The following is a 433,098-nucleotide window of genomic DNA, read 5'->3' as shown; positions in this document are numbered from 1 at the left end:
AACCGGGGGGGGATATACGGGGAGGGGAGTCCTCCCGGAGGGGGTGGGGGGTAGATTAAAGACTCCGGCCTAAATATCCGATAAAAAGAGGATGTTAGTCTTAATCGTCGCTCACGCCGGGGTTGGTTCGAAGAAGTCCTATTCCGACGCCACCCGCAAGGCGGTCCGTCGCACCGCCGCAGTCTTTAAGAAGACGGGCAATCTAATCAAATCCGTAATCGAAGGCGTGGTCATCCTGGAAAACGACCCGCGCCTGAACGCCGGCACCGGTTCGGTCATGCGCCTGGACGGTTCCATCCAGATGGACGCGGCAGTGATGGATTCCAAGGGTAATTTCGGCGGTGTGGTCAATATCGAGCGGGTCAAGAACCCCGTCCTGGTGGCCTACGAGGTGATGCGCAATTCGCCGCACCTGCTGTTGGCCGGCGAGGGCGCGGTTAAGTTCGCCCGCAAGCACGGTTTTAAGGAACACGACCCGTCTACGCCGGCCACGCGCCGGGGGTTGAAGCTGGCCATCAGAAAACTCAACAGCAAGTCCGTCCCGGCCTGGGCCGGGCGGCATCTAAAGCATTACTGGCAAACCAAATCGTCCGGCGCTCCGAAATCGTGCGACACGGTCGGCATCGCTATTTCTGACGGCAAGGGTAATTTCGCATCGGCCGTCTCGACCGGCGGCACGGCTTACGTCCTGCCCGGCCGGATAGGCGATTCGCCCATCATCGGTTCCGGGCTTTACGTCGGTGAATACGGCGCGGTGGTGGCGACCGGAGTGGGCGAGGAAATCATGCGCAAGATGCTTTGCCGCGAGGTCTATGAACAGCTCCGGCACGGGGTCAGCGCCCAGGCCGCCTGCGAATGGGGCGTCCGGCTTTATGACAAGAGCATCCCCATCGGGCTTATCGCCGTGACCAAGGATTCCTGCGGTATCCACGCCAACTGGCAGATGGCCCAGGCAATCTATAAATAGATTCCGGATTGCAGATTTCAAATCTCAGATTACAAATCAACCGCTTACATTATTAATAATATGGAATCTGGAATGTGTAATCTATGATCTGAAATGTTATTCCCGGTGTTGTTGCGCCTTGAACCTGAGCATTATCTGGAGGATACTGCCGAAGAGGTAGACCACCGCGAAGATGACTATACCCAGCCGGACAGCCATCAAATTCTGGATTAATCCCCAATTCTGCCAGTAGTCCAGCGCCAGAAGAACAATAATCAGGCCGGCCAGGATTCTGACCGCCAGCATTATCCGGTTGATGGTTTTCATAAGTCGGGGTCCTCCTTGATGTCCAATCGCTCCATTTTGGTTTCGGAATAGAATTCGTCAAGCTTTTCCTTGAGAAACTCCTTGAGCTTGTTCTGGTCCAGCCGGCGCATGGATGATTCCTTGAGGTTAATCATATACGAGCCCAGCCGGGCTTCGGTGATTTGCTTTTTCCGGAGCTGTTCCTTGACTATCTCGATGAGATCGTCTTCCTTGGTTTCGAACTCCTTGCGCTGGCCTTTGACGAAGATGAGTTCGGAAATGGCCCGGACCAGTTCCTCGTCGGTTATCTCGACGGTTCCCTTTTCCGGCACGCCCAGCCAGCAGACCTCGCGGTAGTCGCAATAATTGCAGTGCCAGTCGGTTCTGGGGTAAGGCCGGTCCGGCAGGGTGTTATTGGCGATATATGATTCAACCTGCTTGAGCCGGTCCAGGAAGTCGTTGACCACCCGCTCGTCGAAGGGGATATCGAAGTCGTAGAAACTGCTGGTGTCCTTGTTCTTGTAGAGGAGGATGCCGCTTTTGGCCTCGATCCTGAATATGTTCTGGACGAAGTAGAGGTAGAGCTGGAGCTGGATGACGTGTTCCTCTTTGGGCCCGTCCCGGATGACTTCTTCGAACCCCCAGCGGTTGATGGATTTTATTTCCAGTACGTAATAGCGCCCGTCCAGCTTGATAAGTGCGTCGAGCTTGCCGGAGATATTGAGTTTGGGGTCGCGCAACGGGGCTTCGCGCATGGTCACTTCGACGCCGGCATCGGACAGCTGCTGGACGATGGCCTTATGGTGCATATCGCCGTCGGCGAATATGAAGAACAGCCGCGGGTTGGTGGGCAGGGCCTTTTCGCCGCGCCATTGGTAGACCAGCGCCCGGAGGCATTTGGCCGCGTCGGACGGCCAGTGCTTTTCCTTGGGGTGGGGCGGGCGGGAGGACATTTTGTCCTTGGCGTATTTTTTGAGCAGTTCGGCTATCATTTTCCTTTAAGCTGGCTGGTCTTGGATTTAATTGCGTCAATGGTCTTTTTGTAGGCGTCGGCGAATGACTTGACGCCTTCGTCCTGGATGGCCTGGCATTCCTTGACGATGTCTATCCGGTGCTGTTTGAGCGATTCCAGCACCTTCCGGGCGCCGTCGATATCTTTGTCTATGGTTATTTCCGGCCGGCCGTGGTCTTTGAACGCCTTGATGGTGGCCGGCGGGACGGTATTAATGCTGTCCGGGGCGATTATTTCCTGGACGTATTTGATATCGGGGTATGCCGGGTTCTTGGTGCTGGTGCTGCCCCAGAGGATGCGCTGGCGGTTGGCCCCGGCCTTGGCCAGTTTGTCGAACCGGTCGGACCAGAATGTTTTCCGGTAATCCTGGTAAATCACTTTTGTATTGGCCACGGCCGGTTTGCCTTTGAGCTCCGGTTCCGGGCAGATGGCGTCCAGCCGGGTGTCTATCCGGCTGATGAAGACGCTGGCTACGGAGTGCACGTTATTCAATGGCAGTTTCCGCTTGAGCCGGTCTTCCAGACCGGCGATGTAGGCTTCGGCTACGACCCGGTAATGGTCCAGGGAAAATATCAGGGTGATGTTGATATTGACGCCGTCGGCAATCAGCTCCCTGATGGCCGGGATGCATTCTACCGTGGCCGGTATTTTTATCATTATGTTAGGGCGGGACAGCCGCTGGAAGAGGTATTTGGCCGATTCTATCGTTTTGGCTTTGTCGTGCGCGTATTCGGGCGATACCTCGATGCTGACGAACCCGTCCCGATGATTAGACTGTTCAAAGACGGGCTTGAGCATATCGGCCGCCTCGGCGATGTCGCTGACGGTCAGTTCGTTGTAAATATCATCGGGCGACTTGCCAGACTTGGCCAGCCGGGCGATGTCGGCGTCGTAATCAGCAGATGACAGGATGGCTTTTTCGAATATGGACGGATTGGAAGTGACGCCGCTGATGCCGTCGGCGATAAGTTGCTTGAGCTCGCCGTTCTTGAGCAGGCGCCGTTCGATGTTGTCATACCAGATGCTCTGGATTTTAGCTAGTTCCAATAACGGGTGTGTCATAATTGCTCCTTACCCTCTATGAGCGAGGGTTATCTGCGGCTCTAAGTGATTTTACGGCTTTGGCCGGGTCGGCGGCGCTGAAGAAATAGCTGGCCGTGACCAGATGGCTGGCGCCGGCTTTGATTATGGCCGGAGCGACCTTGTCATTGACGCCGCCGTCAACCTGGATGTCGCCATTGAATATCCGGCGCAGGGATTCTATTTTTGGCAGGACCGATTCGTTGAATGACTGCCCGGAAAATCCCGGGTTGACCGACATAATCAGGACGCCGTCGATGTCGTTTAATATTTTCTGGATGCACAGGGGCGAGCCGGGGTTGAGGGCGATATAAACTTTCTTGTGGGCCGAATGTATCTGGTCCAGCACCGGCCGGATTTTGTCCGGGTAGATGGCGCTTATTTCCTTGGGGAATTTGTCCGGGCCCTGGGCCGCGGGTTTCAGCTCGCCGTAGCATTCGGCGTGCAGGGTGATGATGTCAACGCCAGATTTGATGTAGTCGTTTATGTAACGGTGCGGCGCTTCTATCATCAGGTGCGCGTCCATAGGCAGTTGGGTATGCTGGCGGATGGATTTTATGACCACCGGGCCGAAGGTGATATTGGGCACGAAATAGCCGTCCATGACGTCAAGATGGATGGCATCAACCCCGGCCCGCTCGCATTTATCCAGCTCTTTTGCCAGGCAGGAGAAATCAGCTGATAGGATACTGATGCCGACTTTGATATTGTTGTTCATAAGGAAGGATTATGACAGTTAATGGGGATATGTCAAAATATTTGAGACGGTAAAAAGGGGTGATAGTATCTAATCCTGGTTTTATTGTGATAGATAACTAGCCCCACTATTATAGAATATTCCTAATCCGTCAGTTCCGCCCCAAATTATCATCGTTTTGGAGTTATTATCCCATACTGCTGTATGGTCCATACGTTTAGGAAGAGTCGTACTTGAAGGGGTGGATGTAGGTATCCAGGTGTTATCATTAGGGTAATATATTCCGCCACTATTAAGAGAACCTTCTAATGTATTTGCTCCACCCCAAATAATCATTCTTGTGTTCGTCCAAACAGCAGAGTGATAAACACGGGCAGAAGGAGCATCTGTGCTGGCTAAAGAACTCCAGGTATTAGCAACGGGATCGTATATTGCCCCATCATTTAAATAAGCTTCACCCGTAGTTCCACCCCAGATAATCATTTTAGACCCTGTCCATACTGATGTATGAGCATATCGACCTGAGGGTGCTCCGTTGGTTGATATCGGCTCTGTTATCCAGAAATCTGTTACTGGGGAATATTGTCCACCGGAGTTATCAACGCCTCCGGCAATGCCGCCCCAAACGAGTAAATAAGTGCCACTCCAGGCGGCTGTATGCCAACGGCGTCCGGCTGGTGCGCCAACGCTGTTTTCTTCAATGAAATTAGGATATTCGGTAGGTCTGGCCCATCTGTCTGATGCGGGGAAATAAACACCGCCTGTTTTTAGAAGTATTTCAGTAGTAGTAGTTCCTGTTCTGCTGATCGTTTGTCCGCCCCATATCATCATTCTATCTCCCGCCCAAATAGCGCTGTGTTGAGATCTGGTTACCGGCGCGTCGGTAATCGTCATGTTTGTCCAAGAATTTGTGGCGGGAGAGTAAACTCCTCCGGTATTTAATGTCTGGATTCCATCATCGCCGCCCCAAATAATCATTTGCGTTCCGGTCCAAACTGCGGTATGATGGTGTCTGCCAGAAGGAGTGCCTACAGGATTAATCGTTGCCCAGGAATTAGCAGTTGGAGAATAAATTCCTCCAGTTTGAAAGAGATTTCCGCCATAAATAATCATTCCATATCCATCAGCCCAAATTGCAGTATGTTGTGATCTGGATATAGGTGCACTGGTTGATGAAAGGGCGGCCCAGAAATCTGATGTTATGCCGGATGTCCTGGCTAAAGTTTCCTGCGAATAGATACCGTTATTAGTGGCATAATCAGCCTTAATACGGTAATAATAAGTCATACTTTGGGTTAGGGTGGTATCGGTATAAGTGATGACATTAGCCGTGACCGAACCGACCTGGGCGTAAGTTCCGGACGAGCCGGTCTTACGTTCAATAAGGAACCCTTGCTCTGAACTGAAATTATCGCTCCAGGTAATACTGGCTGATGTAGCAGAAGTCCCAGCTCCATTTAAGGTGAAAGGCATATCCCAACCGGTATCCGGGGTGGTTACCGAGGCTTCATTGGAATACTCGCTTTCGGCATTTGTATAAAAATTCCTGGTCCGGTAATAATAATTTATAGCCGGTGCGACACTTGTATCGGTATAACTGTGCACATCACGCCCTAAGTTTACAATAGTGATATATACCCCGGTTGTTCCGGCCTTCCGTTGGACCCTGACGCCTTGTTCAGATAGCGAATCTTCCTGCCAGGTAAGGACGACCTGCGTGGATGACGAAGCTGTCGCCGTCAGGTTATAGGGGGCTTCAGCTACGAAACTATTGCCGGTTTCGTTGTTCTGTTGCAGGGCGCTGGTGCAACCCTTGGCGCCGGTATTGACTAAAATAGCCATACCGAGTAATAGTGCCAGACATACGAATAGTCCGAGTTTTTTACGCATAGTTAACCTCCTGATAATTAATTATTAATTATAAAATTTATACCTGACTTACTATAATAGTCAACTAAAATATAACTTAACTTTATAATTTAGGTTATGGTTTATACTTGGGTTGTTCGACCCCAACCCGTACGGTTAGGGGAGTTACAGCCCAGTATAGTTGGCAGTATTCTTCACAGACTGCCGACTATAATTCGCACAGTTCCGAATAGGTTTCCGGCCGCCGGTCGCGGTAAAACTGCCAGTTATTACGGACTTCCCGGATAAAATCCATATCCAGGTCAGCTATCAGGACTTCATCATTATTACGGCCGGCCTGGGCGATAATCTTGCCGCGCGGGTTGGCGAAATAGCTGGTGCCGTAGAAATCTCCGGTATTCCAGGGTTTTTCCCGGCCGACCCGGTTAATTACGCCGACGTAATATTGGTTTATGGCCGCATAAGCCGGCATGCCCAGCTTCCAGATATGTTCGGAAAGACCGGCTACGGTGGCATTGGGATTAAAGAGTATCTCGGCGCCTTTCAAGCCCATTATCCGGGCACCTTCAGGATGGTGGCGGTCATAACAGAGGTAAACACCGACCTTGGCATATCGCGTTTGGAATACCGGGTAGCCCAGGTTCCCCGGCCGGAAATAGAACTTTTCCCAGAACCCCGGATGACAGTGGGGCAGGTGGCTTTTGCGGTATTTTCCAAGATAGGTACCGTCCGCGTCAATCACCGCCGCGGTGTTATAGTATTCGCCGGGCATTTCTTCTTCGTAAACCGGAGCGACGATAACCATGTTGTATTTCTTGGCTATTTTACGGAGCAGCGAAATGGTCGGCCCGCCGGGTACTTTCTCGGCCAAGTCATACCAGCGTGAGTTTTGTTCGGCCGCGAAGTATGGGCCATAAAATAGTTCCTGCAGGCAAACTATCTGGACTTTTTTATCTGCGGCCTGCTTGATAAGCTTAAGGTGTTTGTCAATAGCAGCTTTCTTAATGGCCTGGTTTGATGCTTCCGGACCTTTGACATTAGAGGCTTGTATCAATCCGCATCTGACGGTATTTTTCATATCAAGTCGTCCTGTCTAATTTATTTATTATCTTTGGGCTCATCTGCGCCGCCTATGGGCGGGGCAGTTGGCTGAGTTATATTTTTATTGGTATGGCGTTTCGCTATGGCCGATATTAATTTTTCTCCGGCCCATTTGGAAACAAACAGCAGGGCTAGGAAGAATATCAATAAGGCGATGAATAATAATAATTTAGTAAAGAACGATCCTGATTGGACCGGTTCCTGAACAGCTGATATTTTAACAGGCCTTGGCGCCGGGGTCGGTTTAGACCCGTTCCCATAAGCCTTTCCCGCTATTTTAGCCATTTCGCTGACGGCTTCCTTGCTTTTGCTGATATCCGGACCGTTGGTTCCTTTTATGCCGGAAGAAAGGTCGGCTGTTGCCGCATCGCTTTTAGCCGAAGGCGGCATATCAGCCGAACCGGATGTTTGTTTCTGGGTTATCTCGTTTGTCTTGGTTTGGTCAGTTGCATCAAGGGTTTCTTTGTAGGTGATTGTCGTCCGTCCGATGACAATGCGGTCATTATCCTTTAGCTTCCGCATCGTTATTTTTTCTCCGTTAACCAGGGTGCCGTTGCGGCTGTTTATATCGGATATATAATATCCATCCGGCTGTTTAACGATGCGTGAATGCTGGCGCGAGGCACGAGGGTCGTCTATGTAGACGTTATTAGTTTTCTCGCGTCCGATGATAGCTTCTTCTGTAAGATTGAAACTTTTTACCTGGCGGTCAGCAGTTTCTATAATCAAGCCTGGCATGACTACTTACCCTCCTCGGGCTTATTTTCAGGATGAATAACCGTATCTGTTGCAGAATAGGGGTTAATTTCGGGCGTTTTTCCGGAAATTTCCTCTTTTCCTATTTTGGTCAATTCCTGTTTTACCCCGTCTACTTCCTTCTTAAATGACTTATATCCCTTGCCCATTGCCCGGGTTATTTCGGGCAGACGCCGTCCGTAAAGCATTAAGGCCAGAAGGATAATTACGAGTATTTCGAAACTGCCTATATTCATATTAACTTGTGGCAAAATACTATTTCTATTGTATTATGTCAATAATAAAATATAATTATTGTTATGCCTTACAAAAAACAGGATATATCACCCCGAGTGGAGTTGATAGAAATTCAGAAACGACTGCTCAAGCGTATAAAACAAAGTCTTTACGCTGAATACTGCCTGACCAACCCATGGATTGATGAGTATTATGAGGATTATAAAAAGCTTACCAGTTATTACGAAAGATTGGTTTCTAAGGCGGAACTTCTTGATGAGATAATCAAATCTAATATTGTTTATCTGGGTGATTATCACACGCTGCGCCAGTCGCAAAAGACATTGGTTCGTATGCTTGGGCCTATCATAGATTCCGGTTTTTCACGCCCGGTGGTTATCGGGCTGGAAATGTTCCGGGCCGAGTACCAACCTTCAATAGACAGATTTCTAAGCGGTGGAATTAGTGAAACTGGGTTCCTTAAGCAGGTGAATTACGATAAAACTTGGGGTTTTAACTGGAATCATTACAAGATTATTCTGGATTTTGCCCGCCAGCATAACATCAGAGTATGTGGGTTAAATACCAGGGATATAAAAGGCAAAAACTCCTTGGATCGGCGCGACGATGTTATTGCTAAAACTATAGCCGATATGTTATCCCAAAACCCTAAAGGATTAAATCTGGTTTTATTCGGTGACCTGCATATAAGCGAGAACCATTTACCTAAAAAAGTGGACCAAATAATTGTCGAGGAAGGGTTGCCTGTCTTAAAGAGGCTTATTATCTGCCAGAATTCCGAGCGTATTTACTGGAAGCTGGCGTCTCAGGAGTTGGAGCAAACTACCGAAGCAGTTAAGATTAAAGATGGTGTTTATTGCGTGATGAACTCTACGCCGCTGATGGTTTTCCAATCATGTTTTAGCTGGCAGTATCAGGAAGAAGAATTGAAATCATGCCCGGTGCATTCGGGTTGGTGCCAGGGGGAAGCTCCGGGAACTCTTTTGCCTGAAGAAATGGCCGAGCTGGTTAAAGCGATATGCCAATTTTTGAACTTGGAAGTTCCACCCCTTGATCGGTTTACTATTTGCTCGGCACACGATTTTGATATTCTGGAGAAAGTAAGAAGAAAGTTATCCTCACCGATTGAGAAAGAACGGATTGCGGTTGACTTGGCCCGAACTGAAAGCTATTTCATTCGCGAAGCCAACTTGATATGTTTGTCAAACCTTTCATTGAACCATGCGTCCGAAGAAGCGGCCCACCTGATACATTATCATTATGCATTAACGGATAAAAACGGTAAACCGGCAGAGATTAAGCGGTCGCCGATGGATAATTTTTATTATAATGTTATTCGCGAGGCGTTAGGCTTTTTCGGGTCCAGAGTTATAAACCATAAGCGGCTTTGCAATAAAGAAGCCGATTTTCGGAGTTTGCTTAGCCGTTATGCCCGGAAAAGGGTGATTCCCACCTGGGTTTATGCAGAGCGTCAAATTATTCGAATTGTTCTGGAACATATGAAACGCGAACATGATTATATTGACACTTCAAACTGGAAGACGTATAGAAAAATAAGTTATTTGAATATTGATCAGTGGGTTGGAGTTTCTCAATCACTGGGGTATATTCTGGGTGATAAACTCTATAACGGTGTGATGCAGAATATCGTCAGCCGAAGTGAAATAAGAGAGCTATTTCTTAAGCCCTTTGGTTCGGCCAGAGAGTCCCTAAAAAGCTATCTTTACCTGGTTCGCCGGACGGAATCAGTAAAGGAAGTATTCTCGGGGAAAGAAGATCACTTATGAAAAAAGTTGACCTGATTATCACCGATGTGGCCGAACTGGTCACGGTTCGGGGATATTCAGATAAGCCCTGCTCGGGTGCGGGGCAGATGAATAATCTGGGTATCATTACCAATGGCGCAATTGCCATTCATAAAGGTATAATAATTGAAGTTGGTTTTTCTAAAGATGTTGCTAAAAGATATCGCGCCAGTAAAACCATTAAAGCAACCGACAACGTGGTAACGCCGGGTTTGATAGACCCTCACACCCATCCGGTATTTGCCGGAGACCGAGCGCTTGAATTTGAGATGCGCATAAAAGGCGCAACCTATCAGGAAATATCCGCGGCTGGCGGAGGTATTAGGTCAACTGTTCGTAATACCCGCGCCGCGACTAAGGCTGAGCTTAAGCTAAATGCCCGTAGGTATCTTAATAATTTTATCAGTCATGGGACTACTACGATTGAGGCCAAGAGTGGTTATGGTTTGAATCTTAGCGATGAGATAAAAATACTTGAGGTGATAAATGATTTGAACAAGGGAAAAGACCTGCCTGCAATGGTTCCGACATTTCTTGGTGCTCATGATATTCCGCCGGAATACAAGGATGATAAAGCAGGTTACGTGAAATATCTAAAAGAGAAGATGATACCAGAAGTTAGTAGACGCCATTTGGCTGAGTTCTGCGATATTTTTTGTGAAAAAGGCGTATTCGAGATAAATGAAACGCGTGATATATTGATGACCGCGCACAGATATGGATTTAAACTCAAACTTCACGCTGATGAGTTTGCGCCGTTGGGAGGAGCTGAGCTTGCGGCCGAATTGGGCGCGGTGTCGGCGGATCATTTAATGGCTATTTCTGATAACGGAATCAAAGCTATGAAAGATAAAGGTGTCATTGGTGTGATTTTACCCGGCACCACTTTTGCGCTTGGGCTTAAAAACTACGCTCCAGCCCGCAAGATGGTAGATGCAGGGTTACCTATAGCGTTGGCAACTGATTTTAATCCGGGGACATCAATGACAGAGTCAATGCCTATGATAATGACTATCGCTTGCACGTTGATGAAGCTTACCCCGGCTGAGGTTCTGGTGGCCGCTACGATTAATGCGGCTTATGCAATTGAAAAACAAAAAAAGGTTGGTTCGTTGGAAGAAGGCAAAGACGCGGATATTGTTATCTGGAATGCGCCTTCTTACCGACACATCCCGTATCACTGGGGAGTCAATCTTGCAAAAGTAGTGATAAAGAAAGGGAAGATGGTTGTATGAAAAAGAGATTGTGGCTCAATGTCGGATTGACAGCCGTAATAATAGCCACTGGTTGCGCAGCGGATCCTCAGGTTAAGGAAATAAAGAAGCCGGAATCCACTGCAAATATCAATATTGTTGCTCCTGTTACTGCGCCCAGTGATAAGGTAAAACTGGAATGGAAATTTTTTAAAGACAATACTTATAAATATAAGATGACCCAGGAAATGATATCTAATACTTCAGAGCCGACGATGGGTGAACAGAAAATGGCCATGAAACAGGAAATAAATTATTCCCAAAAAGTTATGGGTGTTAATGAGAACGGCGCAGGGATATTGGAAACGACTTATAATACGGTGAACCTTAACGCTGATATTCCTATGCTTGGTAAAATTAAATTCGATTCGACTAATCCCGAAGATATTGCCACTCTGGATAATTCGGATCCGGCTCCGCAGAAAATGCTATTTAGACCTTTTATGGTAATGTTGGGGAAGAAACTTACCGTTAATATGGATAAATCAGGTCAGGTTATAGAGGTTAAAGGCATTAGTGAGCTTATGGATGAATTGCTCAAGGGTAATGAAAGATTTGCTGATCAGATAAAAGCGAGTTTTAACGAAAAATGGTATACTAGTCTGATGACCCAGGCTAATACCCGGTTGCCCGGAGCAATTGTTGCTAAAGGCGAGTCTTGGACAAATGAAACAGAGATTCCGGTTCCTATGGCCGGTAATATTAAACTTGCTATAAAATCCACTTATATGGGTAGCGAAATTTATAATAACCGCAATTGCGCCCGGATTGATGATCAGATTACCCTGAGCTTTAATCTGGAGCAACTTCAGCAGCTTGGGGATAAGGTTAAGATAGAATGGTCCAATAATAACGGGATTCGAAAGACATATTTTGACTTTCAGGTCGGGCAAGTTATCAAGAGCGAAGCCAATATGAGGTTAACTATGGATGTGACTATTAAAAGTGCTTCGTCACAGGATGAAGGTGTTAATAATGATCCTAATCAGATGCCTCCGGAAATGAAAATAAAGAACGATATTTTTATCAATACAACTCTTGAATTACAGGAGTAAAAAATGCAGATAGTTGAATGTGTACCTAATTTTAGCGAAGGTCGTCGTTCCGAGGTGGTTGACCAGATACTTAGAGAAATTACCCTGGTCAAAGGCGTTAAGCTTCTGGATAAAGAAATGGATTTTAACCACAACCGGGTGGTGGTGACTTTTATCGGAACTCCGGCCGGTGTCGGGCAAGCCGCTTTCAGCGCTTGCAAGAAAGCATCCGAATTGATTGACCTGACCAAGCACAAAGGCGAACATCCGCGCATGGGCGCGACAGATGTGATACCTTTTATACCTATTCGGGAAATCGCCATGGGTGATTGCATTAAAATCGCACGTCAGGTCGGGCAAGATATCGGTGTGAAATTAGGCATACCGGTCTATTTGTATGAAGAAGCTTCGACCCGTCCGGAACGAAAGAATTTAGCCAACGTGCGCAAGGGTGAATTCGAAGGTTTGAGTGAAGAAATCGGTAAGAATCCAGAGCGTACTCCCGATTTCGGGCCCAATCGCATTCATCCGACTGCCGGCGCCACGGTCGTGGGAGCTAGAATGGTACTGGTGGCTTTCAACGTTAACTTAGCATCCAACGACCTGATACTGGCTAAAAAAATAGCCAAGACCATTCGGGAATCAAGCGGTGGTATGCCTAATGTCAAGGCTCTTGGTCTGATGCTCCACGACCGCAACATTGCCCAGATTTCTATGAACTTGACTAATTATAAGGTTTCTTCTCCCAAAATGGTATTTGACCGGATAAAACAGCTGGCCGGAGAATCCGGCGCCAAAATATTAGAAAGCGAATTAATCGGCTTGGCGCCTCAGGAGACGTTTCAGGGTACTTCTCCGCAAGAACTTAAAATTGCTAATTTTAGCTCCGACCAGATAATTGAAAACCGAATAAAAGACTTGTAGGCATAAACGTACGGTTGTTCTGATGTGCAAGAAAAGTTTGCCGTTTCGGCGAAAATAGGCTATAATATATCCATAAGGAATAAGCCTATTATGCGGTTTGTATTTATCTGTCTTTTAGTCAGCTTCATGATTTTAGGTTACGGCGGCATTTGCCAGCAACCTGATTCAACCACCGGCAGCAGTGATGTTGCTTGGGGGCCGGTTGCTCCGACTAACCTTACGGCAACCGCTGTTTCTTCGTCTAAAATAAACTTATTATGGCAGGATAACTCTGATGATGAAAAGGAATTTCAAATAGAGGTATCAATTGATGGACTAAATTACTTTTTGCTTAGTACCATAAGCCCTAATGTTACCGTTTTTACCGATACCAGCCTGGTGGCTTCAACCATTTATTATTACCGAATCCGGGGATGGAATAATTCTGGTTTTGGTCATTATTCTAATGTTGCTTCAGCCACTACATTGCCTCCGCCTAACGCACCTTCGGCCGTAGCTTTACGGGTAGTTACTGATAGCCAGATCAATGTTTCCTGGATTGATAACTCCAATGATGAAAATGGTTTCAGAATATACCGACGCATTGGAATGAGTGGAAATTATATGGAAATATTTGCAGTGGCGGCTAATATGGTTTTTTATAGCAATACTGGGTTGACACCTGGGCAGGATTATTATTACAAGGTTGTGGCTTATAATGACGGGGGGGCGAGTGCATATTCTAACGAAGCTCAAGCGGTTTCAACCGTGACTTTGCCGTCCGTGCCGTCGGGTATGAACGTCTCAAATATATCCGGGTCGTCGACCGCTCTGAGCTGGAGCGATAATTCCGATAACGAAGACGGTTTTATTATCGAAAGAAGTTTTGACGGAATAAGTTTTTCGGGACTTGTCACTTTAACAGAAAATACCACGGTCTATACCGATACCGGATTGAACAGCTCTTCACCATATTATTACCGGGTCAGCGCTTACAACTTTGCCGGGAATAGTGCCAATTCTAATCATGGCTATGTAGTCACTCCGGTCTGGACTCAGCGTTTAGGCACGCTTGACCGTGACTGCGCTTTCGGTGGAGCTTCCGATTCCGAAGGAAACATCTACAGCACCGGTTTTACCAATGCCGGCATGGACGGGAATGTTTATTACGGCGGCCGGGACGTGTTCCTAGTCAAATATGATCGGTATGGGATTAAACAATGGACCAAACAAGACGGTACACTCCAGGATGATTATGCCAGCAAGGTAGCAGTCGATACTTCGGGCAATATTTACATTGCCGGCTACACCTACGGTAATTTTGACGGCAATAATAATGCCGGGATTATCGACTGCTTCCTGATTAAATACAATTCAGCCGGTATCAAGCAATGGACTCGGATGTTCGGAACAGAATCTGGTGATATCGCCGAAGCGGTTTATACGGATTCTAATGGTAATGTTTACGTCACAGGGTTAACATACGGCTCATTTCCGGGGAATACTAATCAGGGTGACGCTGATGTATTTCTGGCCAAATACGACGCTGCAGGAGATTTTAAATGGGTCAGTCAGCTTGGCTCCGATTTGTATGATACTGGTTACGCCGTAGCTGTTGATGCCGGTAACAGCATCTATATCGCCGGCAAAACCGCCAATGAGTTTGAATTAGGACAGCGTAAAGGTGTTAAAGGTATGGATGATTTCTTTATCGCCAAATACGATTCCAACGGCGTAAAATTGTGGGCTAAGCAAGATGGCACTAACGCCTATGACAATGCCTACAACCTGGCGCTGGATGCTTCAGGCAATATCTATGTCATTGGTAATACTAACGGAGAGATGGAAATCGGCAAATGGCAGGGCGGTTATGATGTTTTTATTGTCAAGTATGATTCATCTTGCACTCGGATATGGTCAAAACAGATTGGTTCGACCAAAAACGATACAGCTTATAGTCTGGCCATCAACAATAACGACTATATCTATATAGTTGGCGATACTTCAGATTCATTTGGAGACAATGCCTATATCGGTGGCACGGATTACTTCTTGGTCAAATATGATTCAAGTGGCGCACAAATTTGGGTTAAGCAGGGCGGTACCATGGCTGATGACAATGCCCATGATATTGTTATTACGTCCTATAATTTTATCTATATTCCGGTGTTCTCTTTTGGAGTTATCGATAATTATTCCAATCAGGGTGATTATGACGTTTTTCTGATAAAATATAATCTGGACGGTCAAAAGAAATAAGTGTTATGCTGCGGATATTGAAGTATTTCGTCATTTCTGGCGTCATAATGATTTTATTGAATCATGATGCGTTGGCCATCTGCCCGCGTAAGGCGCACGGCTGGACCGATGCCGACCGTGAGATGATAAAGAAAAAGCATGGCAAGCAGGAAGAAGAGAAAGATAACAATACCGAGGTTAAGCCGGATGATAAAACCAAAGAAAAGGCTCCGGAACCGCCCAAGGATATCAAAACACCTGATGGCAAAAAATTGCTCCCCGATATTAACGCTAACCCGGATACCCAACAACCGGACCTCGGTAAAGAATCCAAACCGAGCGATTCATCAGAACAATCAACAGAAGAAGGCATTAGCCCGGCCGGCCGAAACGCATCCCGCCCGCCATTGAGCGAGGGGCTTCAGCCCCGGCTCCAGAGTATTCGCACCGAGGCCAATGCCGAAGGCCAGGTGGTCAGCCTGGCCGGGGTGGTCGAGCCCTGGGAGGTCTGGTGGACATTGAATCGGGAGCAGTTCCTTGATTTCCGGCAGCCGATAGAATGGGTTACCGTAAAAGAAAGCGAAGGCAGCCGATCGGTTATCCGCCATAAAATATACGATGATTTGTTTAATATCCTGGTCAAATCCCTGGAAGAGCGCGATATGACCGTGGCCTGGAACGCGGCTATTGCCCTAGGCCGGAGCGGCCGAGCCGAGGCCGTCAAACCGCTCAAAAAAGCCTATGGCAATACTCCTTACATTTTAGTGAAAAACTACGCGCTTATCAGCTTGGGTTGGCTCAAAGACATTTCTTCATTAGACATTCTGACCGAAGTTTTATTGGACAAGAAAATGCCCGAAATCAGCCGGAGCCACTCGGCCGTGGCTCTTGGTTATATCAACGACCCGGTTTCCATCAAGGCTTTGAAAGACATCGTCACCGACAGCGATTACCGCAAACAATCGGACGTGGTTTGCGCCGCCATGTTTTCATTGGGCCTGCTCAAAGATGAATCGTCCGCCAAACTCCTGTCAGGTTATCTCAACAGCGAAAAGCGCCTGGAATCCCGCCTGCGCGTCTACGCCGCGCTGGGATTGGGGCATATCGGCACTGACGATGCGTTTGCCGAGCTGAAAAAGTGCCTGGTCGACAAGGATAAGGATGTGCGCGTATCCGCGGCCATGGCCCTGGGATTGGTCGGCCAACCCAAGGCCAAAGACGAGTTGATTATCATGCTCAAAGACAAAGACGAGACCGTCCGCGGCATGGCCGCCGTATCGCTGGCGCAATCTATCCGGCAATATCCGTCCAAGTCCGTATTCGCCAAATCAGCGGCTGACGCTTTGCTGGCGGCATTGGCCAATAGCAAGCGCGAGGCCCAGGGTTTGATGATACTGGCCCTAGGCATCCTGGGTGAACCGCGCCTGAAACCGGAATTGAAAAAGATAATCGAAGACCGCAAGAAAACAGATATGCTCAAAGGCGCGGCTGTCATCGCTTACGGCCTGCTTAAGGATAAAGATGCTGTGCCGATGCTGTCCGAGATGCTGGCTAAACGGCCGGAAGACCCGGTGTTGGCGCCTTACATAATTCTGGCTCTGGGAATGATCGGCCAGGAGAAAGGCGTTGAGGCGATACTTCCTTTATGGCAGGCGGTCGATAAAAATATCGGCTCCGTGGCTTATTCCAATATGGCCGTAGCACTTGCCATGCTCGGCAAACGCCGGGAGGTGATTGACCAACTGGTCAAACAGTCCGGCCCGGGCCAGAACAATATCTTGCGCCAGTACGCGCTCTATACCCTGGGCCTGCTGGCCGACCGCCAGGCGGCCCAGTCGCTGGTCGACGCCTGCAACGAATCATCCAATAATAATATCAAATCTTATGCCGTGGCCGGCATCGGCCTGCTTATGGAAAATAACCGCACTCCGCTGATAACCCAATGGACGGCCGGCAATAACACCGAGGTTTTTACCTGGATTATAGATCATCTTCTGCCTATACCGTCCTGGTAGAAAATTTCCTTATTCTTTGGCTATAAATATTTCAGATATGTTTACAAAGACAGCCTGATGATTTCCCTACAGAGTTGTGGGAACTCGATGCCGACGGCCCGGGCCGCTTTGGGCACCAGCGAGCGTTCGGTCATGCCCGGAATGGAATTGACCTCGAGCACATAAGCCTTCTTCTTGGCCGGTGCGTAAATCAGGTCGACCCGCGAAAACCCTTTGCAACCCAGTGATTTGTATGCCCGGAGCGCCTGGCGCTGTATCATCCGCGCGGCCGGCGCCGGAATCCGTGGTTTGACGATATACTGCGTCCTGTTATCCTTGTATTTGGCCCGGTAGCTAAAAAAGTCCTTATAAGGTTTCATTTCAATCAGCGGCAGAGGCCTGTTCCCGAGAATGCCTACCGTCACCTCGCGTCCGGCGATATATTTTTCCAGCAGGATATCTTGGTCGTAGCGGAAGGCCAGCTTCAACGCATCGTAGAGCTCGTCGGCGCTACGGGCGATGGAAACTCCGACGCTGGAGCCCTCGGAGCGCGGCTTGACCACCAGTTTCCCCCATTTCCAGAACGCCTTGCAGGCTTTAACGGGGAATCTGGAATCTGAAATATGCAATTGCCTGTACGGAGCGCCGGGGATGCGGTGCTTGTCTAATAGCCGCTTGGTGGCGAATTTATCCATGGCATTGAGCGACGCCTGGCGGCCCGAGCCGGTGTAAGGGATGTGATGCTTGTCAAGCAATGCCTGGAGCTGGCCGTCCTCGCCGAATTTGCCGTGCAGGGCGATAAAACTGATATGGCAATCTTTCAGGTCGGCCAGTATCCGCTTGGGGTCGGGGCTTTTTATGTCTATCAGCTTGACCGGATAGCTCAGCGACCTCAGCCCGGCGGCCACGGCCTTGCCGGACTTGAGCGAGACGGGCCGCTCCGAAGAAAATCCGCCGTACAATACGCCGATGCGAAGCTGGCTATTATTAAGAAGTTTTAGCAAGCTGTGTTTATTTGTATTCATCCGTGAAATCCGCGGTTTTTACCAGTTTTGTATTTCCAGTTCCAGCTTGATCCGATACTTATTATATATCGTCTTTTTCACCAGATTAATCAAGCGCTGGATATCAGCGGCCCGGGCTTTGCCGGTATTGACGATGAAATTGGCGTGTTTGGCAGAGACCATAGCGCCGCCGACGGCCTTGCCTTTCAGCCCGGCTTGGTCTATCAGGGCGCCGGCCGATTTACCGGCCGGATTTTTGAATACGCAGCCGGCGCTCCAGGCGGCCAGCGGCTGGCCGGACCGTTTATCTTTCATTATCCCGGTCAAACGGCTGATTATTTTCTTGGCCGGTTCTTTCTTTAACTGCAGGGTAATCAGGTAAGCGATATAACCTTTTCTTAAGATATTTGATGTCCGGTAGCCGAACCACAAATCCCTGTTGTTCAGGCGCGCCGCCTGCCCGTTCTTGTCCAGGGCCAGGACCGATTTTACCAGCGGCCCGATATTGCCGTATTTGCCGCCGGCGTTCATGGCCACGGCGCCGCCCAGGTTGCCCGGGATGCCGGCCAGAGTTTCCAGCCCGCTTAAGCCCATCCGGACTGTCCGGGCAATCAACACCGGCAGCGGATACCCGGCCCCGACGTTGACGATAGTTCCCTTGCGCTCCAGCTCGCGGTTGGTTATTTTAATGACTACGCCTTTGACGCCCTTGTCGCTGACCAGCAGGTTCGAACCCTCGCCCAGGATTCGGACCGGGATGTTATTGTCCAGGCAAATGTTATAGGCGGCCCGGAGCTGGAACATGGTCTGGGGCACGATGAACACCTCGGCCGGCCCGCCCACCCGTAAGGTGGTCTGCAGGTTCATCGGCTCGCTAAACCGGACCAGCGGCGTATTGACCGACTTGAATAATTGGAGCAGTTGTTTATTCATAAGTTAACCCTTTTTTAATTCCTGCTTGAGCATCGGCCCGATTTCCCAGACATCGCCGGCGCCCAGGGTGATGATCACGTCGCCCGGGATGGTGTTGCCCTTAAGATAGCCGGCGATATCGGCGAAGTTGTCAAAATATCTGGCTCGGGGCGATATTTTATTAATTGCATTAACCAGGTCGGCGGACGAAATCAGGGCCCGTTCCCTGGCGTTGTCGCGGGCCGAATAGATGGGCGGGACCAGGACCGCGTCGGCCGCCTGGAGCGCTTGCGCGAACTGATCCAAAAACAGCCGGGTCCGGCTGTACTGGTGCGGCTGGAAGACGCAGAATATCCGCCGGCCCGGATAGGCCGCCCGGGCCGTTTGGAGCGTGCTGGTTATCTCGGTCGGATGGTGGCCGTAATCGTCGATGATGATGCGCCCGCGGACGGCCGGGCCGGAAGCGATGACGTCGAACCTCCGGGCCACGCCGGAAAATCCGGCCAGCGCTTTCCTGATAACCGGTTTGGCGATGCCCAGCCGGTCAGCCGCGATTATGCAGGCCAGGGCGTTATAGAAATTATGATGGCCGGGGATGCCCAGCCTGAAATCGCCGTATAACTGCCGCTTATGCCAGACCCGGAACCCGTTATTGCCCGGTAGCGGCTTGAAATGCCACTCGGCCCTGGCGGTCGAGCCGAAGGTGGCTACCCTTATTTTCAGTCCCTTGAGGCACCGGCGCACGCCCGGGCTGTCGATATTGGCGATGACCAACCGATCGGCCGGCCCGCCCGAACGATAGCCGTCATCCAGCCGGGCGGGCGGCATCAGGCAGAACTGCCTGAAGGCCTTGACCACGTTTGCGAAATTACTGTAATAGTCCAGGTGGTCCGGCTCGACGTTATTGACGATTCTTATTATGGCCGGCAGCTGGTGGAAGGAGCGGTCGTATTCGCAGGCCTCGACCACGAAATAAGGGCTCCGGCCCGGCCGTGCGCTGCTTTGGAAATCCTTGGGTACGCCGCCGATGACAAAAGACGGCTTCTTCCCGGCCTGATGGAGTATATGCGCCATCAGCGACGAGGTGGTGGTTTTGCCGTGCGCGCCGCTGACGGCGATGCCGTAGCCGGCCCGGCGCATCAGCAAGCCGAGCAACTGGGCGTATTTGATGATGGGAATGCGGTACTTATTGGCCCGGATGATTTCCGGATTGCTGCCCGGGATGGCCGCGGATTTTATCACCAGTTTGCAATCGGAATTGATGTTGCTTGCCCGGTGATTAGGAAATAACTTTATGCCTGATTTTTTGAGATAATGTTTTATGGATGGGATAAGCTGCAGGTCTGAACCGCTGACTTTGGTTTCAGAGGAAGCCAGGTAATGGGCCAGCCCACTCATGCCGGTGCCGCTGATGCCTATGAAATGGACCGGTCCTTTATTAAGGTTTAAGCTTGTTAATGGTGTTGCCATTAGTGTGGTTTTTGCAGCCGGTTAATTTCTTCTTTAAGTTGAGAGGTTGTCTGTCTGATCTCCGATTCGGCTTTCTCGCGCAGAGTTCTAGTGGCTTCGCGCATTTGGTGTTCCACGTTCTGGCGGAGCAGTTCTGAAAAACGTTCTATTTCATTCTGGCTGTCTTCTTTAAGCTTATTAAAGAAGACCAGCAGTTCACCCCGGCGTTGTTCCAATTCCTGGGTAATCTGGTCGAATCGCTTAGTGACTTCATCGCTATCGGCGAGATACTTATCGGCCCTTTTGGAGATTTCTTTCATTTCCTTGATTTTAGATCCGGCCATATAGCCGAAAACTACGGTTAAAAAGACTATCAGGATAAGCTCCAGAAGCATGACGATAAAGGCGAAATTCAGGTATCGTTGTAGCTCGGCCAGTTTTTGGCCGGCCATTTCCGTTTCGCCGAATTGTTTCATTCCTTCTTTTCCCCACCAATCAAGCCAGGTATCGTAATCGGACGGAAAAGACTGTCGGGATAGCTTGGTCAGCGATTTATAAGCCGCCTCGCGCACTTCGGCGTTATCGTCGGCCAGGGTGTCAATCAGCGGCTTAATAGCATTCTTTACCTTAAGCACGCCCAGAGTAACGGCTACGTTCTTCCTGACCTCCGGGTCTTTATCACGTAATTTGTCTATCAGTCCGGTGGTTGTATCTTCAGCAAAAGCCGTGTTTACAGCTATGGCAGATAAGCATAAGCAGATAATCGCAAATATTGATAAATACTTTTTCATATTCATACCTCCGGTAATTTATTTAACATCAATTATAAGTAAAGCAAGATAATTGGGAAGTAAAAATGATGATTTAATTTAGTGCCGGTTCGAGCTCCGCCCAGAGGCGGGACAGTTAAACATTTTTTAGGATAAACTGCCAGAGTATAAAATAGTTGACATCTGTTCCGTAAATAATAAAACTATCACCTATGAAGCAGACAGATATTATTAATCTTAAAGACTACGAAGGCCAGGATGTAGTTGTCAAGGGCTGGCTTTATAACAGCCGCTCCAGCGGCAAGCTCCAGTTCCTGCAGGTGCGCGACGGCACCGGCATCGTCCAGGGAGTTTTATCCCAGAAGGATGTGGGAGAAAAGCTTTTCAAGGATACGGCCGCTATTACCCAGGAATCGTCCGTCATCATCACCGGTAAGGTGCGCAAAGACGAACGCGCTCCGGGCGGCTACGAACTGACCCTGTCCGGCGTCCAGCTGGTTGGCCTAAGCCAGCCTTATCCCATCGCTCTTAAGGACCATGGCATCGGCTTCCTGATGGAACAACGCCATCTCTGGCTTCGTTCTAGGAAACAGGCCTCGATCCTGCGTATCCGGGCCGGCATTATCCGGGCTATCCGCGACTATTTTGACAGCAACAGCTTTGTCCTGGTTGACGCGCCGATACTTACCCCGGCCGCTTGCGAGGGCACGAGCACTTTATTCGAGGTAACCTATTTTGATGACAAGGCTTATCTCTCCCAGTCCGGCCAGCTTTACAGCGAGGCGGCCGCTATGGCTTTGGGTAAAGTTTATTGTTTCGGCCCGACCTTCCGCGCCGAAAAATCAAAAACACGCAAGCATCTGACCGAGTTCTGGATGGTCGAGCCGGAAGCGGCTTTTTACGAGCTGAAAGACGTTATGGAACTGGCCGAAGGCCTGATTTGCCACATCGTCAGTTGGGTGCTCAAGAATAATATCGAAGACCTGAAAATACTTGAACGTGATATCAGCAAACTGGAAAAGGTGAAACTGCCGTTCCAGCGGATTTCATATTCCGAGATAGCCCAGATGTTTAAGAAACACGGCCATCAGTTCAAGGACGGCGACGATCTTGGCGCGCCGGAAGAGGAGTTCATCGGCCAGCATTTTGACGCACCGGTGATGATTCACCGTTTTCCCATGGCCGTTAAGGCGTTCTATATGAAACCTGATCCTAATGAGCCGGACAAAGCGCTTTGTGTTGATGTCATTGCGCCCGAAGGATACGGCGAAATCATCGGCGGCAGCCAGCGCGAAGACGACTTGGCCGAACTGGAAAAGCGTATTGTCGAGCAGAAACTGCCCAAAGCGTCTTTTGAATGGTATCTGGATTTGCGCAGGTACGGCTCGGTGCCGCACGGCGGTTTCGGGCTGGGTGTGGAACGTACCGTCGCCTGGATTTGCGGCCGAGAACATATCCGCGAATGTATCCCGTTCCCGCGGATGCTTTATAAGATTTATCCGTAATTTATTTGATAATGAGTTTATCCCGCAATTGTTATGAGGTATAATCTAAGCCCCGCCGTGAGGCGGTAGACCCAGTAATGGTCTTCGCTGATATTAATCAGCTAATGCCTAACTGGCTCTAAAGAAAGGATGTCTATGAGTATATTGATAGTGTTGTTGATTGTTATCGGAGTTGTGATATTGTTTGGATTGCTATGGGTTATTGCCACGTATAACGGATTGGTCGGTCTGCGTAATACCGTCAAGAACGCCTGGTCGCAGATATCGGTTCAGCTCAAGCGCCGCTATGATCTGATACCTAATCTGGTCGAGACGGTCAAGGGTTATGCCAAGCACGAGAACACCACCTTTGAAAATGTGGCTAAGGCGCGCTCGGCCTGTATGCAGGCGCAAGGCGTAGCCGAACAGGCCAAAGCGGAAAACTTCCTGTCCCAAACGCTCAAGTCGCTTTTCGCCGTGTCGGAACAGTACCCGGAGCTCAAAGCTAATCAGAACTTTCTGGCATTGCAGGAAGAGCTGACCGCTACCGAGAACAAGGTCTCGTTTGCCCGCCAGTTCTACAACGACAATGTTATGCTTTTTAACAACAAGATACAGATGTTCCCGTCAAACATCATCGCGAGTATGTTCGGGTTTAAGGCCGAAGAGTTTTTTGAGGTGGAATCAGCCGAGGAAAAGAAGGCGCCTAAGGTGCAGTTCTCTTAGAAACAGTTCGAATCCAGTTTTGGTCGGGATAAGTTACTGTTTCTTAGATTTCGCACTTATTATGGGTTTCATTAATATAATTGTGGGGTAAACTCAATCTGTTTGAACCGTGAAACTCAATAAACGCCTGTGTGATATCTGCCGGGAGTCGTTCGCTCCTTGGCATCTGAAAAAAATTCGTGATTATAATATCTGCCCGGCCTGCCTGAAGTTAATTATTGAAAGAAAAGACGAATGGCTTGAGGCCGTAGATAAATACCCTTCGGTGTCGGAAGCGGTGGACGGGGATGGTGAATGTGTGCCGGCTGTCGTATCCGGTACGGTTGAGTCCAACCTGATGGGTATTGTCCGCAGCGAAGGCAATATTTTCTTCGACGATATTAGGTCGGCCAGCCGGGTTTTCAGTAAAGGGTTTATCGGCGTTATGGTTACCCGTGTTTCTTTGTATGTGGGCACCTTTAGTTATTTTGACCCGCAGGGCAATGCCCACGCTTTTACCACCGGCGTCATGGCGGCTGATCTGGTAACCTGGGTGGTATTTAATATTTTGCAACTGCCCTTTGTGGCAACCGGGTTTATGATTGAATTCGCGATTTACGGATTGATGACCGCTTACTTAATCAGTGGACAGAAGCTTATTGACGTGCCGGATAACTCCGAGCAGATGTGTATCGCTATATTGGTGTTCCTGGCGGTGGGGTTTGCAAAGACAGGCTGGTGGGCCGCCAAGCTGTTTCTTCTGGACGAACCTTGCGAAAATATTTGAATAATCAGTTTAATCCACGCCAGAGGCGCCTGTATGCTTCAGGCAGGGGCAGGTGTTGAATCCACTTACTAAGGTATATGAATATTTACGAACAGCAGAAACGAAACCGGCGCGATACCTGGCTGATAATGGCCATGTTTATCGTGCTGTTCCTGATTATCGGACTGGGGTTTGACTTCTTTTTCACCGGATATTTTCCGGCAGGAACGCTCGTAGCCGTTATAATTGCGGTTATAAGTGTTCTAGGCAGTTATTACGGAGGCGACCGGGTGGTCCTGGCTTCTACCGGTGCCCGGCCGGTTAACCATTTAGACCTCAAAGAGCACCAGTTCCATAACGTGGTTGAGGAAGTCAGCATCGCGGCCGGACTGCCCGTTCCTAAGGTATACATTATCCCGGACCCTGACCCCAACGCCTTTGCTACTGGGCGCGATCCCCAGCATTCCAGCATCGCCATCACCCGGGGCCTGCTGGAACAGCTCAACCGCGAGGAAATTCAGGGCGTGGTCAGCCACGAGCTCAGCCACATCCGCAATTTTGATATCCGGATGATGACGCTGGTGGCCGCGCTGGTCGGGGCCATCGTGCTTCTAGCCGACTGGTCCGGCCGGGCCATGCGCTCGATGGGCCGGGGTCGGTCCAGTTCACGCAAAGGCGGCGGCGGGGCGGCTATTTTTTTTATCATCTGGCTACTTATGATCATCCTGGCGCCGATTATTGCTCAAATACTGGCTATGGCCGTCTCGCGCAAGCGCGAATACCTGGCTGACGCCTCGGGCGCGGAGCTTATCCGCAATCCGCTGGCGCTGGCTAACGCCCTGAGTAAGATAGAAAACGCCGCGGCGCCAACCCAGACCATCAAGCGAGGAGTGGCGCATCTGTGCATCGCTGACCCGTTGGGCCGGTCGTTCACCAATAAGGAAGGTTTTGTGGCCAACCTTATGGCTACTCACCCGCCTATGAATACTCGGGTTCAGCGCCTTAAAGAGATGGCTTACCTCTACCAAAAGAATAATCAATAAAAGCTTGTCTGATGCCGTAAAATATCTATTTTATATGCTTTCATAAATCAATTATAGAAAGGTTTTTATTATGATACGACTGACCGAAGAACAAACGATAATCCAGCAGACCGTACGCGATTTTGCCCGCGAGGTGGTCGCGCCCAAGGCCAAGCAGATAGACAAGACCAAGGAGTTTCCCCACGATACCATCAAGAAGATGGCCGGGCTGTCGCTGATGGGCATACCATTTCCCGAAAAATACGGCGGCGCCGGCGGCGGTGAGCTTAGTTACATCATCGCGGTTGAAGAACTGGCCCGGGCCTGCGGCTCCACGGCCATCACCCTGGCCGCACATACTTCTTTGGGTTCAAATCCGTTTTATATGTTCGGCACCGAGGCGCAGAAGGCTAAATATCTGGTGCCGCTGGCCAAGGGTGAAAAAATCGGCGGGCTGGGCATTACCGAACCGTCGGCCGGTTCGGACGTGCACGGAATCAAGACCGTGGCTACTCCGGCCAAGGGCGGATTTGTCCTTAACGGCACCAAGACCTTCATCACCAACGCCAACGTCGGCAATATCTTCACAGTCGCGGTCAAAGACCCGACCGCGCCCAGGGATTCGGCCAAAGACAGGCCAGGTAAGGCATACGATCCGATTAGCCTGTTCATCGTTGAGCGCGGCTACAAAGGTTTTTCTAACACCAAGGCCGAGGACAAACTCGGACTGCGCGCCTCGGACACCGGAGAATTGGTTTTTCAGGACTGTTTCGTGCCCGAGGAAAACGTTCTGGGTAAGCGGGGTGAAGGGTTCAAATACCTGATGCAAACCCTGGCCGGCGGGCGCATCAGCATCGGCGCGCTGGCATTGGGGTTGGCCCAGGGCGCTATGGATAAAGCCGTCAACTACGCCAAGGAACGCAAACAGTTTGACGTGGTCATCGGCGAATTCCAGGCCATCCAGCATATGATTGCCGACATGGTCGTCGAGATAGAGGCCGCCCGGCACCTGGTCTATACCGCGGCCGAACTATACGAAGAAGGCAAACCGTTTAACCAGGCCGGCGCCATCGGCAAGCTTTTTGCCTCCGAAGTGGCTATGCGCGTCACCAAGAACGCCATCCAGGTGCACGGCGGATACGGTTATATAACTGATTACGAGGTGGAGAGGTTCTACCGCGACGCCAAGCTGTGCGAAATAGGCGAAGGAACGTCGGAAATCCAAAGGCTGGTCATTGCCCGGTACGTGCTCAAGGGAAAATAATATATTAGTCCGGGTTAAGGACTCGTTATAAGAGCTGGTAACTCTAAGATTCTTTATTTCTTGTACTGCATTACGTTAATCGTCTTAAACTCAGATTTCAATGCTGCATACAGCGATTTGAATGATTTATAATGCCGGTTATAAACGGCAACGTTCTTCTTAACGGGCTTGATGCGGCCTTTCAGCTTCAGTGTTTTTTGGCAGGCCTTAATTGCGTTTTTATATACTCCGACCCCGATTCCGGCCAATAGCGCCGCTCCATAAGCCGAACCCTCAGCCGGGTTGACGGTGACGATCTCCTCGTTTAAGACGTCAGCCAATATCCGGGCCCAGATTTTTGACCGCGCACCGCCGCCGGTCATACGTATTTGATTTACCGGGATGCCCATTTTCTTGATGATTTCCAATCCGTCACGCAGGCCGAAACAGATGCCTTCCAGTACCGCTCTGGTCATATGTTGTTTGGTATGCTTCAGGCTCAGTCCGAAAAATACGCCGCGCGCATCAGGGTCGCAATGCGGTGTTCGCTCGCCGCTCAGATACGGCAGGAATATCAGCCCTTCCGAGCCGGCCGGTATGTCTTTGGCGCCGTTAATCAATATTTCGTAGGGGTCGACTTTTCTCTGTCTGGCCATCCTGATTTCCTCACGGCCCAGATTATTGCGCAGCCAGGCCAGCGAGCCGCCGGCGGCCAGCATCACGCCCATGACATGCCATTTGTCCGGAACGGCGTGGCAAAAAGTATGCACCCGGCCGGTCGGGTCGAACTGCGGTTCCCGGCTGTAGGCGAAGACCACGCCTGAGGTGCCGATATTTACGGAGATAACGCCGGCAGTGACGATACCGGTCCCGATGGCCTGGGCGGCCTGGTCGCCGCCTCCGCCCACCACCGGCGTGCCCGGTTTTAATCCGGTCAATCGGGAGATTTCACCGGTAACCTTACCGGTAACCTCAGTGGATTCGTAACACGGCGGCATCCACGATACGGGGATATCCAGTTCCGATAATAATTGCCTGGACCATCTCCTGTTTTTGACATCGAGCAGGAGCGTTCCGGAGGCGTCGGATACCTCGGTGGCGAATTGGCCGGTCAGACGGAAACGGATATAGTCCTTGGGCAGGAGCACGCGGGCGATTTTTCGGTATATAGCCGGCTCGTTGTTCCTGACCCACAAAACCTTTCCGGCGGTGAAACCGGTCAGGGCCGGATTCCCGACCAAGCCAATCAGCCTTTTAGCCCCGACTTTTTTGGTGATGTAATCGCATTCCTTGGTGGTCCGCTGGTCGCACCAGAGGATACAGGGCCGGAGCACTTTGTTATTCTTGTCCAGGAAGACCGAGCCGTGCATCTGGCCGGATAAGCCGATGCCGATGATGTTATCTGGTGAGGTTCGCGTTGATTTGATTATTTCTTTTATGGACCCGACGGTGGCCCGCCACCAATCGACCGGGTTTTGTTCGGCCCAGCCCGGTTTGGGCGTCTGCATCGGATATTCTTTTATCGAACGTCCGACAGTACCGCCGGTTTGGTTAATCAGCAGGGTTTTTACCCCGGTCGTGCCGATGTCAATGCCTAATAAATAATTCATACTTACAGGTTAAATAGTCACTTTCCCCCGTAACCTGATATCCTTGGACGAACTGCCGATCATAATTTCGAAGTCACCCGGTTCCAGAACGTACTTAAGATTCTTGCTCAGGTAGGACAAGTCCTTTTGTCCCAAGGTAAATGAGACTTTTCTGGTTTCGTTTATGTCCAAGCTTATCCGCTGGAAGCGTTTGAGCTCTTTGAGGGGCCGGGCCAGGCGGCTGACCAAATCGCGGATGTATAGTTGGATTACCTCATCGCCCCGGTATTTGCCGGTATTTTTGATATCAAAGCTTACGACGACCTCTAACTTGCCGCCTGTTTTGGCCTGCCTGTGCGCCACCGCACGCAGACAGGACTTGGCGATTTTAAGGTTCCGGTAATCAAACCTGGTATAGCTCAACCCGTGTCCGAACGGGAATAATTCCTGGTTGCCGGAATCCTTCCAGGTCATTGGCGCAAACAACGGATATTCCCACTTTTCCACGTAATCGTAGCGCCGGCCGCTGGGCTTGGGGTTGTAATATAACGGCAATTGGCCGGTAAATCTGGGAAAGGTTACGGGTAGCTTGCCGCTGGGATTGCATTGGCCGATGATTATCTCGGCCAGGGCGTTTCCGCCCTCTTCTCCGGAATACCAATTCTCAACCACGGCCGGCACCCGGTCTATCCATCCGGTCATCGTCACCGGACTTCCGTTAACCAGCACCACTATGACATTCTTTTGCACCCGGCAGATTTCCTTTATCAAATTCTCCTGAACGCCGGGCAGGTTCAAATCGCAGCGGTCCTTATCCTCGCCCTCGGTCTTCTCGAAATTACCCATAAACAGGATTGCCGCATCGGATTTGCCGGCCAGCCGGATGGCCTGCTTGAATCCGGACTTGGAATTGCCGGTGATATCGCAGCCCCGGGCAAATTGGAGCCGGGTAGTTGGTTTGATTTTGTTCTTTAGACCCTGCAGGGGCGTGACCACCTTCTTGCCCATGCCGCTGTATCCGCCTAACCGGGTTTCAGCGGCGTTGGGGCCGAGCACGGCCAGGCGCCTGATATTCCGGCTCAAGGGAAGAACCCGTTCGTTCTTGAGCAGGACAATGCCCTGGCGCGCGGCGTCCAGCGCCAATCGGCGGTGGTCCGGGTGGTCGGTGATTCCGGTGGCATAATCCGGGTTGCGGTAAGGATTATCAAACAACCCCAGCCAGAATTTGACCCGCAACACCCGGGCTACATTTATATCAAGCGTTTTTTCGGATAGCTTTCCCTTCTTAACCAGATTGACCAATTCTGGGAAGCAGTCAACCCAGGGCAGTTCGACATCCATTCCGGCTTCCACGGCCTGTTGGGCGGCCTGGGCTTTGGTGCCGGTCACAGTGTGCTTGGTCATTAAATGAGTAACCGAAAAATAATCTGAGACCACAAAACCTTTAAAGCCCCATTCCTTTCTGAGCACATCGGTCAATAGCCATTTATTGGCTGAGCAGGGTATACCGTCGATCGAGTTATATGCGGCCATCAGCGACAACGCGCCGGCCTGGCGCACCACGGCTTCAAATGCCGGGAAATATATCTCGCGCAGCAGCCGCTCGGAAAGGTGCACCGCATTGCTGTCCCGGCCGCCGTCACCCACGAAATTAGCGGTAAAGTGTTTGGGCGTGGCCACTACTTTTTGCGACTGCAGGCCCCGGACAAAGGCCACGGCCATTTTGGTTGTCAGATACGTATCTTCGCCGTAGGTCTCTTCACTCCGGCCGCAACGCGGATCACGGCAGATATTAATGGTCGGCGAAAGCGCCTGGTTTATTCCGCGCGCCCGGGTTTCCCTGCCGATGGCGCGGGAAATACGCTCGACTAAATTCGGATTCCAGGTGCTGGCCAGGCCGATGGCCTGGGGATAGCTGGCTGAACCATTGGCGCAGCAGCCGTGCAGGCATTCATCGTGAATAATGACCGGTATGCCCAAACGGGTATGCTCCAGCGCGAACCTCTGGATTTCATTGGCGAAAGTTACGCTGGCCGCCGGGGTGAACTGGCGTAGGGTCATGCTTAACTGGCCCAGTCCCTGGCGCAGCCATCTTTTTATTTCAGGCAAAGGAATTTTTCGGTCTATGGTGCTGTCGCTTGAACCCATGGCGCAGAGTTGTTTGACCTTTTCCTGCACCGTCATGCGCTTGAGCAAGTCCTTAACCCGGACTTCTATCGGCAGATGCGGATTTTGATATTTATACTTCTTGCCAGTCATTTCAACACGCTCCTATTTGGCGCTATATTTCTTGTGTATCTTAGCAATCATTTTTTTATCCAAACCAAGCGCTTCATAAACAATCTCGTAACATCCAATCGCGTTCTTGTTCTTCTGTGCCTGGTATAGCGCCTTCAGGTTCATCTTGTCAACCACGCTCTCCAGGAATTCCCAGTGCAGGACGCTGCGCTTTACGGCATCGGTCTGGTTCTCGGTGTATGGGAATAAGTCATAGCCGATTCGTTCGCCGTTCCGGCCGTAACCGGCTTTCCTGAGCTCGACGCACAATGCCAGGGTATCCATGAAGTTCGAAGTCGCGACCATATTGTCGTCGTCAAAATTACCCCAGCCGCTGTTGGCGTGGTGATGGCCCAGCAGGTCTTCGCTCATCAATAGCGCGGCGTATTCGGCCAGATGTTCGCCGTTCATTATCAGATGCTGCCAGTCCATATTTATCTTTAACCGGGACGTATCGGTGCCGAGTTCTTTGAGCTTGTTGACGACAAAAACGCTCATGCCGATATTGCGCATCATTATTTTCATGGCCGGCTCGCTGTTCTTGTGTTCCAGGAGCACGGTGACTTTCTTGGTATTGGCGTATTCCACTATTTCCCGGAGCGCGCCGATGAAATAGTCCCACATCTCGGCATAGGCCGCCTGGAAGGGGTAATTATAGCCCTCGCCGCCCGGCCAGATGATGAGTTTTGCGCCGGTCTGCTTGCACATATCAATGGCTTTGTTGACCAACGATATTGCTTTTGTCCGCAATTCTTTCTTGGGATTAGTGAAACCGCCCCGGGCAAACTCCGGCATGCAGTGCAGCCCCATGGCAATGGCGTAGATATCGTGTTTGCTCAGAATCTTCTTTATCCCGGGCAGGTTTGCCTCGTTCAGTTCGTTTGGGTAATGGAACTCATACCCGTCGACCAGGTCGCCTATTTCCCGGACCGCGCGCGCCACCCTTTGCTCCATGGTTTCATCCACGGCTGATTGATGGTATCCGGCCGGCATGAACCTGGTGGCTAACGGGCTGAGCGCCCAGATGCCGACGCTGTTTTTGACTCTTGTGGATGGCATATGATTTATTCTCCTTTTCTTGATAGATGTTAATAAACCTGATAAATATAATTTTTATCATTCTGAGGGGGAATAATCAAAGAAATCTCAATCTTTTATGGCCAAATTGAAAAAACATAGGCTAATCGAAATCAACTGGCCGGAATTCGGCATATGCGGCCGGCCGCCGAGTTCGACCGCCGAGGAATTCCAGGCCCGGATTAATGCCGTCCGGCAGATGATGAAAGAACGCCGGCTGACGCACCTGGTCGTCTACGCCGACAGGGAACACTTTGCCAATCTTGCTTACCTTACCGGTTTTGACCCGCGTTTTGAAGAGGCTGTTTTGGTAATCGGCCTTAAATCATTCCCGCTTCTGGTTGTCGGCAATGAGTGCCAGGGGTATCTTGCCGTTTCCCCGCTCTACCGGACGGGCAAACTCAGGCACGAACGATTCCAGCCGTTTTCACTCTTAAACCAGCCGCGGGATAAGAGCCGGTTTTTGGGGAGGATATTTTCCGATGAGGGAATCGGCAAGAAGTCTTTTGTCGGATGCGTCGGCTGGAAATATTTCTCCGAGGCGGAACATCCGGCCGGGGTTCGGACCATAGATATCCCGGCTTATATGGTTGATACTCTGCGTGAATTGGCCGGACCGGACCGGGTTGTGAACTCCACGGATATATTAATGCATCCGGATTACGGGCGGCGCACCTTTTGCTCGCCTTCCGAAATCGCCTATTTTGAATTCACCAACATTCTCGCGTCGGAAGGGATGAAACGGATGTTGTTCGGCATCCGCGAGGGGATGATCGATTATAATCTGGTGAAATTAGCCGAATATAACGGAGAGCCTTTGGGGTGCCATCTGACCATGGTTACCGGGTCGAATCGTGAACTTGGCCTTTCCAGCCCGATGGGCGCCAGGATAAAACGCGGGGACCCATTTGCGACGAATATATGCTATTGGGGGAGCAATATCTGCCGGACGGGTTGGGTTGCCGAATCGGCCAGGGATTTGCCGGCCGCCGCCCGGAATTATATTGACGGCTTTGCCGGCCCGTATTTCGTGGTAATGAGTGAATGGTTCCGCCTTTTAAGAATCGGAACGAAGGGTGGTGTTCTGGCAGACCTCATCGCCAAGAAATTACCCTATGGCAAATTCGGCATCTTCCTTAACGCCGGCCATTTGATTCATTTGGACGAATGGCTGAGCTCGCCCATATATCCCGGGTCGGACATCAAGATTCATTCCGGCATGGCCATACAGGTGGACGTGATACCGTCGTCGAAAAGATATTTCTCGACCAGGATGGAAGACGGTTTGGTCATGGCCGACAAAGGCTTACGCGCAAAATTGCAGGAACAATTCCCGGAATGTTACCGGCGCTGCCGGAAGCGAAGGGAATTTATGATTAACGTATTGGGGCTGGAGGTATCGGAAGACGTTTTGCCGTTATCCAATATCCCGGCGATAGTCCCGCCGTTCTTGCTGAAGCCAAACCTGATTCTGGCAGTCAAGTAAAGCATTCTAGTCCTGTGGATTAGCATTCTCCCAATTATAAAGCGTGAAATCGCTAATGTATTTTACTTTACAGCGGGGAATAGATTATTACGATATGCCCATACATTCACGCGCGCCCGTAGCTCAGTTGGATAGAGCGGCGGTTTCCTAAACCGCAGGTCGCAAGTTCGAATCTTGCCGGGCGCATATTGATTGACATTTTTCCATACTATGTTATTAAAAGCATATAAATAAAGTGCTTCTGGGCGTGTATTTTCATAAGAACTAATAATGGTTTCGGACATGGAGCAGGAAAAGATTATTGAAGAGTTGATGCATCTTGGCGCGAAAGGGTTTATACCCAAACCGTTGGCGCCGGATAAACTATTGAGTATGATAGACAGCGTTGTTAGGAGTGGCTAATTTTAGATGAAAAAATCAATACGAATGGAGAGTTTATGCAAAGAGTATTAGGCGTGGTGGTTTTTGTTGCTTTGTCGGCTGGTCTGGTTTCTTGCCAGGGTAAGGGGATTGCTCCGTCGGGAAATGCTGGTGTTCCTGCAGGCGCAGGCATCGCCGGGGTTGCTACTACGGCGCAACCGGACCTAACATCGTTTAATATAATTAAAAACTTAAAAGAGGTTGAAGGTTATTTAACCAGTGATGAATTAAGCGGTAGGATAGCCGGTTCACCGGAAGGGAAACAAGCCTCTGATTTTCTGGTCAGACAATTTAAGAGGTTAAACCTGCAATCGTTTAATACCGAAAAACCTTTTTTCCAGCCATTTAAAGCGCAGGTATTGAAGTTTTTTAAGGATCCGCAACAGGTCCGAACCGCATCGCCCGATCTAAAGGCGTTCTCGACACAGGATGCCAATCTGCAAAATGTGGTTGGGTTTCTGCCGGGTGCTGATGGCATATTAAAAGACGAGGCGGTAATTATCGGCGCCCATTATGATCATCTTGGATGCGATGACCAGGGCGGTATTTATCGCGGCGCAGATGACAATGCCTCCGGTATCGCGGCTTTGTTAAGTCTGGCAGCGCAATTCACTCAATCTTCCCCGAAGCCCAAGCGGACTATCATCTTTATTGCCTTTGACGGCGAGGAACAAGGACTTCTGGGCTCGGCTTATTATACACTGCATCCGCTCTGGCCGTTGGACAAGACTGCTTTTATGATTAACCTTGATACTATCGGACGACCGGTGGATAATAAGCTTTTTGTTTCCGGCAGCGTGTCCAGCCCGGCGCTGAAAGATACGCTCAATCAGGAAAACGAATCTGCAGGATTGAAACTCAACCTGTCCTATGGAGAAGTTCCGGGCGGCGGAGACCATATCAGTTTCCTGCTGTCAAAAGTTCCGACTTATTTCTTCTTCACCGGCGCGCATAGAGATTACCATAAAGTTACCGATATGGTTGATAAAATAAATTTTCCCGGTCTGGTACAAGTTATTCAACTGGTTTACTGCTTCGCCAGAGACGTCTCCAATCAGTCATTGCGTCCGGAATTCAAGGAGCTGCCGTCTAGCGCCATCCCGCCCACCGCGCCAAATCCGAATAAGAAAAGGGTTTCGCTGGGTATGATGCCAGATTTCAGCGGCAGTGACAAGGGTTTCCTGATTGGCGATGTTGGGCAGAATTCGCCAGCCGAAAAAGCCGGAATGAAAGTCGGAGATATTATTGTGGGCATGGATGACAAGACTATCAAGAACCTGAAGGATTTTTCGGATTTTCTTAATTCCAGAAATCCGGGCGACACGGTCAAAATTACCTACCTGCGGGGCGATAAACGTTATGAAACTCAAGCCACGTTCAAAGAACGGATGATGCCATAATCTAGCCGTATTTGGTAAGGGCAGAGCTTATTATTACTATGTGCAAGAAAGGAAATTATATGCCCAGACTAACGTTCATAATAGTTTTATTGACCGGATTAATGATGCTTACCGCCTGCCAGAGCGGTACCCCGCCAATAGCAACGGCTGCAAATACCGAAGATACGCAGATGCAAGCCCGAGGATTTCAGAAAGTGCAGGGCGAATGGATGTCAAATGAGGAAATCAATGGATTCATTCTGGATGAAAATGGTGTATCTAGTGATTATACCCAGATAACTCCGCCGGTGGGGCTGTGTCTAACCGCGGCGCTTAATTATCAACCCATGGATGAAGAGATAGACAAAGTAAAACAATCATTCCATCGTTTTTCATTATTAGTTTGGAACGACACCTGGGGCAATATGTATATTAAAAAGGCCGTATTCAAAACTAATGCCACCCATGGTTATATTTCCCTGGAGAAACTGGAGCGTGGGCAGGGCGGGCACGCTTATTTCGGCGGGGTGTTTACCGTATCCACCAATCTACTCGATATCGGTAATCCGGAAATGGGCAAGCGCATTTTGGCGGCCGGTATTCTTCACGAGTTTGGCCACTCAATGTTTCATCTGCCGGACGAATATCCCTATAAAGGTCAACCGGATATGCCGGTAAGGAAGTGCGTAATGGACCCACGCAGTCATTACACCGGACTCTGCATTGATTGTGAACAACGTATCCTGGCGCGGTTTAAGAATTTCAGCTTCCCGGCTGAAGAGCAAAAAAATGATTGGGACAAGTCTCATCCGGCGCCGGAAACCTATTTCGTAGTCAAATAGAGAATGACGCATTCTCACCATAGTGGGTGTCAGTCCCTCAATTCAATTATGGAGTCTCTTTTACCGCTGCCGCTGTGGTAAGAATTATAAATAGGAGTTATCATAAAATGTGCCTCAAGTGCGGTTGTCAGGGAGTCGTTAACCTCGATCAGCGGGAATACTTGGGGCGAATTTCTTTACACCCATTTAAAGACGAGGTTGTGGCAAGCGGTGATCATATATTCTATGTTACGGCGGTTGACACGGCTCCAAATACGGTTGATCTAATATTTTATATAGAGAGTTCGCTTCATACGGAAGGTTTGTTGGTAAAACGACCGGTTTATTCTGAGAAGGAAATATGGTTCGCCACCGATGATTGTCCGGTGCCACAGAAATTTATTCCGGAACCTGATAACACAGGTGTGTCAACCTTGAGATATCTCTATGATAAACCGGTTCACGCCAAACTACGGATATCCACCACCAGCACTGATAATAAAGCAATCTCAGCAGAAACATCCATTCAGATTGGATCGCCCGAGCCATCTTATTTTTTTCTTATTATCTTTGGGATAATAATCATGCTTTCTATCGTTTTTGCCTACCTAAAGAAGGGATGTCGCAGTTTTACAGACAAAGGCTGCCAGCACATACCACCTCTTGAAGTATGAATATCCTTAAATATAAATTTATCCGTCGGTTGTTAAAAAATCCGGTATTCATTTTTATTATCCGCTTTCCATTTGTCATTGTTTTTTTTCTGATAATCTTCAGCGGGTTATTCGGCAATATCTATAGAAATTCCGTTAATCTTACGGTTGGGGTCATCTGGCTGACCTTTATTTCGTTCACCGCTATCCTTGGGGGGAAAATCTGGTGCCTGGTCTGCCCATGGAATACCCTTGCCGAATGGATTCAGGACATATTCCGAATTCCGCAATTAGCAATAGGAATTCCCAGGATATTTCGTAATCTTTGGATTGCCATCATCTTCTTCCTGTTAATTATTTGGCTGGAGTATGCAATAGGATTGGCTAACAATGCACGGTTTATTGCGTATCTTGCAATAATGATCTTTGGTCTGACCTTTGTCTCGTCATTATTTTTCTCCAGAAAATCGTTTTGCCGTTACGGCTGCCCGGTTGGAGCTATCTGCGGGCTATACGGGCTCTTTGCGCCATTGGAATTAAGGAGCTCCGATAAGGATGTTTGCCGGAAATGCCGGACCAAGGATTGCATAAAAAGTAACCAATACGGCCAGCCCTGCCCGGTTTTTGAGCATCCCGGCACAATGGACGATAATTTATATTGTATTTTCTGCGTCGAATGCATTAAAACCTGTCCGAATGATAATATCGCCCTGAATATCAGGAAGCCCGCCACAGACCTCTTGAAATTCAGGTTATTATCATCCAGCGAGATATTCATGATAGTTATCATGCTGGCCTTATCCATATTCGGCGCAATGAATATAAGCGGTATTTATTTCCGGATAATAGATTGGTCATCGGCGAAATTGGCATTGCCCGAAATTATTTCTTTGTTGTTCTTGATACTGTTGCTGGTTTTTATTCTTTTGTTTCTCTTTTATGCCTTATCACGTATTCATCGGATAAATCTGTCTGCCGTTGCCGCTACCTTTTTGCCGATCGCATTGTTTAACCATCTGGCTAATACCCTGAAACTCCTGAATCTGAGGATAGAAGAGGTGATTCCGCTTATTTCAGACCCCTTGGGATTATCGTGGAATCTTTTTGGCACCGCAGGACATTTACCAAAGCACCTTTTTACTGCTGATAAACTTATTATGATAACGGGTCCTGTGATGACTATCGGGTTACTATATTCCATCTATTTGGCATATCGGCTTGCCAAAACGAATGGTAAATCAAAGGTAACTCTTATTTTATTCCTAATACTGATGATTCTTATGGTTTCATTTAACTGGTGGCTTATTCCCCGGTAAAATCTTGTCAAAATAACTTAATTACGATGTCGGACTGGAAGAGTTCCTGGGAATTTTGGGGGTATTTCTTGACAACCAATCATGATATTGATAATTATTATCAATATCATGATTTAATGAAGGGTTATTTTGATGATTAATAGCATGGAAAAAAAGATATTCGAAAATTATTTAGAGGCCAAAAGCCTTAAACATAGCGAACAGCGAATGGAGATATTGAACATTTTCTTGAAAGCCGATAACCACTTGACTGCCAACGAACTTTATCAGATTGTTCGGGGGAAATACCCGTCTATCGGATATGCTACCATCTACCGGACGCTTAAATTACTCTGTGAGTGTGGATTATGCCGGGAGTTAAAGTTTGACGATGGCGCCTCCAGATTCGAGCATCTATATGGCCACCAGCACCACGACCATCTTATCTGCACAAAGTGCGGTAGATTTGTCGAGGTGGTAGACCCGGAGATTGAGCGCTTACAGGAAAAGTTGGCCAAGCGGCACGGTTTTCATCCTGAGCGGCACCGCATGGAGCTTTATGGGGTATGCAAGAGGTGTAAGAGATAGATATATATTTTTTTGACTATATATTGAAAATGAAACTCAAAATCATACATGGGCTGTTAGAATGGAATGAGTTACAGCCCGGTATAGTTGGCAGTAAGCGCCGGGAGCATACTCGGGGCAAACTGGCACACTATGAGGGAACGATAAATAAATGCACAATCATGGCAGCGCCGCTAAATTTGATGCCGCTGGTAAGAGAAAAATAGCATTAGTCGGCAATCCTAACGTGGGCAAGAGCGTTATTTTTGGATTACTTACCGGCCAATACGTAACCGTTTCCAATTATCCCGGGACGACCGTCGAGGTTACCTATAGCTCCGCGCTTTACGATAAAGGGCGGACCGTTTTAATTGATACGCCCGGCATCAATAATCTCATCCCGGATTCTGAGGATGAACGGGTTACGCGCGATATTCTTCTCGCTGAAGATATTGACTATGTAATTCAGGTCGCCGACGCCAAGAATCTTCGCCGGGCTCTTTTTATCACCCTGCAAATCGCCGAAGCGGGCCTGCCTTATTGCCTCGTCTTGAATATGATGGATGAGGTAAAAAGCCTGGGGATCAAGATTGATACCCAATTACTGAGTAAAATCATTTCGGCACCGGTAGTTTCTACCGTGGCCATAGAGCGGCAGGGAATCCGCAACCTGTCTAGAATTCTTCAACAAAGTGACCATGCAACGAGGGAAGGCGTATTATGCTGTGATTTCGTTTATGACCCTTTGATAGAAACCGCGGTTAGCCGGCTCAATGTTTTGCTGCCGGATGCTCCGATAAGCCGTCGTTTCCGCGCCTTGATGTTCTTGGCCGGTGATGATGGCATTGTCGAATACCGGCGACATAGGTATAGCCCCGAACAAATTCAGGAGATGAAAAATATCAGGAGTGAAATCGCCGGGCAGTTCGGCCAGCCTTTAAGTTACGTGATTAACCAGACGCGGCTTAAACGGGTGGAAGGGATTGTAAGCGAGGTTGAAAAGCATGAAGCAAAACCGAACTGGAAATTCGCCGATTCTTTGGGGAAATTGATGATGCACCCGATTTGGGGTGTGCCCATCCTTTTATTGGTGCTTTGGCTCGTTTATGAGATTGTCGGGGTTTTCGGCGCCGGTACGCTGGTCGGTTTACTGGAAAACACAGTTTTCGGCGAGTATATTAATCCGGCGGCCATCTGGTTATTCGAAAAAATAGTACCCAGCGCCATTGTCAGGGATTTTTTTACCGGTGAATATGGCATGATTACCATGGCGCTTTCCTATGGATTTGCCATTATCCTGCCGATTGTCGGGATGTTCTTCCTGGTTTTCAGCCTCTTGGAAGATTCCGGTTACCTGCCTCGCTTAGCCGTGATGGTTAATAAAGTTTTTCGGCTGGTTGGCTTGAATGGCAGGGCCGTTTTGCCGATGGTTCTCGGATTAGGCTGTAATACGATGGCCACCATGGTAACGAGAATCCTGCCGACTAAAAAGGAACGGATAATTGCCACACTTCTTTTGGCCCTGGGTGTTCCTTGTTCCGCCCAATTAGGCGTGATTATGGGGATGCTGGGCGGTCTTTCCTGGCGGGTAACTCTCTGGTGGCTGGGCAGCGTTTTCGTAATTATGGGGGTGGTTGGTTACCTGGCCAGTAAAATATTGACCGGCGTGTGTTCCGATTTTATCATGGAAATTCCGCCGATTCGGCGTCCGGCCTTAAGTAATATCCTTGCTAAGACGTTTGCCCGGGTCAAGTGGTATCTAAAAGAGGTCATCCCGATTTTCATCCTGGGCACGGCGATTTTATGGGCATTAGATAAAACCGGACTGCTTGGACTCATGGAACGTATTGCCCGCCCCGTCATTACGGGAATGATGGGGCTGCCTGAAAAATCTACCCAGGCATTCCTGATAGGATTTTTCCGCCGTGATTATGGGGCCGCCGGATTATATGATTTGGTCCATAAAGGATTGATGACGCCGCATCAGATTGTCGTGGCGATTATCACGCTCACGCTATTTGTGCCGTGTTTCGCCCAATTCCTCGTCATGGTTAAAGAGCGCGGCTGGAAGACCGGCCTGGCAATAGTGGCGTTTATCTTCCCGCTGGCAATTCTGGTGGGAAGCCTGGTCAATCTTATTCTTAATGTAATTGGAGGCGGATTATGAAAAAACGCAAAGAAGAATTACTGGAAATGGTCTGGACGTATAATGAAGATGGCAGATTTACCCGCGAGCAGGTGGAAAAAAGCGAAGATGAACGTATTTCGACCGAGGTGCTGGATGACCTGATAAAAGAAAATTATCTCGTTGAGTCGGAAGCGGACGGGATCAGGCTGACTCCATCGGGCGAGCGGGAAGCGCGCCGGATTATCCGGGCCCATCGCTTGAGCGAACGGCTTTTTACGGATATTCTTGACCTGCCGCTTCAATCGGTTGAGGCCAATGCCTGCACCTTTGAACATATCTTAAGCCCTGATGTCATAGATGCCATTTGTACTTTACTGGGCCACCCGCGGGAATGTCCGCATGGCCGCCCCATTCCCGCTGGTCCATGCTGTCAATCGCCGCGGCCTGAAGTTAAACCGGTCGTGATACCTTTGTCAGAACTCAAAGTCGGAAGCCAGGCAAAAGTCATTTATATCGTGACCAAACACCATCAACGCCTGGACCGGCTTACGGCGCTGGGGCTTATTCCCGGCGCATTGGTCCGGGTGCACCAAACTGCGCCGACTTATGTCATCAAGATAGGGCAGACTGATGTTGCCCTGGATGCCGATATCGCCCGTGATATTTATGTCCGGACGCAGAATGTTCCCGCGAGTTTCTAACGGCAGCTAAAAAGCCGTTATCAATTACCTTTCAACTTTTAATGCCGTAAAGCCGATAAGAGTATGATGAAATTACCGGATTCAATTCATAGGAAACCAATTGGTGTTTGGCCGGTCCTTCTGATGGTTTTTTGTTCCATTCCCTTGCTCCTTTCGGCCTGCGCCGTTCAGCCCATTGAAGCCCCGGGGCCGCTGGTGAAATCGGTTGGTTACACAGCGTTAGCGGATAAATACGGGTTACAGGGCGGACAAGAACTCGATGCGGGTGAAGAATCATTTTCTGGCGATGGTTTGCTCAAGGAGCCGGCCGTTTCTTCCGGCAAATCTTTTTCTTACATCAAGAAAGTGGTGATTGATCCGGGACACGGCGGTTGTTTCCGGGGAACACGCGGATCAAACGATTTGCTGGAAAAGGACATCGTTTTGGATATCGGGCTTAAACTAAAAGGTATTTTGGAAGCCCGGGGGATTAAAGTCGTGATGACGCGCGAGACGGACCGGCAACTTTCATCGAATCTTAATAAGGATTTGGACCGCCGTGCCGCGGTCGCCAATATGGAACGGCCCGACCTGTTTATTTCCATACATGCCAACTATTGCGAGGATGAAAGTGTGCGCGGATTTGAAATATATTACTCTAATCATAAACCTGCGTCTAATTGCAAAAAACAGACCATTGATTTGGCCAATGAGGTCAAGAAATCACTTGATTCCTTGATCAAAGACCGCGGTGTCAGGGCCAAAGACTTCCGGGTAATCAAGAAAGCAGAATGTCCGGCCATTTTGGTCGAGGTGGAATATCTTTCCAATAAATCAGCCTGTCAGGACCTGTCAAAAGAATCATATCGCCTGGATATTGCAAAGAAACTCTTAGACGCAATCCTTAACTTCGGCCGAAAAGCGTATTGCGCTGGAAATTAACCGTTTCATTATGGGAATAATCGACCTTATTTTCATATTCAGCGCGCAGTATCTATACGCGGCGATAATAGTTATCGGCTTTTTCTATTTCCTGCGGCAATCAAGTGCTACGCGGAAACAGATGATTATTTTAGGCGTATTCGTTCTGCCGATTACATACGCTGTTGCAAAGATTGCCGGCCATTTTTATTACAACCCGCGTCCGTTTGTGCAGGATAATTTTATCCCCCTTATTCTTCATAAGCCGAATAATGGATTCCCTTCAAGTCATACATTGGTGTGTGCGGCAATTTCGGCGTTGGTTTATCCTTTTAGCCGGAAGCTAAGCATGATATTATGGATGATGACGGCATTGGTCGGTATATCAAGAGTCTACGTAGGCGTTCATCACTTCATTGATATTTGCGGTAGTGCAGTTATCAGCATCGCGGTCACCCGGTTAATGTATAAACTCGTAACAAGATTAAAACCTCAGAGTTAAATCCTTATCTATATTTTGTCCGGTGACAGAGAGCCTACTGGCCTTAGCGAAGCATCCCTTTAGGGACCACGGAAGGACACCTGATTTTGCTTGTCTTGAGTACTCGTAGGATAATCCGCCTGCCAGGCTCCTTTCCGGGCGCGGTTTTTCTTAAATCATGCTTTAGGATGCTGATTTCCGCACTACTCCCCACCCCATACCATCCGGGGGATAATCCCATACCATCCGAAGGATACTCCCATACCATTCGGGGGGTAGTCCCATACTATCCGGGGAATACTCCTATGCTATTCGGGGGGCAGTCCCATACTATCCGAAGGATACTCCTATACTATCCGGGGGATAATCCCATACTATCCGGGGAATAATCCCATACTATCCGGGGGGTAATCCTATACCATCCGGGAGATAATCCCATACTATCCGGGGGATACTCCTATGCTATTCGGGGGGTAATCCCATACCATCCGGCGGGCTATCCTATACGATGGGGTGGAGCGTCTTATGCCATCCGATACCCCATCCTATGGCATACCCCACCCTACCCCCCACCCCCCTGACAGGTTTTTGCTCTAAGGGATTATAAAATAACGGGTTATGTCAAATTCCGGGCGTTTTCGGTAGCAGGAGGCCCGCCTGACCGGACGGGCAGGGAGGTTAAAATCACCTGTTTTTGATGCTCTACCCTTCGTACAGGTATTGTTTGCGTTCGGCCTCGGTCAGGCAGATGTATTTTTCGTCTTTGGTCTTGATGATAACCAGTTTTTCCTGGCGTGCCAGCCAGCCGTATCCGCCGTATGCCTGTTCAACGGGCAGGTTGGTCATCTTGGGCAGGTCGGCTAATTTGACCATACCGTTCTCGCCCACGCATTTCCATACCACTCCGGCCGGGGCGCCGACCTCGACGTCGCCCAGCAGGACCTGGGCGTTCTTTATTTTCTGGCAGAATAATTTAGGCGAGGACATATCCATCATAAGCTCTTCCAGGTGCTCTTTGGCTTCGGGATTGGCGTCGAACGCCTTGGCGCGCATAACCGAATAGGTGGCCTTCCAGTTCTTCAGGTCGGCCCGGCAATCAGCGCAGGTTTGCAGGTGGGCGATTAATTCGTCCTTTGTGATGTCCATCTTTTCGCCCAGGACATAATCTGTTATGGCCAGCCCGTATTTTTCGCAGTTGTTCTTCTTCATAAGTCATTCCCTTTCATCTTATTGCGGATAATATATATCTTGCGCTTCAAATAGTCAAGCGAATATTTGGCGAATTCAGGTTCTTCAAGGATTTCCTTATATGGCTTATCGTTTGCTATCATTACCATCAGCTTGAGCTCGTCCGGCGACAGTTTTGCGGTGATATCCGTTAGTTGCCTTTCGGCTTCCTCGTAATCTTCCGGCTCCGGCGTGGTATCGGTAATCAGGTCGTCCGGGAATCCGGTCGGCTCGTCCGGGAACGCCTCGGTAAATGGCTTGGCGTGTTGGCGGCGCTTGCGGTCCTGGTTCAGGCACTCGTTCTTGACGATGGTAAATACCCATTTCCGGAATGAGTTGGGGCCCTCGTACTGGAAATGCCCGTCCTGAATCTCGTTTATTATGGTTAGGACTGCCTGAGAGCGAATATCCTCTATGTAAGCCTCATCCTTGCCGTAGAAGCTGGTGTTATGAAGGTAAGCCAGGATAATGATAAAATATCGTTTAAGCAAGGTATCCAGAGCGGTCTTGTCTCCGGTCAGGTAAGCGGAAACCAGGAATTCGTCGGAATGAGGGTCAATGGACATATAATTAAGTATGGTGTCCTTTGAATTCTTAGCATTTCCTGCTTATTTTTTCGTGGGCTAATTTTACAAGTTCTTTGAAATTATTAATGGTACTTATGAAAAAATCCGTATTCTTCAAAAGCCATTTTTCAACGGTAGCCTGTGAAGAACCCCACGCATTTAATTGCTCATTTATTGCAATCATTTTTGTTGCATAATCTTCGGCTAGCTCAAAGAAAGATATATCCTCATTAATATAGCGAGTTGTAATCAACAAGTCAACGGACGCACACCTAAGACGCGAGGCAGAATAAATAGTTTCTGAGCTTTTTTGGTTTGATTTGGCTTTAACAATAGCGCTATTAAAAGCATCTAAATTTTTGTCACATTCTGAAATCAAAGCATCCAATCTACGAATTGCTTCGTCTCGTTGAAGAATCTCAAAGAGGGTTCCACGGCCAGAAACAGTTTCAAGAACATGGCTATCCGGTCTATGAGGGGTTATTAAGCAATCATTAATAGCATCCTTCAAGTTTTTACGGAATTCTTCATTTTTTATATGATTGTTAGGGTAATAAAATAAAGTTCCTTTAGTACCAATATCGAAAGGTATTTTGGTCCCATCTTCCGCTATTGTAATTGTTCCATGCTTAAAACTTTGGCGAACTCCTAGCTCCCAATAGACATTACAATTATTATCCGTGAGGTCTGCTACTACAACTGGACAAGTAACAAGGTTAGTAATTATTTCCCGAAGAATATCCCCACGTAATGGCTTTGATCGACAGGCCTCAAGATGTAGATTCTCATCTATAAGTGGTTTTAGAAAAACCCCAAAATGTTTAGTCCAATATTCTTCTGTGTGCACATCAGTAGTATGGTTAAAAGGCATTATTACAAAACAATGTTCTTTATTTTCTGCCATTCTTACTCCTCCACTACAACTTTAACAAAGGATTTCCTCTTTAATCTTCTGATATTAAAGCACTTCAAATGCAAAAGTCAAGGATAAGAAACGGATTATTCGCTTAATCTGTTTACTGAACTTTTCCACCGGAATTCTCATTTTCTGATGTCACCTTTTGCCATCTCGCAACTATATATATTGAGGGGAGGGCAAGACCCGCCCCGGGGGACGCAAGATGCGGCCCTCAAATATGGTGTGTCCCGACGGAATAGTCGGGATCTAAGTCGCTGGTAACTCCCTGCGGTCTAACAGCGACTAAGAGGTCCAAAGATATGAAAAGACTGATATATACGTTTTTGGCAATAGTCCTTACAGGAGGCTGTGCTTTAGTGGTCCTGGTGGCGGCCCCGGCATTAGGTCTGCGTGACCGTGATGGTGCCGAGGTGGCTCTTATAATTGATTTGAGCCGGCAACCGCCCCAGGACCCTAATCCCTATATAACCGAATATGAACGGATGTTATACCCGACCGTCAGGATTAAGACGGGTAATTCCACCGGCTCCGGGGTTATATTTTACCACGAAGGCACGAAGGACACGAAGAATATTTATGTTCTTACTGCAAGCCACGTAGTGGGGGATAATAGCGATGTGAGATGTGAGATATGGGATGGCGACGGATACCCGCCTGACGGACGGGCAGGCACGATTTACGATGCGCGGGTGGTAATAACCGATACACTCAAAGATTTGGCTCTTATTACAATTCATAACTCATCACTAATAACTCATACTTATTCCGCTACTCTGGCTCCGCGGAATTATACGCCGTACCTTTTCAGGCCTGTCTATACCATCGGTTGCTCTCTGGGGCTCACACCCCGGCCGTCACAGGGAATCATCAGCGTTATTGAGGATACTTACTGGGAAGTGTCCAGCCCTATATTACCCGGCAATTCCGGCGGACCGGTTTACGATAGTAAAACCTTTGAGGTTATTGGTATTGCGGTATGGGTCAGGATTTATAAAGACCAACTTATAACTACTATGGGCGGAATTGTACCTATTAACCAAGTCTATGAGTTTCTGGAGTCCATAGAGTCTAAGAAGTTAAGAAAGTGAGGTGCGTTATGTTTAGGATGATGTCAGGATTCTGGAGACGGATAATAGAAGTGGTTGTCGGAATCGTATTGGATTACTTGGAAAAGAAAGGGAAGAAGTCAGATCGGTAACTCTTGCAGCGCACAAGGGCTTACCGTTAACGCGTAGTTGTGAATTTATTATGTCCCGATGTAGCTATGCTCATCGGGATCTAAGAGCCAGTAACACCCTTGTCCGTTTGGCCGGGCAATGGCTAACTGGCTCTAAGAGAATCGAGGTGATAAATTATGGCAGACGATGTTAAACTTGATATCAAGATAACCGTTCCGGTTAGTCTTGAACCCGCGGGGGATATGCCGGACAGGTGGGTGGAGGGATTGGTCAACAATGCCCTTCGCATGCGTGACCGGGCGCTGGAAGTCCTGCCCGATGAGGGCAAGTTCCAGTCACGGGTGGCTGAAGTAGCCAACCAGAAATGGAAAGGGATGATTGACCCGAGCTTTGTCTCGCAATCAGGCCTGACCCAGAAGAATATCCAGCGGGCACACTACAAGGGTTTAGCCGGCGCCTACGCCAAATTCAGGGAAATGTACGAAAAGGCTTTCGCGACTGTTGACGGCGTAGTGGCTAAATTCTTTAAGGACCGGGTTATTAACGCCAAGGATAGGTGGGCTAATGCCGTGGCCAATACTATCCTGAGGATTACGGGCGACCGTATCCGAGGGATGATTGTGCCGCAGGTGATTTACTGGATGACCGGTGATCCCAAAGCCAATAAGTTCACCGAACACTCGGAGGTTATTAACGGCGGACCTTACGATTTCACCAAGCCGGGCATCAGGCAGCAGTTCAGGTCAGCGGCCAGCAGCTTGCTGATTACCGCGGGGGTAAACATCCTGAAGGCGGATATGGAAGCGGCGGAAATCGCCGCCCAGAACGCCAGGCTGGTTGAACTGGCTAATGCCTACAGGGCCACGGCGGTGAAACCCTTCGTAGTCGGCGGCGGAGCGACCGATTCGCTCCTGGAGTATGAATTTTCCGACCCGGAAATCAAGCTCCATGCCAGGATAGTCCTGGTGTAGTATGGGTAAGCGTGAGTGGGACGCTTCGCCCGGGCGGGGCGTCCCCGACCACGCTTTAATTCAACCACGAAATTAGGAAAGGACACGAAGACACGGAATTATTTAGTGCTTTAATATTTTCGTGTTTTCGTGGTAAGATTTATATGTATAGAAGAAGATATTTTACTGACGGACAGGTGACTACGCCCCAGATTATTGAGGGCGCGATTACCGAGGACAAGCTGGCCAACGATGCGGTGACTTCGCCTAAAATAAAGAATCAGACCATTGTTACCGAGGATATCGCTGATAAGGCCGTTACCTTGGCCAAGCTTGGGGACGATGTCCCGGCTGTGGGCATTCCGGATAATTCCATCAGCGCGGCTAAGCTGGCCGATAACGCCGTGGAAAAGCGGCATATCAAGAGCGCATCCGTCGATACGGATGAACTGGCAAGCCAGGCCGTAACTACGGATAAAATCAGGGATGGTAATGTAACACCGGCAAAGCTGTCGTTTACGCCGTTAACCAGACCTATTTTACCACAGATTAACACGGATGAAATAGGCGATGCACAGGTGACCAACCCCAAAATAGCCGACCGGGCAGTTGATTGGGTCAAGATTGCGCTGGCCTGCATCAACCACGAACTGCTCTACAATATTGCCCCGCCTACGGACGGGCAGATCCTGTCCTTCGACGCGGCCACCGGCAAGTTTAACTGGATTGCTCCGCCAACCGGCGGTGCGGGCGGGATGCAGTTAACCTTACTCCCCAACCAGCCGTTGGTGTTCTCCGAGAACTCGATGGCGGACATTGACCAGTTGGTGGACCTGTCAACCCAGATTCCGGCTACGGCCCAGGCGGTGCTCTTAGAAATCCAGTTCAACGCCATGTCCGTGCCGGTGGGTATGGAACAGATATTGACCGTATTCGGTAGAAGGGCCGGGATGAACTTCGGGTCAAGCACGGTGCACTTTATATGGCAGAATATCGTGGGCTTTAACAACAACGCCTATAAGGAGTGTATACTTGCTACAGACGTGTCCAGACAAATTAGAGTGCTCGTTACCAAGAGTGGGCAATTTACATCTGTAAACTTATGGGTAAAAGGTTATATAGAGTAAACATGCCCCGATATTCATCGGGGTCTAAGAGCCAGTAACTCGCTATGCTCTAACTGGCTCTAAGAGAGGCTACGCTAGCCACGGATGGGACATACTTGGGCTGTTACCCGTGAGGGTTCTTGTCCCAAGACCCCTCAGGGTCTAGGGAGAACGTAGTGAGTTATCAGCCCAGTATACTTGGCAGTAATTAGCTACCGCTCAAACTGCCAAAGTACGGATGATTCGGGTTATGGCCACGAAGAGTGGGGTTTTTACGAGTATCAATATCTGGTTAAAGGGGTATATAGAGTGATGGCTTGTCCCTCTAAGCGGGATAGCCTGCGGGCTTGTCCAGATGATAAAAAAATACCCCGCCAAGGCGGGGTTCATCTGGATCTAAGTGCCTCTACGTCACTTTGTTCCTAGTGGCACTAAGAAAAAAAATTAGTGGCCCTGAAGTGAACGGAATGATGAGCATCATGTCCAATTCGAAGCAGCAGCAGCACTTGAAGCTTCAGGGCCGAGAACAACCTTAGCAAACCGGAATGGTTTAGTCAAGAAAAACCCGCCTGAAAAATCGGGAAAGAGATTTCTAGCCCCGCTGGAATAAGCGGGATAAGAAACTCTAAGGCTCGTGTCTCACCAAGAGGTTTCTAGCCCCGCTGGAATAAGCGGGATAAGAAACTCTAAGGCTCGTGTCTCGCCAAGAGGTTTCTAATAAATCTCATAAAATCCGGATATTTTACTTGACGAAATTTGGGATTTATCCTATTATACTCGCACGAATTATTAGTAGTGTTTGAAGTAGCTTCAATATTTAGAATATGGGAACAGTAACTACTTTCGGCAAATACATTCTGGAGAAGAAAATCGGCCAGGGCGGCATGGGCGCCGTTTATCTGGCAGTTGACCCCGCCTTAAACCGCAAGGTGGCGCTCAAAGTCGCCACCGCTTCCGATAAAACCGCGGTCGAACGGTTCCAGCGCGAGGTCCAGGCCGTGGCCAAACTGAGACATGCCAATATCGTGCAGGTTTTCGAGGTGGGCACGATCGGCAAACAGCCTTATTTCACCATGGAGTATGTGGACGGCATTTCCTTCGAACAGCTTATCAAGGACAAAACCAGGCCGCCGGTCCAGACCGTGGCCAAGATTGTGATGCAGATCGCTTCGGCTTTGCATTACGCCCATACCCAGAACATCGTTCACCGCGACATCAAGCCGGCCAACATCCTGCTGGATAAGGACGGCAAACCTTACCTGACGGACTTCGGCGTGGCCAAGAAATTATCCGGGTTTGACAAAACATTGACCGTTACCGGCGCCACGGTGGGCACGCCCAACTATATGGCTCCGGAACAGGCCCAGGGCAAGAAGGATGAGATCGACCACCAGAGCGATGTGTTTTCGCTGGGCTCGACGCTTTATCACGGACTTACCGGACAGATGCCGTTTCAGGGCAAGGAGATGTTCGAGGTATTTTCCAACGTCATCCATAAGGACCCGATTGCGCCTTCGACCCTGGTGAAAAGTATTCCCAAGAACATAGAGACCATCTGCCTCAAGTGCATGGAGAAGGAGAAAGAGAGGCGCTACCAGACGGCCCTGGAGCTGGCCATGGACCTGCAGAGTTACCTGGAGGGCAAAGCTATCATGGCCGAGCGGGCTTCGACCATGACCAGGATGTGGTTAAAGGCCAAGCGCAACAAGGCAGCCAGCTTCGGCCTGGTCAGCGCCATGCTGGTTCTGTTTATCGGCTTCCTGGTTGTGAGGATGGTTATTTCAGCCGGTTCGGCCCGACAGGTGGAAGAGAACCGAAAAAAGGCGTTTGCCTTTTTCGATGAGAAGAAGTACACCGAGTCCAAATCATTGTGCGAAAAGATACTCAAATCCACGCCTTCGGACAGCGTGGTCGAAGCGCTGTTGAAGCGGTGCGACGAGGCCATCGAAGATATGGATGTGGGTAAGAAGAAGGCCAAGGAACTGGCCCGGAAGAAGGCCGAGGAAGAGCGGCTGGCCCAGGAAGAAGCCAAGCGCAAGGAAGAGGCGGCCAAACGCCGGGCCGAAGCCAAGGCCTTGCTGGACCGGATTACGCCGGCCACGGCCACGGACGAAAGATTGCAGATTGCCGGTGAAGCCGTCAAGATAGATGTTTCTTACAGCGATGCTTACCAGATTATCGGTTACGCCTGCAGGGACAAGCAGGATTTCGACAAGGCGGTGGATAATTTCGACAAGGCCATCAGCTATACGGGCACGCTGGCTCCGTCCTATTACGGCCGCGGCTGGGTGACGGCTTACATTAATAATAACTTTGACGGGGCCGTGCCGGACTTTGAGAAAACCATAAAGTACGACCCGGACAGCTACTGGGGTAGTTTTGCCAAGGGCGAACTGGAATTCGGACATAAGAAATATGACGAGGCCTTAGCCAGCTTCGGCAAGGCGATTAAGTTATCACCCAATTACGATTGGGCATATCTGAACCGGGGGACGGTATATTACGCCAAGAACGAACTGGACAAGGCGCTGGCTGATTTTAACGAGGCCTTGAGGCTCAATTCGGCCAACAGCCGGGCGCTGGTTAACCGGGGACTTTGTTATTACGCCAAGGATGATGCGGTCAAGGCGGTGGCTGATTTCTCGGATGTAATCAGGATCAACCCGTCGGCCGCCGCGGTTTATGTCAGCCGGGGCAACGCCTATTACGAGTCGGGCAATTACGGCAAGGCCATCGAAGACTTTAATGAGGCGGTCAAACTCAATCCCGATAACGGCAAGATTTATTGCGACCGGGCGGCGGTTCATTACGACCAGGGCGATATCGAAAAGGCCATCGTTGATTTCAGCCGGGCCATCAAGCTCAACCCGACTGACGCGGAGTCTTATTTCAACCGGAGCGTGCTCAACGCCAAGAAAGGCGATTTCGGCGCGGCCATCGCCGACGGCGAAGTTTTCCTGAAGCTCAGCCCGGACCATCCTTCGGCTGAAACAATGCGCCAGGCCATTGAGGACTGGAAAAGATAATTATTAATGATGAATGATTTATTACATATGACCCGGACGGCAATAATAATGAGGGGGATGCTCTTTGGGGCTATGGCCTTGATCGTTTGCGGGAGTGTTTCCTGCACCAGCACCACCGTGCACCGGACCGGAGAGATAAGCCAGCGGCTGGTCAGCGAGACCAAGGAGATGACGGCCAAACCGCTTTATTTCGACCTGACCCAGAAACCGACGCCCCAGCTGCCCTTGATGAAATTCACCATCAGCAATCCCAATATCGAATATATGGTCAAACGCTACGAGAAATTGGAAAAAGTAGAGCAGACCACCGGCTACAAGCATTTAACCCATATAGGCTGGGTGACAGCCGGTGTCGGATTGCTGTATCTGTTTGCCAACCCGGCTCCGGACCCGGCAAAGTACGGCGAATCGGAATATAATTCCTTGTCCGACCAGCGGCTCAAGGCGCGGCAAATGGCCTTTGGCTTGTTACTGGCCGGGGGCGGGATGTCCGGCGCGCGGATTATCAAGCCGGATAATAAGGTCATAATCCAGCAGCCCATAACCAGATTCGAGGAACGGACGCCGCTGCCGCCGCCGTCGCCCAAGACGCAGATTACCGTCAAGATACAGAACTATAAGATAACGGATTCGACCGACGATAAAGGCGAGGGTTCTTTGAAGATAGATGAACTGCTCAAGAGCGCCCTTTTCCCGATGCCCAAGTGGCCGGATAAAATCGAGTTCCGCATCGGCGCGGCCGGCCTCAACGACAGCGTTACCAACTGGAGCATCGAAGAAGCGGTGGCTTTCATGACCCTGGGCCAGGTGAATTGGTCCAAGGGCAAGGTTGAAATGGTACCATACCCGGAAGGGTCGGTTGAAATAGGCGGAACCTGCAAGGCCGATGAAGACGCCGTCATAAAAATCACAGTTTCCAATAAAAAAGGCAAGGGCGATTGTTACCGGCTGAAAGCTCTTATCCGCAGCGAGGAATCATTGCTTAACAAAGCCATACTAATCGGTAATTTGAAAGCCGGGGAGGAAAAAGAATTCCAGGAGATTTTGCGCATACCAAGACAGTGGTTAAGCCGGGATATACCTTTCCGGGTTTCTTTCGAGGAGTTTAATAATTACGTCCCCAACCAGTTGGAAGCCAAAATTGCCATCCAGGAAATACCCAGGCCGGCTTTTGCCTATGCCTGCCAGATAGTGGATGACGGGACCGGTTCATCAATCGGCAATGCCGACGGGCGGATACAGAAGGGCGAATCGGTTGATTTGTCGGTCAGCGTCAAGAATATCGGCAAGGGCCCGGCTAAAGACGTGGCCGTGCTGGTAGAAACGGACCAGAAGTCCGGCATCGAGATACCGGGCAACCTCATCACCATTACCGAACTGGCCCAGAACGCCGTTGATTCGGTCCGTTTTAACCTGGTGGTCAAGAAAGACGTTTCGGTTAACGACCTGATGCTGAAATTAGTTATGACTGACGGCGGTGAGTTTACGGTGTCGGCCAAGGACCAGGTCAAGTTCCCGCTGGATAAGCCGTCCGCAAGCGCTGTTGCCGGCATTTCTAAGAACGTCAGTTCCAGCAAAGATGTGGCTGAAATAAGGAGCGGTCTGGGCAGCGATACGCCCCTGCTGGCCTTGACAAGCAAAGGCGCGGTTTTGGAGGTGGTCGGCCAGCTCGGGGACTGGTTTAAAATAAAGTTATCGGAAAACAGCTTCGGCTGGATCCAAAAACAGTCCGTCCGGGATATGGTTGATGAAAAGACCGCGGCCAAAGAAGCAATGCCTGTTGTCAAGGTGTTCACCATGGCCCCGCCGGATATTTTATTGATCCAGCCGGACAATGCTGTCAGCGAAACTTCCGAAGAAAGCCTGAAATTATCCGGCATCGCAGCTAACTACAAGAAAATAAAGGATATCAAGGTTCTGCTTGACGACAAGCCTTTGCCGGTGGGATGGAGCCTGGACATACTCAGGAAGAAACCATCCGGGCAAAAAGCCCAGCAGAATCAGCTGGCCCGGTTTGATTACCGTTTTCCTTTGAACATGGGGGCCAATCAAATCAAGGTCATCGCCCTGAATGATGAGGGTGTTTCGTCCGACGCGAACATTTCGGTAACCAGGCTGGTAAAAGAGAAAAAAGGCAGCGTTTATGTTTTGATTGTGGGCATAAGCAATTATGAAGACCCTAAGCTGGCCCAACTGCCGTTTGCGGAAGATGGCGCCCGGGCGGTATACGAGTTCTTCGCCAAGAACCCCAAAAGCCCGGTCAAAGAAGAAAATATCTCCATGCTTATAGGGAAAGAGGCCAGCGCCGACAATATCAAGCGCGCTTTGAGCGACCTGACAGACCGGATAAAAGAAAAGGATACGGTTTTGCTTTATTATGCCGGATATAACGGCACCGCGCCTCATCCCCAAAAGGGGACTGAATATTTCATTTTTCCGTACGATACCTCCAATGATGATTTGTTTGTTTCCTCGATAGAGTTGCCAGAATTGCAGAAGGAATGGGAATCGATATCATCCACCCGGAAAATATTCATCAGCGATTACAGCAATTCCTATGGTGTTATCACAGATACCGACAAGATTAAAAGCGGATTCGAGCGCGGGATGGGGTCCTGCACCTTCGTCATCTCGGCCGCGGATAAAGGGCAGAAGGCCCTGGAACTGGCAGATTGCAAACGCAGTTTATTCGCATATTACCTGCTGGAAGGGCTTAACGGGGCGGCCGACAAGGATGGTGACGCCCGGGTGACCGTATCGGAATTGGAAGATTATATCAAGACGGCTGTCCCTAAAAAAGCCGAAGAGTTGGGCTCAAAACAAATGCCTGTCAGCAAAGTAGAGCTGACCGAAAATGTTTTCCTGACTAATTAACTATCGTGTAGCTTATGTTTAAAGTCGGTAAAATCACTTTAGTACTGATGCTATTTGCCGCTGTTATTTTCGGTTACGGCGGATTATGCCAGGATTACGGCATCTCGGGTAAGAGTGGCAGCAGCAGCGGCGTGAAGCCCAAGCCCAACGCCCCGATTAATCTTACGGCTGTGGCCATATCGCAATCGGAAATCAATCTTTACTGGACCGATACCGCCCAGGTGGAAGACGGCTTCGTGCTGGAAAGATCCACCGACGGCGTGACTTATACGCTCTGCGCCACTATCGCGGCGGATGTGTCGATGTATTCGGATACCGGCCTGACGCCGGACGTCAATTATCGCTATCGCCTTAAGGCTTTTAACGCCAGCGGCGAAAGTGTTTATTCCGGCGAAGCGTCGGCTATCCCTCTGGGTGCGCCGGTCAGCTTGGCCGTTAATGCTGTCTATTATTCTGAGATTAATCTTAGCTGGATAAATAATTCCATCAGCGAAGAAGGAGTCAAGATCGAGCGCAAGACCGGCATTGCCGGAACTTATGCCTTGATCACCACGGTGGCCGTGGCTGATGTGGCCGTTTATTTGGACACTGGCCTTATTGACGGGACTTTATATTATTACCGGGTCAGGTTTTATAATGCGTCGGGCGACGGTTCATATTCGGTCGAATCCTCAATAAGCACGCCGATAAGCCCGCCATCGGCTTTAAACACCAGCGTCATTTCCTCGTCCCAAATTGATTTGAGTTGGACGGATAATTCGGCCAGCGAGGATGGTTATAAAATCGAACGCAAGACCGGCCTGGACGGGACGTATGCAGTGATTTCAACCGTGGTCGGGACTGATATCGCGGCCTATTCAGACATCGGCCTGGTTGATGGCGCCGTTTATTACTACCTCGTCTGCGCTTATAACTCTACCGGTGAGAGCGCTTATTCCAATGAGGCCAGCCCGGCCATTCCGCTCAATGCGCCGACCGTTCTGGCGGCCAGCGCCATATCGGCTTCGTTGATAAATCTGGACTGGATCGATAATTCCAACAACGAGACCGGATTCAAGATCGAGCGCAAGCAAGAAGGAGATGTCTACGCTGAAATCGCCACCGCCGCGGCCGATGCCACGGCCTTTGCCGATACCGCCGCGCCGGTTGACGGGGTCAACTATTATTACCGGGTCAAGTCAATCAATGACACTTATGAGAGCACTTATTCCAACGAGCCGGTCGTATTCGCGCCCATCAACGCGCCATCATCCCTGAGCGCCACGGGTATTTCCAACTCTCAGATAAACCTGAGCTGGGCCGACAACTCCGGCAGCGAGACCGGGTTCATCATCGAGAAGAAAACCGGCCTGGCCGGTAGTTACGCCCCGATAACCACCATCGTCGGCTCAGACGTGACTTCTTATCAAGACGGCTCATTGTCAGACGGCATCGCCTATTATTACCGTATTTGCACTTATAATTCCCTGGCTGATAGCGGGTATTCCAACGAAGCCTACGCCAGCACTTACATCAATGCGCCGGTGGAACTGAATACCACGTCGGTGTCGGTATCCCAGATAGACCTCAGCTGGGTGGATAATTCCGGTAGTGAAACAGGGTTTAAAATAGAGCGCAAAACGGCTATTACCGGCACCTACGCGGTGGTAACCTCGACCGTCGGCGCCAATGTTACCACCTACCTGGATACCAATCTGGTTGATGGCACTGTTTATTATTATCGGGTGTGCGCCTATAATCTGACCGTTGACAGCACTTATTCCAACGAGACATCCGGCACGACCGGCATTATCCCGCCGTCAGGATTGACCGCTAGGGTTATTTCGTTCTCGCGCATAGACCTGTCTTGGACGGATAACTCCGGCAGTGAGGCCGGATTCCAGCTGGAGCGCCGGACCAGCACCAATAATAATTATACACTGGTGGCCACTATCGGCGCCAATGCAACGGCATATTCTGATACCGGACTTTCTGCGTTTACCCCCTATTTCTATCGCATCAGGTCTTTTAACGGCACCGGCAACAGCGCCTATTCTGACGAGACTTCGGTTACTACGGCGTTATCAAATTCAGAAAGCGGCTTGTGGAATTATGTCAGGCCTATTACCATCACCAACAGCGGGGGGCTGCTGACCGACTGCGCCGTAGCCGTAAGCCCGTTCAGCGACCCGGCTTTTATAGATAACACCAATCTGATCGGCTCATGGCACTTCTCCGAAAACGGCGGTTCCAACACGGCCGATATGTCCGGCAACGGCAATAGCGCTTCATTATACGGTCCGGCCAGGGTGACCGGTAAGTTTGGAAATGGACTTTCTTTCAACGGCATAAACGACTGTGTAGCGGTACCGGACCTGAGCACTTTGGATATTATCACAAGCACCCTGACCATCGAAGCCTGGGTTTATCCCACAGCCAACGGCACTTCAGCCGTCATCTTAAGCAAAGACTTATCCTATGAGATAGTTCTGGATAATGGCGTATTCAAGGCATCAGTGGAGACCTCAGCCCCGGGCAACTGGGCCAGGGGCGGCAACCAGGCCGTACCGCTTAACCAGTGGTCGCACCTGGTCTTTGTCCATAACGATACCAGCTGGAAGTTCTACCGCAACGGCGCAGAGGTGGAAAGCATCGCTCCGGGAGGCAGCCAGGCCGGCAATATCACGCCGTCCGATCGGCAATTAGGAATAGGCGGCCGGGATAACGGCAGCGGCTGGGATTCGTTCTTCGCCGGTATCATAGACGAGGTCAGGGTCTATAACCGGGCATTATCAGGAACGGAAATAAGCACCCGCTATAATTCCGGCGCGCCCCGGGTTCGGTCTGATTACGCTGATATCAGATTCACCAACAATACCATGAACGAGGAATTGATCTATTGGCAGGAGAGCGATAACCTCTTCTGGGTCAAGATACCGTCCCTGCCCAATGGCGATACCAATATCAAGATGTTCTACGGCGGCATTTCCACTACCCCGGCCAGCAATATTGCCAATGCTTATGTAGCCGGCTATAATTTCACTATTGATTCCTCTGCTTGGACTGAAATTGATTCCAAAAACGCCATCCGTCAGGATACCGGTCTGAATCTGTATAATGTAACGCCGGCCTGGGATTCGGCTTTGATATCAAACAATAGTTATAACCGGGCGTTTAATTTAACCCTTTACGGGAAATTCACCGTATTTGCTGCGACCGGCAGAATGATGGTCGGATGGGCCGGTAACCAGATTACCAACCCTTATTTTGACCAGTTGATTCACGGCTTGTATTTTAACCAGGGTAGTCTGGAAATTGCCGAAAACGGCATCACTTATACGCCTAACGGCCCGGCCACGACTTATACAACCGCTACTACATACGATTTTATAATTCGGCTTAAGGACACCGGGGCCGATTACGAAATCAAGGGCGGCGCTTATGCCGGTTGGACCAACGTTTATAACGGTACCGGCGGTAACTTGACCACCTCGCCCTTGAGGATTTCGGCCAATCAAGGCGATCAGTCAGGTTATATCAGTCATCTGGTCATCTCGCAGGATGCGGTGCCGGCGCCTTCTTCAGTTGTTTCCAACGCCGAAAGGCAGCTCAACACTACCTCCAATCTTTCGGCTACGATTATTTCGGCCACCCAGGTAAATCTTAGTTGGCAGGACGATTCCCCGGCCAATGATAATTTTCTGGTAGAGCGCTCAGCAGACGAGATAACCTGGTCATCCCTGGGAACGGTGCCGTACAATACTGTGACATTTACGGATTCGACCGCCTTGGCCGGGACGACCTATTATTACTGGGTTAAGGCGGTTGACGCCCAATCCGAAGAGGACCCCTATGCGTCCAAAATAGTTACCAAAACATCCGTGCCGGATAACCCCTCGCAGTTGGCTGCGGTTTCTATCACGTCATCAGAGATAAGCCTGGAGTGGCGGGACAATGCCACTAATGAAACCGGCTTCAAAGTGGAACGCTCGACCGATGCCATAAACTATTACCTGCGCGCGACGCTTGCTCATAATGCCACATTTTATACCGACAGTGGCCTGACCGAAGGTATTACCTATTATTACCGAGTGAAGTCTTATAACGGCGTGGGCGATGCCAATTCAGACGTTATCTATGTTTCCACTCGTCCCAATGTGCCGTCAGGGGTGATGGCCAGCCCGATATCAATTTCCCAGACCAGCCTGACCTGGGTTGATAATTCCAATAAGGAAAACGGATCCAAAATAGAACGTAAGGCAAGCGGCGGTATTTACGCCCAGGTCGGGACTGTCGGGATGAATATTACCGCGTATTCTGATGCCGGGCTTAACGGCGAAACGACTTATTATTATCGGATTAAATCTTTCCATAATACCCTGGGCGATAGTTTATATTCCAATGAAGCCACAGTTACTACGGCGCCTAATGCGCCCTCGGTGTTAAGCGCCACTGGTATATCAGCCACCCAGATAAATCTATCCTGGACCGACAACTCCAATGCGGAATCGGGGTTTAAGATAGAACGTGCATCCGCCTCCGGTGGGCAAGCCGGCACATACTCCCAGATTGATACTACTAGCGCCAATATCGTAACATATGCTGACGGCAGTCTTAGCCCTGAGATGGTTTATTATTACCGTGTTCTGACATATAACGCCAACGGCAACAGCCCTTATTGCAGCGAGGTCTCGACTACCACCGCGCCTAATGCACCGTCAGCGCTTACTGCTACAGCTGTAACTTCAGCCAGAATTGGTATTAGCTGGACTGATAATTCTGCTATAGAAACAGGGTTTAAGATAGAGCGCAAGACCGAAATCTCCGGAACCTATGGCCAGATTGCTTCCGTGGGCGCAAATACCTTATATTATCTTGATACCGGCCTGACCGCTGAAACTGTTTATTATTATCGCGTCCATGCTTATAATAGCGGCGGGTATAGCAACTATTCTAACGAAGAATTTATAACCACGCCTAAACCAACCTGGGTGTCTGTTGTTTCTTCAGGACATTCCCTTGCGATAAAAACAGACGATTCCTTATGGGCATGGGGTGCTAATAACTATGGTCAATTAGGATTGGGGGACTCTATCGATCGGTTAGTTCCAACGCAGGTAGGTTCATCCTTAGATTGGGCTTCAGTTGATGGCGGAAATGGGAGCAACTTGGCTTTAAAGAGAGATGGATCACTCTGGGCATGGGGTGGTAATTATTATGGTCAGTTAGGACTTGGAGATTCAACTAGTAGAAACACACCAACACGTGTCGGTACCTCTAATGATTGGGTTATGATTTCCGCGAAAGGAACGCATTCGCTGGCTCTTAAATCTAACGGAACAATGTGGGCATGGGGTTATAATACTTTTGGTCAATTAGGTCTGGGAAATACCACTAATAAGTTTTCTCCCACCCAGATAGGGACAGCTAATGATTGGGTTTATATTAATGCCGGAGGTTACACTTCTTTTGCAAAAAAATCCGATGGTTCGATATGGGGTTGGGGCATGAACTATAATTATGAGTTAGGTCTGGGTTACTATAGTTCTTATAAAACGTCTCCTATTCAGACAGGCAGTGACACAGATTGGGCTGCGGTTTCACTTGGAGGGGCCCATACGCTGGGTATAAAAACAAACGGCAGCATTTATTCATGGGGTTCAGGAGCATATGACGGCCGATTAGGCGCCGGTTCATCAGTGTGGGAAAGACTTTCTCCAGCCCAGATAGAGGTTGACACAAATTGGGCATCTATAAGAGCAGGCAATGAACATTCTTTAGCATTGAAATCCAACGGAACTATCTGGACATGGGGAGATAATGTATACTATCAATTAGGCCTTGGCGATTCAACAAATCGATATGTTCCAACCCAGGTTGGAACTGATACTAATTGGGTTTATATTGCAACCCATACTTCTAGTACTCAATGCATGGCCATAAAATCAGACGGGACTTTATGGGGATGGGGATACAATAGTAACGGGCAGTTGGGTTTGGGTGACACTACAAGCAGGAATCTACCGGCCCAGGTCGGCGTGCCTCCGGCGGCGCCGACGGCGCTTTCGGCAACCGCCATATCCTCATCCCAGATTAACCTGACCTGGGCGGACAATGCCAATAATGAAGGTGGTTTTAGATTGGAACGCTCTTATGAGGGCATTACCTGGTCCCTATATACCTCTCCAGCAATAAACTCTACATTATATAACAATACCGGCCTTTCCGAGTACTACACTTATTATTACCGTATTAAGGCTTATAACGGTATCAGTGATAGCGTTTATTCCAATGTTGTATTCGCCAAAACCCTTATCAGCGCGCCTTCTTTGCTGGTGGCCGAAACCGCCTCCAACAGCCAAATCAATCTTTCCTGGACCGATAATTCAAATACAGAATCAGGGTTTAAAATAGAGCGCAAGACCGGTATTGATGGAACATATTCAGAAATAGCTTCGGTTGGAGCAAATAATTATATAGCTGCTGGGAATACTGTTATTGATCGTGCATCCTGTATCAGCGGGAGTATGGGCGGCGCCACCACGACTACTTTTATAAATAGGACCAGCCAGATTACTGCCGCCGGAAATATTGATTACTTTGACGTATATTTAACCCAATCTGGTGGTAGCATTAGGCTCAAAGTATTCCGTGATAATGGAGCTTCGTGGGATTTGGTTGGGCAATCTAATTGGTGCTCTGTTTCGGGGCAAGGAAGCTACAGATATAGTTCCCCTGCTATTGCTGTTCAGGCGGGCGACTATATCGGTTTGGCAATAAGCGGTTCTGCAACACAGGTAGATGCGGACGAAACTGGCGGTCTAATAAGTTATATATCAGGTGAGATTACAGGCACTACGGATAAATTAACCTGGACCGATAATAACTACTTAGTATCTCTTAAAGCTTATGTTAAAGTTCTAAGCACCTATAATGATACCGGACTGGCTGAAGGCGCGACCTATTATTACCGCGTTCGAACCTATAAAGGAACTGATTACAGTTTTTATTCTAATGAAGTCTTGGGCATTACGTCTTCTGTTGCTTTAGGCGATGCGGTAGACGCGCCTACTTTAAATTTTATTACCGGTGGCTATGCTAACTGGTTCAGCCAGGTTGTTGAGTCATACTACGGTGGCGATGCGGCTCGGAGTGGTGTCATTACCGATGCTCAGAGCTCCTGGATAGAAATGTCTGTTAACGGCAAGGGCACCCTGACTTTTCACTGGAAGGTTTCGTCAGGAACGACTGATAATTACCTTGGATTTTATGTAGATGGTTCATGGCAAAATAGTATTAGCGGAGAGGTGGATTGGAATATAACGCCTGAACAATACACATTCTCCAGTGCAAAAAAGCATACTTTCAAATGGTCATATTTTAGAGGTTATTTTGGCGTATATGGTTCTGACTGTGGTTGGTTGGATAAGGTCACCTGGACGCCCGCGCCATAATTAAATAGCTATGTATACGACTAAAATCGGTATCGGCTTGATGCTGGCATTAATAGTCGCCATCGGTTACGGCGGATTCTGCGAGCAATACGGCATTTCCACCGGCAGTAGCGGCCAACTGCCCAATCCGAACCCGCCGATTTCGCTCAGTGCCGTGGCCGTTTCCGAATCGAGAATTGACCTTCAATGGGCGGATACGGCTAAAATTGAGGAAGGTTTTATTCTGGAGCGTTCTAACGACGGTGTTAACTATACCCTTTGCGCCAATCTTTCCCCGGATAATACGGTATATTCAGATACCGGCGTAACGCCGGAATCAACTTATTATTATCGAGTCAAATCATTCAACGCCACCGGCGACAGCGCTTATTCTAACGATATTCTGATAATCCCGGTAAACATCCCGACTAACCTGACAACTACCGTTATCTCTTCAACGCAGATTGATATCAGTTGGACCGATAACTCCGGCAATGAAGCGGGCTTTAAAATCGAGCGTAAAACGGCTATTGATGCTGATTATACTGTCCTTACGACCATCGCCTCTGCCGACATTACCACTTTTTCAGATATTGGCCTGATTGACGGAACCGGTTACTATTATCGCGTCAAGACTTTTAACGCTTACGGCGAAAGCTCTTATTCCAATGAGACATGCACACCGACGCCGATATTGGCGCCGTCCTCGCTGGGTACGAATGTCGTTTCTTCCAGCCAGATTGATTTGACCTGGTTGGATAATTCGGCCACCGAAAGCGGATATAAAATAGAGCGCAAGTCTGGTATTGCCGGTTCTTATTCGGTTATTACTACTGTCGCGGGAAGCAATGTTGTTTTATTATCGGATACCGGTTTATTGGATGGCATGACGTATTATTACCGCGTCAGTGCTTACAATGCCACCGGTGAGAGCTCTTATTCCAACGAAGCCAGCCCGGCCATCCCGCTTAATACACCGTCAGTTTTGGTAGCCAACCAAGTATCTTCATCCCGGATTGACCTGGCCTGGACGGATAATTCCAATAATGAATCAGGATTCAGGATTGAAAGGAAGACCGGCTTGAACGGGACCTACGGCGAAATTACCCAGGCCATGGCTAACGTGATTTCGTTCTCTGACACGAGCGGCTTGATTGACGGAACCGTTTATTATTACCAGATAAAATCCTATAACACCACGGATAACAGTGCTTATACCAATGAGGCTAATGCAACCACCCCGATTAATCCGATTTCGGGATTAGCCGCCAATGCCGTTTCTGCGTCTCAGATAAACCTGTCTTGGACTGATAACTCCAACAGCGAAACTGGGTTCAGGATAGAACGAAAGACCGGAACCGGCGGTTTTTACGCGCCCATCACCACTATAGCCACGGCTAATATAAATTCTTACTTCGATACCGACCTGGCTGACGGTATAACTTATTATTACAAGATTTGTTGTTATAACGCCACCGGAGACAGCGCTTATTCCGAAACGGTTGATGCCTCGACCATAATCAGTCCGCCATCCGGTTTAAGCGCTACGGTTGTATCTTATTCGCAGGTGAATATTTCCTGGTCGGATAATTCCGGTAGCGAATCCGGTTATAAAATAGAACGAAAAGCCGGCGCGGCCGGGTCATTCAGCGAAATTGCCACGGTTGGGCCTGATAGCCTGGCCTTTGCCTCTGTTGATTTGATTGATGGCACGGCATATTATTACCGGGTCCGGGCCTATAACGCCACCGGCGTGAGCGCTTATTGCGCCGAGGCGTCGGCCACCACGCCGGTCAAACCGCCGTCCGGTTTGATAGCCAGGTCAATGTCGCTTTCCCGGATAGATATTTTCTGGACAGATAACTCTAATAGCGAGACTGGTTACAAGATAGAGCGTAAGACCGGTGTTAACGGGACCTTCTCCGAACTTGCCGCCACCGGGCCGGGCATAGTTTCTTATCCCAATACCGAGTTACCATCATTCACCACTTATTTCTACCGCGTCAGGGCTTATAATTCTACTGGCAACAGTTCCTATTCAAACGAAGTGATAGCTTCGGTGGTTATGTCCAGTTCCGGTGATGGTACTTGGTACTATAATCGGCCCATCACCATCACTAACAGCGGGGCGTTGGTGACCGACTGCGCCGTGGCCGTAATCCCGTTCAACGACCCAGCCTTTATCGATAACTCCAACCTGGTGGCTTCCTGGCATTTTTCCGAAGGTTCAGACGGTTCCAATACGGCCGATATGTCCGGTAACGGCAATAGCGGCTCATTATACGGTCCGGTCCGGGTGGCCGGTAAATCCGGCAACGGATTATCTTTCGACGGCATAAACGATTACCTGGCGGTGCCGGACCTGAGCAGCCTAGATATCATCACCAGTACCATAACCATCGAAGCCTGGGTCTATCCAACGGCCAATGGCACCTCAGCCGTAATTTTAAGCAAGGATTCCTCATATGAGATAGTTCTGGATAACGGCGTATTCAAGGCGGCGGTGGAGACCTCAGCCCCGGGCAGCTGGGCTAGGGGCGGCAGCCAGACCGTGCCGCTTAACCAGTGGTCGCACCTGGTTTTTGTTCATAACGATACCAGCTGGAAGTTCTACCGGAACGGGGCAGAGGTGGAAAGCATCGCTCCGGGCGGAAGCCAGACCGGTAATATTACGCCGTCCGACCGGCAATTAGGAATAGGCGGCCGGGATAACGGCAGCGGCTGGGATTCGTTCTTTGCCGGCATCATAGACGAGGTCAAAGTGTACAACCGGGCTTTGTCAGCCACGGAAGTAACCAATCGGTATAATTCTGGTACGCCCCGGGTCCGGCCGGATTACGCCGATATCAGGTTTTCTAACGATATCATGAACAAGGAATTGACCTGCTGGCAGGAAAACGATAACCTATTTTGGGTGAAGATACCGTCCTTGCCGACCGGCGATACCGAAATTAAGATGTTCTACGGGAATATATCGTCAACCGCTTCTTGTGTCAGTGCCACCCTAGCTTTTGCGGATGATTTCCAGGGTTTGGTTATTAATGCTTCCAATTGGGTTGAGCTTGACGCCAAGGACGCCATCAGGCAGAATAACAGGCTGGATCTGTGTGATGTCACATCGATCTGGGATTCGGCTCTTATTTCCGTTAATACCTGGAACAGGTTTGCCGGATTGACGCTATACGGCAAATTCACTCCTTTTAGTATTGGCGTCACCCTGAATATGATGGTTGGCTGGGAAACAAACCAAACAACTGACCCGGCCTGCACCAAATTAATCCATGGGCTGTTCTTTAACGAGGGTAATCTTTCCGTATTTGAAAGCGGCAACGTCTATGCGCCGAACGGTCCGGCCACGACTTATAGCGCCTTTACCCCCTATGAATTCAGAATTCGGCTCAAAGCCACCGGGGCCGATTACGAAATCAGGGGCGGCGCCTATGCCGACTGGACTACCGTTTATAACGGCACCGGCGGAAACCTAACCACCTCGCCGTTGAGAATTGCCGTAACCCAATTCAATCATCCTGGCTACCTGAGTGATATCCATATCATAAATATTCCTTCACCTGCGCCGTTGGTCTCGGCACCCGGAGACCAGAGAAGGCTCAGTGTTGTATCCAACCTGGCCGCAACCATAATTTCTAGTGCGCAAATAGACTTGAGCTGGCAGGATACGTCATCCGGCACTGAAGACATCCTGATTGAGCGCTCACTGGATGAGATATCCTGGTCGCAAATCGGTACTGTTTCTGATACGCTCACGGCTTTTTCGGACAGCACAGTCAGCGCCGATACGACTTATTTCTACCGGGTTCGGGCTTATGATATTTACGACATCGACCCTTATTATAATCAGGTGCCCACTAGGACGTCAGCGCCGGTGGCACCGTCTAATTTGATATCAACTGCCGCATCGTCATCCTCTATAGTTCTGCAATGGCAGGATAACTCCATAAACGAAACCAACTTCCAGCTAGAACGTTCCACTGATGGTATTAATTACTCTATATACGATACCGTGCCTGCCAATATTACAACTTATACCGACGACAGTTTACCCGAAGGCGTCACCTATTATTACAAGGTCAAGACTTATAACATTCTGGGTGACAATTATTCCAATAATATTTCAGCGACCACTTATCCGAATGCTCCTTCGGCATTGGTTGCCACGCCGGTATCCTCTACGCAAATAAACCTGGCCTGGACCGATAATTCCAATGTCGAGACGGGATTCAAGATAGAACGTGCACTCGCCTCTGGCGGGCAAGCCGGAACCTATTCCCAGATTGATATGATTGGCGCAAATAGCACCGCTTACATCAACTCCAGCCTAACTGACGGCACGCCTTATTATTATCGCGTTAGGGCTTACGAGACCGCTAAATCAGTAGATAGTGCATATACTAACGAGGTAGGAATTACCACGGTGATTAATCCGCCTTCATCGCTTACGGCAACCACTATATCCTTCTCACAAATTAATCTTTCCTGGACCGATAATTCCGGCAGCGAAACCGGATTTAAGATAGAGCGGGGTATTACGACATCCGCTTTTTCCGAGATCGCCACAGTCGGTGCGAATATAACCTGCTACTCTAATAGCGGACTCAATTCATCTGATTATTATTACCGTATCTGTACTTATAATGCGACTGGTGACAGCGCTTATTCTAATGCGGTTTCCATTCCTAATGCGCCGTCGGCGCTTACTATGACGCTAACAATGTCAGTAGCGGTTCTTTCCTGGACCGATAACTCGGTTGTAGAAACCGGTTTTAAGATAGAGCGCAAAACGGCTATCACTGGCACCTATGCCTTAATTAATACTCTGGGTTCTAATACGACCGCGTTTACGGATACGGGTGTTTCGCCATCCACGACTTATTATTACCGGGTTATGGCCTATGCCTTATGTGATAGTTCATATTCTAACGAAATTAGTGTTAAAATGCCTGTTCCTTCTATGACTTTTACCGCAACCTCTACGGGAAGAACAGGCACAATCCAAAACTGGACTGTGTCCGCGAACGGCACTTATCGAATAGAAGTATGGGGGGCACAAGGCGGTACTCAGCCACAACAATGGGGTGGATTAGGCGCAAGGATGAGAGGTGATTTTGTCCTGACAGCCGGCACTCAACTTAAAATACTGGTGGGACAAAAAGGTGTAGATGGGAATTCTGATGATGGTTGCGGTGGTGGCGGCGGGACTTTTGTGGTTAAAAGCGATAATACTATTTTGATTATTGCTGGAGGTGGTGGCGGTGCGGGTGCTGATGCTGATGGCGTAGGCGGCACAACAAACACAACAAGTACCAGCAATGCGGGTTATACGCGTAGTGGGTCTTCCTCAGGTGCAGGAGGACTGGGTGATGACGGTTCCGGTGGGGGTGGATTTAACGGTAATGGGCAAGCCGGTTATAACGCTCCTAATGGAGGGAATTCATTCCTGAATGGAGGCGCGGGCGCAGATTGTTATTGGGATGGCGGTTTTGGAGGAGGCGGCGGCGGCACCGCAGGCGGTTCGGAGGGTGGTGGCGGCGGCGGCGGTTATTCGGGTGGTCCGGGCGGCAGTTCCGGCACAGATGGCGGCGGGGGAGGTGCTTCTTATAACGCCGGGACAAACCAGTCTAATTCCAGTGAAGTACGCACAGGAAATGGACAAGTCATTATAACATTTATTCAATAAAATAATAAGTTTTTTTTAATAATTCTTTTTTGTTAATCACATCTTTCAATAATCGATTCACGCCGTAAAGCAAAATATATTGACTATTTCAGGACTCGATGGTAATTATATAAACATAAGGAGTTAATTATGAAAACAAGAACATTCCTGGCAGCTCTGGCGCTTGTGTCAATAGTTATGATACCATCGGTCTACGCCAAGGATAGCCCGGCCTGGCAGGCGGCTAAGACCGAATTCGCCAAGGACGCGGCCAATAACGACATTGCTAAACGCATCAACGCCACGGCCAACCTGGTCAAAGCCATTACGCCGGAGGTGGAACTGGACGCCGCCGGCCTGCTCATCACCCATATCATCAGCGAGATAGACCGCAATAAGTCCGGCAAGGAAGAGGACCGGGTCAGCCTCCGCGTTATCGAGACCTGCATCGAGCCGCTCAAAAGGGTGATCAACGACAAGGCCATTGCCTTGATTATCAAAAATGCGGCCAATACCTCCAACAACTGGCGAGCCAGGTTCTATGTCATCCGGGCCATGGGCGGCATCAATACCCCGGAGGTGATTAAAACCCTAGTGGGGCTGATAAGCGACAAGGAATCAGCCGTCCAGATTGCGGCCATCGAATCTCTGGGCGCCCTGAACAGCGCCGAGGGCGTCGATACCGTCTGCAAACTACTGGGCGAAAAGGGGTTTTGGGAGACCAAGTTGACCATGCTGGAATACCTGCGCCAGGCCAAGTCTCCGGCCAGCCTCAAACCGATAAAACTGTTCATCCGCGACCCTAATATCGACCCCCGGGTGCTGACCACTGCTCTGGAGGTCTTGGAAGAACTGACCCGTGACCTGCCGGCCGAAGGCGCTTCCGGCTCGGCCGACGTCGGCAATATGACCAAGTCCGTCATTCGGGGCGAGTATTACGGCATGAAGATACAGTCCAGCCGCATCGTTTTCATTATGGACGTTTCCGGCAGTATGGCCTGGATGGCCAAGGAGGAAAAAGGGGTTATTCAGGAATCGACAGACAACGAGCAGAAAAAGGTGACCACCGGACCGGAGGGCGATAATAAAAACCCCAACGAGACCAAGTCCAAGATGCCAGATGAGCTCAAGAAAAAGAAGCGAGATATCGACCTGCGCCCGGTCAAGACCAGGATAGATTCGGTCAAGAAGGAGCTGGTCAACGCCATATGCAACCTTGATTCCAGCGTCTACTTTTCGATACTGTTTTACAGCAGCGCTTTCAGCATCTGGAAGAACGAACTGGTGCCGGCTACCACCGAGAACAAGATGGCGGCCATAGCCATAGTTGAAAAGCAGTCGCCCGGCGGGCGGACCAACATCTACGACGTGCTCGAAGCGGCCTACCGGATTTCCGGCACCGCCGGCATGTCCAAGAGCGAAGCCAAAAGAGTGGCTACCGGCGGCGGCAAGGGCTCTCCGGTCGAAAGTATCGGCGGCGTTGATACCATATTCCTTTTGACCGACGGCAACCCCAACGAGGGCAAGATATTCGACGCCGCCGGTATCGTCGATTCGGTGCGCAAGTGGAACGAGTTTCGCAAGATAAAGATAAACACCATCGCCGTGGGCATAGTTGACGAGAGCAATCCCGACCCGATGACCCGGGGCGACCCGGCTAACACCTCGCTGATGAGCCAGATTGCCCAGGTTACCGGCGGCACCTTCGTGGATAAAACCAAGTAGGGCCTAACCCCGATAAGGTGTGTCCTAAACCTTAGAAATAACAAAAATGACGGGAAATGCATATTTTATGCTATTTCTAAGCCATAACCTCATTATGAAATGCCAGTGCCTACAGAATGTTGATTATAAGCCTGTGGATTATGACATATAAGGCTATAGCTTGGGGGTACTAGGGGGGTGGGGGTAGGGTATAGGGGGGTAAAAATGAATTAAGTGAAGAATTGGCGTATAAAGGAGCTGATTTCAGGAAAATGATGCCAGGGAATGGTTATAAAATAAAAGTTTGTTTGTACGGTGTCTGCTACCAGACCTATTGGACTTTACCACTAAAATCCATTTCTTATTTTGATCATATCTGATAATCTATTCTAGCAATTAAGTTAAATTGTTCATCTACGGATTGGATTTATTTATTTAATCCTTGACATTGTAGGATTTTTTGCAATAATACCGGTTTAATATTATGCAAATCAGCCGTCTTACGGAAAAGTGGTCCGGCAAGGTCAATGAAGTGACTCTGGGCGCTGCTTCGGCCAAGCCTGTTACCATAGGCGGGCAGACTACCATGCCTTTTATGTTTGAGGATGGCGATATGCCGCGCCGTCCGGTCATTGCCATGGAGGTATTGGACAGGATTCCGGATGATTGGAACCCGATTCTCAAGGACGCTTTCAAGGATGTGTCCGGCGACACGGCCAAATGGGCCAGGAAGTGCCAGGATGAATACAAGGCCGATATGGTCTGCCTGAGGCTTCTGGGCGGGCATCCGGAAAACGGCAACAAGCCGGTATCCGATATAGTCAATACGGTTAAAGCGGTCAGGGCGGCCATCAATATCCCGTTGATTATCTGGGGTTGCGGCAACGTGGACAAAGACAACCAGATTTTCCCGGCGGTCAGCCAGGCGCTGGCCGGTTCGCGCTGTCTGATGGGCACGGCTACCAAGGATAATTACAAGGTTCTGGCGGCTACCTGCCTGGCGGATGGTCATAACATCATCGCCGAGAGCCCGTTGGACATTAATATATGTAAGCAGGTCAATATGCTGTTGTCGGATATGGAGATTCCGACGGACCGGGTGGTGATATTCCCGACTACCGGCCCGATCGGCTACGGTTTTGAGTATTCGTATTCGATTATCGAGCGGACCCGGCTGGCAGCGCTGAGCGGCGACAAGACCATGGCTTACCCGATACTGGCCACGCTGGCTAACGAGGTCTGGAAGACCAAGGAGACCAAGGCGCCGGAGTCCGACAACCCGACCTGGGGTAAGCAGAAGGAGCGGGCCGTGGCCTGGGAGTCCATGACGGCGGCCGGTTTCCTGCTGGCCGGAGCTGATATCTTGGTGATGTATCATCCCGAGGCCGTGGCGCTGACACGCAAGTACATCGATACGATGGCGTCCCGGTAAACCCGATTGCCAAATCGGTTAGAAATTTTATATATGCGCAGATTGAGGCTCTGGATAAAGGCCGTCCGGGCGCCTTTTTTTACGGCGACCATCTGCCCGATTGTCCTGGGCGCGACCATCGGCTGGTATCAGACCGGACATTTCAACTGGATTTATTTCTGGCTGACCTTGATGGGTGGCATATTGATGCACACCGGCACCAACCTGACCAACGATTATTTTGACCATATTACCGGCAATGACTGGGTCAATAGAATAAAGACGCCGTTCAGCGGCGGCAGTCGGGTCATCCAGCAGGGCGAGATACCGGCCGGGCAGATACTGCTGGTGGCACTGGGCGCATTCGCGCTGGGCGGACTCATCGGCCTGTATTTGAATCATAACCTGGCCGGCAATATGATTCTGGCATTTGGGATTATCGGGGTGTTCCTGGGGTTTTTCTATACGGCCTTGCCGGTCAAGATAGGCTACCGCGGGTTTGGGCTGGGCGAGCTGGCCGTGGGCATCGGATTCGGGCCGGTGATGGTGCTGGGCGCTTATTACGTCCAGGCCGAGCAGATTACGGCTCAGGCGGTGTTTGCATCCATCCCGGTGGGCATACTGATTACGCTGGTGCTTTACATTAATGAGTTCCCGGATTATGCCGCGGATAAAAGCGTCAATAAGATGACACTGCCTGTTCATCTGGGCAAAAGGGCGGCATCGCGGCTTTACATTATAGTAGTCATTGCCAACTACATTTTGATTGTGGCCGGAGTGGTGTCGGGGATAATGCCGGCCTGGACGCTGGTGACATTGTTTACGCTGCCGGTGGCTATAAAGGCCATGCGCACGGTCCGGGTCCATTTTGACCGAATACAGGAATTATTGCCGGCCAACGGCGCCACGATTGTGCTGCATTTCAGCATTGGTTTGTTGCTGGCGGCCGGGTTTATTCTGGACAAATTAACCTAATATTCCGATATACAGGGAAAGAAGAAAGGAGACAGCTCGGGGGCATGCCGCAGAGATAAACGCGGTAGTCCCAGCCTGATTCTAATGGAGATAGCAAGAATAAAAGAGAAGGCAAAAGGATTGGGAATCAATATCCCGCAAAACGGGGTAACCAAGCAGGAATTAATAAGATTGATCCAGGCGTTGGAAGGGCACGATCAGTGTTTCAGGGCGCCCAAGAATGAATGCGCCAAAACCCAGTGCGTCTGGCGTGAAGACTGCGTGCCGGAATAATTAATCCTGGATGAATATGTTCCGATAATACGGTTCCATCTGGTTAGTTACATATTTCACAAACTAAGTTATCATAAGCGCGTTATGGCAATAAGAACAAAGATTAGGGGTAAGCCGAAGATGTTGTCCGACATCGAGATAGCCCAATCAGCCCGGAAGCGGCCGATTATCGATATCGTTCGGGAGCTGGGCATCAAGGATAAATATATCGAGCTCTACGGCCCGTATAAGGCCAAGGTGTCTTTGGATATACTGGGCGAATTGAAGAGCAAGCCGCTGGGCAAGTATATCGACGTCACGGCTATAACACCGACACCGCTGGGCGAGGGCAAGACGGTTACGACCATCGGGCTGTCAATGGCGCTTAACCGCATCGGCCGGAAGGCCATCACCTGCATCCGCCAGCCGTCGCTGGGGCCGGTATTCGGCATCAAAGGCGGCGCGGCCGGCGGTGGTTATTCACAGGTTCTGCCCATGGAGGATTTTAACCTGCACCTGACCGGAGACGTCCATGCCGTCAGTATTGCGCATAACTTGCTTTCGGCATTCATAGATAATCATCTGTTTCACGGCAACGAGCTAAAAATCAATCCGCGTAATATTTTCTGGCGCCGGGTGGTGGACGTGAGCGACCGGGCATTGAGGAATATCATCACTGGGCTGGGCGGCGAGGGCATCATCCGCGAAACGGGGTTTGACATTGCCGTGGCGTCGGAGGTCATGGCTATACTGGCGCTGGCTACGTCGCTTAAAGACCTGCGCCAACGCCTTGGACGGATAGTGGTAGCTATGACATCAAGCGGCAAGCCGGTTACTGCTGATGACTTGAAATGCGCCGGTTCGATGACCATGTTAATGAAAGACGCGTTGAAGCCCAACCTGCTCCAAACCATCGAGGGCACGGCTTGTTTTGTCCATGCTGGCCCGTTTGCCAATATCGCGCACGGGAATAATTCAGTCCTGGCTGATATGATGGCCATACGGCTGAGTGATTACGTCGTGACCGAGAGCGGTTTCGGCGCCGATATGGGCGCGGAGAAGTTCTTTAATATCAAGTGCCGGGTGAGCGGGCTGAAGCCCAGCTGTGCGGTGGTGGTGGCGTCGGTCCGGGCGCTGAAGATGCACGGTGGGGCCGGCAAGGTGGTGGCCGGTAGGCCGTTGCCGGCGGAGCTGGTCAAGGAAAACCTGCCGATATTGGAAAAGGGCTGCGGCAATCTGCAGAAGCATATCGAAAATATCAAACTCCATGGCGTGCCCGTGGTGGTGGCCATAAACAGGTTTACCCAGGATACGGATAGGGAGATAGAGCTGATTCGGCGGATTGCCAAATCGGCCGGGGCCGAGGACGCGGTGGTGTCCGAAGTCTGGGCGCAGGGCGGCGCCGGCGGCGTGGAGCTGGCCCGGGCTGTGGTTAAGGCCGCGGAAAGGCCATCCAGGTTTAAGTTTCTGTATGAGCTGGATTGGCCGATTAAAAAAAAGATAGAAACTATTGCTACCAGGATTTACGGGGCCAAAGATGTTAGGTATGATTCGCTGGCCAACCGCAAGATTAAGCTTTATACCGAACTTGGTTACGATAAAATGCCCATGTGCATGGCCAAAACACACCTGTCATTGTCGCACGACCCGGAACTGAAGGGGCTGCCGGTTGGTTTTACATTACCTATTAGGGATGTGCGGGCGTCGGTCGGGGCCGGGTTCCTCTATCCGCTTTGCGGCGAGATGCGCACCATGCCCGGATTGCCCAGCGTGCCGGCCGGGACGCGTTATGATATCACCGAAGATGGCAAAATACTGGGGCTGTTCTAAGAAATCAATTCTTTATCAGGCGGTGGGTCTTTTCCTTTTTTGTCAATTGCCGAGGCTGGCTGGTCATTTTTGTCCACTGTGACGATGCCGATAAACCCGAAGATGTCTTTAGTGGCTCGGCCCATGATACTATCGCTCATGATGTTATCAAGGAAATAGAGCATCGTTTTACTGCCCGGGTCGGTTACCAGCTTCATAAAAGGTATCAGGAAGAGGAATCTTCCGATTGACACGAACCAGAATACCCACTGGACGAAGTCTAGCGACAGAAACCTGAAGTTGGCCGGCACCATGTCAGCAATCCAGCCGATGAATATCTGCGGGAAAGCCACGGTTAGGCCGGTCATTACCGTATAGACCGCGTAATACATTTCTTTGTATTTATCAGGTGATGAGCCGAGCATCAATTTAAGCACGGCGATTTCCACGCCGGCCCACATGAAACCGCTGGAGATGCCATCTATGTAGATGAAGAAATTGAAATTGGCGTCGGAGATGACCCAGTATAGAGGATGGAATGCGCCGAAATAGATGGCCACCAGAATAATCGGCTTGTTGCCGTAACGGTCAATCAACTTGCCCCAGATAGGCAGGGCAATAACCCGGAATATCAAAGCTAGAAATCCATAAAGTTGGATCGTTGTGGCGCTCCACTTAATCTTATTAATCAGGAACGGCGTCCAGAACGGGCCGGAGATACCGTTGACGACGCTCCACAGGCACATCAATATGGTAAATGTCCGGAAGTTCTTGTCGGCCAGGGCTATTTTGGCATAGGTGAATATCGGGATTGGCTTGCGGACGACATCTTTTTTGACATAGGGCGGTTCCGGTTGGCGGAGCAGATATATTATGGATAATACGCCGGCGGCTGTTCCGAGCATAGAAAGAACGCCGAGCCTGACGAACTCGAATGTTTCTGCCCGGGACAGGAATTTTATGGTTGGGAGCAGGTTAATTATGAAGTCATTGACCGGCTTTGAGTAGTCATAATATAGTCCTCCGAGCAATCCGACAACGCTGACAATGGTGCAAACCATGGCCCGGCGGCTGAAATACCGCCCCCGTACCGGGGCCGGCACCAAATCGGCCATCCACGAGGTCCAGGGGATGCCGGACATGGCGCCATAAATACAGGCGACAAGATAGAGCCAGAAAAATATTTTCATAGAGACAGGTTTGATAAAGAAAAAGGGGATAAGAGGAATGAGGAACCAGCAAAACCGTACTACGACCACGGTGACAACTGTCAGCGGTTTTCGGTGAGGAAGGGATTGCAGCCAGTAAGCGATCAGCAGCTGGATTATCACGGCGAACGAGGGGATGGCGCCCATCAGGCCGTAGTGGATATTTGTGGCGCCCAAGGCGATAATATAATATGTAATGAAAAGACCGCCCACCAAGTTGCCGTGGATGGTGGCATAGGCGCCTTCCCAGATGGAGATATTCATTCCCCTGCGGCGGTCCGCCGAGGTTATTTCTTGTGTCATGTGACTAAGTCCTTGGTTGATAACAGACCATTATGGTTTATATCCAAAACGCGGGATAATAACATAACTAAAAAGTTTGACAACAAATTGATATAAGTGTAAATAGTATCGACAGATTTTTGAATGGGGGTGTAGCTCAGCTGGGAGAGCGTGTGAATGGCATTCACAAGGTCAGGGGTTCGATCCCCCTCACCTCCACCATTAAAATCGCATACCTTTGTCTGGGTTATTATCCTTGACAATCCGGCTTTATATAATTACATAGGCTTTTTATGTTCCCTAAATTGATTCGGATATGCTTGCTGGTATTTATTTTAGCCGGTTGCCGGACGACCCGGCTGTCTTATCCGGATGACCAGAATTTTCGGATGGCTGAAGCCAGTTTTCTAAAGGGCGAATACCAAATTGCGATAGATAATTATATTTTATTCATATCCGGACAGCCACTGTCCGTATATGTTTCTGAGGCATATTATCGTACTGGCATCAGCTATCTGGCGATGGATAACGTCAAGGAAGCTTTGCCTTATTTGAAGGAGTCTTTGAATCGGGCTAAATACACCGATTTGAGGACTCAGGTGCTGAATAGCCTCGGTTTTTTGTATTTTGTCCAGCAGAATTACGCGGAGGCAATAAAGCATTATGAGTTGGCGCTGAAAGGCAACAAGGCCATACTGCCGATAGCGGAGGTTTATTACAACACAGGGGTTTCTTTTATGCGCACCAACCATTGGCGCGAAGGTAGAAAATACATCCAGCTGGCCAAGGACGCGGCCGGCAAGAATGAGCGGATTATCAGCGAATCAGCTACCGAAAGGTTGTCGTTGCCGCCCGATACTTTTGTGGTCCAGCTGGGCAAGTTTGACAACAAGGATAACGCCCAAGCATACCAATCAGAAGTGCTTTCTGAAAAAGGGCTTAAAGTCACCGTTAATATTATTCTGATAGAAGGCAATGAATTTTTCTATCTATGGGCCGGGTCGTTTCCGACTTACCAGGAGGCCGTGGCCCGGGCTGAAGAAATCAGGGAATGCGGATTGGAAGCAGTAGTAATGCCATGACAGAGTTGATGAAGCAATATCTGGCAGTTAAGAAAAGTCATCCCAATGAAATACTGTTTTTCCGGCTGGGTGATTTCTACGAGATGTTTTTCGAAGACGCCAAGACGGCTGCCCGGATACTAGGGATTGCCTTAACGGCCCGGTTCAAGGACGATAAACGCGTGCCCATGGCCGGCGTGCCGTATCATTCAGCCACAAACTACATTAATCGTTTGCTTAAAGCCGGTTGCCGGGTGGCGATTTGCGAGCAGACCCAGCCGGCGGAGATGGCTGACGGTTTAGTAGAGCGGTCGGTAGTTAGGATTATCACGCCAGGCACATTGCTGGAAGAGGGATTGATTCAGGGCAAACAGCACAATTTTCTTTGTGCCATAAACGTGGATACCAAGGAACAGCTTGCCGGTATTGCCTGGACGGACCTTTCCACCGGCAGATTTATGGTCGCGGATTTACCCATGGCCAACCTGATAGACGAGTTGCGCCGGATAAACCCTTCGGAATGCCTGGTGCCTGAATACCTGGATTATCCAGATAATAGCAGTAGTTCCGGTAAAAATAACTCCTGGCTGGCGGCGATGAAGTTGGCTATCCCGACTTCTTTTACTTTAAGGCCGGCATGGGTATTCGAAAAAACTACGGCTTATAAGGCGCTGACAGAGCATTTCCAGACGGCCAATCTCAAGGGATTCGGATGTGATGAGCTGGGGATGGCTATTGGCTCGTCCGGCGCCATAATAGATTACCTGCATGACAATTACCCGGCTGATAAGGATTCGGCATTGAAACATATTATTAAAATGGAACCATACTCGTTGTCCGGCAGGCTTTATCTGGATTACGCCACCGTGGCTTCTTTGGAGTTGGTCGCGGCCGGCAGAACGAATGCTTTGGGTAAGAATGACGTTGAAGGTTCTTTGCTTGGGGTGCTGGATAAAACTTCGACGCCGATGGGCGTACGGTTGCTCAAGGAATGGGTAACGTCGCCGTTGGTGAATCCTGAAGAAATCATATTTCGACAAAATGGGGTTAAGGCGTTTATCAATAATGCCGGATTGCGCCAGGAGTGCATCAAGTATCTTAAATCGTCTATAGGCGGCTACGATATCGAGCGGTACACGGCAAGAATTGGTAGCGGCCGGGCCAATGGACGCGACCTGATAGCGCTGAAAGATACACTGACAGCCATACCGCAGTTGAAGAGTATGCTGGGACTCGAGAACGCCGGGATAATTTCTGGCATAGTAAAAAAACTTGATGAACTTCCAGAATTCCAGAAGCAGGTTAATGACGCGATAGCGGAGGAACCGCCCATAGAAATAACCGAGGGCGGAATTATTAAAGAGGGTTACAACGATGAATTAGATAAAATTCGGCATCTGGCCAGCGAAGGTAAAGGCTGGATTACTAAATTTCAGGAGGAAGAAATAAAACGGACCGGGATAAACTCGCTCAAGGTAGGCTATAATTCGGTTTTCGGATATTACATCGAGGTAACCAATGCGCACAGTCATAAGATTCCGGCCAACTACACCCGCAAGCAGACGATTAAGAACGCGGAGCGTTATATTACTTCCGAGTTGAAGGACTACGAGACGCAGGTTCTTAATGCTACTGAACGTGCGCGTAAAATGGAATACGAAATATTCGTTAATATAAGAAAATCTCTGGAAAAGTACATCGGTAATCTGCAGGAAATTGCCGGGTCGCTGGGATTGCTTGATGTGTTGCTTGACCTGGGCCAGGTGGCGGTGGAAGGTGACTATTGTTGTCCGGTTGTTAATAATGAATCAATAATAAAAATTACAGATGGCAGGCATCCGGTAATTGAACAGTTCGTGGCTGACAAATTCGTGCCTAATGATACCTTGCTTGATGACAAGAATAATAAGGTCTTGATTATTACCGGGCCCAATATGGCCGGGAAATCAACCTATATCAGGCAGGTGGCGCTGATAGTCCTTATGGCCCAGATGGGCGGTTTTGTGCCGGCCCGTAACGCGATTATAGGCGTGGCGGATCGGATATTCACCAGAATCGGTTCCGGTGATGAGATTGTCCGCGGGGCAAGCACATTTATGGTGGAAATGAACGAGACCGCCAACATACTTAATAACGCAACTGAACGTTCGCTGATTATTCTGGATGAGGTCGGTCGCGGCACCAGCACTTTCGACGGGCTTTCCATCAGCTGGGCGGTGACCGAACATATTCACGACCGTTTGATGAGCCGGACGCTTTTTGCCACCCATTACCACGAACTTACCGATTTAGCGTTGACATTGCCGGGGGTGAGAAATTATCATGTAGAGGTGAAGGAATGGGGTGAAAAGATAATTTTTATTCATAAAATACTGGAAGGCGGAACGGATAAAAGCTACGGAATCCAGGTGTCAAGGTTGGCTGGATTGCCCAGAGCGGTTATTGATCGAGCTAAAGAGGTTTTGAATGATTTAGAGAAACGCGACCTGAACACACCTGTTTCAAAGTCAAGCCTGCCTACGAACGCCAGGTCGAGGCGAAAGAATCAGTCCGGCACCGGCAAGGAAAAGGGCGTAAAACAACCTGATCTTTTCTAACCGGGCATCCCGAGAATCTTTAGATAAAGATTGCTAAAAAAGTTGACATAACTTTTCTGTTTGATATAATTGAAAATTTCGTCTATTGGCGTAAAATCCTATAGCTTATAGAAAGAAGTGTATAATGAAGGACGAAGCTCGCGGGAAAAAGAGGGTGATTCGCGGTGTCGTGGTGAGCGACCGTATGGATAAGACTATTACGGTGAGTAATGATTGGAGATTCCGCCATCCAAAATACGGTAAACTGATCAAGAAAGTCACAATCTTGAAGGCGCATAACGAAAAAAACGAAGCTAAGACCGGAGATGAGGTGGAAATAGTGGAAACCCGGCCTTTAAGCAAAACTAAGAGATGGCGACTTCTGAGCATTATAAAAAAAGGTAAAGTAGACAATACCTTGATAGAAGAAACAGCCAAAAAAGGCTAAGAATACAGGACGACGTTTATGATAATGATGAGAACAAAACTTAATTGCGCTGACAATACCGGCGCGAAGATAGTTAGTTGCATACAGGTGCTGGGCGGTAGCAAGCGTCGTTATGGGTATGTTGGCGATATTATTGTCGGAAACGTTAAGAAAATAGCGACTGCAGGCAATACTAAAAAAGGCGAAATAGTCCGCGGCGTGATTGTCCGAACTAAGCATCCAATTAGACGCCAGGATGGTACTTATGTGAGATTTGACACCAACGCCATGGTTTTATTGGATGCGGACAATAACCCTAAGGGCACTAGAATATTCGGCCCAGTGCCCAGAGAGCTCAGAAAGAGTTTTATGAAAATTATATCTCTGGCGACAGAGGTGGTTTAATATATGAATTTCAAAAAAGACGATACAATTAAGGTTATTTACGGCGATGACCGCGGCAAGCAGGGCAAGGTCATAAAGGTTTTTAGGGAAGACGGCAAGGTCCTTATCCAGGGTGTTAATATCCACTGGAAACATGTAAAAAGGGGTAAGGAGTATCCGCACGGCGCAAGGATACAGAAGGAGTTCCCTATCAGCGCCTCTAACGTAATGCTGATTTGCCCGACCTGTAACAAACCGACTCGCATTGGGTACGGAGTCAGCGAGGCCGGAATTAAAAACCGTGTCTGTAAAAAGTGTAAGAAACCTGTTTTTCAAGAGTAAATATAGTATATGGCCAGATTAATGGACCGTTACAAGAACGAAATCGTGCCCGCTCTAAAGGAGCAGCTTAAATGCGGCAATAGCCTGGCTGTGCCCAAAATAGAGAAGATAGTGGTTAGTATGGGTTTAGGCAAGGCGGTAGAGAACAAGGACCGGGTTGAAGCGGCCGTAAAGGATATGTCGATTATTACGGGCCAGAAACCGGTTGTTACCAAGGCCCGGATAAGCGTAGCTAATTTTAAACTGCGTAAAGGCGAATCGATAGGGTGCAAGGTCACTCTGCGTCACAAAATGATGTACGAGTTTTTGGATAGGTTAATCAGTATTGTTCTGCCCAGGCAACGCGATTTTCGGGGCATACCTAAAAAATCATTCGATAAGTTTGGCAATTACAATATGGGTATAAGCGAGCAGACGGTTTTTCCGGAAATAACACTGGATAACGTTCAGTTCCCTCAAGGGATGGATATTACCATAGTGATTAAGAGCCCTTCGGTTGAAGCGAGTTATTTATTGCTGAAAGCGCTGGGAATGCCTTTCAGAGATTAGATATTAGGATTGTCAGTTGTCAGTTTGAGCGGTAGCGAATTACTGCCAACTATAGTCGGCTGTGCTTCTGAGGCTTTATTTGCCTCTGGTATGAGGCGGAGAACTTCATAGGCAGCCGTAACTAAAGGAGTGTTTAGTTTGGCTACAAAAGCTTGGCGGTATAAACAGGCGCAGGAGCCTAAATTTAAAGTAAGGGCATATAATCGTTGTTTGCTCTGCGGCAGGCGCAGAGGCTATTACCGTAAATTTAAGATTTGTCGCATTTGTTTCCGCACCCTTGCTCTAGAAGGCAAGTTACCGGGCGTTAAAAAAGCCAGTTGGTAAGCATGGTTTCGGGATAATAAGGAGAATAATAATGAGTGTAAATGACCCAGTGGCCGATATGTTGACTCGTATCAGAAACGCGAAAATTAGAAACTTAGAAAGCGTCGATATGCCGTCTTCAAGCATGAAGAAGGCTATAGCCAAAGTGCTCAAAGAGAGCGGTTATATTTCTGATTTTAAGTTTGTGAGCGATAAAAAATCTGGTCTTTTGAAGATATATCTGAAATATTCGCCCGACGGCGAAAGCATGATAACAGAAATTGTGCGCGTTAGCAAGCCGGGCCGGCGTATTTATGCCGGAGTCAGCGAACTTCCTAAAGTTCTTGACGGCTTGGGTTTGAGCATAATTTCTACGCCCAAAGGAATCATGGGCGATAAAGAATGCCGCAAGTTGAATCTTGGCGGCGAGGTTCTTTGTAAGGTTTGGTAATTTATGTCAAAATTAGGTAAAAAACCAATCGTAATCCCGGATGGAGTCAAGCTGCTTTTTAGCAATAATAAGCTTAAAGCCGAGGGGCCCAAGGGTTCTATGGAACTATCCATACCTGCTAATATGAAGGCCAAAATAGATACTGACAAGAAAATAGTTTCCATGGAAGCCGAGTATAATATACCCCACGACAGGGTGATGCACGGCACGATAAGGAGCCTTGCAAATAACATGCTTATTGGCGTAAGTAAAGGTTACGAAAAGAAGCTTGATATTATTGGGACAGGTTACAACGTTAAGATACAGGGCAAAGAACTGATAATCAATATCGGTTTTTCCCACCCGGTAAAAATGATTGTGCCGGAAGGCATCAATATCACAGTTCCCAACCCCAACCAGGTGATTGTTCATGGGATAAGCAAGGAATTAGTCGGTTTATTTGCATCACAAATAAGATTTATTAAGGTTTCTGAGCCATATAACCTCAAGGGTATTAAATATACGGATGAAATTATCCGCCGCAAATCCGGTAAAACTTTTGTGTCCGGCACGGCGTAAAAAGAACGTGAAAATATGAAAGACCGTCAACAACAAAAATGGGCTAAAAGGGAAAGACGCCACATGCACGTCCGGAATTCCGTTATGGGAACGGCCGAGCGCCCGCGTCTGAGCGTGTACCGGAGCCTCAAGCATATTCATGCCCAGATTATAGACGATATAAAGGGACATACGTTAACCGCGGTTTCGACCCTTTCACCGGATATTAAAAAAGATGGTAAAAGCGGCGGTAATGTTGCGTCCGCAGCCGTAGTCGGTAAGATGCTGGCTGAAGTTGCTTTGAAGAAGGGCATACAGAAAGTGGTATTTGATAGGGGGGCATATCCTTATCACGGTCGCATTAAAGCATTAGCCGAAGCCGCCCGCAAGGCCGGACTTAAATTCTAATTTTGTCAAGGAGGCAACACAGGTGATAAACGACGAAAAACCGGTAGAAAATAAAGATCCCAAAGAAATAAAGACTGAACCAAAAACGGAGTCAAAGACAGAGCTGAAAGTGGAGGCAAAACCGGGGGCGAGGTCTTTCTCTGACAGGAACCAGCGTTCGTCCCGCGATTCGCATTCCCAAAAAAGGCCGTTCGGCGATAGCGGTGATGGTTTTGAGGAAATAGTTATTAAGATAAATCGTTGCTGCAAGGTAGTTAAAGGCGGAAAAAGATTCAGTTTTGCGGCTTTGGTCGCAGTTGGCGACAGAAAAACCCATGTGGGGTTTGGAAAGGGCAAGGCCAAAGAGGTACCCTTTGCGGTAAAGAAAGCGGTAAAGGATGCCAAGAAGAATCTTGTTTCAGTGCCCATGAAAGATACAACCATTCCCCATACGGTTAGTGCTAAATACTGCGCCAGCAGGGTTATTATAAGGCCGGCCTGTCGGGGAACGGGCATTATTGCCGGTTCAACCGTCAAGGCAATACTGGAACTGGCTGGAGTAAAGGACGTTTTATCTAAAATCATGGGCAGCACCAACCCGAACAACGTTGTTAAAGCAACGGTATTAGCGCTTAATCAACTCAAATCAATGGCCGACCGCAATAAGCTGCTTCAGGCAAAGGTATAAAATTTATGAATCTTACTCAATTAAAGCAGGGGATGGCTCGTTTACGGAAGAACCGGAAAAGAAGGGGGCGCGGTGATGCTTCGGGTCACGGTGGCACATCCACCCGCGGTAATAAGGGGCAGAAAGCCCGGGCTGGTTATACCAGACGCGATTACTTCGAAGGCGGACAGATGCCTTTAGTCCGTAAAACGCCCAAGAGGGGATTTAAGAATGTTCGTTTTGCCGATCAGGTGGCAATCATTAATATTGATAGCCTTAACATTTTTGATAACAACGAAACAGTTACCATAGAAAGACTTCAGAAAACCCGCCTTGTCAGAGGCGAATTTGATGTCATCAAGGTGCTGGGTAACGGTCAGCTGGAAAAAGAAGGCTTGATCGTTCATGCGCACCGATTCAGCGAGTCGGCCCGGAAAAAGATAGAGGATAAAAAAGGCAAAATAGTGCTATGCAAAGATTAAAAGAGATAATCACCAATATCTTTATGATCCCGGAACTAAGGCGCAGACTGCTGATTACTTTCGTGCTTCTGGGCGTATTCAGACTGGGTTTTTTTATACCTATCCCGGGTATTAATATTGAAGTGTTGCGGGAATGGATAAACCAACTTTCCCAGAGCGCCGGCCGGGTTTTTGCTTTTGCTACCCTGTTTTCCGGCGGCGCGCTTTCCAATATGTCTGTGTTCTCACTGGGTATCATGCCTTATATAACTTCATCCATTATGTTCTCGCTCTTGATAAAGGTTATTCCTAAACTGGAAGCCCTGGCCAAGGAAGGCCCTTCGGGCTACCGGAAAATCAGTCAGTATACCCGCTGGTTGGCTCTACCCATATCGATTTTCTGGTCTGTATTTATTGTGATTTATTTGCAGGGACAGACTATGAATAACCAGCAACTGATTCTGAATCCCGGCCTGTGGGTATTCGCTATCCCGACCGTGATAACTTTGAGCGCCGGGGCTATGTTTGTGATGTGGCTGGGTGAGCAGATTACCGAGTTTGGTCTTGGTAACGGTGCATCCATAATTATTATGGCCGGTATCGTAGCGCGCATGCCTTATGCCGTGTTTGAGATGTACCGCGAAACCAAGGGCGGCGACCTGACCGTAGACAAGCCGATTATTATTGTTTTGTTGTACCTGGCCGTTGTTGTGGGCATTGTTTATATGACTCAGGCCCAGCGGCGCATACCGATACAGTATTCCAAGCATATCCGGGGCCGGATGGTTTACGGCGGGCAGCGTCATTTTCTGCCTCTGCGCATTAACCAGGCCGGTGTTATGCCTGTGATATTCGCGTCGACCATGATGGTTCTGCCCGATATGATTGGCCGTTATTCCGGTTCCGACGTATTGAAACACGCTTTCTCCCGCGGTGAAAGCGGGTTCTGGTTTTCCGCTTTATACACCGTTTTAATATTCGCTTTTACTTATTTTTGGACAGCCCTGTATTTTAAGCCGGATGAGATGTCCGAGAATCTTAAAGAAGCCGGCAGTTTTGTGCCGGGCATCAGGCCGGGGCAGGAAACCGCGCTTTACCTGGAAGGCATTATGAATCGCATCGTTCTTCTGAGCGCGACGTTTCTGACCGTGATTGTGTTGTTGCCTAACTTGATATCATACGGACTCAAAGTTGACCGATTCATAACTTCGTTTTTGGGCGGAACAGGTATTCTTATTGTTGTAGGCGTAGGCCTTGATTTGATGCAAAAAGTAGAGTCGCACCTTATTCTCAGGGAATACGAAGGTTTCTTGAAAAAAGGACGGGTGCGGGGAAGGCGTTAATATGATATTCGTATTTATCGGTCCGCCCGGCTCGGGCAAAGGAACGCAGGCCGTGCTGATGTCCAAAAGATTAGGACTGGCCCATATTTCTACCGGAGATATGCTCCGTGAAGCGGTCAGCCAATCATCGGTTCTGGGGCTCAAGGCCAAGGCCTTTATGGACAAGGGCGAGCTGGTTCCGGACGAAGAAGTTATATCTATTATCAAGGCTCGAGTTTCTCAGGACGATTGCAAGAAAGGTTTTATCTTGGACGGGTATCCGCGCACCAGTATCCAGGCTAAATCGCTGGATAAAGCTATGGCCGAGATAGGCCGAGAGATAACTAAGGTTATTTCTATTGAGATGCCGGAAAAGGAGCTTGTGGTTCGTCTCTCCGGGCGCCGGGTTTGCCGGAATTGCCGCGAGAATTATAACCTTAATTTCTCACCGCCCAAGAACGTTAATAAATGCGATAAGTGCGGTGGCGAGATTTACCAGCGCGACGACGACAAGATTGAAACCATACAGAAACGGTTTAAGGTTTATACCGAACAAACCGCGACGTTGATTAACTATTATCAGGACCGTTTGATTAACATAGCCGGCAATGCGAAAGTAGAGACGGTTGAACAGGGGATTCACGATAAACTCAAACTTGCTCATTAATGATTAGATATAAGTCGGTTCGCGAAATCGAATTGATGCGTGAAGCCGGACGGATACTTGCGGGAACGATAGAGGAGATAAAAAAAGCGGTCGGCCCCGAAATCAAGACGATAGTTTTTGATCGGATAGCCGAGGATTATATCAAAAGCCATAACGCTCAGCCGGCATTCAAGGGATACCGGGGGTTCCCGGCTAATATCTGCGTGTCGGTCAATGAAGAGATCGTGCATGGCATCCCGGATGAGCGCAGGATTAAGGAAGGAGACATAGTTTCAATCGACATCGGCGTGGAATATAAAAACTACTACGCTGATGCCGCCGTGACGCTCGAAGTAGGGCGGGTTTCGCCGGCAGCCAGGAAGCTGGTTGAGGTGACCAGGCAGTCTCTGGAAAAGGCTGTTGCCGTAGTCAGGCCCGGCGCGAAACTGTCCGAGATATCGTCCGCTGTCCAGAGGTGCGCCGAAACCAACGGATTTTCGGTGGTGCGCGACCTGGTCGGCCACGGTGTCGGACAGGAACTCCACGAGGACCCGCAGATACCCAACTACATCGAGCCGGACGAAGGCCGCAAAGATATCATCCTTAAAAAGGGGATGACTCTGGCTATAGAGCCGATGCTAACCGAGAAGTCTTACGAGATAGAGACTTTATCCAATGGATGGACGGTGGTGACCAAGGATCGGAAGCTGTCGGCGCATTTTGAGCACACGGTGGCGGTAGTCGAAGGCGGCTGCCGGATTTTAACGGTGTTATAATTTATGCCCAAAGAGGAGCCCATTAGAACGGAAGGAATTGTCAAGGAGGTATTACCCAACGCCATGTTTCGGGTAGAGTTGAAAAACGGTCATACGCTACTGGCTCACGTTTCGGGCAGATTGCGTATGCATTTTATAAAGATAGTCTCCGGCGATCGGGTGACTATGGAGATATCACCGTACGATTTAAGTAAAGGCCGTATCGTTTATCGGGAAGGAAAAATACAATGAAAGTCAGAGCTTCAGTTAAGCGCATTTGCGAAAACTGCCAGATAGTTCGGCGCAAGGGCGTGGTGCGTATTATTTGCATCAACCCCCGCCACAAACAACGACAGAAATAACAGAAAAGGTTAAATTATGGCAAGAGTATCAGGTATCGAAATTCCGGCTAATAAGCGAATCGTTATCGCGCTGACCTACATATACGGGGTGGGCAGAAGCCGGGCCGAGGAAATCCTCAAAGAGGCCGGTATTGACGAAAGCATCCGCACCAAGAACCTGACCGAAGACCAGGTCAGCCGAATCAGCATAATTATCGATAAGCACTATATGGTCGAAGGCCGCCTCAGGCGCCAGATTATACAGAATATCCAGCGTCTTAAGGATATCGGTTCTTACCGCGGTCTCAGGCACCGGAAAGGCCTGCCGGTCAGGGGACAGCGGACCCGTTCCAATGCCCGCACCCGGAAAGGTCCGCGCAAGACCGTGGCCGTCCGAAAGACAGCGCTTGAAAAGACTTAATTTAAACTAAAAGGAGCAGATAATGGGAAATCAGCAAGAAAAGGTAATGGAGGGTGAACCCAAAAAGAAGGAGTCTAAACCGGAAAGCACGGCTCCGGCTAAGCAGCCTAAGAAGAAGAAAATCAAACAACAGGTGCCGAAGGCGATTGCGTTCATCAAGACCTCTTTCAATAATACGATAATTACCATCACCGACCTGCAGGGCGCCACCCTGTGCTCGGCATCAGCCGGCACGGTGGGGTTCAAAGGCTCGCGTAAGAGCACGCCATTTGCGGCCCAAAAAGCCGCCGTGGCCGCGGCCGAAAAAGCCCAGAAGTTCGGTGTCAGGGAAATAGACGTCAAGGTCAAAGGCCCGGGCGCCGGGCGCGAATCGGCTATCCGCTCGCTGGGTTCCACCGGTCTTAGGATTAATACCATTGAGGATATAACTCCTCTGCCGCATAACGGATGCCGGCCCCGGAAAAAGAGGAGAGTCTAATAAATTAAAGTCTGACAAGGAGTAAACATGGCTAGGATAATAGGACCAAAATGCAGGAAATGCCGAAGCGCAGGCGAAAAGATGTTCTACAAGGGCACCCGTTGCACCACTGTTCGGTGCACTATGGAGCGCAATCCGCAGCGGCCCGGCCAGCACGGGGCCAAGCGCCAGCGCTTGACCGATTACGGCATCCATCTAAGGGAAAAACAGAAGCTTAAGAAGATATACGGCTTGACCGACCGTGCATTTAGGAATTATTTCCTTGAAGCTCAGCGCATGACCGGCAATACCGGCGAAAATATGCTGATAATGATGGAAACCCGGCTGGATAACGTCGTGGCCAGTTGCGGCTGGGCGGCTTCCCGGCCCCAGGGCCGACAGCTTATCTGCCACCGACACGTGGCCGTCAACGGGCGTATTGTCAATATCCCTTCATACAGAGTTGAGGCCGGCGATTTGATTACCGTTTATAAACGGGCTAAAAGCCAGACCCTGGTCAAAGCTTATGTGGCCGAAACCAAAAAAGATGTTCTGCCCAATTGGGTTAAGCTGACGCCCGACCCGCTCCAGATACAGATTGTCCAGCTGCCCAAACGCGAAGATATAACCGTTCCGATTAACGAGCAGTTAGTCGTTGAATTTGCGACCAGATAGTGTAAGGCTCCCTTTTTAGGGAGAGGAGGAAGAAAAATGAGGGTTAAATGGCGTGAATTTGAATTACCCAATCGCATTGTACTTGATGACAAGACCAGGACCACCACCTACGGGTGCTTTGCCGCCGAGCCGTTCGAAAAAGGCATCGGCTACACTTTGGGCAACGGGTTGAGGCGAATACTGCTTTCGTCCATCGCCGGAGCCGCCGTCACTTCGGTGCGCATCAAAGGCGTGGAACACGAATTCGCCACCATCGAAGGTGTTGTCGAAGACGTCACCGACATTATCCTTAACCTCAAGAAGCTTTGCATCAGGCTTAATTCCAGCGAGCCGCGCAAACTCTTCCTGAACGTTACCAAGCAGGGCGAGGTCACCGCGGCCGACTTTACGCCTGACCCGACCATCGAAATCGTCAACCCCGAACTCCATATCGCCACGCTCAACGACGAAAAGACGCTGGAGATGGAACTGACCGTGAAAAAGGGCCGGGGCTATGTTCCGGCAGAGGAGCATATGGCCGCCGAATCACGGGAAGTGGGGCTCATTCCGATTGACGCCATATACACGCCGGTTACCCGGGTCAGCTATCGCATCGAAAACAGCCGGGTGGGCGGACGGACCGACTACGACAGGCTGGTTTTGGAAGTATGGACCAAGGGCACGGTTACCCCGGAAATGGCCATGGTCGAGGCCGCCAAGATTTACCGCAAGCATATCAATCCCTTTGTCCAGTACTATGATTTGGGCCGTGAAATCCCGCTGGACGAGGAAAAGGAAAAGGATAAGCGCAAACGCGATGAGTATCTGGCCGACCTCAAACGGAAACTGTCACTGCCCATCAGCGAACTGGACCTGTCGGTTCGGGCGACTAACTGCCTCAAGATTGAGAAGTTCAAGACCATAAAAGACCTGGTTTCCACCAACGAAGTACAGATGTTAGAAATCCATAACTTCGGCAAGACCTCGTTCAAAGAGGTTAAGAAGAAGATGGCCGAGATGGGCCTGTCGTTCGGTATGGATCTCAATACCATATTTGTCGAGAAAAAAGCCGAATAATAGTTCGGCAGTCCGTGAAGGATACTGCCGACTATACCAGGTAGTATACTTCCCGGTGGGTCTGCCTCTGGCATGACGCCACCGCTAAGAATGGCGCTTACTGCCAGAGTACGGAAAGATAGATACGATTATGATGCACGGAAAAAGATGGCGTAAATTAGGGCGAAAAGCCCATCACTACAGGATGCTCCAGCAGAACCTGGTCACGGCGCTGTTCAGGCACGAGCGCATTATCACCACCGACACCAAGGCCAAGGAGTTTCGGAGCGCGGCTGAAAAGCTTATTACCAGGGCCAAGGAATACAGCTTGCACAACTTCCGGCAGGTTCTGTCCATGCTCCAAAATGAGGAAATCACCAATAAGCTCTTCAAGGAAATCGCGCCCCGTTTCAAGGACCGTCCCGGCGGCTATACCCGGATAATCAAGCTGGGCGGCAGCCGTTTGGATATGAAGGGCGGCAAGAACCTGGGCAAATGGGCCGCCAACCGGCTCAAGGATAACGCCCCGCGCGTTATCTGGGAACTGGTCGAGAAGTCGGCAAAACCTGAGCCCAAGGACGAAAAGAAGACCAAAGCCAAAACGGACGTTAAGGACCAGAAGCCGGCCAAGGAAGCCAAGCCAAAAAAAGAGCATAAGGAAAAGGTCAAGGCAAAGGCCAAGGCTTAACCAATCGGTTGTTGGCAGCTAAAGTGGTTTAGCTTTAGGTATTTGGTTGATTTTCCATTTTCATCTTTGCATTTTAATTTATAGTTATGTCTGATTGCATCTTTTGCAAGATAGTTTCCGGCCAGTTGCCATCAACCAAGCTTTACGAAGACGCAGATGCCTTGGTCATAATGGACATCAACCCCATCGCCTCCGGTCACGCGTTACTGCTATCCAAAACGCACTATGTTACCCTGACTGACGCCCCGGCCGGCCATCTGGCCAGCCTGAGCGCGGTGTTGCTCAAGGTCGTGCCGGCCATACTCAAAGGCACCGGCGCTGAAGGGTTCAACATTATACAGAACAACCAGCGTTGCGCCGGCCAGCTGGTGCCGCACCTGCATTTCCATATCGTGCCCCGCAAAACCGACGACGGCATCCGCTTCAGCAGGCCGCCCAGCCCGGCCGCCAAAGCCGAAATCAATACCATGGCTGAAGCCATCAAAAAGCAGCTTATTTAACCACTGAGGACACTGAGAATTTACCACGAAAACACGAAACAATAAAAACACTAAATTTAGTGCCTTCTCGCTTTCGCGTCTTCGTGGTAAGATTGAAAACCAGTGTTCTTAGTGGTTAAACCTATCTTCTACAATTATATGACTTTTCTGAAAATTGACTTGATTTTTCAGTAATAATGTCACATAATATAGTCGGGGAGACGGGGGAGTCCTTCGCAGGGCCGCAGCCAGTCCCGCACTTATGCGGGGCAGGGCAACGAAAGCGAAAGGAGGGACGAAGTATGAAGGACTTCCTGATGAAACGTAACCGCAAGGGATTAAAAGGGTTCACGTTGATAGAGCTCCTGGTGGTCATCGGCATAATATTGATATTGGCTGGGATAACCGTTCCGATAATCGGAAAGGCTATCACCACGGCCCATAAACTGCGGTGCCAGAGCAACCTTAGGGCGTTGTACCACGGAATTTTTCTATACGATACAAACTTCCACGGGTATCCGCAGGGCGATGATTACCGGGGGGCCAAATTCTGGGGCGTGTTAAGGACGATGCCGTCGCCCGAAAGCTCCATCCTAATCGAGGAGCAGGGCTCAAAGGCGCACGGCTATTTTGTCTGTCCGCTGTCCGGGAGTGTTCCCGGTCCCGGTGTCTGCGACTATCGCGGGCCGGGTTACGACGCCGGCCAGCGCACCAAGGGCGCGACCGTGCTCGGCGCGGACAAGACCGATAACCACGACCCGGAAGGCAAGGGCGACATCAACATCCTGTTCTTCGGCGGGCAGATAGACAGCTATCGCCCCGACAGCCCCGAATGGGCCGATGCCGACAACAGGCTCCGGGATTGACCCGGGTAAATATGGCAAGGATTCCCCCCGTCTCTTAGTGGCAGTAGGAGTATACGACGTACTGCCAGAGCTCTTCAAAAGACTCAGGGTAAACTGTAGCCTCCTGCCCCTAGACCCCTGAGGGGTCTTGGGATAGGTTGTGAACGCAGTGCGCCATCTCACCATAGCGGGACAAGCCCGCAGGCTATCCCGCTTATAGGGACAAGAACCCTCACGGGTAAGGACTTAGATCCCTGAAGCCCCGCCCAAAGGCGGGACTTTACTTCGGTTACGCAAGACATCATTAATATGAGTTATATGGGCTTCCGTGAAGGGCTAAAGGCTTATAATAAGCCTATTTCCTGGCATCATTCTCCTAAAACCTGCCTTATTTTACTCTAAAACGAATATAACGCATATTCAGAGGGGGGGGAGATACCTACCCCCTCCCCCCTTAATCCCTAATACCTGTATCGAAAACCGGGATAGGGTATATCGAAAATCGGGATTGGGCGTATCGTAAACCGGGATTAGGCGTATCGAAAACGGGGACTAGGGATATCGTAAACCGGGATTAGGGATATCGAAAACCGGGATAGGGCATATCGAAAACGGGGATTGGGCGTATCGAAAACGGGGATTGGGTGTATCGAAAACCAGGACTAGGGGTATCGAAAACCGGTGGTAGGGGTATCGAAAACCGGGATTGGGTGTATCGAAAACCGGGACTGGGCGTATCGAAAACGGGGATTGGGTGTATCGAAAACCGGGACTGGGCGTATCGAAAACGGGGACTGGACGTATCGAAAACCGGGACTAGGAGTATCGGAAATCTCTATAGGGCGTATCGTAAACCCATACCCCTTTAAAAATTTAATGGATTTTTTGAGGTATTAAGCCAGCGGTCTTAGCTCTGATAACCTTTTGAGCCGGTATCTGGGCCGGAGCTTTTCCATCCTGACCCGGTCGGCGTAGCCGTATTCCAGGAAGGCGCAGTCCACCCCGGCGTTTTGGGCGGTGATGACGTCGTATTCGGAATCGCCGATGAAGAGCACCTGCTCTTTCCGGACCCGGTATTTCTTCATCAGGTGGTAGACCGCCCAGGGGTGGGGCTTGCGTTTCTTGACGTCGTCACTGCCCAGCACCGTATCGAAATATTCGTGGATGCCCAGCTCTTTGTTGATGCCGTCGACATAGCGTTTGAGCTTGTTGGATACGATGGTCATAATGATTTTACGTTGGGACAGGTTTTTCAATGTTGGCTTGACGCCGGGGAATATCTTCAGTCCTGTTTTATATTTGCGGTCGTAGATTTGGCGGTAGGTGGTTATCAGGGCGGCCATACCGGACTTTTTGGTCCGTGCCGGGAAGAGTTGTGCCAGGAAGTGGTCCAGTCCGGCGCCGATGGAGCTGATTATCCGGCGGCGTGTGAATGGCCTGAGCCCGAACTGCCGGGTCATAATCCGGGCTGTGGCGCAGATGCCCGGCGCCGAGTCCACCAGCGTGCCGTCAAAGTCGAATATCATCAGCCGGTACCGGCTGGGGTTTGCGGGTGACATAGCTTTTAATTTAGCCACGGATTACACAGATTGGGATATTGGGGTTTATTTATTGAGTTTCTTCTTACAATCATCTATAAGCATTTTCATAATTGGGGTAAGGGTGTCCTCAGGCGCTAATTTAAGGAACATCTCCGCGTCCATTATTGCCGCTTGATAATTTTTTTCTTTGTTGTATGCAATACTACGATTGTAGTAAACATCAGGATACTTTGGGTTAATATCTATTGTTTTAGTATAGTCAACTATAGATTTGTCAACTTCGCCTTTTTCGGCATATGTAAGGCCACGGTAATAGTAAGCGTACTCATAATTTGGTGTTAGTTCTATCAACTTGTTGCAATCCGCAATTACTTTATCAAAATAACCTTTTTCATAGTATATAAGCATGCGATAGTAATAAGCATCAGCATTATTTGAATCTAGTTCTATCATCTTGGTGTAATCAGCCATAGCGTGGTTGAAGTCGCTTTTTTTGCCATAAGCAAGTCCACGCCCATAATAAGCATTAATATCTTTTGGTTCCAATTCTATTCTTTTAGTGTAATCAGTGATGGCCAGATCAAATTCGCCTTTATTATAGTAAGAAAGGCCGCGGTTGTAATAAGCAGTAGTATTTGTTGGTTCAAGTTCTATTGTTTTGGTGTAATCAACAATGGCCTGGTCAAACTCACCTTTATCATAGTAAATATCGCCACGGTTGTTGTAGGCGGCGGCATAGTTTGGATCAAGTTCTATTGTCTTGGTGTAATCAGCGATAGCGCGGTCAAAATCACCTTTATGCCTGTAGGCAAGGCCGCGGCCATAATAAAAATCAGTATTTCCCCTATTTAATTCTATTGCTTTGGTATAATCATCGGTGGCCAGGTCAAATTTGCTTTTATCATAGTAAACAATGCCGCGGTTATAGTAAGCGTGATCATTTCTGGGGTCTAATTCTATAGCTCTTGAGAAATCAATAATTGCTTTATCATAATCGCCGGATTTTGCTTTGTCTAGACCGCTATTAACAAGGATGTAAGATTTTACAGCAGGATTTGAGTCTATTTTTAAAGAATCTTTTTGGTATGGTTTACGACTTTTTCCACCCATCACGGTTTGATGAATCCCGCGGATTAGTCCGCCTACTATTACGCCGATTAATATAACAATCAATATTTTTGGTAATAATCGGTTTTTTGGAGCAAGGGTATCATCTGGGGTTTTGGGAGTAGTTTCTTCTGGTAAGCCCAGCTCTCTATTTTTCTCAGTTCGATAATCAGTAATCAATTTTTCGGCAGTGGTTTTATCTTTCTGGAAGACGCGTAAAACGCCCCATCCTTGCTGGAGCGGCCATACGCCGCTGTAAGTCAGGTCGTCAAAAGGCATAACCATACACTTAATACTTTTTTCCTTAAATAGGTCCTTCAGAGCCTCAGCTTCAAACTGGTTTTTCAGCAACATGACCGGAACGGTTGTTTCTTGGGTTGTTTCTGCGCTCGGAATATTTGTGTCTATTATGTTGTTAAGTAGGTCTACATCTTCGGGGGGATTGGAATTGTTCGCATTGAGCCTTTTTTTATATATAGGATACAGGATTGCGACGACGCCTATCAGTATGATTATGGTGGTTACGCTTATCATCAGGATGTCATCATTAGACATATAGGTAGCATATTAGTTTATGATGGGATAATGTCAAATAATATAAGGGAAGGGTCTTACGGAACGAACACAGCCGCGGCGACGACGGTGGTCCAGAGCCCGTTCTTGGCGCCGATGGCCGATTGGGTGATGTTGGCGGTCTTGACTATCTGGGACGATATCTTCCAGATGGCTTTCTTTTTGTCCCAGGCGGCGTCGGCGTCGAACTCTATGCCCAAGGTCGTGGCTAACATCGATGCGGCCAAGTCTTCGGCGTAGTCGCCGGCTTCTTCGTCGTTCTTGCCGAAACCGTGGTGCTCGGACAGGTAGCCGTAATGGTTACGGTCGGCCGGGATGGCCAGCCCGATGGATGCGGCCACCAGCCGTCGGTATTCGTTGGTGGAGTTGCGGGCCAGGACGCAATAGGTTATCTGGCCGTCGCGCAGTTTCTTCAGCCCCTTTTCCCTAGGCAGCAGAATGCAGTGGGGCGGGAAGATGGACGATACGTGGACCAGGTTAAAGCGGGCTATCTGGGCGTCGCGCAGGGCTTCCTCGAACGAGGCCAGCTCGTGCTTGTGGATGCCCACTCCGTTGGTCAGGAATACTTCTCTTGGTGTAAAGGTCATTTCTTAATCCTTTTAGCCACTGATTACACTGATAAGAACAGCCTCCCCCGATATTATCGGGGGAGGCGTATTAATAATCTTTTCTACCCGATTCCACAAATTTTTTAATATGTAATCTGTGAAATCTGTGGCTCTTAGTACATTCCTTCTTCACCGCCGTAGCCGCCGCCCGGAGGCATCGGAGGCGCGTCTTTCTTTTCCTTGATTTCGGCCACCATGGCATCGGTAGTCAACAGCAGGGCCGCGACGCTTGAGGCGTTCTGGATGGCTGAGCGGACCACCTTGGTCGGGTCGATGATGCCGGCCTTCATCATATCTACGTATTCGAGCTTGTCGGCATCGAATCCGAATGCGCCTTTTCCTTCAAGGACGCGCTGGACGACGATGGAGCCGTTGATGCCGGCGTTTTCGGATATCTGCTTGATGGGCGCTTCGAGAGCCCGGCGGATGATATCCACTCCGGTGCTCTGGTCGCCGGTGGTTTTGAGCTTATCCAGTGAGGACAGTGCGCGCAGCAGTGCTACGCCGCCGCCCGGCAGGATGCCTTCATCCACGGCCGCCTTGGTGGCGTGGAGGGCGTCTTCGATGCGGGCTTTCTTTTCCTTCATCTCCAGTTCGGTCACCGCGCCGACGTTTATCTTGGCTACGCCGCCGGTCAGCTTGGCCAGGCGTTCCTGGAGCTTTTCTTTGTCATAATCGGACGACGTGGTTTCCATCTCCTTGCGCACCTGGTGGATGCGTCCCTGGATGTCCTGAGTGGAACCGGCGCCTTCGATGATGGTGGTGTTTTCTTTGTCGATGATAATCTTCTTGGCCCGGCCTAAGGAATCCAGTCCGACCTTTTCCAGTTCGATGCCCAAGTCTTCGAATATCGGTTTGCCGCCGGTCAGAATGGCGATATCGTCGAGCATGGATTTCCGCCTGTCGCCGTAGCCGGGTGATTTAACCGCGGCGCATTTGAGGATGCCCCGGAGGCGGTTGACTACCAGCGTGGCGATGGCTTCGCCTTCGACTTCTTCAGCGATAATTAACAGGGGTTTGCCGCTCTTAGCTACCTTCTCCAGCAAGGGGAGCATTTCCTTTATGCTGGAGATTTTCTTTTCGTATATCAGGATGTAGGCGTCTTCGAGGACGGCTTCCATGGTTTGCGGGTCGGTCACGAAGTAAGGCGAAATGTAACCGCGGTCGAACTGCATGCCTTCGACCCATTCGACTTCGGTCTTGGTGGATTTGCCTTCTTCGACGGTGATAACGCCGTCTTTGCCGACTTTTTCCATGGCCTCGGCAATCATATTGCCGATTTCCTTATCGCCGTTAGCGGCGATGGTGCCGACCTGGGCGATTTCCTCTTTGCCTTTGACCTTGACGGACATCTTTTTCAGCTCGTCCACGATGCTGTCGACGGCTTTCTCGATGCCTTGTTTCAGGGCCAGCGGGTTAGCGCCGGCTACGACGTTCTTGAGCCCTTCCACGAATATGGCTTCGGCTAGAACGGTGGCGGTAGTGGTGCCGTCGCCGGCTACGTCGGATGTCTTGGAAGCGACTTCCTTGACCATCTGGGCGCCCATATTATGGTAGGAGTCCTTGAGCTCGATTTCCTTGGCTACGGTCACGCCGTCTTTGGTGACGGTGGGTGAGCCGAACTTCTTTTCCAGGATGACGTTACGACCGCGCGGTCCGAGCGTGACCTTGACGGCCTTGGCCAGTATCTTGATGCCTTCCTTGATTGCCTCGCGTGCTTCCTGATCATAAACTATTCTTTTGGGAGCCATAGTGTTTTAATCCTCCTTTTAGAGCCAGTTAAGCCTTGCGGGGTTATGGCGCCGAAGCGTCATGGCGCCCTTATGGCGCTCACTGGGTCTTATCCAGCTTTTTCTTCAGAAAGAGCTGGACTGATGCTTTAGTCTAACACAGCCAGAATATCGTCTTCTGACATTATCAAATATTCTTTTTCTTCCAGCTTGATTTCGTTACCGGCGAAAGAAGAAAACACGATGCGGTCACCGTTCTTTACCGATGGTTTTGCCCGGGAGCCGTCGTCTAATAGTTTTCCTTCACCGACAGCGATAACCTTCCCCTCCTTGGGTTTCTCCTTAGCTGTATCGGGCAGGACGATGCCGCCCTTGGTTTTGCCGGCTGATTCCAACCTCTCCACTATCACTTTGTCTCCTAACGGTCTCAGTTTCATAGTCTCCTTAACCTCCTTCTGCACTAAATTTGTTACATTCTTCTTGTGTTCCCCGACATTGGGTAAAGGCCGGTAATTATATAAAGTCTTGGGATTATGTCAAGTATTTATTTTTATTTTCAGGGGAGTTTGTTAGCTAATCAGATTCTTAGCAGAGGTGCCTTGGGAACAGACTTCAGGCTGAGGCCGGATTTTGTTGCCTTAAAGATGTGGTTTATTATAATTAACATTTTTGTATGGAAAGGATATGATTATGCTAAAGAGATGCACGGTGATTATTGCGGCGGTTGTTTTATTGGGCGGTTGCTCGGGCGGTGCGGCGCAGGTGGATAAACCTATCGTTGCTCCTGTGGTTATTGATATTCTTGATGCCCAAGGCGTGCATGCCGATTACACCCAAATGGCGTCGCCGGTTGGGTTGACCATGACCGGAGCGGTGGGATACCAGGCCGATTCGGAGACCTTGACTAAGATAAACGAGTCGATGACCCAGTTCTCCAAATTGCTCTGGCAGGCGACCTGCGGAAATATTAAGCTTGATGTTGTTTGGCTCAGGAATAATTCGCAGGATGGATATATCCATTTTGAGAAGCTGGAAAAGCTAGGCGGACACGCCCAATTCGGCGGGCCGTTCACGGTTAATACCAATCTATTGGATATTGATAAGAAGATGGGTAAGCCGGGTATGGGCGTCAAGGTGTTGGCCGCCGGGATTTTTCACGAGTTCGGGCATTCAATGCTCCGGCTGCAGGATGAATACAACACCGACCGGGTGTGCATCATGCATCCGCAGAGCCGGACGGTGACATTCTGCGTCAGTTGCCAGAAAGAACTACTGGAACGTTTCCCGCTCTGGCGCTTTCCGCCCGAGTCCGAGCGTGCCGGCTGGGACGAACAGCATCCGGTGCCGGTATTCCAGATGGAGGGGGCAAAATAACAGCTATGCAATTAGACAGTAACGATTATAAGGTTCTGCTGGACAACCTCTACGACGGCGTATATTTCGTGGACCGGGAGCGCCAGATTATTTATTGGAACAAGGGCGCCGAGCGGATTACCGGATATACCAGCGCCGAGGTGGTTGGTAGACGCTGTTCGGACAATATCCTGATGCATATTGATGATGAAGGCCATAACCTGTGCACCGGCCAGTGTCCGCTGTTCCACAGTATGTCCGAATGCCGGGGGCATGAGGCCGAGGTGTTCCTGCATCACAAAGACGGCTACCGGGTGCCGGTGTCGGTCCGGGTTTCTCCTCTCCGGGACAAGTCCGGTAATGTCATCGGCGCCATCGAGATATTCAGCGATAATACCCGGCGCCAGGATTTAATCAGCGAGGTATCTGAGCTACGGCGGCTGGCGCTGCTTGACCCGGTGACAGAACTGGGCAACCGGCACTACGCCGAAATTCATCTGAACACCAAATTGAACGAGATGTCCCGCTACGAGCTGGCCTTCGGGATACTTTTTGTTGATATAGACTATTTTAAATCTGTTAACGATACCTACGGACACGACGTGGGTGACCGGATACTTAAGATGACGGCCAAGACCATGCTCAACGTTCTAAGGCCGTCCGACCTGGTCGGACGTTGGGGCGGCGACGAATTTGTCATTATAGTGCCTAACGTGGATCAGGAGCATCTTTATTCAATTGCCCATAAGCTCAGGGCTTTTGTGGAACAGTCAAGTTTTTCTATTGGTAATAACACTGTTAAGGTAACGGTTTCCATCGGCGCAACCATAGCCCGGACGGGCGATACGATGGAATCACTAGTTAAGCGGGCGGACAAGCTGGTTTACCGGAGCAAGTCGGACGGCCGTAACCGAGTGACCACCTGCGCGGTGGCGGAGGTATCATAGTATGGCTTATTTATTAATCGGATTGATTATTGGCGCGGCCATAGTCCTGGCTATAACGCTGATTTACCGGCGCCAGGCGCAGATGCCGCCTGATATGGAAGCGCTGGTTGCCCGGCTTAAGGACTCGTTCGGAGCTCTGTCGTTGGATACATTATCAAAACAGACCCAAATGGGCGCCAAAGAGCTGGATGAGAAGAAAAACCTGATTGACCAGACGCTTGGCGCCATGAAGTCTGATTTGCAGAACGTCCAGTCGGTTATTACTAATTTCGAGAAAGACCGCAAGCAGCAATTCGGCGAGCTGTCTAATCAGATTAAGAATACGGTTGAGCAGACTTGCAAGCTTCAGGAGACTACAAATCAGCTCCGGACGGCGCTGGCTAATTCTCGGGCACGCGGTCAGTGGGGTGAACGTATGGCTGAGGATGTCCTGCGCGTTTCCGGGTTTCTGGAAGGCGTCAATTACCAAAAGCAGAAAACCATCGAGAATATCGGCTCCCGGCCGGATTTTACGTTCCTGATGCCTCAAGGGTTAAAGGTTAATATGGACGTCAAGTTTCCGTTGGATAATTACATGCATTGTCTTGAGGCTGAGTCCAAAGCGGATAAGGACAACTATAAAGCGATGTTCCTCAAGGATGTCAGGAAGCGCATAAAGGAAGTGACCACCCGGGATTACATCAACCCGGAGGAAAAGACCGTGGACTATGTGTTGGTTTTCATTCCCAACGAACAGGTCTATGGGTTTATTAATGAGAACGACACCACCGTGCTTGACGAAGCCTTGAGAAACAAGGTTATACTCTGTTCGCCCGTAACGCTTTACGCCATACTGGCCATAATCAGGCAGGCGGTGGATAATTTCAATATGGAGAAAACAGCATCAGACATCATTGCACTGCTGGCCTCTTTCGGCAAGCAGTGGGACGCGTTTATAAAGTCTTTTGACCGGATGGGCAAGAAGATTGACGAGGCTAAAGAGGAGTTTGACAGCCTGCTGTCTGTCCGCAAGAAGCAACTGGAGCGTCCTTTAAGGCAAATAGACGATTTGCGCCGGCAGAAGGGCATCAAAGAACTGCCGTTACTGGATGACGACAATAATCAGGATATTGATGAGGATATAAATTAGAAAGAGAAATGAATATGTTAAAAACACCAGGCGTATTGAGTGATGAACTGTTAAGTAAATACCATACGGTAGTTAATTCCGACCCGCTGGTTCGGATGGCCCGCAACGCCGTGACCAAGACGGCTTTGCCCGAGGTGGCCATCAACCGCGACGTGGTAGCCGGGACCGACTTTACGTTTTCGCACACCACCAAGGTAGGGACTATTACCAATCAGATGGCCAGCGGCCGGTGCTGGATGTTTGCGGCCTTGAACACTATGCGGGTCCGGGCTATGAAGAAGATGAACCTGGCCAACTTCGAGTTGTCCCAGAGTTATCCGTTTTTCTTCGACAAGCTGGAAAAGGCCAACTATTTCCTGGAGAATATCATCGAGACGCGCGACGAACACATCCACAGCCGGATAGTCATGTGGTTATTGGCCGGGCCGTTGAGTGATGGCGGGCAGTGGGATATGTTTGCCAACCTGATAAAGCGTTACGGCGCGGTGCCCAAAACGGTCATGCCTGAAAGTTTTAACAGTAGCAACTCCGGGCACGTCAACTACTATGTCACTCTGAAATTGCGCGAAGACGCCAAAATATTGAGGCAGATGCACCGGAAGGGCGCTTCGGTATTCCAACTTAGGGCCCGGAAGGAAGATATGATGTCAGAAATATACCGGATGCTGGTGGTTTATTTCGGCGAGCCGCCAAAACAGTTCAGCTGGCAATACCGCGACAAGAAGGATAAATTCCACCGGGAACCGAAGCCAATGACGTCCCAGAGTTTCTATAAGGAATATGTCAATATCGATATGGACGATATGGCCAGCCTGATAAACTGCCCGACGTCCGACAAGCCATATAATAAGATGTATACGGTCAAGTATCTGGGTAATGTCCGGGGCGGGGATATTGTTCGTTATCTTAACGTTGATATCGAAACGATTAAAGAGGCGGCGATAAAGGCAATCAAGGCTGGACAGCCGGTTTGGTTCGGTTGCGACGTGGGCAAGATGCTGCAGCGCGATATCGGTATTATGGATACGAAAATGTTTGAGCTGGATAAACTGCTGGGCACCAGATTTGGGATGGATAAGGCCGAGCGGGTGGATTACGGCGACAGCCTGATGACCCACGCCATGGTTTTTACCGGCGTTAACCTGGTTAACGGCAAGCCGACCAAATGGAAGGTGGAAAACTCCTGGAGCGATAAGGTCGGCGATAAGGGATTTTTCGTGATGAGCGACGACTGGTTCAACGAGTATATGTATCAGGTGGTTGTGTCCAAGAAATACCTGTCGCCTAAACTCATTAATATATACAAAGAAAAGCCGGTAGTTCTGAACCCCTGGGATCCGATGGGCTCGCTGGCGATAATGCGGTAAAGTTGACATGATGCAGGATATGCGATCCACGATACGTGCATCGTGCATCTCGTATTGCTTATTACTGCTATGGCAAACATAATATCTGTTGTTAAGGGCGATATCACCCATCAGGAGGTAGACGCCATTGTTAATGCCGCTAATACGACACTTCTAGGCGGCGGTGGTGTGGACGGCGCCATCCACCGGGCGGCTGGGCCGGAACTGCTGGCCGAATGCAAGACCCTCGGCGGCTGCCGGACCGGACAGGCCAAAATAACCAAAGGATATAACTTGCCCGCAAAGTGGGTGATACATACGGTCGGACCGGCCTGGGACGGCGGCAAACACAATGAGGATGAATTCCTGGCCCAGTGTTATCGCAACAGCCTGATTCTGGCTGTCAAGCACGGGATAAAGACCATTGTCTTCCCTTCCATCAGCACCGGTGCATACAGGTTTCCGCTGGAGCGGGCCGCTCCGATCGCCGTGTCGGAGATAACTAAATTTTTGGATCATGATAAAACCATTGAGCGGGTAATCATCGCCTGTTTTGATGATATCACATACAATGCATATCTGACAGCTGTAAAAGTTATTAAACAGGGATAAAGTAAATAATTCATAATCCTTGACAAGGCACTCCGCAATTTATAAAAAACTTGTTTCATTCGTGAATTTTATCTCAAAGGTGTGCATAAGATGTTTAAGATTTTGTCACGGGAGCAATTTTCCGACTGCGTATACCGGACGGTGCTGGAGGCGCCCCGGATTGCCGGGTCCCGTAAGGCAGGGCAATTCGTGGTTATCAGGGTAGACGAGGAAGGTGAGCGGATACCTCTGACTATTTGCGATGCCGACCCGGTTAAGGGAACCGTGACAATAGTTTACCAGGCAGTTGGTAAATCCACCATGAAGCTGTCCCGCCTTAACCAGGGTGAATATGTTACGGATTTGGTCGGTCCATTGGGTCGGGCGACACATATTGAGAAATTTGGGACCGTGGCTTGCATCGGCGGCGGTATAGGCATCGCGCCGGTCCATCCCATTGCCCAAGCCATGCGCCAGACCGGTAATAAGGTCATTTCCATCATTGGGGCGCGCTCCAAGAACTTATTGATACTGGAAAAGGAAATGCGGGCCGCATCGGATGAATTGATAGTTGGAACGGATGACGGTTCTTACGGCAAAAAAGGGTTTACTTCTGATATGCTTAAGGAAGTCGTTAGGCGTGGTGAAAAGATTGATTTAGTGGTGGCCATCGGGCCGGTGCCGATGATGAAGGTTATTTGTAATGTAACCAAGGAGTATAGTTTGAAAACTCTGGTTTCGCTTAATCCGCTTATGCTTGACGCCACCGGGATGTGCGGCGTCTGCCGGGTGACGGTGGGTGGCAAGACCCAATTTGCCTGCGTGGATGGCCCGGAATTCGACGGACACCAGGTTGACTTTGACGAGTTATCAAAGCGGTTGAAGACTTACATTAAGGATGAAAAGGTGGCTCTGGAACGTTACCTGCATAAACCGAGTTGCATTGACCTGGCCATTGAAGCGCAGAGACAGGCGAAGTAGGCTGTTATCAGCCGACTATACCTGGCAGTAATTCTGGCGTCAAAGGCGCCATAAAACTGCCAGAGTATAGGCTGTAGACATAAATATGACAGAAGAAAATAAACCTAAGCCCAAGGAAAAGATACCGCGGCAGAAGGGTTCCGAACAGCGGCCGCTGGACCGGGTTCGTAACTTCGATGAGGTGCCGTTTGGGTTCACGCCGGAACTGGCGTTAAAAGAGGCGTCGCGCTGTTTACAGTGCAAGCGTCCGATCTGCGTCAAGGGTTGTCCGGTAGAAGTGAATATTCCCGCATTCATAAAGCTTATATCCGAAGGCAAATACGCCGAGGCGGCTTACAAGATAAAAGAGACCAACACCTTACCGGCAGTCTGCGGCCGGGTTTGTCCGCAGGAAGGGCAGTGCGAAAAGGAATGCATCCTGTCTAAGAAAGGCGATGCCGTGGCCATCGGTGCGCTGGAACGGTTTGTAGCCGATTACGAGCGCAAGAATAATCTGGTCAAGGTGCCGGATATCGCGGACAAAAAGAACCGCATGGTGGCCATTGTCGGCGCCGGCCCGGCTGGTCTGACCTGCGCCGGCGACCTGGCTCTTAAAGGTTACGACGTGACCATATTCGAGGCGCTCCATAAAGGCGGCGGCGTGCTGGTTTACGGCATCCCGGAATTCCGTCTGCCCAAGGAAATCGTCCGGACCGAGATTGATTACCTGAAACTGCTGGGCGTAAAGATAGAGTTCAATATGCTCATCGGCAAGGTTGCCACCATAGATAACTTGTTTAACGAAGGCTTTAAGGCGGCGTTTGTCGGCACCGGCGCCGGATTGCCGTTGTTTATGAATATCCCGGGTGAGAACCTTAATGGCGTCTATTCGGCCAATGAATACCTGACACGTTCGAACCTGATGAAGGCGTATCTATTCCCGGAATATGATACGCCCATTGCCAGGGGCAAGCATGTGGCTGTGTTCGGCGGCGGTAACGTGGCCATGGACTCGGCCCGGACGGCGTTGCGGTTGGGCGCGGAGAAGGTTTACATCGTCTACCGGCGCTCGGACGCCGAGATGCCGGCCCGTCAGGAAGAAATCCACCACGCCCGCGAAGAAGGAATTGATTTTCAACTGCTGACTAACCCGGTGGCCATCCTGGGCAATTCGGATGGATGGGTCCGGGCTATCAAATGCATCCGTATGGAATTGGGCGAGCCGGACGAATCAGGCCGCCGAAAACCAGTTCCGATTAAGGGCTCGGAATTCGAGATGCCGGTAGATACGGTCATCGTTTCCATCGGCAACGGACCAAACCCGTTGCTTCTTAAGGCCACGCCGGATATCAAGCTTAATAAGTGGGGTAATATCGATGCCGATGAATCAACCCTGGCTACCAGCAAGAAGGGTGTCTATGCCGGAGGCGATATCGTTACCGGCGCGGCTACGGTGATTCAGGCCATGGGCCAGGGCAAGATTGCATCCAGGTCCATTGATAAATTCCTGACGGCTTGATAGGGAATTAGTGGTTAAGCCGGTTTGACAATTCTCAGTGCCTGTTGGATTACGTAGTTAATTTTAGGTGGCTTCTACCTGCCAGTGTTCCAATTCCACGGAAGTGGCCCGGCCGAAGATAGTGATGATAACCTTAACCATTCCCTTGGTCGGAATGATTTCTTCAATAGTGCCGTTAAAATTCTCGAAAGGCCCTTCTTTGATATGGACATTTTCACCTTTCTTAAAGGCAATCTTGATTATTGGTTTTTCCGCTTCGGGGCCGGTTGAGCCGGACATAAGCATACGGTCTATTTCCGGTTGTGACATGGGGATGGGCTTGCGTCCGCCTAGGAAATCGCCGATACCCGGTGTTTCGCGTACGGCCAGCCAGGTCTGGTCGTTCAATTCCATTTCGACAATCAGGTAGCCCGGATAGAGCTTGCGTTCGACTATTTTTTTCTTGCCGCTGCGGATTTCGGTGACCTTTTCCTTGGGCACCAGGATTTTAGTAATGGATTGGTCCAGGGAATGAGTTTGAATCTTTCTTTCCAGGGCTTCTTTCCCGTTAGCTTCTTTGCCCACCTGAACCCTTAAAACGTACCACTTTTTCATAATGATATAATACCTTTGAATTACTATTGAAGTTTTATAAGTTGCATTACCTTGGACCAGACTAAATCAATGACTACCAGGAACATGGCCATAGTTACTACCGAGATAATTACGGCTACCGATGAGCCCCAGTATTCATATGAAGGCGGCCAGGAAACTTTGCGCAGTTCATATTCGGTTTCAATCAGGTAATCGGCGTTACTGGGTTTATTGATGATAAGCAGGTAGATTAAAAAGAGCAGGACGGCAAAAAACACCAGAGAGATAATCAGCCCCAGAACGATGGTTACGTCAAAGAAGGGGATTTTCAAGAGTTCCTTGCCCCAAAATGTTGCCATCGGCGGGTCAACCGACATATCCTCTTTGGGGATAAATATATAAAGCGAGATGCTTCCGAACATGGCAAACGCGCCGAGGAATATCCAGGCCGCGATGCGCGATATCATTCCCTGGCCTTTTTTGTAAAACGATAAGTTCATATTTTAATTTACGACTGCAGGTCAGGAGGGACTCGAACCCCCAACATCCGGTTTTGGAGACCGGCGCTCTACCAATTGGAGCTACTGACCTATAAAGCCCAATGGATCCCCTTTCATATAAGAACCGGTCATATTAGTGTGGTTTTAAAGCAGTGTCAAGGATTTTAGATAATTCTTGGAATATTTTTCTGATGGCTTTGCCCCGATGGCTGAGCCGATTCTTGATGTATGCCGGCAGCTGGCCGAATGTCTTAGATGCGTAAGCTTTCTTTTCCGGACAGAATACGGGGTCATATCCGAAACCTTTTGAACCGGCGGGCTTTTGTGCTATATAGCCATAACAAATTCCTTCCGCTTCAAAAAGGATGCCTTTTGATGGATGGGCCCTTCGGACTGAGTCCTCAGGACAAGCCAGGACTGCTGTACAGCAGTAGCGCGCCCGGCGTTTGTTTCGCCTCAGCCCGGCCAGTTCAGCCAGAAGTTTAGAGTGGTTTTCTTTGTCGGTGGCATTATGATGCATATCTTTTGATGCAAACCGGGCGGAGTAAATGCCGGGGCGCCAGTTTAGGGTCTCAATTTCTATCCCGGAATCTTCGGCTAAAACTATCCGGTTGGTGTATCTGGCCCAGCATAGCGCTTTTTTACGGGCGTTATCAAGATAGGTGCGGCCGGTTTCCTGAACATCCGGAACATTTGGAAAAGTATTTAACGGTATTAGCCGGAAAGGAGAAGCTCTTTTCCCCAGCCACTGGCGGTAGATGGAATTGATTTCGCGTATTTTGCCTTTATTTTTGGTTCCGATGACGATTTGCATATAAGCGGGTTATATCACAATGTTGACCAGTTTCCCCGGCACGATGATGACATTACGCGGTTGGGTGTCTTTGAGAATCTGAACTATTTTCTCATCGGCCAAAACTAGGGCTTTCACCTCAACTTCGGGCATCTCGGCCGGAACGGTAATCCGGCTCCGGATTTTCCCGTTTATCTGAATAACCAGTTCAGTCTCTTTGGATTTAAGGGCTTCCGGGTTGTATCCGGGGAATTTATGGTTAAATACGCTGGGCCGCTCGCCGATAGACTCCCATAACTGTTCGGCCAGATGCGGCGTGAATGGGGCAACCAGCAGGATTATGGTTCGAGATGCTTTGGCCATAAGGTTTTCCAGCGCCGAATAATCAGCCGTCCGGGTTGGGTGGCGGAGCAGGTTTTTTATTTCATACATATGGTTAACCAGTTCCATAATTGCGCTTATAGCCGTGTTATAATGGAGGTTTTCGATACCTTCGGTTACCCGCTTAATGGTTTGGTTTAGTTTCTGGTATAATTTATCCATCTCGGCCAGGCTGACCAGGTGTTTAGTATCGTCCAGGGAAGCATCTTTCTTGATATCCGATGTTGATTGAATCAATTCGGACAGGCGGGCCACGAAGCGCCGGGCGCCTACGATACCGCTATCGTTCCAGAGTATTTCTGCCTCGGACGGCGCGGCAAAGAACATGGCAATCCGGGCTACGTCTACGCCGTCTTGACGGATGAGGTCAGCCGGCGAGATCACGTTGCCTTTGGATTTGGACATAACCTCGCCTTTTTCGTCCAGGACCATGCCGTGATTAAAGAGGCGGGCGGCTGGTTCGTCGAACTTGAGCCAGCCCTCATCAAAGAGCACTTTGGTGATAAACCGGAAATATATCAGATGGCCGCAGGCGTGTTCAGCGCCGCCGACATACAGGTCTATGGGCAGCCACTTGTTTACCGCTTCCTTGCTGAATGGTTGTTTATCATTGCGCGGGTCGGAATATCTCAGATGGTACCAGGACGAGCAGACAAAGGTATCCATTGTGTCCGGGTCCCGTTGGGCTGGGCCGGCGCATTTGGGGCATTTGGTATTAATGAATGTCGGTACGTCGGCCAGCGGCGAACGGCCTTTGGGAATAAAATCCTTGACATCATCGGGCAGGAGAACCGGCAAATTACTTTCCGACACCGGAACTGTGCCGCACTTAGCGCAGTGAATCATTGGTATCGGTGCGCCCCAGTATCGCTGGCGTGATATCAGCCAGTCGCGCAAGCGGTAATTGACCTTCTTTTTCCCCTGGATTTTCTGGATCAAGAATTCGGTGATTCTGGCGATGCCCTGTTCTGATGTCAGCCCGCTGAACTGACCGCTGTTGGCCATAACGCCGAGTTCAGCATAAGCTTCTTTGAGCGGCTCGTCCAGTTTTCCGTTCTTGGGGTTGATGACAATTTTGACGGTTAGATTATATTTTTTGGCAAACTCAAAATCACGCTGGTCGTGAGCCGGTACGGCCATGACCGCTCCGGTGCCGTAATGGGGTAGAACATAATCCGCCACCCAGATGGGAATCTTTTCTCCCGAAAGCGGGTTCAGCGCATAGGTGCCGGTAAAAACGCCGTCTTTCTCGCCCTCGGCCGAGCGTTCCCAGTCGGTTTTACCGGATGTTTTCTTGATATATGCCTCGACCGCCGGTTTATTCTGTGGGTTGGTGATTTTTAGGGCCAGCGGGTGTTCCGGCGCGATGGATACGAAGGTTACCCCGAAAACAGTATCGATACGCGTAGTAAATACCAGAAGCCGATATTCTTGGTCAGGGATAGGAAATACTATTTCTGTTCCTTCACTCCGGCCGATCCAGTTGCGTTGCATGGCTTTGATGTTCTCCGGCCACTGGGTTAGTTTATCTATGTCCTTCAGCAGGCGTTCGGCATAATCGGTGATGCGGAAGAACCATTGTTTAAGATTCCTTTTAGCGACTATTGAGTGGCAGCGCCAACAGGTGCCGTCATTTTCTACCTGCTCGTTAGCCAGGACCGTTTTGCAGGACGGGCACCAGTTGACCAGCGAATCGGCCTGGTAGGCCAGCCCGCGTTTATGAAGCACCGTAAAAATCCATTGTGTCCACTTGTAATAATCCGGTAGGCAGGTGATTACTTCTCGGTTCCAATCGTAGCTGATAGACAGTGTTTTAAGCGTATCGCGGGAAGTGTTAATGTTGTTAAGCGTCCATTCCCTGGGATGGAGTTTATGCTTTATAGCCGCTTCTTCGGCCGGCAATCCAAAAGCATCCCATCCGAACGGGTGCATTACGTCGCATCCGGACATTTTTTTGTAGCGGGCATAGGCGTCGCCGATGGTGTAATTTCGGAAATGGCCGATGTGGATATCGCCCGAAGGATAGGCGAACATTTCCAGCATATAAAATTTCTTGGTCGGGTTCGGGTTGGTATTGAATAACCCGGTTTTGGTCCAGTATTCCCGCCAGCGCTTCTCAACGGTATTAAAATCGTACTTCATAAAAGGCCTTGTATAGTACATAATTTAGGTTTGTCAACTTATACTAAAGTATTTATATTATAAATGATTTGTTTGTCCGGTGATAATATATCTTGACTTTATATCGGGCTATGTTAAAAAACGATAAGGCAATAAGGTTATTGATAAAATGAAAGGAGCATATGATATGACGACTCGCAAATCCAATAAGCGTCAGCAATCACGTTACGGGCTGGTCGGCGCCAAAGCGATATCGGCTCCGGGTGGATTATTTGCTTTTCTTAATAACAAAAAGATTCTGCCTATTATCAACATCAGCACCAGCGGGGTGAAGTTGCTTGATAAAGACAAGCAGGAACTGGGCGAGAAAATATCTTTTAACATCAGCGTGCCGGCGCTGGGCGCTAAGCCACTAAAGGTATGCGGATATGTGGTCTGGTCCAAACTGTTCAAGCCGTTTGACAATTACCAAGTGGGTGTTAAGTTTACTTCAATGAATTCCGAAGCGACCGAACGGATCAAGAACCTGGTTAAATTTCTGGGTAACCAGGCTAATATGGAGCGTCAAATCAAAAAATCACTGGGTAAGCCCAGAAGTAAGTTCGTTTGCCCGGTTTGCCAGTATGCCCACAAAAAAGGGGTTAACGCGCCTATGAGCATCGGGTTGTGGTCTGAACGGCATTGAGAAATAAGCCGGCGCGGGGAAACTTATGCTGATTGTTGCAATCCTGTCCGATTTTATTGACACTTTTCTATTTTGTGATAAGCCTATGCTCAGTCGTATGGATTGTGTCCGCGGAGCGCCATCCCGCAGTAGCGGGAACGGTTAGTAAAAAATATGGCTGAAGAAAAAAAAGATTTGTCATTCGGTTCACTGGCGATAAAGCTGCTTTACACCACGCTGGAACGGGTTAACGAATGCGTGGAGATTCAGCAAAAAATCCGTGACATGGGTGTTAAGTCCAAGAAGCTTGGGGAGATAATGATTGATAAAAGTTATCTGACTGAGCAACAAGTCAGGCATATTTTTAGGGTTCAGGGTATTGAAGGCGGCATCCGCGAATTGCCCGGGTATCAGATATTGAACAAGGTTGGGCAGGGGGCAATGGGGGTGGTTTACAAGGCTTTACAGTTGAGTATGGGCCGGACAGTGGCAATCAAGGTCCTGTCGCCTCAGCTTTCTGATGATGATAAGTTCATTAAGAGATTTTTCAAGGAAGCCCGGATGTCGGCTTGGCTGAACCATCCGAACATAGTTCAGGGTATCGACGTGGGAGATTTTCAGGGCTTATATTATTTTGTGATGGAATTTGTGGAGGGATTGACGCTTGAAGATATGGTCAAGCGCGAGGGAGCGCTGGATGAGCAGAGGGCGATGCGGATAATTTACAGCATTGTTCAGGCTCTGGAACACGCGCACAAATACAGTTTAGTTCACCGGGACATCAAAGCGCGGAATATTCTGGTTGATATTGAGGAAAAGGCAAAACTGTGCGACTTAGGCCTGGCCCAGATTGCCATATCGGAATCCGAGAGCTCGGCCGCGGTCAAGGGAATACTGGCCGGGACGCCGGCCTATGTTTCGCCCGAACAGGCTCAGCGGAGAGAGGATCTGGATATCAGGAGCGATATATACTCATTGGGTGTGACTTTTTATTTCTGCGTGGTGGGTGATTTACCGTTCCGCGGCGCCACGGCGCTGGAGGTTGTTACCAAACATATTCACGAGAATCCGCTGCAGCCAATAGAGCGTAATGCCAATATTTCGCCGTCGGTTAATTATATTATAATGAAAATGATGGCCAAGAATCGTGACGAGCGCTATCAGGAACCGGTAGAGTTGATGCAGGATTTATACGCGGTTATGAGCGGTCAGATATTGATTAAATCGCAACCGGCCAGGCCGCACATCAGGGTGGCATCCAGACTGTCCCGGGCTACCGGCGGAGTAAGGAGGAAGTTCCGAAGATTTCAACGGTAAGACATTCCCCGTTAGAGGAATGATATAAATGTTTTACGTTTATATAATACAGAGTAAGAATTACGGTGGTTTGTATACTGGATATACTGAGAATTTAGAAAGGCGTTTATCGGAGCATAATAGTAATCAGGTAGCATCTACTAAGAACAGAGGGCCGTTTAGGATTATATATTACGAGGTGTGTTTTAATCAGGAAGATGCGTTAGATCGGGAAAGATACCTTAAAAGCGGGATGGGAAAACGATATATTAAGAATAGGTTAAAAGGGTTTTTGAATATTGACAAGGAATAAGCTCTGGTGGTTAAAACGAAATTATAGTTTTTCTAACGTGATGTTTTCAGTTAGAGGTAACCATCGGGGCGTGCCCCGTTAGAGGTAACCATGAATATGGGTACCTCTAACGGGGCGTGTGCTGGAATGGCAGACAGGGTGGTTTCAAAAACCACTGGGGTCACCCCCGTGAGGGTTCAACTCCCTCCTCGCCCAGTTAGAGGTAAAGGTAATCTTTACCTCTAACTGGGCGAGCCCATTAGAAACTGTTAAGCCGAAGGCTGTTACAGTTTCTTATCCCGCTTTTTACGGTGTAAAAAGCGGGGTTAGAAATTATTTAGGCCTTGCTAAAGTGGGATAGCGAAGCATCCTATAAGGATAAACTCCGCGAGGTTAGAACTTTTTACCCTAAAGGAGGCTGCGCTCTCCAGTTGTGAAACAACCGGGTTAGAATAGAGCTCAACGAGTTATGGTTTCTTATCCCGCTTTTTGCGGTGCAAAGAGCGGGGTTAGATAATAAATACGGGGTGCAGATATAACAGCTATTGAAAGGTAATATATGCCAAAGAGTTTGTTGATGGTCCGCGCCGAGGAATTGCTATCACGCCTTAACACGCTCGGGAGTTCTCTTTGACATCACCAGCCAAATATCAACCTTAAAACATCTGGAAGAAGAAATGTCCCGGACCGGGTTCTGGGATAACCAGGAATCAGCCCGCAAAAAGGTCGAACAGCTCAAATACACCAGGGAGATAGTTTTGCCGTATCGAAAAGCTCTTAATGACATGGGCGATTTGATTGGGCTGGTTGAAATAGCTGAAAAAGATAAGGACGATAAATCACTTAACGATATTACGCAAGAATTAGAGCGGATGTCGGTTCAGGTGGCGGACCTGGAATTGTGTTCATATCTGTCCGGTCAGAACGACAGCAATGACGCGTTCTTGAACGTTCACGCCGGCACCGGCGGAACGGACGCCTGTGACTGGGCGGCCATGCTTCTGCGGATGTATTTGAGGTATTGCGACATCCGGGGATGGAACGCCCAGCTGATTGATTCCTTGCCGGGCGACGAGGCGGGCATCAGGCGGGCTACTCTTTATATCAAAGGCCATTATGTTTTTGGTCACCTTGAATCTGAAATTGGCGTACACCGGCTGGTCCGGATATCACCTTTTGACTCCAATAAGCGGCGGCATACTTCCTTTGCGGCAGTTGACGTAGTCCCGGAAATAGAGGAGAAGGAAATAACCTTAAATGAGAACGAACTAAAAATTGATACCTACAGCGCCGGCGGTCCGGGCGGGCAGCACGTCAACAAAACGGCTTCGGCCGTGCGTATCACGCACCTGCCGACCGGACTGATTGTCCAATGCCAGAGCCAGCGTTCCCAGCACCAGAACAAAAGCACCGCGCTGAAGCTGCTAGCCGCGAAACTTAACGCCCTGGCGCACAAAGAACAGCAGGATGTTTTTAAGAAGATTTACGGTGAAAAAGGTGAAATCGCCTGGGGATACCAGGTACGTTCTTATGTTCTGCACCCTTACACCATGGTTAAGGACCACCGGACTGATTTTGAAACCGGTAACGCCCAGAAAGTTTTGGATGGGGAGATAGGCGGTTTTGTAAAATCATTCCTGACCACGAAGGCACAAAGAGAAAAGTAAATCCATCATGAATAAAGTTTATATCAAGTTTCTTACTCGTTATTTGGGAAAAGATAAAGCCAGGGTTGCGTTTCTTGTCCGGCGGGCTTTGAATCTGGTAATCAGGTCCGAACGGATAAATAGCAAGGGTAATATTATTTTAAGTTTGGTACTGGTAGATAACGACTTAATACGAAAACTTAACAGCCGGTTCCTGAAAAGAAACCGGATAACCGACGTTATTGCTTTCCCTTTAGGCGATGATGGTTCGAAAGGCGAGTTCGGCGAGATAATCGTATCGATAGAGAAGGCATATCAAGAGGCGCACCGGCGGAAGATCGCGCCGGAAGGCGAAATAGTCCTTTACTGCGTGCATGGGTTGCTGCACCTGTTGGGGTATGACGACCATAGCGTTAAGGACAGTCTGGAGATGTGGGAGCGACAACGGGAAATTTTAGGCAAGATTTTTGGGCAGGCTAAGGCCAGCCGTTGGTTGGATTAGGCAGATTCATCTCAACCAGGCATTCAAATAAATTCTTACGCAGTAATTCACAGCTCAATTAATCCATCCGGGGGTATAGCGGTTTTAGCAGTCGGGTATAGGATGTCTATTAAGGGTATTACGTAAGCGGAAATGGCTATGCTGATGGCAGGGTATAGTTATAATAACAAAGGGATGTATGGGGGAGGGGAGGGTACCCCCTAAGGGAGAGTAGGGGCATCCCCCTGAGGGGGTAGGGTTATCTCTATATGGGGGTAAGGGCATCCCTATTGGGGGAGCCTATGGTAATACTACGGGGGTAAGGTACCCCCCCCTTATAATTTTCATGATTTTTGGGGTAAAACCATTACAAAACAGTAACAAAATACCCTCTATATTACCCCTCAGAAACGCTTTTTTAGGGGTGTTAATAAACGTTACATTAACGTAACATTGGGTGGGAAAATAGTTTTATTTATAGCTGGTAAATCACGCCTAAAACAGCCCAAAAAGCTGATAAAATAGCTATTTTGAGGTTATTTATGGTGTTTCTATTAAACTCATTTATCGAACATTTCTTTTCTATATTGGCATACCCTTTGCTATCTATTAGGGTCAGAGTGAAACGAAGGGGTTAAGTAAGGGAAATATAAGAGATAAATAAGGAGGAGATATGAGGAATAAAGCAATAATCTGCGGTTTATATAGTTTGATATTTTGCCTGATAACGGGTACTTTGGCCTATGCCAATACGGGCACCGGGGCTGGGTCTCCGACCTATTATTACCGTGATAACCGGTTGACCGCTACCGGGAGCGGCACCGATAATTATGGCTATGGTTGGGTGGATATCATCGGTAAGGGCGGCACGCAAATCGCGTCCACTTCCCTCCCCTATAATTTGGACTGTAATGCTGACGGCAACATTGCCTCGACCAGCCGCGGCCCAACCCTGCTTAATTATTATGACTATAGTCCGGACACCAACCCGTCGTTATATTCTTATCAATACAGGATTTACAAGAACGGTTTTATCGTCCATTACCGCTGGAGTTCGCCGGCCGAAATTTCAGCCAATCAGGATATTCCCAGTTCATCTTATGAGTATACCATTTATCCATATTGGGATGACCTGGTTATGGGCACTGATTCCTGGGTCGGGTTCCGGATGGATGGCACGGAGCCATATCGCCGGTTGATCATCACATACTACCACATGTATCATACCATGCTGGCCTACCTTGAGGGTGAGGAGGAAGAGCGCTCGGTTACTTTCCAGGTCATCATTTATGAATCGCCTAACGGCGTGACATCTTTCACCCAGGGTAACGATATCGTATTCAATTACCTGGATGCAAAGTTTGAGTATTGGGAAGCGGGCACTAAGCTGGAGTTGACGTCTATCAGCCGGGGCGCGTCGGCCACCATCGGGATAGAACTGGACGGCACCCGCTATTTAAAGTATTCGTACAATACCGCCCTGGTTAATACCGGGACATCGATACTTTTTACCAGGACAAATTACGGCGTTAATGTGGAGATACCTTCGGCGACGGAATCATTGGTCAGCGCCGCAACGCCGGTCAAGCGCGGTTCGCACCAGGCCTACCTGAAGTTTGCCATGAAGACTACCAGCGGCACGACCCAGTGGACGAGCATGAAAGTAGACAAGCGCGGCACGGCACTGGATGCGGACGTTGATTCAGTCGATGTCTATAAGGATGCCAACGGCGACGGGGTTTGGAACATCGGCGATACCCTGCTCGGCTCGGGCACATTTTCATCGGGCACTACGATTATCGGCACTAACGACACTATAAACACCACAGCCAAGTATTATTTCATCGTGGTTCGGTTAAAGACGGACATCTCCGGGGGCCGGACCATCGGCGTCAGGGTCAGATACCGCACTTATATGCAATTTTCGACAGCCGGCAGCGCCGGTGTTATTTCGGATAGGAATTTTTAGTTAATATGAATATGAAATTCAGGAGGATTGTATGAGTTCTAAAAGGTTGATTTATCTGCTATGCGTTTATTTCTGCGTCCATCTGTGTTTATCCGTGGCGACGCTCTGGGCTTTTGATTCGGATACGCCGGTCATAGTGGAGAACGCCTCGTACCAGTCAGTTGGCAGCGGCAACTGGGAAAGCACCGCCACCTGGACCCCGGCCGGTATACCCCAGCTGGGCGATACGGTCACCGTCCTGGCCGGGCATACCGTGTCGATAACCTCTTCCGGCATATGCGGGGTACTTTCGGTTCAGGGGACGTTAGTGCTTAACGCCGTGGCTAACCCGGTGACATTGACCGTAGGCTCATCGCTGACCAACGGCGGGGTGGTCAGGTTTGACAACGCCAGCGTCAATACGGCCACCATCATTTCGACCGGTTCGGCTAATCTGAACGGCGCTTTTCCCGACTGGAACAACCAGACCAAATGCCAGATCGGCGGGTTTATTCTGCCGGCCGTTACCCAATTTTATATCAGCGGTACGCCGGTCATAACCATGGTCGGTGATCTTACCTCGAGCGGCGGTATCAATATCGCCTCCGGCGCCACGCTCAGGCAGAAATCGGGCACCAAGCTTTATTGCTCCGGCGGTAATTTCTGGATCAACGGCTATTTTGACATGGAAGCGATAACCGGCCATAGTTACGTTTATATGAACGGCGGTTCTAATAGTGGTTGGGACACTAATTTTACAACCGGATACCGGATAAAAATTACAGGCAGTGGCTATCTTTCGGCTACCGGTACGTCCGAGGCGGCTCGGTGCGTTTTTGATACGACCAGTAGCAGTTCCACCTATAGCTCCAATATGTTCGTGGCTGACGGCGGTTCGGCCCTGCTCAAATATTGCAATATATTCCTCAACCGCAATCGTTTGCGCAGTTGCAGTACCCCACCGTCTGGTGATGACGGTACCGGTTGGGAAGCGTCGCTTTATGCCAACGGCGTGGATGGCAATAATGACACCGGCCGGATAGGCGAAGGCCTGACCGTAGACAACTGCCTTGTCTATGGCGGATACGGCGGGATTATGCTTAATAACGGTTCTGCCAACAAGGTTACCAATACCCAAATATACGGTAGTTGTCGGTTTGGCCTTTATCTATACCACGACGATACCTTGGAGCCTAATTATATAATTCAGAACGTGGAGATATACGGTTGTACTTTTCATGGCGTATGGTTGCAATATAAGGCTCGGGCGGATTACCCGATAGTCGGCCTGAAATCATACAGCAACGGCTGGTTCGGGATGGTAATATGGGATTCCCGGGAATGGAACCGGGCATATTTTCTGGTAGACAGCCAATTCGGCGTCAAGGGCAATAATGGTTATGCGGATATAGGCGTGCAAGGTGGATGGCCCGTTAATCCTTGGGGTACTAATTATTATTATCCTGCAGCTGCCTGGATAAGGGCGAGTTTTTATAACTGTGTATTTGATTCGACCTATGAGATACAGGATCAACTAGGCAGTACGAGTTGGCATGACGGCTGGAACTATTTTCATAGTTCTGTTTACGGGAGTTCGCCGGCTAGTTGGGATTATCAGCACATAATCTCATATAAGCACCAAGGTCGACCGGGATCCATCCGGGTTCGTGGTGATGTCAGGACCTGGGTCCAGCATGTTGGTGAATCGGCCGATAACCGGCCTTTGGCTAAGCTCAGGACCGATACCGAGACCTACAGAAGCTGGACTACCGGCTGGGGATACAGCATCGCCGGTTCGGGCGATGCCAATGTCCAGAAGATAGTTGAGGTCAACCGGCAGGTAGGATACGACGCAACCGCTAATTTGGGAACAGGCCTCCAAAGGTTATCTCAGATAAGGTTTGGGAGCGCCAATACCACCTATATGCCTACGGACCAGCACACCGAATGGGTGGGTACCGCCGATAAGCCCATTATCGTCAGAAGTCAGTTTTCAACCCAGAGAACAGATGGCAACTACAGGGATCTTTATTACCTGAGGGGTTTTGGTTCAGCCGGTGCCAAGGCATATATTGGTATGAAATATGTTTCATTCAGTGATATATGCGAGGGTTTATGGATAGATGCCAATACCCGCATTGAGCCGACCTCAACGGCGGAGCCGACTGATTCCGGCTTGGATTACTGCAATTTTGCCAATAACTTCGGTGGCGGTAATGCCACATACAGTCTTTATGGCTCGCGCCACCTTTATATCCAGACCGAGGCCGGGGCCCCGGCGCAATACAAAAACATCACGGCCACCGGATGTTCTTTTGACACGTCGCCGCTAAACTACAATGTGCAAATTGAGGCCAATAATCAGATAACGTTTACCAACTGGACCAACCCCCGGCGAGTGTTAGGCACAGTTAATACGCGCACGATATATGGTGTCGGCAGTGATTATACAACGGGTTATCCGGCTTCCGCTGTGTGTTGGTATATGACCCCGAGCAATACCGACGGGCCTATGCAATTCAGGTCCAACGGCGCGGCAGTCAGGTTTGATGCGGTCACCAACTGGCAGTATGAAAATGGTTATAATAACTGGGTATCCGCTACTCGGACCCCGACCAGCGGCGACTTGTTGGTGGTCCGGAGCGGGCATACGCTGACGGTGCCGATAACAGACAGCGATAAGAGTTGGGCTTGCGCCGGCATAGAGGTCCAGTCCGGCGGGATTATGCAATTCAATATGGGTGACCCGGCCGGCGGGGATGTGATATTGACCCTGGATGAGGGCGGCTCCATCTGGAACAGCGGAACCATCAATTTTGCTAATGCCGCGAATGACCGTAAAGTTATTATAAAGGTTAAGAATAGCGATATCGAGGATAACCCGACGCCCTGGGTTTTTAGGGGCACAACGCCGGTCTGGCTGTCCGGGTTGAATATCGAGCTGTCTGAAGCGCGGGTATGGACCGCCTTAAACCTTAACGCAGCCATGACCATGACCTTTACCGGTAATATGACCACACAGCAGATGAACATAGGTGTTTCCGGGGCCGCGGCAGGAAGTGGTGCATTGCTCAAGTTTAAGCCCAGCCCGTCCGGAGCTAAGAAGACCTGGATAGTACAGGATGGCGGGATTTACATAGGGGTGAACGATAATACTGACGCCGCATACGAAGAAGGCGGTTTGGATTTATACGAGAACAGCGAGACGATGATGAATTCAACCTGGCCGGACGGAAACTATAATTTCGGCATCTGGGTCTACGGCCGGGGCCGGCTGACCATGACCGGGAATTCATCCGGTAACCGGAACTGCTTCTTTACGGCTAAAAATAAAATAAATACGTTTATCAGGATACAAAACGACGCTCAAGTTCTGATACGATACTGCGATCTGTCAAGCCTAGGTTGGCTTGATACATGGGCCACCCCGACCAGGCTGGGCATCAACATAACCAACATGAACGGCAATAATGGCAGGTCCGGATTCCTGATAGACAGCAACGACATACACGACAGTTATTGCGCCGTCTCGCTTTGGAACGCCAAGAACAATAGTTCCAGTAACGGGCAAGGCATCACCAATAACAAGATTTATAATATCGCCGATAGCGGTATCTGGATGTTTTACGACTCGGACAGTAATTATATCGCGAATAACGAGGTATATAACTGCCTTTACGGGATAAGATGGGGTCGTTATACCGGAGGCAACAGCTGGGTAAACAACACAAATAATAATAATTACGATGGATATTGCGACAGTAATATTTTTCAGGGGAATAAAATCCACGATAATTATTCGGCCGGGATGTATTTCTACGGCCATTCTAACGGCGGCGCGCTTAACACCCCTTACGCTTATATGCCAGCTACTTCCAATATCTTTAACGGTGAATATTATTACGGAAACACCAACCAAGGCATATATTTCGGCTTATACGCTTTTAATAATTGGCATGTTTTTAACAACTGCACCTTTGGCAAAGACAGCGGCGGTTCTGCTTTACCAAACGGACAGGACGTTTATATGGTCATGGCTAATAATTTTTACCCCTGGGGAAACTATAATGGTTGGCAATACCAAACATGCTGGGGGTTTCAGTTCCGTAACTGCTTGTTTGCTTCGCCGACTGAGATATATTTGCATCCGAGTTATAACCGGATTTATCCGAGCGCAGGTAATTATTATAACGGGGTGTTCTCGTACTGCCACGACCAGACGCCCGGGCTGACCAAAGTCTGGGGGCATCTGTTTGTACCGACCGGTACGATGCCGTTCAATTATAATACGGCTTCACGGCCGGGTGGTGAGTTTCCTGGTGTGAATGCGACGCCGGATGCAACCACTAAGAAACAGCTGGTTTTTTGCGGGATGCCCGGAAGCAGTACGAGCTATACCGATTTTAATGACCTGTTGGGTATGACCACGGCTAATGCCACAACGGCCATAGTGGATATGTCCAGCGGCAATACAGCCGACCGGGCAACGACAGTTACTACCGACCAGTATCTTAATGCGTATAATTGGTTGGGGATAAGGATTTACGGCACGCTGAAAGCCAATTACGTTAATTTCAGTAAGTTGCCGACGACGGGGCTTTATATTAACGGGACCAACGCCCGGCTTGATCCGTTTAATAATGTGTCTTTTTCCAGTATGTATCCGGGCAGCCGGTGTCTGTACCTTGACGGGACGACCAGCATCCCGGTGGCTCAACGGACATTCTCCGGATGCTCGTTTGACAACTCGGCCAACACGGACGTGGCCATCAACTGGTCGGGTGCTGGCGTCACCTTTACCAATTTTGCCAATGATTATCCCGGTACTAAAGACCAGCTTTATGCCGGAAGTGTCTTGTGGCAGGTGAATCAGACAACAACCGCCCAAAACGGTCCGTGGTCAGTAGCTTCCACCTGGCAAGGTGGATTATTGCCTTCGGATTGGGCTAACGTGACCATCAATCACCAGGTCAGCGTTTCCGGTACGGTTAAGCTTAACAGTCTGACTGTCGGCGCGGCCGGCCAATTATCTTTGGATGCTTCCAGCGTGGCTACGACGCTTCAGTTAGTCGGTAACGGGACCATAAGCAATACCGGAACGATAAGAATTGCCGATTCCACCCAAGCGGTGGCGATGACTTCGAGCAATGCTAATTTATTTTCGCTGGACGGAGCCGGGACTTTTGACCTTAACGGTAAGAATATAAGCATCGGCCTGATGGACTGCAAATCAACCCTGAATGTGCCGAACGGTTCGGTATTGACCATAGCCAATGACATCATTACCCGTAATGTGACCATCGCCCAGGGTGGTGAAATCCGGCACCAAACCAGCGGAAAGTTTTGGTGGACACAGGGCGATATGTCTGTTTCGGGTAACCTTAAAATAGGCGCCAACACCTCGCTTAAATTTTCCTGCGCCAGCCACGGCCAATACGGCATAACGCTGGAGTCGACCGGTTATATGGAGGCCAAGGGTTCGGATAACTATGTCAGAAACTGTTATCTCACCCGGTTGGGCAGTTATAATCCTTACATATATATGAAGGCCGGGTCTGAGGCGTTTTTCCAGTTTGCTAATATATCTTATTTCGGTGCCGATGCGGCCACTAAATACGGCATTTACGCCCAGAACGTCAACGCCGGGGCCGGAGAGGGATTGACCATCGACCGGTGCAATATTACCGGTAATTATCAGGGTGTGATACTTGACGGGTGTACCAATAATACCATTACGATTACGAGCATAAGCAATTGTACCGATTCAGGATTGGTGATACTCGGGTCCAGCGGCAACAATACCATAGACAACTCCACATTCGTAAATAACACCCAGGCTGGTGTGAGGTTGGGAAGCGGGAACAGGACATCACAGGTGATGACCAATATTTCTATTTCCGGCAATGCCAAAGGCGTATGGGTATATTCAGACAGCGGCAGCCAGTCGGATCTGATTGTTGATTCTACCATAAACGGCAACAGTACGGCTGATATTTATTTTGAACCAAACCTAAACGGGGCGCAGCAGCTGATGACCAGGAACACTACTTTAGGCAGTACCACCAGGATAGTGTCGTCCGACAGGCCGGGTAACAGCGTTATTTTGAGAAAATATAACGGGGTGTTGGGCGCTACGGTATTTGCCGGAGATATCGTTATTGCCGGCACTAAGAAGTTTAATTATGCCGAGGAGACATATACCGGTGACGGCGATGCCAATGTTCAGAAACGGATATATCTGGACCAGGCCGCGGCCGGATTTAACAGCGGAAAGAGCCGCATTAAAGTGCCGGCCGGGGCGGAATTACAAATAGCCGGAACTGCGGCATACCCGACTATTTTTACCAAGCTTTCGGAATCGCCTAATCCGTGGTCATTGTTGATAGACGGCGGGACGATTACGGCTACTTACGCAACGTTTGGTTATCTTGATGCGGATGGGGCTAATTTCGGAAATACCGGTATTCTGAACAACCTTGATAATTGTTCGTTTACTACCACTTCTGGCAGCCACATTACCATCAATAACGGCGCGGACAAAACTCTTTCCGGATGCACGTTTGATAATACCGGGAATTATACTGTCAGCGCCAATTCCAACGGTATTACGCCGACGACGGTAAGATTTATTAATTATACCACCAGCGGATTTTCGGCCGGGACAAGGGATAATGAACAGAATAATTCCTCGATAATATGGCAGTCAGTTATTTCGCTCACCAATAGCAGTGGTATAGATGCGACATCGGCTGATTTCTATCATAACGACCAGGATAAATCTATAATGAAGTTGAAACTCGGGCCGATTTCACCGGTGGGTAGCAGCCACACGGAAAAAATACTCAAGAAAATCAAGGTTTGGCTAGGCGGTCAGTATTTCAAGGATTCTGATGTCAGCGCCGTCAAGATATTCAAAGATGTTGATTTGGATGATGCTTTCAGCCCCCTGAGTGATACACTTATTTCCTCGGGTCTGGATACCCTGACCAGCGGTACGTGCAATATAACCCTGACTCAGGCGCAGGTATTGAGCGGGACATTCTTCGTAGTGGTGGACTTCTCTGATACGGCTAGCTTGGATGCCCAGATAAGGGGCGAAATCAGAAATTCCGATTACTTTACATTAGAATCGCCACACCAGATGACAGCTTTTAGCTTCATCCCTGTTTCGGTCGCCAGAACTATTCAGCCGGCATCGATCAGGGCTGATATGCATGTCAAAAAATTAGCCGATACTTCATATATTGGTGACAATGTGTATAACTTGAGCGGTAGCCAGCAGGAAGTTACTTATAATACCAATAACAATATTACGATAACATACAATATTCGGATACAGAATGATTCGCCGACGACCAACGATTATTTCAAAATTAAAGGTACGTCCGGGGTGGTGGGATGGACTGTTTCCTACTATGACGAAAGTAATAATCAGGAAATCACATCTGATATAATAAATGTAAATGGCTGGCGTTGTCCGCCCGGATCCGGAACTCTTGTTCCCAGCCAGACGTATTTAATAAGGATGGAAGTTACGCCTTCAGGGCAGGCTGTGGATTCGTTCAAGGAGATAACGGTGACGGCTATTTCCGGCGCCAATCCGGCGCTGAGCCTGCGGGACATGGTCAAGACCATAACCCAGATAAAGCCGTATATGCCGGATATGCTGGTAAAATCAGCCGGTGGCAGCTATTCAGGCAGTGATATTTACGACCCGCCTAAAGAGCAGCTTTTGGAAGGTAATGTAGCCATTAATAATACGGTAACTTATTATGTAAAAGTTGAGAATGACGGGACCAGTAATGGAAGTTTTCTGGTGACCGGTAGCGCATTGCCGACCGGATGGTCAATAACATATTATAATGATGATACCGGAGCAGACATTACCAGCAGTATCAGGGGAAGTGGCTGGACCACAGGCACGCTTATTCCGGGGAATTCCAAGGGAATCAGGATAGAGGCCAAGCCGGGCCAGGATCGGTTAGGCGGTGAACAGACTACGATATTGACATGGGTTAAGTCAATACAGGATACCGCTAAGACAGACCAGGTCAAAATCATGCTGACGGTAACAGGCGGATTGCAACCTGACTTGATGGTGAAGAAATATACCGATGCCGATACGGCTTATTTCAGGAACGATGCGGCATATGAGGACGGGGCAACTACCCTGCAGTCAGTAAGCAATGAACTCAGGGAAGGTGAAAGTTATGTAACCTATTACATCAAGCTTCAGAACGACGGTAGTTATGTAGATACCTTCAGCGTGACCGGCACCGGAAACGGCGCCGGGACGGGCAGTTCGGTGTGGGCGATTTCTTATTATGACGGGACGACCGATATTACCGGGAATATTATCGGCACTGGGTGGATATCTCCTTCTTTGAGTCCCGGCAGTTCTTATGTGTTGTTGCTTAGGGTATGGAGTACAGCGGGTGAAGTAGGTGATTATCGCGATACAGTTATTCAGGCCCGTTCTATTGCCCAGACAGCCAAGATAGACGCGGTTAAGGCGAGGGCGTATCTTTCCAGTATTTATGTGGCTGATGCTTTGATAAGTAACAATAATATTGATTGGGTGGGTAATAATGTCAGGGAGAATCCAGCTACCGACGCGCAGAAAACAACGCAGTTTTTGCTGCCTACTATTGTGGCTACTTATTACATTAAGATAGAGAATGACGCGGCTGGGGCAGCGGATTCATACACGGTAACTGGTGACGCTTCAGCCGATGGTTGGATGATACAATATTTTGATGCTCCGACAGGAGGCGTTGATATTACTCCACAGATAACTAATGTCGGTTCCGGATGGAATACTGGAAGTTTAGCCGGTGACGGCGGTTCCACAATAATCAGGGTTAATATTTCGTATGACCCGATACAGGTTAGTCCTGCTACAACCAAGCAGATATACTTGTATGTAAACTCGTATACAACACCACTAAAGAAAGATTCGGTAAAAGCGGTTGTTATTTCTCATTCGTACCAACCCGATATCCAGGTCAAATTAGAGGGTAGCTCTTATCAGTATGATGGTACGCCATACAGCAACGATCCGGCTGATCAGAATTTCTCACCGGATGAGTGGATTAATAATAATCAGGTCATTACATATTATTACAAAATAGAAAATGATGGAACAACCGATGTGGTGAACGGTTACAGTCTGACCGCTACCCAGGCTCCGGCCAACTGGACCATAAAGTATTACCACGACGTTAACCAGAATTCCCCGGGAGTCATCAGTGATGATGTAGAAATAACCTCAAACATCATTAATGTGAATGGCTGGTTGACGGGATTAATTACGGCCTCCGGCGGTTCTAAGATTATTTACGCCAAGGTAACGCCGACATCAAATGTGGCTGGTAACACCACTCAAGCTATTGCTGTTAATGCCATTTATTCACCGTATTGGCAGGAATCGGATGCAGCCCAGGCTACAGTCAAAATCACACCGCGTTATACGGTCAATGCGCGCATAAAGAAAAACGGCGGCAGTTACGTTGGAGACGGTTATTACCCGCCTATCCAGCAGGATGCCGCGCTGGTAAACCAATCTGTTGACCGCAATGGAACAGTTACTTATTACATTAAAATTAATAATGACGGTAACCTTAATCTGGATTATGTTATCACCGGTACGGGTAATGGGACAGGATTTGGAGGCCGGGGAAACTGGTCGGTTAAGTATTTCTATCCGTCTAACACCGAAATCACCACTGATGTTACAGGCGCCGGTTGGCCGACTCCGAGCATAACCTTTGGTAACTTTATCGAAATTATGGTTGAAGTTAAGCCGGATAACGCGGTTCAGGGTGATACTAATTACGAGATACAACTTCATGGCTCCCGTTCAACCCCGCAATTCACCTATGATGCTGTCTCAGCGGTGACCATGGTGAATAAAGCATATCAACCGGACAATTTGGTCAGTAATGATGACAGTTCTTATGATGGTGATGGCATATATACGCCGTCTGATTCGGTCAGTACTAAAACGCAATTAATAGGTCGGAATCAGTTTGTGACTTATTACGTTAAAATTCTTAACGATGGTAACATTAACGAGGTCTTTACGGTTACGGGAAGCAGCGCTCCGGCAGGATGGACAGTGTCTTATTATGTGGACGAGAGTGGTTGGGTGGACAGAACGTCTGCTATAAAGGTCGGCACTTACAATACTGCTTCAATTACATATCTTGATGATCCGAGCTTTGCCAAGGCTATGATTGTGGCTACGCCGGGTAGCAGTGTTACGGCGACCAGCAAAGCCAATATTTACCTGATTGCCTCGGCCAAAAACAGCGTGACGGAAAAGAAGGATACTGTTTTGACTGAAACGACCTGTCTGGTTGATTATGGAGTGGATGTTTTGATTAAGGCCGTTACCGAGACGGTTTACAGCGGTGATAGTTTTATCGGTGATCCGGTGACTGATCCTGATGAAATCAAGACCCAAAGCGTTGATAATTACCAGGTGGCTAGTTACCATATCAGGATAGAAAATGAAGGCAATACCGATACGACATTTAAAGTAACCGCCACGGCTACGCCTTCAGGTTGGGTGATTAATTACCGCCACAATAACAGCAATCCGTCTGACCCTAACGGCAGTGATGCATTTACTCCCGGAACCACTACTTTCACATTGCCTTCGAACGGAGTGAAAATAATCCGGGCGGAATTGTCCCCGCAATGGAGCGACGCCAATGCGTCCGGCGGAATAATGCAGTTGATAAATATTGTAGCCAGTAAATCTGATAATGATGATATCAGGGATTCTGTCGCCACTAAAACCACAGTGAATTATTCTTATCAACCTGATATGATGGTTAAAAGGTATGATGAATTAGATGCAGCTTATGTTAGGAATGATTCGCCATACGAGGCTTACAATCCGCCGACCAGTCCATCCAATCAATTCAAGTCCGGCAGCGCCGATTATGATAATCAGATAACTTATTACATAAAAATACAGAATGATGGTAATACCGATGAGAATATCACGATTTCCGGCACGGGCACTTGGGATGGTGTTAACGGTATATTGTCTGGCTGGGGCACAATAACATATTATTTGGATGATGCTGACCCCGGAACAGACATTACTCAAGCGATGATTGAGGGGACCTACAGTTTTAGTTCCGCACAGAAATTTTCGGGAAATGACATTACTATTAAAGCTGTTTGTCGTCCCAATAGCGGTATGCCCGGCGGGCAATACCATGAGGTATTTATCTATTCGGCATCAACGACAAATGGGTCTAAAGCGGATAGTGTTAAGGTATCGACTGTGGTGATGAGCGCATCTTTGCCGGATATTTATATGATGAATAATGGCGAAGGCACACAAACGAATAAAGACGACCCGGCATATTTAAGGAATGGTCCTCCGTATCAGCCTGATAGCAATACCAACCAGATAAAAACCCAGTTAGTCAGCAATCGACCTGGCGCCCAGTCAGTGACTTATTACATAATGGTTCAGAATGATGGTACGGCGGCCGATACCTTAAGTGTGGTCGGCCAGGGTGACCGGAGTTTTGGCGGTGGCAACTGGACGGTCCGTTATTATGATGTGGATGGCGGAAACCTTGATATCAGCGATGCGGTTACGACGACCGGGGCCGGGGCCGCGTTTTCTCTTAATGCCGGATTGACGAGATTACTTAAGCTGATAGTGATGCCTGATACCAGCGTGATTGGTTCCACCACATTACCTGTAACCGTTACTGTGACGTCAACGATGGATGGTAATCTGGTAGATGCAGTCATTGCACAGACTACTGTTTCCAATAATTACCAACCTGACGTATCAATATCTGTCGATGATTCCAGCTATACCAGAGATGGGGCGGCTTACCAATCTTCAGTTGTGACAGATCAGGCTCCGCCGGGCGGCGGGTTGACTGTGGACCGTAATGCTATCGCTACATACTATATTAAGATCCAGAATGATGGTAATTCGTCTACGAGTATAGCGGTTACAGGGACGGCCGGCACTGCCGACTCTAATGATTTGGCCGGATGGACGATTTCTTATTATACTTTTCCAGCCATGACGGATATAACCGGACAGATAATCGGTAGCGGATGGACCCAGAGTTATCCGGCTTCTGGCGAAAATAAGATCGCAGCTCTTGTAACGCCTCGAAAATACAGTTCGCCGGCGTCACCCAAAATTATTTTAATCAGTGCTGTAGCTTCGAATGACAGTTCTGAAGACGCGGTAAAATCCACAACCACCGTTAACGCCGCTTACCAGGCTGATGCTTGGGTAAAAGAGCAGGGTGGCTCATATTCGTTCGATAATACTTATGAATCGACAGTTTCCGCGCAGATTAAGACTCTTGACGTGAGTCGGGCGCAGACAGCCACATATTATGTGACTTTGCAAAACGACGGTAACTCTTCAGCCGATATTAAAATAACGACTGCTGATGAAGGTGATTCTAACTGGACCATAAGATTCTATGATGGTCTGACCGATATCACTTCTGATATTACATCAACTGGGAAAACTTACGCTTTAAGTGCTGATGGCACAAAGGAATTAATGCTGACGGTGGCAGTCGGATACAACACGCCAGCTAACCAGACTTACTCTGTTACTATGAATCTTTCCAGCACTCCTTCGGGAGATTTAGATCAGGTCAGGGTTACAACCAGGGCTTTATCGTCCTATCAGCCGGATACCTGGATTGCACTGCAGGGTGATTTCTTGGATGAGACAGGCAGCAATGTTTATTCGCCAACGGCTCAAACAAAGATTCAGAATGCGCCAAACGGGCAGACGCTTACATATTATATCAGACTGCAAAATGATGGCAACGTTACTGATTCTTATACAGTAACCGGGACGTCCGGGGATGTGGATTGGGTGATTTCTTATTATAATAACAGTTCGGGTACGGATATAACAACCCAGGTGGTAAATGGCTTGTATAATACCGGTTCAGTTTCCCAGGGTGCAACAGTGGTGCCTGATATAAGAATAGAATTAGCTGCGTTGCCGTCAGCTTTTGGCAACAATAGTAAGAATGTCTTACTGCGGGTAACCGCATCAAACGGCTTAAACTCAGACGAAATAATTGCCAACGCGGTTGTGTCAACCGTGGTAAAGCCGGATGTTTTAGCTGATCTGACGGGGATTTTCGTTTCCCCAACAGGTGATAATAATTATTCGCCACCGGATAATATTACAACCCAGACTGTTTTGCAAGACGTGGCTTATGCCGCTCCGGTTGCTACATATTATATAAAAATACAGAATGATGGTAATACAAGTGATAGTTTTACGGTGACATCTTCCGCTATACCAGGGGGAGCCACTTGGCAGGTAGAATTAGGCGCTCCTATCAGCCAGGTTTTGACGGTCGGGCAGTCGCTTAATTGGGGTGGTTTGGTATTGGCTAAAGATGCTTATAGCAGTCCGATAATGGTGAAAATAAGCGCTAACACAGGAACGCTTGCCAATGATCAATTAGTTTTTGATATCAGTGCTTATTCTGGGTTGGACCAGAATAAAAATGATTATGTGCGCACCCAGACCCGATTTACCAATTATTACCGCCCGGATGTGTTGGTTATGAAAGAAGGAGATGGGGATTATACTAGCCAAAGCAGCTACCAATTTAATGCAACATATTCTCCTGCGACCCAGACTTATAGCTCGCTTATCGATAATTCTCAAACCATTACGTACTATATAAGAGTGGAGAATGACGGTGCCCAGGCAGATTTTTTCACTTTATCTAGTAATGTATCAACCTTAGGTTGGACCGTATCTTATTATAAAATAGATAATACCGATATTACCAACAACGTATCCAATGGCGTATTTACGACCGCGTCACTCTCTCCGTACAGTGGAATAGAGACTATTAAAGTTTTAGTTACGGCATCTTCAAGCTTGGGGAGTGGCGATAGTTGCTTGATAAGCTTCACGGCCACTAGCAGTCAGCAGATGACCGCCTTTGACACCGCTTCTGTGCAGAATACTGTGAGGACAGCTTATAAGGTTGATCTCTCAGTCAAAGGTAGTGGTAGTTATGTCGGGGAAAATGTTTATCTTGATGTCGATTCGCAAACAGTAACGCAAACAGTTATGAATGGTGGGGTGGTTTCTTATTACGTAAAAATAGGAAATCAGGGGAATATCGCAGATGCGATAACTGTTTCGGCAACAACACAATTGGCAACAGGATGGACGGTTTCTTATTATAACCTTTCCGGGCAAGACATTACAAATACAAACGTATTTGTTTTGAATCCGTCTGTCTCTCAGGAATTTGTTGTGCAAATCAGTGCCGCGACTAATTTAGCCGCATATGTTACTAATGATGTTGATTTTATCGCTACAAGCTCTCTGCAATCAACAATCACTGATACTTCTAGGGCAAGAGCTTCAGTAATGCTTTCTACCAGGGTTGATTTGGCATTAAGAGGTGACTCTGAATTTAATGACAATCAAGATGGGGACGGCATTTATATTACCAACCAGTCCGATATAGCTGATGATAGTGTGCAGCACAAAAAGCACGCCGTTGGTTTAAGCGAACCCACAACCTATTACATTCGTATCCAAAATGATGGTAACTATAGTGACACTTACCTTTTGACTAGTACCGGTGGAACGGCAGATTGGACCGTTCGTTATTACGAGCAATCCGGTCAATTATTGAGCGAAATAACCTCTCAAGTTATAGGAAGTGGTTGGACAAGCAGTTCGATAGCTTCTGGCGGGAATACGGTTGTTTTGATAACTCTGATTCCGGGAGCAGCGGTAGCCAGCGATTCAGTTTATACCGTGTATGCTAGGGCATCATCGGTTACGGAGCCTTTACTGGTAGATACTGTAAAGACTTCTACCAAATATATGCCATTGGAAATTGGATATCCAAATTCTAACAAGATGATAGCTCAAAAACCGGTAATAATCGGTGACGCGAAGCCGAATGAGTTAATCAGCATTGTTAATACAAAAACAGGGGAGATATTGGGTCAAACCCAGTCTGATATTAATGGGAAGTATCGCTTAAAACTGCCAAATGATATCCCGATTGGAACCGTAATTTCGCTTAAGCCGGTAGGCAGTGATGGTACAGAGGGTGCGAATATTGCTAATTTAACCGTATCTGATAGCCCCTCTACAGATGACGTGCCTGTTATAAATGGGCCGGTAACTGGTACGATTATTATTGGTGGTATTTGTAATCTTAATGGGCAGGCAAAACCAGGTTCTGTTGTTACTCTTCAGGTTAATACGGAATCTAAAGGGCAGTCAACTCTATACGATTTTGGTTTTATTACGGCCACTGCTGATAGTAGCGGTAATTATGAATTATCAGTTCGACTTAAAGGTGGAGTAAGGTCAATTTCTATCGCATGTAATGGCGGTATCAGCGATATTATTGACGTCGTTTTCGTTGACCCCACAGGTGTTGTTTACGATTCAATCACGGGCGAGCCTATAAAGGATGCAACGGTTACACTAGAGTATAATGATCCGGTCTCCGGTTGGATAACGGCTCGTATGGGTATTGAAATAGGCAGTCCATTAACTGTCGATGATGATAGTGATGTGGCAACGCCAGACAGGGCGAATGCAAATCCTTGGGTAACCGGATTAAATGGGCGTTATCAGTGGAATGTTATTGCCGGGGAGTACCGTTTGAGAGTATCAAATACTAATTATATATTCCCGGGTAGTACAGATACAATGACGGCATTAAGCAAAAAAGTTCAAGAGGGTGGCGTAGATAAAGATAAGAATATTGCCCGTGGAACTGCTACATTTACCGTTGCCGCAGCCGTATGGGAAATTGATGTTCCTCTTGATGCAACAGGTAACTTAGTCAAGGTTACCAAGAAAGCTAATAAGAAAGAAGTGTCGGTTGGTGAAGTGTTGACGTACGAGGTTAAAGTTTCGAATGAAAGTACGACAAGGCTTAAAGATGTGTACGTTCATGACGTAATGCCGGCTGGATTCAAGTATGTAAAAAATAGCGCTGTTACTAAGATTGGCAGTGCGGATTGGCAAGTAGCTACGGAGCCGACTGGTGGCATAACTAAGATGTTTTATCTTGGTAATATTACAGCTAAAGGAACTGCTACCGATACGATTACATTAAGGTATCAATTAGTGGTTGGTGCGGGGGCATTATTCGGCGAATACAAGAATATCGCTTCGGCAGCCTATTATAACGGGCGTTCGGTATCGAATGAGGCCATTGCCAAAGTTAGGGTTATTCCTGATCCGCTTTTTGATTATGCAACTATTATCGGTAAGGTATTTATGGATGCCAATGACAACGGTATTCAGGATGAGGGCGAAGTTGGAATGGCCAATGTCAAGATAATGACCGAGGATGGTATAACCATAATTACGGATAAAGATGGTAAATATCATGTGGCAGGAATCAAGCCTCAGACTAAAGTTCTTAAAGTTGACGAGAACTCATTGCCGTTTAATAGTAAAATAACAACCATGAATCCGGCGGTTGCTAGATTTACTGCGGGTGCAAGATTAGAAAAGATTAATTTCGGCGTAAAAACATCAGCAGTTGCGGCATCTGAAAGAAAAAATGCCGCATTTGCTATTTTTGTAACTGTTAAAGAAGGTATTCCTAGAATTACTATTGGTAAATCAGAAATACCTTTGAATTGGAATAGCAGTGAAACAAAAGAGTTGAGACTGCAAAATATCGCTGTTACCATCAATGAAAAGAGTTTAATGATTGACCCGGTTAAGGGATATAAGGGGGAAATAATAGTGAAACTGGATGATCCGGCTATAAGGGTTTGGGCCAGAGATGGTTATGGGCGAGAAGCGGTGGTTAAGGGGCAGGTGCCTCCGACAAAACTTGAGACAATGGTAAAAAGATCATCCGAGTCTATGGAGGTAGTCTCTGACTTGGAAAGTGTTTTGAGCCCTGAAATTATGGAACTTAAGCAGGGTAAGCTTGTGAAATCAGCTGAATTCAAGATAATAACTAATTATCCAAACTTTATTGAAAACTGGTTGCTTGAAATATTGGAACCTATCGAACAGTCGTCTCTTGCTCCAATATTACCTCTTACCGGAGCGGATGAGCTTTGTGCTGATGATGAAGGCGGTTTTGTAATTGATAAAGTGGATGCTGACAAAAAAGATAAAGATGATAAGAAACAAGGAGAAGAAATCAAGACTATTGCGCCAGTTGGTTACCAGGTATTTAAGGAATTTAGAGGGACGCGTGCAGATGTCGGGAAGCCAATATCTTGGGATGGTCGTTCCGGTGATGGGAAACGCATAATTGAACCGGGTAAACAATACAGGTTTATTCTTACGGTTATTGACCGCATGGGGCGTACCGACCAGACCAGGGAAGGCATTTTCAGTGTTACTGATCCTTGGACTGTTAATATACGTAAAATAACCGGGCAAAAAATGGAAGTAAGTGAGGAACTTATTTATGTGCCCGCTAAAGGGTTCCAAAAACAAAACATACCTGTTGAAGGAAAGCTTTACAGTATAAGTGGTTTAACAAGTCCGACTAATCAGATAACAATTTCTACCGCGGCGATGCCTGATATGCTTACGATTAAACCCCTTGAAGATGGTAGTTTCGAGACAGAATTATATGTGCCGGCAACTGAAGAAGAATTGATAATTCAGGCTTTAAGTTCTGATGGCTTGATGAAATCAACTATTTCTGAAGATATCAAGATATCTGGAGGTGTTAAGGAGGAATTTACATATGTTGGCGTGATAGATGCAATGGTCGGTAGTAATGGGCGTAGTGGTGATACTGCAAGACTTGATGCATTTGAGGGCGGGCGTGGCGTGGTTGAGAGGCTTTATAAAGACGGTACTTACACTGATATCAGAGCCGCCGGGTTTATTAAAATGCGCACTAAGAGTGATTGGAAGATAACGGCCTCCGTAGATACCGATAGAGCCGGCAAGAATGCCCTGAGAAATTCGCAATCTCAGATGTTTAAGTATATTGATCCGGATAAGTTCTACCCGCTTTATGGTGATCAATCAACGCGTATTGATGAAGCTTCCAACACACAAGGGGCGATTTTTCTTAAGGTTGAAAAAGGTTTGTCTGATTTGTTAGTAGGCAGTTACAATACTGGTTTTAGCGGCTCTGAATTAGCTCCTTACAACCGGTCTTTGTATGGAGGCAAAATGCATTTTGGTTGGCAGCAGAACGGTGGCATAACCCTATTTGGAGCTACCGCCCGGCAGATGGCATCACATGACGAATTACTTGGTACCGGTGGATCCTTGTATTATCTCCAGCATAAAGATGTTATGGATGGTACCGAAAAAGTGTCAATTGAAGTGCGTGATAAGGTTACCGGTCTGGTAATTGAAGTCAAGACGTTATCCCGTGGTGATGACTATGATATAGATTATCGCTATGGGCGGATTATGTTCTATAGACCGGTGAATTCTGTCGTTGCTTCCAACACCTTAATTTCTAATGAAATACTGGAAGGCAATCCGACCTACGTTTTAGTTGATTACGAATATTTACCTGATGGTAACTGGAAAAACGAGGCCGGTGGAGCTCGGATAACCCAGTCTTTCGGTGATATGCTTAATGTTGGAGTTACATATGTAAAGGAAGCCAGAGACCTGAACGATTACTTATTGATGGGAACTGATATATCAGCTAAGATAGGTAAATATGGGGAGGCCAAGCTGGAATACGCCAAGAGTGAATACGAGGGTATTAATGGGTTTGTTTCCTATAATGGCGGAATAAATGACTGGTCAACGCTGACTAATCCTGCCGTTAGCAATGGCGGCAGCGCTTACAAAGTCGGTGTGAATCTTGACATTGGCGGGATGTTCATGAACCGTCCTCAGGAAATATCAACAAGACTTTACTTCCAGAGAATAGAAGCCGGGTTTTCGTCAGCCGGTGGCTCAAGCGCTTCACAACAGGGCACCGATAAATTTGGGCTGGAAATCGGAGCCAAACTAGGAGAAAACGATACGGTCCTTGGTCGGTTTGATAACCAAAAGATTTTGGATAACGGTAATGTTGCGTCAGGCGCGCAGGTTGGGGCGTCAGAAACACAAACGGGGACTTTCCAGCTGGTTCATTTACAATCGCCAATGAAACTGACAGGTGAATACCGTTATCAGACTGTTAAGTCGCCGGTGGTTAATCCGCTAATGAAGGCTGAGGCTCAGCAAGCACTGGCGGCCAGGATTGAATACGAGTTGAACAAGCAAATGACTGTTTTTGCTGAACAACAGGGCACATTGAGTGGAAAGTCGAACAACCAGACATCGGTCGGAGCTACAATGAAGTTATCCGAGAAGACCACCGGGACCATACAGGAGACCGCCGGTAATAACGGTAATTCTACTCGTTTTGGCATAACCACTAATGTAAGTGAGAGGCATTCGCTATACACTAATTATGAGATAGTCGAAGGAGTTGCCGGACAAAAAACCGAGAATATTATTCTCGGCGAGAAGGAGCAGGTTTCCAGTAAGCTTGGCTTGTATCGTGAGGAGCGTTTTGCCGTACGCAGTGCTGAGGATAAGACTTACGGTGGATTATTCGGAACGGATTATGCGCTGACTTCAAAATGGGGTATGACAGCTAGTTATGAGCGTAGCGATGTCAACGTTATACAGACGCGCGATGCATTAGCTCTTGGCGTTACCTATAAATCTCATCCGCAGGAACAGGATCTGACCAGAGTCAGAGGTTATCTTAAGGGCGGGGCTCGCGGTGAGTACCGCAAGGAAGATTCTACTTCGCTTAAGAGAACATCTTTACTGACGGCCAATAACGTTTATTATCAGCTCAATGAAGATATGGCTTTGAGTCTAAAACTTAATTTGAGTCAGACTAAGAATGAAACCACTGGCCAGATTGAAGCAAGATTCACCGAAGTAGTCTTAGGCACGGCATACAGGCCGATCAAGGACGATAAGTATAATTTCTTAGGCAAGATATCTTATCTGGATGATGAAGCGCCTTTATCTCAGGGTGATATGGCCAAGACGCGGACTAAAGCCTTGATATTCTCGTTGGAAGGCGCAGAGGATGTTGTAAACAACTTCCAGATAGTTGAGAAGCTGGCTTATCGCCGTAATACTGAGATTTTTACCAATATCAAAAATATTGACAGTGATGTTTATTTGGTTGCTTTAAGGTTGAATTACAGAATCCGTTCAGAAAGTATAGACTTCCTTGATAAGCTTAAGCTTGGCCTTGAATATCGTATCCTGTCGGTTGGGTTAGCTGACGATAAGAAATCAGGCGCGGTATTTGAAATCGATCGCGAAGTCGGCAGATTCGTGCATCTTGGATTCGGATATAACTTTGTGGATTTCTCAGACAACCTGGCTGAATACGGCAAAGGCTATAAAGTTCAGGGCGCGTTTATCAGGTTAACCACTAAGTTTTAGTTTGGCCGTTATCCCCCCGCTCTTTCTGCAGAAGGAGTGGGGGAGTTATCAGTTTTCATCGGCTGGCAATTTATAGCGCCGAAGTGCAAGCGTCATGTCAGAGTACACGCTTTAATTATCATAACAACTTATTTTTTTGCAGATACGCCTCCGGTAGATGACCGGTGATTCTCTACTTACCCACCCTAGGTGTGTATAGAAGACACCGGATACCGGTTATATATCCACAAACCGTGATGGGGTAAGGCACGGGAGGTGTGTATAGAAGACCCGAGAGGCGGTCTATACAGGCACAAGGGATGAGCAGGTAAGGTCGGAGGGGTGGGCTATCCCCCCTGTGGATAACTCCTCTACCATATATAGCGGTTTTTGCTATAAACGTACTACAGATTGTGGGTTCCTAAAACCCAAGGTGCTCATTTTAGGTTGGTACCTAGTTTAAATCCTGACCTGTCTTCTGGAGATTATCGGTTTAATTTGTCCTGAGTCCTTTGTGTACTTAGGATAAATAGCCTTGTGGAAAGACGGCAAATTAAAATCAGGAAGAAGGTAAGGCAGTTCTGCTAAGATATATTCTATTCCTCTGTTTTGTCAAGGAGAGATGAGGAACGGCTGGTGATAAGAGTGTCCACAGGATAAAATTGTTGTTCCTTACGATATTCCAATGAGGTTGTTTCTCTCTGGAATACAATTTACTTAATAATAAATGAGTTGAAATTATTATTTTGTTCGTTTCGAGTCTATTCTTGCGGAAGTGCTAATGGTTCTTCCCATATTACTTCAACCTTATCCACACGTGCCGAAGGTGGTCCGTGATGACACCATTCAATAGCCTTTTTTATATCATTTTTATTACCGACAAAAATGGCTTCAACTCGTCTGTCTGCCATGTTTTTTACCCAGCCGCTGAGTCCTAATGACTGAGCCATTTCTTTGGCAGATGCTCTGAAAAAGACGCCTTGAACTAAACCGCTAATATATAAATGCGCCTGTGATTTCATACCATTCATCGCTGAGACAATGAGGACTTAGAGAATTAATTAGTTATGATAATCTTACGTTTTTTACGTCTTTGCTGTGCAATTAATCCTTGCTGAATATTTTTAGCCAGGCCTTAGCTTCATCTGGGCTGAGGCCGATAGCTTTTTCAACTGGTTCGTCATCCCGTGATATTTCCCATGATTTTTTAGAGTCCTTAGATCTATTACTGATTCTTGCTATAAAATCATTCGAAGAGCACGTTTTAGTGCCTAATTTTTTAGCTGATTCGGCTAGTTCACGGTCCGAGCTGACAAGTTCTATTGTTTTGGGATATGCTGAAGCGGAAATTATATTCAAAATTAGTTGATCCGCGGATTGTTCTGATTGCGAAAAAACAAGTTCGATTTGTCTGTCCTCTTGGACTTTTTCCGGATAATGCAGGCCTGATTTTCCGTCAAACGCTATTATAATATGCTCTTTACTTTTATGATTATGTTCTTTAATCCGCCGGATTAAGCTTGACCGGGCATTTTCCAGGGAATCAGAGTTTTTATCGAAGATTTTGGTTTCCGTAAAAATAAGATTGTATCCGTCAATGATAAGCATATTGGTTGCCTTAATTGCTGTGTAATGATGAAGTTATTCCAGAGGAATTATCCGGCCGCCGATTACTACTTTTACGGCTTTGCCTTGAACTTTCCATCCGTTAAACGGGCAGTTGTGGCTCTTGGATTTAAATTTTGAGGTATCTATAGTCCATTTTTTATCAGGATCTATAATAGTAATATCAGCATCGGCACCCGGCGTAAGCGTGCCTTTATTAATACCCAAAATCTTAGCCGGGTTTATTGTCAATTTGGCGATAATATCTTTAAGCGAAACGATGTTTTTATGGATTAGATTTGTAAATACTATCGGCAGGAGCGATTCGATTCCGATAATGCCGAATGGGGCCACATTGAACTCTACATCCTTTTTCTCCGGCGAATGCGGCGCATGGTCGGATGCAATTGCGTCGATGGTTCCGTCTTTTAATCCTTTTATTAATGCCGCTATGTCTGTTTTGGTTCTCAACGGCGGGTTCATCTTGAAATTAGTGTCGAAATCCGAAGTCTTGATATATTCATCCGTGAGCACCAGATGGTGAGGCGTTACTTCAGCCGTAACTTTGATGCCGCGTTTTTTGGCTTGGCGCACAATATCCACTGCGTTAGCTGTAGTGATATGGGCAATGTGTAGCTTGCTTTCAGTCATTTCAGCCAGGATAATATCCCGATAAATCATTATCTCCTCGGCAACTCCCGGCATACCCCTCAGTCCCAGAAGGAAAGATATATATCCTTCGTTCATCACGCCATCTCTGGTTAGTGTTTTATCTTCACAATGACTGATAATGGCTTTATTGAACATTTTTGCGTATTCCAGGCCTCGACGCATTACCTCTGCTGATTTGACCGGTTCACCGTCGTCGGAAAAAGCAACTGCGCCGCCACGGGTCAGTTGGCCTATTTCCGACAGCTCCTCGCCTTTGCGTCCTTTAGTTATGGTGCCGATGGGAAATACGTTGGCTAAGCCGGTGCGCTTAGCCTGGAGATATACGAATTCAGCTGAAGCCTCGTTATCAACCGATGGGTCTGTGTTTGGCATAGCTGCGACTGATGTGAATCCTCCGTGTATAGCCGCTTCGGAGCCGGAAGATATGGTTTCTTCATCTTCATTGCCTGGTTCGCGCAGATGAACGTGCATATCGATTAAGCCGGGGGTTACCACCAGTCCTTTGGCATCAATTATTGTGTTAGCTTTGAATAGCTGAGAACCTATGGATTTTATTTTACCGGATTCGATGTGAATATTGGTGATTTTATCTATTTTATTCGCCGGGTCTATGATGCGTCCGTTTTTTATAATAATTTTAGTCATTTTGCTTAGTTACTTTAAGTTTCTTCTGTTATTTCTGTTAAGTTTGAGCCTGATACCAGATAAAGCACTGCCATTCTGATAGCCAATCCGTTAGTGACCTGCTGAAGGATGACCGAATTCTTGCCGTCTGCCACGTCTGAGGTTATTTCTATTCCCCGATTAATTGGGCCAGGATGCATAATTAAAATATCCTTTTTAGCTTTCTTGACTCTTTCAGTGTTTATGCCGAACAGTCTGGCATATTCACGGACAGATGGGAAAAGACCTCTTTGCTGGCGTTCCAACTGTATTCTTAAAATATTGATTACATCGACTTCTTTTATGACCTCGTCTATATCGTATGATACCCGAACGCCTAATTCCTTTATCTCTGGTGGAATCAGGGTGGCCGGCCCTACGGCGATAACCTTAGCGCCTAATTTTATCAGTCCCCAGATATTTGAGCGGGCTACCCGGCTGTGAGTGATGTCTCCCACTACGGCAACTGTTAAGTCCTTAATGCTGCCTTTTTGTTCGAGAATCGTAAATATATCCAATAACCCTTGGGTTGGATGTTCGTGAGCGCCATCACCTGCATTTATCACACTGGCATTGATGGTTCGGGACAGCAGATGCGGAGCGCCCGGTGCTGTATGACGGATGATCACTATATCTATGCCCATAGCCTCGATATTTTTAGCCGTGTCTTTGAGTGATTCACCCTTGACTAAAGCGCTGGTCGATGGCGAAAAATCTGTTATGTCCGCGCTCAACCTTTTAGCTGCCAGAGAGAATGAGGTTTTTGTTCGTGTGCTCGGCTCCACGAACATATTAACCACCACTTTGCCGCGCAGTGCGGGTACTTTTTTAATATTCCTTGTGGAAATTTCCTTGAATGAGCGGGCCGTATCGAATATCAGGTTAATTTCGTCTGCCGAAAGGTCTTCTAACCCCAAAAGGTGTTTCTTTGTCCAGATTACGGTGCTATTTTTTTCTTTCATAAACGATATCGTCTTTACCGTCCAGTTCGGCCACCTTGACTTTTATAATATCTGATAGGGTGGTTTTGATAACCTGTCCGACGTAATCGGCTTGAATGGGTAGTTCTCTATGCCCCCGATCGACCATGACGCCTAGTTTTATTGATTTAGGCCGGCCGAAATCCATTATTTCATCCAGCGCCGCCCTGATGGTCCGGCCGGTAAACAGCACGTCATCCACAAGGATAACATGTTTCCCGGTGATGTCGAATTTTATATCTGTGCCTTTAATGATGGGGGCCGGCCCGACCGTATTGAGATCGTCCCGGTAGAGGGTAATATCCAGGGTGCCCATAGGGATATTATTAGAGTTTTTGCCGAGTATTTTCCGGAGCCTTTGGGCCAACGGCACGCCGCGCCGGTGTATGCCGATAAGCGCGATGTCGGAATTGTTTTTACCCAGGTCAGCTAAAATTTGGCTGGCTAACTTTTTTAACAGCTGCTCTATTTTATTACTGGATTTTTTTGTTGTTAACATCGCGACTACTCAACATGAAAACAGGGGCGTTGTCAAGAAAATCTATCCGGTCTAAGGTGAACAGAGGAGTGGTGGAGTCGACCGGATTCGAACCGGCAACCTCCTGCTTGCAAAGCAGGCGTTCTCCCAACTGAACTACGACCCCATGAGATTACATAGTAAAAATGGGCGTGGACAGACTCGAACTGTCGACCACACGCTTATCAAGCGTGGACTCTAACCAACTGAGCTACACGCCCCGTTATACAGTAGCACTCTGATGGAATAACCGGCTTCGCTACACCGGATTCTAGCGCTAACTTTTATCAAATAGCTACCAGTAATTCAAGAAAATTATGATTATTAATGTGTTATTGATAAAAATAAGATTGGTGACATGAAAAAAAAAAGACATTCCAAGGGTGAGGAGACCGAGAATTAACTAAATGGTAATCACCTTAGAAAGGAGGTGATCCAGCCGCAGATTCCCCTACGGCTACCTTGTTACGACTTAGCCCTCCTCACACATTTTACCTTGGGCCGCGCCATCTCTGAGTAAACAGAGTTAAGCAACGAACTTCAGGTACCCTGTGCTTGGCTGGCTTGACGGGCGGTGTGTACAAGGCTCGGGAACATATTCACCGCGGCGTGGCTGATCCGCGATTACTAGCGATTCCGACTTCACGAGGTCGAGTTTCAGACCTCGATCTGAACTGAGACCGGTTTTAAGGGATTAGCTCCGCCTTACGGCTTGGCAACCCTCTGTACCGGCCATTGTAGCACCTGTGTCGCCCTGGGCATAAAGGCCATGATGACTTGACGTCGTCCCCACCTTCCTCTCCGTTACCGAAGCAGTCTCGTTAGGATTCCCCTTACGGGGTAACTAACGACAAGGGTTTCGCTCGTTACAGGACTTAACCTAACACCTCACGGCACGAGCTGACGACAGCCATGCAACACCTGTGCTGGCTTTCCCTTTCGGGATTCGTTATCCTTTCGGACTCCTACTACCAGCATGTCAAACCCAGGTAAGGTTCTTCGCGTTGCATCGAATTGAACCAGATGCTCCACCGCTTGTGCGAGCCCCCGTCAATTCCTTTGAGTTTTAATCTTGCGACCGTACTCCCCAGGTGGGATACTTACCGCGTTAGCTGCACCACAGGCAACTAAAAGTCACCCATAGTTAGTATCCATCGTTTACGGCTAGGACTACCAGGGTATCTAATCCTGTTTGATCCCCTAGCTTTCGCTCCTCAGCGTCAGTAGCAGACCAGAGAGCCGCCTTCGCCTCTGGTGTTCCTGTAGATATCTACGCATTTCACCGCTCCACCTACAGTTCCACTCTCCTCTTCCGCACTCTAGTCAGGCAATCTTAGGTGCTGTTCCCCGGGTAAGCCGGGGGCTTACACGCCTAATTTACCCAACCGCCTACGAGCTCTTTACACCCAGTAAATCCGAACAACGCTTGCACCCTCCGTATTACCGCAGCTGCTGGCACGGAGTTAGCTGGTGCTTCCTCTGAGGGTTAAGTCACTTCCAGTGATTAGCTGGAAAATTCGTCCCCTCTGACAGTGGTTTACAACCCGAAGGCCTTCGTCCCACACGCGGCGTCGCTGCGTCAGGCTTTCGCCCATTGCGCAATATTCCCTACTGCTGCCTCCCGTAGGAGTCTGGACAGTGTCTCAGTTCCAGTGTGGCCGGACACCCGCTAAGGCCGGCTACCCGTCTTAGGCTTGGTGAGCCATTACCTCGCCAACTACCTGATAGGAAATAGACCCCTCCTCAAGCGCCACCTCTTGCGAAGCAGCTGTTCATTACACCAAGATGCCTCAACGTAATTATATTTGGTATTAGCCCCGCTTTCGCGAGGTTGTCCCAATCTCAGGGGTAGGTTATCTATTCGTTATTCACCCTTACGCCACTTTACTGTTCCAGGTTGCCCCGGAATTTCTCGTGCGACTTGCATGTATTAGGCACGCCGCCAGCGTTCGTTCTGAACCAGGATCAAATTCTCCAATCAAAATTTAATTAAAGTTTTTTTGATCCCTTAGGATTTTTTGTGTTTTGAGTGTTAAAACTCTTCTTCTACCTCACTCCTTGGATGTCTATTTTTCAAAGAACAGAATTCGTTACTATACTTCTTTTAAAAGTATTGTCAAGTTTTTATTATATATTTGCTTGACTTAATCAGCCCGTAGAGTAAATAACAGCATTAAACTATTGTCAAGAAAATGATACAAAATGGATGCAAATCTATCAAGCATAATTCTGGAAAATGGCACTGCCTGGTTTACGGACGAGATTATTTCCCTGTCCGGCAACGATTTAAGGAAATGTTACCAGTGCGGTAAGTGTTCGGCCGGCTGCCCCATGGTTTTTCAGATGGATTACCCGCCCAGCCAGCTCATCCGCCTCTGCCAGCTCGGTCTACGCGATGAAGTCCTTCACTCATCTACCATCTGGGTCTGTCTTAGCTGTATCACCTGCTCGACCAGATGCCCAAAGGATGTCGAAATCGCCGGCCTGATGGATACCTGCCGGGAACTGGCCGTCCGCGAGGGTGTCGCTACCAAGGAGCAAAAACGGATTCAGTCATTCCATAAGTCGTTTCTGGAAACCATAAAATCATACGGCCGACTCTACGAGATGATGCTGGTTACAAATTATAAACTTAGGACTCTCGACCTGATGCAGGACGTTTTTAACGGTCCTAAGATGTTCTTCGACGGCAAGCTCAAGCTACTGCCGCACGGAGTGAAGGATAAAGATGCCGTTAAAAAGATATTCGAAACATTCGCTCACAAGAAATAATATATGAAACTCGGTTATTATCCCGGTTGCGCGTTGGAGGGCAGTTCTTACGAATACGCCAAGGCCGTTGAACGCGTCCTGCGCGAAATCGGAGTGGAACTGGTCCAGATAGAGGACTGGAACTGCTGTGGCGCCTCGGCCGCTCATTCCACTAACCACAAACTGGCTGTGGCTCTGCCTTACCGTAACCTGGCTACCGCCAGGGCCCAGGGCCTGACCGAAATATTCGCTCCCTGCCCGTTCTGCTCCAAAACCCACATCACCACTAACCACGAAATAACCGAAAACCCGGCACTTAAATCCGAGATGCGCTCGGCCACCGGCCTGGATTACGACGGTTCTCTTAAAATAATCAACAGCGTGGCAGTATTTGATATGTTTATGGACAAGCTCGTGTCTAAAATCAACCCTGAGCGCCTGCGCGGCCTCAAGGTCGCCTGTTACTACGGCTGCCTGCTGGTCCGGCCGCCCAAGCTACTCAAGTATGACAACCCCGAACAGCCGGTGATGATGGATCAGGTCGTGGCCAAACTCGGAGCCCAGCCGGTCGACTGGGAATACAAAGTCGAATGCTGCGGCGGCGGCTTCACCATCTGCGACGAGCCGGCCGTGCTCGAGCTCAGCCGCAAGATACTTGAGGACGCCCGCGACAACGGCGCCCGGGCTATCATCGTCGCTTGCCAGATGTGTCAGGTCAATCTTGATATGCGCCAAAAGAATATCGAGAAACGCTACAATACCAGATTCAATATGCCCATTATCTATCTGCCACAGCTTATCGGATTGGCTATGGGCATTAACCCAAAAGAACTCGGCTTGGACGTGCACTTCGTGCCGACCGAACCGATATTGAAATAGAGAAAGGAGATTGTTATGAGGAAGATGTGGAAACTATATGCGGCGTTGGTCCTGGGAGCGATGTTGTTCTCAGCCGGCTGCGGCAAGAGCGATAATCCGCCCGTAACCGACAATAAGGCCGAACCGGCCAAGGCCGTCACTGAGACCGCTACAGCCGCGCCTGCCCCGGCTTCTGCCCCTGCGCTGGCCGGAATGGAACAGCCCACTGGACCGGTGTGTCAGAGCTGCGCCATGCCTATGGCCAGGCCCGAGGATTTTGGCACCAATACCGACAAGACTCCATGCCAGGATTACTGTAACCTCTGTTACCAGAACGGCGCATTCATGGGGCCGGATATGACCTGTGACCAGATGATAGACCTGTGCACCGGCGTTTTGTGCAAGAAGATGAATATGCCCGAACCCCAGGCTCGGGATATGATGAAAAACTGTATCCCCAAGCTCAAACGTTGGCAGAAAACGGTCGAGCCTAAGCCGGCTGAAGCACCGAAATAAATTATGGCCAAGATAGGCGTTTTCGTATGTCATTGCGGTGAGAACATCGCCCGGACGGTCGATGTGGCGGCTGTGCGCGAGGCGGCCAAGTCCATGCACGGCGTGGTCCACGCCGAGGACTACAAGTATATGTGCTCCTCGGTCGGCCAGAACCTCATTAAGAACGCCGTTAAGGATAAAGGCCTGACCGGCGTGGTGGTTGCCTGCTGTTCGCCCAAGATGCACGAGCCGACATTCCGTAACGCCTCGGCTGATGCCGGGCTTAATCCCTATCTTTGCGAAATTGCCAATATCCGCGAGCAATGCTCCTGGGTTCACGAGGACAAATCCGTGGCTACGCCCAAGGCCATAGACCTGACCCGGCTGATGGTTGAAAAGACATCACGGGACGCGCCACTCAAGGAAATTAAGATACCCATCGTCAAGAAGGCATTAGTCATCGGCGGGGGAGTGGCCGGTATCCAGGCCGCTCTGGACATCGCCGAAGGCGGGCAGCAGGTCATCCTGGTTGAGCAGTCGCCCTCCATCGGCGGGCGCATGGCCGGACTGTCCGAGACCTTCCCGACCCTGGACTGCTCCCAGTGCATCCTGACGCCCAAGATGGTCGACTGCGCCCGGCACAAGAACATCAAGCTATATACTTACAGCCAGATAGAGGATGTTAAGGGATACCTGGGCAACTTTGAGGTGACCATCCGCAAGAAGGCCCGCTTCGTCAAGGAGTCGGTCTGCACCGGCTGTGGCGCTTGTTACCAGAAATGCCCACAGAAAAAGGTGCCGGCCGAGTTCGACGAATATATGGGCAACCGCACCGCCATATACGTGCCGTTCCCCCAGGCCGTGCCCAATACCCCGGTCATAGACAAAAATACCTGCCTGAAACTGCTCAAGAATCGCTGTGGGCTGTGCCAGAAGGTCTGCCCGCCTGGCGCTATTGATTATGCCCAGCAGGACGAGCTGGTCACCGAAAAGGTCGGCGCCATCGTGGTGGCCACCGGCTACCAGATGCTTGGCAATGATTTCTACGGCGAATACGGACACGGCAAATACAAGGATGTCATCAACGGACTGCAGTTCGAGCGCCTGGCCAGCGCCTCCGGCCCGACTAAGGGGGAAATCAAGCGTCCCTCGGACGGACAGGTGCCGGAAACCGTGGTCTTCATCCAGTGCGTCGGCTCGCGCGACCCGGCCAAGGGCATCACCTACTGCTCCAAAATCTGCTGTATGTATACGGCCAAGCATACCATGCTCTACAAGCATAAGGTCCATCACGGCCAGGCCTATGTCTTTTATATTGATATCCGGGCCGGCGGTAAGGGTTATGAAGAGTTTGTTCTTCGGGCCATCGAAGAGGACGGCGCTATTTACCTGCGCGGACGGGTCAGCAAAATCCTGCGCAAGGGCAAGAAGCTGGTCGTTAGAGGCATGGATACCTTGAGCGCCAAGCAGGTAGAAATCGAGGCCGATATGGTCGTGCTGGCTTCGGCCATGACCGCGCCCAAAGGCATCGAGACGCTCTACCAAAAACTGGGCGCTTCCTACGACAAATACCACTGGCTGTCCGAAGCCCATCCCAAGCTCCGGCCGGTCGAGACCACCAATGCCGGCATCTTCCTGGCCGGCGCCTGTCAGGCGCCCAAGGATATCCCGGATTCTGTGTCCCAGGCGTCCGGCGCGGCCGCCAAGGTTCTGGCCTTATTGTCCAAGGATACCCTGTCCAAGGAGGGTACCGTCGCTCGCATCAACGAGATGCTTTGCACCGGCTGCCAGATGTGCGTTCAGGCCTGCCCCTACAAGGCCATAGAGGTCAAGGAAATCAGGGACCGGGCCGGCAAGCTCATCCGGGTCGTCTCGAGAGTTAACGATGGCCTTTGCCAGGGCTGCGGGGTCTGCGTCGCCGTCTGCCCGTCCAAATGCCCCGACCTGGCCGGCATTACCGAAGAGCAGGTCTACGCTGAAATAGTCGGCCTGGCCTCAGATATCTCATCGAAGTAAATCACATCTTCATTTAGACTTGACAACCTTATCCGGATTTGGGATAAATACGCCTATGAAACAAACTCCAATCTTGTTTCTTATCGGTGTATTAATATTGATGATGGGGCTCGGCTGCGCCGGCAACACCTCCGCTAAGACAAATCAGGACAAGGCCATTCCGGACTCGAACAGGCGGGCCATGATGGTCAAAGAGATACAGCAGTTACTGCCGGCTGTTAAAGAAGTAGTATCTGACCCGGAAATCGAAGCCAACTTCGTTGGCCATTGGACTGAACAATCAATAATAGATATGGGCGGCGGGCTTTCCGGTGATGACATATATTTCTTCCCGGACAAGACTTATATGTATACCCACTGGGCTGATATTATCGAGGAACATATTTGTGATAAAGGTCGTTGGGCTTATGAACAAGGATTCTTGAGTATTTATTCCGATAATACGATTAAAATTACTAGTTGGTTACCAAGACCAGGCGATACAACCTATCTGCCTATCCAATATCCGATTGATGGTAAGGATAGATTGTTACTAATGGGTACTGATAAAGGTTTTTCTTACGGTGTTGGTGGAAAGAGACTGCACGACGATTCTGATTTATTCCTTATTACCTTTGGTAAAATAGAAGATATCACCGTTGAAGGTACAGAGGGAATCAAGGCGAACCTGATGAAACAGAGCCGGTGGTTAATGGAAGCTGATAAGCAGGAGGAGCCGAAATGATAACCATTCGAAACATTATCATCTCGGCATTTTTTATAGTGGCCCTGTCGATATGGTTATACCCAGAAGGTGGGACGCCGGCCGACCCGGCCGTCATTAACGCTCGTATCAAGGAGCTGGCCAGCACCTCAGGGCAGGCAATTGATTCTGGCGCGCATGGTTTGGGTGCCATCGGCGCGCCGGCGCTGCCTTACATTATAGAAGCCTACAAGAAGCCGCTCAGTCCGTCGCACCGCCATAACCTGGTTTATGCCGCGCTCTTCATCAGGGGCGCCGACGAGCAGTCCAACGCCTTCCTGGTCAGCTACCTGGACGATGAGTCCTCGCGCCTGAGCAGTTACTACAGCGACCTGCGCAGCGCCGCCAACCCGCCTCGGGGCAACGTCGGCCGATTCATCTTTAACGGCGGCAATAACCAACCGCCACCGGTCCGGCCGCCGGTGATGAGCTACGATATGCGCCTGGCCGCCATGGAACGGGTCTCGCGCTGCCGCTATGTGCCGGGAGTGGGCCCGCTGGCCGACTCGCTCCGGGCCGACCCGCCGGCCAATTCGCTATACCTCGAATACGAAAGGCAGGTGCGCCGCAAGGCATCGCGCCTGCTCTGCCGCTATCTGGAATCGGACAAGCCGGCGCTCGATGCCGTCAACGTGCTGGAATCCCTGCTCGAGGACAAGGACAAGGAATGCACCCGCTGGGCCACCTATGGCCTGGGCCTGTGCCGATACAAGAACTCTTTAGTACCGTTGTGCGGTTTGGTTACCAGCACCGACAAGGCGCTGGCTGAATATGCAGCCTCGGCGCTGGGTAATATTGGGGAAAAGGATGCGCTCAACGCCGTCAAGAAATGCCTGCGCAATACCGGCGACGCCTATGTCAAGGCCGCCGCCCAGGCCGCCATAACCGACATCGCCGGTGAGTCCGTGCCTTTCAGCCCGACCGCCACAGCCGACGGACTGCCCCTGGCCCGCTCGTTCATCTACCCGGCCCGCGACTACGCCAAGGACAGTTCGCGCAAGTCGTTCGGAATAATAGCCGAACCCGGCCAGACGCCCGATACCTTTCATAAGTTTGGTAATAAAATACACGTCGGCGACGACTCGGCCTGGTTTCAGGACGGCGCTACTGTCTGTGCTATCGCCGACGGTATCGTCCGCTATGCTGCCGATATCACCGTCGAGACGGCCATCAGCCGTTCCTGCTATGCCTGGGGCGGGTTGGTGGTCATAGAACACCGGGCCGCCGGCAAGGAAAAAGGGCAGTTCCGGGCGCTTTGCTCCGTCTACGGTCATCTGTCCGGCCAACTCAAGGTCAAGCCCGGCCAGCTGGTCCAGAAAGGCCAGAAACTGGGCGAGCTGGGGCTTAGCTATGGGATAGAAAACGGCGACGCCGAGGCGCGCCTGCATTTAGGTCTGTATGATGGCGCCTATCAGGCCGAGACCGGCCAGTATCCGGACTGGCTCGACGCCTATACCGACCAGTCCCAGGGAATAGGTAAATGGCTCGACCCGCTCAAGTTTCTGAGCTCGGCGCTGAGATAAAAAAGGATAAGTATGATAAAAAGAGTGGCTATAATCACGCCGGGCGGTGATGCGCCGGGCATCAACGCCTGTATCAGGGCGGTGGTCCGCAAAGGAATTCATTCTGGATTCGATATGTTCGGGATTTACCGGGGATACCAGGGATTGATTAACGGCGAAATAGTCCGGCTCAACCGGCGTTCGGTCAGCGGCATCATTAACCGCGGCGGGACAATCCTCAAGAGTTCACGGTCACAGGAAATCAAGACCGCGCCCGGACTGCAAAAGGCGGTGGCTTCCCTGAAGGCACACCTGATAGACCGCCTGGTCGTCATCGGCGGGGACGGTTCCTTCGCGGCCGGGCTTAAGATCGCCCGGCAGGGCGTTCCAGTCATCGGCATACCGGCCACCATAGACAACGACGTCTTTGGCAACGATGAGACCATTGGTTTCGACACGGCCGTCAATACGGCCGTCGAGGCCATAGACAAAATAAGGGATACCTCGACCAGCATGGACCGTGTTTTCATAGTCGAGGTCATGGGCCGCGACCACGGTTTTCTGGCGCTGGCCGTAGGCGTGGCCAGCGGCGCGGAAATGATAATCATACCCGAAAAGAAATATAACATAAACCGGATTTGCGCCGAATTAATCAGCCATAAGGCAGGCCGGAAGACGTCGGAGATAATCGTCTTTGCCGAAGGCGCCGGCAATACCGCCCAGGCCGCCCAAAAGATAGAAAAGGCCGTCGGCGTGCCGGTCCGGGTCACCGTGCTCGGCTATATCCAGCGGGGCGGTACGCCCTCGGCACGCTCGCGGATACTGGGCGCTATGTTCGGCGCCTATGCCGTCAGCCTTATTAAACAGGGACTCGAAAACCGGGTGGTGGTACTGAAGGATAATTCCCTCAGCCATATCGCCATACAGAAGGTCATTAGCGGACAGAGGCATATAGATGATAAATTACACGACCTGGCCAGGACGCTGGCCATGTAGGATCGTCTTTGGTGAAAGTTATTAGTTATAAGTTATAAATTATAAGTTTATTATGGCTGGACATATCAACGCCCTGACGATTATCGCCACGGTAGTGGCAACCGCAATACTTCTCTGGCGTTATGGTCATGGCAAGGCAGACATCAAGAAAACTTTATTGGTATTCCTTCTTATTATCGCTATGCCTGTAGCGCTTTTCTTTAGTTTAGTTATATGCGAACATATATTTTTGCAGTTTTTTATTCCTATGTTTTGCGTATGTATTTTGTTGATATATATTAATCCGGGTAAAATACGTAAATTCAGCAGTATTTCATTAATAGTAATTGGAATAGTAGCCGCTTATCAATATCAAGCATTAGCCCAAAGCAGCGGATATACCAATAACCCTTTTCTGGCCAGTATAGAGCAAAGGCGACACCAAATGATGTTTGAAAATGTAAAGCGTCATCTGGCATCAATTGGTGTGGACAATAAGGACAACAAAAACTATCCGCCAGGATGGCTTTCTCAACCGGAATTAAAGGGTTTAGTCTCAGGTAAGTATATAGATTCTAGTATAATTGAAATAAGGATGGGTGAAATTAAGGTAACAAGCGATTGGCATTCTTTGTTTACTAGATTATATAAGAAAGAATATATTTCTACAAACCTAGATATCTGGTATCCGGGCGGGACGCTCAGCCAGGTGGCTGATAAGATAGAGCTTCGGGAGAGAAAATAGTAATTAGTTATTAATTGTAATTATAGTGTGTCCTTTTTTAGGTAATCTATGACCGCTGAAGACAACAACAAGCCAAAAGAAACACCATTCTACCTTGAGATATTTCTCGCAGTAATGGTGATAGCATTTGTTTTATCGTTAGTTTTCGGATTGCTCCATTATCAGCATGATTTCTGGCTGGTCGGCCTGGTTGCTTTTGGCTGGTCTTATTTATTCGCCTGGGCTATTTCCGAATCCGGCGCCTTGCCTATGGAATTCAGCACCATCCTGCTGACCTGGTGGATATTCTGGGACAAAAATCCGGCCAACGCCATCTATCTCTATCTACCATTGGTAATGGCTATGTTTATAGCTGGCTATAAAAAGGATTCTGAAGAACCGCGTATAATAACCGGGTTAAGTTTTTGGTTGCTTCTGTTTGTGTTTTGGATTTATTTTATCGGAGGCACTGCTCCGGACAATTTGGTCCAGCACAGTATGCTCTGGTCCACAGTATTGATGCTCTTGGTGCATACGGTAAGCATCTTCGCGCCCAAGGGCAAGCCCTTGTCGCGGATAGACCTGATACTCTGTTCCTATTCCGGCAACACCGCCCATTACGCCGAACAGTTCAGCGCCGGCGCCCGCCGGGCCGGGGCCGGGGTGGCCGTGCATCGTTACCATTACTACAAGGATTTCAGGCCGGAGCTGGCCGGCGACGCGCTGGCCGTGGCATTCCCGGTCATCGGCTGGAAGCCGCCCTGGCCTTTGCTTAACTACCTGCTTCTGGGCCTGCCCCGGGGCAAAGGCAAGCCGGCATACATAATGTACAGTTCGGCCGGCGGCCCGGAAAACGCCGGGTTCCTGGTCTGGCTGATACTCACCCTTAAGGGCTATAAGGTCGCCGGGCGCAGTTGGGCAACCTATCCCATCAACGTGGCCACCTTCCGGCTGGGGCTGGGGCGGCTCTGGTCGGCGCTGGACCGGCTGGTGCCCCGTCCGCGCGAGGCCCCGGCCCAGGAGCAATACGGGTTTGACTTTGCCAAGGGTAACTCGGCCGGACTTCCGATCATCTTCTGGCCCAGCCCGCTTTTCATCATCGGCATTATTATTGACAACAAGTTGATAGACTCGCTCATATACCGCAACCACGTCTACAAGAAACGCTGCAGCCAGTGCGGCATCTGCGTGGAGTTCTGCCCGGCCCAGCGGTTGACCATGGTTAATGGTTATCCCAAATCATCCGGCGCCTGCGTGCTGTGCACCTGCTGTGTTAATCTCTGCCCCGAGCGGGCTATGAACATCTGGTTCTTTACCGAATACGGCAATCCGTATCATCCGCGTTGGCGGGAATTAGTTGTAAAAAATAGAAAAGATTTATAATTTTACCACGAAAGCGCGAAAGTATGAAAGAATTAAATTTTACTATTTCGTGTTTTCGTGGTAAAATTAATTAAATTATAAGTATGGCCTTTGTGTTTTTAGTGTCTTTGTGGTGAGAAGGGTTTAATAGTATGAATACCAAGCTGATATTCGCCATCGTGATAATCCTGATAGCCGCGTTTATCGGGGTGATGGTCGTGCCCAACCTTAAGTTCGGCGCCACCAGCGCCAACGAGGCCAAGGCCGTCGCCATGCTCCATATGCTGGCTTACCAGAACCAGGCCTGGAAGAACAAGGAGATGGACGGCAACGGCGCCAAGGATTTCTGGACCATGGACGTGTCCTGTCTCTACCGGATAGTCCGGCGCGACGGCAAGGAGCGGGCCAACCTGATAAGCCGGCAGCTGGCCCTGGCCGACGGCGCGCCTTACAGCCGGGACAACCCCATGCCGCTGGTCCTGAACCGCGACGCCAACGACCTGGACGATTGGGGCTCGACCCCGGAACTGGCCCGTGAATTTACGACCACGCCCTACGCCGGATATTTCTTCCGGGCCATGTTGACCGACGAGACCGGCCTGCCATATAACCAGAACCCGGTGGGCAAGAACAAGGTCAAGGCCTGCAATACCGACAAATTCGCCTTTGTGGCATATCCGGCCAAATATCCTGATACCGGAGTCAATACATACATCGTCAACGAAAGGAACCTTGTCTACGGCGCAGACCGGGGGAGCAGTGAGGTAATCCTGCAATGGCCGGCCGAGCCGCCGACGGCCATAAGCAGTATAAAATGGTCTTCGGTGGATTAGAATTTACCACGAAGGCTCGAAATAGTGAAAATAGTAAATTTAGTGCTTTCTTATTTCCGTGGTTTTGTGGTAAGATTAAAAGGAGCTGATTATATGCTTAAAAGAATGTTCTTATCTTTCTTAGTGGTGTTTGTTATTGGATGCGGGCAACAGGCGCCGGTGGGGCAGTCAACCACTCCAAGCCAGCAACCGGCCCAGCGCACAGGTAATCGGATAGACCCGGTCTGGTGCGACGGACAGAAGGTGCTTTTTAGAATTACCAAGACGATAGACGGCCAGCCCCAGATTCAATCACGCGAATACGCCAAAGGCGAGGAAATCGGCCAGGGCGAGTTCACTACGCCCTATGTTATCGAGGACATCAAGGGTATAGGGCGAGACAATGGCATGGGTAAAATTACCTTCCACTACGAGGTCACCTGCGTGGACCGTAGCGGTAAATCCCGGCCCATGGTCATCAACGTTCGGCCCAAGCCGGAGCCGGCCCCGGTGCCGCCGCCGGAGGAGAAGAAATAAAAGGAGTTAAATCTATGGAAGAGAAGACCTCGAAGAAACTGATAGCGGCAAATATCATCGTCCTGGCGATAATAGCGGTCCAGTGCTTAGTTTGGCCCTTGACCATTTTTGCGTCAATCAATGGGTTTAAGAAAATCTTCTCCGCTATGAGTATAGACCTGCCCATAGTCACCCAGCTTATCATCAGCTTACCGGCCTGGGTCTATCTGGCCTGCGGTTTGGGGCTTCTGGTTATAATGCTGGTCAAAGAGTTCTTACTCAAGATAGATGCTCGGATACTCATAAACGTCATTACCGTCATAGCCATCCAGCTGACGGTGGTGTTGATTGCAGTCTTTATGATTTTGCCCGTACTGGCGATACAGACCCAGATATCTGAGATGAAGCAGAGCGCATCCCCGGCTCAGGGCGTATCGCTGATTCAGGAAAGAATTGCCAAAGGGATAGGGCAGGACCTATCTCCGGTTGAAAGTACAGCGCCGGATACCAAGCAGTCCCCGGTCCCGGATATGGGAATGCCGGTAGGACAGTTAGGCCATTCACTGGGCACCATCCTGATTGTAGAAGGGGAAGTAGCCCCGATGCCGGGGAAGGATATTTACCTGATAGTCAACGCGGTCAACGGGCAGAGGTTAAGCAAACCCGTCAGCGTTGAGTTGGATAATGCCCCGAGCCTGGCGATAGGTACGCGCTATGTATTCAAGGGCTACGAAGGGTGTCAGACAGTCGGGCGCCCGGTCGAGGAAGCCAATCCGGAGATACAACCTCAGCAACCCTGGCATTTAAAACGTTATTTCACGGTAATCGGGATGATTGCGCCTCCGCCCATGCCGGAGGAGAAATAGCCCTCAGGTCGTTATTTCAGTATTTTTCAAACAGGGTGGGGTTACGTCAAGAGATATGGGGAGTTAAGTCAAAAGGTATGGGGGGTTAAGTTAAAAGGTATAGGGGAGAAAGTCAAGAGGGGTGGGGTATCTCCCCCTCTCTGTATAAGATATTATAAAATAAGGAGTTATAATCTCAAAATAGGCTATTTTGGGGTATTTTTGCTTGAATTATGCCGGAAATAAGCCGGTCCAAGGTTACCTGGCATTGGCCAGACCGGGGCAGCCGAGCTGGTCCAGTATCCCGGCCAGATGGGCCTTGAATCTTTGTTCGGCCTGCTGAATCGCCTGCAGATGTTTCTGTGCTTGTCCTTCAACCGGGCTCAGGCCTATCCCGATATGGCTGTTGTATTCCTTGTGCAGGTTAATCAGGGCATCGGCCAGCCCGGTCAGATTCCGGTAGAAATCCGGAAATGATTTTTCTAGGTCGTTCAGCCCCTTGGTCAGTTCGTTCATCTCGGATTTAACTACTTGGGCGCGCTTGTCCCATTCTTCGGAAAACTTGCGCCACTCGTCCGGCTGGCCCATCTTGGGGATGTTGGCGGTGTATTGGGTTCGGCATTCCCGGTAAAGGTCGCGGATTGTCTTTAACCGGTTGATGACCTGGTACTCGTTGGGCAGGCATTGATGCAATTGCAGGTCTGCGGCCAGCGGTTTATGCCGGGAGTAAAAACGTTCGTAGAACAGGGTTTTCAACGTTTCAAATGGCATCTTCTGTCCGGTGTGCGGGTCGAGGACGTTACCGGAGTTCTTAAGATGCTCGGTCATCTCTTCATAGATGGTAGCCAGTTCATCGGCCAGGAACTCGGTCCGCGATTCCAGGTCGGGCCATAAGGCAATCAGGTATTCCTGCCGGCGGATGTCCAGCGCCGTTGAGAATGATTTGATTGTTTTGACTATTTCCTTGTATTCGCCGCGCCAGTTGGTCAGGTCGAACTTGGAAGAGTCGTTCATCTTTTGTTCGTAACCGTATATGAAAGCCTTATAGAAGGCATTTAGTTTTACCGTGATGTTGGCCAGCGTCAGGAGCGACGATTCCCGCTCCCGGTCGATGGCCTCGGTTGAGCCGACGGCTATGGATAGTTCTTCGACCCGGGCCGGGAAGTTCCGGTTGGCCGGTTCCTGGCGGTTGGGGATGAACGAGACCTCAATTTGGTAATAGGCCGGTAATAGTTTCTTTCCCGGCGCCAGACTGACCGTGAATCTTTTGCCGGCTACCGCGGTCCGGGTGACCAGCAGGCGTTGTCCGGAATAATCGAGCGCCGTGAACAGCATTGCGCCGTCCGGGTATTCGGCTTTGCCTGAGATATCGATGATGTTTTTCCCGGCGTTGTATGCGGCCTTGAGATTGTTGATTTCCTCAAGCGGGGCAGCGGCCGGACCGGCCGCAATGCACAGCAAAACCAGCTCGGCTGCGATGATAAATCTGGTTTCAATCCGTTCCATAAGACAGAAACTCCGGTTTGCACAATAATATTATGGTTACTTCGTCCAGTATGGGTGATTCGTCGATGAAACCCTGGGTGTTGGGGATAGCCGCGATGAACCGGGCTTTGTAGGTTACGGTATCGTTTTTGGTCAGGTCCAGGTTGAGGTCCTGTCCCTGGCCGGTGACTTTTATGGTGGTGTTGTTGGCCGTGACCTCGAATTTGATATCGCCCGAGCCGTTGGTCGGTTGCATCCACTGCCAGGTGATGCTGCCCAGCCGTCCGGGTTTTTTTAAGGCCTGGAAATCCATCGGTTCGAATCTGCCGGTGAACTCCGTGCCGGCGGTATCTTCGTATCTGTCCGGCGGAAAGAACGGCCCGGTTATCTCCTGGTCGTATATCCTGAAGCTGTCAATAGTGCCGTCGGCGTTGAGCGGATAACCGTTGCAGAGTTTGTCCTCGAACCGGTTGTTGCCCGGGTAGATATACCAGTTATTGAGTATTCCCTGCGGGAAGGCATCGCGGTGGTTGATCAGCGGACTGCCCAGGGCTTCGACTCCGTCCGTGAACAGGCGCAGTGACGAGCTGTTCCAGGATGCGGCGATGTGGTGCCATTGGCCGGCCGACCAGTTTATGTCTGACCGGGTGATGCCGTATTGGGCCCAGGAACTGTGCAGAGACGGTGACATCAGGTAGGGGAAATGGTGCCGGCGTTGGGCGTCCCGCATGCCGTACCAGCCCTGCTGGCAGGTGCCGTAATGGCCGGCCAGGAACGTACGTTTGCTCTGGTTCCGGGCCACCAATATCAGCCGGTCGTCGATGCCGTCGCCCAGAATATTCAAATCTTCGCCGTTGCCCACGGTTAGGAGCGCCCGGGTATCGGCCGGGTTATCGCTGGTGATGTCATTTGAATCCCAGGCCGGCTTGAACCAGAATTCCAGCGAGCCCTTGAGCGGAAAGTTATTGTCCGCCTTGTAGGCCAGGTATTCGTCCTCAGTGCCGGTAGTATCGCCGTAGGTGGACTGGCCTTTTTTGAATCCGGCCCGCCGGGTTTCGTGGCAGAATAGGCCGTCCGTAAAGAGTTCTGATTGGTCATTAGGGTCGATCAGCGAGCGGTTCTCGTCAGCCGTGCCGTAGTTGGCGCCGTCGCCGTCGCGCGAAACGGCCTTAAGTGTGTCCGTGAAATCCGCTCTGAGCAGGCAGTTGGCCAGTCCGGTCGGTCCGCAGGACGCACCGGCTTCGGGAATATCCTGGGGCTTAAGCGAGACGTAGCCGTCGTAGCAGAGCTGGTGCGAGCATTCGGATTCCGGTTTGTCCAGGCATTCTTTCTTTATGTTATTCCAGGACTTGTCGCTTTTCAGGTTGTCCAGTGATTCAGGATATATGGCCAGCCCGGTTTTTACCGTGGCATACTTTTCGAAATCTTTCTGGGTGGTATGGCGCAGGATATTATAGAGCTTAAGCACGGACGTAACTTTGCTCCGGGCGGTTACCCGGCGGGCATTGAACTCGTCCGGCGGGGCCAGCAGCTGGCCGAGCGATTCGACCTCGTAATATCCCATCGACGAGAAACAGAACTCCGTGCTCCAGCCGCAGTCCGCATCAGGCCCGGCGTTGGACGACCAACTGCCCAAATCGCTTTTGTCCGTATCGCCGAAACGCAGGCCGAAGGTTCGATCCGGATTGAATTTAGCCAGCCGCGAGTTGGGGTTGGCGTTGGTCTTGAGCGCCATCCTTTGCTCGGGGCCGAGATAACCCAGGCCGTTTATGAAGGAATCAAAATCTGCGTGAGATGAGAACACCCGTTTATTGCGGCGGTTGACTATTGATTGGGCCAGTTGGACGGCCGTCTCGGCCGATATGGTTGATTTATCGTTTCTGATGTAATTACCCGGCGATGTGGCGGTTTTCTGTGACCGGTCCAGGTAATAACCGGAAACGCCCTCGAGCACGGCGGTCAGCACGCAGGTCGGAGCGGTGTTGATGTTGATTGGCGCCCGGGGTTGAATCAGCGCGGTTCGCCCCCGGTAAGGCGGGGCGTAGGGCTGGTTGGTCGGGGTCGGCTTTGAACTGTATCCGCTGAAGCCCTTGTTGGTGATGGAGTAGTCGTCTGGGCAGCAGGCCAGGATATGATCGGGCGAAAGCGCCAGCCACAGGCCTGATGGCTGGAATTTATTAAATCCGTATAACTGGCCCGGTATTTTCAGGCCGGACCATTTACGGTTTATGTTTTTGTAATCGCCGTCCTGGTTGATGGGCGCCAGTGCGCCGGGCAGGAGCGTCTGCTGGTCTACCCAGGCGAAGCAGGTGATATAGTCCTTGATGAGTTTGTAATCAGATTCCTTGAGCCCGTTTTGTTCCAGGGCGGTTTTGATTTCTTCGCGTCCGGTGAAGTTATGTTTCTGCCTGGTCCGGGTATTACTGATGATATCGCCCAGGTTCGGGGCGGTGAATTGCTTGCCCAGGTTGTTGAGCATCCGGACCGCGTTGGGCGCTAGCGCCCAGTTGTCGGTCGACACGCCCGGGCCGTTGACATAAATCATCCCGGCGCAATCCCTGACGCGCAGTGAATATATGCTCAGGCAGCCGGCGTTGGATGACGGTATCGAGCCGCTCAGGCCGATGGTCTCGGTTCGGATGCCGCGCTTGACTATGATTTCAGATTTTTCGCCGGGCCGGATGCCGTAGCCTTTGAACGACGGGAACCGGGTGTGCTCCAGCGCTTCGGACGGGTGTGTCGAGATTACTTCGTCTTTGTCCGGGTCATAGCGGCCGTTGTTGTTCTTGTCCGTGAATTCGATGCCGTATACGGCTGGGGATATGCCTTTGTCCGGCAGGTCGTATTGGGGCAGGTAAGCGATGGCGGTTTCCATGCCCGAACGGGCCAATATCCGGGCCGCGGTCAACTCAGCGAAGTTTACCGCGCTGACACGCTCCATCCGGGTGAGCATCATAGACATCAAGCCCAGCAGCACCAATCCGGTCAGCGCGGCTAATACGATTACGAAGACAATGCCTTTGTTATTAGGGTGAGGGCGCTGCTTGGCGTTGGAACGGTTTTCCATCCGTTTCTATTAGAGCTTCTTGACCATGGTCAGCCGGTTGCCCTGTTCGTTGTAGCAGACCTCGTTGAGGCATTTGCGCATCATGGCGATGCCCATACTGCCGGGTGTGCCGTATTTGGCCACCTTTTTCATCAGCGCCTCGGGCACGAAGTTGTCGAGCGCGTCTTTCATGAATTTTTCATATTTGAACCCCTTGCCTTCGTCCTGCACGTGGCAGACGATTTTGTCGTGGTGGATTTCGCATTCGACCTCGAGGTATTTTTGGCCGTCGAGCTGGTTGCCGTGCATGATGGCGTTGTCTATGGCCTCGCCTAAGGCCACCATGAACTCGCGGTAGGCGGTTTTGTTGGTCAGGAAAGCGTCGAGCAGAAGGCCCATCATATCGAATATTTTGCGGGTGTATTTGGGCTGGGTCAGAAACTTTATTTTCAGAGATTGCATTGACATAACAGGCGATAAATTATATTATGCTTCTGAAAAGTCAAGGAAAACTTTGATAAATTCCGGAAAGTGCAGCTGAAACATGAAAGTATTGGGCATTGATTACGGCAAGAAGCGCATCGGGCTGGCCATCAGCGACCCGTCAGGTACCTTTGCCCTGGATTACCGGGCTATTCAGGCGGCTTCAGTCACGGAAGCGGCCGCACAGATTAAGGATATTGTCGAACAGGAAAAGATTACCGAGCTGGTGCTGGGTCTGCCCAAGCGTTTGGATAATACCCTGGGCCAGAGCGCCAATGCCGTCAACGAGTTTGCCCAACAGCTCAGCCAGGCCGGCGTGGACGTGTCCATAACATTCTGGGATGAGCGGCTCTCGTCCAAACAAGCCGAGGTGATGCTTCGGGATACGGGTATCGGCCGCAGGGAGAAACGGGTGCATACCAATGTGGTGGCGGCTCAGCTGATTCTGCAGAATTTTCTGGATAGTAGGAACACGGCCAAAGACGTTAACACGAATAAACCCTAATAAGAGCGAGTCACACTAACAATATGAAAATACTATTATATCTGATATTAGGAGTTGCTATAATCATAGCCGGGGGGTGGGCCTATGGGCAGGAGGAGGACGCCAAGACGGTTGGTATCAGGTCGGCTCTGGGGCGGCTCAAGGACCTGCAGTCGCGTATGGATGCGACCCGGTCCGACGTAGAGGTGGCTCAGGTGACGGCCCAGGCCGAGGCCATCTGGACCGAGATTTCGGCTGAGCGCGACGCGGCGACCGGCGTACTTTTTGAGGAACTGGATAAGGAGAAGGCTAATTCTTATTTCCTTATTATCGGCGCGCGCTGGCTGATGACGCTGACGGACGGGCAGGCGCTGACCGCGGCGGCCCGGGCGCTGGCTAACGTGGATATTAACTCGACCAGGTCAATGCCGCAGTTCTTCCAGCTTTGCCACGACCTGGCCAAATCGCCCGACCCAACACTGCTTCCGGCGCTGGACCGACTGCTGGCCAACAAGGATCGGGTTGTTTCCTTGCCGCAGTATTACCTGACCCTCAGCCCGGCTGATATACTGATGTATAGCTACCAAGTCTACGGCCGGAGTTCGGCCCGGCACCTGATGGAGCTCCTGGAAAAGTCGACCGACCCGGTGGTTCAGTATAACGCCATGAGCCTGCTGGCCGAGTTCAAATACGACCCGGCCCTGGGGATGATACGCAAGATTGTTGCCAACGACAAGATTGTCAAGGCATTGCGCTATAACGCGGTCGTGTGCCTGGGCCTGATGGGAGACCCCAAGGATATCGAACTGCTCAAGAAACTGCTCAAGGACAAGGACCCGGAGATGCGCTTCAACGCTTTGTTCGGCTTATTTGAGATGCGCCGTTCGGCTGCCGTGCCGTTTGTTATCGGGCTGTTGTCCGACTCCGAGGAAAAGGTCAGGTCCGAGGCGATAGCCTGCTTGCTCAACTGCCCGACGGCTCAGGGCATTGAGGCGTTGATTGCGGCTTTGCCCAAGGAAAAGTCCGAAGCTAACCGCAAGCAGATAAGCGATAACCTGTCCGGTCTGTCTCAGGGTGGCGGGAGCAACCCGGTGGAGTTCCTGAGCCTGAAACCGGTCGAGCGGGAAAAGGTCATCAGCCGCGCCATCGAATCGCGCGAGTCGGCTTACGCGCTCCGGCCCGGGGTGGAGCGGATGACGCACGACGACCTGGTGTCCATGACACGGGAATGGATTGCCGGGCACCGGCTTACTTCCGGACCGGCCCAGCCGACGGATATGGTCGGGCTGGTGCTGGACGCGGCCACGGTCCAGGATTTAGACCTGCTCTTTGAGGTGCGTTCGTCCTTGCTTTGGCGCATCTCCGGCGATGTCCGGAAGGAACTTGGGATAATTGATGAGGTTATCCGGAGAATACATAGGCGTCAGTTTAAATAGCCACAGATTTCACAGATTAGTTAACTTATAGATAAGCTAATAACATTATACTCAGGATAAGAAGCGCTAAACTATTATTGACAATATTTGCCGGATTGCTATACTTTGGCCAGTAGTATTTCTCAGAGAGCAAGAGCAACAAGTCTCGTCTGCCACTAAGCTACTATGAGAATCATCACTCGCGGCGATATGGACGGCCTGGCCAGTTCGGTTCTGCTCAGCACCGTAGAACAAGTCAGGGAAATCGTTTTCCTTCATCCCAAAGAAGCCCAGGACGGCAATTTCTCAGTGACCAAGGATGATATCATCGTCAACCTGCCTTACATTAAAGGATGCGGTCTGTGGTTCGACCATCACGTCTCCGAGGACCAGAAGGCCGAGTCGGTCCGGACGGCCGGCGATGCTAGGGGTCTGTACCAGGTGGCGCCCAGCGCCGCACGGGTGGTCTATAATTTTTACAAGAATCCCACACTGGACGCCTATGCCGATATGCTTGAGTCGGTCGACCGGTTCGACTCCGGACAGCTGACCAAATCTGACGTGCTCGACCCCAAGGACTGGATTCTGCTGGCCTATACCATCGACCCGCGCACCGGGCTGGGGCCGGAGTTCCAGAAGTATTTTCGCTGGATGGTCGAATACGTCAAGGAAGTGCCCATCGAGAAGATTCTGGCCCATCCCGAGGTCAAGCGCCGGGTGGACCAGGTCAGGCAGGAGCAGGCAGCGTTTGAGGGGATATTGCGGGCCAACTGCAGGCAGGACGGCGCAGTGGTGGTGACCGACCTGAGAAACCTGCCCGAGCCTCTGCCCAGCGGTAACAGATTCCTGGTCTTTATCCTTTTCCCCGAGGCCAATGTCGAGACCCGGGTGTTCTGGGGTAAGGATAAGGAAAAGGTGGTTATTGCTTGCGGACACAGTATCTTTAAGCGCACCTGCAACGTCAACATCGGCAAACTGATGTCCGGCTACGGCGGCGGCCACAAGGGCGCCGGCACCTGCCAGATAGAGTCTGCAAAGGCCGACGCCACGCTCAAGGAAATAATTGCTAAGCTTAAGGGGAATAAATGACCGCCAAGAAGGCTATCATCATTAGCTTGATTATCGGGGTGGTTATAGTCATTGCTAATCTTTTGGTCGCACTGCAATGGAGTGGAAACGAGGTTATATTTTTTATTAACTGGGTGATGATAGGCCTGGCGAGAGCCGTCACGAGGTTATTAGCATTTGATGATATGATGTCAGCCATTATACCGGGGCTTGTTATTAGTATTTTAATTTATCCGGTTGTTGGTTTGTTGGTCATACTGGTCAGGAGGATTTTTAGGGATTCCAAGGAGATTTCACCATATTGGTATTTCGGGTTGACCACCGCTTTATTTCTTGCGGCCAATACGATAGCTTTTATTATGCTTACTAACTGATGAAAGGAGCTTTTATGAATACTAACAGAATCAGGATAATCGGATTTGTGTTGTTGGTCGGGGCGTTGTCCATAAGCGGGTTGCTGGCTGGGGCCGGGGCGGGCGGGCCGCCGCCCATGCCGCAGGGCGTGACCATCAGCAACATCAGCTTCGGGCAGCTCTGGCAGGGCGAGGAGTTGACCAAGGATGATCTGGCCGGACACGTGGTCGGCATCGAATTCTGGGCCACCTGGTGCGGGCCGTGCCGGGCGGCCATGCCGCACCTGGTTGAGTGGCACAAGAAGTACGCCGATCAAGGCTTTATTATGCTGGGGTTCCACAGCACCAAGACCGAGACCAAGGGCGAGGTGTTGGAATTCTGCAAGGCCAACCGGGCTACCTTTAACATCTACGACAAGGGCAGCGTGTCCGGGTTGAACTTCTCGGGCATCCCGCATTTCTCGCTTTTCGACCACAACGGCAACTTGGTCTATGATGGTCACCCGATGCAGGCGGACCAGAAGCTGGAAGAGGTGATGAAGGCGGCGCCGGAGCCGCTGGCTGGACCGGGCCCGTATGTCAAGCTGGCCGCACTGGCCAAGAAGGCCAAGGACAAGAAGGATCTGGGCAAGATACTAAATGCTCTTAAGACCAAGCACATCAATTCCGAGGATCCGACCGAGAAGGCTGAGGCCGAGATGCTGGCCGAGCGGTTGACTACCTACGGAAACCGGATGATGGACAAGGCTTTAAGGAAGATGGAGGTCGAGCCGGCCGAGGCCTATAACCTTTACCAGCACATCGCCAACGTCTACAAGGGTGATGAGATAGGCGACAAAGCCGAGGGTATCGTTAAGGAACTCAAGAACGAGAAGACCTTCCAGGAATACGTCAAGGCCGACAACGAGCTGGCCAAGATAAAGGAAGATGTTGATAAGTTTAAGAAGTGCAATCGCTGCCAGGCTTTCTCGTCCGGGTGCGAAGGCTGTAAGAAGGCCTGCGCTAATTACGAGCCGACCCTGCAGAAAGCCCAGTCGCTGGTAAAGAAGTATCCGGAATCTCCGGCTGCGGTTAAGGTCAGAGAACTGATGCCGGCGGTCAAGTAGACAGCTTGTTCAAGGAATTGGCAAACGTTCCGGTTAGGATGAAAGGAGCATCTATGATAGTTTCCAGGAAATGGCGCGCGGCTATTTTTGCGGTATTAGCAATATTTTTGCAGTGCATTCAAATCCAGTCTGAAGGGATGAATGGACCCGGGGCGCAGGCGAGCCCTGATATTACCATAGACAGCATCAGGTTCGGCGGGTTATGGATGGGCAATAATATTTCGACCGATGACCTCGAGGGATATGTGGTGGCTGTTGAATTCTGGGGTAAATGGTGTCCGCCGTGCCGCGAGATGATACCTCACGTGGTGGGTTGGAATACCAAATACAGCGCCCAAGGGTTAATAATCCTGGGATTTCACAGCACTCAGAGCGAGACCAAGGATGAAGTGGCTGCATTTTGCAAGGAGAATAAGATTAGTTATAATATCTATGATAGAGGGGGCGTGGCGGGGGTGGAAGTCAAAAGCGTGCCGTATTTGATACTGTTTAATCAGGAAGGTAAATTGGTTTATAACGGACATCCGGCATCGGCCGACAGCAAGCTGGAGGAATTGATGAAGAACGCCCGCGACCCGATAGTGGGAGACGGGGTTTATAACAAAATCGGCGGGCTGGCCAAGAAGGCCCAGGAGAAGAAGGAGCTAGGCAAGATTCTTAATACCCTTAAGACCAAACACATCAATTCAGAGAATGCCGAAGAAGCCGCCGAAGCGGAAAAGCTTGTGGGTAACCTGACCGCTTACGGGGAATGCCTGCTCCAGCGGGCGGAGCTTAAGAAAGAAACCTACCCGACCAATGCTTGGAATCTTTACCAGAAAGTGGCTAATATTTATAAGGGCGATGAGATAGGCGAGAAAGCCAATAAAATAATTAAGGAACTCAAGGTTGATAAGGCATTCCAGGACAATCTTAAGGCTGATAACGAACTGGCGCAGATAAAGGAAGAAATAAAGAAGTTTAAGAAATGCAATAAATGCAGCAGGTTCTCCAATAATTGCGAGGGCTGTAAGAAGGCTAACAGTAATTATGATAATGTTTTACAAAGAGGGCAATCGTTGGTGAAGAAGTACCCCAATTCTCCGGCAACACCAAAGGTCAGGGAGATACTGCCGGTTAAATAGGCGGTTTATTAAAGGGGTTGTCGTTTTCTACGGGCAGTTCCACTGATTGGTCCGGGTTTTGGGCTTGTTCCCTGAGATATTCCTTGATAATCATCGTGACCGCGTCCCTATCCTTGGATAATATCCGGACCACGTATTTATTTCCTGTACGGCCAAGACTCTGGATATCTACCATAGCGCCGAAGCCGTTGGCTGAGATGAAATCCCGAAGTTCTTCGGCTTCGTCTGCGGAGAAGAATGTGGCTAAAGAGATGGCGTCGAGCGCATTTTTATCCGTGGCGGTCTCCCGACTCTTGGCTGAGGTGTAGGATATGAAAACGGCGAAGACTAGGACAATCGCCCCTAATATGACCAACTGACCCATAGAATGGCTCCTTATTTTAATATTTGTTTAGCGGGACAGGTTATTATTCCCCGGTCCGCATCGACTTCAATATAGTCTCCAGTTTTTATTATGGATACGATTTTAGGAGCCAAATCAGATACGAAGGGGATGCCGGCCAGGATGGCGCCTTCGGTCAGGTTATAATCCGGCGCTTTGACGGTGACCAGCGCGGCCGGAGCCTTTTTCTTCTGGACCAGCGTCATCAGGACCGAAGACCCGCCCGATGAGCCCTTGGTTTCCTTGAATACAAGTATCGCATCTTTGAGCAATCTCCCTTTATTGGGGTTGTTCGAGGCGATGATTTCCCCGGTATCCAAATCCACATCGCCCAGGAACGAGAAGCTGTTAGGGCAGACTATCGCTTTACCCTGTGCCTTGCCCCGGACTATTTTCCTGCCTTTGAATGTTTTACTCATATTTCCATCTCCCGGATAATGCCGTTTGGATGCAGCTGTTTGTATTAGTCAAGACAGTCTTGCAGCCCAGCAGGTCTTTCACATAGCGCGCCATTTTTACGCTGTCTACCACCATGTTCTTGACATACGGGACGGGTAGGCCGTATTCGCGGCAAGTCGAGGTCCGCATATGGCTTTCCACCGGGCAGGTATCGGCTACCACCTTGGCTCCGGCCTTTTCTATTATCTTTACATATCCGGAATATTCAGCCTGCCGGCGGGTCATCCTATTGGTACAAATCCAGAAATTGACATCCGGCGCTATCCGTTTTCCGTTTAATTGTTCGGCTACATATTTTATCTGGGCCAGATTGTAATGCGGACAGCCCAGCGTGACGAAGTCGACATGCGTTCCTGACGGGATGGTATTCATCTGATTATAGACTTCATCCAGGTCACGGGCATTAATTTCATAGACCGTTTGGGGGATGCGCTTAGGGCCGAAGGCTTCTTTGACGGTTCTGGCCTCGGGCGTGACGCCGGGGATATGGAACAGGGTGACCGAGCCGGAGGTGGCCAGTGCCGCGCCAAGCCCGATGAGCCAGTCGGTCCGTTGCGGAGCGACGCCGTCGATGACCGGGACCTCGCTGCCGACTATCTTACCGATGGCGAATCCCAGGGCGCACCAGGCGTCATAGGTCTTCAACCGGGTCGGCGGAATCCTTACATTGAAGAGGTGCGTGCCGAATCGGTTGGCCGGCAGGAGATATCCCATCAACGGGTATTTGCCGGTGACGGCCGAATAACGGCTGAACAGCCCGCCCCGGTTGGTTCGGGCGCCCAACACCGAATTGAAATAGATGATAGCGCTGCTCTCGACCGAGGCGATGTAGCTTCCGAAAGGCGGGACGAACCCGATGAGCTGAGGGGTGCAGGTGTATGTTTCCAGGATGCCCATGGCCCGGTGTGCGGCTTCTACTTTGGCTTGCAGTCCGGCCAGCTTCTTGGGGATGCCGGTAATCCAGGGCTTCTCCAGGTCGGCGCAGAGCGTCGAGGTGGTGGTCGGCACGCACACCCGGGCTCCACGGCGCCGGGAGTAGCTGACCAGGTCCTCGACCGAGCCTTCATAGATGCCCATTTCAGCCGGATAATGGCAGTAGGAAATATCCGCCAATCGTTCCGAGCCGAATGCCTCGCCCAGCTGGATGAGATAATCTATGGCCTCGGCCGCCACCGGCCCCTGGGCGCCGCCGCGCATCCGTTTTTCCTGTTCAGTCAGTTTCATATCTTGATATCAGTGCCTTTCAATGCCTTGGCCGGTATGACGTCGACCACCAGGGCGCTGGGATAATCTTTGGTATGGTAAATAGTTTGATGGGCGATAATGTGCCTGGTCTCGTCGGCCTGGGCCGTATCGGTGTTCAGGTGCGGCGAGAACTTGGGCACGGCGCTGCTGGAGATTTCCAGCCTGATGCGGTGTCCTTTGAAGAATCGGATGCCGGTGGCCCAGAGGTCGACAGTGATCTTATAGACCCGGCCGGGCTTGAGCCATTCGGTTTTGGCCAGCGAGTTCCTGAATTCGGCCCGCTGGATGCCGTCCTGGAGCTGGATGGCCTTGCCGTTGGGCCAGACATCGACCAGCTTGGCGGTTAAATCCGTGCCCTTGACATCGGTTGAAATAAAGAGTTCGGCAAATACCCGCCCGCAAACGACTGTATCCCGGTTGAGCGGGGCAGTGGAATAGACCAGCACGTCCATTCTCCGCTCGATGGCCTGCTGGTCTGACGCCTCGCCTAATTGCAGGCTGACCGGGTCAGTCACATAAGGCACCGGGTCTGTTGGGTCGTAGATATAACGGTCGGCCTTTTCAGCCGGTTTGGGCGTATCAACGCTTAAAACACCGTCACCCAATAATGAGTTGGCATTGCCGTTGCTGTGCAGGTAGAACTTAGTGGTAACAGCTTTGGGGATGGGCCAATCGGGGAATGAATGCCAGCTATTTTCGCCCATGATGAAAATACGGCATCTTGGTTCGGTCTTCTTGTCGTGCTTTTCCCCGGCCAGATGCCGGGCGAAGAATTTTAATATGATGGAGTTCAGGTCAATGACCGCTTTCGGGCCGAAGTCTATCTCGCCCACCTTGCTGGATAGATTCAATTTATGCGGCCAGCATCCGATAATTAGCCTTTGTTCGTCGCGGGCTTTGGGTGTTTTTCCGCTTGTCCTCATGCCCGGGTAATTCTTATAGGTGGAAATCCCGTCATCATCATACCAGCCGCAGATGTGCATAATCGGAATATTGACCTTGTTCCATTCGTGCATATAGCAGACCTCTTTCCACCAGGCGTCAAAGGTGGGGTGGTCCATCCAGTTTTGCCAGGTGCGGCTTTTCATCCCGGCCGCCTGGTCCATCTTGCGCAAGGGCAGGTATCGGTAAAGCTTGGTCCAATTGATATTACCCAGATTCTGGTTGGTCTTGCCGAATACCATCAAGCCCCAGACAATCATATTCCAGAAGAAAGCGCCGTTCTGATAGGGCACGTTTATGACCGGGTCGGGTAGTGGCACCAAAGGCACAATGGCTTTCAGTGCCGGGTGCGCCTCGGGCGCGACTATCCAGGTGCAATATCCTTCATAACTGCCGCCCATCATGCCGATGTGGCCGTTGCAGAAATCCTGTTTGGCCAGCCAGCCAAGGGTATCAAGACCATCCTTCTTTTCAAATCGGAAAGGTTCCCATTCGCCTTCGCTGTCGTGCCTGCCCCGGCAATCCTGGTAGGCATAGGCGATGCCTCTTTGGGCCATCCATATCTTGGCTGCAATGCGCATGGGGTCGTGATTGCCGTAAGGCGTACGGGCAAGGATGACCGGGAACGGGCCTTTGCCTTTGGGCAGATAAAGGTCGGTGGAAAGATTTATGCCGTCCCTCATCCACACCTTGATATCTATTCTTTGTTCTACTTCATATTTGGGAGACAAGCTTGTTATCATTTTATATCACGCTCCATTCAGCACTTGGTTGATGACCCGGCGGAAGTTGCCACCGAGTATCTTGGTTATCTCTGTCTTATTGAATCCCCGGCGGTCCAGGGCGTAGGTAATGTTGGCTATTTTGGAGACGTCCTCGAGTCCTTTGCAGGTGCCTTCATAGCCGTCGAAGTCCGAACCCAGCCCGACGTAATCGACTCCGAACTTGTCGGCCACGTACTGGATGTGGTCGATGACTCTTTCGATGGAGATGACCATTTGGGTCCTGACGATGAACTCGGGCATATAGAAGATACCGACCACGCCCTTGCGGCGGACGATTTCCCGAAGCTGGTCGTCGGCCAGGTTGCGGGCGATGTCGCACAGTGCGCGGATGCCGGTATGCGAGGAAATGATCGGTCCGCGGGCCAGCCGGGCCAGTTGCCAGAAGCCGGGCGCGGCCAGGTGGGCCACGTCCAGGATCATGCCCAGCCGGTTGGCTTGGCGGATGGCCTGCCGGCCTAATGACGTCAGTCCGCGCGGTCTGAAGCTGGTCGGCTTGTAGGGGTTCTGGGTGCCGATGCCGTCGGCCAGTTCGTTGGATTCGTTCTGGGTCAGGGAAAAGGCGCGCACTCCCAGGTTGTAGAAGGTCTCGACCATATTGATATTGCCGGCGAAGGGCAGTCCGCCTTCGATGCTGATGAGGAAATAATTGTAGTCCGGGTCGGGTGCGGCGATGTCCTTAGCGTTGAGCACCAGCTTCAGCCGGCCGCGCGACTGGCGCACGGCGTGATGTATCTCGAACAGGAACTTCAGGGCGTAGGCGGTGGCGGCTGGGCCCCGGAACACCCTCGGGGTGAAGATGGCCATAAACTGCAGGTCAAGCCCGCCTTGCCTCAGGCGCGGATAGTCAACCAGCGGCCGGGCGCTAGCATGCTTATGCGGACGTCCGGCATCGGTCCGGCATTTGCCGGTTAGGAAGTCGCGGCCGGCCAGCGCTTGGTGGAAGCTGTCGGCGTGGCCGTCGATTATGAACGATTTACGGTGTAACTCCAGTAATTGAGTTTTATTCATATATTTTATATGTATTTTCTTGATTAAAAACAACGATAATGTAGTTTAAACGGCTCTGTTGTTCAATAATTTCTCAACATAAAAGGAGCGTGGATATGGGCAGCCAATCAGGGAGCACCGGGTCTTTGGTATCGATGATAGTCATGTTTGCCATAATGTTCGGGTTGATGTATATCCTGTTAATCAGGCCTCAGCGCAAGAAGGAAATAGAGCGCTTGAATATGCTCAAGAACATCCAGAAGAACGATCCGGTCATCACCTCGGGCGGGATTTACGGCATCGTTCAGCAGGTCAAGGATACCGAAGTTATCATCAAGATAGACGAGAGCAACAATACCAAGATACGGGTTGCCAAGAGCGCCATTATCGGCGTGGATAAAAATATGATGGCCTCTGAGGAAAAGAGATAAGGAAGAGATTATGAGCGAAACTTTAAAATGGCAATTATTTTTCGTGCTGATAGTGGTCCTGATAGCCGGTTATTTTGCTTATCCTTTAGAGGACAAATGGGGCTTCCGCCAGGGCGAATGGTTTGAAGGGCGCAAGGTCCAGCCCGGGCTTGACCTGCAGGGTGGCGCTGAAATAAGGGTCCAGCTTCAGAAGGCCGGCCTGGATCCGGCTAAGGTCAGGGAAAGCACCGACCGGGCCAAGGATACCATCGAAAAACGTATCAACCTGTTTGGTTTGAAAGAGCCGCGCATCCAACGTTACGGTGAGGACCAGATACTTATCCAGTTGCCGGGAATGGATGCGGCCGAGATAGAACGCGTTAAAAGGGTTATTACCACGACCGGACGTTTGGATTTTAAGTTAGAAGCCGACAAGGCTATCGTCAAGGATTATGCCGAGCGTTACCCGCAGGCGCCGTCCGGATATAACTGGTATGAGAATCAGGATAGGCCGGACAGGACGGATAGGGTATTGGTCAAGGACAAGGTCGAGATGACCGGCGAGCATCTGATAGAGGCCGGTACGCATCTGGGCCAGAGCGGCGTTGTGGTCAGTTTTAAGCTTTCGCTCAAGGGTAAGAAGGTGTTCAGCGATATAACCTCCAAATTCGCGGCTTCGGTGGTAGGCGAGGAAGATGCCCGGAGGCTGGCCATCCTGCTGGATAACAAACTGGTTTCGGCGCCGATTATCCGCGAACCGATTACCGGCGGCGAAGGAATCATCGAGGGTAACTTCACGTCTCAGACGGCGCAGGACCTGGCTACGGTGTTGCGTTCGGGCAGTTTACCGGCATCGCTGGAGATAATCGAAGACAGCTTCGTCGGGCCGAGCCTGGGCGAAGACGCTATCAAGCGCGGCATCATATCCTTCGGGTTGGCTATGATAGCGGTGGCCCTGTTTATGATGCTATATTACCACGCGGCAGGGTTGATAGCGGTGGTTGCCCTGGCCATGAACTTCACCCTGATATGGGGCATTCTTACTTTCTTTAACGCCACCATGACCCTGCCGGGCATCGCGGCTTTGATTCTGACCATGGGCATGGCGGTTGACTCTAATATCCTGTTCTACGAGCGTATCCGCGAGGAACGCGAGAAGGGGCACGACGCCAAGACGTCATTCGAGGCCGGGTTTAACCGGGCCCTGATTACGGTAGTCGACGCCAACTTGACTACATTACTGGCCGGGCTGATACTTTTCTATTTCGGCACCGGTCCGCTCAAGGGGTTTGCCATAGTTCTTTCGGTCGGCATCCTGACCACGCTGTTCACCGGCTATTTCGCAACCAAGGTAATCATGCAGTTGAGCATCGAGTCGGGCATCCTTAAAAAGGTGACCATGTTCAAGATATTCAATAATCCGCAAATCAAGTTCATGAGTATCGCTAAGTTTACCTTGCCGATATCCGTTATTCTTGTGATTAGCTCGGTAGTGCTTTTCCTGGCCAAGGGCCGGGATAGCTACGGCATAGATTTTACGGGCGGGACGGTGCTCAATATTAAGTTCCGCGGGCCGGAGGATATTTCTTACGTTCGCAGCACCATCCAGGCTATCACCGCCACGGACAGCGCCGGCGCGGTCAAGGCCAAGTATTCCGATGTCGAAATCCAGAGTATGATGGAGCGGCTGGCTAAGGACAAGAAGGTTACCCGCATCACGATGGGTGATATTTTCGCCCAGTCGCAAACTAACTGCGACGAGTTTCAGGTCAGGACCAGGTTTGTGACCACGGCGCCGGGGGTAATAGAGCTGAAACGCGACCTGCAGGCGGCGTTCGCGGACAAGATAGTGCCTGACCCTATAAGCAATATCGAAAACATCAGCAAGCGCGACTATAAGCTTAAGATGACCGTTCAGATGGGAAAACCGGCTAACGTCGCCGAGGTCAGGGAAAAGGTCAAGAAGGCTCTGGATGATAAGGGATTCATGGAGCCTCTGATTACGACCGAGCCGGAAGGCATAACATCAAGCGCCAGGTTTGATATGTTCTTCAAGGAAGACAAGGAATCCGATATCGAAGCGCTGGTCAGGACCGAGCTTAATCTCCAGAGCGGACCGTTCCCCAAGGTGGAAAGCATCAGCGGGATGGTGGCTCGCGAGCTCCAGCAGAATGCGGTCATCGCCATAATCCTTTCCTGGATAGGGATGATATTGTATCTGGCGGTCAGGTTTGAGTTCCAGTTCGGCGTGGCGGCGGTTATCGCGCTGGTGCACGACGTGCTTATCAGCCTGGGCGCGGTGGTGCTGTTTAATATGCTGGCGCCCAAGTCGTGGGGCATATCGCTGGACATCAACCTATCCACGGTGGCATCGCTGCTGACCATCGTCGGTTACTCGGTCAACGACACCATAGTCGTATTTGACCGGATCCGTGAGAACACCAAGGCCATGAAGGGCGATTCAATGATGAAAATAATAGATTTAAGCGTCAACCAGACCCTGAGCCGGACGCTCTTGACATCTTTGACTGTTTTCTTGACAGTAACCATTTTATTTATCATAACAGCACGGAGCGGCGGCGGCATAGCGCCGTTTGCGTTCCCGATGATGATAGGCACAGTGGTTGGAACGTATTCCAGCGTATTTATTGCTTCGGCATTGCTCAAAGGAGCAAGAGCCAAGTTAGAGAAATAAGATTTAAGGTAAGGTCGGTTATAGTTAGTAATCTGATTGAGCGGATTAAACGGATAATATTAATTTCAGCTAAATCAGCTGAATCTGCTTACAGGATTAGAGTATAACTCGAACTGCATAAAGGAGAGAATATATGAAACCATCTGCATTAGTGGCAATACTCGTGGGTATTCTTATAATCGGCGTAGTATTCATCATCTGGATATCAGGCGGATTTGAACCGAAGCCGTTAATAGTCGAAGCGCCGCCGGAGCCGATTACATCAACGCTGACCGCGGCCGAAGCGATGACCGCCACCGGGTTCGGCAACCTGCCGCTGACCAGCACGATGGTATCTGAGCCAATGTCCAACAGCTATACCATCAAGCCGGGAGATACCCTTTGGTCAATCGCCAAGCAGTTCTATAACGGCGACGGCACCAAGAGCAAACTTATCGCCGAAGCCAACAAGGACAAGATACCAAATCCCAACCGGCTCAAGGTTGGCACTGAAATAGTCATCCCGGGTGCTGAGTCTTCAGGTATGGCGCCAAGGTCTACCGGTATGAACGAGCCCAGCGGTATGTCGGAGCCGACATATAGCGCCGGCGAAGGCCAGAGTTATACCGTCAAGAAAGGCGATACGCTTTCCAAGATATCCCAGAAGTTTTACGGCACCGCCAATAAGCGCAACATCATAGTTGACGCCAACCGCGATAAACTGGCCACCGAAAGCACGACCCTGAAGGTCGGCTGGAAGCTGGTTATTCCCAAACTGTCCAAATCGTCGGGTAAAACACCGTCCCAGCCTCAGCCGCCCAGGGAAAGCACGCCCAAGCCGGCAGATAATGTGCCCTCAGGCGCTTCTGAGGACAGCGGTAGCGGTAGGTAAAACATAACGCTGATAGGGTTCGGGCGGTTAGCATCTCATTTTAACGGGACAACCTGTTTTTTGCCTCCTGTTAGCCCAAATAAATTGACATATTTCCAATCCGTGCTATTCTGCGCGTAGAAAACTTGGCGAAAGGAAATGTTGTAGCAGGTGTCTACTTGACAAAAACGTCACCCGGAAGACCGCGTAAATAAAGGGAAATAAAATATGGTGTGTGTCACCGGACGAAAAGATATATCATGACAGAGATATTAAAATCGTTGGGGATTAAATGAGTAAGGTCATTAAGCTGATTTTGACTGGCCAATTCCCGGATGTTCTCATATTCTTTTTCGGGGGGATTATTATTTCTTTGGGAGACGTTTTATTCGGCAATCTGACAGGACGATTTTTATTTTACGATAATGTTGCATCAAATGGGTTAATTGGTGCAATAATTGCGGCTGTAATTATTCTGGTACTGGCAGCGGCAATATATCGCGAAGCGCCTTATGAGGAAAGTTATAATGCTATAGTGCTTTACTTCCTTAAATCGCAGGGTATTTTTCTAAAAGAATCAGAAATAATTAAAGCGACTAACCCCTTAGCGCCTTTCCAGATACCACCTCAGGACAGAGGTTTTGTCATTAGTAATAAACGGCTGTTTGTGTATGAGTATGATCATATTGTCTGGCAAGCATCATTTGATGAGGTAGAAAAAGTGGAGTATCTATCGGACAAGAAGGGGTTTACTGTTTATCTTCAGAATGGCACTACATACACTTGTCATATTTCGGGGACCATCAAAATAATATTGAAGGAAATTAGAAAGTTATTGCAGGAGAAATTCTATCAAAGGTAATAAAATACATGATACAGAAGAATGAAAAAATAGTTACGTTCCGAAGAGAGCTGTATTTTGTATTAATATTGTGCCTAGCGATGATAATCTTATGGCTGATGGATAAATTACAGGTAAGCCATTTTTCGTCCTTACATATTTTTATAAAAAATCTGCAATTTGTATTTTTAATTGGAGTGCTTCTTGGATTAAAAAGTCAATTTGATGCTCAAGCTAATAATGTTATTGAAAAGCCCGATTGGGAAATTATAAAGAACCATGTATATAAGCAAAATATTCTGGGAAAAGATGAGGATGTTAAGTATGTCGTAAGGTGTGGTTTATTTGGAACAGGAAATCTTATGAGGTTTAATGTGCTGACAAATGAGAGGTTTTTAGGGTATAAAAAATATTTTGGTGTGACAGATGAGATTAAGTTTCAAAATGTCAAAAAATATAACTACAAAATAACATTTCTGGTCATGACCCTGAAATTTGAAACAGATAATGATACCCAAATATTTGAAATCATAACCAGAAAATCACTACAGAGCGAAACTATAACAGTACTGGATAAGTTAATGGCCGAAAAGAATATTCCAAGAATGATAAGCTTCGCTCGTGAGTAGTGAGCAGAGGACACTTTCCACCCCCAGTAATGCACTAACCAGGCTCATTCTCCCGCTTTAAGGGCGGGACTCCATCGCTATTACACCGGGCATCATTCCTGAAAAATCTTACCAAAATCTCAAAATAAAATGAACTTTTTCCGAGACTTTACGTTTAATATATATAGGGGAGGCAAGAGAAAGGAGGCAAGAGACAAGAGACAGGAAATAAGGGGAAGATGGCGGGTATTCCGCTAAAGAGAGGAGGTGATGCGACCTTAATCGGATGATTTCCTTACCCGCCTGAATGTCGGGCAGGCGAGTTAGGGGGCGTTAAATACAACCCGTATGGCGTGCCAAATAACCCTTATGGCGTGCCAAATAACTCGTATGGCGTGCCAAATAACCCGTATGGCGTGCCAACTAACCCGTATGGCGTGCCAAATAACCCGTATGGCGTGCCAACTAACTTGTATGGCGTGCCAAATAACTTGTATGGCGTGCCAACTAACTTGTATGGCGCGCCTAATAACCCGTATGGATGCTCAGATGACTTAATCTGGGCGTCAATACAAATGTCCGCCAAACCCCGATGTCCATCGGAGTCAGGCGGAAAAGGAGATAAATATGAGAGGAGCAACAGACTGGTTAACGACCCGGAACGACGATTTCTTCAACAAGCAGAGGGCATATCTGGAGCGGGTGATAGCCAACAAGGTGGCCTGGGGCATACCGGATGCGGCCATAACCCCGCTGACCACCCTCCAGACCGAGTATGAGCCGCTCTACTGGAAAATCCAGGACAAGCGGGCCCGTACTTCGGGTGATGTCACCGCTCACCGTGACTGTCGTGACCGGTTCGAAACGGAACTCCGGGCATTCCACAAGGAACGGGTCATCGGTAACCGGAGCATCCCCAAGTCCGAGCTGTCCATCCTGGTCGGCAAGGAACGCGATACCGTGCCGACACCGCGTGGCAAGATCGACACCATTCCGATTATAGGGTTAATCGGCATCGGCGGCGGCGATATAGAGGTGCGTGCCCGGGTCACCACCGACCAGACCCGCTTTAGCATGCATCCCTTGGCCGATGCGGTGGAGTGCAGGTATACCCTCGTGCCCAAAGGCGATATGCCGCCGGAGGGGCAGAAGGATACCAAGAAGTCACAGGTTTCCAAGAAGGCCCGGTTTATCATCTCGTTAGGCGACGAGCAGGCCGGAGAGAGTTTCTACGGCTTCTTCCGCTGGGTTAACCTGACCAATCCGGCTAACAGCGGCGCCTGGAGCAAAGCGCAGAAAGTGGTGATTGCGTAGAGTGAAATTACCTTTGCCCTAACCCTCTCTCCCGCCTCGGCGGGAAGAGGGACGGGTGAGGGTGCTTGCTACAAAGAACGAAGTGTTCACATCTACGAACATATGGATTAAGGGATATATAGAATAATGTGATTATTCCGCTCCACGAAGTTTATCCTGAGTCCTTCGGGAATACTCAGGATAAATATTTCGAAGGGCACTGCCAGTACGTCACTTTTGTTTGCACTAATCCCGCTCCGCTGCGCTTCGGGGAGTGTGCAGCCTCCAGCGCATACTAATCCTGCTCCTTACAGTCGCTGGATAATGTGGCAATACGTCACTCCGTTTCTACTGCCACTAAACCCCACTGATGAATTCTTTCCAGAGCATATAGCGCGGTTCGTTAAGTTTGCCGGTCAGGAAAGGGTCGTAGGCCGGGGCGACGGGTTTCTTGAGCAGTTTCATTCCGGCTTCCTGGGGGAGCTTGCCGCCTTTGCGGGTGTTGCACCGGTGACAGCTGGCCACCACGTTTTCCCAGGAATAAACGCCGCCGCGCGAGCGGGGTAAAATGTGGTCGATGCTCAGCTCGGAGGCGGGCAGTTTCTTGCCGCAATACTGGCATTGTCCGTTGTCGCGGATGATGATGTTATGGCGGTTGAACTTCAGGTCGTGCCGCGGATATTTGCTGTAACTGAACAGGCGGATGACCCGGGGCAGTTTTATCTTCCAGCTGGCCGTATGGACGTATTCGTCGCTGGGATTGTTGCCGTTCCCGTTACGCGACAGCTCAATCCAGTTGTTCAGGTTATGCGTGGTGAAATGGCCGTTGTTCTTGGTGATTACCTCGGCGTAGTCCTTGGCCAGGAGCGTAAAGGCCCGGCGGGCCGGGATAAGCCTTATGGCCGTATAGAATTTATTAAGGACTAATACGCTGGATTGAAGTGGTTTGCCGTTGTTCCCGCTACTATTCTCCGTAATCATAATGAGCGCTAATATTAGCAAAGACCGGCCCGAAGTCAAGAAATCCTGTTCGAGATTTGTATGGTACGCAGATAAACGCAGAGCCTTAAGGGCTATGCGGATATTCAGGATAAGATATGATTTTTTATTAGTACCCAATGGATGGAAGAGTAATTCTTCCTGAACCTCTTATACTTCGGCAGTTGGAGCAAAGCGACTTATCCCTAGACCCTGAGGGGTCTTGGGACAAGAACCCGTACGGGCTGCCGAGTATCCTCGGCTGTAACTCACTACGTTCTAACAGCCGATGGATATTATCAGTGCTAATCTGCGGAAATCTGCATCCTATTTGACGGATACGGGCTGGAGTCTATTTCTGCTTGGACTTGGCCGGGGAATCAGCCAGGCTGAAAGGCTTGGTGGTCAGGTTGCCTTTTTCGTCCTTGACCAGGACTTCCAGTTTCTTTTCCATCTGGCCGAGTATTTCGTAGCATTTTTTGAGGGCTTTAACGCCGGCATCGTATTTCTCGAACGCTTTTTCCAGGTCAACCTCGCCTTCTTCGAGCTCTTCGACAATCTTTTCCACCTCGCCCAGATAATCCTCAAATCGTTGCTTGGTCATATAATTTCTCCTCTGGCGCCGAAGCGCCATGGCGCCTTTAAGTCGCCGTTTCTTTGGATATTATTTTTGATATGACGTTTCCGTCTTTAAGCTGGGTATTAATCTGGTCGTTGGCGCTGACCTGTTTGACGGACTTGAGCAGTTTGCCGTCGGCCAGCTTGGTAATGGAATATCCCCGGATGAGTATGGCGGTCGGGCTGAGGGAGTCAAGTTGCTTGGCGGTTTGGCCCAGCCGGTCAACGGTTCCTTGGTATCTGCGCTTGATGACGGCGGCCATATTTATTGACAGGTCGTCCAGTTGTTGCTGGTACTGTTGGAACTTGTCTACGAGCGACTGCCAGGCGTATCGCTTGGACAGCCCGTCCAGGTATGACTTGGCCATTTTGAAGGAGTGCTCGAGCCGGGTCATAAGTTTCCGGTGGTAGTGTTCGAGCGCTCCGGCAAGGTCGTCGGCCACGGGCACGACTATCTCAGCGGCTTCGGATGGCGTTTTGGCGCGTTTATCGGCCACCAGGTCGGCGATGGTGAAATCTATTTCATGGCCGACGGCGGATATGACCGGAATCCTGGAGCGGAATATGGCCCGGGCGACTATTTCCTCGTTAAAGGCCCAGAGGTCTTCGATACTGCCGCCGCCCCGGCCGACAATCATAACGTCGATATCGCCGTGGGCGTTAAGGTCGTCAATGGCCTGTGCGATTTCTTCGCGGGCGCCTTCGCCCTGGACTTTTACCGGGCAGACTATGATTGAGGCGTTGGGAAAGCGCCGGAATATGATGGTGACGATGTCCTGGATAGCCGCGCCGGTGGGTGAGGTGACGATGCCGATGCGCCGGGGCAACAGCGGCAGCGGTTTCTTGCGGGCCTCGTCGAACAGGCCTTCTCCGGCCAGCTTGGTTTTAAGTTGTTCCAGGGCCAGTTGCAGGGAGCCGATGCCTTTGGGTTCGGCCCGGTCGATGATTATCTGGTAATCTCCGCTTTTTTCGTAGACCGTAACCCGGCCCTGGACAACCAGTTCCATCCCGTTTTCCACCTTGAATTTTATGGCTTTCCCGGTGGACGAAAACATAACGCATCTTATCTGGGCGGATTCGTCCTTGAGCGAGAAATACATATGGCCGGAAGCGGGTACGCGCAGGTTGGAGACTTCCCCGCTGAGCCAGACCTGGCCGAAAGTTGTCTCCAGGGACAGTTTTATCTTGCGGGTGAGTTCGGTGACGGTCAGCACGTCGCGCTTGGCGGGTATGCCGCCGGACGGGGGTTCTTTAGGTTTGCCGGGGCTTTTGTTGCGGAAAGCGAAGAGGTCGCTGGTGGAGTCATCCATTTGAATCCCTTTAAAAGACTAGGCTTTAATCAGTACTCTTTTGATATCCAGGGCTTTCCCGGTTTTGGAATCAATCGTAACGACAGCGCCGCCCAATTTAACGTCATTCTCAGCCACATCAAAGTGGGTGGGCATCTGGGTGATAAATGCGGAAAGAACATTTTCGGTATTTCTGCCGATTACGGATTCATACGGCCCGGTCATTCCGACATCGGTTATGTATGCGGTGCCTTTGGGGAGAACTCTTTCGTCCGAGGTCTGGATATGGGTATGGGTCCCGAAGACGAGACTTGCCTTGCCGTCAAGGTACCAGCCCAGGGCTATTTTCTCCGATGTGGCTTCGGCGTGGATATCAACGATGATGATTTTAGACTGGAGGCTGATATCCTTGATTAACCGGTCGACTGTGTGGAAAGGGCATTCTGATGGAGGCATGAATACCCGGCCCTGCAGGTTAATGACGCCTATTTTTACGCCGCCGGCGGTTTTGTATATGCCGGAACCGCTTCCGGCTGCGTAGGGTGAATAATTAGCCGGCCTGAGGATATTAAGGCTGGTTTGAAGGTAAGGGATAATCTCTTTTCTTTTATAGATATGGTCTCCGGTGGTAATCACATTAATTCCGTAGGAGAATAGTTCTTCGGCCAGCAGCGGGGTGATGCCGGATCCGCCGGCTACATTTTCACCGTTGGCGATACAGAAGTTTATCCGCTTTGCTTTCAGGATGCCGGGCAGTTTCTGCTTGAGGATTTCCCTGCCCGGGCTTCCGACAATATCACCGATGACCAATATCTTCAGGCGCATAAGTTATCTGGCGTATTCGATGGCTCTGGTTTCGCGGACGACCGTGACCTTGATTTCGCCGGGGTATTTCAGCTCTTTCTCGATATCATTTGCGATATTGCGGCTGATGATTGTCGCCTGGCTGTCATCAATCTGTCCGGAGTTGACGATAACGCGGATTTCCCTGCCGGCCTGTATGGCGAAAGCGTTTTCCACGCCCTGGTAAGCCGTGGCAATAGCTTCCAGCCGTTCAAGCCGTTTGATATATTTATCGACTGTCTCGCGCCGGGCGCCGGGTCGGGCCGCCGAAATAGCGTCGGCCGCGGCTACCAGCACGGTGTAAACAAATTCGGGGTTCATGGTATCGTGGTGTTTTTCTATGGCGTCGACAATCTCGGGCCTTTCCTCGCAACGCCGGGCCAGTTCAGCGCCCAATCCCGGATGGGTGCCTTCTTCGACCTGGTCGGTGGCCTTGCCGATATCGTGGAGCAGGCCGCAGCGCCGGGCTAATTCCGGATTAAGTTTTAATTCGGATGCCATAGTTTCAGTTAGGTAAGCCACCTCAATCGAGTGTTGCAGGATGTTCTGGCCGTAGCTTGTCCTGAAGCGGAGCCGGCCCAGCATGGTGACTAATTTGGGGTTGATATTGAGTATGTTAAGGTCATAGCAGGTTTGCTTGCCTGTTTGCTGGATGACGTCTTCGACTTCTTTCCGGGTGGCTTCGACTATTTCTTCGATACGGCCGGGATGTATTCTGCCGTCGATGATTAATTTTTCCATGGAGCGCCGGGCGATTTCACGTTTGACGCTGTCAAATGACGAGATAACCAGGACGCCGGGCGTGTCATCCACGATGACGTCGACCCCGGCTGCTTTTTCGAACGCCCGGATATTCCGGCCTTCGCGTCCGATGATGCGGCCTTTCATATCTTCGTTAGGCAGGTCAACCGTGGAAACGGTGTTCTGTGCGGTATGTTCGGCGGCGCATCGCTGGATGGCCAGACTGATGACTTTCTTCGCTTCACCTTCGGTTGTTTCGCGAGCTTTAGCGCGGTATTTATTTACCATGCCTACTATCTCGCTCTGCAGTTCGCTTTCCATTTTACTGAGCAGAATTCTGGTGGCTTCTTCTTTATTGAGGCCGGAGATGTTGTAAAGGGTTTTCTTTTCCTCGTTGATTAAATCCGTAAGTTCCTTTGTTTTTGCCTCCATATCCCTTAGCTTTTGTTCGGATGATTTCTCTAGATTTTCTATGTATTTTTCCCGACGCTGGAGTGACTCGACTTTGTGGTCTAAGGCATCCTCGCGCTTGAGCAGTCTTCGTTCGAAAGCCTTAAGTTCATTGCGCTCTTCCTGCGCATCGTGGTTAAGCTGCTCCTTGAGCCGGTAAACCTCTTCTTTAGAGGCCAGCGCGCCCGCCTTTTTTATGCGTTCAGATTCCTCCTTGGCCTCGGCGATGATTTGGTCGGCTACTTTATTGACCTTTTTTTTCTGGGTAGAGGAGATAAAGTAAACTACTACGGCCCCGACGCCAAGCCCTAAGACACCAACAATAATGGTTATTAAGTTTTCCATAGACAACCTTTCATTTTATAAGATCGGGAAGCCCTGAAGCAGGCAAAAAAGGCAGGACAAAGTATATGATATCAACCGGGACTCAGGAATTACCGATAAACTAAATGTTCAATACGCTTAATCTCCATGATATAGAGTTACCGCACAGATGTTTATCCGGAAATTTCGCCCGGTAATTAAAGATTTATCTGTTAAATAGATTGATTTTGTTTTAATCATATTTTGTCTTGCCAGCCGCTTCTCTTCTTGCTTTTTAATAATTGCCCCGTTACTCCGCAAAAAGAGGGATTCCCGCTTTAGTTTTGAATTTATTTTAATCTCTATTCCGTTTAAAGAACAGAGTGGAAAAAGAAACACCTCCTTTTCTGATTATTTTTCGTTGAGAATATCTATTTTCTCTACAATGATAGCTTTCATGTTCCAGCCTTCGATTTTGATTACTTTGCCGACGATGCCGACATACTTCTTGTAATAATCATCCATATTTACGGTCGGCGGTGCTTTGATGAAGAATAGGTCTTCATCGCCTTTGGTCAGCTTGAACGAAGCCGGTCTTTTGTAAAGTTTGCCCACTGAATCCACCCAGCCTTCGGCGTCATAAATGGTTTGTGTCTGCTGGGGTTTCAGGAGCGATATGATGCGCTGGTTATACTTGTCGTCCAAATCCTTCTTTTTCTTGGCGCCGGTTTCGATTTCGGCCCTGTAAACCTGGAGTATCCTTTCCCGAGGCTCTATCTGCTGGATACGGTCCTTGGCCTTTTTGCCGAATTCGCTTTCCGGAGCGCTTTCAGCCACCTGGTGATAAAGTGATAACGCCTCGCGGAAATCCTGTTGAAGGTCAGTTTTATTCATTTCCCCCAGGTAAAGTTCTTCAGCCTTCTGGAATCTGCCTTCGTTGGTGGTCTTCATAGAGGCTTTTTCCTGGTTTTTCCGGGCTAACTCGTTGGCTTCTTCTACATATCGTTCGTATGTTCCCCAGTAGTGGGTATATTTCTTGTTGACCCATCCGGTCATTGTTTCCGGAGGTGTGATTTTATACCAATCGCCTTTGTTTGTGATAAGCTTTACCGACATGCCTTCGGTCACAAAGCCGACCACATTATCCTCACCGGTCTCAGGCAGGTTTCTGACCCTGACTTTATCACCTCTGATAAGGCCGGTTTCCTCGCCCTTGATTTCCAGGTATTTTTTGTGAATCCAGCACGGGACATTAGGCGGAAGCTGAACCTTTATCCAGCCTTCTTTGTCCTCGAGGACTACCAGTTTATCGCCTTTGCCGAGAGTATGAATATCAGGATTATTAAGGCCCGGGCCGCTCCTGATATTAAGTTTCTTGGCTGTAACCTCGACTACTTCCTGCGGGGCCGAGGCTTCTTTTATTTCCTTAGCGTCTTTGCCGGTTTCTTCGGCGGCTTTGAGGATATAGGCCGGGCCAAATAGCAGTGAAAAAGCTATGCCCAGGCATGTTATCAAGCCATAACCTAAGTATTTCTTCATACGACAAATACCTCCTTTTAGATGTTTATAATATATAAGATTATATCGTCAAATCTTTAATGATACATTATATTATTGCTAAATAACAATGCAAGAGATATTTAGCGCTTGTAAGCAACTAATTTAGCTTCCTTTTTTGTCTGTTCTTTCCAGTCATTCATGAACTTTTCGCGCTTTTCCATGGCCGCATTATTGGTCAGTTCTTTCTGCTTGGCATAGAAACTGGAAGGCGTTGTCGGCCGGCGGCTGGTTACCTGGACCAGATAATAGACCTGGTCCTTCCCGTCCGTTGATTTATCGGAGATGACGTCAAATCCGCCTTCCGGTAATTTAAAAATATCTTCCAGGAATTTACTGCTGGCTTGGTTTTCCAGCTGAAGCGGTCCGGTGGTCTTGATGAAATCGCTGGATTTTATGCCGAACACCCCTTCGGTCAGGTTGGCGAAGGCGTTCTTTTTGATGCCGATAACCGCCGAATTTTCCAGTGTGGCGGTGCCGGTCTGGCTGATGGCCTTGTTGGTTTCCTCTCCCACTTTCGTTATTATTGACTGGAAAAGCCTTCTGGCGGTGCCTTCAGCTGATGAGGCCGCCTTTTCCTTACGCAGGTCGGCGGAGACCTTTTCTTCCAGCTGGGCTGTTAGTTTCGGCAGATAGGAATCCTTTTTGCCGGTCAACCTGAATATCAGGTATCCCTTGTCTGTTTTGATGCTGTCGCTGATATCCTTTTCCTGGAAAGTGCCCAATTGCCTTCTTAAGAAAGGCGAATTGCCCAGTTCTTTTTCTAATTCTGTCGTCCGGTCTGTGGCAAACCAGCCGGTTTGGCTGTACTTAAGCCCAAATTCAGAAGCGATGCTTTCCAGTGACACCGGTTTGTCCTGGACGCTCAGCTGGACTATCTTTTTCTCGGCGTTGCCGATTAATTCGAGCGCCAGGTCGTTGGCATTCCGGGACACGATGACTGATTTCACCTCTTCTTTGGCCTGTTCCAGGGTTTTGTCCTTATATTCCACCGCTTTATGCTCGTTGAAATATTTCTCTATTTCCGGCTGTGGCGGTTCAGGTATTTTGCTCTTAAGCCCGTCAACGGACACAAAGATATGTTCCATCCGGACTTTCAAAGGCACCTCGTATCTCGGGGGGTTTTTTTCGTAGTAATCCCTGATTTCTTCTGGAGAACCGGTTTTGATTTTGGACAGGTAATCATCCGGTTTGAAGGTTGCCCAGCGTATTTTTATCTCGTCGTTTTTGCTGATATAGTCCTTGAACGAGTCTTCGGTCGAGGCGGCCACGGCGCTGGCCATAAAATTATAATACTTGGCTATCTTTAAAAACTCCGCGCCGGTCTGCTCGAAGACATTGGCCGGGACTCTCAGGTTGTTCAGGAGCGAGCGGTATTCATCTATGCTGAAATTCTTATTCTGGTCCGTCAGCCGGGGTGATGATTTTATATATTCGCTGACCTCATTTTCCGAGACGCTGATGCCCGACTTTTCGGCCAGCCGGGATAGGATGATAGCGTTCCAGGCCACCTCATCAAGGTATTTTTCGCGGCTGCTTTTCAGCATCTCGAAATCAGTCATATTGTAAGGCGGCATATAGGCGATGTAATATGGGTATCTCTGAAAATTGATGAGCAGCCAGTCGGTCCAGGCTTCCCATCTGGCGCGGTAACTATTGAATTCTGCCTTGGTCACCGGCTTGCCGAAAACTTCACCGGCCAAGTTATCGCGTTTGCCGTTACTGCAGGTGTCCAGCATGGTGCCGGTTATGCCGAAGGCCAGCGCGGTAACGAGAACGATGCCCAACAGTATCCATCTTTCGTATTTTCTGAATGATTTTAAAGATAGCATAGTTTTTTACTGGTTTTCACCACTCCTTACTTGGTTTTTGTCGGTGCCGGAGGTTTTTGGTTCTTCGGTCCGACCTGCTAATTCAATCGGCTTGGGCAAATCCTTGATAGAGCCCAGCCCCAACAGTTCCAGGAAGTTATTAGTCGTTCCGTATAATATCGGCCGGCCCAGTTCCTCGGCTCGGCCTGAAATCTTGACCAGTTTCTTATCCATCAGCCCGCGGACAATAGCGCTGGAATCGACGCCCCGGATGGCTTCTATCTCGGCCCGGGCGATGGGCTGTTTGTAGGCGATGATGGACAGGGTTTCCAGCGCCGCGTTGGAAAGAACGCCTTCGGAGCGGCTTTCCTTGAGCTTTACCAGGTATGGTTGGTAATCCGTCTTGGTGCGCAGTTGGTATCCGTTGGCTATCTCGAATACGGTAAAAGCGCGTGGGGTTGATTCGTATTCGGTCTTCAGCTCCTGAATCGTTTGTTTGACCTGCTCATCGGTGACATTACCGCCCAGGATATATTTCAGCTTCTTGATATCCAGCGGCTTATCGGACGCGAAAAGCAGCGCCTCGATTATCAGCTTTATGTTCTCGGTTTCGCTCATTTTAACTTAAAAGTAAAGAATTTAGCTTTCTTGCCCAGCATCTCTTCAATCCTGAGCAACTGGTTATACTTGGCCACCCGGTCGGTCCGTGAAGCCGAGCCGGTTTTTATCATTCCCGAATTAGTCGCCACGGCCAGGTCGGCGATAAAGGTATCCTCGGTCTCGCCCGAACGATGCGATATCATCGTGGTATACTTAGCTCGTTCCGCGATGCGGATGGTCTCGAGCGTTTCGCTGACCGTGCCTATCTGGTTGACCTTAATCAATATCGAGTTGGCCACTCCTTCTTCGATGCCACGTTTCAGCCGGACCGGGTTGGTGACGAAAACATCATCGCCCACAATCTGGATTTTCTTGCCGAGTTTCTCGGTTAGAAGTTTCCAGCCGGCCCAGTCATCCTGAGCCATCCCGTCCTCGATGGAAATAATCGGGTAACTTTGGCATAATTTGCTATAGTAGTCAACAATTTGTTCAGAATTCAAGGCCGCTTTGCTGGACTTCTTGAAAACATATTTTCCGTCTCCGCCCGAGGCGGATCCGCCTTCGGCGGAGAAGAACTCGCTGGCCGCGGAGTCGATGGCCAGGGCGATATCGTCCTTGGGCTTGTAGCCGGCCTTTTCGATGGCCTTGATGATGCATTCGAAAGCCTCCTCGTGGCTCTTGAGCGATGGCGCGAATCCGCCCTCGTCACCCACGCCGGTCTGGTAACCTTTTTCCTTGAGCACCTTCTTGAGGTTGTGGAAAGTTTCCGCGCCCATCCGGAGCGCCTGAGCGAACGATTTGGCGCCTCTGGGCACAATCATAAATTCCTGGATGTCCAGGCTGTTATCCGCGTGGGCGCCGCCGTTGATGATGTTCATAAACGGCACCGGCAGTGTGACGGCCTGCGTATCGCCAAGGTATTGGTAAAGCGGCAGTTTTTTGTAGGCGGCCCCGGCCCGGGCAATGGCCATAGACACGGCTGTGGTGGCGTTGGCGCCGAGCTTGCTCTTGGTTTCCGTGCCGTCCAGCTTTATCATCAGCTTGTCAAGCTCTTCCAGCTTGAGTACGTCCTTGCCTTTGAGCGCCGGCGCGATGAGGCGGTTGATATTATCCACGGCCTTGAGCACGCCCTTGCCCAGGTAGCGTTTGGCATCGCCGTCGCGCAGTTCCAGCGCCTCGTGCTCGCCGGTTGACGCGCCGGACGGAGCCGCGCCGCGGCCCATCAGCCCGCTGGCCAGCAGGACATCGGCTTCCACGGTTGGGTTGCCGCGCGAATCGAGTATCTCACGTCCGAATACGCAGTCTATTTTTGACATGTAATTCCTTTCGATATTCTATATTTCTTTTTCTATTTTATCTATTTGAGTTAAATCGCTTACGCCAAGTTTGTAGGTCGCATTGGCGCAGGTATTGAGGTATTCCGATTTCAATGGCGTTTCCTTGGGCATTACGCTGTTGCGTTTCTGCTGGGTGATTTCCTGCCCGACCGCGTCAACGGCTACCGGGTCAAGTCCGGCAATGATGCCGTTATAACGCCAGTGATAGCGGCTGTCATCGCCCGGGCCGCCGTTATAGAGCGGATAGATGGCGTCGCAGACGGTCAGCTTAACCCGGTTCTTGATGGCCGGCAGGCTGTAAATATCGGCTGCGCCGGGGTTGCATTCGTTGTTATAGAAAACCGGCATATCCGCTTCCGGGATTTCGACGGCCTGGTACATATTCATTATCGAACCGGCCAGGCCGGTGTTATCCTTGAATTTATATGTCTTGAGCACGGGTATATTTACCAGAACGCCGCACATCCCGAGGATTTTGGACAGGCGCACCTGCGCTTTGGCTACCGGCGTGGTATTTTCCTCATAGCCGACCAGCGGTTTGGCGAACCTTTGGTTGCGGTGGGTCATCGTGGCTATGCACCTGATTTCGTTAGGCGTCAGGCTGATTTTATACCCGGCCTTTTCCAGTTCGTCCTGGGCCCGGTCCCAAATGATGACATTGCCCGGCTTGACGCTCCGTTTAACCAGCAGTTCAGCCAGCGCGTTGGCCACGGCCGGCCTGGTGGAGTTATTAGCCTCGCCGAAATAGGCGTTGACCTTGAGCCCGATTGTGTTGGTCTTGTCGGGGACGACCGAATCAATCAGTTCCTCGGCCGAGCCCGAGCCGGACAGCACCTTGAGCGCCTCATAGACGGCCCGTTTCACTTCCTGTTCGTTGACTTTATTATCTTCATCAAACATCTTGGGATTGCGGATGATGACCACCTTGGTCTTGCCGGCCGCGAATGCCTTGGGCATAAACAGCTTGGGCGCCAGGTATATCCCGCCGATACCGATGCCGATGGTTCTGATGAAATCCCTGCGACTGATTTTAGATTTGTTACTCATAATTTATAACTCATAACTCATAACTCATAACTTATAACTCATAATTAGGTTATACCACCATTCCCATAATATTGGCTTCGAATACCATTTTGCCGTTGACGGCACCCTGTGCTTGGAACAAGGCCCGGCGGCCCTTCAGGTCGGTGCAGTTGATGATGATGATAAGCTTGTCGCCCGGCACGACCGTGCCCCGGAAACGGGCCTGGTCAACGCCGGCAAAGCCCATGAATTTATCAGCCAATTCGCTGCCGCCGGCCAGCTTGGCGTAAATCGAGGATAACTGCGCGGCCGCTTCTATCATCAGCACTCCGGGCATCAAAGGCCGGCCCGGGATATGGCCCCGGACCCAGAATTCCTCGGCCTTGACGTCCTTAAACCCGACCAGGATATGTTCCTCCTTGCTGAAATAATAGACCCCGTCCGCCTGCTCCATCTCGTAACGGTGCGGGATAAGCTTGCGGATGCCCTCCTTGTCAATGATGACTTTATGGGTATCCAGCTTGGATAAATCGAACAACAAAGGCGACGGCATAGAGACCTTTTCTTCTGAATTAATTTTACCACGAAAGCGCGAAAAAGGAAAAATAAGAAATTTAGTGCTTTCTTACTTTCGTGTCTTCGCCCGTTCCGGGTTCTTGCCCTGAGGATCCGTCAGGGTCCGTAGGGTGGTAAATAAGTATTCGATTTTTCTTTCTATATAATCTTTATACCATATCTAGGATTGAATAACTGTCAATAATTTTCTGGAATCCGGAACTTAAATGATTGACTTGCCGTGAAGAATTAGGTATGTTCTGCTTTAGAATTTAGACTTTGCGTGTGGATGTAAGTAATAATAAATCGTTATGGTAAATGTAAAAAAACTAATTATATTCGTAATGTTGCCAGTTTTTTTGTTGGCAACCGGATGGTACTTGTGGAGTAAGTGGAATTCTCCATCTGGTATTGCACAGAGGTTTATTAATCTTTGTTATGATTCTAGTTCTCGTAAAATAGAGGGTTTTGAGAAGCATATTGACTTTGCTAATGGTTCAAAAGAAATAAAAGAAATGTGGGCCCGCTTGAAAGAAGATGCGTCAAAGGGACACGAAAGGCCTAGTAAAGAAAAGATTGTTGTAATCGGTGAGGAAATTGATGGTAACAGCGCACTTGTTTTTATTCTGTATGGCCCAGAAAGAATTAGTATGTCTGGCAAGCAAACCATTGTCTTGGTTCTTAAAAATGAAGAATGGATTATTACGGACATTCTTGATGGGTGGGGAGAATTTTATCAGGTTATGTGGAATGACTATCATGATGTGATAAGTGCTTTAAGGGGAATTCATAGAGCTGAAACTAGCTTTAAGTCTGATATTAGTATCAATTTAGGCTATTGGGTGGGTGATATTGCTGGTTTGGCATTAATATTAAATAATGGGAAGGCGATAAATCTAATTCCAAAATCAATAGTCGGTGCTGATTATAGCCCATTACCCAAGCACAATATTTATAAGGAAGAAGATACTTCTGTACCTTATCATGGATATTATTTTAGGGCTTTGGAAAAAGACGAAAATGACTCCCCTTATTGGCTGGATAATAAATATTATAATAATACAAAATACGGTATTATTGCTTTTCAGGAACCATATATTATGCCGACGTCAGGAACTAATCTAAAGAGAATAGGTGGAAATGCATTTATTATAAATCAAACAGGGAGTATATATACTAAAAAAGTAGATTTTGATATAACATATTCCGGATTACCACCTGAATTAAGATATTACCCTCTTCCTGACCCTGTATCTGCTGGTTGGCGTTTATGTGAATGATTCTTTCTGAGAGCAGGGGACACTTCCCCTTTTGCCCTTTTCGTGTGGTTGAGACCTCCCTATTTAGCCTATTCTAAACAACGCATTTTACTTGACACGCCCTGCGCGTAAGCATAAGATTACAACTCGTAACGGTGTCGTTATGAGTTATAACGTTGACGTTACGAGTTATAACGTTGACGTTACGAGTTGTAACGTTGACGTTACAAGTTATAACGGTGTAGTTACGAGTTATAACGTTGACGTTATGAGTTATAACGGTGCCGTTATAACGTTAAATTAGTGATTTTTAGCACATATTTAACTGATTTTAGTGGTTTTAGGCTAAATATTGGTTTAAAACACCGGAGTATTAACATGAATAGCCCCACCATTAGGCGGGGTCTAAGAGTCTATAACGGCCTTTGACCACTTCGTGTTCAAAGTCCTAACAGACTCTAAGAGAGGATTATTATGGCAAGAAAAAGAGGCAGTGATTGGATACCTAACCGGGATGATGATTTCTTTAGCCTGCAATCTAATCTGGTGAAAAAAGCCGAGGCCAACAAGACGGCCTGGGGCATTCCGGACAGCGCGATTAATCCGCTGGTGGCCCGCCGGGCCGAATATGAGCCGCGCTACCACAAATCGCAGGATAAAAATACCCGGACCAGCGTGGATGTAATGGCGCACCGCGAGTCGCGCAGGCTTTACGAGAAAGAAATCCGGGTATTTACCAAGGCATACCTGATGTTTAATCCGCTGGTCTCGCCGACCAATAAAATCAGTATGGGCCTGACGGTCCCGGATACCGAGCCATCCCCTCGGCCGCAGATTTCCGGTATCCCGATGGTCGGTTTAAGACCATTGGGCGGCAGTTCTATTGAGGCTACCTGTATCAGGGATACCGACCGGGACCGTCCGAGTATCCACCCCGATGCGGACGGGGTTGAATGCAGATTTATATTTTCCCCGGTGGGCGAGAAGCCCCCGAAAAGCTGGGAGGATTGCCCAAGGACGCAGGTATCTAAGAAGGCGCGGTTTATAATAAAGTGCGGTATGAAAAATGTTGGCCAGCGTTTCTACGGTTTCTTCCGCTGGGCCAACCTGACAAATCCGGACAACAGCGGGCCCTGGAGCAATGCCCAGGGCGCGGTTATCGCCTAAAGAGAACATTCACCCCGTTAGAAGCTTCTGCTTCTAACGGGGCGGGTAAAACGAATAAAGCGAATTAACACAAAGAAGAAATTGAATTATTAGGGATATTCGGTAGATTCGTGTTTATCCGGGATGGGACTTGATTATTTTGACAAGTCGGAAGCAACAATGTATGGATTATAAGAATGAAGTATCTGTGGTATAATGCGGTGGTAGAAGAACGGGGCGGGCTGTATGCCCTGGCCCGGTGGTTCTTCGTTCTCCTGAGCCTGGTTTATGGTCTGGCCATAGCTCTCCGGCGGTTGGTCTACTGGCTGGGCATAGCCAAGCCGGCCAAACTGCCGTGCCGGGTCATCAGCGTGGGCAATATCTCGGTGGGCGGGACGGGTAAGACTCCGTTGGTGGCATACCTGGCTAAATTGCTTTCTCAATCCGGGAAGCGGGTCGGTATCCTGGCTCGTGGATACGGGAAGATAGAAGCAAAGGATACTAATGTAATAACGGATGACGAGGCGTTGGTGCCGGACATTCCCAACGTGGTGCGTGTTGCCCAGCCGGACCGTTTGAGCGCCGGACGCAAACTCTGCGCCGAGCAAAATATAAATAGTATTATCCTGGACGACGGGTTCCAGCACTGGCGGATAAAACGTAATGTGGATATCGTGGTGATTGACAGCGTCAATCCTTTCGGCCATAAGCGTTTGCTGCCGGCTGGGATATTGCGCGAGCCGCTGGGCCAGCTGAAGCGGGCCGATATGTTCGTGCTGACCCATTGTAACTTCGTCGTGCCGGAGATGCTGAACCGGCTGGAGCAATTCCTTAGCCGCTATAATAAGCCCATTGTCAAGACCGTGCATCAGCCGGTGGAGCTGGTGGCAATCAGCGGCCAGGCCGGCCAGATGGATAACCTGGTTAAGGGCGGTTCGGCCAGGATGTTTGAACTGTCCAACGGATTGGCCGGACAGCGAGTCTGGGGTTTTTGCGGCATCGGTTCTCCGGGCCGGTTCCGGGCCACGCTGAACGAACTATCCGAGCTGGCCGGGTTCGATTATTTTCCGGACCATCATATCTATAGCCAGACTGACATAGATAATATTATTGACCGGGCCCGGAAGGCCGATGCCCGGATGCTGGTGACCACCCAGAAGGATGCATTGAGGCTCAAAGCAATAACGGGCATTGATCGGGTAGGTCTGCCCATATATTACCTGCGGATAGAATTGAAGATAATAGACGGCGAAGACGCATTGAGCAAAGCACTGAATCCGAAATCCGAAATACTAAACAAATCCTAATTATCTAATGCCCCAATAGTATGTTGCCTTTCGCCTTAATACTCATCGGGTTCAGCGGTATTGTTGCTCAACTCTTGCTCTTGCGGGAATTGCTCATAGTTTTTATGGGCAACGAGCTGTCCATCGGGGTTATCCTGGCTGATTGGCTGATTCTGGGCGCGGTCGGGGCGTACCTGCTGGGCCGGATAATTAATCGAGTGGAGCGCAAGACCGCGGCTTATGTCATTGCCCAGCTTTTGTTTGCATTGGCTTTACCTCTGTCTGTTTACCTGGCTCGCGATATCCGGTTACTCAGCGGCGCTATGGCCGGAGTGGGATTCGGCTTCCTGGAAATAACTTATTGGTCATTCCTGATACTCCTGCCGGTGAGCGTATTGAACGGGATGATGTTCACCTTTGGATGCCGGATATATTCCCTGGCAAAACCGGATAGTAACGTCGGAAATGTCTATATCCTGGAGACAATCGGCGCGATTGCGGGCGGGTTGGCGTTCACCTATTTATTCACGCCCTATCTGCATTCGTTCCAGACGGCCATTGTTATCTCATCACTGAACCTGTTTAGCGGACTGATTCTTATAGGTTTGCCACAGGCCTGCCCGAACGACTGTTCAGTCGAGCGGGGCTATAAAGAATATAAAATAATTAGTTTTTGTGTGCTTTGTGCCTTTGTGGTAAGCAATATCTTATTATTCGGTTCCGGCGCGGACAGGATGCATTGGGATTCCATAAAGCGCCAGTGGCAGCCGCTTAATGTGGTTGATTACCGCAATTCGCATTACGGCAACCTGGTGGTGACCAAGGAAGAGGGGCAATATACATTTTTCTCCAACGGCCTGCCGGCGATTACCACGCCGGTGCCGGATGTCGGGCACGTCGAGGATTTTGTGCACCTGCCGATGCTGGCGCATCCGGAGCCCAAAGATATACTGGTGCTCTCGGGTGGGGCCGGCGGGGTCATCAACGAGATATTAAAGCATCCATCAGTCCGGCGAATAGATTACGCCGAGATAGACCCTATGCTTTTCGAGTTATTGAGGAAATACCCGACGCCGCTGTCGCAGTCGGAGCTGGATAACCCCAAGGTGCACGTACATAATGTAGACGGCCGGCTGTTCTTGCAGCAGACCAGCCAGCAGTATGATATGATATTCATCGGGGTTTCCAATCCGTCCGATTTGCAGATAAACAGGTTGTTTACAATGGAGTTTTTTGAACTGGCCCGCAAGCGAATTAACAGCGGTGGGCTGTTGGTGTTTGTTTTGCCCGGGTCAGAGTCATATCTTAGTGAAGAACTCAAAAAACTTAATGGTTGCGTTTTATTAATATTTGAGGCCGAAAGACATTTCTATTATGTTATTCCCGGGAATATGAACCTATTTTTGATACCAGAGGTAGGCTCGGAAAACCGTATTACATCAGAGGTGCTGATAAAAAGATTAGAACAACGAAAACTTCATTTGGGATATATAAGTCCAGGATACATCGAGTATAGAATGGATGAAAATAAGGTGAGGTGGTTTAGGGATAACATAAATAATGTGTCCTATAATTCAAACAGAGATTTTTTGCCCAGCGCGGTTATTTACAGCATCGGATATTGGAACGCCATGTTCGCTCCGGAATTTCAGAAGTGGTTCCGGCACGTAGAGGAAATATCGTTTAGTTTTATAGTTCTAATTATAGCGATATTAACCATTTTGATATCTTTGCTGTTGCGTTCAAGAAAAGGTGCATCCCGTATGGCCATTCCCATCGTTCTTGTCAGCACCGGGTTTGCCGGGATGGTCGTAAACCTGATGTTGATATTCGCCTTCCAGGTGGTGTTCGGGTATGTCTTTCATCAGATAGGCTTGATGGTCACGGCTTTTATGGTTGGTATCGCTGCGGGTGGATTTGTTATGACCTTTTATATGGATAAGATAAAATGGCATTTTCAAGCAATGATTATTATAGAAATAATGTTAATTATATTTAGTATAGTGCTCCCGAGGTTACAGGATGTGCAAAACGGCGTAGCAGGGCAGGCAATTTTCCTATTGTGTGCCGGGATGGTTGGCATAGTTATTGGTGCCGAATTCCCGCTGGCAATACGGCTGTATTCGGGCCGGGCCAAAGAGGGTAATTCCTCAGGTGCGGCCGGGTTGCTTTACGGGGCTGACCTGCTGGGCGGCTGGTTGGGCGGTATGGTCGGTGGAGTAGTGCTCTTGCCGGTTATCGGGTTTATAAATACGATTATGGTCATAGTTGTTATCAAGGTTGGCAGTATAATCGTGCTCATTTCAGCCAGGGACAGGGCTTAATCCACATTGGCTAAATACAGCTGATTTTAAGGGTAAATATCATTACTTTTTTGTAACAGAAGACCGCCTTTATTACACCCCGGTAACTGCTTTAGGACCGATTCGAACCAGGTCAGTCGGTTGTATCCATAAACAGCCCGGAAACCGCTAATTTTAAGGTATTTGAGGCATTTTTGAGCTATTTTCCGGCAACCGTTTTTTGGCCATTAGGCACGCTTTTTGCTTAATATTAAGATGGTGTAACATAGGTTAAAAAGGCTGAGGTTTATCTTGACAAAATTGGGTCTTGATTTAGACTGAAATCAGGTAAAATATGCTAAAGAACAACGCCTACAAGAAGCTAAGCTTGGTCATTCTGATAGGGTTGGGCATACTAAGCTATGGCGGATTTTGTGAGGACCAGGCCCGGCAGGTAATCAGCGGCAGCAGCGCCGAGCTTCAGTCGCCCTCAGGCCTGGGAGCCGCCACTTCATCGGCAAACCTGATAACTCTTTCCTGGACTGATAATTCCGGGAATGAAGATGGTTTTCGGATAGAGCGCAAGACCGGCATCAGCGGGACATACCAATCGCTGGTAACGTTGCCGGCCAACAGCACCGTATATTCCGACAGCGCTGTTTCCGAAGTAACCCTGTATTACTACAGGGTTTTTGCTTATAATACAGCCGGAGAAAGCCTGCCTTCCAATGAAGCTTCGGCGACTACGCTCTGGACCATTACCACGGTCGATTCGGCGGGCAATGTGGGCGGATTTACTTCCATGGCCATCGACAGCAGTAATAAAATGCATATCAGCTATTACGACTACAGTAACGCAGATTTAAAATATGCCACCAATGAGTCAGGCAGTTGGGTCAGCACGGCAGTGGAAAGCGTTGGTGACATCGGAGAGTTTTCTTCCATAGCGGTTGACAGCAATAACAAGGTCCATATTTCTTATTACGACCGGACCAATACAAACCTGAAATACGCCACCAATATTTCCGGCGCCTGGCTGGCCTATACGGTCGATGCCGGCGGGCATAACGGGTTTTATTCATCCATCAGTATAGACTCTGACAACAAGGCGCATATCGGTTATTACAACAGCGCTACCAGCGACCTAAAATACGCGACCAATGCTTCGGGCAGTTGGCAGACTTCGACCGTTGATTCAGCCGGACAGGTGGGGTTGTTCTTATCGCTGGTGGTGGACCACAGCAATAAAGTGCACATAAGTTATTATGACCAGACCAACGGCGACCTTAAATACGTGACTAACATTTCCGGGCAGTGGGTGGCGATAGCGGTAGACAGCATCGGAGACGTGGGGTTTTATACTGATATTGCTATTGATTCCAATAACAAGGTCAATATCAGCTACGGTGACTGGACTAATCGCAACCTGAAATACGCCACCAATGCTTTAGGTTCCTGGCAGATGACCACAATTGACGCTATCGGCGATGTGGGTGATTTTACATCCATTGCTGTGGACAGTAAAAATAACAGCCACATAAGTTATTATGACAGCACCAACAAGGCGCTTAAGTATGCCCGGTATAATGCCGGGTTATGGACAACCGGACTGGTTGATTCCAATGAGGTTGGGCAATACGGTTCGATTTGCCTGGGGACCAACCAGGCCTTTATTTCCTATCTTGATATCAAGAACTGGGATTTGAAGTTCGCGTCCAATTCCGCGGGCAACTGGCAGGTTATCCCGGCGCCGTCCGGTCTGGCGGCGGTATCAATGTCAAACACCCAGATTAATCTGTCCTGGATTGATAATTCAACGACTGAGGATGGATTCAAGATAGAGCGCCGCTCCGAGTTTGAAAGTGATTTCAGCGAGGTGGCCAGCCTTGGGCCGAACGTAACGACATGGTCTAATCCCGGATTGACGGTTTACACGCTTTATATTTATCGTGTCAAGGCATACAGCGCTTCGGATAGCAGTTTGTCTTCCAATGAGTCATCAGCCAGGACACTTTACGCCCAGCCTGGGGTGTCGACTTTGTTAACGCCGGCTGATGGCAGTGTTGACGTGCCGGTCAATGCGCTGTTGGTCTGGAATGCCGCCACCAATACGGCAACTTATTTGCTTCAGGTTTCGCCGGTGAGCAGTTTTGCTTCGACCACTATAAATGTCGAGGTCGGCGGAATTTCTTACGCGGCCGTCAGCCTGGCTAACCTGACAACTTATTACTGGCGGGTTCAGGCCAAGAACCCGGGCGGTGCCGGGAGCTGGTCAGCTGTTTTTAGTTTTACCACCATAATTGCGGCGCCGGATAAACCAACGGTATCATCGCCTACATCAGGGGTGATTGATATGAGTATCAATCCGATCTTATTCTGGAACGCCGCAGCGCGGGCTTCGTATTACCGGTTGCAGGTCTCGGCGGACAGCGATTTTTCCAGTCTTATCCTGGACCAGGCTAATTTAACTGCCACCAGCTATGCACTTTCGTCACTGGCTAATTTGACCGCATATTACTGGCGTGTTAATGCCACCAACATTGGCGGGGTAAACGTCTGGTCTGATACAGCCAGTTTTACTACCATCATCGCCGCGCCGGCAACGGCGCCGGTTTTGGCCACGCCGGCTGACGGGGCGACCTGGCTTTCGTTCAGCCCGACTTTCAGCTGGAGCGCTGTGAACACGGCGTCATCGTACCGGATACAGGTATCGACCGCATCGGATTTCTCTGTACTGGTTGTTGACCAGAGCGGTATTGCCGTGACCTTGTATCAGGGCGCCACTTTAGATAATAATGTTATCTTTTACTGGCGTGTTTGGGCAGCTAATAACGGCGGTATCGGCCCCTGGTCAGGAACGAGCAGTTTCACTACGGCATTATCCATACCGTTAGCACCGGTTTTGTCAGCTCCGGCTAACAACGCCGGTAATATAGCGATTAATCCAACGTTGGTCTGGAACATCACCAACGGCGCCGCTTCTTACCGGTTGCAGTTATCCGCAGACAGCAGTTTTGCTTCAACTATTGTTGACCAGTCGGGTATTACCGGTACCAGTTTGGCTGTTACCGGTCTGGCTAACTTAACCGCTTATTACTGGCGGGTTAACGCCACCAATATCACCGGCACTGGGCCGTGGTCGTCAGTTTGGTCGTTCACGACTATTATAGCCGCTCCGGCCCAGCCGGTTCTGAGTGCGCCGGCAGATGCGGCAGGCGGAACAGCTCTTAATCCGACATTATCCTGGGATGCTGCGGCCAGGGCTTTAACCTATGCTGTTCAGGTGGCTACCGATGCGTTGTTCAGCAGCCTGATTGTTAATCAGAATAGTATCTCGGGGATTTCATATCAGGTATCTGGATTGTTAAACAATACGGTTTATTACTGGCGAGTCAAGTCGGTTAATATAGGTGGAGAAAGCATCTGGTCGTTATACCGGACGTTTACCACTATTGTGGTTGCTCCGGTTTTGACGTCTCCGGCCAATAACGCCACGCTGGTTGCAGTTAATCCGACTTTGGTCTGGTCCGACGTGGCAGGAGCTACAGTGTACCAGGTCCAGGTTGCTACGGATAGTAGTTTCGCTTGGATTATCCTGGACCAGGCTGGACTTAATGTGACAACGACCGGGTTGAGCGGGCTGGCCAATTACACTCCTTACTATTGGCGGGTCAAGGCCGGGAACGCCGGCGGAACTTCAGGCTGGTCTGCAGTTTTTAAGTTTACTACAATAATAGCTGCGCCGGACAAGCCGATACTGTCTTCGCCGGGATCCGGCGTCACGGGGATAGCCGTCAATCCTTTTTTGCAGTGGGGCGCCGCGGCCAGGGCGGCTTATTATCGTTTGCAGACATCGGTCTCGGCGTCTTTTGCCACGACCATTAATGACCAGAATAATATTAACCTAACTTTTTATAACCTGAGTGGGCTGGTTAACAATACCATGTATTATTGGCGGGTGAGTTCCATCAATGCCGGCGGTACCAGCGACTGGTCGGATACGGGTTATTTTACTACCATCATCGCCGCGCCTCCAGTGCCGGCCCTTTCTTATCCGGCCAGTGATGCGGTGGATATCCCGCCTAGCGCAACCTTGCTTTGGAATCCTTCCAGCGATGCGGTATCATATGGTTTGCAGATATCAACAGTGATTAATTTCGCAACGACGGTGATTAACCAGTCCGGGATAACCGCGACTTCATATGCGATTAATCCGGCATTGAATTATAGTAGCGTATATTACTGGCGGGTTAATGCCTCTAACGCCGGGGGCACGTCCGGTTGGTCGCTCATCCGTAAATTTACTGTGGCGCCTCAGCCGCCGGCCCAGCCGGTCCTGAGCTCGCCGGCGGATAATGTTACCGGGCAATGGTTACCTCCGGCATTGCAATGGAACGTTGATACCAATGTGCATTCTTATATACTGCAGGTTGCCACCAGTTCTGATTTCGCCAGTCCGGTGGTTAGCCAAAGCGGAATCGCCGCGAATTCTTTCCAGCCGGGAAGTTTATTAAATAATACGCTTTATTATTGGAAAGTAAAGGCCGTGAATAACGGGGGCCAGAGCGATTGGTCTTCATACCGGAGATTCAAGACGGTTATATCAACTCCAACTTTGGTATCGCCGGCAAACGAGGCTACCGGGGTAGCGCTTAGCCCTACTGTGGAGTGGGGCGCCTCTTTCGGAGTGACTTCTTACAGGATTAATATCGCGACAGATTCCGGGTTCGGCAACATTATCGTAAACCAAAACTCGGTGGTGACGTCTTACGCCGCGGCGCTGTCCAGCGGTGTTACTTATTACTGGCGTGTTAGTGCGGCTAATGCCGAGGGAATTTCGCCTTGGTCGACAGCCCGGAGTTTCACGACCATTCCGCCCATACCGGCCCAGCCGCAGCTTAATTCCCCGGCTGATGCCGCAACTAGGATATCGAGCAGCCCGGCCCTGAAATGGGATTCGGCAAACTACGCTTCAAATTACAGGTTACAGGTTGTTACCGGCACTGATTTCTCAGTAGTGCCGTTGGCTTTTGACCAGTCCGGCATAGTCAATACTTACAAGGCTGTAACGGTTTTGGCTAACGATACCCAATATTCATGGCGTGTTAATGCCAGTAATATTAGTGGTTCTTCGGCTTGGTCGGCTGAAAGAAGTTTTAGGACCATACCGGTAGTTCCGGACCAGCCGACATTGATATCGCCGACCAACAGCGCAGCCGGACTGTTTGTTAATTTTGATTTGGAATGGGATCCCGTTACGAACACCACGGTTACCTATCGCTTGAGAATTGCCTCGGATATGTCTTTTTCGACCACAGTATTTGACCAGGATGGCATAGCAACGACTTCGCGTAACGTAAGCGGAATATTCAGTTATGCCAAGCGGTATTATTATCAGGTTAAAGCCATTGGCGTTAATCTGGAAGAGAGCGACTGGTCAGCGGCCTGGACATTCACCACCCTTATCGGAACACCGTCTTTGTCTTCTCCTCGGAACGGCGTAATAAATTTTCCAAACAGTCCGGTATTCGGTTGGGATCAGGCCATCGGGGCGGATAAATACCGGCTTCAGGTGGCGTTAGATAGCGGATTTGTAACTATTGTTTTTGATCAGAGTAATATTTCGTCGCTGACTTATCCGGTAGCCGGATTGAACTACTCAAGTACTTATTATTGGCGGGTGCAGGCAAGCAGTCCGGATGTCACGTCAGACTGGTCGTCCGGCTGGAATTTTAGGACTACTGTAAATATCTCTAATCCAGGCGGCGGCTGGTGGGGGTATTACAAGCCTATAACCATAAGCAATACATCCGCGACGATTGCCAATTATCAGGTGGTGGTTAACCCGTTTAATGATGCAATTCCATTAAATAACAACGGGTTGGTTCTTAGTCTCCATTTCAATGATACGGTTGGGACAGTGAATGGTCCAGTTTTGGATAGAAGTAACTATTTTAATGCCGCAACATTAAGCGGATTCAACAGTCCGAATGGTATTATCAGCGCTGGTAAGTTCGGCAACGGATTAAGTTTTGATCGGAGTAATGACTATGTTGGATTAACTTTGTCTGGAGTGGATATTTCAACGGCTAATGCTAAAACATCAGTTGAATTCTGGATGTATTGGGATGGAGTTGAGGGAGTTATGCCGTTCGGTTGGACCGATTATTATTTGTATTTTGCCGGAGGCGCGTTTGGGTTTAATACGGCAGAAGGGAATATTTACGGGATTTCTTCGGCCGGGCTGGCTAACCGCTGGGTTCACGTGGTGGCTATTTTTAATAACGGTGATATCACGTTGGGCTCGATATTTATAGACGGCGTGCAAAAGGTTTTGAGCCAACAGTTAGGAGGCCCGACGAATTCTAATAGAAATATCGCGGCAACGGCCAGAATCAGCGGTTGGAATACGAATAATCTTTACAGGTTCGGCGGTACCATAGATGAGTTCAAGATGTATAATCGGGTGCTTTCGACGGTAGAAGTCCAGGCTCATTATAACGCCGGAAGTAATACTGGCTCGAACAGGATTAAAAGCGATTACGCGGATATAAGGTTTACCAATTCCGATATGTCTCAGGAGTTGTCATTTTGGCAGGAGGCGGATAATAGATTCTGGGTTAAGGTGCCGTCTTTGCCCAATGGCAATACCATTATTCGGATGCTTTACGGGAACGTTGCGGCTAGTGCCTCCAGCGATATTACTAATACCTTTATATTTGGAGAAGATTTTTCGACCGGCACGCTCAGCGCGTCTAAATGGACTAGTACTTCTTTGCTATATTATATAAGTTCGGGAGTACTAAACGGCTGGTCGGATGGTACAAGCTGGAAAGGCTTGACTAGCGCTTACACCTGTGGTCCGTCTGACGCCGTTATCTGGGAAACGATGTATAAGAGTGATGCGGTAAACAATGTGCGCCTTTATTTCGAGCAGTCCGCTAATCGTTTTGCCATACAACCTTGGCCCGGCGGTACCGGACCGCAGATGCAATACCGTGAAAATGGCGGTAGTTACACTAATGGATCGCAATACGCGACCACGTCAGCCAATACTTGGTACATCTATCGGATAACCCGCCTATCATCGATCGGATTTAAAGCTATAACTTTGGGATCCAATTATAACCAGCTGGGAACAGATACTAAGGCATCTGATTATTGGAACTCTGTGACATTTAGATTGAGTCAGGCCGAATACAGCACAGTGAATAGTTGTTATGACTGGATAAGGGTCAGGAAGTATCTTGCTGTGGAGCCGACAACTTCTGTTGGCGCCGAAAATTCTATAAACTCAGTCTCTAACATGGATTCCATAGTGGTATCAACAACCCAGATAAATATTTTTTGGCAGGATAACTCAGATAATGAGGATTATTTTGAGATAGAACGCTCCCCGGACGGACTGGCCTGGGCGCAGATTGCCACGGCCACGGCCAACAGCATGGCGTATTCGGATACCGGTTTGACTCCAGATACTGATTATTATTACCGGGTCAAGCCGTACAATCTGACCATAGGCGATGGCGCAGTTTCTAATGTCACGATAAACCGGACCTCAATTCCGGCTGTACCGTCCGGATTGATAACAACCACGGTTACATCATCATCAGTTAGCTTGCAGTGGATGGATAATTCCAATAACGAGGATGGATTCAAGGTGCAAAGAAAGACCGCCTTGTCAGGGACTTATGCCGATTATGCCACTTTGCCACGGAATACGACTTCGTGGACCGATAATAACGTTTTATTATTCAACAGATATTATTATTACAGGGTGTACGCTTATAATAATATAGGGGATAGCTCTACGTCAAACGAAATCTTTGCCATTCCAAACTTTTCCAATAACGGTAACGGCAACTGGGCGTATTTCAAGACTATTACGGCTACAAATACCGGCTCAGCGCTGACGGATTACCAGGTACAGATTAATCCGTTTACGGATTCTGATTTTATCAATAATACGGGATTAGTCGGGAGTTGGCATTTCTCTGAATCCCTGACTGACACCTCAACCGTTACGACCGATATGTCCGGTTTAGGTAATAACGGTACGTTGACCAGCAGCCCCACCCGGGTGGTTGGACGTTTTGGTAACGCGCTTTCATTTAATAATACCAACATGTATGTGAGTGTTCCTGATAAACCTGAGTGGAATTTCGGAACAAACTCATTTACCATAGAACTTTGGGCGAAATGGAATAGTTTAGCTGATATCGAAAGTATCATCGGCCAGTCAAATGGGGGCGGTAATAACTTAAAATGGTCTCTGGTGAAAAACATGAATACCAGTTTTGCATATAATAACACACTTATAACATTTAATTTTATGAATCCGGCTGGGACTAATTATTTTGCTTCGTGGAACTGGACGGCTAATACGACTACCTGGTATCATATTTCAGTAGTGAGAAATGGGAGTAATTGGTATTTATATGTTAATGGCGTGGAAACCGGTGGGGTTCAAACCCAATCTGCGGCAATGCCAGATGTTTCTAGCAATTTGCGCATTGGAACCGACGGTGAGGCGTGGAATTATCTCAACGGGCTTATAGATGAGGTCAGGATTTACAACCGGGCGCTGGTGGCTTCTGAGATTGTTACTCGCTACAACGCAGGGACTTTCAAGATATCGATGGATTACAAGGACGTTCGTTTTGCTAATTCAGATTTAACCGCGGAATTGCCTTATTGGCAGGAAGCGGATAATCGTTTCTGGATTAAAATACCTTCTATTCTGGCTGGTGATACTCCTATCAAGATGTTCTACGGTAATGCTTCGGCGACCTCGTCTTCAAACGGTTATAACGTATTTGATTTTTTTGATGATTTTGATAACTATACTGCAGGCGGCATTGATGGGCAAGGCGGCTGGACGCAGACCGGTAGTGGGACAACCAATGATGTCTCAACCAATAGAGCTATTTCCGGCAAGAGTTTACGCCATTGGTATAACAGCGGTTATGGGACAGTTTATAAATCAATTCCGGCCCAGACAAATGCCTTTGTGGCGGAATGGAATCAGAACCATATTGCCGCTAATAGCGGTTTGTGTTTCGGAGACGGTACGTTATATGGCGATTATAATGGCGGTTGGGTCACGACGTACAATTCGACTGGAAAGTTGCTCTACTATAAAGATGCCGGGGATTATAATTTATTGAGCTATACTCTTGATAGGTGGTATCGTATAAAAACAGTAATAAACCCCGTTACCCAAAACATTAAGGTTTCTGTGAATGATACCGGACCTTTATATGACGGCGATATGCGCGGTAATGTCACATCTTTTGATAAAGTACTTGTGCCGTTGTATACCAGCGGATATAATACTTATATAGATAATATCCGTATCCGCAAATACAGCGCTGTTGAGCCGGCAGCGACTGTGATTTCTGCTGAGGTGCCGATTAACCAGGCTAGCAACCTGGCGGCAAATGTCGTTTCCGGTAATCAGGTTGATCTTGTCTGGAATGATAATTCATTCGGCGAGTTGGGGTTTAAGATAGAGAAGTCTTTTGACGCGGGTAACTGGACCGAAATCTGGACGACATCGCCCAATATTAATATATATTCGGATACCACGGTTACACCTACCGGGGTCTATTATTACCGTGTCCGGTCTTATGATGATGGCGGGAATCATCCTTATTCATCCTATATAACGGCTACGACTATTGCTCCGATAGCGCCTACTAACCTGTTGACTAACACGGTCACAACGTCGGCAATATCCTTGAGCTGGAATGATAATTCTGTCAGCGAGAATGGATTCTATTTGGAGCGCTCCTCGGATGGCGCCTATTGGGCGGTAACCATAACCGTGCCGGCCAATATAACCTCGTATGCCGATACCAGCCTGTCTATGAATACGGTTTATTATTACCGGTTGTTGGCGTTTAACGGCATCGGCAACAGTAGCTATTCCAATGTTATTTCCTCTACCACCGTATCGCTTTCCAATGGCGGAGGCGGTAAATGGCAGTATTTCAGGCAAATAACCGTAGCCAATACCGGTTCCAACCTGACTGATTACCAGGTGCAGATTAATCCATTTAATGATTCTAATTTTATTAATAATACGGGATTAGTCGGGAGCTGGCATTTCTCCGAACCATTGACCGATACTTCCACTGCTATGGCAGATATGTCCGGTTCAGGTAATAACGGGACATCGGGTACTGTCCCAACTCGGGTGCCCGGAAGGTTCGGCAATGCACTTTCATTTGATGGCTCCGGTAATTATTATGTTACTTTGAGCGCCACGCCAATTTTGGGAACAGGCTCATTTGCTATTGAATCATGGATTAAAACAGCCATTACTGATACCAGGAAGCAGATTATTAATTTTGGTGTTCCGGCTACTGCAAACCAGGGCGTCTGGTTCTTTGTTAATGCATCTAATCAATTGGAATTTGATTTGAGTGGTGCTGCGGGGCCTACTTCTGCGGCACCTGTAACTGACGGAAATTGGCATCATGTCTGTGCCGTATACAACGGAACGAATGTACAGTTATATATTGATGGCAGCGCTAACGGCAGCCCCGTGGCGATGTCTCCTAATATTCAATCGTCCGCTTACAACGCTATTGGCGCCCGGGCAGATGCGTTCCTCTGGTATTTCAACGGGCTTATAGACGAAGTGCGTATCTATAATCGGTCGCTATCCCTGGCTGAAATCCAGGCCCAGTACAATGCCGGCACGCCCAAGGTTAGGCACGACTACACCGATATCAGGTTTACCGATGCGGCTATGACCCGGGAATTTCCGTACTGGCAGGAAACGGATAATAAGTTCTGGGTTAAAATCCCCTCTCTGCCGGCCGGGAATACCCATCTGAAGATGTTCTATGGCAATGCCTCGGCTACCGACTCTTCCAGCGGAACTGATACTTTTATATTCTTTGATGACTTTATCGGCCCGTCTATAGATACTAATAAGTGGCAAGCCAGTGGAACCTATCAGACAATAGAAAATGGTCGGCTTAAGGTGACCGGCGGGACAGGCAGTTGGGATAGTGGGATGTATTCCAAACAGGCATTTGATCGTGATAACTGGGCGGTGGAGGCTGATTTCCAGACATATGGTAGTGTTAATTCTATGTGGGGTGTTAATCAGGCAAATCCATCTGACTATAGTTATGATAAGTATCCTCATAATTTATATCCTAATAACACCACTTCGTTAACAACTTATGAATATGCTTCAAATACCGGGTCTGATGTTACTTCCTTCAGTCAGGGCAGTCCGTATAAATTTAGGATTATGGTTAAGGCGTCAAGCGGCGCATCGTATTATATCAGCACCAACGGAGGTAATACGTACCAATTATGCCGTGATTCTACGGCAGATGGGACCTCGCCATTAAGAATAGGTTACGCCGGTTATAGCCGTCAATTCTATATAGATAACTGGCGTATCCGCAAATACGCGGCGGTTGAACCGATGTTAACATTGATTTCCACGGAGGTCCCGGTAAATCAGACCAGTAATTTAGTAGCAACTGTGGTTTCCGGGAATCGGGTTGATTTGGCTTGGGATGATAATTCGCTGGGCGAAAGCGGGTTTAAGATTGAGCGCTCGCCGGACGGCTCAAGCTGGATCGAGATTGGCACCGCCCTGCATAACATTACGGTTTATAGCGATACCACCGTAACGCCGACTAATACTTATTATTATCGGGTCAGGTCTTATGACTTCCTTTTAGACCATCTTTATTCTAACACTGAGTTAACCCGGACTTCTTTGCCTGATGCGCCGTCCGGGCTGATAACTACGACAGTTTCTTCGTCGTCTATAACCTTGCAATGGGTTGATAATGCCAATAACGAGACCGGATTTGAGGTCTGGAGTTCTATGGACGGAATAACTTATACCTTGCTTGCCACGCTTGATCGTAATACCACTTCCTATACCGACAGCGGTCTTTTGATGGGAACCGCATATGCCTATAAAGTTCGTGCTTATAACGGCATTGGTGGTGATTATTCCAATATAATCAGCTCAATTACTCCTATTATGGATGCAACAGGCGGAACGATTACATATTTTGGTAATTATAAGATCCATACTTTTACTTCAAGCGGAACATTTACCGCTACAGGTGGGGATGTGGAAGTGTTTGTTGTTGCCGGCGGCGGGAGCGGCGGACATCACACTACAAGTAATGGCAATGGTGGTGGTGGTGGTGGTGGTGTGATTTATAACACATCATTTGCCGTTACTGGACAGGCATATACTGTAACCGTTGGAAATGGTGGCGCTGGAATTCCCAATGGGACCGGAGCAGCAGGGAATAATGGACAAAATTCCGTTTTTAGTTCACTCACAGCAATTGGTGGTGGCGGTGGTGGCAGTACAGCTGGATATAGTGGTAAGAATGGTGGCAGTGGCGGTGGCTCGTGCGGTAATAGTTATGGGTATGGGGTTTCTACTCAAACAGGCGGCTATGGAAATTCCGGCGGTAATGGTGCCGGTACTTTACAGCCGGGTGGTGGCGGCGGCGGCGCCAGCAGTGCCGGAGTCGCTACTAATGGCTCATTACCAGGAAATGGAGGAACTGGGTTTGCCTGTTCAATTACCGGCTCATTAAAATATTATGCCGGCGGCGGTGGCGGTGGTGGTAACAGCAGCGAGCGGGCCGGCGATGGTTTTGATGGTGGTGGTCGCGGCGCTGGCACTACCTCATACTACGCTTACAATTTCTATCCTGTAGAAGTTAACGCAACAACACGAGGAAGTTCTACCCCTAATGCAATTGCAAATACCGGCGGCGGCGGTGGTGGCGGTTCCTACTGGGCAACCAGTTATTGTACTGGCTCGGGTGCAGGCGGTTCCGGCATAGTCATAGTCAGGTATTTAATACAGAGTGGCTTAAATATTACCACTAATTTAGTTGCGCAGGTAATTTCCGAGACATCTGTGAAGTTAACCTGGCAGGATAATTCTCCCGGTGAGAATGGATTCAAGATAGAACGCTCGCCGGATGGCTCAAGTTGGGCGCAGATAGACACCGTCCCGGCTAATACCACGGTTTATACCGACACGAGTGTTTCAGCTGTGACCGCCTATTATTATCGGGTCCGGTCTTATAACTTCCTGGTGAATCATCAGTATTCTAATACAGAACCAACCCGGACTGCTTTGCCTGATGCGCCGTCAGGGCTGATAACTACCACAGTTTCATCATTATCCATTGCTTTGCAATGGAATGATGATGATAATGAGACTGGGTTTGAGGTCTGGCGCTCTATGGATGGTGTAACCTATACCCTGCTTGCCACGCTTGGTCGTAATGTTATTACTTATACCGATAGTGCGGTATTAATGGCAACAGCATATGCCTACAAGATTCGGGCCTATAATGGCATTGGAAATAGTAATTATTCCAGTCCGGTTAGCCAAATAACATTATCTAGCGTAGTCGCAACAGGCGGAACAATTACATATCTTGGTGGTTATCCAATTCATACTTTCACTTCAAGCGGAGTATTTACAGTTACAAGTGGCGGAAATATTGAGGTTTATGCTTGGGGCGGCGGGGGGGCCGGCGGGACTGTCGGCGGCTGGAGCTATGGCGCTCCGGGCGGGGCCGGCGGCGCCGCTCAAGGTATATTAAGTGCAACTTCCGGCGCAATCTATAATATTGTAGTTGGCGGTGGAGGAGTGGTCTGGTCATATCCTACCGGCGCAACGGGTGGCGGCGGCCCGGCATCGAACAATAATTCTGATAATAGGTACTCAGGTGGAGGTGGTGGTTATTCCGGAATCTTCGCATCATCCGTTTCTCAGGCCAATGCCCTTATCATTGCCGGTGGCGGTGGCGGCGGCGGCAGCAGCCGTGCCGGAACCGGAAATGCCGGCGGCGCCGGCGGCGGCTCATCAGGCCAACAAGGATATTCACCTTATCTAGCAAACTTTGGCGGCAATCCAGGAACCCAGTCTTCTTATGGGGTTGATGTCACCGGGCAGTACAGCACGAATATTGGTTTCGGAGGACAAGGCGCTTTGCAGGGCGGTATGCCTTTGATGAACAGCTATGGCGGCGGCGGCGGCGGCGGCTACTGGGGCGGCTCAGCCGGAGGCTATCAGGAACCCAATAGTATGTCCGGCGGCGGCGGCGGTTCAGGTTACCTTTCTTCCACAGCGATATCATCCGGCGTGTTAACCGCCGGTTCCGGCACAATACCGGGCGATTCTGCCAATTCTTTAAGAGGCACTGCCGGAGATGCAGGCGTGGTAGCGGGCAATGGGTATTCCGGCATAGTAATAGTGAAGTGTTTAACAAATACCGCTGTCAATATTGCCACTAACCTGGTCGCTAAAGTAAATTCCGCGACAGAGGTTGTATTGACCTGGCAGGACAATTCGCCCGGCGAGAACGGATTCAAGATAGAACGTTCGCCGGACGGCTCAAGTTGGACTCAGATTGATACCGTCCCGGCCAATACCACGGTGTACACTAACACAGGTCTTTCGGCCGGCACCACCTATTATTACCGGGTCAGGTCTTATAACTTCCTTGTAAACCATCCTTATTCTAACCAAGATATAGCCCGGACTGTAGCGCCACTGGCGCCGTCTAATCTGACAGCCGCTGCGGTAACTATAGATATAACCCTTCAATGGACAAATAATTCTCTTGGTGAGCAGGGGTTCCAGTTAGAACGCTCATTAAATGGTACCAGCTGGACCGTTACCCAGACAATTACTGCTAATACCACCGTGTATACCGATACAGGACTCGCAAATTTCACTACTTATTGGTATCGAATCAGGTCATATAATGGCTTGGGAGTCAGCACTTACTCAAATATTATCAGCGCTACTACTTTTGTGGTAGTAAATGTCACCTTTAATCCTACCGGGACTGGTCAAACCGGAACGATCCAAAACTGGACAGCGCCTTATACCGGTGTTTTCCATATAGAAGTTTGGGGTGCTCAAGGTGGACAAGGTAGTTCTTACACACAATACACACCTGGAAAAGGCGCAAGGATGAGGGGTGATTTTAATCTAACTGCAGGAACTCAATTGAAGATATTAGTTGGGCAGCAAGGTCCTAGCGGTACTTACGATGGAGGAGGTGGTGGTGGAACGTTTGTTACTGATAATAGCAATAGCCCGCTAATTATCGCAGGTGGTGGTGGTGGGTCCAGTTATAATGGTTCTGGGGTTGATGCTACTACTTCAAATAATGGAACTGCTGGACAAAGCGGTGGAACTGGTGGGACAGGCGGTAGTGGTGGTACTTCGGGAGGATATGCCGGACCAGGCGGCGGGCTGACTGGTAATGGAGGCACTGCTCCATCCAGCGGTTTAGCGGGTGGTTATGCTTTTATAAACGGAGGTAATGGAGGACCTACCGGTTCTTACATCTACGGTGGATTTGGCGGTGGCGGTGGTACGCACGGCAATGGCTGGGGTGGCGGCGGTGGCGGTGGTTATTCTGGCGGCGGCGCATCAAATAGTTCTCAGTATGGTGGTGGTGGCGGTGGTTCTTATAATGCCGGGACGAATCAAGATAATACTGGCGGCGTCAGGACCGGGAGTGGTCTGGTAATCATTACGAATTAATTATAAAGATAATATTTCAGGGTGGGGACAGACACCACGGGCGAAAACGTTCTAATCAGGTTTATTCCAAGTATAATTTTTGTAAAACAATTCTATCCTCCATATCTATAACTTGTACTACTATACAGGATAAGATACCAGGGTATATAGAGTGAGATGCTAGGGTATATAGGGTAAGATAGCAGGGTATATAGAGTGAGATAGCAGGGTATATAGGATGAGATGCCAGGGTATATAGGATAAGATGCCAGGGTATATAGAGTGATATGCCAGGGTATATAGGGTGAGATAGCAGGGTATATAGGGTGAGATAGCAGGGTATATAGGGTGAGATGTCAGGGTATATAGGGTGAGATGTCAGGGTATATAGGATGAGATGGCAGGGTATATAGAGTGGCCCTACCCCCCATTATCATATCCTGTCATATACTGTCACTGTTTTGGATAGTTCCTTGCATAATTATACTTAACGTTATATAACTTAATAAGTTATATAGCCATGATGATGTATAGTTTCTTACAAAAATAGCCGATTTGTGCTTGACTTTTTGTCTAAAAGTGGCTATTTTATGCAAAGCGGTAGGTAGCTTCTGCGTAATAAAATAGACATTTATATGACAAAATAACAGTAGACAGATTAACACATGTACTAACTATGGAACAGATACTGGCTAATGTGACTGACCAGGAACTTGAGATGTTATTCCACCGTCTGCGCTGGTCTGAGGGCATCAGATGTCCGCACTGTAACCGGCCTCAGCAAAAGATATACCGTCATAAACGTACCAACCGCCTGAGCTATTTTTGTCTACAATGCAAAATCAGGTTTGGCGACACCGTCGGCACTATCCTTGAGGGCACGCACCTATCTTTGCGCCAGTGGCTGTTGGCTATACATATGTATTTGGTCAACAATGACTCTGCCGCTGATGTGGCCAGGGAGCTTAAGGTTAATCGCCACACGGCTGAGTCCATCAGGGAACTTATCCGCAAGGAAGAGCTCTGGTGCCGGATGATATTGCAGGGAATAACCGACAATACCCGGCAGGCGGTAATTGCGCCGTTAATGATACTTGGTGAAGTGGAACGCTACCTGGGCGTCAGCCGCCGGACTATTTATCGTTTAGTTGACGCAGGCGCGCTCTCGGCGGTCAAGGTTGGTCGACAGTGGCGCTTTAAACCGGACGAGGTGCAGAAATATGTTACCCACAAACTCAACCGCTATGGCACCGGCGCTATTACTGAGAATTATTTTTTCGGCCTGGAGGTGCTCAATAAATATAAAACCGACAAAGCCAAGTATTACATAGAAGACGAGGCCTATCAGGGCTGGGTGGGCAACAGGGATGATTTCAACTATATGCAGAAGGTATCGGCGTTTCTGGGCCGGGGCGCCCGACAGGTGGCCGGTCTGGCGCGCATTGTCTTTTACCATCTACATTATAAAAAGGTGGTTACGCCCGAAGGTCATCCGGCATTGGCTATCCATCACAAGGATTATGAATCACTCCCGCCTGAGGAATACGTTCACTGGTCTAATTACCAAATTTGGGATAGTAAATCATCACGTTAAGGATAATTTCCGTATTGGATGAAAAGACAGTATGGGTTTTAATATTGTTTTGACAGGACCACCATAATGATTATACTGATAATATGAAAATAGCGGTTCTTGGTGGAACTTTTAATCCTATTCATAACGGACATATGGCCATTGCCCGGGCCGTGGCAAAACGCCTTAATCCGGATAAGATTTTATTTGTACCCTGTTATCTGCCTTACCATAAGCTCGCAAGCAATCCCGCTTATAGGGGCAAGTGTACTAAAAATAACGATATTCTTCTTCCGGCCAAGCACCGTTTGACTATGGTTAAGCTGGCTATAAAAAGGTGTCCTAAATTCATTGCATCCAGTATAGACCTTAAGGTCAAACGACCGACGTATTCCATAAACACGATAAGGAAGCTTAGGAAGCTTTATCCCCTAAATACGAAATTCTATTTCATCATCGGAACCGATTCGCTGTTGGAACTGCATAAATGGTATCGGATAAATGATTTGATTAACCTGGTTGATTTCGTGGTGATTGCCCGCCCTGGGTATTCTCTGGGTAAAATGACAAGGAGTATGCGGTTCCCGATACCGGTTATCCGTAAAATTACTGCTAGTTATATTTCACGGCCTGCACTTGATATTTCTTCCACGGATATACGCCGGAAAATAGCTGCCGGCCGGAGTATCGAAAAGCTTGTCCCGGAACAGGTCAAAAGTTATATTACCAATCATAAATTATACTTGGACTGTTATCTATAATCATAATTGATTGTTATGAGGATTAGAGATTTTGTTTCTGAAATCGGTTATCACCTGATGCTTTTTTATCAGGCGTTGATGTCATACCGTTTCTGGGGCAAGCGCTATAAAGATATATTGCACCAGATAGAAGTTTGTACCTTTGGCGGGTTCCCGGTCGCCATGATTGTGGCCATATTCAGCGGCATGGTTCTGGCGCTCCAGTCTGGCGTTACCCTGAAAGACTATGGCCAGGAGGCTTCCATCGGCATGCTCGTGGCCGCTTCGATGTGCCGTGAAATGGGGCCGGTCATGACCGGATATATCCTGGCCGGTTTGATCGGTTCGACTATCGCCGCCGAAATCGGCACCATGAAGGTTTCGGAGGAGATTGATGCGCTTGAGGTTATGTCCATTGAGCCGATACAGTATCTGGTTCTGCCGCGATTGGTCGCGCTGGCTATTGTTTGTCCTCTATTAACGATTTATACCGATTTGGTCGGCGTTATCGGCGGAGGAGTCATCGGTAAAATGGCGCTTGATGTGCCGCATTCACTGTATTTCCGTAATGCCATCGAGGCTTTAACTAATAAAGATATTTACACCGGTTTATTCAAGGCGGTTGTCTTCGGTATAAGCATAGCGGTGGTTAGTTGCGCCCAGGGGTTGAGGGCCGAGAACGGCGCGGCCGGAGTCGGGACTGCTACCATGAAAGCGGTAGTCATATCATTTATTACCGTATTGATTTTTGACTTCTTGCTGACCTATTTATTCTACGGCCTATAGTTCGGCTGTTCGAACGTAGTGAGTTACAGCCGACTATACCTGGCAACCCGTACGGGTTTTTGTCCCAAGACCTCTCAGGGTCTAGGGATAATTCGCTATTGCTCAAACTTCTAGGGTATAAAAGCTAACGGCTAACCCCATTCCGCCGGACATACCCAGCGCGGCTAGACCTGTTTTTGAATTGCGCCTGTTCATTTCGTGTAGAAGTGTTACTATAATTCTTGTCCCGGTTGCGCCTATCGGATGTCCTAATGCGATGGCGCCGCCGTTGACGTTGACGCGGTCCATCGGCAGGTTTAGTTCTTTATCTACCGCAATCATCTGTGCCGCGAACGCTTCGTTTATTTCTATCAGGTCAAAACTATCTATTTTTTTATCACATTGTTGCGTCAGCTTTTTAATTGCCGGTACCGGCGCCATGCCCATGTATTCCGGTTCCACGCCGGATGCGGCATAGTTTTTGATATAAGCCAGCGGCTTCAGGCCCAGTTGTTTGGACTTGCGCTCTGACATGACTATTACCGCCGCCGCGCCGTCCGCGATACCGCAAGAATTTCCCGGATGGATCGTGCCATTAGTTTGGAACGATGGTTCCAGACAGGTTAATGACTCAAGCGTAACCTGGTTGCGTGGAATTTCATCCTGATTTATAATCGTGGGCTTGCCCCGAACATCTTTGGCAGTTACCGCGACAAGTTCATTGTTAAATTTATTATCCTTACGCGCCTGTTCGCATCGGGTATAACTGGTCAAAGCGTATTCATCCTGAGATTTGCGCGATATATTATATTTAGTTGCGATATTTTCGGCTATTTGTCCCGTAGTCATGTTGCATAGTGGGCATGTCAGCCCGTCGTGATACATACCGTCCAGGACTTTTGAATGTCCCAGCCTGTATCCGAAGCGGAAATTATCCAGCAGAAACGGAGTTCTGGTCATATTTTCTATCCCACCGGCTATAATAATTTCAGCTTCACCGAAAGCTACGGCTTGATATGCCAATATAATAGATTGCAACCCCGACCCACAGGCCATATTCACTGTATATGATGGGCTGGTATGCGGTATGCTCGTATTGTGGCTTATCTGGCGGGCCGGATTTGGCTTGTTCCCGGCCTGTCGGGCATTGCCGAATATTACCTGGTCGATAGAGTTAATGTCTAATTTGGATTCATTCAGTAGCGCTTTAGTTACAGCCGTGCCTAATTCTACTGCGGTGGTATGCGAAAATACACCCATGAATTTACCGATAGGTGTTCGTTTAGCGTGTGTTATGACGACTTTATTGATGTCACTCACGGGTTTTCTTGGCGTGGGGCAAGGCTTTGATAATCCACTTCTCATCTTTAATCAGGACATTGTTAATATCGATGATTTCGCTGGTGTATCCTTCGCGTCCGAGCATACCGAACATAGCTTTTTTCCCTGCTTCCACGCCGGGCTGGTTGTAAGGGTTAATTTTGTATAATTTCCCGGCGTAAGCCGTCAGGAGCTCAAAGAAATAGAACAAGCCGCCGATAGTTTCAGCCGATACTTCGTCTACTCTGATAGTATAATTTGGTCGTTGGTTTCGGGTCAGGGCATATTCGGTGGCTTTTTTTTCTATCTGCATCAGTTCGGCCAGCCGGTAGTTGGCCAGGAATGAGTTATTCTTTTCTTTAGTAGATATATTGGGTATTGCTATCCTGGATTTAAAATTGGTTATCTCGATAAAAACTATCAGCTTGTTGTTTGGTCCTTCATTGTAAAGCTGTATCTGTGAATGTTGGTCGGTTGTGCCTAATGCCGAAAGGACGGTCGACCCGACGTTCACTTCATTTTTATTTATATCAAACCGCTTGCCCAGGCTTTCGGGGTATAGCTGGCGAAACCAGTCAGCCAGCCCTTTTAGCTGCCAGCTGTAAGGCATTATTACCAGAATATTCTTATTCTTTTTTATATCATAAAGATAATTGATTAAGGCGCTCAGGAATGCCGGATTAGACTCGGGAAGAGTATTTTTAGTTGCCTGGTCGAATAATTCCGCTCCCTTGAGCAGTTTTCTGAAGTCAATTCCCGTAAATGCGGCCGGTACCAAGCCGACCGGGCTTAATACTGAATATCTGCCTTCAACGCCAACCGGGGTTTCAAACGTGGTTATGCCTTCTTTCTCAGCGAACTTTCTGAGCGAGCCTTTCTCCGGGTCAGTCGTGATAATTAGGTGCTCCGTCCAACGTTTGCCGCAGGCTTTTTTTATGAACTTTAACGCTATTAGTAAGGACGCGGTCGTTTCTGTTGTTTCGCCCGACTTGCTGATGACATTGAATATTGATTTTTTGGGATTAACAAGGTTGAAAAGGGCCGATGTTTCCTCAGGGTCAATGTTGTCCAGCACATGCAATCTGGGCCATTTGCCCCGTGCTTTGGCCGGCAGCATATTATAAAATGGTTTATGGAGCGCGTTATGCAAAGTAATGGCGCCCAGGGCTGAGCCGCCGATGCCCAACACCACAAAATCATCTATTTTCCTGCCCCGCTTTAAGGCCAGTTCCTCTATTTTGTCTAAGGTTGATTCGTTCTGGTAGGGTAGGTTAAGGAAAGCATGCTGTCCTTGTACTCGTTCGGATTCGACCTGCTTGCAGATAGCTTCGTTATCAGCGATTAGTGCGTTAAGGTCGCCCAGCTTAAGCCCGTGCACCGCGCCCAGTCGTGAATCCAGTATGTTGTTGAAATCTACACTGAACACAAGGGATTCTCCTTTGTTAAAGTATTTATAGTTTTAGGGGGAATAAGCCTTTGAACGGCCCATCCCAGTGAAATATTATACACAAAATAGCGTTAAAATATGGTTGAGTCAAATAAAATAACCAGAATTATATGATAGGTATTTGGAATCAAAGATAAAAGAGAATAGGTTTGATATATTTTTAGTCATTATACTTGAAGTGGCTCTAAACCTTGACAAGATTCCAAGTTGATGATAAAAAACATAGGTATTCGGAAAGGTATATTTTAGTATGGTGATGCCGATCTTTGATTGGACTATGTGGTTGTTGGTGCCTGGTATCATTCTGGGGTTGTATGCCCAGTTAAGGGTCAGTTCGGCTTATGCAAAATATAGTAAGGTTCCATCCAGCCGGGGTTTTACCGGTGCCAAGGCGGCAAAATCTATTCTGGCCGGGCACGGTTTTACAGTTTATCAGGGAATGGTTCCGGCAGATGGCGACTTAAATGGCATCAGCATTGAGGCTATTCCCGGACATTTAACGGATCATTTTGATCCGAAGGCTAGAGTTGTTCGGCTTTCGAATGGAGTTTATAATGGTGACTCTTTGGCGGCTATCGGCGTAGCGGCACACGAGGCTGGGCACGCTATCCAGCACCAGACTAATTACTTGCCTATCATGGCCAGGGCAGGATTGTATCCGGTAGCGGCATTAGGCTCAAGCCTGTGGATGTGGTTGGTTCTGTTTGGTTTGTTTATGAGCATTCCATTTTTTATAGATATAGGCATTTTTATTTTTACAGGCGTGTTGCTTTTTCAACTGGTGACATTGCCTGTGGAATTCAATGCCAGTAAGCGTGCTATGGTTTTGTTGACGGATCAAGGCATTATTGCTGAATCTGAGCGTCCGGGCGCTCGAGCGGTTCTTAACGCGGCAGCCATGACTTATGTAGCGGCTGCGCTTATGGCTATCCTTCAGCTGGTTAGATTATTGATTATTAGAAACAGAAGCAGGGATTAATATAATTATTTGCTTGTGAGTTGCTTTGCGGCTGGATACCGCTTTGCGAACACGATGCACGACAACCCAATTACAGGTTATTAGGCTTGTAAACTAAGAAGAAGAGGCTATTTATGAGTTCCGAACGAAACCGCAGACCGCATTATGCGTCGCCGGAAGACAGCCATAAGAAGATGGCTGTTTTTAGCGAAATATTTTTATCTTCTGGCAAGCTGGTCATGGTTCAATCCGAACATAGCTGGCAGCCGCCTACCGATGTTTATGAAACGGATAATGAGTTGGTAATAAAAAGCGAGCTGGCTGGCGTCAAGCCGGAAGAAGTTATTATATCCATAGATAGCGATCATGTCATAATTAAAGGGACTCGGCACGAGAAAAGCTCTGCACATATACCGGGCAAGCGGATTTTCCGCCAGATGGAAATAAATTACGGTAAGTTTGAGAGGGTTATCCGCATGGATGGGCATGTCAGCCCGGAAAATGCCCATGCTTATTATAAAGATGGATTTCTAGAAATAGTTATTCCCAAATCGCGGCAAAAACGAACAATTGCCACGATTGAAATACATTTTAGTTGATAATTTTTAAGGGGTTGATAAATGAACGAAAATAGTCAAAATAACCAGCAGGCGCCGGAAATCAACGGTCAGGTGCTGGAACTTCCAATTTTACCGATAAAGGATGCTATGCTTTTTCCGTCGGTACTTATGCCCATGGTGGTTTCTGGTAAGGATACGATTGATATGATTGACAGCGCCTTAGCCGGTGATAAAACTTATGCGCAGGTTCTTGTGAAATCCGGTGACGAAGAACCTGAAACAGAAAAAGATAGTTCTTCGGAAGAAAGTGACGTGCTTCACGGATCAGGAAAAACAGATTGTCCGCCGCCGCCGTCGCTTGATAAAGAAGCTAGTCACGCATATGAACTTTACGAATACGGTACGCGGGCGGCTATTTCCAAGATGCTTAAATTCCCGGATGGGACGGTTCGGTTCGTGGCCCAGGGTATGGAACGCATAAAAATAGAAGGCATCATCCAGAGAACGCCGTTTCTTAAGGCCCGGGTTAGGATTATCCCGGATGAAGTTGATAAATTACCGGAAATAGAAGCCTTGGCCCGGACGGTTTCGAATCTTTTTATTAATATCGTTAAACAGGTGCCTTATCTGCCGGCCGAGGAAATACAGATGGCCGTAATGAATACCCATAATCCGTTGACTTTGTGCTATTTTATCGCGTCAAATATTAACGTCCCTATTTTTGAGAAGCAAAAGATACTCGAAGCTAACACGCTTAAAGAAAAACTAAACCGGGTATTAAGGCTGCTTAATCGCGAGCAGGAGATTATTAAGCTGGGGACAAAAATTCAGACCGAAGTGCAGGACGAAATTACCAAGGCTCAACGTGAGCACATTCTGCGCGAGCAGATGCGGGCTATTCAGCGCGAGCTGGGTGAGGGCGAGGGTGAATCGAATGATATCAAGGAACTCAAGGAAAAATTAATTAAGCTTAACGTATCCGATGAGGTACGCAAGGTCGCTGAAGATGAGCTCAATCGCTTGGGACGGATACATCCGTCATCGGCCGAATATACCGTGGCCCGAACTTATCTTGACTGGATTGTCAATCTGCCTTGGTCGTTATCTATTGAAAATGAACTGGATATAAAAAAAGCTCAGAAGATTTTGGATGATGATCATTACGGACTGGAAAAGGTCAAGGAACGGATACTGGAATACTTGGCTGTGCGCAAGTTAAAGCGTGATATGCATGGTCCGATACTGTGTCTTGTCGGCCCGCCGGGAGTGGGTAAGACATCATTGGGGCGTTCTATTGCGCGAGCCATGGGCCGTAAGTTTTACCGGATGTCTGTGGGTGGAGTGCACGATGAGGCCGAAATCCGCGGGCATCGGCGCACTTACGTGGGTGCTCTACCCGGACGAGTGCTTCAGGGCGTCAGAAAGTCCGGTTCTAATAACCCTATTTTTATGATTGATGAGATAGACAAGATTGGATCAGATTTTCGGGGTGACCCATCGTCGGCTTTGCTGGAAGTACTTGACCCGGAACAGAATTTCTCGTTTTCAGACCATTATCTGGAAGTGCCGTTTGATTTGTCCAAGGTGATGTTTATAACCACGGCTAATGTGCTGGATACGATTCCCGGGCCTTTGCAGGACAGGATGGAGGTGCTGGAATTACCCGGATACACCGAAGATGAAAAACTCTATATCGCCAAGCGCCATTTAATACCTAAACAGATTCTGGAGCACGGCTTGACCGTGGAAGAATTCCAGTTTACCGATAAGGCTATAGGGAAAATTATAAGCAGCTACACTCTTGAGGCAGGCGTGCGTAATCTGGAACGAGAGATTGCCACGGTATGCCGAAAAGTTGCTAAGGATAAGGTATCAAATGATGACAAGAAACACGTCTTTAAGGGCGTTATGATAGACGAAAAGGACATTGAGAAATATTTGGGCGTAGAGCAGTTTTTTTCTACTGTAGCTGAGCGCACGTCAGAACCTGGTGTGGTTACCGGACTAGCTTGGACCCGGGCAGGCGGAGATATTCTTTTTATAGAATCAACCAAAATGAAAGGTAATCAGACGCTTCAGTTAACCGGGCATCTGGGCGATGTGATGAAAGAATCGGCTCGGGCCGCTTTAAGCTATATTCGGTCTAAGGCTAAGGTGCTGGGACTGCCGGTGGACTTCTATAAAGATAGTGATATTCATATTCATGTACCGGCCGGCGCGATACCCAAGGACGGGCCATCGGCCGGATTAACCATGGCGATTTCTTTGATTTCACTTATCCGCAACAAGCCGGTCAGACCGGATGTGGCTATGACCGGCGAAATTACGCTTCGAGGTAAGGTTTTGCCCGTTGGTGGTATTAAGGAAAAGATGCTGGCGGCCAGGCGGGCCGGGATAAAAACGGTACTGCTGCCCAGGCGTAATGAAAAAGACCTTAAAGATATTTCACCTCGGATGATAAAAGGGATGCAGTTCAAATTCGTTGATTCCATCCAGGACAGCCTGAAATACATATTCAAATAACACCATGGTTAAATTGCTTAAAAAGGTGATGGTGCTGGTATTAGCCGGTGGCCGCGGCGAGCGGCTTGGACCGCTCACCAAAGACCGAACCAAGCCGGCCGTTCCGTTCGGCGGGCTTTACCGGATTATTGATTTCTCCCTGAGCAATGCCATCAATTCTAACCTCAGGAAAATGATAGTTTTGGTTCAGTATAAATGCGTATCGCTTAATCGGCATCTCAGGGACGGCTGGAGTTTTCTTTCTAATGCGTTGGGCGAATATATTGAGCCGCTTTCGCCACAGCAACGGGTGGGTGACCGCTGGTATACAGGAACAGCTGACGCTGTTTTCCAAAATATTTATTCCATAGAAAAGGAAGACCCCGAGCACGTTTTGATTCTGGCCGGTGACCATATCTATAAAATGGATTATAACCACATCTTGAAATTTCATAGGGATAATAATGCGGATATAACCATATCGCTGGTTGAAGTGAATAAGGATGAGTCGTCCCGATTTGGGATAGTAGAAATAGATAAAAACAGCCAGGTAGTTGGATTCCAGGAAAAGCCTTCGGTCGAACTGGCCCGGACAATTCCCGGTAATTCGACTAGCTGTTATGCCTCTATGGGTATATACGTTTTTAAAACCGCAGTACTGTATAAATTGCTTCAGCAGGATGCTTTGGACGAGAAGTCATCGCACGATTTTGGTAAGGATATTATTCCCAACGCTTTAAGTACGCACCGGATATTCGGGTTTAACTTCATAGACGAGAATAAACAAGGCCCGAAATACTGGCGTGATGTGGGGACTATAGACGCCTATTACGAAACAAGCATGGATTTAATAAGCGTTATGCCTCAGTTGAATCTTTACGATACTGATTGGCCGATTCATACAGCCCAGATCCAGGCGCCGCCGCCTAAGTTTGTGTTTGCCGATAGTGATCGAATGGGTACGGCATTAGATTCTTTGGTTTGTGCCGGATGTATAATCAGCGGCGGTAAAGTCCAGAACTCAATTCTTTCGCCTAATGTCAGAATAAACAGCTACGCCAGTGTCAGTCATTCGATACTTTTTGAAGGCGTTAATGTCGGCCGCCGGGCTAAGATTAAAAAAGCGATTATTGACAAAGATGTTAAAATACCTGAGGGCATGGAAATCGGATATAATTTGCAAGATGATCGGCGTAGATTTACGGTCAGTGAGAACGGCATTGTGCTTATTTCCAAGGGTGAGCTGCTTTAGGATGCAAACCTTTATAGCTGAAAAGACAATATGACGATAATAGTACTGTTATGATTATGAAATTAAAAGCCAGGGCTTGGGTTAGGCGAATAATCCTCTTATTAGTTCTGTTATTTGGTCATGTCACGGTTCTGTCTTTGGGTATTGGTATTGGGCTTATTTTCCTGGGAATGTTTTGGCATTTTTGGGCTATTGGTGCGTTGGTCCGTAATAAGCAGCTTACTAAATGGGGGCCGTATCGGTTCGTCAGGCATCCGTTTTATCTGGGTAACCTGATTATCGACTTAGGTCTCTGCGCCGCCGGAGCCAATTATATTATTTTTATCGTTTATGCCGTACTTTTCTTTTTTGCATATTACCTGAGAATGAAGAAAGAAGAAGCTTATCTGACCGGTCTTTTCCCAAACGAATATCCCGAATATATGGGAAAAGTACCTCGGTTTATTCCTCTTTGGTTCAAACGGTTCCCGGATACGCCGGGTAACGGGTTCCAATGGTCCAGAATTATTTCATCTGGAAACGAGTTGGCCCGGATTTCCAGGTTGTTGCTTCACCCGATGATACTTTATATCCAGCTTAAAAGATTCTCGTTCGGCGCATGGAATGTGATAGTTAATTCCGTTGAAACATCTCGCTACGCTGATGATTTTGTGCCTGGCTTGATTGGGATGGATGAAATCATTATTATCGGACTGCTCGTAATCATCTCTGTTTTTGTCTTCCTGGTTCACCGCCGCGATTCCGAATCCGCCCAGCCGGCATAGTATTTATTAGAAAAAATATTGACGTCTGGAGTGAGTAATAGTATTCTGTTTAATTGCTATGAGTTCTCACGACCAGAAATTAAATACGATACTTTCCCGTGTGAATCAGTGTTCGACGCAGGAATCATTGACCGATACCTGTGAATACGTGGTTGCTTGTCTAGAGGCGTCAGCTTGCATTTTCTTCGCGTATGATGAGCCGGCCGGCGAACTTTTTACATATTACATATCCAATAAAACAGGAGTTCTTCCTCCCGGGGAACCTAAAGTCAATATCAAAAACGGCATGGCAGGTTGGGTGATACAGAACCTTAAGATATTAATACTTGATGAAACATCCGATGATAGCCGCTATAACGAAGAGCTCCGTAATTTAGGACTTTTGAATAAAGGGCGCGTGACTATAATGACCTTGCCGGTGACTCTGGCCGGGCATCTAATCGGGGTGCTGGACATCATCAGCCAGGGCCGGCGCAGGTATGTGCAATCCGATTTTGATGAATTGCATAATTTTCTCAACCTGATGGCTATGTCGGTAAGCAAGGAGAATAACGCTTTAGCTAAGCTGGCTGAAGTATGTATTCGTTTTCTTGAAGAGCGTGACCGCGGGACCCATGGTCATTCACTCCGGGTAGCCAACTTATGCAGAATCATTGCCGACGAACTCGGTCTGCCCGAAAACCAGAAGCGGGAATTGTACCTGGCCGCGATTCTTCACGATATCGGTAAGGTTACGCTAAAGGACAACCTGTTGTATAACGAACAGCAATTGACCAGATTTGAACTGCAGATTGTCCGGATGCATCCGATAATTGGTTATAATATTCTCTGCGGGGTCAATAAGGGTATTGCTAAAATTATTCGTTCGCACCATGAATATTACAATGGCAGCGGCTATCCGGACGGTCTTAAGGGCGACGATATACCGTTGATTTCCCGTATTATGGTACTGGCTGATGCGGTTGATGCTATGGTCAGCGACCGTCCTTACCGGCGTGGTATGCCTATTGACGACGTTATCAAAGAAGTCAAAAACCAGTCAGGCAGCCAATTTGACCCGAAAATAGTGGATGTTTTTCTTGAAGCATACCGCAAAGGGAAATTAAATATATAGGCATAATAACTGATAAACAGATAAGCAGATAAGCAGGAGTATTCTATGAAGAAGAAAAAAGCCGTGATTAAAACGGGCAACAAAGAAATGATCAAGCTTGAAGGTACCGGACTTAAAAACGAGGATTTCTCCAATGGTAAAGTATTCGTCACCAAATGGGCGCCTGAAGCTAGTTACCAGTGGGATTCCGGAATCGCCATCGGTCATTATCTTGAAGGATTAAAAAACGGTGTTTTACTGGGAAGGCACTGCCGCCATTGCAACCGCATCGTGATACCACCACGGATGTTCTGCGAGTGGTGTTTCAAGCCGACTTCAAAATGGGTGCCGCTTTCGGATACCGGTAAAGTCAATACTTTTTCTTTGTGTTATATCGCCTGGAATATGGAACGGCTTAAAGAACCACAGATTCCAGCCGTAATAGAAATCGACGGTGCCAGCGACGGATTTGGGATAATGCATCTTCTGGGTGAAGTTGTCCCCAAAAAAGTCAGTGTCGGCATGCGGGTCAAGGCTGTTTGGAAGGAACCGCATGAACGCCAGGGGGCCATTACCGATATTAAATACTTCAGACCCATTTAATGACAAGCGTAAGGAGGTTGTAATGTTTGAAAAGAAACTCAGTAATAACGGAGTAAAAAGATGGTCCGGTAAGATGGAGGTTAGTTATATTTACACTACCGGCGTAGCCGGCCAAAGATTCTTTAAGGAACTTAAGGAAAAGGAAAGTATTTTAGGCACGGAATGCAAAAAATGCAAGCTGGTTTATCTGCCGCCCAGGCTTTATTGCGAGCGCTGCTTTAGCAGGCTGGATACATGGAAAAAAGCTCCATCCAAAGGTACGATATACAGCTATGCGGTGACTCATGTTGATCTTAATGGGGAACCGGCTAATCGCCCTGTAATTACCGCGCTGATTAATTTTAAAGGATTCCACGGTGGACTGGTCCACAAAATTGAGGAAATAGCACCGGACGAAGTCAAAATCGGTATGGTCGTCAAGCCGGTATTTGAGGAAAAAGCTAAAAGGCAGGGTGGTATTACCGATATTAAATATTTTGCTCCCGTATAAATTTGAGGTGAAATATGGCTAAATTACCTAAACTTGCGGAAATGCTTCTGGATGCTAAACTTCTGAATAACGATCAGGTACAGATTGCTTTGTCAAAAATGGAGGCAACCGGTGAGCGTTTTGGAGCGGTTATCCAGAAATCAGGATTCATCAAAGGTGAAGTCCTTATGGGATTTTTAGCCGGACAGAAAGGTTTGGAGATAGTCAATGTAGACAACATGATTATCCCGGAAAACCTGGCTAAAAAAATACCGGTAGACCTGATTGAAAAATACCGGTTCGTTCCTGTTTTGTTCAAGAATGGTGTTATCACCGTAGCTATGACCGATCCGACCGATTATGAAGCTATAGAACAGATCCAGCTGGCTACCACCTGGCAGGTGGAGGTGGTCATAACCACTGTTGACGATATCGAAAGAAATATCGGGCGCGTGCTGGGTAAAGAAAAGGAAGATTCCAGCGGCAAGAATGCGGCCATGCTAAATTATAAGCTGAACGATCCGGTTGTTCAGCTGTTGATTGAGAAAAATATTATCACTAAAGAAGAGTTAATCCACAAATTAAAAGGGCGCAAGTAAATTAAACCTCTGGTTTGTGCGTCAGGCGGAGGTTTTTATCATGAAACGGATTATTATCATCGGCGCCGGCAAAGTCGGCCAGGTATTGGGTCGGTTACTTAATCGTTCGGATCGGTATCGCACAACGGCCGTCTACTGCCGCAACAAAAAACACAGCCTTGAAGCGGCCCGGTTTATCGGCAGGGGCGTAAGGGCTTTTGATGATCCGGCCAAAGCCGTTGCCAATGGCGATATTATTTTTATAACCACGCCTGATAAAGATATTCAAAAAGTCTGCGATCGTTTGGCTGAAAAGGCTGACTTAAAAGGCAAAACCGTTATTCACTGCTCCGGTAATTTTCCCAGCACGGTGTTGGGCAGCGCCCGTTTGAAAGGCGCTTGTATCGGCTCGATGCATCCGCTTCAGACTTTTGCCGCGCCGGCCGAATCAGTTATAATTTTCCCCGGTACCTACTGCGCCTGCGAGGGCGACAGGCGGATAATGCCTGCAATAAAAGATATTGTCAAATCTATCGGCGGCGTACCGGTTTCGATAGGTTTTGATATCAAACCTCTATATCATGCGGCCGGAGTGCTCCTGTCCAATTACCTGGTTACTCTTATGGATATTGGTCATAAGTTACTGCGCCGCAGCGGTTTCAGTCCCGCTCAGGCGGCCAAAGCGCTTTTGCCCCTGGTTCACGGTGCCATTAACAATATTGACAGGCTCGGGACCGCCGGTGCATTGACCGGTCCTATCTCCAGGGGTGATGTCATCACAATTGGCGACCACCTTAAATCTATCCGCCGGTTTTTACCCGCTTACGTCGAATTATATAAAGTGCTGGGGCGCGATACCGTGCGCCTGGCCTTGGAGAAAAAAACCATTTCTTCGCAACAAGCACGCCATATGCGGAAATTATTTGATTAATTTCTGGGAATATCCTATAATATATTCGTATGAATATCGTGCTCATCGGGTTTCGGGGCGTGGGTAAAACCAGCGCGGGCAAGCTTTTAGCCGAACAGCTGGGCATGGAGTTTATCGATGCCGACGATATTATAGAATCACGGGCCGCCTGTCCGATAGGCACCTTTTTCCTGACTAAAACAGATTCCGCATTCCGGCTGGTAGAATCCGACGCGATTAATGAACTTTCCAAGCTTGATGCCAAAATCATCGCCACCGGCGGAGGAGCCATAACAAAATACAAGAATGTCCGCAACCTCAAACGCCACGGGCTGATAATACTGCTGGAAGCCGACCTGGAAACCATATATAAACGCATACAAATGGATGATCTGGTGCTTAAGCGCCGGCCCGGGCTGACCGGGCAGGATCTTTATAACGAGCTCAAAAATCTGATTAATGTCCGCGCTCATTATTACCACGGCGCGGCTGATATGATTGTTGATACTTGTGATAAGCCCTTAAGAATAGTCGTTGATGAAATTATACACCTGTTAAAACAAAAAGGATATCTGGACGAATAACTATGAATTGGATAGACAAATATCTGTCCGGGGCGGGATGCTATCAGCAACTCCGGCAGAAGTCCGGCATTTCTCGCGGCCAGTTCCTGGTTCTGGACCGGGAAAATGATTTTGAAGGGATTACCGAACGGTTTGTCCAGTATCTTTGGGCTGAGCGGGAGCCGCGTAATATAAAATACAAAACAGTTGCCGGACGGGCCGTCGAGGTGGTTTCCCCCGGTTTTTGGAATGCCCGTAAAGGACCGGACTTCACCGCGGCCCGGATCCGTATCGGCGGCAAGGTTTGTTCCGGCGACGTGGAAATCCATCTCTATTCCTCGGATTGGTACGGGCACAAGCACCATCTTGACAAAACATACGACCGCACCATTCTGCATATCGCCTTCTGGCAGGATGCCGCCGGCACGGCCATAAAAAACTCAACCGGTAAAATAATACCTCAGCTGATACTTTCACCTTTTATGAGCGCCCGCATGGAAGAGATGGAAAAACTGCTTGAACTCATACCCGAAACCATGAACAACTATCGTTATGGCGGCGCGGGTATTTGTTGTCCGCAGATTAAAGATAATGGACGTCCTGTCTCGGAACTGCTGGAAATGGCCGGTCAGGACAGGCTCCTGTCCAGGATTAACGCATTGGATTCGGAGAAATCAGATTTAGATGATAGCCTCTACCGCGGTATGATGAGGGCTATGGGTTACAGGAATAACCAGTCTTCTTTTTTAGGGCTGGCCCGGGCAGTGGATATCAAGATGATAAAGCGCCATATCAGTCCTTACCTGACGGATGAATATCCGCTGGTTATCCAGGCTATGCTTCTCAATTCCGCCGGATTCCTGGAAAATGTCCGTTCACTCACCAGCGATGCTGAAACAACCACCTACCTTGATGCATTGGATAGCATCAGTGGCGACCTGGCCGAGTTGCCCGCGGCAAAAAACCTCAAGTGGGATTTCGGCGGCACCCGTCCGGCCAACTATCCGCACCGGCGCATCGCCGGCGTAAGCTATATACTGGCCCGCCAGCTCGGTACCTGTTCATCGCTGGTTGAAAGCGTCATTGATTTGCTCCGGTTACAGGTACTGCCGGCCGTCAGGATAGACGGCTTACGGGCGATGTTTAGCGTCGGACCGGAAGGTTACTGGTCGGATAGGAGCAGTTTCAGCTCCCGGCGTTTCTTGCATCCGGCGTCGCTGGTCGGCGCCCAGCGGGCCGATGACGTCATTGTTAATATTGTTATTCCTTTTGCGTTTTTGTATTGCAGCCGGAACGAGGATGGTAATCTTGCCCGGGCAGTGATGGATTTCTATCGCAACTTTCCTGCTCTGGCCGATAATCACATCACTGAATTCATGCGCCACCGGATGTTTGATGAAGATACCGCCCGCTACAATGTCGTTGTAAGCACGGCGCTCAGGCAACAGGGGTTGTTGCAAGTGTTCAACGATTTCTGTTGCAAGGGAATAGAAGGGTGTGAAAATTGCGGTTTTAACCGGTCACTAATGTCCGGCGTGCATACGTTCGATGGTGCTCAAAATATCACGTAATTCCCGGTGCGGGGTATCTATGAGCGGCGCCACTTTGGATGCGTCGCGGCAATAATCCAGCGCCTGGATTAGTTTCTTTTCATCCCGGTCCATTTGTCCCCAGAACCGGTATATCCGGACCATGCCCAGGATGCGCTCGTAATTATTCGGTTCGATATTATAGGCTTCCTCGATGCAGGCGGCGCTGCACATAAAGTAATCACGCTCCGTAAACCTGACGAAATCCTGCACTTCGCCCAGTTTGAGCAAATCCTTGATGGCCGGGGGGCCGGATAGTTTATTGCGTTCGTCTTTTCTCCGGTAAGGCGAATTTTCTGGCAATGTTTGCCTGAGCTTGGACAGTTCCAGGAAATTACGGCCGGCGCCGTTAAGGTATGCCTTTTCATCCGGCGCCAGGCGCAGGGCGTTGATGTAGAACGGCACGCTCATCAGCCGGGTCTCGAATGCCTTCTTGAGCACCTCCTCGCGGCTGACGCCTTTTGGCGGGTTGCGCAGCAGGTTTTCCGCGCCGCCGTCATAGCTGAAACAGAACTTGTAAAAGCCGTCCGCGGCGATGGGGTTATAATTGCTTTGGACGATAATAACCATCGTGCCGGCCAGTATCAGCAGGTAAATCAGGCTGTTGCCGGCCTTCATCAGCCGGTCGCCGGATTTCTCAACCGATTTGACGGCAAACGTGCCCAGCAGCAGTCCGACACCCAGCCAGATGTAAGTTCCCTGGATAAAGGCGTTGGTATCGGTGTTCTCGTTGGGCCAGTAAAGAAGGACCAGGATCATTTCCATCATCAGGGTAAATCCCACATAGGTCCAGAAAACATAATAAGCCCAGTTGAATTCCGGTATCTTTGATTCCGGTTCCGGGCTGTCCTTGGGCTCGGTAATGGTTCCATCCTTCAACCGGACCAGGATAAACAGCGCCGCGGCGTAGACCCAGAAATGGGTGTTGGTCGAGACAATCGGGATGCCGAAAACAGTTTCCACCACGTGCGAAGCAATGGCCGCGACCAGTCCGATTATGAGCAAATCATTCCAGCGCTGGTTGCCGCTATTGTTGCCGGGCGGCGCACCGCGTTTCAAGGCGCGCAGTCCCAGGAAGATGATGCTGGAAATCAAGAACAGGTAGGCAATCAACCCGATGACGCCCTGGGTCACCCAGGAATCAAGGATGACGTTATGCGAGCGGTCCGCGTGCACGGCTGAGCCTTCGAACTTGGATAGCTCCATTGAATGATAGCGGTAATAGACCGTGGCCAGAGATTCCGGCCCGTGCCCGACGATGAACCTGAACGGTGACTCGATGATTAACTGCATCACGCCCTTCCACAGGATCATCCTCACCCGGCCGGTGCCGCTCTTGTGCTCCATGACAAAGCCCAGACGTCCGAAGTAGGGGATATTGCGCATCTTACCGAAACTCTTTTCCCAGACCGGCTGGACGGACTTGCCGGCCGGAATCTTTTCCCACGAGACGATATGTGGCAGGTTAAAGACGAACAGGAATATGGCGCCACCAACCATAGTGAATATTATGGTTCGGAACAGCCAGCGGACCTGTTCCTTCCAGGAATAGAGGAATATGAAAATTACCGTGCCGGTAATCAAGCCCAGCATCGGGCCGCGGCTTCCGGACAGGAGCGTAGCCAGCCCCAGTGACAGGTACAGAACGGCATAAAAACTTATGCCTACGACATCCAATTTATAGATGGCCTTGGCCAGCCGGGCCAGCGCCAGCGGCGCCACCATAATCAGGTAAGCCGCCAGGAAAATCGGGTTGCCCATAGTCGCTGATATGCGCGTGGTTGGGTCCATCTGCTGCCAGGGCACCGGGTCCCAGCCCATCTTCTGGATTAGCCCGTAAATCGTTATCGGGATGGCCGTCAGGATGACCGCCGTGAATATCCGCTCCACCTGCCGGCTGGTCTTGATATGCGCCGCGGCCAGGAAGAAGATTATAATGTAAGCCGAAAGGGTGTATAAGCCCTGGAGACGGTCATAACTGCCCCAGATACTGGCGTAGCGGGTGGACGAGGTGATGCACGATAGGGTGTAAGAAGACACGAAAAATATCACCGGGAAAAACAGTGACAACCGCCAGCCGGATTTAGCCTCAGGCGTGGATTCGGTTACGGCCGGCTTGTCCTTGCCCCGGATGAGGCCTTCCATCCGCTTAATCAGGTAAAAGGCCAGCATCAGCAGGGAGATGGAGCGCAAGAGCGAGGCCTTATCCGGTTCGAACATCCGGTGCGTGTAGATGTTCATAAAGAGGGGGGTTAGGATAATGCCGGCCAGCCAGCCCGCCTCGATGAACTTATCGCAGAATATACTCAGCTTGCTTCTCATAGCTTGGCAGTTGGAGGAACGACTTATCTGCCAACTATACCGGGCTGAAAGCCGTTCCCTTCCAACAGCCCGGTATTAAACCATTAACTATCCCCTGGCAGTTTGTGGCGCCGAAGCGCCATGGCGCCCTTATGGCGCTCAAATGGTAGCATCATGCCAGAGGCAGATCCGCCTTTGGCGGAAATTACCTGCCAGGAATAGTCAACCATAATAGCTACATTTTCCGGTTGACTATACAAAGTGTAGATTATTTGGCAATATTTTTATGATAAAGAGGTGAGTCTAATTCGCGGCTAAATAATTGACACTTTCTGTAAAACGGCTATGCTATGAATAGAAAATCTAGTGAAAGGAAAGTTGTAGCGGTGTCAAAAAGGGTAAAACAGAATTCAGTATGGTGTCCCCCGAATTTGGTCCGGATAATAAAAGGAACGAATATTTATGGGATTTGTAATTGCACGTATTGTAGCGATTGCCTTGCTCTTTTGGGCGTTGGATAAGCATCCGTATGATTATTATACCATGCTTAGATTGGTAGTTTGCGGAGTTACTGCTTATGGGGTATTCTTTGCTTCTGAAAATAAAAAAATAGGTTGGGCTTGGGGCTTTGGTATTATAGCTGTTTTATTTAACCCTATAATCCCGGTTCATTTGGATAAAGACACTTGGGCTCTTATTGATGTTATGGCTGCTATTATTCTAACCGTGTCACTTTTTATGGTGCGGAAGCAAAAAACGAAGCGCGAAGAGAATGAGGAGAATATTTAATATGATAGTATGCCCTAAGTGTAATTTGGAAAATTCTGATGACTCTAAGCATTGTGATTGTGGCTACGATTTTGAAACAAAGACAGTATCGAATGATACGCATAATTCAAATATTATTCTAGTTGATCAATCATTTATAGATTTAAAAAGTCAGATATTTTTACTTTTCCCAATATGTTTAATATTAAGCGAGTTACTCGTGGATGTAACCTTTGCTAGGGGTCTTCAAATGATTGGTTCCTTAATGTGGTTAATAACTTTAGGTTTTGACGTAAAGGAAATTAACTTAGCAAGAGAGCAGCGTGGACAAAGTAAGTTAATTAACGGCGTGGTATTAATATTTGGAGGGTGGCTCTTATTCTTTATAACTTACCCCTTATGGTTATTTGCACGAGCTAAATATTTTAGCATAGGTAAAATTACCGCAATAAGTGGCACGATATTAATGCTTGTATTTATTGCTATGCTGGGTATTCCCCGATGGATGCATAAAGGGGGGGAGCTTTCAATGGAAGATCGAGATGCATTTAAAACAATAATGCTTTCTGTATTGCAAAATGAAAATGGGTTAACTCAAAAAATACACAAGGATTTTTGGAGTATAATGGATAAGAATATGGCTAAAAATGGCGAATTGAGTAAGGACCAAATGAAATTTATGCGGGAATCTGTAGTTGGGTTAGTATCAACCTATCAAAAATATTTTTGGGAGGATGCTCTCCAATCACTCAAAAATAGTAGTCCCTATAAAAGTAAAGATAGGGGGAATTATGAGGATTATTTATTAAAAAATAAGCTAGCAAATGCAGAGCGAATAAAGAGAAATAACGATCTAATGCAACTGATTGTTGATCGCGTCCCAGTCTCTTTCTCACCAACAGAACAAAAAATAGTCGTTACGGAGGAAATGGCAAAAACGCTTTTAAATAATCTGGATGGTTCGACAAGGAGGCTGGATAATTTATTTAATAGGAATTATTCCAAGTTTGAACAAGAAGTGAAGAATCCCACTGAAACTGAAGCATTAGCAAGCTCGCTTGAGATTATGACGCAAGCGTCTACGTTTTTTAATTCAAATGATTATAAAAAAGCATCTGAATTATATGAAAAGGCGATTCTTCTGTACCCTAACAATGAGTTAGCATATGTACTTCTTGGGAAATGTTATGCTGAATTAGGGGATCGTGAAAAAGCCAAAAAATCATATGAAAAGGCGCTTGTTATAAACCCTCTTTACCCCGCAACATATCTAAATCTTGGAACTCTTTATTATGATGCAAGGGATACCGAAAAAGCAATCTATTACTGGAATAAAACAGTGCAAATAGATGCTGATTTTGTTTCAGCATATAAAAACTTGAGTATTCTTTATGCCGAAATGGGTGATTATAACAAACTAATAGATATTTATAAAAATATTGTTCGCATTGAACCAAATAATTTTGAGGAATATAATAAATACGGTATCGTTTGCGATAAAGTAGGCGATTCAGGCCAAGCTATTACTTGTTACAATGAATCAATTAGGCTTAACCCTAAATATGGTTTTGCATATGGAAATAGAGGCTTAGCTTATTATAACAAAAACAATCTTGATCAGGCGATAAAAGATTTTAACGAAGCAATAAAATTTAACTGTAGAACTATTTTTACGTATTTTAATCGGGGGTGTGCTTATTACTATAAAACGAAAACAGATAATGCAATCCTGGATTTTTCTGAAGCAGTTAAAATTGAAGCTAAAACAAATGAAGAAAGGCATGCTCGAGGATCTGCCGCAATATTATTAGTAGAACTTGGATCGAAAAACAGGATTCCTAAAAATATAATTGCTGATATACAGCTTATTCTGAAAGAAGAAAAGGATGAAGACTTGAAAAAGCGCGCATATGAGGCACTGAAAGAGTTAAATGTTGATATAAAATAATCACTTTGCTTTTATCTTCCTATAAGCTTATCAATGCAGCTAGTAAAGGATGCAGTCGAATTAAGCGGCAAAGCGGGACAGACCACTAATTTTGTTATTTGTTAATTAAGCCCACTTTCCCGCTTTAAGGCGGGACTTCACTGCGGTTACGCAAGGCATCATTTCTTGGGGAGTAGCGTTTCCCTGGTGACACACACCTGATTTTGTAATCAGCCTGTCAGGCTCATTCCCGGGCGCTGTTTTTCCAAATCGGCTCAAACCATACCCCCCGGGTAATATAGTTTACCTCTAAGGGGAGTATAGATTACCTGTATGGGGCATATACTTTATCTCTAAGGGGCATATAGTCTGTCTCCAAGGGGAGTATAGTTTCCCTCTATGGGGGATATAGATTATCTATTAGGGGAGTATAGTTTATATCTATGGGGCGTATGGTTTATCTATATGGGTGGTATAGTTTATATATAGGGGGCATATAGTTTACCTGTAGGGGGCGTATAGATTATCCATAAGGGGGGGATAGTTCATATCCATAGGGCATATAGATTGTATCTATGGCGGGTATAGATTATTTGTATGGGAGATACTCTTACCCTCTATGGGGTATACTGGTACCCCCGGGGGGGTATACCCCTACCCCCCACCGGGGGGTGGGCTCTTACGGCATTAGCCAAGGCGTATCCCACGGCCGTAAATACACTAAATAAGCCCATTTCAGGGTGTTCTTTACTATAAATCCTAATATAATGCATATTTAGAGGGGGGGAGAGATACCTACCCCCCTCCCCCCTAACCCCTAATATCCCTATCGCAAAGGGGTACTATCCCTGTCGCAAACGGGTACTAGGCGTATCGAAAACCTCTGCCGGGCGTATCGTAAATCCATACCCTTTTGAGAAAAACAGCGCAAAAATATTTCCGCCGCAAGTTTGTCCCGCTCCACGAAGTTTATCCTGAGTACTCGAAGGGCTTCGGGGAGTGCATAGCCTCCAGCGGTCACTAATCCTGCTCCCTATGGTCGCTGGATAAGGTGCCAGTAGACTCACTATGTTCGCACTGGCACTAATCCCGCTCCACTTCGTTACGAGGATAAGAGACAGATAACGTTATAGCCCGATTAAAATCGGGCCGTAACTAACTGTCTCTAAATTTTCTTGACATTTGCAAGAAACGGGCTATATTGGATATAGAAAGAGGTGCGAATATGTTCGGTAATAAAGGCGGAATGGATATCGGAAAGCTCCTTAAGGAGGCGGGCGGTTTCCAGAAGGAAATGGCCCGGGTCCAGGCGGAGCTGAATGAACGCGTGGTCGAGGGCACGGCCGGCGGCGGGATTGTCAAGGCCTATGTCAATGGCGGGCTGGAGCTGCTGAGCGTTAAAATCGCGCCGGAAGCCGTTAATCCAAAGGAAGTAGATATCCTTGAGGACCTGGTGACCGCGGCCACCAAGCAGGCTTTCCAGAAGGCCAATGATATGGTTAAGGAAGAGATGAAGAAGATTACACCGGCCGGTTTGCCGGGTATGTTTTGATAGATTTTTATGTCGTGTTTCCCGCTATAAGCAGCGGGATCCCGCTGCGGCGTGAAAGGAGCGATGTTATGAAGAAATTAAGTCTGCTGGCAGTTCTGGGTTTGATAGTGGCGATGACGTTCAGGGTGATGGCCGCCCCGGCCGGGACTCCTGACCCGGAATCTGAGCTGAAGAAGGCCATCAAGGACCGTAATGTCACCCAGGCCCGCAAGTCGGCCGAACAGGTGGCTAATAACAACACCGATAAGTCCTTCCAGTCGCTCCTGAGCATAGTCAAGAACCTTCAGATGGAGGATATGGAATATTACTGGGCGATTCTTAACGCCATGGCTAATTTCACCAGCGCTGATGTGGTGGTCAAGATGTCCGATTTTGTGGTCAAGAGCAAGTCGTCGCCCATAGCCAAGGATATGCTGGCCGCGCTCAAGGGCAACAAGAACAAGGAAATCCTGCCGCTCCTGGCCGCGGTGTTGCAGTCCGGCACGGATGAGATGAAACTGATGGTACTGGAACACCTGTCCGAGATTTATTTCAAGGACACGGTCAAGGTTCTGGTTGATTTTATGGCTACGCTGGATGATAAGAAGGATTCGGAATGGGTTCGCCGGGTGGCTGAGGCGCTTTCCAGCGTTACCGGCCTGGAGCGGGGCAGTTATGTCCAGAGCTGGACCTATTGGTGGAACGAGAATAAGGACAAACCGGAATCGGAAATCATAAAGCCCAAGCAGGGCTCGACATCAGAAACCGGCACGGCGGCAGACAAATTTAATTATGTAAGGAACACGGCCTTTAACCGCTTAAAACAAATGCCCAAGGACAAGATTATCGTGGTCAGTGCCTTTGATTCCTGTCCGGACGGCAAGGACCATAACTTTGACCATATCGAGGCAATCCTGGAAAAGTTCGGCATCCCGCACACCGTGGTCAAGAAGAAGGATTTTGACGTTGATACCTACAAGCTGGATGACAAGTGGTTCGTGGGCATCAACTGCAACTTCTTCAAGATGCATTGCACGGCGCCGACCTGTTTCGGTACCTCGGAAAAGGGCGACTGGCGCACGGTGCGTTGCGGCGGGCCGGAACCGCACAACCCCAAGGAAAACAGATTTAGTGATAGGACTGTCAAGAAGATTGAAGAGTTCGTTTCCAACGGCGGGTTCCTGTTCACCGAGGACGCGGTCATCGAGGAACTTTTGGAACGTGGCTTCGGCGGCGCGGTCCGGCACAGCACCTACCTGCAGGAAAAGGTGGTAAAGATTTTCCCGGCCATGGGCGCGTCAACCCATCCGTATCTCAAGGGCGTGTTTGAAAAGATTGACAAACCCGATTCTCCCGGTTTTGGGATGGGCGAAGGTATGGGGGGTATGGGAGGCATGGGCGGTATGGGTGGAATGGGCGGCATGGGTGAGGCGCCGCCTCCGGAAAAACCCAAAGGCGATACCGGCACTATGTCCGTCAAGGTCAAGTCTAGCGCCGGGAAGGCTTCCTGGAAGATAGATAATGACAGCCCGGACCTGATTGTGGCTAAGCCGGCATTGGTTACGGTTTTGATAGTTACTCCGTCCTTGAAGGGCGGCACAAAGGAAACCGGCGGCGCACCGCTGGCCGTGACTTTTGCCTATAACAGGGATGCCGGTCCGATGCAGGTTATTTCGGCCGCGGCCACCGGCGGCTCGGGCTACAGCGGCGTTCCTATGGTACTCTTAAAATCAGGCCGGGTTTTGCACGTGATGAGCCATTTCGGCAAACAGCAGTCGGGTGATGACGAGTTCCCGCTCCAGAACCTGATTGTTAACTTCTTTGTCGAGCTGAACGAGCGCAAACTGGGCGAGGCGCGCAAGAAGTAACCGTATATCCGGCAGGCGGGCCGGTTGGAGTTCCTCCTTAGGGCGAGGTTTCTACTCGCATTAGCCCCGATGATGCTTTGCTCATCGGGATAAGACCCACTAAGTCACTGTGCCTGCCGGCAGGCAGGCTCCAAGTGGCTCTAATAATCCCGCTCCACTTCGTTTCGGGGATAAATGCCACTATGTCGCTACGCTCCAAGTGGCACTAAACGATGGCTGTTTTTTATTGACGCGCCACTCCAAAATGATACCTTTATTATCTTAAAGTATGAGCCAGATTATCTACAAATTCGAAGGCGGCCAGGAAACAATCCAACTGGATAAGGATGTTATTTCCTTTGGCCGCAGTCCGGACAATACCATTTCTATCAGGAGCGAGAAGGTTTCTCGCAAACACGCCGAAATACGCAAATCTGGCGATGGTTTTGTGGTTATTGACCTGGACAGCCGCAACGGCACTTATGTCAATTCCGACAAAATCAAGGAGCATAAGCTTGAGCCGGGGGATACCGTCAAAATAGGCGATGCGATAATCATATTTGAGCGTGAAGTAACGGTTCCGGAGGCCAAGCCGCCCGAACCGGAAAAGCCGGTTGTCCAGGACCAGCCGGTTGAGGATAAAAAACCGGTTGAACCGGGAACACCGGCCGGGCCCCAGCTGATAGTCAAAAACGAGGGCCGGACGGATATTTTTCCTTTGGATAAGGATGTTATTTCCATCGGCCGGATTCCGGACAATACCATCGTGATTCGGAGCGATAAGGTTTCGCGCCGGCATGCGGAAATCAGGAAATCAGGCGATGTCTTTACGGCGGTTGACCTGGACAGCCATAACGGCATCTATGTCAACGGCGAAAAGGTTACGGAACGCCGGCTGGATATCGGCGATGAAATAGCCATCGGCGAGGCGGTCATAATTTTCGGCAAGGAACTGGAGCACAAGCCTTGGTCCGGTGGCATGGGATTTCGTCCGCTGGGCGCTGAGGAGTTCGTCAGTAAATCACCAAAGAGCTTGGCCGGCGCGGTCGGCGCGGTGGCCGTGGTGCTTTTGGCAGTCGCGGCTTTTATCTATTTCTACGCCGGCAAATCAGGCGGTGGCAATACTATCGCTCAGAATCTGCTCGGGCGCAATGCTTCATTTGAAATAATCCGGACTAATTCAACCGAGCCGCTGGACTGGACAATTCCGGAAGAATATAAGAATTGCGTGAAAGTAACCAATACCGAGAAACAATCCGGCGACAAATCGCTGGTGCTGGAAAAGACCGTACAGGATAAGGATATCTACTGCGAGGTCACTTATGACGCTGCCATCAAAGGCGGTAAGTCCGGATACGTTTTTGGAGGGTATATCAAATCTGATTCATTCAGTAAGTCATTTGCCGGGTTTAAGATATCCTGGTTTAAGGAAGGCGAGGTTATGCCTTTTGCCGAGAATTTTACGGAGTTGATATACAGCCCCGGCCAGTGGCAATCTCTTGTGGCTACGGCTATGCCGCCGGTACAGGCTGTCTTCGGGCGGTTTTCTTGCGTGGCGGTGGACAAATTCGCCAAGGTTTATTTCGACAGCGTTTTCGTGAATAAGAATTCTGAATTGGTGTCGGCCCCGACCCGGTACGAAATCGGCGACCCAGATATGAAATTATCGGTTCAGCCTAACGGCATCTGGAGGTTGGAGCAGAAGGCATATCCGATGTTGATGCAGGGTGAATTAATTATCGAAAGCAACGGCATTGCGACGCGTCAGGGGTTTAGCGGTAACGGTAAAGTTGTGGCTTCCGAGCCGGGCGGCATAAAACTGGAATCTCAGATGGTCCATCCGGAAACGCTTAATTGGGTCAAAATCCAGGAGGAGCTGGACATCCTGCCGGCATTGGCCATTAATTATTCCGCGGAGAACGCCCGGGCATCGGCCGGAACCACGGTTTCGGTGGCTTTCCAGATTCCGCTTACCAAAGTCCGGCAGAATGTTCGCTTGATGTCGGCCAGCCAGCTTCGGGAGAAATCCTATTTTGACAGTATCGATGAGCCGGATATCATAGAGCTTAACCTTGACTTGCCGGACCGGGTGGTGGTAATTAAGTATACCAAACCGGTTAGGATACGGACCGTTAAGCGTTCGGAGACGATGGAGTTTATTCAGACTTTCCCGGTTGATATAACAGCGTTGGGACTGGAATTCAGCCAGCGGCCGCTGTTGGGCGATTTGACCGCTACCGCTGAGGATGAGCTTAAGAAAGCCGCGGAGATGACCCGACAGGGACAATCCGGAAAGGCGATAGAGATATATAATAACATCATGCGCCAGGTGGACAAGAAGCATGATTTGTATCAGCGCGCCGTGAACGAGATGTCGGCATTAGAAGTTAACGCGGAAAATGAAATTAAGGATATTACTGAGGAGGTTCATTTTGCCCATATTTTAAGTGATAATAAAATGTATATGGATGCTTTTGCCAGATCCAGGCAGTTGGCCAAAACGTATAAGAACACCAGATACGAACAGGATGCCCAGAAACTGTCCGAACAGATAGAATCAGAGACCAAGGAGAGAGAGAATACCCAGTCAGAATCTGGCGCCAGGAAAATACTGGCTGTCGCGGACAACTGCCGAAAAGAAAAGAACACCGATTCAGCCGCTTGGTTGTATGCGCGGGTGATAGAGCGATACCCTGGGAGCGGCGAAGCTGAAGAGGCTCGCCAGAAAATAGCGGAAATAAATAATCCGCCCAAATAAAATAATATGTGGACCGGAATAGACATAAGTAACTCGGCAATTAAGGTAGTTCAGGTGAACCGCCGGCTGAATGGCAGCTATGAAGTAACCGGTGCGGCTCGGGTGAAATTCCAGATGCCTGAGGATGAGTCGCGTTTTTCCCAGGTTATCGGCATGGCGCTGGCTCAGATATTTAATGAAACCGGATTGATGCCTGACAACTGCGTTCTGGGCGTTACCGGCAAAGAGATTAATTTACGGGTTACCCATATTCCGCCCACTCCGAGCCGGGCCAGATTACAAAAGATGATGGAATACGAAGTCATGCAGATTGCCGGTAAAAGCAGTGAAAATGTTTATTCCGACTACGCCGAGATGACGTTGCTGGGTAAGACCTATCCCGAGGTTCCGGTGATGGTCGGATTGGCCAAGAATACTTATATCGATGACCGGATAAGGCCGTTGCGTGAGCGTGGTGCTAACCTCAGAAATATCTGCCCGAGGGCCATTGGTTTATCCAATGCGCTCAGGGCCAGTCAGATGCTTAAGCCGGCGGAAATCGCACTGCTGGTTGATGTTGATAAGGAAAACAGCGAGATTATCATTCAGCAGGGTGAGCATCTTATCTTTGCCCGCAATCTGGGCGGTGGAACCGAACAAATCGAGCCGCTTATCAGTTCAGCCGTTTCATTCGCCAAAACGCAGTTGAAGCTTGATTCTTTGGTCATCGACAGGTTCCTGTTATCAGGTGATGTGGATAAAAATGCTTTTGACAGCCTGTTGGCGTCGCTTAACATGAAATTTGAGGTTTTTGAGCCGTCTAACGAAATGGCCATGAGCGGATTAAAAGTAGAGGCCCGGGACAGGTTGGCTAAAACACCCAATGATATGGCGATTGCGCTGGGGTTAGCTATGTCCGGTTATCTGCCGCACAAGGGACAGATTTCGTTCTTGCCTCCTGATATCAAGAAGAAAATAAACCTTTACCAGATACGCTTGCCGTTGATCGGGGCAGCGGTGATATTTGCGGCGGCTATGATTATGTTGGCGCTGAATAACTGGCAGGAATCCGGGCAGGAGCGCAGCAAACTGAACAAACTGGAATCCCAGAAGAAGTTTTATGTCCAGCAAGCTGAACAGTTCAAGAAGCTTGAAACCAAAAAGAATAACCTCAGGGTTCAGTATGAAAAACTTAATCAATTGCAGGAGCGGGGCGCTTTCTTTTATGAGACGATTAATATGCTTAGGCAGTTGCCTGATACGGCTTGGATAAAAGACCTTAGTTTTACGGTAGTGCCGCCTAGTCCCAAGGACAAGAATCCCAGTGAATCTAAAGTAACGGTAATTCGGGGGTATCTGGAGGACGATAGCCCGTCTTCGCTGGAGAATCTTAAGAATTTTGTGGCCGGACTGAACCAGGGCGCTACTGGAAGCAAGGCTTCTCTGGAAAAATTGAACAAACCTGATGTGGTGATGCCTCAGGGCAAGATGGAATTTGAAATAACCATAAAATAATATGCAGTTAATAGAGCGTTACAAAAGTGCGTTTACATGGAGCGGACTGATAATCGGCTTGATAGCCGTATTGTACCTGGTTACCGTGCCGTTTTCGGCCAGCACCGATAACCTGAAAAAACGACAGCTGGATATAGCTCGCGAGATAGAAAAGAACCTGTCCGCAGGCGTTTATCGTGACGAAAAGAATGTTCAGGTTTTGTCCGAAGAGATTAAATACGTTGAAGCCAAGCTGGCTCAAATCAAAGGGCAGGTGAATTTTAAATCCGGTTTGGAATACCAGTTGCCGGCCGCCAAGCAGGAATGGTTGATTACACTGCAGGCTAAAGCCAGGGCGCTTCAGAAGAAGATGGAAAAAATTGCCGCTGATAAAGGCGTGCAGATACCGAATTCAATTGAAATCCCTTCGGATATTCAGTCGGATGCCATACCATTGTATTTCGAGAAGCTGGATATGATGGAACAACTTATGAATTATGCGATTGAAAGCGACGTTGATGAGGTGGCGGCTATCGGTTTGAGCGCGGTGCTCAGCGACTTCGGGTCGACTAGTTCCGGCGGGAAACCGGTCAATCCGGCAGACGCCGCTAATATAGTGTCGATAAAGGTGTCTGGCAGTTTTAAATCAATAAGTAAATTTATTTACAGATTAACCAGTGCGACACGTTTGCTCTGCCTGGAAAAAGCCGTATTGGAAACTGCCAAGCCTGAACTGGATAAAGTTACCATAACCATAGCCGTTAGCGCAGTTAAGGTGAAAGATGATAATCAGACTAAATAGAGAGAAAAAACTTTTAGTAGTTTCGGTGCTTATCCTGATTGGCGCATTGCTCTGGAATTCACTCAAGCCCAAGCCGGTTGTTCAGGATGATGTTGCGGTTCAGGGTCGGGCTAAGGGGTATTTTTCGTCCGAACTCAAAACAACCGGAGTATCCAGGAATTATAACACCATTCAGGCCGGCCGGCCGTCGCCTTTCAAAGTTTCATCATCCAAAGAAGATGTTAAGATAGACCTGCCCTTGCCGGAAATTATCATTAAATCGCCGGTGCTAACGGTGTTGGCCCCGTTACCCGGGCCGCCTTATGACACGGATAAGTTTTTCCGGCTATCAGCCGCTATTTCCAAGGCGGCTGGCTTAGTAATGCCTGATACCGCGAAACTGCCAAAGATGGAAACTTTGGAGGAGATCTTTGGTAACATCGCCCCGATAGAGGAGGAACTGCCGCCTAAAATAGACCCGGATTATCGCGAGGATGATGTGTTGGTATTGGGGTCGGGTGAGAAGGTCTATGGTCGAATAGTTAAACAAACAAAGGACACGGTTATTTTTACCCCCAGGAATTTCAAACAGTCTATCGAATACAACAGGGCTGATATCCGTGATGTCAAGCCCTATCAAACTATTCGCGAACAGTATCAGGAGCAGGTTAAGAACACCCCGGATAGTAATGCGGATGGCCAGTGGCGCTTGGCGTTGTGGTGTTTTGAGAAAAATATGGATGTTGAAGCGGTTAAGGCTTTGCAGAATGCCATTAATGCCGCTAATGCTGAAATTAAATATTATCTGCGATTGGCCGAATATTATGCGGCTCAGATGGATACGGATAAGGAATTATCAGTTTACCAACAGGGGCTTAAGTCGCTGGCTGTAAACAAGGAGATTTTCTACGAAAGATTGGGTGATTTGTCTGAACGCATGGGGCTGCAGATAGAGGCTCTGGCTCATTATGAAACGGCTATTAAAATACATCCGCATTACGTGCCGGCCTGGTTGAAGCTGGGCGATTTGCAGCTGGCCAGGGGCGATTATGAGCAGGCCGGGAGCTGTTACCAGCGTGTTCAGGAGATAAGCCCTAATGAACCGGTGTTGCCGCAGAAAATAGGCATACTTGAATTCCGGCGTAATAATCTTAATAAAGCAAAGGAATTGCTGGAAAAACAGGTTGTTTCGGCCAATATTCTCGGCATTATCGCTGTGCTTTCGTCTGATTACGTCTCTGCCGTTAAATACTTTGAGGACTCCATCAGGAATTCACTTGAAGACCGGGCGCTGGCGTTGACGAACCTGGCTTATCTTTATATGGTTTCCGGAAATAGCAAAGAAGCGGAATTATTGTTTAGCGAGGCTGCCAAGCAGGACCCGGCCAGCGTTGCCCCGATTATCGGATTAGGTTATCTTAAATGGATGAATAAGGATACCGAAGGCGCTTTGTCCCAGTTTAACCTGGCGATAAAGACTATGCCCAGCGATTTCTTTGCCTATTATTCGCGGGGTCAGTTGTATTTTTACATACGTAATGATGAAATGGCCAGGAAGGATTTCACTTATTGCTTGGAATCCAACCCGTCGTTCCCGGGAACGCTTTACTATCTGGCTTCGATATCTTATGAAGAAAAACGTTTTATGGACGCGGTGGACTATTACCGGATATATATCAAGAATAATCCGGTACCTATGGCTCAGGATCAGGCTAACCTGGGCATTGCTTACGCGGCCAGCGGCCAGTTTGATAAGGCGGTCAGCGTCCTTAATCAAGCATTAGCCATAAAACAGGATTACATCCCGGCATTGAGTGCGTTGGCTTATATAGAGTTTGCGAACAACAACGCCAAGAAGGCTATTGAGATCCTTGAAGAAGCGCTTAAGCTCGATTCCGAAGACGATTACAGCAAGCGCATTTATAATATGATTAAGAGGGCCTCGACATTGGTTATTTGGATTGATGATTTTAAGAGGCCTGACGGAACCAACATCGGCAGGGGATGGACCGAGAACGAAAAATACGGTATTGAAGTTTCCATTGCCGGGCAACGTTGCGTTTTTTCAGGCAAGCAGTCAGTAACCGACAAGGGTATTACTTCACTTGAAATGCTTAAGAACAGGGTGGCTTTTGTCCGGATTGAGGTTGAATTTGAATCACAGAAGGATAAATCCGAAAAAGTAATTGGTTTTTATATTGCTGACCAGACAAAACGCGGGATGCTTTTTATCGCCAACGTCAATAATAAATTATGCTACGGCATTTCTCGCAAGGCCGATACCCCGCCGGTTGAATGGAAAGCGCTTAAGGATACGCAGATGGTCACTAACAGCTACAAGATTGCTCTGGAAAAGATTATGACTATGGTTGGTCGTAGAGAGGTGGAGGAATTTGAATGCTCGTATAATAACGAATCCGTGGATATCATCCCGGCCAAAGACCTGGATTTCTTGAGGTCAAATAACCAGTCGCTGGTTATCGGCGTGTTCGGATACTCTCCGCTCAATAAAAAATGGGAATTTGCGGCCAGAAATATTAATATGTTTGAAACGAAGGCGAAATGAAAAGAACGAGTGGTTTTACATTAATAGAAATGTTGGTGGTTATTGCAATAATAGGCATCCTGGCCGGATTGCTTTTGCCGGGGCTTATGAAGAGCAAGGCGCAGGCCCTGCGTAGCACCAGCAAGGCCGAGATTGCTCAGGTTAAAGGCGCGTTGGAACAATACTACGCCAATTTTGGAGATTACCCGCCGACTTGTTTGAATGATATCCTGCCCCAACCTATGGTGGATGGGGTCAATGCCGGAATTGAGTCATTGGTTGCCTGCCTGGCTTCCCGGCAGAAAGGCGGACCGTTTTTGAGAGACTGGCCGGAAAAGCGGTATACTAATACGGATAATGACGGTGCCGGTAGTAACCTGACCGATTGGTGGTTCGGCGATAACCAGCTCAGGGAGATTGCCGACCCCTGGAACAATCCTTACATCTATTTTAACGCTAGGGATTATGATACCGCCGGGCAATACTCTTCCTATGTAAAAATGGATGGTATCGATGTGACCTGTGCGCCCGGATTTAATAGTAATACCTCTGCTTTCTGCGCGCCGAACTCATTTCAAATATTATCCATTGGGCCGGATGAAGAAAGCGGGACTGAAGATGATGTTAACAGTTGGGATTAAAAAAGGCTTCACCTTGGTAGAACTATTGGTGGTATTCTCCATAATCGCTGTTATCGGCGGTATGGGGTTGGCCGTCTGGTCTCATTCCGGCAAACAGGTTGGTTTCCAGGCCCAGCGTGGGGAAATCGCATCTATGATTCAACTGGCTCAGAGTACGGCGCGTATAGAAAAGCGCAGCGTGAGCATAACAGTCGACCCAGCCGTGAAAGAGGTCTATTATATCGCTAAAAGGGTTTTTGGATTATGGCATTTTGAGGATTATTCCTCGGAGACGAATTCCACTACCGGCGCACTTAATCTGGCTAATCAGTTTAATGGTTCGGTTAGTATAGTCAGGGATGGTTATGTGGGCGGTGGTCTTTTTTTAGAATACCGGGCTGATAGTTCATCCTGGTGCCAGATAGATAGAATTCCTCTTTTAAACAGGGCGGACGGACTTATGGTTGAGGTGGCTATATATCCAATGGTGATAACGCCTTCAGACCGGACCATCCTGGAAAAATCCGGAGAATTTAACCTGATGCTGGCCGCCGGTGATTTTATAAGCCTGAGTTTTGGCCAGTCAACCATAAGCACCACTTGGAATTCCATACCTTATGACCGGTGGTCAGTATTAAAATTCATGTTTGAGCCGGATGTTTACGGCACAGCTCAGTCAAATGGCAAGCTATCGCTTTACGTTAATAACCAGCTGATGGAGGAAATTTCCGGTATTGCCAAGGCGGACGGAGGTGATGCGCCTATAATAATCGGCAGCAAGGAAAATGGAGTTTCATTTTTTGGGATAGTTGATGAACTTAAATTCAGCGGTTTGGCTAAATCCGAGGCGATTAAACTTGATCCGGTAGATACAACCGTAGATGTGGTAATGCCGGACGGTAGATCCGCGGCATTGACTCAGCCGCTCACCCTGATTATTAATAAGGACGGAACGTTGACCGGCGGCGCGGTTAAACTTAGGTTTACTTCCAATGGCGTGCATGACAGCTTTGAGGTGGCCGTCAGATGATAATAAGATTCGGATTAAAGCATAGCCTGGCGCTTTCAGCGCTTATTCATCTGGTGGCGCTCGGGATAATTCTGCTGTCAGCCCCGGACCGCAGGGATTATCTGGTAGTTTCCGGAGCTCGTAATACCCCTGATTTTAGCGTAATGATTCAGCCGAATCAGTCTCCCGAAAATGTAGTCCGACAGCTGGATGATGCGGTGGCCATAGAGAATCAGAGCCTTTCGCCTCGGGAATCATTTTCGTCAGACGCCATTGCGATTAAGGCACCGGTTTCATACAAGCGTATTAAGATGCTTAATGAAATAATCGTAAGTACTTTTGCCAAACCGCTTCCGGACAGCATTAAAAATAATCCACCGGTTTATCCCTATGCGGCTCAGAAGGAAAACCAGGAGGGCGTGGTGATACTGCTGGTTGATGTTGGGCCGGGCGGTGAAGTATTCCGGATTGAAGTTATCCAGTCATCTGGTTATGCCCTATTGGATCGGTCCGCCCAGGAATCCGTTAATAAGTGGCGGTTTGCTCCAGCTAAAAAGAACGGCAAGCCGGTCTACGCTCAGGTTCGGATACCCGTTCGGTTCCGCCTGATAGAAAGCCAATGACTATAATTTATACACCTCAAAATATTTGACTTGCCTTGACTATTTGCTATAAGAAAGAAATTGTGCGCCTTTAGCTCAGCTGGTAGAGCAGCTGACTCTTAATCAGCGGGCCGTAGGTTCGAATCCTACAAGGCGCATTTTTTTACAGATGTCGGACGTGGTGTGCTGAAAAATAGGCGCCTGTTCGTTCTTAGTAATTTGATTCGTGATTTGGGATAAATAATTTTATTTTCACATTGGGCGCGGTTGTGGATAAAGGTTTAGTCTAGTAATATTTCCGCCCCCGTAGCTCAAATGGATAGAGCAACGGATTTCTAATCCGTAGGTTGCAGGTTCGACTCCTGCCGGGGGTAGACCTAATATGTCGGCCTCGCGCCGTTATCCCGCTAAGGCGGAATAACGGGGCGAGTGGCGGAATTATCAGGCCGCGTCCCGCCGTCTGCGCGGGTGGTGGAATTGGCAGACACGTAGGATTTAGGATCCTATGCCGAAAGGCATTGCGGGTTCGACTCCCGCCCTGCGCAGATGCGGGATTCGGGTGGGGTGGAGGTTCGAGTTCTCTCTTGCCCATGTAACGGATTTACATTGTTTATTGAAAGGAGCATAATATGGGTTTAACTTACAAGCCATCAAAGACGTGCCGCAGGCGGAAACACGGTTTTAGGGCTAGGATGAAAACTAAGGGCGGACGCAAGGTTCTGGCTCGTCGGCGAGCCAGAGGTTGCTGGAAACTGTCCGTCAGCGAGGAGCCTCAACTCAAACGAAGGTGAAAATGAGCCAGAGTTTTGTTGCCTTTGATCTGGAAACCACCGGTCTCTATCCGATCAAGGATAAAATCGTGGAGATAGGGGCGGTCAGGTTTAACGGTGATAAAACTATAGATACATTCCAATCGCTGGTTAACCCGGGGATTTCCATACCGGAAGAGGTTATTGCCATTCACGGCATCACCAACGAAATGGTTCGGAACGCACCATTTGAAAAGGATGCCGTTGAAATCTTCCTTGATTTTATCAAGTCTGACATTTTACTGGCTCATAATGCTCCCTTTGACGCCGGATTTATTATGGCCGCGGTTGCTCAATACAAGATAAGTGTTCCCCGAAACAGCCTTGTTGATACTTGCGAGCTGGCTAAGAAATTCATCAAGGGCGTTAAGAATTACAAGCTGAGTACGCTCGGTGAATATTTGAATATCAAAGATACCCGTTACCACAGGGCCATGGCCGATGCCGTAGCCGGGATGGAGGTTTTTCGGGCTGTTATTAGGAATCTGCCCAAAGATACGCCGGCGGATAGTATACCGTTCCGTACCGGGCAGAGCCTGAAACTGGATGATTTCGTATTTGATAATATTGATTTGGATCCTGATAAACTTCTTTTGAAGGATGCCGTAAAAGAAGGGTTTGACGTTTGTATCGAATACCGGAATGGTAATGGCGAATATTCAAAACGCCAGGTTTCGCCGTTTAACCTGTATTGTTTTCGCGGTAAGGGTTACCTGGCAGCTTTCTGCCGTCAGGCCCAAGAGCCAAGGCAGTTTCGCGTGGATCGTTTGGTGTCAGTGTCTAAAATCGGATAAGAGGCGGTTTCGTTTTATTTGGTTGAGAAATCACCGGTAATATGTTTTGGATATGCATAGCGCTAGAATTGTTTCGATATTTTCATCAATTCAGGGTGAAGGGGTATTTGCCGGAAGACCGCAACTGTTTATCCGCCTAGCCGGGTGCAATATTAGATGCGAGTATTGCGACACGCCCGAATCGTTGAAACCGGTTAAGTCAGCCCGGATTGAGGCCAATCCTTTTTCTGGTAAGGAACGGGAAAATTCCAACCCGATAACATCTGCTGTGATTGTCAGAAAACTGCTTAATCAGATAAAGTTATTCTCGGATTATCACGCTTTGTCTGTAACCGGAGGCGAACCGTTGCTTGAGACGAAATTTCTTAAGGAGGTTTTACCGGCTGTGCGTCGGGAATTGCCGGTCTTACTGGAAACCAACGGCTTGTTGCCTGAACGTCTAAAGGAACTAATAAAGTTAGTAGATATTATTTCTATGGATATTAAGATGCCTTCGGACATCGGCCGGAAAATAAACTGGCAATCGGTGTACCAGTTTCTTAAGATTTCATCAATAAAACCGGATACATACGTTAAGGTGGTTTTGACCGACAAAACCGACCGAAACGAGTTGCTGGTAGCCCGAAGCGTTATTCATAGAGTTGGCAAGGATATTCCGCTGGTGCTCCAGCCGGTTAGCCGGCTCAATTATCACCGTGGATTCAAGTGCCCGTCAAATGAGAAGACAATGAGCGTTTATCGGTTGATGAAGGAAAGATTAAACGATGTGCGCATCATACCCCAGATACATCGATTGATGCACTGGAAATAGCGGGATTGTGTTTTATGGTAATGCTTTGCCCGAGGTGTGCTTATCCCAATCAACCTTACATATTGAAATGCCAGCGGTGCAATTCCCAACTCCGTTCTGAGGAAGAAGCCAAGCATAATAATGAGGAGTGGGTTATCCTGCCGGAAAAAATCAGGATTGAGTTTGAGGATAATTATAAATTAGCTCAGGAGCATTCCAGACGGATAATGGCTTTTTCATTCAGGAAGAAGTTTAAGTATGTTTTGATGGGCGGGATTATGCTGGGCGTGGTTGGTTTTCTGAATTGGTTTGTCAGGTTTTTAACGATGTCTGATATATTAGATTCAGTAGGGGGCATATTGTTTTTTATTTCTCCTGAAATAATCGCGGGTGGGATTGCCGGATTCCTGTTAATAAAAAGCCGGGGTGGGCCTCACAAAGGAATGATTTTATTTATCAGCGCTTTTATTGCTTCGGCTGTTGTTAAATACCTGCTTAATTGGGTTGATATGCCTTTTACCGATCCGTTTGGAACTATTGAATTCCTGTATCTGAGCTTAGTGGTGCTTTGTTTGGGGTATTTGATGGGGCAACACATCTATATTAAATATTTCGCCTGAGGGTGGTGCCTCAAACCAGCTGGGTTTATTTAGTCGTGAATTCTTCCTGTCTGATGCCGGCGTTGCCGTCCGCGTCGATGACTCTGAGTGCAACCACATGCGTGCCAGGTGCGATGCCTTTGATTTGGAACGAGAACTTCTCCGTCCGGTTATCGAACATATTATCCAACGGAAAAACCGTTTCCCAGGGCCGGCCGTCCAATGAATATTCAATCCGGGCGATATAATTAAAGTTGTCTTCAACCTCGCCGGAGAATTCGTTATCCTTGATAACCAGATTTTTTACCGTTGGTTTGGTATTGTCCACGACAACAAGCTTTGAGGTTTTGCTGTCGGTCAGACTGCGGGATTCCGGGTTATTGCGCTCGTCGGTAGCCTTGACCTTGATGAAATATTTTCCGTCATCTGTGGATTCGGTATTCCAGATATATTCCGGCGTTACAATTAAATCATCCTGGTTCAACAGTACCCACTGGGTTTGGTTTTCTTTACGGTAATAAATCTGGTAGCCGAGCGGGTCGTTGTCCGGGTCATAAGCCTGGTAGATAATCTTTCGGGCGAATATCCGCTGAGGCATAAAAGGCGATGCCTGCTGTCCTTCCAGCGGCTTTTTGACAGCTTCTATCCGAAGATCGTTGATTCTGGGTTGCTGGTTGGCAACCAGATAGGCTATTGAAACTTTGGACAAGTAAGCATCCTTTGTATTAAGGGCTGACCGGACCTGGATATACCGGCCGGGGTTGATGTTAATCTTGCCCGGAGCGGTTATTTCGCTTGACCAGGATGACCAGGTATCATCAGGCTTATTGGTATTGCCGGTCCGGACCGATAGAGTGATATCTTTGGTATTTTCCCAAGAGATATTTCCCCATTCGGCTGCAAACTTGGCGTCGAATACCTCTGAAGTATAAGTGCCGGTGGTCGCCTCGGCAGCCGGGTAAAGATAAATCCCGCCCGCGCCGCCCGCTGCCAGGGCTTTTAGCTCATTAGCCTGGTCAGTGATCAGGGCCATAATATTGCTGGCGTCCAGGTCGTAGGGTATGGCGAAGCTGGCGTCCGGCATAATCTGGAAAATCTTACCGCTGTTATCGGTAGAAGCCAGAAGGTGTTCTTTTTTGTCAGATTGGAAGTATTTCAGGTCAGTCAGGTAAGACTTATCAAAGCGGACCAATTCCCTGACTTTATTATCCGTGGTAAAGATAAAAACAGATGACTGGACCGGCGGCTTCTCCCGGGGCGGTGGCGGCGGGGCTGAAATAGGCATGGGCGCTTCTGTTTTCTTGGCTTCCTCAGCCGATGATTTTACCGCGCCCAGAAATTCCTGGGGCATCATCTTAATGCCGCTGTTTATTGCCAGGTAAACGACCTTGTTGTCGGCCGCCAGGGCGATAGACTTTATTTCATTGTCCCCGAAATCATAAAGCAATTCCGCTTTTTTCTCGGGGCTGGTTTTCATCCGGTAGAGCATAGCCGGGTAGCTGGTTGCGAAATACAGGGTATTATCCCGGTCAAAAGCCAGGCACATGATATGCAATCCTTTTTTGGCTTCGTAAAATGTCTCGAACTTGCCGTCCGGCGCGATTTTGTATATATTAGGCACCGGCCCGGTTGAGGCGTAAAGCGACTTGTCGTCAGGTCCGAAGCTCAGCTTCCAGACGTAAGCGATTGGCAGCTGGCAGAATATGCCGCCCTTGCCGTCACGGTTGACTTTGTATATCCGGCCGTTCGGAATGGTCGCGAAAAAAAGCTCGTTATCCGATGAAATTGCCATTGAGGTTACCAGCGTTTCGGTTGTGGTGAAGAATTCTTCCAGCTTGTTTTCCTTTTCGGACAGCTTGTAGATTTTACCGCTGGCCGAGCCAAAATAATAAGTGTCTTTCTTGTCCGCCACGCCGGTCCAGAGCGTTAGTTCGTTGTTGGGCGCCGCTATCTTGACAGGTTGTCGGCCCAAGGCTACTTCGCCGGCCGGGGTCATTAGGGTGTTCTCAAAATCGCCCTTGGCTATCTCAACCTTGTTGTTGAGATCCCAGTATGTGGTATTGACCGCCAATGCTATCGGAGTGAAAATAGTCAAACATAATATAGCGAATATGAATCTGTGGCTCATTTTTTTCTCACTTTCAATCTGACTGAATCAGAACCTTTTAATATATATTCCGTTTCCGTGAATATCTTCAAGGCGTTGTTAATGAGTTCATACCGGTCGTTAACGCTGGCCAGAGAAGCTTGATTATGGCTTTTGACGTTAACCGGCTCGCGTGATTGGTTGATAATCGAGCTCAAGACCGAGTTAGGCAGGTCTTTCAGGGATTTGCCGTTATAAAGCAGGTTGGTTGACCTGATGGGAATAACAGTTATCAGGGTATTCGATTCGTATAATGACTTAAGAAAATAAATCATCTCTTTGATGCTGGTCGGAGTGGGCAGTTCTGGCATGACATTATCTCCGGAGGTAATCTCTATATTCAGGTCCTGGTTTTCCATGTCATCCGGGATGACGAATTGGACGGTCCTGATGACCTCCGGTTTCTTGTCAGGTTTAAGCGCTACAAAAAGCTTGACCAATTCGCCCGGTTTAACCTCATCTTTTTCCAGCCAGGTATTCCTTATGAATGCGGTCCGGTCTTCGTTAATCACCTTTAGGTCAACCGCTATATTTTCCAGTTTGATATCTTTGTAAGGGTTATTCCAGAGCGGTCCGAGCAGGTCGTAGAATAAATCTCCCAGTACCGGCGAGGTCACTCCGTAAGAACTGGCCAGGTGGCGCGTGAAGGTTATCGGTTCGTAATCTTTTATTTTCATGGTTACGATTGATTCCACCGTAGTTCGTCCTTCGTTAGGCTCGCTTACGGTTATGGCGCTGGCAATGGCGTATCTCAGGATAAACGGGGTTATATCCTTGTGGTGGACGATTTCCATATTGAAATCATTCTTGACGCCGGTTTTGAGATTGGCGATTTTGATGCTTAACGGGAACATAGGGGTTTTCTTGCCCATAACGCCGGCCACGCAGAACTGGCGGTCCTGGGTGATAGATCCTATTTCCTGCGTTCCGGCGCCTAATTTGAATGACAATGACTGGCGCGGTATCGTGCCGAAGATATATGCTTTGCACATGGGCAAGAGCGTCTCGCCCACCAGGTCCATATAATGCCCGAAGGCCGTCAGCCGATTGCCTTCGACGTAAGTGACCGTGCCTATGCCGGTCAAATCCAGGTCGCCCCGGGCCATTGGGATTCCCAGCGCGCTGCCCGGTTCAATCGGTCCGGGCACGTCGTAATCGGTGCCCGCGCCGCCGGATTGTATCGGATAAAGGTTGAATTGCTTTAAATCCTGTTCGAAATATTTCATCAGCTTGGGATGCAGTCCGGCCACGAACAGCGGCGTCATCAGCGGTCTGAGCGCGCCCGAATCGCTGTTCTGGGCGTCAATGTTGTTTTTGGGTTTATTATCAGACCGGGCCATTAGCGTATCGGGTTCGGAATCAATCCGCGATTCCTTTTCCAGCGGTTTGTTCATCTCTTCTATCATATATTCGATAGGCGTAACCCCGCCCAGCGGTTCCTTGCTGTAGCCCCAGCCGAATGCCAGAGCGCCGACCAGCCGGCCTTCAGGTTCGTTTATTTCATCGACCACCAGGTAGACCGGGCTGCCGCTCATTCCCTGGATGATGCCGGCATTATCGGTGATATGATGGTTGACCCGGACCAGGATGGCGTCGTGCTTGGGCGTGGTGTTTTTAAGGATGCCGAAAACCTCGACCCCGAATCTTTCGATTCGGCTGCCTTCAAATACGGTTTTACCGTAACCTTTCATGCCGATGCGGACATCGGCCACCTTCATTATCCGCGGGGGAGTTATCGGGCCGAATTGTTCCGGAATAGCTTCTTTGGCCGGCTTGTCGATTATTGGTTTGTCACCTTCGGAAAATCCCAGAGAGGGCAGTGTCAGCAGGAATGTAAGAAACATTCCCATGATACCCAGGTCGGATTTTTTATATGCCATAAGTCCCTGACAATACTTACATTATATTGGGCTGTCAAGAAATAGATATTCCCGGCAAGCACAAAATTATTGACATCAATGACGGATTTATGCAATATCCAACAGAACGGAGGAACGCATATGGCTGATATTCACGAACTTGACATTCAACTGAAGAAAATACCGACGGCATACAGCCATACGATGGGCATACTGGTGGGCGGCGGCCCGGCGCCGGGCATAAACGGCGTCATCAGCGCCGCGGCTATCGAGTCCATCAAGCACGGCTGGCAGGTCACCGGTATTATGGACGGCTTTCGCTGGCTATCAGGCACGGGTGAGGTGCCGACCATGCCGCTGGCCATCAGCGATATATCACGCATTCACCAGCGGGGCGGTTCAATCTTAAGAACCTCCAGGGAAAACCCGACCAGCGACCCTAAAAAGGTCAGGAACGTGGTTGATAACCTGCTCAAACTCAAAATCGACCGTCTTATCACTATAGGAGGCGATGATACCGCATACACGGCCAGCGTTATAGAAAGCCAGGCTAAAGGGCGCATCTATATCGTTCACGTGCCCAAGACCATTGATAACGATTTACCTCTGCCGGACAGCAAATCATCATTCGGGTTCCATACGGCCCGGCATTACGGAGTGGAAATTGTCCAGAACATAATGGAGGACGCTGTCACCACCAACCGCTGGTATTTTATCGTGACTATGGGTCGCAAAGCCGGCCATCTGGCCTTGGGTATCGGCAAATCATCCGGCGCTACCCTGACCGTTATCGCCGAGGAATTCAGCAGGGACAAGGTTATCAAAGTGTCGCAGATATGCGATATCCTCGAAGGCGCCATCGTTAAGCGCCTGGCTATGGGTAAGTCGCACGGCGTGGCCATCCTGTCGGAAGGCATTGCCGAGCGGTTTGACCCGGCTGAGCGCGAACTGATAGACAAGGCCGAAAAAGACGAGCACGGCAATATCCGTCTGGCCGAAATAGATTTAGGCAAATACCTCAAGAACGAGGTCCGCAAACGCCTTGAAGCGCGTAATATAAAGCTGACTATCGTCGATAAGGACATCGGTTACGAGCTCCGTTGCGCGCCGCCCATACCGTTCGACTCAGAATATACCCGGGACCTGGGTTATGGCGCCAGCAAACTTCTTCAGGATGGTGTCACCGGCGCTATGGTCAGCCTGCAGGGCGGCCGGATTGTCCCGATATATTTCCCTGATATAATGGACACGGTTACCGGTAAGACCAAAATACGTTACGTCAACCCCAAGACCGAATCATACGCCGTGGCCCGAGCCTATATGATACGGCTGGAGCGGTCAGACTTCGAGGACCCTGAACAGCTGGAACAGATAGTCAAAGCGTCCAATCTCACGTCCGGAGAATTCATCAAGCGTTTCGGTTGGATTAAAGACGTCTAATAATTAAACGATATTTAAGGAGGTATTATATGAAAAGGCAAGTAATTACTTGGGGATGGGCTTTTGGTTTATCAATAATATTGTTGGGTTGCGGTACAAAAACTGATGTCATCAAGTTGGGCGTGGCCGGCCCGTTAACCGGTGACCAGGCCAAGTTGGGCACCGACGTGCTTAACGGCGCCACGTTGGCCGTTGAGGAATGGAACGCCAAAGGCGGCGTCCTGGGCAAGAAAGTCGTCATCGTTTCCCGCGACGACATGGCCCAGGAACAGCAGGCCCAGTCGGTGGCCAAAGAACTGGCCGGCGAAGGTGTCGTCGGCGTGGTCGGGCATTTCAACAGCGGCTGCACCATACCGGCTTCGGTGGTTTATCACGATTCCAATATCCCCATGATTACCCCGTCCTCGACCAATCCTTACGTAACCGACCGTAATTTCGCCAATATTTTCCGGGTCTGCGGCCGTGACGACCAGCAGGGCAAAGTCTCGGCTGATTACGCGATAGGCACGTTGAAAGTCAAGAAGGTGGCCATCCTGCACGACAAGACCCAATACGGCCAGGGGCTGGCCGATGAGTTCAAGAAAGCGCTGGGCACAAACGCCGAAGTCGTTTATTACGGCGGGTTCCCCAAGGAAGAGCTTAACTTCAAGCCCATCATCAGCGCCGTCAAGGAGACCAATCCGGAGCTGCTGTTCTTCGGCGGGATGTACAACCAGGCCGGTCCGATGATGGTCCAGGCGCGCGAAGCCGGTTTGACCGCGGCTTTCATGAGCGGCGACGGCGTGTTTGACCCGGTTTTCCTCAAGGTGGCCGGCGCATCGGCCGAGGGTTCTTACTTGACATTCTCACGCGACCCTGAAATCATCCCCTCAGCCAAGTCGTTCCTGGATAAATATCGTGAGAAATACGGCCCGTACGGCCCTTATTCAATCTATGCTTATGACGCGGCTAATATCATCCTGTCCGCCATCCAGGCCGCCGGCACCACGGACTGCGCCAAGGTATCCGAGCAGATTAGGAAGACCGCTTACGACGGCGCCATTGGCAAGGTCCAGTTTGACGCCAAAGGCGACCTGGCCAGTTCCTATTACATTATGTGGGTAGTCAAGGGCGGGAAATTAGTTACCTGCGAACCCCGTTAGAGACATTGTTGTCTCTAAACGGGACAAGCCAAAGTAGGGCTGTTTCCCATGGACTTCGTTTAGGATAACGTGGCAGTACGTCACTTCGTTCCTGCTGCCACTAACCCGGAGAAAGGCCTGTTCGTCCAGAGTATGCTGCAACATTTAGTCAACGGCTTGATTCAGGGCGGTATCTATGCGCTGATTGCCCTCGGCTACACAATGGTCTACGGCATACTCGGGATGATTAACTTCGCCCACGGCGAAATCTATATGATTGGCGCTTATCTGGGCATCATTTCGCTGGCTGTGCTATCCACCTTCGCCCCGATTGCCGGCCTGCCAATCCTGTGCCTGTTCATCGCGCTGATTATCAGCGTCGCCTTTGCCGCCGGATATGGCTTCACCATTGAAAAGGTGGCTTACCGCCGCCTGCGCCACGCGCCGGTGCTGTCCGCTCTTATCAGCGCCATCGGCATGTCCACCTTCCTGCAGAACTACATTATGGTCGCCCAGGGCAAGGAGAATAAGGCCTTCCCGGCATTCTTCAAGGAACCGCTCACCAGCCACCCTTACCTGGTCGGCTCGGCCCGGATATCCCTTCTGGAAATAGTCATCATCGTTTCGTGCATACTGATAATGCTCGGCTTGCACCTGTTCATCAGCCGGACCAAGGTCGGCCGGGCCATGCGGGCCACGGCTCAGGACAAGAAGATGGCCGCACTGGTCGGCATTGACATAAACAGGATCATCGCCCTGACGTTCATCATCGGCTCGGCATTGGCCGCGGCCGGCGGCGTGATGGTCTCTATGTATATTTCCACCACCCGTTTTGATGTCGGTTATATGACCGGTATTAAGGCCTTTACCGCGGCCGTCCTGGGCGGCATTGGCAACATTCCCGGTGCCATGCTGGGCGGGTTCCTGCTTGGCATAGTCGAAACCTTGGGCGTGGCTTATATCTCGCCTGATTACAAAGAGGTCTACGCCTTCGTTATCCTGATGCTGGTATTGATTATCCGGCCCAGAGGACTGTTGGGCGAACGGCTGGCCGACAAAGCATAGTATGAAACTGACTTTCAAAAAAGTATTCTTGATGGCATTGTGGATGGGGCTGATAACCCTGCCCATCGTCGGGATAAAGATGGTCGATGACGGCGTCGTATGGCGCATCGGTCCGGTAGTTATCAGCGCCTTGGTTCTGGTCGGCGGTTTGGCCTGGTTGGGTTTTAGCCGGTGGAAAGGTCTTGCCAAGCTGGGCTCGCTCCTGGCCGAACCTTTCCGCTATACCACCGAGAAGATGGCCAAACCGGCCGCCGTAAAATTGGAAGTAGTGGCACTGCTGGTCGTCCTGTCCGTGATTCCCTGGGTGCTCCCGGGCAAGCACCTCAACCTGGCCATTGACACCGGCATTTACATAATATTGGCCCTGGGTCTGAATATCGTGGTCGGCTCGGCCGGACTGCTGGTGCTGGGCTATGCCGGGTTCTGGGCCATCGGCGCTTATACCTTCGCGCTGGCCTCCATCATGCTCAATTGCCCGTTCTGGCTGGGGCTGGTCCTGGCTGCGGTGGTGACCGGGCTGTGCGGGCTGATTGTCGGATTACCCTGCCTGCGCCTGCGCGGTGATTACCTGGCCATCGTCACGCTCGGCTTCGGTGAGCTGGTCCGCTACCTGCTCAAGAACCTGCCCAACCTGACCGGAGGCGAAAAAGGCCTGCCCAACGAACTGCTCAGCGGCAAAATCAACCATCCGGAAATATTCGGCTGGGTCCTGAAACAGCCGCTCCATTACTATTACCTGACCTTTATTATGGTCATCCTGACCGTGGTCATAATAGGGCGTCTCAATAATTCTCGCATAGGCCGGGCCTGGATAGCCCTGCGCGAAGACGAGATGGCCGCCACCAGTATGGGCATCAACACCACTCAGTTAAAAATCCTGGCTTTCGTCATCAGCGCCGTCTGGGCCGGGTTTGCCGGAGTACTCTACGCGGCCAAGATGAACTACATCACCCCGGAAGCGTTCCGGTTCGAACAGTCGGCACTGATTTTGGCCATGGTCATCCTGGGTGGAATGGGAAACACCCTGGGCGTAATTTTAGGAGCGGTAATCCTGTTCATCCTGCCCTGGTTTATCCGTGACCAGATGCCGGCGTTCCAGGACTACCGGCTGTTGATATACGGCGCCACTATGGTGCTGATGATGCTATTCAGGCCACAGGGCTTAATCAGCAGTAAGCGCCGGCAGGTGGAACTGACCGCTGAAACGGCGGATTAGATATGATGAATAATAATATATTGCTCGAAGCCAAATCAGTCTCGAAGTCCTTTGGCGGGCTGGCCGCTTTGCAGGACATGAGTTTTGACCTGCGCAAGGGCGAAATCCTGAGCATCATCGGACCGAACGGCGCCGGCAAGACCACGCTCTTTAACTGCCTTACCGGGCTTTACGCGCCCACGGCCGGGCAGATAGTATTTAATGACCGTGATATCACCGGGCTGAGGGCATACCAGATAACCCGGCTGGGCGTTTGCCGGACGTTCCAGAACATCCGGCTGTTCGCCGAGATGACCGCGCTGGAAAACGTTATGGTCGGCATGCATTGCCGGACCGGCTGCGGGGTATTTTCGGCCTTAGTTAGGCATCCGGGAATGGTCCGCGAGGAAAAGAGCATCACCGAACAGGCGCTGGAACTGCTCCGGTTCGTCGGGTTGGTGGACCCCGTTAGAGATAGGTCGTTCCAGAGAGACGACCGCAAATCGGCAACACCGACCTCTACTTTAGCAGATGATAAAACTAAAGGAAACATATCAAATAGAACGAGTTGTATCTCTAACGGGGTGAACAAGGCCAACGTCTGGGCGCGCAACCTGGCTTACGGCGACCAGCGCCGGCTGGAAATAGCACGGGCCATGGCCACCCGTCCGCAACTGTTGTGCCTGGATGAGCCTGGCGCCGGGATGAACCCGACCGAGACCAACGAGCTGATGGCACTGATACGCAAGATACGCGACAGCGGCATCACCGTGCTCCTGATAGAGCATCATATGAAGGTGGTTATGGGTATCTCCGACCGGGTCTGCGTGCTTGACCACGGCGTAAAGATAGCCGAAGGCACCTGCAAAGACGTCCAGTGCGACCCCAAGGTAATAGAGGCCTATTTAGGAAAGGATAACAACCACTAATTTTACCACGAAAGCGCGAAAGTAAGAAGATGCGAAATATTTAGTGATTTAGTTATTTCGTGTTTTCGTGGTTGTATTGATTATGCTCAAACTGACTGACATACATAGCGGGTACGGGCCGATAGAGGTTTTGAAGGGAATCTCCTTCGAGGTCAATGCCGGCGAAATTGTCACCATCATCGGCGCCAACGGGGCCGGCAAGACCACCACCCTGATGGCTATATCCGGCATCAACCAGCTCAGTCGTGGATCGATAACCTTCGAGGGTCAGCCGATAGACCATCTGCCGGCGCACCAGATAGTGGCCAAAGGTATCGCCCAGATACCCGAAGGCCGGCGCATCTTCCCGCGCCTGACCGTGCTGGAAAACCTGCAGATGGGCGCATTCGTCCGGACCGATACCGAGGCCATCAAGCCGGACCTGGAGCGGGTTTTCGGGCTGTTCCCGATATTGAAAGAGCGGTCCGGCCAGTTGGGCGGTACTCTTTCCGGCGGTGAACAGCAGATGCTGGCCATCGCCCGGGCGCTGATGGCCCGGCCCAAGCTGTTGTTGCTGGACGAGCCGTCGCTCGGCCTGGCGCCCATCATCGTCACCCGGATATTCGACATAATCAAAGAATTAAACAAGTCCGGCACGACTATATTGCTGGTCGAGCAGAACGCCCGGATGGCGTTGCAGGTGGCCCATCGCGGATATGTTATGGAAACCGGCCGGATAACCCTGACTGACAAAGCCCAGGCGTTGTTGCATAATCCTAAGGTTATAGAAGCGTACCTGGGGGGTTAGTGGCAGTTCGAGCGAAGCGAGTTACTGCCACGTTATCCCCGAAGCGTAGCGGAGTGGGATTAGGGCAGTTCGAGTATAACGAGTTATTGGCAGAGAGTAGCCTCTTGTAATAATAAAGGTAAAAGAAAATGGACTTTATTAAAAACGGCATAGATTTCGTCCTCCACGTGGACAAATACCTCAGTGTTATCATCCAGAACTTCGGGGTATGGTCTTACGGCCTGCTGGCCTTGATTATTTTCTCTGAGACCGGATTCGTGGTCACGCCGTTCCTGCCCGGTGATTCATTGCTCTTTGCGGCCGGCGCGTTTGCCGCCACCGGTTCTTTCAATTCCTGGTGGCTGTTCCTATTGCTGACCGCGGCGGCCATAATCGGCAACACCGTCAACTACGCCGTTGGCCGACTGTTCGGCCAGAGGCTGTTCAAGGACGATAAATCCCGCATATTCAGGAAAGAATACCTGGACCGGACGCACCGGTTTTACGAAAAGCACGGGCGCAAGACCATCATCCTGACCCGGTTCGTTCCGATTGTCCGCACCTTTGCGCCGTTCGTGGCCGGCATGGGCAAGATGGGCTATTTGTATTTCTTTACGGCCAACGTCATCGGCGCCGTTTTATGGGTGGGGCTTTTCATCGGCGCCGGATACTATTTCGGCAATGTGCCGTTCGTCAAGAACAACTTTTCGCTGGTGATACTGGCCATAATAATCATTTCCGTACTGCCGGTGGCCATAGAATTCTGGCGCCACCGCTCGAAGCCTGATAAGGGAAAAGTGTGAGTAGGGGTGGTAGGCGGGATAGACCACTGGATTTTGTTCTCTCGAAACGGAATTCTTGTCTGCCTTTGGCATGCTGTCTCTGGCATAATAACGCAGTAATTTAGCCCTTTCCCATGTGCTGTTTTCGGCAAATAAGTTTTTTTTCGCGCCTAAATCCTAATATAATGCATATTTGGCTCAAGGGGGTGGGGGTACCCTACCCCTATACCACCTGGATACTTATCCATAACCACTATAAATCTTGTTAATAACCATTATAAGTCTTATTCGTAACCATTATAAATCCTGTTCATAACCACTATAAATCTTATTCATAACCATTATTAATCCTGTTCATAACCACTATAAGTTTTATTTATAACCAGTATAAATCCTGTTCGTAACTACTATAAGTTTTATTCATAACCATCATAAATTCTGTTCATAACCATTATAAATCCTGTCCATAACCACTATAAATCTTATTCATAAGCATCATAAATCATGCCCATAACTAGTATAAATCTTATTCATAATCACTATGAATTCTGTCCGTAACCATCATAAATCTTATTCATAACTACTATAAATCAATTTCTGTACACCTTGGCATTTCATAGTGGATATGCCATTTTTGCAGGGCAGATTTTGGTTTGTTTCAGGGTAAGTACAGTCAAGCCCCTAAAATTTTGAATGGTTTTGATCGTGATTCGCATAAGGTGTTATCTATAAAATCATGAATAAACACAAACTGCATATTTGTCTGATTAAATGTATAATAGTAAATTTATTAAACCCGTAAAATCCGCGGTTAATATATTTTTTTATAAAACAATAAAAATACTTGACAAGGACTTTTCCGTTTGCTAATGTACCAGACTTGTTTGCCGATAAAATTATTCCTTGTAACAGGGGAATAGTCCCGGCAGTTAAGGTCGTTCTTTGAAAATTTGGTAATTAGTGCAATAACAATGGGCTTTAGGATAAAAAAGTGGTCAAGCTACTAAGGGCACATAGTGGATACCTTGGTATCGGGAGGCGATGAAGGACGTAGCAGGTTGCGATAAGCCTCGGGGAGCCACCAAGCAGGCTATAATCCGGGGATTTCCGAATGGGGGAACCCATTCCGTCGTAAGGCGGAATACTCCGACGCAAGTCGGTTTGCCAACGCAGGGAAGTGAAACATCTCAGTACCTGCTGGAAAAGAAAAAGACATTGATTTCCTCAGTAGCGGCGAGCGAACGGGAAAAAGCCTAAACCGTATATGTGTCAAGCCTGTGTGCGTTGCGTATACGGGGTCGCGGGAATATTCGTTCTGGTACACAGACCGGAGGAAGAGTTACAAAATCCTATCCTAACCAAACTGTCCTGAAACGGCAGACCAAAGAGGGTGATAGTCCCGTCGGTGAAAGGGTCAGGATCTTTTCTGAGTGTTTCCCAAGTACCACCCGCCACGGGAAAACGGGTGTGAATCTGGCCCGACCATGGGCTAAGGCTAAATACTACCTGATAACCGATAGTGAACAAGTAGCGCGAGCGAACGGTGAAAAGAACCCCGGAAGGGGAGTGAAATAGAACTTGAAACTATGTGCTTACAAACTGTCAGAGCCTCGCTTCGGTGGGGTGATGGCGTGCCTTTTGGATAATGAGTCCGGGAGTTATACCTGATGAGCAAGCTTAATCCTGCTGCGAAAGCATCTGGAGGAGGCGTAGGGAAACCGAGTGTTAAAAGCGCGTTTAGTTCATCGGGATAGACCCGAAAGCCAGTGATCTACCCATGGGCAGGTTGAAGTACCGATAATCTCGGTATGGAGGACCGCTAGGGTATAACGTTGAAAAGTTATCCCGTGATCTGTGGGTAGGAGTAAAAGGCTAATCAAACTGGCTAATAGCTGGTTCTCCCCGAAATAGCTTTGGGGCTAGCCTCATGGATATGCAGTGGAGGTAGAGATACTGAATGGGTTACAGGGGTCTACCCGACTACCTTACCCAATCAAACTCCGAATGCCATTGCAACAAACCATGGGAGTCAGAGTGCGAGGGCTAAGCTTCGTACTCGAGAGGAAAACAGTCCAGACCACCGGCTAAGGTCCCTAAAACGAGCTAAGTGAAGAAGGAAGTAAAGGTGCTAAGACAGCCAGGATGTTGGCTTAGAAGCAGCCATCATTTAAAAAGTGCGTAACAGCTTACTGGCCGAGCATTTTTGCGCCAAGAATTATCGGGCCTAAGCTCGTTACCGACGCCGTGGATTCGTTTGGTAGCGATACTAAACGAGTGGTAGGGGAGCGTTCTAAACAGGACAAAGTGGAATTGTGAAGTTCCATGAACAGTTTAGAAGCGATTATCCGGACATAAGTAGCGTGACAATTCCGATGAGAAATCGGAACGCCGTAAGCCTAAGGTTTCCTGGGGAAGGTAACTCCGCCCAGGGTTAGTCGGTGCCTAAGGTGAGGCCGAAAGGCGTAGCTGATGGAAATGCCGTTAATATTCGGCAACTATTCCAGGCGCGATAAAGAACCAACAGGGGGGGTGGAGAAGGCTATGTTGTCCCAACGATCAGAAATGTTGGGCCTGTTCGACTAGGGGAGAAGGGTAGGTAAATCCGCTCTTCTGCTATCTCTGAGGGAACAGGGGAAACCCGCAAGGGTGGAAGTGGCAAACGCCATGCTCACGAGAAAAGCCTCGGTTGGGAGTGCTTGGAGTAACCGTACCAAAACCGACACAGGTAGGCGAGGAGAGAATCCTAAGGCGTTCGAGAGAATCCTCTTAAAGGAACTAGGCAAAATGGCCCCGTAACTTCGGGACAAGGGGTGTCTTGGCTGGTGAAGTCACTTGCTGATGGAGCGAGCCGAGATTTCAATAAAGCGGGCCGGGGAACTGTTTATTAAAAACACAGGTCTGTGCTAAGCCGTAAGACGACGTATACAGACCGACGCTTGCCCAGTGCTGGAAGGTTAAGGAGTGCGGTTAGTGGCCGTAAGGCTGCGAAGCTGCTAACTGAAGCCCCAGTAAAAGGCGGCCGTAACTATGACGGTCCTAAGGTAGCGAAGTTCCTTGTCGGGTAAGTTCCGACGTGCATGAATAGCGTAATCACTTGGCCGGTGTCTCTAAGAGGAGCTCGGCGAAATTGCAGCAGCGGTGAAGATACCGCTTGCCCGCACTTAGACGGAAAGACCCCATGAACCTTTACTGTACCCTCATATTGGGTTTTGATTTAATTTGCGTAGGATAGGTGGGAGACTTTGAAGCCCTGCTTTTGGGTGGGGCTGAGTCAACGGTGAAATACCACCCTGATTATATTAGGATCCTAACCCCTGTCGTGTAGGCAGGAGGACAGTGTGAGGCGGGCAGTTTAACTGGGGCGGTTTCCTCCAAAAAGGTAACGGAGGAGCGCAAAGGTCCCCTCAGCACGGTTGGCAATCGTGCGCGGAGCGTAAGGGTATAAGGGGACTTAACGGTAAGACATATAGGTCGAACCGGTGTGAAAGCAGGCCCTAATGATCCGGTGGTCCTGAATGGAAAGGCCATCGCTCAACAGATCAAAGGTACTCTGGGGATAACAGGCTTATGGTGTCCAAGAGTCCATATCGACGACACCGTTTGGCACCTCGATGTCGGCTCATCGCATCCTGGGGCTGGAGAAGGTCCCAAGGGTTCGGCTGTTCGCCGATCAATAGCGGTACGTGAGCTGGGTTTAGACCGGCGTGAGCCAGGTCGGTCCCTATCTAGTGTGGGCGTAGGAAGTTTGAGGGACGCTGTCTTTAGTACGAGAGGATCAGGATGGACGGACCTCTGGTGTACCAGTTATCCTGCTAAGGGTAATCGCTGGGTAGCTATGTCCGGGGGGATAATCGCTGAAAGCATCTAAGTGAGAAACCCCACCCAAGATCAGACTTCCCAATCATCCGGCGCAAGCCGGCTCTGATATTAAGACCACTTGTAGACCACGAGTTTGATAGGTCCTAGGTGTAAGGCCTGTAAGGGCTTAAGCCGAGGGATACTAATCGGTCGTTCGTCTTGACCACTTTTTTATCCTTGAGCCCATATAGTCGGCTGTTAAAGCCGGCTATGACTGGCAGTAATAGCTGCTTAAAGCTGCCAGCGTATTGTACGTTTTATTTTTAACTCCCGGTGGTCCAATTCCCAAGGGGCCACACCCGTTCCCATCTCGAATACGGCCGTTAAGCCCTTGGGGCCAATGATACTACTGATGATTTATTCGGTGGGAAAGTAGGTCACTGCCGGGGTGCTATACTCGAGGGCGGATTCATTGATTTGAATCCGCCCTTTTCTTTTTAATATGGAAAATTAAAATATAATAATTCTTTGTGTTCTTTGTGCCTTTGTGGTTATATGGATTCACTAAGAAAGGATATTTACCATGAAAGAATACCTTGAAACCATTGCCCAGATGATGGCCGTGGCGGCCCGGACCGCGCCCAAGTCGGCCGGGCAGGATTTCGTCAAAATAGAAATACTTACCGGCCAGGTGCTGGCCAATCTGTCCCGTGAAATGATTACCTACGGCGCCAAGACCGGAAAGAAGAACTTCGACCGGGACGGCAATAACATCGCCAAGTCGGACGCGCTGGTGTTGGTCGGGTTGAAGGATTCCAAAACGGTCGGGCTTAACTGCGGCGCCTGCGGCTATCCTGAATGCGCCAAATTGCCGGCTGTCAAGGAAGGTCCGGAATTTAAGGGGCCTTACTGCGCTTACCGCCTGCTGGATTTGGGCATCGCCCTGGGCTCGGCCGCCAAAACGGCCGGTATCCTTAACGCCGACAGCCGGATTATGTATCGTGTTGGTGTTATTGCCCGACAGATGAAGCTGATAGATTCGGATTACGTCCTGGGCATACCGATTTCGGCTTCGGGCAAGAGCATTTATTTTGACCGCTAGACGGGCGGTTACTTGCGGCAGACCGCGCCGAGGAAATCGTATTTGACCTGAAGCGATTGGCTGGACATTTCTTTCAGGAACTCCTGCCTGATGGTGTTCCGCACCGCCGGAAGGATTTCATCCCTAAACAGACCGCTGGTCTTTTGGGTAAGTTCATCGTAGACATCTTGTGCCGTTTTATAGTCGCAGGTGATGGCGTCTTTCCAGACCCGGACATCGCCGAAGCCGGATTTGTCAAGCATGGCCCGGAGATGGTCTTTGGACGGCGGCAATTCCGATTCGAACATCCGCAAGGACCAATCGCGGTGGCGGCGTAATATGCTTTTGAATATGTTTAAGGGGACTTTCGGGGCGTTGTCCTGGAGAGTAACGATGCCGGCAAATCCTGTTTTCTTGAGCGATTTGTATATGGTTTTGAACGCCTCTGCCGGTTTAGTCTGGATATCCCAGAGGCTTACGACCAGGTGGAAAGTTTCCGGCGGGAATACGCCGAGTTTGGTTAGTGGCTCGCCTTTGAGCACGGTGGCCGTATGTCCCTCCGGCGGCGGCGCCAGCGGGTTGACCAGGAAGACCTTGGTGTTGGCCAGCCGGGGCAGGAATAACTCGGCGCCGGGGCCGGAAATGAAGGCCCTGAGCTTTAATGCCGAGGTTAAAACAGCCGGGTTTATCCGGCTGAATATCTCATCCGGCAGAAGATTTGCCTTTTCTTGCCAAGCAGACTGATAATTATTCATTCTGGTGTCACAATATCTATGATCGCGATTTCCGGCCGGGACAGGAATCTCACCCTGGGCGCAAACCCGCCTTCCATACCCAGCCCGCTGTTGATGTAGGCGTTCATGTGGTTTTCCTTATAATAACCCATCTCGTATTTTTTGCCATATTTAGAGAATGTAATCAGGGCGCCGTAAAAGGGCAGACGCACCTGGCCGCCGTGCGTATGCCCGCCCAGATACAGGTCAAATCCCTTTGCCGTGGCTTCGGGTATCAGGTCTGGGCTGTGGAATACAAATATGTTATACTGCTTAGGATCGAGCGTTTCGGGTAGGGTTGGACTATTCAGTCCGCAGAGATACAGGCATACATTAAGGTTATCCAGGTTGATGCTGATGTTGTTGCCTGACAGGACTCCGTTTGCGGCCAGGATGTCATCGCTTTTGTAGCGCCACTCGAAATTACCCGGCACGGCATAGATGCCGTAGGGCGCTTTGAGTTTGGATAGGAAGTTTGCCAGATAGAGACGGCCTTTTTCGTCGTTGAGGTAATCGCCGGTCAGGATAATAATTTGAGGGTTTTGGCTATTTATCAGTTCCGGCGCGGCCAGCTCGCGCCGGCCTTCAGATTCGATATGCAAATCCGAGATATGGACAATCCGGACGGTTTTGCCTCCGCCGCCTATTTTAGGAGAAACTAATTTAAGATTGGTAACCTTTATCCAGTTCGGTTCGATAAAGTAGCCGTAAAGGATGCAGACGATGCCTATGATGGCTAAGGCGATGATGGTAAACTTGATTTTAGGCTTATCCAGGAAATCGGGTTTTTTATCAGGTGACGACTTGATAAAACATCGCTTGGCGATGATGACGATGAATCCGGCGGTGAATACGGAGAATACAACTCCGATAAACAGGGCGGCAGTGACTAATTCTAATAGATTAAGCATTTGTTATCTGGCAGTATGGATAAAATATTCCTGGTTTCTTGACAAGATAAAGATGATAAGGTAAAAAGGAGGCTGATTAGATAAGGCTCAGTAACGGTTGGTCCCGATGTCACATCGGGACCATCCTAACTGGCAAGAACCCAGTTCTGATATGCTATCATAACTGGATAAGACCCACTAAAAGCATATTGCCACTGTGTGTCAATATGTTTAAGTGGCTCTAGAACCCCGACGGAATAGTCGGGATAAGAAACTGTAACGGTCTTTAGCTATTTCATGGCTAAATCCCTAACAGTTTCTAAAAGGAGTTGAATATGGCAGTAGCAAGAGTGACACAGATAGTGGCGTCATCACCCAAAGGGATTACCGAGGCGGTACAGGAAGGCATCAGGAGGGCAACCAAGACTCTGCGCGGTATCACCGGCGCGGAAGTGACCAAAACTAATGTTAAGGTGGAAAACGGCAAAATAATCGAGTATCGGGTTCATATGAGCATTACCTTTGTCCTGGAAGATTAACCTGTAATTCCCGGAAGAAAATAGGGCGCAGTATATAATTCGCAGTGAATTATTGAATTGCGCCCTATACTGTCATTAGCCGTGCCTGAAGTATCCATCATTGTTATTAATTACAACACCAAAGACCTGCTTTTGGGGTGCCTGAACTCCGTTTTTAACAAGGTTAAAACATCCGGATGCCTGGTTACGGTTGTTGATAACGGCTCATCCGACGGCAGTATCGAGGCCGTTCGCCAGTATTACCCGACTGCTGAAATTATCCGGCTGGAACGCAATATTGGGTTTGCCGGAGCGGTCAATGCCGGTTTGCGTGACAGGCCGGCTAAATATTATTTTATTCTTAACAGCGATATCTTGCTGACCGAACGGTCTTTGGAAAGCCTGGTTAGGTTTATGGATGCCAACCCTAGGGCGGGTATTATAACCGGACAACTGCTCAATCAGGACGGTTCGCGGCAGCATTCGTTCGATAATATCCCGGGATTGGAAAGCGAGCTTTTGGGCAAAAGCTTGTTACGGATTCTAGCGCCGGGGCGGTATCCCAGCAAGCGGCAGGCGTATTCGAGCCCTATTGAGGTGGAATCGGTCATCGGCGCGGCTATGATGGTGCGGGAGGAGGCGATAAAAGAGGTCGGTATGCTGGATGAGAATTATTTCCTTTTTCTGGAAGAAACCGATTGGTGCCGGCGCATGACTGGCAAAGGTTGTCAGGTCTGGTTTGTGCCGGAGTCCGGCATTTATCACATTCAAGGACAGTCCAAAAAGAAGATTGTGGTGGCGGCTAAAATAGAATACCTCAATTCGTTGTATAAATTTTACCGGAAACATCATGCACTGTGGATATATTTAGTCTTCCGGCTGTTAAAGCCGATAAAGATAATTCTTGGTTTTGCGCTGAATCTGGCAGGGTGCATACTGACATTTTGTTTGGTAAGGCGTATAAGGCAGATGTTGGTGGTTTACTTTGCTTTGTTATGGTGGCATTTGATGTTGTGCCCGGAATGGGCGACTTTAAAGGGCCGGTCTCAAAAGATATAGAATCCTATCAGGATAAGCAAAAATATTGACAGGTAATAACCTGTTTGGTATCAGTAAGGCGGAATAGGATAACTAAGATTGAGAATGCCGGCCCCGTTATCCCGCCCTCTGGCGGGATAACGGGGCTGGGATAGCTCAACAGCGGAGCTCCGGTTTTGTAAACCGGCGGTTGCGGGTGCAAATCCCGCTCCCAGCTTATAGAACTTGTTTTGGGCATGCCCCGTTATACTGCTAAGGCGGGATAACGGGGCAGGTACCCAAGCGGCCAAAGGGGACAGACTGTAAATCTGTTGCTTTTTAGCTTCGGGGGTTCGAATCCCTCCCTGCCCATTTAGAAATTCTTGGCGAAACGTGAGCCTTAGAATTTCTTATACCCCGCACCTATCCCGGAAAGATAGGTGCGGGGTCTAACTCCGCTGTAACGCTATCTCCTGAAAATATTCAGGCGATAGCTAACAGGGAGTAAGAGCGGCGGTAGTTCAATTGGTAGAACATCTGCCTTCCAAGCAGACGGTCGCCGGTTCGACCCCGGTCCGCCGCTCCAACTTAGATAAAATGATGGTTTTAGGGGAGGGATATCACGGCTGAATTTTAAAGTCAGGAATTTAATACAAAATATATAAATAACTTGACACTAAATATTAAACTGCTATAGTTTTGCGTTCGAACAGCGTATTGAAATAAACGCTGTTGTAGCTCAGCTAGAAGAGCACGTCCTTGGTAAGGACGAGGTCACGGGTGCAATTCCCGTCAACAGCTAAGAAAGTAAAAATTAGATATCGAAAGGAGCTTTTATGGCCAAGGAAAAATTTGATCGGACAAAACCACACTTGAATGTGGGAACCATCGGGCACATTGATCACGGCAAAACCAGTTTAACCAGCGCGATTACAAACGTCCTAGCCAAGCATAAATTATCAAACGCCAGGACTTATGCGGAAATAGCCAAGGGCGGTGAGCAACGCGGTGAAACCAAGATTCTGACGATTCAGGTGGCGCACGTTGAATATCAGACAGATAAACGCCATTATGCACACATCGACTGCCCGGGACATGCGGATTACATTAAGAACATGATTACCGGCGCGGCCCAGATGGACGGCGCGATTCTAGTGGTTTCCGCGGCAGACGGCCCGATGCCCCAGACAAGGGAACACGTGCTTCTGGCCCGACAGGTTCAGGTGCCGGCGCTGGTGGTATTCTTGAATAAGTGCGATTTAGTCACTGATCCGGAACTTTTAGAGTTGGTTGAGGTGGAGGTTAGGGAACTCTTGACTAAATTTCAGTTCCCGGGCGACAAGATTGCCATTATCAAAGGTTCGGCAATGAAGGCTTTGGAATGCCTATGCGCCAAGAAGGAATGCCCCAACTGCGGCCCAATCTGGCAGTTAATGGATGCGATTGATGCTAATATTCCGGAACCGATTCGCCAAGTGGATAAGACGTTCCTGATGCAGATTGAAGATGTATTCAGCATCAAAGGGCGCGGTACGGTTGGTACCGGCCGTATCGAACGCGGGAGAGTAAAGATTAATGATCCGGTTGACATTGTCGGATTTTCCAAGGAAATAAGGAAGAGCGTTGTTACCGGTATAGAAATGTTCAATAAACTGCTGGATGAGGGCATTACCGGCGACAATGTCGGCATCTTGCTGCGTGGCGTTGAAAAGGATGATTTGGAACGCGGGATGGTTGTTTCCGCTCCGGGCACAATCACGCCGCACACTAAATTTGAGTGTGAGGTGTACATCCTGTCTAAGGATGAAGGTGGACGCCATACGCCGATTTTCTCCGGATACAGGCCCCAGTTCTACTTCAGGACCACGGATGTTACCGGCGAGGTCAAGCTTCCGGCCAAGGTGGAAATGGTAATGCCGGGCGAGAACGTAAGTTTGAACGTGGAGCTGATGACACCGATAGCCATGGAAGATAAGCTGCGGTTCGCTATTCGTGAAGGCGGCAGGACTGTTGGCGCCGGCGTTGTTACCAAGATAGTAGAATAAAAAGGGTATTTGTTAAAATGTGTCCCGACGGAATAGTCGGGATAAGACCCAGTAACAGCGTACCGTCACTTCGTGTCGGTTCGCTTAACTGGCTCTAAAAAAGGTTAAATATGAGAGAATGGATTTTCATGGAATGCTCGCAGTGTGGCAACCGGTATTACCGGACCAGTAAAGATCCTAAAAAACAGGCCAAACTGGAGCTAAAGAAATTCTGCTCTATCTGTAGGGCGCATACAAAGCACAAGGAAAAGAAGAAGTAGGGCGAATCAGATTAAAGGGGGCGGGCTAAAACCCGCCCCTTTTTTATTGGGCCAATTTTCTTGACATTTCTTTATAATAATATAATTTTGCTATATGGACGACAGGATTATTGGTAAAGGCATAACTTTTGACGATGTCTTGCTGGTTCCCCGCAAGTCAGATATCATCCCGGTGCAGGTTGAAGTGAAAAGTCAGTTTTCCCGCCATATTTCGATAAATATACCCATTATCTCCGCCGCTATGGATACGGTTACCGAAGCTAATCTGGCTATTTCTTTAGCTCAGGAAGGCGGAATAGGCATTATTCATAAAAACCTCACTATCGAAGAGCAGTCCCGGGAAGTAACCAAGGTTAAACGCTCGGCCAGCGGGGTTATCCTTGACCCGATTTGCCTGCCACCTAATGAATCTATCGGCACAGCCCGCAAGATAATGACTGACCACCATATATCTGGGATTCCTATAACCGATGAAAATAAGAAGCTTCAAGGGATTTTGACTATTCGCGACTTGAGGTTCCAGAAAAGCGACGCCAAGAATATTTCCGAGGTGATGACTAAGGACCATCTGATAACCGCGGCGCCGGATACCACGCTGGAACAGGCAAAGCAGATTCTTCATAAGAATAAAGTTGAGAAACTGCTTCTGGTTGATAAGGATTTTATTGTTAAGGGGCTTATTACCATAAAAGATATCAACAAGATGCTCCAGTTTCCGAATGCTTGCCGTGATAAACAGGGCCGGCTCAGGGTTGGCGCGGCGGTCGGAGTTAATGATATTGAGCGGGCCGAGCAGCTGATTAGTTGCGGAATAGATGTAATTGTAGTTGATACGGCGCACGGCCATTCCAATAACGTTATTAATGCCGTGAAAGAACTCAAGAAGCGGTTCAAGATAGATATCGTGGCCGGTAATATCGCCACCAGCGAAGCGGCTATTGATTTGATAAAAGCCGGGGTTGATGCGGTTAAGGTCGGTATCGGGCCGGGCTCGATATGCACCACCCGGATTATTGCCGGTGTTGGCGTACCGCAGATTACGGCGATTTATGATTGCACCAAGATTGCCCAGAAATACAAGGTCCCGGTTATCGCCGACGGCGGTATCAGGCATTCGGGCGATATAACCAAAGCCATTGCGGCAGGCGCCCATTCGGTTATGATCGGCGGGTTGTTCGCCGGCGTGGCGGAAAGCCCGGGCGAATCGTTTATCTACAAAGGCCGTTCTTATAAATCATACCGGGGTATGGGTTCCGAAGGCGCTATGATGAAGGGTAGCAAGGACCGTTACCGCCAGGAGAGCGTAACAACAAGGGATAAACTTGTGCCTGAAGGCATAGAGGGGCAGATACCTTCTAAAGGACCGATCAGTGACTTTGTTTACCAACTGGTTGGCGGGCTTAAGGCCGGTATGGGATATTGCGGCGTCAGAAATATCGATGAATTGAGGACCAGGACCAAATTCATAAAAATATCAGCTGCCTCTCTGAGGGAAAGCCATCCTCATGATGTCATAATTACTAGGGAAGCGCCTAATTACTGGGCGGAATAAATTAGACACGCCAGGATTTTATGAAAGACAGATTCCATCGCCAAATAGATTACCTGCGCATTTCTGTAACCGACCGATGCAATTTTAAGTGCCGATATTGTTTCCCATCCGGTGGGCGGGAGTTATTGGCGCAATCCGATATTCTTTCGTACGAGGAAATTATCCGGGCGGCGCAGTCAGCCATAAAAATGGGTATCGATAAATTCCGGATAACGGGCGGTGAGCCTTTGTTGAGGAAGGGCATCATTGGGTTTATTGAAGAATTGATTAATTTGCCGGGAACCCGGAAAGTTTCCTTGACTACTAACGGATATTTGCTTGATGATTACGCCGGTGAGTTGAGCAGGCTTAATCTGCACAGTGTTAATATTGGGCTTAATTCCTTGAAATCGGATATTTTTCAGAGTATTACCGGTATAAATGGCATGAAACGGGTTTGGGATGGGATATCTAAACTGCTGGAAGTAGGAATCAGAAACATAAAGATAAATACCGTTTTGCTTAATGGTATAAATGAAAACGAGGTTTTAGATTTTGCCCGCCTGACAATTAATTATTCTTTGACTGTGCGCTTTATAGAGTATATGCCTTGCGGTAATTGGGATGAGAAGCAGGAAGATATTGTCAGGGTTGGCGCTATTAAGAAGATAATAATGGGAAAATTGGGTGAATTGAAGCCTGTTCAGCCCGATATTAGTAACGGCCCGGCCCAGTATTACAGGTTGAATGACAGTAAAGGTTGGTTGGGATTTATCGCCCCGGTTTCGAGCCCATTCTGTGATAAGTGCAACAGGCTCAGATTGACATCGGACGGATATCTTAAGTCTTGTTTGCTTTCCGATGATGAAATAGATATCAAGGATATTCTAAGGGCTGAGCCCTTTGAGCCCGATAAGCTTGAATCCGTCATAAAACAGGCGGTATTGAACAAGCCTTTGAAACATTTATGCCGCCGGGATAATATTATGTCCAGGATAGGAGGATAGAATTATTATGGGTCTTTCGCACCTGACACCCAAAGGCAGTATCAAGATGGTTAACATCGGCGCTAAGGATATAACCTTAAGAATGGCTAGGGCTTCAGCCTGTATTAAAATGAAGCCGGCCACATATAAGGCCATAACCGCTAATAAAATAAAAAAGGGCAATGTTTTGGAAGCGGCGCGGTTGGCTGGTATTATGGCCGCCAAGTCCACCCACACGATGATTCCGCTTTGCCACCCGATTAATATAACTAATGTGGCTATAGAATTTAAGATGCAAAAATTGGGTTTGATAGAGGTTATGGGCCTCGTTGAATGTATTGACCGGACCGGGGCGGAAATGGAAGCTCTGACTGCGATGGCTGTGGCCAGTCTGACCATATATGATATGTGCAAGGCCATAGACCGGGGGATGGTTATCAGTGATATAAAATTGATAGAGAAGTCGGGCGGTAAAAGTGGGCATTATATTTCGGCAGTTTGATGGTGCATTTGGCGCCAGAATTACTGCCGAGTATCCTCGGCTGATGTTCACCACCAGAGGCGGGTCAGCCTCTGGCTGATAACAGCCGATGGATAAAAGAATATAAAATATAGTATGTAGAAGGTAGGAGAATATTAGTCTACCTGCTATATTCTATCTACTTCATTATGAATGGTAAAATAGTCGCAGTTTGTATTAGCCAACGTAAGGGCGCGTCCAAACAGAGTGTCTTGGAGTGCGAGCTCGAGGTCGGTAAAGGATTAGTTAATGACGCTCATGCCGGGCCAGGTCACCGACAGGTGAGTCTTCTGGCCTGGGAGTCTATTGATAACGTCAGGATTAAGTTTCCGGGACTTAAAATAGAGGCTGGTTCTTTTGCCGAGAATCTGACAGTTGAGGGTATCAAACTGGAATTATTGCCGATTGGGACCTTATTACAAGTCGGTGATTCAGTTGTGTTAAAGATAACTCAGATAGGGAAGAAATGCCATACCAAGTGCGCCATCTACCATAAAATAGGCAACTGCATAATGCCGGTAGAAGGGGTATTTGCCGAGGTTATTAAAAACGGGATGGTTAGATCCGGTGATAGGGTGAAATTGATATCCGTGGTTCCGTAAATTATTTTCCTGTCGGATTGACTACTGAAATGGAATGATATTCCTCATCAAGATGCACGGACAGCCTTTCCTGCACATCCTTCAATGATATTTGCTTTATATACCGGGGAATATCGAAGACGTTTATTTTCTGGAAATAGTAGGCGCTGAATATCATAGCCAGTGATTCCGAAGAGTTGAAAGCAGAGATGAATTTACCGATAAACTTGTTTTTAATCCTTTCCAGGTCGCGCTTCTTGAACCGGGTTTTTTTTGCCTTGGTTATTTCCTTAAGTAGCCGTTGGTATACTTCCTGCGGCGTATCAGTTTCCGCGCTTATGATAGTGAAGCCGTATGTTTCGTGATTGCTGCAAGAGGCCCCGAAATGATCGTCAATCAAGCTTTCCTTATAGAGTTTGTTGTAAATTTCGGACGAGTGTCCCAAAAGAAGTTCCAGCATAATATCGTTTGTCAGGTTATGCGTAATCAGGTCTTTGCCTTTTAACCCCACCACCGTATCTTTGTATCCTATCAGCAGGTGAGGCCTGGCCACAGACATGTTCTCTGAGGCGGAATCAGCTTTGATGCTGTCTGGTTCGTCCGGCAGAACCCTTTTGATGGGGCCATCGAGTTTGTCATATTTGATATTCCATATTTTATTCAAAGTAGCCATGGATTTTTCGGGGTCCATATCTCCGGCCAGCGCGATGACCATATTATCCGGATGGTAAAACAGCCGATAGCATATTTCCAGCAACTGCGGGGTGATATTCCTGATGCTGTCGATTGTGCCTCCCACTTCAATATTTACCGGGTGGTGATGATACAGGTTTTTAAGCAGGTTCAGATAGATTTTAGTATCCGGCATATCAAGATACATGCGGAGTTCTTGTTCGATAATTAGTTTTTCCGTGGAAACGTATTCTTCCGAAAAGTAGGGCTGGCTGGTTAAGCGCATCAGTATTTTTAGGTTGTCTTCAAAATTATCAGTGCTGGTAAAGAAGTAGTTTGTGGAATGATACCCGGTATTGGCGTTATAATAAGCCCCGTATCGGGCGAATTCCTGGCCTAGGTCGCCTTCGGCTTTCTTGAACAGCTGGTGCTCCAGGAAATGGGCGATTCCGGCCGGCACCTCCTTCTGGTTGCCGCCCGGTGGGATAAACTTATTGTCAGTCGAGCCGTAAAGCACCGAGACTATGGCCGTCTTCTTGGACTGGCCTTTTTTTGGAATAATGATGCACGGCAGCTCGCATTCCAAGCTGCCCTGGAAGCAAGATTCCCTCAATAATTTGCTGGTTGTCTTCTTCATAAAACCATTATTTACGGCCGATAATCATCATTTCATACCAAAAACTTGACATTGCTTCAAGATATAAGTAATTAAATCAGTAGATATGTATGAACTTTTGATAAAAAACCATTTTTCTTCGGCTCATAGATTACGAGGATACCGCGGTAAGTGCGAGAATCTGCACGGCCATAACTGGAATGTGGATGTGACCATACGGGGCGGCAAACTTAATTCTCAGGGCATGATTATTGATTTTGACGAGCTTAAGAAAATAATCAATTCAGTTCTGGAAGAATACGACCATAAATACCTGAACGAGCTGCCGGATTTTAGAAAGTTAAACCCGACCACCGAAAATATTTCATTTTTAATATCAGTTAAACTTCAGAAAAAACTAAAAACCAAACGGGTTAAAGTGATCAAGGTATGCGTCTGGGAATCAGCCCAGTGTGGAGCGTGCTATTATGCTGTGCGGTAAGTGTAATAAAAAACAGGCGACTATCCATATGACTGAGATAGTCAATCATAATGTTAATCAAGAGCTCCATCTCTGCACCGATTGCGCTCAGAAAGAAGGCGTGACCCATAAAATGCCCTTCTCTCTGGCTGAAATAATGGGCAGTTTTATGGAGCCGATTATCGGAAAAATGGTCAAGGAAATGGCTGATGCCAAGTGCGAACATTGCGGGATGAGCTATTTGCTTTTTAAGACAAAAATGCGGTTTGGATGCGCCCATGATTATGAAGTTTTTAAGGGCGGCGTCGAGCCGTTACTGGAAAAGATACATCATAGCACCCACCATAGAGGCAAGGTGCCGGCCCAGGTTAACCCTAATGTGCTTAAGGAAAAGGAGATTAAGGATTTGCAGAAAGAACTGGAGCAATTGGTCAGGCAGGAGAAATTCGAGGAAGCCGCTAAAATCAGGGATAAAATCAATTCTTTGCGGCAGAAATCCGGCGCCAGAAAGAATGCCGCTAAGAATAAAAAAACAGATGAAAATCGATAGTTTCTTGTCGCAGGCCGGGGAATGGATTAAAGGTAACGGCCCGGATTCTGATGTGGTTATAAGCAGCCGCGTACGACTGGCCCGGAATCTTCACGGCTTTATTTTTCTGACCATGGCTAATGAGAAACAGCAGTCGGAAATAGAGGAGTATATCAGGGCCAAACTTCAACCGATTCTGTCAAAGTCTGGCACGGATTATTTTTTTATGAAAGAAATGAACAGCCTGGACAGGGGGTTGTTGGTTGAGCGCCACCTGATAAGTAAGGACATGGTTTCGGGTAGCGGGGCAAGAGGGCTTTTTGTCAACAGTAAGGAATCGCAGGCTATCATGGTCAATGAGGAGGACCATCTCAGGCTTCAGGTCCTCAAATCCGGCTTGCAGATAGAAAAAGCCTGGGAGGAGCTTGACGCGCTTGATAACCAGGTGGAAAGCGTTTTGCCGTATGCTTTTTCGCCGCAGTTCGGATACCTGACCGCCTGTCCTACCAACGCCGGGACCGGCATGCGTGTTTCGGTTATGCTTCACCTGCCGGCTCTAGCTATGATTAAGCAGATAAATAAAGTATTCCAGGCTCTTGGCCGGATAAAAATAATGGTTCGCGGTTTTTACGGCGAAGGCACGGAAGCAACCGGTGATTTCTACCAGATTTCCAACCAGGTGACCCTGGGAAAATCAGAAAAGGAGATAGCCAGCGAATTGGCTAATATCATCCCGGAGATAGTAAAATATGAGCGGGGTTGCCGTGATAAGATGCTCAATGACTCCCATAAACGCATGGAAGACAAGGTTTATCGCTCTTACGGGGTGCTTCGTTATGCGCGGTCAGTTTCGTCGGAAGAAGCTCTGGAGCTTTTTTCGGTTATCCGGCTGGGTATCACCACGGGATTGATAAAAGATATTTCTCTTAAAACGATTAACGAGTTGTTTATTCTTACCCAGCCGTCCCACCTTCAAAAAATGGAAAAGAAGTCGCTCAATGCGACCGAGCGGGACATACTTAGGGCGCAGTTTATCAAGGGAAAATTAGATAAATAAGCTTGTTATTTTTGTTGGGTAACAAGCTTGATGGCGCTTAAATGCTCTAATACTACACGCCAGTTTTGTTTTGCAATCTTTAAGAAATTAGTGTTGTTTGGTTCCTTAACGAGATTGATTAGAGATTCCCTTAAGGTGTCTGTTTTTGAACAAGCAGCTATAAAGTAGTCTATTTTTTTCGAGTAACTATTGTCAGGGAAATTGCCGACTGTTTTGTAAGCGGCGCATTCCTCAATAATTTGATCCAGGAGTTTTTTTGAATTAGTATTTGCACTGACCCATTTTTTTTGATTTATATTTTCGAGGGTGATATTATTTTGCATATTTCCTAGATTATCGCCAAGCGATTCCTGGTAGGTTTTTATCAAATAGAGTAAATCCTGATGAATTTTAAAGCCGATTTCTTCGCTAAAAACATTATAAGCAATACTCATTTCTTCTGGGGTTGGGAGTTTAACAAGAGTTTCCTGCGGGTTGGAGTTAAGGGATAATTCGTATAAATATATTCGTTTGGTTATTTGTTGGATATAATCTGCGGTATCAAGGAAGAAATTTTCCTTAGACATAGTTTGTTGTATTCTTTTAAGTTGATTCGAAAGTTCTATATTAGATGATAAGGACTTATATTCTTGCATGCATCTGGCGATATCCGGTTGTAAATTAATCAATTTGCGCAGTTCTGCCGCTATGGATAAAGCGCTTTTTTGCCTTTTCATAGATAAGGACGGAGATGCAAGGTTAATAGAATGTATTATTCTTATTTTTGAAAGGTCCTCAATATTATAACCCTGCTTTTTTAGCGGTTTTTCTTTGTTTCTCAAGTAATCACTGTCAATTGATACCTCGATTTTATATTCTTCGCACACATTAAGTTTGACAGTTAAGGATTTCGCTGAGCAATAGCCTTTTTTGTCGATTTCCGCACGTAAGGTCGAGACGGCAATATTTTTTAAGCTATTTGAACGGTAAATAGTTCCGCTAATGTTCATTACCATAAGTGTTTCTTTAGGAATGTTTGTTTTTAACTCAATTAGTAATAATTCAGACGGTTTATTTGCGTTGCTAATTGAAGTGAAAACTTCGATCTCGACTTTTTTTTCGTCCGCATAAAGAGTTGTATTAATTCCCAGGATTAATAGGAGGATTAGAATAATCCGGGGAACATTAATTTGAGGCATATCAGTAAGTTTACTCCGAAGACCATTTTAGAACCATAGGTTCAGGGTAAATAATCTTTATTGTTATATCGTCAAATATTGGGCTTTCCAAAAGGGGGGTATTTAAGTCATCAGTGTCTCCGTGGAAAAGTAATTTGTATTTGATTTTGGTTGCATATCCTTTTGTTTTATTGAGAGGTATTGTGAAGTCGCTTCCTTCAGGGTCTGAAAGAGCTTCTGATATGGAGGTGTTTGATTCGTCAAAAAATTGTATTTCTACTCCTCTTTTTGATGTATCCCAATCCTTTGGGTAATATGCCGTCCATGATACCGAGGCATTCATAGAATTGGTATCTCCAGTTGGTGTAAAGATTTGGACCAAGTCAGATGTGAATGTTGCTTCGCCCTTATAATAACGTCCGTTGTGGAATTCTTGGATTGCTAATTCCTGAGCTTCTTTAGATAAATCATATTGGTTTATTGAGAATTCATCAATTGTTGAATCGGCTCCAAAATTCCAAATTTGTGAACCATATCTTTCGCCCAACCTGAGAAGATTGTATCCGGCGGAAAAATCAGGATACTCATTTGGTGCTTCCGGAGGGGTTTTAGCTTGTTTCCAGCAGACATCATTGATGTATATAGAATCATTAACTATTAGGGCGAAACAACTTTGAACACTTCTTTCAGTAAATTCTGTTATTATCGCGCCGGTTCCAGCACATTTGCTGCAACCCGTAGTAACTGGATTACCCTGGCTATCCTTACGTACTCTATCTTTACCGCCGCAGACGGGACAATCAAGCTTTACATCAGTCATCCCAGAACCTTTACAAGAAGGGCATGGACTTGTTTGACCAGTAAGTACCCCTTTGTCGCATCCGGGGGCAGTACAAGGTATGCCCCTATTTTTTAGCACTTTTTCCTTTCCTGAGCCACCGCATCTGGTACAATTTTTGAATTGACCTGTCGGGACATCGATTGATCCGTCTTTACATCCTGGGCATTTAACTTCTTTTTTTCCTGTTTCATTGCATGCTTTGCAGGGATCTTGGCCGTAAGGAGGCAGGCCTGGAGTAAATCCTTGTCCTCCGCATTTCTTGCAGTTTTCTGTAATTTTCATAGTGCCGTTGCATTGAGTACATGTCTCTTTTGTTGTGGTTTCTTCTTTTTTCGTTCCGTTACATTTTGGACAGTTTCCGATGTCTTCATATTTTTCGTTTACTCGCCCATTTCCTCCGCAAGTAGGACAGTATTTAGGGACAGTTTTTGTTCCATTGCAGATCTTGCATTCTTCACTTCCTGTCGCCACTTTTTCCTTTCCATTTGAATCGCAGTTACTACAGGGGATCGGGACTTGTCCATCAGCACCGCAAGTTGAGCATGGTGAGGGAAATGATGAAACTCCAGTTTTTGGGTCACTGTCCCATACAATAGCGATATGAGTCCATTCATTTCGGTTGTGTCTTCCTAATCCGGAGTTCATACTTGAATCAGAGCTTACATAATCATTGGTTACCATGTATTCATCGGCAGTTGTTACGCTTGGCCGTTGATCGATTTCCCAAAACCACAAATATCTTCCTTTGGGCTGGAATAACAAATAATTTCGCCAGACGCCGCTACTGTCGTTTTTAACAAATTCATGTTTAGGGTACTCGAGATATTTATAAGGGAACGCGAAAAGCTCAAAAACAGTTGTGTTGAGTGTTTGGTTAACGCCAGCCCTGATCTCCGCGATACTGCATCTGGTAGCCGAGAATAATATTCTTGGCTTTGTGCTGCTATATCTTTCGGTGTTAATATAGTTTGATTTTAACCAGAAGGATAATGAGCCGTATAATCTTTGCGTTGGTTTATCTTGGCCTGTTTTAGGGTCTTTTTGTTTCTCGTAAGCGACAAAATTACTTTTGTGATATGTTGGAGTAGCGCCCCATTCCGAATAAGCTCCATCTGGGTAAAGCGATCCGGGGCCTTCCTTGGAGTCATTGAAAAGACTCTTGGTATTGGGCCGATTGAAGGATGCGCCATGAGGAACCAGGTTGGCGTCGGCCTCCTCTGTTTCTTCCTCAATGTCGACATCCTGGGTCCAACTGTCATTAGCTTTTAATGCTTTATCGAAATGAAGTCTCATTTTTACGCTTTGTTTTGAAGCGGTATTCTGAAGTGTGGCCAGCATAATTTGGCCGTCAGCTTCACAATTCTTGGGGTAATCATTTATGGCAGGTTCTGGATAAAGCTGAAGTGCTTGGTTGTCGCCGGTAGAAGTATTATACATTTCGCCCGATGGTATTTTGGATATAGTTCCGTTGGAAAAGTCTTTTTGAGTAGTTTGGTAGATATTTTCCCAAAGTTTAACAATGCATTTTATTCGATAATCGGAGAGTATTCTGCGGGGTAATTCGGCAATTGGGGTGCCTGAAGTGCTTGGGGTTGGTGTTGACAACAGGCCTTGGGACTCGATTTCAAAATAGCCCATAGGTTGGAAGCAAAATTCGGTTGTATAAATATTTAAATCAGCCTTGTCCACAAAGCGCCAAGTAGTTTTGTTCGGGTTGAAATCATTCAATAAAGTGTTTGGATTTGCATTTGCTCTGATAATATCATAAAGAGCTTCTGTTTTTATATCGCTGCTTGCACCCAGAGTTCCATCATAGATTAAATCCTTAAGGAAGTTATCGAAATCATCCCAAGATGAAAATTGTTTTTCTGCTCTTTTCGTTATTATTTTGTCGGCAATTTGTTCGGCCAAACTATTTTGCCCGATTTTTTTCAGGTCAATACTGGTAGATTGAATAATTCCTATCCTTTGAGCATTATTTATTCCGTCATCTTTATATGTTGATATTGTTGGTGGAAATTCAAGACCAGCGGTGGAAACATCCTCTTCCTTAAGGTAGAAACCCTCAATATTGCCGAATACCGCCATAAGGATGGGTTTGGCCGCGACGTTGATGTTTATCGGGGCGCGTTTTTCAAGTTCCAGTTTGCCCGGGTTAAGAGAAGCCCAGGTATAGACATTGCTTCCTACTTCAAGTTGGCGTTTGTTGCCGTCCAGCGTTCGGCAGGGCCTTTCGGACAGCGGTTTGGGCTTGACAACTTTTTCGTTGATATAGGCGTAAACGGTCAGGTAGGGGGATACTTTGTTGTAGGTATCCGTGCCCAGGGTTGTTTTTAACTCTTCCTTGGTGGAAAATTTCTTGGTGGCCAGCGAATAGCGGACGTTGATAATCCTGGAGCCGAGATTATCGCCCAGGTCTAGGATAATACCTATGTTATTGAGTATTTGTTCCAGCCCTTTGCTTTCGCTGTTGATGCAGATCATGCTGTTGCAATCGGTTATTTTTATGGCGAAGGTATCCGAAGTCCCACTTGTAACAGCTGGTAGTTCGCCCGAATATCCGCGTTTGTGGTTCTTGAACTGGAAAGTTTTAGGTTTATCATCTTTATCAACTGTTGCGAATGATGGCCGGAGTGCGTAATCCAGCGGGCAGTCGGCCACGTTAAGTATGCCATTTTTATTCTGGTCTTCATCCGCATCGAGCTTGCCGTTTTTATTGGCATCCTCGCCCCAGTACATGGCTTCGGGTGGAAATTGAGCGTTGGTTGCTTTAATTTTAGCGATAGCTGTTTCGATGCCGCTTTGGGCAATCATCTTAGCCCGGACTCGGTCTGCGTAAGAAGCCGAGCTGGTCTTGTCGATCCGGGCTACCAGGCTGAAGGTTACGCCCAGAAGTACCAGCAGAACCAGAATACCCAGAACCACTATGAAGACGACGCCTTTTTTGTCAGCTGTAAATCTGTTCATAATTGCCTCCTATTTAGAAGTTAAAAGTTCAATACTTCCCCATACGGAGAAGGTTCTTGATGATGACGAATAACCGGCCATAAAATTATCGCCTTTATTTATTATTGTGCCGGCCGGAGCAATAATGCGCAATTTATTCTGTCCGGGCAATCCGGATGCGGTTGGGCAATTGACCCTGAGCCAGCCTTTTTCCAGAACCAGCGTCCGGTTGTTTTCCTCTATCTTAACCGACGACTCCTTGCCGATGCCCAGAATAGTTCCGTCGGTCAAGGTTATTTCCTTATCGGCGACCAAGCTGGTTTCCCGCGCTAGGTCAGGAGAAACCATATAGTTCATCATTATAAAAATGCTTAGGATGCTTAAAACAACCGCTGCCGCCGGGTAAATAATAGGATACAGCCAAATGCTTTCCGACGGTTTAGGCATTCCGGCGATATGCATTTTGCAGTTCAGCGCGGCCGTATTAGGCGGAGACATTCTCTTAAAGGTTTCTTTAAGCATGCCTTCCAGCTCTTTAGGCAGCTCCGGCTCTGTCATGGCTGATTTATCATTTTCGTCAAAATTATTCATACTTAAGCCCATCTTTCAGTAATTTATAAGCTCGTGCCAGGGTGCCGGTTACCGTTCCGACCGGTTGGTCAAGCGCCCGGGCGATTTCTTCACAACTCATTCCCTGTTGGAACCGCATAGTTAACAGCAGGTAATGATTTTCCGGCAGTTCCTTCATCAGGTGCATCAGGTCTTCCAGTCTCTCCTTTTCGGCATTGCCGGCCTTGGTTATCAGCTCCGGATCGGTCGATTTAGCCGATTCCATGGTTTCGGTTTTATGACTGATTGCACGCTTTTGGTCACGAACCCATTCGCCATGACAGTTTCGGGCAATGGTAAAGAGCCACTCGGCAAACCCGGTTCTGGCTGACAGCTTTCGAAGTGACCTGTAACCGCGTAAAAAGGTCTCTTGCGTCAGCTCTTCGCTTGTAAGTTGGTTATTTACCCGCAGGTAAATATACCCGAAAACAGCCTTATAATACCTGTTAATCAGCTCCTCAAAGGCTTTCTTGTCGCCTTTTTTAGAGGCTCGGACCAACTCGATATCAGGCGCCCGGTTATCAGTACCTCCTTTTAGGTTATCCTGTTCCTGAGGCTTATTATCCACTCAAAACGCCTTTCTGCCCCAAAAAGCCGGGATATTAACACTTCCCTCTACCATATATATGATCGGCGAGGCCATTTTACTACAAAAATCTGAGAATATTATAAAAAAATATTTGTCAAAGTAAAGATAAATAATGCCCGGTTGGCATAGCTTTTGCCTTGACCACGCCTGAAGTCGTGATGCCATCCGGTAAATAATTACTTATCCGGCGGCTTGTACGCAAATTCTATCTTGCTGACACCTGCCTTTTTACATATATTGATTACATTAATAACTGCCTGGGTTGGTACCTTAAGTTGAGGGTCTATCTTGAATGGGATAGGTTTTTCGGTTATTCGATTTCTCTGATCCGCCGTAATTGAGGTTACCCGTTTTTCCAGAGCGTCCCAATCCGGTATGTTCTCGGTGCCGATTACAATTTTGCTCATCAGCGGTTTGCTATCCGGGCTATAGATAAGCTTGATACGCACTTCATTTAGATCATCTGGTTCTGTAACGATAGTCGGTTCTGGGCCTTTATTCTTTGGCAGATAAGACTGCAGTTTTCCTTCCAATGACTTGAAATGAATCGAGCACATAAAGAAGATAATCAGCTGAAAAATCACGTCAATCATCGGAGTCATGTTTATTTCCATACTTGGGTCGTCGTCTTTTCTTTTAATACGGAACATATATTTACTCCTTTCTTAATGGTTGGCAGGCGATTAGTTCCTTTAGGATAGCCATTTATCTCCTTTCCTAATATATATATGATCGGCGAGGCCATTTTACTACAAAAAAATAAGAATTATTGGAAAATTTATATTGACATTCCGTCACAGCCTCGTAAAATCTATTTATGATAACCGTTATTCGTTGAATGATGAGGTGATTTATGGGTGGATGCCCGGGACAGGATACCAGGTTCTGGAAGCCCGAGGACATATTCGATGTCGCCTGCCCAAAATGCCGGGCCGGGGTTGAGTTTTGGAAGGATGATGTCTATCGGCGTTGTAAAAAATGCGGACATCGTTTCCGGAATCCTAAGCTTGATCTTGGCTGTGCCGAGTGGTGCCAGCATGCTAAATATTGCATTGGCCGTGATTTGAAGGATGTGGAAAAGGACGCACCCTGCGCCGTTGAAACAGGGGATGTCAATAAGAAAACATTATTAAATATGGAAAAGGACAGCAAATATGAAAGACGCGATGAAGACAAAAAGAAAGATAGTTAAGATAGACGAGTCCAAATGCACCGGTTGTGGTCAATGCGTTACTGGTTGTGTTGAAGGGGCTCTGAAAATAGTCAACGGCAAGGCTAAATTGGTCAGCGAGACCTACTGCGACGGCTTAGGTGCTTGCATCGGCGAATGCCCCGAAGGCGCTATTACTATCGAAAATCGCGAGGTGTCTCCATTTAGCCTGGCCGCGGCCGAAAAACATAAGGAGCAGGCGGCCGCCAAGACTTTGCCCTGCGGTTGCCCGTCCAGCCAGGTTAGGGATTTGAGCAATGAGCGTTGTCCGTCAGCCACCGCTCCGTTCTCTGTCCGGCCCGATTCCCGGCTGGCTAATTGGCCTATCCAGTTGATGCTGGTGCCGTCCACCGCGCCGTTTCTGCAGAATCGCGACTTGGTCATTGCGGCAGACTGTACCTCCTATGCCTATGCCGATTTCCACCAGGACTTCATTAGCGGTAAATCGCTGATTATCGCCTGCCCAAAACTCGACGACAGCCAGTATTACCTGGAAAAACTTACGGACATATTCAAGACAGCTAAAATCAAGTCAATCACCGTTTTGCATATGGAGGTGCCGTGCTGTTCCGGCCTGGTTCATATCACCAAAAAGGCGCTTGAGTCGTCAGAAAAGAAGATACCGGCTCGCGAAATTACCATCGGCATCAAGGGTGATATTAAGGCGCAATCGGATATTTAACCGTTCGGATCGCCTGGCCTATTTAATTCTTGACAGGGCACCGCTTTTAATATAAACCATAGCCCTATGAAATTTATATGCCTGTTAATCATCGCCGTGCTGGCTTGTTTGCCCGGCTGTGTTGGAGTCGGCGGAGCCGCCGCCAGCGCCGTACTGACTCCGGTAGCCATGGCCCAGCAGTATTACCAGATGGGCCAGCAGATGATGAACACCAACAACGACTACCAGTCCGCGGCAAATTCATTCCAGAAAGCGTTGGAGCTCGATTCTCAGTATACCGACGCCCGGAACGGACTGATTATGGCCTATGCCAAGCTTGACCAACCGGAAAAGGCTTTGGATTTTCTGTCCCATCTTGGCGGCGTAACGGCTGGCAGCATGGGTGTTGACGGCAGCAATGTGGTTGATTATCCTTTGTCGTCCGAAATTACCGACAGCGAATTCGCCCGTATAACAGTCTCGGAGTATGAAAAGGAAATACAGGAAAATCCCTATAACCCCAGGCCTTATTACAACCTGGGCAACCACTATTGCCAGATGGGCCAGAACCGTAAGGCGATGCCTTACCTGTGTAGTGTACTCAGGCTGACCAAGCCCGACAGCGAATTGTATCAGAACGCCAAAAGATTATTGAGAATGATGGGAGCGATATAAAGTGAATACTTACCACGAAGAACGACTCAAGAAATTGGCTGCGCTTAAAGAATTGGGTATCAATCCCTTTACCTACTCTTTTCCGGACAGCGTTTCGATTAAGGAAGTGCTCGAGGATTTTGCCAAAATCGAAGGCCAGGCTCATGCTGATATTGGCCAGCCCGCAAGCAAGCCTGTAACCGTAGCCGGGCGGCTTATGGCCATCCGCGGCCACGGCAAGGCCGCTTTCCTGGACCTGCGTGACTGGTCCGGTAGGGTTCAGCTATACATCAAGAAAGATAAGATAGACGAAAAACAATATCGGGTTTTCGAGCTTCTCGATATCGGCGATATCATCGGCATCAAGGGCGACTTGTTCAAGACCAAGACCGGCGAGATAACCATACTGGTCACCGCATTAACATTGTTGACCAAGTCATTATTGCCTTTGCCTGAAAAGTGGCACGGACTCAAGGATGTCGAAATCCGCTATCGCCAGCGCTATCTTGACCTTATTTCCAACCCCGAGGTGCTCCAGACATTCCTAAATCGTACCCAGATAATCAGGTATCTGCGCTATTTCCTGGACGACAAAGGTTTTGTCGAAGTGGAAACGCCTATGATGCACACGATACCGGGCGGTGCCGCGGCCCGGCCGTTCATTACCCATCACAACGCGCTGGATATGGATTTATACCTCAGGATTGCACCGGAGCTCTACCTCAAGCGCCTGTTGGTCGGCGGTATGGAAAGGGTCTACGAAATCAACCGCAACTTCCGCAACGAAGGCATATCCACGCATCATAATCCCGAGTTTACTATGATAGAAATTTACCAGGCTTACGCCGATTACAACGATATGATGAACCTGACCGAATACCTGGTTACCGAGATAGCCAAAAAAGTCTTGCCTTCGCTTAAGATAACCTTCAATGATACGGCGTTGGACCTGACTCCGCCCTGGCAGAGGAAGCCTTACATAGAACTGTTTAACCAGCACTGCGGCGTGGATTACCACGATCAGGAAGCGGTGCTCAAAAAAGCCGGGGAGTCCGGCATAGCAATACCGAAGAATGCCTCTTTTCCCAAGGTGGCCAACGACCTGTTTGAAAAATTTGTCGAACCGCACCTGGTTGGCCCGATATTCGTGACCGATTACCCGGCGGCTATATGTCCGCTGACCAAATCCAAGCGTGACAATCCCGAGCTGGCCGAGCGGTTCGAACTGTTTATGACCGGTATGGAACTGGCCAACGCCTTCAGCGAGCTTAACGACCCGGCCGACCAACAGTCCCGCTTCGAATGCCAGCTCAAAGAAAAGGCCGAAGGCGCCGTCAAGCTGGACGAAGACTACGTCACGGCCCTGTCCTACGGCATGCCGCCGGCCGGTGGGCTGGGTATCGGTATCGATCGCCTGGTTATGGTTCTGACCAACAGTAAATCCATCAGGGATGTGATTCTTTTTCCGACATTACGGCACGTGAGTGAAGTTAAATCTAATGAGTAACAGCGAATTAGCAGGTATTTCTTTCCATTCCACTTCCACCTATACGTTGGTAGACGAGATAGGCCGGGGCGGTATGGGTATAGTTTTCCTGGCCGAAAAGCATACCGAAGGCGTCAATGACTATGTCGTTCTGAAAACGGTTAAGACGCTTTCCAAAGAGCACGAAAGTCGGCTAAAGCACGAAGCCAATATTGCCACTATGCTTCGGCATGAAAATATCGTCAAGACTTACGGTATGGAGTCATTACCGGTATCGTCGTTACCGCCGTCGTTTCGCGGCGAGATAGATTCTCTTTCAGCCGGTCAGCCCAAGGATCAGCGGCGTTACAACCATTTTTCTCCGATAGGGCAGATGCTTAACCGGAAACAGCCGGTCTTGTCTACTCATAAAATACATCCGTCACACGCGCCGGACAATCGCAAGCTTTATTTCATCGCCATGGACTATGTCCAGGGGCCGGACTTGCAGACCCTTTATAGCGACCACCTGGAAAAACATCTGCTTATACCATGCGAACTGACCGGCTTCATCATCAGCCGCATCTGCCGGGCGTTGGGTTATGCGCACCAGTATATCATCCACCGCGACATCTCGCCCGGTAATATTCTGATTAACAACCACGGAGTCTGCAAGCTGTCCGACTTTGGCGTGGCCGCCCAGACGCAAGAGGAAATGAAATTCTTCGCCGGCAAACTGGCCTATATGTCGCCGGAACAGATTAAGCAGGAGGGTATAGACACTCGCACCGACATCTTTTCGCTCGGCCTGGTGGCCTACGAGCTCATTACCGGCATCCATCCCTACACCTATCCCCGGCGGTTGTCATTTGAAGAGCAAAGGAACTGGGTCATAGACCAGATGTCCCGTGAAATCATTCCGCCGCATCAGTTCCGGACCGACATTCCCGAATCGTTGTCATTAATCATTATGAAGATGTTGGCCAAGGATAAGAACAAGCGCTATCAGAATATGATAGACGTCGGCGACGTGCTCGAACAGAAATACCTCTACGCACAGGGGTTCGGACCGACCAATAACAGCCTGTCAGCTTATATCGATATCTTCTACAGCGATTTTAAGGAATACAAGAATGAGCAACTGCGCCAGCTCAACTTTCTTAAAGGCGAGGATGGGAATCTGGTTCTGACCCGGAACATCCGGCACCGCTATTACACACCCGAGGGCCTGGAATTCATCAAATCCATACCGGAAACTAGGTTGAGTTACAGCCTGTCCAGTCAGACGCCTGCGGAACAACCCGCTCCGGAGTAAGAAAACGGTTAATAATAGTAGACAGAAATTATTCACCACAAAGGCGCCAAAGTCATTATTTAGTATTCTTTGTGGTTAGGTTTTAAAGCACGTTAGGTGAGCTTTTCAGTGCGGATATCCATTTATTCCTCAAAACCAGGTCTTCTGCCAGGCAGACCCGGTCCTGGCCGGTATCGGCGTCGCGCAGGACTTTGACTTTGCCCTGGCGTTGGAGCCGGCCCAGTGTCATGCGGATGCCCAGCCGCGCCGCTGATTCCGGCGGCAATAGACCTTGCAGTTTGGGAGAGATGATTTCCTCGTAATGGGCCAGGAGCTCTTTCACGGCCGCGTTCTTATTGGAGTTCAGGTATTCCAACAATCTGGCCGCCGATAAATCCAGTTCGGTATCAACTACTTCGATATTATCCGGTATGTGAGTTTTAGACATAAACAACACCTTTCACATTAGGTTGCTTGATTGTTAACGAGCCAGATATTGTTATCGTATTTTTAGGGAAGATTCTTTACACGGGTTATTCACGTAGTGGCGTGAATAATGTCCGTTAGCCTCGCAGAACAGATAAAATCTGATCGAGAGGCTTACGGCCGTGTAATCCCGATTACTTCAATATGATACTATGTCCCGAATTCTTTCGGGACATAGGTTAGTAAATAATCGGGATGTCACTATTCACATTAGACAAATAAATTGACTTCCAAGGTGCGATTAAGTAATGTGTGAATCATTCCTTGCCCGGTTATCGGGTAATGAGATATGTCAAATAACATAATAAGAAAGGAACTAATATGAAACCAGGCAATAAGCGCTACTTGTTAATATGCACCCTGATAGTATCAACGGCATTATTCGCCGGATGCCAATCCGGAGCCCAAAAACCCATCGTGCCGCCACCGCCGGTGGCGCCGGTTGTCAAAGAAGCGCCCAAGGATGCTAAGGGTGTTATCAAGAGGGCAGTGGAAAACTTTGCCGACGCTAAAAGCGTCTCGTCAAAAATAGTGATGGAGATGGGTGTAATGGGAATGAATATCAGGATTCTTGACTGCGACAGCGCCAGATATGACAAGGATATCTATGCTCATGGCGAATTAATCGATGGGAGCAACGGATTGACAAAAACGCCGTTTGAATATTATTCAGATGACACAAACGCGGTTATGATGGATCCGGCCGACAAAAAGTGGGCATTGGCATCGCCGGCCCAGAAGTCTATGATATTAGCCGCGGAGATGTTCCCGGCCGGCCTGAACCAAATCCCGGGAATCAACCAGGATGCCTTAATCAGCAAAGAGGAAAAAATAGGAGACAAATCCTATCAGGTCATAGAACTGACGGTTAACCCCGAGACAATCAACGACAAAGCATTCGGCGGCAGCGGCGTGCAGGGTATGGCCGGCAAGTTTGACAAGGTGACAATAAAGATGTGGGTGGCCAAGGACGCCTATCTTTTATCCAAGGTCATTCTTGATATGGAGGGGAAAGCGGCCGGAGCCGCCGTAAAAATGAAGATGGAGATGAATTATTCAAATTATGACAAGGGAGATGCGATAGTTATTCCGCCCGAGGCAAAAGAACTGCTGGCGGCGCCGGACACTAAGGCCGTCAGCGCCGGAACAGGCACCGATAGCGAGCTAACCCAGTTTAAAAGAAGGGCTCAGTTGAGTGCGTCAGAGGAAGAAGTGATTTCAAAGGCGGTCGTCAAGCTGGCATCGCTTAAAATACCGGAATTGTATAATAAATACGTTGATTTGGACACGTTTGAGGTGCTGGATTATGATGTTTTGATAGAACGGCTTAAGGATATCCGGGTTGTTTATGTGGCCGAATCGCATACAAATTCGGTTCACCACAAATTCCAGGAAAAGGTCCTCGAAAGCCTGGCCCAGAAGAATCCCAAGGCCGTTCTGGCAATGGAGTTCCTGTACCGTTCCAAACAGCAGGTCTGCGACGATTATATCGCCGGAAAAATCACCGAATCTGAGTTTGATAAAGCGGTCAGGGCAGGATTCAGCAACGAATGGTATGAGCTGTATTATGTCGGATTAGTCCGCTACGCCAAAGAGAACGGCCTGAAACTGCTGGGATTGAACGTGGAAAAAGAGATAAAGAACAAGCTTGTTGACGAGGGCTGGGATAAACTGACTCCGGCCGAGCAGAAGCTTATTGCCAAAGACATAGACACCTCCAATAAGGCGCACCGCGAGTTCGTGATGAAGTCATTTGAAGAGATGAAAAAGATGTCGCCCAAGTTCAACGAAGACCGGATGTATGTTTTGCAATGCGTCTGGGACGAAACCTTCGGCGAGGCCATAGCCAACTACCTTAAAGCCGCCGACAACCCGGCATCACAGGTAATCGTCGTGGCCGGAGCCGGCCATATCGAATACAAATTCAACATTCCCGAACGCTCATACAAGAGGTATCCGGCAACCTACAAAACACTGATACCGGTCAGTATCACCGAAAAGACGGCAGATAAAGAAGGGCTGTTCCGGGAAGCGCTGTCTTCCTACATAGGCGATTTTATCTACTTCGCCCCGCCCGACAAAGGCGAATAACGAGGTGGTGACCATAGAGCCTGGGCCTATGCCTACCGGCCTTAGCGAAGCATTCTTTTAGGGACTACGGTTGGGATAAATAAAGGGAAATGAAATCAACAGGAGTCGGATTTGAAAAACAAGAAAAGTATCATTGCTTTAGCCGGACTATTTATAATTGCCGGACTGGTTCTGGTGCTTGAAAACTATTCACTGCTGAGCGGCATAAGCAAATTCTGGCCTGCCCTTATTCTTATAACCGGAAGCGGTTTTGTTTTACTGTTCTTTAGCCGCCAAAGAAGAGATGCCGCGCTTATCTGGCTCGGTTCATTCATGATTTTGCTGAGCATATTTTTCCTCTGCCTGAATAATACTTCATGGACGGTTCTGTCATACCTTTGGCCGGTTTTTTTGGGTATTGTCGGGATGAGTTTTTTTATGACCAGCGTTTTTGCCAAAGGCAAAGTGCATATTTATATGGCGATATCGTTCATAACCGTCTTCCTGGTTTTATACTTCGTCTTCACTATTTCTTATAAATTATGGCCGATGTCATTGGTATTGTTCGGCATAAGTTTATTGGTTATTGACTATTTTAACAAGATGAACCCCGATGTGAATCGGGATAAGACCCAGTATCGCCCCGAACCGCCTTCGGCGGCATCGGGACTAACTGGCTCTAACGAAAGCGAGAATGGGAAAGAAAATGTATAATAAAAGAGTTCTATTCGTCGAGCCAATGGGCACGCATTCCAATGTCTTTGCCAGGTTTATGACCATCCCGCTGTTGGGACCGGTATACCTGGCAACGATAGCGCGGGATGCCGGATATGACGTCTCTGTTTTTAACGAGAATATAACGGGCCGAGCAATCAGTCCTGATGAACTTGCTTCGGTTGATATCTTATGCCTAAGCTGTATAACCGCCACGGTTACCCGGGGCAAGGAAATAGCAAAAGAATATAAATCAATCAGGGAATCACACGGACTTGAATCCAGAACCGTCATCGGCGGAATCCACGCCAGCATGATTCCGGACGATGTTATCCCGCATTTTGACCAGGTCGTTATCGGAGAAGCCGAAAATATCATTCTGGACGTGCTGTCCGGCAGGATTAAAGATAAAAAGATATATGCGCCAAGGCCGGATAACTTGGGTGGTCTGCCTCTTCCCGATTTTACCCTTATCAGGAACTGGGAAAAAATACGCACCTGGCCGTTAATGACGTCCAGAGGTTGTCCTTATGATTGTAACTTCTGCTCTGTTACCAAAATGTTCGGCAGGGATTACCGGGCCCAGACAGCCGAAAGGGTTATTGAGGAGATTTCAAGATACCGGGCTGGGCATATATTTTTCGTGGACGACCATTTTGCCGTCAATACGGAAAAGACAACCAGGCTCCTTGACATGATGATTGAACATGAATTTAACCGCTCATGGTCAACTCAGTTAAGAACCGAAGTAACCAAAAAACCGGAATTTATCGCCAAGATGAAACAGGCCGGTTGTGAAAGAGTATATATCGGCTTCGAATCCATAAACCCGCAAAGCCTGAAAGATATGAACAAACATCAAACGGTTGATGACATAAAACGTTCAATCAGGGTTTTTCACGCCAACGGTATAGAAGTGCACGGCATGTTTATCGTGGGCAACGATGCCGATACCAAAGATGTCTTTAAGATGACGGCTGATTTTTGCCACGACAGCAAGCTTGATTATGTCCAGTACTCGATATTGACTCCTTTGCCGGGGACTAAGACATATTTCAAACTGGAAGAGGAAAAAAGGATTCTGCACAAAAACTGGGAATTATACGACGGGCTGCACGCCCTGTTTACCCCGACAAATATGACCGCTTACGAACTGCAAAACGGTTTGATAGAATGCTTCAGCGATTTCTATTCATACACAAACGCATTCAACGACGCCTTGAACACTGTCGTTGAAAGAGTCGCATCTGTCACAAAACTAATGCCATCAAAACCGCATAGGGCATCTTTTTATCGTTCTTTTATGAAATTTGCCGGCAAGGGAATTGTGAAAAGCTGGCTTAAGCACAACAAGTTTTATTTTAACTATCTTAATCATATGGGTAAACCTTCTGTTGCTTGCCATCAACGGGTCCGGTGACACCCTGCAGGCGCTACACACATCAGAAATGACAAAAATCGTCACTTTTTGCCTAAAATCAGGGGTTTTTGAGGGCAAAGTGACAAAAATTGCCCCTGCGGGAGGCTTTGCTCTCGGTGTACACGCCTTCAAAATACAAAAACCAACTCTCTCCTTATAGGTTTAAACCGTTTATGCCACCGGCACAAGTCTGCTATGCCACCGGCATAAGCCAATTATGTACGTAGCACAAGTATATTATGCCACCGGCACAAGACTATTATGTACGTAGCACAAGTATACTATGCCACCGGCACAAGACTATTATGTACGTAGCACAAGTATACTATGCCACCGGCACAAGACTATTATGTACGTAGCACAAGTATACTATGCCACCGGCACAAGGCTATTATGTACGTGGCACAAATATACTATGCCACCGGCATAAGGGATTTACTGTATTGGAGGCGAAGGAAGCACTTGCCGCTTCCATAGATAACCCGGGGGGGATATACGGGGAGGGGAGTCCTCCCGGAGGGGGTGGGGGGTGGTGTTTTTATGCCTTGGATTGGTATTTCTGGAAATCCAGTTTAACGCTATGGGTTGCCAGCCAGTTCGGAGTAAGGGCTGATTAATATGATTGCCCAGTTAAGACAAATTTATCCTAAATAATCGAAGGGCTTAACTGGATTTTCTGCTAAATAGACGGAATCTAATATCCATGTAACTCTTTTTAGTCGAACTGGTCCTAGCCCCGACGTAATAGTTGGGATAATGTGCCACTAAGTCGCTTTGCTCCAAGTGGCACTAGGCCTTGCCAAGAAGGCGGAGCATTCCGTCAAGAATAGTTAACGGGTGTGGGGGACAGCCGGGGATGTAAAGGTCTACCGGGACGATGGTATCGGCTCCGTCGCAGGATTCGGGATGCCCGCTGAACAGCCCGCCGGAGATGGCGCAGGCGCCGGTTGCAATGACTATTTTTGGCTTGGGCAGGGCGGCATAGGTTTTTCCCAGGGCTAACCTCATATTTTTGGTTACCGGCCCGGTAATCAACAGGCCGTCCGCGTGGCGGGGCGAGGCGACGAACTGGATTCCGAACCGGCCGAGGTCGAACACGACCGTGTTTAAGACGTTGGTATCGGCTTCGCAGGCGCCGCATCCGCCGGCGCTTACCTGGCGTAGTTTGAGCGATTTGCCGAACAGTTTCAGGAGCTTGGTATCCAATGGCTCCGGCGCTTTGTGGTCTTTTCCCTTAAGGATGAGTTCGGCCCGGGTTCGTCCGGCCAGGCTGTGGTTACGCCCGAAGGTTACGGCGTCAGGCGCTATCCGGGCGCATTGGCCGCAGAATACGCATCGGCCCATATCCAGGCTGAGGTTATTGCCGGCGCTTATCTTTAATGCCGCGGTCGGGCAGGCCTTAACCGCGTCTGCTATATGCCCGGCGCTGTTTGATACCGGCGCCGGCCGTCCGATAAACCGCTCTGGCAGGACGGGCAGTCCTTTCGGATACGGTATGGTCCGGTATTTCTGTTTCAACCGGGCGATAAGAATGTCCCACATAGTTTATTAATCCTTGTATACTAAATATTACAAATCGTGTCCGCAATAGGACAGGTTAAAACTCTTGTTGCACAGCGGGAAGTCGGATATCTGCTGGTTCCGCAATGCCAGCGCCAGCCCGAACCAGTTATGGAACGACGGGTCGATTACCTTGTAATGACCGACCCGGCCGGCACGGTCCGTGATGATGCAGTGGCAGATTTCTCCGCGCCAGCCTTCTGTCAGTGAAACCACCAATGAATCCGGTTTTAGTGTGGCTTCCGGCACCGAAATCGGTCCGCCCGGGATGGATTTTATTTGTTCCTTTATAAATGCGATAGACCGTTGTATTTCCATCCAGCGCACAAATGCCCGGGCGAAGACGTCGCCGTTGTTCCAGGTGGAAACGGGTATATGAGCGTATTGGTAGTAGCCCTGCGGGAAATCGCGCCGGATATCGCGTTCCAGCCCGCTGGCCCTGGCGGCCACGCCGACCAGGCCGGTCGTTTCCGCGGTTGATTTGGAGACGACGCCGGTTTCCTCAAACCGGGCCATAACGGAACTGTTGCTCCAGAGGAGGTTGACGGCCGATAGGGTGTCCTGTTCCGCATTGAGAAGCCGTTGTCCAATCTCTTGTATTTGTCTTTCGTCTATGTTATGCATAATTCCGCCCGGTCGGACAAGTCCGCGCCCGAAGCGGTTGCCGCACAAGACGGCGGTCATATTAAGGAAATCGCCGCGAATCCGGCCGCAGTAAGAAGCGGTGGGCAGGAATGCCACGTCTCCGGCCAGCGCGCCCAGGTCGCCGACGTGGTTGGCGATACGCTCCAGTTCCAGCGCGATGGCGCGCAGAACTTGCCCGCGCGCCGGCACGGACAAGCCGGACAGAGCTTCGATTGCCTGGCAATATGCCAGCGTATGGCCGATGGTCGTGTCGCCGGCCAGTGTTTCCATATAGTGGGCGGTTTTCTTGTCCGGTCCGCCAATCAAACGGCGTTCGATGCCGCGATGCTGGTAGCCCAGCGAGATTTCCAGGTGCAATACGTCTTCGCCGTGGCATTGGAACCGGAAATGGCCGGGCTCGATAATACCGGCGTGGACCGGGCCGACCGCGACCTCGTGGATTTCGTCGCCGCTGACCTGGAAGAATCCGGTTGTGCCGCAGACTGGTTCCGGTTGCCGGGGAGTGCCGCTGGTTTTTTTTCCGTCCCGGTATGCGGTATGGAATCGGATGGGTTTAAGCCAGGGATGGCCTTCGGGTTTTACGGACCATTGTTCGGCTATTTCGCGCTCGAACCAATGCGCTTGTGGGCAGTCCGAGGTGAGTGAATCAAACGAATCCCCGGGGAAAGATGATGCCGCGTATAACAATCCGTTTTGGTCGTCGGCCAATACGGCGATAATCCTGACCTTGCCGGAACTGTCGCCGGAGCCGTAAAAGGCCGCTAAACGGCGGCCCTGATGGATGGATTCAATGATGTGTTCCCTGAAATCATTGAACTCCAGCGCCGGCAGTTCCGCCATCGGGACCGCGATTGATGGTTTTATCTCCAGAAACCGTTTCATATATTGCCGCTCCATATAATCTTTGCCGCGTCAGTCAGGACATCCCGAAGAGCCTGGGGCATCCATAAACCCAGTATTAAAAGCGCTGCTAAGGGGATGCCGACAATGACGACTTCGGAGAAGGTGACAGAGGTTTTGTTCTTCGTGCTTTGAGCCGCGCCGTATGACATATTGATAACCATACGGAGCATACCGATGAATATCATTCCGGCGCCTGCCAGGGAAAGGGCCAAGGTGACGTAGTCTTTGGCCTGGGCGGCGGCCTTGAGTATGAAGAATTCGCTCAGGAAAATCGCGAATGGGGCGACGCCGATGAGCGCCAGTGAACTGCCCAGCAATCCGATTCCCCATAGCGGGGCCGTTTTCAGCACGCCCGAGATGTTTCTCATATCGTATGTGCCGTATATCTTGCCGACATGGCCGGCGCTCCAGAAACTGAGCGTTTTGGCCAGCGAGTGGTTAATCGAGTGGAAAAGCGCGGCAAAGGCGCCGAGCGGGCCGAGGCCCAGCCCGACCGTGATGATTCCGATATGTTCGACGCTGCAGTATGCCAAGAGTCGTTTCAGGTTATGTTGGGTGACGATGAATGCGGCGGAAACCAGGATTGAGAATAGTCCGAAGAAAAGCAGGATGTGCTTGACCCAGGCTGCACCGGCGGCAGGTTCGACGATTGGGATAAACCTCATGATGCAGTATAGGGCGGAGTTGAGCAGGAACCCCGAGAATAGGGCTGAGACGGGCGCCGGAGCCTGGCTGTGCGCATCGGGGAGCCAGCTATGCATCGGCGCCAGGCCGGCCTTGGTTCCGTAGCCGACAAACAGGAAGATAAAAGCCAGTTTTATTATCTTGGGGTCGAAGGATGCGGCATGCGTTTTTAGCTCCGTCCAGTTCAGGAACCTCAGGGAGCTCTTGTCGGCGAAGGAAGATGCGGCGCCGATGAGCAGGATGCCCATAAAAGCAAAGGCTACGCCGACGGAACAGACTATCAGGTATTTCCAGGTGGCTTCCAATGAAACCGGCGTGACATGCAGGCATATCAGGAAAGCGGTAATCAGGGTGACCGCTTCAAGCCCGACCCACATTACGCCCAGATTGTTGGAGAACAAAACCAGTTCGATGGCTGTGAGTGTGCCGAACCAGAGGGCGCCGAATTTGCGCGCGGTGTCCAGGTTAATCGGTTTCCCGGCCGGGCCGTTAAGGAAGTAAATCCGGGCGTAGAGCGAGTTGAGCCCGAAAATAACGGCCATAACCACTAAATGAAGCGCCGAAAGGGTGTCTATGTAGAACCATTGGCCGGCAAAGCTGACCGGGCCGGTTTTAAGGACAGAGTAACAGAAGATAAAAACGAGCGCGGACAGCAGGGACATGCCATAGGCAACGAAATTCATCACGGCGTCGGCCGATTTGAAGATGTAGCATAAAAGGCTGCCCAGGGCCGGTAAAATAAGCAGAAGCCAAAATAAATAATTCAGGGTCATACCTTGTTTATCCTTTTAAAGAGCTTAAGTGGTCGGAATCTATGGTGTTGAATTCCAGGTTAATATGGTAAATAATTATGGCCATCACAAAGACCGCGGTAAAAGCGTCAAGCAGGATTCCCAGTTCGATAAGGAACGGGATGCCTGAAACCATGGCCAGGCCGAAAGCGGCAATGCCGTTTTCGATGGTCAGATAGCCGATGACCAGGGTGACGGCATTTTTCCGGCTGATAATAAGGAACAGGCCGGTTAGTATCGTGAAAATAGACGCGGGGATTACGATATTAGTGCCGGCCACAGCCGTTGGAATAGGCATGGTGGCGCCGAGCCAGAAAGAGATTCCCAGCAGGACTATGCCCGCAAAAGAGGATGCGACATAACCGATGTATGGTTCGGATTCATGCCTGATATTGACTTCCCGCAGGGCGTTAGTCAGTATTTTGGGAAAAACACCGCCTTTTATGATGATAATCATTATGGCCATTAAGGCCGTTCTAATCGTAAGCTGGTGTCCGAAGGAGACCGGCAGCAAACCGACTATTATTCCCTGGAACGCCAATAAGGAAATGGAATAGGCCAGCCGGCTTGTTCCCAAAAGAGCCAGGTCGGTTAATATCACTACAGACAGTATAATATCGTTCATGTAATTTGGCTCCGGATGATTAATATAAATGCCAGGATGGAAAATGTCCCGGCAACGATAAGCAGCTGGGGTATCCGCACCAACCGTAATCGGGCCATTACCGATTCTATAATCCCGATAAGCGTCGCTAAAAGGAATAATGACCCGATGGCTATGAGCAGGTCAATAATTATTTTTCCGGTATGGAACGGCACTAAAACATTAATCAACAACATTCCCAATACCCACATTTTCAGCGATGAGGTGTATTGGATAAACGCGAAATCAGGTCCGCTGTGGTCAAGGACCATGACCTCGTGTATCATGGTAAGTTCCAGATGCGTGTTTGGGTCGTCAATAGGTATCCGGGCGTTTTCGACCAGGAAAACAATGACCCAGGCGCTGAGCACCAGCAGGAGCGGCGCCGAAATATCGTTCCATAAGGCAAATGAAAAGTGGGTGAAACAGCCGGAAAGCGATGTCTGGCCGGTCATTTTCACCAGTGCAATCAGTCCGATGGCGAAGGCCGGTTCGGCCATGGCCGAGAAGAAAGATTCACGGCTGGCGCCCATGCCTTCGAAGCTGGAGCCGGTATCCAGGGCGGAGATGATGGTTAAGAATCTCAGCAGCGCCAGGAGATATATCAGCAGGAAAATATCGCCCCGGAAAGAGAACAGCGCCGGAATGCCGGCCAGCGGGATTAATGTAATCAATAACAGCGCGATAGCCAGGCCGCCGACCGGTCCGGCCGCAAAGACCCAGGTGGTGGTCCGGCTGTAAACAGATTCTTTTTGGAGCAGTTTAATGAGGTCGTAATACGGCTGTAAGAGCGGCTGGCCATGCCGGCCGGCCCAGAAAGCTTTGACCCTGTTGATGATGCTTAACAGGAATGGGGCGCATATCAGGGCCAGGAATATGTTTATTAGCGAATATCCGTTCATAAATTAATTTTACATGCCGAAAATAATCAGTAACAGCAAAGTCAGCGCGATATAGAGCACATAAATCTGGACCCGTCCTTGCTGCATCACTTTTATCCGGTGAAGCAAGTTATATGCGATTCGGAAAAGGGGATTGAAAAGTATCGCCCGGGCTATATCCGCGCTGTGTGATTCAAAATGTGCCTCCGAAGGGAATACGCCTTCGGGTAATTTCCGGTCATAGGACAGTTTCTGGAAGAAACCTATCAACGGCAAAAACGGCTGGGCAAACGAGGATGCGGTATACTGCATCCGGCTGTTCGGCTGCGCATATCCGCAATCCCAGGTTACGGTTTTTTGGGCTTTTGCCTTTGGGGATAAATATTTGCGGAAAACCACAATGGCCGTGATAAGGAGAATCAAGCAGACAAACGACAGGGAGATGGCCTGCATTGATGCGGCCGTATCCTTGGGTAATATGCTGTAAATGGCCAGGCCGTTTGTCAATGCAAATACCTTTGATATGGCCGAAATGAAAAACAGCGGGTAAACTCCGATGGCGATACAGGCTAATGATATGGCCAGCATGGGGAATTTCATGCTGGTGCCGGGGTCATGCGCCTGGGCGGCTGCTTTGTTACGGGGCTCGCCCAGGAAACCTATCCCGAAAGCTTTGGTAAAACAGGCCAGGGCCAATCCGCCGATTATTACCAGCGCGATTATCACGGATATGGACGGTATCATAAGATGGTAAGTATTTGCCAAAACACCCTGTAACGCAGCCGAGAAAATCAGCCACTCGCTGATGAACCCGTTTAAAGGCGGAAGTCCGCATATGGCGATGGCGCCTATCAGGAACGAGGCGCCTGTTACGGGCATCCTTTTCAGCAAGCCGCCCAGCTTTTCAATATTCCGTTCGTGAGTGGAATGCATTACCGCGCCGGCGCTGAGAAACAGCAAACCCTTGAAGAGGGAATGGTTTAATACATGCATCAGGCCTCCGGCCAATCCCAAGAAAACCATGACCGGCTGGTTATAGCTTATTCCGAGCAGTCCGATGCCGAGTCCCAGGCAGATGATTCCGATATTTTCCATGCTGTGGTAGGCTAGTAACCGTTTTATATCATGCTGGGCGAGCGCGAATATCACGCCCAAAATGCCCGATGATATCCCGATAATAACCAGAGCAAAACCCCACCAAGCCGGGATAGTCCCGGAAATAAGCACGAATCTAATCAGCGCGTAAATGCCGGTTTTAATCATTACCCCAGACATCAATGCGGAAACATGAGATGGCGCGGCCGGATGTGCTTCCGGTAGCCATACATGCATTGGGAAGAACCCGGCCTTTACGCCGAACCCGATGACGGAAAAGATAAAAAACAGGTCTGCAAAATATTTACCGTATAGATGTGTATTACTCAAACCGTTGAAATCAAACGAACCGGTTTGGCTTCCGGCGATAAGAAACATAACGGTTAAAAACGCTGTTCCTATATGGGTGGCGATAAGATAAATCCAGGCTGAATCCCTGCTTGCCTCGTTTTCTCCATCAAATATAACCAGGAAAAATGAGGACAGGGACATGATTTCCCAGCTGAACAAGAATAGGATGGTATTTCTGGACGCCACGACAATGGCCATGCTGATAATCAACCAGTTAAACCAGAACCATGACCGGGCGGCTTTTTTTGCCAGGGCATCCAAATATCCCGAGCCGTAAATGCCCGACAGGGTGGACAGGAAGAAAATAGCCGTGAGGAAAAAGCCCGAAAGGCCGTCGATTTCAAGTGATATTTCGGCACCCGGTATGCCCCAGTTGAAAACAGCTGTTTCTGTAAGTCCATTAATAAGCATTAATATGGTAGAAATAAGCCCGATTAAAGAGCCGGCAATAGCGCCGTAACTTCCGATCTTAAATCCGATGCGCGGCGTATGGCTCATTAGCAATGAACCGATACCGCCCAAAAGCAGAATAAGTAATGCGAAAATAAATAATATCATTCTGCGGCGCTCTCCTCGTTTTTAACGGGGTTGGTGTCAATGTCGTTCAGCACGCTGAATATTTCATTGCTCAGTCCTTGGCGCTTTAAGACTTCTTTGAAAGACTCATTCTGTAGTATAAATGCCAGGCGGGAAAGAAGATAAAGATGTAACCGAATATTGGGGCAGATTAAAACGAAAAGAGCGGAAACAGGTTTCCCGTCTATGGCATGGAAATCAACAGGGTTTCCCGGGAAGCATAATGCGATTTGTGGTTTAGCGGATTGCACAATTATCGGGTTGCGCACATGCGGTATAGCGATGCCACCGCCTATTCCGGTGGAAGCCAATGATTCCCGCGCCAACAGCACCTTTAGAAGTAATTCGCGGTTTATGCTTTCGGGGAGATTTAATATCTTAACTATGGATTGCAGAACAGACTGCATATCCTTCCCTCCGACGCGGTAAAAAACACCACCTTCACGTAAGGCATCGGATATGGTTGGTAAAGGGGTATTTGCGCCCAGTTCGGTTTCCTGTGAAAAGCTGTCCAGATTTACATTAATCTTGCGCTCTAATGCCCACTCTAAAAGCTCCGATTTATTGAAACGGAATTGGTCTAAAACTTGGCAAGCAGGTATCTCGCCATTTTTTATCATGCGATATATGGTTTTTTCGGGGATATTCAGGAACTTAGCGGCATCTTTAACTGTTAGTTGCATGATTCTTTCTCTTATCTCATTGCCGGATAAATTAAAACAATTAAATCAGCATTGGAAATTAATTTTGGTGATTTATCAAGTATTTTAGCTGTAAATATTGACTAATCTTTCAGAATGACTATAAGAATAGCAGGAGTTTTTTATGTCTTTAGAGCAGTTTATCAAAGTCAGTCGGGAGTTTATGAAGAATACACCGGCGCAGTCGCTGTCAGAAATCAAGTCTCGTTGCCGCTGGGCTATCGTAACCTGCACGTGTTGCGAACTGATGGATTTCATCAACAAGGCGCTGGGACTGAAACGGGGCGAGGCGGTTTTTATCCAGAACGCCGGCAATACCATCACATCCTTCGATAACAGCGTGCTCCGCTCGCTGGCCGTGGCTATCTACGTGGTCGGCGCCAAGGAAGTTGCCATTATCGGCCATACTCATTGCGGCATGCGCATTGACGTGGCCAAGCTGACCGATTCGTTCAAGAAATACAACAAAACTCGTGAGATGATAAAGGCCGACGACCTGCGCGAATGGTTCGGCGTTATTAACGACGAGGAAAACAACGTCCGCAAGGTGGTCGAGTCTGTCCGGCAGTCGGACATCATCCCGCAGGAGATACCTGTCTACGGGCTGATGATTAACTCCGAAACGGGCGAACTGAAAGAGGTTCATCACAGCCTGGCTCAAACGACGCAGGCCGGGGTTGTTCATACTGAGACGGAGATTCCCACGGCCGACCTGGCGCAGGATGAGGCGCACCGTTTGGTGGCACAGCAGTCTGCCCGGCCAAGGCCGGCACAGCAACAGCCTGCCCGAACTGACGGCCGGTCAGGCGGGACGACCGGTAAGCCGGACTCTTTTGAAGATTTTGCCAAGCAGATAACCAATCCGGCCAAAGGGAATCAACCAAGACCTAAAAGATTAAGGTGATTAATCCGCCTTGAACATAAAGGAGTAAAGTTATGCCTATGATTGAGCTGGTTTTTATCGGGTGTTTTATTCTTGGTTTGGCCTATGCGGTTATTTCCACGATTTTTAGCGGGATTTTTGGCGGTGGTCACGAGGGCGGTCCGGAATCGGGCGGCTTTGATGCTAGCCACGACGTGGCCGGCCACATGGATACCGGCGGGGCGGATTCCGGTGCCATCCACTTTTCACCGCTCAGTCCGGTAATCATCGCTATGTTCGTGACCGCTTTCGGCGGTATGGGCATGGTCTGCCTTAAGTTCTTTAAGTTCTCGGTTTATGCCAGCATTCCTGTGGCGGTGTTGGGCGGTATCGTAACCGCCGGCGTTACTTTCTTCCTGTTTGCGGCATTATTCAAAGCCACCCAGGGCAGCAGTGAATCACGCCAGGTTGAGATGGTCGGATTGGAAGCCGAGGTTATTACCACTATCCCGGTTGAAGGTTTGGGCGAGGTGGCTTACGTGGCCAAGGAAACACGTTATACCGCGTCGGCCCGTTCTGCCTATAAAACCGAAATCAAAGCGCATTCTGTTGTAACCATAGAGAAAATAGTCGGTAATACGTTTTTCGTCAAACCGGCGGAGAGTTCCAAGATTTTATAAGATACAAATTAGAATATACCAATATTGAAAGGAGTACGTTATGGAAGGATTTGGATGGGTGGCCACGAGCGTTGTTGTTACTATCATTGTATTACTCCTGCTGTTGAGGATGTATTCCAACCGTTATACCAAGGTCGGTCCGAACCAAGCTATGGTTATTTCCGGACGGCGGCATAAGACCTTTGACGGCCGGTCCGTTGGTTTCAGGCTGGTAAAGGGCGGTGGCACGTTCGTCTGGCCGATATTCGAAAAGGCCGATATCCTGTCGCTGGAACTGATGACACTTGATGTCCGACTCAAGGAGGTCTACACCATAATTGGCGTTTCCATCAACGTGGATGGCGTGGCCCAGGTTAAAATTAAAGGCGAGGATCTGGCTATCCGGACCGCGGCCGAAAGGTTCTTGGGCCGGAGCGAGGAAGAGATAAAGAACATAGCTTTGCAGACGGTCGAAGGACATCTTCGGGCCATTGTCGGTACGTTGACCGTGGAGGATATTTATAAAAACCGTGACGCATTTGCCCAGAAGGTCCAAGAAGTCACGGGCGGCGATCTGGGCAATATGGGGTTGACCATTGACTCGTTTACCTTGCGTGACATCAAGGACGACCACGGTTATTTAGAGGCATTGGGTAAGCCGCGCATCGCTCAGGTCAAACGAGACGCCATTATTGCTCAGGCTGAGGCTGACCGTGATTCGATAATCAAGAGTTCCCAGGCCAACCAGGCCGGGCAGGAAGCCAAGTTTGCGGCTGATACCAAGGTGGCCGAATCCAACCAGAGTTTCGAGGTTAAGAAGGCCGGATACCAGATGAACATCAACCAGAAAAAGGCCGAGGCCGACCTGGCTTACGACCTGCAGAAGTACAAGACCAACCAGGCCGTCAAGGCTGAAGAAGTCCAGGTTATGGTGGTGGAAAAGGAACGGATGATTGACGTCCAGGAGAAGGAAATAACGCGCAGGCAGAAGGAACTGGAAGCGACCGTTTCCCGTCCGGCCGACGCGGAAAAATACAGGATAGAGACGTTGGCCAACGCCCAGCGGTTCAAGCTGATGACCGAGGCCGAAGGCCAGGCCAATGCCACCAAGAACATCGGTATTGGTGAGGCTGAGGCCAACCGGGCACGTGGTCTGGCCAGCGCCGATGTCATCAAGGCTACCGGTTATTCCGAAGCCGAGGCGATGTCACGCAAGGCCGAATCCTGGAAGGCTTATAACGAAGCGGCCGTGATTCAGTTAGTTATGGAAAAATTGCCTGAGATTGCCAAGGCGATTGCCGAACCTTTGTCCAAGACGGAAAAGATTGTCATTGTTAATCAGGGCGGCGATTCAGCCGGAGCTTCCAAGGTGACCAAAGACGTGACCAATATCATTGCCCAGCTGCCGCCGGTGCTGGAGGCTTTGACCGGGTTGAAATGGCAGGATATGATTGCAAAGATCCCGCAACTTGGTAACGTCAATAAGCCCGAGTTGGAAAAGCGCAAATAACCGGCAGTTATGGCATCCGGATTTATGCATAAATCAGTCCGGTTAAAAATAGGGCTTGTAGTTATTCTTTTCGTCGCGATGCTGGCCGGTTACGGCGGCATGTGTGGCAAGAAAAGGCATAACAGCGGCAGCAGCGCGCCGGTTTATTCCTGGACCGTCAAGATAGAGCATTTCGATACAACCACTCCGTCGGCCCGGGCTTATCATCAGATGGTCTGGGACGGCAATAAAATCATTATGTTCGGCGGGCGTGATGCTTCGGCCTATTACAACGACACATGGTTTTATTATCCGTTGAGCAATACCTGGGAATCGGCGGTGACAGCGGGCGGGCCGCCGGCCGGCCGGGCCGGGCACGCGGCGGTCTGGGACGGTAAGGAGTTCATCGTTTTCGGCGGGCGCAACGGCGCCAGTGATATGAACGACCTGTGGTGGTTCGAGCCGATATCCAATACCTGGACTGAAAAGATACCTAACGGTTCAGGTGGGACGCCGCCGGCCCGGAGTTATCACCGGATGTTTTACGATGGTTTGCTGGTGGTTATGTTCGGCGGGCTGTCGGGCACCACGCCGCTGGATGATTTGTGGTGGTATTCGCCCAAGACTAACAGCTGGACGCAGGTAATCGTGCCGGACGCGGAGGCCTGGCCTTACAGCCGGGGCGGTTACCAATTTGCCTGGGATGGCAAATACGCGCTTATGTTCGGCGGTTGGGGCGCTCAGTATTACGGAGACCTGTGGTGGTTTGACCCGTCTAATAGTGTCTGGCAGCCGCAGAGAGTGCCCGGAGCCGGGTTGATGCCTTCGGAGCGTTCCGGACATCAGATGATTTGGAACGGGTTCCGGGCCATTATGTTCGGTGGCTACGATGGGGCGCACCGGAGCGATCTGTGGTGGTATGACCCGTTGACCAATGCCTGGTCTATGCGAATCGCCTCGGGTAGCGTCGGCGCGCCTGACCCGCGCGAAGGCCACCAGATGGTCTGGAACGGCACCCGGGCCGTTATGTTCGGCGGTTATAACGGTACCAGATACCGCAATGATTTATGGTGGTATGATTCGTCAGTCGTAGATGGCCAATACATGCGGACAAGCCCATATACGCCGTCAGAACTGGGCGCTTATCCGGTCTCGGCCCATAAGGCGATTGTTTCCTGGCGCGATAATGCCAACGATGAGGAATCATATAAAATTGAACGCCGGACCGGTCTGGACGGCGACTACGAAGTTCTTGCTTTACTTCCGCCTGACAGCAGGTATTTTAGCGATACTTCGGTGGCGCCCAACACGGTTTATTATTACCGGGTCAAGGCCTATAAGGGTTTTTGGGAAAGCGAGTATTCCAACGAAGGTTTGTGCCTGACCTTTAACGATTGGATGAGCATAGCCGGCGGGATGGAGCACAGCGTCGCCCTGAAGGATGACCGGACGGTTTGGACCTGGGGATATAATTTCCACGGCCAGTTGGGCGCCGGCGTCAACGATACAGCGGATCGGAATATTCCGGTCAAGGTGTTTGGATTGGCCGACTATATGGATATTTACAGCGGCGGTTATTACAGTCTGGCCCGGAAGATTTATTCCACGCTCTGGGTTTGCGGACGGAACGAGCTGGGCCAGTTGGGTGTGGGTGATGCCAACAGTCACACCGTATTGACCGAGCTTGATTACGCGTTGGACTGGGTTAATGCGGTGGCCGGACAGTCGCACGGTATGGCCGTTAAGCAGGATAACACGATCTGGGCCTGGGGCGCCAATGACAAGGGTCAGCTGGGCACGGGCGATAACAACATCCGGATTTCGCCGGTCCAGGTGGGCATAGTTATGGGGTACGCCGGCGTGGCCTGCGGTAACGCGCACAGCGTGGTGACCAAGACCGAGGGCACGCTCTGGGCCTGCGGATATAATTTCTATGGCCAGCTCGGTCTGGGTGATATGCTGGACCGCAACACGCTCACACAGGTGGGCGCTGATATCGACTGGGAAGCGATTGCCTGTGGTTCGGACCATACTGTGGCTATAAAGAAAGATGGCACGCTCTGGGCCTGGGGATTGAACAACAAAGGCCAGCTTGGTTTGGGCGATACCGTCAACCGGTTGGTTCCGACACAGGTTGGCATTGACAGCGACTGGAAGTTTATTTCTTGCGGTCAGAATCACACTGTGGCGCTCAAGGAATACTATGGTCCGGGCTGGAATACGCTTTGGGCTTGGGGCGATAATACTTACGGGCAACTCGGGCTGGATGATACGGTTAACCGGACCGAGCCGGTCCGGGTGGGTAGCGACGTGTTGTGGGTTAAAGCCGTTTGCGGTGGCAACCATACGCTCGGGCTTAGGTCCGATGGGACTATCTGGTCATGCGGCAAGAACTTTTACGGGCAATTGGGTATGGGGGACACTATTTACCGGAGAGTCATGACCAATATCAACAGGTGAACCCGGGTAATCAATTCTGTCATTGAACCAATTCCAGTTGCCCATTAATCATAGTCACATAAGGCAGGCTGAAGCCGCCTTTGGTATCAGGCGCCAACTGGCCGGTGACGAAAAGGTGTTTGGTCTTGCCGTTGGTCGGCACTTCGATATGTTGCGCTTGGTGGATATGTCCGCAGATGACGGCGTCAAACGACAGGTCGAAATAATACTGAACGGTATCCATGACAATATTCTTGGACATAGGCGTTTTGGTTTCCTTGCTCCGGGCGCTCATTTTTTTAAGCCCCTGCCCGATGGTTTGGCCGACGCTATGAGGTAGGCTGCGGGTAATGGTTTTGACCACGCCGCTGCGCATCACCCGGCGGTAGCGCTGGTAATCCCTGTCTTGTGTGCATAATAGGTCGCCGTGGGTAAGTAATATCTTTTTGCCGTTGGCATTGAGCTCGTAAATCTCGGATAGGACGATGATGCCTGTTGACTCGGTCAGTTCCGGTCCGACCATATAATCGCGGTTGCCGGGGATGAAGTTTATGTTAATTCCGGATGACGACAGTTTTTTTAATTCTTTAAGGATATTCTGATATTCCCCGAGTTTTATGTGGCCCGGGCCGATCCAGATATCGAACAAATCGCCCAGGATGTAGAAATCGGTATTTTTAGATTGTTTTTCCATAAAATCGGCCAGGAATCCGATGCGTTCAGATTGGGTTGGATTTAGATGAGTATCAGAGAAAAACAGGATTCTTTGCATAGGTTATTGCCCCATGGGAATATAGACTTCATGTATGATGGCCCGGCTCTTGCGTTCGGCCGCGCTGGCCACGACCTGGAGGATGAACCTCAGCCCGCGAGGCAATTTTTCGTCTTCGGGCTTGGCGTCGCCGATGGGATAATCGAATTTAGATTCCTTTAATTGTTTGTAAGTTTTGCTGGCGGTATCGAAGAATTCGATATTAAACGATAGGATATAATGGCACATCGCAGTGATTTCCTCGTTGGAACCGTCAAAGTCGGATGTTTTGCGATTGAGTACATACAAGGTGCTTTTAGACTTGACGGTCTTGGCGGCGCCGGCGGTTGAACCAGCTTCGCCCAGTATGGTCGGGTCGGTTTCCTCGGCCAGGTAATATTTTATCAGGACGCCTTTGACGCCGTCCTTGGTCTGGGCCGTAGCTCGGAACTGGAGCCAGTCGCGGGCTGCGGATTCGTCAGTACCCTGGGCGTCTTCGCCCAGTTCGAACCTCTGCTGGTCGCCTTCCAGCGGCAGGCATCCGTTGATATCTTTAACCATATAATCAACTGCGGCCCGAGCCGTGCTGTAGATATATAACATATCGTATCCGTCGGTCGTTATTTTTGAACTGCTCGAGAAAATAGTAGCGATGATAACCATAAGCATAGCCATCAGGGCCAGGGCGACCATTATTTCTATCAGGGTGAACCCCGACCGGGGCCGGTTTTCAGACCGACGTGATTTTACGCTGACCAGGCCGTTAAGTTTTGATATGTATTGGCCGGTTGCTTGACTTAGGGTCGTCAGCGGGGTATTAGTTATTTTCATAATTTAACCGCCTGAGATTCTGAATACAAAAACTTTCTCCGCTTTTTCCGGAAGCTTCGCCGTCGAGCTGGGACTTGAAGAGCTCGATGTTTTGGGGACGCGATATATTTTTACGCCGAATTGGTAAAGCGGCATTGGTTTAAAACTGTCGCCGGTCTCGGTGGCTAAGCGGTCGTCATCCACCCGGCTGACTGTGAAGGTGAACGCGAATTGATCATAAAGCTCTGTTGGGTCGCCTGACGATTTGATATTGTCGATGACCTTTTTAATGAAATCTGACGAGCCCAGTTGGAAAGCGCCGGTTGGTTCAGGCGAGGCGCTATCCGCATTCAAAGGATTGGCGGCTGGGTGTGAAAACAGTCGCGGTTTAGCCGGGGCTGGGTCAACCGGAAGCGGTAAGGCAAAGGTATATGAGGAATCGGCTCCGGTTAGTCCGTCGTGGACCACGGTGGCTTGACCAGGTTTTTTATCTTTGATATTGCACGGGGTCGAGGTGCGCATGGCGATGGTCAGGGCGTTGCAGACTGATTCAGCGATACGGGCCGAGATGGTATCGTTGAGTGACCTTTTGGTACTGAGCATGGCGCTGGGGAAAAGAGACAGAACGCTGACCACTCCGATAAGCAATATGATCATGGCCACCAGTATTTCAATCAGCGTCAGACCGTTTTTCTTCTTACCCATTGGGTTCTCCTAATCGATTCGTATTTCTTAGTTATTCTGAAAAACTATTCTGCGCACCCGGCCGGTCAGAATGGTGTAATCAATATACATCTTACCGGTTTTATTTTCCTGTTCAAGGATGATGTCAGCTTCGCCGGGCGGGTTAAGCCCTTTGTCAGCCACGCCTTGGGGTAGGAACATCATGCCGCTGGGGCGGAATCCGACGTATGTTTCGGTCTGCTGGAATAGAGGCGTAGTTTTGGAAAACTTAACGCCCTTGGGCAGCTGTATTTGCTCGCCCACGATAATATCTGTTTTCTTGTCGAGCTTTTCTTCTCCCTCGGTTTCGTCCTCCTCGGCGTTCCGGTATATTGACATCAATGATTTTTCTTTGTCAAAGGAGATAAAATACACGGCTCGCTCGCTGATAGCCAGTGTGCTGGCTTTCATAAATACCGTACTGACGATATTGCCGGCCCGTTTTACGGCGTTGCTGGTTGGTATTGACATCCATGCTATGGTTGCGGCGATGGCAATGATAGCCATTACCACCAGCAGTTCGATAAGCGTAAATCCCGATGATTTTCTTGGTATCATTATTTTTCCAGTTTCCAGTTATTGATATCGTCATTATCAGCGGCGCCGTCCGTGTCGTCTTTTTGGTTTGGCCCCCATGATTCGATATCCACGATATCTTTATTGTTTTTACCGCCGGCATCAGAATGGTCCGTACCGGGATTTTTGTAATAGAGTTCGGTTCCCCAGATGTCAATGACCTTCTCGCCGGAAAGTTCGGTTTTGCCAAAACCGCCGGGCACGGCCGGGCCGAATTTTTCTTTACTGGTTTCTCCGGTGGTTGGGTCATAGCCGCCGGCCTTATCAAGCTGGGTGCCCAGATAATGATATAGAGACTTGGCTCCCGGGTATTCACCTTCGGATGGCGGATAGGCGTAGTATGCCGATTTATATTCTTCCATGGCGTTAAGTATTTTCTCGACAAGCGCTCTGGTGGCTTTTATCCGCGCTTGTTCCTTGCCGCGTTGCACTCCGTTGACTACCATGCTGGCCAACAAGGCAATGATGGCGATAACCACTAGAAGTTCAATTAATGTAAACCCTCTGTTCTTTCGCATAGATTAATCCCAATTATTAATTTTATCTTTTTCTTCGGCTCCGTTTTCGGTCCAGATGTCAAAGGTGAATGCGTTATGCATTTCGGCCGTCTTGGTTTTCTCAGAGGCATTTTCTCGGTAGTAATATGGTTTATTAAGAGGGCTGTTGTATTCGCCGTCGGCCAGCCGGCTTTTTTTGAATTGGTAATAAGGCGGTTTGGGCGGGCTGGACATGGCATCACCCTGAAGAGCGTCGACCAGCGGTTTACCGGAGAAGGTGGCGTCGTCTTCGGGATAGCGGCCATTGTCGGTTTCATACATAGACAAAGCGCCGGCCAAGCCGGCAATCTCGGTTTTGGCCAAGGCTTCTTTGGCTTTTAACTGGCTCTTTATAATGGTGGGTATGCCGATGCCAGCCAGCAGGGCGATGATGGATATGACCACCATAAGTTCAATAAGAGTAAACCCGGTTGACAAGGTGTTATTTTTCATATATCATACCTCCACTGATAATATAGCACATTTTATGTGTCAATGCCATATTTTTTAAGTTTTTCCCATAGAGTTTTTCGGCTGATTTGGAGAATACGGCTCATTTCGCCTTTGTCGGCTTTGGTGATGATAAAAAGCCGTTGTATGTAATCCTTTTCGCAGTGTTTGACGAATTCGTTCAGGCTGACCATATCTTTGCCGTCCATAAGAGGACTGAAAGAGCTTTCTAGCAGGTTTTTCCTTTCCAGAATCATAGACGGTCCGGCTAAGGTGATGGCGCGTGAGACGGAATTTTCCAGCTCGCGGACATTGCCTGGCCATTTATGATTAGTCAGGGCCAGCAGGGTTTCTGGTTCTATTTTATATTCCTTGCCGGGCGGCGAAAATTTGCGGATGAAGTGCTCGACCAAGAGCGGGATATCCTCGGTTCTGTCTCTTAAAGGAGGTATTTTGATGGTAATCACTTTAAGTCGGTAGAAGAGGTCTTCGCGGAAACGATTGTTCGTGACCATTTCAAAGAGGTCTTTTTTAGATGCGGCGGTGATGCGGATATCGACCTTGATGGTGCTGGTACTGCCAATGCGTTCGAAGGTATGTTCCTGCAGGACGCGAAGGAACTTAGTCTGGATGGATAGAGGCATATCGTCGATATCATCGATGAATATGGTGCCTTTATCAGCCAGCTCAAACCGGCCGATTTTCTGGGCTCGGGCATCAGTAAAAGATCCTTTTTCGTGGCCGAACAGGTCGGATTCAATAAGAGTTTCTGGCACCGCATGGCAGCCAAATTTGACTAGTGGGTTATCACGTCGGGTGCTTTTATAATGGATTGCTTCAGCTATGAGTTCTTTGCCGGTGCCACTTTCTCCTTCGATTAAAACAGTCGTATCGGATCCCGCGACACTTTCGATCATCTGGTAGACCTGGGCCATTTTAGGGCTTTTACCGACCAGACCTACATACTGTGGCTTGATGTTCAAGTCGCTTCTGACTTTTCTGTAGTCGTCTTTGACGGAACGGAATTTTTCTATTTTTTCCAGTAAGAGCAGTATTTCATTATTATAGAAAGGTTTTTGGATATAGTCATAGGCTCCTTCCTTAAGAGCCTGTATGGCTGAATCAGCCGTGCCGTAGCCGGTAATCATGATAACTGGTAAGTCAGGATTATTCTTTTTGAGCCGCCGGAGGACTTCCATGCCGTCCGTACCGGGCATTTTGATGTCTAGTAGGACGCAGTCATAATTATCAGTTTCGGCGTATTGTAGCGCGGAAAGACCGTCATAGGCAACGGCAACGGTATGTCCCTTGTCGCGCAGGGCGTCGCTCAATGTTACAGTGATTGTTTTTTCGTCGTCTGCCAAAAGGATTTTCATATTTTAATTCGATGATAGAAGCTTACGCCTGATTTGTCAATAAAAAAGAATGTATAGTTCGGTTTTAGGGGTTATTGTACTTAGCGCTGAGCTGGCCGCAGGCCGCATCTATGTCCTGTCCGCGCGATTGGCGCATGGTGGTATGTACTTTTAGCTTAAAGAGGCATTCTTGGAAGCGGATGATATTTTCTACGGAAGGGGGTTTCATAGGTTCCGGGCAGTGTACCAGTGAATGTGGGTTGAAGGCAATAAGATTGACTTGGCATTTAAGCCCTTTTAGCAAAGCGGCCAGCGCCTCGGCATCCTGGACTGATTCGTTGATACCGGATATCAGAATATATTCGAAAGTAATCTGTCGGTTAGTTTTTGCCACATATTCGTGGCAGATTTTAATCAGAAGTTCTATGGGATATTTTTTATTAATTGGCATAAGCCGATTGCGAACGGTGTTAAAAGGGCTGTGCAGGGAAACGGAGAGTTCGACCTGAAGTCCGGTTTGACTCAGGCGAGCTATGCCATCGGGGATGCCTGCGGTGGATATGGTAATGCGTCTGGCGCCGATATTGAAATATTTGGGTGAATTAATTATCTTGATGGCGTCAAGGACGTTTTCCAGGTTGTCCAAGGGTTCACCCATGCCCATAAAAACGATATGGGTTACTTCGTGGCCGAGTATTTTGGACAGAGCAATTTGATCAAGTATTTCGGTTGGTTTGAGATTACGTACAAAACCGTTCGCGCCGCTGGCGCAGAATTGACAGGCGTGCCGGCAACCGACCTGAGTAGAAACGCAGACGGTGCATCGATCGCGATAAGGCATAGTGACGCTTTCGATATACTTGTTGTCGTTGGTGGATAGGAGGTATTTCTCGGTTTTATCCAGTTTGGATATCTGGCGATTGGTTAATGTGAGTGAGTACAGAGAGAATGATGATTCTAGTTTTGTCCGTAATTCCAGTGACAGATTAGTCATTTGGCTGAATTCATTTACGGGTTTGACATAAAGCCACTGATAAATTTGTTTTATCCGGTAAGGAGGCTCGTTATGTTTCTTAAGCCATTTTATCAGTTCTGGCTCGGACAGATCTTTTATGCATAGTAACATATGTTTCCACTATATGCATGGTTTTTGATATGTCAATATCTAATAGTTTAATTATTTGACAGTGTGATGGGATATTATAATATCTAGATATATTAATGAATAGCGGAAGAGAAAATGTCATGAAAATATGTGTTTTGCTGGCGGCGCTGATGCTTGCTATGGTTTTGCCAGTGCATAATAATTACGCTATGTTTGTTTCTGACCATAGCAGTTATTCGCAAGATTGTTATAAGGATAAAGAAAAGAAAAAAGATAAGGGTAAGGAAGACAAGACTGATTTAGGTAAAATTGACGTCAAACCATCCAAGGAAAGGTCTGCTAAATCAGATATTAAGTCTAAGCCGCCGTCGGAGAATAAAGGAAAGCTGAGAGATTTTTCCGAGCCTTACTTTGGAAAGCGTTCGGAGCAGAAGAGTGATAAGCCGGGTCGTGATAACGGCAGGGAAAATGATAAAGGAGATGGCAGGAATTTATGGAATGATAGGGATAACGACGAGCATAGTCATGATCGGGATAAGGGCGACCGCGGCCAGAGTCGCCCGCCACGGCGTGAAAAGGGCAATTCCGTGGAAACACATCCAAACGATGATAAACACGATATTGGAATCTCTTCGCACAGTCATCATGATGTTTACGAGATTGAGGAAGGGGATTTCTTGGATGATTTTACAAACGATGTTTTTGACGGATTTCTGGGAGGCATGTACTATTTTATGTTCGGAGATCACGGCTTCAGGTACAGCGGGCGTCCTTATAACCATAAATTAGACCCGGATAGGGGCGTCTATGTTTTTAGTCAGGAGAAGCAAGTTGCCGCAACTCATGCATTCCAGTTAAGGAATTATTACCAGCCGGTCAATGATGGTGTTAGGTCTTACGGCACCTACGGTAAAATATTATTCCCTTCAAGCGTAAACTGGGACCTGTATACTAACAGTTATTATGAGCGGTTTAACGGGCGGATGGATTCACTTAGATATTTTTCCACGTACCTTAATTTAGGCGGATTGACATCGAATACCAATGTAACCTTCCAGTTGGGATTAGGTGGGGTGGTTCTGACCAATGTTAGCGGGGACCAGCATGGAAGTCCGTCGGCGCAGGTGAAATTGGACTGTTTTCCACGAGAGCCGATAGGTTTGCATGCATTCAGTAATTTTTCCGCGCCTTCAAGGGAAAGCCTGATAAATTGGGGTGTTGAAATCGGATGGCATAGTGGCGTGCTTGAATTATTCATAGGACATCATGCCTTGATTAACTCTGAAGGCAACCAGTTAAACGGACCGGTAGTTGGTTGTGGATTGTGGTTTTAAAGAGGTTGAATGATTTAAGTCAAAGATTGCGGAGTTACTCCGACACATTATAAAAATCCGGGGGAAAAGCAGTCGAATTTTTAATAAGTATTTATTTTAATAGTGCTAACGTAGTTTATATATGAAAAAGCTTAATTTGCAGACGCTAAGGAAACAAATAAGAACATATAAGGATTGGCCAAAGAAGGGAATTAATTTTTTAGACATAACGAAATTGTTGTATAATCGGGTTATGTTTAGGAAAGCTATCAGACTTATGGTAGATTCATTGCTTGAAAAACGGGTGGAAGTGGTGTTATGTCCGGAATCTCGTGGATTCATATTTGGTGCCGCAGTTGCTATGTTGCTAAGTGCAGGCGTATTAGTGGCAAGGAAATCAGGAAAACTACCTCCTTGTCCGAAAAAAAAAGTGAGTTATAATCTAGAGTATGGGAAAGATGCCCTTGAAATACCTTCTGGTTTTATACGTAAGGGGACTCGGGTGGCGATCGTTGATGATGTGTTGGCCACAGGTGGTACCGCTAAAGCTTTGGAGGGCGCGGTAACTAAAATGGGAGGTGTGGTGGTATCTAACGTGTTTCTTATTGAAATAAAGGATTGTCAAGGTCGGGGAAAGCTTGAATCCCTGGTATATTCGATACTTGATTTTTAAATCATTTTCTTCCATCCTATCTGTATAAATTTATTAAGCACGGGTACGAGTTTGACATAACAAAGTAAAAGTCAAAACAAGTTGACATGGGAATGCAATAACCTATAATTCATCAATTATGAAATGGATGATTATCATTGTGGTGTTATTTCTTCCCGCTTGCAGTAGCACCTCAAATCCTACAGTTAATTCGGAAAATAATGTTGACTCCCGGAAGATAGAACTTAAAGCTATCTATACTGTTGACCAGGATGTTCGAAGCCAGTACCAGAAGCAGGATTTGCTCCGGGCCCAGGTTCTTCAGTCAACCAAGGAAAATCGATTGGAAGAGGCTAAGGAACTTGCCGACCAGAGTAATAAACTGGCCAAAACAATCAACGAATTGGAAATACAATTGACCGATCTTATGGACCGCCATCAGAAGGATTGGGATGATCAGGATTGGTTTCATAAAATTACCGTCGAGCTTGGCCCGCAATACACTTATTTCGACAACGACCTTAAAATAAAAGATGGTTTTGGTTCCCGACTGCGGATAAATCGCAGCCGCGAAGAGCTTAAGCGTATTCATACATATCCTTTGATACCGGCTCGTAACGAACCTTTACGCCGGGTGGATTCGTCGCCTTTGATAATCGAACTGAGGAATTCTCAGGCTAAGACAACAACCGGGACTGAAATCAGGAATGCAACGGTAAATACCGGTCTTGTTGGTTTTGGCGTAGCCGGAGAAATTTGGGAAGATATGTACTTGGGGCTGAGTTTGATGGCTGGCGGGCAAAAATACAGCAATACGGTTCCCGAGGATACGGCACCAATTGTTTCTTATTCAACCGGCATCAAACAGTATTTGTCCCCGAAAGTATCCTTGGGGTTTTCTGTTGCTGAGGATGTGATTTGGACCAATGCTACCAAAGAAAATAATAAAATAGGGACATTCTATAATTTTAGTATCACCTGGTTGTTGAGGATAAGGTTGTAAAAATGCTTGATAATAGCAAGTTACCTCACAGCGGACAAGGTATTACTGGCATGGCTTTAGGCGCATTGGGCATTCTTATTTTTCTTACCATTGTGGCTATTGGAATTTTGTACAAAATGAACAATCATCTTACGGATAATGTAAAATCATTTATGGTATTGTTGCTGATTATTGATATTCTGGTATTTATGGGTGGTACCGGATTAAGCGTAAAGGGAATAACTAATAAAGAACGCGCTAAATTATTCGGCATTGTAGGATTGGTATTAAACCTGCCGTTATTAATTCTTATCATGGGTATTATTGTTGGTTGGTTAGGCCGAAAATTATTTTGATTGTAATTCGGATGCCTGCTCCCCTCAAGGGGAGGCTCTCTAGGGCTCTGAAGTTGTGATCGACTATAGGCCAGTAATTTTTACAGACTACCACCTGCTGCGGTTATTTATGCCATTATATTTTGCAGGTATGGACGAGGCCGGCTATGGCCCTGTGCTTGGTCCGCTTGTGTTAAGTGCAGTTATTTTTGAGTTACCCGAATCATTCGATAGGTTAGGTAAAACAACCAATCTATGGGAATGTCTGCCCATGACTAATTCCGCTGGAAATTTTGCAAAACATGCCCAAACTTATTTGCCTGTCTGTGATAGTAAGAAAATGTTTCAACCCAGCAAGGGCATAGGAATGTTAGAGCGCTCGGTTTTGTCATTCGCTCGAATGCTTACCGCTAATCCTTTTGAAAGTTACTCCGATTTGTGTCTGCCGCTTAAAGCGCGTTCGGACCGGGTAGATGCTTTGAGTGCTGTTTTGAGAAAAGAGCTTGATAAGAAAGGTATCCGTTTCCGCGACGTTTTTATCAAGGTAGTCGATGCGGAGGAATTTAATAAATGCGTGAGGGAATGCGGGAATAAATCTGATTTTCTGTTCCATATCGCGTCTGGAATTATGAAACGCATTTGCTCAGAGTATTCCGGCAAGGGGAAGCTCCGGATAGCTATAGGCAAGCAGGGGGGGCGGACTTATTACCACTCAGCATTGCAGGAGGTTTTTAGCGATTGTGCTGTTTCCAATGTCAAGGAAACCAGAAATACTTCGGTGTATCGTTTCGCCGACGACGATATCGAGATTTCATTTCTGAAAGACGGTGAGGATAGGGATTTTTTTATTGCGCTGGCTTCGATGTTCGGGAAATATACGCGCGAAATGGAAATGATTCGTTTTAATAGATTATTCATTGACCGTTTTCCTCAGATAAAACCCACTGCTGGTTATCCAACTGATGCCCGAAGGTTTATTAGAGATGTAACCCCGCTTGCTGAAAAAATAGGTTTGGAAATGGATAAGTTTATCAGAATTAAATAACAAATAAATTTCTTGATTTATAATAAATCGTTGATAAAATAAATAATTCTGATTTTAGTAATAACATTAAGTTATTAGAAGTGGAGACGAAATGAGTGCCCGACAATATCACATCAACCTCAAGCGCGGGGAAGCGGCACCAAATATTATTCTTTGCGGTGACCCCGACCGGACTGATCGCATAGCCCATCTATTTGACCGCGTAACGATAAAAAGGCAAAACCGGGAGTTTCGGACATATACCGGTATCTACAAGAAGATTCCTGTTTCCGTGATGTCAACCGGTATCGGGCCTGCTAATGTGGAAATTGCTTTGATTGAACTTGCACAAATTGCCAACGATTTGACCATCATTCGGGTGGGTAGTTGCGGCAGTCTTCAGAAAAATATGCATATCGGCGACGTGGTAATTTCTACGGCTTCACTTAGAATGGAAAATACATCGCTCTTTTTTGTACCCGAAGGATATCCAGCCGTAGCGCATTATCAAGTGGTTCAGCGTTTGAAAGACTCAGCCGAAATACTTGGTATGACGCATCATTTAGGACTTACGGCTACAGCGCCTGGTTTTTATGGAGCGCAAGGTCGGGTAATGCCTGGATTCCCGCTGCGAACCACAGATGTGGTAAGCTACTTCTCGAAAATTGGAGTGATGAACTTCGAGATGGAAACCAGCGTGCTTCTGACCCTGGGGCAGCTTAAAAAATACCGGACCGGAAGCGTATCAGCAGTCTACGCGGATAGGTATCGTTATAAATTTGCAACGCCTGCGGAACAACGACAGGCTGAAAATAATTGTATTAAAACCGGATTAAAAGCAATGGAGTTATTATGCATCTGATATCAGATTCTAAGAAATGCACCGGATGCCGGGTATGCCTGACTATATGTTCCATTTCACATTTTAAGGAAGTTAACACCAAAAAGGCGGCACTGGCTATTGATGCCCAGTTTCCTTCCCCCGGACATTATGACGTAAAGGTTTGCAACCAGTGTGGCACCTGCGCCAGTGTTTGTCCGGCCGAGGCGATAGAACTAAAAAATGGCGTTTATATTATTGATGGAGATAAATGCACCGGCTGTGGCAGCTGTGTTGAAGAATGCCCGCTCAAGGTGATGTTTATGCACGATGACAGCACTGTTCCGATAAAGTGCGATCTGTGCAAAGAATGCATTGCCATGTGTGGACCAAAAGTACTTTCAATAAAGGAGTAACTGCGGTTAGTCTTTTATCAGGAACGGCTCTAAAACGGCTGATCCTGGCAGACAAGAAAAGGAATTAATTATGTTTGGTTATGGCGGTAAGATTCTAAGGGTTAATCTTTCTGACGGAAAAATAACTACTGAACCGGTCAAGGAGGAATTTGCCAAGAAGTACATCGGCGGGCGTGGATTTGCAGCCCGGATACTTTACGACGAGCTTAAGCCGGGGATAAATCCTCTTTCTCCGGATAATAAAGTAGTCATCGCTTCGGGACCTCTGGCCGGGTTATTCCTGCCGGCCGGCGGTAAGCTTACTTTTGCGTCCAAGTCTCCGGCTACCAATAGTTACGGCGATAGTAATATCGGCGGCCATTTAGCAGCCGAGATGAAATATGCCGGGTATGACGTGATTATTATCGAAGGCAAGGCTAAATCACCATCTTATATCTATATCAAAAATGATAAAGTAGAAATACGTGATGCATCAAAATACTGGGGCAAGGGTTCAATGACAGCGGAAAAAATGATAAAGGACGATATCGGCAAAGAGTTCGAAGTGGCTGATATCGGGCCGGCCGGAGAGAATCTGGTTAAGTTTGCCTGCGTATCGCACGACTTTGGTCGCCAGGCCGGGCGCACCGGCATCGGCGCGGTGATGGGGTCGAAAAACCTTAAAGCCGTTGCCGTATACGGCAGTAAATCGCTTAAGGTAGCGGATCCTGATAAGTTAATGGAACTAAGTAAAAAAGCATTTACCGAATGTTTTAAACACCCGTCCTGGAAACTTTGGTTGGATCAGGGCACGGCCAGTGTGGTTGTTTGGTCAAATCATCAAGGGTCATTTCCGACCCGTAACTTCCAGACCGGATTTTTTCCTGATTATAAGAATATTTCTGGCGATAAAATGGTTAAAAACACTATCGTAAATAATAAGGCTTGTTTTGGCTGTCCGATGGCCTGCGGAAAATATGCCAGCGTCAAGCGGGGAAATAAAGAATACTTTGTGGAAGGTCCGGAATATGAAACGGCCGCTCTTATCGGAGGCGACTGCGCCATCGGCAATATCAAAGACCTGACATACGCTAATTGGCTTTGCGATGAACTTGGTCTTGATACTATCTCTGGCGGCAACGTTGCGGCATTCGCCATGGAGTGTTTTGAGAAAGGGATAATTACCAAGAAGGATACCGATGGCGTGGAGTTTAAGTTTGGCGATATTGAATCTTTCGAGAAAATAATGAATATGATTTGTTACCGCAAGGGTATCGGTAATGTTCTGGCCGACGGTGCCCGGGTGGCTGCCAAGAAATTTGGCAAGGGCTCAGAGAAATTCGCCATGGAAATAAAAGGTCTGGAAATCAGCGGCTACGAATCGCGCAAGGCGCCAGCCATGCTCCTGGCTTATATGACCTGCGATATCGGCGGACACCATAACCGGGCCTGGGCTATTACATACGATATCCAGGTCGGGCGCGACAAGATTGAAGGCAAGGCTAAGCGGGTTATCGAACTTCAGCATATCCGCCCGTTGTTTGATATGGTCGGTTGTTGCCGCCTGCAATGGGTGGAACTGGATATGTCCCTGGATTATTACCCGAAATTCCTGAAAGCGGCTAACGGGCTTGATTTTACCTGGGATGAGTTGATGAAATCATCCGAGCGGATATGGAACCTGACCCGGTTATTCCTGATTCGCGAAAATAAGAACTACGGACGCCACTTTGACTATCCGCCGGCCCGTATTTATGAGGAAAAAGTACCGGATGGTCCGACTGCGGGCAGCATAATGAAGCGAGAGGACATAGATAAAATGCTTGATGAATACTACCAGATGAGAGGTTGGGACAAGGACGGGAAACCAACAGCTCAGAAACTGAAGGAACTCGGATTATAAACGGTTATTTGGTATCAGGGGGCAATAATGAAAGTTACGATAGGCGCATACGGAATTCTGAGAAGTTACATCGGTGACAGCGATCCTTCCAAAGAAACAGATATCGACGGGTCAAAAACCGTAAAACAAATTATCTCAGACCTGGGTATACCTGAAGGCATGGTAATGCTTGTTTCAGTTAATGACCACCAGGAATCAATGGATTATATTCCTAAGGATGGTGATGATATAAAACTTATTCCGCCTGTCAGCGGCGGTTAATATTTGACCCGAAACTTCGGTGGCATTATTTTAATGGAGGGAGTAGTATCATGGAAAAGATTGAAACATTAGGCGAACCTGTTTATGCCAAAGAGATTATTCGCGGCCTCAGCGCGGACGAACTGCGTTCCCTGGCCAAAAAGGACGAGCTCCAGACCGAATACGGTAGTCCGTCTTATAACAGCAAGATAAAATCGCGGAGTGCTAAATTTACGGATATTATCTATGACCAGCTTACCGAACAGCAGGCCAAATTGATTCAAGAGGTTAATAATCTTCTTAAAAGTAAAAGCTTGATTTGTGTCGACCGCCAGATGTGCAAAGGGCCGGATATAAATCTTCATTGCCGAACTTATGTAACCTCTGATTACGCGCGTATTCCGTATATGTGGCACGAAACTCTTTTTCCTCTGATAAAAGAGCCAGCGCCCAATGCCGTGGCTGATATTACGGTTATTGACGTGCCTGAATGGCCCGAACGCAAGGTGTTGGTCCTGCCTCAGCTCCAGATGACTTATGTGCTGGGTACGGATTACTTTGGCGAGGTAAAAAAGGCCAATCTCAGGATGGGTATGTATCTGGCTAAACGTCGGGGCTGGCTGGGTCTGCATGCGGCCAGCAAGATTATCCGCGTCAAGAATCCCGCGGGCAAGCTGGTTGAAAAAGGCGTAATTCTATTCGGTCTGAGCGGCACGGGCAAAACATCGCTTTCCTGCCACCATCACGGGCTGGCCCATGAAGAAGGTATCACTATCAGGCAGGACGATGTTATTTTTATCCGTCCTGACGCCCATTGTTACGGCACTGAGAATAATTTTTACCTTAAAACCGAAGGTCTTAACCCCAAGGACCAAGCTTTGCTTTATCGCGGTTCAATATCGCCCAATGCCATCCTGGAAAACGTCTATGTCTCGCCGGAAGGAAAGATTGATTTCGCAAATTATTCAATCAGTTCCAATGGCCGGGGCGTTGTCCGCCGCACCGAGATGAAGCCTTATACGGATGAGAATATTGACCTGGATCAAGTAGACGTAATTATATTTCTTACCCGGCGTATTGACGTGGTGCCGCCGGTGGCCAAACTTTCGCCTGAACAGGGCGCGGCGTTTTTTATGCTCGGTGAATCGGTCGAGACCTCGGCCGGCGACCCGACCCAGGCTGGGAAATCGCTCCGCGTGGTCGGCACCAACCCGTTCATCATCGGGCCGGCTGAAGAGGAAGGTAACTGGTTTTATAAAGCGCTCAAAGACAATCCTCAGCTGGAATGTTATGTTATGAATACCGGCCGGGTAGGCGGCATCGACGGCGAAAAAATAACCTTGATTGATTCAGCTGAAATTATCAAGCAAATAGCCCGCGGTTCTATCAATTGGCAGGCTGACCCGGATTGGCATTACCAGGTGCCTGGCCAGGTGGAAAATGTCAATATGGAGCGTTTTGACCCGTTGCATTTCTATTCGCCGGATGAATACAAAAATCTGGTCGGCAAACTGAAAAATGAGCGCAAGGAATGGCTGGGTCGGTTCCCGGGTCTTTCAAGACCGATCAAACACAGTCTGCCTGAATAAACGGATATCAGTGCTCATGCTGGTGGTGCATATCCGGCGCGTGATTTCCTTCATGGGATGTTTGGTCATGCCTGTGCTGATGCGCATGCGCTTTTTCCTCAACACGCGATTCTTCCGAGTGTTCATGCAGGTGATGTTCGTCATCGTGGTTGTGGCGGTGGTCGTGTTCCATAGCCGGATGGCTGTGCCGGTGCATGTGGCTCTCAAACAGAAGTAAAACCACCCCGGCAATCATTACCGGCAGGGCTATCAGGAAAAATATGCCGGGCGGTTCCCGGAAAAGGAAGAAAGCGATTAGTACTCCGGCAAACGGGGCGATGCCGAAAAAAGCGCCGGTCCGGGCCGCGCCCAATCCGCGCAAGGCCAGGATAAAAAATACGATGCTCAACCCGTATCCCAGGCTTCCGATAACCACGGCTTCCGTCAAAGCTATTCCGCCCGGCAGGGCATAACCCAAAGCCAGTGACAGGATAAGCGATATTGTTCCGGCCACCAGTCCTTTGACGGTTCCGATGGTTACCGGGTTTTTGGCTGATATTTTACGGGTCAGGTTATTATCGATGCCCCAGCATATGGTGGCTCCGAGCACGCCCAGCGTCCCCATTGAAATCGACCATTGTCCTTCGGGATTGAATGAAAGCAACATACTGGCTGCCGTAATCAGACCGATGGCGCCCAACGCATGCCTGCCGATGTGCTCCTTAAACACCAGCGCGGCAATCAAAGTGGTGGCGACTACCTCGAAATTAAGCATCAGTGAAGCCGTAGAGGCGAGAGTGTATTTCAGTCCGTACATCAGGAGTATCGGCGCGGCCACTCCGCCGGCTAATATGGCTCCGGCCAGATAGGGCAGGTCAGCTCGGTTCAGTTTAGCCTCGGTCTGTCCGGATTTTGTAGATGGCAGTATTCCGCTGAAGCGTGACTGCCAGTCTAACAATTGGAATATCCTGAAAATTACCAGTTCGACCGCGCTGCCCAGGTAAAGCAGCGCGCTCAATGTTATCGGCTCTATCCGGTTGACCATCAGCTTGGAAAACGGTGCGCTGGCCCCGAATAAAACGGCTGCGGCCAACCCGTAGATAATCGGATAAATAACTGACTTATTCATGATTCTTTATGACCTGTGGCAATTGGCTCAATTCGAGGTTAGGATTACATTAACTATCTCAGTCCTGGAAAATAACCGCATTGGCGGTCCCCAGACGTCGGTACCGGACGTGGTATAGAGCGTTGCCGAGCCATTTTTGTAAAGCCCGTAGGCGTATTTATAACGGAGCTTGATAAGGAAATCCATGGGCGGAATCTGTCCCCAGTGGGTATGTCCCGATAACTGCAAGTCTACACCGCGTTTGGCCGCCTGGTCAAAGATTCCGGTCGGCTGGTGCGCCAGCAGGATGATAAACCGGTCGTGGTCCACCCCGACTGGTAATCTAAGCGCTGTATCAAGGTCAGCCCCGTTAGAGATAGTGTCGCTCTTCATCTCTTTAACCGGGTCTGTTCCGGCCGAGCCGAACCCTTTGGCCGTATCATCGTCAACACCGGCCAGTTCAATGGCTCCGGCAATGGTCACGTGTTCGTTCCGGAGCGTTTTGATATTAAGCTCCCGGGTCAGCCGTTCAAAGCTGGTAATCCCGTTATAGAAATCATGGTTCCCGGTGATGGCATAGACGCCGTATTTAGGCTTGAGCTTCCGGAGCGCCTGATAGAACCTGCCGTCACTTGAGATATCGGCATCAGCCAGGTCGCCGGTTATGACTACCACATCCGGATTCAAAGTATTCGCTTTATCTATTATCCGGTCCAGCCAGCGTTCCGATTTCTGGTAATTAAGGTGCAGGTCAGAAAGCTGGACGATGGAAAATCCCGAAAGCGCCTTAGGCAGTTTAGGACTTTTTATGGTAATGGTCTTGATCCTCGGCCCGCGGGACACGTTATAGACTGAATAAAGAGACATCAATCCCAGCAGTCCCAGCGCTCCGGCTGTTAGCCAGAACCGGAACTGCTCGGTGCGGGTGGCTATTCGGACTATATCTACGGCAAAGAAAACCACCACGCCCATGGCGATGATGCCCAGCCAGATTACGCCGGCTACATAAATCGGTTTGAACAGCGGCGTGGTAGCCTGGCGGCTGAACATCTCTCCGGTTATAAAAGCCAGCCCGCCCATTAGCATGACCAGCTTGAGCGCCGCCCGCCCGCCCGGGCCGAACATCAAACCGTTAGCCGTATGGCGGTAGATGTAATAATGCATCCCGAAAAAAACGCTCAGGGCCGTCAGCAGAAAAATTGTAAAATACAGTCTTGACATAATAGTCTAAAAGTCTAAGAGTCTAAATAGTCTAAAGAGTCAATGAGTTTATAAGCTGTTGATGATTTGTCAATATTTCTTGGCTTATGCCTAAATTTTAGTAAAGTAATTATCAGTTTAATACTTGGGCTGTTAGAGCAAAGCGAGTTACAGCCCAGTATAGTTGGCAGTAATTCACTACGTTCAAACTGCCACACTATCGGCTGAATCCGCTTACTTATAAGGAGTTTGCATGATAACATTAGAACAGGTCAAGAACAACGAGCAGGCCAAAGCTTTTATGGCCATGGCCGACGCCAATCTGGCCACTATGGGATATACCGAGCACGGCGTGCGGCACGCCAAACTGGTGGCCGGAATGACCCAGAACATCCTGTCCAAGCTGGGCTACGATGACAAAGACCAGACCATCGGCGCTATCGCCGGATACCTGCATGACATCGGCAACACTATCAACCGCAACGACCATGGCATATCCAGTGCCTTCCTGGCCTATCACATACTCAAAGACCTCAGGGTTGATTATGAGGACATCGCTCGGATAATCAGCGCCATCGGCAACCACGACGAAGAGCGTGGCGAGCCGGTCAACCCCATCTCGGCTGCGGTGGTCATAGCCGACAAGGCTGACGTTCATTCCTCGCGAGTCCGTTCCGCCAAGGAGATAGACTTTGACATCCACGACCGGGTCAACTACGCCGTCAAGAAATCGCGTATTCAGGTCAATCCCAAGGACAAGACCATAACCCTGGAACTGTCCATTGACAACCGCATATCCAAGGTGATGGAATACTTCGAGATATTCCTGACCCGGATGGTGGTCTGCCAAAAAGCGGCTAAGCTGTTGGGATGCGAGTTCAAACTGGTCATCAACGGCACCAAAATATTGTAAGGGTAGCCGCAGATTCTTATGTGGCTAAACTATGCCCGGAAAATCTGTAGCCTAAGCGAAGCCTCCTTAAGAGTAAGGGATAAGCAATCTTGCCCGAAAACAATATATTCCCTTGACAAAATTCACTAATATGCATAAAATATGATATATTCTTTCCTGAAATAACTCCGATAAAAGGAGGACGGTATGCACAGTAAATCCATATTAAAAACAGCCACAGTTATTATGTTTATTGCTTATATCACCGCATTTAATTATGGCGGTTGTGGAGACATTGGTGGCTCAAGTGGCAGTAGCGGAACACCAACCGCAACTGCCCAAGTAACCTCACCGACACCGTCTAATAGCGCAACTAATGTGATAACAACTACTCAAGTCTCTTGGGCTTCTGTCAGTGGCGCAACTTCTTATGATGTCTTTTTCGGCACAACTGCACCTGGGACATTTGTCGGCAATCAGTCCGGCACGAGTTATAATCCTGATACACTTACATATAGCACCACCTATTACTGGCGGATAGATTCCAAAAATAGTGTTGGGACAACTACCGGTAATGTCTGGACCTTTATCACGCAAATAGCACCGTCTGCACAGGTAACCTCGCCAAGCCCGGCTAATAATACAATTAATGCGTCTATTAATCAACAGTTAGGTTGGGCATCAGCCAGCGGGGCTACTTCTTATGATGTTTATTTCGGTACGACCTCGCCGGGAACATTTATTATCAATCAGTCCGGCACGAGTTATAATCCCGGCACGTTTACATATAGCACTACTTATTACTGGCGGATTGACTCAAAGAATGCTACCGGCACGACTACTGGCACGGTCTGGAGTTTTACTACTCAGATAGCGCCGCCGTTATCGCTGAATGTTGCGGTTATTTCCTCTTCGCAGATTGATTTGACCTGGACGGATAATACCGATAATGAAACCGGCTATAAAATAGAGCGTAAAACCGGCTCCGGCGGAACCTATAGCCAGATTGCCGACATAGGCGCAAATATCATCACATATTCCAATACCGGCTTGGTAGATGGTGCCATCTATTATTATCGGGTCAGGGCGTATAATGCAACCACTAATTCCGCCTATTCCAACGAGGCATCTGATGCAATTGCTCTCAATGCGCCGACTATCCTGTCGGCTAATACCGTGTCAACATCACAGATTAACCTCACCTGGACCGATAATTCCAGTAATGAAGACGGATTTAAGATAGAGTGCAAGACCGGTGCAGGTGGAATATGGACACAGATTACTACAGTTAGTGCCAATCTAACTACTTATTCCAATACCGGACTGACAGATGGAACGGTCTACTCTTACCGCATCATGGCTTATAATTCAAACGGTGATAGCACCTACACCAACGAGGCATCAGCCACCACACTACTTATCGCGCCTTTAGGACTTCTTACAATCATTTCACGTACCGCAATAGCGCTTTACTGGATTGATACTACTGATAATGAAGACGGATACGAGATAGAACGGGGCGTAACAAATACCGCCTATTCACTCCTTATTACAGTAACGGCAAATACCTCCGTCTACACAGATACAAATCTTTCTCTTTCTTCGACCTATTATTATCGTGTTCGGGCTTATAACAACGTAGCCGCCAGCGCCTATTCTAACGAAGTATATGTTAGGGCAAGAGATTGGTCGGTCATTGCGGCTGGTAGCGGGCACACCATTGCCTTAAAGATCGATGGCTCGCTCTATGCCTGGGGACAGAACTTCTATGGTGAATTAGGCGATGGGACAACAACTAATAGATTGACCCCGACCCGGATTGGCACGGATACCAACTGGTCAGCCATTGACGCTGGCGTCGGGTACAACATTGCCCTCAAGATCGATGGCACACTCTGGGCCTGGGGAGATAATGCCTACGGTCAATTGGGTGATGGGACAATTGGTACTAATAAAAATACCCCAACTCGTATTGGTACTGATACTGACTGGTTAGCTATTGCTGCTGGAGGCTGGCACACCATCGCCTTGAAAGCAAACGGCTCACTTTGGACTTGGGGATATAACGAATATGGTCAATTAGGTGATGGGACAACGATAAGTAAGACTACCCCAACCCGGATTGGCACTGAGAACAACTGGTCAGTCATTGCCGCTGGTTACGAGCACACCGTTGCCTTAAAATCAGATGGCTCGCTCTATACTTGGGGCTGGAATAGGTCTGGTCAATTAGGCGATGGGACAAGTGGATACGGGACTAATAAATTGATCCCGACGCTTATTGGCACGGGTTGGTCAGCCATCGCCGCTGGTTGGTATCACACCATTGCCTTAAAGTCAGATGGCTCGCTTCATACTTGGGGCTCGAACGGGTATGGTGCATTAGCCGATGGAACAATATATGCTAACTTGACCCCAACACTGATTGGCACGGGCTTCTCTGCCATCGCCGCTGGTGAGGAGCACGCCATTGCCTTAAAGACCGACGGCACACTCTGGGCATGGGGATCTAATGGCTTTGGTCGATTAGGGGACGGGACAACAATTAATAAGAACACCCCGACGCTTATTGGCACGGGCTGGTCAGCCATCGCCGCTGGTGGCGCTCACACCAGTGCATTAAAAACCGACGGCTCATTCTGGGCTTGGGGACTCAACGACAATGGTCAATTAGGAGATGGGACGACTACTCAGAGGAATACCCCAACGCAGGCGGGGCAGTAATAATTCGAGGGACAGCATACTGAATAGATAAGTAAGGCGTCCCCGGAATTTGAAAAAGGAGAACACTATGAATGAAGCCAGACGTATCCTACGTTATATATTTCCAAGTGCCGCACTATTTATTGAGTTAGGTTTTTATTTGTTCCTGTGTCACACACCCTCAATAAGGAACGCTGTAGCCGATGCAACCAAAACAGGATCTGACATTTCGGCCACAACTCTTTTGATTTTTGCTGCGACCGGAATAGGGTATCTTTTAGGAATGATTTATCACGTATTGTATTGGACAAAAAGATTTGATTATTGCGGTGTTAATCATCAGGAAGTAATTATAAGCGCCGAAAAAATGAAGTGGTTGGAATTACGTCGTCAAAATGATGATACGGAGGTTAAAGCTAATGCATTAAGCAGAGCAGGTGCTTGGCATGTAGTATCAGGTACTTGGCATGCTGGAAGAGAAACATCCTGTATAATTAAGGGAGCGAATGAACGCACAGATAGTCTTTCAGACATTGTTCATGGTTTTGGAACTGCATTAATCGGTTCTGTTTTTGCTCTATGTTTTTGGCTAATTTTGCTTTTTAAAAATGGAACTACGTCTATTCCTTGGAATATTATTCCAGTCTTTATTTTAGCCTTAGTTATAATAGGCATTCATGGGATTAGTTATAAAACGGCGGTCAAAAGGGCTGAAGGTGTTATTGAAATTCTATTTTTGGGTGCACTTAAATATGAATATGAGAAGGGTCATAAGATTCCAGTAACAGTATATGTTAGTTCTAAGGATATTAACGAAAATGGGGGCAACACCTAATAAATAAGTAAGGGAAATTTAGGGGACGCGATACCAGAAAATGTTTCTGAAATGAAAAGTGGCGCCATAAGGGCGCCATGGCGCTTCGGCGCCAGAGGTTATTTTTATAATGAAAAAGATTATTGTCCTTTACACCCCGCAAAGCCCTTACTGGGAAAGGGCCAGGCAGGCCGAGTATGTCAGTATCAGGCATACCAAATTAGAGGATTGGGATGCCCTCAAAGGCTCCTGTCCACTGCCCGGCTTAGGGGTGTATAGCCGGGGAATGATTCAGGGCAAAAGCGCTGACCCAACCAATCTTCCTTTCGTATTCTTGAAGATTATTGATATGAGTTATGACGAGCACAACACTTATTTCCATATAGAACCGCTCCTGGTTACAAATATTCCCAGCCTGCAATTTCTTTGTCGTATTCCATCTCACAACCAGTTTGATTCCCGTGAACCGGATTACATCAAGAAAATCCTCAAGGGACTGCAAATAGACCCGCCGGATGAATGGCTCAAGCTGATAGACCCGAATAATTCATAAATTATACTCTGGCAGTTTGATGGTCCCGAGAGCCTTACGGCGGTTTATCCCGCTACCGCAGAATGCAAACGCCGCAAGGCATTTATGAATAAAGCGGGATAGAAGCGCAATAACCATATCTGGTAAATGTTTGCCGGCCAACATTTTTTTAATACCCTTCTTGGTAAAATGTTAGACGTCTAACATTATACCTGCTCTCAAATGTGCGACGTCACACATTCCTGCCTACCCCTATGTGAAAGCCGATAGTGGTAGGACTGTAAGCCGGAGGTAATATGGGTGTAAGTCAGGGGTAGTATAGATGTAGGTCGGGGGTAGTAGAGGTGTAGGCCAGAGGTAGTAGAGGTGTAGGCCGGAGGTAGTAGAGGTGAAGGCCGGAGGTAGTAGAGGTGTAGGCCGGGGGTAGTAGAGGTGTAGGCTGGAGGTAGTAGAGGTGCAGGCTGGAGGTAGTAGAGGTGTAGGCTGGAGGTAGTAGAGGTGTAGGCCGGAGGTAGTAGAGGTGCAGGCCGGAGGTAGTAGAGGTGCAGGCCAGAGGTAGTAGAGGTGTAGGCCAGGGGTGGTAGAGGTGTAGGCAGGGGGTAGTAGTAGTGTAGGTACTGGTCAGTGCCATAGCCTGTCCTATCCTGCAACATTGCACTACATTTCTTGTCATATTTTGTCCTGTTTAGTAAGCTGATTAAGCAGATTAAGCCGATGGTTCTAAATCTGATAAATCAGCTAAATCCGCTTACATAACTTATATGCTAACTGTAAATGACGTCTGTAAACAACTGGGTATCTCTACCCGCACGGTTTACCGGTTGCTCAAATCAGGGAAATTGCCTGCCAAGCGCATCGGCGGACAGTGGCGTTTTGAACAGAAGGACGTTGAGAAACTGCTTGTATACAAAACGCCAACCAAATACATTATTAAACCCGGCCTGATGACCCTGAAAGAGGTCTGCGAATATCTGGGCCTAAGCCGGTTTACCATTTATCGGTTAATTAATGTGAAGAAGTTGCCCGCTGTAAAGTTAGGCGGCAGGTGGCAGTTTCTTCAGTCAGAGGTTCGTCAATTCCTGACTCATAGCCGCGATGTGCCCGGCCATGTTTTAGGGATGAACTTTGAGGGCGGGGTGATGACCTTGAATCAGGTGGCCCAGGCGCTAGGCGTCAACCGCCGGACGATTTACCGGCTGGTCAGGGAAGGCAAACTGCCGGCTACCAAGATTGCCGGAGTCTGGCGCTTTATCCGTACCGAGGTCAGCCGTTATATGCTGGATCATAAATATTCCTACGGCACCACCGGCGTCAAAGGCATATTTTTTTGGAGCCAGGCGTTGGATAAATATTACAAGAGGAAAGACCTTTATTACGTCAAAGACAGCGCCTATGACGGCTTCGTCGGAAGTAACCAGGATTACCACGATTTTAAGACGCTAAAGAGCATTCACGCCGATATGCCCAATGACAAGTTCTTTGCCGAACTGCATTACCGCAAGATAAGCGTTCAGGGCGGTTTCATACTGGCGCTCACGCCGAAACAATACGAAAATCTGCCTACCGAGGAATACGTGCACTGGTCGGGATTCCGCGTGCCGGATAATCAACTCAGACATCTGCAATTATAGCTGGCAGCCCGTACGGGTTCTTGGCCCAAGACCTCTCAGGGTCTAGGGATAATTCGCGGAGTTTATCCTTACAGGATGCTGCGCTGTCCCGCCTTTGGGCAGGGCTCCAAGTGTCACTAATCCCACTCGCTATGCTCGGGGATAAGTGCCGGTAACTCGTTACACTCGAACCGGCACTAATATGCAATATTCATCCGGATAAAGAATCCGCGCACCGAATAGTCATAGGTATGTTCCAGGTTATCGGTGAAGTCGGTGAAGTTGTAGCCGATGCCGAAATGCATGGTCTTATCGAACTTGTATCCTATTTCCGCCAGATAGCCGGTCTTTTTGTCCGTCGTGCCTCCGGTCAGTTGGTCTGTCAGTGAATTCTTTGCCTCGGTTCTGAGGATACGATACTCGCCGCCGACTATAAAGCTTTTCAGGTGGTTTGTGTTCGCAGAGCGCCATGGCGCTGTAGCGCCAAACGTGTAGTTAATGCGGTTTATCCATAAGTCGGTATTACTGTGGGTCTCGGGGATATAGCCGATTTCCTCAGACATCCGGCGGTGCGCGTATTTTTCAACCACTTGCAATGGGGGTAAAATATCATAGGCCGTTTCCAGGGCGTAGATGTTGGCTTTTATCTGGCTGTTTGATTGGTTCCTTATGTCTTCCAGATAGGTGTACTTGGCAATAAGGAGCCATTTGTCCCATTTGACCGGCCGGAGCGCCGTGCCGATGCCGTATTCACGGAACAGGCTTTCGACCTTATCGGTAGTGGTGTTGTCTGTCCGAGCCCAGTTCAACCTCAACATTCCGGATAGGTCTTCGGTCAACTGATATTTGAGGTTATTGGCGGTCAGGTATTGCTTCTTGTTTTGAATACCGTTGTCGGCCCGGAATTCTAACTTGGTGCTTAATGTCGTTAAGCCTGATTTTAGATCTTCCGTATTCTTTGTGTCCTTTGTGTCCCCGCCCGACTGAACAGTCGTTCGGGCGGGTTTGTGGCTATATTGTGCATTAACTGACACGACCTGTCTTGTGGTCTGTGTTTCGTCGAAGTAATTGACCAGGCCGGTCTCAAATGAGTTCCTTACGGTCCACTCTGATGTTAGCTGTGTTTCCTCGCCCACCTTTTGGTTGTTGGAAACCATCTGTTCCTTGTCCGAGGTCTTGTATTCTTCCTGTGCGTAAACGGATGTTTTATTTGTGACCTGGCTTCGGCCGCCGATGGCCGAGGTCATCGTCTGGCCTTCGGTATCAGAGGCGCCTAATCCGTAATTGGTATACATATTGGTTCTGGAGCTGACCGGATACGAGAAACCGCTCAGGACCGAATAAGCGTCTGTGGCCACCGAGCCCTGGACCGATAGCTGTGATTTATCCGAGAATATGGTCGAGCCGCCCAAGGTTGTCTGGGTGTTGGAATATTGGTTAGTGGGGGTATCCTGAATTGCAAACTGTTGGGCGACAAAGAGTCGGGTTTGTTTGGTGTATTGGTAATCCAGCCGGGCGGCCAGGATATCTGTCCCTGAGTTGTTATCAGACAGGGCAGTAGACGGAATTTCTACATCCTGATACCGGTATTCGCCGGTTAGGTTGAGTTTCCCCGGCTCCAGCGCCCAATTTGCCTGCAGGAAAGCGGTCTGGTTTTTCTGCGCGCCTATGAGCGTGCCGGCAATAGTGGCCGGATTGGGTTCCAGCGTTTCCTGTGCGTCATAACCGACCATGAATTTTAACCTGTCGCTGGTTTTGATGGTCGTATTCATGCCGTATTTCTGTGTGCCTTGGTTGGCTGAAGTAGCGGTGGATTCGAATCCTTCACCGGTGCGTTGGTAAACCAGGCTGGTCTGGATATCCTTGGTGATGTCGGCCCTGGTCTTTAAGAGATAGGCGTTGCCGTCGGTCTTGGTCGTGCTGATCGGGCTGAAACCGGAACCGCCGTCCAGCGAAAAGTAGTCCGGTATTCCGGTTGACTCGGACTGGGCGTATTCGGCTTTGATGTCAATGGAACCGGTTCCGCTAATCGGGAAACTGAGGTTCACATCAGCTCCGCCGATCGTATAATCATTCGTATCAGTTTGCGAAGCCGCAGTCCCGCTGAAGGCGGGATAAACTCCGTCCCGATTATTTCGGGACTGAATATAGGTTAACCCGATATTAGGCGTGGCAATCCGTCCGCCGTAAACGCCTTTGGAATAATCAAGTGCGTCTGTTTCGTATTCGTAAGCCACTTTAATATAGACCGGGTTACCGTTAAGGATATTGCTGGATATTATGGTGCTGGATTCCTGAACCATTCCAACCGGTTGGAAGAAGATAATCCGGCCGTTACCATAATCTATCTCGTAGTCAATATCCCGCGCCTTGGTGACAGATGATAATGTAAGGTTTGACAGCTTATCCCGTGTTTCTATGGTAACCTTTTCAGAACCGGTGACTATGCTTTGGTTCTTGAGGTAGTAGAACGAGCCGCCGGTTGATTGGAATTCATTCACGGCCGGCACCTGACGCGACTGGCTGGTAAAAAGCGAAATATTATTGGGGAATAGCACAAATCTGTCAAATCCTTTTGGCACCGGGACATCCAAATATACATTTGCTCCATACAGCGCGCGGTTATAGTTGATTAATTCAGTTTTGTTAATATTAGTCTGATAGTTGCCGACTATTATACCAAGTTTGTGAGTGTTTCCGTCGCCCATTTCCGCCAATAAATATAGTGGTCCCTGCGTATTAGCGCCTTCATAAGAAACCCTGGAATTATCGCCATAAGTTGGGTAATATTTGTCCGGGTCTGTATATTTGAATAAATCAGTATTTTTATTTGAGATTCTATCGGTATCATAGGAAACAATAACGTGGGCTTCGGGATGCATGACAAAATTTGTATAAAACGCCAGCCTGCCGTCAGTATAGAGTCTTTTCTGTAAACGCTTATCACGATTGGCCAGGTCGGTATTGCCTTTGACAGATGAATAGCCTATCTCGCCGCTGCCTAGCATAACGCCGCCGTACCCATTTTTATATATATTGTCTGAGTATTTAGGGTTGATTGCAAAATTAACCTTTAGGAGCAGGCCTTCGGTAACCCGAACTATTTGAGATAACCCGACCGAATAATCTTCGGCATAACTGCCTATTTTTAAATGGTGTGTGCCGGGTTTGACCGCCGGAATATGATACATACCCTCTTTATCAGTTATTGCTAATACGCCATTCTCCATTATTATTGTTGCGGATGCCACGCCCTTTTCGCCTTGGTCAAATACGCCGTTGGCGTTGGTATCTATGAATACCCGGCCCATTATCGTGCCCAGGTCGAAAAGAGGGTCGTCAATGACCATCACTTCTTCGCTGGCCGTGTTCGAGGTTTTCCAGATTACGTCAAAATAGTCGCAATAGGCGCTGTTGACATATCGGCCTTTGGCCAGGCCGCTGCCGGCTATTAGTTGATACGACAGCGTCTTGGTCTGGCCGGGCGCTATCGCGTCTAAATCCGGGAATGTCAGCGCCGTGCCGGTGATGACCGGGTCGGCCAAGTTGACCCCATCAATCACGCTTGAGCCCGGGATATACCTGAACCCGGCCGGAATGGTATCGATGACGATATTATTATTAGATGTATCGGTGGTGGAGGTGAAATTGCTGACGGTAATATTATATGTAATGATTTCCCCGATGGTGATGTATTGTTTATTGGCCTTTTTGGACAGGACGATATTAGCCGGGTCAGCCGGGCCTGAGCCGATGGTATAGAGGCTGCCGTTATCGGCTCCGATATAAACCACCGCCGGTGATGCGCCGACATTGCTGTTGTTTATGGCCGGCGATGAACGCACCGCCGAGCCGATATCGCGGCTCCAGACCACAGTCCCGGCTGAATTGAGGCAATAAACCCTGCCGTCATCCGAGCCGAAATAGATATTGCCGGTAGTATCTATCGCCGGAGAAGAGCGTATCGTTGCCGTGGTTGGAAAAGACCAGTTGATGCCGCCGGTAGCCAGGGCAATGGAATATAAACTGAAATCGTCAGAACCGACATGAAGCGTGGTGGCGTTTACGGCCGGTGATGAATATACCGGCCCGGCAGTAGCGGCGGTCCATTTGAGCGTGCCGTTGGGATTGATGGCATAGATAATTCCGTTGGTTGCGCCGGCATAAACGGTTCCGTCCGCACCGACAGCCGGAACTCCGACAATCGCGCCGCCGGCTTGGTATCTCCATCTCAATGACAGAGGGTTTGTATCCAGGGCGTATAAATAATTATCGTTGGACCCGATATAGAGCGTGCCGTCCGCGGCAATAGCCGGAGCTGAATCAACCGCGCCACCGGTCGGATATAGCCATTTGAACGAACCGTCGTAGTTGACGGCGTAGATATTGCCGTTGCCCGAGCCGAAATATATGGTGCCGTCCGCGCCGATGGCCGGTGATGAACGCACTGTGTTGCCGGTGTTATAAGACCAGTTCACCGCGCCGGTGGTATTGTTCAGGGCGTATAGCGCCGTGCCGGCGCCGATGTATAGAGTGCCGTCTGAGCCGATGGCCGGAGTGGAATATATCTGTCCCAGAATCTGAGATGCCCATTTGAGCGTGCCGTTGGGGTTGAGCGCATAGACCTTGCCGTCGAATGAGCCGGCATAAATGGTGTTGTCAGCGGCAATCACCGGCGATGACTGGATGACGCCGCCGGTGGCGTATTGCCGCTTGACGGTGTCTGTAACCGGTCCGGCCATCGCGGTCAGACCGGTTCGTTGCAAGTTGGTATGGAATATCGGCTGAGGCGTTGCGGCCAGCGGTCCGCCCGGCGCTATGACCGTGATAGTCTTGGTCGCGGTTACAAACGCGCCGGCGCTGTCGCGCATCTGCATGGCTATCGTATGTGCGCCGGCGGTGAATGTCCGGGTAATCGTTTTGGCAATAGAGAAAGATGTGTCCCAGACGCCGTCGTTTTCCCAGTCCCAACGCACCATTAAGTTTTGTACTGGCTCGTCGATATCGGATGACGTGCCGGCATCGAACCAAAACACCGTGTTGGTTGAACCGGTTTCAGGGATTACATTAAATAAGGCTGTAGGCGCGTGGTTGGTTGGTTCCTTGTCATTCTTGACGTAGTCGAGAATGCTGGCCGCGCCCAGGATGGAACCGCCGATATACCACAGGCTGGGCGGAGATTCTTGGCCTATCTGGGACGCGGTGGTATTGACGAATTCGATTGATTCAGCATAAACCCCGTTTTTGTCCATCTCTCCCAGTTCCAGCAGTCCGTAAGGCGATTGCTGATAAAGGATAATCCGGCTTTTACCGATGTATCCGGTGTAATCGTTTGACTGAAGCGCTTTGCCGTTGACTATTACCCGGTCGGGCAGCCATTCCTGCAAAGGGACATCGTCCTCGCCGGTAATCAGTATTTCGTCCTTGCACCGGGCATACATGGCGTAATAATAAACGGCTTCTTCTTTATCCAGCGTTCTGGACAGGCGCCGGTAAATTATATCGTCAAATGGGTTTTTGGGTTGGTTCCAGGTGTAGATGACCTCGACCAGCGGCGCGTTGACGGCAGGCTCGGCTGAAATGGCAGGCGTGAATATGTAATACAATGTAAAGAATAGGATTGCAATTTTGTACGGTCTATACTCTATATGCATACTTTCATATGGCTACTTGAAATCCAGTTGCCTGGTTTTTTCGTTAATCAGCGACTCGGCTCCGGCCAGGCCGAAATCGGTTATTGTTATAATGGTCTGGGTCTTTTTCCTGGTTGAATCCTGCATCATCTCAAGCCGGGCCAGCCCGGATAGGGGTATTATTTTTGAATAAAGACTTTCGCTTGATAGGCCGATTTCCGGCTGGTTGGTAACCAGCTTGGTGCAGGCCAGCGACTTGATATCCGGTTGGGATGTGATTGTTATTGAAATTGTCTTGCCGCCAGATATTTCAGGTTCTCCCGCGACTGAAGTCTTATTTTCTGCTTTGGGGTTTGCCTCGTTAGAAGTCTTATCAGGAACGATGGGTTTATCCAGTATCTCCAGCCGGGTCAGCGGTATCAGGTTTAACTTGCCCAGCATCTCGGCCAGCAGTTTTTCCCGGGTAATCCGGGTTTTTATCTCCCATATCCGCAGGTTCATTTCTACGGCCGGCAGTTGCCCGTGCTTGACGATTATTTTCTCCGGCTGAGGAGTTCCCTTGGAATCAGCCAGGAACCTGACGATGCGTTGTGATTCTTTGCCATGGTTGACTGCCAGTTCGACCCAGAAAAGCTCCTGTTCGTATAACGTCTGTCGGCCGGTAATGGACATTTTGATGTCGGCCTCGGACGTGGATGACAGGTTGTCCTTGTTCGTTTCGGACTTGTCGATATCGTAACGGTTGATGTGGTATTGCACCCATTGGCCGACAGCTATACCGGAATTGGCGCCCGACTGGTTGGTTTCATGGGTTGCCGCATATCCGATCAAGGACAGGCATAGGATCAATAAAAATATCGCGGAATAATGTCGCATAGCGGAATTATATATAGCAAAGAGATAAAATCAAGTATATAAATTCTTTGACTAAAATATGAAGATATGGTCAAATTCCAAAATCATTATGATTACATTAGCAGTCAACGGTGCGGCCGGACGGATGGGTTTGTCTATAATCAGGCTGGCAACCGATTCCAAAATATTTAAACTGGTTCTGGCCGTTGACCGCCCGGGGCATCCTCAATCAGGTAAGGATGTAGGTCTGATGGTCGGCCTGGGCAAACCGCTCGGGGTCACGTTATCCGCGGCCATCGATAAAAAGGCTGATGTAGCTATCGATTTTTCACTCCCGGCCGGAGCTATGGGTTGTCTGGATGCCTGTCGCAAGCATAAAATACCGCTGGTTATCGGTACCACCGGTTTCGATAAGACACAGCTCAATAAGATCAAGGCCGCGTCAAAAGTGATTCCCTGCCTGTTGAGCCCGAACATGAGCCTGGGCGCCAATCTGCTTTTCAGGCTGGGTGCCGAGGCGGCCCGGACGCTTGGTCCGGACTATGACGCTGAGATAATTGAGACCCATCACCGGTTTAAGAAAGACGCCCCCAGCGGTACAGCCAAACGGTTGGCCGAATGTGTGGCCAAGGCGTCCAATAAGAATATTCCCATACACTCACTCCGGATAGGCGACGTGGTCGGCGACCATACCGTTGTTTTCAGCAACCTGGGGGAGCGCATCGAGCTGACTCATCGGGTCAACAACCGCGACATATTCGCTCGGGGCGCCATTTATGCCGCTAAATTCCTTGCTAATGCCAAACCCGGACTGTACAGTATGTCCGATATTCTGAAATAATAAGAAAGGCGTGATATGAAAAAAATAGTTTATCTGTTGGGATGGTTCCTGATTTGTGTTACTCTGGTGACTTTTATCTCAGCCGAAACGCCGGTTACTCCCAAGGTGGCTGAAGCACCCAAAGTCATAGAGATTAAGGACATTAAAAATATACCCCCGGCTGAACTGATTGGCAAGATTTATGACTTACGCAATAAGAAGTTTGTATCATTCGACGAGATGATGGACGACGCGGCTAAGGCCAATGTCGTTTACGTGGGCGAAACGCATGACAGTGTGCCTCATCACCAGATGCAGGAAAAGGTTCTCAAGGCCGTCTATGAGCGCAATTCCAAAACCAGGAAAATTTCCATCGGCATGGAAATGTTCCAGCGCCCGTACCAGTCATTTCTGGACGATTACATCGCCAAGAAGATAGACGAGAAAGAAATGCTTCGCAAAACTGATTATTACAGCCGCTGGAGTTTCGAGTGGATGATGTACCAGCCTATGGTCACGTTCTCGTATGAAAAAGGTTTAAAAGTCGTAGCCCTTAACGCTCCGGCCGAGATTAGCAAGAAAGTCGCCCGTAGCGGACTCAAGGTGCTTACCCCGGAAGAGCGTAAATCTCTGCCCGAAAAGATAGACATCAACGATAAGGAACATCGTTTTTACATCTATGAGCGATTCCGCCCGCATATCCAGATGGGTATGTTTACCGAGGAGAATTTCCAGAGTTTTTACGAATCGCAGTGCGTTTGGGAAGATACCATGGCTGATTCGGTGGCCAGCTTCTTCCGCGGGTTGGACAAAGACGCGGCTTCGGGCCAGATGGTCGTCTTCGTGGGCGGCGGCCATATTATGTTCCGTTTCGGTATTCCGGAGCGGGCCAAATGGCGTACCCAGTTCGATTACCGGACTATTCTGGGCGTTGAAATATCCGAAAACAAGGAACCTATGAATAAATCAGAGGACGGTAACAGCGGAGTATTGGAAATATTGGAAGAACACAAAAATAGCCCGGCTGATTACTTGTTCTTTACCAAGGTGTTAAAGATTGACCAGATTCGCCCGATGCTTGGAGTAATTTTGGATCAGCCTCTGGCTGATAAGAAGGGAATGCCTGTTAAGGACATTGCTCCAAACAGCGCCGCATCAAAAGCCGGGATTCAGAAGGATGATATTATTATTTTTGTTGACAATCAGCCGATAGCCGATATGTTAGACCTTAAATTCGCCATGCTTAACAAAAAGGAGAATGACAAGGTCGAAGTCACGGTTGTTCGGGGTAAAGATACCAAAAAGCTTGCCTTGACGCTGGAACTGGTAAAGCGCGATTAGCATATATGATTCACAAAAAAGATATTGCCCGCCAGGTAGCGGTTAAGCATAACATGTCCGAAAGCACGGTTATCAAAATCATCCAGACCACTCTGGACACGATAATAGATACGGTCATCAAGAAAGGGCGTTTGGAATTGCGCAACTTCGGGGTGTTCATGATAAAACAGCGCAAGGCCCGCAAGGCTCGTAACCCTAAGACCGGTGAAAAGCTTATGGCACCGGCTAAAAAGGTTATTGTTTTTAAGTCCGGGCATCACATCAAGAAAAAGCTGGCTAAGATCTGATAATTACTTGGTTTTTAATTCCGCCGCGGTTTTTTCCTGCAACTCCACAAACTTGCCGATGGCTCTGAATTTCTCGTAGCGCTTCTGAAGCAGCACTTCGGTCGGCATCTGGGTCAGTTCGTTCAGGTAGCGCAGAATTACTTTTTTGACGTTTTCCGCGGTTGTTTTATGATCCCGGTGCGCGCCGCCCAGCGGTTCAGGTATGATCTCGTCCACAATGCCCAGCTCCAGCAGGTCTTTGGCTGTGAATTTCAGGGCTTTAGCCGCGTCCGGCGCTTTACTGCTGTCGCGCCAGAGCAGGGCCGCGCAGCCTTCTGGTGATATGACCGAGAAGTAGGCATTTTCCATTATGGCCAGTTTGTCGCCCACGGCCAGGGCCAGCGCGCCGCCGCTGCCGCCTTCACCGGTGATGATGCAGATTATCGGCGTCCGCATCCGCGACATCTCAAAAAGGTTCTTGGCAATGACCAGCGCCTGTCCGCGTTCCTCGGCGCCGATGCCCGGATACGCGCCCGGCGTGTTTATCAGCGTGATAATCGGTAGCTTGAATTTCTCGGCCAACTGCATCTTTAACAGCGATTTGCGGTAGCCTTCCGGATGCGGACAGCCGAAATTGGATTCCATCCGTTCCATGGTATTTTTACCTTTCCGGGTGCCGACTACCATGACTTTGAAGTTATCCAGCTTGGCCAGCCCGCAGACGATGGCTTTGTCATCGCGGAACGAGCGATCGCCGTAGAGTTCTATGAAATCCTTGAATATCAAATCTATGAAATCCGTAGCCAGTGGCCGCTGGGGATGCCGGGCTAGCAGCACCCGCCGCCAAGGCGTCAGGTTTTTGTAGATATCCAGCTTTAAGCGGTCGGCCCGCTGCCTGAGCTTGCTTATCTCGTCCGTCAGGTCCACGTCAGCCAAGGACGAAAACTTCTCCAGCTCGGCAATCTTCTTTTCCAGCGCCACTATAGGCACCTCGAAATCCAAGCTATTTAGATTTTCCATAATCTTCATATCCTACATATTGCGGTATACCTGTCAATATCTGTATATAAAATAATTGACTCCGGTCGTTTGGCCTTATATTCTATGCCTCATGAATCATTTAAAGAGATTCTATTTCTACGGCCAGCCCCAGGCTGATAAAATCATCCTGGACCAGGTGCAGTCTCACCACCTTAAAGATGTTCTTCGCCTTAAACAGGGCAGTGACGTCGAGGTTTTTAACAGCCGGGGTGATTCTTATCTGGCCCGGGTGGCTGTCTTGGAAAAGGACCGGGTGGTGCTTGATATTATGGAAACCCGGCACGTCCAGGCGGCGCAACTGCACATCACCGTGGCCTCGGCTATGCCCAAGGGCTCGCGCATGGATTGGCTGGTCGAAAAAACCGCTGAACTGGGCGCTTCCGAACTCATCCCGGTCATTACCCGTCGCAGCATTGTTCGCGACGCCGACCGCAAGCTCCGGCGTTGGCAGAACCTGGCCGTGGCCGCGGCCAAACAGACCGGCCAGAATACACTGCTCCATATCCACCCGCCCATGGATTTTACAGATGTGGTCGGCCAAATAGCTAATTACGATTTAGCCCTGATTGCCGTACCGTCCGCGCCGGACGGTTCGTTGGAAGAAATGATGCAAAAAAGTGGAAATACCCGGCGGATATTGTATCTTATCGGACCGGAAGGCGATTTTACGCCTGAAGAGATTGAACAGGCGGTTAAAGCCGGTTTTAAAGAAGCGCGATTGCCGGTAACATCTATCTTGCGGGTAGAAACCGCTGCCATAGCCTTGTTAGCCATGATTTTTTATGCAGTTAAAAAGGCCTAAGACCGTTTACGTCTGCCAGAAATGCGGCTCCTCCGCGCCCAAGTGGGTCGGCCGTTGCGCCGAGTGCGGCGAGTGGGGCAGTCTGGCCGAAGAAATAATGGCGCCGCAGTCCCAGCAGAAAAATAAAACCTCGCTGGGCGGAGAGAGACCCAAGCCTATTAGCCAAGTCAAATTATCCGATGCGCCGCGCCTGATCAGCAACATCAAGGAATTCGATCGCATCCTGGGCGGTGGTATCGTTATCGGTTCGGTCACGCTTATCGGCGGCGACCCGGGCATCGGCAAGTCAACCTTACTTCTGCAGGTCTCGCACAAACTTACAAAGGAAGGCATGAAGGTTCTCTATGTCAGCGCCGAGGAATCGGTTCTCCAGACCAAGCTCCGGGCCGAGCGGCTGGGCGTTGATTCGGATAACCTGCTCCTGGCTTCCGAGACCAATATCGATGTTATCGGCTCTTACATAGAGGAATACAAACCCGACCTGGTGGTAGTGGATTCCATCCAGATGGTCTACCGTCCGGAAATACCTACTGCGCCCGGCACCCTGACTCAGGTTCGCGAATCAGCCATGGCCATGGTCTATCTCTGTAAGCGGCTGGGCGTTTCGCTTTTCCTTATCGGACACGTCACCAAGGATGGCTCGTTGGCCGGGCCGCGCTCGCTCGAACACCTGGTTGACAGCGTCCTTTATTTCGAAGGCGACCGTTTCCAGTCTTTCCGCATGCTCCGGGCTGTCAAGAACCGTTTTGGCTCGACCAACGAAATCGGCATATTCGAGATGCAGGAAGACGGCTTGATTGAAGTCACCAACCCGTCCGATATGTTTATCTCACAGCGTGACAAAGACACGGCCGGCACGGTCATCGTGCCGTCCATGGTCGGCAGCCGCCCGCTGCTCTTGGAAATCCAGGCTCTTACCTCGCGTTCTTATTACGCTGCGCCGTCGCGCCGGGTCAGCGGCGTTGATTTCAATCGCACCACCATGATACTGGCCGTGCTCGAGCGCCGGCTGGCCATACCGCTCGGTTCGCAGGACGTCTTCGTCAACGTCGTTGGCGGTGTCAAGATAGATGAACCGGCCGCGGATTTGGGCATCGCCCTGGCCATCGTTTCCAGCTATCGTAACCGGCCCATTTCCGATATCGTCGCTGTCGGTGAGGTCGGACTAGCCGGCGAAATCCGGCCGGTCAGCCATATCGACCGCAGGTTGCAGGAAACCGTCCGGCTCGGCTTCAATAAGATTATCGTGCCCGGCAACAGCGCGAAAAGATTGAAAAAAGAAGGTGATTTTGATATTCGCAGTTATAATTATCTTAACGTTCTGGTGCGCGATTTAATCGGCCAACCAGCTGATAAGGGCCAACCGGCCAAGGAGCAGTCATGAAAACGGTAAAGGTTTACAGCACGCCTACCTGTCCCTGGTGCGTAAAGGTCAAGGACTTCCTCAGCCGCCGCAATATTTTGTTCGAGGATATCGACGTTTCCAAGGACCCGGACAACGCCAAGGAATTGCTTGAGGTCTCAGGCCAGTACGGCGTGCCGGTCATTACCATGGATGACCAGATAGTCATCGGCTTTGACCCGATTCGGATAGAAGAACTGCTCAAGGAATGATATGAAAAAGGTTAAGGTTTATTCCATCCCGTCCTGCCTGGAGTGCATCAGGCTCAAGGCCTACCTCAAGGGCCGGCAGATAAGCTTTGAGAATATAGATGTCTCCGGTGACCCGGACCGGACCGAGGTGGTCAAGGTCTCCGGCCAGCGTTTTGTCCCGGTAATTGTTGTCGGTAACGAGGTCTTGACGGGTTTTGACCCTGCCCGTCTGTTCCTGGCGCTGGATAACACGTCTTATAAAGATTCTATTCTACCCAAGTGGCGTTGTTCCGAATGTGGCTACACGCTTGAAGCCCGAACGCCGCCGGCTCCCTGTCCCAACTGCAATGCCAAATGCGATTTTACCAATGTTACCTGCTACACGCCCGAATGCGGCGGGCAGGACAATATTGACCCTAAATTGTTTAATAATAAACCCGGATAAATGAAGTCTGGAGCCCAAGCTCCGGCTCGCCGATTAACGGCGATTAGAAAGAAGAGTACCATTATGAAACCGTTAGCCGCCAACCTGATGAATCGGATAAAGACACGCAAAGCCAAAGTCGGCATTATCGGCATGGGCTATGTTGGCCTGCCGCTGGCCCGGCTCTTCGCACTGCGCGGATTCCCCGTGACCGGGTTTGATATCGATCATAAAAAGGTGTCCGCTCTGAACGCCGGCAAGTCTTACATCAAGCATATTACCGCTGAAAGCATCAACGATATCAGGCTCAAGCGCGGGTTCAAGGCCGTGACTGATTTCGGCCAGCTCAAGAATATGGACGCCATCATCATCTGCGTGCCCACGCCGTTGACCATTATGCGCGACCCGGATATGTCATACATCGTCAACACCACCCAGACCATCCGCCGGACCCTGCGCAAGGGACAGCTGGTCGTCCTGGAAAGCACCACCTATCCCGGCACCACCGACGAAGTCTGCCTGCCCATACTGGAGCAGACCGGGCTCAAGGCGGCTAAGGATTTCTTCCTGGCCTTTTCGCCTGAACGCGAAGACCCTGGCAACGCTAAATACTCTACCGAAAAGATACCCAAGGTGGTCGGCGCCGACGACCCGGACAGCCGCGTCCTGGCCCAGGCGCTCTACGGTGCGGTGGTTATGAAGGTCGTACCCGTCTCATCGACCCGGGCCGCTGAATCGACCAAACTGCTGGAAAATATCTACCGCTGCATCAATATAGCTATGGTCAACGAGCTCAAGGTGCTTTTTGACAAGATGGGCATCGACGTTTGGGAGGTCATCAACGCCGCCTCCAGCAAGCCATTCGGATTCCAGCCGTTCTATCCCGGCCCCGGCTTGGGCGGGCACTGCATCCCCATCGACCCGTTTTACCTGTCTTGGAAGGCGCGCCAGTACGAGACGCCCACCAGGTTCATCGAGCTGGCCGGTGAGGTCAATCTGGCTATGCCTTATTATGTCGTTAACAAGACCGCCGAGAAATTCAACAATCTGGGCAAATCGCTCAAGGGTTCCAGCATTCTCATCCTTGGCGTGGCCTACAAGAAAGACGTCGACGATATGCGCGAATCGCCGGCCCTGAAGCTGATAGAGCTCTTTATGGAAAAGGGCGCCCGGGTCCAGTATAACGACCCGCACATACCGGCTCTGCCCGAACTCAGGCACTACAAACTGCCGCCGTTCAAGTCCCAAAAGCTGACCGTGCCGATGCTCAGGAAATACGACGCTGTGGTCATCGCTACCGACCACACCGCCTACGACTATCAGTTGATAGTCAACAACAGCCGGCTGGTCATAGACAGCCGTAACGCCACCAAGAATGTTACCAAGAATAGAAGCAGGATAGTTAAGGCCTAGGAGGACGGGAGATTACAGATTTCAAATTGCAGATTGAGAATTATCCGTGAAATCAGCTTAATCCGCTTACTAAAAAGGTATTTCTGATGTCAGCATTATGGCTTAACTTAGCCGAGACGCTCCGGGTCAACGCCGCCAAGTATGCGGACCGGATGGCGCTTAAGGACAAGTCCCGGCTGTTGACCTTCAGTCAGCTTAACACCCGTATTGATAAATTATCCAACGCCATGCTCGGGTTGGGGCTCAAGAAGGGCGACAAGGTCTCCTGCCTGCTGGAAAACTGCCTGGAAATCATCGAGCTCTATCTGGCCTGCGCCCGGACCGGTATCGTCATCAACCCCATAAACTTCCGGCTTAGCCCGGCCGACGTCGCCTACATCGCCGCCGACGCCGACAGCAAGGCCTTCTTCGTCCACGATGAATTCATTCCGCTGATTGAACAAATAAAGCCGCAGCTGCCGCAAATAAAACATTACATTGAGATAAAATCCCATATCCCGCATTCCAAATCTCAAATCTCTAATTTATCTGATTACGAATCCTGGCTGAACAGCGCGCCGGACAAGGACCCCGGCATTCGGGTCGACCCCAAAGACACCTGGGTTCTGCTCTATACCTCGGGCACCACCGGCAAGCCCAAGGGCGTGCTCCGGTCGCACGAATCATATATTGCATTCTACCTCATAAACGCCGGTGATTTCAGTTTCCGGCCGGACGATATCTGCCTCAACGTTATGCCGCTCTGCCACGTTAACACCACCTATTTCTCGTTCACCTTCACCTATATCGGCGGCGGTATCTACGTCCATCCGGCCCGGAACTTCAACCCCGAAGAAATCCTGGGTATCGTCGCCCGGGAAAAGGCCACCTTTATCTCGCTCATCCCCACCCATTACAACCTGATACTCGGCCTGCCGGCCGATGTCCGGGCTAAATACGACGTGTCCTCCATAAACAAGCTGTTGTGCTCCTCGGCGCCGGCCCGGGGCGAAATCAAGAAGCGGGTGATGGAATATTTCACCAACGCCCGGCTCTACGAAGGCTACGGCTCCACCGAGGCCGGTATTGTCACCATCCTCAGGCCTGAAGAACAGCTCAGCAAGGCCGGCTCTATCGGCAAGGAATCCATCGGCACCGACCGCATCAAGATACTCGACTCCGCCGGTAAGGAACTGCCGGCCGGGCAGGTGGGCGAGCTCTATTCCCGCGGCCCGATGCTCTTTGACGGCTACTACAAACTGCCCGACAAGACCAAGTCCGTTTTCAAAGGCCAATGGTTCAGCGCCGGCGATATGGCCAAAAAGGATGCCGACGGCTATTACTACCTGGTCGACCGCAAGGACAATATGATCATCACCGGTGGCGAGCACGTCTATCCCTCCGAGGTCGAAGAGGCGCTGGCCCTCAATCCCAAGGTTTTCGAATCCGCCGTCATCGGCGTGCCCGACGACAAATGGGGTGAATCGGTCAAGGCGTTTATAGTTCTCAAAGAAGGTCAGACCTCTACCGAGAGAGAGATAATCGATTACTGCCGCGACAAGATGGCGGCCTATAAAAAGCCCAAGAGCGTCGTTTTTATCAAGTCTGTTGATATTCCCCGGACGGCCAGCGGCAAAACGCTCTACCGTGAACTTCGAGGAAAATACGCGTAGCCACAGATTACACAGATTTATTTCGGGAGTCGTTATTATTCGTGTTAATCTGTGGTTAAATATATGCTAATCTATGACTGAATATTTCTTGACAAGGTGTTACAGAAGTGTAACACTACAGTTGAAAGGAGTCATTAATATGTCAGCCAAGAACCCCAGAATAAATGTAGTCTTAGACCGTCCCATTTACCAGGCCATAAGAAAATTAGCCCATGACGACGGAGTCTCGCTTTCTTATAAAGTCCGGGACCTGGTCAGTATGAGCCTTGAATACTTCGAGGACGTAGTCTTGACCGGCGTTGCCGAAGAGCGCGAGCGGACATTTAACCGCAAGAAAGCCCTGACCCACCGGCAGGTATTTCCCAAATAACGGCTATATGGCCTATACAATTTTATACCACCATAAGGTTAAGGAAAGCGACATCCCGGCGATTGACAAGACCGCCCGTGTCAGGATATCAACCGCCATAGAAACGCGGCTGACCATTGAACCAGAAAAATACGGGCACCCCCTGCGCAAGCCCTTGAGTGGATACTGGAAACTGCGCGTCGGGGACTACCGGGTTGTTTATAAGGTAAACAAAAACGAGGTATGGGTTTTGGCTATTTTGCACCGCTCCGTAGTTTATAAAATAGTTTCACAAAGGATTTAGCAGGGTTGATTTAACTGGGAAATAAACTATCAGCTAAATCAGGTTAATCTGTGTACTAAAAGTTAGGAGCATAAAATGAAAGGTATCATCTTAGCCGGCGGTAGCGGCACCCGGCTCTATCCCATCACTCAGGCCGTCTGCAAGCAGTTATTGCCCGTTTACGACAAGCCGATGATATACTACCCCTTGTCTATCCTGATGATATCCGGCATCCGGGAAATCCTGATAATCTCCACACCCCAGGACCTGCCCCGGTTCAAGGCTATCTTCGGCGACGGCGCGCACCTGGGCCTGAAGCTCAGCTACAAAGAACAGCTCCAGCCCAAGGGTCTGGCCGAATCGTTTCTCATCGGTGAAGAGTTCATCGGCAAGGACGACGTCTGCCTGGTGCTGGGCGACAACATCTTTTACGGGCACGGGCTGACCAACCTGATGAAGCGGGTGGTGGCCGATGTCAAAGCTCAGCGTGGCGCCACGGTATTCGGCTATTACGTCCAGAACCCGGTCGCCTACGGCGTGGTCGATTTTGACAAGTCCGGCAAGGCGCTGTCAATAGAGGAAAAGCCCGCGCATCCTAAATCAAACTACGCCGTCACCGGCCTGTATTATTACGATAACAATGTGGTCAAGGTAGCCAAGTCCATCAAGCCCTCGGCCCGGGGCGAGCTGGAAATAACCGACGTCAACCGCGAATACCTCAAGAAGAATGCTTTGAGGGTGGAATTATTGGGCCGCGGAACGGCCTGGCTGGACACCGGCTCCTGCGAGAACCTCTTGGAGGCCAGCGAGTTCATTGCTATTATCGAAAAGAGGCAGGGACAGAAGATTGCCTGCGTCGAAGAACTGGCTTATGAATTGGGCTATATAGATAAAGAACAGTTTAAGAAACTGATAGAACCGTTGAAAAAGAGCTCCTACGGCCAATATCTGGAGAAATTTCTTAACAAAGGAATATAACCGCTGAGAGCACTGAAGCCACTGAATAGTGTTAACATGGACTTAAATAGACTATAAAGAGACTTGTAAAAAGTAAGGTCTCGTTCAGTCCCTGTTGAATAAAAGTAATTTTTAGTTTTTCGGGCTTTCGTGGTTAAAAATAGGGCTAAATATATGGACTTCAAATTAGTGCTTCAGAAACTGCTGGTCGCCTTTGATCGGTCAGGTGTCAAATACGCGCTGATAGGCGGTTTTGCCATGGGGCTGTGGGGCGCCGGGAGGTCTACCGTGGATATAGATTTCCTGGCCGACCGGGACGATATCGACCAAATTGACGTCATTATGAAGAAACTCGGCTATCAATGCCGTTTCCAGACCGAGAACGTGGGGCAATATGTTTCAGACTTGAATGTTTTTGGCGAGGTGGACTTTTTGTATGCCTTTCGCCCGGTCAGCCTGGGGATGCTCAAACGGGCCGGTAAGAAAGAGATATTCAACGGAGCGCTTAAAATCAGGGTATTGAAGCCCGAAGACATCATCGGCCTGAAACTTCAGGCCATCAATAACGACCCCGTCCGCCAAAAGCAGGACCTGCCCGATATCGAAGCGCTGATGTCGCTCCATAGAAATAAGCTTGACTGGAAGTTGTTAAAGAAGTATTTTAGCATGTTTGAAATGGCCAATGTATATAATAAACTATACCGGAGTTACGGGCTATGATTTCCCTTAAAACGATTGAGCAAACGGCTATTTCCCGTGACATGCGGGCGGTAGCAAAAAACCGGCATAATCCCTTCAAAAACCGTAAAACCGGGGTTGATAGCTACCTGGAATTTGTTACCCAATATAACGAATTTATCAACCACCGGGCTAAACCGTTCAGGAAAATGGTCGACCGGCTGATGAAGATGTGATTTCGGAAAAAGACAAAAGACGATAGACTATATATCATAGAGAGCGTAGTCTCACTGAGCCCTTCGATAATACTCAGGGTAAACTTAGCGAATGGGGAAAATGTAAAAGTATTCTTTGTGTCCTTAGTGTCCTTTGTGGTGAAAGGTAACTATGAGTTTTAATTTTACCAAACTATCCATCCCCGAGGTCGTGCTCATCGAGCCCAAGGTCTTTGCCGACTCCCGCGGGTTCTTCATCGAGACCTACAAGCACAGCGAGTTTACCGCGATGGGCATACCCGAGCACTTCCTGCAGGACAATCATTCTTACTCAATCAGGAACGTATTAAGGGGTTTGCATTACCAGAAATCGCCCAAGGCGCAGGGCAAGCTGGTCAGGTGCGTCAAGGGGGCGATCTGGGACGTGGCCGTGGATATCCGCAGGAAGTCCGCGACCTACGGCAAATGGGTCAGCGCCGAATTGTCCGAGCTGAACAAGATGATGCTCTATGTGCCGGCCGGGTTTGCGCACGGGTTCGTGGTGCTGAGCGACCAGGCAGACGTGATATATAAGTGTACGGAAGAATACTCGCCCGCCAACGACCGGGGAATTATTTGGAACGACCCGGATATCGCCATCGCCTGGCCGGTTCAGAACCCTCTGGTATCGGAGAAGGACAAGAAGCATCCTTCATTTAAGCAACATTCGTGACAATTCGTGGTAAAATTAAGGTTCTCCGCATAATTCAGTTTTTATTGACATATTTTACTAAGAATATATAGTTAACAAAAACGTTAATTAAGTATGTTTACCATAATTGCCATAAATATGGTTATGGCCGCTATGCCGGCACCTGGGTCCGGGATTACGAATGGCTGTTTTTTCATACATAGTATGAGATGCGGAAGAAGCGGGTTAATATGAATTATCCCAAATTGTCGTCATTGCAGTCAAAAATGTATTTTACCCCGGTCGAACTCCAAAGAGTCCTGGGCATAAAGCCGGCATCAATCAGGGTTCTCTGCAGCCGGTACGTAAAAAACGGCATATTCACCCGGCTAAAAAATAATGTCTACGCTTTTTCCCAGAAATGGGCTGATGTATCGTCTGAAGAGCTTTTAAAGGCCGCCAATTTTCTCCAGGTGCCGTCTTATATTTCATTTATGACCGCCCTGGGGATTTATGACATGACCACCCAGGTCCAGCGCAATTTTACGGAAAGCGCCGCGCTTAAGCGTTCCATCAAATATGACATCAAAGGCGTTGCCTTTAACTACTACAAACTGAAAAAACGGCTTTACTTCGGGTTTGTCAAAAAAGACGGCATTTTTATCGCTACGCCGGAAAAGGCTCTGGCAGATACGCTCTATCTCTATTCCATCGGCAAATATCGTCCGGATTTAAATTCGCTGTCGTTAGGCCGGCTGGACAGGAAAGAACTAAGGCGGATTGCCGGGAGATTCCCGCTCCGGACGCAATCGGCGATTAATAAGTTATTGATGGTGCGCAAGGGATAAAATATGCAAGACTTGATCAAGCAGGAACGGTTTGAGATGGAGGTTCTGGACAAACTCAACAGCGCCCGGTTGTTGGGCAACCTGACCTTTGGCGGCGGGACCATGCTCAGGCTGTGTTTCGGGTTAAACCGATTTTCCGTAGACCTTGATTTCTGGATTACCAATGACCTTGACCGGGCCGGGTTATACAAAAACCTGAAAGAATGCTTGTCCGGAGCGTACACCCTGAAAGACAGCCGGAACAAATTCTACACCATTCTGCTGGAGCTCAAATCAAAGGACTTTCCGCGCAGTTTGAAAATAGAAGTGCGCAAAGAGAAAAAAGACATCAAGACCGAATCGGCCATAGCCTACAGCCGTTATGCCGACATCCAGGTGCCGGTCCGGGCCGTATCGCTTGACGACATGATGCAGGCTAAAATAGAGGCGTTTCTCGACCGCAAGGAAATCCGTGATGCCTTTGACATCGAGTTCCTGCTGAAAAAAGGGGTCAAGCCGCAAACCAGCCGGGAAACCGCCGGGCAGATATTAGAAGTCATAAGCGCGCTAAAACCGAACGATTACGCCGTCAAGCTGGGTTCACTGCTGGAGTCCGACCAGCGCAGATACTATAAAACCGCCAATTTTAAGGTATTAACCCGGATTATTTACGAGTTTAGCGTGAATAATTTCCGTTAGCCTCGCAGGACACCCGTACGGGTGACCGAGAGACTTACGGCCGAGGAATCCCGAGTACTTTAATGTGGTCCGCCCCGCCAGCGGGGTGGATATGAATAATCGGGGCTAAGAATGGCTTTGATGGAAATAACCGGATTTGTATAGTAGTCCTGTTTTATTGACAATTGGCAGGTTTATAGTTTACTTATCCTGTTGTTATATGAAGAGTGTAAAATCAACCAAAGATTGGCTTGGGAACGACCGGGGAATTATTTGGAACGACCCGGATATCGCCATCGCCTGGCCGGTTCAGAACCCTCTGGTATCGGATAAGGATAAAAAACACCCGCGCTTGAAATCAGCCGATATTAACTTTAAAACTAAATAAAACGTAATCTAGTTATGATAGTAAAAAAAACAACAAATCTTGAATGGACCGGGGAGCGGTTCGTTCCTGTTGGTCCGACCGCGGATACCCATTATGAGCACCTGCATCGCTATGGGTTCGCTGGGGAATTCGTTAAAGACAAAAAAGTCCTAGATGTAGGATGCGGCGAAGGGTATGGGTCGTTTTTTTTGGCCCAAACAGCTAAATCGGTAATAGGCATTGATATTGATAAGGCCGCAATTAATCACGCTTTAAAAAAGTATCGTCAGGAAAACTTGAAATTCAAGATTGGCGATGTCAGGGACATTCCGTTAAAAGGTAAGAATTTATTCGATGTCATAGTATGTTATGAGGTCCTTGAGCACATAAAAGAGCAGGCCAAGCTGTTAAAAGAGGTCAAAAGACTGCTTAAGGATGATGGTTTATTTATTGTTTCTACGCCAAATAAGCCAGTTTATTCGAATAAACGCAATTATCGAAATTCATTCCATAAAAAAGAGCTTGATATCAACGAGTTTTCCGGCTTGATGAAAAAGTATTTCAAGAACGCTTCATTTCTCGGGCAAAGGATATTTCCGTCGTCCAATATATGGGATTTAAAGGGTTCATATCGGGACTGGCAGGAATTGAGCCTAAAAAGCTCAGGCAAGGAACTTAAATACGCGAGCGTGAAGAGAAAAGAGCCTTTCTATTTCATTGCAGTTGCGTCTAACGGCAAGGTTGACATTAAATATAATTCCTACCTTGTGGACACTTCATTCAGACTGTTTGCGGAAAAGGATAATTTAATTTCTTCGCAAAATAGCCAAATCGAAGAGTTGTCAAAATGGGGTAAATCACTGGATGAACAGATAAAACAATACGAGAAACGGATTGTAGAGCTTCAAAATGAAGTGCAAAAAATTGGTAAATGGGGAAAATCGTTGGAATCAGAAGGCGAAGAAAAAGATACCTTATTAGCAGCGCAACAGGTGGAAATAGAAAAGCTTGGCAAATGGGGACAGGAATTAGATGCCGGCAGCAAAGAGCGGGATAAGTTATTGGTCGAACGCCAAGCGGAAATAGAAAAGCTCAGTAATCATAGTATTCAATTAGATGCCGAGTTGAATCAAGGAAACCAAAGAATCATCGAATTACAGAAAGAAATAGAAAATCTTAGCAAATGGGGTCAAGAATTAGATGCTGGCAATAAGGAACGTGATAGCTTATTGGTCGAACGCCAGGCAGAAATAAAAAAACTGAGCGATTGGGGCAAAAGCCTGGACGCGGAATTAACCAGGCAGGGGCGGCGCATATCAGAGCTCCAGCAGGAGGCGGAAAAACTGGGCAAGTGGGGCCAGGGCTTGGATGCCGAGGTCAGGCAGAAAAATCAGGTTATTGTCGGGCTTAATCAGTCCATCTCCGATAAGGAACGTATCATCAAGTCCCTGGAAACCACCGTTACCACCAATATCAACCTGCTCCAGACCTTTATCAAGGACCATATCTCTAAATTAGAGGTTGAACTTGATAAGCGCCAGAAACATCTCGAGGAGATGGTTGCTGTCCTGAACGATAATAAGGTTCAGCTTAAGGAGCTGGGGGTTGAGTTTACTGCGTTGAAGGCACGGAATGTGGAATTAGAAAAAGATCTGTCTGTCAATCGCATAAAAATAGTTAAGTTAGAGGCCGAGTTATCAAGCGGTCATTTTAAAATGTCAGAATTGCAGGGTACAATCATTAATAAGGATGAGCAAATTCTGACACTTCAAAAACAGCTAAATAATAATGCTGCTAAAATCAAGGATATGGATAATGAAATTGTTAAGCGAGGTGAATGGGGCGTGCGCCTGCAAAAACAAGTGGATGAATTGGACGCTGAATGCGTCAGGCGCGGGCAGTGGGGTAATAGACTACAAAAGGAGATAGATGAAAATAATACCCATATCGCAAACCTGCAGATGGAAAACCGGCATATGGCCTATGACCTCGAGGAAATCCATAACTCGCACGGCTGGCGGGTTATATCCGTATATTACAGGTTTCGCAATTTTATCCTGCCCTTGGACAGCCGGCGCCGGCGGATGGCCAAGGCAACCTGGCGGTTTTGCTGGAATGCGGTTACGTTCAGATGGTTGAGGAAGAATGAAACATCCAAGGTCTGGACGCCGCCGGTCCGGCAAACTGCGCCTGTTCAAGAACTTCCCAAATCGGAACCGGGCCAGTCCCGGGAATGGAAAGCCATAGAATTCCCGGCTGTTAGTAAACCGGATGTTTCTATCATCATCCCGGTTTGGAACAAGTGTGAATATACCCATAAATGCCTGGAATCGTTGGTTGAAAATACCGATGGCGCGCCTTACGAGGTGATTGTCGTAGATAACGCATCGGAAGACGAAACGCCTCAAATGTTGGCAAAGATAAAGAATATCAAGGTCATTAGGAACGAAACTAATCTTGGATTCGTCGGTGCTTGCAACAAGGGCGCGGAGCTGTCCAAAGGCAAATACATACTCCTTTTGAATAACGATACCAAGGTAACCAAAGGTTGGCTTAAGGCGATGACGGACCTGGCCCAGAGGGATGATAAAATCGGCCTGGTCGGGACCAAGCTGGTCTATCCCGACGGCCGGCTCCAGGAGGCCGGCGGCATCATCTGGAACGACCCAATCAACATTGCCTGGAACTATGGCCGGCTCGACGACCCCAAGAAATGGGAATATAACTATGTCAAGGAGGTGGATTATTGTTCCGGCGCCTGCCTGCTGGTCAGGAAAAGCGTTCTCAAGGGCGAAGACCTGTTTGATACATACTACGCCCCGGCCTATTGCGAGGATACCGACCTGGCGTTCCGGGTCAGGCAAAAAGGATACAAGGTGATGTATCAGCCAAAAGCCGAAATAATCCATTTCGAAGGCGTTACCGCCGGTACCGACACCGCCCAGGGAATGAAAAAATACCAGGTCATTAATACTCAAAAATTCTACCGCAAGTGGCAGACAGTTTTGGAAAAGGAGCATTTCAAGAACGGCGAAAACGTCTTCCTAGCCCGTGACCGGTCGCGCAATAAGAAGATAATGCTGTTTATGGATAATAATGTGCCCACTTGGGACCAGGATGCCGGCTCGGTCAGGATGTATGAGTACCTTAAGATATTCCTTAATATGGGTTTTAAAATTATATTCTGGCCCCATAACCTTTACCGCTACGAGCCTTACGGACCGGAACTGGAGCAGATGGGTATAGAACTGGTTTACGGGCCTAATGATTTTAATAAATACATCAAGAATTACGGCAAGCATATAGATGTTGCCTTCCTGACCCGGCCGGACGTGGCGATGCCGTATATTGATACCATAAAATCCGTGGCTAACATCAAGGTCTTGTATGACCTGGTTGACTTGTATTTCCTCAGGGAGGAGCGGAAAGGCCTGCTCGAAAACGACAAGGAAGCGCTCAAGCGGTCGAAAGAATATAAATCCAAGGAATTATACCTGATAGCCAAGAGCGACGTTGCCCTGACCCTGAGCCCGGTGGAAAAAGAGATTGTAGCCAAGGAGCTTCCCAAGGCGAAAACAGTGGTTGTCCCTTATATCCAGGAGATAAGCCTTTCCAAGGCCGGTTTTAACAAAAGAAACGGATTATTCTTCTTGGGCGGGTTCCAGCATCCGCCTAATGCCGACGGCATCAAATGGTTCATCAAGGAGGTTTATCCGCTGGTGAAATCAGGCATACCGGATGTGACATTGACCATTGTGGGCAGTAAGCCGACGCCGGAGGTGCTGGCCTTGGATTCGCCCGAAAAGGGCGTAAAGGTGGTTGGTTATGCCAAGGATGTGGCGCCGTATTTCGAGAACGCCCGGGTGTTTGTCTCGCCGCTTCGTTACGGCGCCGGCATAAAAGGCAAGAATATCCAGACTATGAGTTTCGGCCTGCCTATGGTCACAACTTCTATCGGGGCTGAGGGGTTGAATTTGATGGACGGCCAAACGGCCATGATTACCGATAAGGCCGATGATTTTGCCCGAAAGGTGATATCGCTTTATAAGAATAATCTTTTATGGGATAAGATTTCCAAGCAATCTATACAATACGTCAAAAACAATAATTCAATGGATTACGCTGATAAAACTTTCAGGAAGATTTTTAGCGATATCGGCATCGTGATGGAATAAGCGAACATGAGTATTTTAGTCGTCGGCGGTAAAGAGGGGTTTATCGGAAATGCCTTTATCGAAAGGTTTACCCGGACGGAAGATATCAAGTACACCGCTCTTAATGTGCCTCTTAATCCTGATTGCCGGCGCTTGGACCTGAACAAGCCGGCCGATTTCGATTACAGTTTTATCAGCCCCGATGATTTCGTCGCCCACCTGGCGGCCATCTCCCTGCCTGATGTCTGCGAACAGCAATACGAAATGGCATACCGGATAAACGTTACCGGAACGGCCTATTTCATCAGGAAATGCCTGGAACGCCGGGCCCGGGTGCTGTTCTTTTCCTCGGATACGGTTTACGGCGAGTCACAAAATCAGGTGGATGAGAATTCACTTGCTAACCCGCACGGCAGATACGCCCAGATGAAAAACGAAATAGAACGCCAGTTCCTGCCCGAAAAGCAATTCAAGGTATTTCGGATGTCCTATATATTTTCCAAGGCCGATAAAATGACCACCTACTTGCAAAAATGCTCTCAAACAAAGCAGACGGCCGAGATATATCATCCGGTTTCCCGTAATGTTATCTATCTCAATGACCTGCTGGATGCGATTATCGCCCTAAAAAATAACTGGGATAAATTAAAAAACCCGGTATTCAATATCTGCGGTGATAATCTGGTTTCCAAGCTGGATATTACCGAAATATATAAAAGGGTCGTGGATAATAGCCTGCAGATGAAAATAGCGGAACCTGGTAAAGAATTTTACCGGGCGCGGCCGAAAATTATCAACCTGAAATCGCTTTATCTTGAAAAACTGCTCGGCCGCAGACCAATAAGTTTGGCCGAGGCGATGAAGCAGGAGTTCAACAAGTAAGAGGTGCGTTTATGGGTAAAAAGAAGGCTTTAATCACGGGCGTTACCGGCATGGTTGGGTCTCACCTGGCTGACTTCCTGCTTGCCAAGACCGATTGGGACGTTTACGGCATGTGCCGCTGGCGCAGTCCGCTGGATAACATCGAGCATCTCCTGCCCAGGGCCAACAAAAACGACCGCGTTTACCTGCTCTACGGCGACCTGCGCGACTATGTCTCCCTGCGCGAGGTCATCAAGAAATCTCTGCCTGATTACGTCTTTCACCTGGCCGCCCAGAGCTATCCCAAGACCAGCTTTGATTCGCCCATAGACACGCTGGATACCAATATCAACGGGACCACCCGGCTGATGGAGGCCATCAAGGAATCAAAGGATGCCGGGGCAATCGACCCGTTCATCCACGTCTGCTCGTCTTCCGAGGTGTTCGGGCGGGTGCCCAAGGAAAAAGTGCCTATCAACGAGGAAGTGTCCTTCCATCCGGCGTCGCCTTACGCCATATCCAAGGTTGGCACCGATCTGGTCGGCCGTTTCTACGCCCAGGCCTATGGCCTTAAAGCCATGTCCACCCGGATGTTTACTCATACCGGCCCCAGACGGGGCGATGTCTTCGCCGAATCCACCTTTGCCAAGCAGATAGCTATGATAGAATCAAAACTGCTTCCGCCGGTGGTCCAGGTCGGCAACCTGGATTCAATGAGGACCTGGGCCGACGTGCGTGACGCCGTCCGGGCCTATTATATGCTGGTTACGGTCAATCCTGTTCCGGGCGAATATTACAACATCGGCGGCACTTATTCCTGCACTATCGGGGATATGCTCAAATACTTGCTGAGCTTGGCCAAGGTGAAAAACATCAAAATAGAGGTTGATAAGGAAAGATTAAGGCCGATAGACGCCGACCTGCAGATACCCGATACCAGGAAATTCCAGAAACACACCGGCTGGAAACCGGAGATACCATTTGAAACCACCATGCAGGACCTGCTTGAGTACTGGCGGGCCAATGTCAGCAAGGGAAGATTATTCCTGAGGAGATAAATGCCTAACCGAATCATTCGTGCCAAAGCGCCTTTGCGGCTCGGGTTTGCCGGTGGCGGAACCGATGTCTCGCCTTATTCCGACCTTTACGGCGGGCAGATACTCAACGCCACCATCTCGATGTACGCCTACGCCGTAATAGAGCCGCATCAGGACAAGCAAATAATCATAGATTCCGTCGACCGCGGTAAGTTTCTGACTTTTAAGGCTGCCAGATACCTCAGGCCGGACGGCAATCTTGACCTGATAAAGGGCGTCTATAACCGGGTGGTAAAGGACTACAATAACGGCCGTCCGCTATCGTTCAAAATCACCACCTATGTCGACGCACCGCCCGGCTCGGGCCTGGGTTCGTCATCCACGCTGACCGTGGCCATCTTGGGCGCTTTTGTTGAATGGCTCAACCTGCCGTTGGGCGAATACGATATAGCCCATCTGGCTTACGAGATAGAGCGCCGGGACCTGAAACTTCCCGGCGGAAAGCAGGACCAGTATGCGGCCACCTTCGGCGGGTTCAATTTCATAGAGTTCTACCAGGGCGACAAGGTCATCGTCAATCCGCTCAGGATAAAATCGCAATCCATCGCCGAACTGGAATTTAACACCCTGCTTTACTATACAGGCGCCAGCCGGACCTCATCGTCCGTGGTGGAATCGCAGGTGAAGAACGTGACCCATAAAAAGAAGGCGCCGCTGGAAGCCATGCACCACTTGAAAACCCAGGCGGTTATGCTTAAGGAAGCTTTGCTTAGAAACGAGCTGAACAAAATCGGAGAAATCCTCGATTATGGCTGGCATCACAAGAAGAAGACGGCCGGCAATATCACCAATTCCCGGATAGAAGAGATATATGAGACCGCCAAAAAGGCCGGGGCGGCCGGCGGCAAGGTGTCAGGCGCCGGCGGCGGCGGGTTTATGATGCTCTATTGCCCCAGGAATACCCGGTATAAGGTCATTCAGGCGCTCCAGAAGCTGGGCGGCGAGTTCCGCAGGTTCCAGTTCACCAAGCACGGCCTGACCGCCTGGACTTCAAAGTAATCAGATTGAATATAACAGTGACTTTAAAGAGACTTGTAACATTACAAATTAATAATAATCAGTAAAATTAGTATAATCCGCGGTTAAAATAAAAATAATATTAGTGTTTATTCGTGTACATTCGTGGTTGAAACTTAGTAAAATATGCAAGCGATTATTTTAGCGGGCGGTAAGGGCACACGCCTCAAAGAAATCTCCAAAGATATCCCCAAGCCGTTGATAGACATAAACGGCCGGCCATTCCTGGAATACCTATTTGCGGACATCAAAAATTACGCGGATACCGTCATCCTGGCGGTAGGGTACAGGCGCGAGTTGATAAAAGAACGTTTCGGGGACATCTGGCATGGGATAAAGCTGAAATACTCCGAGGAAACCGAGCCTTTGGGCACCGGCGGAGCCATAAAGAAGGCGTTGACCTTGTGTTCAGGAGAACAGGTTCTTATCCTGAACGGTGATACTATTTTTAAGTGTGATATCAATGGCTTGAAACAGTTTCATAACGACAAAAAAGCGGATATGACCATAGCTGTTAAGGAAATAACGGATTCCGATCGGTACGGCATAGTCGAATTAGACGGGAATAATAAAATAATATGTTTTAAGGAAAAGGCGTTTTATAAAAAAGCGCATATAAACGGCGGGGTATATCTGGCGGGAACAGGATTCCTGAAGAGAAAAATGTCCGGTTCCCCGGGCAAATTCAGCTTTGAAATAGATTTCCTTCCCGGGATAATAGCCGATAATAATATAATAGGTTTTGCCAGTAGGAATTACTTCATAGACATAGGCGTACCCGAAGATTATCATAAGGCAATAAAACAAATTTTCCCTTAAGGCGATTTAGTATAAAGGATAATACATTAACAAGGTAATAAGTTGTTAGTTCGGTAAAACGATAGATTATTGATAGAAATAAATATTTGGATTTATGGAAACATTTGAGAATAACAAAACTTCAATTTGGGAAAAGTATTTAATAATACTAATATTGCTGTCTTTTTGCGCTTATTATTTTATTTTTATCCATAGCAGCATCGTTAATGTCATATGGCAGGCCTGGTTTGTTCATTTGCCTTTAGTCGAGAAGTTTCACCAAGGCATTCTGGGATTCAAGGATTTATGGTTTCCTTTCGGCGAACACGGTTTGTTTGGCTACAACGTACTTTTTCTTGTAAATGTAATCTTTTTCCACCTGAACGCGTTTTTCGACGCTTATATAAATTTGAGCTTGATATTATTAAGTTCAATCGCCATTTATTTGAGGTATAGGAAAAGCTTGTTTCATTTTAATGCCTTATTATTCATACCGATATCTTTCATTCTCATTGTCTTTGTCATGTTTAATGTGTCACAGGGAATCGGGGGGGGGATGGACATCCAGGTGAGGATGAGCATAGCCTGCTTTTTGATAACAATTGCATTATTGGACCAAATTATGTTTGAGGAAAAGGCCTCTAAAATCAAATATACAATACTTGGAGTAATGATATTGATGTCAATCTTGATATTCGGGACAGCGTATTCTTTTGCCTGGATACCGGCGGTTTTTATTTTCTATTTATTAAAATTCGTTACTGCCAAAAAAATTGATAAAAGTTTTTTTGTTAATACCCTTCTATTAATGATTTCGCTATTTCTATATTATATAATTTACTTGAAAGGCCATATCTCAGTACAAAATGATCCGGCTGTAAATGGGATTTCGAATAAAATAATAAGCATAATCTCGCAGCCGCTACACGTGATTAAATTCATCCTGGCATCCCTCAGTAACGGCATAATCAGCAGGACCATTCACGAATACGTCCATACGAGTTCTGCTGTATTGCTCTTGAACGGTTTCTTTTTAATGCTTATTTATTTATACTCCTTGAAATTATACATTTCCTCAAAAATGTGGACGAAAACTTTTCTCCCGATAGCATTGATAATGTATACTTTTGGCATAATAATTCTTGTATTGATAGGCCGGCCCTGGGATTGGGTTGGCGGCACGGACCGTTGGTATACCGTTCATTATAAGTTTGGCATAGTAGGCATAATTTGGATATTGATTTATAGTATACAGCAAAAGGCCCAGCTACTGAGAGGCTCTGGGAATGCGGGGAGTGAAAATATAATGAAAAGAGTGCTTGGAAATAAGCCTATTTTAATAATGAGCGCCATAATATTTTATATTGTTTCAGCGCTTATATATTCAGAGATTTACGATTGGAAACGCGCCCCGTATGTAAAAAAATACTTTGCCGTGATGGTGCCGTATGCCTTTGTCTCTGCGGATGAAATGCCCGTTGATGAACGGGGCGTGACGCCATTTATAACAGATTTGAATACTACTATTAATGGCTTGAAAATTATGGAAAAATATAATTTGAATGTATATTATGAAGCAGGTAAAAAGATTGGAAATACTTTGCAAACAGCTATGCTGATGGATGGCTGGTATCAGGATAAATGGGTCGGCAAAAATGCCAAAGCGATTTTTAAAAGCGGTGGAGAAGGCAAGCTGGTACTTGACGGTTATCTTCCGGGTAATTTTGAACCTAATGAAGTAGAGATTTTTATAGATGGTAAATTATCTGTTACAAAAGTCATTAAGCCGGGTGAGAGTTTTAGAGTTGAACTTGATGTTGAACGAAATAGTTTGATTAATTTGAAAATACAATCTAACTATGCGGTGGTTCCCAAGGAAAAGGGTTGGAGTGAAGATGATAGGCCTTTATCATTAATGATTTCTAGTATTTACCTGAAATAAAATTTTCACATAAGGAGCTTTTTATGAAAGTCGTTATACTTGCCGGTGGTTTGGGCTCCAGAATAAGCGAGGAATCTCAGCTTAAACCCAAGCCGATGATTGAAATCGGCGAAAAACCTGTTCTTTGGCACATCATGAAAATCTATTCGCATTACGGATTCAACGATTTTATCATCTGCCTGGGATACAAGGGGTATGTCATAAAAGAGTATTTTGCCAACTACTTCCTGCACGAATCTAATGTCACCTTTGATTTTAAGAACCAAAATAAAAAGATAATTCATACCCATACGGCCGAACCGTGGAAGGTTACCCTGGTAAATACCGGGCTTGAAACGATGACCGGCGGTCGGCTGAAAAGGATTAAAGACTATGTGGGCAAAGCTTCATTTATGCTTACTTACGGCGATGGCGTGGCCGATGTGGATATCAAAGCGGCCGTTAAATTCCATAAAGCGCACGGCAAGACAGCGACTGTTACGGCATCCCAACCTGTAGGCAGGTTCGGGGTTCTTGATTTGTCTCAAAATGATTCAGTAAAAGGATTTCAGGAAAAGCCTAAGGGTGAGGGCGGCTGGATAAACGCCGGATTTTTCGTATTTGAGCCGGCCATATTTGATTACCTGAAAGATGACAGCACTATTTTGGAGAGACAGCCGCTGGAGGCATTGGCAAAAAGAGGTCAGCTAAAGGCGTTTAAACATAAAGGATTTTTCCAGCCGATGGATACGTTAAGGGACAAGAACTATTTAGAAAACCTTTGGGCGGCCGATAAGGCGCCGTGGAAGGTCTGGCGTTAAATGACAGTTGATAATAATTTTTGGCGCAATAAAAGGGTTTTCATAACCGGCCATACCGGCTTCAAAGGTTCCTGGTTATGTCTTTGGCTCCATTCTCTCGGCGCTAAGGTTATCGGTTATGCCTTAAACCCGCCGACAAAGCCAAGCTTGTACGATTTGTGTCGGATAAACAAATTGGTCAAATCTAATATCGCGGATGTCCGTGATTTGCGGTCGTTGATAAAATCCATTTTGTCGGCCCGGCCGGAAATCGTCATACATATGGCGGCCCAGCCGTTGGTGCGCGATTCATATAAACTGCCGGTAGAGACCTATGCCATAAACATTATGGGCACGGTTAATCTCCTTGAGTCCGTCAGGCAATGCAAAGGCGTAAAGGCAATCATAAATGTTACTACCGATAAATGCTATGAGAATCTGGAAGTACTTAAAGGGTATAAGGAAAATGACCCGCTGGGCGGTTATGACCCGTATTCCAGCAGTAAGGCTTGCTCGGAGCTGGTGACATCTGCTTACCGCAATTCTTATTTCAACCCGGATAAATACCGCGCCCACGGAGTTGCTGTGGCCACCGCCCGGGCCGGGAATGTCATCGGAGGCGGCGACTGGGCGCGAGACCGGCTTATTCCGGATTGCGTAAACTTTTTATTAAAAGGAAAAAAAATCATCATAAGGAATCCCAAGGCAATCAGACCGTGGCAGTATGTGCTGGAACCTTTGGCCGGTTACCTTATCCTGGCCCAAAAACTTTACAAAAATGGTCCCCGATACGCCCAGGCATGGAATTTCGGGCCGGACGAAAAAGATGCCCAACCGGTGGAATGGGTTGTTAAAACACTCTGCCAAAAATGGGGTAAAGATGCTTTTTACGTGGTGGACAAGAGACAGCATCTCCACGAAGCCGGTTACCTGAAGCTTAATTGTTTCAAGGCCAGGGCTTTACTGGGCTGGAAACCGCGCTGGAATCTTTCTTACGCCCTGGATAAGGTGGTCCAGTGGTCCTTGGCTTATAAGCACAAGGCAAACCTCAGGAATGTTTGCCTGGAACAGATTAAAGAATATTCCTCAGGTAATCAAAAGGTGTGATATGAATGATTCCGGAGACAGTGTTAAAAAACAGATAATGAGTTTAGCTGGCCGTTATTACCGGCTGGTCCACAGGAAGACCGGGGCATTCAAGCCTGGTGATCGTATCTCGTATGCCGGGCGTGTCTTTGACGAGCGGGAAATCAGCGCTTTAATCGATTCGGCGCTTGACTTCTGGTTGACCACCGGAAAATACGCCGCCGAATTCGAAAAAAATCTGGCTGAATTCCTGGGTGTTAGGTATTGTTCCTTGGTAAATTCCGGTTCTTCGGCAAATCTGCTGGCCTTTATGGCCCTGACCTCGCCCAGGCTCGGGCCGCGCCGGATAAAAAGAGGTGATGAGGTCATAACCGTGGCGGCCGGGTTCCCGACCACGGTCGTGCCGATAATCCAATATGGCGCCGTGCCTGTGTTTGTTGATGTCAGCCTGCCGTCATACAACGTTGATTGTTCTTTGCTTGAAAAAGCGCTGTCATCTAAAACAAAAGCGGTTATTTTTGCGCATACTTTGGGCAACCCCTTTGACATAACCAAAGTAAAAGAATTCTGCAATAAGCACGGTTTATGGCTGATAGAAGACAACTGCGATTCGTTGGGCTCCAGGTATTTATATAAAGGCAAATGGCGGTATACCGGCACCGTCGGCCATATCGGGACATCAAGCTTTTATCCGCCGCATCATATGACCATGGGGGAAGGCGGGGCGGTTTACACCAATGATCCGTTATTAAAGAAACTGATTGAATCGTTCAGGGATTGGGGGCGTGATTGCGTTTGCCCGTCCGGTAAAGATAACACCTGCCGGAGCAGGTTCACCCAGAAATTCGGGGAACTGCCGTTCGGCTATGACCATAAATATGTCTATTCGCATCTGGGGTATAACCTTAAGGCCACTGATATGCAGGCGGCCATCGGTTGCGCCCAATTGAAGAAGCTTCCTGCTTTCATAAAAGATAGGAAAAATAACTGGCAATCACTTAAGAATGGGTTATTCGGCCTGAGCCATAAATTTATCCTTCCCGAGATATCGCGCAATACGGACCCCAGCTGGTTCGGATTCATGCTAACGGTAAAGGAAGATGCCGGTTTTAGCAGGGAAGAACTGGTCAACTACCTGGAAGGCCGGAATATCCAGACCCGGATGCTTTTTAGCGGTAATATCATAAAACATCCCTGTTTTGACGAGATGCGTAAATCCAAAAAGGGTTACAGAACAATCGGGAGCCTGGAAAATACCGATATGATAATGAACCAGTCATTCTGGCTGGGCGTCTATCCGGGCATGAAAAAAGGGATGATAGAATACATAATAAAGAGCATAAAGGATTTTACCGGGGAATAAGATGCAAATCGTTTTTTTAGGGACCAACGGTTGGTATGACACCAATACAGGCAACACCATATGCACTCTTATCAATACCGAACAATTCCTTATCGTTCTGGATGCCGGCAACGGAATTCATAAATTAGGCCGGTACATAGATTCAAATAATCCCAAGCCCGCATACCTTTTTCTGAGCCACTTCCATTTAGACCATATAGAAGGCATGCATACCCTGGCAAAACTGCGGTTTTTAAAAAAACTTACAATATTGAGCTCGGTTGGCGCTAAAAGTGCACTAGGGAGAATTATCAAGTCTCCTTATACCATTGATTTTAGTAAACTGCCGTTTAAGGTTGACATTTTTGAACTGCCGAAAGATCGGCCCAGGCTGCCGTTCAAGATATCCGTCAGCAGGCTCAAGCACTCTGATATGACGATAGGATGCCGGATAGAAACCGATTCCAGGGTTATCAGCTATTGTCCGGATACTGGATATTGTCCAAACGCCGTAAAAATAGCCAAAAACGCCGATATCCTGATAACTGAATGTGCTTTCAGAAGCGGGCAGGTAAACCCCGAATGGCCGCATTTAAACCCGGAATCAGCCGCCGGGATTGCTAAGGAATCCAAAGTCGCGAAATTATATCTGACCCATTTCGACGCCAGCGTTTACACATCGTTAAAAGACCGGAAATTAGCACAATCACACGCACAGAAGGTTTTTAAGCAATCATTTGTTGCAGTAGACGATAAGATTATTACGATATAATAATATAGTTTAGTAATAACTTAATTTATGATAAGAATAGCTGATTATATTGCCGATTACGTTTATAAATTAGGGGTTAAGGACGTATTTATGGTCTCCGGCGGAGGGATGATGTTTCTCTCGGATGGCATTGTGCAACATCCCAAGCTCAAAGCTATTTGCAATCATCATGAACAAGCCTCAGCAATGGCCGCCGTGTCCTACGCTAAATATAACGAAAATTTTGGAGTCGCTTATGTTACGACAGGGTGCGGCGGGACTAACGCTATTACCGGACTTTTGAACGCCTGGCAGGATAATGTGCCTTGCATGTTTATTTCAGGACAATCTAAGCGCAGCGAGACCGTCCGCAATTCCGGCCTGAAATTAAGGCAATTCGGGGTCCAGGAAGCAGACATAATCGCGATAGTTGAGCCTCTGACTAAATATGCGGTTATGGTCAATGACCCATATGAAATAAAATATTACCTGGATAAAGCAACTTATCTTGCCAAAACAGGGCGTCCCGGTCCGGTCTGGCTTGATATACCGCTTGATGTGCAGAGCTCTATTATTGATGAGTCAAAGCTTAAAAAATTTGACGCTAAAAAATTAGCTAAAAAATATAAAGAAGAACCTACCAAAGATGAAATAAATACAATAAGCAAATGGCTTACTCGGGCCCAAAGGCCGGTCATAATAGCGGGGCAGGGTGTTCGCCTGTCAAAATCCATAGATAAGTTCCGGAAATTCATCGAAAATTACCGTATTCCGGTTGTTGCTTCACGGCTGGGGATAAATATCCTGCCCAGCGCGCACCCCTTATTCATAGGGCGCATAGGCAACAAAGGGGATAGGGCCGGAAATCTTGCCGTACAGAATGCAGACCTGGTCATAGCCATCGGCAGCCGGTTAAGCGTAAGTTCTACCGGCCATGCTTATGACACCTTTGCCCGGCAGGCAAAGATAGCCGTGATTGATATTGATCCGGAAGAGCACCGTAAAAAGACTATAAAGATAAATCTATTCATTAATGCCGATGCCGGTAAATTCATAACGGCTATGAGGGGTCAGCCAAAACCAGATACTCAAAGATGGGCGGCTAAATGCTTTGAATGGAAAAAAAAGTATCCGGTTTGTTTGCCTGAATATGCATCAGAAAAAAAAGGCGTAAATCTTTACTATTTTGTTGACCGGCTTTCAAGACAGCTGAAATCCGATTCGGCCGTCGTTTCAGATGCCGGCTCGTCATTTTATGCTACCTCCCAGGGTATCCAGCTGAAAAACGGACAACGGTATATTACATCCGGCGGACAGGCGGAAATGGGATATACCTTGCCGGCGGCCATCGGCGTCTGCGTCGCCAGGAATAAAAAGGAAACTATCGGTATTACCGGGGACGGTTCATTCCAGATGAATATCCAGGAGTTGCAAACCGTAGTGCATTATAAACTTCCCATCAAGCTTTTTGTGTGGAACAATGACGGTTATCTGTCCATAAGGGCGACCCAGGGTAAGTTTTTTGATAAGCGTTTTATCGGAACGGATTCGACTTCCGGCGTGTCATTTCCCAGCGTGCAAAAGATTGCTGCCGCGTACGGCATCAAGTATTTCAAGGTGCCGCGCAGCAAAGACCTTGATGTGGTATTAAAGAAAGTATTAGCCTATTCCAAAGCCGTAATATGCGAGGTTATGTGTTTAAGAAACCAGGAGATTGTGCCTACGGTCGCTTCATATAAAAAATCAGATGGCGTTATGATTTCTAAGCCGCTTGAAGATATGTACCCATTTTTAAGCAGGGCGGAATTTAACAGTGAAATGGTGATAAAACCTATTAAAGAATAATAGGAATCCTTTACAATTCATAAGCATGCTCGAAAGAATCAAAAAATTAAAATACAGCCATTTCGGTGATGATATTATCAAGGGTAATTTGAATGGCTGCGAATATGACCTTATTCTGATGACTGATGAATGCGCACAAGACCAAGTTTTAATGGGTTTGCTTGCCAACTGGCGGAAACAACATGAAATGTGGTTCCCGGCCCAATTCAAGGTCACGGTAGAAGGCACGACAAAATGGTTTCAAAAAGGTGTGATTGAAACGCCTGATAGGTTGTTGTTTGTAATAAAAGTAAAAAATAAGTACATCGGGCATATAGGTTTATTCAGGTTTGATTATGATAAGAATATATGTGAAATCGATAATATTGTCCGCGGCGAGCCGGGTTGTCCCGGCTTGATTGGCGATGCAATAAAAAACATGATGGAATGGGGGCAAAAGAATTTGAATCTTGGAAATTATTCCCTGAAAGTCATGTCAGACAATGCCAAGGCATTAAACCTTTATGATAGGCTTGGTTTCATGGAAAAAGGACGGATACCTTTGATAAGAATCGAAAAAGAGGATAGAATCGAATGGGTTGAGGCGCCCGCAAATTACACCGGCGCGATAAAACGATATTATGTTGAAATGCTTCTGTCCCTGAAAGTGAAATAATATGAAGTTGTCAGTAAGCAAGCGTTCATCCAGACTGGTGCGTTCAGAGATCCGCAATATGTCAGTGGAATGCGAAAAAGCGGGTGGCATCAATATGTCGCAGGGCGTATGTAATATGCCCTTGCCAACGGCTGTTAAGAAGGGAGCCGTAAAGGCCATGGATGACGGCTTGAATTATTATAGTCGGCATGACGGTCTGCCTGAATTGCGTAATGCCATCGCGGCCAAGATGAAACGGCATAATGGAATATATGCGAACCCTGAAACAGATGTGGTGGTTTCTGCCGGCTCTACCGGTGCATTTTATTGCGCCTGCCTAGCTTTGCTTAACCCCGGAGACGAAGTCATTATTTTTGAGCCGTATTACGAATACCATATCAATACTTTGATTGCGGCCGGGGCAAAACCGGTTTATGTGAAGTTGTCTCCGCCGGATTGGTCGTTTGACTTGAAAGACCTGGCTAAGGCTATCGGCCCGCGCACCAAGGGCATAATGATAAACACCCCGTCAAATCCGGCCGGTAAGGTTTTTTCTTTGGCCGAATTGAAGGATATAGCCAGATTAGCGATAAAACACGACTTTTTTGTGTTTACCGATGAGATATACGAATATTTTGTTTATGACGGCCTGAAGCACATAAGCCCCGGGTCATTAAGTGAAATAAAAAACCGGACAATTACTATCTCCGGCTATTCCAAGGCATTCAGCATAACCGGATGGCGCATAGGATATTGCGTTTGTGACTCTAAATGGGCTAAGATGATAGGTTATATCAACGATTTGGTCTATGTCTGCGGCCCGACGCCGCTTCAAATGGGCGTGGCTAACGGCATAATGAAATTGCCGGATAGCTTTTACCAGAATCTTTGCCGTAAATACTATTTGAAAAGAAACGAAATCTGCAATATTCTTTCCCGGATAGGCTTAACGCCGTTTGCCCCGAAAGGGGCGTATTACATCCTGGCCGATGTCGATATATTGCCGGGTAAGACCAGCAAGGATAAGTCCATGTATTTGTTGAAAAAAACCGGCGTGGCCACAGTGCCGGGAGAAGCATTTTATCACTCAAAGGGCGGTGAGAATATAGTCAGGTTTTGCTTCGCCAAAAGCGAGCAGGAGTTGGCAGAGGCGAGCATAAGATTGCTCAAGTTATAAAAAAGGAGTATCTTCTATGCAAAGGAAAAAAATAAGTTTTGCCGGACCGTGGATTACGCAGAAAGAAATAGATTATGTGGTTGATGCCGCCAAGAACGGTTGGTATGAGACATTTGACATGCATACAAAAAAGCTAGAAAAGGCTGTCTGCGATTATTTGGGGATGAAACACGCCTTGGCTACGCATTGCTGTACTGTGGCTCTTCACCTGGCCAACGCATCGCTGGGGCTTCAAGAGGGCGACGAGGTCATCTGCACTGATTTCAGCTGGGTGGCGACATCGTACTCTATCGCTTACACCGGGGCTAAGGTGGTATTCGTCGATATTGACTCTGATTCCTGGTGCATCGATCCTAAAGCCATAAAGAAAGCTATTACCAATAAAACTAAGGCGATAATGCTGGTTCATACATTCGGTTATCCGGCGCAAATGGATGAAATAATGGCCATAGCCAAAGAGCATAACCTGAAAGTTATAGAAGATGCCGCCCCATCATTAGGCGCGGAGTTCAAAGGACAAAAAACAGGGACTTTTGGAGATATTGCCTGTTTCAGCTTTCAGGGGGCTAAAATAGCGGCCAGCGGCGAAGGCGGAGTATTTGTTACGAATGATGATAAACTATATGAAAAAGCTTGCTTGTTGGCTTCGATGGGTCGGACTGACTCAAAGGCCGTTTTTTGGTCAGATATGCTCGGATATCAATATACCATTGCCAACTTGACCGCGGCCATTGCGCTGGCTCAAGTAGAAAGAATCAACGAGCTGGTTGCCAAAAAACGGCAGATATTTGATTGGTATTATCAAAGGTTGAAAGATATAAAAGGTCTCAAAATCATCAAGGAGAAAAAAGACTGCAAAAGCAATTACTGTTATCCGTCCATACTGCTCCAGGATAATATTTCAGTGTCGAGGGATGAGGTTGTCAAGCGACTGAAAGAACTTAACATCCATTGCCGGCCGGCATTCCCAAGAATGAGTTTATTTCCTTTTTTCGGCCCGCCAAGATTTCCCAATCCGGAGGCGGAAAAAGTAGAGAAAAGAGGTATTTCCCTGGCCTCAGCCGCTAATCTGACCGAAGAAGATGTTGATTTTGTATGCGAATCGTTGGTTAAGATAATATCCAAGAAATAGAGATTAGTGAATAAGGCATGCAATAAAACAATATAAATTGTGCTGAACCATCAATTCATACGCTTTCTGATTGTCGGCGGCGTCAATACCGTTTTCGGATATTCCATATACGCATTATTTATTTATATCGGCCTGCATTATACCATCGCCGCTTTGGCATCCACCATTCTGGGCGTGCTCTTCAATTTTAAGACCACCGGCATATTCGTATTCAAAAGCAACCGTAACAGCCTTCTTTTTAAATTCATAGGCGTTTATGCGGTTATTTACCTGTTGAATATAGCTTGCCTTAAAATATTCAATATGTTAGAGGTTAATATGTATTTAGCCGGGGCGATATTGATATTGCCGCTGGCCGTATTGTCATTCATCCTTAATAAAAAATACGTATTCAAGGAGCAGAAATGAAGCTAATAAGCATCGTTACGCCGACCTATAACGAGGAAGAAAACGTAGCCGAGGTCTATAAACAGGTAAAGCAGGTATTCGCTGATTTAAAAGACTACCAGTACGAGCATATATTCATTGATAATGCGTCCAAGGATAAGACAGTGGAAATATTAAAAGGAATCGCCCAAAACGATAAAAATGTTAAAATCATCGTGAATTCCAGGAATTTTGAGGCCATGAGGTCTCATTATTATGGATTGTTGCAGTCTAAAGGCGATGCGGCCATTTCAATCGTGGCTGATTTGCAAGACCCGCCATCGATGATACCTGAACTTATCAAGAAATGGGAATCGGGCTATAAAGTAGTGATAGGGATAATAAAAGGGCGTAAAGAATCATTCCCCATGGTATTTATGCGCAATTTATACTACAAGATTTTAGGCAAATTATCAAACACAGAGTTGATAAAGCATTTTACCGGTTTTGGCCTGTACGATAAAAAGGTGGTAGAAAGCCTCAGGCAAATCAATGATATGTATCCTTACTTGAGGGGTATTATTGCCGAAATAGGTTTTGAGACCGCCAGAATAGAATACGTCCAGCCGGCGCGCCATAAAGGCCGGACCACTACAAATCTCTATTACTTATATAACCTGGCGATGGTGGGTATAACCAGTTATTCCAAGATACCGTTGAGGCTTGCGACGATAGTGGGTTTTGTCCTGGGTACAATAAGTTTCTTAACGGCTTTTACTTATTTAGTCTATAAAATCATTTTCTGGCAGAGTTTTTCATTAGGTATTGCGCCTATAGTCATCGGATTATTCTTTTTCGCTTCGGTCCAACTGTTCTTCCTTGGTATATTAGGCGAGTATATCGGGGCTATTCATACCCAGATATTCAAAAGGCCTTTGGTTATCGAAAAGGAAAGAATCAATTTCGATATCTAAAAAGCAGGATGCCCGCTAAAAGATAATATTCTCGTGGGTCTAGAGGGACACTTCCCCAGCCGGATAATTCACTATTTATGCCCATTTCCTGGCGTCATTTTTGGTAAATCAGCTTTTCCCCGCTCCCAAATTCTAATATATCCTAATCTTATAGAGTTAATTATTTGATTAGGAGGCTTTGCTCATGCATATTTGGAGGGGGGGGAGATACCTACCCCCCTCCCCCCTAACCCCTAATCCCTGTATCGTAAATCGGGATTGGGTGTATCGAAAACGGGCATAGGGTGTATCGAAAACCGGTATAGGAGATGGTTACTGCTCGGGTAGTGGGTATCGATAACTGGGATAGGGGATGTAGGCCATTTATATCGGATGAGTGATAAACCCGGATAGGGGATGTAGGCCATTTATATAGGAGGTGTGATAAACCCGGACAGGGGATATCGATAACAGGTATAGGAGATAACCGTTACTTAGGCAGGGAGTATCGAAAACCGGGATTAGGGATGTTGATAACCGGGATTAGGGGTATCGATAACCGGGATTGGGGGTATCGATAACCGGGATTAGGAATATTGATAACCGGTATTAGGGGTGTCAATAACCGGGACTGTAGATGTTGATAATCCTTATAGGTTGTGTCGATAACCGGGATTAGGGGTATGGAGTACCCCTATAACCCCTATTTTTTATTGTCGGGCTTGTCATCGGAACAGCTTGGCGGCTTGTCGCCTTTGTTGGCGCATTTTTTCTTGATGGTTTCGAGCATAGCGTCCATTTTCGCCTTGAAGGCCGGGTTTTTGGCCCGTCCTATGGTTCGGGCCGCGGCGTGGATGTTTTCATACTCAAAATATGCCTGCTGGCATCTGGGGCATTTCCGGACGTGTATAAGCAGTGCTTTCTGTTTTTGCGCGGTTATGAAAGTCATATCTCCGGTGACGTAGTCCAGGATGTCCATTTTGTATTTGGCGCAACTGTCCCGGCGGACGGTCTTTTTGACGGGCTTTTCTTTTTTCATTCTTGTTCGTCTTTCTTTAATAACTCTTTTATCAAGTCCAGTATTCGGCAGTATCGCATCCTGAGCGGGCCCAGGCGTATGTTTTTGAACTCCGGCTCGTTTAGTATATCCTGGTATTTTACGCCTTTGTTTTTCAGCTCGAAGAGCTTTTGGTCATCCGCCGTCAGGTGCGATAGTATCATTTCCAATTTTTTTGTCAAGTGCTGATGCGACTCCACCTCTTCAACCGCATCCGGCCGCATATCGGCCAACATGTCCGGCAGGGCGTCGGCGATCTGTTTGGGCATCAGCACCGGCCCGGAGGAGCGTTTTTCGTCCTGTTTGTAGCATTCAATCCGTGCCACCGTAAAAATCCAGCGTCGGAAGGTACCGCTCATCTTTTCGGACGGCACATAATCCCAGGGCGCGAATTTGCCGATTTTTATCCCCTGGCAGACGACGATAAATATTTGCTGGAGTACTTCTTCGAGGTAGATGTCGTCCTTGAACCAGCTGATTTTTAAAATATAAAAACGCAGACGGTTGAGATACCTGCGGTAGAGCTCGTCGAAAGCCCGGTCCTCGCCCAGTTTAAATGCCCGTGCCAACTGCTCATCGCTTCTTGTGTCTTGCTGCATAAGCCGAATCCTGCTGAAAGCGGGATGTCCGTTAGTTTCGCAGTGGCGCTAAAGGAGCCACGAGAGCCTTACGGCGGGTTATCCCGCAACAATAAACTGTCTCCCGCTCTTGGATGAAGACGGATAGAGCGGGGTAAGGCGTGAATCTATACAGGATTGAACCGGTTATGTCAAGGAATCTACCCTGTCGGCTAAATCGGCTTAATCTTCGTCTCCGCCTGCCTCGGGCATGGTGCCTTTGGCATAAAACTTTCTGAATTATTTTTACAAAATTCTCATTTTTCCTGTGACATTCGTGGTTCTCGACGGGTGTATATATGGGGGAGAGAGTGAAGAGCCCCCCGGCCCCGACGGAATAGTCGGGATAAGTGGCAGATAACGCCACTCCGATGGTCATCGGAGTTGCTAACAGCCACTAAAAAGGTAGGTATATATGGAAAGAAAGATGTGTAAAGAATGCGGTAAGGAGCTACCCCGGGAATGGGATATCATATCCTTCGCCTGTCGGCGGGTCCGGCTGTGCCGGTATTGCTATGACGCCTTATTCCCGGAAAACGAGGCTGGACCGGTGACGGTTACGCCTAAAATAAGCGAACCGATGGACTGCGCCAATACCTCGCGCTGGGAATGGCTGGATAACTTTTTCGGAGAGGATAGGTGATTTATGGTTACACCACAAGTGAGAAGGATATTAATTTATTGGTTTTTGTCAATTGCGATGGTCGGCGGGTGCGTCTTTGAGCCGCCTGAAGGCGAGACCTTTGTTATTGACCTGTCTAAGGAGGTTCCGGTGCAGGTTGGGCCGGTTAATCCGTTTGAGGGGCTTTACGAGTCTATGCTCTATACCACCGTCAGGATAAAGGCCGGGTTTTCTTGCGGTTCAGGCGTTATTATTAACGGTTACATAATAACGGCCGCTCACGTGGTTGATAACGAATCGATCGTAACCGTAGAGTTGTTTTACCCCGAATACATTGAGATTGATGCCACGGTATTGGTGACCGATACCGCCAAAGACCTGGCTTTAATTAAAATCTGTAATCTGAAATCTGGAATTTGTAATTATTCCGCTACTCTGGCTCCGCGGAATTATACCCCTTACATATTTACCCCGGTTTATGCCGTTGGATGCTCGCTTGGCTTAAAGGTGCGACCTTCATACGGCATCATCTCAATAATCGAGCCGGGTTATTGCGAAATATCGGCTCCTATTTTACCGGGTAACTCAGGCGGTCCGGTGTTCGCGTTAGTCCCGTCGAATGACGGGAACGCCTCTACCTATGAGGTCATCGGTATTTCTGTTTGGGTCAGGGTTTATAAAGACCAACTTATAACTACTATGGGCGGAATTGTACCTATACAGGAAATCTATGATTTTCTGGAGGAGAACAATATATGTTTCAAATGATGTCAGGTTTCTGGAGGAGGATAATCCAGGTAGTCATTGGGATTATTTTGGATTACCTTGAAGGAAAGAAGAACCGTAAGTGAATCCACAGTTCAGCCGAGGCCGTCATCGGCGCCACGCCGCACTGTGAGCGGTGAGCAAGGCGCGGCGGCTCGGCTGGGCTGATTATGATATATCTTCGGTAGTGAGGTTTTTATGGCAGACGAAATTAAACTGGATATTTTGGTAACGATACCTCCGAGCATTGAGCCGTCGGGCGATATGCCGGACCGGTGGGTTGAGGGTTTGACTAACAACGCCCAGCGTATGCACGATCGGATAGTGGAGATTCTGCCCGATGACGGGGAATACCAGTCAAAGGTCGCGGAACCTGGCAACCAGAAATGGGGACCTATGGTTGCGCCGGGGTTCGTGGCTAAGTCGGGTCGGAGCGCATCTAACATCCGTCAGGCCCATTACAAGGGCTTGACCAACGCCTATGCCAAGTTTCGGGAGCACCTGGACCAGGCTTTCGAGACCATTGATGGTGTAGTGGCTAAGCTCTTTAAAGGTAAGGTAAACGCGGCCAAGGACCGTTGGGCCAATGGCGTGGCTAAGGGACTCCTTAGGATTACCGGGGACCGAATCAGGGGTTTGATTGTCCCGCAGGTTACCTATTGGATGACCGGTGATGCCCGGGCCAACCGGATGACCAACCATATGGAGGTTGTCAACGGCGGGCCTTACGACTTCACCAAAACTGGATTGAGACAGCAGTTCAAGTCAGCCGTAACGAGTTTGCTGGTTATTACCGGCATCTCAATTATTAAGGCGGATATGGAAGCGACCGAACTGGCCGCCCAGAACACCAGGCTGACTGACCTGGCTAATTCCTTCAAGGCTGCAACGGTAAAACCGTTCGTGGTTGGAGGTACGGCCACTGATTCTGTGCTCCAGTATGAAAGCGACGTCAACAGCGGCGCGCTCAAACTCAGGGCAAGGATAGTGCTGATTTAGTATGGCAGTGCGAGTGGGACGCTTCGCACGGGCGGGGCGTCCCCGACCGCACTTTAATTAGAACTCGAATGTTACTAATAATACGAAGGGCACGAATAAAAAATATTAGCGGGATTAGTCCTATTCGTGTAATTCGTGTTAAAAAGGGGGTTAACTATATGTTCAGACACAGATACGCAAATGGCGAGGTGACCTCGCCCCAGATTTCGGAACAGGCAGTCACGGAAGATAAGATTGCCGATAATTCCGTGACCACGGCTAAGATTAAGGATGAGACCATTACCGGAGCCGATATCGGAGCCGGGCAGGTCCAGACCGATGATATCTCCGACGGTGCCGTGACCGCGGCTAAGCTCGGTCCGGACATTACCCTTACGCCTTTGCCCGATAATGCCGTTGGTACGGCTAAGATAGCCGATGGGGCGATAGTGGCTCAGAAAATCGCCGATGGCGCCATAACCCCTGATAAATTGGACACCCACTCGGTTACATCCATCAAACTCAACGAAGGCGCGGTTACTTCATCCAAAATCGGCGCGGGCGAAGTCACCCCGACCAAATTAGCGGCGATAGATTCTCCGGCAGACGGTGAGGTTCCTACATACAATGCGGCACAACTCAAGCTGGAATGGAAACCGATGGCTGGCGGTGTCACGAGGCCGCTCGTTCCGCCAGTGGCGACGGACGAGATAGCAGACCTGGCTGTGACCGGAGACAAGTTGGCAGAGACAAGTATTACCAACGGAAAGATTGCCGACCGGGCCGTTGATTGGGTCAAGATTGCGCTGGCATCCATCAACCACGAACTGCTCTATAACCTGGCTCCGCCTACGGACGGGCAGATTCTGTCTTTCGATGCGGCGACGGGTAAATTCAATTGGATAGCTCCGCCTACCGGCGGTGCGGGCGGGATGCAGTTGACCCTGTTGCCGTCTCAAACCTTGGTGTTCTCCGAGAACTCGATGACGGATGTGGACCAGCTCATAGACCTGTCGGCGGTGATTCCGGTTACGGCGACTGCTGTAATATTGGAGATGCAGTTGAACGCAATGAGCGTCCCGGTCGGGATGGAGCAGATACTCACGGTTCTTGGCAGACGGTCCGGTGCGGATTATGGGTCAAGTACTATACATTTTATATGGCAGAACACGGTAGGGGTGAATAATAATGCGTATAAGGAAGCCACTCTTGCCACTGATGGGACACGGATGATTAAGGTGCTGATAACCAAATCGGGTGTGTTCACATCTACGAACATATGGGTTAAGGGATACATTGAATAGACCCCGAGACTACGCTCGGGATAAGGGACAGTAACTCCCGTTGGTCGAACTGTTCCTAATAGGCTCTGTTCAGATGATAAAAGATTAACCCCGCCAAGGCGGGGTACATCTGGATCTAAGTCCTTCCAGGAGGCTACGCACTGCCTCTACGTCACGTTGTTCCTAGTAGCACTAAGAAAGAATGGCGTGTTCACTTCGATAAATATTTGGTTACGCGGATACCTAGAATAAACACGAATATGCACGAATAAATTCGAATTGACACGAAGGTGGGCGCTGGGCTAATCCCAGCGCCCTTATTATTTATACTTATCTGCAATATCTGCTAAACCTGTCCGACTACCCGTCCGAACGGATATTCATCCGGGTGGGCGTCAGTCAGGCGGGTCCGCTTACTTAAATTAAATATCTAAATTAGTAGTCATTCGTGTTTATTCGTGTTAATCTATGGACGATGAGGATTGATTGCCATGTCCATACCAATTATTCACCGGACGGGACGCTGTCCCTGGCTAACGTCCTTAGGGTGGCCCGGCAAAAGCACCTGGACGGCCTGGCCGTGACCGACCATAATACCATCACCGGCGCGCTGGCACTCAAAGCCATGGCTCCGGCCGGGTTTACGGTCATCGTGTCCGAAGAAATCCATACGGCCGAGGGCGAGATTATCGGATTCTTCCTGACTCAGCCCATTTCGGCCGGGCTGTCTCCGGAGGAAACCATCAACCGGATAAAGGCCCAGGGCGGTCTGGTGGGCGTGCCGCACCCGTTCTGCCGCCTACGCAAGTCGCGACTCAGTTTCGAGGCCCTGAAACGGATAGCCGGGCAGGTGGACATCATCGAGGGATTCAATGCGCGCAACCTTTTCAGCGCCGATAACGACGAGGCCAGACGATTTGCACAACTTCATAACAAGGTCATTACGGCCGGCAGTGACGCGCATACCCGGTCCGAATACGGGGCGGCCTGCGTGGAAATCGAGCCGTTTACATCAGCCCAGGAGTTCAAACACAACCTGTCATCGGCCCACCTTATTAGGCGGACCAGCCCGCTCTGGGTGCATCTTTTCGCCAAGGCGAGTAGGTTTTTAAGATAAGAGTGCCGCTATTTAACCACTGAGGACACGGAGAACACAGAGAATACTATTTTTAGTCCAGCCTTTTTTTACCACGAAAGCACGAAGGGATGAAAAAAGATGGAAACTCTATTGGTGGGTAGTATCCTATTGAGTTTCCTTGACGGTGATATTGCGGATTTTGACGACGAAGCCGTGGATGTAAAAGCCGATGCATTGGGTATTGTAGGGTTCGAAGACGCCGTTGAATTTCTTGGTGTTGGCGCCTTCGATGGCGTATTCGTTGCCTTTCTTGGTAAATTTTATCTTTTCCCAGATGCCGGTCTTTTCGAAGTTTATCTTGGCCCGTTGCATGGTGATGATATTGGCCTGGCCCTGTGGTATTTTGGATTCGCCGTAAAGGAAGCTGATACAGCATTCGCGCGCGGACGGCAGGCGCTTTTCGATGAACATTTCCATTGACATGACGTAGTTGTCCGGCAGTTGTCCGGCGAGTTTCAGGGCGCTGGGCTCGAGGCTGGGTCCGGCCTTGGGCGACAAGGGTTTTTTGTTGAATGCCAGGCAGCCTTCCTCGATAGACCAGAGGTTAAGCCAGATGTTGCTGTCGAACTGCCAGCCGTCCAGGTTTTTGCCGTTGAATACTGATTTGGCCTTGCCGGCGGTTTTGGAATCCGGGCTTTCGACCGGTTGGCCGGCGGCCAGTTTTTCCATGGCGTCGGCGGCGGTTTTGTTGCCGGGGTCGATAATCAGTATCTGTTCGTAAATCCTGCGGGCGAAGCCAAAGTACTTTCGTCCGGCGCAGTCGTTGGCCATCTTGAGCAGGATGTCAATTTGCTTGGATTTGGCGGTATTGAACTGGGTGCCGCGGACATCGAGTTTTTCAAGCACTTTACGCGATTGCTGGAGGATGTTGCGTTCTTCCGTGGAGGAGTCGGTTTTGGAGGCAACCTGCCGGGCCGATTGGCGGTAATACCGGACGGCCTGCTGGCTATTACGGAGTTTTTCGTGGCACTCGGCCAGCTTGAACATAGCCTCGGTATAATCGCTTTTGTATTCCAGCGCCCGGGCGAATTTTTGGGCGGCATCATCGAACTTGTTTTGCTTAAAGGCGTTCAGGCCGGATTGGTAGACGGCTCCGGCCAGCTCGGCATCATCGGCCGATGATAAGATTATATTGGTTGAGATTAAGGCAATCAATCCTAAGGCGAGTATTATTTTCCTGCGCATAGTTGCATAATGCTAATATTATTAAATTTGTCAAGCAAAAATACCGGTTATTGCCGATATCTCTGCGAAAGCGCGTTTAATGCAGGAATGGCGCCGGGCCGTTCCGGCGGATTTTGGTTTACGGCTAATTCCTGAGCCGGACCGGCTGTTTTTGCCGATAAGATAACTGAGAATCGAAGACCGGCAGTAAGAATATTTATGGCCGATTACGTTAAGAATTTCCTGGAACACCTGCAATACAACCGGAATTACTCGCCGGAAACGCTCCGGGCTTACGCCAAGGACTTGGACCAATTCATCACCTTCGTGGCCAAAAGCAGTAACGCCAAAGTTTTCCCTGACCCCAAGGCCATTGACAACCTGACCCTTCGGAGTTATCTGCTCCATATGCGGGAGGTGAACCTGCAGAAGGCGTCCATCGCCCGCAAGATTGCCGCGCTTAAATCGTTTTTTAAGTACTTGCTTCAGAACCGTTTTATCGAAAGTAACCCGATGGTTCTGATACGCCAGCCGCGGTTGGACAAAAAGATACCGGAGTTCCTGAGCGAGCAGGAGATGAACAAGATGCTGCTCGAGCCTCTGGCTGTCATCAGGGGCAAAAAGGCTTATGCTACGGGCATCATCGGACTGCGGGACGAGGCGATTATGGAGTTCCTTTACAGCAGCGGGGTGCGGGTCAGCGAGATAGCCAACCTGCGCATCAAGGATGTGGATTTGTCCAGCTCGGTGGCTCATGTGCTGGGCAAGGGGAAAAAGGAACGGCTGGTGCCCATCGGCAGTTACGCCGTCAAGGCCATTGAGAAATATCTAAGCGAGCGCAAACAAATCAGCGGCGAATCGGTCGAACTGAATTCGTTTCTGTTCGTCAGCCACAGCCGGCACAAATCGGCACACCTGACGGACCGGAGCATCCGGCGTAATATCACGCTTTATGCCGGGTTGAGCGGCCTGAATAACCGCAAGATATCGCCGCATACTTTACGCCATACGTTTGCCACGCACCTGTTGGACCACGGCGCCGATTTGCGCGGCGTCCAGGAATTGCTTGGCCATCGGAGCATCTCTACCACCCAGATATATACCCACGTCACCACTACCCGGCTCAAAGAGGTCTACGACAAAGCACATCCCAGGTCGGGCAAGTCCAAATAGCTGCTCAATTCAGCCACAGAGGACACGGAGGCCATTGATTAAGATTAATTTCGACCACGAAAGACCGAAATAGTGAAAATAATAAATTATTTGTGTCTATTCGAGTGCATTAGTGTTTGTAATTCATCCGTGTTAATCCGTGGCTAAGCTTGACAGCCGGATAAAAGAATGCGATGATTGATTGATATGTCAGAACAACTTGAAGGCAGACAGTGTATTCTTTCGGCGTTACAGGCGCGCCAGAGAAGGTTTGAATTGATTCTGGTGTCCTGGAGCGCTCATCGCGAGAAGACGCAGGATGTCATTGCTTTGGCCGAACAGCAGGGCGTGCCGGTCAAGACCTGTTCGCCGGAAGAGCTGGACAAGATGAGCAAGGGCGGCACTCACGCCGGCCTGATTGCGCTTGCTTCAAACAGGCCGCTGACCAAGCCGGAGGAATTGCTGACTTTGGTAAAGAAGTCAAAAGTGTCTCCGTTCCTGCTGTTATTGGAAGGCGTTGAAGACGAGCAGAACCTGGGATTCATCCTCCGCACGGCCGGGGCGATAGGCGTGGACGCGGTCTTGCTGAAGAAGCATATCTGGAATTTCGACCAGCTGGCCGTTTCGCGCGCCTCGGCCGGCGTTTATGAATGGATGCCGTTAGTCAAGGTGGAAAGGGAATCCGATATCCTGCCCGAACTGAAGAAATCCGGTCTCAAGGTTTTCGGTGCGATGCCCCGGGTACGGCGGACGATGTATGACATCGATTTCACCGGGCCGGTGGTAATGGCGTTGGGTGGCGAAAAACGCGGGTTGTCCGGTGCGCTCAGGGAATTATGCAGCGGATTTTTCACCATTCCCATGCCGCTTAATCCGGATAAACACGCAAATCCAAAAGAAGTGCCGTCCCTGTCATTGAGCCATTCTACGGCCATCGTGCTGGCCGAGGTGATGCGGCAACGCCGCTGAGCCAAATTTAACCACGAATGAACACGAATCTACACGAAAGCGCGAATAATTATTTTTTAGGGGAAGGAAGATAACCACGGAGCCACAGATCAAGATTGAATTCAGTGATTTCAGTGCCTTCAGTGGTTAGAGAGTTCGATGGGTATGGCAGAGAGCGATGGCGATGGCGTCGGAGGCGTCAGCCGGTTTGGGAATTTCGGATAATCCCAGGATGTGCTTGACCATCTCGGCCACCTGGGTCTTATCGGCCCGGCCGTTGCCGGTGACGGACTTCTTGACCTCGGCCGGCGAGTATTCAAAGAGGGGGATACCGGCTTGCGCCGCGGCCAGGATAGCGATGGCCCGGCCTTCGCCCAGCTTGACCATTGCCTGGACGTCCTTGGCGTAGAAGACGTTTTCCAGCGCCATCGCGGTCGGTTTGTGGAGCTTGATTATCTCGGTTAGTTCCTGGTATATCTTGTTAAGCCGGCTTCCTAAATCTTTGTTATCTTTAGTGGAGGCTTTGACTATGCCGTATTCGACAATCCGGGATTTGTTATTAATGCCGGTTATATCAAGGATGCAGTATCCGACTACCAGCGTGCCCGGGTCAATGCCGAGTATTCTTTGATTCATTTCCGCGCTATTTTATTCTTTTTGCAACCGGCGTCAAGAGAAAATACTTGACTTTATGGGTGTTGTAAGTAATTTTTATTGATTAATATGAAACAGGGAAAGTTTATTGTCATAGACGGCCCGGATGGTTCAGGTAAATCGACCCAGGTGAAGCTGCTGGCCGGTTACCTGAAGCGCCGCGGCCATAATGTTTGTGTGGTGCGCGAACCGGGCTCGACCGCCATCAGCGAACAGATCAGGCGGATACTGCTGGATACGCGCAATAAGCGGATGACTCCGGAAACGGAGCTTTTCCTGTATATGGCCAGCCGGGCGCAACTGGTGGCCGATGTCATCATACCGGCATTACGGCTGGGCAAAACCGTTATCGCGGACAGGTTCCTGTCATCAACCATCGCTTATCAGGGTTACGGCGGAGGAATCAACCGCAACAGCATAATGCAAATGTGCGAGATCGCCACGTGCGGACTGAAGCCGGACGCCCTGGTTATTTTGGATATCAAGTCTGATGCTGGATTGAACCGGATCAAGAAAGGCGTCAGGAGCTCGTTTGACCGGATGGAGAGGAAAAAACTGGCTTTCCACCGCAAGGTCCGGCTGGGTTTCAGGGCGCTGGGCCGTTCGGGCGCAAATTCGGCGCTGATTGACGCGGACCGGCCGGTCAGCCAGGTCCATAAAGAGCTGGTAAATATCGTGGCTAGGAAACTGCGGTTAAAATAATATATATGAATAAAGGATTCAGCGGTGTTATTGGACAGGAACCGGCCGCGGAGATATTTAGCAAGGCGATAGATTCAAAGCGTTTGGGGCATACGTATCTTTTCGCCGGGCCGGAGGGCGTGGGCAAGCTTCATTTCGCCCTGGCGCTGGCCAGGGTATTGTTATGCGACAAAGGCACGGGATGCCCGTCCGAACGGGCCAGCCGGGCGGTTGGCCAATGCCGGTCATGCAACTGGGCGGAAAAAGGGGCTCATCCCAACCTGCACGTAAACGAAGTTCCTGAAGACAAACAGACCATATCTATAGATACGGTACGCCAGGTGGAGGATGAAATCGCCATGAGGCCGTTTATCACCGGCAGCCGGATATTCATATTCAACGATGCCGACCGGATGGATCAGGACGCAGCCAACGCGCTGTTAAAATCACTGGAGGAGCCGCCCAAGGATTGTATTTTCATACTGGTTACGGCGCATCCGGAATCAATTCTTCCCACGGTGGTATCGAGATGCCAGACGATTCATTTTTACCCGATAAAGCAGGTAATATTGGAGAAGTTTTTTACGGACAACCTTAAAGTGACCCAGCCCGAAGCCAGGCTGCTGGCTTATCTTTCGGATGGCAGCATCGGCAGCGGTATGAGGATACATTCAAGTAACATTCTGGACCAGCGCAAATGGCTGATAGACAGCCTGTGCGCTGATAACCCGTTTCAGGATATTTCATTTGGGATGATGGATTATGCCAAGTCCGGAAATGCCTCGATGGAAAAACAGAGGGAAAAGATTATCCAGCAATTCAAAATGATAGGACTTTTTCTCCGAGATATATTGCTATCCGGTTATATAAAAGATATATTTGTAATTAATCAGGATAAGGCTGGAGAGATCAAGAAATGGTACAAGGCGGTTAATACTGATTCAGTGCGCTTGGCCATAGAGCAGATACTGGCCGGCGAGCAATATATCAGGCTTAATGCCAACATAACTTTAGTGACGGAAAACATCCTGCTTAATGTCAGCAGGCTGTTAAGAAAGGCTTCATAATAAATATGTGGTTAATAACGATTCGTTATGGCGCGGAACAGCTGATTTCTAATTTTAACGGGAATGTCCCGGGACTGAAGCTGGGCGACAAGTGTGTTATCAGGACCGACCGGGGTACTGAAATCGGCACGGTCATGTCCCAGCCGGAGCTGGTGCAGCCGCTCCAGTCGGCAGGCATTCCAAATCAGCAGGCGCAACCGGCAGTAAATTCGGCCGCTCCGTCACAACCTTCGCCGGCGCCTCAGTCGACACAGATCCGGATGGGTGAGATTTTGCGCAAGCTGTCGGTACAGGATTTAGAAGAGCTTAAGAAGATAGAGAAGGAAAAAAAACCGGCCGCATTAAAGTTTTGCGCCGAAAAAGCCAAGGCATTTAACCTGCCTATAAATATTGTTTATGTAGAATACCTGCTGGGCGGGGAGAAGATAGTATTCTATTTTATGGCCGAAGGCCGTATTGATTTTAGGGAACTTGTCAAGGAACTGGCCAAGGAATACCGCACGCGGATTGAGATGCACCAGGTCGGCGTGCGTGATGAGGCGCGTCTGCTGGGTGATGTCGGTCATTGCGGGCATGAACTTTGTTGCAAGACTTGTGTTAAGGAACTTGAGCCCGTGACTATGAGGATGGCTAAAACCCAGAAGACGACGCTGGATCCGACCAAGATTTCAGGTTATTGTGGTCGTTTGATGTGTTGCCTGCGATTCGAGGACGCTTTCTATAACGAGCTTAAAACCCAGTTGCCCAGAAAAGGCGCTGTTGTCAGGACCCCCAAAGGAACGGGAGAGATAATCAACGTAGACTTGCTCAGTCAATCCGTTCTTGTTGAGATTGCTAACGGCGATAAAATAAAGGTTACAGCTGATGAGATACTTGAGATTATGAAGCAGCCGACCCTTAAGGTTCAGGAAAAAGAACCCGGGAAGAACGATACCAATGTCAAATAAGAAATTTTACATTACCACTCCGATATATTACTTGAATGCCGAGCCGCACATAGGCACGGCATATACTACCATTGCGGCAGACGTGATGGCCCGATACAGGCGTATGTGCGGGGACGATGTGTTTTTTCTGACCGGTACAGATGAGCATGGACAGAAGATAGCCCGGGCGGCCCAGCAGACCGGTTTGAGTCCAAAAGAATTTACCGATAGATTAGCGCCTAAATTCAAGGAGGCCTGGAAGAGGCTTAACCTTTCATACGACTTTTTTATCCGGACGACTGACCCGGCGCATGAGAGTGCGGTTAAGGCTTTGTTTCAGAAGATACACCAGAACGGTGATATCTATAAGGGCAAATATTCCGGCTGGTATTGCTCACCGTGCGAAAGATATATTTCTCTGAAGGAATCTCCGGACAAGAAATGCCCGGTTTGCCAGCGCGAAGGCGAATACTTTGAAGAGGAGAACTATTTCTTCAAACTCAGCAAATATCAGGGCAAACTGCTTGAGCACTTGAAGAATAATCCCCAGTTTATCGAGCCATCGTACCGGTATAACGAGATATTCAACAGGGTAGAATCAGGCATGGAGGACGTCAGCGTCAGCCGGGCGGAGTTGGAATGGGGTATCCCGTTGCCTAATGACCCGTCGCAGGTTATTTGGGTCTGGTTTGACGCTTTGATAAACTACATTTCGGCATTGGGTTATCCAAACGAGCAGGGTAAGTATCGGGAATTTTGGCCGGCTGATGTTCATCTTATTGCCAAAGATATCCTGTGGTTTCATTCGGTGATATGGCCATGCCTGCTGATGTCAGCCGGATTACCGCTTCCTAAAAAGGTTTTTGCTCACGGATGGTGGACCATGAACCGCGACAAGATTTCCAAGTCAAAAGGCAACGTGATTTATCCGGCGGATGTGATTGCCAAGGTGGGCATTGATGGTTTACGGTATTTTTTAATGAAAGAGATTCCTTTCGGGCTGGACGGTGATTTTTCATATCCGGCGCTTTACAGCCGGTATAATAATGAACTCGGGAATGATCTGGGTAATCTGCTTCTTAGGACGCTGACCATGCTGGAAAAATACTTTGACGGCAAGATTCCCACCAAATCAGACCCTAAATTCACGGCCAGGGTTGGTTCCTGCGGCGTGCACAAACACGGTGATGTGCTCAAGGCGGAAATGGTCATGGAGCATCTGGACAGGTTAGAATTTCACCTGGCGTTGGAAGAGATATGGTCCATAATCAGGGAAAGCAATAAATTTATAGATGTGGCCAAGCCGTGGACGATGGCTAAAAATAAATCTCCGGAATTACCGCAGGTAATGTATACGCTTGCCGAAACTATCAGGATTGTCGCAGTTTTGATAGCGCCGTTTATGCCGGATACGGCTAAGTCAATCATTCTGCAGCTGGGTCTGGCCGGTGCGGTACCCAAGATGCCTCAGGATTTACAGTGGGGCGGTTTATCGGAAGGCCTGAAGACCAGTAAGGGCGTGGCGTTATTCCCGCGGATTGAAGATGCCGGCGAAGCCATTGTTTAAGCGGATGGATTTATTTTGACATTTAATCTGTTTCGGAATATACTTGCCTTTAATGGAAGACAAATCTGAAGAACTGGCCTCAATTCTGAAAAAGGACGCCCGCTATGCTCGAGAGGCATATGCTTTTGTCTATGAGGCGTTAGAATACACCATAAAACGCATCGGCGAACGCCGGCATGTGACCGGCCAGGAATTACTGGAAGGTATACGTGATTATGCGTTGGAGCAATTCGGCCCGATGGGCAAGACCGTTTTTTACACCTGGGGTGTTCGCACATCAGAGGATTTCGGTGAGATAGTATTTAACTTGGTCGAAAACGGGCTGCTGGGTAAAACCGAGAAGGATTCTCGGGAAGATTTTAAGAACGGGTTCGATTTCGAAAAAGTATTTACTGCTAATAAAATATAGTCATGGCTTAGAGCGTTATATTAGACAATGGAAGATGCTATCATTAATAAGGTCGTCGGCGGCTGCCGGCTGATTGTCAAGGTCGGGGCCGGCGGTATGGGCACGGTTTATAAAGCTCATCATCTGGGACTTAATAAAACAGTAGCGGTTAAAATACTTCCGCCTTCGTTTGCCCGCGAACCGGAACGGGTAAAGCGCTTTGTCCGCGAAGCCCGGGCCGCGGCCCAGCTGGAGCATTCCAATATTGTTCAGATACTCAATGTCGGAAAAGCCCCGGCCGAACAGGCCGGCGAGCCAGAGATATATTTCATCATCATGCAATTTGCCCAGGGCGAGACTATGGCTAAAATACTTCGCGGCTGCGGTAAATTGCCTGTACTTGAGGCAACCAGGATTATTCGTGATATGGCCAAGGCTTTGGGGGTTGCTCACCATAAAGGTATAATACATCGGGATGTCAAGCCGGAAAATATCATGGTTAATTATGACGGCGAGGTTAAGCTTATGGATTTCGGCTTGGCCCGGGTTTTGGACGTGGCCAGCCACCTTTCCCAGCCGGGCGACATCCTGGGGACACCGCATTATTTGGCGCCCGAACAGGCTCAGAGCATGTCAGTTGACGGCCGGGCGGATATATACTCTTTGGGCGTTACATATTATTATGCACTAACAGGGCAGAGGCCTTTTGAAGGTGATACCCCGGTGGCGGTTATAATGCAGCACATCAATAAACAGCACGTTGACCCGCGTAAGCTGGCTCCGGAATTGCCCGAAGAGGTTTGTCTGATTATAAATAAAATGATGGCTAAAAACCCTGATAAGCGTTACCAGAATTGTAATGAACTGATGTCAGATCTTGATATGATTATTGGCTCGGGGATCGCGACGGATAACAGTTTTTCGAGCAAGACTTTATTGGCGGCTTCTGATATCGATAAACCCGCACCGAAAAATAAATCGCGTGGTATGGTTTGGTATATGGTCGGAGCCGCAATTACGGCTGTTATCATTGGATTAATGCTGGCTTACATGGAAACGCGCAAGGGCATTAATCCAAAAGGGAAAGGTTTAACCGAGTTATCGACTGTTACCGTAAAACCCAAAGAACCGGCTATGGAAATTGACCAAACGAAGGAAGCTCTTGATAAACGCGTGTCGGAATTCTGCGGTATTTTGATAGATCGGCGTTATGATGATGCAATTCCGTATTTTAATCCCATTATATTTGACGGACTAAAAAAGGCCTTGAGGGCGCGATTATCCGAAGACGCCTTAAAACAGCGTTTAAAGAAGTTGCTCCAACTCCAATTTACCTGGGCCGAAGTGCAGGGGGTAAAACTGGTGGGGTTTAAACAAGATAAGTCTGTTATTATGCCCAAAGACTGGCACCCGGGGATAAAAGAAATGATGCCGGGAAATACCCGATGGGCCGAAGTCAATATTATACTTTTAATTAAATCGGATCAGGCTAATGCCGTACAACAGGCACCTCAAAAGCAATTATGGGTTTTGGTAAATGATATTTGGTATCTCCATCCAACCAAGGGTGAGATCGGTAAAGCAGATGAGTCTGACGATAAATAATCAGGGCGACCTTAGAGCTTTTTAGTCAGTTTGTTCACCACGTATTTATTCAGGCGAGATTTTATAACCTGAGCGCCCAGCCCGATGCTATCTGGTACCTTTATCAATCCTTTTTTCTCCAGGACTACCGGCGGATCGATGATATCTTCTTGGTAATATCTTCGGCTTTCGGAAATATCCGCAGGCAGGACAAATCCGGGCAGGCTGGCTAGGGCGATGTTATGTAGACGTCCCACGCCGGTTTCCAGAAGGCCGCCGCACCAGACCGGGATATTATGGCCGTATAAAAAATCATGGAGTGCCCGGGCATTGGATGGCCCGCCCACGCGAGCCTGTTTGATGTTAACCACGCGGCAACTCTTAAGTTTTATGGCAATACGGACATCACTGAGGGTTTTGATGCTCTCATCAAGGCATAGCGGTGTTTTCAGCTGAGCTTGTAATCGGCTGTGCTCAATAATATCATCGTAGGAAAGAGGTTGTTCAATCATGGTCAGGTTAAACCTGTCCAGGGTTTTAAGGATTTTTATATTCTTGAGGTTATATGCGCCGTTGGCATCAACCCATAAGTTTAGTTTAGGGAAGTGTTTTCTCACAGATTTTACGATATTAACATCCCATCCGGGCTGGATTTTTATCTTGATGCGTTGGTATCCTTTGTTGATGGAATCGTTAATCCGCCGGATTAATAAATCAGGCTTGCTTTCTATGCCCAGGCTGATGCCGGCCGGGATGAATTTCCTGGTGCCGCCGTATATTTCATGAAGCGGTTTATGTTCCAGCGATGCCTTCAGGTCCAGCATGGCCATTTCCATACCGGCTTTGGCCATTGGATGCCCGCGCACCTGTCGGAATTTTGACACCAGCGTTTTTGCATCGCTCGGATTATTTTGGCGGATAATGGGGATGAGGAAATCATTTATTATATACCAGGCGGTCCGGACGGTTTCATAACAGTAGTATGGCCAGGCCGACGCCGGTATTTCGCCGTACCCTTCAGCTCCGCCTGAGGATACCAGCCTGATAATTATGGATTCTTGGTAATTTACCTTGCTGAAGCTGGTTTGGAAATGATGTACCAACGGCATCCTTAAGCGGTATAATTCTATGCAAGCCAGTTTCATATCAAAAAGCGTTCTTTATCAGGGTTATCTCAGGATTTTTATTGGCTAATTTTATGCTAACGATATCAAATTGACAAGGTATTTCCGGCGGAATTCTTTTCTTGAAGAAATAATATTGGGCAATGCGTTTTTGGCGTTCTTGTTTGGCGCGGTTGACAGATTCTTCGGGGGCGCCGAACTGGTCGGTAGAACGTGTTTTAACCTCGATAAAAGTTAGGGTTTTATTGGAGTATGCGATGATATCGATTTCCCCGAACTTGCATTTGAAATTACGCTGGATTATCCTGTAGCCGGATTTTTCAAGATAGTTCAGCGCCAAGTCCTCGCCTAACGCGCCCGTTTTCTGAGAAGTCTTTTTATGATTGGACGAATTCATAGGCATTATAAGAGCTGCGGACAAACGGTCCGGCTGAAACACCTTTGAATCCGAGTTCCATAGCGTTTTTACGATATTGCTCGAATTCTTCGGGCGGAATAAATCTTTGTACGGGGATTGTATCGGCAGAAGCAACCGGTTTCAGATATTGGCCTATGGTGACGACATCGCAGCCGTATTTTACCAGGTTTTTAAGGACCGGTAAAACATCCTCTTTTTTTTCTCCCAAGCCAACCATAAGCCCGGACTTGGTAATTATTCCGGGATAATTATCCTTCACGAATCTAATCAGGTCAAGTGAGAGTTGGTAATTGGCTTTTGGTCTGATTGACTGGTATAGACTTGGAACAGTTTCAAGGTTGTGGTTGAATACGTCCGGGCGGGCATTGGCGACAGTTTTGACTGCATTGGTATTGCCGTTAAAATCAGGAGTTAGGACTTCTATGGTAACGGAAGAGCAGTTATTGCGTATTGACCGGACTGCTTTGGCAAAATATCCGCTGCCGCCATCGACTAAATCATCCCGGGTAACTGAAGTGATAACAATATGCTTAAGATTCAGTTTTATTACCGCCTGGGTTATTTCGGCCGGCTCCTTTGCCATTTGTTCGGCACTCATGGCGCTTTCGTTACTTGACGGTATGGCGCAGAAGCGGCAATGACGTGTGCATTTATTTCCCAAGATGAGAAATGTTGCCGTTCCTCCGCTAAAACATTCCAGAAGATTGGGGCATTTAGCGCTTTGGCAGACAGTATTAAGATTTAATTGCTTAAGTATTTTATTAACGCTTAGTGATTTGCCAATTGATGGAGTCGGGCGTTTTAACCAGTCCGGGAGGTATTTACTCACGTTTTAAGATTTCTGGTCTTCCGGGTCAATGTACAATATTCTTAGGCAGGAGCGGCAATAAACCATCTGCTTGCCTTTTTTCAGTTCATTCACCTGCTGAGGTGTAACATCCATATTGCATCCCTGGCAGATATTGTGAGCGACTTTAGCCAGAGCTACTCGGTCTGATTTGTGCTTGACGATTCTTTCATAATTATTTATAATTTCTTTTTCCATCTCGGTGCAGCTTTTTTGGCGGCCTTGGCAGACTTCCTCGAGCTGCTTGGTAATTTCAGCGATTTCTTTGTTTATTTCATTGCTTAACGCGGTAATATCTTCTTCGGTTTGAGCCACTTCCTTTTCGTATTCCGCAACTTTCTTCTGAAGAGTTTCGCTTTGCCCCATCATCTCGAGCATTTTGTCTTCAATCAGGCTGCGATCCGCCTTAAGCCCGTTAATTTCACCCTGGAGTATGGAATACTCCCTGTTAGTTTTGACGGTATTGAGCTGTTGCTCCATTTTGGACATTTTTTCCTCGAGTGATTTAAGATCCAGTTCTTTTTTGGATATTTCCAGTTTAACTTTCTTTACTTCGTTCTTTGATGCTTCTGTTTGAGCTTTGGCTTTAGCCAACTGTTCCTTTTTAGCATTGAGCGCTGACGGCTTTTCCTGGCGTACTTTTTCCAGTTCGAATATCCGGCAGTCTATTTCCTGAATGTGTTTAAGTGCCTGTAATGTTTGGCCGATAACGTTATTCATTTTTTGCTCCATATCTTAAATCCTTTTCACTCCATCCATAAAGCTTTCCAGCCGGCGGATTCTGGTCGGATGCTGCAGTTTCCGTATGGCTTTAGCTTCAATTTGTCTGACTCGTTCTCTGGTTACTTTGAATATTTTTCCGACTTCTTCCAGAGTATAATTATAACCGGTGCCGATGCCGTAACGAAGTTTGAGTATTTCACGTTCTCTAAAAGACAGTGTATTCAAGACATTTGATATTTTCTCTTTGAGTATTTTGTGGGTAGCCAGTTTTACCGGTGATTCCACGCGCTGGTCTTCTATGAAATCGCCAAAGTACGTATCATCGCTGGAACCGATAGGGCTATCCAGCGATACCGGATGCTTGATGATCCGGTATACTCGCTTTATTTCATCCGGCGGTATGTGGGATATCCTGGCGATTTCGTCAATAGTCGGTTCCCGGCCTTTTTCCTGGAGTATTGCCTTCGCCGCCGATTTTAATTTTGAGAGCGTTTCGACCATATGAACGGGAATACGGATAGTCCTGGCCTGGTCGGCAATCGCCCGGCTGATGGCCTGTCTGATCCACCATGTAGCGTAGGTGCTGAATTTATAACCGCGGCAATAATCGTATTTTTCTACGGCCCGCATCAGGCCGGTATTGCCTTCCTGGACCAGGTCAAGGAAAGTCAATCCGCGATTGCGGTATTTCTTTGCGATGCTGACGACAAGTCTTAAATTTGCGCTGGAAAGTTTGCGTTTAGCCCGTTCGTATTCCAGGAATCTCCGGTCGCATTCCTTAAGTCTTGCCTGGAGTTCATCCATATTCTCCATCAAAAGCAAATCAAAATCGGACATTTTGCTTTCCAGCTCTTTGAGGCGAAGGCGATTTTTGCTTGAACCCTTATGCAGGCTCTGGAATTCCTTGTAAGTCAGGCGCAATTGCTGGTAAATCTCTTTAAGCCTGAAAACAATCGGCCTTATTTTCTTGGGCTGGATATTGACGTCTTCAAGTATGGCCACCCACTTTGACCGGCGCTTTACTACTTTCTGCTGGAGCGATATTTTTCCCTTGGCCGAAAGACGTTCGGTTGTCAGCCGTTTGTAGTCTTCTTTATTTTCCCTGACCAGGCGTTTGAGGGTTTGTATATTATTTGAAAGCTTGCGCAGGATTTTGCGGCGGCTCATCTTGGCGGTAATGTCGGTTCGGAGGGTCCGGTCCAGCGCCACGTTGCCGTTTCTGACATCTTCAAGGATGTTGATGCATTCCAGCACGGCAATCGGAGATTCCTCGACTTTTTCCCGGAAGCGCCGACGGGCCATGTCTATTTTCTTGGAGATGACTATTTCTTCTGAGCGGGATAGCAGCGGGATTTCGCCCATCTGCGTAAGATACATACGGACCGGGTCGTCGATTTTATCTGAGCTGGGTTGGTTTTTCTGCAAAACCTCGACGACTTCGTCTTGATTTTTGGTTGGAGCCTCTTCTTCTGTGATGGTTTCCTTGGCCGGAGCGCTGTCTTCTGTGCCGGCGTCTTCGTCAATCAGCTCGATGCCGAGTTCGTCAAGTAAAACCAGCAGATGGTCCAGCTTGTCCGGCGAAGCCATATCCGCCGGCAGGAATTTATTGACGTCGCTGTATGTCAGGTGGCCTTTGCGCTTGCCTTCCTCTATGAGGTGTTTTAAATCTTTGTCTACAATTTTCATTTTGTTTTATCCAACGAGCATAATTCTTTAGGGTTTTTACGGAACTCTTTCAGTATCCGGTCGATTTCGGCCTGATTGCCTTTGATCTGCGCTTCGCGGAGCTGCTTTTTCAGGGAGGCATTCTTTTCTTCCTCGCGCCGGCGTGTGAAAAATGAATTAAGCCAGTTGATTCTTTCTTCGTAATTGGTGATATCGTTAAACTTTCCCTGTTCGGTTATTTGGACTACCCATCCGGCTAAATCCGGGTTGGATGAAATGAATGACATCAGTATCGGCATGGTTACCTTGCCGTATTTTTCATGGGCTTCGAAAATCATTTCAATAACGGTTTTGCTCTGCTGGTTAAAACTATCAATTCCGGTAAATAATTTTCTTATTATCGGTATAGAATTGTTGTAAGTTAACATTATTCCGATGATTTCTTCGGCCGCCTCTTTTTCCGCCGGAGAAAAAATATCAGTCGGTACGGGTGCCCGGGTGTCCTTTGAAACTTCACGGGTTCTTTCCCGGGGTGTGTCTTTCAGCCGCATCTTGAGTAACTCATCTTTGATGTTGAACGACTCACTGGTTTGCTTGAGGTAAAGATTGCGCCGGACGATGTTAGGCACGGCGCGGATAAACAGAAGCAGTTCGTCAATGGCCTTGGTTTTTCCCTCGGTATTATTGGTATCGTATTTTTTCTTGGCGATATCCAGCCGGCAGGTAAACAAGTCTTGGGCATTAATCAGGCATTTCTTGAATACTTCCGGACCTTTCTGGGTCAGGCAGTCATAAGGGTCCAATCCGGCGGGCAGCCTGGCCACGAATAAATCTATTTCTTCGGGCAGGAAAAGCGACAATAACCTTTCCGATGCTATTTCTCCGCCCTGGTCAGCGTCATAGACTAAAAGCACCTGATTGGCAAAGCGCTTGATGGACTTTATGTGGTTGGGCGTCAGCGACGTGCCCAGCGTGGCGATAAAATTCTCGAATCCGTGCTGATGCGCCATAATCACGTCGGTATAACCCTCAACCACGCAGAGCCGTTCGGTTTTGCCTGCCGATTCCTTGGCGAAGTTAAGCCCATATAGGGTCTTGCCCTTGCTGAACAGGGCGCTTTCCGGTGAATTAAGGTAAACCGGTTCGGAATCATCCAACGCCCGGCCGCCGAATCCGACCACCCGGTCGCGGGTGTTGAATATAGGAAACATCAGCCGGTTGCGGAAACGGTCGTAATGCCCGTTGCCTTCGCGCCGGGGCAGTATCAGCCCGAGCTCTTCCAGGTAGCTCATATTGATGTTATTCTTCCGGGCGAACTGAATAAGGTTATCCCATCCGGCCGGCGCATAACCGAGCAGGAATCGGGCTATCATTGACTTGCTGATTTTGCGCTTTTCGAGATAAGTCCGGGCCGCTTCCGCCTCTTTGGCGCTTTGCAGTACTCGGTGATAAAAATCAGCTACCTGGCGGTTTATCTTGAGGAGATTGGCGCGCTTTTCACGGGTGTATTCGCCTTCGGTATCAGCCGCCAGATTGAGGCTGATGCCGGCTTTCTCGGCCAGGGTTCTGGCCGCGGTGGGGAAGTCCATCTTCTCGTGTTCCATCAGGAACGAGAATACGTTGCCCCCTTTATGGCAGCCGAAGCAGTGGTATATTTGTTTGGCCGGATTAACCGTGAAAGAAGCTGTTTTTTCTTCGTGGAAGGGGCAAAGCGCCTTGAAGTTGGAGCCTGTTTTCTTGAGAGGCAGGTATTCGGAAATCAGCTCGACGATATCCGTCGCCTGCTGGATATTCAGAATCGTATCTTCAGGAATAAATCGGTTCACTTTATCCTTTCATGATACAACCATAATTCCCATTATGGGGATGATGGTCTCTGTCTGTAGAACAAACACTACAATATAGCCTTATAAAAGTGATTTGTCAAGTAAAAAAGGATATTTTACGTATAGATATTCCTTGACACCCGGGCGGATTTCTCTAATATAAGCCGGTTTGATTGCTGGGAAAGGCGTTAAATATGCTTGAAGCGAACCATGAAACGTACATGAAGGAGGCCATCAAGGAGGCGCTCAAGGCCTTAGAGGCCGAAGAAGTGCCGGTCGGGGCGGTTATCGTGCATAATAACCGGATTATCGCCCGGGCGCATAACCAGAAGGAACAGCTTCGCGACCCGACCGCCCACGCGGAGATGATAGCCATAACCCAGGCGGCCGAGTCGCTGGACAACTGGCGGCTGGAGAAAACGATAATGTACGTAACGCTTGAGCCTTGCCCGATGTGCGCCGGGGCTCTGGTCCAGGCGCGGGTTCCGGCGTTGGTTTACGGCGCCAACGACCCCAAGGCCGGTGCCTGCGGCACGCTGTTTAATATTGTTAATGATAAAAGGCTTAATCACCGAATAAAGGTTATGTCCGGGGTCATGGAAAAAGAGTGCCAGTCGGTGCTGAAGGAGTTCTTCAGCCGGCAACGCGTTAAGATTAACTGAAATCCTGGCTGACAACTGGATATTGCGCCCGTAGCTCAACTGGATAGAGCGACAGATTACGGATCTGTAGGTTGAAGGTCCGACTCCTTCCGGGCGCATTTTAACTGGGCATTTATTTAATATGCCGCGGGGAAAGATGCAAATCAGGTTCCTGCTGAATTAATTTTCGTATTAGGAGGCGTGGCTGAGTGGTTGCCCGCCGGAAGCGGGTCCGCCTTTGGCGGAAAAGGGGCGGTTTAAAAGGATATTTTGCTATTGTATTTGAACGGAAGTGAATTAAGGGAAGTTTGGTCATTATAGAGTCGGAGGCGTGGCTGAGTGGTTGAAAGCGGCGGTCTCGAAAACCGTTATCCCGTTTTACGGGATCAGGGGTTCGAATCCTCTCGCCTCCGTTGCAATTATAACCGCAATAGATATACTTCAGACTATGCCAGACAATAAACCGGGGGAGCTGACACCACAGCAGGTAGAATCAAGCCTCAATCATTCCATCAAAGACGGCATGGCCTATGCCTCACAGGTTGGTTTCGGAGAGCAATATGTCGGGCCGTATGCCATTCATCTGGGCGCTAACAACATGCATATGGCTTTCCTCGGGTCGCTCAGCCCGTTCATTGGCAATATCTTCCAGATGGTCTCAGCCGAGATAGTTGATAAGATAAAGCAGCGGCGCAAGGTTTATATGTCCGGCGCCATCATCCAGGACCTGACCTGGATTCCCATGATGTTGAGTATCTTCCTGAGCTATCCGACCAATCTTTACTTGTGCATATTTTCCTTTATACTTTATCTGGCCGCAGCGAATATGACCGTACCTCCTTGGTACAGCATGATGGGCGACCTGGTGCCGGAGAACTCCCGGGGCCGGTATTTCGGCCGGCGTGGCGCCTTTGCCATTGTCGCCCAACTTATATCCGCCACCATTGCCGGTATTTTCCTGGATGCCTCGAAGAAAAACGATATCTTCGGCCAGTCTATAGCGCTTAATATCAGCATCGGATTCATCATTATTTTCGGGATGGCCCTGTTGTCCCGGGTGGTTTCCATTTACTATGTATCCCGGATGCATGACCCGGCCTATAAGACCACCAGCGATGATTACTTTACCATCATCGATTTCTTCAAGCGCGCGCCCGAATCCAACTTCGCTAAATTCGTATTCTTTGTCGTGCTGGTAACACTGACCAGCCAGCTGATAGGGCCGTTCCTGGGTATTTATATGCTCCGCGACTTGAAATATTCGTACATTGATTTTATGATTGCCATGAATACCCTGATTATTTCCAGCTTTCTGACCAGCGTCTGGTGGGGGCGGCTGAGCGACCGCTACGGCAATAAGCGGATGATAGAGCTGACCTCGCTGGGTATAATTATGATTCCGTTTTTCTGGGCTATCAGCGGGCATATCGTCTACATCTGTTTTGTCCAGTTCTATGCCGGCGTGGTCTGGTCTGGATTCAACCTGTGCATCATTAACTTCATATTCGACACCGTCACCCCGGCCAAGCGGGCGCGCTGTTTTGCCATATTCAACCTGCTCAACGGTTTCGGTTTGTTTATGGGCGGTTTCGTCGGCGGCATCATCTCGTCGATTATCCCCAGGCAGTTCAGCCTGTTCGGCGGGAGTTTTTTCTTCGTCTCCGAATTCATCATCATTATGATAATATCCGGCGTGCTTCGTTTGATTACGCATATTTTATTCATCCACAAGTTCAAGGAAGTCAGGAAGGTCGAATCGGCTTCGATAGACCGAATAATTTGGAATATCTTGCTTGACTTTTATCCCTTCCGATGATATTTGTCGTTCAGCTTGCTTATGCCTAAAACTATAAAACTTGCGCTGGCCCAGATTAATCCCACCGTCGGCGATATCCGCGGCAATACCCGCCTGATTATCCGGCAAATCTCCCGGTCCTGGGCCGGCAAGGCGGATATCGTGGCGTTTCCCGAGCTGGCCGTTACCGGCTATCCGCCCGAAGACCTGCTGCTCAGGAGGGAATTCATAGACAAAAATATCCAGGCCGTTCAGGATATTGCCAAGACAGCTAAAAATATCACCGCCATCGTCGGATTCGTGGACCGTGACGAGCACAACCCGGACCGGATATACAACGCCGCCGCAATCATTCGCAACGGCAAAATCATCGGCGTTTATCGCAAGATGCACCTGCCCAACTACGGCGTGTTCGACGAAAAACGCTATTTTACCCAAGGCCAAAAGCCGCTGGTCTTCAAGCTGGCCAATGGGTTTGCTTTCGGGGTCAATATCTGCGAGGACATCTGGGTCGATCGCGGCCCGACCAAGATACAAAGCCGGACCGCCGATTTGATTATTAACATCAGCGCCTCGCCGTTCCACTTGGGCAAATACATCGAGCGCCAGGAACTGGTCCGCAGGCGTGCCCGGGACAACCGGGTGGCCATCGCTTACCTGAATATGGCGGGCGGGCAGGACGAACTGATATTCGACGGGCGCTCCATGGTTTTCGGGCCCAAGGGTTCCATGCTGGCCCGTGGCGCCTCGTTCCGCGACGACCTGGTTTTCGTCCGGATACCGGACGGTCAGCCCGTGCCTATGTCGCCTATCTCGGATTACCTGCCCGAATTCGAGGCCTACGAGGCTTTGAAGCTGGGCATCCGCGACTATATCCGCAAGAACGGGTTCAGCCGGGCCGTGGTCGGGCTGAGCGGCGGGGTTGACTCGGCTATCGTTTACGTCCTGGCTATCGACGCCCTGGGTAAGGAAAACGTCAAGGGCATATTCATGCCTTCGCGATATACTTCCAAGCTCAGCAAGCTCTGCGTCGAGAAACTGGTCCGATGCACCTGCACCGGATACACCAATATAGACATCCAGCCGCTTTATAACGCCTATGTGAAATCACTCCGTCCGCGCATCAGCGGCCGGGGCGCCTGCATAGATTTGGCACAGCAGAACCTCCAGGCCCGTATCCGCGGCAATATCCTTATGGCCTTATCAAACCGTTACGGCTGTTTGGTCTTGACCACCGGCAACAAGAGCGAATTGTCCACCGGCTACGCCACGCTTTACGGCGATATGGCCGGCGGCCTGGCCGTACTCAAGGACGTGCCCAAGACTTTGGTTTACCGGCTGTGCCATTACCGAAACCGTCTGACCGGACGTCCGGTCATTCCGGCCGAGATAATCGACCGAGCCCCGACGGCCGAGCTCAAGCCCAACCAGAAGGATTCGGACACCTTGCCGACTTATGAAATACTTGACCCGATTTTGAAATTATATATAGAGGATAACCAAGATATCAAGGACATCAGCCGTAAGTCCGGCTACGATATGAAAACGGTCAGTCGTGTTATAACCATGGTTGACCGGAGCGAATACAAGCGGCGCCAATCCGCACCGGGCATAAAGATAACGCCCCGGGCGTTCGGCAAGGACCGCCGTTTCCCGATTGTCAATAAATTCTATTTGACTTAATTCCGAATGAAATCATTAGTGAATCGCGCGGTATTAGCGTGGGGAAAAATAAGGCGGATGTGGTTCATCTATCTGCGCCCCAAAAAGACCCAGGACCTGCTGTCGCTCCGCGAAGGCGAATGCCAGCGTTGCGGCGCCTGCTGTAAAATAGCCTTCGAATGCCCGGCCCTGGGACACGAAGATAACCAGCCCACCTGTAAACTCTATAAACAACGCTCTGATGTTTGCAAGTTATTCCCCATCGACGAACGTGACATCAAGGACCGCGATATCCTCCTGCCGCACATCAAATGCGGCTACCGCTTCAACGGCAATGGTAATGGCAACGGAAATGGCGGTAACGGAAAACACCCGGAATAATAATCTGTGTAATCCGTGTCTAAATCTGCGCAAACACCTTAATCGCTTTAGGAACGATATCTATCCGGGCCGGTAACTGGCCGCAGGAATCGCCGTCTATCTGGACCCGGACATCGTCCGCCGATGACAACTCAATCACCTGGGCCCTGACCAGTTTGGAGCCGGGCCAGGCCGAGCCGTTGCCCAGGAACGCCATTCCGAAATAGAGCAGTGCGTTGAGCCGATTCCGGCCTTTGAACCAGAGTGTGTCCAGCATTCCGTCATCCATCAGCGCGTCGGGCACAAAGGTGAACGGGCCGCCGTAGCTGTGCGTGTTGGCAATCTGGATAAAGCTGGCGTCATCGCTGACCGGTTGGCCGTCCAGTTTTATGGTGATGCGCGGCATCCGGTATGACCAGAGTGTCTTGATGGAAATGGGAAAATAGCTGAACAGGTGCGCCTGCAGTTTGGACTTGCCGGCCCGGCTGATGTGGTAACGGTGCGCCACCTCGGCGTCGTAACCGGCCCCGACCATGGAGATGAAATACCGGCCGGCGGATTCCTTATTAGTTATTCTACCCAGGTCAACCGCAATAATCCGTTCATTCTGATAAAGTTCGATGAACTGGTTGATATCGCGCTTTAATCCCAAGCCCTTGGCGATGACGTTGCCCGAGCCGAAGGGAATCAGGCCCAGCGGTATGTCCTGCTGGCCGGCCATCAGGCCGTTGATGACCTCGTTGATGGTGCCGTCGCCGCTCAGGCACAGTATTGCCGAATAGCCCTTGCCTTGGCAGACGGTTGCTTCGCGGCAGGCGTCGCCGGCCTGCCCGGTCAGCATCGTTTCAAAGGCGATGCTCCGGGCGGACAGGGCCTGTTCCAGCTTCTTCAGGAAGCGCACCGCCTTGCCGCTGCCGGATATGGGGTTGACGATTATTCTTAACTTGGACATATCAGCCACGGATAGATTCGCTTTGCTCACTACAAGTTTACATAGATTAATACAGAATTATCTTGGCTAATATATTATAATAACTAAAATAACATAGAAAAATATAACTTAAATTCGCTGAAATCTGTGTAATCCGTGGCTACGTGGTTATTATGAAAGATAAAATAAATATCCGTCCGGTGACCGATGTGGCCGAATACCACGCCTGCGAATCCATCCAGAAGCAGGTCTGGAAATTCCAGGACCGTGAAATCATCCCGGTCAACGAGCTGATAACCATCCAGCGCAGCGGCGGGTTGGTGCTGGGCGCATTCGTGGGCACCCGAATGGTCGGGTTCGCATTCGGATTTATGGGCAAGCAAGCCGTCGGCCGGTGCAACGAATCCGGCGGACAGCTGATACATTCATCGCGGATGCTGGCCGTCCTGCCCGAATACCGCAACTACGACATCGGCTTCCGGCTCAAGGTTGCCCAACGCGACTTCGTCCTCAAGCAGGGCATCAAACTGATTACCTGGACCTTTGACCCGCTCCAGAGCCTTAACGGGTTCTTCAACCTGGCCAAGCTGGGCGTCACGGTCAGCCAATACCTGGTCAACCTATACGGCAACAGCTCCAGTCTGCTCAATAAAGGCGTGCCCACCGACCGGTTCGTGGCCGAATGGGACATCGCCTCCGGCCGGGTGCGCGAGCGACTGCTGGCCGGCGGCCAGGCCTACGTAGCCCGTGCCAACCGGTCGCCCGAAACGCTGGTCCGGTATTTTATGAGCCGTCGCGAAGAGAAGGTAATGTCCGCCCGGGCAAATATGAAAACCGCCGGCTTGACCCAGTCCGACCGGCTGGAGATTTCCAGCGGGTTGTCCGGCATACCCATGGCCTTCAAGGCCGTCAGCAAGGTGCTCAAGGGCAAGACCAACTACGTCATCTTCAACCGGGCCGGACTGCCCGTATCGGCCGAGCCCAAGCTCAACCTGGCATCCGAAGTCATCTTCACCGAGATACCCTACGATTACAACCAGATACTGCATCGTGATAACGGTTTGGCGATAGACTGGCGGCTTAAGACCCGCAAGATATTCACCACATACTTCGGCAGGGGCTACCGGGTGGTGGACCTGCTCAGCCCCCGATTCCCCGGCGAAACAAAACGCACCAGCCTGTATATCCTCCGCCGCAGGAAATAATAGGGCGGTGTATAACCATTCCTAGGGTTTTTTTCTCAAAATACCCCTCCATTATACGACAGGGTAGTATCTATTATATGGCAGGGTAGTATCCATTATATGGCAGGGTAGTATCCGTTATATGCCAGGGTAGTATCTGTTATATGGCAGGGTAGTATTTATTATATGGCAGGGTAGTATCTGTTATATGGCAGGGTAGTATCTGTTATATGGCAGGGTAGTATCCGTTATATGGCAGGATAGTATCTACTATATGGCAGGGTAGTATCTGTTATATGGCAGGGTAGTATCTACTATATGACAAGGTAGTACCTACTATATGCCAGGGTAGTATCCATTATATGCCAGGGTAGTCTTCATTATATGACAGGGGGTGGGGGGACTACCCCTGTGGATAACTTAGGTGCTATTCGCCCTGAATACCGTGGTATTCGGCTTGAATACCGTGGTATTTGGCTTGAATACAAGGGTATTCGGCTTGATATCAGTTGATTTCGACTCGAATTCAGTTGATTTCGACCCGAAACTAGTTGGTGGCGGCTTGAAACCAGTTGGTTCCGGCTTATTAATCACCACTAATAGCTGGATTAAGGGTACATTGAATGAGTAGTAGTATATAGTAGGTAGTATGTAAGGGGCAAAGAGTACACAGAGAAGACAGCTTCTATAAGGAGGCCAGGAAAACAAGAATAATTTTCTTGGTCTCCTAGGTTTCTTATAGATATTATTTTTAGTGTTTTTGTTATTTCGTGCTTTCGTGGTAAAATTAGTTTTTATGTGAATCCAAAGGCTTGACACGACGCACGAAGCAAGGTATAGATATTGTTGATGTCCAAGTTTATACCGGCTTCGATTATTCTGTTCTGGTTGGTTATGACCGGGATATTTATCCAGCGGGAAATCATTCCGTCCCTGCCTCAGTTGACCCAGCCGTCTTACAAATCCCTGCTTAAGTCGGCGCATTATATGGAGGGCAGTAAGATGGGCATTTATTTCGGCGGCAAACGCATCGGCTCGTCTACCACCACGGTTTCCAGATTGCCGGATAAGTCGTTCCGAATCGAAAACGCCAGCCTGGTCAAACTGCCGCTGGGCGGCGGGCTTGACCCCAAGGTGGCCGTTACCGGTTCTTCGCTTATCAGGGATTATAAGCTGGATTCGTTCCAGCTGGCGGTCAATTCGGATATGCTCCATTACGGGATTTCGGGCCGGGTCCGGGGCAATGTGCTGGAGCTGACCATATCGGACGGGAATTCCACCCGGGTGGAGCAGATTCTGATGCGTGACGAGGCGACGCTGTCGGACGGACTGGCGCCGTTTATATCCATGCCTAACCTGTCCGTGGGCAAGGAGTGGACGATTAACCTGATTAACCCGATGAAGATGAGCATCGAAACGGTCAAGGCCCGGGTGGAGAACCTGACCACTTTGCAGTGGAAGGGCAAGGAGTTCGAGGTCTATGAGGTGGTGCTGGATTTCCCGGGGCAGAAGATAGGCATTCCGCCTAAGGCTTACATTACTAAAGAGGGTCGGATACTGAAACAGGAGATGCTGTTCCCGGGGACGTATTTGTTGCGGGAAGAGTAGCCACAGATTACACGGATGGCACAGATAATTAATATGTGGGGAGGGAAGAAAGAGAATTAGCCACGAATGAACACGAATAAACACGAAAGGTGTGAAAGATGGGAAAAGCGCTATATTTAATATTAGGATTAGTGATTGCGGTTGCTGGGTGCGGTAGGGCGCAGGAGGAAGAATCTCCGCTGGAGATTCCGCAGGTGGATTCTACCCAGCTGAAGCAGACCAGAATCACCAGCGTGCTCGATGAGCCGGTGGTATCGGGCACCAACCTGGTCTATTGCTCCACCTTCCAGCTGGCCTGGAACGAGCTCAAGGACGGCATCATCAAGGAAGATATCCGGATGAAGGATGAACCGCCTCTGGTCGGATTGCTTAACAGGGGACTGGCCAGCAAGAAGGACATCTCAGACAGCGCATATGTGGCTATGGCCGGATTCGGAAAGGACGGTATCGTTGACAAGATAAACCAGGCGCTCAAGTCCAAGTTCCAGGACCAGGCGCCGGTGGTCAGGGAAGACCTCGAACCCATCGATATACTGGCCTATGCATTCCTCTATAAGAACCTGAAGTTCAAGTATATTTTCGGCAAGCTTAAATACGAATTTGATTTTAGGGGTTCATCGGGTATCACTTCGGTTAAGGCCTTTGGCATTGATAACAGGCGGTTGCCGGATTATGAACAGGTGGCCAAGCAGGTGTCCATCCTGGATTATCAGAACGACGATGACTTTATCATCAGGTTACTGACCGATTCGGCGGACGACGAGGTGGTCCTGGCCAAGATTAATCCGGGCAAGACCATATCGGAAACAGTATTAACGGTGCTGGAGCGCATCAAGAAAGGCACACCCGCGGCTTTCGGAGAGAATGATAAATTGAGCATACCCAAGATTGATTTCAATGTCAGGCACTCGTATAAGGAATTACTCGATAAGGATTTTACCAACAAGGACTGGCATGATTATTTTATCAGGAAGGCTCTCCAGTCTATCCGCTTCAGGCTGAATGAAAGAGGCGTGATATTGAAATCAGAAACAAAGATTTTTGTGGAATACAAGTGCTTGCCGCCTGTACATCGTCAATTGTTTTTTGATAAGCCGTTCCTGATTTATCTCAAGGAGAAGGGCGGCAAGAGCCCGTATTTCGTGATGTGGGTGGATAACCCGGAGTTGTTAGTAAAATATTAGCCACAGATTACACGGATTAATAGTAATTAAATTAATCTGCGTAACCCGTAGGGTTCTGCGTTCATCTGCGTACTATAAGAAAGAGTTGTTATGATTAAACTTGAAGAGGTCAGCAAGCGTTACGGCGAGAAGACGGTGGTGGACCGGCTGTCTTTGGATATCCCATCCGGGCACCTGTTTGCTTTTATCGGGCCTAACGGCGCGGGCAAGACCACCACGGTCAAGATGATGGCCGGCCTACTCCAGCTGGGCGGCGGCCGGATTATGGTGGACGGCCACGATATCCATAAGGAGCATTACGCGGTCAAGCAGATAGTTTCTTACATCCCGGACCAGCCGTTCCTGTATGACAAGCTGTCCGGCCGGGAGTTCCTGCTTTTTGTGGCGCGGATGTACGGCGTCAGCCGGGCTGATTATGATGAGTCGCTGGACAAGTACTCCGGCCTGTTCCAGATGTCGGAGTATGTCGACCAGCTGATAGAGACCTATTCGCTGGGTATGAGACAGCGGCTGATAATATCGGCGGCGCTGATGCGCAAGCCGCGGGTGGTTATCGTGGATGAGCCGCTGGTCGGGCTGGACCCGAACAGCACCCGTACGGTTAAGGAGCTGTTCCGCCAGCAGGTCAAGGACGGTGTGACCATATTTATGTCCACGCACCTGCTGTCGGTGGCCGAGGAAATCGCCGATACCATCGGGCTGATTAACGAGGGCAAACTGGTTGCCCAAGGCACCTTCGCCGAGCTTAAGGATAAATACCAGTTCCAGCAGTCCTGCCGGCTGGAGGATATTTTTATGAAGGCAACGGAGTAAAGAAAATAGTACGCAGATTAACGCTGATTTAATTTGGTAATTATTAATCCTGAAAATCTGCGTTGATCTGCGTCCAAATTTAACTATGCAGTTATTGAATTTATTCGGTTTTCGTTACCGGGCGGCCCGGAACCAGATGAAGCAGGAGACCGGGCGCAACCGGCTGAAGATGCTGGTCATCACTTTCGCGGTGGTCGGGTTGTGGTTTAGCCTGTACCGGTTTTTCATCGGCGGGCTGATGTATATGAACCATTTCCCGGACATCAAGGAATGGGTGGTGACATATATGTTCGCCATATTTTTCCTGTCGTTGTTCGTGATGTTGCTTATCAGCAACGCCATCATCAGTTACTCGTCGTTCTACCGTTCGGCCGAGGCGTCGATGCTGGTGGCTATGCCGCTCGAGCCGGGCCAGATATTCATTTACAAGATGGCTGAATCAATCCTGTTCAGCTCGTGGGCGTTTTTCTTCCTGGGCACGCCTCTGCTGGTGGCTTACGGAGTCAACTACTCGGCCGGGTGGGCCTATTATTTTTCGGTTCTCTGTCTGATACCGGCGTTCATCATCCTGCCGGCCGTATCGGGCGGCGCGACGACCATGCTCATCGGCCGGTTCCTGCCCCGGCGCAGGCAGGAATTATTGCTGGCCCTGCTGTTGGTCATACTGGTCGTTACGGTGGCGGTGGTTACCAACCTGGCTAAGTTGCGGGGCACGGCGCTGCCGTTCACGGCGCTGTGGATGCAGAGTTTTATGGATAAGCTCACCTTTGCCCAGAACCCGGTCCTGCCCAGCTACTGGTTAACCCGGGCGCTGATGGGTTCGGTCATCGGACAGCACAGCGAGGCCGGGTTTTTCTGGCTGATGCTGGTGTCTAACGGGTTGTTTGTCGGGCTGATAGCCTACTGGCTGGCCAAGAGGTATTATTTCAGGGCGTATTCGTTGGTGCAGAGTTCGCGCCGGGACGTTAAGTATTCTCAAACCGGGATTATAGACTGGGCCGGATCGGTGCTGTTCGGGTTGTTCAGCCGGCCGATGCGCCTGATTAATACCAAGGACCTGAAGACGTTTATCCGCGACCCGGTCCAGTGGTCGCAGTTCCTGGTGTTTTTCGGGATACTGGCCGTGTATTTCCTAAACCTGCGCAATATCACTTACATTAACCTTAACAGCCCGTTCTGGAAATACCTGGTTTCGTTCCTGAACCTGATAGCCACGGTGCTGACGCTGGCCACCTTTACGACCCGGTTCATTTATCCGCAGCTTAGCCTGGAAGGGCAGAGGTTCTGGATACTGGGTATGATGCCGATAACCCGGCCGCAGATATTTTTCGGCAAGTTCCTGTTCGCGGCGGTGTGTTCGGTGATTATCGCCGAGCCGCTCATATTCATTTCGGCCTGGATGCTCCACGTCAACACGGTGGTGATGGTTTACCAGATGTATATCGTCCTGGTTATCTGCGTCGGGCTGGCCGCGATATCAACGGCCATGGGCACGATTTATCCCAACTTCCGCGAGGATAACCCGTCCAAGATAGTGGCCGGATTCGGCGGGACGTTTAACCTGGTGCTCAGCCTGATTTATACGCTGGGCATGATAGCCATCGCCATAGTGCCGTGCCATATGCGTTACGCCGGCCAGCATATTAATACGACACTGTTTCACAAGCTGATTTTCTACGATACGGCCATAATCACGGTTATGTGCGGGGTGATAGTGGTCATTTGCCTGTCTTTGGGCGTCAAAGCCATAAAGAAGATGGAAATCTAAGGCCAAACCGGCTCGGAAATAAACTTTGCTAATATTCCGATATTTTTGTTGACTTATTTTCTAAAAGTGTCTATAGTATCGGCGTATGTATAATTAGCGAAATGGAGGTGTTTGAAATCGGTAATCTCCAGGATTACAGGCCACCGGGCAGGGATATTTGTGTTGGTTTCCCGCCCAGGCAGACAGGCTGATGAGATTACTCCCGGGAAGAGATTTTATGATTGTGTATCGGATCTCCGGCAGAGTCCGGAGGTGATGAATATACTTTAGTAGGAGAGTTCAGAGATGAATATCTATTGTGGAAATTTGGCGTATGAGGTAACCGAAGAAGAACTGAAAGAAGGATTCGGCGCGTTTGGTCATGTGGACAAAGTCACCATTATTATGGACAAGTTCACCGGCAAATCAAAGGGATTTGCGTTTATCGAAATGCCGACAGCGGCCGAGGCCCAGTCAGCTATTGCCAATATGAATGGCAAGGAGATTAAGGGTCGCGCGCTTAACGTTAATGAAGCCCGTCCCCGCCCCGAAGGCGGCAGCGGCGGTGGTCGTGGATTTTCCGACCGTGGCGGCAATCGCGACAGAAGGTAAATCACCAGGGAAATTCTAAGGAACCGAAAAGGGACGCTTTAAACGGCGTCCCTTTTTTTTAGTGCCAGTTGGAGCACAGCGATTTACTGGCACTTATCCCGACTATTCGTCGGGATTGTTGCCAGTTGGAGCACAGCGATTTACTGGCACTTATCCCGACTATTCGTCGGGATTGTTGCCAGTTAGAGCTCCGCTTATTCCAGCGGGGTAGGTATAATATATTTTTATTTGACAAATAAAGGATTATATCCTATATTGTAGGCAGAGAGAGGAATGGATGAGGTGCCGTATGAATTATCCGCTAATTAAGAACGAGAACCAACAAGGCATGACCCTGATAGAAGTGACTCTGGCCATTGCGGTATTAACAGCCGGAATAGTGTCGCTGTTGATGGTGTTGGCTTCGGCTTTACAGCAGAAAGAAGCCAGTCGCGAATATCAGGTCGCCACCAACGCGGCTGTCAGCAAGATGGAGGAAATTAGGGGATACGCCTCGTTCGATTTTTCCAACCTGGCCAGCCATTATGCCAGTGCCGCATTCAATGAGTGGTGCGTCAACTGCGGAGCGAAGCATACCACCACGGCCCAGGTTGACGATTGCATGAGGACCAGCCGTGGCAGCGGCCTGTTACCGTGGGACCGGACAGCCGGGCCTTATAATACAGGTTTTATAGACATTACCGCGACCGAGCCGTCTTTGATACAGGTAGGTATCAGGATAAGGTGGTTGAGTGTTATGGGAAATAGTAACAAGCAGGAACATAGAATGTATACCCTGGTGGCCCGTTCCTGCAAGTAGCGTGGCAGAAGGAAGAATGATATTATGAAAAAGGGATTTTCTTTGCTGGAATTGGTTATTGCCATGGCATTGTTCGCCGTGGTGGTCTCGGCGATTGCGGTCATTCAGATGGCGGCGCAGGATAATTTTACAGAAGGCACGGTTGAGGGAGACCTGGAGCGGTCCGGCATAAGTGCGCTTGATGAAATATCGGATAATTTTGTCGATTGCAAGATAACTACCGCCCCGACAGCGGTTTCGGGAAATGAGTTCTCGGTGCTCAAAATCCAGGTGCCGGTGCTGGTGGGCGGAGTTTACTGGGATGCGGCGGCTAATATTTACTGGGGTGCCAACAATACCCAGAATTGTAGCCTGAAATATATGTGGGTTCAGTCTCAGGATTTGATTTCCCCATATGACACGGATGACGTCTTAGCCGAAGCGACAGACCGTAAGGATTGGAATCGGGACGGTGACATAACGGATACGTTCAAGCTCGGCAGGTTAGTTGAGATACAACTGGATGCTTCGGATAACGCGGTGCTTACTCGGACTATATGCACCTATGTGATGGTCAGCAACACCAATAATTACGCCGACATAAACGGTGATGGGACAAATGACCCGATATTTCAGTTTTTGGACGCGGCCGGTACGGCCGTAACGGCTGGTGGTAATCGCCTTCGGATAAACCTGTGGCTGGGTGGCAGGACCGGCGCCCAGCAGAATCCGGTAATTGTGAACATCAAGCGGGAGATTGCATTACTTAACCCCCAATAAGAAAGGTCGAGATATGACCAACGGTCGGATTAGTGGTTCGGTGATGGTGATAGCGCTGGTGATTATGGCGCTGATGGCCGGATTCGGGTTGGCATATATCATGACCGTGTCGTCACACCAGAAAGTGGTCGGTTCCAGCATTGAGCAGTCGGAATACTTCGCAACGGCTCAGGCCGGGTTCGATACATCCAAGGCATTTTTACTGGGGCAGTATCTGGCCGGCGGGAATGATGCCTGGGACGCCCAGCTGGTAAACAGTATCGCCAATAAGGCATCCTATAATGAAACTGTTTCGGGGATTATTGTGACTATTCCCGCTATTACCACCACTTTCCAATGGTGGCGTAATATTTCGTATGAAGGCAAGACTTATTCGGCATCTATAGAAAACGATAATGACGGCGGGGACGTTGGCAATGACACTAATAATATATTATTGCTCAAGATATGGGCGTTCGGAAATCCGGCCGATGTCACCCAGCGTACCAGCGAGGTGATGCTGGAATCACTGGTCAAATACAAGCCGCCATATTACGAGCCGACCTCGGCGGTGGTGGTGGGTGGTTCGCTCAAGGTGTTCGGTTCGGCCCAAATCGCTGGGACGCAGGGAAATATCCAGGCCAACGGCAGCGTTGATATCGGCGGTTCGGCCACCATATCACAGGATGTTTTCGCAACCGGTAATATAACCGGTAACTTGGGTAATATTGGCGGCGACCCTTATCCGGGCTCGGCTCCGGTGAGCATCCCGCCCATTAGCCCGACTCAGTATGCCGGGCTGGCCGATTATATCCTGCAATCGGACGGTAAGGTGTTTAATAAATCAGACAGCACGGCTTATGGAGTGCCTTACCTGGGATGGGATTTCAGCGGCGGGCTGTGGAGTTATAATTCCAATGATTCTTATGACGGGACCTATTACGCCCAGGCCGGCACGGACGTGAAGATATCCGGTTCGCCGGGCAGTTCCGCAACACCATGGCAGGTGACGATTATTTCTGAGGGTTATATTGATGTTTCCGGCAACCCGACGATTTCGCCTGATTCGCAGAACGTGGCATTATTGGCCGGGCGCGACCTTAAGATGTCTGGTACAGCCAGTAACCCGTACACCGGTCTTTACGCGGCGCACGAGCAGTTGCGGCTGAGCGGTACGCCTAAGATTAGCGGTGTGGTTATGGCCGAGGATAAAGAGGATTTGTGCAGCCTGGTTTCTACCGGCAGCGAGTTTGATATATCTATCGCCGGCAACGCCGAAATCACCTATAATGGCGAGATGACAACTTTCCTTAAGGACGGCGAGCCGTATGTCCGTGTTCTTGGGCTGAAAAAGACTGTAAAAAAATAGACAATGAATAAATTCTCGGGTATGATTAAAAAATATAGAAAGTGGCGCCATAAGGGCGCCATGGCGCTTCGTCGCCAGAGGCTATTGATGAAAAACAGGAACGAACAGGGGATGGTTCTGGTAATGGCAATGCTGATAATAGCCATAATTACCGGATTCGGAATTGCTTACATATCAACAACTACTACCCAGGCAAATATGGTTGATTCTAGTATTAAACAGACGGAATATCTGGAAACTGCGCAGGCAGGTTTTGATACGGCCAGGGTATTCCTGATGGGACAGTTTATAACAGGCGGAAACTCATACTGGGACGCTCAGCTTGTCAGTTGTAGCGGTTTGGCGTATAATGAACTAACGGCGCCGATAAACGTTACGCCGGCAACAATTACCACCACTTTTTCCTGGCGTCGCAATATTACTTACCAGGACAATACTTATGTGGCGGAACTTGAAAATGACGCCGGTGATGCCGGCGGGGTCAGCAACGATACCAATAACACATTAGTGCTCAAAGTCTGGGCCTTTGGCAGCACTGCGGACGCCGGTGCCCTGACCGAGCAGGCTAAGGTAAAGAAAAAGATAATGTTTCAGACATTGGTTAAATATAAATCCGCTTATTACGAGCCGACCTCGGCGGTGGTGGTGGGCGGTTCGCTCAAGGTATTCGGCTCGGCTAATATCGGTGGCAGCGACGGCAATATTCAAGCTAACGGCAATGTTGAAATTTCCGGTTCGGCTTCGGTATCGCAGAATATTTACTCAACCGGAACCATTAATGCGGCCGGCGTGCCGGCTGACCAGAAATACCCGGGTTCGGCTCCGGTTAATGTTCCGCCTATTTCACCGACCAAATACGCTTCTAAATGCCAGTATTGGCTCCGGACAAGCGGAGATATCCTTGATACGTCGGATAGTTCGGTCAAAACAGCCGCCTCGTTGGGTTGGAGTTACAGCGGAGGGCTCTGGTCTTTTAACGATAATTCTAATCCGCCGCTTTATAACGGTTCTTATTACGCGATGTCGGGTTGTAATGTAAAAATAGTTGGTTCTCCGGGTTCTACTACGACACCATGGCAGGTAACAATAATATCAGAAGGATATATCGATGTTTCCGGCAGTCCTAATATGGTTCCTTACACTGATAACGTGGCTTTTATAGCTGGTGGTGATCTACAACTATCGGGTAGCGCTAGCAATCCGTTTACCGGTGTTTATGCGGCGCACGAGCAGATAAAGCTGACCGGAACCCCGGTGATTAACGGGGTGGTCATAGCTGAAGATATTGGAGATGCCTGTTCTCTCGTTTCCACCGGAAGCACATTTGATATTTCAATGGGTGGTAATATAGCCATTACTTATAACGGCGGGATGACCACTTTTTTTGAAGATGGTTCTCCTTACATAATGATAAAAGGTATAAAGAAAACGGTTAGATAATACTCTGGCAGTTGTGCGTTGTGGCGGAGCGACATCCCGCCGCAGATGGAGAGCAGAGTGACTTATCTGCCAGGTATCCCTAGCCCCTGAGGGGTCTTGGGACAAGAACCCGTACGGGTAGTTGGTTGTAACTTCACAGGTAGCCGAACTACGGATTGATTATGATTAAGAGTATCAAGTTATCAGGTATTGGTGTATTTTTGTTTTTGCTGGGTTCTTTGCCGGCATTAAGTGACATTATCCAGTTGAAAAACGGCTCGACTCTGGAAGGCAAGGTGATTAAGCAAGATAAGAAGTCTGTGGTAATAGAGCTTTCTAACGGGACGATAACAATCAAAATGGACAGCATTGTGGAGATAATAAAGGCTGATATAGAAAAGGCCGAGCCGGATGAATCTAAACCTGGGCTTAAAGAGGATGTCAAAATTAGGGATGATGTTCCGATAACGCCAACAATAGAGGATACCTCTGCGCCTGTATCTTCATTCCGAGATGCGCCGTTGGTGCTTAATGATGAGGGCAAAAGCAATGTTCAGAAAGAGATAAACGAGATTATACGCAAGTTGGTCGAGATGAAGGAATCAGAGGCGGCGTGGGAATTGGCGGAAAAACTGATTGTAAAATGCAAAGGCGATAGGGATTACATTAAGGGTTTGTTGTTTGAAGTCCAAAACCGGCAGGCTCTGAAATGGATAATATATGCGGCCGGGCAATTTGAAACAAATGAAATTGTTAAATTATTCTATGAGATGCTTAAGACTGAGCCTGATGAATCCATCAGAATTGCGCTTCTTGAGGCATTAGGGCGGATGAAAAATATTTCCACGGTGGACATGCTGCGGAAACAACTGAGCTTGGAAAAACTTAAAAATGTGAGGGTTACCGTAATAAACATGTTATCAAAGGCGGCTGATGTTGAATCATTGGATGCGATGCTTGGGTTTCTTGATGATAAGGACGAGATAGTAAGCCGAACGGCGGCACTGGCCATTATGAACATATACAAAAATGCCGGTTCTAAGGCTTTGGAAAGTGTAGATTTCAGTACCATGCTGCAAAAGAGGGCTGCTAATGCGGGGGCCAAAGGTAAAAAGGAAATCATCGGTTTTCTGGGTCAGATGAATGACCGGCAATCAATTGATTTGCTCGTTAAGTTTCTTGATGATGAGGATGCCAATATCAGGAGCGAATCAGTTATCGCGCTGTCTGCGATACAGGACGCGATGGTAGTGGATGTTTTAACCGGCCGTTTGAGCATTGAAAAAGATCTTTGGACTAGGATGCAGATTATCCAGGCGATAGGGTTAAGCAAAAACCAGTCGTTGGTTCCTATGCTGATTGATCTTCTTCAGGATGGCGAGGAAAAAATCCGTCTCTGCGCCGCCAGGTCACTCAGCAAGCTTACTAATAAATTCCTGGGCGATAATTACGAGACATGGAAAACCTGGTGGGAAACCATGCAGGGGTTGAAATAGTAATTATCAAAAAGCACACCACAAAACCTTGAATTTAAATGGCGATTTTATATAGTTAACTTTTTATTGATGTCATAGCAAATAGAAGTGAGAGTGTGTTTATGTCTTTAAAAGGTGATTTGAGCAGTTTTTCCTTGTCGGATGTCTTCAAGCTTATTACAGGCAAAGAAGGTACATTGATTGTTTCTGATGCCGAAAGCAAGAAAGCAATTTATTTTTCCCGGGGCGGGATAAAGCTTCTTTCCACTGGTGCCCGGAAGGGGACGCGTATAGGTGAATTATTGGTTAAGTCCGGTGTTATCACCAGCGAACAGCTTAATCAAGCGCTTAATCTTCAAAAAAGCAGTTACCTTAGATTAGGTGATGTTCTGACCCAGCTCAGTTTTGCTAAAGAAGAGGATATTAACCGGTTGGTAAAATTCCAAATAGAAGAAGAAATCTATGATATCTATAATTGGAAAGAGGCTAATTTTGAATTTATCGAGGGTCCGCCTCCTCCCGAGCTGGCGGATAAAAATAAGCAAGCAACCGAGATGCAGTTGGATATAGATGCCTTGATGAAGGAAGCCGCCCGCCGGCTTGAGGAATGGAAGTCCATAAGGCAAGTGTTAACCAGCACGAAAATTATTTACGCGCTTACCGAGGAAGCGGAAGAACACGTCGCTAGGGCTGACCTTTCGGATATTTTTAAAGCTATTGTTCCTTTGATTAACGGTCTTCGCACGGTGGATGACATTGTCGAAGAATGCCCGCTGGTTTCGGCTTTTGAGGCATACAAGGCTGTTTATATGCTGTTAACCAAAGGGCTAATCAGCGAGGTTTCTTTCGATAAGATTAAGGATAATGCCCGGCAGTTGCTTAAGCAGAATAAGCTGGAGCAAGCGCTGCTTTTGTATTCCCAGGCTGCAAAGTTAAAACCCGAGGATTTTACTATCAACCAGAATCTGGCTGAAGTTCTGGAGAAACTGGGTCGCCAATCAGAAGCTGGAGAACACTACAAGCAATTAGGAGGATTATTCGAACACAAGAATATGCATTCCCAGGCTATACTGGCTTATCAGAAAGCGCTTACTTATATCCCGGAGGATGAAGAGATACATTTGAAGATATTCGACCGGGCAATTCTTTCCAAACAAAATGCTGAAGCTATTGCTGTTGGCAAACAGTTACTTAAGATCTATGGAAAAAACAAGGAAGCAGGGAAAGTCGCTTCGTTATCAGCCAAACTTTTTAATATTAAAGCGCCCGATTTTGAAATGAGGGCGTACGTTTCCTCGGCTTATTTCGCCATGGGCGAATACGAAAAATCGAAGCTTGAACTTAATAACGCAATAAAAGAATTACCGTCTCAGAAGCCGGATGTTCTTATGAAAGCATATGAGGATGTTCTGAAGATAGAACCCAATCATTCCGATGCTCATTACCAGAGGGATCATATACGCAAGCAGATATTTGCAGTCAAAAGAAGGCGTAAGTTAATTATCGTTGCCATAGTCATGCTTTTAATAGCCGGTATAGCAGCCGCAGGTTTTGTGGCTTATGACCAGTATTATGTTAGACAGAAATTCGCTTTGCTTAAAACAGAAGTCGAAAAGCTGAAGGTCCAGAAACTATATCACGAAGCGATAAATCGGTACCAAGAATTTAATTATCCGGTGGCAATTACCACTAGTAAGTTGGTACGGAGTGAGATAGCACAGATAGAAAGCTTGCTGTCTCAGTCGCTTCAGGCCAGGTTGGAAGCCGTTAAGGCGGAGTTTAACGCATTGAATGGGTTGTTCAAGAGAGGTGAGGATACCGAGTTAAATAAAAAGGATATTGAAGCGGCTTTGGTTTTATATAAAGAGTTATTGGTGAAAACCGAGCAGAAAGTGCAGGAGATATTTGCCGATAAATTACCGCAGGAGCAATTCCCTAATTATGATTCTAAAAAGAGTGAGTTTATGCAGTTGTTTTCCAGAACCGATAAAAAGATAAAAGACATCTCGATATACCTGCAAGGGGCAACGACGTTATTTGCTCAAATACAGGAACTGGATAAAACTGACAAGTTAAATGAAATGGCCAAGCTTACTTACCAGATGATTAATGCTTATCCGCTTTCTCCGTTAACACGTGATATTAAAATACCAGTTAAAGTTGAATCCAGCCCGGCAGGCGCTGATGTTTATCTGGATGGTGCAAAGGCGGGGAATACGCCAGTCAAGATTTATCTTTCGCCAAAGGGTAGTGCCGTATTAAAGCTGGTCAAAAAAGGATTCGGTTCGTTTGAAAAGACTATAAAAGCATACGAGCAGGTATTTATAAATGTTCAACTGGAAAAAACCGCACTTTGGATTTTTAAAACCGGAGGTGTTATCGAAAGTGCGCCTTTAGTGTATAAGGATTTAGTTGTAACGGCCAGTCGGGATGGCAATGTCTATGGTATCAATCGCGAAAAGGGTGAGCTGAAATGGAAATATAAAACTGATTCTTCGCAAGAAATAATTTCATCGCCCAAGAACTTCAATGAATTGATAGTATTTGGATGTTATGATACGATTATCTATGCCTTGAAGAGCAGTGAAACAAATATCGGCAAGTTGTGGTCTTTTAAGACTTCCGCGGCCGTAAAAGCACCTCCTTTTATTTCGCTTGATAATGAGACCGTATTTGTGGGCAGCACTGACAGCAACCTGTATGCATTGTCTGCTAAGGGGCAGTTGCTCTGGAAATTTTCGGCTGGCGGAAAGATTTCTAATTCTGGATTTGCTGATAGCGATACGGTTTACATTCCTTGTGATGACGGAAATATTTATGCCGTTAATGCTAAAACCGGACTGCAAAAATGGAAAATGTCTCTGACCGGGAAGCTCACGGCGCTTGTCAAGTATGAAAATAACATACTCGTTGCCAGTAACAGCAATAACTGCTATTGCATAAGTATCTATGATCGGCAGATAAAATGGTCATTTAAAGCCAAAGGGCCGGTTGCGTCCGCTCCGGTTGTTGCGGGCGCGATAGTTTACGTTACCTCTATTGATAAGACTCTTTATGCGTTGGATGTTAGTAACGGCAAAATGAAATGGGTTTTCCCGGCCAAAGGAGGCCTTAACGGGAGTGTGGAGGTTTCTTCCGACGGCGTTGTTTATTTCGGCAGTGAAGATGGTTTTATATACGCAGTTAACGGAGAGAACGGTCAGGAAATTTGGAAGTATAAAACTAACGGTAAAATCCGTTCTACGCCTGTTTTGTATGAGGATACAATTTACATCGGTACGGATGACTTCTCGATATATGCTTTAGAGAAATAATCATATGGTTACCAGCCCGGCAGGCACGTCAAGAATAAAAGTTATAATTGCCGGCGGGGGTACCGGCGGTCATCTATTTCCCGGGATTGCGCTGGCTCAGAGTTACCCATGCAAACCTTTGTTTCTTTGTACTAATCGTCCATTTGATAATCAGCAACTTTCAAGGTATGGTTTTGATTTTCGAGTATTACCCTCACCTCGCCTTTCTTTTAAGCCTGCTTTTATTATTGATATGGTGAAATCACTGTATGAGTCATTTAAGCATTTTGAGAAATTCCGACCGGACTTTATTGTTGGTGTAGGAGGGTATGGGTCGTTCAGTCCTTTGCTGGTAGCATTGTTAAAAAGAATCCCTTTCGTATTACTTGAACAGAATTCCCTGCCCGGCCGAATAACACGCGTGTTTAATCCTTTTGCCAAAGTTATTATGTGCCAGTGGTCGTCCAGCGCCGGGTATCTTTATAACCGCAATAATATAAGCGTAACCGGAAGCCCTTTGCGCAAAGAGATAAAAAAGATTGCACGCAGTGAAGCTAGAAGCAAACTTGGATTGACCAGAGAGAAAGTAATCGCTGTTATCGGCGGTAGCCAGGGGGCTCGTCCGATCAATGAGGTATTTATCAATAAGGCCGGTTATCTGGGTAAATCATTTGGTAAGTTAGCCATAATACATTTAACAGGGGAAAAGGATTATAATGAGGCAAAAAGTGCTTACGATAAAAACGGGATTGAGTCTTTTGTCAGTCCTTTTTATGAAGATATGTCGATTATTTACAGCGCGGCTGATATGGTCCTAAGCCGGTCCGGCGGGATTGCCATTGCCGAAATGGCTTTTTTTGGTTTGCCTATGGTTCTGGTGCCGTTTCCTCAGGCTGCGGATAACCACCAATTCTTTAATGCCAGAGATGTAGTTGCTAATGGGGCCGGGATAATTGTACCGCAAAATAAGCTGGGTGAAAAATTAGATGATGTTGTAAGGATTATTTTTGACCAGGAAAGGGTTGCGGAAATGTCCCGAAAAGCCAGGACTTTGGGAGTTTACTGTGGTTCTTTGACGGATATATTAACTTTTCATTGATTATTCAAGTTACATTCGGTGCATTCCGATACTAGCTATTGTCATTGATAATATGAAGACTCTAAAATTTATCATTTCTATTCTGGCTGTTTTGGCTGTTTTGTCAGCTCAATCAGCCGTTCCGGACGAAAAAGTTTCATACGTGCCGTTGAACAGTTTGGCCGAAAAGTATAATCTTGCTCATGAAAAAGATAGCCTGACCGGGCGGGAGATATTTTCCGGTAATGGGTATATTCTGGTGGCCAGTATCGGAATGTCCAGTATGTTGGTAAATGAGAAACTTGCCGTTTTGAATGACCGGATAGAATCGGTTGACGGGGAGATAGCCGTTTCTGCAAGAGACATCCCCAAAGTAGAATTATTGTTAACGGATACATCTTCCCATGAACCTGACGACAAATCAAAAAAAACCAAACGGAATCTCAAGAAAATAGTGATAGACCCGGGACATGGCGGTTCATTCCGAGGCTGTAAAGGGGTGAATGGATTAATTGAAAAGACAGTTACGCTGGATGTTTCCAAAAGGTTAAAAACATTACTTGAAAAAGAGGGTATTAAAGTGGTTTTAACCAGGGAGCGCGATACGTCGCTTTCACATAACCTGAATGACGATCTTCAACGCCGTGCTGATGTTGCTAACCGTGAACAAGCAGATTTATTTCTTTCTATTCACTGTAACTGGTCAAGTAATCCCAGTATTGAAGGATTTGAAATATATTATTGTGATGAGAAAAACTCCGGTCAACCTTCAGTGACTTCCGGTAAAGCTGGCACGAATAAGGCTTTGAATAAAGAGAATAAGGCCATACTCGCCTATTTGCTGAAAGATGAGTATAAAAGCCAAACTATGGAAATAGCCAAAGAAGTTAAAAGCAAACTCAATGATTTGCCCACAGAGGATCGCGGAATTAAAAAAGCCAATTTTAGGGTAATCAAACAGACTAAATGCCCGGCGATTTTGGTAGAGATGGACTTTATTTCCAATAAAAAGAAGGCTCGCAGCCTTTCCAACGAGGAATATCGCCAGGAAGTAGCCAGTAAACTCAAAGAAGCTATCATTTCTTACGATAACAAGCTTTTGAGCATAAATAAGTCCGAAAAATAGGGCATCCAACCGGCAATTAGGCTATTAATTCACTATACGGAATTATTACGAAAAAGGTTGCCAAATCAAATCCTATTTGATACATAATAATATTATAATTAATAGGGGAGATTTTATCGCGGCAGTAAGTAAAAGTATTGAAAAGGTAAAATATGGTTTTTCTAGGTAGTGATATTTACCACAAGCTTTTCGAGAACTCCAATGACCCGCAATATGTTCTCGACTTGAATACGGCCACTTATATTGCCGTTAATTCGGCGTTTTGCTCATTAGTTGGATATGCCAGAGAAGAAATCGAAGGTCATTTGACGCTTAAAGATATAACTCCAACTGAGGATTTTCCTTTAATACAGCAGATACAAGAGCGCCGCAAGAAGGGAATAGAAACCGAGCGATATCTTTATCGCATCAAGATTAAATCAGGCGAGATTAAACCAATAGAGGTTAGCGTCCGTAAGATTAGCTACAGTAATCAGGATTTAATAGTCGGATCCTGGCGTGACCTTAGCGAACGCATGTCTCTGGAAAAAATCTTACGCGAGCGTATTCGGGAAAGCGCTTTAGCTACCAACCGGATAATGGCTTTGACGGAAAAAATAAAGGGAGTTCCCCTGGTTACCACGGCTCTTTTGAGAGCTTCCTCCGAGAATTCGCTGATAGAGTATTTATGTAAGGCTCTTTGCGAGCAGCGCCGATTTGCCATAACCGGAGCGGCCATATACTTGAGGGTTAATAACCATTTAGAACAGCGGTTTAGCCTGAATATTAAAATGCCCAAGCGGGTGGATATCAGGAAGAATCATCCGTTGGTAGAATCACTGGAATCCGAATCGATATCCGAACATATAACCGAAATAATAACGCTTCCGATAAGAGGTAAAAACGAACCCATCGGAGTTATGCATCTCAGGTTTGACCCCAAGGAGCGTGAATTGCTCCAGGGTAATCCCATTACCCGGAAAGGGTATCTTGAAGTAATTAAAACAATCAGCGATATTTTAGGCTTGGCTGTAGAAAATATAAGGCTGGCTACGGACCTTAAGGAGCTTTCCATTAAAGACGGCCTGACCGGGGTATACAACCGGCGTTATTTTGATAAAGCTATCAGCGACGAGTTCAAACGGGCTAAGAGATACGGCCGCCAGATAGCATTGCTTTTCCTGGATTTGGATAGTTTTAAGCAGATTAACGACAAATACGGGCACAAGCAGGGGGATGTGATGTTACGGGAATTTTCGTCATTGCTTGGTTTCCATAGCCGTAAAATAGATATTATCTGCCGCTACGGCGGGGATGAGTTTGCTATTATTCTTCCTGAAACATCGCTTGAAGGGGCTCTGGCAAAAGCCGAGGCTCTTAAAGCAAACACCAGGAAGCACGCATTCACAAACCTGAAAGACAGGCGCAGGCCGTTTCATATCAAGGTTAGCATCGGAGTTAGCGCTATGACCAAGAGAACAATTACCCCTGACCAGCTGGTGTTGATTGCTGATAACGACCTATTCGCCCACAAAGGCATATTTAAAACAGGTTCTTAGAAAGGATTCACCATGCCGGATAAAACACTTAAAATAGCTCTGATTGGTTACGGCTATTGGGGCCCGAATATCCTGCGTAATATCATGGAAAACCATATTGCCGATGTGGCTTATTGTTGCGATATGGACAAGGCCAAGCTTGAAAAAGCTAAACGCCGTTATCCGGCTGTCAATACCACGACGGACGTCAAAACAGTATTCAACGACCCTGATGTTGATGCCGTGGTAATAGCCACGCCGGTAGCCACGCATTTCCCGCTGGCCAGCGCCGCGCTTAATGCCGGCAAGCATGTCATGGTGGAAAAACCTCTGGCCGCTTCCGTAAAGGAGGCTGAAGCCCTGGTTAAACTGCAAAAAGACAAGAAGCTCATCGGTATGGTAGGGCATACTTTTATATATTCGCCGCCGGTTATTAAGATGAAGGAAGTGATTGATTCGGGAGAACTGGGCAAGATATTTTTCATCTCATCCCGGCGCGTTAATTTGGGGCTTCACCAGAAAGACGTCAGTGTCATCTGGGACTTGGCGCCGCACGATTTCTCGATTCTTTTCTATCTGTTGGGTGATGAACCGTTGGAGATCAGGGCTATCGCCCGTGATTGCATCAAGAAGGGCTTGCCCGACGTGGCGTTCATCACCATGAAGTTCCCGGACGGCCTTATCGGGAATATCGAGGTTTCCTGGCTGGCGCCGACTAAATTGCGCCATACCACGGTGGTCGGCTCTAAGAAAATGCTGATTTACGACGATACCGAATCGGTCGAGAAGATAAAAATATTCGACCACGGCGTGGACTTTAAGGACCCGGAGAGTTTCGGCGAATACCAGCTGTCGTACCGGACCGGCAATATCCTGTCGCCCAAGATAGCGACTTTCGAGCCGTTGAGCGCGGAACTGTCGCACTTTGTGGATTGCATCAAGACGGGCAAGACGCCCAAAACTGACCTGGGTATGGGTTTGAAGGTGGTCCGGGCCCTGGAAAAAGCCGAGCAGTCCCTGCAATTGAAGAAATAACCCGGATTATTTACCCCGATAATTTCAGGGTGAATAATGTCCGTTAGCCTCGCAGGGCAGATTGAATCTGATCGAGAGGCTTATGGCCGGGGGATCCCGCGAAGAATGCGGGATAAACAAGGCGTTTGAATGGAATATAAATGCACTGATCCTGTTTGCTCGCACCATCACGCGCTTCCTCCGGAAAAGAATAAGATAAAGTGGATACTCCGCGAATTGGGAGCCCATTTGCCTTATTCGATATTCAGCGCTATTGCCAGTCTGATAGTATTGGCCGTCCTGACGGCCACCGGCCTGGTTGGTCATCTGCTGACATTTTTCCATTTATTCCATCCGACCCATTTGTTCCTCAGCGCCACGACCACTACCGCCATATTCTGGTCGCGCGGCAAGCCGGGCGGATTGAGGTTTATTTACGCCGCCATTATCGGCATCACCGGCAGCGTGCCGTTCTGCACCTTAAGCGATATTATTTTCCCCTATACGGCCGGTACTATATTGAAACACCAGATGATTTGGCATCTCTGCATTGTCGAGGACTTCTGGCTAATTATTCCGTTCGTAATCGCGGGGATAGTTGCCGGGATGGTGGCCGGCCAGTACCGCGAAACCAGCACTTTCTTCTCGCATTCGGCGCATATTTTCATCAGCACCACCGCGTCGGTTCTTTACCTGATAACCTTCGGGCTGACCGACTGGACCAATTATGTCGGTTGGATAGTGGTGATACTTTCCGTTTCAGTTCTCCTGCCTTGTTGCCTGAGTGATATTGCTTTTCCGATGATATTCATCCGTTCCAAGGACCAAAAGGGCCAAACCGGGCCGGGTTAATCGGTAAAATAATATTGACAAGCGGCGGTTTTCGCATAAATTACAAATATGGTTAAACAGGAAATCATCAATGCCGTAAAGCCGGTCCTGGCTGGGATAATACCCGGTGATGACGTTGAATGGCTGATAGAAAAACCGGTCAATCCGGCCATGGGCGATTATGCCATGGCCTGCTTCAGGCTGGCCAAGGCGGTAAAGAAATCGCCTAATGAGTTGGCTGTCCAGATTGCCAATGCTGTACAGCCGACCGGGCTCATAGAAAAGGTCCAGGCCGTCGGCGGTTACGTCAACTTCTTCATAAACGGCCCGAAACTGGCCGACCTGCTCCTGCCCGGAATAGGCGTAGATTACGGTAAATCAGGCGATGGCAACGGCAAGACTGTCGTCATCGATTACTCCTCGCCCAATATCGCCAAGCCCTTCGGAATAGGGCACCTGCGTTCCACAGTCATCGGCAACGCCTTGTATAAATTATATTCAGAGCTGGGCTACAGATGCGTCGGCATTAACTTCCTGGGAGATTGGGGCACCCAGTTCGGCATGATGATTGCGGCTTTTAAGCAGAACCCTGAGTCTGAGAGACCTGATAATCTATCAACTGCATTTTTATCAAAGCTCTATGTGGATTATAATGAAAGATGCAAGAATGATCCAGGGTTATTAGAAAATGCGCGTAAGGAATTCAAGAAATTAGAGGACGGCGATAGAGAAAATAAGGCTTTATGGGAAGTATTCAGACTTAACAGCGTAAATGAATTCAATCGAATTTATGGGATGCTTGGGATTAAATTCTCGTATCCTGTTGACGATATAGCAGACCTTGACAGATTAAAAACGCACGCCCAGATTTATTTAGGCGAATCGTTTTACCAGCAATTCATTAATCAGACCATTAAGGAAATAGAAGCCAAAGGATTGACCAAGATAAGCGAGGGTGCTCTGATAGTTGACCTTGAGAAGTTTGGAATGCCGCCGTGCCTGCTGCGTAAAGGCGACGGCGCCACGCTCTACGCCGCCCGCGATATAGCCGCGGCTATCCACCGCTATGATACCTATAAATTCCATAAGCTGATTTATGTGGTCGGTTCGGACCAGAAACTGCACTTCAAACAGTTCTTTAAGGTGCTGGAGCTGATGGGTTATGACTGGGCCAAGGACTGCGTCCACGTGGATTTCGGCCTGGTGCGCCTCAAAGGCGAAAAGATGTCCACCCGGCGCGGTAGCACGGTCTTGCTGGAAGACGTCCTGAACGAGACGATAGATCTTTCCAGGAAGGCCATGCAAAACCGCAAGGATGAAATCCAGGAAAAGGTCAACCCGGAGCATGTCAGCGGCATTGCCCAATCCGTCGGTATCGGCGCGGTCATATTTAACGACCTCAAGAACCGGCGCATCAAGGACGTCGATTTCGATTGGGACCAGATGCTGGCCTTCGAGGGCGAGACCGGCCCGTACCTGATGTATACCCACACCCGGCTGGCCAGCGTGTTGAAGAAGTTTAGTGGCAGTTCGATGGAGCCTTTGGCGCCAGAGTTATCCCTAGATCCTGAGGGGTCTCGGGACGAGAACCCGAACGGGCTGCCACATTATCCCGACTATTCCGTCGGGAATAGTAGCGAAGGCTCTTCGCCGGTCAAATTGGATATGCTCAAGGAACCGGACGAGGGCATCCTGGTCAAGCGGCTTGAAGAATTCCCCGACACCATCAAGAAAGCAGCCCAAGAATACGAGCCGTCCATACTCAGCAACTATCTCCTGGAAATCAGCTCCGTATTCAACCGTTACTACCATTACCACCGGATAATTTCCGATGATAAATCGCTTACTTCGGCGCGGATATTGCTTTGCCGGCGGCTCAAGCAAACACTTGGAAAAGGGCTGGCGCTTCTGGGCATTTCTCCGTTGGAAGAGATGTGAAAAATAATCGTAAATCGCGCCGCCTGAACGGTCTGTAGCCCAGTATTTATAGGGATTTCCTGTTTATATAAAAACCTTGTAAAAACTTCAGGTTATAGTTGTTTATGCCGATAATAACTATATCCAATTTTGATTGGAAAACCAGATAAAACCGCCGGGAAACGGTTGACTTATAGACAGTAAAATGAAGCTTTCAAAACTGCATCTTCAGGGATTCAAATCATTCGGTAACCCCACCCAGTTTGCTTTTGACGACGGCGTCACGGCCATCATCGGGCCGAACGGATGCGGCAAGAGCAATGTGGTCGATGCCTTTAAATGGGTGCTGGGCGGGCGGAGCACCAAGTCGCTCCGGGCCGAGGAGATGCTCGATGTCATATTCAACGGCTCAGCCGGGATGAAGTCGGCCGATTACGCCGAAGTGGCATTGACCTTCGCCAATAATACCCGCGACCTGCCCATAGATTACGACGAGGTCACCGTTTGCCGCCGGCTTTACCGGTCGGGCGAGAGCGAATACATCCTAAATAACCAGGCCTGTCGCCTAAAAGATATCCGCGAGCTGTTTATGAATACCGGCGTGGGTATGGAATCATACTCCATAATCGAGCAGGGCAAGGTCGATTTTATCCTGCGTTCCAATCCCAAGGAAAGGCGTTCATTGTTCGAGGAAGCCGCCGGCATAAGCAAATACAAGGCTAAGCGCAAGGAAACCGAATCCAACCTGGAAAAGGTGGGTCAGGATTTAATCCGGCTGGCCGACGTCCTGCGCGAGATAAAGCGCCAGATTCGGAGCATCAAGCTGGCCGCCACCCGGGCCGAGAAATATAAATTAATCCAAGCGCAATACCGCGAAAAGAAGAACCTGCTCAACCTGCGTCAATACCACCAGTGGCAGTCCGGCCGGACCGAGATCTCCGGCAAGATGGCCGTTCTGGAGGCGCAGCGCCAGGAAATGACGGCTCAGCTAGCCGGTTTGGAAGCGGAGATTATCCAGTTCGACAAGGAATTGATAAACCTTGATAACGAGCTCCGGGTCAATCAGGACAAGTTGGTTGATTTGGGTGCGGAAATAGCCACGGCCAGCCATAAAATAGAATCATCCACCCAGCGCCGTGAAGAGCTGCTGGTCGAAGAGGAACAGACCAAGCAGTCCCTGGCCGCCAATACCGAAAAAGGCCTGGCCAGCCGCAATAAACTGGTCGAGATGATGCACCAGCTTGAAATCACCCAGAACGAGCTGGAAACCATAAGCAATAACATCGGTGACAAGCAGAATGTCTTCAGCCAGATAGAGGCCGAAACGGCCCAGGCCGTCCAGAGCCTTGAGGCCAAGAAGTCCGAGATAATCGGTCATAACCAGAAACAACTCCAGTACCAGAACGAGTTGTCCGGTCTTCAGAACGAGCTGAGGATTCTCACCGGCAAGCGCGAGCACCTGGTTTCGCGCAAGAAAGCTATTGCCGAGGAGAGGGAATTCATCGCCAAACAGCAGGAACTCCTGTCGGTCGAGGCCGGTCAGGTCCTGCAATCCATAAATTCGGTCAAATCGGAAATAGGCCAGCAGGAGGTAATCCTTAATTCCTTCAAGAGCGACCTGGCCCAGATTCAGGACGAGATTTCCCGCAAGAGCGCCGAGTTGCACCGGACCCAGTCCCGCCAGGAGATACTGATGGACCTGGAATTGCATAACGAAGGCATCAGCGGCGGGGCGCGGAGCGTGCTGGCCAAGATAAAATCTGAGCCTAACTCATTGGGCATCGTTTACGGCATCGTGGCCGATATGATAGACGTCAAGGAAGAATACCTGATTGCCGTGGAATCGGCTCTCAAGGAGCTTTCGCAGGCCATCGTGGTCCATTCCTTCGCCGACGCGCTCAATATCCTGCAATACGTGCGCGATAATAACCAGGGCAACGTGACCATCATCGCCCTGGACGAGATTTCCACCCAAACCAGCCAATCAGTCGAAGGAGTGGCATTGCCCAGCGCCTTGTCAATGATAAATCCCATCGGCACCTCGCCGCTGTCGACCGAAGATTTCGCCCGCCTGCAGAAATGCCTGCTGGGCGATTACTGCGTGGTCGAGGACGTGGCGGTGGCGCGCCAGCTGGCCAATAACGGCCGCTCGGCGCTGACTCTCAAGGGCGACGTCTTCAGGCCCAATGGCGTCACCTCGGCCGGGGAAACCGCGTCCGGACTGGGCCTTATTTCACGCAAGACCGAACTCAGGCACCTGGCCGAGCAGATACCCCAGATTCAGGAATCGCTCAAGCTCCTCCAGGAACAGCAGGTCAATAAGTTATCCGAACTGGAAAAGATAGAGGCAACGCTCCAGAAGCAGAGAATCAGCGTCTACGAGTTGAACGTGGCGCTGGATAACAAAGGCAAAGAGGTTGACGGACTCAACGGCCGTGCGGCCATACTCGCTAAGGAATCGGAGATAGTCGAGCTGGAATCGCAGGACGCCGAAGCGCAGATAAACTCCGTGGCCGAACGGGCCACGGTCACGGCTCAGGTGATAAAAGACATCGAAGTGATGATAACGGCGGCCAATGCCGAATCCGAAGAGCTCACCCGGATGATTAAACTGCATCAGGACCGCAAGCACGCCGTCGAAGCCGAGATAAGCGACCTGAAAGTGGCCCGGGCCACCGCCGCCGAGAAGAAAGAATTCTGCGCCCGGACCGTGGAACAGCTCAACAGCGATATCCAGCAGGCCGACCTGCTGCTCCAGAGCATCGCCGACAGCCTAGCCGAGATACGCAATAAGATAACGGCCATCGGCGAAGCCATCGTTACCGAACAGGCCACGCTCAGCGCCAAGGAAACAGAGCGCCAGAACGTCCAGCAGGTCATCCAGAACCTGACCGAACAGGAGACCGGGCTCAAAACCTCGCTCCAGGCCCGGAAGACCCGCGAGAACGAGCTCCAGCGCGATATGCAGAACCTGAACACCGATTACAACGGGCTTACATTACAGGAACGCGAATACGCCCTGAAACTGGAAAACCTGGTTGAAAAGGCGCGAGAAGAGACGGCCGGCGACCTTAAGGCCGATTACGATACAGCCACCGAAGAGACCAAGGCCGCTTTCTCGGCCATAGTCCCGGAAGAAGTGGCCCGCCAGATAGAAGAGCTCCGGCGCGGGCTGGATTCAATGTCCGCCGAAGGAGTCAGCCTGTCCGCCATAGACGAGCTCAAGTCGCTCGAAGAACGGCTCCAGTTTATGACCACCCAGGAACAGGACCTGGTGAAATCCAAGGAATCGTTAAGGGAGCTCATCCGCAAGATTAACCGCGAATGCAGGGAGAAGTTCGAGCAGACCTTCAATCTGATACAGGAAAACTTCAGCCAGATATTCAGGAAGCTCTTCGGCGGCGGCAAGGCCGAGCTGATACTCATCAGGGAAGAAGAAGCGCCCAAACCGGAAGGGCAGTCCGCAAATGGCGAGGCACCGGCAGCTGAAACACCGGCCGCCGGCGCAGTTGACGCCAGCGCACCGGCGCATACGCCCGGCAACGATATTCTTGAGGCCGGCATAGACATAATGGCCAAACCGCCCGGAAAAGAGCCGTCATCCATATCACTGCTGTCCGGCGGAGAAAAGGCCCTGACCGCGCTGGCCCTGGTAATGGCCATATTCAAGCTCCAGCCCAGCCCGTTCTGCATACTGGACGAAGCCGACGCGCCGTTGGACGAGCACAACACCGACCGGTTTGCCGGGCTGATAAAAGAATTCGCCTCGACCTCTCAGTTCATCGTCATAACGCACAACAAGAAGACAATGATGGCCGCCGACGCGTTATACGGGGTGACTATGTCCATTCCCGGCGTATCCAAGAAGATATCCGTCAAGATGATAGACGAGGTCAAAGCGATTTATAAGGATGCCCCCATCCCGTCAAATCCAGGAAATAACTAATCTTGTCTTATTAAATAATCACACCGAAAAATAATATAATTGCTTGACGAAACTTTCAATCCTAGTATAGTACTTACATATATTACATAGGAGGCAGTAGCACAATAATGAGCAATTTGCAGATACACTCAAATCATAATCAACACTACCATAGCGGCAGTGTCGTAATTATAAATAAATTATAATGTAAGAAAGGAAAGGCCTTATGAAGAGATGCAGCAGTAGCTGGAAGAACATCGCGGGATACCTGGGGTTGGTTATGGCACTGGTTATCATTGCGCAGGGCAGTATCTTTGCTTCTGCGGGCGATAAAACCGTCAGCAAAACTGAAAACGATACTTATATGGAACTAACCGTTCCGGTGGTTGCCGGATACGGAAGCAGTTTCAAGGTGAATTTGTATGCTCAAGCCGAAGCGGGCGCGATGTGTCTTTCCTGGGTGCTTTATGAAAACGGTGTCCAGATAGCCGGGCAGGGATTTGGTCAGACCACTTTAATATATGAGACTACTAGAATTGCCCAGCGCACTCCGGCTACATATCTTTTTAAGGCCAGGTCCATCGGCGGCGCTCACGGCTGGCCGTCATACAGCGAGTTAACCAATTCCTGCAATAGCGATTTTTTGGTAGGCACAAAGAGACGGGAATTGGGCACCAAGGTTTTCTCTGCCAGCGTCGTGGACGTGGCCAGCGGTAACCTGAATCTTGATTATGACATAACCAATATTGTCCCAACCAACAACCTGCCTCATAATTTTACCGTTTACTATAATAGCTTAGATACGGAAAATGACTGGCCGGATACCTACCGTCCGCTCGGCCAGAAATGGACCCATAACTTCAACCAGCGCCTGAGACTCGATGGCAATATCATTACCCATGTTGAAGCCGACGGCCGGAGGGTGTTTTATCAGGACGCTGATTTGAACGGAACTTTTGAGTCCTTGGCTCCTTACGGGGCGTATTCGACCATTGCTTGGAATGGGACCACCAGCGAATATACCCTTACCCGGAAGGATAAAACTTTCCTATTATTTAACTCCCAGGGATTTCTGAAAAGGATACAAGATCGGAATGACTATTTTGTTTTAGTAGAATATTACACAGGCACGAATAAAATCCAAACAATCACCCTGCCCAATGGCCGGACCATCGGCATTACTTATTACGATGATGATAAGATATATCAGGTTATTGACCCGGCTACTACAGTGACCACCTTTGAATATAATACGAGCGGATACTTGAGCGCGGTTTATAAGGGTACCGGCGCTAATGAATGGCGTCGGGATTTCACCTACAAGAACACTCCGCTTAACTATCTGGTTTATCAGGTAACCTCGGCCATCAGCGTCAGCCCGGCCCAGAGCGACACCGTCGAATACAACTATGACGGCCTGAACCGGGTTGTTAATGTAACGCGCAACATTGACGGCGCGCCGGCAACCAAGACCTATAATTATCTGGACCCGCTGACCCAGACCGAAATAATAGACTTCGACCTAAAGTCAAGCACGGTAAACTTTACTTACGAAACTGCTACTTTGCAGGACCAAACCGATGCTTTGGGCAACAAGATTACCAGTGTGTTTGACACTAACGGCAATCTTACGGAATACAAGGATGCCCTGCTCAAATCCACGTTTTATGGATATGATACCCGCGGTAACGTTATCCTGGTAACTGATGCTTTGGGTAACCAGACATCTTATGATTATACCATAGACGGTGTGCCGGATACGATTAATCCCGACCTGCCCAAGAAGATAACCGTCACTCGCGTAGTTTGGGGTGTTCCCAGCAGTTCGGTTGAAACCACGTTCGCCTACAACTCCAACGGCAATATGACCCAGAAAGTAGAAGCGTCTAACTATGCTTATGCCCAGACTACTGATTATGCTTATTATACAACAGGTTCAAATATTGGAAAACTGCAGATGGAAACTAAGTATCCTTCAGCCGGAGTATCAATAATCACGGAATATACTTATCTCAATGGTTATCTGGATACCAAAACAGTTGACTCGGTCGTCGGTGGATTAAATCTCCAGTTCCATTACCTCAGGAATAGCCGGGGTCAGGTGACCAGGGAATACGACAGCCGCTACTATCCGGCTGACCAGACCGTTTATACCGAATACCAGTATGACATCCGGGGCAATAACACCTTCATCATCAGGCCGACCCGGGCCGGGGCAACCGTCACCACTAAAATGGATTATGACCTGATGGATAACCTGATAGCCCGGACCGAGGACTATACGGCATTGCCGGCCAATGGTAAAAATGTGGTCACCAAATATAACCGCGATAACCTGGGCCGGTTGACATCAACCGTAGTGGATTATGGCGTCACCGGTAAGTTGAACCTGACGACCGCTAATCAGTATTACAAAGAAGGCCGGATAAAACAGGTTACTGAGCCCAACGGCGCAATAACCGGCTATACCTATTATGACAACGGTTGGCTGGATACCGTCACCAAAACACTCAACGGCACGGATTCGGTCACGACCAAATACGAATATTTTGATAACGGCAGGGTTCAGTGGGTGATCCTGAATCAGGGCACTGAGGCCGATGAGCGCATTACCGGATATACCTATACCGACCGGGGTGAAGTCAGCACCGTTACAGTTAAGGCAGAAAATGGGGTTGATTATACCACGACCTATAACTACCCGATAAACAGCCCGAACCTGCCGGACTGGGTTCAGGATGCTCGGCTCAATAAGATTTATTATTACTACGATGCCCTTGGCCGGGTGGCTTATTTCCGTACGCCCCAGTCCAACATCACCACGGCATACCAGTATGACCAGGTCGGGCGCCAGACCGCGGTTATCGGCCCCTGGCATGATACAAACCAGGACGGCAGTGCCTCCGGCGAATACACCGATATACCGCATTTGGTGCCGGCAGCAACATATAATACATTCTATGATAAGGCCAACCGGGTAAGCGAGACCTGGGTCACCGGCTACCCGCATACATTTTATTACTACAGCAAATTAACCGATAAGACCATCCACTGGGTGCAGTCTCCGGTGGATACCGGCGTGACACAAATAGTTGAGTCCTATTATGACCAGGGCAACCGCCTGATGAAGACGATAGTCGACCCGGGCACGCCCCCGGCCAACCTTAACGAAACGACCTATTATACCTATAATACCCTGGGACAGGTTGAAGATGCCACCACCGCTTACGAAACGGCTCTGGCCACAGTGACCCATTCCGAATACGACAACGTCGGACGCCTGAAACTGCAATATACCGGCAGTCTGACTTATGCTACCAGATATGATTATGCCTTTAATACCGATGGTCTTCTTATTACAATAACCGATGCCGAAGGCTATACGGCAATACCGCAGTATTATACAACCTCTCAGTATGATAAAGGCGGAAGGCTGACAAAAGTAACAACAGCCAAGGGCGGCAATAACTATACTCGCTATGAATACGACAGGGTCGGCAACCGCACCGGAGTGTATTACTATAAGGATACCGCCGAGGTTGCAACCACCTACACTTATTACAAGAATAACTTGTTGCACACGGCCGACTATCCGGGTTACGGGCCGCTGGGCACCGAGCGCAATGTCGTTACCTATGTCTATGACGCCAACGGTAATCTCTATACTAAAACCGACTTCGGCGCCGCCCATACCATCACCCACGGTTATGATTTGAATAACCGGATGATAAGTAAATTCTATCCTGAGACTTCCCCGACCTACAGCGCCTCATTTAGCTATGATGCCCGGGGAAATACCCTGACGGCAATTGACCCCTATACGAACCTGGAAAACGTGTTTGACGTCCTGGGCCGGTTAACATCCGTAACCTGCTACTTGGCCACTCCGGCCAAGGTGGTCAGTTACACCTACTTTGACGACGGCACTCGCAAGACAATGGTTGATAACGACAACAGCATAACTATTAGCTACACATATGACAAAGCCAAGCGGTTGCTTAACGTCAAGCGCAATACCGTAAACGTCGGCACCTATGTGTATAATGCCCTGGGGCTCCGGACCCGGCTGACCTACGGTAATAATGCTTGGACCGAATACGGCTACCATCCGACCACTCGCTGGCTAACATCCGTGATCAACAAACGCTGGGTGGCTCATAATATCATCGCCTCCAGCTTTGCCTATACCCACGACCTCGTTGGGAACCGCAAGACCATGACCCTTTTGGGCGGGGACGTGGTAACATATGACTATGACGATAATTACCAGTTGCTGTCCGAAAGCAGGGTTGGAGCCAGCCAATACAGCATTTCCTGGATTGACACGGTAACCGGCGTAAGTTATGACCAGGCCGGCAACCGCAAGGTGCAGATAATGGATGGCGTCCGGACGGATTACGTCTATAACCACGCCAATCAGTTGACCAGCGAAACCGGCGGCATTACTTACGAATACGATGCCAACGGTAATCTAGTCACCAAGAAAGTCAATACCGTTACCGTAGCCCAATGGGGTTATGACTGGGAAAACCGGCAGATATCTTTCACGGACATAAATATCCCGACCAACAACAGCCAGTATTACCACTGCGTATTCAACAAGCGCATCAGCAAGGTGGTTAACGGCGCGGCCGAACGGTACCTGTTTGACGGGGCCAACGTGATAGCCGATTACGATGACACAGGCGCGCTTATGGCCACCTACATTACCCCGTTCCTGGATGATAATCTATATGTCAACAGGTATGTAGACAGTAACTGGCAGACCTACTACTATATGCACGACGGGCTCGGTTCGGTTTCGAATAT

348 protein-coding genes, 15 tRNA genes, 3 rRNA genes and 2 pseudogenes are annotated in these 433,098 nt (G+C 48.8%); 265 read left to right on the top strand and 103 right to left on the bottom strand.

What is annotated here, in order from left to right:
- Positions 1 to 91 precede the first annotated feature (91 nt).
- Positions 92 to 967: an isoaspartyl peptidase/L-asparaginase gene (locus WC980_03845; GenBank protein ID MFA5794182.1), complete on the top strand. Its 876-nt coding sequence runs from the start codon at positions 92 to 94 to the stop codon at positions 965 to 967.
- A gap of 96 nt (positions 968 to 1,063) precedes the next feature.
- Here the strand turns inward: WC980_03845 and WC980_03840 are convergent, their stop codons facing one another.
- From WC980_03840 to WC980_03805, 8 genes are all read right to left on the bottom strand, one after another.
- On the bottom strand, positions 1,064 to 1,273 hold the full coding sequence (locus tag WC980_03840; protein MFA5794181.1) for a hypothetical protein: 210 nt from the start codon (positions 1,271 to 1,273) through the stop codon (positions 1,064 to 1,066).
- Positions 1,270 to 2,244: a CRISPR-associated protein Cas4 gene (gene cas4, locus WC980_03835; protein MFA5794180.1), complete on the bottom strand. Its 975-nt coding sequence runs from the start codon at positions 2,242 to 2,244 to the stop codon at positions 1,270 to 1,272. The genes WC980_03840 and cas4 overlap by 4 nt, the downstream gene beginning before the upstream one ends.
- Positions 2,241 to 3,326, bottom strand: a complete 1,086-nt coding sequence (gene tal, locus WC980_03830; GenBank protein ID MFA5794179.1) for a transaldolase — start codon at positions 3,324 to 3,326, stop codon at positions 2,241 to 2,243. The genes cas4 and tal overlap by 4 nt, the downstream gene beginning before the upstream one ends.
- Before the next feature lie 16 nt (positions 3,327 to 3,342).
- Positions 3,343 to 4,062, bottom strand: a complete 720-nt coding sequence (locus WC980_03825) for a ribulose-phosphate 3-epimerase (protein MFA5794178.1) — start codon at positions 4,060 to 4,062, stop codon at positions 3,343 to 3,345.
- An 81-nt stretch (positions 4,063 to 4,143) separates the two neighbouring features.
- The gene (locus WC980_03820) at positions 4,144 to 5,931 is read right to left on the bottom strand and encodes a kelch repeat-containing protein (GenBank protein MFA5794177.1); all 1,788 of its coding nucleotides are present in this window, start codon (positions 5,929 to 5,931) and stop codon (positions 4,144 to 4,146) included.
- 187 nt (positions 5,932 to 6,118) lie between these two features.
- Positions 6,119 to 6,988 (bottom strand): nitrilase-related carbon-nitrogen hydrolase, encoded by an 870-nt coding sequence (locus tag WC980_03815; GenBank protein ID MFA5794176.1) that lies wholly within the window; start codon positions 6,986 to 6,988, stop codon positions 6,119 to 6,121.
- Between the two features lie 20 nt (positions 6,989 to 7,008).
- Positions 7,009 to 7,749, bottom strand: coding sequence for an FHA domain-containing protein (locus WC980_03810; protein MFA5794175.1), 741 nt, complete (start codon positions 7,747 to 7,749; stop codon positions 7,009 to 7,011).
- A gap of 2 nt (positions 7,750 to 7,751) precedes the next feature.
- Entirely contained in the window at positions 7,752 to 8,003 is a 252-nt protein-coding gene (locus WC980_03805) for a twin-arginine translocase TatA/TatE family subunit (protein MFA5794174.1), read from the bottom strand.
- Positions 8,004 to 8,066: 63 nt separating this feature from the next.
- Here WC980_03805 and WC980_03800 point away from each other — a divergent pair, with 63 nt between their 5' ends.
- The 6 genes from WC980_03800 (at position 8,067) to WC980_03775 (ending at position 17,252) form a co-directional block, all read left to right on the top strand.
- Positions 8,067 to 9,791 carry a ChaN family lipoprotein gene (locus WC980_03800; GenBank protein ID MFA5794173.1) on the top strand — a complete coding sequence of 575 codons (1,725 nt, stop codon included), beginning with the start codon at positions 8,067 to 8,069 and terminating at the stop codon, positions 9,789 to 9,791.
- On the top strand, positions 9,788 to 11,044 hold the full coding sequence (gene hutI / locus WC980_03795; protein ID MFA5794172.1) for an imidazolonepropionase: 1,257 nt from the start codon (positions 9,788 to 9,790) through the stop codon (positions 11,042 to 11,044). Before WC980_03800 ends, hutI begins: the two co-directional genes overlap by 4 nt.
- Positions 11,041 to 12,117 carry a DUF6263 family protein gene (locus WC980_03790; protein MFA5794171.1) on the top strand — a complete coding sequence of 359 codons (1,077 nt, stop codon included), beginning with the start codon at positions 11,041 to 11,043 and terminating at the stop codon, positions 12,115 to 12,117. The genes hutI and WC980_03790 overlap by 4 nt, the downstream gene beginning before the upstream one ends.
- A gap of 3 nt (positions 12,118 to 12,120) precedes the next feature.
- Positions 12,121 to 13,020 carry a glutamate formimidoyltransferase gene (ftcD, locus tag WC980_03785; protein ID MFA5794170.1) on the top strand — a complete coding sequence of 300 codons (900 nt, stop codon included), beginning with the start codon at positions 12,121 to 12,123 and terminating at the stop codon, positions 13,018 to 13,020.
- A gap of 90 nt (positions 13,021 to 13,110) precedes the next feature.
- On the top strand, positions 13,111 to 15,258 hold the full coding sequence (locus WC980_03780; GenBank protein MFA5794169.1) for an SBBP repeat-containing protein: 2,148 nt from the start codon (positions 13,111 to 13,113) through the stop codon (positions 15,256 to 15,258).
- A 5-nt stretch (positions 15,259 to 15,263) separates the two neighbouring features.
- On the top strand, positions 15,264 to 17,252 hold the full coding sequence (locus WC980_03775; GenBank protein MFA5794168.1) for a HEAT repeat domain-containing protein: 1,989 nt from the start codon (positions 15,264 to 15,266) through the stop codon (positions 17,250 to 17,252).
- Between the two features lie 41 nt (positions 17,253 to 17,293).
- On the opposite strand, the gene WC980_03770 is transcribed toward WC980_03775, so the two are convergent.
- From WC980_03770 to WC980_03755, 4 genes are read right to left on the bottom strand one after another with little or no spacing between them, the layout of a single operon-like run.
- Positions 17,294 to 18,256, bottom strand: coding sequence for a D-alanine--D-alanine ligase (locus WC980_03770; GenBank protein ID MFA5794167.1), 963 nt, complete (start codon positions 18,254 to 18,256; stop codon positions 17,294 to 17,296).
- 18 nt (positions 18,257 to 18,274) lie between these two features.
- On the bottom strand, positions 18,275 to 19,168 hold the full coding sequence (gene murB / locus WC980_03765; GenBank protein MFA5794166.1) for a UDP-N-acetylmuramate dehydrogenase: 894 nt from the start codon (positions 19,166 to 19,168) through the stop codon (positions 18,275 to 18,277).
- Positions 19,169 to 19,171: 3 nt separating this feature from the next.
- Complete coding sequence (murC, locus tag WC980_03760; protein MFA5794165.1) at positions 19,172 to 20,617, bottom strand: UDP-N-acetylmuramate--L-alanine ligase; 1,446 nt, start codon at positions 20,615 to 20,617, stop codon at positions 19,172 to 19,174.
- Positions 20,617 to 21,387: a HEAT repeat domain-containing protein gene (locus tag WC980_03755; protein ID MFA5794164.1), complete on the bottom strand. Its 771-nt coding sequence runs from the start codon at positions 21,385 to 21,387 to the stop codon at positions 20,617 to 20,619. Before WC980_03755 ends, murC begins: the two co-directional genes overlap by 1 nt.
- 191 nt (positions 21,388 to 21,578) lie before the next feature.
- On the opposite strand from WC980_03755, the gene asnS reads away from it, so the two are divergent.
- The 5 genes from asnS to WC980_03730 all read left to right on the top strand — a co-directional run bounded on the left by asnS (position 21,579) and on the right by WC980_03730 (position 26,607).
- Entirely contained in the window at positions 21,579 to 22,871 is a 1,293-nt protein-coding gene (asnS, locus tag WC980_03750) for an asparagine--tRNA ligase (protein MFA5794163.1), read from the top strand.
- Between the two features lie 135 nt (positions 22,872 to 23,006).
- The gene (locus tag WC980_03745) at positions 23,007 to 23,576 is read left to right on the top strand and encodes a LemA family protein (protein MFA5794162.1); all 570 of its coding nucleotides are present in this window, start codon (positions 23,007 to 23,009) and stop codon (positions 23,574 to 23,576) included.
- 109 nt (positions 23,577 to 23,685) lie between these two features.
- Complete coding sequence (locus tag WC980_03740) at positions 23,686 to 24,342, top strand: hypothetical protein (protein MFA5794161.1); 657 nt, start codon at positions 23,686 to 23,688, stop codon at positions 24,340 to 24,342.
- A 77-nt stretch (positions 24,343 to 24,419) separates the two neighbouring features.
- Complete coding sequence (locus tag WC980_03735) at positions 24,420 to 25,364, top strand: M48 family metalloprotease (protein ID MFA5794160.1); 945 nt, start codon at positions 24,420 to 24,422, stop codon at positions 25,362 to 25,364.
- A 70-nt stretch (positions 25,365 to 25,434) separates the two neighbouring features.
- Complete coding sequence (locus WC980_03730; protein MFA5794159.1) at positions 25,435 to 26,607, top strand: acyl-CoA dehydrogenase family protein; 1,173 nt, start codon at positions 25,435 to 25,437, stop codon at positions 26,605 to 26,607.
- Positions 26,608 to 26,660: 53 nt separating this feature from the next.
- On the opposite strand, the gene xylB is transcribed toward WC980_03730, so the two are convergent.
- The 3 genes from xylB to WC980_03715 are packed head-to-tail and all read right to left on the bottom strand — an operon-like array spanning position 26,661 to position 31,511.
- Entirely contained in the window at positions 26,661 to 28,196 is a 1,536-nt protein-coding gene (xylB, locus tag WC980_03725; GenBank protein MFA5794158.1) for a xylulokinase, read from the bottom strand.
- A 9-nt stretch (positions 28,197 to 28,205) separates the two neighbouring features.
- Entirely contained in the window at positions 28,206 to 30,434 is a 2,229-nt protein-coding gene (locus tag WC980_03720) for a glycoside hydrolase family 3 N-terminal domain-containing protein (protein MFA5794157.1), read from the bottom strand.
- Between the two features lie 12 nt (positions 30,435 to 30,446).
- On the bottom strand, positions 30,447 to 31,511 hold the full coding sequence (locus WC980_03715; GenBank protein ID MFA5794156.1) for a sugar phosphate isomerase/epimerase family protein: 1,065 nt from the start codon (positions 31,509 to 31,511) through the stop codon (positions 30,447 to 30,449).
- A 97-nt stretch (positions 31,512 to 31,608) separates the two neighbouring features.
- Here WC980_03715 and WC980_03710 point away from each other — a divergent pair, with 97 nt between their 5' ends.
- The 12 genes from WC980_03710 to WC980_03655 all read left to right on the top strand — a co-directional run bounded on the left by WC980_03710 (position 31,609) and on the right by WC980_03655 (position 42,381).
- Complete coding sequence (locus tag WC980_03710) at positions 31,609 to 33,015, top strand: hypothetical protein (protein MFA5794155.1); 1,407 nt, start codon at positions 31,609 to 31,611, stop codon at positions 33,013 to 33,015.
- 112 nt (positions 33,016 to 33,127) lie between these two features.
- Positions 33,128 to 33,201 (top strand) — tRNA-Arg (locus tag WC980_03705).
- An 84-nt stretch (positions 33,202 to 33,285) separates the two neighbouring features.
- Complete coding sequence (locus tag WC980_03700) at positions 33,286 to 33,417, top strand: hypothetical protein (GenBank protein MFA5794154.1); 132 nt, start codon at positions 33,286 to 33,288, stop codon at positions 33,415 to 33,417.
- Positions 33,418 to 33,452: 35 nt separating this feature from the next.
- On the top strand, positions 33,453 to 34,835 hold the full coding sequence (locus WC980_03695; GenBank protein MFA5794153.1) for a M20/M25/M40 family metallo-hydrolase: 1,383 nt from the start codon (positions 33,453 to 33,455) through the stop codon (positions 34,833 to 34,835).
- 59 nt (positions 34,836 to 34,894) lie between these two features.
- Positions 34,895 to 35,656: a hypothetical protein gene (locus WC980_03690; GenBank protein MFA5794152.1), complete on the top strand. Its 762-nt coding sequence runs from the start codon at positions 34,895 to 34,897 to the stop codon at positions 35,654 to 35,656.
- A gap of 107 nt (positions 35,657 to 35,763) precedes the next feature.
- Complete coding sequence (locus tag WC980_03685; GenBank protein ID MFA5794151.1) at positions 35,764 to 36,309, top strand: hypothetical protein; 546 nt, start codon at positions 35,764 to 35,766, stop codon at positions 36,307 to 36,309.
- Positions 36,306 to 37,604: a 4Fe-4S binding protein gene (locus WC980_03680; protein MFA5794150.1), complete on the top strand. Its 1,299-nt coding sequence runs from the start codon at positions 36,306 to 36,308 to the stop codon at positions 37,602 to 37,604. The genes WC980_03685 and WC980_03680 overlap by 4 nt, the downstream gene beginning before the upstream one ends.
- A gap of 144 nt (positions 37,605 to 37,748) precedes the next feature.
- Entirely contained in the window at positions 37,749 to 38,171 is a 423-nt protein-coding gene (locus tag WC980_03675; protein ID MFA5794149.1) for a transcriptional repressor, read from the top strand.
- A gap of 151 nt (positions 38,172 to 38,322) precedes the next feature.
- Positions 38,323 to 40,317, top strand: coding sequence for a ferrous iron transport protein B (gene feoB, locus WC980_03670; protein MFA5794148.1), 1,995 nt, complete (start codon positions 38,323 to 38,325; stop codon positions 40,315 to 40,317).
- Complete coding sequence (locus WC980_03665; protein ID MFA5794147.1) at positions 40,314 to 40,979, top strand: metal-dependent transcriptional regulator; 666 nt, start codon at positions 40,314 to 40,316, stop codon at positions 40,977 to 40,979. Before feoB ends, WC980_03665 begins: the two co-directional genes overlap by 4 nt.
- A gap of 63 nt (positions 40,980 to 41,042) precedes the next feature.
- Positions 41,043 to 41,900 carry an N-acetylmuramoyl-L-alanine amidase gene (locus tag WC980_03660; GenBank protein ID MFA5794146.1) on the top strand — a complete coding sequence of 286 codons (858 nt, stop codon included), beginning with the start codon at positions 41,043 to 41,045 and terminating at the stop codon, positions 41,898 to 41,900.
- Positions 41,901 to 41,910: 10 nt separating this feature from the next.
- Positions 41,911 to 42,381, top strand: coding sequence for a phosphatase PAP2 family protein (locus WC980_03655; protein MFA5794145.1), 471 nt, complete (start codon positions 41,911 to 41,913; stop codon positions 42,379 to 42,381).
- A 681-nt stretch (positions 42,382 to 43,062) separates the two neighbouring features.
- Here the strand turns inward: WC980_03655 and WC980_03650 are convergent.
- Genes WC980_03650 through WC980_03640 form a run of 3 tightly spaced genes read right to left on the bottom strand, consistent with a single transcriptional unit; the run spans position 43,063 to position 45,057 of the window.
- On the bottom strand, positions 43,063 to 43,569 hold the full coding sequence (locus WC980_03650; protein ID MFA5794144.1) for a winged helix-turn-helix domain-containing protein: 507 nt from the start codon (positions 43,567 to 43,569) through the stop codon (positions 43,063 to 43,065).
- Entirely contained in the window at positions 43,566 to 44,153 is a 588-nt protein-coding gene (locus WC980_03645; GenBank protein ID MFA5794143.1) for a hypothetical protein, read from the bottom strand. Before WC980_03645 ends, WC980_03650 begins: the two co-directional genes overlap by 4 nt.
- A gap of 28 nt (positions 44,154 to 44,181) precedes the next feature.
- Positions 44,182 to 45,057, bottom strand: a complete 876-nt coding sequence (locus tag WC980_03640) for a hypothetical protein (GenBank protein MFA5794142.1) — start codon at positions 45,055 to 45,057, stop codon at positions 44,182 to 44,184.
- 314 nt (positions 45,058 to 45,371) lie between these two features.
- On the opposite strand from WC980_03640, the gene WC980_03635 reads away from it, so the two are divergent.
- The 12 genes from WC980_03635 to WC980_03580 all read left to right on the top strand — a co-directional run bounded on the left by WC980_03635 (position 45,372) and on the right by WC980_03580 (position 73,464).
- Positions 45,372 to 46,160, top strand: a complete 789-nt coding sequence (locus WC980_03635) for a serine protease (protein ID MFA5794141.1) — start codon at positions 45,372 to 45,374, stop codon at positions 46,158 to 46,160.
- Positions 46,161 to 46,426: 266 nt separating this feature from the next.
- The gene (locus WC980_03630; GenBank protein MFA5794140.1) at positions 46,427 to 47,221 is read left to right on the top strand and encodes a hypothetical protein; all 795 of its coding nucleotides are present in this window, start codon (positions 46,427 to 46,429) and stop codon (positions 47,219 to 47,221) included.
- A 143-nt stretch (positions 47,222 to 47,364) separates the two neighbouring features.
- Positions 47,365 to 48,327: a hypothetical protein gene (locus WC980_03625; GenBank protein ID MFA5794139.1), complete on the top strand. Its 963-nt coding sequence runs from the start codon at positions 47,365 to 47,367 to the stop codon at positions 48,325 to 48,327.
- Positions 48,328 to 49,130: 803 nt separating this feature from the next.
- Positions 49,131 to 51,332: a tetratricopeptide repeat protein gene (locus WC980_03620; protein MFA5794138.1), complete on the top strand. Its 2,202-nt coding sequence runs from the start codon at positions 49,131 to 49,133 to the stop codon at positions 51,330 to 51,332.
- A gap of 72 nt (positions 51,333 to 51,404) precedes the next feature.
- The gene (locus WC980_03615) at positions 51,405 to 54,206 is read left to right on the top strand and encodes a hypothetical protein (protein MFA5794137.1); all 2,802 of its coding nucleotides are present in this window, start codon (positions 51,405 to 51,407) and stop codon (positions 54,204 to 54,206) included.
- A 14-nt stretch (positions 54,207 to 54,220) separates the two neighbouring features.
- A complete protein-coding gene (locus WC980_03610) occupies positions 54,221 to 61,639 on the top strand; it encodes a fibronectin type III domain-containing protein (protein ID MFA5794136.1) in 7,419 nt (2,472 codons plus the stop codon).
- 10 nt (positions 61,640 to 61,649) lie between these two features.
- Entirely contained in the window at positions 61,650 to 67,313 is a 5,664-nt protein-coding gene (locus WC980_03605; GenBank protein MFA5794135.1) for a DUF2341 domain-containing protein, read from the top strand.
- A gap of 129 nt (positions 67,314 to 67,442) precedes the next feature.
- A complete protein-coding gene (locus tag WC980_03600; protein MFA5794134.1) occupies positions 67,443 to 69,017 on the top strand; it encodes a HEAT repeat domain-containing protein in 1,575 nt (524 codons plus the stop codon).
- A 463-nt stretch (positions 69,018 to 69,480) separates the two neighbouring features.
- A complete protein-coding gene (locus tag WC980_03595; protein MFA5794133.1) occupies positions 69,481 to 70,428 on the top strand; it encodes an acetyl-CoA decarbonylase/synthase complex subunit delta in 948 nt (315 codons plus the stop codon).
- A 33-nt stretch (positions 70,429 to 70,461) separates the two neighbouring features.
- Entirely contained in the window at positions 70,462 to 71,382 is a 921-nt protein-coding gene (gene menA / locus WC980_03590) for a 1,4-dihydroxy-2-naphthoate octaprenyltransferase (GenBank protein ID MFA5794132.1), read from the top strand.
- 84 nt (positions 71,383 to 71,466) lie between these two features.
- A complete protein-coding gene (locus tag WC980_03585; GenBank protein ID MFA5794131.1) occupies positions 71,467 to 71,655 on the top strand; it encodes an SAP domain-containing protein in 189 nt (62 codons plus the stop codon).
- A 120-nt stretch (positions 71,656 to 71,775) separates the two neighbouring features.
- A complete protein-coding gene (locus WC980_03580) occupies positions 71,776 to 73,464 on the top strand; it encodes a formate--tetrahydrofolate ligase (protein ID MFA5794130.1) in 1,689 nt (562 codons plus the stop codon).
- On the opposite strand, the gene WC980_03575 is transcribed toward WC980_03580, so the two are convergent.
- On the bottom strand, positions 73,461 to 74,954 hold the full coding sequence (locus WC980_03575) for an MFS transporter (protein MFA5794129.1): 1,494 nt from the start codon (positions 74,952 to 74,954) through the stop codon (positions 73,461 to 73,463). The genes WC980_03580 and WC980_03575 overlap by 4 nt on opposite strands.
- A gap of 125 nt (positions 74,955 to 75,079) precedes the next feature.
- On the opposite strand from WC980_03575, the gene WC980_03570 reads away from it, so the two are divergent.
- The 25 genes from WC980_03570 to WC980_03450 all read left to right on the top strand — a co-directional run bounded on the left by WC980_03570 (position 75,080) and on the right by WC980_03450 (position 90,763).
- Positions 75,080 to 75,155: transfer RNA gene (locus WC980_03570), tRNA-Ala, on the top strand.
- Between the two features lie 71 nt (positions 75,156 to 75,226).
- Positions 75,227 to 76,015 (top strand): tetratricopeptide repeat protein, encoded by a 789-nt coding sequence (locus WC980_03565; protein ID MFA5794128.1) that lies wholly within the window; start codon positions 75,227 to 75,229, stop codon positions 76,013 to 76,015.
- Positions 76,012 to 78,591 carry a DNA mismatch repair protein MutS gene (gene mutS / locus WC980_03560; GenBank protein ID MFA5794127.1) on the top strand — a complete coding sequence of 860 codons (2,580 nt, stop codon included), beginning with the start codon at positions 76,012 to 76,014 and terminating at the stop codon, positions 78,589 to 78,591. Before WC980_03565 ends, mutS begins: the two co-directional genes overlap by 4 nt.
- 124 nt (positions 78,592 to 78,715) lie before the next feature.
- Complete coding sequence (gene rpsQ, locus WC980_03555) at positions 78,716 to 79,018, top strand: 30S ribosomal protein S17 (GenBank protein ID MFA5794126.1); 303 nt, start codon at positions 78,716 to 78,718, stop codon at positions 79,016 to 79,018.
- An 18-nt stretch (positions 79,019 to 79,036) separates the two neighbouring features.
- On the top strand, positions 79,037 to 79,402 hold the full coding sequence (rplN, locus tag WC980_03550) for a 50S ribosomal protein L14 (GenBank protein MFA5794125.1): 366 nt from the start codon (positions 79,037 to 79,039) through the stop codon (positions 79,400 to 79,402).
- Positions 79,403 to 79,405: 3 nt separating this feature from the next.
- Positions 79,406 to 79,723 carry a 50S ribosomal protein L24 gene (gene rplX / locus WC980_03545; GenBank protein ID MFA5794124.1) on the top strand — a complete coding sequence of 106 codons (318 nt, stop codon included), beginning with the start codon at positions 79,406 to 79,408 and terminating at the stop codon, positions 79,721 to 79,723.
- Between the two features lie 9 nt (positions 79,724 to 79,732).
- Positions 79,733 to 80,272 (top strand): 50S ribosomal protein L5, encoded by a 540-nt coding sequence (gene rplE / locus WC980_03540; GenBank protein ID MFA5794123.1) that lies wholly within the window; start codon positions 79,733 to 79,735, stop codon positions 80,270 to 80,272.
- Between the two features lie 138 nt (positions 80,273 to 80,410).
- The gene (locus WC980_03535) at positions 80,411 to 80,596 is read left to right on the top strand and encodes a type Z 30S ribosomal protein S14 (protein MFA5794122.1); all 186 of its coding nucleotides are present in this window, start codon (positions 80,411 to 80,413) and stop codon (positions 80,594 to 80,596) included.
- Between the two features lie 31 nt (positions 80,597 to 80,627).
- Positions 80,628 to 81,026 (top strand): 30S ribosomal protein S8, encoded by a 399-nt coding sequence (rpsH, locus tag WC980_03530; protein ID MFA5794121.1) that lies wholly within the window; start codon positions 80,628 to 80,630, stop codon positions 81,024 to 81,026.
- Positions 81,027 to 81,029: 3 nt separating this feature from the next.
- On the top strand, positions 81,030 to 81,584 hold the full coding sequence (rplF, locus tag WC980_03525) for a 50S ribosomal protein L6 (protein ID MFA5794120.1): 555 nt from the start codon (positions 81,030 to 81,032) through the stop codon (positions 81,582 to 81,584).
- A gap of 15 nt (positions 81,585 to 81,599) precedes the next feature.
- Positions 81,600 to 81,971: a 50S ribosomal protein L18 gene (gene rplR, locus WC980_03520; GenBank protein ID MFA5794119.1), complete on the top strand. Its 372-nt coding sequence runs from the start codon at positions 81,600 to 81,602 to the stop codon at positions 81,969 to 81,971.
- A 220-nt stretch (positions 81,972 to 82,191) separates the two neighbouring features.
- Positions 82,192 to 82,638, top strand: coding sequence for a 30S ribosomal protein S5 (gene rpsE, locus WC980_03515; protein ID MFA5794118.1), 447 nt, complete (start codon positions 82,192 to 82,194; stop codon positions 82,636 to 82,638).
- Positions 82,639 to 82,643: 5 nt separating this feature from the next.
- Positions 82,644 to 83,099: a 50S ribosomal protein L15 gene (rplO, locus tag WC980_03510; protein MFA5794117.1), complete on the top strand. Its 456-nt coding sequence runs from the start codon at positions 82,644 to 82,646 to the stop codon at positions 83,097 to 83,099.
- A complete protein-coding gene (gene secY / locus WC980_03505; GenBank protein ID MFA5794116.1) occupies positions 83,087 to 84,421 on the top strand; it encodes a preprotein translocase subunit SecY in 1,335 nt (444 codons plus the stop codon). The genes rplO and secY overlap by 13 nt, the downstream gene beginning before the upstream one ends.
- 1 nt (position 84,422) lies before the next feature.
- Positions 84,423 to 85,067, top strand: coding sequence for an adenylate kinase (locus WC980_03500; protein MFA5794115.1), 645 nt, complete (start codon positions 84,423 to 84,425; stop codon positions 85,065 to 85,067).
- Entirely contained in the window at positions 85,067 to 85,822 is a 756-nt protein-coding gene (gene map, locus WC980_03495) for a type I methionyl aminopeptidase (protein MFA5794114.1), read from the top strand. Before WC980_03500 ends, map begins: the two co-directional genes overlap by 1 nt.
- A gap of 3 nt (positions 85,823 to 85,825) precedes the next feature.
- Positions 85,826 to 86,053 carry a translation initiation factor IF-1 gene (gene infA, locus WC980_03490; protein ID MFA5794113.1) on the top strand — a complete coding sequence of 76 codons (228 nt, stop codon included), beginning with the start codon at positions 85,826 to 85,828 and terminating at the stop codon, positions 86,051 to 86,053.
- A complete protein-coding gene (gene rpmJ / locus WC980_03485) occupies positions 86,050 to 86,163 on the top strand; it encodes a 50S ribosomal protein L36 (protein MFA5794112.1) in 114 nt (37 codons plus the stop codon). The genes infA and rpmJ overlap by 4 nt, the downstream gene beginning before the upstream one ends.
- 16 nt (positions 86,164 to 86,179) lie before the next feature.
- Positions 86,180 to 86,563 (top strand): 30S ribosomal protein S13, encoded by a 384-nt coding sequence (gene rpsM, locus WC980_03480; protein ID MFA5794111.1) that lies wholly within the window; start codon positions 86,180 to 86,182, stop codon positions 86,561 to 86,563.
- A 46-nt stretch (positions 86,564 to 86,609) separates the two neighbouring features.
- Positions 86,610 to 87,041 carry a 30S ribosomal protein S11 gene (gene rpsK, locus WC980_03475; GenBank protein MFA5794110.1) on the top strand — a complete coding sequence of 144 codons (432 nt, stop codon included), beginning with the start codon at positions 86,610 to 86,612 and terminating at the stop codon, positions 87,039 to 87,041.
- A 27-nt stretch (positions 87,042 to 87,068) separates the two neighbouring features.
- Entirely contained in the window at positions 87,069 to 87,695 is a 627-nt protein-coding gene (gene rpsD / locus WC980_03470; protein ID MFA5794109.1) for a 30S ribosomal protein S4, read from the top strand.
- Between the two features lie 36 nt (positions 87,696 to 87,731).
- Positions 87,732 to 88,751 (top strand): DNA-directed RNA polymerase subunit alpha, encoded by a 1,020-nt coding sequence (locus WC980_03465; protein MFA5794108.1) that lies wholly within the window; start codon positions 87,732 to 87,734, stop codon positions 88,749 to 88,751.
- 130 nt (positions 88,752 to 88,881) lie between these two features.
- Positions 88,882 to 89,418: a 50S ribosomal protein L17 gene (rplQ, locus tag WC980_03460; protein MFA5794107.1), complete on the top strand. Its 537-nt coding sequence runs from the start codon at positions 88,882 to 88,884 to the stop codon at positions 89,416 to 89,418.
- 86 nt (positions 89,419 to 89,504) lie between these two features.
- Positions 89,505 to 89,918 (top strand): HIT domain-containing protein, encoded by a 414-nt coding sequence (locus WC980_03455; GenBank protein ID MFA5794106.1) that lies wholly within the window; start codon positions 89,505 to 89,507, stop codon positions 89,916 to 89,918.
- 281 nt (positions 89,919 to 90,199) lie between these two features.
- Positions 90,200 to 90,763, top strand: a complete 564-nt coding sequence (locus WC980_03450; protein ID MFA5794105.1) for a prepilin-type N-terminal cleavage/methylation domain-containing protein — start codon at positions 90,200 to 90,202, stop codon at positions 90,761 to 90,763.
- An 872-nt stretch (positions 90,764 to 91,635) separates the two neighbouring features.
- Here the strand turns inward: WC980_03450 and WC980_03445 are convergent.
- The 5 genes from WC980_03445 to groES all read right to left on the bottom strand — a co-directional run bounded on the left by WC980_03445 (position 91,636) and on the right by groES (position 96,738).
- On the bottom strand, positions 91,636 to 92,301 hold the full coding sequence (locus tag WC980_03445; GenBank protein ID MFA5794104.1) for an HAD-IA family hydrolase: 666 nt from the start codon (positions 92,299 to 92,301) through the stop codon (positions 91,636 to 91,638).
- 45 nt (positions 92,302 to 92,346) lie between these two features.
- Positions 92,347 to 93,945: a tetratricopeptide repeat protein gene (locus WC980_03440; GenBank protein MFA5794103.1), complete on the bottom strand. Its 1,599-nt coding sequence runs from the start codon at positions 93,943 to 93,945 to the stop codon at positions 92,347 to 92,349.
- A 56-nt stretch (positions 93,946 to 94,001) separates the two neighbouring features.
- Positions 94,002 to 94,550 carry an arginine decarboxylase, pyruvoyl-dependent gene (locus WC980_03435; protein MFA5794102.1) on the bottom strand — a complete coding sequence of 183 codons (549 nt, stop codon included), beginning with the start codon at positions 94,548 to 94,550 and terminating at the stop codon, positions 94,002 to 94,004.
- Positions 94,551 to 94,684: 134 nt separating this feature from the next.
- Positions 94,685 to 96,322, bottom strand: coding sequence for a chaperonin GroEL (groL, locus tag WC980_03430; GenBank protein ID MFA5794101.1), 1,638 nt, complete (start codon positions 96,320 to 96,322; stop codon positions 94,685 to 94,687).
- 128 nt (positions 96,323 to 96,450) lie between these two features.
- Complete coding sequence (gene groES, locus WC980_03425) at positions 96,451 to 96,738, bottom strand: co-chaperone GroES (protein ID MFA5794100.1); 288 nt, start codon at positions 96,736 to 96,738, stop codon at positions 96,451 to 96,453.
- A 253-nt stretch (positions 96,739 to 96,991) separates the two neighbouring features.
- Here groES and WC980_03420 point away from each other — a divergent pair, with 253 nt between their 5' ends.
- The 7 genes from WC980_03420 to gltA all read left to right on the top strand — a co-directional run bounded on the left by WC980_03420 (position 96,992) and on the right by gltA (position 104,146).
- Positions 96,992 to 97,675: a hypothetical protein gene (locus WC980_03420; protein ID MFA5794099.1), complete on the top strand. Its 684-nt coding sequence runs from the start codon at positions 96,992 to 96,994 to the stop codon at positions 97,673 to 97,675.
- A gap of 5 nt (positions 97,676 to 97,680) precedes the next feature.
- A complete protein-coding gene (locus WC980_03415) occupies positions 97,681 to 98,601 on the top strand; it encodes a sensor domain-containing diguanylate cyclase (protein MFA5794098.1) in 921 nt (306 codons plus the stop codon).
- Between the two features lies 1 nt (position 98,602).
- Positions 98,603 to 99,730, top strand: a complete 1,128-nt coding sequence (locus WC980_03410) for a DNA recombination protein RmuC (protein MFA5794097.1) — start codon at positions 98,603 to 98,605, stop codon at positions 99,728 to 99,730.
- Between the two features lie 14 nt (positions 99,731 to 99,744).
- A complete protein-coding gene (locus WC980_03405) occupies positions 99,745 to 101,097 on the top strand; it encodes a C1 family peptidase (protein ID MFA5794096.1) in 1,353 nt (450 codons plus the stop codon).
- A 69-nt stretch (positions 101,098 to 101,166) separates the two neighbouring features.
- Complete coding sequence (locus WC980_03400; protein ID MFA5794095.1) at positions 101,167 to 101,688, top strand: O-acetyl-ADP-ribose deacetylase; 522 nt, start codon at positions 101,167 to 101,169, stop codon at positions 101,686 to 101,688.
- A gap of 90 nt (positions 101,689 to 101,778) precedes the next feature.
- On the top strand, positions 101,779 to 102,648 hold the full coding sequence (locus WC980_03395) for a sulfide/dihydroorotate dehydrogenase-like FAD/NAD-binding protein (protein MFA5794094.1): 870 nt from the start codon (positions 101,779 to 101,781) through the stop codon (positions 102,646 to 102,648).
- Between the two features lie 85 nt (positions 102,649 to 102,733).
- Entirely contained in the window at positions 102,734 to 104,146 is a 1,413-nt protein-coding gene (gene gltA, locus WC980_03390) for an NADPH-dependent glutamate synthase (protein MFA5794093.1), read from the top strand.
- A gap of 63 nt (positions 104,147 to 104,209) precedes the next feature.
- Here gltA and nusG read toward each other — a convergent pair whose 3' ends face one another.
- The 5 genes from nusG to leuS all read right to left on the bottom strand — a co-directional run bounded on the left by nusG (position 104,210) and on the right by leuS (position 108,535).
- Positions 104,210 to 104,740, bottom strand: coding sequence for a transcription termination/antitermination protein NusG (gene nusG, locus WC980_03385; GenBank protein ID MFA5794092.1), 531 nt, complete (start codon positions 104,738 to 104,740; stop codon positions 104,210 to 104,212).
- 23 nt (positions 104,741 to 104,763) lie between these two features.
- Entirely contained in the window at positions 104,764 to 105,219 is a 456-nt protein-coding gene (secE, locus tag WC980_03380) for a preprotein translocase subunit SecE (GenBank protein ID MFA5794091.1), read from the bottom strand.
- 17 nt (positions 105,220 to 105,236) lie between these two features.
- Positions 105,237 to 105,310: transfer RNA gene (locus tag WC980_03375), tRNA-Trp, on the bottom strand.
- A 42-nt stretch (positions 105,311 to 105,352) separates the two neighbouring features.
- On the bottom strand, positions 105,353 to 106,033 hold the full coding sequence (locus WC980_03370; GenBank protein MFA5794090.1) for a non-canonical purine NTP pyrophosphatase: 681 nt from the start codon (positions 106,031 to 106,033) through the stop codon (positions 105,353 to 105,355).
- Positions 106,034 to 106,042: 9 nt separating this feature from the next.
- The gene (gene leuS, locus WC980_03365; GenBank protein MFA5794089.1) at positions 106,043 to 108,535 is read right to left on the bottom strand and encodes a leucine--tRNA ligase; all 2,493 of its coding nucleotides are present in this window, start codon (positions 108,533 to 108,535) and stop codon (positions 106,043 to 106,045) included.
- 166 nt (positions 108,536 to 108,701) lie between these two features.
- Here leuS and WC980_03360 point away from each other — a divergent pair, with 166 nt between their 5' ends.
- The 8 genes and pseudogenes from WC980_03360 (at position 108,702) to WC980_03325 (ending at position 135,275) form a co-directional block, all read left to right on the top strand.
- Complete coding sequence (locus WC980_03360) at positions 108,702 to 109,199, top strand: PilZ domain-containing protein (GenBank protein ID MFA5794088.1); 498 nt, start codon at positions 108,702 to 108,704, stop codon at positions 109,197 to 109,199.
- Between the two features lie 153 nt (positions 109,200 to 109,352).
- Positions 109,353 to 110,495: a serine/threonine-protein kinase gene (locus tag WC980_03355; GenBank protein MFA5794087.1), complete on the top strand. Its 1,143-nt coding sequence runs from the start codon at positions 109,353 to 109,355 to the stop codon at positions 110,493 to 110,495.
- Between the two features lie 28 nt (positions 110,496 to 110,523).
- Positions 110,524 to 110,787 (top strand): GIY-YIG nuclease family protein, encoded by a 264-nt coding sequence (locus tag WC980_03350; GenBank protein ID MFA5794086.1) that lies wholly within the window; start codon positions 110,524 to 110,526, stop codon positions 110,785 to 110,787.
- A 112-nt stretch (positions 110,788 to 110,899) separates the two neighbouring features.
- Positions 110,900 to 110,982: transfer RNA gene (locus WC980_03345), tRNA-Leu, on the top strand.
- Positions 110,983 to 111,398: 416 nt separating this feature from the next.
- Positions 111,399 to 112,433 (top strand): annotated as a pseudogene (gene prfB / locus WC980_03340) (peptide chain release factor 2).
- Positions 112,434 to 112,440: 7 nt separating this feature from the next.
- Positions 112,441 to 112,914 (top strand): rRNA maturation RNase YbeY, encoded by a 474-nt coding sequence (gene ybeY / locus WC980_03335; GenBank protein MFA5794085.1) that lies wholly within the window; start codon positions 112,441 to 112,443, stop codon positions 112,912 to 112,914.
- A 652-nt stretch (positions 112,915 to 113,566) separates the two neighbouring features.
- Positions 113,567 to 114,862 carry a hypothetical protein gene (locus tag WC980_03330; protein ID MFA5794084.1) on the top strand — a complete coding sequence of 432 codons (1,296 nt, stop codon included), beginning with the start codon at positions 113,567 to 113,569 and terminating at the stop codon, positions 114,860 to 114,862.
- A gap of 31 nt (positions 114,863 to 114,893) precedes the next feature.
- Positions 114,894 to 135,275, top strand: coding sequence for a right-handed parallel beta-helix repeat-containing protein (locus WC980_03325; GenBank protein MFA5794083.1), 20,382 nt, complete (start codon positions 114,894 to 114,896; stop codon positions 135,273 to 135,275).
- Between the two features lie 740 nt (positions 135,276 to 136,015).
- Here the strand turns inward: WC980_03325 and WC980_03320 are convergent.
- The 8 genes from WC980_03320 to WC980_03285 all read right to left on the bottom strand — a co-directional run bounded on the left by WC980_03320 (position 136,016) and on the right by WC980_03285 (position 141,672).
- A complete protein-coding gene (locus tag WC980_03320) occupies positions 136,016 to 136,285 on the bottom strand; it encodes an acylphosphatase (protein MFA5794082.1) in 270 nt (89 codons plus the stop codon).
- Positions 136,286 to 136,358: 73 nt separating this feature from the next.
- Complete coding sequence (locus WC980_03315; protein MFA5794081.1) at positions 136,359 to 136,862, bottom strand: NYN domain-containing protein; 504 nt, start codon at positions 136,860 to 136,862, stop codon at positions 136,359 to 136,361.
- 33 nt (positions 136,863 to 136,895) lie between these two features.
- Positions 136,896 to 138,176, bottom strand: coding sequence for a dihydroorotase (locus WC980_03310; protein ID MFA5794080.1), 1,281 nt, complete (start codon positions 138,174 to 138,176; stop codon positions 136,896 to 136,898).
- A 14-nt stretch (positions 138,177 to 138,190) separates the two neighbouring features.
- A complete protein-coding gene (locus WC980_03305) occupies positions 138,191 to 139,156 on the bottom strand; it encodes an aspartate carbamoyltransferase catalytic subunit (GenBank protein ID MFA5794079.1) in 966 nt (321 codons plus the stop codon).
- A complete protein-coding gene (pyrR, locus tag WC980_03300) occupies positions 139,140 to 139,673 on the bottom strand; it encodes a bifunctional pyr operon transcriptional regulator/uracil phosphoribosyltransferase PyrR (GenBank protein MFA5794078.1) in 534 nt (177 codons plus the stop codon). The genes WC980_03305 and pyrR overlap by 17 nt, the downstream gene beginning before the upstream one ends.
- A 69-nt stretch (positions 139,674 to 139,742) precedes the next feature.
- A tRNA-Ala gene (locus WC980_03295) sits at positions 139,743 to 139,818 on the bottom strand.
- A gap of 20 nt (positions 139,819 to 139,838) precedes the next feature.
- Positions 139,839 to 139,912 (bottom strand) — tRNA-Ile (locus tag WC980_03290).
- 202 nt (positions 139,913 to 140,114) lie between these two features.
- Positions 140,115 to 141,672 (bottom strand): 16S ribosomal RNA (locus tag WC980_03285).
- Positions 141,673 to 141,893: 221 nt separating this feature from the next.
- Here WC980_03285 and WC980_03280 point away from each other — a divergent pair.
- The 12 genes from WC980_03280 to WC980_03225 all read left to right on the top strand — a co-directional run bounded on the left by WC980_03280 (position 141,894) and on the right by WC980_03225 (position 153,310).
- Entirely contained in the window at positions 141,894 to 142,463 is a 570-nt protein-coding gene (locus WC980_03280; protein MFA5794077.1) for a 4Fe-4S dicluster domain-containing protein, read from the top strand.
- 3 nt (positions 142,464 to 142,466) lie between these two features.
- Positions 142,467 to 143,321, top strand: coding sequence for a CoB--CoM heterodisulfide reductase iron-sulfur subunit B family protein (locus tag WC980_03275; protein ID MFA5794076.1), 855 nt, complete (start codon positions 142,467 to 142,469; stop codon positions 143,319 to 143,321).
- Positions 143,322 to 143,336: 15 nt separating this feature from the next.
- Positions 143,337 to 143,816, top strand: coding sequence for a zinc ribbon domain-containing protein (locus WC980_03270; protein ID MFA5794075.1), 480 nt, complete (start codon positions 143,337 to 143,339; stop codon positions 143,814 to 143,816).
- 3 nt (positions 143,817 to 143,819) lie between these two features.
- The gene (locus tag WC980_03265; protein ID MFA5794074.1) at positions 143,820 to 145,811 is read left to right on the top strand and encodes a CoB--CoM heterodisulfide reductase iron-sulfur subunit A family protein; all 1,992 of its coding nucleotides are present in this window, start codon (positions 143,820 to 143,822) and stop codon (positions 145,809 to 145,811) included.
- Positions 145,812 to 145,866: 55 nt separating this feature from the next.
- Complete coding sequence (locus tag WC980_03260) at positions 145,867 to 146,535, top strand: hypothetical protein (GenBank protein ID MFA5794073.1); 669 nt, start codon at positions 145,867 to 145,869, stop codon at positions 146,533 to 146,535.
- Positions 146,532 to 148,076 (top strand): HEAT repeat domain-containing protein, encoded by a 1,545-nt coding sequence (locus tag WC980_03255; GenBank protein ID MFA5794072.1) that lies wholly within the window; start codon positions 146,532 to 146,534, stop codon positions 148,074 to 148,076. Before WC980_03260 ends, WC980_03255 begins: the two co-directional genes overlap by 4 nt.
- A 12-nt stretch (positions 148,077 to 148,088) precedes the next feature.
- Positions 148,089 to 149,051: an ATP-dependent 6-phosphofructokinase gene (locus WC980_03250; protein ID MFA5794071.1), complete on the top strand. Its 963-nt coding sequence runs from the start codon at positions 148,089 to 148,091 to the stop codon at positions 149,049 to 149,051.
- Positions 149,052 to 149,103: 52 nt separating this feature from the next.
- Positions 149,104 to 149,775 (top strand): hypothetical protein, encoded by a 672-nt coding sequence (locus WC980_03245; GenBank protein MFA5794070.1) that lies wholly within the window; start codon positions 149,104 to 149,106, stop codon positions 149,773 to 149,775.
- A gap of 48 nt (positions 149,776 to 149,823) precedes the next feature.
- Positions 149,824 to 151,137, top strand: coding sequence for a hypothetical protein (locus WC980_03240; GenBank protein ID MFA5794069.1), 1,314 nt, complete (start codon positions 149,824 to 149,826; stop codon positions 151,135 to 151,137).
- Between the two features lie 131 nt (positions 151,138 to 151,268).
- Positions 151,269 to 151,949: a DUF2950 family protein gene (locus tag WC980_03235; protein MFA5794068.1), complete on the top strand. Its 681-nt coding sequence runs from the start codon at positions 151,269 to 151,271 to the stop codon at positions 151,947 to 151,949.
- Between the two features lie 93 nt (positions 151,950 to 152,042).
- Positions 152,043 to 152,465, top strand: coding sequence for a hypothetical protein (locus WC980_03230; GenBank protein ID MFA5794067.1), 423 nt, complete (start codon positions 152,043 to 152,045; stop codon positions 152,463 to 152,465).
- Between the two features lie 14 nt (positions 152,466 to 152,479).
- The gene (locus WC980_03225) at positions 152,480 to 153,310 is read left to right on the top strand and encodes a hypothetical protein (GenBank protein ID MFA5794066.1); all 831 of its coding nucleotides are present in this window, start codon (positions 152,480 to 152,482) and stop codon (positions 153,308 to 153,310) included.
- 237 nt (positions 153,311 to 153,547) lie between these two features.
- On the opposite strand, the gene WC980_03220 is transcribed toward WC980_03225, so the two are convergent.
- Genes WC980_03220 through WC980_03210 form a run of 3 tightly spaced genes read right to left on the bottom strand, consistent with a single transcriptional unit; the run spans position 153,548 to position 158,288 of the window.
- Positions 153,548 to 154,795 (bottom strand): hypothetical protein, encoded by a 1,248-nt coding sequence (locus WC980_03220; GenBank protein ID MFA5794065.1) that lies wholly within the window; start codon positions 154,793 to 154,795, stop codon positions 153,548 to 153,550.
- Positions 154,782 to 157,841 carry a LamG-like jellyroll fold domain-containing protein gene (locus WC980_03215; protein ID MFA5794064.1) on the bottom strand — a complete coding sequence of 1,020 codons (3,060 nt, stop codon included), beginning with the start codon at positions 157,839 to 157,841 and terminating at the stop codon, positions 154,782 to 154,784. The genes WC980_03220 and WC980_03215 overlap by 14 nt, the downstream gene beginning before the upstream one ends.
- A gap of 9 nt (positions 157,842 to 157,850) precedes the next feature.
- The gene (locus tag WC980_03210; protein MFA5794063.1) at positions 157,851 to 158,288 is read right to left on the bottom strand and encodes an ATP-binding protein; all 438 of its coding nucleotides are present in this window, start codon (positions 158,286 to 158,288) and stop codon (positions 157,851 to 157,853) included.
- Between the two features lie 76 nt (positions 158,289 to 158,364).
- Between WC980_03210 and ruvX the strand changes: the two genes are divergently transcribed.
- The 6 genes from ruvX to WC980_03180 all read left to right on the top strand — a co-directional run bounded on the left by ruvX (position 158,365) and on the right by WC980_03180 (position 163,853).
- Positions 158,365 to 158,808: a Holliday junction resolvase RuvX gene (gene ruvX, locus WC980_03205; protein ID MFA5794062.1), complete on the top strand. Its 444-nt coding sequence runs from the start codon at positions 158,365 to 158,367 to the stop codon at positions 158,806 to 158,808.
- A gap of 23 nt (positions 158,809 to 158,831) precedes the next feature.
- Positions 158,832 to 160,223, top strand: coding sequence for a HEAT repeat domain-containing protein (locus tag WC980_03200; GenBank protein ID MFA5794061.1), 1,392 nt, complete (start codon positions 158,832 to 158,834; stop codon positions 160,221 to 160,223).
- A 165-nt stretch (positions 160,224 to 160,388) separates the two neighbouring features.
- The gene (locus tag WC980_03195) at positions 160,389 to 161,291 is read left to right on the top strand and encodes an exopolyphosphatase (GenBank protein MFA5794060.1); all 903 of its coding nucleotides are present in this window, start codon (positions 160,389 to 160,391) and stop codon (positions 161,289 to 161,291) included.
- Positions 161,288 to 161,644, top strand: a complete 357-nt coding sequence (locus tag WC980_03190) for a hypothetical protein (GenBank protein MFA5794059.1) — start codon at positions 161,288 to 161,290, stop codon at positions 161,642 to 161,644. Before WC980_03195 ends, WC980_03190 begins: the two co-directional genes overlap by 4 nt.
- A 14-nt stretch (positions 161,645 to 161,658) precedes the next feature.
- The gene (locus WC980_03185) at positions 161,659 to 162,729 is read left to right on the top strand and encodes a TlpA disulfide reductase family protein (GenBank protein MFA5794058.1); all 1,071 of its coding nucleotides are present in this window, start codon (positions 161,659 to 161,661) and stop codon (positions 162,727 to 162,729) included.
- 53 nt (positions 162,730 to 162,782) lie between these two features.
- Positions 162,783 to 163,853, top strand: a complete 1,071-nt coding sequence (locus tag WC980_03180; GenBank protein ID MFA5794057.1) for a TlpA disulfide reductase family protein — start codon at positions 162,783 to 162,785, stop codon at positions 163,851 to 163,853.
- Here the strand turns inward: WC980_03180 and WC980_03175 are convergent.
- The 5 genes from WC980_03175 to WC980_03155 are packed head-to-tail and all read right to left on the bottom strand — an operon-like array spanning position 163,846 to position 168,674.
- Entirely contained in the window at positions 163,846 to 164,217 is a 372-nt protein-coding gene (locus WC980_03175) for a hypothetical protein (protein ID MFA5794056.1), read from the bottom strand. The genes WC980_03180 and WC980_03175 overlap by 8 nt on opposite strands.
- Before the next feature lie 11 nt (positions 164,218 to 164,228).
- Positions 164,229 to 164,654 (bottom strand): DUF126 domain-containing protein, encoded by a 426-nt coding sequence (locus WC980_03170; GenBank protein ID MFA5794055.1) that lies wholly within the window; start codon positions 164,652 to 164,654, stop codon positions 164,229 to 164,231.
- Positions 164,647 to 165,918: an aconitase X catalytic domain-containing protein gene (locus tag WC980_03165; GenBank protein ID MFA5794054.1), complete on the bottom strand. Its 1,272-nt coding sequence runs from the start codon at positions 165,916 to 165,918 to the stop codon at positions 164,647 to 164,649. The genes WC980_03170 and WC980_03165 overlap by 8 nt, the downstream gene beginning before the upstream one ends.
- Positions 165,915 to 167,624: a CocE/NonD family hydrolase gene (locus tag WC980_03160; protein ID MFA5794053.1), complete on the bottom strand. Its 1,710-nt coding sequence runs from the start codon at positions 167,622 to 167,624 to the stop codon at positions 165,915 to 165,917. The genes WC980_03165 and WC980_03160 overlap by 4 nt, the downstream gene beginning before the upstream one ends.
- Before the next feature lie 6 nt (positions 167,625 to 167,630).
- Positions 167,631 to 168,674, bottom strand: coding sequence for a dipeptidase (locus WC980_03155; protein MFA5794052.1), 1,044 nt, complete (start codon positions 168,672 to 168,674; stop codon positions 167,631 to 167,633).
- Positions 168,675 to 168,769: 95 nt separating this feature from the next.
- On the opposite strand from WC980_03155, the gene yajC reads away from it, so the two are divergent.
- The 5 genes from yajC (at position 168,770) to WC980_03130 (ending at position 174,078) form a co-directional block, all read left to right on the top strand.
- Positions 168,770 to 169,084 (top strand): preprotein translocase subunit YajC, encoded by a 315-nt coding sequence (yajC, locus tag WC980_03150; protein MFA5794051.1) that lies wholly within the window; start codon positions 168,770 to 168,772, stop codon positions 169,082 to 169,084.
- A gap of 10 nt (positions 169,085 to 169,094) precedes the next feature.
- On the top strand, positions 169,095 to 171,758 hold the full coding sequence (gene secD, locus WC980_03145) for a protein translocase subunit SecD (GenBank protein MFA5794050.1): 2,664 nt from the start codon (positions 169,095 to 169,097) through the stop codon (positions 171,756 to 171,758).
- 133 nt (positions 171,759 to 171,891) lie between these two features.
- Entirely contained in the window at positions 171,892 to 172,629 is a 738-nt protein-coding gene (locus tag WC980_03140; protein MFA5794049.1) for a LysM peptidoglycan-binding domain-containing protein, read from the top strand.
- A gap of 271 nt (positions 172,630 to 172,900) precedes the next feature.
- Positions 172,901 to 173,470 (top strand): hypothetical protein, encoded by a 570-nt coding sequence (locus tag WC980_03135; GenBank protein ID MFA5794048.1) that lies wholly within the window; start codon positions 172,901 to 172,903, stop codon positions 173,468 to 173,470.
- Between the two features lie 98 nt (positions 173,471 to 173,568).
- The gene (locus WC980_03130) at positions 173,569 to 174,078 is read left to right on the top strand and encodes a PH domain-containing protein (GenBank protein ID MFA5794047.1); all 510 of its coding nucleotides are present in this window, start codon (positions 173,569 to 173,571) and stop codon (positions 174,076 to 174,078) included.
- 346 nt (positions 174,079 to 174,424) lie between these two features.
- Here WC980_03130 and WC980_03125 read toward each other — a convergent pair whose 3' ends face one another.
- Positions 174,425 to 174,643 (bottom strand): hypothetical protein, encoded by a 219-nt coding sequence (locus WC980_03125; GenBank protein MFA5794046.1) that lies wholly within the window; start codon positions 174,641 to 174,643, stop codon positions 174,425 to 174,427.
- 41 nt (positions 174,644 to 174,684) lie between these two features.
- Here WC980_03125 and WC980_03120 point away from each other — a divergent pair, with 41 nt between their 5' ends.
- Positions 174,685 to 175,371 (top strand): hypothetical protein, encoded by a 687-nt coding sequence (locus tag WC980_03120; GenBank protein ID MFA5794045.1) that lies wholly within the window; start codon positions 174,685 to 174,687, stop codon positions 175,369 to 175,371.
- A gap of 336 nt (positions 175,372 to 175,707) precedes the next feature.
- Here the strand turns inward: WC980_03120 and WC980_03115 are convergent, their stop codons facing one another.
- From WC980_03115 to WC980_03065, 11 genes are all read right to left on the bottom strand, one after another.
- On the bottom strand, positions 175,708 to 176,331 hold the full coding sequence (locus tag WC980_03115) for an HNH endonuclease (GenBank protein ID MFA5794044.1): 624 nt from the start codon (positions 176,329 to 176,331) through the stop codon (positions 175,708 to 175,710).
- Positions 176,332 to 176,680: 349 nt separating this feature from the next.
- Positions 176,681 to 176,932: an exodeoxyribonuclease VII small subunit gene (xseB, locus tag WC980_03110; protein MFA5794043.1), complete on the bottom strand. Its 252-nt coding sequence runs from the start codon at positions 176,930 to 176,932 to the stop codon at positions 176,681 to 176,683.
- A gap of 37 nt (positions 176,933 to 176,969) precedes the next feature.
- Positions 176,970 to 178,256, bottom strand: coding sequence for an exodeoxyribonuclease VII large subunit (gene xseA / locus WC980_03105; protein ID MFA5794042.1), 1,287 nt, complete (start codon positions 178,254 to 178,256; stop codon positions 176,970 to 176,972).
- A gap of 18 nt (positions 178,257 to 178,274) precedes the next feature.
- Positions 178,275 to 179,060: a TIGR00282 family metallophosphoesterase gene (locus WC980_03100; protein MFA5794041.1), complete on the bottom strand. Its 786-nt coding sequence runs from the start codon at positions 179,058 to 179,060 to the stop codon at positions 178,275 to 178,277.
- 3 nt (positions 179,061 to 179,063) lie between these two features.
- Positions 179,064 to 180,614, bottom strand: a complete 1,551-nt coding sequence (rny, locus tag WC980_03095) for a ribonuclease Y (GenBank protein ID MFA5794040.1) — start codon at positions 180,612 to 180,614, stop codon at positions 179,064 to 179,066.
- Positions 180,615 to 180,983: 369 nt separating this feature from the next.
- Complete coding sequence (locus tag WC980_03090) at positions 180,984 to 182,111, bottom strand: SH3 domain-containing protein (protein ID MFA5794039.1); 1,128 nt, start codon at positions 182,109 to 182,111, stop codon at positions 180,984 to 180,986.
- A gap of 101 nt (positions 182,112 to 182,212) precedes the next feature.
- Positions 182,213 to 183,961 carry a SurA N-terminal domain-containing protein gene (locus tag WC980_03085; protein MFA5794038.1) on the bottom strand — a complete coding sequence of 583 codons (1,749 nt, stop codon included), beginning with the start codon at positions 183,959 to 183,961 and terminating at the stop codon, positions 182,213 to 182,215.
- Between the two features lie 6 nt (positions 183,962 to 183,967).
- Entirely contained in the window at positions 183,968 to 184,558 is a 591-nt protein-coding gene (gene scpB / locus WC980_03080; GenBank protein ID MFA5794037.1) for an SMC-Scp complex subunit ScpB, read from the bottom strand.
- Positions 184,555 to 185,856, bottom strand: coding sequence for a phosphopyruvate hydratase (gene eno, locus WC980_03075; GenBank protein ID MFA5794036.1), 1,302 nt, complete (start codon positions 185,854 to 185,856; stop codon positions 184,555 to 184,557). The genes scpB and eno overlap by 4 nt, the downstream gene beginning before the upstream one ends.
- Positions 185,857 to 185,874: 18 nt before the next feature.
- A complete protein-coding gene (locus WC980_03070) occupies positions 185,875 to 186,924 on the bottom strand; it encodes a DUF362 domain-containing protein (GenBank protein ID MFA5794035.1) in 1,050 nt (349 codons plus the stop codon).
- A 49-nt stretch (positions 186,925 to 186,973) separates the two neighbouring features.
- On the bottom strand, positions 186,974 to 187,456 hold the full coding sequence (locus WC980_03065) for a 3-hydroxyacyl-ACP dehydratase FabZ family protein (GenBank protein MFA5794034.1): 483 nt from the start codon (positions 187,454 to 187,456) through the stop codon (positions 186,974 to 186,976).
- A gap of 313 nt (positions 187,457 to 187,769) precedes the next feature.
- Here WC980_03065 and WC980_03060 point away from each other — a divergent pair, with 313 nt between their 5' ends.
- From WC980_03060 to WC980_03025, 8 genes are all read left to right on the top strand, one after another.
- Positions 187,770 to 188,738, top strand: coding sequence for a DUF2950 family protein (locus WC980_03060; protein ID MFA5794033.1), 969 nt, complete (start codon positions 187,770 to 187,772; stop codon positions 188,736 to 188,738).
- A gap of 453 nt (positions 188,739 to 189,191) precedes the next feature.
- A complete protein-coding gene (locus WC980_03055) occupies positions 189,192 to 189,884 on the top strand; it encodes a hypothetical protein (protein MFA5794032.1) in 693 nt (230 codons plus the stop codon).
- A 176-nt stretch (positions 189,885 to 190,060) separates the two neighbouring features.
- Complete coding sequence (gene lpxK / locus WC980_03050; protein ID MFA5794031.1) at positions 190,061 to 191,170, top strand: tetraacyldisaccharide 4'-kinase; 1,110 nt, start codon at positions 190,061 to 190,063, stop codon at positions 191,168 to 191,170.
- A 20-nt stretch (positions 191,171 to 191,190) separates the two neighbouring features.
- Positions 191,191 to 193,473, top strand: coding sequence for a spermine synthase (locus WC980_03045; protein MFA5794030.1), 2,283 nt, complete (start codon positions 191,191 to 191,193; stop codon positions 193,471 to 193,473).
- 313 nt (positions 193,474 to 193,786) lie between these two features.
- On the top strand, positions 193,787 to 209,011 hold the full coding sequence (locus tag WC980_03040; protein ID MFA5794029.1) for a DUF2341 domain-containing protein: 15,225 nt from the start codon (positions 193,787 to 193,789) through the stop codon (positions 209,009 to 209,011).
- A 655-nt stretch (positions 209,012 to 209,666) separates the two neighbouring features.
- Complete coding sequence (locus WC980_03035) at positions 209,667 to 210,584, top strand: helix-turn-helix domain-containing protein (GenBank protein ID MFA5794028.1); 918 nt, start codon at positions 209,667 to 209,669, stop codon at positions 210,582 to 210,584.
- 83 nt (positions 210,585 to 210,667) lie between these two features.
- Positions 210,668 to 211,324 (top strand): nicotinate-nucleotide adenylyltransferase, encoded by a 657-nt coding sequence (gene nadD / locus WC980_03030; GenBank protein ID MFA5794027.1) that lies wholly within the window; start codon positions 210,668 to 210,670, stop codon positions 211,322 to 211,324.
- 15 nt (positions 211,325 to 211,339) lie between these two features.
- On the top strand, positions 211,340 to 212,089 hold the full coding sequence (locus WC980_03025; GenBank protein ID MFA5794026.1) for an ABC transporter permease: 750 nt from the start codon (positions 211,340 to 211,342) through the stop codon (positions 212,087 to 212,089).
- 102 nt (positions 212,090 to 212,191) lie between these two features.
- On the opposite strand, the gene WC980_03020 is transcribed toward WC980_03025, so the two are convergent.
- Entirely contained in the window at positions 212,192 to 213,388 is a 1,197-nt protein-coding gene (locus WC980_03020) for an acetyl-CoA C-acyltransferase (protein ID MFA5794025.1), read from the bottom strand.
- Positions 213,381 to 214,814, bottom strand: a complete 1,434-nt coding sequence (locus WC980_03015; GenBank protein MFA5794024.1) for a glucose-6-phosphate isomerase — start codon at positions 214,812 to 214,814, stop codon at positions 213,381 to 213,383. The genes WC980_03020 and WC980_03015 overlap by 8 nt, the downstream gene beginning before the upstream one ends.
- Before the next feature lie 277 nt (positions 214,815 to 215,091).
- On the opposite strand from WC980_03015, the gene WC980_03010 reads away from it, so the two are divergent.
- The 12 genes from WC980_03010 to WC980_02955 all read left to right on the top strand — a co-directional run bounded on the left by WC980_03010 (position 215,092) and on the right by WC980_02955 (position 226,658).
- A complete protein-coding gene (locus WC980_03010) occupies positions 215,092 to 215,814 on the top strand; it encodes a zinc metallopeptidase (GenBank protein MFA5794023.1) in 723 nt (240 codons plus the stop codon).
- A gap of 113 nt (positions 215,815 to 215,927) precedes the next feature.
- Positions 215,928 to 216,392: an Hsp20/alpha crystallin family protein gene (locus tag WC980_03005; protein MFA5794022.1), complete on the top strand. Its 465-nt coding sequence runs from the start codon at positions 215,928 to 215,930 to the stop codon at positions 216,390 to 216,392.
- Between the two features lie 21 nt (positions 216,393 to 216,413).
- Positions 216,414 to 218,876: an endopeptidase La gene (lon, locus tag WC980_03000; GenBank protein MFA5794021.1), complete on the top strand. Its 2,463-nt coding sequence runs from the start codon at positions 216,414 to 216,416 to the stop codon at positions 218,874 to 218,876.
- Positions 218,877 to 218,880: 4 nt separating this feature from the next.
- Complete coding sequence (gene glgC / locus WC980_02995; GenBank protein ID MFA5794020.1) at positions 218,881 to 220,107, top strand: glucose-1-phosphate adenylyltransferase; 1,227 nt, start codon at positions 218,881 to 218,883, stop codon at positions 220,105 to 220,107.
- Positions 220,108 to 220,157: 50 nt separating this feature from the next.
- Positions 220,158 to 220,871 (top strand): isoprenylcysteine carboxylmethyltransferase family protein, encoded by a 714-nt coding sequence (locus tag WC980_02990; GenBank protein ID MFA5794019.1) that lies wholly within the window; start codon positions 220,158 to 220,160, stop codon positions 220,869 to 220,871.
- A gap of 58 nt (positions 220,872 to 220,929) precedes the next feature.
- Positions 220,930 to 221,985 carry an HD domain-containing phosphohydrolase gene (locus WC980_02985; GenBank protein ID MFA5794018.1) on the top strand — a complete coding sequence of 352 codons (1,056 nt, stop codon included), beginning with the start codon at positions 220,930 to 220,932 and terminating at the stop codon, positions 221,983 to 221,985.
- A 45-nt stretch (positions 221,986 to 222,030) separates the two neighbouring features.
- A complete protein-coding gene (locus tag WC980_02980; protein MFA5794017.1) occupies positions 222,031 to 222,567 on the top strand; it encodes a Zn-ribbon domain-containing OB-fold protein in 537 nt (178 codons plus the stop codon).
- Positions 222,568 to 222,589: 22 nt separating this feature from the next.
- Positions 222,590 to 223,057, top strand: a complete 468-nt coding sequence (locus WC980_02975; protein MFA5794016.1) for a Zn-ribbon domain-containing OB-fold protein — start codon at positions 222,590 to 222,592, stop codon at positions 223,055 to 223,057.
- A gap of 14 nt (positions 223,058 to 223,071) precedes the next feature.
- Positions 223,072 to 223,635, top strand: coding sequence for a hypothetical protein (locus WC980_02970; GenBank protein MFA5794015.1), 564 nt, complete (start codon positions 223,072 to 223,074; stop codon positions 223,633 to 223,635).
- A gap of 40 nt (positions 223,636 to 223,675) precedes the next feature.
- Complete coding sequence (locus WC980_02965) at positions 223,676 to 224,545, top strand: F420-dependent NADP oxidoreductase (protein ID MFA5794014.1); 870 nt, start codon at positions 223,676 to 223,678, stop codon at positions 224,543 to 224,545.
- A 29-nt stretch (positions 224,546 to 224,574) separates the two neighbouring features.
- Positions 224,575 to 225,108: a shikimate kinase gene (locus tag WC980_02960; GenBank protein MFA5794013.1), complete on the top strand. Its 534-nt coding sequence runs from the start codon at positions 224,575 to 224,577 to the stop codon at positions 225,106 to 225,108.
- A 2-nt stretch (positions 225,109 to 225,110) separates the two neighbouring features.
- A complete protein-coding gene (locus WC980_02955; protein MFA5794012.1) occupies positions 225,111 to 226,658 on the top strand; it encodes a DUF2851 family protein in 1,548 nt (515 codons plus the stop codon).
- On the opposite strand, the gene WC980_02950 is transcribed toward WC980_02955, so the two are convergent.
- Together WC980_02950 and WC980_02945 are read right to left on the bottom strand one after the other, a co-directional pair.
- Positions 226,611 to 228,998, bottom strand: coding sequence for an O-antigen ligase family protein (locus WC980_02950; GenBank protein ID MFA5794011.1), 2,388 nt, complete (start codon positions 228,996 to 228,998; stop codon positions 226,611 to 226,613). The two genes, WC980_02955 and WC980_02950, sit on opposite strands and share 48 nt — an antisense overlap.
- A gap of 83 nt (positions 228,999 to 229,081) precedes the next feature.
- Positions 229,082 to 229,207, bottom strand: coding sequence for a hypothetical protein (locus WC980_02945; protein MFA5794010.1), 126 nt, complete (start codon positions 229,205 to 229,207; stop codon positions 229,082 to 229,084).
- Between the two features lie 232 nt (positions 229,208 to 229,439).
- Between WC980_02945 and WC980_02940 the strand changes: the two genes are divergently transcribed.
- The 18 genes from WC980_02940 to WC980_02855 all read left to right on the top strand — a co-directional run bounded on the left by WC980_02940 (position 229,440) and on the right by WC980_02855 (position 247,851).
- On the top strand, positions 229,440 to 229,766 hold the full coding sequence (locus WC980_02940) for a DUF6804 family protein (protein MFA5794009.1): 327 nt from the start codon (positions 229,440 to 229,442) through the stop codon (positions 229,764 to 229,766).
- Position 229,767: 1 nt separating this feature from the next.
- Positions 229,768 to 231,693, top strand: a complete 1,926-nt coding sequence (locus WC980_02935; protein ID MFA5794008.1) for a tetratricopeptide repeat protein — start codon at positions 229,768 to 229,770, stop codon at positions 231,691 to 231,693.
- A gap of 1,204 nt (positions 231,694 to 232,897) precedes the next feature.
- The gene (locus tag WC980_02930) at positions 232,898 to 233,224 is read left to right on the top strand and encodes a YbaB/EbfC family nucleoid-associated protein (protein ID MFA5794007.1); all 327 of its coding nucleotides are present in this window, start codon (positions 232,898 to 232,900) and stop codon (positions 233,222 to 233,224) included.
- Between the two features lie 68 nt (positions 233,225 to 233,292).
- Positions 233,293 to 235,071: a hypothetical protein gene (locus WC980_02925; protein ID MFA5794006.1), complete on the top strand. Its 1,779-nt coding sequence runs from the start codon at positions 233,293 to 233,295 to the stop codon at positions 235,069 to 235,071.
- Between the two features lie 268 nt (positions 235,072 to 235,339).
- Positions 235,340 to 237,808, top strand: coding sequence for an FHA domain-containing protein (locus WC980_02920; protein ID MFA5794005.1), 2,469 nt, complete (start codon positions 235,340 to 235,342; stop codon positions 237,806 to 237,808).
- 6 nt (positions 237,809 to 237,814) lie between these two features.
- Positions 237,815 to 239,302 carry a pilus assembly protein PilM gene (gene pilM / locus WC980_02915; GenBank protein ID MFA5794004.1) on the top strand — a complete coding sequence of 496 codons (1,488 nt, stop codon included), beginning with the start codon at positions 237,815 to 237,817 and terminating at the stop codon, positions 239,300 to 239,302.
- Position 239,303: 1 nt separating this feature from the next.
- Complete coding sequence (locus tag WC980_02910) at positions 239,304 to 240,083, top strand: hypothetical protein (protein MFA5794003.1); 780 nt, start codon at positions 239,304 to 239,306, stop codon at positions 240,081 to 240,083.
- Positions 240,064 to 242,628: a tetratricopeptide repeat protein gene (locus tag WC980_02905; protein MFA5794002.1), complete on the top strand. Its 2,565-nt coding sequence runs from the start codon at positions 240,064 to 240,066 to the stop codon at positions 242,626 to 242,628. Before WC980_02910 ends, WC980_02905 begins: the two co-directional genes overlap by 20 nt.
- On the top strand, positions 242,625 to 243,248 hold the full coding sequence (locus tag WC980_02900; protein ID MFA5794001.1) for a prepilin-type N-terminal cleavage/methylation domain-containing protein: 624 nt from the start codon (positions 242,625 to 242,627) through the stop codon (positions 243,246 to 243,248). The genes WC980_02905 and WC980_02900 overlap by 4 nt, the downstream gene beginning before the upstream one ends.
- Positions 243,205 to 244,257 carry a prepilin-type N-terminal cleavage/methylation domain-containing protein gene (locus tag WC980_02895; protein ID MFA5794000.1) on the top strand — a complete coding sequence of 351 codons (1,053 nt, stop codon included), beginning with the start codon at positions 243,205 to 243,207 and terminating at the stop codon, positions 244,255 to 244,257. The genes WC980_02900 and WC980_02895 overlap by 44 nt, the downstream gene beginning before the upstream one ends.
- On the top strand, positions 244,254 to 244,859 hold the full coding sequence (locus WC980_02890; protein ID MFA5793999.1) for an energy transducer TonB: 606 nt from the start codon (positions 244,254 to 244,256) through the stop codon (positions 244,857 to 244,859). Before WC980_02895 ends, WC980_02890 begins: the two co-directional genes overlap by 4 nt.
- A gap of 64 nt (positions 244,860 to 244,923) precedes the next feature.
- A tRNA-Lys gene (locus WC980_02885) sits at positions 244,924 to 244,996 on the top strand.
- 142 nt (positions 244,997 to 245,138) lie between these two features.
- Positions 245,139 to 245,212, top strand: a tRNA-Arg gene (locus WC980_02880).
- Positions 245,213 to 245,300: 88 nt separating this feature from the next.
- A tRNA-Leu gene (locus tag WC980_02875) sits at positions 245,301 to 245,383 on the top strand.
- Positions 245,384 to 245,467: 84 nt separating this feature from the next.
- A complete protein-coding gene (gene rpmH / locus WC980_02870; GenBank protein ID MFA5793998.1) occupies positions 245,468 to 245,629 on the top strand; it encodes a 50S ribosomal protein L34 in 162 nt (53 codons plus the stop codon).
- Between the two features lie 2 nt (positions 245,630 to 245,631).
- On the top strand, positions 245,632 to 246,441 hold the full coding sequence (locus WC980_02865; protein MFA5793997.1) for an exonuclease domain-containing protein: 810 nt from the start codon (positions 245,632 to 245,634) through the stop codon (positions 246,439 to 246,441).
- Positions 246,442 to 246,493: 52 nt separating this feature from the next.
- Positions 246,494 to 247,252: a 7-carboxy-7-deazaguanine synthase QueE gene (locus WC980_02860; GenBank protein MFA5793996.1), complete on the top strand. Its 759-nt coding sequence runs from the start codon at positions 246,494 to 246,496 to the stop codon at positions 247,250 to 247,252.
- 14 nt (positions 247,253 to 247,266) lie between these two features.
- Positions 247,267 to 247,851, top strand: a complete 585-nt coding sequence (locus tag WC980_02855) for a hypothetical protein (GenBank protein ID MFA5793995.1) — start codon at positions 247,267 to 247,269, stop codon at positions 247,849 to 247,851.
- A gap of 25 nt (positions 247,852 to 247,876) precedes the next feature.
- Here WC980_02855 and WC980_02850 read toward each other — a convergent pair whose 3' ends face one another.
- Together WC980_02850 and WC980_02845 are read right to left on the bottom strand one after the other, a co-directional pair.
- Entirely contained in the window at positions 247,877 to 249,958 is a 2,082-nt protein-coding gene (locus WC980_02850) for a WD40 repeat domain-containing protein (protein ID MFA5793994.1), read from the bottom strand.
- Entirely contained in the window at positions 249,955 to 251,856 is a 1,902-nt protein-coding gene (locus WC980_02845) for a hypothetical protein (protein MFA5793993.1), read from the bottom strand. Before WC980_02845 ends, WC980_02850 begins: the two co-directional genes overlap by 4 nt.
- A gap of 78 nt (positions 251,857 to 251,934) precedes the next feature.
- Between WC980_02845 and pfp the strand changes: the two genes are divergently transcribed.
- From pfp to WC980_02795, 10 genes are all read left to right on the top strand, one after another.
- Positions 251,935 to 253,275, top strand: a complete 1,341-nt coding sequence (gene pfp / locus WC980_02840) for a diphosphate--fructose-6-phosphate 1-phosphotransferase (protein ID MFA5793992.1) — start codon at positions 251,935 to 251,937, stop codon at positions 253,273 to 253,275.
- A 29-nt stretch (positions 253,276 to 253,304) separates the two neighbouring features.
- Positions 253,305 to 254,417 (top strand): branched-chain amino acid ABC transporter substrate-binding protein, encoded by a 1,113-nt coding sequence (locus WC980_02835; protein MFA5793991.1) that lies wholly within the window; start codon positions 253,305 to 253,307, stop codon positions 254,415 to 254,417.
- A gap of 132 nt (positions 254,418 to 254,549) precedes the next feature.
- Positions 254,550 to 255,461: a branched-chain amino acid ABC transporter permease gene (locus WC980_02830; protein ID MFA5793990.1), complete on the top strand. Its 912-nt coding sequence runs from the start codon at positions 254,550 to 254,552 to the stop codon at positions 255,459 to 255,461.
- A gap of 1 nt (position 255,462) precedes the next feature.
- A complete protein-coding gene (locus tag WC980_02825; protein MFA5793989.1) occupies positions 255,463 to 256,677 on the top strand; it encodes a branched-chain amino acid ABC transporter permease in 1,215 nt (404 codons plus the stop codon).
- 2 nt (positions 256,678 to 256,679) lie between these two features.
- A complete protein-coding gene (locus WC980_02820) occupies positions 256,680 to 257,585 on the top strand; it encodes an ABC transporter ATP-binding protein (protein ID MFA5793988.1) in 906 nt (301 codons plus the stop codon).
- Between the two features lie 82 nt (positions 257,586 to 257,667).
- Positions 257,668 to 258,372: an ABC transporter ATP-binding protein gene (locus tag WC980_02815; protein MFA5793987.1), complete on the top strand. Its 705-nt coding sequence runs from the start codon at positions 257,668 to 257,670 to the stop codon at positions 258,370 to 258,372.
- A gap of 128 nt (positions 258,373 to 258,500) precedes the next feature.
- Positions 258,501 to 259,154: a DedA family protein gene (locus WC980_02810; GenBank protein ID MFA5793986.1), complete on the top strand. Its 654-nt coding sequence runs from the start codon at positions 258,501 to 258,503 to the stop codon at positions 259,152 to 259,154.
- Between the two features lie 972 nt (positions 259,155 to 260,126).
- A 23S ribosomal RNA gene (locus WC980_02805) occupies positions 260,127 to 263,158 on the top strand.
- 102 nt (positions 263,159 to 263,260) lie between these two features.
- Positions 263,261 to 263,380: ribosomal RNA gene (rrf, locus tag WC980_02800) — 5S ribosomal RNA — on the top strand.
- A 134-nt stretch (positions 263,381 to 263,514) separates the two neighbouring features.
- Entirely contained in the window at positions 263,515 to 264,033 is a 519-nt protein-coding gene (locus WC980_02795; protein MFA5793985.1) for a DUF2148 domain-containing protein, read from the top strand.
- An 8-nt stretch (positions 264,034 to 264,041) separates the two neighbouring features.
- Here WC980_02795 and WC980_02790 read toward each other — a convergent pair whose 3' ends face one another.
- Together WC980_02790 and WC980_02785 are read right to left on the bottom strand one after the other, a co-directional pair.
- Complete coding sequence (locus WC980_02790) at positions 264,042 to 264,767, bottom strand: hypothetical protein (protein MFA5793984.1); 726 nt, start codon at positions 264,765 to 264,767, stop codon at positions 264,042 to 264,044.
- A complete protein-coding gene (locus WC980_02785; GenBank protein MFA5793983.1) occupies positions 264,764 to 265,696 on the bottom strand; it encodes a metallophosphoesterase in 933 nt (310 codons plus the stop codon). The genes WC980_02790 and WC980_02785 overlap by 4 nt, the downstream gene beginning before the upstream one ends.
- A 314-nt stretch (positions 265,697 to 266,010) precedes the next feature.
- Between WC980_02785 and WC980_02780 the strand changes: the two genes are divergently transcribed.
- From WC980_02780 to WC980_02725, 12 genes are all read left to right on the top strand, one after another.
- The gene (locus WC980_02780) at positions 266,011 to 266,214 is read left to right on the top strand and encodes a dodecin family protein (protein MFA5793982.1); all 204 of its coding nucleotides are present in this window, start codon (positions 266,011 to 266,013) and stop codon (positions 266,212 to 266,214) included.
- A gap of 57 nt (positions 266,215 to 266,271) precedes the next feature.
- Positions 266,272 to 267,252 carry a glycosyltransferase family 2 protein gene (locus WC980_02775; GenBank protein MFA5793981.1) on the top strand — a complete coding sequence of 327 codons (981 nt, stop codon included), beginning with the start codon at positions 266,272 to 266,274 and terminating at the stop codon, positions 267,250 to 267,252.
- 124 nt (positions 267,253 to 267,376) lie between these two features.
- Positions 267,377 to 267,448, top strand: a tRNA-Thr gene (locus WC980_02770).
- 51 nt (positions 267,449 to 267,499) lie between these two features.
- Positions 267,500 to 267,582, top strand: a tRNA-Tyr gene (locus WC980_02765).
- Positions 267,583 to 267,720: 138 nt separating this feature from the next.
- Positions 267,721 to 267,796 (top strand) — tRNA-Gly (locus tag WC980_02760).
- 142 nt (positions 267,797 to 267,938) lie between these two features.
- Positions 267,939 to 268,011 (top strand) — tRNA-Thr (locus tag WC980_02755).
- Between the two features lie 35 nt (positions 268,012 to 268,046).
- Positions 268,047 to 269,255 carry an elongation factor Tu gene (gene tuf, locus WC980_02750; protein ID MFA5793980.1) on the top strand — a complete coding sequence of 403 codons (1,209 nt, stop codon included), beginning with the start codon at positions 268,047 to 268,049 and terminating at the stop codon, positions 269,253 to 269,255.
- Between the two features lie 110 nt (positions 269,256 to 269,365).
- The gene (gene rpmG, locus WC980_02745; GenBank protein MFA5793979.1) at positions 269,366 to 269,515 is read left to right on the top strand and encodes a 50S ribosomal protein L33; all 150 of its coding nucleotides are present in this window, start codon (positions 269,366 to 269,368) and stop codon (positions 269,513 to 269,515) included.
- Between the two features lie 94 nt (positions 269,516 to 269,609).
- On the top strand, positions 269,610 to 271,067 hold the full coding sequence (gene guaB, locus WC980_02740) for an IMP dehydrogenase (protein MFA5793978.1): 1,458 nt from the start codon (positions 269,610 to 269,612) through the stop codon (positions 271,065 to 271,067).
- Between the two features lie 20 nt (positions 271,068 to 271,087).
- Positions 271,088 to 272,053 carry a GTP 3',8-cyclase MoaA gene (moaA, locus tag WC980_02735; GenBank protein MFA5793977.1) on the top strand — a complete coding sequence of 322 codons (966 nt, stop codon included), beginning with the start codon at positions 271,088 to 271,090 and terminating at the stop codon, positions 272,051 to 272,053.
- Between the two features lie 7 nt (positions 272,054 to 272,060).
- Positions 272,061 to 272,534, top strand: a complete 474-nt coding sequence (gene moaC, locus WC980_02730) for a cyclic pyranopterin monophosphate synthase MoaC (GenBank protein MFA5793976.1) — start codon at positions 272,061 to 272,063, stop codon at positions 272,532 to 272,534.
- Positions 272,535 to 272,701: 167 nt separating this feature from the next.
- The gene (locus tag WC980_02725) at positions 272,702 to 273,154 is read left to right on the top strand and encodes an MOSC domain-containing protein (GenBank protein ID MFA5793975.1); all 453 of its coding nucleotides are present in this window, start codon (positions 272,702 to 272,704) and stop codon (positions 273,152 to 273,154) included.
- 1 nt (position 273,155) lies between these two features.
- Here the strand turns inward: WC980_02725 and WC980_02720 are convergent, their stop codons facing one another.
- Entirely contained in the window at positions 273,156 to 274,442 is a 1,287-nt protein-coding gene (locus WC980_02720) for a pitrilysin family protein (GenBank protein ID MFA5793974.1), read from the bottom strand.
- An 85-nt stretch (positions 274,443 to 274,527) separates the two neighbouring features.
- On the opposite strand from WC980_02720, the gene queD reads away from it, so the two are divergent.
- From queD to WC980_02705, 3 genes are read left to right on the top strand one after another with little or no spacing between them, the layout of a single operon-like run.
- A complete protein-coding gene (gene queD, locus WC980_02715; protein MFA5793973.1) occupies positions 274,528 to 274,902 on the top strand; it encodes a 6-carboxytetrahydropterin synthase QueD in 375 nt (124 codons plus the stop codon).
- A 28-nt stretch (positions 274,903 to 274,930) separates the two neighbouring features.
- Entirely contained in the window at positions 274,931 to 275,431 is a 501-nt protein-coding gene (locus WC980_02710; protein ID MFA5793972.1) for a UvrB/UvrC motif-containing protein, read from the top strand.
- Positions 275,394 to 276,467 carry a protein arginine kinase gene (locus tag WC980_02705; GenBank protein ID MFA5793971.1) on the top strand — a complete coding sequence of 358 codons (1,074 nt, stop codon included), beginning with the start codon at positions 275,394 to 275,396 and terminating at the stop codon, positions 276,465 to 276,467. Before WC980_02710 ends, WC980_02705 begins: the two co-directional genes overlap by 38 nt.
- Before the next feature lie 5 nt (positions 276,468 to 276,472).
- Here the strand turns inward: WC980_02705 and WC980_02700 are convergent, their stop codons facing one another.
- The 5 genes from WC980_02700 to WC980_02680 all read right to left on the bottom strand — a co-directional run bounded on the left by WC980_02700 (position 276,473) and on the right by WC980_02680 (position 283,259).
- Complete coding sequence (locus WC980_02700; protein MFA5793970.1) at positions 276,473 to 277,645, bottom strand: hypothetical protein; 1,173 nt, start codon at positions 277,643 to 277,645, stop codon at positions 276,473 to 276,475.
- Positions 277,646 to 277,655: 10 nt separating this feature from the next.
- On the bottom strand, positions 277,656 to 281,432 hold the full coding sequence (locus WC980_02695) for a hypothetical protein (GenBank protein ID MFA5793969.1): 3,777 nt from the start codon (positions 281,430 to 281,432) through the stop codon (positions 277,656 to 277,658).
- Between the two features lie 9 nt (positions 281,433 to 281,441).
- Complete coding sequence (locus tag WC980_02690) at positions 281,442 to 282,002, bottom strand: hypothetical protein (protein ID MFA5793968.1); 561 nt, start codon at positions 282,000 to 282,002, stop codon at positions 281,442 to 281,444.
- Positions 281,995 to 282,588 carry a sigma-70 family RNA polymerase sigma factor gene (locus WC980_02685; protein MFA5793967.1) on the bottom strand — a complete coding sequence of 198 codons (594 nt, stop codon included), beginning with the start codon at positions 282,586 to 282,588 and terminating at the stop codon, positions 281,995 to 281,997. The genes WC980_02690 and WC980_02685 overlap by 8 nt, the downstream gene beginning before the upstream one ends.
- 197 nt (positions 282,589 to 282,785) lie before the next feature.
- Positions 282,786 to 283,259, bottom strand: coding sequence for a biopolymer transporter ExbD (locus WC980_02680; GenBank protein MFA5793966.1), 474 nt, complete (start codon positions 283,257 to 283,259; stop codon positions 282,786 to 282,788).
- A 203-nt stretch (positions 283,260 to 283,462) separates the two neighbouring features.
- Here WC980_02680 and WC980_02675 point away from each other — a divergent pair, with 203 nt between their 5' ends.
- The 5 genes from WC980_02675 (at position 283,463) to WC980_02655 (ending at position 287,914) form a co-directional block, all read left to right on the top strand.
- Positions 283,463 to 283,801 (top strand): hypothetical protein, encoded by a 339-nt coding sequence (locus WC980_02675; protein MFA5793965.1) that lies wholly within the window; start codon positions 283,463 to 283,465, stop codon positions 283,799 to 283,801.
- Positions 283,764 to 284,501 carry a 4Fe-4S binding protein gene (locus tag WC980_02670; protein ID MFA5793964.1) on the top strand — a complete coding sequence of 246 codons (738 nt, stop codon included), beginning with the start codon at positions 283,764 to 283,766 and terminating at the stop codon, positions 284,499 to 284,501. Before WC980_02675 ends, WC980_02670 begins: the two co-directional genes overlap by 38 nt.
- Positions 284,502 to 284,567: 66 nt before the next feature.
- Positions 284,568 to 285,155, top strand: a complete 588-nt coding sequence (locus WC980_02665; GenBank protein MFA5793963.1) for a tetratricopeptide repeat protein — start codon at positions 284,568 to 284,570, stop codon at positions 285,153 to 285,155.
- Position 285,156: 1 nt separating this feature from the next.
- Positions 285,157 to 286,641, top strand: a complete 1,485-nt coding sequence (gene lysS, locus WC980_02660) for a lysine--tRNA ligase (protein ID MFA5793962.1) — start codon at positions 285,157 to 285,159, stop codon at positions 286,639 to 286,641.
- Positions 286,634 to 287,914, top strand: coding sequence for a serine/threonine-protein kinase (locus tag WC980_02655; protein ID MFA5793961.1), 1,281 nt, complete (start codon positions 286,634 to 286,636; stop codon positions 287,912 to 287,914). Before lysS ends, WC980_02655 begins: the two co-directional genes overlap by 8 nt.
- 82 nt (positions 287,915 to 287,996) lie before the next feature.
- Here the strand turns inward: WC980_02655 and WC980_02650 are convergent, their stop codons facing one another.
- Positions 287,997 to 288,341 carry a hypothetical protein gene (locus WC980_02650; protein ID MFA5793960.1) on the bottom strand — a complete coding sequence of 115 codons (345 nt, stop codon included), beginning with the start codon at positions 288,339 to 288,341 and terminating at the stop codon, positions 287,997 to 287,999.
- 359 nt (positions 288,342 to 288,700) lie between these two features.
- Between WC980_02650 and WC980_02645 the strand changes: the two genes are divergently transcribed.
- The 3 genes from WC980_02645 (at position 288,701) to WC980_02635 (ending at position 292,583) form a co-directional block, all read left to right on the top strand.
- Entirely contained in the window at positions 288,701 to 290,470 is a 1,770-nt protein-coding gene (locus WC980_02645; GenBank protein MFA5793959.1) for a ChaN family lipoprotein, read from the top strand.
- 111 nt (positions 290,471 to 290,581) lie between these two features.
- Positions 290,582 to 291,163, top strand: a complete 582-nt coding sequence (locus tag WC980_02640; protein MFA5793958.1) for a hypothetical protein — start codon at positions 290,582 to 290,584, stop codon at positions 291,161 to 291,163.
- Positions 291,144 to 292,583: a radical SAM protein gene (locus tag WC980_02635; GenBank protein MFA5793957.1), complete on the top strand. Its 1,440-nt coding sequence runs from the start codon at positions 291,144 to 291,146 to the stop codon at positions 292,581 to 292,583. Before WC980_02640 ends, WC980_02635 begins: the two co-directional genes overlap by 20 nt.
- 789 nt (positions 292,584 to 293,372) lie before the next feature.
- Here WC980_02635 and WC980_02630 read toward each other — a convergent pair.
- From WC980_02630 to WC980_02600, 7 genes are read right to left on the bottom strand one after another with little or no spacing between them, the layout of a single operon-like run.
- The gene (locus WC980_02630) at positions 293,373 to 294,125 is read right to left on the bottom strand and encodes a hydrogenase (protein ID MFA5793956.1); all 753 of its coding nucleotides are present in this window, start codon (positions 294,123 to 294,125) and stop codon (positions 293,373 to 293,375) included.
- 27 nt (positions 294,126 to 294,152) lie between these two features.
- Positions 294,153 to 295,670, bottom strand: coding sequence for an NADH-quinone oxidoreductase subunit C (locus WC980_02625; protein MFA5793955.1), 1,518 nt, complete (start codon positions 295,668 to 295,670; stop codon positions 294,153 to 294,155).
- Complete coding sequence (locus WC980_02620) at positions 295,667 to 297,148, bottom strand: proton-conducting transporter membrane subunit (GenBank protein ID MFA5793954.1); 1,482 nt, start codon at positions 297,146 to 297,148, stop codon at positions 295,667 to 295,669. Before WC980_02620 ends, WC980_02625 begins: the two co-directional genes overlap by 4 nt.
- 7 nt (positions 297,149 to 297,155) lie before the next feature.
- Positions 297,156 to 297,791 carry an NADH-quinone oxidoreductase subunit K gene (locus WC980_02615; protein ID MFA5793953.1) on the bottom strand — a complete coding sequence of 212 codons (636 nt, stop codon included), beginning with the start codon at positions 297,789 to 297,791 and terminating at the stop codon, positions 297,156 to 297,158.
- Positions 297,788 to 298,711: an NADH-quinone oxidoreductase subunit H gene (locus WC980_02610; GenBank protein ID MFA5793952.1), complete on the bottom strand. Its 924-nt coding sequence runs from the start codon at positions 298,709 to 298,711 to the stop codon at positions 297,788 to 297,790. The genes WC980_02615 and WC980_02610 overlap by 4 nt, the downstream gene beginning before the upstream one ends.
- 9 nt (positions 298,712 to 298,720) lie before the next feature.
- Positions 298,721 to 300,694: a proton-conducting transporter membrane subunit gene (locus tag WC980_02605; GenBank protein ID MFA5793951.1), complete on the bottom strand. Its 1,974-nt coding sequence runs from the start codon at positions 300,692 to 300,694 to the stop codon at positions 298,721 to 298,723.
- Positions 300,691 to 301,395 carry a PTS sugar transporter subunit IIA gene (locus WC980_02600; protein ID MFA5793950.1) on the bottom strand — a complete coding sequence of 235 codons (705 nt, stop codon included), beginning with the start codon at positions 301,393 to 301,395 and terminating at the stop codon, positions 300,691 to 300,693. Before WC980_02600 ends, WC980_02605 begins: the two co-directional genes overlap by 4 nt.
- A gap of 142 nt (positions 301,396 to 301,537) precedes the next feature.
- Here WC980_02600 and WC980_02595 point away from each other — a divergent pair, with 142 nt between their 5' ends.
- Genes WC980_02595 through WC980_02580 form a run of 4 tightly spaced genes read left to right on the top strand, consistent with a single transcriptional unit; the run spans position 301,538 to position 306,883 of the window.
- Complete coding sequence (locus WC980_02595; protein MFA5793949.1) at positions 301,538 to 302,317, top strand: carbonic anhydrase; 780 nt, start codon at positions 301,538 to 301,540, stop codon at positions 302,315 to 302,317.
- A gap of 32 nt (positions 302,318 to 302,349) precedes the next feature.
- Entirely contained in the window at positions 302,350 to 302,955 is a 606-nt protein-coding gene (locus WC980_02590; protein ID MFA5793948.1) for an NfeD family protein, read from the top strand.
- A gap of 40 nt (positions 302,956 to 302,995) precedes the next feature.
- Positions 302,996 to 304,444: an SPFH domain-containing protein gene (locus tag WC980_02585; protein ID MFA5793947.1), complete on the top strand. Its 1,449-nt coding sequence runs from the start codon at positions 302,996 to 302,998 to the stop codon at positions 304,442 to 304,444.
- Positions 304,445 to 304,453: 9 nt separating this feature from the next.
- On the top strand, positions 304,454 to 306,883 hold the full coding sequence (locus WC980_02580; protein MFA5793946.1) for a kelch repeat-containing protein: 2,430 nt from the start codon (positions 304,454 to 304,456) through the stop codon (positions 306,881 to 306,883).
- A gap of 19 nt (positions 306,884 to 306,902) precedes the next feature.
- Here the strand turns inward: WC980_02580 and WC980_02575 are convergent, their stop codons facing one another.
- The 8 genes from WC980_02575 to rlmN form a co-directional block, all read right to left on the bottom strand.
- Positions 306,903 to 307,634, bottom strand: a complete 732-nt coding sequence (locus WC980_02575) for a UDP-2,3-diacylglucosamine diphosphatase (protein MFA5793945.1) — start codon at positions 307,632 to 307,634, stop codon at positions 306,903 to 306,905.
- 3 nt (positions 307,635 to 307,637) lie between these two features.
- Entirely contained in the window at positions 307,638 to 308,444 is an 807-nt protein-coding gene (locus tag WC980_02570; GenBank protein ID MFA5793944.1) for a prepilin-type N-terminal cleavage/methylation domain-containing protein, read from the bottom strand.
- Positions 308,445 to 308,447: 3 nt separating this feature from the next.
- Positions 308,448 to 309,128: a prepilin-type N-terminal cleavage/methylation domain-containing protein gene (locus tag WC980_02565; GenBank protein ID MFA5793943.1), complete on the bottom strand. Its 681-nt coding sequence runs from the start codon at positions 309,126 to 309,128 to the stop codon at positions 308,448 to 308,450.
- A 27-nt stretch (positions 309,129 to 309,155) separates the two neighbouring features.
- Positions 309,156 to 309,704, bottom strand: a complete 549-nt coding sequence (locus tag WC980_02560) for a prepilin-type N-terminal cleavage/methylation domain-containing protein (protein ID MFA5793942.1) — start codon at positions 309,702 to 309,704, stop codon at positions 309,156 to 309,158.
- Positions 309,704 to 310,240, bottom strand: a complete 537-nt coding sequence (locus tag WC980_02555; protein MFA5793941.1) for a type II secretion system protein — start codon at positions 310,238 to 310,240, stop codon at positions 309,704 to 309,706. Before WC980_02555 ends, WC980_02560 begins: the two co-directional genes overlap by 1 nt.
- 3 nt (positions 310,241 to 310,243) lie before the next feature.
- Positions 310,244 to 310,711, bottom strand: coding sequence for a type II secretion system protein GspG (locus tag WC980_02550; protein MFA5793940.1), 468 nt, complete (start codon positions 310,709 to 310,711; stop codon positions 310,244 to 310,246).
- Positions 310,712 to 310,743: 32 nt separating this feature from the next.
- Positions 310,744 to 312,084, bottom strand: a complete 1,341-nt coding sequence (locus WC980_02545) for a sigma-54 dependent transcriptional regulator (protein ID MFA5793939.1) — start codon at positions 312,082 to 312,084, stop codon at positions 310,744 to 310,746.
- Positions 312,085 to 312,148: 64 nt separating this feature from the next.
- A complete protein-coding gene (rlmN, locus tag WC980_02540) occupies positions 312,149 to 313,189 on the bottom strand; it encodes a 23S rRNA (adenine(2503)-C(2))-methyltransferase RlmN (GenBank protein MFA5793938.1) in 1,041 nt (346 codons plus the stop codon).
- A 95-nt stretch (positions 313,190 to 313,284) separates the two neighbouring features.
- Between rlmN and WC980_02535 the strand changes: the two genes are divergently transcribed.
- From WC980_02535 to WC980_02490, 10 genes are all read left to right on the top strand, one after another.
- Positions 313,285 to 314,502 (top strand): hypothetical protein, encoded by a 1,218-nt coding sequence (locus WC980_02535; GenBank protein ID MFA5793937.1) that lies wholly within the window; start codon positions 313,285 to 313,287, stop codon positions 314,500 to 314,502.
- A gap of 121 nt (positions 314,503 to 314,623) precedes the next feature.
- Entirely contained in the window at positions 314,624 to 315,154 is a 531-nt protein-coding gene (locus WC980_02530; GenBank protein MFA5793936.1) for an adenine phosphoribosyltransferase, read from the top strand.
- A 118-nt stretch (positions 315,155 to 315,272) separates the two neighbouring features.
- Complete coding sequence (locus WC980_02525) at positions 315,273 to 316,136, top strand: hypothetical protein (protein MFA5793935.1); 864 nt, start codon at positions 315,273 to 315,275, stop codon at positions 316,134 to 316,136.
- A 2-nt stretch (positions 316,137 to 316,138) separates the two neighbouring features.
- Positions 316,139 to 316,471, top strand: a complete 333-nt coding sequence (locus tag WC980_02520; GenBank protein MFA5793934.1) for a hypothetical protein — start codon at positions 316,139 to 316,141, stop codon at positions 316,469 to 316,471.
- Positions 316,472 to 316,580: 109 nt separating this feature from the next.
- Positions 316,581 to 317,495: a hypothetical protein gene (locus WC980_02515; GenBank protein ID MFA5793933.1), complete on the top strand. Its 915-nt coding sequence runs from the start codon at positions 316,581 to 316,583 to the stop codon at positions 317,493 to 317,495.
- 91 nt (positions 317,496 to 317,586) lie between these two features.
- A complete protein-coding gene (locus WC980_02510) occupies positions 317,587 to 318,336 on the top strand; it encodes a nucleoside phosphorylase (protein ID MFA5793932.1) in 750 nt (249 codons plus the stop codon).
- On the top strand, positions 318,327 to 318,710 hold the full coding sequence (locus WC980_02505) for a 4Fe-4S binding protein (GenBank protein MFA5793931.1): 384 nt from the start codon (positions 318,327 to 318,329) through the stop codon (positions 318,708 to 318,710). Before WC980_02510 ends, WC980_02505 begins: the two co-directional genes overlap by 10 nt.
- 70 nt (positions 318,711 to 318,780) lie before the next feature.
- A complete protein-coding gene (locus WC980_02500) occupies positions 318,781 to 320,592 on the top strand; it encodes an aldehyde ferredoxin oxidoreductase family protein (GenBank protein ID MFA5793930.1) in 1,812 nt (603 codons plus the stop codon).
- A 27-nt stretch (positions 320,593 to 320,619) separates the two neighbouring features.
- A complete protein-coding gene (locus WC980_02495; GenBank protein MFA5793929.1) occupies positions 320,620 to 320,853 on the top strand; it encodes a MoaD/ThiS family protein in 234 nt (77 codons plus the stop codon).
- Between the two features lie 50 nt (positions 320,854 to 320,903).
- On the top strand, positions 320,904 to 322,421 hold the full coding sequence (locus WC980_02490; GenBank protein MFA5793928.1) for a phosphoenolpyruvate carboxykinase: 1,518 nt from the start codon (positions 320,904 to 320,906) through the stop codon (positions 322,419 to 322,421).
- Positions 322,422 to 322,428: 7 nt separating this feature from the next.
- On the opposite strand, the gene WC980_02485 is transcribed toward WC980_02490, so the two are convergent.
- Together WC980_02485 and WC980_02480 are read right to left on the bottom strand one after the other, a co-directional pair.
- Positions 322,429 to 323,529: a DMT family transporter gene (locus tag WC980_02485; GenBank protein MFA5793927.1), complete on the bottom strand. Its 1,101-nt coding sequence runs from the start codon at positions 323,527 to 323,529 to the stop codon at positions 322,429 to 322,431.
- 27 nt (positions 323,530 to 323,556) lie between these two features.
- Positions 323,557 to 324,729 carry a metallophosphoesterase gene (locus WC980_02480; GenBank protein ID MFA5793926.1) on the bottom strand — a complete coding sequence of 391 codons (1,173 nt, stop codon included), beginning with the start codon at positions 324,727 to 324,729 and terminating at the stop codon, positions 323,557 to 323,559.
- 232 nt (positions 324,730 to 324,961) lie between these two features.
- Between WC980_02480 and WC980_02475 the strand changes: the two genes are divergently transcribed.
- The 5 genes from WC980_02475 (at position 324,962) to WC980_02455 (ending at position 331,280) form a co-directional block, all read left to right on the top strand.
- Entirely contained in the window at positions 324,962 to 325,621 is a 660-nt protein-coding gene (locus WC980_02475; GenBank protein MFA5793925.1) for an HD domain-containing protein, read from the top strand.
- 186 nt (positions 325,622 to 325,807) lie between these two features.
- The gene (locus WC980_02470) at positions 325,808 to 328,324 is read left to right on the top strand and encodes a fibronectin type III domain-containing protein (protein ID MFA5793924.1); all 2,517 of its coding nucleotides are present in this window, start codon (positions 325,808 to 325,810) and stop codon (positions 328,322 to 328,324) included.
- Between the two features lie 67 nt (positions 328,325 to 328,391).
- A complete protein-coding gene (locus WC980_02465; protein MFA5793923.1) occupies positions 328,392 to 329,138 on the top strand; it encodes a hypothetical protein in 747 nt (248 codons plus the stop codon).
- Positions 329,139 to 329,247: 109 nt separating this feature from the next.
- A complete protein-coding gene (locus WC980_02460; GenBank protein MFA5793922.1) occupies positions 329,248 to 329,670 on the top strand; it encodes a hypothetical protein in 423 nt (140 codons plus the stop codon).
- A gap of 740 nt (positions 329,671 to 330,410) precedes the next feature.
- A complete protein-coding gene (locus WC980_02455) occupies positions 330,411 to 331,280 on the top strand; it encodes a helix-turn-helix domain-containing protein (GenBank protein MFA5793921.1) in 870 nt (289 codons plus the stop codon).
- Between the two features lie 176 nt (positions 331,281 to 331,456).
- Here WC980_02455 and WC980_02450 read toward each other — a convergent pair whose 3' ends face one another.
- Positions 331,457 to 336,865, bottom strand: coding sequence for a PQQ-binding-like beta-propeller repeat protein (locus tag WC980_02450; protein MFA5793920.1), 5,409 nt, complete (start codon positions 336,863 to 336,865; stop codon positions 331,457 to 331,459).
- 60 nt (positions 336,866 to 336,925) lie between these two features.
- The gene (locus tag WC980_02445) at positions 336,926 to 337,768 is read right to left on the bottom strand and encodes a hypothetical protein (GenBank protein MFA5793919.1); all 843 of its coding nucleotides are present in this window, start codon (positions 337,766 to 337,768) and stop codon (positions 336,926 to 336,928) included.
- A gap of 58 nt (positions 337,769 to 337,826) precedes the next feature.
- On the opposite strand from WC980_02445, the gene dapB reads away from it, so the two are divergent.
- Genes dapB through WC980_02430 form a run of 3 tightly spaced genes read left to right on the top strand, consistent with a single transcriptional unit; the run spans position 337,827 to position 340,195 of the window.
- Positions 337,827 to 338,588: a 4-hydroxy-tetrahydrodipicolinate reductase gene (gene dapB, locus WC980_02440; protein MFA5793918.1), complete on the top strand. Its 762-nt coding sequence runs from the start codon at positions 337,827 to 337,829 to the stop codon at positions 338,586 to 338,588.
- A 15-nt stretch (positions 338,589 to 338,603) separates the two neighbouring features.
- Positions 338,604 to 339,908, top strand: coding sequence for a ChaN family lipoprotein (locus WC980_02435; GenBank protein MFA5793917.1), 1,305 nt, complete (start codon positions 338,604 to 338,606; stop codon positions 339,906 to 339,908).
- 5 nt (positions 339,909 to 339,913) lie between these two features.
- On the top strand, positions 339,914 to 340,195 hold the full coding sequence (locus WC980_02430) for an HU family DNA-binding protein (protein ID MFA5793916.1): 282 nt from the start codon (positions 339,914 to 339,916) through the stop codon (positions 340,193 to 340,195).
- Positions 340,196 to 340,198: 3 nt separating this feature from the next.
- On the opposite strand, the gene WC980_02425 is transcribed toward WC980_02430, so the two are convergent.
- The gene (locus WC980_02425; GenBank protein MFA5793915.1) at positions 340,199 to 341,203 is read right to left on the bottom strand and encodes an acetyl-CoA carboxylase carboxyltransferase subunit alpha; all 1,005 of its coding nucleotides are present in this window, start codon (positions 341,201 to 341,203) and stop codon (positions 340,199 to 340,201) included.
- Between the two features lie 82 nt (positions 341,204 to 341,285).
- Here WC980_02425 and WC980_02420 point away from each other — a divergent pair, with 82 nt between their 5' ends.
- The 32 genes and pseudogenes from WC980_02420 to WC980_02265 all read left to right on the top strand — a co-directional run bounded on the left by WC980_02420 (position 341,286) and on the right by WC980_02265 (position 372,078).
- On the top strand, positions 341,286 to 342,017 hold the full coding sequence (locus WC980_02420) for an RsmE family RNA methyltransferase (GenBank protein MFA5793914.1): 732 nt from the start codon (positions 341,286 to 341,288) through the stop codon (positions 342,015 to 342,017).
- Complete coding sequence (gene radA, locus WC980_02415; GenBank protein ID MFA5793913.1) at positions 341,998 to 343,401, top strand: DNA repair protein RadA; 1,404 nt, start codon at positions 341,998 to 342,000, stop codon at positions 343,399 to 343,401. The genes WC980_02420 and radA overlap by 20 nt, the downstream gene beginning before the upstream one ends.
- Positions 343,398 to 343,631: a glutaredoxin domain-containing protein gene (locus WC980_02410; protein ID MFA5793912.1), complete on the top strand. Its 234-nt coding sequence runs from the start codon at positions 343,398 to 343,400 to the stop codon at positions 343,629 to 343,631. Before radA ends, WC980_02410 begins: the two co-directional genes overlap by 4 nt.
- Position 343,632: 1 nt before the next feature.
- Positions 343,633 to 343,803, top strand: a pseudogene (locus WC980_02405) (glutaredoxin domain-containing protein).
- A gap of 75 nt (positions 343,804 to 343,878) precedes the next feature.
- Positions 343,879 to 344,055, top strand: a complete 177-nt coding sequence (locus WC980_02400) for a hypothetical protein (protein MFA5793911.1) — start codon at positions 343,879 to 343,881, stop codon at positions 344,053 to 344,055.
- 63 nt (positions 344,056 to 344,118) lie between these two features.
- Entirely contained in the window at positions 344,119 to 345,447 is a 1,329-nt protein-coding gene (locus WC980_02395) for a nucleotide sugar dehydrogenase (GenBank protein MFA5793910.1), read from the top strand.
- An 86-nt stretch (positions 345,448 to 345,533) separates the two neighbouring features.
- A complete protein-coding gene (locus tag WC980_02390) occupies positions 345,534 to 347,099 on the top strand; it encodes an AMP-binding protein (GenBank protein MFA5793909.1) in 1,566 nt (521 codons plus the stop codon).
- Between the two features lie 139 nt (positions 347,100 to 347,238).
- Positions 347,239 to 347,469 carry an antitoxin, RHH family protein gene (locus tag WC980_02385; GenBank protein MFA5793908.1) on the top strand — a complete coding sequence of 77 codons (231 nt, stop codon included), beginning with the start codon at positions 347,239 to 347,241 and terminating at the stop codon, positions 347,467 to 347,469.
- A gap of 7 nt (positions 347,470 to 347,476) precedes the next feature.
- Positions 347,477 to 347,752, top strand: a complete 276-nt coding sequence (locus WC980_02380; protein ID MFA5793907.1) for a type II toxin-antitoxin system RelE/ParE family toxin — start codon at positions 347,477 to 347,479, stop codon at positions 347,750 to 347,752.
- A 75-nt stretch (positions 347,753 to 347,827) separates the two neighbouring features.
- Positions 347,828 to 348,709, top strand: a complete 882-nt coding sequence (gene rfbA, locus WC980_02375; protein ID MFA5793906.1) for a glucose-1-phosphate thymidylyltransferase RfbA — start codon at positions 347,828 to 347,830, stop codon at positions 348,707 to 348,709.
- A gap of 153 nt (positions 348,710 to 348,862) precedes the next feature.
- Positions 348,863 to 349,408, top strand: a complete 546-nt coding sequence (locus WC980_02370; protein ID MFA5793905.1) for a nucleotidyl transferase AbiEii/AbiGii toxin family protein — start codon at positions 348,863 to 348,865, stop codon at positions 349,406 to 349,408.
- Positions 349,405 to 349,602, top strand: coding sequence for a hypothetical protein (locus WC980_02365; GenBank protein ID MFA5793904.1), 198 nt, complete (start codon positions 349,405 to 349,407; stop codon positions 349,600 to 349,602). Before WC980_02370 ends, WC980_02365 begins: the two co-directional genes overlap by 4 nt.
- A gap of 151 nt (positions 349,603 to 349,753) precedes the next feature.
- Positions 349,754 to 350,293 carry a dTDP-4-dehydrorhamnose 3,5-epimerase gene (rfbC, locus tag WC980_02360; protein MFA5793903.1) on the top strand — a complete coding sequence of 180 codons (540 nt, stop codon included), beginning with the start codon at positions 349,754 to 349,756 and terminating at the stop codon, positions 350,291 to 350,293.
- A 209-nt stretch (positions 350,294 to 350,502) separates the two neighbouring features.
- Positions 350,503 to 351,099, top strand: a complete 597-nt coding sequence (locus tag WC980_02355) for a hypothetical protein (GenBank protein ID MFA5793902.1) — start codon at positions 350,503 to 350,505, stop codon at positions 351,097 to 351,099.
- Positions 351,100 to 351,102: 3 nt separating this feature from the next.
- Positions 351,103 to 351,777, top strand: coding sequence for a nucleotidyl transferase AbiEii/AbiGii toxin family protein (locus tag WC980_02350; GenBank protein MFA5793901.1), 675 nt, complete (start codon positions 351,103 to 351,105; stop codon positions 351,775 to 351,777).
- 199 nt (positions 351,778 to 351,976) lie between these two features.
- Positions 351,977 to 352,144, top strand: a complete 168-nt coding sequence (locus WC980_02345; GenBank protein ID MFA5793900.1) for a dTDP-4-dehydrorhamnose 3,5-epimerase family protein — start codon at positions 351,977 to 351,979, stop codon at positions 352,142 to 352,144.
- A 14-nt stretch (positions 352,145 to 352,158) separates the two neighbouring features.
- Complete coding sequence (locus WC980_02340; GenBank protein MFA5793899.1) at positions 352,159 to 356,298, top strand: glycosyltransferase; 4,140 nt, start codon at positions 352,159 to 352,161, stop codon at positions 356,296 to 356,298.
- A gap of 6 nt (positions 356,299 to 356,304) precedes the next feature.
- Entirely contained in the window at positions 356,305 to 357,159 is an 855-nt protein-coding gene (locus WC980_02335) for an NAD(P)-dependent oxidoreductase (GenBank protein MFA5793898.1), read from the top strand.
- 11 nt (positions 357,160 to 357,170) lie between these two features.
- Positions 357,171 to 358,196, top strand: coding sequence for a GDP-mannose 4,6-dehydratase (locus WC980_02330; protein ID MFA5793897.1), 1,026 nt, complete (start codon positions 357,171 to 357,173; stop codon positions 358,194 to 358,196).
- Entirely contained in the window at positions 358,197 to 359,234 is a 1,038-nt protein-coding gene (locus tag WC980_02325; protein MFA5793896.1) for a dehydrogenase, read from the top strand.
- 144 nt (positions 359,235 to 359,378) lie between these two features.
- A complete protein-coding gene (locus tag WC980_02320) occupies positions 359,379 to 360,071 on the top strand; it encodes a nucleotidyltransferase family protein (GenBank protein ID MFA5793895.1) in 693 nt (230 codons plus the stop codon).
- 94 nt (positions 360,072 to 360,165) lie between these two features.
- The gene (locus tag WC980_02315; GenBank protein ID MFA5793894.1) at positions 360,166 to 361,992 is read left to right on the top strand and encodes a hypothetical protein; all 1,827 of its coding nucleotides are present in this window, start codon (positions 360,166 to 360,168) and stop codon (positions 361,990 to 361,992) included.
- Positions 361,993 to 362,015: 23 nt separating this feature from the next.
- Positions 362,016 to 362,792, top strand: a complete 777-nt coding sequence (rfbF, locus tag WC980_02310) for a glucose-1-phosphate cytidylyltransferase (GenBank protein MFA5793893.1) — start codon at positions 362,016 to 362,018, stop codon at positions 362,790 to 362,792.
- Entirely contained in the window at positions 362,793 to 363,878 is a 1,086-nt protein-coding gene (rfbG, locus tag WC980_02305; GenBank protein MFA5793892.1) for a CDP-glucose 4,6-dehydratase, read from the top strand.
- A 1-nt stretch (position 363,879) separates the two neighbouring features.
- A complete protein-coding gene (rfbH, locus tag WC980_02300; GenBank protein ID MFA5793891.1) occupies positions 363,880 to 365,220 on the top strand; it encodes a lipopolysaccharide biosynthesis protein RfbH in 1,341 nt (446 codons plus the stop codon).
- A gap of 1 nt (position 365,221) precedes the next feature.
- Positions 365,222 to 365,971: an MBL fold metallo-hydrolase gene (locus WC980_02295; GenBank protein ID MFA5793890.1), complete on the top strand. Its 750-nt coding sequence runs from the start codon at positions 365,222 to 365,224 to the stop codon at positions 365,969 to 365,971.
- Between the two features lie 27 nt (positions 365,972 to 365,998).
- Positions 365,999 to 367,795, top strand: a complete 1,797-nt coding sequence (locus WC980_02290; GenBank protein MFA5793889.1) for a thiamine pyrophosphate-binding protein — start codon at positions 365,999 to 366,001, stop codon at positions 367,793 to 367,795.
- Positions 367,796 to 367,820: 25 nt separating this feature from the next.
- Positions 367,821 to 368,450, top strand: coding sequence for a GNAT family protein (locus tag WC980_02285; protein ID MFA5793888.1), 630 nt, complete (start codon positions 367,821 to 367,823; stop codon positions 368,448 to 368,450).
- A 1-nt stretch (position 368,451) separates the two neighbouring features.
- Complete coding sequence (locus tag WC980_02280) at positions 368,452 to 369,606, top strand: pyridoxal phosphate-dependent aminotransferase (GenBank protein ID MFA5793887.1); 1,155 nt, start codon at positions 368,452 to 368,454, stop codon at positions 369,604 to 369,606.
- 16 nt (positions 369,607 to 369,622) lie between these two features.
- Positions 369,623 to 370,738, top strand: coding sequence for a DegT/DnrJ/EryC1/StrS family aminotransferase (locus WC980_02275; GenBank protein ID MFA5793886.1), 1,116 nt, complete (start codon positions 369,623 to 369,625; stop codon positions 370,736 to 370,738).
- A gap of 39 nt (positions 370,739 to 370,777) precedes the next feature.
- The gene (locus tag WC980_02270) at positions 370,778 to 371,146 is read left to right on the top strand and encodes a GtrA family protein (GenBank protein ID MFA5793885.1); all 369 of its coding nucleotides are present in this window, start codon (positions 370,778 to 370,780) and stop codon (positions 371,144 to 371,146) included.
- Positions 371,143 to 372,078: a glycosyltransferase family 2 protein gene (locus tag WC980_02265; GenBank protein MFA5793884.1), complete on the top strand. Its 936-nt coding sequence runs from the start codon at positions 371,143 to 371,145 to the stop codon at positions 372,076 to 372,078. Before WC980_02270 ends, WC980_02265 begins: the two co-directional genes overlap by 4 nt.
- Before the next feature lie 682 nt (positions 372,079 to 372,760).
- Here WC980_02265 and WC980_02260 read toward each other — a convergent pair.
- The gene (locus WC980_02260) at positions 372,761 to 373,096 is read right to left on the bottom strand and encodes a hypothetical protein (GenBank protein ID MFA5793883.1); all 336 of its coding nucleotides are present in this window, start codon (positions 373,094 to 373,096) and stop codon (positions 372,761 to 372,763) included.
- Positions 373,093 to 373,713, bottom strand: a complete 621-nt coding sequence (locus WC980_02255; GenBank protein MFA5793882.1) for a hypothetical protein — start codon at positions 373,711 to 373,713, stop codon at positions 373,093 to 373,095. Before WC980_02255 ends, WC980_02260 begins: the two co-directional genes overlap by 4 nt.
- 433 nt (positions 373,714 to 374,146) lie before the next feature.
- Between WC980_02255 and WC980_02250 the strand changes: the two genes are divergently transcribed.
- The 5 genes from WC980_02250 (at position 374,147) to WC980_02230 (ending at position 378,496) form a co-directional block, all read left to right on the top strand.
- Positions 374,147 to 374,374: a hypothetical protein gene (locus WC980_02250; GenBank protein MFA5793881.1), complete on the top strand. Its 228-nt coding sequence runs from the start codon at positions 374,147 to 374,149 to the stop codon at positions 374,372 to 374,374.
- 3 nt (positions 374,375 to 374,377) lie between these two features.
- Complete coding sequence (locus tag WC980_02245) at positions 374,378 to 375,121, top strand: serine protease (protein MFA5793880.1); 744 nt, start codon at positions 374,378 to 374,380, stop codon at positions 375,119 to 375,121.
- Positions 375,122 to 375,316: 195 nt separating this feature from the next.
- Entirely contained in the window at positions 375,317 to 376,117 is an 801-nt protein-coding gene (locus tag WC980_02240; GenBank protein ID MFA5793879.1) for a hypothetical protein, read from the top strand.
- Positions 376,118 to 376,275: 158 nt separating this feature from the next.
- Positions 376,276 to 377,400 (top strand): hypothetical protein, encoded by a 1,125-nt coding sequence (locus WC980_02235; GenBank protein ID MFA5793878.1) that lies wholly within the window; start codon positions 376,276 to 376,278, stop codon positions 377,398 to 377,400.
- Between the two features lie 454 nt (positions 377,401 to 377,854).
- Positions 377,855 to 378,496, top strand: a complete 642-nt coding sequence (locus tag WC980_02230) for a PHP domain-containing protein (protein MFA5793877.1) — start codon at positions 377,855 to 377,857, stop codon at positions 378,494 to 378,496.
- A 126-nt stretch (positions 378,497 to 378,622) separates the two neighbouring features.
- Here the strand turns inward: WC980_02230 and WC980_02225 are convergent, their stop codons facing one another.
- Positions 378,623 to 379,702, bottom strand: a complete 1,080-nt coding sequence (locus tag WC980_02225) for a tetratricopeptide repeat protein (protein ID MFA5793876.1) — start codon at positions 379,700 to 379,702, stop codon at positions 378,623 to 378,625.
- 198 nt (positions 379,703 to 379,900) lie between these two features.
- Here WC980_02225 and xerA point away from each other — a divergent pair, with 198 nt between their 5' ends.
- Positions 379,901 to 380,854: a site-specific tyrosine recombinase/integron integrase gene (gene xerA / locus WC980_02220; GenBank protein ID MFA5793875.1), complete on the top strand. Its 954-nt coding sequence runs from the start codon at positions 379,901 to 379,903 to the stop codon at positions 380,852 to 380,854.
- 186 nt (positions 380,855 to 381,040) lie between these two features.
- Complete coding sequence (locus WC980_02215) at positions 381,041 to 381,802, top strand: RNA methyltransferase (protein ID MFA5793874.1); 762 nt, start codon at positions 381,041 to 381,043, stop codon at positions 381,800 to 381,802.
- Positions 381,803 to 381,928: 126 nt separating this feature from the next.
- On the opposite strand, the gene ruvC is transcribed toward WC980_02215, so the two are convergent.
- Positions 381,929 to 382,417, bottom strand: coding sequence for a crossover junction endodeoxyribonuclease RuvC (gene ruvC, locus WC980_02210; GenBank protein ID MFA5793873.1), 489 nt, complete (start codon positions 382,415 to 382,417; stop codon positions 381,929 to 381,931).
- A gap of 87 nt (positions 382,418 to 382,504) precedes the next feature.
- On the opposite strand from ruvC, the gene tmk reads away from it, so the two are divergent.
- Genes tmk through WC980_02180 form a run of 6 tightly spaced genes read left to right on the top strand, consistent with a single transcriptional unit; the run spans position 382,505 to position 388,669 of the window.
- Positions 382,505 to 383,137 carry a dTMP kinase gene (gene tmk, locus WC980_02205; GenBank protein MFA5793872.1) on the top strand — a complete coding sequence of 211 codons (633 nt, stop codon included), beginning with the start codon at positions 382,505 to 382,507 and terminating at the stop codon, positions 383,135 to 383,137.
- Positions 383,138 to 383,142: 5 nt separating this feature from the next.
- Positions 383,143 to 384,183, top strand: a complete 1,041-nt coding sequence (gene holB / locus WC980_02200; GenBank protein ID MFA5793871.1) for a DNA polymerase III subunit delta' — start codon at positions 383,143 to 383,145, stop codon at positions 384,181 to 384,183.
- A gap of 5 nt (positions 384,184 to 384,188) precedes the next feature.
- Positions 384,189 to 385,130, top strand: a complete 942-nt coding sequence (gene ricT / locus WC980_02195; GenBank protein ID MFA5793870.1) for a regulatory iron-sulfur-containing complex subunit RicT — start codon at positions 384,189 to 384,191, stop codon at positions 385,128 to 385,130.
- Complete coding sequence (gene metG / locus WC980_02190; protein ID MFA5793869.1) at positions 385,120 to 386,676, top strand: methionine--tRNA ligase; 1,557 nt, start codon at positions 385,120 to 385,122, stop codon at positions 386,674 to 386,676. The genes ricT and metG overlap by 11 nt, the downstream gene beginning before the upstream one ends.
- 52 nt (positions 386,677 to 386,728) lie before the next feature.
- Positions 386,729 to 387,085, top strand: coding sequence for a Minf_1886 family protein (locus WC980_02185; GenBank protein MFA5793868.1), 357 nt, complete (start codon positions 386,729 to 386,731; stop codon positions 387,083 to 387,085).
- 27 nt (positions 387,086 to 387,112) lie between these two features.
- Positions 387,113 to 388,669 carry a serine/threonine-protein kinase gene (locus tag WC980_02180; protein MFA5793867.1) on the top strand — a complete coding sequence of 519 codons (1,557 nt, stop codon included), beginning with the start codon at positions 387,113 to 387,115 and terminating at the stop codon, positions 388,667 to 388,669.
- A gap of 11 nt (positions 388,670 to 388,680) precedes the next feature.
- Here WC980_02180 and menC read toward each other — a convergent pair whose 3' ends face one another.
- From menC to dnaG, 6 genes are read right to left on the bottom strand one after another with little or no spacing between them, the layout of a single operon-like run.
- Positions 388,681 to 389,793, bottom strand: a complete 1,113-nt coding sequence (gene menC / locus WC980_02175; protein MFA5793866.1) for an o-succinylbenzoate synthase — start codon at positions 389,791 to 389,793, stop codon at positions 388,681 to 388,683.
- Between the two features lies 1 nt (position 389,794).
- The gene (locus tag WC980_02170; protein MFA5793865.1) at positions 389,795 to 390,169 is read right to left on the bottom strand and encodes a YraN family protein; all 375 of its coding nucleotides are present in this window, start codon (positions 390,167 to 390,169) and stop codon (positions 389,795 to 389,797) included.
- Positions 390,150 to 391,019, bottom strand: coding sequence for a lipoyl synthase (gene lipA / locus WC980_02165; protein ID MFA5793864.1), 870 nt, complete (start codon positions 391,017 to 391,019; stop codon positions 390,150 to 390,152). The genes WC980_02170 and lipA overlap by 20 nt, the downstream gene beginning before the upstream one ends.
- Before the next feature lie 3 nt (positions 391,020 to 391,022).
- Positions 391,023 to 391,769, bottom strand: coding sequence for a C4-type zinc ribbon domain-containing protein (locus WC980_02160; protein MFA5793863.1), 747 nt, complete (start codon positions 391,767 to 391,769; stop codon positions 391,023 to 391,025).
- Between the two features lie 3 nt (positions 391,770 to 391,772).
- Positions 391,773 to 393,446: an RNA polymerase sigma factor RpoD gene (gene rpoD, locus WC980_02155; protein MFA5793862.1), complete on the bottom strand. Its 1,674-nt coding sequence runs from the start codon at positions 393,444 to 393,446 to the stop codon at positions 391,773 to 391,775.
- Positions 393,443 to 395,251: a DNA primase gene (gene dnaG, locus WC980_02150; protein ID MFA5793861.1), complete on the bottom strand. Its 1,809-nt coding sequence runs from the start codon at positions 395,249 to 395,251 to the stop codon at positions 393,443 to 393,445. The genes rpoD and dnaG overlap by 4 nt, the downstream gene beginning before the upstream one ends.
- 194 nt (positions 395,252 to 395,445) lie before the next feature.
- Between dnaG and tadA the strand changes: the two genes are divergently transcribed.
- From tadA to WC980_02120, 6 genes are all read left to right on the top strand, one after another.
- A complete protein-coding gene (gene tadA / locus WC980_02145; protein MFA5793860.1) occupies positions 395,446 to 395,913 on the top strand; it encodes a tRNA adenosine(34) deaminase TadA in 468 nt (155 codons plus the stop codon).
- Positions 395,914 to 395,937: 24 nt separating this feature from the next.
- Positions 395,938 to 396,011: transfer RNA gene (locus WC980_02140), tRNA-Arg, on the top strand.
- Between the two features lie 206 nt (positions 396,012 to 396,217).
- Positions 396,218 to 396,305: transfer RNA gene (locus tag WC980_02135), tRNA-Ser, on the top strand.
- A gap of 35 nt (positions 396,306 to 396,340) precedes the next feature.
- Positions 396,341 to 397,708 (top strand): MFS transporter, encoded by a 1,368-nt coding sequence (locus WC980_02130; GenBank protein ID MFA5793859.1) that lies wholly within the window; start codon positions 396,341 to 396,343, stop codon positions 397,706 to 397,708.
- A 21-nt stretch (positions 397,709 to 397,729) separates the two neighbouring features.
- Positions 397,730 to 399,370 carry an NAD+ synthase gene (locus WC980_02125; GenBank protein MFA5793858.1) on the top strand — a complete coding sequence of 547 codons (1,641 nt, stop codon included), beginning with the start codon at positions 397,730 to 397,732 and terminating at the stop codon, positions 399,368 to 399,370.
- 6 nt (positions 399,371 to 399,376) lie between these two features.
- On the top strand, positions 399,377 to 399,730 hold the full coding sequence (locus WC980_02120; protein MFA5793857.1) for a hypothetical protein: 354 nt from the start codon (positions 399,377 to 399,379) through the stop codon (positions 399,728 to 399,730).
- Between the two features lie 19 nt (positions 399,731 to 399,749).
- Here WC980_02120 and WC980_02115 read toward each other — a convergent pair whose 3' ends face one another.
- Positions 399,750 to 400,691 carry a diacylglycerol kinase family protein gene (locus WC980_02115; GenBank protein ID MFA5793856.1) on the bottom strand — a complete coding sequence of 314 codons (942 nt, stop codon included), beginning with the start codon at positions 400,689 to 400,691 and terminating at the stop codon, positions 399,750 to 399,752.
- Between the two features lie 122 nt (positions 400,692 to 400,813).
- Between WC980_02115 and WC980_02110 the strand changes: the two genes are divergently transcribed.
- From WC980_02110 to WC980_02010, 21 genes are all read left to right on the top strand, one after another.
- Positions 400,814 to 401,845 (top strand): hypothetical protein, encoded by a 1,032-nt coding sequence (locus WC980_02110; protein ID MFA5793855.1) that lies wholly within the window; start codon positions 400,814 to 400,816, stop codon positions 401,843 to 401,845.
- Positions 401,846 to 402,248: 403 nt separating this feature from the next.
- Complete coding sequence (locus tag WC980_02105) at positions 402,249 to 402,455, top strand: hypothetical protein (GenBank protein ID MFA5793854.1); 207 nt, start codon at positions 402,249 to 402,251, stop codon at positions 402,453 to 402,455.
- Positions 402,456 to 402,673: 218 nt separating this feature from the next.
- Entirely contained in the window at positions 402,674 to 403,432 is a 759-nt protein-coding gene (locus WC980_02100) for a hypothetical protein (protein MFA5793853.1), read from the top strand.
- A gap of 98 nt (positions 403,433 to 403,530) precedes the next feature.
- Complete coding sequence (locus tag WC980_02095) at positions 403,531 to 404,616, top strand: hypothetical protein (protein MFA5793852.1); 1,086 nt, start codon at positions 403,531 to 403,533, stop codon at positions 404,614 to 404,616.
- Positions 404,617 to 404,706: 90 nt separating this feature from the next.
- A complete protein-coding gene (locus WC980_02090) occupies positions 404,707 to 405,429 on the top strand; it encodes an ABC transporter ATP-binding protein (GenBank protein MFA5793851.1) in 723 nt (240 codons plus the stop codon).
- Between the two features lie 85 nt (positions 405,430 to 405,514).
- Complete coding sequence (locus tag WC980_02085; GenBank protein MFA5793850.1) at positions 405,515 to 407,197, top strand: hypothetical protein; 1,683 nt, start codon at positions 405,515 to 405,517, stop codon at positions 407,195 to 407,197.
- 285 nt (positions 407,198 to 407,482) lie between these two features.
- On the top strand, positions 407,483 to 407,788 hold the full coding sequence (locus tag WC980_02080; protein MFA5793849.1) for an RNA-binding protein: 306 nt from the start codon (positions 407,483 to 407,485) through the stop codon (positions 407,786 to 407,788).
- 289 nt (positions 407,789 to 408,077) lie between these two features.
- Positions 408,078 to 408,587, top strand: coding sequence for a hypothetical protein (locus WC980_02075; GenBank protein ID MFA5793848.1), 510 nt, complete (start codon positions 408,078 to 408,080; stop codon positions 408,585 to 408,587).
- Between the two features lie 24 nt (positions 408,588 to 408,611).
- Complete coding sequence (locus WC980_02070) at positions 408,612 to 409,346, top strand: prepilin-type N-terminal cleavage/methylation domain-containing protein (protein MFA5793847.1); 735 nt, start codon at positions 408,612 to 408,614, stop codon at positions 409,344 to 409,346.
- Between the two features lie 13 nt (positions 409,347 to 409,359).
- Positions 409,360 to 410,694, top strand: a complete 1,335-nt coding sequence (locus WC980_02065) for a hypothetical protein (protein ID MFA5793846.1) — start codon at positions 409,360 to 409,362, stop codon at positions 410,692 to 410,694.
- Between the two features lie 21 nt (positions 410,695 to 410,715).
- Complete coding sequence (locus tag WC980_02060) at positions 410,716 to 412,134, top strand: hypothetical protein (protein ID MFA5793845.1); 1,419 nt, start codon at positions 410,716 to 410,718, stop codon at positions 412,132 to 412,134.
- A gap of 161 nt (positions 412,135 to 412,295) precedes the next feature.
- Complete coding sequence (locus tag WC980_02055; protein MFA5793844.1) at positions 412,296 to 413,609, top strand: HEAT repeat domain-containing protein; 1,314 nt, start codon at positions 412,296 to 412,298, stop codon at positions 413,607 to 413,609.
- A gap of 101 nt (positions 413,610 to 413,710) precedes the next feature.
- Positions 413,711 to 416,902, top strand: a complete 3,192-nt coding sequence (locus WC980_02050; protein MFA5793843.1) for a PQQ-binding-like beta-propeller repeat protein — start codon at positions 413,711 to 413,713, stop codon at positions 416,900 to 416,902.
- Positions 416,903 to 416,906: 4 nt separating this feature from the next.
- The gene (locus WC980_02045; protein ID MFA5793842.1) at positions 416,907 to 417,980 is read left to right on the top strand and encodes a UDP-N-acetylglucosamine--N-acetylmuramyl-(pentapeptide) pyrophosphoryl-undecaprenol N-acetylglucosamine transferase; all 1,074 of its coding nucleotides are present in this window, start codon (positions 416,907 to 416,909) and stop codon (positions 417,978 to 417,980) included.
- Positions 417,981 to 418,032: 52 nt separating this feature from the next.
- Positions 418,033 to 419,085: an N-acetylmuramoyl-L-alanine amidase gene (locus WC980_02040; protein ID MFA5793841.1), complete on the top strand. Its 1,053-nt coding sequence runs from the start codon at positions 418,033 to 418,035 to the stop codon at positions 419,083 to 419,085.
- Between the two features lie 152 nt (positions 419,086 to 419,237).
- A complete protein-coding gene (locus WC980_02035; protein MFA5793840.1) occupies positions 419,238 to 420,623 on the top strand; it encodes a sensor domain-containing diguanylate cyclase in 1,386 nt (461 codons plus the stop codon).
- 12 nt (positions 420,624 to 420,635) lie between these two features.
- A complete protein-coding gene (locus WC980_02030; GenBank protein ID MFA5793839.1) occupies positions 420,636 to 421,637 on the top strand; it encodes a Gfo/Idh/MocA family oxidoreductase in 1,002 nt (333 codons plus the stop codon).
- A gap of 129 nt (positions 421,638 to 421,766) precedes the next feature.
- Entirely contained in the window at positions 421,767 to 422,468 is a 702-nt protein-coding gene (locus WC980_02025; GenBank protein ID MFA5793838.1) for a hypothetical protein, read from the top strand.
- A 48-nt stretch (positions 422,469 to 422,516) separates the two neighbouring features.
- Positions 422,517 to 424,385: an arginine--tRNA ligase gene (argS, locus tag WC980_02020; GenBank protein ID MFA5793837.1), complete on the top strand. Its 1,869-nt coding sequence runs from the start codon at positions 422,517 to 422,519 to the stop codon at positions 424,383 to 424,385.
- 184 nt (positions 424,386 to 424,569) lie between these two features.
- On the top strand, positions 424,570 to 428,310 hold the full coding sequence (smc, locus tag WC980_02015) for a chromosome segregation protein SMC (protein ID MFA5793836.1): 3,741 nt from the start codon (positions 424,570 to 424,572) through the stop codon (positions 428,308 to 428,310).
- Positions 428,311 to 428,515: 205 nt separating this feature from the next.
- The coding region (locus tag WC980_02010) for a DUF6531 domain-containing protein (GenBank protein MFA5793835.1) at positions 428,516 to 433,098 on the top strand (4,583 nt) is incomplete at its 3' end.

Source organism: Candidatus Brocadiia bacterium (assembly GCA_041658285.1).
Taxonomy (GTDB): domain Bacteria; phylum Planctomycetota; class MHYJ01; order JACQXL01; family JACQXL01; genus JBBAAP01.
This window is presented reverse-complemented; position numbering and strand designations above follow the sequence as displayed.

Excerpts from the sequence above, each read along its gene's own strand:
- asnS (MFA5794163.1), top strand. The coding sequence starts at position 21,579 with ATGAAGCAGACAGATATTATTAATCTTAAAGACTACGAAGGCCAGGAT.
- WC980_03720 (MFA5794157.1), bottom strand. The coding sequence starts at position 30,434 with ATGACTGGCAAGAAGTATAAATATCAAAATCCGCATCTGCCGATAGAA.
- WC980_02620 (MFA5793954.1), bottom strand. The coding sequence starts at position 297,148 with ATGACCCTGAATTATTTATTTTGGCTTCTGCTTATTTTACCGGCCCTG.
- WC980_03410 (MFA5794097.1), top strand. The coding sequence starts at position 98,603 with ATGGCTTATTTATTAATCGGATTGATTATTGGCGCGGCCATAGTCCTG.
- tmk (MFA5793872.1), top strand. The coding sequence starts at position 382,505 with ATGAAACAGGGAAAGTTTATTGTCATAGACGGCCCGGATGGTTCAGGT.
- WC980_02370 (MFA5793905.1), top strand. The coding sequence starts at position 348,863 with ATGGACTTCAAATTAGTGCTTCAGAAACTGCTGGTCGCCTTTGATCGG.
- WC980_02600 (MFA5793950.1), bottom strand. The coding sequence starts at position 301,395 with ATGCAACTAACAGTTAAAGATGCCGCTAAGTTCCTGAATATCCCCGAA.
- WC980_03090 (MFA5794039.1), bottom strand. The coding sequence starts at position 182,111 with ATGAAGAAATACTTAGGTTATGGCTTGATAACATGCCTGGGCATAGCT.
- WC980_03675 (MFA5794149.1), top strand. The coding sequence starts at position 37,749 with ATGGAAAAAAAGATATTCGAAAATTATTTAGAGGCCAAAAGCCTTAAA.
- WC980_02585 (MFA5793947.1), top strand. The coding sequence starts at position 302,996 with ATGGAAGGATTTGGATGGGTGGCCACGAGCGTTGTTGTTACTATCATT.
- WC980_03165 (MFA5794054.1), bottom strand. The coding sequence starts at position 165,918 with ATGAAACTGACTGAACAGGAAAAACGGATGCGCGGCGGCGCCCAGGGG.
- WC980_03820 (MFA5794177.1), bottom strand. The coding sequence starts at position 5,931 with ATGCGTAAAAAACTCGGACTATTCGTATGTCTGGCACTATTACTCGGT.
- menC (MFA5793866.1), bottom strand. The coding sequence starts at position 389,793 with ATGAAACTGGCTTGCATAGAATTATACCGCTTAAGGATGCCGTTGGTA.
- WC980_02335 (MFA5793898.1), top strand. The coding sequence starts at position 356,305 with ATGAGTATTTTAGTCGTCGGCGGTAAAGAGGGGTTTATCGGAAATGCC.
- holB (MFA5793871.1), top strand. The coding sequence starts at position 383,143 with ATGAATAAAGGATTCAGCGGTGTTATTGGACAGGAACCGGCCGCGGAG.
- WC980_02610 (MFA5793952.1), bottom strand. The coding sequence starts at position 298,711 with ATGAACGGATATTCGCTAATAAACATATTCCTGGCCCTGATATGCGCC.
- WC980_03035 (MFA5794028.1), top strand. The coding sequence starts at position 209,667 with ATGGAACAGATACTGGCTAATGTGACTGACCAGGAACTTGAGATGTTA.
- tadA (MFA5793860.1), top strand. The coding sequence starts at position 395,446 with ATGCTTGAAGCGAACCATGAAACGTACATGAAGGAGGCCATCAAGGAG.
- WC980_02570 (MFA5793944.1), bottom strand. The coding sequence starts at position 308,444 with ATGAAAATAACTAATACCCCGCTGACGACCCTAAGTCAAGCAACCGGC.
- WC980_03445 (MFA5794104.1), bottom strand. The coding sequence starts at position 92,301 with ATGTCACCCGCAAACCCCAGCCGGTACCGGCTGATGATATTCGACTTT.
- WC980_02435 (MFA5793917.1), top strand. The coding sequence starts at position 338,604 with ATGAAAAAAATAGTTTATCTGTTGGGATGGTTCCTGATTTGTGTTACT.
- WC980_02475 (MFA5793925.1), top strand. The coding sequence starts at position 324,962 with ATGATAACATTAGAACAGGTCAAGAACAACGAGCAGGCCAAAGCTTTT.
- WC980_02835 (MFA5793991.1), top strand. The coding sequence starts at position 253,305 with ATGAAAAGGCAAGTAATTACTTGGGGATGGGCTTTTGGTTTATCAATA.
- rpsD (MFA5794109.1), top strand. The coding sequence starts at position 87,069 with ATGGCTAGGATAATAGGACCAAAATGCAGGAAATGCCGAAGCGCAGGC.
- WC980_03780 (MFA5794169.1), top strand. The coding sequence starts at position 13,111 with ATGCGGTTTGTATTTATCTGTCTTTTAGTCAGCTTCATGATTTTAGGT.
- argS (MFA5793837.1), top strand. The coding sequence starts at position 422,517 with ATGGTTAAACAGGAAATCATCAATGCCGTAAAGCCGGTCCTGGCTGGG.
- WC980_02505 (MFA5793931.1), top strand. The coding sequence starts at position 318,327 with ATGCATCTGATATCAGATTCTAAGAAATGCACCGGATGCCGGGTATGC.
- WC980_02130 (MFA5793859.1), top strand. The coding sequence starts at position 396,341 with ATGCCAGACAATAAACCGGGGGAGCTGACACCACAGCAGGTAGAATCA.
- moaC (MFA5793976.1), top strand. The coding sequence starts at position 272,061 with ATGGGTCTTTCGCACCTGACACCCAAAGGCAGTATCAAGATGGTTAAC.
- WC980_03115 (MFA5794044.1), bottom strand. The coding sequence starts at position 176,331 with ATGATTACGGAGAATAGTAGCGGGAACAACGGCAAACCACTTCAATCC.
- WC980_02575 (MFA5793945.1), bottom strand. The coding sequence starts at position 307,634 with ATGCAAAGAATCCTGTTTTTCTCTGATACTCATCTAAATCCAACCCAA.
- WC980_03085 (MFA5794038.1), bottom strand. The coding sequence starts at position 183,961 with ATGCTATCTTTAAAATCATTCAGAAAATACGAAAGATGGATACTGTTG.
- WC980_03635 (MFA5794141.1), top strand. The coding sequence starts at position 45,372 with ATGAAAAGACTGATATATACGTTTTTGGCAATAGTCCTTACAGGAGGC.
- gltA (MFA5794093.1), top strand. The coding sequence starts at position 102,734 with ATGACAGAAGAAAATAAACCTAAGCCCAAGGAAAAGATACCGCGGCAG.
- WC980_03660 (MFA5794146.1), top strand. The coding sequence starts at position 41,043 with ATGATGAAATTACCGGATTCAATTCATAGGAAACCAATTGGTGTTTGG.
- WC980_03575 (MFA5794129.1), bottom strand. The coding sequence starts at position 74,954 with ATGACACAAGAAATAACCTCGGCGGACCGCCGCAGGGGAATGAATATC.
- WC980_02925 (MFA5794006.1), top strand. The coding sequence starts at position 233,293 with ATGAAGAAATTAAGTCTGCTGGCAGTTCTGGGTTTGATAGTGGCGATG.
- WC980_03155 (MFA5794052.1), bottom strand. The coding sequence starts at position 168,674 with ATGAATAAAACTCAATTACTGGAGTTACACCGTAAATCGTTCATAATC.
- WC980_03500 (MFA5794115.1), top strand. The coding sequence starts at position 84,423 with ATGATATTCGTATTTATCGGTCCGCCCGGCTCGGGCAAAGGAACGCAG.
- WC980_02565 (MFA5793943.1), bottom strand. The coding sequence starts at position 309,128 with ATGGGTAAGAAGAAAAACGGTCTGACGCTGATTGAAATACTGGTGGCC.
- rpmJ (MFA5794112.1), top strand. The coding sequence starts at position 86,050 with ATGAAAGTCAGAGCTTCAGTTAAGCGCATTTGCGAAAACTGCCAGATA.
- WC980_02485 (MFA5793927.1), bottom strand. The coding sequence starts at position 323,529 with ATGAATAAGTCAGTTATTTATCCGATTATCTACGGGTTGGCCGCAGCC.
- WC980_03800 (MFA5794173.1), top strand. The coding sequence starts at position 8,067 with ATGCCTTACAAAAAACAGGATATATCACCCCGAGTGGAGTTGATAGAA.
- WC980_02670 (MFA5793964.1), top strand. The coding sequence starts at position 283,764 with ATGAAAGACGCGATGAAGACAAAAAGAAAGATAGTTAAGATAGACGAG.
- WC980_02665 (MFA5793963.1), top strand. The coding sequence starts at position 284,568 with ATGAAATTTATATGCCTGTTAATCATCGCCGTGCTGGCTTGTTTGCCC.
- ricT (MFA5793870.1), top strand. The coding sequence starts at position 384,189 with ATGTGGTTAATAACGATTCGTTATGGCGCGGAACAGCTGATTTCTAAT.
- WC980_02340 (MFA5793899.1), top strand. The coding sequence starts at position 352,159 with ATGATAGTAAAAAAAACAACAAATCTTGAATGGACCGGGGAGCGGTTC.
- WC980_03025 (MFA5794026.1), top strand. The coding sequence starts at position 211,340 with ATGAGGATTAGAGATTTTGTTTCTGAAATCGGTTATCACCTGATGCTT.
- WC980_03615 (MFA5794137.1), top strand. The coding sequence starts at position 51,405 with ATGGCCTTGATCGTTTGCGGGAGTGTTTCCTGCACCAGCACCACCGTG.
- WC980_03275 (MFA5794076.1), top strand. The coding sequence starts at position 142,467 with ATGAAACTCGGTTATTATCCCGGTTGCGCGTTGGAGGGCAGTTCTTAC.
- WC980_02960 (MFA5794013.1), top strand. The coding sequence starts at position 224,575 with ATGAATATCGTGCTCATCGGGTTTCGGGGCGTGGGTAAAACCAGCGCG.
- WC980_02695 (MFA5793969.1), bottom strand. The coding sequence starts at position 281,432 with ATGAACAGATTTACAGCTGACAAAAAAGGCGTCGTCTTCATAGTGGTT.
- nusG (MFA5794092.1), bottom strand. The coding sequence starts at position 104,740 with ATGAAAAAGTGGTACGTTTTAAGGGTTCAGGTGGGCAAAGAAGCTAAC.
- hutI (MFA5794172.1), top strand. The coding sequence starts at position 9,788 with ATGAAAAAAGTTGACCTGATTATCACCGATGTGGCCGAACTGGTCACG.
- WC980_02830 (MFA5793990.1), top strand. The coding sequence starts at position 254,550 with ATGCTGCAACATTTAGTCAACGGCTTGATTCAGGGCGGTATCTATGCG.
- WC980_03600 (MFA5794134.1), top strand. The coding sequence starts at position 67,443 with ATGAAAACAAGAACATTCCTGGCAGCTCTGGCGCTTGTGTCAATAGTT.
- WC980_02380 (MFA5793907.1), top strand. The coding sequence starts at position 347,477 with ATGGCCTATACAATTTTATACCACCATAAGGTTAAGGAAAGCGACATC.
- WC980_02355 (MFA5793902.1), top strand. The coding sequence starts at position 350,503 with ATGAATTATCCCAAATTGTCGTCATTGCAGTCAAAAATGTATTTTACC.
- WC980_02225 (MFA5793876.1), bottom strand. The coding sequence starts at position 379,702 with ATGCGCAGGAAAATAATACTCGCCTTAGGATTGATTGCCTTAATCTCA.
- WC980_02075 (MFA5793848.1), top strand. The coding sequence starts at position 408,078 with ATGAATTATCCGCTAATTAAGAACGAGAACCAACAAGGCATGACCCTG.
- WC980_03185 (MFA5794058.1), top strand. The coding sequence starts at position 161,659 with ATGAATACTAACAGAATCAGGATAATCGGATTTGTGTTGTTGGTCGGG.
- nadD (MFA5794027.1), top strand. The coding sequence starts at position 210,668 with ATGAAAATAGCGGTTCTTGGTGGAACTTTTAATCCTATTCATAACGGA.
- WC980_02905 (MFA5794002.1), top strand. The coding sequence starts at position 240,064 with ATGATAATCAGACTAAATAGAGAGAAAAAACTTTTAGTAGTTTCGGTG.
- WC980_03790 (MFA5794171.1), top strand. The coding sequence starts at position 11,041 with ATGAAAAAGAGATTGTGGCTCAATGTCGGATTGACAGCCGTAATAATA.
- WC980_02865 (MFA5793997.1), top strand. The coding sequence starts at position 245,632 with ATGAGCCAGAGTTTTGTTGCCTTTGATCTGGAAACCACCGGTCTCTAT.
- tuf (MFA5793980.1), top strand. The coding sequence starts at position 268,047 with ATGGCCAAGGAAAAATTTGATCGGACAAAACCACACTTGAATGTGGGA.
- rplQ (MFA5794107.1), top strand. The coding sequence starts at position 88,882 with ATGATGCACGGAAAAAGATGGCGTAAATTAGGGCGAAAAGCCCATCAC.
- WC980_02520 (MFA5793934.1), top strand. The coding sequence starts at position 316,139 with ATGCTTGATAATAGCAAGTTACCTCACAGCGGACAAGGTATTACTGGC.
- WC980_02185 (MFA5793868.1), top strand. The coding sequence starts at position 386,729 with ATGGAAGACAAATCTGAAGAACTGGCCTCAATTCTGAAAAAGGACGCC.
- WC980_02780 (MFA5793982.1), top strand. The coding sequence starts at position 266,011 with ATGGCAGTAGCAAGAGTGACACAGATAGTGGCGTCATCACCCAAAGGG.
- secY (MFA5794116.1), top strand. The coding sequence starts at position 83,087 with ATGCAAAGATTAAAAGAGATAATCACCAATATCTTTATGATCCCGGAA.
- WC980_02630 (MFA5793956.1), bottom strand. The coding sequence starts at position 294,125 with ATGTGGGACATTCTTATCGCCCGGTTGAAACAGAAATACCGGACCATA.
- WC980_02970 (MFA5794015.1), top strand. The coding sequence starts at position 223,072 with ATGGCTAAATTACCTAAACTTGCGGAAATGCTTCTGGATGCTAAACTT.
- WC980_03730 (MFA5794159.1), top strand. The coding sequence starts at position 25,435 with ATGATACGACTGACCGAAGAACAAACGATAATCCAGCAGACCGTACGC.
- WC980_03310 (MFA5794080.1), bottom strand. The coding sequence starts at position 138,176 with ATGACTAAAATTATTATAAAAAACGGACGCATCATAGACCCGGCGAAT.
- WC980_03355 (MFA5794087.1), top strand. The coding sequence starts at position 109,353 with ATGGCTGAAGAAAAAAAAGATTTGTCATTCGGTTCACTGGCGATAAAG.
- rplO (MFA5794117.1), top strand. The coding sequence starts at position 82,644 with ATGAATCTTACTCAATTAAAGCAGGGGATGGCTCGTTTACGGAAGAAC.
- WC980_02525 (MFA5793935.1), top strand. The coding sequence starts at position 315,273 with ATGAAATGGATGATTATCATTGTGGTGTTATTTCTTCCCGCTTGCAGT.
- pfp (MFA5793992.1), top strand. The coding sequence starts at position 251,935 with ATGACGGATTTATGCAATATCCAACAGAACGGAGGAACGCATATGGCT.
- WC980_02950 (MFA5794011.1), bottom strand. The coding sequence starts at position 228,998 with ATGAGAAGCAAGCTGAGTATATTCTGCGATAAGTTCATCGAGGCGGGC.
- WC980_02955 (MFA5794012.1), top strand. The coding sequence starts at position 225,111 with ATGAATTGGATAGACAAATATCTGTCCGGGGCGGGATGCTATCAGCAA.
- rpmG (MFA5793979.1), top strand. The coding sequence starts at position 269,366 with ATGAGAGAATGGATTTTCATGGAATGCTCGCAGTGTGGCAACCGGTAT.
- WC980_02325 (MFA5793896.1), top strand. The coding sequence starts at position 358,197 with ATGCCTAACCGAATCATTCGTGCCAAAGCGCCTTTGCGGCTCGGGTTT.
- WC980_02635 (MFA5793957.1), top strand. The coding sequence starts at position 291,144 with ATGGGAAAGAAAATGTATAATAAAAGAGTTCTATTCGTCGAGCCAATG.
- rfbC (MFA5793903.1), top strand. The coding sequence starts at position 349,754 with ATGAGTTTTAATTTTACCAAACTATCCATCCCCGAGGTCGTGCTCATC.
- WC980_03260 (MFA5794073.1), top strand. The coding sequence starts at position 145,867 with ATGAAACAAACTCCAATCTTGTTTCTTATCGGTGTATTAATATTGATG.
- WC980_03010 (MFA5794023.1), top strand. The coding sequence starts at position 215,092 with ATGCCGATCTTTGATTGGACTATGTGGTTGTTGGTGCCTGGTATCATT.
- WC980_03070 (MFA5794035.1), bottom strand. The coding sequence starts at position 186,924 with ATGAGTAACAAATCTAAAATCAGTCGCAGGGATTTCATCAGAACCATC.
- WC980_03280 (MFA5794077.1), top strand. The coding sequence starts at position 141,894 with ATGGATGCAAATCTATCAAGCATAATTCTGGAAAATGGCACTGCCTGG.
- WC980_03265 (MFA5794074.1), top strand. The coding sequence starts at position 143,820 with ATGGCCAAGATAGGCGTTTTCGTATGTCATTGCGGTGAGAACATCGCC.
- WC980_03450 (MFA5794105.1), top strand. The coding sequence starts at position 90,200 with ATGAAGGACTTCCTGATGAAACGTAACCGCAAGGGATTAAAAGGGTTC.
- WC980_03420 (MFA5794099.1), top strand. The coding sequence starts at position 96,992 with ATGCTAAAGAGATGCACGGTGATTATTGCGGCGGTTGTTTTATTGGGC.
- tal (MFA5794179.1), bottom strand. The coding sequence starts at position 3,326 with ATGACACACCCGTTATTGGAACTAGCTAAAATCCAGAGCATCTGGTAT.
- WC980_02810 (MFA5793986.1), top strand. The coding sequence starts at position 258,501 with ATGGACTTTATTAAAAACGGCATAGATTTCGTCCTCCACGTGGACAAA.
- WC980_02930 (MFA5794007.1), top strand. The coding sequence starts at position 232,898 with ATGTTCGGTAATAAAGGCGGAATGGATATCGGAAAGCTCCTTAAGGAG.
- WC980_02395 (MFA5793910.1), top strand. The coding sequence starts at position 344,119 with ATGAAACCGTTAGCCGCCAACCTGATGAATCGGATAAAGACACGCAAA.
- WC980_03645 (MFA5794143.1), bottom strand. The coding sequence starts at position 44,153 with ATGTCCATTGACCCTCATTCCGACGAATTCCTGGTTTCCGCTTACCTG.
- WC980_03195 (MFA5794060.1), top strand. The coding sequence starts at position 160,389 with ATGAGAATCATCACTCGCGGCGATATGGACGGCCTGGCCAGTTCGGTT.
- smc (MFA5793836.1), top strand. The coding sequence starts at position 424,570 with ATGAAGCTTTCAAAACTGCATCTTCAGGGATTCAAATCATTCGGTAAC.
- WC980_02385 (MFA5793908.1), top strand. The coding sequence starts at position 347,239 with ATGTCAGCCAAGAACCCCAGAATAAATGTAGTCTTAGACCGTCCCATT.
- WC980_03415 (MFA5794098.1), top strand. The coding sequence starts at position 97,681 with ATGCAATTAGACAGTAACGATTATAAGGTTCTGCTGGACAACCTCTAC.
- WC980_03625 (MFA5794139.1), top strand. The coding sequence starts at position 47,365 with ATGTATAGAAGAAGATATTTTACTGACGGACAGGTGACTACGCCCCAG.
- WC980_02275 (MFA5793886.1), top strand. The coding sequence starts at position 369,623 with ATGCAAAGGAAAAAAATAAGTTTTGCCGGACCGTGGATTACGCAGAAA.
- WC980_02110 (MFA5793855.1), top strand. The coding sequence starts at position 400,814 with ATGAAAGATAAAATAAATATCCGTCCGGTGACCGATGTGGCCGAATAC.
- WC980_03140 (MFA5794049.1), top strand. The coding sequence starts at position 171,892 with ATGAAACCATCTGCATTAGTGGCAATACTCGTGGGTATTCTTATAATC.
- WC980_03640 (MFA5794142.1), bottom strand. The coding sequence starts at position 45,057 with ATGGCAGAAAATAAAGAACATTGTTTTGTAATAATGCCTTTTAACCAT.
- WC980_03175 (MFA5794056.1), bottom strand. The coding sequence starts at position 164,217 with ATGGGTCAGTTGGTCATATTAGGGGCGATTGTCCTAGTCTTCGCCGTT.
- WC980_03120 (MFA5794045.1), top strand. The coding sequence starts at position 174,685 with ATGAGAGGAGCAACAGACTGGTTAACGACCCGGAACGACGATTTCTTC.
- WC980_03350 (MFA5794086.1), top strand. The coding sequence starts at position 110,524 with ATGTTTTACGTTTATATAATACAGAGTAAGAATTACGGTGGTTTGTAT.
- WC980_02100 (MFA5793853.1), top strand. The coding sequence starts at position 402,674 with ATGTCCAAGTTTATACCGGCTTCGATTATTCTGTTCTGGTTGGTTATG.
- secE (MFA5794091.1), bottom strand. The coding sequence starts at position 105,219 with ATGAACTTATCGTTTTACAAAAAAGGCCAGGGAATGATATCGCGCATC.
- secD (MFA5794050.1), top strand. The coding sequence starts at position 169,095 with ATGAGCGAAACTTTAAAATGGCAATTATTTTTCGTGCTGATAGTGGTC.
- WC980_02160 (MFA5793863.1), bottom strand. The coding sequence starts at position 391,769 with ATGGAGCAAAAAATGAATAACGTTATCGGCCAAACATTACAGGCACTT.
- rpsM (MFA5794111.1), top strand. The coding sequence starts at position 86,180 with ATGGCAAGAGTATCAGGTATCGAAATTCCGGCTAATAAGCGAATCGTT.
- WC980_03620 (MFA5794138.1), top strand. The coding sequence starts at position 49,131 with ATGGGAACAGTAACTACTTTCGGCAAATACATTCTGGAGAAGAAAATC.
- WC980_02625 (MFA5793955.1), bottom strand. The coding sequence starts at position 295,670 with ATGAAACGGTTTCTGGAGATAAAACCATCAATCGCGGTCCCGATGGCG.
- WC980_02480 (MFA5793926.1), bottom strand. The coding sequence starts at position 324,729 with ATGTCAAGACTGTATTTTACAATTTTTCTGCTGACGGCCCTGAGCGTT.
- WC980_02545 (MFA5793939.1), bottom strand. The coding sequence starts at position 312,084 with ATGAAAATCCTTTTGGCAGACGACGAAAAAACAATCACTGTAACATTG.
- WC980_02290 (MFA5793889.1), top strand. The coding sequence starts at position 365,999 with ATGATAAGAATAGCTGATTATATTGCCGATTACGTTTATAAATTAGGG.
- rny (MFA5794040.1), bottom strand. The coding sequence starts at position 180,614 with ATGGAAAACTTAATAACCATTATTGTTGGTGTCTTAGGGCTTGGCGTC.
- WC980_02705 (MFA5793971.1), top strand. The coding sequence starts at position 275,394 with ATGCCGCTAAGAATAAAAAAACAGATGAAAATCGATAGTTTCTTGTCG.
- WC980_02470 (MFA5793924.1), top strand. The coding sequence starts at position 325,808 with ATGCACAGTAAATCCATATTAAAAACAGCCACAGTTATTATGTTTATT.
- WC980_03210 (MFA5794063.1), bottom strand. The coding sequence starts at position 158,288 with ATGTCAATGCAATCTCTGAAAATAAAGTTTCTGACCCAGCCCAAATAC.
- WC980_03650 (MFA5794144.1), bottom strand. The coding sequence starts at position 43,569 with ATGAAGAAGAACAACTGCGAAAAATACGGGCTGGCCATAACAGATTAT.
- scpB (MFA5794037.1), bottom strand. The coding sequence starts at position 184,558 with ATGAGCGAAACCGAGAACATAAAGCTGATAATCGAGGCGCTGCTTTTC.
- WC980_03065 (MFA5794034.1), bottom strand. The coding sequence starts at position 187,456 with ATGCCGTCGCCTTTGTTGTTCGATTTATCCAAGCTGGATACCCATAAA.
- WC980_03580 (MFA5794130.1), top strand. The coding sequence starts at position 71,776 with ATGTTGTCCGACATCGAGATAGCCCAATCAGCCCGGAAGCGGCCGATT.
- WC980_03235 (MFA5794068.1), top strand. The coding sequence starts at position 151,269 with ATGAATACCAAGCTGATATTCGCCATCGTGATAATCCTGATAGCCGCG.
- WC980_02910 (MFA5794003.1), top strand. The coding sequence starts at position 239,304 with ATGCAGTTAATAGAGCGTTACAAAAGTGCGTTTACATGGAGCGGACTG.
- rplF (MFA5794120.1), top strand. The coding sequence starts at position 81,030 with ATGTCAAAATTAGGTAAAAAACCAATCGTAATCCCGGATGGAGTCAAG.
- WC980_02535 (MFA5793937.1), top strand. The coding sequence starts at position 313,285 with ATGAATAGCGGAAGAGAAAATGTCATGAAAATATGTGTTTTGCTGGCG.
- WC980_02845 (MFA5793993.1), bottom strand. The coding sequence starts at position 251,856 with ATGGCATATAAAAAATCCGACCTGGGTATCATGGGAATGTTTCTTACA.
- WC980_03845 (MFA5794182.1), top strand. The coding sequence starts at position 92 with ATGTTAGTCTTAATCGTCGCTCACGCCGGGGTTGGTTCGAAGAAGTCC.
- WC980_02855 (MFA5793995.1), top strand. The coding sequence starts at position 247,267 with ATGGTAATGCTTTGCCCGAGGTGTGCTTATCCCAATCAACCTTACATA.
- WC980_02935 (MFA5794008.1), top strand. The coding sequence starts at position 229,768 with ATGATAGTATGCCCTAAGTGTAATTTGGAAAATTCTGATGACTCTAAG.
- WC980_03230 (MFA5794067.1), top strand. The coding sequence starts at position 152,043 with ATGCTTAAAAGAATGTTCTTATCTTTCTTAGTGGTGTTTGTTATTGGA.
- WC980_03465 (MFA5794108.1), top strand. The coding sequence starts at position 87,732 with ATGAGGGTTAAATGGCGTGAATTTGAATTACCCAATCGCATTGTACTT.
- WC980_02230 (MFA5793877.1), top strand. The coding sequence starts at position 377,855 with ATGAGGATTGATTGCCATGTCCATACCAATTATTCACCGGACGGGACG.
- WC980_02965 (MFA5794014.1), top strand. The coding sequence starts at position 223,676 with ATGAAACGGATTATTATCATCGGCGCCGGCAAAGTCGGCCAGGTATTG.
- WC980_02285 (MFA5793888.1), top strand. The coding sequence starts at position 367,821 with ATGCTCGAAAGAATCAAAAAATTAAAATACAGCCATTTCGGTGATGAT.
- WC980_02920 (MFA5794005.1), top strand. The coding sequence starts at position 235,340 with ATGAGCCAGATTATCTACAAATTCGAAGGCGGCCAGGAAACAATCCAA.
- WC980_03130 (MFA5794047.1), top strand. The coding sequence starts at position 173,569 with ATGGATAAATTACAGGTAAGCCATTTTTCGTCCTTACATATTTTTATA.
- WC980_03225 (MFA5794066.1), top strand. The coding sequence starts at position 152,480 with ATGGAAGAGAAGACCTCGAAGAAACTGATAGCGGCAAATATCATCGTC.
- cas4 (MFA5794180.1), bottom strand. The coding sequence starts at position 2,244 with ATGATAGCCGAACTGCTCAAAAAATACGCCAAGGACAAAATGTCCTCC.
- WC980_02420 (MFA5793914.1), top strand. The coding sequence starts at position 341,286 with ATGAATCATTTAAAGAGATTCTATTTCTACGGCCAGCCCCAGGCTGAT.
- rplR (MFA5794119.1), top strand. The coding sequence starts at position 81,600 with ATGAAAGACCGTCAACAACAAAAATGGGCTAAAAGGGAAAGACGCCAC.
- rfbA (MFA5793906.1), top strand. The coding sequence starts at position 347,828 with ATGAAAGGTATCATCTTAGCCGGCGGTAGCGGCACCCGGCTCTATCCC.
- WC980_03695 (MFA5794153.1), top strand. The coding sequence starts at position 33,453 with ATGCAAAGAGTATTAGGCGTGGTGGTTTTTGTTGCTTTGTCGGCTGGT.
- moaA (MFA5793977.1), top strand. The coding sequence starts at position 271,088 with ATGAAAGACAGATTCCATCGCCAAATAGATTACCTGCGCATTTCTGTA.
- eno (MFA5794036.1), bottom strand. The coding sequence starts at position 185,856 with ATGTCAAAAATAGACTGCGTATTCGGACGTGAGATACTCGATTCGCGC.
- WC980_02430 (MFA5793916.1), top strand. The coding sequence starts at position 339,914 with ATGATTCACAAAAAAGATATTGCCCGCCAGGTAGCGGTTAAGCATAAC.
- WC980_02900 (MFA5794001.1), top strand. The coding sequence starts at position 242,625 with ATGAAAAGAACGAGTGGTTTTACATTAATAGAAATGTTGGTGGTTATT.
- WC980_03270 (MFA5794075.1), top strand. The coding sequence starts at position 143,337 with ATGAGGAAGATGTGGAAACTATATGCGGCGTTGGTCCTGGGAGCGATG.
- WC980_02180 (MFA5793867.1), top strand. The coding sequence starts at position 387,113 with ATGGAAGATGCTATCATTAATAAGGTCGTCGGCGGCTGCCGGCTGATT.
- WC980_03810 (MFA5794175.1), bottom strand. The coding sequence starts at position 7,749 with ATGCCAGGCTTGATTATAGAAACTGCTGACCGCCAGGTAAAAAGTTTC.
- WC980_02690 (MFA5793968.1), bottom strand. The coding sequence starts at position 282,002 with ATGAATAATTTTGACGAAAATGATAAATCAGCCATGACAGAGCCGGAG.
- WC980_03440 (MFA5794103.1), bottom strand. The coding sequence starts at position 93,945 with ATGTCTAATGATGACATCCTGATGATAAGCGTAACCACCATAATCATA.
- WC980_02265 (MFA5793884.1), top strand. The coding sequence starts at position 371,143 with ATGAAGCTAATAAGCATCGTTACGCCGACCTATAACGAGGAAGAAAAC.
- WC980_02280 (MFA5793887.1), top strand. The coding sequence starts at position 368,452 with ATGAAGTTGTCAGTAAGCAAGCGTTCATCCAGACTGGTGCGTTCAGAG.
- lpxK (MFA5794031.1), top strand. The coding sequence starts at position 190,061 with ATGAAGTATCTGTGGTATAATGCGGTGGTAGAAGAACGGGGCGGGCTG.
- WC980_02495 (MFA5793929.1), top strand. The coding sequence starts at position 320,620 with ATGAAAGTTACGATAGGCGCATACGGAATTCTGAGAAGTTACATCGGT.
- WC980_02560 (MFA5793942.1), bottom strand. The coding sequence starts at position 309,704 with ATGATACCAAGAAAATCATCGGGATTTACGCTTATCGAACTGCTGGTG.
- WC980_02700 (MFA5793970.1), bottom strand. The coding sequence starts at position 277,645 with ATGCCTCAAATTAATGTTCCCCGGATTATTCTAATCCTCCTATTAATC.
- xerA (MFA5793875.1), top strand. The coding sequence starts at position 379,901 with ATGGCCGATTACGTTAAGAATTTCCTGGAACACCTGCAATACAACCGG.
- WC980_02595 (MFA5793949.1), top strand. The coding sequence starts at position 301,538 with ATGTCTTTAGAGCAGTTTATCAAAGTCAGTCGGGAGTTTATGAAGAAT.
- WC980_02065 (MFA5793846.1), top strand. The coding sequence starts at position 409,360 with ATGACCAACGGTCGGATTAGTGGTTCGGTGATGGTGATAGCGCTGGTG.
- WC980_02050 (MFA5793843.1), top strand. The coding sequence starts at position 413,711 with ATGTCTTTAAAAGGTGATTTGAGCAGTTTTTCCTTGTCGGATGTCTTC.
- murB (MFA5794166.1), bottom strand. The coding sequence starts at position 19,168 with ATGAATAAACAACTGCTCCAATTATTCAAGTCGGTCAATACGCCGCTG.
- WC980_02070 (MFA5793847.1), top strand. The coding sequence starts at position 408,612 with ATGAAAAAGGGATTTTCTTTGCTGGAATTGGTTATTGCCATGGCATTG.
- WC980_03395 (MFA5794094.1), top strand. The coding sequence starts at position 101,779 with ATGTTTAAGATTTTGTCACGGGAGCAATTTTCCGACTGCGTATACCGG.
- WC980_03400 (MFA5794095.1), top strand. The coding sequence starts at position 101,167 with ATGGCAAACATAATATCTGTTGTTAAGGGCGATATCACCCATCAGGAG.
- WC980_03180 (MFA5794057.1), top strand. The coding sequence starts at position 162,783 with ATGATAGTTTCCAGGAAATGGCGCGCGGCTATTTTTGCGGTATTAGCA.
- WC980_03605 (MFA5794135.1), top strand. The coding sequence starts at position 61,650 with ATGTATACGACTAAAATCGGTATCGGCTTGATGCTGGCATTAATAGTC.
- WC980_02530 (MFA5793936.1), top strand. The coding sequence starts at position 314,624 with ATGAAAAAGCTTAATTTGCAGACGCTAAGGAAACAAATAAGAACATAT.
- WC980_03655 (MFA5794145.1), top strand. The coding sequence starts at position 41,911 with ATGGGAATAATCGACCTTATTTTCATATTCAGCGCGCAGTATCTATAC.
- xylB (MFA5794158.1), bottom strand. The coding sequence starts at position 28,196 with ATGAATTATTTATTAGGCATTGACATCGGCACGACCGGGGTAAAAACC.
- ybeY (MFA5794085.1), top strand. The coding sequence starts at position 112,441 with ATGAATAAAGTTTATATCAAGTTTCTTACTCGTTATTTGGGAAAAGAT.
- WC980_02555 (MFA5793941.1), bottom strand. The coding sequence starts at position 310,240 with ATGCGAAAGAACAGAGGGTTTACATTAATTGAACTTCTAGTGGTTATC.
- WC980_02260 (MFA5793883.1), bottom strand. The coding sequence starts at position 373,096 with ATGAAAAAAGAAAAGCCCGTCAAAAAGACCGTCCGCCGGGACAGTTGC.
- WC980_02860 (MFA5793996.1), top strand. The coding sequence starts at position 246,494 with ATGCATAGCGCTAGAATTGTTTCGATATTTTCATCAATTCAGGGTGAA.
- WC980_02245 (MFA5793880.1), top strand. The coding sequence starts at position 374,378 with ATGGTTACACCACAAGTGAGAAGGATATTAATTTATTGGTTTTTGTCA.
- xseB (MFA5794043.1), bottom strand. The coding sequence starts at position 176,932 with ATGACCAAGCAACGATTTGAGGATTATCTGGGCGAGGTGGAAAAGATT.
- WC980_02390 (MFA5793909.1), top strand. The coding sequence starts at position 345,534 with ATGTCAGCATTATGGCTTAACTTAGCCGAGACGCTCCGGGTCAACGCC.
- groES (MFA5794100.1), bottom strand. The coding sequence starts at position 96,738 with ATGAAACTGAGACCGTTAGGAGACAAAGTGATAGTGGAGAGGTTGGAA.
- WC980_03330 (MFA5794084.1), top strand. The coding sequence starts at position 113,567 with ATGAGGAATAAAGCAATAATCTGCGGTTTATATAGTTTGATATTTTGC.
- WC980_03305 (MFA5794079.1), bottom strand. The coding sequence starts at position 139,156 with ATGAAAGAAAAAAATAGCACCGTAATCTGGACAAAGAAACACCTTTTG.
- feoB (MFA5794148.1), top strand. The coding sequence starts at position 38,323 with ATGCACAATCATGGCAGCGCCGCTAAATTTGATGCCGCTGGTAAGAGA.
- dapB (MFA5793918.1), top strand. The coding sequence starts at position 337,827 with ATGAAGATATGGTCAAATTCCAAAATCATTATGATTACATTAGCAGTC.
- WC980_03320 (MFA5794082.1), bottom strand. The coding sequence starts at position 136,285 with ATGAATGGTATGAAATCACAGGCGCATTTATATATTAGCGGTTTAGTT.
- leuS (MFA5794089.1), bottom strand. The coding sequence starts at position 108,535 with ATGAAGTACGATTTTAATACCGTTGAGAAGCGCTGGCGGGAATACTGG.
- WC980_03815 (MFA5794176.1), bottom strand. The coding sequence starts at position 6,988 with ATGAAAAATACCGTCAGATGCGGATTGATACAAGCCTCTAATGTCAAA.
- WC980_02605 (MFA5793951.1), bottom strand. The coding sequence starts at position 300,694 with ATGATATTATTTATTTTCGCATTACTTATTCTGCTTTTGGGCGGTATC.
- metG (MFA5793869.1), top strand. The coding sequence starts at position 385,120 with ATGTCAAATAAGAAATTTTACATTACCACTCCGATATATTACTTGAAT.
- WC980_03715 (MFA5794156.1), bottom strand. The coding sequence starts at position 31,511 with ATGCCATCCACAAGAGTCAAAAACAGCGTCGGCATCTGGGCGCTCAGC.
- pilM (MFA5794004.1), top strand. The coding sequence starts at position 237,815 with ATGTGGACCGGAATAGACATAAGTAACTCGGCAATTAAGGTAGTTCAG.
- WC980_02895 (MFA5794000.1), top strand. The coding sequence starts at position 243,205 with ATGAAGAAAGCGGGACTGAAGATGATGTTAACAGTTGGGATTAAAAAA.
- WC980_03245 (MFA5794070.1), top strand. The coding sequence starts at position 149,104 with ATGGCTGGACATATCAACGCCCTGACGATTATCGCCACGGTAGTGGCA.
- WC980_02680 (MFA5793966.1), bottom strand. The coding sequence starts at position 283,259 with ATGTTCCGTATTAAAAGAAAAGACGACGACCCAAGTATGGAAATAAAC.
- WC980_03055 (MFA5794032.1), top strand. The coding sequence starts at position 189,192 with ATGGCAAGAAAAAGAGGCAGTGATTGGATACCTAACCGGGATGATGAT.
- murC (MFA5794165.1), bottom strand. The coding sequence starts at position 20,617 with ATGGCAACACCATTAACAAGCTTAAACCTTAATAAAGGACCGGTCCAT.
- WC980_02825 (MFA5793989.1), top strand. The coding sequence starts at position 255,463 with ATGAAACTGACTTTCAAAAAAGTATTCTTGATGGCATTGTGGATGGGG.
- WC980_02615 (MFA5793953.1), bottom strand. The coding sequence starts at position 297,791 with ATGAACGATATTATACTGTCTGTAGTGATATTAACCGACCTGGCTCTT.
- WC980_03455 (MFA5794106.1), top strand. The coding sequence starts at position 89,505 with ATGTCTGATTGCATCTTTTGCAAGATAGTTTCCGGCCAGTTGCCATCA.
- WC980_02795 (MFA5793985.1), top strand. The coding sequence starts at position 263,515 with ATGAAAGAATACCTTGAAACCATTGCCCAGATGATGGCCGTGGCGGCC.
- WC980_02445 (MFA5793919.1), bottom strand. The coding sequence starts at position 337,768 with ATGCGACATTATTCCGCGATATTTTTATTGATCCTATGCCTGTCCTTG.
- WC980_02240 (MFA5793879.1), top strand. The coding sequence starts at position 375,317 with ATGGCAGACGAAATTAAACTGGATATTTTGGTAACGATACCTCCGAGC.
- WC980_03370 (MFA5794090.1), bottom strand. The coding sequence starts at position 106,033 with ATGCAAATCGTCATCGGAACCAAAAATAAAGGCAAAATACGCGAAATC.
- WC980_03315 (MFA5794081.1), bottom strand. The coding sequence starts at position 136,862 with ATGCTTATCATTGACGGATACAATCTTATTTTTACGGAAACCAAAATC.
- map (MFA5794114.1), top strand. The coding sequence starts at position 85,067 with ATGATTAGATATAAGTCGGTTCGCGAAATCGAATTGATGCGTGAAGCC.
- rfbG (MFA5793892.1), top strand. The coding sequence starts at position 362,793 with ATGACAGTTGATAATAATTTTTGGCGCAATAAAAGGGTTTTCATAACC.
- WC980_02990 (MFA5794019.1), top strand. The coding sequence starts at position 220,158 with ATGATTATGAAATTAAAAGCCAGGGCTTGGGTTAGGCGAATAATCCTC.
- WC980_02945 (MFA5794010.1), bottom strand. The coding sequence starts at position 229,207 with ATGGTTGACTATTCCTGGCAGGTAATTTCCGCCAAAGGCGGATCTGCC.
- WC980_02490 (MFA5793928.1), top strand. The coding sequence starts at position 320,904 with ATGGAAAAGATTGAAACATTAGGCGAACCTGTTTATGCCAAAGAGATT.
- WC980_02710 (MFA5793972.1), top strand. The coding sequence starts at position 274,931 with ATGACTGAGATAGTCAATCATAATGTTAATCAAGAGCTCCATCTCTGC.
- WC980_02295 (MFA5793890.1), top strand. The coding sequence starts at position 365,222 with ATGCAAATCGTTTTTTTAGGGACCAACGGTTGGTATGACACCAATACA.
- rpmH (MFA5793998.1), top strand. The coding sequence starts at position 245,468 with ATGGGTTTAACTTACAAGCCATCAAAGACGTGCCGCAGGCGGAAACAC.
- WC980_02515 (MFA5793933.1), top strand. The coding sequence starts at position 316,581 with ATGCCATTATATTTTGCAGGTATGGACGAGGCCGGCTATGGCCCTGTG.
- WC980_02090 (MFA5793851.1), top strand. The coding sequence starts at position 404,707 with ATGATTAAACTTGAAGAGGTCAGCAAGCGTTACGGCGAGAAGACGGTG.
- WC980_03240 (MFA5794069.1), top strand. The coding sequence starts at position 149,824 with ATGACCGCTGAAGACAACAACAAGCCAAAAGAAACACCATTCTACCTT.
- rlmN (MFA5793938.1), bottom strand. The coding sequence starts at position 313,189 with ATGTTACTATGCATAAAAGATCTGTCCGAGCCAGAACTGATAAAATGG.
- WC980_02790 (MFA5793984.1), bottom strand. The coding sequence starts at position 264,767 with ATGAATAATTATCAGTCTGCTTGGCAAGAAAAGGCAAATCTTCTGCCG.
- WC980_02720 (MFA5793974.1), bottom strand. The coding sequence starts at position 274,442 with ATGAAGAAGACAACCAGCAAATTATTGAGGGAATCTTGCTTCCAGGGC.
- rpsQ (MFA5794126.1), top strand. The coding sequence starts at position 78,716 with ATGAAGGACGAAGCTCGCGGGAAAAAGAGGGTGATTCGCGGTGTCGTG.
- WC980_03665 (MFA5794147.1), top strand. The coding sequence starts at position 40,314 with ATGAAAAAACGCAAAGAAGAATTACTGGAAATGGTCTGGACGTATAAT.
- WC980_03685 (MFA5794151.1), top strand. The coding sequence starts at position 35,764 with ATGTGCCTCAAGTGCGGTTGTCAGGGAGTCGTTAACCTCGATCAGCGG.
- WC980_02365 (MFA5793904.1), top strand. The coding sequence starts at position 349,405 with ATGATTTCCCTTAAAACGATTGAGCAAACGGCTATTTCCCGTGACATG.
- WC980_03160 (MFA5794053.1), bottom strand. The coding sequence starts at position 167,624 with ATGATAACAAGCTTGTCTCCCAAATATGAAGTAGAACAAAGAATAGAT.
- WC980_03565 (MFA5794128.1), top strand. The coding sequence starts at position 75,227 with ATGTTCCCTAAATTGATTCGGATATGCTTGCTGGTATTTATTTTAGCC.
- WC980_02095 (MFA5793852.1), top strand. The coding sequence starts at position 403,531 with ATGGGAAAAGCGCTATATTTAATATTAGGATTAGTGATTGCGGTTGCT.
- WC980_02465 (MFA5793923.1), top strand. The coding sequence starts at position 328,392 with ATGAATGAAGCCAGACGTATCCTACGTTATATATTTCCAAGTGCCGCA.
- WC980_03610 (MFA5794136.1), top strand. The coding sequence starts at position 54,221 with ATGTTTAAAGTCGGTAAAATCACTTTAGTACTGATGCTATTTGCCGCT.
- WC980_02040 (MFA5793841.1), top strand. The coding sequence starts at position 418,033 with ATGAAGACTCTAAAATTTATCATTTCTATTCTGGCTGTTTTGGCTGTT.
- WC980_02345 (MFA5793900.1), top strand. The coding sequence starts at position 351,977 with ATGAAGAGTGTAAAATCAACCAAAGATTGGCTTGGGAACGACCGGGGA.
- WC980_02055 (MFA5793844.1), top strand. The coding sequence starts at position 412,296 with ATGATTAAGAGTATCAAGTTATCAGGTATTGGTGTATTTTTGTTTTTG.
- WC980_02890 (MFA5793999.1), top strand. The coding sequence starts at position 244,254 with ATGATAATAAGATTCGGATTAAAGCATAGCCTGGCGCTTTCAGCGCTT.
- groL (MFA5794101.1), bottom strand. The coding sequence starts at position 96,322 with ATGGCTCCCAAAAGAATAGTTTATGATCAGGAAGCACGCGAGGCAATC.
- WC980_03775 (MFA5794168.1), top strand. The coding sequence starts at position 15,264 with ATGCTGCGGATATTGAAGTATTTCGTCATTTCTGGCGTCATAATGATT.
- mutS (MFA5794127.1), top strand. The coding sequence starts at position 76,012 with ATGACAGAGTTGATGAAGCAATATCTGGCAGTTAAGAAAAGTCATCCC.
- yajC (MFA5794051.1), top strand. The coding sequence starts at position 168,770 with ATGGGCAGCCAATCAGGGAGCACCGGGTCTTTGGTATCGATGATAGTC.
- WC980_03135 (MFA5794048.1), top strand. The coding sequence starts at position 172,901 with ATGAGTAAGGTCATTAAGCTGATTTTGACTGGCCAATTCCCGGATGTT.
- guaB (MFA5793978.1), top strand. The coding sequence starts at position 269,610 with ATGGACGACAGGATTATTGGTAAAGGCATAACTTTTGACGATGTCTTG.
- WC980_02250 (MFA5793881.1), top strand. The coding sequence starts at position 374,147 with ATGGAAAGAAAGATGTGTAAAGAATGCGGTAAGGAGCTACCCCGGGAA.
- rpsK (MFA5794110.1), top strand. The coding sequence starts at position 86,610 with ATGGAGGGTGAACCCAAAAAGAAGGAGTCTAAACCGGAAAGCACGGCT.
- WC980_02060 (MFA5793845.1), top strand. The coding sequence starts at position 410,716 with ATGATTAAAAAATATAGAAAGTGGCGCCATAAGGGCGCCATGGCGCTT.
- rpoD (MFA5793862.1), bottom strand. The coding sequence starts at position 393,446 with ATGAAAATTGTAGACAAAGATTTAAAACACCTCATAGAGGAAGGCAAG.
- WC980_02125 (MFA5793858.1), top strand. The coding sequence starts at position 397,730 with ATGCCTAAAACTATAAAACTTGCGCTGGCCCAGATTAATCCCACCGTC.
- WC980_03255 (MFA5794072.1), top strand. The coding sequence starts at position 146,532 with ATGATAACCATTCGAAACATTATCATCTCGGCATTTTTTATAGTGGCC.
- WC980_03710 (MFA5794155.1), top strand. The coding sequence starts at position 31,609 with ATGGCCAAATTGAAAAAACATAGGCTAATCGAAATCAACTGGCCGGAA.
- WC980_02170 (MFA5793865.1), bottom strand. The coding sequence starts at position 390,169 with ATGAATTCGTCCAATCATAAAAAGACTTCTCAGAAAACGGGCGCGTTA.
- WC980_02215 (MFA5793874.1), top strand. The coding sequence starts at position 381,041 with ATGTCAGAACAACTTGAAGGCAGACAGTGTATTCTTTCGGCGTTACAG.
- WC980_03200 (MFA5794061.1), top strand. The coding sequence starts at position 158,832 with ATGAAAATACTATTATATCTGATATTAGGAGTTGCTATAATCATAGCC.
- WC980_02580 (MFA5793946.1), top strand. The coding sequence starts at position 304,454 with ATGGCATCCGGATTTATGCATAAATCAGTCCGGTTAAAAATAGGGCTT.
- WC980_02030 (MFA5793839.1), top strand. The coding sequence starts at position 420,636 with ATGCCGGATAAAACACTTAAAATAGCTCTGATTGGTTACGGCTATTGG.
- WC980_02815 (MFA5793987.1), top strand. The coding sequence starts at position 257,668 with ATGCTCAAACTGACTGACATACATAGCGGGTACGGGCCGATAGAGGTT.
- WC980_02940 (MFA5794009.1), top strand. The coding sequence starts at position 229,440 with ATGGGATTTGTAATTGCACGTATTGTAGCGATTGCCTTGCTCTTTTGG.
- WC980_03680 (MFA5794150.1), top strand. The coding sequence starts at position 36,306 with ATGAATATCCTTAAATATAAATTTATCCGTCGGTTGTTAAAAAATCCG.
- WC980_03745 (MFA5794162.1), top strand. The coding sequence starts at position 23,007 with ATGAGTATATTGATAGTGTTGTTGATTGTTATCGGAGTTGTGATATTG.
- WC980_03005 (MFA5794022.1), top strand. The coding sequence starts at position 215,928 with ATGAGTTCCGAACGAAACCGCAGACCGCATTATGCGTCGCCGGAAGAC.
- WC980_02035 (MFA5793840.1), top strand. The coding sequence starts at position 419,238 with ATGGTTTTTCTAGGTAGTGATATTTACCACAAGCTTTTCGAGAACTCC.
- rplX (MFA5794124.1), top strand. The coding sequence starts at position 79,406 with ATGAATTTCAAAAAAGACGATACAATTAAGGTTATTTACGGCGATGAC.
- pyrR (MFA5794078.1), bottom strand. The coding sequence starts at position 139,673 with ATGTTAACAACAAAAAAATCCAGTAATAAAATAGAGCAGCTGTTAAAA.
- WC980_02410 (MFA5793912.1), top strand. The coding sequence starts at position 343,398 with ATGAAAACGGTAAAGGTTTACAGCACGCCTACCTGTCCCTGGTGCGTA.
- WC980_02330 (MFA5793897.1), top strand. The coding sequence starts at position 357,171 with ATGGGTAAAAAGAAGGCTTTAATCACGGGCGTTACCGGCATGGTTGGG.
- WC980_02320 (MFA5793895.1), top strand. The coding sequence starts at position 359,379 with ATGCAAGCGATTATTTTAGCGGGCGGTAAGGGCACACGCCTCAAAGAA.
- WC980_02425 (MFA5793915.1), bottom strand. The coding sequence starts at position 341,203 with ATGAAGATTATGGAAAATCTAAATAGCTTGGATTTCGAGGTGCCTATA.
- menA (MFA5794132.1), top strand. The coding sequence starts at position 70,462 with ATGCGCAGATTGAGGCTCTGGATAAAGGCCGTCCGGGCGCCTTTTTTT.
- rplN (MFA5794125.1), top strand. The coding sequence starts at position 79,037 with ATGATAATGATGAGAACAAAACTTAATTGCGCTGACAATACCGGCGCG.
- WC980_02500 (MFA5793930.1), top strand. The coding sequence starts at position 318,781 with ATGTTTGGTTATGGCGGTAAGATTCTAAGGGTTAATCTTTCTGACGGA.
- WC980_03595 (MFA5794133.1), top strand. The coding sequence starts at position 69,481 with ATGCAAATCAGCCGTCTTACGGAAAAGTGGTCCGGCAAGGTCAATGAA.
- WC980_02080 (MFA5793849.1), top strand. The coding sequence starts at position 407,483 with ATGAATATCTATTGTGGAAATTTGGCGTATGAGGTAACCGAAGAAGAA.
- WC980_03405 (MFA5794096.1), top strand. The coding sequence starts at position 99,745 with ATGTTAAAAACACCAGGCGTATTGAGTGATGAACTGTTAAGTAAATAC.
- WC980_02820 (MFA5793988.1), top strand. The coding sequence starts at position 256,680 with ATGATGAATAATAATATATTGCTCGAAGCCAAATCAGTCTCGAAGTCC.
- WC980_03360 (MFA5794088.1), top strand. The coding sequence starts at position 108,702 with ATGACGACTCGCAAATCCAATAAGCGTCAGCAATCACGTTACGGGCTG.
- ruvC (MFA5793873.1), bottom strand. The coding sequence starts at position 382,417 with ATGAATCAAAGAATACTCGGCATTGACCCGGGCACGCTGGTAGTCGGA.
- WC980_03770 (MFA5794167.1), bottom strand. The coding sequence starts at position 18,256 with ATGAATACAAATAAACACAGCTTGCTAAAACTTCTTAATAATAGCCAG.
- WC980_03630 (MFA5794140.1), top strand. The coding sequence starts at position 46,427 with ATGGCAGACGATGTTAAACTTGATATCAAGATAACCGTTCCGGTTAGT.
- rfbH (MFA5793891.1), top strand. The coding sequence starts at position 363,880 with ATGAATGATTCCGGAGACAGTGTTAAAAAACAGATAATGAGTTTAGCT.
- WC980_02975 (MFA5794016.1), top strand. The coding sequence starts at position 222,590 with ATGTTTGAAAAGAAACTCAGTAATAACGGAGTAAAAAGATGGTCCGGT.
- glgC (MFA5794020.1), top strand. The coding sequence starts at position 218,881 with ATGGTTAAATTGCTTAAAAAGGTGATGGTGCTGGTATTAGCCGGTGGC.
- WC980_03435 (MFA5794102.1), bottom strand. The coding sequence starts at position 94,550 with ATGACCTTTACACCAAGAGAAGTATTCCTGACCAACGGAGTGGGCATC.
- radA (MFA5793913.1), top strand. The coding sequence starts at position 341,998 with ATGCAGTTAAAAAGGCCTAAGACCGTTTACGTCTGCCAGAAATGCGGC.
- WC980_03250 (MFA5794071.1), top strand. The coding sequence starts at position 148,089 with ATGATAAAAAGAGTGGCTATAATCACGCCGGGCGGTGATGCGCCGGGC.
- WC980_02460 (MFA5793922.1), top strand. The coding sequence starts at position 329,248 with ATGAAAAAGATTATTGTCCTTTACACCCCGCAAAGCCCTTACTGGGAA.
- WC980_02725 (MFA5793975.1), top strand. The coding sequence starts at position 272,702 with ATGAATGGTAAAATAGTCGCAGTTTGTATTAGCCAACGTAAGGGCGCG.
- WC980_03805 (MFA5794174.1), bottom strand. The coding sequence starts at position 8,003 with ATGAATATAGGCAGTTTCGAAATACTCGTAATTATCCTTCTGGCCTTA.
- WC980_03585 (MFA5794131.1), top strand. The coding sequence starts at position 71,467 with ATGGAGATAGCAAGAATAAAAGAGAAGGCAAAAGGATTGGGAATCAAT.
- WC980_02120 (MFA5793857.1), top strand. The coding sequence starts at position 399,377 with ATGAAATCATTAGTGAATCGCGCGGTATTAGCGTGGGGAAAAATAAGG.
- WC980_03840 (MFA5794181.1), bottom strand. The coding sequence starts at position 1,273 with ATGAAAACCATCAACCGGATAATGCTGGCGGTCAGAATCCTGGCCGGC.
- WC980_02025 (MFA5793838.1), top strand. The coding sequence starts at position 421,767 with ATGGAATATAAATGCACTGATCCTGTTTGCTCGCACCATCACGCGCTT.
- WC980_03735 (MFA5794160.1), top strand. The coding sequence starts at position 24,420 with ATGAATATTTACGAACAGCAGAAACGAAACCGGCGCGATACCTGGCTG.
- WC980_02980 (MFA5794017.1), top strand. The coding sequence starts at position 222,031 with ATGAAGAAGAAAAAAGCCGTGATTAAAACGGGCAACAAAGAAATGATC.
- WC980_03700 (MFA5794154.1), top strand. The coding sequence starts at position 33,286 with ATGGTTTCGGACATGGAGCAGGAAAAGATTATTGAAGAGTTGATGCAT.
- xseA (MFA5794042.1), bottom strand. The coding sequence starts at position 178,256 with ATGGATGACTCCACCAGCGACCTCTTCGCTTTCCGCAACAAAAGCCCC.
- WC980_03220 (MFA5794065.1), bottom strand. The coding sequence starts at position 154,795 with ATGGAACGGATTGAAACCAGATTTATCATCGCAGCCGAGCTGGTTTTG.
- lon (MFA5794021.1), top strand. The coding sequence starts at position 216,414 with ATGAACGAAAATAGTCAAAATAACCAGCAGGCGCCGGAAATCAACGGT.
- WC980_03040 (MFA5794029.1), top strand. The coding sequence starts at position 193,787 with ATGCTAAAGAACAACGCCTACAAGAAGCTAAGCTTGGTCATTCTGATA.
- infA (MFA5794113.1), top strand. The coding sequence starts at position 85,826 with ATGCCCAAAGAGGAGCCCATTAGAACGGAAGGAATTGTCAAGGAGGTA.
- WC980_02235 (MFA5793878.1), top strand. The coding sequence starts at position 376,276 with ATGTTCAGACACAGATACGCAAATGGCGAGGTGACCTCGCCCCAGATT.
- WC980_03170 (MFA5794055.1), bottom strand. The coding sequence starts at position 164,654 with ATGAGTAAAACATTCAAAGGCAGGAAAATAGTCCGGGGCAAGGCACAG.
- WC980_02590 (MFA5793948.1), top strand. The coding sequence starts at position 302,350 with ATGCCTATGATTGAGCTGGTTTTTATCGGGTGTTTTATTCTTGGTTTG.
- ftcD (MFA5794170.1), top strand. The coding sequence starts at position 12,121 with ATGCAGATAGTTGAATGTGTACCTAATTTTAGCGAAGGTCGTCGTTCC.
- WC980_03690 (MFA5794152.1), top strand. The coding sequence starts at position 34,895 with ATGCCCAGACTAACGTTCATAATAGTTTTATTGACCGGATTAATGATG.
- WC980_03215 (MFA5794064.1), bottom strand. The coding sequence starts at position 157,841 with ATGGAAAACCGTTCCAACGCCAAGCAGCGCCCTCACCCTAATAACAAA.
- WC980_02045 (MFA5793842.1), top strand. The coding sequence starts at position 416,907 with ATGGTTACCAGCCCGGCAGGCACGTCAAGAATAAAAGTTATAATTGCC.
- WC980_02550 (MFA5793940.1), bottom strand. The coding sequence starts at position 310,711 with ATGAAAAATAACACCTTGTCAACCGGGTTTACTCTTATTGAACTTATG.
- WC980_02350 (MFA5793901.1), top strand. The coding sequence starts at position 351,103 with ATGCAAGACTTGATCAAGCAGGAACGGTTTGAGATGGAGGTTCTGGAC.
- WC980_02255 (MFA5793882.1), bottom strand. The coding sequence starts at position 373,713 with ATGCAGCAAGACACAAGAAGCGATGAGCAGTTGGCACGGGCATTTAAA.
- queD (MFA5793973.1), top strand. The coding sequence starts at position 274,528 with ATGTATGAACTTTTGATAAAAAACCATTTTTCTTCGGCTCATAGATTA.
- WC980_02785 (MFA5793983.1), bottom strand. The coding sequence starts at position 265,696 with ATGCTTAATCTATTAGAATTAGTCACTGCCGCCCTGTTTATCGGAGTT.
- rfbF (MFA5793893.1), top strand. The coding sequence starts at position 362,016 with ATGAAAGTCGTTATACTTGCCGGTGGTTTGGGCTCCAGAATAAGCGAG.
- WC980_03060 (MFA5794033.1), top strand. The coding sequence starts at position 187,770 with ATGGTAAATGTAAAAAAACTAATTATATTCGTAATGTTGCCAGTTTTT.
- WC980_03045 (MFA5794030.1), top strand. The coding sequence starts at position 191,191 with ATGTTGCCTTTCGCCTTAATACTCATCGGGTTCAGCGGTATTGTTGCT.
- WC980_03755 (MFA5794164.1), bottom strand. The coding sequence starts at position 21,387 with ATGAAAAAGTATTTATCAATATTTGCGATTATCTGCTTATGCTTATCT.
- WC980_02985 (MFA5794018.1), top strand. The coding sequence starts at position 220,930 with ATGAGTTCTCACGACCAGAAATTAAATACGATACTTTCCCGTGTGAAT.
- WC980_02455 (MFA5793921.1), top strand. The coding sequence starts at position 330,411 with ATGCTAACTGTAAATGACGTCTGTAAACAACTGGGTATCTCTACCCGC.
- WC980_02085 (MFA5793850.1), top strand. The coding sequence starts at position 405,515 with ATGCAGTTATTGAATTTATTCGGTTTTCGTTACCGGGCGGCCCGGAAC.
- WC980_03825 (MFA5794178.1), bottom strand. The coding sequence starts at position 4,062 with ATGAACAACAATATCAAAGTCGGCATCAGTATCCTATCAGCTGATTTC.
- rpsH (MFA5794121.1), top strand. The coding sequence starts at position 80,628 with ATGAGTGTAAATGACCCAGTGGCCGATATGTTGACTCGTATCAGAAAC.
- WC980_03190 (MFA5794059.1), top strand. The coding sequence starts at position 161,288 with ATGACCGCCAAGAAGGCTATCATCATTAGCTTGATTATCGGGGTGGTT.
- WC980_03100 (MFA5794041.1), bottom strand. The coding sequence starts at position 179,060 with ATGCGCCTGAAGATATTGGTCATCGGTGATATTGTCGGAAGCCCGGGC.
- WC980_02675 (MFA5793965.1), top strand. The coding sequence starts at position 283,463 with ATGGGTGGATGCCCGGGACAGGATACCAGGTTCTGGAAGCCCGAGGAC.
- WC980_02645 (MFA5793959.1), top strand. The coding sequence starts at position 288,701 with ATGAAACCAGGCAATAAGCGCTACTTGTTAATATGCACCCTGATAGTA.
- WC980_02655 (MFA5793961.1), top strand. The coding sequence starts at position 286,634 with ATGAGTAACAGCGAATTAGCAGGTATTTCTTTCCATTCCACTTCCACC.
- rplE (MFA5794123.1), top strand. The coding sequence starts at position 79,733 with ATGGCCAGATTAATGGACCGTTACAAGAACGAAATCGTGCCCGCTCTA.
- WC980_02650 (MFA5793960.1), bottom strand. The coding sequence starts at position 288,341 with ATGTCTAAAACTCACATACCGGATAATATCGAAGTAGTTGATACCGAA.
- WC980_03325 (MFA5794083.1), top strand. The coding sequence starts at position 114,894 with ATGAGTTCTAAAAGGTTGATTTATCTGCTATGCGTTTATTTCTGCGTC.
- WC980_02510 (MFA5793932.1), top strand. The coding sequence starts at position 317,587 with ATGAGTGCCCGACAATATCACATCAACCTCAAGCGCGGGGAAGCGGCA.
- WC980_02315 (MFA5793894.1), top strand. The coding sequence starts at position 360,166 with ATGGAAACATTTGAGAATAACAAAACTTCAATTTGGGAAAAGTATTTA.
- WC980_02850 (MFA5793994.1), bottom strand. The coding sequence starts at position 249,958 with ATGAGCCACAGATTCATATTCGCTATATTATGTTTGACTATTTTCACT.
- ruvX (MFA5794062.1), top strand. The coding sequence starts at position 158,365 with ATGAAAGTATTGGGCATTGATTACGGCAAGAAGCGCATCGGGCTGGCC.